The following is a 461373-nucleotide window of genomic DNA, read 5'->3' as shown; positions in this document are numbered from 1 at the left end:
ATGCAGAGGGCCGAGTCGTCATAACTAAAGCAATCCGACGAAAGGACGTCTTGAAGTTTTTTGCAGATTTGCCTCGCTGCGTCGTGGGTTTGGAGGCATGTGGCTCGGCCCATCACTGGGCACGGGAACTGATCAGGCTTGGCCATGATGCCCGTCTGATGCCACCAGCCTATGTAAAGGCCTACGTGCGCCGTCAAAAGAATGATGCTGCTGATGCGGCGGCGATTTGCGAAGCGGTAACGAGACCGTCCATGCGCTTCGTCCCCGTACGATCCGTCGAAAACCAAGCCACACTTATGCACCATAAGGTGCGGGAGCTTCTGGTCGGGCAACGAACACAGCTCCTTAATGCCCTAAGAGGACATCTGTCCGAGATCGGCATAATCGTCGCGCAGGGACTGAACAATGCGCGTGCGCTCGCAAGCCTCATCATTGAAGAGAACGACATAGTTCCTGCCATTGTGCGCTCAGCCTTGGAGCCATTGGTCCGGCAACTGGTTCAGCTTGATGAAGAGATCGGGCAAAGTGACCGCGCGATCCTCGCCATTGCCAGGTCCGATGGAATGGCTCGCCGCCTGATGACGGTTCCAGGAATAGGCCCCATCACCGCCTCGGCTTTCGCAGCGAGCGTACAGGATGTCTCGGCTTTTTCGGGTCCGCGCGAGTTTGCTGCGTTCCTTGGCCTTACCCCAAGGCAAGCGTCCTCTGGTGGAAAGGAGCGTTTGGGGCGGGTTTCCAAAATGGGCAACCGATATTTACGGAAGTTGCTTGTGGTCGGAGCACATGCTGTTCTCTACCATCGCCGGTCCAGCACCGATGCACTGAGAACCTGGGCAGATAGATTGTTGGACACCAAGCCCTTTAAGCTTGTCGCCGTGGCCATTGCGAACAAGCTTGCCCGCATCGCTTTCGCGATCATGCGCGGCGAGGCAAGTTATGGGAAAATGCCAGCCTGAAAGGAAGCAAACGCTTTTCTTCAGCGTAAACCTGAAGATGAAAGATCCGGGGTGCTCGTGAGGTGATGGGAAGCGAACGAGGATAGGCCTTGAAAACCTGCAAAATAGTCGGAGCCCTGAGCTCGATCTCTTGATCAGGAATAAAGGTCAGCGGAAACCATCAGGGCCCAGCGATAACCGCAGCAAAGAGGCCGGAGACATGACCGCATCTCCAACGATCGCATTGCCGAAAGAAATCCCTTGATCGGCGGGCACCGTCCAGACATGACTATTTTGTATCGCTCGACGGACCGCCTCCGTCGTGGTGGCGCACCCGTGCAGAACTTGTCCCATAGCGCATCCTTCCAGTCTCGGGATAAGAATGCACCATCAAAGCCCGGGATCAAACATCTAAGGTTCTCCGTTCCCGAAGAAAAAGGAGGGTAATCCCCCTCCTCTCATCTTCACGCCGCGACGACGAGTTTCGCGGGTCTATTGATGACACCGCGTTCGAATTGCGGCGGTTCGCCGATAAAGGGAATACGCCCCTCTATAGGATGGCCGGGATCATTATAGCCGGGCGTCGATGTATGCCCCGGCGCGACGAGACCCTCGACCAGGGCTTCGTCTTCTGGGGTAAAGGCATAGTCGAGCGCCTGGACATAGAGATCCCATTGCTCCTCCGTGCGCGGGCCGGCGATAGCAGCGGTAATGAGTTTATTGTTCAAGACCCAGCCCAGCGCGAAAGCCGCCGGTGGTATACGGCGCTGTTCGAGATAATGCTTGATCTGTTGCGCGATGAGCAAAGATTCTGGGCGCCATTCCGTTTCCAGAATGCGGCGATCCTGACGCCCGGCCCGTGACTCCGGCGAAGGTGCAGCCGTCGGATCATATTTGCCGGTCAAGACACCACGCGCCAGCGGGCTATAGGATACGACGCCAAGTCCGTAGAAGGCCGCGGCCGGCAATTGTTCCGTCTCCGCGTTGCGACCGACCAGATTATAGAGCGGTTGGCTGGCGATTGGCCGGTCGATATTGAGCTGGTCGGCGAGATGCGCGATCTCCGCGATGCGCCAGCCGCGGAAATTCGAGACGGCGAAATAGCGGATCTTGCCCTGGCGAATGAGATCAGCGACAGCCCGCACGGCCTCGCCCAAGGGCTCGTCGAAACTCGCGCGGTGGAAATAGAGAATATCGATATAATCGGTCCGCAGACGTCTGAGGCTGTTCTCGACCGCCTCGAAAATCCATTTCCGCGAAGATCCGCTTTGGTTGACGCTATTTTCGGTCCCGACCGGATTGGTGAATTTGGTGGCGATCGTATAACGGTCGCGATTACCATGCACCGCCTGGCCAACGACTTCCTCCGAGCGGCCGGCATTATAGACATCCGCTGTATCGAGAAAATTGAAGCCTTGTGCAAAGGCCTTGTGAATGATGCGCAAGGATGTCGCTTCATCCGTCTGGCCGCCAAACATCATCGTACCGAGACTGAGTTTGGGAACTTTCAGGCCACTACGGCCGAGATAGCGATAATCTGGCATGATTTTCTCCAGTGAAGTCAGGCGCTCGCGCGCACGGGAGTTGCGAAAAGGCTTTCGGGACGTGGCAATCCATAATGATCACGCAGGGTCGTCCCCTCGTAATGGTCGCGGAAGAGCCCACGTTTGCGCAGCAGCGGCACGACTTCACACGCAAAGACGTCGAAACCACCGGGCAACCAGGGAGGCATGACATTGAAACCATCCGCAGCGCCATTTTCGAACCAGAGTTGGATCTCGTCGGCGATCTGCTCCGGCGTCCCCGCCTTGACATAATGGCCGCGTCCACCGGCAAGACGCTGAATGAGCTGGCGTATCGTTGGATTCTCGCGATCGATAATATCGGCCACGAGCTGAAACCGGCTCGCGACGCCGATAGCGCCATCACGATCGAGAAGATGACGCGGGAAGGGACCATCGAGATCGAAAGAGGACAGATCGATTCCGAGCATGCGGTTGAGTTGCGTCAGCGAATAATCCGGCTGGATCAAAGCATCAAATTCCTCTTCGAGCCGGCGCGCCTCGGCTTCCGTACTGCCGATAAAAGGACTGATGCCGGGCAGAATCTTCACATGATCCGGATGACGGCCAAAAGCCGCTGCGCGTTTCTTGATGTCGGCATAAAAATTCCGAGCGCTCTCAATCGTTTGATGTGCGGTGAAGATCGCTTCCGCATATTGCGCCGCGAAAAGCCGGCCATCCTCGGATGAGCCAGCTTGGACGTAGACAGGCCTGCCCTGCGGCGAGCGCGGGATATTGAGCGGTCCCTTCACGCGAAAATGCCGGCCGATATGATCGACAAAATGGATCTTGCTTGTATCAGCAAAGAGACCGGAAGCCTGGTCCGCCGCCACGGCATCATCTTCCCAACTATCCCAGAGCTTAGTGATGAGTTCAACAAATTCCCTGCCGCGCTCATAACGCTCGGTATGCGCTGGATGTTCGGAGAGGCCGAAATTCTGCGCCGCCTGCCCCGCCGATGTCGTGACGATATTCCAGCCTGCACGCCCCCGGCTCAGATGATCGAGCGAGGCAAACAGGCGCGCAAGATTATAGGGTTCGAAATAAGTGGTCGAAGCCGTCGCAATCAAACCGATCGATCGGGTAACGCCAGCGATCGCCGCAAGCCAAGTGATCGGTTCGACACGAAAGCGCGAAGCATAGCGGATATTGTCAGCGAGGACCGGCCCATCCGCAAAGAACAGGGAATCGAAGGTCGCTTCCTCCGCGCGTTTCGCGAGATCTTGATAGAAGGCAATATCGAGAAGATCATCAGGCGATGAATTTGGATGACGCCACGCAGCTTCATGATGTCCACCTGGATAGATGAACAAATTGAGGGTTAATTGACGTTTTGCACTCATGGCAATTCCCTCTTGCGAAGATATGACACATGACATGAATGAATTCATGAACCAGAGCGCACCAAACATGTGAGCGTGTAATTACGCGCCCGTCCGGCTTCGAGCACGGCGACTTCATGCGCCATCGCGTAAATGACGGCCATTTCGTAAGTGATGAGAATAATGGTGATAGCGAGATCGCGATTGATCGCTGCCAGCAGGCACAGGATCGCAGCGGTGGTTCAGGATCGAGCGCGGAAGCCGCCTCATCGCAGTGGAGCACGTTGGGCCCTATCGCGAGTGTCGTGTAAGTCTTGTTGACGCTCGCGAAGCGGATCAGTGCGTCTCGGATCGCAACTTTCCCCTCGATCTTGTGGCAATCGCGCTGAAGAAAGACAAGAGCATTCATCAGAAAGCCTTGGATCAAGACGGAGAGAGCTCATATCGATGCGGAACTGGACAAACTAAACCGCATGAGACAGATTAAAACATATATTTTATAGATTTTATATAAAGTCAAGCAAAGCCCTCGTGGCGCGGCCGACGCATCAGAATGAGTATGGATTATTGCCGCTCTCCGATTAATGGCCGTCCAACAGATGAGCGCTGCTATAAGCTTCGATGAGTTGAATGTAATTGGCACGTTCATAGGCGCCGGTTTCGCGGATTCGGCTCCAGCTCATGACGCCGCGCATTTTGTTGGGTGAATCGATGCCGCGCGCGTCGAGCCAGGCAGTGAGGCCGTCGAGCAGGGTACGAACATAGCCGGGACCGTGGCGCAGCAAGGCCGATGTCGTCATGACGACATCTGCTCCCGCGAGCAGATATTTGATGATCTGGTCGGCTGTCTCCACGCCAGTCGATGCGGCCAGAGAGCAATGAACGCGCCCCGACAAGATAGCGGTCCACAAAAGCGGCAGCCGCATTTCCGAAGGCTGGCTGAGTTCCAGCTCCCGTGAAAGCTGCATGCGGATGAGATCGATATCCGGCTCGATGAAGCGGTTGAAGATGACGAGACCATTTGCGCCGGCCTCGACCATTTGCGCGGCCATATGGCCCACAGAGCTGAAGAGATCATCATCTTCATGATCTCCGGCGTCATAGCGGCGATCAGCAGCATCCTACTATCCTCTCTCGTCTGTCCTCGCTCAGATCAACGCAGGTACCGACTACGAGCTCGACGCGATCGCCCGTCACCCATGAAGAAAATCATCACCAGCGGCTAGGCGTTCAGTTCCTAAAGCGCATGCACAATCATTTTTGCTAGCGCCCGCAGGCTGTCGAAATAACCTTCGTGTTTAGCGATCCCATCGTTTATATCTTTAAAGCGATGTTCGTAGAACAAGTGCCCCTCTGGCAACGGAAGCGCTTCTTTTTGATCAATGCAAGCTACCCTGATGAACAATAGGATATTGTAGTTTCCGAAACCCCACGTTTCGATGAATGGTTTTTCGCATTTTCTGCAGCGGCCACGTCTGAGATTTGGCGGTGGGAATCCGAACCGTTTGTATTTCTGATAGAAGATTTGGTCTTCGTTCCTCAACACAGCTTGTGAAGCCGGAAGGACCATTACGTCAGAATAAGTGTCGCCGGTGAACGCCTGACAGATCGTACAGTGGCAATTGAGGCGAACCCTGGGGGCCTGTTTCGCTTCCACGACACATGTTCCGCACTCACAAGAAGCGCGCATTACGGTTGGATTATTCGCCATGACTTCTCCTATCCTCATGCTTCAATTAACGCGCGATTTGCGCGAGCCAAGTGAGTCGGTTCCCAATGTATCCGGTCTAGATCGGCCCAAATGAGAGGACGACTTCAGTTTTCTGCAGCCGCACCTATCAGGATTTTCGCGACTTGATCGGGATGTTCCAGAGATGCGAAGTGTCCGGTTCTGGCCAGCGTGAGCATTTGGCTTCCCGGCACGAGCCGAGCTACCGCTTCCCGCTCCGCAGGCTTGGACCAGTCGTGATCACCATAAACGAGGGTTACTGGCGCGCTTATGCGGCCATAGACCTTCCGGGCAGCGATGAAGCTGTTCAGAGCGTGGAGGTAGGCCGTCTCAACCCCTGGATATCCAGCTCTGTGCCCGCTTCTGATGAGCTCTTTGACGAAATCCTTTGGAAGCATTTTCGGATCATAGAAGCCGCCGCGGAGGATTCCGCTCAAGATCAACTCGTTCTCCAGTTTAGACACCATCAATCCAATCCCGGGAATGCGCATCATCTTGATCACCACCGACGCGAGGATGTTCGCCCTTTCGACGCCCTGCGGATAGTCATATGTGTTGAGTGCGACGACGCGCTTGACTCTGGACCCGAGCTCGGCGGCGATGCTCAGCGCGAGGGTGGCACCCATCGATTCTCCGGCGACAGTGAGATCCGTCAGGGCGAGCTTTTCGATGAATTCGACCATGTCTCGACGAATGGCAGGTTCCTCGTAATGGACCCCAGGCCGGATGTCAGACCAGCCGAGGCCAGGCAGATCGACGGCATAGACTGTGAACCGGTCGGTTAATAATGGGATCAGCCGCTGAAAGTAATCGAGTTGCGTCCGCAGTGTGTGCATAAGGACAAGCGGTGAACCTGTTCCGGACCTGAGATATCGCAGACGTCGATTGGACGAGAGCGAGATGTAGTCGATTTGGGCCGCGTCTGCCCATGTCTCGGTATAGTCGGATGTCATGGTTGTTCTCCTTGCGCTTCAATAACTGAAGCAGGTGAAAAGATGTCTTCGGAGATCCCAGCGGGGCGATCTGCGGTGAAGGGCTTCACCCTGAAGCAAGATCGCATGAAGCGCTGGGTGAGAGACCAGAGCAGGCAAGGCGCTCATGGCTGTTTCGCCAATCAAGATGTAAGCTATCGGTCCAAAGAACGCTGCCAAGAACACTGGATGTGTGGGCGAGATGACAGTGAGTACGGCGATGAGCACTGTCAGTTGCTCATCCCAGGCCTCGAAAGAACAACATTTTGGGCATCTACATCCTGGCTTGCGACCCCACTTGAAATACAGAAATTCGAACTTGGAGTAGCATCCGGTATCGAATTTCTGATGAGGACCGTTTCTTCAAAATCAGTCTGTAACGATGTGCTGGATCTCTTCCTGCGCCGAATCAAGAAAGTCTTTCGACAAAGTTTCATCGCTTACGATGCGCGACAACAGGAGGGCACCGACCATCGTCGCAAGCACAGCCATGGATTTCTTACGCGGATTCTCGCCGTCAGCCACGGGCATATAGCGGTCCAAAATCTCAAGATGCGCCCTGATGCCGGCCTCGAATGCGGCCTTCACTTCAGATCCATGCCGTCCAACATCCGAACCGAGCGCGACGAGCGGGCAGCCATCCTCCAGCGCATCACGATGTTCCAGATTGAGATAGAAACCGATCAACGCCGCGAAGGGATGCTCCTGATCCTTCTCAGCAATAGCAGACCATTGCTCGAGCTTTGTCTGGATCGCGCGCGTGCAGGCCTGCGCCACCAAATCTTCCTTGCTCTCGAACTGCTTATAAAAGCCCCCTTGCGTTAGCCCAGCCCCCTTCATGAGATCGTTGAGGCCGATTCCATCTAAGCCCCTCTCTCGGAAAAGTCGGCTCGCCACATCAATCACCTTCTGACGGTTTTCGGCCGCCTGCGCACGGCTGACCCTCATTTTTATCCTCGCTAATTAGATTGCACTCACAATCTATGCCTGATATAGATTGTGAGTGCAATCTATTTTTATGCCTCAATGACCGAGGTACCCCGCCATGAAACATACACGTCTCCTTTTAGGTCTTGGTTCCGGCGCCGTCATTCTGGCCGCGGCTGGCGCGGCGACCTTCTCCTTTGCCTCAGGGTCAGCGCATCCGTCCGTTGACAACGATCCCCGAACGGCATCACCACTCGTCAAAGTCACCGAAACCGTGCATGCCGGCCTCTCCCAACGTGGCTTCACCGGGACGATTGCCGCGCGGGTGCAAAGCAATCTCGGTTTTCGCGTGCCCGGCAAGATCATCGAGCGTCTCGTGGATACCGGCCAGCAGGTGAAAGCTGGACAACCCCTCATGCGGATCGACGAGAACGATCTGCACCTCGCCATGGTGGCCAAGCAAAACGCTGTTGCCGCCGCGCGCGCTGCCTTGATTCAGGTGAGCGCCGACGAGAAGCGATATGCCTCCCTGGTCGCGACCGGCTATACGCCAAGGCAGCGCTACGAAATTGCAAAGGCCGCCCTGGATACGACGACGGCGCAACTTGCTGCGGCGGAGGCAGAAGCGCGGGTTGCGGAAAACGAGGCAACCTATTCGGTCCTGAAAGCAGATGCCGACGGGACAGTGATGGAGACATTGGGGGAACCGGGACAGGTCGTCGCCGCCGGGCAGACCGTGGTGCGGCTTGCTCATGCGGGACCTCGCGAGGCCATTGTCGCTCTTCCCGAAACCATGCACCCGGCGATCGGCACGACGGCGGAAGCAAGTATCTATGGCACAGGGCAGCGGCGCTGGTCAGCGCGGCTACGGCAATTGTCCGACACGGCCGATCCACAGACGCGCACCTATGAAGCGCGCTATGTGCTCGAGGGTGACGCTGCCCTGGCTCCGCTCGGAGCGACCGTCACGATCAGAGTAGCGAATGACGGAAATGCGCCCGGAGTCGAAGTGCCCGTGGGGGCTGTCTTCGATGATGGCAACAAGATCGGAGTCTGGGTCGTGGATCAAGCTTCATCCACCGTCCGCTTCAAGCCGATCACCATTCACCGGCTGGGCGAGGAAACCGCCGTGGTCTCCGGGCTTCAGGCTGGGGAGTCGATTGTGTCCCTTGGCGCTCATCTGCTGCATGACGGCGACAGCATCAGGACCTCTGTCGAGAAGGAGGGTTATTGATGAGCTTCAATCTTTCCGCCGTCGCCGTACGTGAGCGAGCCGTCACCTTGTTCTTCATTATGCTTCTCGCGAGCGCCGGCGCCTTGGCTTTTGTCCTGCTTGGACGCGCGGAAGACCCTGCCTTTACCGTCAAGACCCTGACGGTCACCACCGTGTGGCCAGGTGCGACCGCTCGCGAAATGCAGGAGCTCGTTGCCGAACCGCTCGAAAAGCGGATCCAGGAACTGACTTGGTACGACCGTGTCGAGACGATGACACGGCCAGGCTACGCCTTTCTGACGGTCACGCTCAAGGACAGTACGCCCCCTTCTGAGGTTCAGGAGGAATTCTATCAGGCGCGCAAGAAACTTGGCGACGAAGCGCGCAATCTTCCTCCCGGTGTCTTTGGTCCCTACGTCAACGACGAATATTCGGACGTGGCCTTTGCTCTTTATGCGCTGAAGGCCAAGGGCATGCCAATGCGCGAACTCGTGCGTCAGGCAGAGGTCATCCGCCAGGATCTTCTGCATGTCCCCGGCGTCAAGAAGATCAACATCCTCGGCGAGCGCCCCGAACAGATCTTCGTCGAGTTTTCCTATGCGAAGCTGGCAACGCTCGGCGTGTCGGCACAGGATATTTCCTCGGCCTTGCAGCGTCAGAACAATGTCACACCGGCGGGCTCGATCGATACGCGCGGCCCGCAAGTTTTTATCCGCCTTGACGGTGCCTACGATAGCCTCCAGACGATCGCGGATACGCCGATCGTTGCCGGCGGACGGACGCTGAAACTTTCCGATATCGCGGAAATCCGTCGCGGATACGAGGACCCGCCCACCTTCCTTATCCGTCATGAAGGCGAACCGGCCATCATGCTTTCGGTCGTCATGCAGGCGGGCTGGAACGGTCTCGACCTTGGTAAAGCGCTTGAGAACCGATCAGCGGCTATCGCGCGGACGCTTCCTCTCGGCATGACCCTCGCCAAGGTGACCGACCAGGCCGTGAACATCGCCTCGGCGGTCGGCGAATTCATGCTGAAATTTGTCATGGCGCTTGGCGTGGTCTTACTGGTCAGCTTGGTGAGCCTCGGTTGGCGTGTCGGCATCGTCGTGGCAGCAGCGGTCCCCCTGACACTTGCCGTCGTCTTCCTCATCATGCTGGAAACTGGCCGCTTCTTCGACCGCATCACGCTCGGTGCCCTCATTCTCGCGCTCGGCCTGCTTGTGGACGATGCCATCATCGCCATCGAGGTCATGCTCGTGAAGATGGAAGAGGGCATGGATCGCATCAAGGCGGCGGCCTATGCTTGGAGCCACACGGCGGCTCCGATGCTGTCTGGCACGCTCGTGACCGTGGCCGGGTTCCTGCCCGTCGGCTTCGCCCGTTCGACCGCCGGCGAATATGCGGGCAACATCTTCTGGGTCGTCGGCTTCGCTCTGATCGTCTCCTGGCTGGTGGCGGTGATTTTCACGCCCTATCTCGGCGTCAAGATGCTGCCGACGATCAAGCCGATCGAGGGCGGTCACCAGGCGATCTACGACACGCCGAATTATCGGCGGCTGCGGAAGCTCATCACCTTCACCGTCCGTTACAAAATCTTGACCTGTGTTGCCGTCGGCATTGCTTTCCTGTCGGCTGTCGTCGGGATGGGTGCCCTCAAGCAGCAATTCTTCCCGACCTCCGACCGGCCAGAAGTGCTCGTCGAAGTCCGCCTGCCGGAAGGGACCAGTATCGAAACGACCACCAATGCTGTCGAGAAGATCGAACGCTGGCTGCAACAGCAGACCGAAGCGAAGATCGTCACGAGCTATATCGGCCAAGGCGCGCCCCGTTTCTTTCTGGCAATGTCACCGGAATTGCCGGATCCCTCCTTTGCGAAGATCGTCGTGCTCACGACGGATGCCGAGGCGCGCGAGGACCTGAAACACCGGCTGCGTGAAGCTGTGTCGGATGGGCTCGCGCCTGAAGCCTATGTACGCGTCACGCAACTCGTGTTCGGACCCTACACGCCATTTCCCGTCGAATTCCGCCTCATGGGGCCCGATCCGGCCAAGCTGTATGACATCTCTGAAAAAGCCCTTGAGATCATGCGTAATGTTCCAGACGTAAGGCTGGCCAACCGCGACTGGGGCAACCGCGCGCCCGTGCTCCGCTTCATTCCGGATCAGGATCGGTTGAATCTCATCGGTCTCTCGCCAGCCGAGGCCGCACAGCAACTCCAGTTCCTTCTCACCGGGGTCACCGTCACGCAGGTCCGGGAAAACATTCGCAACGTGGCTGTCGTCGCCCGCAGCGCCGGCGGCGAGCGCCTGGATCCGGCCAAGCTGGCGGATTTCTCGCTGACAAGCCGCGGCGGCCATCGCATTCCGCTCGACCAGATCGGCCATTCGGAAATCCGGCAGGAAGAGCCGATCATGAAGCGGCGGGACAGGATACCCACGATCACGATCCGCTCGGACATCAATGAAGCGACCCAGCCTCCTGAAATCTCCAAGCAGATCATGACGGCGCTCCAGCCGCTGATCGCTACCCTGCCAGCCGGCTATAGCATCGAGATGGGCGGCTCCATCGAGGAGGCGACCAAGGCCAACATTGCGCTCGGGAAAGTCTTCCCAGCCATGCTCGCCGCCATGTTGATCTTCATCATGTTGCAGGTCCGTTCATTCTCGACCATGGCGATGGTGATGTTGACGGGCCCCCTCGGTCTCGTCGGCGTGGTCCCGATGCTGCTGATCTTCAACCAGCCTTTCGGTTTCAACGCCATCCTGGGTCTTATCGGACTCGCCGGCATCCTGATGCGCAACACGCTGATCCTGACCGAACAGATCAAGGAAAATCAGGCTGCGGGTCTCGACGACTATCACGCCGTTATTGAAGCCACCGTGCAGCGCACGCGGCCCGTCATGCTGACGGCGCTGGCCGCAGTGCTCGCCTTCATTCCGCTCACCCATTCCGTATTCTGGGGCTCGATGGCCTACACGCTGATTGGCGGTACTGCAGTTGGTACTGTGTTGATTCTGCTGTTCTTACCTGCGCTGTACGTCGCATGGTTCCGGATCAAGCCAAGCGCAGCGGCACAATTTCACGCGGGGCAAGCCGTCGCCGGAGTGCCCAGCCATCACGCGATGGCTGCTGAATAAAAACAAAAAATCGAGGCGACCAATGAGACGTATTGTTATCACAGGCATGGGCGCAGTCAGCCCCCTCGCTGCCGGTGTGGAGGCAAGCTGGTCACGGCTTCTGGCAGGCCAGTCCGGTATTCGGTGCCTGCCGAAAGAAATCGTAGCGGACCTTCCGGTCAAGATCGGTGGGATGGTCCCGTCGCATACAGACGACACGGCTGGTTTGGACCCTCATGCCGTCGTTCTGCCGAAGGAACAACGGAAGATGGACCGCTTCATCCTTTTCGGCCTTGCGGCCGCGAAGGAAGCGCTGGCGCAAGCGGGCTGGGAGCCCCGCTCGGCCGAAGAGCAGCAGCGGACCGCGACCATCATTGCCTCCGGCATCGGTGGTTTTCCGGCGATCACCGAGGCCGTGCGAACAGTGGAGCGGCATGGTGTGAGGCGGCTCTCCCCCTTCACGATCCCGTCGTTCCTCGTAAACCTCGCGGCCGGGCATATTTCGATCCGCTTCGGTTTCAAGGGACCAATCGGGGCGCCAGTGACGGCTTGCGCGGCCGGTGTGCAGGCGATCGGCGACGCTGCGCGACTCATTCGCGGAGGGGAAGCCGATGTTGCTGTCTGCGGTGGCACTGAAGCTTGCATCGATAGCGTCAGTCTCGGCGGCTTCGCCGCGGCGCGTGCTCTGGCGACCCGTTTCAATGACATGCCCGCGCAGGCCTCTCGGCCGTTCGATATCTCGCGCGATGGCTTCGTCATGGGCGAAGGCGCCGGCATTTTGGTGATTGAAGCGCTTGATCATGCCCTCGCGCGCAAGGCGCTGCCATTGGCCGAATTGGTCGGTTACGGGACGACCGCTGATGCCTACCACATCACATCCGGACCAGAGGATGGAGAAGGGGCGCAACGGGCCATGCAACAGGCGATCGCTCAGGCTGGGATCTCCCCATCGGACATTCAACATTTGAACGCCCATGCAACCTCGACGCAACTGGGCGACAAGAGTGAGATGGCCGCGATCAAATCCGTTTTTGGAGCAGATGGTGGAATTGCGGTCAGCAGCACAAAATCAGCAACTGGACATCTGCTAGGAGCGGCTGGCGGACTGGAGGCCATCTTCACGATTCTGGCGCTCCGGAATCAAATCGCTCCACCCACACTCAATTTAGATGCACCAGATCCGGTGGGCGCGGGAATCGACTTCGTGGCGAATAAAGCCCGGCCGATGCGTATGGATTACGCTATCTCCAATGGCTTTGGCTTTGGAGGCGTCAACGCCAGCACCCTGTTCTGTCGATATGGACTTCACCCCTTGGGTCGACACTGATCAGGCAGAAATGCAGTCGGTACTACGTGGCTCCGCCTTCTCATCGCGATGCATGCCCAGCAATGGCTTGATGTATTTGATCCCAATGATGTCCCGTAACCAGACTTCGAGGTCTCTAAAATTCTGCATCAGGCAGAACCCGCTTGACAATATCAATATGACCGGTCATATTAATATTCAGAACGAAGCGTCCCGCTTCGTCACAAAGAAGGATTTCGACCATGAACTACCCCCGCTCTATTCTTCTCGTCTCTTCTCTCTTCATTGCCACCGCAGCGCCCCAGATCGCCACGGCGCAGGAGCATTATGATGCGCTGGCTGTACGCGCCGCTGAACTGGGTGGTAAGATTTTCATCCGTTCCCCGCGCAGCGATTCCGGCGAGTTCATCGTGGATGGACGCCATAGCTCGAACACCGATGCGGTGAGCGAGGGCCGGTCTGCCCATTCTGCCACACGGCAGGGTCGCGAACGGGCTGACGCAGCAAGAGAAAGGGCATTGCGCTATTTCGCGCATGTGGATGATTATTCGTCTGTCTATGATAAATGGTCCCAGTGATCTCTTGGATCAGGGATCACCCGCTCACGAAAAGCTCACGGACTGCATCGAGAACAGTGAAGCAAACATTGCATCGGAAAAAGGCGCCTGACTGATGCTTGATCATCCCGAAAAATGCTTCTATTTAATATGACCAGTCAGATAAATAAGGAAGGAAGCGGGATGGCTCGACCCAGTCTGCGTGAAAAGATCATCGACGCGGCCCTGGAATGTTTTCATGAGCAAGGTTTCCTTGGATGCAGCGTCCAGGACATCACCGACGCCGCCGGTGCACCCAAGGGATCATTCTACAATCATTTCAAAACCAAAGAGGCTCTGGCTCTCGAAGTGTTGCAGCGTTATGTCGACGCAGTTCGTGTCGGTATGCTCTTCGAGGGTGATAGGCCACCACTCGAGCGATTGCGCGCGCATTTCGAATATCTCATAGAGCGAAATAAGGATTTGGATTTTGCGCGCGGATGCATGATCGCCAATTTTACTTCGGAAATGGCAGACCATTATCCAGATATGCGCACCGCCTTGGATCACGCCATGACGCGATGGAGCACCGCCATCACCTCCCTATTGCGTCAGGCGCAAATCGACGGAAAGCTCTCGCAGGCCAAGGACCCTGAACGTCTGGCGCGTTTCATGATCTGTGCTTGGCAGGGCACTCTCATGCGTGCACGAATCGCCAAAATCCACCAACCTTTCGATGATTTTTTTGCCCTGATCTTCGAGGATCTGCTGGCGTGATGAGCGATTCAGGCGCATCGTAAATTTTGTATACGAACACATGGAAGCGTTTGTGTCCGTGGTTTTATGCTTTGCTAGTTGTTTAGTCCCGGCATGTGATGGAGCGGATTGAGTTTGAATCGATTTTGGTCCTCTGTCCAGATTTTGCAGATGAACTCGTAGGGGGCAGGCCTTTCAGGGTCTTGATGGCGACATAGAGATAAAGCTTGCCCTCGGCGGTCTGGACTTCGGCGATATCGATGTGGAAGAAGCCGATCGGATAGGTCTTGAACTTTTGCTTCGCGGGCTTGCCGTCTTCGACATCAGGCAGCCGGCTGATGCCGTGGCGCTGCAGGCAGCGGTGCAGCGATGATCGCGTCAGGTGCGGGATTGTGGCCTGCAGAGCGTAAAGGCAATCATCGAGCGGCAGCAGGGTGTGCTTGCGGAAGGCGACGATGATCGCCTCGTCTTCAATCGAGAGGACGGTCGACTTGGCATCTTTCGGGCCGGTTGGGAGATCGGTGACAGTCTTCCGCATTTTCCACTTGGCGACAGTCTTCTGATTGATGCCATAGCGCTTGGCGAGCGCTCTCAGGCTCTCTTGACTATTTTGTATCGCTCGACGGACCGCCTCCGTCGTGGTGGCGCACCCGTGCAGAACTTGTCCCATAGCGCATCCTTCCAGTCTCGGGATAAGAATGCACCATCAAAGCCCGGGATCAAACACCTAGCATCAAATCCAAAGCCGGCCGCTTTTATGAAGCGGCTCGATGCAGATGATCCACCCCCTTGGTGAGTGGTGTTTCGTAAATACTCGCAGGGCGGGGCAAACCATAATGGTCGCGTAGCGTCTTTCCGCTATATTCGCGACGGGACAGACCACGACGTTGCAGGATGGGGATCACATGATCGACGAAGGCCTCAAGGCCCGAGGGGAAGATGTCGCACATGATATTGAACCCGTCGGCCGCTCTGCCCTTGAACCATTCCTCCATCGTATCGGCAACCTGCTCGGGAGAACCGACGACGCGCCTGTGCCCGACACCGTGATCGATCAATTCCCGAACGGTCATCGTCCTATCCTTGGCTAAAGCGAGAATCGCATCGGCAAATCCGTGTGAGCGAGGATGCAGCGAGAGCCTGTTCAAATGTTCGGCGGGGAAAGGCCGGTCGATCTCAATCTCTTCCGGTTCAAGACCCACGCGATTGGCGAAAAGCCGCAACAGACGTTGGTCGCTCAGTCCCGCCAATTCATCGAGTTCTTTTTTGCGTGCCTTGGCCTCCGCCTCGGTTCCGCCGATGATCAGGGACAGACCGGGGAGAACAGCGATCGAATCCGGATCGCGGCCAAAACGACGCGCGCGTTCCTTGATATCGGCATAATAAGTTCGGCCTTCGTCGATCAAATGTGAGGCGCTGAATATGGCATCGGCATAGCGGGCCGCGAGATCGCGACCTTGGTGCGAGCCGCCGGCCTGAACGAGCAAAGGTCGTCCCTGTGGGGAACGCGGCACCTGCAACGGCCCGGCCACGGAAAAATTCGGTCCGACATGGTTGATCTTATGGATGCGGCTCATATCCGCGAAGATACCTGTCGTTTGATCCGCGACGAGTGCGAGATCTTCCCAGCTATCCCATAAAGCAATGGCGACATCCGCGAATTCTGCGGCGCGTGTATAGCGATCATCGCGAACAGGTAATATTGACAGTCCGAAATTGGAGGCTGCCTCATCGGCCATCGTCGTGACGAGGTTCAAGCCGATCCGTCCGCGTGTAACATGATCGAGCGAAGCAAACGTCCGCGCTATATTGTAGGGATGGTTGAACGTGGTCGAGGCGGTCGCGATAAAGCCGATCCATTGGGTGACAGCAGCCATGGCGCCGACGGTTACGACCGGATCCATGATGCCCCATCCAGGCCCCGATCCGATATCCGGCGCCATGGAGACTTGATCGGCGAGGAAGACGGCATCCAGAAGACCGCGCTCGGCGATACGGGCCGCTTGTTGATAATGATCGACATCCACGAAACCAAAGCGATGACCTTCTGGAGCTCTCCAGGCGCCAGGATGCGATCCGGACGTGATCACGTTGACATTGATGCGAAGCTGCCTTTCGCTCATTTCGTCATTCCGTCTGTGTTTCGTGAACTGCTTATGGGCCAGCAGGTCTCCGTTGCTAGCCGAGCCAGGAATAGCTTCTTCAGTATAATAAATTATTTATATAGTATTTATAGGATTTTCTCATGTCAAGTTTCGGATGGATCGTAAGTCATTGCTGACACAGCTCTTGCTGAGTCTGACTGGTTAAGGTGTAGCCCGCGCAATGACGGGACGGAGGCTTTGCATGAGTCGCGTGATGGGCAATCGCTCGATCAAGTCCAATAGGCTTTTGCTTAAAATTTGCCGGCCAATGTCAAGCCGGCCATGATGGGATCGCCAACACTGCCGCCAACAATTCCCGCACCTGGATAAAGCGCTGCTGATAATGTCGTGAAATAATGTTTGTTCAACGCGTTATGCACCCAGCCGGTAAAATTCCAACTGTCGTCGTTAGCTCGGAGACCGGCATGCAGATTCAGGAGACCGTAACCGTTTATAACACTGTAGAGTGAATCGTCAGGATTTGAATAGAATTTGCTCTGATAGGAAAAGTCTGCGCCGATGAAGGTCGTCACTGGCTTGCCGAGTGTCTCGATTGTTTCATCGAACGTGTGGCTATATTCACCGCCGACCGTAAAGGTCCAGCGCGAGACAAGAGACAGAGGTTTACCTGTCATATCACAATAGGGGTTTGCCGCCGTCTGTTGGTTGGTCTGTTCGAACGGACAAGGCCCGTTCTTGAAATCCGTAAACCGAGCATCGTTGTAAACGCCCGCGAAGATAAAGTTCAAATCTTCGGTCGGCTTGGCGCGAATATCGACTTCCACGCCGCGGGCGCGCGCCGCATTGGCATTGGCGAGATAATTTGTTGTCGTTCCGAGTGAGGTAAGAGCCGCGATAGAGGTGATATAATTGCGATTTACCATGACAAAGGCGGCAACATTGGCAATTACGCGCTGGTCAAAAAATGAACTCTTTAAGCCGATCTCATAATTGTCGAGGGTTTCTGGCTTGATCGTCAACGGGGCTCCAGTCGGCAGAAATTGTGTGGATATATTAGGACCGCCGGGCCGTCCGCCATGGGAATAAAGCGCATAACCGAGAAGATCGGGTGCGAAATGATAAGCGGCTGAAGCAAGGCCTGAAACCAAGCCTTGATGCGTCGTCGTGCCGTAGGAAAAAAATGGATTGGTCAGCGAATAGGCTGGGCCGCCGAGCGCTTGCCGCATATTGACTGCGGCATTTTGTTGGACCCCAGTCAAACCAGAAAGATCGGCACCTTTGGTGACACCCCAGGTTGAGCCTTCTCTTTCCGTATAGGAATAGCGTAGGCCGGTCGTGATATCGAGTTCCGGTGTCGCGTGCCATACAGACTGGATAAAGGGTGCGATCTGATTGGTAAAATTATGTGCAAAACTCATTGTCGTGAGGCCGTTCAGGGCCAAATCGTCTACTTGGCCGAGAAATGCTGGATTACCGAACCAGCTTCCCGCCTGTGTCCCATATTGCCGGTTGCCCCAGGTTCTTAAGCCCTCATAATAATAGAAGAGACCGGCAGTTGCTTCGGCGGCTTGCCCTTTTGGTGTCGCAATCTTGAGTTCTTCCTGGATCGACTTCACACGTGGGGAGCCGTTCGTGTGATAATTGGTTGCGATATCGATGACCTGACTCGTGCGCCAATCCGGGTAATAATCATAGCCACGAAAGGCGGAGAGCGAGGAGAAAGTGTACCCATTGAAATTATAAGTGACTTCGGCAGAGGCACCATAGCCCATGACTGCCTCCGAGACGTAACCACTGATATCGCTCTCATAGGTCGCGAGCTGATTGGGGGTGGGTGTATAGTTGAAGCGAGCGGCGCGTGTATAGAAATTATTGGCCACGGGCGCCCCATTTACATAATTGGTCACGGCGCTATTGAAGAGATTGATACAGCATTGCTGTGTCGCACGTGAAAAGTCGAAGATCATGCGGACGCTGAGATCGTTGTCAGGTTGCAGCAGGACTTGCGCGCGCACGCTCTTGTCATGCCACGAGTTGAACCGATGACTGAAATCATGGACATCAGGAATATACCCTTCTCGGTCGACATTGAGGTAACCGACGCTGAATGCGGCTTTGTCGCTTCCCCCGATTGGCCCAGAAATGCTGGCTCTTAAACGAGCGAAATTATAGCTGCCATAGGAAAATTCGAGTTTCTGCTCGGGAGTGAAAGTCGGTGCAGCTGTAGTCATGAGGACCACGCCACCTGTGCTATCCCATCCGCCAGAAGTCGATTGCGGACCTTTCAGGACTTCGACACCGTTGAGTCCGACAATATCCATCGTCGAGGCTCCGGGGCGCGGTAGATAGACTCCGTCGAGGTAAATAGGAACGCCACCGAAAACACCGAGAAGCTGACTATAACTGGCGTTGCCGAACCCGCGTATGTTATAAGTCAGATTCTGAATATTGAGTGCTTTGAATTGTAAACTTGGTTGAAATCTTTGCGCTTGTACCAGGTTGGTAATTTGGTTTGCCTCAAGTCTCTGCTGTGTCACGATAGAAGATGCCCCCGCTGTGGATTGACGCGCGGTTGCTTGCACCTCGGAAAGCGACGGGGCTGTGACAACGACATCCTGAACGACGGAAGAATCCGTGGCTGTTTGTGCCATAGCCGAACGTGGGATGATGGAAAGTGGCAATGCGGTAAGGCAGATCGATAAAATCCTAGTGGGTGTCACCGTGCCAAGTCTCCATCGAAGAATACATATTGTAGCGCCGCTCCTTACACTGGAGAGCTTTTGGATCGTCATGATCATCCGCGGTAACGCATTGCTCGGCGTAACCCGTTAATTGTTACGAGTGAACTATATATCTATAATAATGATGGAATCTCGATCGAAGCCTGACTTTGGCGCGGGATCTTGCCATCGACATGGTATTACGCCCGGCAGAGGATCGAGCGAAAACCACTCACGATTTGGGTGACTCCACCGTCTTACCAAAGTGTCATCATGACTGTCGCGCCGAAGAAGCGCGGTCCCAATGTGGAAATGCCGACCTGCGTCGAGGCGTTCGCATTACCATAAGCCCAGGAGGTGAAAGGCAAGGCGTTGAACAGGTTCTTGCCCCATAGGGTCAGGCTATATTTATTGTCCTCCGTGCGCAGACCTATGCCGGCATTGACGATCGAATAAGGTGCTTGCCAATATTGGACATAAGAGACGGGGCTGGTCAATTGTGTCTTATAAAACCAATCGACATTGCCATAACTGTAACCGACCAGAGAGGCATTCGCCCAATCGCCGAGTTCGACATGGAACGCGTCTCCGAGATCACGGAGTAATGCACCCACTGGATGTTCGTAATTGTAGCCGATCGAAAACGACCACCAGGGTATGCCCGTGAGCCGGGTATTCGACAGAGACACAATCGCCGGCCCACCGGAGAAGGCGAAATCGGGTGGCGCCGGAGAATTGGGATAGCTGATATAGCGCGCTTCGGTATAAGCGCCCGTGGCGTGAAAATTCAATTCCTCGTTAATAGCCAGACGTTCGACGAATTCGATGCCACGCAGCCGGACGTGAGGCACGTTGGCGAGAAAAGCGACGTTTGTGACTACGCCAGCCGGGCTCGTGAAGGTTTGGTTGGAACTCGCTTGGAAGTTATAAAGATCGTTCCAATAGAGATTGACGTTGGAAATCCATTTGTCGTCGAAAAAGCTCGTCTTGACGCCAATTTCGTAATCCCAGGACGTTTCTGGCTTATTGAACATCGGGGTGAAGCCGTTGAATTGTCCATTGATGTAAATCGGAACGTCTTGCGTATTCACCGCCGAGACTTTGTCGCCACGGCCAATAAGGCCCCACAGCCGGATGTTGTCATTGATCTTGATTTCCGGATTGACGATTCCGGTGACGGCATTGTGATATTTGGTAAAACCGCCTGTATCGGCCGAACCGTAACTACCGGCCTGGATAAGCGCCGCCTCTTGCTGTGCATGAGAGAACGGCGTCCCTTCAATGAACATCGGGTAAAATGTATCTGATCCATAGCGGATATCGTAGCTGTCACGTAATCCGAAGGTTAGTGCGAAACTTGGATCGAAATGGATGGTCGTTTGCCCGTAGGCGGCAATTTGAAAATCCCGCGCATTGTTGTGCCATCTAGTATAAAGTCCAGGCATGGCCGCAGGATTATTCAGCCAAGCGGCAGAATCCCAGCCAAAATAGGTATGATGCATTTTATCCCAGGCATTTTCGAAGACGGAATAAAGGCCGGCTTTCCATTCTACCGGCTGATCCGTGGGAGACGAGAGCCTCACTTCCTGAGAAACCTGCCACAAATAGGTATTCATGCCGCCCATGCCCTCGGCGCCGAAGCCAAGGGTGGTATTTTGTACACCTTGGAAGCCATTATTCTCAAAGGAACCATAGCCTCCGGCCGAAATGACGGTCAGGGTGTTTTGGCCGATCTGCCAGTTCAATTCGTTCGATAATGTATATGTGTGCGTCGGATCACGGCCCATCCGTGTCGCATAAGGCGCATAAGGATTGGTCGTCAGGGCCTGCTTTCCGAGCTTGGTTTGCATATTCTGGAAAAATGTTGCCGTGGGCCTCGTGCCATTGGCATAGATCAGACTCGTGTCACCGACCGTGCCCAAAAGATAATCGTCATGTTCATTGGAGGCATTGAAATTGAAGATGAGGCGATCGGTCATTCCATCGCCGACACCAAGCAATTGTCCGCGAAAGCCAAGCCGGTTGTTATCGAGATAAGTCGTGCCCGTGCCCTGGTCGCGAATCCAGCCATCGCCCTTATCGACGTAGAAAGTAACGCGATAAGCCAGCCGGTCGTCGATGAGAGGCCCGGTGAAAACAAGGTTTTCAATGATATGATTATAATTCCCCACGGTGGTTTCGGCCGTGGCGCTGGGGACAAAGGATGGCAATTGCGTGCGGATGGAGATCGTGCCGACATTCGTATTGTGACCGCCGGCGGTGCCCGTCGGCCCGAGGATGAGTTCGATCGAGCTGAAATCAACCAAATTGCCCCATTGCCAGCCAGCGAACAACCAGCTCACGTTATCGACCATATAGCCGGTATCCGAAGGAGAGCCGGTTCCCGCCGAACCCGCGGCGATGCCAACGCCACGGATCGCCTGACGGGATTGACGTGGCTGGGCGATGTTCGGCCGGAAATTCGGAATGATTTGCTGCACATCCGTCAGGCGCCTGATCTGCTGCTGCTGAGCTTGTTTGCCTGTGACGACGTCACCTCCGCGCGGGGTCTTCATCATCACTTCCATCATCAAGGCTTCGCCGTCATCTTGCGCGGCTTGGCCGGTGACGACGACATCATCGACATGACCCGCATCCGATGCGCCGGTGGTCGATTGCGCGTTTGCCGGCGCAGCGTTATCCGCCGCCGGCTCCGAACCCATATGCATGCCTTTCATGCCTGCATGCGCGTCCTGGGCGTGCAGATCATGGGGGAGGGCCCCCAGTGCAATGCCCAGCATGAATGAGGTCGAAGATACTCCCGACAGGAGCCGCTTCCTGAGCCGCCGCGCTTCACAGTCCATAATCTTCCCGCTTCTTATCAACCTTGTTGATCGATCGGCCGATGCTTGGGTCCTCCCGGAAGAATTATGATTTAGTCATTAAATTCTATAAATTTAGTGTATTTATAAGCTTAAGCTTGTCAATAAGAATCTCTTGTCTTTCGCCTCTATGTTTGCGGAAAGCGGCGCCCTTCACATGGTGTTGGCGTGGTGGCAAGCGACCTCATGCGTGGGGCTCAGAGCGCGCAGGGCGGGCTCGTCGGTCCGGCAGAGAGCGGTGACAGAGGGGCAGCGCGGATGAAAACGGCAACCTGGAGGAATATTGCGTGGACTTGGTAGGTCGCCGCTAATCGGCGCGGCATGGCGGCGGCGGTCCGGATCAGGCACGGCATCAATGAGCGCATGCGTATAAGGATGTTTCGGCTGCGCCCAGAATGTTTTGCTGTCGGCGCTTTCGACAATGCGCCCGAGATACATGACAAGCACGCGGTCCGTGAAATAACGCACAACCGAAAGATCATGCGAGATGAAAAGATAGGAGAGATTGAGCTCCGTCTTCATCGCGGACAGAAGATTCAGGATCTGCGCCTGGATCGAGCGATCGAGCGCCGAGACCGGCTCGTCGCAGACGACAAGTTCGGGATCGAGGATCAGGGCACGCGCGATGCCGATACGCTGGCGTTGGCCGCCGGAGAATTCATGCGGATAATGCGACAGCACATGACGCGGAAGGCCGACGCGGTCGAGAAAATCTTCGACCCGTTTTGCTCTGGCCGCGCGATCGCCATAGCCATGGACGACGAGTGGCGCGGCCAGTATGTCCTTGATGCTCTGACGTGGATTGAGCGAGCCGAACGGATCTTGAAAGATCATTTGCAGCCGCCGCCGGACCGGCCGCAGTGCCTTGTCGCCGAGATGCGTGATATCCTCATCCTTGAAAAGGATACGGCCCTTGGTCGGCGAAACCAGCCGGGTGATCGTCTTGCCAAGGGTCGATTTCCCGCAGCCGGATTCCCCGACTAGCCCAACCGTCTCACCTTGCCCGACAGACAGGGAAACACCATCGACCGCCCGTAGCAACCCGGCTTTGCCGCTATAATGCGTCCGCAGATCAGTGACCGAAAGAAGCGACACTATGCTCTCCCTCGGTGAGAATGACGGGGCAGGCGACGAGCCGATCCCCGGCTAGCGACAAAAGATCCGGAACGATGCCGCGACAGCGATTTTGCGCGATGGGACAACGCGGAGCGAAGGCACATCCCTTTTCGCCGAGCGCGGAAGCGATGCTGCCGGGAATTTCGATCAGCGGCCCCTTGGTATAATGGTCCTCGCCCCGCAGCCGCGGCGCCGCCATGAGGAGACCACGCGTATAAGGATGGAACGGATCAGCGAATAGCGCCCCCGGCCTTGCCTGTTCGACCTTGCGGCCGGCATACATCACAACAATATCGTCGGCCCATTGCGTGACAACACCGAGATCATGCGTGATCAATATTATCGCCATGGAAAATTCTCGCCGCAGCCGATCGAGGAGTTCGAGTACCTGCGCCTGGATTGTGACATCGAGCGCCGTGGTTGGCTCGTCGGCGATCAGGAGACGGGGGCGACAAGCGATGGCAATGGCAATCATCACGCGTTGACGCATGCCGCCGGAGAGACGATGCGGATAATCATCGAGGCGCAGATGAGGATCCGGTATGCGAACGAGATCGAGAAGATCGATTGCGCGGGCCCGTGCGGCCGCCGCCGAAAGGGACTCATGCCGGCGAAGACTCTCGATGATCTGTGCACCAATCGTCAGGACTGGATTGAGCGAAGTCATCGGCTCCTGGAAGATCATGGCAATGTCTTTGCCACGCAGATCACGCATAGAGCGTTCGGACAGTTTTAAGAGGTCCCGGCCCGAAAAATTGATCTGGCCGGATGTGATCCGCGCCGCTCGTGGCAAAAGCCTCAATAAGGCAAGCGCGCTCAAGGATTTGCCTGAGCCAGATTCGCCGACGATCGCCAAGGTTTTCCCTTCGAAGACATCGAAGCCGAGATCGCGGACGGGCTTGGCTTTGGGGAATTTAATCGTCAGATCACGCACACTCAGAAGGGGAGAAACAATCATCCGGAATTCTCGATAGGGCAGGGATCGCGCGGGCCCATTCGCACCCGTTCGACACCTCGCTATAATGTCATCAGGCCTCTATGAAGGGCTTCAGGGAAGGCAGTGCGGGCGGCAGTCGTGTATGAGAGCCGGATCTACTAAAATCAAAGTTGACAATTTTTATTGTCTTTGTCAAACAATGGGACAAACATGAGTTGAAACATAGGTCATTATAAAATTGGACAATATAAATGTACTCGATAACAGGCAGTTTTTAGAAAAGTTTCCGCCTGCCGTTGTCAGAGACCCTTTTCCTAAAGAGGAATCAATACATTCCACGACGCCAAGCTCTATGATGAGAATTTGTAGGACATACAATCAGCGTCCTTGACACCATCGACACATTCGCCGGAATTCCTCTTCCATTCGAGCCTGAAAAAAGACGCCTTCTTTATCACCAGCGCCACGGCTTTCCGTGTCTGCATGGATAGGCAATTCGATGCCAACAGGTCCCTTTTTGAATCATCGACCCGATCGAGCGTGAATGGAGCGCCTTCATGAGCATTCGAGAGATCAATCGCGCGGCCTTGCAGACATGGCTCAGCGAAGGAACAGCATCGAGACAGGAACTGGCTTTATTGGATGTGCGGCCAGAAGAGGCTTTTGGCAAGGGACATCCCTTCTTTGGTACTAATCTGCCGTTGAACCGGCTCGAACAGGATGTATCCCTTTTCGTGCCGCGTAAGGCGGTGCGCCTCGTTCTCGTGGACGCGGGTGATGGCGACAGCGAAAAAGCAGCCGCCATTCTCGACAAGCTTGGCTATAGCGACATCAATATTCTCAAAGGCGGTGTGCCGGCCTGGACAGAGGAGAGCCTCAACGGCCAGCCTACTTTCGACATTCCGGGCATCGTCTTTTCCGAAAGCGTGCGCGACGCACAAAAGACGCCGTCGATCTCGGCTACGGAACTGAACGCGCTCTACGCGTCCGGCGCCGACGTGGTTGTTCTCGATACACGTACCATCGAGGAATTTGCCGCTTTTCATGTTCCGCGTGCCCGCAGTCTGCCGGGTGCTGAGATTTTGCATCGTTTCCTTGATTATGTTCCGTCCCCTGACACATTGGTCGTGATTTCCTGCGCTGGTCTGCCCCGCGCTATCATCGGCGCGCAGACCCTGATCGATGCGGATGTGCCCAATCGCGTTGTTCTGCTGGAAGAGGGAACAACGGGATGGAAACAGGCGGGGTTTGAACTCGAATCCGGCCTCCAAGACCAATTTGGACCGGTGACCCCAAGGGCTGCGGCCTTTGGCGAAGAACGGGCGCGCGTGCTGACACAATTGACCGATGTCGAAGACATCAGCCCCGAGGAAGTCGCGGAATGGCTCGCCGACGATAGCCGGACCACTTATGTTTTGGATGTGCGTTTGCCTCAAGACTTCGCACGCGGGCATTGGACGGGTTCCGTTTCCGCGCAGGGCGGCCAATTATTGGCCGTTTCGCATCGCTCTGTCGCTGTCCGCGACGCTCGCCTTATCCTGATCGATGAACACGGAACACAAGCGGTGACGACAGCCTATTGGCTGCGGCGGCGCGGCTGGGAGGTTCGGATTTTTTCCGGCGCCTTGGCGGAGCTGCGGCAAAGCGGCGAAAACAGCCTCGACGCGCAAACGGTGCAGCCGCTTGAGACGATTTCCTGATTCCCCGCAAGCTGCCACCCCGCCGTCCGTGGGGCCAAGTCTTGATGTGTCTCACTCATCAAGACTTGGTATTCGTACCAGGAAGCATGGATTTCTAGTCTATCATTTTAACCGTATCTGTGCGAAGCCGTCTATCAGCTCGGCTTGGCGCCGCCCTGTTCGAAATAGGGATTTGGATAGACGCCGTTGACCGCGAAATGACCGATATTGCGTTGGTGATAAATCCGCGGATTATGCGATGAAATTGTGCGGGCATTGCGCCAATAGCGATCGAGGCCCAAGCCCCGTTTGACGGCGGAAGCACCGAGCGCGTCGAAGAGAATGGTTGTCGCGTCCAAAATCAGATTGGTGACGACGGTGACCGCCTGGCTGACTTCGAGATCCGCAAGGACCCCGCTTTTATCCTCTCCCGAGTCGAGAGCCTCTGGCGCGGCCTCATAGACACGTTGCAAGGCTTCCGCGGCTTTGAGGACGATTGCGCCCGCCGCGTAGGCTGCGCCACGAACCTGCCCCACCACTTGTAGAACCTGCGGATCTTCGCTGGAGCGCGAACCATTGCCATGGGCATAGACGCGGGTACGCTCCGCCACCAGCCTTGCGACATCCGAGGCTGCGGCACGACCAAGACCGGCAAGGCTTGCGAGATGAACGAGTTGAAAGAAGCCCTTCACATAACGGCACCGCAGGCCGATCGGACTGACGAGATCGGCATCGATCACGACATCGGAAAAGCGCGTGGTCCCGCTCGCCGACAAAGCCTGGCCGAAGCCGTCCCAATCATCGATGACATCGACGCCAGGAGCACGGGCAGGTACGAGGGCGCCGACCGTCACGTCATCTGCATTCTTGGCGCCGAGATTGATCCAATCAGCAAAGAGCGAGCCGGACGTATAATATTTTTCCCCGTTGACGATGAATTTTTCGCCGTCACTCACAAGGGTCGTCGAATAAGTGCCGATCGTCTTGCCTTCGCCCGGCTCGGAGAAGCCGCTACCGATCAATTCTCCCTGGCCAATCCGTTCGAGCCATATCCGCCGCCAGGCCTCATCCTTGGCGTTGAGGACATCCTCGGTGAACCCGAAATGCGACCGCAGGGCATTGGTGACATTCGTATCCGCCTCTGACAATTCGATGAGAAGGTTGAAAAACTCCGGCAATGTCGCGCCGGATCCGCCCCATTCGGCCGGCAGGCGAAGTGCTGTGAAGCCGGCCTCCCTCAGCCAATTGATTTCCTCGAACGGCAAATCGCGGGCGAGATCGCGCGCGACGGCTCTTTCACGAATACGCTGAAACAAGGGGCGGAAACGCACTGCGAGATCATCATAACGCAGGCTCGGCCCAGCGCCCCATCCAAGATCCGCCTGCGTTTGCGCCTTCGAACTCATATACACAGCTCCTCTTTCAGATCTCGCTTGGTCGAACCTCTTTGATCCCGACGGGTCGTGATCAAGGAGACTTGATATCAGTCCCGAGACAGGCGCGGATTGAGTGCTTCGTTCAGCCCATCGCCGATCAGATTGAGCGCCAGAACGGTTAGGACGATGGCAAGGCCCGGCACGGCGCAAAGATACCAGGCGGAACGCAATAGATCCCGTCCCGCGCCAATCATCGACCCCCAACTGACAACATTAGGATCACCCAGCCCCATGAAGGCGAGGCCGCTTTCCATCAAGATGGCGGTCGCCACCGTGACTGAGGTCATGACAATGACGGGTGGAAGCGCGTTAGGCAGGATTTCCTGCAGAATGATCCGCGTATGGCTGAAGCCGAGTCCCCGAGCGGCCATGACGAATTCCTTTTCGCGCAGGGACCGGAATTCCGTCCGGACCAGCCGCGTGATGGGCGGCCATGAAACGAGCGCGATGGCCAAAGTGATCGAAAAAATTGTCGGCTGGGCGATAGCCACCACGACGATAACGAGAAGAAAAGCTGGAATGGTCTGAAAGATTTCCGTGATCTTGCTCAGCACGGCATCGACGAAACCCCCGAAATATCCCGCCAATGCGCCGCTCACGATTCCTACCGACAAGCCGATCAGCGCCGCGCTGGAGCCGACCAAAAGGCTGATCCTTGCCCCATGCACCAGGCCGGAGAAAATATCGTGGCCCATGGAATCCGTGCCCAAGGGAAAGCGCGGATTCTGCCCCGGCCATGACAGTGGTCGTCCGACCATCGAAAGGGGGGATTCCGGAAACAAGACCGGCGCGAGGAGCGCCGCAAGGGTTACGACCGTCAGGATCAGAACACCCGCGACGGCGGTGGGATGGGTGAAAAACCTCCGCAATCGCGGCGCCCGCCACCGATCCGTCTGAGCCGGGCGGATGACATCGCGGGTGATCGCACGCGCGGCATCCGGCGCATGCACGTTCGGCCAAGGAGAGGTTTCCTCCGTGGGGGAAGATAGGGATTCTTTGGATGTCGCCGATGACAAAGCCTGTGTCTTTGCCTGACCGGTGGCGGCTTTAGGCACGGGTAGGATGAAATCGGAATGAGTCATTAGAGGGCCTCGATTCGGGGATCAAGCCAGGCTTGAAGCAGATCGACCAGCGCATTCACACTCACGACGAAGAAGGACGACAAAAGCAGGATGCCAAGCAGGACGGTGAAATCACGCCCCATGACTGCCTCATAAGCCAGCCGTCCGAGGCCTGGCCAGGAATAGATCGTTTCCACCACAACGGTCCCTCCGATCAGACTGCCGAGATAGACACCGGCCAGGGTCGTGACAGGCAGCAAGGCATTGCGCAATACATGGCGCACCACCACCGCATAAGGTGAAAGCCCCTTAGCTCGCGCGGTGCGCACATAATCCTGCCCCAAGACATCGAGCATCGCACCGCGCGTCAGACGGGCATAGATCGCGATGTAAAAGAACGCCAACGAAAGGGTAGGCAGCACCATATGCGCCAGACGATCCTTGAGAAGCGGCAGGCCCGTCAGGCCCGAGGCAATCGTTTCGCCGCCGCCGCTCGGCAGCCAGCCGAGCTTCACCGAGAACAGAACGATCAGCATCAAGCCGATCCAGAATCCCGGGATGGAATAGAACAGGAGCACGATGACAGACAGCAAACGATCCAGCCACGTGCCGGCGAAGACGGCCATGATCACGCCGGCGGCTATCCCTAGAGCCAGCGACAGGGCCATTGAGACAGCAATCAGGATCAAGGTGCTGGGCAGGCGCTGGCCGATCAGTTCGGCCACCGGCATATTGTAACGCGGGGACACGCCGAGGCTGAAATGCGAGAGATTGCCGAGATAGGCCAGCAATTGATCGAAGACTGGCAAGTCCAAACCGAAATGATTGCGTAACGCATCCATTGTTTCCTGCGTCGCCGATCCCGATTCCGCCGCCAACACATCGGCGGCGTCACCAGGAGCAAGACGCAGAAGGAAGAATGTCAGAATGACAATGCCGACCCCGGTCGGCACCGCGTGCAGCGCGGTCCGCCAAAGGACTTTGAGAACACGTGGAGAGCCTGACATTTCACTCCTTGAGTTCATATGCTGCGTGTTCATGGCTATGCATTCATGCGGAAAACACGCATTATTGAAAGTTCTGGCCTTGGAGACACGACGACGAGACACATCGAGTAGGATGATTTTAGCGGCGCATAAATATTGATAAAATCTATCGATATAGTCAATTTTAAATACGGCCATCGCCAAGGATTGAAGCCCGCTCGCATGGGCCGAGGATTGACGCCGATGCACACTTCCTTTTTCCGCCCCACCCGGCGTGAACTCCTGGCCTATTCCGGCGCTTTGGCGGGATGCGCTAGCATTGCATCTCCCCGGCGGCTTATGGCAGCGCCGAAGCGCGGCGGCAGTTTGTCTCTGCTCGTCTCTGTCGAGCCGCAGGCTTTGACCGGCATTGCCACGACGGCAAATCCGGTCCTTGCGGCCAAGGTCAATGAGGGATTGCTCACCTATGATTTTGATCTTTCGCCCCGGCCGCAGCTCGCTGTGGCGTGGACCGTCTCGGAGGATGGCCTTGCCTATACGTTCAGGCTACGCCCTGGCGTCAAATGGCATGATGGCAAGCCTTTCACTTCTGAGGATGTTGCCTTCTCTCTGACGACGCTCAAGGAAGTGCATCCGCGCGCCCGAGGCACCTTCCTCAATCTTGTCGAGGTGCGCACGCCCGACCCTTTGGTGGTGCAATTGCGCCTGGCGAAACCTGCCCCCTATCTTTTGACGGCATTCGCCGCCGAGGAAACGCCGATCTTTCCCAAGCATATCTATGAGCACGGACGGGTCGAAACCAATCCAGCCAACAATAGCCCGATCGGCACGGGGCCTTTTCGCTTCAAGGAATGGGTGCGCGGAAGCCATGTCATCTATGAACGCAATCCCGATTATTGGGATGAAGGCAAACCCTATATCGATAGACTGATCGTGCGCATCATTCCCGACAGCGCCGCGCGGGTGACAGCGCTCGAGACCGGCGAGGTTCATATTACCGCGAGCACCTCGGTCCCGATGAGCGATGCGGATCGTCTCAAAACCTCGCCCGAATTAGCCTTCGAGAGCAATGGCTATCAATATATGAACTCTATTTCGCGGATCGAGTTCAACCTCGACCGGCCCGCCTTCAAGGATGTCCGTGTCCGCCGCGCCTTCGCCCATGTCATCGACCGGACCGTCATCCGCGATGTCGCCAATTACGGCTATGGTACGCCGATTCCGGGCCCAATCAGCGTGACTTTGAGCAAATTCTTTTATCCTGAACTGCCTGTCTATGACACCGATACGAAAAAGGCGGAAGGCCTTCTCGATGCGGCGGGTTTCCCGCGCGGCGAAGGCGGCATCCGTTTACGCGTGACTCATGATTATTTGCCGGGCGGCGATTATTACAGACGTTCCGCCGATTATCTCAAACAGGCGCTGGCCAAGGTCGGCATCGCGGTCCAAATCCGATCGCAAGATTTCGCAGCCTATACGAAGCGCGTTTATACCGATCGTGATTTCGATTTTACGATCAATGGCATGAGCAATCTTTTCGATCCCACCGTCGGGGTGCAGCGGCTCTACTGGTCGAAGAATTTCAAGCCGGGCGTGCCCTTTTCCAATGGGTCGCATTATGTCAATCCGGTGGTCGATCGACTGCTGGAAGAAGCCGCCGTCGAAATCGACCCACGCAAGCGCTATGATCAGTTTGTCGCCTTCCAAAAACTCATAGCTGAAGATGTTCCTGATATCAGCATTCTCGGTGGCTCCGAATTTACCATCTACAATCGCAAGATTTCCGGCCATACAATAGGCGCAGAAGGCGTCTTCGGGAACTTCGCCGATATTCATTTCGTGGGTTGAGGCCGAGCCGCTATGATCATCGACCGACGTCTGTTCAATCAGATGCTGCTCCTTGCCGGAAGCAATCTGTCTTTCCCTCACCCTGCTTCCGCAGCAAATGATCAGCCTGTCCGCGGAGGCACGCTCAAGGTCGTTTACTATCCGGAGCCGAACCAGGTCGTCGGCATTAATACGAGCGCGGGTGGGCCCGCGACCATTGGCCCAAAAATTTTCGATGGCCTCCTCACCTATGATTACGCACTCAATCCACAACCGGCGCTCGCCACAGAATGGTCGATCGCTCCGGACGGGCGGGTCTTGACCTTTACACTCCGCAAAGGCGTGAAATTCAGCGATGGCCATGATCTGACCTCGGAGGATGTCGCGTTTTCGATCAGCCGCCTGCGTGAAGCGCATCCGCGCGGCCGCATCACTTTCCAGAATGTCACCGAGATCGAGACGGCCGATCCTCATATCGTCAAGATCACATTGTCGAAGCCTTCGGCGCCGTTGCTCCTGGCGTTGGCTGCTTCGGAATCCCCCATCGTGCCCAAGCATATTTTCGAACGCCTGAAGCCGAACGATGATCCAGCCTTCGATCAGATCATCGGCAGTGGCCCATTCCTACTCAAGGAATGGGTAAAAGGAAGCCATATCCTTCTCGCGCGTAATCCTGCCTATTGGGATGCGCCGAAGCCTTATCTCGATCGTATTATTTTCCGCTTCGTCTCAGATCCGGCCGCGCGCGCCGCCGTGCTCGAAGCCGGTGAAGGCGACATCGGGCCGAACGCCGTTGCTTTCAGCGATCTCGAACGTTTCGAGGCTCTGCCGCAATTTACCGTGGATACAACTGTATTCGCCTATGGCGGCCCGCTGCAACAACTCATTCTCAATCTCGACAATGATTATCTGAAGAATTTGAAAGTCCGCCAGGCCATTGCGCATGCAATCGATCTCGAACAACTCAATGCGATCGTCTTTTATGGCTATGGACAAGTCTCTCCGACGCCGATCAGTGTCGTAAACACCAAATATTTCGATCCCACGATCAAGGCGGCGACTTTCGACCCGAAGCTTGCGAACCAATTACTTGATGAAGCCGGATACAAGCGGGGGGCCGGCGGCTTCCGCTTCAAGCTGCGGCTCACCAATAACCCCTATAATCCCTCCGCCTATTCCGATTTCCTGAAACAGGCTCTGGCCAGGATCGGCATCGACGCGACCATCCAGAAATTCGATTTCGGATCTTATGTAAAGACGGTTTACACCGATGGCGCCTTCGATCTTTCGACCGAATCTTGCGGTAATTTCTTTGACCCCAGCGCTGGCGCCCAGCGTCTCTATTGGTCGAAGAACATCAAAAAGGGGCTGCCTTTTTCGAACGGCGCCCATTATGTCAATCCACAACTCGATCAGATTCTCGAAGATGCTGCCAGTACACTCGACGAGAGCCGACGACGGACGCTCTTCTTCGAATTTCAGGAAATCATCGCGAGGGACCTGCCGATTATCAATTTGATCGCGCCACCGACCATCATCATCGCTAGAAAAAGCGTGAAGAATTATGCAACCGGTGGCGATGGCTTCCTCGGCAATTTCGCCGAAACCTATATCGATACGAAAAGTTAATTCGTTCGTCTCTGGTATCTCAGTCTGCAGCAGTTCGAGGATCAACACATCCGGCAGGCGGGCAAACCACAGCTTGATCGGTGTCTACTCAAGGGAGCAAACACCAATCTGCTTCCGTAAGCAAAATTTGTGACGTACCCATATCACGCGGTGGCCATGGCCTTTTTCAGATTCTCATCGATCTTGTCGAGGAAACCGGTCGTGGAAAGCCAGCTCTGTTGGGAACCGACGAGCAAAGCCAGATCCTTGGTCATGAAGCCGCCCTCGACCGTGTCGACGCAGACCTTTTCGAGGGTCGAGGCAAATTTGGCGAGCTTTTCGTTGTCGTCGAGCTTGGCGCGATGGGCAAGACCACGCGTCCAGGCGAAGATCGAGGCGATCGAATTGGTCGAGGTCTCGTGGCCTTTCTGATGTTCGCGATAATGGCGGGTCACCGTGCCATGCGCCGCTTCCGCCTCGACGGTCTTGCCGTCCGGCGTCATCAGAACCGAGGTCATGAGGCCGAGCGAACCAAAGCCCTGCGCCACGGAATCGGACTGGACGTCGCCATCATAATTCTTACAGGCCCAGACATAGCCGCCGGACCATTTGAGCGAGGAGGCGACCATATCGTCGATGAGGCGATGCTCGTAGATGATCTTGGCTTCGGCGAATTTGTCCTTGAATTCCGTCTCGTAGACTTCCTGGAAGAGATCCTTGAAACGCCCGTCATAGGCCTTCAGAATCGTATTCTTGGTGGAGAGATAGACGGGATATTTGCGGTTGAGGCCGTAATTCAGCGAGGCGCGCGCGAAATCGCGGATTGAATCATCGAGATTATACATGGCCAGGGCCACGCCGGATCCCGGATAGTGGAAGATTTCCTTCTCGATGACCTGACCGTCGTCGCCCACGAATTTAATGGTCAGCGTGCCCTTGCCGGGCACCTTGAAATCGGTGGCCTTATATTGGTCGCCAAAGGCGTGACGGCCGACGATGATGGGCTGTGTCCAACCCGGCACAAGACGCGGCACGTTTTTGCAGATGATCGGCTCCCGGAAGATCACGCCGCCGAGAATATTGCGGATCGTGCCGTTGGGGGACTTCCACATTTCGTGGAGATTGAATTCCTTAACGCGAGCCTCGTCAGGGGTGATCGTGGCGCATTTCACACCGACACCATGTTTTTTAATGGCATTGGCGGAATCGACCGTGACCTGATCCTTGGTCTTGTCACGATTTTCGACGGAAAGATCGTAATATTCCAGATTGATGTCGAGATAGAGGTGGATCAGCTTATCACGAATATAATGCCAGATGATCCGTGTCATCTCATCGCCATCGAGTTCAACGACAGGATTGGCGACCTTGATCTTTTCCATGGAATACCCTTTGCGGATAGGCGGTTGCGGCAATGACACGTTTTACGGTTGCACGGTCTCATGGCCTGGGACGAGCATACGCAAAGACGACGTTTCGGATGGGGAGCTCAAGGGATAGTGCAGATAGCAGGAAGCCATTTGCAGGGTCAGCTAAGTTTTGGGAAGACGCCCCTTGAGGACCATTGGCTATAAAGAGCTTTAGAATGCTCTTTGTATGCGGATGCGGCCTTCATAAGTTGTGGCGTTAGATTTAAATACCGGCAACCCGTTAGCGGTTAAGACATTGTTTGATGCGAGACCAATAGGCCGTGCCTGGTTAAGATTGATATACATCAATTCAGCTCCAATATCAAAGCCACGCAAGGGCGTCCATATAAGATTTGCGCCGATACGTGTCTCCTTCGTATTAGAGACACCGATGGCATCGCCGAGGCCAGCGAGTGCATTAGCGCTGTATTGCACTTCAGCATAGGAGGCATATAGAGCAGAACTCAAGGATGGAAGCCAATAGTGTTTGTAGGCGCCAACAAAAGCCCATCCCCATTGCAGTTCACAGAAGCCAGTGCCAGTAAAGACGCAATCGGAATTGATCTGCGGATTCCAGTAAGCAGCATTGTCCATGGCGGAGAAGCCTGAACCCATATAACGACTCTGACTTACGGCTCCCGTGGAGAATCCGATATTGTTGCCGGCAATGTAGCTGATTGCGCCATTTTCGTAGGCACCCTGCAACCACAATTTGTCCCCTTTTGCAAGGGAGTCCATATTCACAACAAGTCCACTTTGAACGGCAAAGCCATATTCATTGGCAGTATTTTTTGGAAAAGCATAACTCGACGGTGGAACCGACAATGCCGAGGATTGAAATAAACTAGCCCGAATCTGATGACCTGCCGCGGAAAATTGAAAGGCACCCCAATCTTGATCGAAGCGGATACTCCCAACAATATCAGGGATGCGAACGCCACCTGGTTGAGCCTGATAGCCAGCAATTGTACTACCGATTGCTGCACGCCTCGAAGGCTGATCTTCGAGCGAAATGGAAGAGGACCAACCGCCTCCTAAGGAAGTCGTATAGGCGAGAAGAGAGACAGTGGCATTGGAACCACGCAGATTAGCGAAATTATATGCATCCGCATAAAAATCGAAAAAGGACTGTGCCCGTCCTGCTGTTAAACCAGCGAACTGGACGAAGGCTTTGTTGACGATGGTCGTCTCTCGCGGCGCCGTCGTGCCTGCTGTTCCGTTCCAGGTATTGGCTGCTTGTCCAAGGCTCCCCGCAGCAGCTCCTTGGCCAGAACCATAATAGGCATCAATGCGCATGAAGGTTCTTGCTACGCCCCACTCGGTCCGTGTGCGAGCGTCAAGTTCGACACGGCCCAGGATTGCGAAGGCGTATGCGTCACGCGAGCGCGCGTTGGAATATTGTCCTGGCGTCGGCACATAACCACCAGCCGGGCGCATGACACCGTTTCCGTAAAATTGAGTGCCATTGATGCTGTAAGCAGCATCAAAGCTGCGCATCTCAGCCAAAGCAAGGCCACCGACTTTGAGGCATGTTTCCGTGCCGGGGAGATAGAGAAATCCAGATCCATAAGCATCACAAATTTGCACGTATTTGGTAGGTGCTGATCTGTACCATGGCAAATCACTAGCATTCGTCGAGTCAAATGAGATGAGGTTGAAGGCAATACCGGCGAATATACCGGCTATTGGCGGACTATGGCCGAGTATATGCAATTTATCCTCCCTGTTTCTTGTATATTATTGAGTTTTTGCAAAATATCGTGTTGATGATGCGTTGAAGAAAAAGCTGGATTTTTGTGCCTCTTGATAGGAGGCCCGCCATGATCCTCAATGCGATTGCCGAAAAGCTGAAACGCTCATCCCAGTAGTGAACTCAAAGGACGCTATTTCGAAGCCATGCTGTGGCTGCGCGAAGGCTTTACTTCATCGGACGGTGGACTGCTTGTGAGCAGTACTATCTGCTGGCAGACTGTTTGGGCTTTCAATAGAAAGCAATGTATGAAGGCCAAGCCCGTAGATGTGCGATCCGTGTGGACATACAAGTAGCCCACACGATCTCAACTCAGAAGATATCTGGCAGCCTTTCGGGGGCTATACCATGCCCATCCAGAACATGCTCCGCTCGCCTACATCGATATCGTATTTACGGACGAACTCCAGCCTGCCGTCATGTTTGATCGAGAATACAGATAGTCCAGCAGGAACAACTTTTAACTTGTCGCCATCATGCACGGTGACGGGTAAGTTATGCTCGGCCACCAGCATCTGGCCGCTGGGGTCAATGTGGAAAGTTCTTGGATGGATCCCGTGGGTGTCGATATGCTGTATCGGCCTCGGCTCGCTCGTGTCCTGGTTGATCTCATAGACCACGATGCTGTTCTCACCACCCTTGAATATTTGGACGCCTCCGATGTCTTCGGTCTGCTCTGCCCGGTTTGCGACATAGAGAAACCTTCCCTTGGGGTGGACATGGATCGGCCCTGCGGCTTGCCGCGCTCTTCCTATGCCGGAGCTGGCTAGGGTCCCGACTCGGAACAACAGGTCTGGATCAACCTTGTTGTCGTTCATACGAAGAAGTCCGACTTGGTTCTGTGTTTCAATTGAAAGAAAGATCCATGGTCGAGTCGGATGGAAGTCCAGGTGGCGCGGTCCGAAGTTGCTCCCGCCATCTGGGGCGATCGAGACTTCGTTGCTAAGGACACCACGACGATAGTCGAAGACCTTGATGGCCCCAGGGTCCTCGGCGTGAGTGGGGGTGCCTTCGTTGCCGCGCGTGACCAGGATTGCGAGACAGTTGTCCGGTGTCACCCGTGCCTGATGCGCGTAAATGCCCGCGTCCAACGGTTCCACCTGGGGCACTTCCTCTCCTGGCGTGCCGTCTTCGTTGATCCGGTATACGCGCAGGGCACTTGGCTTGTTAAAGGTAACCAGGATATTCTCCGAAGGAATATCGGTGGATAGGTGGATAGGGCGCGTGGGAAGCCCAACGGGTGCCCCGTGCAGCGACAATGCACCGCTCTGTTCGTCGATTTTGAGTGCAACGAGATGATGCGAATTTCCGGGCAGAGCACGATTGCCTGGAGCGGTGCTGCTTGTGGCTACATACAGAAACCGACGCGAGCGGTGCGGCCAAGCGTATTGCACGCTATCTGGCAAGGTGATCGTATCGCGCCTCGTGAGTGTTAATGCCTCCACATTGACCTCGTAGTGGGTGAGGTCCGGGCCTACGTTCGCGTAGAGTGCCAGCCTGCCGGATTGTATGCTGGCGGTACCCTGCGTGGTCAATGAGGTGGAAAGAGCGAAGCTCCCGGCGACAGCGGTCAAGAAAGCTCTCCGATTGATCATATTGGTGTTCCGTGATCCCAGCTGATGTCTTAGCAAGGTGGCCATCATCCTCACTCGTCGTGTATGACGAGCTTGAGCAGGAGAGCGAACACCGTTGACACCGCAAGAAATCCTGCCATCGCGAGCAGTCCGGCTTCGAAGGTTCCTGTCGTATCCTTGAGCCAGCCCACGATCGTCGGCCCAAAGAAGCCGCCGGTCGTGCCAATCGTGTTGATGAAGGCGATGCCGCCCGCTGCTGCAATACCTGTCAAAAAGCGCGTCGGAATTGACCAGAAGATCGCCCGAGCCCCAGTGACGCCTACAAGAGCCGCGGTCAGCCCGAGCAGCGACAGATCGAAACGCCTGGTTGCGATGGCGAGTACAAATCCCACGACAGCCAGGAAACAACACGTCGAGAGATTAATGATCTTTCTACCCGAACGATCGGCGAAGCCTGCCCAAATGATCATGCCCACGCTGGCAGCGAGATAGGGCAGCGCCGAAATCCATCCAATTTGAAGATTGGAAAGGTTCTGTTGCTTGAGGATCTGTGGCAACCAGATTTGGACGCCATAGGAGCCAACGGTGAAGCCAAGATAGACAATGGTGCACATCCATACACGGATGTCGCGTAGGGCCAAGCCAAGCCGGTTGACGACGCGATCGCGCTTCTCGCTCTCGACACTTGCCACAATCACCCGCTTTTCGTCCGGTGTCAGCCATGCGGCATCCTGTGGGCGGTCGGCCAGCTGCTTCAACAAGACCAGACCGATAATGACCGCAGGGATGCCCTCAATGATGAAGAGCCACTGCCACCCGGCCAAACCGAGGTGACCGTCCAGCTCCAGCAGCAGTCCTCCGAGCGGGCCTCCGATCACCGAGGAAACGGGGATTGCCACAAGGAACCAGGAGAGGATCCGGGCACGATATTGGGCCGGAAACCAGGCAGACAGGAAGTAAGCGACTCCGGGGAAGAAGCCTGCTTCCGCCACGCCCAATGCGAACCGCATCAGGTAAAAGCTCGTGGGGCCAGACACGAGGCTCATGGCGCAGGAAAGCAAGCCCCAGGAGATCAAGATCCGTGAAATCCAGAGCCTGGCTCCAAACCTGTAAAGCAGTATATTGCTGGGTACCTCGAAGCCGCAGTAGCCGATGAATAGGATGCCGGCCCCCCACCCGAACTGCGACGCCGATAAACCAATGTCGCGGTTCATCTGCAGCGCAGCGAATCCGATGTTGGTGCGATCGAGGAAATTGAAGACGTAGCCCAGCGTCAGTATTGGCAGCATTCTCCAGATCACTTTGCGGAATGCGGCCTTTTTCAGCGCGTCGTCATCGACGGCCAAGCTGGCAAAACTAGATTGCTCGATTGCCATATTGCTCATGGATTCCTCCCCATTTTCTCACCTCTTATTTCTGAGGCATTTTCGACCATGACACCGGCCCGTGCAGTGACGCACAGGGGTCAAGCCGGTTGGATATGTGCCGCGAAGTCTTGGAGCTTGGCCAGAAGCGATAGGTCGAGTCCGATACCCTCATGCCGAGCGCGCGCCAGATTTCGGTTCTCGATCTCGCCCGGCACCAGTACGGGTGAATTCGGATTGGCCGGCGGCGTGGAATGCAGGATCTGCGCAAAATCGTTCATTCTCGTCGACAGCCAGTCGGTAGAACCGAGGCGCTTCGTGTCGATCAGCAGGAAATAATGGCCAAGATTCTGAGGCTCTTCGGGGGATTCGACCCAAGATTTGACATGGGTCAGATAGGCTGCGCCCGAAAGCAGCCCGGCGAGCAGATCGACGACCAATGCCAGCCCGTATCCCTTGTGGCCGCCGATGGGCAGAAGAAAGCCGTTCAACGCCTCGTTTGGATCGGTTGTGGGCCTGCCAGCCCGATCCGTTGCCCAAGTGTCGGGAATTGGCTGTCCCGCCTTGGCGGCATTGCGGATCTTGGCCCTCGCTGCAACGCTAATCGCCATGTCCAGGATGATTGGGTCGCCGCCTGGGTTGGGAAAACCGAAGCCGCAGGGGCTGTTGCCAAGACGCGCCTCGCTCCCACCCCATGGCGCGATGGTCGTGGTCGCGTTACTGCCAATCAGGCTTGCAAAGCCGGCTTCGGCGGCAATGTAGCTGTAAGGGGAGACGGGTCCGAAATGATTACTACCGCGAGCAAGTGCGAGTGCGACGCCGGTTGTGGCGGCGGCCTCCATTGCTGCTTCAAGGGCGCGCATTCCGACCAATGGGCCCACGCCGTTGTCTCCGTCGACCCTGATCAGAGCCGGGGCAACCGGCTCCAGCGCAATGGACGGTCGCGGATTGATGCCCTTGATCTGCAGCCGTTCCCCATAGGATTCGATCCGGCCAACTCCATGCGTGCTCAAGCCAAACATCTCTGCCAGCGTCAAAACGCGGGCCGCGTCGGCGGCATCCTTGCGGGTTAGCCCCAGGCCTATAAGCGCTGCCGTCGCCAATTCCGCAAGTTCGGCTTCCGACAACACGCGCTTTGATTGTTCGTCCATCGAGACGTCCTCCACTCTCCCGGAAAGGCTTGTGCCTTTCGCATCCTGCTTCCGGACCGGCCGGAACACTTCTTGACGATGATTTTGGAGCAGTGGAGAGCGCAAAAAAACTGTGTAATATATGAATTTAAATCACAGGAATCCTGAGTAATGGATACGCGTTTTCTGGAGTGTTTCGTTGCCGTTGCCGAGTCTGGTTCCGTCGCGGAAGCCGCGCGGCGGCTTAATATCGCCCCGACCACACTCGCATTGCGAATTCGCGCTCTAGAGGACGAACTCGGCTTCGCTCTCGTGACTCGTTCGGGGCGCACCGCCAGGCCGACACCGGCGGGCGAGGCGCTTGCCCTCCGGGCGACAGGGATTTTGCACGACCTACGAGACCTCAAAACATTGCAGGATGAGGAAAAGCCTCGGGGACAGCTCCGACTTGGTGTCGCGCAAACGGCAATAACCACTGTATTGTGCGACGTCCTTCCTGCCCTTGCGCAGAAATACCCGGACCTTGAAATTATCGTCCAGAAGGGCTCGTCCGCCCAGGTATATGGTAAACTGAACAATGCAGAGGTGGAGGCGGCCTTTCTGTTCCATCCGCCATTCAGGCTGCCGAAGAGTCTCGTATGGAGGTCGCTACGAGCTGAGCGCTACGTCGTTATTGCATCCGCTGCCGAAGCCTGTGACGATCCACTCCAGCTTCTGCGAGACCGGCCCCTCGTACGTTACGATCGCTCTTTGTGGTCGGGCCAAATCGCTGAAAACTACCTGAGACAACAGCGTATCCGGCCGAAAGACCGCATCGAACTCGACGCGCTTGATGCTATCGCCGTACTTGTCAATCACGGCATCGGCGTTTCGCTGGTGCCGGACCGCGCGCTGCCGTGGCCCGAGGGGTTGACGATCACGAAACATCCTCTTCCCGAGCCGGCGCCACAGCGTGAGCTAGGCTTGCTTTGGCCAATCACCTCGGCTCATGCGCGGCTCATCCGGATCGTGGAACAGGAAACCGTTCGCGCAATCGGTGGTGCGCCAGGGGCTGTTTGTTGATTTCTCAGAGTTGATCCGGGGGAAACCGGAAATGACCGAAGCGTCACGTCTGCCCCTCATCCCAGGGATTGATGACGGAGGCCCCGGTATCCTGGAAATCTGCGACGTTTCGGGTGACGAGGATGAGATCGTGGACGATCGCTGTCGCCGCGATCAATCCGTCAATGTCGCCGCGGGGCCGGATCGCAGCGATGCGGCCCCATTCGACAGCAATCTGATCCGTCACGGGCAAGATACGGTCTGCATGATCATGGCGGAGCTTGGCGAGCCATTCGGCAAGATGGCCCGCCGTCCTCGGGTCGGATTTCTGCTTGAGCGCGATGCCGCGCATGATTTCGCCGAGCGTGAGCGTGCTCAGATAAAGGCCATGCGGGCTAATGGAACGCAGCCATGTCACGGCTTGTGGGGAGCCACGCCGCGCTTCCGAAACCACATTCGTATCGAGGAGATACATCAAAAGGCCACGTCGCGGCTGGGGGCCTTGGCACGTTGCGTGACAGACTCCGCGAATTCCTGGTCCCATTCAGGACCAGCCAGCAATGCATCTACCAAAGTCGGCCGGCCAGCGCGTAGGGCATCATAGTCTTCAGCCGAGAGAACCACGGCTGCGCGCTCTCCGCGCAGGGTGACGATCTGGGGTCCTTCCCGCCGCGCCAACTGCACCACTTTGGAGAACTGGTTCTTGGCGTCCTGAAGCGGCCATTCCATCGGTGAGCCTCCTCTAATAGCTAGACAGTCTAGCTATTATCAAATGCCATAGGTCCGCGTCAACAAATCGTCAGCTGAAAATCTCGAGAATCCGCCGAGCGGCCCCAGGGCAGGGGAGCGCTCCGAGGGGGCTGCAATAACATCCGATAAGAAACTTATTAGAAATAAATTCGAGCAGATCCATAAGGGATCTCTACTGATCGCTGGATGCGGAGCTCTCGCATTCGGATTCAGCCCCGCTCTCACCATATTCCCGAAGGTGTTCGAATAAGGTGAAGGCGACGGGTGTCAGTTGACAGACCTCTCGAACGCATAGTCTCAGATCCCGTCTGGCCCACGGGTCTATGAGAGGAACAATCCGAACATCCATGCTCTTTTGCGCTCGATGTGCGGAGCTCTCCGGCACGATCGCAATGCCGGCACCATTCTCTACCATCCGGCACACCGCGTCGAAACCCAGCATCTGCATTCGGAGCTTGATCGGACGTCCCGCACGCTCGGCGAGGCCAGCGACGAATGCCTGGATCGCACTGGTTTCTTGAAGGCCGACAAAGTCTTCGGACAAGATTGTTTCAAAGGCCAGCGCTTCTGGACCCAAGTGCGAGGCTGTCGGTACCACCAGGGCGAGCCGATCGCTGGCAAAGCGATAGGACTGCAAGCCGGCAATGTCTGCTGTCCCAGCCACAATCCCGATGTCAGCCTCGCCTTCCGTGACAGCGCGGACGATATCGTGACTGAGGCGTTCTTCGACAGTCACGCTGATATCCCGATGGCCAGCAAGGAAACAACCGAGCGCTTGAGGCAAGAACTCCGTCAGGGCATTGGTATTCGACAGCAGTCGAACACGGCCTCGCAGGCCTCCAGCAAACTCCGCGACATCTGCTTCCAAAGCACCAACATTCCCAAGAATGATGCGGGCATGCTTCAGCATTGCCTCACCGGCGGGCGTCGGCACAACGCCTTTCCGGCTCCGCTCAAGCAGTTGGACGTTCAATCGCCGCTCCATCAGGCTGATCCGAGCGCTCGCCGCCGCCAGCGCTATATGCGTCCGCTGGGCCCCCTGCGTTAGGCTACCGGTCTCTATGCACGCCACCAGGAGGTTCAGGTCTGTCAGATCAAAACGCATCGAGCCTCCTTCGTCAACGACGAAGGATATCTCAAAGAGAAGCGACTTTCCAACAGTTTGAAGCGCCCTATCCTACGCTAATACCGTAGTCAACACAGGAGAGGGTGCGATGGCGACAGTCCGTCCCAGACCACTCGACGGCATCACCGTCGTCACTTTGGAGCATGCGATCGCAGCTCCTTTCGCAACCCGCCAGCTTGCCGATCTGGGCGCGCGCGTCATCAAGGTGGAACGTCCTGATGGCGGCGACTTCGCGCGTGGCTACGACAAGCGCGTTCGTGGCAAACTCGCTTCGCACTTCGCTTGGTGCAACCGCTCTAAAGAAAGCGTGGCGGTCGATTTGAAGACGCCACAGGGGCTCGAGGTTCTGCACGCTCTCGTTGAGCGAGCTGACGTCCTGGTTCAAAATCTCGCACCTGGCGCAGCTCTGCGGCTCGGCCTGGATCCTGACAAGCTACGGGCCGCAAACCCTCGCCTGATCCTCTGCGACATCTCTGGCTTTGGTCCGGGAGGACCATACAGCATACGCAAAGCTTACGACCTGCTTATTCAGGCCGAAGCGGGCCTCCTGTCCATCACCGGCACTTCTGACACGATGGCCAAGGTCGGCATCTCGATCGCGGACATTGCGACCGGCATGTACGCCTTCACCTCCATTCTCGCATCGCTGCACCTGCGCGACCGCACGGGCCAAGGTGGTCACATCGAGGTATCGATGCTCGAGGCGCTCGGCGAATGGATGGGCTATCCGCTCTATTATACCTTTGATGGCGCGGAGCCTCCGCCACGCACCGGGGCATCGCACGCGACCATCTATCCCTACGGACCTTTCCCGACCGGCGATGGCGGTACCGTCCTGTTCGGCCTGCAGAACGAGCGCGAGTGGGCGGCCTTCGTCGCTAAGGTGCTTGAGCAACCGGACCTCGTTACCGACCCGCGCTTTGCCTCTAACGGCGACCGCTCGGCCAATCGGGACGCTCTTTGCAGCATCATCGTCAGCACCTTCGCGTCGATGTCCCGCGAGGAGGTCATGCGCCGCCTGGAACAGGCTGACATCGCAAATGCGAGCGTCAACGAAATGACTTCGGTCTGGACCCATCCACAGCTGAAGGTGCGCCAACGCTGGCAAGATGTCGGCAGCGAAGTCGGGCCTATCCCTGCTTTGTTGCCTCCTACCGGCTCCGACGCCTTCGATCCCCGTATGGATCCGGTGCCCGCGCTCGGCGAGCACACAGATGCGATTTTGGAAGAGCTCGGCCTAAGCGCATCCGGCAAAACACGGCTCTACGCCTGATCAGATTCCCGGCCGCAAAACAGAACAAGCCAGACATGGAGGAATTGCCTATGGTTACCGATGTGAGTGAAACAGCCAGCAAGCGTATCGAACGTCGTGCTGCGATCGCAAGCGTGATCGGCACGACGATCGAGTGGTATGACTTCTTCATCTACGGCACAGCGGCTGCACTCATTTTTCCGAAGCTCTATTTCGGCGCTGGTGCATCGGAAGGCCTGATGGAGTCCTTCAGCACGATTTTCGTCGGGTTCCTGTCTCGACCGATCGGGGCCGCTCTCTTCGGTCACATCGGAGATCGCGTCGGCCGTAAAGCGACGCTGGTGGCAACTTTGACGCTTATGGGTGTCGCGACCGTCCTCGTAGGGATCTTACCAGATCGCACATCGATCGGTGCCTGGGCGGGCTGGGGTCTCGTGGTCCTGCGCTTCTTTCAAGGCATTGGTGTTGGTGGCGAATGGGGCGGCGCGGTGCTTCTCTCGATGGAGTCCCATCAGGGCGATCGCCGTGGATTTATGGCAAGCCTGCCTCACATCGGTGTCCCTCTCGGCCTCGTTGTCTCTGTGCTCGCCTGGAGTGCCTGCAGCTACTGGTCAGGAGGCAATCTTGAAGACGGTGCTTGGCGTATCCCATTCCTCGCAAGCGGTGCTCTGCTGGTGTTTGGACTGGTTGTCCGCCTCGGAGTCCCTGAGACACCAGATTTTGTGAAGGCGCAGCGCGAGGTGCGTGCTTCGATGCCACCATTGATCGAAGCAATCAAAACGCAATGGCGTTCGATCTTGCTTGCCGCCCTCATTCGACCGGGCGAGCAGGCGAGTTTCTACATGCTGTCGACCTTTGTCGTTCTATACGGCTCCGCGCAGCTCGGCCTTGGCCGGGAGTTCATGCTCAATGCTGTGCTCCTCGGCGCCGTGGCGTCCTGTTTCATGGTGCCTTACTTTGGCCATCTCGGGGATCGGATCGGTCGTCGTCGGATCTATCTCACCGGCGCGATTGTAATGACGCTGTTCGCGTTACCGTACTTCTGGCTTCTGGACACGCGCCAGCCGATCCTTGTGATCGTCGCCATCCTTGGGCTGATGGCCGCACATGACATGATGTACGGCCCACAGGCCGCATACATCACAGAAAGCTTCCCCGCTCATATCCGGTACACCGGTGCGTCGCTCGGCTATCAGAGTGCGTCCATTATTGCGGGAGGACCGGCTCCCCTCGTTTCGCTTTGGCTCTTCAACACTTTTGGGACAGGCTACGCCGTGGGCGCCTTTCTCGCTCTGCTTGGGCTGGTCAGTGCGTGTGGCGCTTTCTTCCTCGGACGAGAGCCGCTTCCGGAGCCGGCGCGAGACCAGCAGCTGCAGCCTCAGGAAGTTTGAGTGTGGTATGTTGGTCATTCATCCCGGAAGAGATGTCGTGACGCTGCACGCTGATGCCACCTTACCAATCGATGAGTCAAAAGGGCGCTCTCACAAAGTAGTGCGCCTTGCTCTCCACTGAATCTAACGCACGAACACACCCCGTGGGGAGTGAAAGACCGGCACGCATCGCTTGCAGTCATGGTCATGGGGAGGAGGGGGGCGTTTGGCCATTCCAACGACCATATCATAATGGCGCGCGACCATCGCCGTAACCGGAAAGGAGCCGCAACATGGTGAAGCCGACACGGTCCTGGCTGTTCACGCCAGGCACTCGCCCCGATCGCTTCGCAAAGGCCGCTGAGGCTGGTGCTGACGTTCTGATCATCGATCTCGAGGACGCAGTCGCTCAAGGCCAGAAGGCTGAGGCCCGAGCTTCAGTTCTGAGCTATTTCGCTCATAAGCCGTCGGAGTCGATTGCACGTGCTATTCGGATCAATGGCCTCGATACGGTTCATGGTCTCGCGGACCTCCATGCCGTCATTGAGGACGCCGTTGATGCGGATTTCCTTATCCTTCCGAAGACCGAAAGCGCCGATCACATCCTCATCTTGGATCGTCTTCTCTCGCGAGTGGGGATCAGATCACAGCTTGTCGGTCTCATTGAGAGCGCCCGGGGGCTCACTGCCGTAGACAAAATCGCAGCGGCGTCTCCTCGGCTTCATGGGCTGATGCTCGGTGCAGCCGATATGGCTGCCGACCTCGGCGCAGGCGTCAGCTGGGATAATCTTTCCTATATTCGGGGACGTTTCGTCGTGGCCTGCGCCAATGCGCGTATCGCCGCCATCGACAGCCCGTGGTTCGACGTTCGTGATGAGGCTGGCCTTATCCAAGAAGTACGTCGAGCTGTAGGAATGGGGTTCGTCGCGAAGGCTGCGATCCATCCTGGACAGGTTAAAGCTATCAACACGGCACTGACGCCCACCGCCGAAGAGGTTCAGCTTGCTCGCGCCATTCTTGTTGAAAATGAGAAGGGCGTTGGCGTCATCAATGGCAAGATGATCGACGAAGCCATCGCCCGAAAGGCGAGACGCGTACTGGCCGCCGCGGGCGGCTGACCGAAGCGGGCCGGCAGCCCGCCCCACGATCGTGACCTCAAGGAGATGTTTGAATGGACAGCATATTGCCTGCCTATAAGCTTGTCGGCGAGCGCCGCTATCGTGAGACTTCGGGCCTGTACTGGGAGGATTTTAATCCCGGGGATGTGTTCGAGCACCGGCCAGGCCGCACCGTGCTGGACGTCGACAATGTCTATTTCACCCTGCTGACACTCAATTCTCAGCAGGTCCATTTCGACCAGGCCTATGCCGAGAAGACCGAGTGGAAGAAGTTGCTCGTCGACTCGACCTTCACTCTGGCCCTGCTGACCGGCATGAGCGTTCGCACTGTCTCGGCTAAGGTCGTCGCCAATCTCGGCTGGGACAAGGTCAAGGCCACGAACCCGGTCTTCGCCGGCGACACGCTCTACGCCGAGAGCACTGTTCTTCATAAGCGCGAGAGCAAGAGCCGCCCGACGCAAGGCATCGTCACGGTTGCGACCAGCGGCATCAACCAGGATGGCAAGGAGGTCATGAGCTTCGAGCGTACCATGCTCGTCTACCGCCGTGGCCATTCGCCCGAGGAAGCCGCCAACTATTGACCAGCTATGGGTCGCCTTTACTAGAGGACGGACGGGCCACAACCCTATGGCGACGCGATAGGGGTATCGCGTCGCTCTACTAGATAGCCATGATCATTCATTGAGCCGGAGGTATCGGCTGAGCTATGCTTTAGTCAGAAAGCCTATGGCACACAGCTTTTCCTCTCCGTTAAGTGGAAAGATAGTAAAAATATGGGGTGCTGCCGGTTGAAGTGAGCCCCCTTGGGAGGCACTTGAGCGGCCCGAGGTTGTCACCCATGTCTTAGGGACATTCCGTTACCCATGTGCCCGGGCTGGACATGGGAAAGATGGTAGCGGAGGTCCGCTACCATCTTTCCCCACACCACACGAATCTACGCTATCGCCTCCATGCCTACGCTTGATGCCTGATTCCCGTGCCCCTCAGAAACCCCTGTACCGATATAATGAGCATTATGTGGGGTTAGCAATTATGCGAAGCCATGCACTGATTTCATCATAATAAAGGCATAACCTCTTCGATAATATCAATAACCGGGCGTGTTTTCCTAGTTTGGACTCCGCATAATAATATCAACCTTCAGCCTCGACAACCCAATCGACATGAAAAACGGATTGGCGGTTTCGAAGCATGGCTTACTGTGGTTATGGAATGAGTTGGGGCATAACCTTGAAGGAGGTGTGATGCTTCGCCTTGCACCGATCACCCCGGTATGGCAGGTCTCGTCATGATGGGAACGATCTTCGAGCTTCAACAAGGGCTCTACAGCGGCTCCATCGAGGCGCTCAAGACACTCCACACGGCGGGCATCGCGGGCCTGCCGTCCTTGATCGGCGCTGCGTTCGGCTTTGGCATGCTGCATGCCTTGCTGCCTGGCCATGGCAAGTCAGTTCTCACTTCCTACTATGCGGGTGACGGTCACCTGCTCGGCGCCCTCGGCTCCAGCACCCTCTTGATCCTCACCCATGTAGGTTCCGCCATCGCCCTGGTTCTCTCGGGCTTCGTCATCTTGCAGCGGACTATCGCTGGAGCCGGCCGTTCTCCGGCACTGGAGCATGCGAGCCAGATCCTCATCCTGCTCGTCGGCCTATGGATGCTATGGCGAGCCTTCCGGCCTCATTCCCATAAGCACGCTCGCTCCGCCTCGGCGCTCGCCATTGCAACTGGTCTCGTGCCGTGTCCGCTCACCACCTTCATCATGACCTATGCCGCGGCGAATGGCATCATTGCCTCGGGGCTCATCCTGTCTGGTGCCTTCTCAGCCGGCATGGTCGTGACCGTTGTGGCCTGCCCCCTGCTCGCGGTGTTGCTCCGCACTAAGCTTCTGCCGGTGATGGCCCGCACCGAAGCCTGGTGCGGCCGCGTGGGTCATGGTCTCGAGATCGCGGCCGCTTTTGCCGTGATCTTGCTCGGCATTTGGCCGTTGCTCTCACGGTAGCGTGCCTCAAGCCTCTACTAGGAGGCAGTGAAATAAACCGTATCGTCGAGCGTGCCCAGGTAATCCTGATCCAACGCTCTTTGATCGGCAATCTTCACAAAAGACTTATTGTCGTACTTGTAAGGGGATGGCGGCAGGCGCGATCAAGGGATAGCGCACGCAGCTATCGCCATTCGGGGACACGCTGCATGTCTTCGAGCATGAATTCGCGGCCAGGTGGCGGCTCTTTTGAGAAGTAAAACATTGTGTCCGTAGGGAAGAAACGATCTGCCTCGGGAAAGGATTGGTGAAAGGCTTTGCGGACCTGGCTCCGGACAGACTCTTCGTCCACACTGTAAAAGCGCTTCAAAAGATCGAGTAGATAATCGAAAAATCCATGGCCGATGAAACGGTCGTAGATGAGGCTGTAATATTGCTCGATTGAATGACCTTTATCCGCGCTGAGACCCTTTCCGAGAAACGGCATTTCGAGATCAGCACGGCGCCTCGTCTCCATGTCGATCCAGACGTCGAAGTCGCGATGAACGATCCGCCGCGGCCTGAAATCCTGGTCGATCTCGAGAAGTGTATTTTGCGCATGCGATTCGAACAGCAGGCCTCGACGCGCAACCAGGCACCAGCATTCGATGATTGGAACGAAGATTTCATTGACGGCGAACGACACCGGCTCGACATCCAGCCGCTCGATCATTTGCACCAGCAGCGGAAGATCGTCAGGATTCTTGTAATCTTCCCCATAGAGGGCAAAGCTGGGGATCAGGAATCGTCCTTCGATGATCGGACGAGGGGTGGTCTCCCTCACCAGGAAGCCCCAGGAGTTCTCGTCACTGCCGAATGTGAAACCCAACACGTCAGGCAGATAGGCAAATTTATCAAAGTGAAGCTTTGCGACATCCCTTGTGACGGCAACGCTGTTTTCAATGTTTTTCCGCATCAGTCTGCGGTTGAAGCGGGAGATGAGGACAGGATAGTGGAGCTTGATATAGTGAGGTGGAACCTTCTCTGAAGGCTCCAGCGTAAGCACGGTCCGGGTCGAGGCGGTGGGCGCTACCCGAACCGGCTCAGCGCGCGGGAGCGCATGGATTTCGTCGAGGTAGTCGACTCCTGCTGTCGTCCAAGTCTCCGGATGTATGGCGAAAAGAACGCCTCCAGGCCGTATGTAATGGTTTACAAGATTTGGCGAAGGATCGGCCTTGAAAATGGAAACACGATCCCTGGGGGTATCCACAGTGAAGAGATCGAAAGAGGGCTGGCCGCTTTCTGGCCGATAGCAAGGCGCGGCTTCCGTCCTCGTCGCAAACGGGCTGTAGGTCTTCGTGCCTTTGCCAACATATCTCTCCATATAGAGGAGAGATTGGTCTTTCTGGATAATGGATTCGAGCTTCACGAGGCCGTCTCCTCAGGTCAGTCGCATAGGCGACTTGCTCAGAACAAGGGCTACATACAGCGCAGTGATCTCGATTTAGGTCATGCTGGATTGGGCTGCTTGGCTGGCGGCTGGTCACGAGTCTCCGTTTTGTGCTGTGCTACCCCGGCATAGAGCGCGTCGTAGACGACGAAGCCGTGCTGGCGATACGCGCACGGTCAAGCGAGCCCCTATGGCAAGCGCAAGTGTTGCTGTACCAATAATCAATGCGAATGGCGGTATGAAAAAGAGCAGGACGAAGCAACCGGCCAGGCCGAACCATGAGAAGAAGGGCGAGGCTAAACGCTGCTTCTTCGTCAATTGCAGAGCGGCGTAATGCGTAACGGCAAACCATATAAGGAGATAAAAGCTGGCGAGCGGCAAGACCTCTCGTAAGTCGAAGATCAAGACCACAATGAATACAGAGAGACCGATGGCGAGCACCGCGTGACGCGGCACGTTATAATGCGGATGCATCTCGCCAAACCATTTTGGCAATTCACGCGCTTCGCCCATGGCGAATACGACACGCGAAACGCTGAGTAGATCACTCACGAGCTCGCTTATCGATGCCATCCACGCCGCGACCAAGATGATCATGCCACCTGTGGGGCCGATGGCACGCACCGCTGCTTTGAAGAGCGGCACGTCGTCGCTTGCCATTTCCTGGGCACCGAGCAGGCCGATGGTTGTTGTGCCGACCGCGCAATAGACAATAGCGGCAATGGCGATGCCGCCTAGGATCGAGAAAGGGATCGTCCGTCGAGGATCTTTCATTTCTCCGGCCATAATAGCAGTGCGCATGAATCCGTCCCAGGCCCAAAAGAAGATCGCCGCCCCCGTCATGAAGCCCAAAAGCCCCTTGTCAAAAACAGGCGTCAGATAAACGGCATTCACATGCGGAGCTGAAAAAGAGACGAAAATAGCGAGCAATGTCACGATGGCCAGCATTAATCCGATGATGACTTTGCTGGTAAAGGAAATACCGAAAGAGTTCGTCATGATGACGACCAGCACGATCGCCCCAGCCGTGGGATGAAGAGGTAGATGAGGAAAGAGCTGCTCCGAATATGTGGCGAAGGCTAAAGAGACGACGCTTATGCCTACAATGCCTTGTCCGATGTAGCTGCAGCCTGCGATGAAGGCCAATGTGTCGCGATGGAACGCACGCGCCCAGATGAATGCGCCTCCATGCCGAGGGAAATTGACCCCGAGCTCCGCGCCGCTGATGCCTGTCGCCAAACAGACCAGTCCGCCTGGAATCATTGCGAGTAATAGCGCACCGCCGGCATGTTCAGCAGTAGCGCCAAGTGCGCCGAAAATACCTGTGCCAATAATCATGCCTGCGGTCATCAGCGTGGCCGCAGTGCGTCCGAGCAAATGTGCCGAACCGTTGCTTGGCTTATTGGCTGAACCAGCTTGAGCTAAATATTTGTTCCTTCTCATTTTTGTCACTCGAGACAAAGAGTCCGGCTCTTGTTTGCATCATTGCCGAACTCCGACGTGGATGCTTACCCGGTTATTTACCGATCTCATATTCTTAATTCTTATGATGCTGCTCATAGATTTTATCGGCATTCGACCAGTTTGTCGTATTCATGATGGTAGTGACATAATCACCGGCCTTTGCGCCGAAATCCAGGTGATAGGCATGCTCATACATATCGAGCACGAGGATCGGGACTCCACCTGCAAGAGTCGTCGTATGATCTGCTGCCCAAGCATTGACAAGCCGATTGTCGCGGGCCTGATAGGTCAGAATGACCCAGCCGGAACCGCCACCTTCCGCCTTGCCCATGGCAACGAATTCGGACCGCCACCGGTCCACCCCTCCAAAATCGCGTTCGATCGCCGCGGCGAGTGCCGTGCCGGGTTGATTGGGTTCACCCAGACCGCCGAAATAAGCTTCGTGCAGAATCATCGAGTTTGTTGCGATCAGCTCTTCCCGTTTGAGGCCATTGATCACGAATGTCGGTGCCTTGTCCCAATCGAGATTGGCAAGCTGTTCGGTGATCGCATTCAGCCGCTTCACCGCGCCGCCATAATTGTTCTCGTAATGGCTGACGAGGATTTTTTCGGAGAGGCCCTTTATCCTTTGCGGATCGAAGGGCAATGGCTTCATCTCATATTTCATAATGAATCTCCTTGTCGCGGGTGCGCCCTGTATTGGCGGGAACCGAAGGAAACTCGATTGCCGCTCCGAGCGACATTACGGTGCTGTTTCGATGCAGGCTTCCGCATCCAGCTCTTGCTAGCTCTTGGCAATATTGACCTTATCGAGCGCCGCCTTAAGGCCGCCTGCCAGCTTGATCGCATCATCATTGGCCCAGAAATGCAGGAAGAAGAGGCGCGGCTGATCGTCGAGCATATGATTATGGACGGCGGTCACTTCGATGCCATTCTCTTGCAGGGTTCGAAGCACCGGATTGACTTCCGATCCGATCAACACGAAATCACCGGTGATCGCCGCCTTGCCCTTTCCAGTCGGCTGGAAGTTGATGGCGATGCCGGTCCCCATGGCAACAGGGACGGCCATGCCGCCATCCGTAATCGCCTCGGCCCGCGGAATCGTGAATTGATAGACCCCGCCATTGGCTTTGCCCGCATGGCCGAGCAGCTTGTCGAGAGCAGAGGTGTCGAGGTCGATTGTTTGCGGCGCCGCAGGCGCGCTCGCTGGTCCAAGCGGTGTCTTGCTGAGAACAAGGGCCGCATGCAGCGCCTCGGCCAGTTTCAGCGGATCACCGTGTCCCTCGATATGCATATACATCGTGAGCGGCTGGCTATGCAGCAGATGATTATGGAGCGCAGTGATTTCGATACCGCCTTCGCCAAGACGTTTCATCACGGGCGCGACTTCATCTTGTGTCAGCACGAGATCGCCCATGACCATGGCATCCTTGCCCGCCGGCTGGAACGTGAGCCATGAACCAAGCGCGAGCGCCGGTTTGATCTCGACGCCGGCGAGGGTAACCTTCAGGTCCGAGCGCGCGAGCGGCACCCGATAGAGACCGCCCGGGAGTTCCGCGCCAGCTTTTCCAAGCGCCTGACCGATGGCATTCCAATCAGGATCGGCGCAGGCCGGTGCAGAGGCCAACATCACAATGAGGGCAGCGCCAGTTATCAATTTTGCACGCATTGCATCTCTCCTCAGTCATTGCCCCCGATATCATGCGACCACATCCTTCAGAGACTTTTTGGCCTCCGTGAGAGATTGGTTAATTGCGCACTGCGGGCTTTTGCAAAATGCCTTCTTCTCTGATCTCGACGCCTGGCTCGTGTAGTTGAAGTGCATTGCCGGATATCCAAACCTCGTAGCAGTGCAGCCCGCTTATCGATCGGTCGAGGCAAAGCATGTCACGATCGATACGCCAGCGACCGACACGCTTCGTCCCCATCGAAAAGGTCGGCAGTGTACCATCACGGCTGAAGACAAAAGCCCAGTGCACCTCGTCGGTGAATTCCATGCCTGCGATCTTGGTTCTGATTTCACGCTGCTTGAGTTGTCGGAAGGTGTCGGCCGCTCTAGCGGGATCCAAGCCGATCGATAGCCCAAGAGTCAGCCCGACGCCTGCCATGAGGGTGGGGGCAGAAACTCGACAACCGGGTCGGAAGGATAAGCCGGATCGTATCATCATCACGTCTCCCCGGAGTCCGCCAGAAGAGTTGTAGTGAGCAGAAAGCGACCCTCAGTCTTATCCTTATTCAATTGCGCTAGGGCGCGGCCATCTGCAGCGGTGGCATCCTCGACAATGTCCCACCGGTGAGGTTCTCCGCTCCCGGTCATTGCCGAGACAAATGCCTTGGGCAAAGCATCTGGCTGACCATTACCGAAAGTGACTGTCTCGGCCGAAGCAGAGAGCGGCATGGACAGAGCAGCGCCAACCAAAATAGTCATGGCAAATGACTTCATGGGACTGCTCCTCCCGATTGTTTCACGCCGCATCCGTCTTCATGGCTGGCGGCCAGCTATGGGCTTCCGCCTGTCGCCTCGCGGCCCAGGCATAGAGCGCGTCGTAGATGATGAAACCGCGCCGCAGGACCTCATGATCGTCCGGTGTAACGTCCCGAAGACCCATCGAGATCGCCAGCAATCCCGCTGACTGCGGCGTTAGATCATGCCGATTGGTGTCGGCGCCCCGCACGATAAGGCTGAGAATGGTGATCGCCGGATCGCGGCCAAGACCATATTTGGCGACGAAAGCATCGAAACTGCAACCGTCTCCGACATGGGTGAGTTCGACACCGGGGATGTCATAGGGCATCGCCCCGGTCTCTGCCGCGGTGGAGAGGACTTGATTAGGTGGCACGAACAGGAACTCGGGTTCCTGATCAATGAACCGCGCGATGAGCCAAGGGCAGGCAATACGGTCAATGACCGGCCGTTCACGTGTCACCCATTTCATGAACCCGTCTCCCTCCTTTGAAGGTCGAGCGATGGCTTGAGCGGCCGGAGCAAGGCTGCCTCTCCACGGCCCGTTTCAGGACGATGGATGCTACATCCGAATAGAAAGTGATACAAATGTTGTAATTTTTATTCGTCATGATACAGTTTGCATATGAACGAAGAAGAGTCCCAACAGGAGCAGCGATGGCTGCTCCTGATCCATCAATTGCCCACCAAGCCTGCTTATTTCCGCGTGAAGATCTGGCGGCGGCTGCAAGGCATTGGCGCGGTCGCGATGAAGAGCACGGTCTACGCGCTCCCGGCGAATGCCGAGACGCAGGAGGATTTCGAATGGCTCTTGAAGGAGATCGTCGAGGGTGGAGGCGAAGCGATGGTGTGTGAGGCACGCCTGATCGATGGCCTCTCCGACGCCCAGGTGCGGGCTCTGTTCGATACCGCGCGTGATGAGGATTACGAGGCCATCGCCAAGGAGGGGCGTGCTCTCGCCGACAGCCTCGCCGCCAGTGACACGCCGGAAAAGCGGGCTGAAGTCCGTACGCAGCTCGGCCGCCTGCGGAAGCGTCTGGCGGAGATCACGGCCATCGACTTCTTCTGTGCCAATGGCCGTGAGCCGGTCGAGGGTCTGCTCAGTGGATTGGAAGCCCAAGTCGCGGAGGAAAAGGCCATGACCGAAACATCAATCCGTGCGCCGGCCAATGCGCGCGGGGATCTCAAGGGACGGATATGGGTCACGCGCAAAGGCGTGCATGTCGACCGCGTCGCCTGTGCCTGGTTGATCCGTCATTTCATTGATCCCGAGGCCGTCATTCGCTTCGTGCCCGGCAAAGGCTACGTTCTGAAAGATGGTGAGCTGCATTTCGACATGTTCGACGGCGAATTCACTCATGAAGGGGATCGTTGCAGTTTCGAAGTCCTACTGGCCCGCTCCGGTCTCGCTGATCCGGCTCTTCAGGCGATCGCCGAGATCATCCATGACATCGACCTCAAGGACGGCAAGTTCGGACGCGAGGAAGCAAGCGGTATCGCCCATCTTATCGCCGGCATCTGCTTGGCCAACGCTGAAGATGAACAGCGGGTCGCGCAAAGCGCCGCCGTGTTCGACAATCTCTATCATTATTTCCGCACGAAACGCGGATGACACAGGCGAGGAGAGCCAGTTGATGACCAAAGTGGAGAGCCTTGACGTGGCGCCCATCCAGCCGGTCGAAATCCCCGCGCACGGCGTTTCGTTCGGCGAAGCGGTGCGCGTGTGGGCACGCGTTGCGATTTTCAGCTTCGGAGGGCCGGCCGGCCAGATCGCCATGATGCATCGCATCATCGTCGAGGAGAAGCGTTGGATCGGCGAGACGCGGTTCCTGCATGCCCTGAACTATTGCATGCTGCTGCCGGGTCCAGAAGGCCAGCAGCTCGCCACCTATATCGGCTGGCTGATGCATAGAACCAAAGGCGGGCTGGTCGCCGGCACTTTGTTCGTGCTGCCAGGCGCCATCGCCATTATGGCATTGAGCTGGATTTATGCGATCTTTGGCCAAGTCGGGGCTGTCGAGGCTCTGTTCTTCGGATTGAAGGCGGCGGTGCTCGCCATCGTGCTCGAGGCCGTGACACGCATCGGCAAGCGGGCTCTCGGAAACGCGATCATGGTGGCTCTGGCCGCGGCGGCTTTCATCGCGATCTTTTTCTTCCAAGTGCCATTTCCGCTGATCATCCTGGCGGCGGCCTTGATCGGCTATTTCGGCCAGCGGATTGGATTGGCCGCATTTCAGTCCTCTGGCGGACATGGAAACATCGGCGGCAAGCAGGTCGCCGATGCCGACACAATCCTCGGCGAAGAGATCCCCGCCCACGCGCGGCCTTCGGTTGGCTGGTCGCTCAAGATTGCCGCCGTATTCCTCGCGCTGTGGTTTATACCCGTCCTCGGCCTGCTGGCGCTCCTCGGGCCAGGGAACGTCTTCACCGACATTGCCATCTTCTTTTCGAAGATGGCGGTCGTGACCTTCGGCGGCGCCTATGCGGTCCTCGCCTATGTCGCGCAGCAGGCGGTGGATACCTATGGCTGGCTCAAGCCCGGTGAGATGCTCGATGGCCTCGGCATGGCCGAGACCACCCCCGGCCCGCTGATTATGGTCATTCAATTCGTCGGATTCATGGGCGCCTTCCGCGCGCCCGGCGGTCTTAATCCGCTTCTTGCCGGCACGCTGGGAGGCCTACTGACGACCTGGGTGACTTTCGTCCCATGCTTTCTCTGGATTTTTCTCGGCGCGCCTTACATCGAGATTTTACGCGGCAACAAGGCCCTCTCGGCCGCTCTCGCGACGATCACGGCGGCGGTCGTGGGTGTCATCTTGAACCTGGCCGTGTGGTTCTCCCTCCATGTCCTGTTCCGAGAACTGCGCGAGGTGCGAGCACTTGAGATGACAGTCGATGTGCCTGTGCTCAGCTCCATCAACATTGCATCGCTCATCCTGACGCTCGGCGCCATACTCGCGGTGTTCCGTTTCAAGATCGGCATGCTTCAGGTGCTCGCGGGATGCTCGATTGCTGGCTTGCTCTATGGACTTCTGACAGGACAAGTCTAGCGGCGTGCGCCACCATAAAACAGACATCGAGGTTGTGTGTCAGCATCCGCATCTATTGTCTACAGCAATGGTTCAATCTTTCTGAGTTGAGGATAGGAGAAGCATTTTATGAATCGAAGACGAGGCGCAATTTCATCGAAAGGCTAAGATACGGCGCCTGACGATCAGCCCGGCCAGCTTGGGATAGCTTGTGCTGGGCAACTGGGCAACGAGGAGGGCATGAGATGACGACTCTTTCGAGACGACAAGCGATCATCATTGCTGCTGCCGCGGGAGGATCCACCATGATCGGAGATCGACGTTCGAATGCAGTTGAGTCCCAGGTTCGCTACGATTTCACTCAACCTCTGGAAGGTTGGGAGACGGTCACCGGAAAATGGGGCGTTGAAGATGTCCCAGGCGCATCAAAAGGCAAAGCGCTGGTTCAACGCGCGACAAATAATGATTTCAATGTCATCGTTGCGCCCGTCGGGCCCTATACCGATGTCGATGTCACAGTGCGGTTCAAGCCAATCTCAGGACGAGAGGACGCATCGGGTGGCATCGTCTTCCGCTTTTCTGACGGTCGCTATTACGTGATCCGAGCCAATGCCTTGGAAGACAATTTCAATTTGTACTATTATGATCGTGGTCGGCGCCAGATTACTGGTGCGCGCGTCAAGGCTCCGGCGCTCGGTCAGTGGCATAAGCTGCACATCAGCGCGGAGCACGACCACATAAAGGGTTGGCTGAATGATCAACCCCTCATCGATCATCGGGACAGCAGATTTGCATCTGGACGAATTGGGCTTTGGACAAAAGCGGACTCGATCACGGCCTTCGATGATCTGGTCATCAGTCCAATTAAACCATAGCTAGTCAGCCGGAGCCACCGGATCAAATCCTCGTCTTAAAGCACTCAGAAGAATCCTCGTGGACGTCGACCCAAAGAGGCCGTGCATGAAAAAGATTCCGTGGCTGGTTGCGCTTGTGTTTTTTGGTGTCGTGGCTGCCATCTGGTGGCGGTTGTATGTCGCCAAGGAACAAGGGAGCGTCGTTGTCTATGTCAGCCATGATGAGGTCTTTTCGGAGCCTATTCTCAAGGACTTTGAGAAAGAGACAGGAATAAGGGTACGAGCGGTTTATGACACGGAGGAAACGAAGAGCACGGGGGCGATGAATAGGCTCATCGCTGAAAAGAACAATCCGCAAGCCGACGTCTATTGGGCTAACGAACCGATCCGAGCCGAAATCTTACGACAACACCATATTGCGACGCCCTATCTCTCGCCGAATGCCGAGGGGATTCCAGCAACATTTCGCGATCCTCAAGGCTATTGGACCGGTTTTGCGGCGAGGGCGCGCGTGCTCATAGTGCATGAAGGCGAAAATCTGAAACCGACTTCTGTGTTCTCGTATTCAGACCCGCGTTGGCGCAATAAGATCGTTATCGCAAATCCTCTCTTTGGTACGACAACGGACCAGATCGCGGCGCTCTTTGTCCTTTTGGGCGATGAGCGCGGACAAGTGTTCATGCAAGACCTACACGAGAATGGGGTCAAATTATCTCCAAGCAATGGCGACAGCGCTGATCTGGTAGCGCGCGGTCAATTCGCTTTCAGCTTGGTCGATAGCGATGATGTCGTGAATCGGATCAATCAGCACGAGCCCGTGACGATGGTTTATCCTGACCAAGGCCCGGATGAAATAGGTTGTTTTGTCGTACCCAATGCCGCCGTATTGATAGCCGGTTCACCCCATCAGGAAAGTGGCAAGAAGCTTATCGACTATTTGCTCTCGGCGGAAACCGAGAGAAAGCTCGCATTTTCCGATGCGGCTCAGATTCCGCTCCATCCAAACGTCGCCACGCCACCTCAATTAAAACCGATCGAATCGATCAAAGTGATGAAAGTGGATTATGCTGCTATCGCAGCCAAGCTACAGTCAATCCAGTCCTTTCTGAAGAGCTGGGCCGGATTGTGACCATGGAAAAACGGCTGACATTATCGGCTGCCGTGTTGACGCTTGTCGTGATTGGGTTATTGCCCGTCCTGGCAATGGTCGCCAAGACTTTCTTTGGCGCAGAAGGTTTTAGCCTGACGGCCTACAAAGCTCTTTTGGATTCGGGCAAACAGCTCATGACGTTGATGAGCCATAGCATTCTGCTGTCCATATCCGTCACGTTCCTTGCAACAGTCGTGGGTGTACCTTTAGGTGTACTGCTCTGCAAGACGGATTTGCCCTTTCGCAGGGCCTTAACGATAGTCCTCGCATTGCCATTACTCATTCCGCCTTACGTTATTGCTGTAGCTTGGTTCGCCGTGCTTGGGGCGGCAGGGATGATAGGGCACTCGCCCGCGACGCTCGAATTCCTCTCCTCTGCATTTTTTAGTCTATATGGTTGCATAGGGGCACTCTCCACCGCATTCCTACCCATCCCCATGCTGTTGACCATCGTTTATGTGAACAGGATAAATCCGCGGCTTGAACAAGCAGCTCTGTTGTTGAGCCGTTGGCCATACGTGCTGTGGCGCATCACTTTACCCTTGATCGCCCCGGCGATTTTGTTTTCAGCCGTGTTGGTCTTTCTTCTCACATTCGGAGAGGTGGGGGTTCCCACCTTTCTGCGCTATCCCGTGTACCCAGTCGAGATCCTGACCCAATTCGCGGCATTCTATGACTTTAGTGCGGCGACAGCTGCGGCCATCCCGATGTTGATCGTCACAGGAATGATCTTGATGCTGGAATATCGGTTCCTGCAAGCTTCTGTCCTGGAACTCAACGTGCCGACGCATGCTGGGCGGAACGGAGCGATAAAACTTGGGTACTGGCGTCTTCCGTTATTGGGACTCGTTTTGTCCTGGACCTTGATTACGGTCGCGCTTCCCATTGCAATACTCATCGTTCAATCCGCATCTCTCAGCATTTTCGCAGAGGCTTTCTTACGGGCAGGGGGCAGCATTTTGCGTAGTGTTGTTTTTGCGATGATTGGCGCGACTTTGTTGGTCATCCTCGGTTTTTTCTTAGGTTATCTGGTTCATAGTCGAGCAGAGCCTGTGTGGCGAAGCGTCGATGCATTGGCATTGTTCCTGTTTACTTTGCCTGGAACAGTCATCGGCATTGGTCTCATCAGTCTGTGGAATACGCCAGAGACCAACGCTATCTACGCCACCCCTGCAATCATCATCCTCGGTTATATGGCTCAATACATCGTACTTCCCATGCGGATGACGGCCGCAGTCCTGCATAGCATTCCGTCGTCTCTGGAGCGGGCTGCGCAGCTCTCTGGCGCGAGTTGGTTCATGACCTTGCGCGACATTGTGGTGCCTTTGGCAAAGAACGGCCTGATCGCGACCTGGATTATCGCTTATGTGTTTTGCTTGCGTGATCTCGGGATTACGATGGTCGTTTACCCGCCAGGATTCGACACTCTGCCGGTTCGAATCTTGACCTTAATGGCCAATGGTGCTCCCAGCCTGATTTCCGCGTTATGCATCATCTTGATCGTGGTCACACTGCTACCACTCTTTGTGGCGGCTCTCTGGCAAAGGCGCGTTGGAGGGCCATCATGAGCGTGATCGAGTTTCGCTCGGTATGTAAGACCTACGATAGGCGGCGGGTCATCGACGATCTGTCCTTGAAAATAGAGGCCAAAGAGCGTGTTGTACTGTTTGGCCCGTCGGGTTGCGGCAAGTCCACCGTTCTGCATTTGATCGCCGGATTTATTGTCCCGGATAAGGGCGATATCTTGATCAACGGCGAACTCGTCGCGACGGCGAAGAAAAATATTCGAGAGGCGGGGCAACGTGGGGTCGGCATGGTCTTTCAGGATCTTGCTCTTTGGCCTCATATGACCGTGGCGGAGAATGTCGAATTCGGCCTCAAGGCAAAGCGCGTTCCGGAAAAGCAATGCAAACAACGCGTGAAGGAGATCATCGACCTCGTTGGGCTTAGCGATTATCTCAACGCGAGTCCAGGAGAATTGTCCGGCGGACAACAGCAACGTGTTGCCCTTGCGCGGACCTTGGTCGTAGCGCCAGCCATCGTGCTCATGGACGAGCCTCTGTCGACTCTTGATGAAGCTTTGAATGTGCAATTGCGGCATGAGATACTTCGATTATACAATGAATTGAATTTTACTTTGGTCTACGTGACCCACAATCGTGATGAAGCGGAGTCGCTCGGCACGCGAACGATATACCTCCGGCAAGGCCGGATCGACTCGGCACTCGGCATCGTCGGAAGAGTGCATTTTGAATACTGATCGCATTACGCTGCTTCATTCCATCGAAGTAATTGTCCTTGATAGTGGCTCACAAGCACCTTTTCGGAAAGGCCATTGATTCCTTTTGGATCGAGCCCAAATAGCTTTGAATCGTAAATCATGGACTTAATCCGTTTGGAGCTATGGCGAAACATGGGTGACGATGTGAGGAAGGCGGCGTAACGGGGTTAGTGACCAAACCTGCTCGAACCTCCAACAAGGAGCGTTACGCCTTGCCTGATCATAAAGTTATTTCCTACTGCCAGAAAGACGAAATCGACGATCCTCTCACCGAAATCCTGCGTGCTGGCGCGCGCCGTCTGATCGCCCAGGCGGTTGAGGCGGAGTTCGAGACGTTTCTCGCCTCGCACGGCGAGCTTGAGTTTCCAGACGGCCGTCAACGGGTGGTTCGTCACGGCCACGACCCAGTCCGCACGATCCAGACCGGCATTGGACCGATCGAGGTGGAAAAGCCGAAAGCGCGCGACCGTGGCGCGGCGGAGGGCTCTCGAATTCGGTTCTCGTCGAACATCCTGCCGAAATGGGCGCGGCGAACCAAGAGCCTGGACGCTTTGCTGCCGGTCCTCTATCTGCGCGGCATTTCGGCCGGCGATTTCCAGGAAGTCCTCGCAGCCTTGCTGGGCAAGGACGCGCCCAACCTTTCGTCAGCGACGATCGCGCGATTGAAAGGCGAGGGGGAAGACGAATATCGGCGATGGCAAAAGCGCAATCTGTCGGCGCGCCGCTATGTCTATGTCTGGGCGGATGGCGTCTATTTGCAGGCGCGCATGGAGCCGCAAGCCGAGTGCATGCTGGTGCTAATGGGGGCGACGCCGGAGGGCAAAAAGGAGCTGATCGGGTTCCAAACAGGGCTGCGGGAAAGCGCCCAAAGCTGGAAGGAATTGCTTGTCGATCTGAAGGCGCGCGGCTTGGCCGTCGCGCCGGAAGTCGCGATTGGCGATGGCGCGCTCGGGTTTTGGAAAGCCCTCGACGAGGCATTCCCGACGACGCGCCATCAGCGCTGCTGGCTGCACAAGACATTGAACGTCCTCGACAAGTTTCCAAAGTCCGTGCAGCCCAACGCACACAAAGACTTGCGGGACATATGATTGTCGCCGGATCGCGCTGCGGCGGAAGCGTCTATGACGACATTTTCCGAAAAGTACGCGCCCAAATACGCCAAGGCTGTTGAATGCCTCATCAAAGATCGCGAGCAGATGCTGACGTTTTTCGATTTTCCCGCTGATCTCTAGGATCTTCTGCGCACGTCGAACCCGATCGAAAGCGTGTTCGCCATGGTCAGGCATCGCACTATCCGCATGAAGGGCGCGCTGTCGCAAGACACCGCGCGCCTGATGGTCTTCAAACTGGTGATGGCGGCGGCGAAAACCTGGCGTCGCCTGAAAGGCCAAAATCCGTTGCCGAAAGTCGTCAACGGGGTAAAGTTCAAAGACAGAATCGAAGTCGTCTCCGAAATCAAATCCACTGCTGATTCACGCCGTCACCCAAAATCCTGCATAGCTCACCCTGATCCTCGTAGACTATTCGTGAAAATAATGTATCATACCATCCATAAACTTTTCTCTGAAAACAAATGCTTGGCTCAGGTTTAATTTTTCGTATACATCCCGCTGATTGGTTAATTCAACCTATGACGGGCTCGACAGCATATTCAAACAGATGTCGGACCTGTAATGGTTGTACTCAAAACTGAGAATAGCATATAGTATTTATCCTGGTATAACTATGCCTTTACTCAAATATAATATGTGCAGTGTTTCATGTTTCACTGCCACCAGTTGCACCAGTGTCGCTTGATCAACGGAGCTGTGTGCGTTGCGGACCTTATCGAAAGCTCTGAAGCCATGGTTTGCTCAAGACACTGTTGCTGTAGCTATTCGCTACTTTCTATCTGTTTCGCACGTTCTCACAAAAAGCGGCAAGGAAGCCGATTCTAAACCGTAAGGGAGATCCCCGGCTATGCCGGGGAGGTAGTATTGGTATGATGTTCCCTGAAGTCCATGACCATCGCTTTCGTGAGCCACCACGCACACGAAAGGTTAAATCACGATGGACTAGTTTGATAGCCAAAGTCACACGAAGTGGGACTGCAAATATCGCGTGGTCTTTATCCCGAAATATCGGCGTAAGGCTTTGTACGGTCAGCTTCGCGACCATCTTGGCGAAGTGTTCCGAAAGTTGGCGGTTTAGAAGGAAAGCCGGATCGAAGAGGGGCATTTGCTGCCCGATCACGTGCATATGATGATCGCAATTCCGCCGAAATACGCTGTTTCGCAAGTGGTTGGACACATCAAAGGTAAGAGTGCGATCCATTTGGCCCGTGTTTATGGAGAGCGACGCTACAATTATTCAGGACAGCGCTTCTGGGCTCGGGGGTGCTTCGTAGGTCGGGACGAAGACTTAATCAGGGAATATAACAGAACCAGGAAAGAGAGGATCAGAGGATCAACGGCTGGAGCTATTGAATCTCTGGCGCTGATCAGGCGGCCACCATGAGGTAGTCCAACTTATGAGGGGCGGCATTAGCGTCCCCTACCAGTCGCTTTGAGCGGCTCACTTCCTAAAGCCTCCGGCTCAGGAGATAGTTACCTCACCTCGTAGACTGGCTAGCTTTCGAAATAGAAAGTAAAGTAATAATAGATTATTGTAGAATAATACATAAATAAGTTCGATATAATTCTGCGATATATATTGAAATAAAATAATAATACATATACGTCTTTATTACGATGCGCTAACCTTCTATGTAACTAAATAGTGGAGTTAGCAATGGGCGACCAATATAGACAATTGATCCTTATCACGGGTGGGACTGGTTTTTATCGCATCTTATCTTGCGATGAGACTGTTGGAGACAAACAAGGACGTGCAGGTGGTGTTGTTCGACTGCAATCCTGATATGCGGAGGATTACCGGATTCAATAAAGGACCGAGTGATCCGCAAGATCCAAAATATGATCCGAAAGATCGCTATAATACCGTAGCGGATCGGGTGACTTTTGTCCAAGGCGATCTGGCTTTGTTGTCACACGTACTTGCAGTTTTTGACAAGCATGAACCGACGAGTGTCTTCCATCTCGGTGCTTTACTCTCAGCAGGTGCAGATGCAAACCCCACTCTTGGTTTTGATGTAGACCTCTTGGGTACACGGCATGTCTTCGAAGCCGCTCGTATCTATTGCCAACATAATAAAAAACCACCCGTTCGCGTATTGTTTCCCAGCACAATTGCTTCTTTCGGGCTATTTCCTTTCACGGATCCAAATGACATACATAAGCTAGTTGTCAGACCACCCAAGCCGGAAGACAAACTCGTTGTGCCCAACGAGGCCATTCAATTACCAACGACCATGTATGGGGTGTCGAAAGTCTCGGTGGAACGATTGGGAGAACATTATCATGCAAAGGGCTGGATAGACTTCTGGGCTGTCCGATTTCCGTCTGTAGTGGGTGCAGCGCGGGGTCCTGGAGGAACGACTGCTTATTCCACTCTTATGATCCAGGAACCATTGATGGATAAGGCTTATGAAGTCTACGTATCGTCCGATACACGCCTCGATATCATTTATGTCAAAGACGCCGTCGATGCCTTGATCAGGCTACATGATGCGAAAGACCTCAAGCTACGCCGCGTCTATAACATCGCTGGTATTCGAATAGGAGGTGAAGCGCCCCAGGCATCTGATATCGCGGCAGCTGTAAAACTGGTCAAGCCAAACGCCGCTGCAATTACATACAAACAGAATGACCAGCTCACGGCGATCGTTCATACCTTTGGAATTCTCGATGCCAAAGCGACGTACGACGACTTGCAATGGGCGGGGCCGACCTTCGATCTCAAACAAACGATCATCGATTGCAAGTCTGAGATTGATCAATATCCTGGCCGGATTAAAGCGATCGAGCTTTACTGAATAACCTAGTCATCGACAACCACACCTGTAATGGGCATCGCAATACTCTAAGGCAGGGAGGTTGTCGATTTTATTGAGCGAAATCAACACAAAGTTAGGTGTATAATGTGGACCGGGCCGGGAGAGGATATCTGGATTGGGGGCGCTACCATCACGAACATAGATGTCGAGTCGACCGAGGAGTTTCACTCTCGGTCGCTCACAGAACCGAACGTGATACTTTCGCATCATCCGGCTCGTGTCATCCAACCGTTGCCCGGCCGAGGTGTTGCCAATGCACGAAGAGCTTCGGGTTTTGCCGCGCCATCCGGTTGAGCACATTGAGGGAGCGACCACGGTGACCCTTCAGCCGTTTGCATTTTCGCCGAAGCCATGCCCAAGGCGCTCGTCAAAGTACTCATAAAGCTTGCGCAGTTCCGTCGGGTAGAACCGGCGATAGTATTGATCCCATCCGCGAAGGATCGGGTTCAGGCTATGCGCAATGTATTCCAACGGTAATGGCGCGTGTCGAGGCAGGCGCCACTCCGAATGCGCACCCGCATGCGCTTGAGCGCTTGCGGACTGATCGCCGGTAAGAAGCAGGTGAATATCTTCCCCCAACGGTTCTTCGCCATCCACGGTCTGAAGCAAAACCCCAGAAAGTCGAATTGGATTTGCGCATGTCGCTCCCGCCGGTTGCTGTCCGCACAGTAGACTACTTTGGTCTTCTCCGGATGCAGTGCCAGGTGACAGTCGGCAAACCGTTGTTCCAATGCCGCTTTCAGATGCTCTGCTTCCTGCCGTGTTCGGCAGTGGCAGATGGCACCATCCGCGTAGCTTTCGAACGGGATGGCCGGGAATATCCGTCTCATCCACGTGTCGAAGGCATAATGCGGGAACAGGTTTGCCAGGATCGGGCTCACGACTCCCCCTTGAGGGGTGCCTTGAGCACGCTCCTGAAGCGACCCATCTGGCACAGGCGTTCTCTGGATCGGCAGATCCTGCAGGCGTCGGATGTGCCAACTGTGACGCGTGTCGAAACCTCGCCACAGGCAGGACAAAGGCGCGTTCCCTTTCCGATCACTGAAACCGCCCAATGCCCTTCGCGAACCTCAACCGTTTCAAGGTCAATTCCAGACCCAAAAGCCAAACCTATTTTCTTCCGCATGCCCCTTATCTGGGGCCTGACTCTAGCCAAGCCAACCAAGCACGCAAAGTGAATCAGAACCATGTTATTGACATTCCGACAGTGTCGTTCTCCGGTGCTACCGAGCTGGTTATGTCGTTTGCCAATCCGACGCGCTGCGCATGCGGTTCATGGCAAGGCTTCGTAGCGGAGCGTGGTTCTGGGTATTCGATCGTAGACGAGAGTGGCTGCAGGGGAGGGACTCGAACCCCGACCCTCTCATTACGAATGACGTGCTCTAGCCGGCTGAGCTACTCAGCCCTGACGCCACAGGCAAGAGCCTCTTGAAGCCGGGAGAACTGCTCTTAATAACGAGCCAGCATCGCCGGATGGAGCGCGACGATCTCGGCCGGATGACAGGGCCTCTCAATTGCTTGCGAAGGCGATCAATATATCAGGATATCAGGCGTTCGTGAGTAATTTGATGCGTTCGATGCATCCATGGATGACGCGCTCAATACGCGCGACGTCATCTGTGGCCGTGAGGTCGAGGGTGGCGCCATGGAAGATGATCATGATGAGGGTCGCGAGTTCCTGTCCCTCATTGTCCTTGATCTCGAACCGAGCCAGGATGCTGCCGATGAATTTCAAACGCTCGGTGACGACCCATCTGGCATAGCCGTCGAACCGGTCAGGATGGTTCACCGAGGTGCCGAAGATCTCGTAGAGAAGTTTCAGCAGCTTGCGGTTCTCCGGTGCCGCTGTCCATGCCCAGAGCTTGCGTAGAGCGTCCTCCAGAGACGACGCATTCTGCTGGACCACCCGGAAGTCGTCATACATCCGTTCTCTGATCGTGTTGAAAATCACGCAGAGAAGATCCTCGCGCGAGCCGAAATGATAGGCGATGTTGCGCGGGCTCGACCCGATGACGGCGGCAAGCGGACGCAGCGAGAAGTCCGCAATGCCGTGCTCCCACACATAGGCGATGATCTTTTCGAGCAGTGCGGCTTTCAGTTCGGGCTCAACGGGTCTGGCCATGGGCTGATTGACGTTTCTTGAAGACCTTTGGGGCACGGAATGTTGTTATTGCCACGAACGTGGCAATAATGTTATTACTACAATCGTGGTAATAACATGGGCAGGCCACGTCAACCTTCATGAAATCAAACCTTTGCACAGTCAGAAGATCCATCGGTTCATACCTAATCTCCATTTGATGGAGATCTCGATGGTTTTGGCAAAGGCGATGGTTCGAGAAGGAAACGCCCAAGAAGGAAACGCCAATGACGGAAATCGACCGGGAAGCTGTCAAACAGGAAACCATGGCGCGCTGGGACAGTCAGCAGCGCAGGGCGGCGGCGCGCATCTTCGATGAAATCGAGCCCGTACGATCAGGGGAAACCGTTCTGACCGGAGGGGAGGCGGAATGGACTCCAACCGGGTGCATGGTCACGCAGGGGCAACGTTTCAGTGTGTCCTCAACGGGTGCCAATATCATCGATCGGGACCACGCGGTGATCGTTCAGCCCAAATATTCGCTTTGGGTCCGGATCGGGAAAAGTGGCCCTATCCGAAAGATCGTCTTCGAGGCGGAAACCGTCTTCGAGGCCTGGGCTGATGGGGAAGTCGAGGTGTTCTGCAAAGCGCTTTCCTGGTGGGACGGCACGGACGGCGCGGTGATTTCAGCTCCCCGGACGGCTTTTGAAGGCGGCATTGGCTATTCGATCAAACTCACGGAGGCTCCCCCCACTGTGGTGAGCCCGCCGGATAATTGGAAGTTCATGGATATGTTCGGGGACGTGACCATCTTCTCCGGCACGGGGACCGACATTTTGGTCGACACGCATGACGGCGATTGCTGCATCCTCCAGACGCCGCTGGACCTGCCTCTTAATGAGCAGACCCGGCTTTCCTGGTCGTGGCTGGTGGAGAAGCTTCCTTCTGAGCTGCCCGAGGATCTGGCCCTGACGCATGACTACATCAGCGTGGCGGTCGAATTCGATAATGGGCTCGACATCACCTACCTCTGGAGCAAAGAACTGCCGGCCGGCTATCACTTCGCTTGCCCCCTGACATGGTGGTGCGATCGCGAGACCCACTGGATCGTCGAATCCGGTACGGAAAACCTCGGAAAGTGGAAGGAGGAGACTCGGTGGATAGCTGCCGATTATCGCAGGGCGATCGGTGACAAGGTACCGGGAAAGATCGTCGGCGTCTGGCTCATCGCGAACTCGCTTTTCCAGCGTCTTGGAGGCAGAGCGCGCTTCCGCGATATCCGGATCTTCGAGGACGGTTCGGCCCGCTCGGTCGTCGCAGGCAGCGGGATACGCTGTTACAGCGTATCCTGAGCTGAAGTTTATAAGATTCTCGCAAGGGGCGGCCGAAGGTGCTCGGTCGCCTGTCGATGATGATCGGTGCAAGAATGTGCCGCATAGGCGATGATGAGAGGCTCAGGCACTTTCCGACCCGGAGATCCTGTCCATCCAGGCCAGGAGCACGCCGACTGAGGGGATACTGATGAGTATGGCGAGCTGGAGGAAGGCGTCAGCTCTGGGAATATCTTCGATGTGTGAGTAGGTCTCGAGCAGATGGATCACTGCAATGGCCGATGTCGAAGAGATGAGCTTTAGCTTTACATTATTAAAGCCGACAGCTTGCAGGCCATGCGGGCGCTCCCCCTTATCGAGATGAAGCAAAGGCAGGGGGCCGACGAAATTCTGCCAGCCGGCGACCATGACGATGACCACCAGATTGGCAACCAGGGACAGATCGACCAGCGTCAGGACGATAAGAATGGCCTGATTGGAGCTCATCGAGAAGATGATGGGAATCGAAGAAAACAATGCCTGCGCGAATTTGATGGCGATCAGGCAGAGCGCCCCAATTAATCCGATATAGATCGGCGCTACGATCCAGCGGGTTGCGAACATCACCTGGCCCATATTCTCTCGCAATTTGAGGATGGTTGCATCCAATATCATGTCCTGGCCTTTCAGGGGGATAGATGATCGTCTCAACCGGCATTCATGGGTGGTCCTTCCCGTCGAGAGGTCGCCGCAGTTCTCAGCACCGGAATGGAGCGGATGACAAACTTCTCGATCTCCACCACGAGAAAAAAGACGAACACGCTGCATATCAGCCCAAACCAGGCCGATATGGCAAGGGCCTCGGTGGAGAAGACAGCTTGCAACGGCGGTGCATAGGTGAACAGGAGCTGCAGGACCATGACTGCGGCTATTCCGTACCAGAGATAGGGATTGCCCATGTGGGCCCCCAGGGAAAGCGACGAATCGAGCAGGTAGCGGCTGTTGAGAAGATAGAAGACCTGTCCCAGCGTGATGGCATTGATGGCGACCGTGCGCGCCATCGGGTCTGATGCGCCCTGCGCCTTCATCCAGAAGAAGGCCGCGAGTGTATAGAGCAAGAGCGCGGTGCCGACGAACAGGATGCGCCAGATCCCGAAGCCGGTGACAATCGGCCGGTCGATGGCGCGCGGCGGGCGGAACATCACGTCTGCCTCATGGGGCTCGAACGCGATGGCAAGGCCAAGGGCGACGGAGGTAACCATGTTCACCCACAGCACCTGCGGGGCCGTGATCGGCAGCGTGAAGGCGAACAGGATTGCGGCCGCGATCACCGCACCCTGCGCGACATTGGTCGGCAGTAGGAAGAGCATGGCCTTCTCGATATTGTTGTAGATTGTGCGGCCCTCCTTCACCGCCGCGGAGATCGAGGCGAAGTTGTCGTCGGCGAGCACCATCCCCGCCGCCTCCTTTGTCACCTCGGTGCCCTTGATGCCCATGGCGACGCCGATGTCGGCCTTTTTGAGCGCCGGAGCGTCGTTCACACCGTCGCCGGTCATGGCGACGATCTGCCGGTTGGCCTGGATCGCCTTCACGAGCCGCAGCTTGTGCTCGGGGCTGGCGCGGGCGAAGACATCCACCTCGCGCACGCATTCCTGAAGCGCAGCATCGTTCATGGCCTCGATCTCGGTGCCCGCCACCGCGGTCTTGCCGTCGCCGATGCCGAGCATCTTGGCGATGGCCGCCGCCGTGATCTTGTGGTCGCCGGTGATCATGGTCACGCCGATGCCGCCGCCATGGCATTCGCGCACGGCGTCGATCGCCTCCTTGCGCGGCGGATCCATGAGGCCGACCAGCCCGAGCAGCACGAGGTTGTGCGGTAGGTCCTCGGGCTTCAGACTGCCTGCCTTCAGGCCCGGGTCCGGCAGCCAGGCGAGCCCCAGCACGCGCTCGCCCTGCGCGGCGAGCCGGTCGCCCTCGCGCATGAAGTGGTCATGGTCGAGCGGCGCCGAACCGCCTGCCATCTGCTGCCGGTTGCAATGGTTGAGGATCACCTCCGGCGCGCCCTTGACCAGTAGCATCTCCCAGTCCGCCGCGCGGTTGAGTGTCGCCATGAACTTGTGATCGGATTCGAAGGGGATCGCGTCGATCCGCGGCGTAGCAGCTTGCTCCGCGGCGCGGTCCACGCCGAGCTTCGAGGCGAGGGGATAGAGCGCGCCCTCGGTCGGGTCCCCCTCCACCTTCCACTTCCCGCCGTCCTCGAACAATTCGGCGTCGTTGCACAGCACTGAAACGCAACCCATCAGCGCCAGCACCTCGGGCGCGGCGGCAATCGCCTGCCCGTTGGTCTTGACCTCACCTTCCGGCGCGTAGCCATCGCCGGTGACCTCGTAGGCCGCATCCGCCGTGACAATGGAGGTCACCATCATTTCCATGAGGGTCAAGGTGCCGGTCTTATCCGAGCAGATACGCGAGACCGAACCTAGCGTCTCCACCGCCGGCAGGCGGCGGATGATCGCGTTGCGCTTCGCCATGCGCTGCACGCCGATGGCGAGCGTGATGGTGATGAGCGCCGGTAGGCCTTCCGGGATCAGCGACACAGCAATGCCGACCACCGCCTGGAACAGTTCGACGAAGCTCATGTGCCCGAGCCAATGGCCCCAGGAGAAAAGCAGCACGGAAATGATGGCGATGGCGGCCGTGATGACGTAGCCGAACTTCTTGATCTGGCGCAGGAGCGGCGTCTCGAGCGCATTCACCTCGGCGAGCATCTGGTTGATGCGGCCGAGCTCCGTCCTGTTCCCGGTCGCCACAACGACGCCGGTCGCCCGGCCCGAGACCACCATGGTGCCGGAGAAGGCCATATTCTCCAGATCTCCCACAGTGGCCTTGGCTGAGACCGCGCCGGTGGTCTTCTCAGCGGGGATGGATTCGCCGGTCAGCGCGCCTCTTCCGTGCGCAGGTTCTTGGCGTCGATAAGGCGCAGGTCCGCCGGGATCTTGTCGCCCGATTCCAGAAGCGCGATGTCTCCCGGCACCAGGGTCTCGGCGGGGATGAGACGTGTCTCTCCGGCCCTTAGCACGCGCGCTTCCGCGGACAGCATGTTGCGGATCGAGTCGAGCGCTTTCTCGGCCCGTCCCTCCTGCAGAAAGCCCAGGAGCGAGTTGAGGACCACGACGGCGAAGATGATCGAGGCATCGAGCCACAGGCTCAGCATCAGCTTGATGAAGCCGGCGGCGAGCAGGACATAGATGAGGATATTGTTGAACTGGGCGAGGAACCGCATGAGCGGCCCCTTCTTCTTGCCCTGCGGCAGGCGGTTCGGCCCATAGGTCTTCAACCGCTCGGCGGCCTCCGTGACATCGAGGCCCCGCGTGGGATCGACGTGAAGCTGCTGTTCGACCTCTGCGGCGAGCATGGCGTGCCATGGGACTGCGTCCTTCGCCGCAACCGCGCTCTCAGTTGAGCTCATGTTCGCTTCTCCTGACCTCAGAAGCATCAGGTTGGGATCTGTCGACTAAATCGTCGCGCTCGGTGCTGACGGATAGATGTGTTGCCGAGCGCCAGGCATGATGCGCGATGCGATTCAGCTTGCGTGCACCATCGATCCGCGCCAGGGCGTCGGCGGCAGTCAATTGTCCGGGGGCGACGGCGGCGAGGGTCGCGGCGCGATGATCACGTTGCACGATGTCCAGGTCCTGCGCCGCGCATTCCGCGTCGGCGAGTGCCGCGGCGACCTCTGGAGAGACGGTCCAGCCGATGGGCGGGGCCTTCGTGCTGAAAGCGGATTCCGAGGTGATCGCTCCACTGACCGTCTGTGCTGCGCGCATGGCTTTGTCGCAAAGCGCGGCCACGTGAGAGTCGTGAGGGGCTTTGATCGGCTGCGCGAGCGGTCCATCGCCGGCGAGAAGCTCCACCATGCGAGAGGTGTGATCGAGGGCGTGTAGCGTGCTCGTCATGCGCAGCCGTTCCGCCTCCGTCTCCGGTGGCTCCTTCAACTCGGACAGGAAGTCCCGCACCTCGCCAAGCGTGGTGGCGGCTGCCACTGCGTTACGCGCCGTGTCGCCGCCCGTGCCGGAAAGGGCGGCGGAAACCGAGGTGGTGACTGTCTTGAGCACCTCCGCCACGACGCGCCGAGCGGTCTCGACCGCGATCACAGGATTGACGAGGGCGCTTGGATCCAGCGCGCGTTCGAGCGCCGTCTCCCTTGAGGGCAGGAGCCGCTCCACGACGCGGGTGAACCATTGCGTCGCTGGCAGGAGCACCGCCACCCCGATGACATTATAGGCCGTGTGGTAGGCAGCGAGCAGCGTGGTGCCGTCAATCGATGCGGCGAAGCCTCTCATGAATACCGCCGTGAAGGGAAAGGCGACGACCGCGATGAGCGCTGCGATGAGCTTGAACAGAACATAGGCGAGGGCGAGGCGCTTGGCCGTCGTGCTGGCGCCGATGGCTGCCAGCGCCGAGCTCGTCGCCGTCCCGATGTTCTGACCGATGATGAGGGCTGCGCCTTGTTCCAGGCCCACCGCCCCGGCGGCGAAGGCCGAGAGGGTGATGGCGATGGCGGCAGTCGAGGACTGCATGACCGCTGTCATGGCAAGACCAATGACGATCAGCGTGAGGAGGCCGACCATTCCCGCTGCCCAACTCACCCCCGGCGCGCCAAGCACCGCGGGCAAATCCGACGGATGCAGGCTCTCCGCAAGGCCCCCCATGCCCTGCTGGAGCGTTGCGAGCCCGTAGAGCACCAGCGCGAAGCCCGCGAGCGCGCCGCCCGCCGCAGCGATCCGTCCTCCCGTCAGCAGTTTCGCCAGCGCGCCGATAAAGATCATGGGCAGCGCGTAAGTGGACAGGGAGACGCGCACACCGATGAGCGCGACGAGCCAGCCCGTGCCTGTGGTGCCCACATTGGCGCCGAACACGAGGCCGAGCCCCTGCGGGAAGGTCAGAAGCCCGGCGCTGACGAGGCCGATGGTGGTCATTGTCACTGCGCTCGACGACTGCACGAGCAGCGTGACGACGGCGCCCCAGAAGGCGCCCGACACTGGCGTCGCCGCCACTTTACCGAGCACGGTGCGCAGAGCCGATCCGGCCAGCGCCTTCAACCCATCGGTCATAACGGTCATGCCGAGCAGGAACAGCCCGACGCCGCCGAGAATCGAAATCGCGGTCGTCATGCGCGCCTCGTCCCATTATCCTTCCGCCTTGAGCTCCTCGCGGGCCACGGCGAGGTCCTTCATCTGTTCTGGCGTCATCTTGGGATAGGCGAGGTCGAGCCTCTCCACGGCCTCGACGATAGCCGCCGCGACCACGAGCCGGGTAAACCATTTGTTGTCGGCGGGCACGACGAACCAGGGCGCGGCCTTTGAGGCCGTGGCGCGAATTGCTTCCTCATAGGCGTGCATGTAATCGCCCCAGTATTGGCGCTCGCGAATGTCGGATGCGGAGAATTTCCAGTTCTTGTCAGGCTTGTCGAGACGCTCCATGAAGCGTTTCTTCTGCTCCTGGTAGGACAGGTTGAGGTAGAATTTGAGGACGACGACGCCCTGGCGCGTGAGATAGTCCTCGAAGCGGGCGATGTCGGCGAGCGCTCGTCCCAAATGTTCTTGCCGACAAGACCCGGCGGGATTTTCTGGGCGTCGAGCAACTGCTGATGCACGCGTACGACCAGCGTCTCCTCATAATAGGAGCGATTGAAGATGCCGATGCGCCCGCGCTGAGGCACCTTTGTGGCATAGCGCCAGAGGAAGTCATGAGAGAGCTCCTCGTCCGAAGGCTGCTTGAACGAGAAGACGTCGCATCCTTGAGGATTGACGCGTGACATGACGTGCTTGATCGTTCCGTCCTTGCCCGCGGCATCCATCGCCTGGAACACCAGTAGCAAGGACCAGGAATCCTGCGCATAGAGCTTGTCCTGCTCCATGGCGAGCCATTCCGAGCCGTGCTGGAGGAGCTGCGCCGCTTCTTCCTTGTCCATTTTGAGCCCGAGCGTGTCGCCGGGATCGAAGTCCTTAAGTTGGAAATCCTTGCCCTTGGTGACGCGGAATGGGTCTGTATACTTCCCCATGGCGTCTATTATTTCTTTGCGAGGCATCAGCGCCTTCCTTCCAAACGATCGCCACACGGGAAGGAGACGCGCATTCGCAACCAGTGTCAACGAGAGGAGAGGAAGATCCTGAAGATGGAGGTGGTGAAATGTGCCAAAGGAGTTTGCCAAATCACCTTCAATGATCCAGAGGCCCCTTGTTCTGTTGCACTATCCTGCAACTGTATCTTCACGGTCCGGACAAGCCTTGTGCGAGTTCCAGCGCCGCGAAGACATTGGTCTCGAAGACAGAGCGGAACACTGACATCGGGATCTCCGCTATCGGCCCCGATTCCATGATGCCCGCATTGTTGAACAGGACATCAATCTCCAAGCCGAGTGCATTGGTGCGGTCGATCTCGTTCAGCACGTCGAGCTTGATGACCTGAATTTCGATGCCTTCATTTTTCGCCGCTTTGCGCAGTTCCCATACCTGCGGCCAGATCTGGCATCCTGCGATCACCTTGTGTCCACCTGGGCAAGTCCACAAGCCACACCTCTGCCGAAGCCGGAGGCTGCGCCTGTCACAAGAATCGTCCTGCTCATTCTGATCCTCCGTCTCAGCTTTCAATGTCGCCGTTTCGGATCGCGACCCGTATTGCCTGAGCCGTTGTCATGACGGCCAGGCGTCTGCGGATCCGGCGCAGGTGATTCTCGACCGTGCGTTCCGAAAGTCCGAGTGTTGCGGCGATATCCGCCTGCCGCCGTCCCGCAGCCGTCCACGCCAGAATCTCGCGTTCACGATGTGACAGCTTTGCGGTCGCACTGCTGTTAGGCGCCTCCAGCAGCCGGCGTGCCGAGAGAAATGCCGCGGTTCCCACCAGCGACAGGGCCAGCCGCGCTTGCGGAGAAGCGTCGATGCGCTCTCCGCCAAGGCTCATCGCGCCTTCCAATCCAGACGGGCCGAAGATCGGTATCTGCAGGCCATGAACACCGCGACCCCGCGGCGTGCGGACCACCTGATACAATTCCCCACTCTCACTCCTGGTTTTGGTCCAGAAGAACGGCTCGCTCACTTCGAGAATATGACGGTTGACCGGGCAGCGCCGGATATAGGTGAGGGCGTCTACGGCCTCGCCTGTGCCAAACCAGTCACCCTCGACCCAGTAAATCCGCTCGACCACGTCCTCCCGCGCCGCCGAAGCGGTGAACAGAACGAAGCGGTCATAACCGAGCGGTCCGGCAAAGGCGCGAATCCTGTCTTGAATCACGGACAGGCTATCACCGCCCTCGATAGCGAGGGCGGTATTAAAGGCAGCCTCGACCGGTGCGGAGCTCATCGCGTCGCGACGTCAGCAAGCAAGGTCTCTGCGGCCAGCTTGCCAAGATTGTTCGACGCCAGCGGACTGTCGCCGGTCAGCAGGCGACGGTCCCTGTGAACCTTCCCGGTTATATCAGAGTTGAGGATTTTCACGCCCAGTTCACGCAGACGCTCGCCGACGAGCCAAGGCATCGGACCAGGGATATAGCCGATCTCGACATTGGCCCCGGTATCGAGGCTATCGGGAAAGACGCACATCTCATAGCCGCGGAACAGGAAGGCTTCCTTGTTCTCGCCGATGCCCGCAGCAAGCAGTCCGGCCGGTCCATGGCATAGCGAGATGACGTAGCGATCGTTGTTCTGCGCCCAGAACAGCGCCTTCTTCACGTCCTCGCTAAAGGGAACATCGTTTAGAACGCCATGGCCTCCGGGGATGAAGATGCCGATATAATTGCCCGAATCCAGGTTTCTCACGACGTCCGACAGCTTCTTCGGCTTCTTGAGCTGGTCGCGATACTTTTCGTAGGTGCTTTTGACCAATTCGTCTTCGCGCGGAAAAGCCCACATCTCAAGCTTCACCGGATCGCCGGACGGCGTGGCGATATCGATCTCAAACCCGGCAAGATCCATATGGTACATCGGCAGCAGCATCTCGACGGGATGGTTGCCCGTGGAGAAGAATTTGCCGTTCTGCATCATCAGGTAGCGTTCCTGTGACGCGACCATCAGAACCTTCCACTTTCCGCCCTTATAGGGATTAGGATAGGTCGTGCCGTCGAAGTCCGTCTTCGATGACGTGTATTTGGTGAGCGAATAGGGCGACGGGAAAAAGGCGTTCTCTTCGGCCGTGTCGGGGGTTGGCTTGCGATCTTCGTTTTTTGCTTCGGTCATGGATTCCTCCGTGCTTTAGAAGGCTGTTTCCATCTCAAATTATGAAGATCGAACCGCAGCAACAATGAGGGATTTCCCTCAACCTCCCGCGACGATCTCGCGGAACGCAACCGGCATACCTCTGATGCTTGATGCAGGCTGCTTTGAAACAAAATGTTAAACGACCTATCCTTGATTGGACAGGGATCTTGACCGCTTATGCTGCAGCGCACATGAAGCCTGAACTTATGCTTACATTTTCACGCATCAAGAATCAGAAAGCAGCTTATTGATATCGGCTACATAATTAATGTCTGCCAGCACGCCAAGTGGAACAGAACCGATAATCCGTGGACATAATTGCCTATTTATTCAAATACTTATCTCATGCATTAATGAGGAAACGGCCATAATTTGAAACATTCTCTTTGAAGTATGAAAACGGACCGATGAGTTTGCTCGCCCACGCCGGTTATAGGCTTCAGAACGTCACACAATGACAGGAGCACCCGATGAGCGCGTTGGCAGATAAGAAGATGGTCGTGATTGGCGGCAGTGGCGATGTCGGACGCAAGATTGTCGAGGCCGGTGCCCGGTTGGGGGCACAGGTTTTGGCGGTCGCGCGCCGAAGCGGGCCATTGGAGGAGGTCGCGCGCGACGTTCCGGGCATCTCCACACTTTCACTCGATGCGACGGCTGATGACGCGCCGGCGCGAGTCTTCGCCGTGGCGCGCCCGGACATTCTGGTCCTGTCCGGCGGCGCTCTTCCGCCCGCCGCGCCGCTGCATGAGCAGAGTTGGGGAGAGTTTGCCGCCAACTGGGAACAGGATACCAAGATGACGTTCCAGTTCTGCAAGGCGGCGCTTTCGGCGCCACTCGATCCGGGCTCCATGATCATCGTCATCGCTAGTGGCGCCGCGCTCGCTGGCTCCCCCAACACAGGGGGATATGCCGGTGCAAAGCGAACACAGATGTTCATTGCCAACTACAGCCAAAAGGAATCGGCCCGCTTAGGGCGCGGCCTGACCTTCAAGGCACTTGCGCCCCGGATGATGCCTGAGACCAACCTCGGGCGCCATGCCGTTGCAGGCTATGCGCGCTATCTCGGCATTACCGAGGCCGATTTTATTCGTAGCATGGAGCCTCCGCCCACAGCGGCCGACGTGGCAGCGAGCGTCGTCTCCCTTCTAACGCAGCCGGACCGGCACAAAGAGCACGCATTCATCGTTTCAGGGAAAGGGCTTGAGGCCGTGGCCGGGTAGGGGCTGATCCAGATGACGAAATTCGAACGATCCAATGAGCAGGATACGGCAGCGGTTGCTCGCCGAAGGTTCGAGGCATTGGCCGAACCGTTCCGCCAGGAAATTCGGCTCCATTGTTATCGCATGTTAGGCTCCGTGCATGAAGCCGAGGATCTCGTCCAGCAGACTTTCCTGTATGCTTGGCGAGGATTCGATCGCTACGAAGAATGTGGCTCGTTTCGCGCTTGGCTCTACCAGATCGCGACCAATGCCTGCTTGAACGCACTCGCCATCCGCAGAAATGCCCGACGCTATCTGCCGGAGGCATTGGGCCCTGCGACGACCGATATGCCGGACGGAAAGGCCACGCCTGATATTCTGTATGTGGAACCTTTTCCGGACTCCTATCTCGATGAGATCGCCGATGAGGCGCCGACACCGGAGGCGGCCTATGCCTCCAGCGAAGCGGTGCGGCTCGCTTTCGTGGCCGCGATCCAGGACCTGCCGCCCAGCCAGCGTGCCGTGCTTCTTTTGCGCGATGTGCTGGGTTGGTCCGCCATCGAGACGGCCAACCTGCTGGGCGGATCTGTTGTCTCCATCAACAGCGCCCTCCAGCGGGCGCGCAAGACCCTCGCCACGCGCTATCCGAAGGGGCGCCCGGCATCGGGTGCCCCGCAGGGGGCGCGGGAGGAGGCACTTCTTCGACGCTATCTGAATGCTTGGGAACAGCTGGACGTCGACGAGTTAACTGCGCTTCTGAAGGAGGAGGCGACCTATACGATGCCGCCGCTGCCGCAGTGGTATGCCGGGCGAGAGGCGATCCGGGCCTTCTTCTCCTGGGCCTGGCAGCTCTACAAAGGCTTCAAACTCGTGCGGACCGCAGCCAATGGGCAGCCAGCCTTCGCTGCCTATGCCCGCGCCGAGGCGGGGGCGCCATGGCAAGCGCATTCCCTCCACCTGCTGACCCTCGCGGATGGGTTGATTGCGGGGCTGACAGTCTTCTACAAGCCCGATGGCCCACAACTCTTTGCCGCTTTCAGGCTTCCGGCGAGCCTACCACCGGACCGTCCATTCGACCGGGAATCGTAAGCAGTTGCGGCAGCGGTCTCGGAGCCAAGTCCTCGCGGCGTCAGCTCCGTTCGATGGTGACGGCTGCCTGATCCAAGGCTTCGGCGATAGCCTGGGCTTCTGTGGCGGATAGCGGGCCACGCTCCATACGCAGCCGCAACGCGAGCTTCAGGTTCTCCATCGCCCGCATGACGGGTGCTGGCGCATCGCCGCGCCGGGTGCGGACTTCATCCATCCGACCGAGCATCTGCTCGACCTGCGCCCGGTTGGCGGCGAGATAGGCCGTGCCTTCGTCCGTAATCGCAAACAGCTTGCGGCTGCCTTCGCTGGCCTCCATCCTGATATATCCTTGCTCCTCAAGCAGGGTCAGGGCTGGATAGATGGTGCCGGGGCTTGGACTATAGGCGCCATTCACGCGGGTCTCGATGGATTTGATGACCTCATAGCCGTGGGACGGCCTTTCCGCGATCATGAACAGCACCAGCAGGTGCAAGTCGCCATGCGCGAAAAGGCGTGCCAAGTCCCCCGCATTCGCTTCGAATGCGATTTGTTGAAAGAGGCGATGAGATCAGGGGTGACAGGACGCAGATGTCGGCAGCCTCCCAGGTGCCGAAGAGCGGCAGAGGCCGTTGCGACTTTGGGAAGGCGGGCAAGCGGACCCGGCGGCTGCGAGGCGTCAACGCATCTCGAACAGCTCTTGAGGAAATCTGTGTTCCACCGGAAGTCCTTGAGCCGTAAATCCTCTCTCAGGACTGCTCCAAAGCCTGCACGTCCTCATCAGTGCGGGACGTGCAGGTGGGTGTCGGCAATTATCATCGCTCACGCCGCGTGGATGGCTTATTGGAGCGAGGCTTTGACCATGGATTCGGCTTTTTCCGTGGCCTGCTCCGTGACGGGATGTGTGGTGCCAAGACGCTTTTCCCAGCCGCCGCCGAGCGCTTTGTAGAGTTGCGCCACGGCTATGGCCGTATCGGCCGATGCCTGTAACAATTGGCTCTTTGTCGAGAGAAGCCGATTCTGCGCGGTGAGCACGTTCAAGAAGTCGGACGAGCCTTGCGTATATTGGGTCTGGGACGCGGTGAGCGCGATTTCGTTCTGCTTCGTGGCCTCGGCGAGGCTCGCGCGCCGTGCTTGGGCCACATGATAATCAATCAGCGCATTGTCGATCTCATGCCAGGCATTCAGCACCGTGCGCCGATAAAGGATAGCGGCCTCCTTTTGCTGTTCGTTGCGCAATTCGAGCTGACCGCGCAGGCGCCCTCCCTGAAAGATCGGGATGGAAACCGTGGGACCAAGGCCATATTGCCGCGAGGCCCAGGTGCCAAGGCCCGAGAAAGTGAGGGCCTGAATGTCGAGGCTGCCGGAAAGGGTGATGCGCGGGTAGAATTCGGCGACCGCGACCCCGATATTAGCGACCGCCGCATGCAGCCTTTCTGTCGCCATGCGGATATCGGGCCGGCGTTCAGCAAGTTCGGCCGGCACGCCCATCGGAATTTTGGGCGGGGCCATGGGGATCTGCCGCCTCGCTCCCAGCATAGGGGAAAGCGCGCGGGGCTCTTCGTCGACGAGGAAGCTCAACGCATTGATGAGATGGCCTTCCTCACGTTCGAGCGCCGGCAGATAGGCCTCGATCGTGGCGAGCTGCGCACTGGCATTGGCGACATCGAGCGTTGTCGTCGCACCATTGGTGAAACGCATCCGCGTCAGTTCGAGCCCATGCCGGGCAATATCGATATTCTGCTTGGTGAGGACAATCTGCGCCTGGATCGAACGCAATTGGATGTAGTCATGCGCGGTTTCCGCAAAAATCGTCACGAGGACATCGCGCACGTGATCGGCCATGGCGGCGGTATCGGCGTCAGCTCCTTCGACCTGACGGCGGACATGTCCCCAGAGATCGACCTCCCAGGAGGCATCGATTCCATATTGAAACAGATTGAACGGTTGACCCGCAAGACCTGGCAGTCTCGCAGGTCCGAATCCTTGCGTACCATTTGCGATCTGCCCCGGCGTCTCCTGTTCGAGCGTGCCGAGAAGGCCGAGCACACCATTGGGGCTCGCCCGTTCGCGTGCATAGGAGGCATTGCTGTTGATTGACGGGAACTGAGACGAAGCAGCAACCTGCCGCGCAGCGCGGCTCTGGGCCAGCCGATGCGCCGCCGCCTTGATGTCGAGATTGGCCTCCGCGACCATGTTTTCGAGCTTGTTCAGAACCGGGTCGCGATAGATCAGCCACCAGTCGGGCTCGATCTGTTGCGGCGTCGGCCGCCCGTCGCCATGCCCCGCCGCTGTCTGCGGCCAGGATTTCGGCGCATCGAAGGCGGGAGACTGAAAATCGGGACCGACGGAACAGCCGCCGAGATTGCCACAGGAAAACAGCGCAGCGGCCAGCGCGCCCGGCAAAAGATAATGTTTCACGCGCGCCTCACCGCAGAACATAGCGGCCATCATTGGCATGCGGGCCATCGGCCTTGCTTGCCGTATCGATCTCTGCCTCGACGGACATGCCGACCCGAATTTTACGGACGATGTCCTGATCTGGATCGAAGACGATCTTCACCGGCAGACGTTGAACGACTTTGGTGAAATTGCCGGTGGCATTGTCGGGCTGGATCGGCGCAAAGGCGACGCCGGTTGCCGGCGCAATGGAATCGACATGACCATGGATCGGCGTGTCCGGGAATGTATCGACGTGGATCAGCGCCTTCTGTCCTGGCACGACATGCGTCAATTGGGTCTCCTGAAAATTCGCCAGCACATAGGCTTCTTGCAAGGGAACCACGGCGAGCAGCGCGGTGCCGGGATTGACATAGGCGCCGACGCGCACGCCGCGCGCCCCGACCATGCCATCGACTGGCGCTGGTATGGTCGTATAGGAGAGATTGAGCTCTGCCTGATAACGATGGCTTTCAGCGCTCTCGCGTGCGCCTTGCGCGCGCGCCTTCTGTGCTTCGAGCACGGCGATCTGTTTTTCGGCGGCGACGACGGCGGCTTCGTCGCGCGTGCGCGCGGCGACGCGCTGACGATATTCGGATTCCGCCGCTTGCTGTTGTTCGACCGTGCCGGCGCCGCCTTTCGAGAGATTGTGGTAGCGCTGGGCATTGGCCTTGGCGAAGTCGAGCGCCGCCGCGTCGGCTTCGACAGCCGCTTTTGCCTGCGCGATCACGGCCTCCTGGCGGCTGATCTCGGCCGTGAGATTGGCGATATCGGCCTTGGCGGTCGTGACTTCGGCTTCGGCGGCCATCAGCGCGGTGCGATAATCGTCATCCTCGATATGAGCAAGTTCCTCGCCTTGCCGCACACGTTGATTGTCCTCGACCTTCACCTGATCGATCCGGCCGGAAATCTTTGGCGCGACAATGGTGAAATCGGCGGTGACATAGGCATCATCCGTCATCTGGTGTATGCCGTCGCCGGAAACGAGCCGATCCATATGCCAGGCGAGCGCGGTGAGGATGACGACACCGCTTGAAGCGAGAAGCAGAGGTTTCTTGATGGGCATGGGAATTGGCCGTTAATGGGCCGCCTGCGGCAGGGCGGCGTTCGCGGGGAGGGAAGGCGAGGGCGTGTTGTGGGGCGCGGGTGACGCTTCTGGGGGCGGACTTGGGGAGGGTGGACTTGGCGGATAGACGCGGCCGGGAAGGATCGTATCCAGAATGACAAAGACGACGCAGACCCACATGAGGATGAAATAGAGATCTGCGAGCGCGAGGACCAGCGACTGCTCGTGCACATAAGTATGGAAGATCTCTTGTGCATTACGGGCGATGTGTTGTGTATCCGGATCAAGGGGTGCGATCTGTTCGCCGATCCTGTGTCCGAAACCGTCGAGCGCCCAGCGGTGGGTGCCGTAATGATCGAGCAGCATGACCGAATGATAATGCTGGCGGAACCGCAGTAGTGTTTCAAAAAGCGCCGCGGCGATGGCATTGGCCATGCCCTTCAGCATATTGACCATGCCGGAGATGAACGGGCCATCGGCGGGTCCAAGCCCCATGGTCGCCAGCATCAAGGTCGGAATGACGACCATGGGTTGTCCAAAGATCTGCAGGATTTGCAGAAGGTAGAAATTGTCGCGCACCCAGTCGGGCGTGAGCCATGTTCCGAGCCAGCAGGCAAGGCCCAGCAGGCTCATGCCGATGGCGAGCACATAGCGGCAATCCACCGCGCGGATGTTGCAGAGCGCGGCTGTGGCCGGCAGAAGGATCAGTTGCGGCAAGGCGACGATGAGAGCGATGGGCGCGGTCTGGATCGGCCGGTAGCCGCGGATTTCCGCGAGATAGGCCGCGGGGATCTCCATCAACAGGCCGCACAGGATCAGTGTGGCGACGAGGGTGAGGAGGGACATCGCTATATTGCGATTGCCCCAGAACTGTATGCGGAAGAACGGACTGTGGTGGAACCATTCGTGGATGAGGAAGCCGATGAACAAGCCGCCGCCCCAGAAGGTCAGATGCACAATCAGCGGTGACCGGAACCAGTCGAGCCGGTCACCATGATAGAGGATGGTGACGATCGCGATGATCGAAGGGGCGCCGAGCAGGAATCCGCGCCAGTTGAAATTGCGGAAGCGTTCATAATGCGGCGGATCGCGTGGCAGGCCATAGGCCATCAAGCCGATAGCGATGAGACAGAGCGGCAAGGCTTCCCAGTAGAGCCATTGCCAGCCGACATGTTCGAACCACAGAACTTCGAGCGGGCCGCCAAGATTAGGGCCAAACGTTGCGCTCATCGCATAGCCGCCGATGCCGAAGACACGGATCTGCGGCGGCAGATATTTCAGCATGACCGTCATCAGGATCGGTGGCAGGCAACCGGCGGAAAGCCCCTGTGCCGCCCGCAGTATCAAAAGCGATGGCAGATCCGGCATGAAGGGAAGCGGGATGGCCAAAAGCCCGAGCAGGGCCGTCATGAATGCGACGAAGCGATAAATCGAGAAGGTCATATAAAACCATGGCGTGAAAGCCATGGCGGCAATGTTGAAGGATTCATAGACGGAAATGAACCAGATGCCTTCGTCACGCCCAAGGTGCATCTTGCCGCGAATGTCGGCGAGGCCGATCTCGGTGATATGTTCGTTGAAGCCGGCGATATGCACGGCGAGCAACACGCCGACGAGGCCGACGATCGTGCGCGGACCGAAGGGCGGAATGTAAGAAGGCGCCGCCGGAGCACCCGCTGGATGTGTTGGCGCAATCGCCGCAGGGGCGGATACAACAAAGGAGGATTGGGCGGCGGAAGAAGACAAGAAAAAGCCTCGTGGTGGAATGCGAGGCCAGTGTAAGGGACGGATCAGAATAACAGAATTGCATTTATTCTATTCATTCGATGCGTTTAACGCACTATTGGACGGGCCAGGGTCGCAAACTCTGCATCCTTTTCCTTCCGCTCATCCTTCCCCGATGGGGCGCGCGTTCCGCGCGGTCGCAAGGACTTCCTGACGCAGCCAGCGATGCACGAAATCCCGGTCATGGCGGGGATGCCATGCCTGAAACAAGGTCACCGGCTCGATCGGAAAAGGCAGATCGAAGACTTTGAGCCCAATCGTCTCGAGCGGTAGATTGCGCGCAACGATGTCGGGCACCGGCATGATCATGTCTGAAAAGCGCAGGGTTTCGATCATCGAATAATAGGTCGGCACGACGAGCGCGATGGTGCGCGAAAGACCCATCTCGCCGAGAACACGGTCGATCGGCCCGATCCATTGGCTGCGCCGCGAGACGACGATATGGCCATGGGCGACGAGGCTTTGCGGCGTGATTGTTGTTTCGAAGATCGGATGGCCGGCGCGCGCCAGCACCTGAAAGGTGAGGTCGAACAAAGCCTGGGTGCGGATCTCAGGGCGGAGTGCGATCGTCGCGCCGATATAGAGATCGATACGGCCCTCGCGTAGCATGTCGAGGTCATCGTCGCCATCAGGCGCGAAGCGAAGGCGGCAGCGCGGCGCCTTGGTCTGGAGCCGGCCGAGCAAGGCCATGCCGAAGGCGCCGATGAACAGATCATTCGTGCGGATTGTAAATTGCGGTTCCATGGCCGCAAGATCGATCGGATTTTCTGGCCGGAACAACTCCGAGGCTGTGCCCACGATTTCGTGAATGCGCGCCTGCAATTCCAGCGCATGGGGCGTCGGAACCATCTTGCGTCCGGCCGCAACGAGGATCGGATCGCCGAAAGCCTCGCGGATGCGACCGAGCGTGCGGCTCATCGCTGGCCCACTAAGATTCATCCGCCGCGCGGCTCCCGCGACGCTACCCTCTTCAAGCAAGAGGTCGAGCGCGATCAGGAGATTGAGATCAGGCCGTTTCAGGTTTCTTTCTCCTTCGTCAGAGGCAAGTCATCGCTTGGCCGACGGAGACGTATGCGCAAACAGAGATAGGAATATGAATTCTAGAAATATTATATTCCGCTTGGGAGTTTGGAGCGCATCATCTCCTTTCGGTCGATTTTGCGTCCGTCTACAATGAAAGTGCCGTCACCAACCGCGTGAAGTGTCCGTTTCTCCTTTCGCGTGTCATCGAAATAGGCAGCGAGACCGTCGAGAACGATAATGTTGTGCCGATCGATAATATCCACAACCCGGCACTCGATGTTCGCGAGACACTCCTTGATGAGCGGTGCCCGAACATGTTTGCCCCGCAACGGGGTCAAGCCGAATTTCTGAAATTTGTCCGTGTCTTGTCCCGAACACGTTCCGATCCCGATGATGGTATCGATCATGTCAACGGTCGGGATTGAGATCACGCATTCCCTTGTCGCCTCAAGGGCGGCATAAGAATAGTTCCATGACCCCGTTGTGATCGCGAAGTTTGCCGAGAACCCCAGAACCATAGTCCAGGTAATGGTCATGACATTGTCCTTGCGCTCATCACTCGTTGTCACCAGCACCACCGGCCCTGGTTCCAGAAGGGTGAATGCTCTCTCTAGCGGAAGACTTTTCATGACGATCACTTTCGCTTACGGCAGCCGAAAACGCAGTGCAGGAGACAGCCGGTCGAGGCCCGCGTCCATATAGATCACGTCTCCCATATCGTTAGCGAAGGGGGATGATAGCGTTCTTGTGCCGCGGTCAATACCGAGCGCAAGGATAGGTCTTGGTCGCGATTTGCTAGGAGCGTCTCGTCTCCGGCATGGCTGACGCGATCTGAACCGCTAGGGCGCCGCCTTGCCCAAGACTGCCAAGGCCGCGTTCGGAACGATACATGGATTTCCATAAGGTGCGACCGGGTCACGATGGCGTCGTAAACCCAACGCTTACGTTGGGTTGCCAAGAGGTCAGGTCAGCACAAACCGTCAGGCGGCCTTCGCCGTGGTCTCGTCGTCGCTGGTTTCCATGGCGCGCAGATAAAGATCAAGCAGGGATTCCTGCTCGTCGCGTTCCTTCTCATCCTGCCTGCGCAGTTTCAGGATCTCTTTCAGCACCTTGACGTCAAAGCCTTCGCCTTTGGCTTCTGCGAAGACATCCTTCTTGCCCTCATTGAGCGCTTTGATCTCCTCTTCCAGATGCTCGATCCGTTCGATGAAAGACCGAATTCGACCACCTGGAATTCCAACTGCTTCTGTCATGCTCTTTCTCCGTGGAAGACCAACGGAGCACAGGCTAGATTTTGGAAGGCAATAATTGGTTAAAGGGGAAGACGTGGGATCTCTTGAGGCTCTTATTTGTGGTGCAAAAAAATAAAAATTATGTTATATCAATGTCTTATTATATGAGTGGACCCTAAGTTAGGATAAGATCCATGCCTCGCAAGCTTAGACTGAAGACATGATATAGCCAGACTGCATGGCTGAAACGTCAAATCAGCGCCTTGGCATGATGCGCAATGTGATCGGCCATGAAAGTCGAGATGAAGTAATAGCCATGGTCGTAGCCTTCGTGCCGCCGCAGGGTCAATGGCTGCCCGGCCTTGACGCAGGCGGCCTCGAAGAGATGCGGATGGAGTTGGCGTTCAAGAAACTGATCCGCAAGCCCCTGATCGATGAGCAGAGGCGGCAGGCGCAAGCCTTTTTCGATCAGAGCGGTCGCATCCCATTCCGCCCAGAGTGTGCAATCGGGACCGAGATAGGCCGAGAAGGCCTTTTCTCCCCAAGGACATTGGGACGGCGCGGCGATCGGCGCAAAGGCCGAGACGGAATGAAATTTTTCCGGCATTTTGAGCGCGGTCACGAGCGCGCCATGCCCACCCATCGAATGACCGAAAATGCCCCAGCGATCGGGGTTTGCGGGGAAATTCGCTTCGATGAGCTGCGGCAATTCACGCGAGACGTAAGAGCCCATGCGATAGCCGTCGCGCCAGGGCTCTTGCATCGCATCGAGATAGAATCCGGCGCCAAGCCCGAAGTCCCAACTTGCGTCGTCGCCCGGATGACGCCGGTCGCGCGGTGACGTATCCGGAGCAACCAGGATCAGTCCGGCTTTGGCGGCGTGCTGTTGCGCGCCGCCTTTGATCATGAAGGTTTCCTCGGTACAGGTCAGGCCGGCGAGGTAAAGCAAGGCGGGAACCTTGCTTGTTTTCGCCGCTTCCGGCACGAAGACCGAGAAACGCATTTCGCCGCCGATTTCCAAAGAGGCGTGGCGATAGAAGCCGACTTCGCCGCCAAAGCAGCGGTGCCGGCTGATCTCGATCGGGGCCGACATCAAAATTCCACCACAGAGCGTATCGACTTGCCTTCATGCATCAGGTCGAAGCCTTCATTGATTTGCTCGAGCGGCAACTTGTGGGTGATCAGGTCATCGATGTTGATCTTGCCTTCCATGTACCAGTCGACAATGCGTGGCACATCGGTACGGCCGCGTGCGCCGCCGAAGGCCGAGCCTTTCCACACCCGCCCGGTGACCAATTGGAACGGCCGGGTCTGGATCTCGGCCCCCGCCGGCGCCACACCGATAATAATGCTCTGGCCCCAGCCCTTGTGACAGCATTCGAGCGCCTGGCGCATGACATTGACATTGCCGGTGCAATCAAATGTGTAATCGGCGCCGCCCTTGGTGAGATCGACGAGATAGGGAACGATATCGGTGCCGATCTTTTTCGGATTGACGAAATGCGTCATGCCGAATTTCTCGGCCATCGGCTTTTTCGAATCGTTGACATCGACGCCGACGATCTGTTCGGCTCCGATCATCCTGAGGGCTTGGATGACGTTGAGGCCTATGCCTCCGAGGCCGAAGACGACGGCCCGACACCCAGGCTCCGCCCGCGCGGTCCAGATGACGGCGCCGACGCCGGTTGTGACGCCACAGCCGATGTAGCAGACCTTGTCGAAAGGCGCGTCTTCGCGGATCTTGGCGACGGCAATTTCCGGTACGACGATGAAATTCGAAAAGGTCGATGTGCCCATATAGTGATAGATCGGCTGGCGATTATAATGGAAACGCGGGGTGCCATCCGGCATGAGGCCTTTGCCTTGGGTGACCCGAATCTTCTGGCAAAGATTGGTCTTGCGCGAGAGGCAATACTCGCACTCGCGACATTCCGGCGTGTAAAGCGGAATGACGTGATCGCCTTTCTTGACCGACGTTACGCCGGGCCCAACATCAACGATAATGCCGGCGCCTTCATGGCCAAGCACGCTCGGAAAAATGCCTTCGGAATCCTGGCCGGACAAAGTGTAGGCATCGGTGTGGCAAATGCCGGTGGCTTTGACTTCGACAAGGACTTCGCCCTCGCGCGGTCCGTCGAGGTCCAATTCGACAATTTCGAGAGGTTTTTGGGCTGCAAAAGCAACCGCTGCACGCGTTTTCACGTCTGTTCCTCGCTTATTCTGGTTTGAAGCAATAGACGCCGAGCTTGTTGCCGTCGGGATCCCGCGTATAGGCGGCAAAGGCATTTGGCGCCCAATTTCGCGGCCCGACGGCGCCCTCATCCGGTGAACCCAGGCTTAGCGCAGTCTCATGAAAGGCGGCGACGCTGGAGCGGTCAGGCGCCTCGAAGCAGACGGTTCCCCCATTTCCGACGGTAGCCGGCTTGCCATCCACAGGTTTGAGAACGAAGAAGCTCGGCTTGTCGACGCCCCAGATCGATCCGTTCTCCCCCAGGTCGGCGATCCGTTTCAGACCGATCTTGGCGAGAACCGCATCATAGAACTGTCTCGCTTTATTCAGATCGTTCGTGCCCACCGTGACATGCGTGAATACGGACATTATCTTCTCCCTCAAGGGGTACTCTGATATCGATGAAACGACAGTAGCCCTTCGGCGGCTAAATTTCTTGCTTTGCAACGAACTTGCTTGCCTCAGGGCGAAAAATGACGCTAAATTTTTCCGAAAGCCCCGATCGATGAGGGCTGAAAGGCACGAGTATTCGGGCATGAGGTTTAAAATCGGTTCTCTAGACTCCTCGCTCGTGCCCCATTCGCATAGCATTAATTATTGGGAGGAGGCGCTCGCTGCTTTGTGCGGCCGTCTGCAAGTAGAGATCGTCGGAGATGACAGAATAGATGCCTTTGCGAACTATGTCGATTTTGACGGGCTCAGGCTTTGTCAAATCAAAACCAGTGGACATAGGGTAGCGCTTCCCAGATCATGGCTCGGTCAATCAGAACATCCGGTCGTCAAGGTGCATTTTCAGACCAAGGGAACGTCAATATTCGAGCAGGGTCAGACGAGGATTGTACTCTCGCCCGGGGATTGTCTTGCCTATGATGTTGCGCAACCGCACCTCATCTCTAGCTTGGAATATACTGAGCACGAAGTCGCAATCATACCCAAGAAAAGTTTGATGGAACGCCGAATTGCTGCTCGGCAATTTCCAGCAGTCCATATGTCCACGGAGCATGGTGACATTCGCTTCGTACGAAATTTTCTCCTTTCAGCCTTGCGGCAGGCCTCGACACTTTCGAATAAGTCCATCAAGCCCATCGCGGACGCCCTCTTGGATGTGCTCATCATCCCTCTTTCCGAAGGACGACCTCAAGGCGTCTCGAGCGATAGGCGTGAGACATTAAGAATTCGGGCACAAGATTATATTCGGCAGAATTTGGGCGACACTGATTTGACGATCGATCGCATCGCCCGCGCGTTAGGTTGCAGCAAGCGCTATTTGCATATGATTTTCATGGATGAAGGAATAACCGTAAGCAGGTTTATTTGGAACGAGAGACTCGATAGATGTTTCTATGATCTCAAGGATGCGCATCAATCGAACAAGACGATTACTGAGGTCGCGATCGAATGGGGCTTCAGCAGCCCATCCCATTTCAGTCGATCGTTCAAGGACCGTTACGGATTCACGCCATCTACGGCTTTGAAGCGCATATAGAAGCCCGGCTTTCGATATCGGCCATGTCTTTATCCGGTCCTCGTAATCACGCTCCTGGGTTAGGCTTGGTCACCAAAAAGCTTGGCGGTGACTGACCTTAAAGGATGCTTGAAGATGAGCAAGACGAACTATGGGGATATAGCGCGTCTTGCCGGAGTGGGAACCGCGACTGTTGAGCGGGTTTTGAACGGGCGTGGGGGTGTTCGCCCCGAACTGGTCAAGAAGGTCGTTATCGCCGCGCGCACCCTTGAGTACCCGCGTATACTGCCCGATCTCCATCGCGGTCTTCTGCGCCTGGAAGTGTTGATGGTTCGTCCCGACACAACCTTTTATCAACGTCTCTCTCGTGCCTTTGAGCGGATCGCCGCGACCCTTGATCCATTGGTGATTGTGCACCGCAACTTCACCGAAGAGATGAAGCCGGAAAAGATTGCACAACGCATTATGTCAATCGATCTTCCACGTGCCGGCTTGATCCTTGCCGTGCCGAGCAATCCAGTGATCAGTGCCGCGGTGGAAAAGGTGATGGCGCAAGGATTACCCGTGGTCCACGTCGTGACCCGTGCGTCCGATCGCGTCGGAGAATTCGTCGGCATTGACAACTATGCCGCCGGTCGGACGGCGGCGCTTTTTATCAGCCGGATGGCGCACCGGACCGGGCCGGTCGTCGCCATTTGCCATCCCATCTATCAAGTGCATCGGGATCGTATCCGCGGGTTTTCTGACTATCTCCATGAATATCCCGGTGCCTCCAGCTTCGAATGGCTGGGATTTGGTCAAGATGAGGAGCGCATTTGCGCTGATCTGTTGTGGTCGGCACTGGAGATGTATCCCGATCTTGCCGGTTTCTACAACGCGGGAGGCGCGAATTCAGCGCTGATCGAGGTGCTTCGCCGGCATCCGCGCGGCCGCAATGTATTCTTCGTTGGGCACGAACTGACCGAATATACGCGCATTGCGCTGCAAGACGGCACCATGGATGTGGTGCTGGATCAGGCGCCAGAGGCGCAGGCCCGGCGTGCGTTTGACCTGATCCTGCGCCGTATCGGTTTGACCGAGATCGAGCCGGACCGAACTCCCATTCGCTTCATTACCATCACCAAGGAGGCGCTTTGATCTAATTAGATCAAAAATGGCTTCGGCATTCGGCAGGCCCCTTGTTATTTTCGTAACAGGGAGGAGAGCCGGAGCGTCGAGAAAAACGACACCGAACAAAGCGCGTAAGGCGCTCTCCTACACGTGACGCATTTGTACGGGCGGAAGACTTCCAGTCTGCCCGAAGGAGAGCGCAATGGATGATCTGATATTTGGCAAGCGTAACAAGCGCGGCGATTGGGCGCCGCACCAGCCAATCGAGACCTCGCCGCTGTTTGTCTTTCCGCCGCGGCTCATGGCAATCCTGAAATGGCTACCGCATTACTTCTTTCCCTGGAACACGATTTTTGCCGCTTCGGCGGTCGCCTATTGGGTGTGGATCATTCCGCCGATGGAGACGATGCAGACGATCAGCATCGGCTGGGTCGGTTGGCTTTACGCTGTGAATGCGATCTGCACATTTTGCTTCTACGGCGCGTTCGAGCTTTATCTTTATGTCCTGAAGTGTCAGGAAAACCGCTTTAAATACAATGGAAAATTCCCCGCCGAGCAGAAGAGCAAGGCGTTCTGGTTCGAAAGCCAGAACATTGACAACATGATGCGCACGTTTCTATCGGGCGTGACGATCTGGACCGCAATCGAAGTTCTGATGCTGTGGGTCTATGCCAATGGCTATGCGCCTTGGCTCACCTTCAAGGACCATCCGTGGACGCTTGCCATTGTCGCACTAATGGTACCGATCATTCACGAGTTTCACTTTTTCTGCATACACCGGCTCATCCATACCCCCTTTCTCTACGAGTGGGTTCACTCGGTCCATCATAATTCGGTGAATCCCTCGCCCTGGTCCTCTCTGTCGATGCATCCGGTCGAGCATCTGCTTTACTTCGGAACAGTGTTCTATCACCTGATCCTGCCTTCCAACCCCATCCTCATGCTCTACCAGCTTCACTACGCCGCCTTCGGAGCTATTCCGGGTCATGTTGGATTCGACAAGGTCGAGATCAGCGGGGACGGACTGGTGGATAGCCATGCCTATGCCCACTACCTGCACCACAAGTATTTCGAAGTAAATTACGGCGATGCCCTGATCCCGCTCGATAAATGGTTTGGCACCTGGCACGACGGCTCACCTGAGGGCGAGGCCCGGATGCAGCAACGCTACCGCGAGCGGAAGGAAAAACTCGCGATTCGCAAAGCGCGCATGGAAGTCAGGGGAGCAGCCGAATGACCTGGATCATTGCCTGCAAACTCGACGACATCGAACGCGAGGGAGCTGTCCGCTTCGACCACCACAGCCGCACCTACGCGATTTACCGTGGACCGGATGACAGCGTCTATTGCACCGCTGGTCTCTGCACGCATGAGGCGATTCATCTCGCCGACGGGTTGGTCATGGATTTCGAGGTGGAATGCCCCAAGCATTCCGGCGCCTTCGATTATCGCACTGGCGAAGCCTTGAGGCTTCCTGCCTGTGAGAATGTGAAGACCTATCCAGCCGAGGTGGTGGACGGTGAAGTTCGCGTGGCCATCAGCTAAGCAGCCTTGCGTGGCTAAAGCCACGATTGATTTTGCTTTTTCAAAGCAAAATCAATGCTGCCCGCAATTTTAAGTGTAAGCAAACTTTGGAAAGTTTGCTTAGGGCCGCGCACTACCAGGCAGCATAAAGGGCTCCCGGAATGCAACAGGGTAGCCCGGCGCCAAGAGGGAGGATGACATGAAATCGATCTTTACAGCAGCCGTCCTGGCCGCCTTGATGGCAGGTACGGCCTCGGCCGAGACAATCGGTGTCTCGATGCAGAACTTCGACGACAACTTCCAGACACTGCTGCGCCAAGGGCTCCAAGCTAGAGCCTCTCAGGTGGGTGGGGTCACTCTTCAGATCGAAGATGCACAGGCTGACATCGCCAGACAGCTCAATCAGGTTAACAATTTTATCGCTGCGAGAGTGGATGCGATCATCATAACGCTGACGGATACTTCCGCCGCCTCCGGCATTACCGCAGCGGCACAGAAGGCGGGCATTCCACTTGTCTATCTCAATCTCGAGCCGGAAAACATAAATCGGCTACCCAAAAATCAGGCCTATGTCGGTTCAAAGGAAACGGATGCAGGACGCTTGGGTGCCGAGGCTGCCTGTCAATTGCTGAAGAAAAAAGGAAAGGCTGGTCAAGCGCAAATCTACATATTGATGGGAGATTTGGCCCATCAAGCATCGCGCGATCGTACATCCGCGGTCAAGGAGACGCTAGCGGCAGGTGAGTGCAAGGGCGTAACCATTGCCGATGAGCGATCCGCTGCCTGGATGCGCACGAACGCGATGGATGTCACCACGAACTGGATCACAACTGGCCGTCCGATCGACGCGATCTTTGCCAATAGTGATGAAATGGCCATCGGCGCCATTCAGGCGCTCAAGGCCGCTGGCGTATCGAAGAACGATGTGATCGTCGTTGGCGTCAATGCGGCACAGGATGGCCTGGTCGCAATGGAGGACGGCGACCTGCATGTGACAGTGTTCCAGAACGCTAAAGGACAGTCGGCCAGCGCACTAGACGCTGCCGTTGCGCTGGCACGAGGCAAGAGCGTCGACAGGCAGGTGATGGTGCCTTTCGAACTCGTTACGCCCGAGAATATGGCAAAATACAACAATAAGAACTGACCCGTCTTTTTGATTGGAGAGCACATGGACGGTATCGTCATCATCGGTGCGGGGGAATGCGGCACACGAGCGGCATTCGCCCTGCGCGAAGCGGAATATTCTGGACCCGTAACACTGGTTGGAGCCGAGCCTCATCTTCCCTATGAACGGCCTCCGCTATCGAAGTCGATGAGCGGTGTGGTGCAAATGAAGCTGATATGCGCGAGTGAAGCGCTTGAGGCTGCCGGTATCGACTATCTTCAGGGATTATCGGCCTCGAAGCTTAATGCTGAAGCTGGATCTGTGATCCTGAGTGACGGGCGGGTGCTGAAGTATGAAAAGCTGCTTCTCGCCACGGGTGCACGTCCAAGAAGACTAACATGTCCCGGTGCCGAACTTGCGCTTGACTTTCGTACTTATGCCGATGCCGAAGCGATTTTTTCCCATGCGGCAAAAGGTCGGCACGTTGCAATCATCGGCGGCGGTTTGATCGGGATGGAACTTGCGTCGGTCCTGCGTGGAAAGAATATCAGCGTCAGTGTGATCGAAGCCGCGCCAAGACCTCTCGGACGTGCGGTGCCTGCGCGCTTGGCCGAAAAACTATATGCCAGACACATGGCTGAAGGCGTTGGCTTTCACCTGGATCGGGGCGTTGTGGCTATCAGCCACGATGGAGTGACTCTGACCGATGGTAGTATAGTGCCCGCTGATCTCGTTGTCAGTGCCATAGGTGTTTTGCCTGAAGTCGCTTTGGCGGAAGCGGCCGGCCTGGCGACAGGCAACGGAATCCTGACAGATATGTATCTTCGCACCAGCACCCCAAACATTTTCGCTGCAGGCGATTGTGCGGCGGTGATGCAACCCGGTGGAGGGCACATCCGGTATGAAGCTTGGCGAAATGCGAGAACCCAGGCCGAGACTGCCGCGCGAAACATGGCTGGTGCTGCGGAGGCTTTCGCTGCCATCCCCTGGTTTTGGTCCGATCAATACGATCTTGGCCTCCAGGTGGCGGGGCTGCCACAACCTGCCCATCAAAGTGTCTTGCGTTCGCTCATGACGGGCGAACTCGAATTTTATCTAGACGATGGGCGCCTGGTGGCTGTGGCAGGCCTGGGTGTCGGCAATAGCCTGGCCAAGGACATCAAGCTGGCTGAGATGTTGATTGCCGCAGGGGCCAGCCCTGACCCTGTGGCATTGGCCGACCCCGGGACGAACCTTAAGACGTTTTTGAAAAACGCGCGGGCCGCATGATGCAGAAACTGCTAATCTTCCAGTCGCTCTGGGCCATGGAACGCCGGCATACGGATGGCCAGGAGCGCAGCCTCGACGAGAACATCGCAATGATTTCGGCGGCTGAATTCGATGGTGTCAGTGCACACTATACAAACCGCCGAGATGTCCAACGTCTGAACGAAGCCATCCGGGGCACAGGATTGAAGATAGAAGGAGTCTGCTTTCCCAGTTGCGTCGAGGATTTACGCCTGCCACTGGAGCTTGCTGCGGAATTTCCGGTCAGCCACATCGACCTGCAACCCGATATCCGCCTGCGCCGGGTCGAGGACTGTCTGCCGCTTCTCGATGGATGGATGCGGCTCGCCGAAGACGCAGGCGTCCCCGTATTCATCGAAACTCATCGCGACAGGATGATGACAGATCTGTTTTTCACGCTGGACCTGCTGGATCAGCGGCCCGAACTGCCATTGCTTGCCGACCTATCGCATTTTCTGGTCGGCCGCGAATTTGCTTTTCCGGTCGACGAGGAAAATCACGCCATGATCCAGCGTATAATGCGCAATGCGTGGTCCTTTCATGGCAGGGTCGCATCGCGGGAACAGGTTCAGATCGAAATCTCGTTTCCACACCATCGACCTTGGTTGGAATTGTTCCTCGAATGGTGGGGCTACGGCATGCGTGACTGGCGTTATCGCGCTGCATCGGACGCCGAGCTGGTGTTTACTTGCGAACTGGGACCGAAGCCTTACGCGATCACAGGGCCTGACGGCAATGATATGACCGATAGATGGGTGGAGGCGCTGTCGCTTCGCCAAATGCTTCGCGAACTTTGGCATGCGAACACATCCAACCACCTCAACATACCGGGTTGAATTGGGTGCCAGACAACAGTGCAAACATGGTGACGAGGATAAAGATCATCGCCACCGTTGCCAGCATGTCGACAAACATTGCTATATTACTGACTGCCAGCCTCTCCGTGTGATCCTGATCCAATGACCATCATGGACAATAGAAAGCTGCACCGATGGCCTCGGTGCAGATCGTCCTATTCGCAATCCTCATTCAACCACCTTCAAAGGAGCAACACCAGGCTCGGGTTTGGTTATGAACATCGGCTCGCTGTTGGCGGCAATTCGTAACACCGAAGAGCTGGTGCGGCTTGGTTTAAAGCGTCCCTCACGCAGAGCACCCTCAATGTCTTCAAGGGATGCACCTGCGGTTTCCGGCACGAAGAAATAGACGAACACAAGCGACGCGAGATTGACTGCGGCATAGATCCACATTGTAGCGCCGAGTCCGACGGCGTTGACGACGGACAGCGCGGTTCCGGTGACGAGGAGGTTGCTTCCCCACAGCATGGCCGCGTGGAGCGCTGTCGCTGGTCCACGCATCGCCAGAGGGAACATCTCCGAGCCGAGCAGCCAGCCGCAGATCTGAATGCCGGCGGAGTTGAACATCATGAAGAGGAGAAGAAAGACGACTGTGAGGGTTGCCTCCCAGCCTTCATGTCGGCCGAAAGCGAACATAATGCCGAGGCCGATGAGGCTGATGACCGAACCGGGAATCATGATCAGCATGAGGCGCCGGCGCCCGATCCGGTCGACGAAGAGGCATCCCAGAAAGGTCACCAAGGCGTAGACCAGCGCGACCCCCACGCTGGCGAGCAAAGCGGAGTTCCGGCCGAAGCCTGCATCCGCCAAGAATGTCGGCGAATAATAGATCATCATCTCTAGCCCGCCGCATTGCGTAAAGAATGCCACGCCCAGCGCCGCGATCAATGCGGGGCGAACCCAAGGTTTGCAAATGCCCTTCCAGCCAGCATCCTCCTGAGCCGCGGCATTAGAAACATCATAAATCTGGTTCAATTCATCGCGAATCTCTGCGTGTGACGTCCGGATCGACTGGAGGATTTTGGCGGCTTCGCCCAGGCGTCGGCGTTCGGCAATCCAACGTGGGCTGCTGGGCATGAACAGCATGACGAAGAAAACGATGGCTGCGGGGACCGCTGCCACAGCCACCATCTCTCGCCAGGTCCAGCTGTCGCGCAACCCATAGCCAACCAGGTTCGCGATGACGATCCCGATGCCGATGGCGACGTTGAACATCGTAACGAGCTGGCCGCGCCGTTCTGGAGGGGCGAGCTCTGAAATATACATGGGGACCACCTGAGTCGATCCGCCGACAGCAAATCCCAGGAAGAGCCGGGCAGCAATCAATGATCCGACCTTCGGAGCGAGAGCGCATGCGCCGGCGCCGACTGCGAACAAACCGGCCACGATTAGCACGGTCGCCTTGCGGCCGTAACGTTCAGAGAACCAGCTGGTGATCAGAGCACCAAGCACGGCGCCAGCAAGGATAGACGCTGCGACGGTTTCCTGCATCTGGTGCGAGAGGTCGAACTCCCGGGTCATGGAGAACAACGCACCGGAGATGATCCCGGTATCGTAGCCGTAGAGCCCTCCGCACACAGCAGCCGTAAGTCCGGCAACCATCAATATGCGATCTGCGAAAGGATTGGGCTTTGAAGCGGAAACCGCTTCATCCACACCCGGACGGGAAGATCCTCCGCCGCGCGTCTCACTGATCATCTGTATTCCTCCCAATGGTTTTTGTTCAAGAGCTTCGGCACCAACTGTTATCGGTGCCGACGCATGGCGATATTGCGCGTCAACTCATCCAGTTGCCGCCGTCGACGTTGAAGGTTTGAGCCACGATGTAGTCGGAATCGGATGACGCGAGGAAAACCACGACACCGCGAAAATCGTCAGGTTGGCCCATGCGGCCAGCGGGCACGGCAAGGCCCACCTGCCGCTTCTTCTCACCAAGGGCGAGATGCTCATATTTGGCGAAGGCGGCATCGACCTCGTCCCACATCGGCGTGTCCACTACGCCAGGGGCAATACCGTTGACGTTGATGCCATGTTTGATGAGGTTGAGGCCGGCTGACTGTGTGAGGCTAATGACCGCGGCCTTCGTGGCACAATAAAGTCCCACGAGCGCTTCACCGCGCCGACCGGCCTGCGATGCCATATTGATGATCTTGCCGCCATGTCCCTGCGCGATCATCTGTTGCGGCCGCCTGGACGCAGAACAGCAGGCCCTTGACGTTGATCGAGAACAGCCTGTCGAAATTCTGCTCGGTGATTTCCATGATTGGAGCCAGATCGAAAACGGTGGCATTGTTGACGATGATGTCGAGCCGTCCAAACTGGTTGACGACCTTTTCCACCATGGCATCAACGGACGCCCGGTCACCGACGTCGACGTGCACGGCGAGCGCGGACTCGCCGATCTCCTTGGCAAGCGCCACAGCGTGATCGATGGAGATATCCGCCACCGCGACGCGCGCGCCTTCCGCCGCTAGTGCGCGCACCATCGCGGCGCCAATCCCCTGGGCTGATCACCTATGGCGCGAACAGATTTCGTCCAAATGGAAGAGCAGATCGGCCGGGTCATCGTAGACCCGCAGCGCGCCAGCGCGCTCAAGCTCCTCGCTGCCATAGCCGCCGGAGAGGAAGCCGACGCCCAGCGCCCGGCAGCGGGTTGCGGCCAGCATGTCCCACACGCTGTAGCCGACGACGATCGTTTGCTGAATGGGAATCTGAAGCCGGCGAGCCGCTTCTACGAAGAGATCTGGATCGGGCTTGGCGTAACGCACCTGGTCGCGTGTAACGACGATCGCGCTTTTGGGATCCACACCCAGCGTCGCCAGATTGATCGAGGCGGTTTCGAGCCGGCCGCTCGTCGCGATTGCCCAGCGCACACCAAGCTCGTCAAGCGCCGCGATGATCTCCCGAGCACCGGGAAGTGGGCGAACGCTCGCCCCCAGATCGTGATAGGCGGCGGCATGAGCCGCCTGAAGCCGTTCGACGGCATCCGGGCCGAGGTCGCGTTTGACCTCGCGGAGGAGTTGATCCATGAACAGGCCGCCGCTCATCCCGATCCGGCGATGAATTCGCCAGACCGAAAGAGGGATCTGTTCTGCCTCGAGCGCGGTCTTCCACGCCAGGACGTGTTGGTACACGCTGTCGACCAGCGTGCCGTCGAGATCGAAAAGGAAGGCCGTCCGAAAGCCGTCGTCGGCTGGAAGATCGTTCATCATGCTGCCTGCCTCGCTGCAAGGGCGTAAGGCCGTAGGGCGTGGCGGATCGCAGCGATGCACAGCGCCTTCGGGCGAGCAGGAAGCTTGCCCGCCGCGACGGCGGGATAGAGCAGCGCGAGATACTGGCTTATCAGTGTTTCGGGGATATCGACGCCGTCGAGCCGTGCGAAGAGGCGCTGCACTGCCGCCTGTGCTTCGGGCTTCGTCCAATAATAACGGATACGGTCGCTGTAGCTGTAATGGCGCTGGACAAAAAGCTGCCGCTCGGACCCATGGTAGTAATTGGCCCAGTTTGGGGGATCGGCCACCATGATCCGTTCCATGGCGGTATGAAGGCTCTCGCCGTCCAGCACCGGGTTCAGGATGTCAGCAATTTGGTCGAGGCCATAGAGTGCTTCCCGGAGCGCGAAGGTCACGCCGGGGCCGACCTTCAGAATGGCGAAACCATCCTCAACGAGCTGCCAGAGGGCTTCCGGTGGCTGATAATCGGTCGAATGGGCTTCGAAGACGATTTTGTTGATCTGATCGAGCACGGCGCTCAGATCGTGAGCTTTGGCCCGATCATAGACGACGACATTGGCATTGCCGAACTCGACGCCGGGCTGGACGACGGCCGCGACGACGCGCTGGAAAGCATTGTCGAGTTGCCGGGCCCTGAACGCAGCGCGATGCACCTCGACCGTGTCGAGAGCCGCCTTCGGCTTGGTGACCTCAAGCCCATCGATCTCCTCGAGGGTGCCGCCGGGGATCGGCACTTCGGTTCCGATGACATAGACCGGCCGCTCATAGCCGGAGCCGTCAGCGGCATGCTCGGCCACGGCTGCTAATTCCGCGGCCCGCTCCGCCGTGTGTTCATCATCGAGAGCCACAGGTTCGCCCCAAGAGCGTCGACGGAGAGAAAGGTTTCGAGCTCCGCCAGGGTCGAATTGCCCTCCATCGGCCCGCGCATCATGACGGCACGGGCTCCGCTCGCATTGGCGAACCGCAGGCACTGCTCAGGTGGTAAGCCTAACAGCCAGCAGGCGACGAATGTCCCACCGAAGCTGTCGCCTGCTCCTGTCGGATCGACCTCGTTGACGGGCATGGGCGCTACGCGACAGGTTCTCTCACGGTCGTGATAGGTGGCGCCCGCCGCTCCTTGTTTCACAACGACGGATCTGATCCCGGCGCCGAGCAACTCCGCTATGGCGCCATCGTCTGTATGCGCACGGGTCAACAGAGTCAGTTCTTCACCACTTGGGAGGAATAGATCGGTTTGCGCGAGCACGCGTGCGAGGGCGTCACGCATTCCAGGAACGTCGAGCATTTCCTTCCTCCCGTTGGGATCGAAGGAAACGGTGCCGCCTCTCGCCTTGATTTCGGTAATGGCGTCCTCGACAAGACTCACCACGGCGGGCGAGAAGAGCGATGAACCCATGACGTGGATATGGCCTGCACTCGCGATGACCGCTGAGGCTGCGGCATCACGCCGGATGGTTGAACAGGCTGATCCGACGATGTTGAAGACGAAGTCCCGCTCTCCGGTGCTGCGGTAACGCACGAAAGCGCTTCCCGTGGCCAGACGGTTGTCGATCCTGATAGCGGAAATATCGACACCGTCAGAGCGCAGACGATCGATGCTGAGCCATCCAAAATCATCATTCCCGACGGCACTGATAATGGCGCAGGGCAGGCCGATTTTTGCGACCTGATCGATGAAGATGGCAGGCGCTCCAGACGGGTAGGGTCCGATCAGTCGCAGGGGAGATCGGAAGCCCTCCCCGACATCGACCGCCATGATTTCTGCGACGATCTCGCCGATGGTGATCACTGGCTTCACGACGCGTAACTGCGCAGCGCCGTGATCGTCGAGCAGGTCAAGGAAATGCGCCATTCATTCTCCTCCCCAGGGCCATCTTGCGCGGCTTTCCGCATTCATTGTACGGCATCTATAGGGTTGTGACGCTACGGGAGTAAATAAATAAATTTACTCGAGTAAAATTTAATAAACTTGCGTCAAGATGCAATCGAAGCCACATTTGGAGGTCGTGGAAGGAGAAAGATGGCTAAAATCAGAAGTATGGAAGAATTTGCAGCGGCCAGCGGTATCTCGCGGCCAACGCTGTCAAAATATTTCAGCGATCCCTCAAGCGTGCGAAAGTCGACGCGACAGCGGATCGAAACAGCGCTTGTTGAACACGAATATCGTCCGAATATCTTTGCGATCAGTCAGAACCGGAAGCGACCGATGAACGTCGGCATTCTGATTCCGCATCTGACAGATCCTTACTTCGCCGAACTCGTGCGCCACATCGAAGCTCGATGCGCATCCATGGGCTTCTGGGCCATCATATTGAGTTCTCATGGTGATCCGGATCTGGAGGAAAGGGCCCTTCGTACGCTTCTTTCGCTCAAGCTGGCTGGCGCGATTGTCGCGCCGCTCGGCACCCGTTCCAACTGCGACACCTTCAAGGCTTTGTGCAAAGAACTTCCGATTGTTTTTCTCGACAGCCGGATCGACCTTGAGGTGCCTTTTGTTGGCACGGACAACCGCGCCAGTATCGAACTCCTCGTCGAATACCTTGTGCGCACCGGCGAGCCACCCTGTTTCCTCGACATGCCCCACGTCAACCAAAACGCGCTGGAAAGGCGCCAAGCGTTCGAAGAGGCGGCTCGAAAGGCGAAGTTTGAGCCGCATGTCATTCCCGCGCGGACATTGGACTGGAACTTCGAGCAGATCGGATTCGATGTCGTTACAGCCTATCTCCGCGGCTCAGGTCTGCCGTCCAGAACATTGCTTTGCGCGAATGATCGGCTTGCTTTCGGCGCGCTCGCGGCGGCGTACAAGAGTGGTTTGAAGGTTGGTCGAGAAGACAATGCAGATCTGCGAATTGCCGGCCATGATGATCATCCGCTTAGCCGCTTCGCGTGTCCATCGTTGACGACCATCGCCCAGGATTATGAGGGACTGGCAAGCTCTGCGTTCGATATCTTGGTCGGTCGTCTCGATGGCGAGGAAAATATGCCGACTTCGGAATTGCTTTCGAGCCGGTTGGTGATGCGTGATTCCGCCTGACGGAGCGTTGGCTCTCAGCGCCTCCGCCTGTGCCGGAGTCTGTTCTTCCTCTACCCTACAGCCCTGCCGCCTTGGTGAGATTGATGCGGAAGCGGTCGCGGCGGCGCTGGTAGCGGCGGGTCATTTCGGCGCTGGCATGGCCGAGCTGCTTTTGCACATGGCGCTCCTCGATCTCCGCTGAGGTGGCAAGGCCGGCGCGCAGGGAATGCCCTGCGAATTTCCGCTCCCGCTCGGCTTCTGAAAGATCACCGCGCACGCCGGCCGCCAGAGCCGTCCGCTTGACGAGATCGGCGACATGGCGGTCGCAAAGCCGGTTGACCCCTACGTCCTTGCCTTGGCCGGTCACGCGGCGGAAGAGGGGGCCGTGGCCGATGCGGGCGAGCTTCAGCCAGGTTTCGAGGGCATGAACCGGGCAGGTGAGGGGGCTGGAGCCGCGGCCGATCACCACCTCCCGCCAGCCCGTCTTGCCCTTGACGGTCACCACTAGGCCTTCGGTCAAAATCTCGATCCAGCCCGTGCCATCACCCGTTTGCTTGTCGGCGCAGTCGAGGCCGACGATCTCGGAACGGCGCAAACCGCCGGCAAAACCAACGAGGAGAATGGCCCGATCGCGCACGCCGCGCAGGTCCCCCATATCCAGCACAGCCAACATGGCCTTGAGATCGTCAGGCAGGAGGGCTTCCTTCTGCATGGCCGGGCGGCCCTGGGTGCGGCGGATGCCGGCCATTACCTCGGCGATGTGGCGATCGGTGCGATCCAGATGTTCGCCGCGTTGGGCACAATTCCAGGCGAGCGCCGAGAGGCGGCGTTCGATCGTCGGCACCGAGGCGGGCTTGTGAAACCCCTCTCCTGAGGCGCAGGCGGCGAGATAGAGGCCGATCATCTGCGGATGGGCAGGCAGAGCTGCAAAGCCCTGGCGGCGGCACCAGGAAGTATAGTGGCGCCAGTCGGTGGCATAAGCGCGCTGCGTGTTTTCGCTGCGGGCGGCCTTGGCATAGGCGCGGGCCTGATGGGCCAAGCCATCCACATGAGCGGGCAGAGCTGAGGGATCAGGCAGAGCCACTGTTTCCTTGTCCGCTTTCCCGCCGTTTGAAGAGGGCACGGGTGTCTCTGATGTCATGGCGCGTTTTGCCCCAGAAGCCGATGCGACCATTTTCTTACGGCTGATAAAGGCTCAATCCATTGCTCTTTGCACCGGAGCCCTGCGTACCGACTGTATCACCGAACTTGGCCGGAGGGGCCGGTATTTTTCGTTATAAGAGCGAGAAGGCCTTTCAACAGATCGGTGGGGGTTGGCGGGCAGCCGGGAATATAGAGGTCAACCGCGATCACGGCGGAGACCCCTCCCTTCTGGCAAGCGTAACTTTCCGCAAATACGCCCTCACCCAAAGCACATGTTCCAGCGGCCACAACCCATTTGGGGTTTGGGGTTGCGTCATAGGTCCGCAGCAATGCCTCACGCATATTATGTGTCACGGGTCCTGTGACCAAAAGGACATCGGCATGACGGGGGGACGCCACGAAACGCAGCCCGAAACGCTCGAGATCATAGAACGCATTGCCGAGGGCATTAATCTCGAGTTCGCACCCATTGCAGGAGCCGGCATCAACTTCGCGGATCGCAAGACTGCGTCCGAGCCGGCTCCGCGCGAGATGGTCAAGTTCGGCGGCGAGCGCCGCGATTTCCCCATCCGTCGGCCCAGCTTCCGTGAGCGGCGGTTTGGCGAGGCCTTGAAAAAGCAGCTTGCGCATCGGCGGAAAGCCTAAAGATCGTGCCCCGAATAGGAGCAATTGAACGATTTATTGCAGAGTGGGAAATCGGCGACGATATTGCCCTTGATGGCCGCTTCGAGCAGAGGCCATTGGAACCAGGATGGATCACGCAAATGGCAGCGCTCAATGGATCCTTCTCCACTGAGCCGGACGGACACGAGCACATCGCCACGGAATCCTTCTACGAGGGCAAGGCCTTCGCGCCTTTCGCCGGCACCGCCGACCTCAGTGCGGAGGAGGCCATCGGCAGGGAGACGATCGAGGATCTGATCGATGAGAGACAGACTCTGTTCCACTTCGCGGATGCGTATCCATACACGCGCATTGACGTCACCCTCATTGAGCACAGGCACATCGAAGGTGAGCGTGTCATAGGGTGGATAAGCGAGATGACGACGCGTATCGAAGGCACGGCCGGAGGCACGCCCGATATAGCCGCCAGCGCCGAACTGGCGGGCCAGTGATGGAGGAACGATGCCGGTGCCGACGGTGCGGTCTTGCAGGGAAGCGGTTTCATCATAGAGTTCGACCAGCGCCGGAAAGACGCCACGGATCGTCGCAAGCAGATGACGAATATCTGATACACCAGCCGGAGCGAGATCGACACTGACGCCGCCGGGGATGATACAGTCCATCATCAGGCGATGGCCGAAGGCCTTGGCCGCAACCCGAAGCACGCGCTCGCGCAAGACACCGCAATGGGCGAGCATTAGCGCAAAGGCGGCATCGTTACAGATGGCGCCTATGTCGCCGAGATGGTTGGCAAGCCGTTCAAGCTCGGCCATCAAAGCGCGGAGATAGATCGCGCGGGCGGATATTTCGATGCCAAGCGCGGCCTCCACCGCGAGGGCGAAGGCATAAGCATAGGCGACCGTGCTGTCACCCGAGGTGCGTCCGGCCAGCCGAGCCGCCTGATCGAGCGAAGCGCCCGCCATCAGGGATTCGATCCCCTTATGGGTATAGCCAAGCCGTTCCTCAAGCCGGACGACCGTTTCACCCGCAGCGTTGAAACGGAAATGGCCGGGCTCGATAATGCCGGCATGGACCGGCCCGACTGGGATCTGATGGACGCCGTCGCCTTCCGCGACGAGGAAGGGATAGGCAGCAGGCTCGCTCGCGCGCGCACTCGGACCGGAGGCGGCGAGTGGGTGGCCAATGTCCCAACGTCCATGGTCAAGCCATGGCCTCTCATCCGGCAGGCCCATGGGGTCCAGGCCGAAAAGATCATGGATGGCGCGCTCGGGCCGGATCGCCGGTGCGTGCAGGCGTCCGACGGAGGGAAACCGACCATCGGCACACATGAATGTGGTGACGACCGGCTCATTCGCGCCATCTTCGAGCATCGCCATATGAACCGCCTGGGCATCACCCCAAAGGCCGAGGAGAACAGCCTGTCCTCCGGCAAGCGCGGTGGCGACGGTGAGCCAAGTTTCTTCATCGACCACGATCCGCGCGAAGGGCCGGTGCATCGTGATCCTTTGGCCTTGAACAAAGATTGCAGCATATGTCGGCATGGCTCATGTGTTCCTTCTCAGCCGAGCAGACTCGCGACATGCTGGAACCAGGTGACCAGCGAAGGCGGCAGATAGATGCCTGCTACCAGCACCAGCGCGACATGAGCGGCCAGCGGCCCATAGGAGGCTTCAACCGGCGCGCTTCCTCCTTCCGGTTCACCGAAGGCAAGACTATGCAAGTGGAGCATGAGCGCACCAAAAGCGATGAGAAGCCCCGCGACGAAAACGAGCGCGAGCAGTGGCGCGCGGGCGAAGGTGGAACTCACCACGAGGAACTCGCTCATGAAGACGCCGAAGGGCGGTAGGCCGGCTATGGCGATGACGCCAAGGACGAGGCTCCAGCCCAGAGCTGGATGCGTGACGGTCAGGCCCTTGATGCCGGCGAGTTTCTGCGTGCCTTTGACCTGCGCGATATGGCCGACGGTGAAGAAGATCGCCGATTTCGTCAGGCTATGCATCGTCATGTGCAAAAGGCCGGCGAAATTGGCGATCGGCCCGCCCATGCCAAAAGCGAAGACGATGATCCCCATATGTTCGATGGAGGAATAGGCGAAGAGTCTTTTGATATCGCCCCGGCGATAGAGCATGAACCCCGCAAACAGCAAAGAGGCGAGCCCCATCCCTGCCATCAAGGGACCGGGCGCGATGGCCGCCGGATTGGCCGCGATCAGGAGCTTGAAGCGCAGCACCGCATAAAGCGCGACATTGAGGAGAAGGCCGGACAGCACGGCGGAAATGGGCGTTGGACCCTCGGCATGGGCATCGGGGAGCCAGGCATGGAGCGGCACGAGGCCGACCTTGGTGCCATAGCCGAGCAGGAGAAAGACGAAAGCGACGTCGAGCAGCGCCGGATCGAAGGCGGAGGCATGCCGGATCAGGACCGTCCAGGCCATGCCGTCGAGCCCTTCTCCGACGATTGGCTGCGCGGCCATATAGATGAGAATGGTGCCGAACAAGGCGAGCGCGATGCCGACACCGCCAAGGATGAAATATTTCCAGGCCGCCTCGATCGCCTCATGGGTGCGGTAGAGTCCGACCATCAGAACCGTGGTAAGCGTCGCCATTTCGATAGCAACCCACATGAGGCCGGTATTATTGGCGACAAGTGCGAGATTCATGGCGAAGAGCAACGCCTGATACATGGCGTGATAGAAACGCAATTGTGTCGGCGCGAGGCGACCGATTTCAATCTCATGGGCAATGTAGCTGGCGCTGAAAAGGCTCGTCGTGAAACCGACGAATGTATTCAGGACGATGAAGACGATATTGAGATCATCAATCAGCAGATAAGGAGTGGGCGCTGGCGTGACGAATAGGAGAGAGAGTGCGGAAAGAAGCGTCAGAAAGGACGAGGCTGCATTGATCCGGGCCGACAGGCGATAGTCCGGAAGGAGCGCGAGAACGAAGGCCGTGGCGGCGGGCAGAATGAGGCTCAAGGTGACGGCATTGACGATGGGCCTCATGTCCGCTCTCCCCGGAAATTGTCGAGCGCGCGGCTGTCGACCGTGTCGAAACGCTCGCGAATGCGGAACAGGAAGATGCCGATGATGATAAAGGCGACCAGGACCGAGAAAGCGATGCTGATCTCGACCACGAGTGGCATCCCCTTGGCGCCCGTTCCCGCGAGAATGAGACCGTTTTCGATCGACATGAAGCCGACAACCTGACTGACGGCATTGCGCCGCGTCACCATCATCAAAAGGCCCAACAAGACGACGGACAGCGCGAAGGCGAGATCCTCACGTGCTAGCGGATCGGCGCCCGGCGTCGCGCGCAGCATCACCACCATGGACAAAGCGACGAGCCCGATGCCGGCGAGCATGGTCGATCCGATGCCGCCGACTGTTTCGACTTCCCGATGAATGCCGAGGCGGGCGACGATGCGATGGAGCGCGCCGGGAATGACGATGGCCTTCAGGATGAGGGCGATCGCGGCGGTGATATAGAGATGGGGCGCCTGTTGCACAAAAGCCTGCCAGGCGACGGAGAGAACGAGGACGAAGGCCTGCAGGGCAAAGACGTTGAGAAGGGCGTAAAGGCGGTCCTGATAGAGGAGCATGAAGCTGACCAGGACGAGGCCGCCGGCGAAGAGATGCGCAATATCGAAGGACAGGCTGTGCATCTAAAGGCTCCGCGAGACGAACAGCAGCAATGTGCCGAGAAGGCCGAGCATGAGAGCGGCACCGAGAAACTCCGGCACGCGGAAGACCCGCATTTTGGCGACGGTGGTCTCGAAAAAGGCGAGGAGGAAACCGCCAGCGGCGAGTTTGAGCCCATAGGCCCCAACACCAACCAGCCGGGTACTGACGTCGGCTCCCGGTGGCGACAGGCCCCAGGGGAGGAAAACGCAGCCGATCAATGAAACATAAAGAAGGAGTTTCAGGGAAGCCGCGAGTTCGATCAAAGCGAGGTGCCGGCCGGAATATTCGAGCAGCATGGCCTCATGCACCATAGTGAGTTCGAGATGCGTCGCGGGATTGTCGATCGGGATCCGTCCATTCTCGGCGACCGCCACCATCACGAGCGCGATGAGGGCGAGTCCCAAGGAAACACGCAGACCCACGGGCGATGTCAGCATGAAACCGGCAAGGCTCGACAATTGGGTTGAGCCTGCGAGAAGCGCGAGCGTGAAGACGATCATGATCATCGCCGGTTCGGCAAGCGTCGCGATCATCACCTCTCGGCTCGAGCCGATGCCGCCGAAACTCGTGCCGACATCCATGCCAGCCAAGGCCAGGAAGAAACGCGTGCTGCCGAGGAGGGCTGTGACGGCGATGAGATCGGCAGACCAACTGAACAGAAGTCCGGTGGCAAAGGTTGGGACGAGAGCCGCGGCCACCCAGGTCGCGGAAAAGATCAGATAGGGAATGGCGCGAAAAAGCCAGGAGGCATTTTCCGCCAGCACCACTTCCTTGCGCATGAGCCGCCAAAGATCGCGGTAAGGCTGGAGGATCGAAGGCCCACGGCGGCGCAAAAGGCGCGCCTTGACTTTGCGAACGAACCCTGTGAGCGCTGGCGCGAGGCAAAGAACCAGAAGCATCTGTATGCCCTGGATGGCAAGATCTGCGATTACGGCCATAGAGCCAGGACCATGAGCAGGGTTACAAGGGCGAAAAAGACGAAACCGAGATAATGGCGGATGGTGAGAAACTGCAGCCGGTCGAGCTGCCGCGCCACGAAGGAAACAGCGTTCGTTATGGGCGTGTAGAGGGCTTCCCAGGCAGGATCATGCAGCGTGACGATGATCCGCGCCGGGGCGAGATTGCCGGGCTCTGGCATTTCGACCTGTTCGCGCGCGCGGAAGACGGGTGTTCCGAAAACACGGCGGATCGGCTGGGCGAAACTTTCCGCGCTATATTGTGTCGCCGGGCTCGGATCAGGAAAGCCACAATCCCAGATCGGTGCGCGCCGCGTGGCGCGTGAGGCAAAGCGATGGATGATGAAGGCCGCGAGCGCGGCTGAAACGGCGCTGAAAATAAAGACGAGAAGACCATTATAGGAGCTGCGGCTTTCAGCGACGGGCACGATCGACAGCCATTGAATCTGACCCTGAACCGGCATTCTGGCCTTGATCAGGCTGTAAACGGATGGCGCGATGCTATCGATGATGAAACCCGGTAAAATCCCCGCCAGCAGGCAGAGGCTGGCGAGCACAGCCATGGCGCTTTGAGACCAAAGATCAACCTCACGCGCTTGTTGCGCAGCCGGTGTGCGCGGCCGGCCAAGGAAGACAATGCCGAAGACCCGCACAAAACAGGCGGCCGCAAGTGCCGCCGACAAAGCGAGGAGCGCACCGACCGCCGGCACGAGCAGCCTCAGCCCCCATTGTGGGAGCTGCGGGCTGAGCAGGATCGCCTGAAAGGCCAGCCATTCGGAGACAAAACCGTTCAAGGGTGGCAATGCGGAAATGGCCGCGCAAGCGACAAGAACCAGAATGCTTGTGACAGGCATAGGGTTGATGAGCCCGCCGAGATGATCCATCCGGCGAAGTCCTGTCGAGACGAGCACGGCGCCCGCTCCGAAGAACAGAACGCTTTTGAACAGCGCATGATTGAGGACGTGAAAGAGGCCAGCGGTCAGGGCGAGCGCGCCGGCCGCGTGCAGCCCATTGGCTTCGAAAGTGAGGGCGAGGCCAAGAGTGACGAAGATAATGCCGATATTCTCGATTGTGCTATAGGCGAGCACGCGCTTGAGATCATCCTGCATCATGGCATAGAGGACACCAAGCACGGCGCTTCCCCCGCTCATGACCAGCACCGGCACGCTCCACCACCAGTCTGGTGGTCCGAGCAGATCGAAGGCGATGCGGATGAAAGCGTAGACGGCAACCTTGGTCATGACACCGCTCATCAGGGCGGAGACGTGACTTGGCGCGGCCGGATGAGCAAGCGGCAGCCAGACATGCAGTGGCACCAAGCCGGCCTTTGAGCCCGTGCCGAGGAGGGCAAGCACCAGGACAGTACCAGCCTGGAGCTGTGACAGGTGATGGGTACGAATCGCGGTAAAAGCATAGAAGCCATCCGGTCCCGCAAGCAGACCGAAGGCCAGCAGCAACACCAGCGTGCCGAAACTCGCCATGATGAGATAGACAAGGCCCGCGCGCGCATTCTCCCTCTCGCCATGATGCGCCATGACGAGCGCCCAGGAGGAGAGCGACATGAACTCCCAGGAGAAGAGGAAGGTGAAGGCGTCATCAGCCATCACGACGAGATTCATGCCCGCCAGAAAGGCCGGGAAAAACGGCAATACACGGCTCGGCTCGTGTTCGTGCCGCCCATAGCCGATTCCGTAGAGGCTCGCGGCGGCACCGCCAAGATTGACGACGGCAAGGAAAAAGCCTGCGAGGGGATCGATGCGAAAATGGGCGCCGATCCAGGGGAGACCGAGGGGCAGCACAACCTCTGTTCCCGCCGCGCCCGTGAGAAGGCTGATGATCCCTCCGGCCAGGGCCAGCAGCGATATCATCAAGCAACCACCATAGATGGCCGGCGTGCTATTCCGGGTTTGCCCGATGAGGACGGCCAGCACCGCTATGCTCAGGAAAATGCCCACGCACAAAAGGGTGAAGGTGGCCGCCATGACGCCTATCTCTCCTGAGCAGGAAGATCTGGCTTGCCGGATGTTTGTGTATTGAGCTCCAGCATTGCCGCAGGCTCCTTGAGCCGCACACCTCGCCCACCAGCAAGGCTCGAAACATTCTCGCCAATGAGCTCGATGCCAGCCGTGTCGAGAGCGCTCACGAGCTTCATCAAGGAATCCACCGTGCCGCGGATCACATCTTCACTGGCCTCCATCCGCTGGATCGTCGGCAGCGAAAGGTTGGACAGTTCGGCCAATCGACGTTGGTCGATCCCAAGGAGCGCACGCGCCGCGCGCAGCTGTCCTGCCGTGATCATGCAGAGGCCATCGGGTCATGTTCCAAGAGTGGAGATCTAATAATAGAGGGTGTTTTCTTATTGTTCAACACCTATTAATGATGTTTAAAACATCATCATCGGCTGGATAGAAGCGCAACGGCGGGGTTGGACAGGTGGCCCCGCATGGCGTGGATCTTGGTGGCAGGGCCATGAGGGTCCAGCGGCCTGAGGGAGCGGCTTCGCGCGGGCCATGATCAGCGTGTGATGTATGCGGCGCATCCATTGCGATCGCTCAAAGTCACGATCGCAATCCAGTATCGTTACACGGCATCCGTTTCAAAGCGGTCCGGGGCAATGCTAAGGGTGAGGCAGGGCGCGACGAAAAGAACACCATTCCAGGCTCCACGCGCGGTGCGTGCCGCAACGATGATCCAGAAGAGGGCGAGCATGATGACGAATGCTCCACCGCATAATGAGAACAGCGCCAGATGCGTTGTGCGTGCGAGGTTGAGCGTTGCAAGGGAATAGACACCGAGCGGGAAGGTGAATCCCCACCAGCCCATGTTGAAGGGCATGCCTTCACGCAGATAATGCGCGGTTTTCAGCATGGCGAGTAAAAGCCACCAGAGGCCATAACCCCACAGAATCGTGCCGCCGATAATGCCCAAACCATAAGCGATCTCGCCGATACCGGGCAGACCGGCGGCACTGAAGACATGGGGAGCATCGCCCCCGAGTAACAGGAGCCCAAGGGACCCCGTGCCGATCGGCCCCAGCGCCAGCCAGCCAGAGGCTGCCATATCCTTCCCCGGCAATTTGTGGAGCATAAGGCGCAGGACGAGGATCACCAAAATGCTCATCGCCAAGGGCACCGAATAGGCCCAAAGCGCATAGCTCACCATGATAATCTGGAAAGCCTCGGGGTCACTCAGATACGGCGCCAAAAGGCCGCCGCTTGATGCGGCGACTCCCGCAGCCACGATCGGCAACAGCCAGATGGCCGTCATCTTCTCCATACTGTGGTCCTGGCGCGTGAACATCAGAAATGGGATGATACTGCCACACAGGACCGCCATGAACGCACTGGCCCACCATAGGATATGGGCGATCGACACAGCGGCTTGACCCCAGAGCGGGATACCAAAGGCCAGAAAGCCATTGACGATGGTGAGAAGCCCCATCGGGATCGCGCCAAAGAACATCGAAGTGACCGAATGGCGGAAAATCAGCCGCGCCTCATGGAAGAAAAAGATCCAGCGCGCTGCGTAGAGGAAGCTGAACAGGACGAACAGACCGATGTTCAGGAGCCAGAGCGCCATCCCGATCTGATGCAGGCCGAAAATGGCGATCGGAAACTGGTTGAGCGCCAGCGCGAGAACACCGGTTCCCATCGTCACTGTGAACCAGTTCGGAGTGAATTGGCGCACAATGCCACGCGGGTTGACTGCGGCCGGTGCTCGCGGTGCCGCAAGCGCGGACGGAAAAGGCAGAGGCATCAAATCGGCAATCATCGTCAAGGATGGTGAAGCGGCCGTGCTCGAAGGATCCTGCGAAGAAAGATGTCGCGTTGCGCTGGCCATGATGAAGCTCCATTCCGAACCGGTGGCAGACGTTCCCGTCTGGACGGGTCCGGCCTTAAGCTGGCCCGAAGCGATTAATCTTTCTAATAGATATTTTAGTTATAAATGATCATATAATCAGATTGATTTGCGAGCTCATAGTCGATGACCCTAAAATGACCCTGGAACAACTTCGGATTTTCGTGGCGGTCGCCGAGCGGCAGCATGTCACGGCGGCCGCGCGCGCGCTCAATCTGGCCCAATCCGCAGCCAGCCATGCGATCGCAACGCTAGAAACCCAGTATGATATCAAATTGTTCGATCGTGTGGGGCGGCGGATCGAACTCACGGAAGCCGGCACATTATTCCTTGCCGAGGCTCGTGCCGTGCTGGCGCGAGCGGATGCGGCTGAACTCGCCCTGAGCGAATTCGGGAGTTTGAAACGGGGAACACTCACGCTTCAGGCCAGCCAAACCATCGCTAGCTATTGGCTTCCCCGCCATCTGGTCGCCTTCCGCCAAGCCTATCCGCAAATCCGTATCCAGCTTGCCATTGGCAATACAGCGCAGGTCGCCGATGCCGTCGCCAACGGGACGGCTGAACTCGGCTTCGTGGAAGGGGTTGTGGACAAAGAGCCTTTCGCCAGCTGGCCCGTCGCGCGGGACCAACTGATCCTGGTTGTTGGGCCGAACCACCCATGGGTCGGGCACGCGCCTCTGACATCTGCGGATCTGAGGGACAGCGAATGGGTGCTTCGCGAGCCTGGATCGGGCACGAGATCCGTCTTTGAAGAGGCTTTATCTCGTCTCGGTATCGAACCGAAAGAACTGCGCATCCAGCTGGAATTGCCATCCAACGAGGCCGTGCGTGCGGCGGTGGAAGCGGGCATGGGCGCAACAGCCCTTTCTGCCTCGGTTGCCGTGCCAAGCCTTGAGGCTGGTTTGCTGCACGCCGTGGACTTCCGTCTTCCGGAACGTGAATTTCACGTCCTGCGCCATCGGGAACGCTATGGGAGCCGCGCCGCGGATGCGCTGCTGGCCATGGTCGCACGATCACCGACAGGCAAGGGTCAGCGGAATTGAAGACAACATCCGATCATAGGGTTCGCCTTGGGGTTCATTGAGGTCGTCTCTGTACGAGGCTCGAAGAGCCTCGTACAAGCATGGCAATCGGATTGAGCGAAACGCCTTCAGATCGTGCCCTCGGGAGGGCGGCGTAAATCGAGCGTCAGAGGGAAATCGGCGGAGCGTTGTTCCATGGGCACAGTGATGTGTCCAGGCGTATGTCCGTGATCTTGAAAGCGTGCGAGGCGACGGGCTTCCGCCTCGTAGCTGTTCACGGGGAACGTATCGTAATTCCGGCCGCCGGGATGCGCGACATGATAGACGCAGCCGCCAAGTGATCGGCCGTTCCAGGTATCGACAAGATCGAAGGTCAAAGGCGCATGCACCGGGATTGTCGGATGCAGACCGGTGGCTGGTTGCCAAGCCTTGAACCGCACACCGGCGACTGCTTCCTCGGCGGTTCCAGTCCCTGTCATGGGCATACGACGGCCGTTGCAGGCGACGACGTGACGCCCTTCGACGAAACCATTGACCTTAACCTGCAAACGTTCAACCGAGGAATCGACATAGCGGACCGTGCCGCCCGTGGCACCGTGTTCGCCGGTGACATTCCAAGGTTCGAGCGCCTGGCGCACTTCAAGCGTCACGCCGCCATGTTCGACCGCGCCATAGAAGGGAAACCGGAATTCGCGTTGCGCCTCGAACCAGACCGGATCGAAGTCATAGCCAACACGCCGGAGATCGGCGAGAACGCCGAGAAAATCCTCCCAGATGAAATGCGGCAGCATGAATCGATCATGCAGTGTCGTCCCCCAGCGCACCAGGGCGCCTTGCTGCGGTTCGCGCCAGAACCAGGCGACAAGGGCGCGCAATAATAATTGCTGCGCGAGACTCATGCGCGCATCCGGCGGCATTTCGAACGACCGGAATTCAAGAAGCCCAAGGCGTCCGGTCGGACCGTCTGGCGAAAAGAGCTTGTCGATGCAGATTTCCGAGCGATGCGTATTGCCTGTCACGTCAACCAGGAGGTCGCGGAACAAGCGATCGACGAGCCATAGAGGTGCTGGCTGGTCGGGGCCCGGCACATTCGCCAAGGCGATTTCGAGTTCGTAGAGATGATCGTGACGGGCTTCGTCGACACGCGGCGCCTGGCTGGTCGGACCGATGAAAAGACCCGAAAAGAGATAGGACAGAGAGGGGTGTCTCTGCCAATAGAGCACCAGGCTTTTCAAAAGGTCTGCTCGCCGGAGGAACGGCGAATCGGCAGGGGTCTTGCCGCCCAGAACGACGTGGTTGCCGCCGCCGGTCCCAGTGTGGCGCCCGTCGGTCATGAATTTATCGGCACCAAGCCGCACCTGACGAGCGTCCTCGTAAAGACCTTTCGTCGTTTCGACAGCGGCGCGCCAACTCGCGGCGGGCTGCACATTGACCTCGATAACGCCCGGGTCCGGCGTGACCTTGATCATATCGATGCGCGGATCGAAGGGCGGCGGATAGCCTTCGATATGGACAGGTACGCCGCTCGCCTCGGCTGCGGCTTCGACAGAGGCGAGAAGTTCGAGATAATCCTCCAAAGTCTCGACCGGCGGCATGAACACGCAGAGGACACCATCGCGCGGTTCGACGGAAAGCGCTGTCCGCACGGCGCCTTCGACTATCTCTTGCTCAATGCGATCCTGCTGCGCGGTCGCTGCCGCCGGGCCACGCTCGAAATGCTGCAAGAACTCATGCGGGTCCGGCAAGGGCCTGCGTTCTTCGAGAGGATCCTGCTCGATGATGAAAGGATAGGCAGATGGCGGAACCCATGGCAGCGATGATAAAGGCAGCCGATAGCCGACCGGCGAATCGCCGGGGACGAGAAACAGCTTCTCGCGCCGCAATTTCCACTTTTCGCTGATCCAGCGTGCGCGTGTTGCCACGCTTGCTTGGGCATTCCAACGCTGCACTGGCAGCACATAGCCGGAGGGTTTCGTCAAGCCGCGCCCGAAGGTACGGATCATGCGATTGCGCTCTTCCGCATCCTCGATCTTCGGATCGAGCGGATCGGTATTTTCGGGCAGATTGCCTTCCTTGACGAGCCAAGCGGCGGGATCTTCATAAGCCGGCAAAACGTAATCGGTGTCGATCCCAAGCCGATGGGCGATGCCTGTCGCAAGGTCCAGGGCCTGCGCCCGCTGCGTCGCTGCCCGTTCGCCTGTTTCCGGCTTTTCGGGTTCAACGGCCTTCGGCGCTGAGAGAGATTGTTTTCCGACCTCGGCGATGAGGGCGGAGTTTTTCCAGATGGGCTTGCCGTCCTTACGCCAGTAAAGCGAGAAGCCCCAGCGCGGAAGGCTCTCGCCCGGATACCATTTGCCCTGACCGTAATGCAGCATGCCGCCCGGCGCGAAACGGGTCCGCAACCGGCGGATCAATTGATCCGCAAAGGCACGTTTCGTTGGCCCGACAGCCGCCGTGTTCCACTCTTCCGACTCGAAATCGTCAATCGATACAAAGGTCGGCTCGCCGCCCATCGTCAGGCGGACATCCTGCGCGACGAGATCGGCATCGACCTTTTCGCCGAGGGCGTCGAGCTTCTCCCAGGCAAGATCAGAGAAGGGCATCGTGATCCGGGGCGCCTCGGCGACACGGGTCACCTGCATATCGAAATGAAAATCGACATTGGCCGGCTCAACGATGCCTGTAATGGGCGCGGCGGAATGATAATGCGGCGTGGCGGCGACCGGCAGATGGCCCTCACCGCAAAACAGACCCGAGGTGGCATCCATCCCGATCCAGCCGGCTCCGGGGAGATAGACTTCCGCCCAGGCATGCAAATCCGTGAAATCGTGCTGCGTGCCCTTCGGTCCGTCGACCGGCTCGATATCGGCCCGCAATTGGATCAGGTAGCCCGAGACGAAACGCGCCGCGAGACCAAGATGGCGCAGCATCTGGACCAGCAGCCAGGCTGAGTCACGGCATGAGCCCGAACGCAGCTCCAAAGTCTCCTCGGGCGTCTGAACGCCTGGCTCCATCCGGATCACATAGCGGATCGCCTGTTGCAGCTTGGCATTGAGGTCGACGAGGAAAGTGACGATGTGAATCGGCTCTTTGGGCAGGTTCTCGATATAGGCGGCAAGACGGGCCCCAAGCGGTTCCGTACCGAGATAGGGCGAAAGCTCCGCCGCAAGCGTCGGCTCATAGGCGAAAGGAAATTGCTCGGCATAAGGCTCGATGAAGAAATCGAACGGATTGATGACCGCGAGGTCCGCGGTCAGATCGACCTCGATTTTCAATTCCGTCACTTTTTCCGGAAAGACGAACCGGGCCTGCCAATTGCCGTGCGGGTCCTGTTGCCAGTTCACGAAATGGTTCGCTGGCTGCACCTTGAGCGAATAGCCCAAAATTTTGGTCCGGCAGTGCGGCGCGGGGCGCAAGCGTATGATCTGCGGGCCAAGCGCGACCGGCCGATCATATTTATAGTGGGTGATGTGATGGATGTTGGCGGATATGCTCAAAAACAATAATCCCAAATGCTGCGGCCGTTCCTGTCGGGCTGACGGTGCACCCCAAGATTATGAGCCCGAACGGCTGTCGAAATATAGTGACGATGAATGGCAAGAGAAGATGACGCCCGGGAATTCCGGGGCGTTGTTTTCGGCAAAGGCTCTTTCAGACTAACGTGCCCATCGTGCGCTGATCAACTTATTGCAGACAGACCCAGCAAAACAGTCTTGGCAAGACAGGCCCGCCCAAAAGGGTTTGCTCGCAAGGCAGGGATTGAGAGGATCCGGTCGAACCTCCTGCCACGAAGCGAAAGTGCCTAAGAAATCATGCGTGTTTTGGTCAATTTGAAGGCGCCTCGCGGGACCTGAGCGATAGGCGTCCGTTTTGCTATCCTCTGGCGTGAATCCTGCTTGATCGAGAGTCAAACCATGGGGTTACGATGGCGGCTCTCACTATACGTCACACGACCAGCTTCACCTATAGACGGCCAGTGGCATTCGGTACGCACCACGTTATGGTTCGCCCACGCGACAGTGCTGATCAAAGCGTGCTCGAGGCGAACCTTCATATCTCGCCCGCCCCGTCTCAAATCCAATGGGCGAAGGATTCCTTTGGAAATCACGTCGCATCGGTCCAATTTCGCGGCAAGGCTGAACGATTGCGCTTTGAGAGCATTGTTCACGTCGAGCATGTGACGGAAGATTTCGCCGAACTCGAACCCGGCGTCAGGGATGCGCTCCCGCTCTCCTATACGGCCGGGGAGCGGGCCAAGCTGGATGTCTTCCTCCAATCCCAATATGCCGATGCGGACGGAGCTCTCTCGCACTGGGTAGGGCACTTTCTCGCTGAGCAAAGGCCAGCGGGTCTTCAAGACCTCCTTATCAAAATGACCGCCGCGATCAAGACTGGTTTCACTTATGCGGCTCGGGAAGCCAAAGGCATCCAGACGCCGGCGCAAACGCTTGCGCTGCGGAGCGGTAGTTGCCGCGACTTTGCCGTGCTTATGATTGAAGCCCTCAAAACGCTTGGCGTTGCTGCCCGCTTCGTCTCTGGCTATGTCCATGTCCGGTATGATCCGAACGAGCGCCGCAGCGCCGGTTCGACCCATGCTTGGCTTCAGGCCTATGTGCCCGGCCGTGGCTGGGTTGACTTTGATCCGACGAATGGCATTACGGGCAATCGTGATCTCATCCGCGTCGCGGTCGTCCACGACCCGCACGATGCGGTGCCTCTCCATGGCACCTGGATTGGCGAGTCCACGGATGCCATCGGCATGGACGTCGAAGTGAGCGTTACGCCCACCGAGCGACAGGTTTTTGCCGAAGCGGACAACTATTCCCATCAGCCCATGCGGGAGTCCGCTTTGCTGATGACGGCATAGCGCGAGGCCGTTAGGGAGAACGAAAGACGCGGCCCTGACCGGCTGGAAGCCTACACAGGATAAGAAGATATCGGGAGTCATCGAAGGGCTTTTTTGGCCTGAACACGGCATCGAGCGTATTCGTGACTATTAGAGCATTTTCGGAATTGGATCATGCATATCCAGCGTGTTTGAAGAAGTTTACGCATTGATTTGGGTGAAGGCATTAAGGAATGCACCGATTCTGTCCCAGAGGGCTGGAATAGTGCGTTCCCCAGCTTTTCTGAGCAGCGCCTTGAACTTTGAAAAGGCTATTTCGATCGGATTGAGATCTGGCGAGTAGGGTGGCAGATAGACGAACTTGGTACTAGCCGCCTCGATCGTCTCGCGTATGCCAGCGACCTTGGACCCGACCCGCGAACTCCCATACGGGCCCGCGGCACGTTATGGCCGCAACAAGGCCGGACACATGCCAGCACCCGATCCGCACGCCATCCGCTCCCGAAAATTTAGCTTGCCGCAACGGGGGCGTCCACACATATCCATGATGACGATATCGCCTTTAGCTAGCGTGGGGGCGAGGCTTTGACTCAGATAGGTCAATGCCGCCGTTATGGGGGGCGCTCAACCGAGTGATAGCCTTTCACAGCAGGCTTCAGGCCGCTCTTTCATCTTTGTGGGCGGCAATGAGCGTCCTACAAAGCTGCCGGGTTGCACTAGTCACCGGAACTGGCGCCCGCGATGGCCATGAATGTCGATCGTCGCTACCCTGACGGTCGTTTTCTTGCCAACACCTGACTGTTATTTGGATGACTGAAGAGGGTGAAGTCCGATCATGATCCGTAGCAGACAGAGCCAGGTTCGAGGTATATAGGGCCTTAAATCGTATCAAGGAGTTTGAGTAATGTGTAATTACTATTGAATGATAAAATTTAATGAAAGGAATAGGCGATAATGAAAATTGATTTGTCAGACTCTGACAGTAAATTAATTCAGCATCTTGTGCGGGAGGATTGGGCGAGTTTTGATAAGCATGCAGGGCGGACTCGCGATTTCTTTGGCAAAGAGCATGATATTAATTGGTACATGGCGATATCCCTGCCATTTCCTGCCGAGTGGCCTCCTCAGGGACCGTTTGCATCAACTTATTATTTGTATGCTGAATATCAAGAATGTCTCCTACACGGTCCGAATTTATCGCGTTCGGCTCCCTGGGCCAAAGTGGTTCTGAAAGAAGGAGAGCTTGCGAGTAAAATGCTGTTGGCGACTGCTATCGGGCCGGTCGTTAATAGAGAAATAAGCGTTCCAATCAGCCGAAGCCAGGCCGACCGAAAGATACAGATCATCAAAGACGGACAAGCAGAACTGCCTAACTTCATACGCTGGACAAGCATTCCTGACCGTCAGCGCGAGGTAAAAGTCATCAGGGAATACTATTGTCAGTGGGCGCTTAGCAATCGGACAGCCGATCTAATTAAGGATAATCACCAGGCGTTCTTCGAATGGCTTTCTTGCCCTTCGCGAACGAGTATCCCAGTTCTTCCATAGTTTGCTTCCATCGATTGCACGCCTATGGCCGATGGACACGAAAAGACTCTAACGGGGACGCCGGGTTGGAGCAGTCGCTGCCGATGCACCTGCACAACCGCAACGCCTGCTTTGCCTGTGCCTGAAAACAGGCCATTCTCTTTAGGCCCAATTCGGTCTTTTTCGATCAAAAGGTACAAGGGATGTGACGGTAGTTTTTCGACCATATCGGTAGACGTATTCCGAAGTTGGATACGAGGAATCGCCCGATTGATGCCGATAGTCCCTGAAAGCGAGGAGTTCTCCGAGCAGCGAAATTTTTCTTTAAAATCAAAAGCCCTGCGCCTCTGGCGGTTTGACCGACGGAAGTTTTCTGCGCGAAGAAGTTTCGCACAGAAAAATCAACTTGTTACATTCAACGAGAACCATCGAGTGGGAGTGATTTTTGCCCCGCCGAACGTATCCTGTTCAGCATCTACCGTCCTCTATCGAGGGTAAGCCTCCTGGGTGACGGTATATCTGATGGTATGTTGACTCAAACACAGAGCTTGCTCTCGATGCCGCGCGAAGGTTAGTCAGCGATCGATGTGACCAAGATCGCGTCCCGGTTCGATGACATCGCGCACGCGTTGCTTCAGTTCCTTTGGACCGGGAAAGCCGCCGTCGCGTGCGCGCTCCCATATCAGCGTCTCGTTCACCTTAATCTCGAACCATCCCCCGGTATCGGGGATCAAAGCAACCTCACCCAGCGTCTGGCCAAAGGTGTTGAGAAGCTCCTGGGCCATCCAGGCGGCACGCAGCAGCCAGTTGCACTGGGTGCAGTAGCGGATCGAGACTCGTGGGGCGTCGTCAGCCATGAAACATCCTTTTCTTAAAAACGGGTGCGGCGGAATTTGCGGGACTGATCGGCGATGAGCGATTCATGGCGCCATTCACCCGATCATTCGGCGGGTTCAACGCTTTCCAGGAACTGCACCCACGCGTCCGGCAGGCCATGGGCCCGCGCTCCCTCGCGCAATAAGGAGAGATAGCGCAGGGAAGGGCGACCATCATGCGGGTTGCCCTCGGCGATATAGGTCATTGCCTTCACCGGCCGGCCATGACCGTCTTCCACGCTCAGCCAGGTGGGGCGGTATCTCTTGCCGGGCACACCCTCGCTCGCATTAAGGCGGAGCATATCCCGGCAGGTGATCTGGTAAAGAACGCCCCACACTTCCGTGGAGACATCGGCGCAGATATTGGCCGGTGCGGCTTTTCCTAAAGGTCTCCCATCGAGATTGAAGCGCAGCCGGTAACCTATGGCGCGCCCGACGCGCCATTCCAACGGCCGCATTCCGCGACGTTCGAGAAAAGCGCTGTCGTGCATATTCGAGCCATAAGCGAAGTACCAGATTTTATCGGAAGGGCGTCCCGCCAACTCTACTTTGTGAAACCGGTAATATAATCGCGACAAAGTCCAGGATTTCGCCGTCAGCCTTCGCCACCGAATGCGCGTCCTTATCATTTTGAAGACCATACCTCACAACGTCACGCGTGGACCTATCGCCCTACAGGAATGCATGAAGGTTTCATGCTACACCGTCTAAGAATATCAGAAAATGGACAGGTGCCCCCATGGCCTTTTCCTTGGCTCTTCAAGGGGTCGGTGAGCGAAGCGCCGGGTAGAGCGCGCGGTAGCGCGCATAGGCGTCCGCATAGGCTTGCGCCAAAGGAGTGATGGGCTCGAACGTCTCGGCAATAGCGGGTGCAGTACAGATCTTTTTCGGCATTGCCCCCGTCGCCGCGATCAGGCCGAGCCGCGCCGCACCGAAAGCCGCGCCAAAATCGCCATCGGCTGGCCGATCCACTGGTATTTCAAGCGCCGTGGCCAAAGCGGAAAGCCAATAGGACGATTGTGCACCCCCGCCCGTTGCCATGACCCGCGTGATCTGCGCGCCGGCTGAACGCAAGGCTACGAGATTGTCACGGATGGCGAAAGCCACGCCTTCCAGCACGGCTTGTGTGAGGGCTGCACGGTCGCTTTCCCGTCCAAGGCCGACAAAGGCGCCGCGCGCGCTGGCATCATTATGCGGCGTGCGTTCGCCGGAGAGATAGGGCAGAAAGGTTACGCTGCTCGGCGCCTTGAGACTATCGCCCTGTTCCGCAATCAGCTCGGCGGCGGAGAGACCGGTCAGGCCCGAATGCCAATTGAGCGCATCGGTGGCGCATAGGATGACGCCCATCTGATGCCATGTGCCAGGCAAAGCGTGGCAAAAAGTATGGACCGCGCTCGCCGGTTGCGGCCGATAGGAATCATTGGCGGCAAACAGCACGCCTGAGGTGCCGAGGGAGACAAAGGCCGCCCCTTCGTCAATCACGCCCATGCCGCAAGCGGCGGCGGCATTATCGCCCGCACCGCCCGCGACCACGATCCCCGCGCCGAGCCCCCATTCCGCCGCAAGGCCGCTCCGCAAAACGCCGGCCGGTTCCACGCCTTCAACCAAGGCGGGCATTTGCCGTTCGTCCATGCCTGTCGCGGCCAGCAATTCAGGGGACCATTTGCGGCCGCCGGTATCAAGCCACGCCGTCCCTGCGGCATCCGACATGTCCGAGAACGATTCTCCCGTCAGCCAAAGGCGCAGATAATCCTTCGGCAGGAGCACGCGGTGGATGCGCGCGAAAATTTCCGGTTCATGTTCGGCAACCCAAACGAGTTTGGGTGCGGTAAAGCCGGGAAAGACGATATTGCCGGTGATAACACGAAAACGTGAATCCGCGTCGAGAGCGGCGGCTTGGCGATGGCTACGCACATCGTTCCAAAGAATGCAGGGCCGCAGCACTTTATCGTCCGCGTCCAGCAGGGTCGCCCCATGCATCTGACCGGACAGGCCGATGCCACGAAGCGCCTTGAAAGCCTCAGGATGCGCTGCCTTGACGCCGGCCATCGCCGCCTGCGCTGCCCGCACCCATTCAACGGGATCCTGCTCCGACCAGCCAGGCTGAGGGCGTGAAACGTTCAGCGGACTGCTCGCGGAGCCGACAACCTGTTGATTGGCATCGATCAACAATGCTTTGACGCCGGATGTACCGAGATCAAGACCGAGATACATCTGGGGCTCCTCCAAAATTTCTTCTCATATGAGACACATTTTTAAGCGAAGAGAGCGGCTTAGCGCATGCGATGGGGGGCTCACATTGGCATTTTACATGAAAACGCTCGCGGTCATGAGATTGCCCTAAAGCGGCTTGACACTCTTTAAAGAAGAGTGATTTACTTACGAAAAATATAAGCACAAATACAAAACTGGGTGGGAAACGCCATGAGACTCAGGACTTTGCTGTTCAGCGCCTGCGCTGCCGTGACTTTTGCCGGAACGGCTATTGCGGAAACGCTGACGATCGCCACCGTCAATAATGGCGACATGATCCGGATGCAGAAGCTCACGGATGACTTCAAAGCGAAAAATCCGGACATCGACCTGAAATGGGTCACGCTCGAAGAAAATGTGCTGCGGCAGAAGGTGACGACTGACATCGCGACCAAGGGCGGTCAGTTCGACATCATGACCATCGGCAATTACGAGGTGCCGATCTGGGCCAAACGGGGCTGGTTGAAGCCGCTCGACGCGCTTGGTGCGAATTATGATGAAGCAGACCTCCTGCCCACGATCCACGAAGCGGTCTCTTATGACGGCAAGCTCTACGCTTCGCCTTTTTATGGCGAAAGCGCCATGGTCATGTATCGCAAGGATCTGTTCGAGAAGGCGGGGCTGACCATGCCGGCCGAGCCGAACTGGGATTTCATCGCCGAGGCCGCGCGCAAGATCACCGACAAGAATGCATCGATCTATGGCATCTGCTTGCGCGGCAAGGCGGGATGGGGAGAGAACATGGCTTTTCTCACCGCACTCGCTAATTCCATGGGTGGCCGCTGGTTCGATGAGCAGTGGAAACCGCAATTTGACCAGCCGGAATGGCAAAAATCTATCGATTATTACGTCAAGCTGATGAAAGACGCTGGCCCTCCCGGTGCTTCCGCCAACGGCTTCAACGAGAATCTCGCTCTCTTTCAAACCGGCAAATGCGGTATCTGGATAGACGCCACGGTCGCTGCCTCTTTCGTCAGCAATCCCAAGGATTCCGCAGTCGCTGACAAGGTTGGTTACGCTTTGTTCCCAGCCTCTGGCACGCTCGGCAATCACGGCAATTGGCTGTGGGCGTGGAGTCTTGCCGTGCCGGCCGGGAGCAAGAAAGATAAAGCGGCGCAGAAGTTCATCGGTTGGGCGACTGACAAGGCCTATATAGATCTCGTCGCAGGCAAGGAAGGATGGGCGAGCGTTCCTCCCGGCACGCGCATCTCCCTTTATGAGAATGCGCAATATCGTCAGGCAGCGCCCTTCGCCCTTCCGACACTCGCGGCGATCAAGGCCGCCAATACGGCCAAACCTACTGTCAAGCCCGTACCTTATACTGGCGGCCAGTTCGTGGCTATCGCGGAGTTTCAGGGAATTGGGACGGCAGTCGGCCAGCAATTCTCGGCGGCTCTCGCCGGCCAGGTCACGCCGGAACAGGCGCTTCGGAATGCCCAGCAATTGACAGCGCGGGAAATGACCAAGGCTGGCTACATCAAGTAATACCAAAGGGCGTAAAGAACGACCTTTGGTTCCTTTCTTGAATTTTCGCTTTTTCAAAGCGATGGCGAAAATTCAAGAGCGGTCCAACGGTCATTGATTATGACCGTTGGTTTAAGGCCGGAGCAGAGCAAACGTATCCAATCTGCTTCCCTTGAAAAACAGAGCATCGGAATCAAGACGAAACGCCGCGCGCTCGTAGCCTTTGACCATGCTGTCAACGGCTACGACGGCGCGCCAAGATAGCCCGCCCGCTTGGCATTCATTCAATTCTGATCCGGGGGTCGCCATGGCGACAGGACATACTCATTCCGCCGCGCGCCTGATGATGGCGCCTTCCGTGGTCCTCCTGTTGGCCTGGATGATCGTGCCGCTGGCGATGACGGCCTATTTTTCCTTTCTGCGTTACAATTTGCTGATGCCAGGCGAGGAGGTGTTCACAAGCCTTGCGAATTATCAGTTCTTCCTCACGGACCCAGCCTTCTTCTCCGCACTCATCAACACGCTGCTGATCGTTCTCGGTGTCCTCGTCATAACCATCATCGGGGGCATCGGTTTTGCGCTTCTGCTCGATCAGCCGATGTTCGGGCAGGGGATCGTGCGTATTCTGGTGATTGCGCCCTTCTTCGTCATGCCGACGGTCTCGGCGCTCGTGTGGAAGAACATGTTCATGAATCCGGTGAATGGTCTGTTCGCCTGGATCGCCCGATCGCTTGGACTCGAGCCTTTTGACTGGCTGGCCAATGCACCGCTCTTATCGATCATCCTCATCATCGCCTGGCAATGGTTGCCTTTTGCGACCTTGATCCTGCTGACGGCCCTGCAATCTCTGAATGAGGAACAGAAAGAAGCCGCCGAAATGGACGGTGCGGGACCAATCTCAAAGTTCATCTATATCATTCTGCCGCATATGGCCCGCGCCATCACGGTCGTCATTCTCATTCAGACGATCTTTCTTCTCTCTATCTTCGCCGAAATTCTCGTCACCACCAATGGCGGACCCGGCGTGGAGAGCACCAATCTCACTTTTCTCGTGTATACGCAGGCGCTTCTTCAGTTCGACATTGGCGGAGCCTCGGCGGGCGGCATTGTCGCCGTCGTGCTCGCCAATATCGTCGCCGTCTTCCTGATCCGCTTCGTCGGCAAGAATCTGGAGGCTTGAATAATGGCACGCCAAGGCTCAGCCCGCCGTAAACTGGTCACGACCGTCATCGCATGGACGTTTGGCCTTGCGATCTTCTTCCCGATCTTGTGGACCGTGCTGACGAGCTTCAAGACCGAGGCCGAAGCGATCGCCTCGCCGCCTTCCTTTCTGTTCTTCCATTGGACGACGGAAAACTACGCAGAGGTTCAGAGCCGCTCGAATTATTTCGGCCATTTCATGAATTCGGTCGTCATCGCCTTCGGCTCGACATTTGCGGCGCTGGCGATCGCCATCCCTTCCGCCTGGGCCATGGCTTTTTCGCCGACGAAGCGCACCAAGAACATCTTGATGTGGATGCTTTCCACCAAAATGATGCCGTCGGTCGGCGCGCTCATCCCGGTCTATCTCATCTTCCGCGATACGGGGCTGCTCGATACGCGGACAGGCCTCGTCATCGTCCTCACTCTGATCAACCTGCCGATCGTCTTGTGGATGCTCTACACCTATTTCAAGGAAATTCCTGGCGAGATCCTGGAGGCGGCGCGCATGGACGGCGCCTCGCTCATCAAGGAAATCGTCTATGTGCTGACGCCCATGGTTGTGCCTGGAATTGCCTCGACACTGCTGCTCAATGTCATTCTGGCCTGGAACGAAGCCTTCTGGACATTGAACCTCACAACCTCCGACGCGGCGCCGCTGACGGCATTCATTGCCTCTTATTCGAGTCCGGAAGGCCTGTTCTATGGCAAGCTGTCCGCAGCTTCCACCATGGCGATCGCACCGATTCTGATCCTTGGCTGGTTCTCGCAAAAGCAACTTGTTCGCGGACTGACCTTTGGCGCGGTTAAATAGAAAGAAACCTCATGGGCAGCATCTCGCTTCAGAACGTTTCCAAACATTTCGGCGCGTTCAAGGCTATTCCTTCTCTCAATCTCGAAATCGATGATGGCGAGTTCGTGGTTTTCGTTGGCCCTTCCGGCTGCGGCAAGTCCACGCTTCTCAGGCTGATCGCGGGGCTGGAGGATGTCAGCGGCGGCAAAATAATCATCGACGGCAAGGATGTCACCCATGCCTCAGCCTCACAGCGCCGGCTTGCCATGGTGTTTCAGTCCTATGCGCTCTATCCGCATATGAGCGTGCGCTCCAATATTGCGTTTCCTTTGAAAATGGCCGGTTTGGAGAAAGCCGAGATCGACCGCAAAGTGAATGACGCGGCCCGCATCCTCAATCTTGGTGATTATCTCGACCGCAAGCCTCGTGAACTCTCGGGGGGCCAGCGCCAGCGCGTGGCCATCGGCCGAGCCATCGTACGTCAGCCCACGGCCTTTCTGTTTGACGAGCCGCTGTCGAACCTTGATGCGGCCTTGCGTGTCAATATGCGACTCGAGATCAGCGAACTTCATCAGACTTTGAAAACCACGATGATCTATGTCACGCATGATCAGGTGGAGGCCATGACAATGGCCGACAAGATCGTGGTACTCAATCGCGGCCGGATCGAACAAGTGGGGTCGCCGATGGAGCTTTACCGCAACCCGGCCAATCTGTTCGTCGCTGGCTTCATCGGATCGCCGAAGATGAATCTGATCGGCGGGGCCTATGCTGTTTCCAAACAGGCGGCCACAGTGGGCATCAGGCCTGAACATATCAGCTGGTCGCGGGAAAAAGGCCCCTGGAGCGGAACCATCGTCATTGCCGAACATCTCGGCTCCGACACATTCCTGCATGTGGAGGTGGATGATGTCGGCCTTGTCACGGTCAGGGCTGAAGGAGCGTTCGAGGGGAGCCACGGTGACCGGCTGTTCCTCATCCCGGATGAAACCAAGCTCTACCGCTTCGACAAAGAAGGCATTGCTTTATCTCCACGGGTTTGATGCCGGGGAGATCAAACCCAAAAGAGAATATCGCTTTTGGGATAAATTTGGTGCGTTTTCAAAGACCTAGAGCGTCGCTCCAATTTAAGGAGCGACGCTCTCGAGCATTTTTAAGTGCATTAAACCCTTTCGGGGACACCCTGGTATCGAGAATGACAGATTCTCGATACGTCACTTTTTAAAACCGTATCCACCTTCATTGAACCGCGACGAGTCGTGCTTCAATGAAGGTGGATACTAGACAAACTCACAGCTCTCCATCCGGCCGGATGGTTCCAGATCGCTCTTCCCTTTCGAGGATCGTAATATGACCTGCAAGCTCTCGTTGACGACATTGAACGAGGCCACGGCACCGACGGCGGTTCCGACCTATGCGCGCCAAAGTCTTTCCGCCGGCATTGTCCATTTCGGCATCGGAAATTTTCACCGCGCTCATCAGGCGGTCTATCTCGATGAATTGTTCAATGCCGGTCAAGATCTTGACTGGGCCATCATCGGCGCGGGCGTCATGCCTTCCGACGCGTTGATCCGCGAAAAGCTGCTCGATCAGGATTGCCTGACGACGGTTGTCGAGCAGGACAATAACCGGGTTGCCGCCCGCATCACCGGCGCGATGATCGATATTTTGCCGACCGGCAATGCGCCGGTCATCATCGAAAAGCTTGCCGAGCCGGCGATCCGCATCGTCTCCATGACCATCACGGAAGGCGGTTATTTCCTCAACGCGAATGGCGCCTTCAATCTCGAACATCCGGCGATCATCGAGGATGGTCGTCACCCGGAATCACCGAAAACAATATTCGGGTTGATCGTCGCCGGCCTCAAAGCACGGAAGGAGAAGGGTATCGAGCCTTTTACTGTCGCTTCCTGTGACAACATTCCCCATAATGGCAAGGTAACCTATAACGCTGTCACCGGGCTCGCGCGGCTCTCCGATCCAGATTTCGCCAATTGGATCGCGGCCAATGTATCCTTTCCCAATTCCATGGTGGACCGTATCACGCCGGCGACGGGCCAGCGTGAGATTGATATTGCCCGTGAAGATTTTGGCATTGAGGACAATTGGCCGGTCTTCTGCGAAGAATTTCGGCAATGGGTGATCGAGGATAAATTTCCTGCGGGGCGTCCGGCTTTGGAGAAAGTGGGCGTTCAATTCGTCCTCGATGTTTCGCCCTACGAACTCATGAAGATCCGTATTCTCAACGGCGGCCATGCGGCTATCGCTTATCCTGCGGCTTTGCTTGACATTCATTTCGTTCACGAAGCGATGGAAGAGCCGCTCATCCGCTCCTTTCTCGCCAAGCTCGAACGCGAGGAAATCATTCCGGTCGTTCCACCCGTGCCGGATACCGATATCGATGCTTATTTCCAGTTGATCGAGCGGCGTTTCTCCAATTCGAAGATTGGCGATACGATCCCCCGGCTGGCGCAGGATGGCTCTAATCGGCAGCCGAAATTCATTTTGCCGACGACGAAAGACCGGCTGGCGCGCGGCGACGATGTCATCGGCCTCTCGCTGGTCTCGGCGCTCTGGTGTCGTTATTTCGCGGGAACATCGGACAGCGGCAAGGACATCGTCTTCAACGATGCGAGCGCCGAGCGGCTGCATGCGGCTGCGCTCGAAGCGAAAACAGACCCATCTGCCTTTCTTGCCCTCGATGATATTTTCGGCACTATCGGCCATTCGGAACTGTTTGCCCGACGTTTCGCTCACGCGCTCAAGACATTGTGGGAGAAAGGAACGCGCGAGACGCTGACGCTTTATCTGGAAAATCGCCTGATTCAAGAGGCTGAGGCGCAGACATATCCGCAGGAACATGAAATCCTCGACATGATCCGAGGCCATCGTGGGGAAGACGCGCGGCCCATCGTGGCGGCTTGGCTGGCCGATCAGCGTGATCGCGGAACGATCGTTCTGGATGATGTTCAAAGCGGCGCCCGTATATTGATAGACATGATCTTCGGCGCGATCATTCCCAAACCGGACGACGAATGGCCTGATCGTGATGCCCGGCAGGCGCATATTCACCGGTGCATCGGCATCTTTCTCAATGGTGTGCTTCAGCGCGCGCATTGAGTGCCGAGGTCGTGTATCTCCTTATCGCATGTGGCCGCGTCGACGCCGTCTCGGTTGTAGGGCCCATTTGTTGGGTCCAAGCCTATTGGGTTGTCGCGGCCGCTGCTAAACGGCTGCGTAGCTCGGCGACTTCGTGACGCAGCGCCTCGATCTCGACGCGTTCATAGGCCGCTCCGGCACAATCTGCGAGCGAACCCAGCATTGTGCATTCATCAGCGTCCAAGTCAGTCCCGACTTGATGGGGGCCATAGAGGGCAATGGCGAGAGATGCACCGGAACCGCCTCTGACGGGAACTGCCAGGGATGGCCGTTCCACGTCCAATTCCTTGACGTCAGCGTCCTGCCAGCCAGCCGTGCTGGCACAGCGTCGAAAAGCGCCATCGAACCGACGGAAGACAGCACCGGAAGCGAGGCTTAGTAGCTCGCAAGGACCAGCGATCAGGTAACGATCGATTTCATCCGCGCTTTGTGCGGAGCGGAGCGCATCGCCAGTATATTTGAGACAATATTGGGCACGATGATAACGGCGGCTGAACAGATGATCGGCCGCATGCACAGCGCCCTCATGAAGCTGATGCAACACGAAAATGATCAGGGGGCCGACGATGAGCAACCACGCCCATTCGGGGAGGGGCACAATATCCTTATTGTGTGCGAGCCATTCGTGCAGATAGAAAATCGGTACGGCAATCAGCAAGGTCAGCACGGCCATGACTGTGCCATGACGCAAAGGCACGGTGACGCTGATGACACGCGGTCGGCGGATCGCTTCCGATACGAACCAGGCGAGTACACCATAGAGTAAGTAAAGCAGGCCTATGATGATTTGTGGCGGTTCGGAAATTCCAAAAACATCTTGGAACAGTCCGGCCGATTGTGCAAGCTCGGCGATGATGAAGGCGGGCAGACCAATGGCGCAGCCAGCGATGACCCAAAGCATTCGCTGATCGTCTTGTGGTGACAAGAGACGCCGACGTCGAATTAAAATCAGCAGGACGAGAGCATTGAGAGCGAAGCTGACGTAGTAAGATATCCGGGTCAGCGTTTCTGTTCCAAAACCGAAAACATTGGCAAAGGTCAGCAGGTTGAGTGCGAAGAATCCGGCTGCGATCGCCGGGAGGGCGCGCTCCAGTGGCCGCCAGCCTGGCTCCATGGAATTGTGCGGGAAGCGCAAGGCAAAGACAATCAACCCGATCAGCGCTGCCGTCTGCGCGGTTGCCTCGGCGACTTCCTGGACGAGAACGGCCAGCGGCCAAGCTGTGATCAAGGCGTAAAAGGTGTAGGACTGGCCAGGGTTGAACCAGATTACGAAAAGAAAGAAACCCCAAGTCATCGCTATCGGACGCTGCCAGACCAGGACGGAGGCGGTGAGCACCACGGCGACGCCAACCAGTGTATCGGCGAGCAGCACCAGGCTCTCGAGGCCATTCCAGGGGGGCCTTGCCGCATCGATCGTCAGGGTTCGAGCCGGCATGTCGCCACGCGCCAGAAAGCTGATCTTGAGGCGACTGCCCGGAAGCACGTAATGCAGCCCTCCCAACCCACCGATCAGCGCCAGAATGTCGTAGCATGCTGTCGAAGACATGGGGACGCATCGCATGGCGCGCAGATCGACCCGATCGCCACGAACCACACCGGCTTTAGCTGACGGCGATTCGAGCTCGCTCTGAAAGGGCGTGACATTATCAATAACCAGGCCGTCATTATCAATTGACAGGCCGAACGAGGCGAGGGGCTGCACCACGCGATAGAAGCCGGGCATGATATTGGCCAACGCCCAGGCTGTAAGGACGACGAGCAACATTCGTTGAAAGACCAACGAAGGCTCATCGGAGACTGCCACGACATTCCTATCAGTTGGCACGGCACCCTCCATCATACGATGTCACGGGGTAAGGTCCCCTATGCGGGAACGCAATGATGCGAGTTTACACTATGATCTTGTATCCTTCCCCCCATCTTTGCTCGGCATCGCTATAATAATGTGCGTCCCCGCTGACAGAGCCAAAGCGCCGCTGATGTGTGGAAGACGGAGCCGCTTTAGGCGGGGATCGCGTCTTTCTTCATCGGATTCCCAATGAACGCATCCAGCGTGTGATTGACTTATTTTTTATAAAGTCTATCAATTAAGTTTATAAAACATGGCGGATCATTCCTGACAGGGGCAAACCATGTCCTGCACCGATTGGATAATGTTTGAGGTATTCCGGTGAATGCTCCTGTGATTTTTCAGCGTGAAGGCCGCGCAATCGAAGGAGAAGCTTCTGCCTCCGAGGCGCTGATCCGCTTCGAAAATGTCAGAAAGACTTATACCACTCATCATGGAGGGAGCGTCGCGGCCCTTGAGGATGTCAATCTCGCCATCAAACAGGGATCGATCCTCGGCGTGATCGGCCGCAGCGGTGCCGGCAAATCAACACTCATCCGGCTGGTCAATGGACTCGAAAAACCGGATTCCGGTCAGATCATCGTCGATTCAATCGATATCAGCCGCCTCGCGGAAAAGGATTTGCGCAAAGTCCGCCGCTCGATCGGGATGATCTTTCAGCATTTCAATCTCCTGTCCTCGCGGACCGTCTTCGGCAATATTGCCTTGCCTCTTGAAATCGGTGGCTTACGGAAAAGCGAGATCCAGGACAGGGTCGAACATTTGCTCACCCTCGTGGGCCTCACGGATAAACGGAACCATTATCCCGCCGAGCTTTCGGGTGGTCAGAAGCAAAGAGTGGGCATAGCCCGGGCGCTTGCGACACGACCCAAAGTGCTCTTGTGTGACGAGGCGACCTCTGCGCTCGATCCCGAAACCACGGCCTCGATTCTGCAATTGCTGGCGAGCATCAACCGCGATCTCGGCGTGACCATTCTTCTCATCACTCATGAAATGGCCGTCATCCGTGCCATTGCCCATGAGATCGCCGTGCTCGATGCCGGGCGGATCGTGGAACAGGGTGATGCCTATGACCTTTTCACCCGCCCTCAGCATCCGACCACGCTGCGTTTCCTCCAGTCGGAAACCGGGCATCAATTGCCCGCCTATCTGGCGGAAAGACTGCGTCCACAAGCCTTCGCTGGAGCCTTGGCGGTTTTGCGCGTGGGCTTTCGCGGCGCCTTCGCCCATGATGGCATTCTTTCGCATTTGACCCGCAAATTGAATTGCGACGTGAACATTCTCGGCGGTGCGATCGATGCCGTGGCCGATCGACCTTTCGGGACACTCATCATTGGCCTGCCTGCAGGTGAGGCCCTAGCCAACCAGGCCCGCCATTTCCTGTCCGAGCGAGGCCATGACGCGGAGTTTCTCGGTTATGTCGCCTGAGATCTTCCAACTCATCTATGATGCCCTGCTTGAAACCCTTTTCATGGTCATGTCGGCGGCTTTTCTTGGCTCACTCTTCGGCCTACCGCTCGGTCTCTTTCTCGCCACCAGCCGCCACGGAGAATTGCTTTCGGCCCCTCTCGTCAACAAAGGACTGGGGCTCATCGTCAATGCGACGCGTTCAGTCCCATTCATCATCCTCGTCGTCGCGCTGATCCCTGTTACGCGGGCCATTGCCGGCACTTCGATCGGGACGCGCTCAGCAATCGTTCCCCTCACGATCGCTGCGACGCCCTTCATCGCCCGTCTCGTCGAGACGGCGATCCGCGAGGTCGATCGGGGGCTGATTGAGGCGGCCCGTGCGATGGGCGCGACGCCCGTCCAAATTATCGTGAAAATTCTTTTGCCGGAGGCGATCCCCTCGATTGTCTCAAGCCTCACGCTCGCGGTCGTGAGCCTTATCGGCTACTCGGCCATGGCGGGCACAGTGGGCGGCGGCGGCCTCGGCGATCTTGGCATTCGCTATGGTTATCAGCGCTTCATGCCGGATGTGATGGTGGCGGTGGTTCTCGTTCTCATTCTGCTCGTGCAAGGCGTCCAGACATTTGGCGACACTTGGGCGCGACGAGTCAACAAACGGATCCGGCATTAAACCATCGAGCCGAAAGTGGGCGTCCGATCTTAATCCAAATCGATGTGATGAGAGAGTGATGAATTCGACCACAACTCACGCCAAGGCTGCCCGCTTGCTCCGCTCATGGAGCCTTTCCAGTCTCATGATCTTGGCGGCTTCCCTTGAGGGTGCAATCGCGGGGGCGCCGCTCAAGATCGCTGTGACGCCGGGACCCGCGGCGGAAATCGCGGAGGTCATCGCGAAAGCCGCGAAGCCGCAAGGAATCGACCTCAAGGTGATCGAATTCAGTGACTGGGTACGGCCCAATATCGCGGTCGACAGCGGGGAGGCCGATGTCAATCTCTTTGAACATATTCCTTTCCTGAAGGCTGCCATAAAAGCACATGGCTTGCATCTGACTGCCGCGGCGCCGCTTGTCATCATGCCAGTCGGCCTGTATTCGCATAAAATCAAAAGTTTCGCGGACGTGCAGGACGGTGCGACAATCGCCATTGCTAATGATCCGGTCAATGGTGCGCGCGGTTTACGCCTTCTTCAGAAGGCTGGTCTCATCACGCTGAAGCCGAATGTTGGCGACGACGCGACCGTTCATGACATTATCGAAAACCCGAAACATTTGAAAATCATCGAACTCGATGCCGCGCAATTGGTTCGTTCCCTCGATGACACCACCATTGCCCAAGCAAGCATGAGTTATCTGATCGCTGCGGGTGAGGACCCCAAGACAGCCTTGCTCACCGATGGAGAAGGGGACCCTCATTACGCTATTCAATTGGTTGTCCATTCTGGCCGTGAAAGCGATCCATCTATCCTCAAACTGATCGAAATCGCTCATAGTCCAGAGATAAAATCTTTCATTACCAAGCGTTTCGAAGGCGTTATCGTTCCCGCTTGGTAAGTGCGACGGCTTTGCTGGCCGATCCAGAGGGCTCTGGATCAGCCTCTCATATCAGGCTGGCTTGACGATGCTGCGCGATTAACCCGCATTCTCTTGACGTAATTGGCGTATGCGGACCGGGACTGGAGGGTGGGAGTAATTCACCAGTGCATAGAGTGGATCTGGCGTCAGCGTCGAAGCATTGTCACGGGCGAGCTTGGTCAGGGCGGTAATCATCGGAATGGCGCCCACATTGCGCTTTGCATAATCATCCGCCTCGAATTCATTGCGTCTGGAGATCCAATTACCGAGCGGAGCGAAAAGCGGACCGACGACAGAGCCGAGCAGCATACAGACAAAAAGGGATAGCGCATCATCCTTGTAGGCGATCCCGAAAGAAGGCAGAAGCCAGTCCTGCTTCGTCAGCCAGCCAAAGATCGCGAGCCCGGCAAAGCTGATCACAGCCATTCTGATGAGGCTGTAAATGACGTGCTTGTGCCGGAAATGGCCGAGCTCATGCGCGACAATGGCCTCCACTTCCTCCGTCGAGCTATGGGCCAGGAGCGTATCGAACAGAACGATGCGCTTGGCATTGCCGAAACCGATGAAATAAGCATTGCCATGGGCGCTGCGCCGTGACGCATCCATACTATAGAGCCCGGAAGAGCGAAAACCACAGCGTTGCAGCAGGCTCTCGATCCGTGTTCTCAGAGACTCATCGGCGAGTGGCGCAAAAGTATTGAAGCGCGGAGCGATATAACGAACATAAAGGCTCGGCGCGAGGATCATCAAGGCGAGAAGGCCGAACCAGATCCATAGCCACCAAAAGCCAGAAAAATGGCTCACGGTCCAGAGAGCGGCAAAGAGCAGGGGCACCCCAATGGCAAGGGAAAGGATTCCAGCCTTGATGCGATCGGCGATGAAGGTCGCAGGTGTGGTGCGATTGAAGCCATATTTCCGTTCGATCCCAAAAGTTTTATAAATATCAAAGGGTAGGGAAAGAAACGAGCTGATGGCCGAAGTCGCTAGAAGAAAGACAACGCCGCGTGTCAAGGATGGCGGCACGAAAGCGGCGATGACGGCGTAGAGCAAGCTGATGCCACCCAACACCCAGGCGAGTGTCAGCACGAGTTCGGCGACACTTTCCAAGCGTCTGACTTTTTCTCGCTCCACCGTGTAGTCAGCCGCCTTCTGGTGCTCTTCGAGTGTGATGCTGGTGGCAAAGTCCGCCGGCACAGTGTTACGGTGGGCTTGGACATAGATGGTTTGGCGCCGGGAAAGGAAGATCGACAGCCCGGTGAGCAGGATCGCGGCCGCGATGAAAGCGAGACTGAAAAAGGGCATAGCTTGCATGCTCCGGTTTTGCGTTCGGGTGAATGCCATCGCCTAACGCACGTGCGGCACCTTCGCGCTCTCTCTTTTTTGAAAACGCATCAGATTGGTCCCAAAAGGGGGAGCCACTTTTGGGTCTGATGCTCTAGATTTGGAAATCCGTCAGAAAAAGGCAAGCCTCAACGTTCCGCTTACAGCCTAAACTTGAGCGGAACATTTGGATCGAAAGGCTGTTTAAACGCTGATTTTTTCCATCCGGCTGTGTCTTGCGGCGGCCATGAGAGCGGCCACCGCGCAGGAGGCGAGGCGGGTGCGCACATTATCGGCCCGGCTGGTCAGGATGATCGGGACGCGGGCGCCGAGCACGATGCCGGCCGCGTCGGCGCTTGCCAGAAAAGTCAATTGCTTGGCGAGGATGTTGCCGGAAACGAGATCGGGCACGATAAGAATATCGGCATCCCCGGCAACCGGAGAATTGATGCCCTTGGTCTCGGCCGCCTCCTTGTTGATGGCATTGTCGAATGCCAGCGGACCGTCGAGCAAAGCGCCCTTGATTTGACCGCGATCGGCCATCTTGCAGAGCGCGGCGGCTTCAATGGTCGAGGGGATTTTGGGATTGATCGTCTCGACGGCGGAAAGGATCGCGACCTTCGGCTGCTCCAAGCCGAGAATATGCGCCAGATCGATGGCATTCTGGCAGATGTCACGCTTGGTTTCGAGATCGGGCGCGATATTGATGGCGGCATCGGTGATGAACAAAGGTTTCGGATAGGTTGGCACATCCATGATGAACACATGGCTGATGCGCCTCTCGGTTCTGAGGCCCTTGTCACGGCTCACCACCGCGCTCATCAGTTCGTCTGTATGCAGGCTGCCTTTCATGAGCAATTCGCAGGCGCCTTCTCGGACGAGCTCCACGGCCCGGGCGGCGGCCGCGTGGCTATGAGGTGTATCGACGATTTCATAGGGGCCGAGATCGATCGAGGCCTCGGCCGCGACTTGGCGGATCTTGTCGGCCGGGCCAACAAGGAAGGGATGGATCAGGCCGGCGTTGGCGGCATCGATCGCGCCCTTGAGCGAGGTGGGCTCACAAGGATGCGCGACCGCGGTCGTGACCGGTTCGAGATCTTTGCAGCGGGCAATCAGCGTTTCATATTTCTCATGAGTGCTGCCTTGCACGGAAACACTCTCTTTGTTTCCATTCTGTGTCATGATCGCCCCACGCCGAGAATAGGCAAGCCGCCAGTGCACGAGGCCTTGCGCGGCTTTGTCACGATGTTCTCGTCTGAAGTTCCTTTCGGGCCGACGGCAAAACCGTGAGATTTTGCGGCATGGCCGTTCCTTCATCGACATCAAACAGTTGAGCGACGCGCTGGAGGCGCCTGTTGTCCTCAGGGGAAAGCTCACCGGGTGCACTCAGGACTTGTTTGATGAGTCCAAAGGCCTCACGTCGCGTTTCACTTTCGGCTGGGAGCATGGACGGAATAGCCGCGAGCGCAGTTTCCGGGTCAATCAACAGGAGATAGAATTGCTCGCGCACGAGAGTCTTGAAGGCCGCCAAAGAGACATTACCATAAGCTTTGCGAATGCGGCGCACCATCTCAAAGCTGCGTTCGTCGACTGAGATTCGTGCCATGCCCACATAAAGGAGCCCGCGGATCGTAGCTGCCTGCAACCCGCCCAAAGGAATATGGGACTTAAGCTCAATGATCCGTTCCTGCAGAAGTTCACGATGCAATTGACTCTTTGGTGCTTTTCGCCAAGGACGCGGCTCCTGGTCGATTCCGAGGGCCGCTTGAAGCATCGGTGAGCCATAGATTGTCAAGAACCATTGTTCAGCAAAAGTCTCGCATGTATCGCGCCACGCATCGAGGGCATTAACGATCTGGTTGGATGCCATTTCCTGCAGGGAGATCAAAGGATTGTCTTTGGCCACCGGCTTTCGGTTCTCTCGAACTTGCTTGGCGAGGCCAGGGATCCAGGCCATCATCGGATTAGCATCGGAAAAAATCTCATATTGCAATCGTAATGGATGTTCTTTCTTCATCCATTCAGACATGGATGAATTCACAAAAGTGCGGATGATTGGCTGTGCAAACGTACGGTAGAGGGCAAGATTGACATCGGAAACCCGAGCCGCGGCTTCAAAGCGGCGCTCATCGGCTGCGTTATTGCCGCCAAGAGCGCGAATATCGTCGAGAGTTCGCGTCTCGCACCGCATCAACCATTCGCCGGAAACGAGATCGAGATTTGCGTCCTGCTCGGTTTTGGCTTGAAACACTGCCTCATAGAGCCCGGGGGGCAGAACATCGATCAGATCGATATTGCTTGAGAATTCCCCATGCTCTTTTTTCGCCACGCCCCCTGAAACAAAAATGCCCAAATGACCAATGGTCTCATGAATAGTATAGACGATCGTCTGGCCATATGAGCGTATTTCGTCAACATTTTGATAGAGATCAAGAATCCATCCCAGCGCTTGCTGTGGCGGCGTAATATTGTCGCCCTTCGAACAAAATACGACGATAGGCGTGCGGATATTACGAAGATCGATGGCGGTGCCGTCTGAGGTTTGAATCCGTCCCGCCGCCAGATTATTGCCGATAAACAATTCGTCCACGATAAATTGGATCTCTTGCGCATTCAGATTGACGTGGCCACCCCACCACCGTTCGAAGTCCAGGTATCGCTCGGGCTCGGTATCGATCTTCGAGTAAAGATTATATTGCTTTGTCCAAAGCGTATTCGCGGGATTCTGGTTCTCGAAATTCTGCACGAGCCAGGCACCATCGAATTTTCCGTTGCCGAGATCGCTGGTCAGGGCAGTCAACCAACTGCCACCCAGGAGCCCGCCACTATAGCGCATGGGATTGCGGCCTCGCACACCTGCCCAATAGGAAAGCGGTGAGCCGGCGACGATGATGGGGCCAAACAGCTCAGGGTAGAGCGCGGCCAGCATCATCACCGCCCAGCCGGCTTGGCAATTTCCAATCACGCAAGGCTTGCCATCTGCCTCTGGATGGAGGTCGATGACTTTCTTAAGGAAGATGGCTTCCGCCTGAGTGATGTCTTCTATCGTTTGGCCTGGGACGGGGTCCGGCAAAAAGCCGATAAAATAGCAGGGGTGTCCGGCCTTGAAGGCCACGCCAATTTCACTGTCGGCCTTGAAACCACCAATGCCGGGACCATGCCCGGCACGGGGGTCGATGACGACGAAGGGTCTTCGTGTCGGATCGAGCTCGACATTGGGGGGCGGGATGACCCGAGCAAGAGCATAATTGACGGGTGGAACAAGCTGTCGGCCATCAATGACGAGCTCTGCCTGATAGCTGAGAACATGGGGAGCAGTCTTGGCTATATGCTCATGATATTGATTGCCGCGCTGACGCAGGACGTCCAAAAACAAGATGCCGCGCTGCGCTGCATCGACAAAATATCCCATGGCAGGAGCAAATAGACCGATGAGCGCCAACGGGGAAATTGGTGGTGACTGCTCTTGAGTGGATGACATTGATCCAGCTCCTATTTGTACGTTGGCCAGCCGATCTATCCATGGGTCTATGGGTGCTTACCCTGCACGAGCAATTTTCTCGAACATGCTGATCTCAATTATATTTTGTGTCAGAGAGGGTCAGTTCGACAAATTCATATCCACATCGTTCCACATTAACGTCATGCCGACATCCCCGGGCATGCCGTGAGGATAGTCGATGATCTCGACCCTGAGTTTGTAGCCGCGTTCACGGAAATACTTGTCCCATAATTGAAAGATTTCTTTGGGTATGCCGGTTAAGGTCTTTTCCCAGCCGGGTTCAGCCTGATTAATGGCGCGCCCGCGATCCGTGCAGAGTTCGTTTGGAAAGCGATAAACTTGTACTTCGGTCAAGCGATTGCTGACGGCACCGTTGATGATCGCTATAGCGCGTCGAATGGCTTCATCATCTGAAATGCCAGAAGGTTTCGACAAATGGTCGATCAATGCTTGTTTTTCAGCTGCAGCTTTAGCCTGGGCTAATTCTTGCTTGGCAGCCTCTTCTGCCTCGACCGCCGCGACTTTCTTCATGAAATCCTTCGCGGTAGGCAACAATTCATCGACATGTGTCGTCATATTTTCACTCCCTCGAATAATTCCGTTCTGCGAGCCACCACCATCTTATGTCTTTGTGTTCGAACTTGTGGGGATCTCGTCATGGGGACACTGATCCAGTGCGAATCATTGTCATAAAAACTCATCAACGGCCTTTTAACGCGCATAAATCGAAGGGGCCGCAATCTGAAGCACAAACGTAACCGCATGAATAGAGAATTTGCCTATAGTCATATTTTTTATAACTATTTGTTATTGTTGTGTGTTGTTTTTCATTCGCTATAGGCGGTTGTAACTTTTGAGAATGAAACCTCCGACGCGCCGCATAAGAGCATTGTATAATGTGGTTTCCTGTGTCACCGTGACGTTTAAGCTGAAACTCGTTTGCATGCAGGCCACCCGAACACAACGTATGGATCAAGACACGGTTCCGGCCTTTATAGTCACGCTTGCCGTGCGTTTTTTGTGCGGGTGGAATGTGTGGGAAACTTTAAACTCTGCCAGGGTTTCTCTTTCTGCCTGGCCGCCATCGAATTTGCCGAGGATGTATCGTTCGCTCACGCATAAGATAGCCCAATGATCATGGGCACGGCGAAAACGAGCATAAACGTAGCTTATTGTTGTTTTAAAGTACACAAACCCAAGATCGGTATTATACTTGTCATTATAGGATGTTGTTTGGTGTCCAAAATTGTGGTGCGCCGACCGCCGGAGAAGCGGATTCATGCGGCCCAACGGGGATCAATTCGATGCGTCTTCCTGTTATCCTGGGGTGTTTCCTCTGTCTTCATTGTGCCGTTCAGGCTCACGCGACAGAGCAAATCATTGCACAGTCTTCGGCGCCAACCATCGTCGGCACAACTCTCGTTTCCAAGCAGCCCGTGACCAAGGCTTTGGAGTTTGTCGGCCGTATTGAGGCTGTCAACAAAGTGGAAGTCCGCGCTCGCGTCACCGGTTACCTAAAGGCGGTCTTGTTCAAGGAAGGCGACAAGGTTGTGGAAGGCACACCCTTGTTTCGGATCGAGAAAGAGCCTTTCGACGCCGCGGTCCAGCAGGCTCAGGGTGCTTTGACCAAGACAAAAGGCATTTTGGCGAATGCCTCGCTCCAGCGTGCTCGTGCGGAGGAATTGCTGGCGAGGCAGGCTGGTACCGCCACTGTGCGCGATCAAAGGATCGCGGAAGAGCAAACTGCGCTCGGCGATGTCACGATGACAAAAGCTCAGTTGGAATCCGCCGAGATTAATCTTGGCTATACGAATATTACCTCTCCCATCGCGGGCGTTATCGGCCGTACTAATGTGACGAAAGGCAATGTCGTTGGACCTAACAGCGGGATATTGACAACAATCGTCAGTCTGGATCCAACCTATGTGGTCTTTCCAGTCAGTCAGCGTGAATTTCTTCGCCTCAAGGATGAAGAACGCAGGGCCGCGGGCGGCGTGCTCAAGGTCGGCCTTCGTTTTTCCGATGGCTCGGCCTATGAACAGAGTGGTCGGGTCAATTTCGTCGATGTGACCGTCGACAAATCAACCGATACCGTCACCGTGCGGGCGAGTGTGCCCAATCCCGGCGGGACGCTCATCGATGGCCAGTTGGTGCGGGTCATGGTGGAAGGCGATAAGCCGCAAGAAAGAATCACGGTTCCGCAAACCGCGCTGCTTGCCGACCAACAAGGCGCCTACGTCTTTGTCGTTGAAGATGGCAAGGCCGTGATCCGTCGCCTGAAACTTGGCGGTGAGATTGGATCCGATGTGATCGTCGATAACGGCCTCACGGGCGGCGAGCAAATTATCGTCCAGGGGATTGAACGGGTGCGTCCCGGCGGGGCCGTGACAGCCAGCCCGGTCGCGCCGGTCACCGACAGGAGCTGAACCCATGATCTCAGAGGTTTTCGTTCAGCGTCCTCGTCTCGCGACCGTTATCGCGATCGTTACTGTTATTGCCGGCCTTGTCTCGCTTTTTGTCATCCCCATCGCCCAATATCCGGACATCGTCCCGCCGCAGGTCTCCGTGAAGACGACCTATCCAGGCGGATCGGCCGCCGTGGTCGAATCGACTGTTGCCCAGCCGATCGAGAGTCAGGTCATCGGCGTTGATAAGATGATCTATATGAAGAGCGTGAGCGGCGATGATGGCAGCTATTCATTGATCGTTTCGTTCGAACTCGGCACCGATCCTGATATCAATACTGTCAATGTCAACAATCGTGTCCAAGTCGCTCTGTCGAAGCTCCCTGAAGATGTGAAGCGGCAAGGTGTTAATGTCAAGAAGCAGTCTTCCGCTTTGCTTGGCGTGATCGCGCTTTATTCTCCCAAAGAGACACATGACGAGCTGTTTATTTCGAATTATGCCACGATCAACCTTTTGGATGATATTAAAAGCACGCCTGGTGTTGGCGATGCGTTTTTATTCGCTGCCCAAGATTACTCTGTCCGAGCCTGGGTGAACACCGATCGGCTGACAGGTCTCGGCTTGACGACAGGCGATGTCATCAATGCGATCAACACGCAGAACGTTCAGGCGGCGGTTGGCCGAATCGGAGCGCGGCCGATTTCCAATGACCAGCAATTGCAGCTCAATATTCAGACCAAAGGTCGTCTGACCTCGATTGACGAATTCAAGAAGATCGTCATTCGGACGAACCCAGACGGCTCGATCTTGCGGCTCGAGGACGTCGCGCGATTGGAACTCGGCGCGGCCAATCTTGATCGGTCCACCCGCCTCAATGGCGGACCTGCCACTTTGATCAGCATCTATCAATCACCGGGTGCGAATGCCCTCAAGACGCTCGATGCCGTCAAGAAACGCCTGGAAAATGCCGCGAAGGATTTTCCCGAGGATCTCGCCTGGAAAGTCACTTATGATCCGACCACTTTCGTCTCCGCGACAATCGAGGTGGTGATCCACACCTTGTTCGAGGCGTTTGTGCTTGTCGTGCTGGTCGTGTTCCTGTTCCTCGGCAATTTGCGAGCGACGCTGATCCCGACCATTGCTGTGCCGGTCAGTTTGATCGGCACGTTTATCGTGCTGAATGCGATCGGCTATTCCGCCAATACGGTTTCGCTGCTGGCCATGGTCCTGGCCATCGGCATTGTGGTCGATGATGCGATCGTCGTCGTCGAGGCGGTCGAAGCGGTGATGGAGGAACATCCCGAACTTACACCCGCTCAGGCTACCATTCAGGCCATGGCGGGCATTACCGCGCCGATCATCGCCATCACGCTGGTGTTGCTCTCGGTCTTTGTCCCGGTCGCCTTCATCCCGGGTATTTCCGGCGTTCTGTTCCGGCAATTCGCCGTGACGGTGGCTGTATCCATGGTGCTGTCGGCCATCAATGCGCTGACGCTTTCGCCCGCGCTTTGCGCGCTTCTGCTACGGCCCCATCATGGCCCTCGCCGGGGCCCCATTGGCGTGTTGATGCGCTCCATTGACTGGGTGCGTGACCGTTATGGCAATGTCGTGGCTCGGCTTGTCCGCTTTTCCATCCTCAGCCTCGCGGTGGTCGCGGCGTCATTTTTCGGCATCTATACCCTCAGCAAGATTACCCCGACCGGTTTCGTCCCCGAGGAAGATCAAGGCGCTTTCTTCGTTGTGGTTCAGCTTCCCGACGGGGCTTCGATCACCCGCTCGACGGATGTCGTTCGCCAGGTTGAAACCATCCTCAAGGAAGAGCACACGATTGCCGATTATTCATCGGTCGTCGGTCTGAACTTTATCGATAATTACTCTCAACCCAATGCGGCTTTCGTAATCGTGACATTGAAGCCCTTCGAAGAACGCAAGGGCGAAGAAGACGGAGCCCCAGCGATCATTCGTCGGCTCGGTGAAAAACTGGCGCTGGTTCGTGGTGGCCGAGCGATTCCGCTCAGTCCGCCGCCCATTATCGGCCTCGGCACTGGCGGCGGTTTCAGCTATGTGCTGCGCGATCTTGCGGGCAACAATCCGAAGTCATTGGCGCAAGTGCTGCGCGGGCTTTTGGTCGCGGCTAATCAAGATCCACAATTGTCGAGGGTTTTCAGCACATTTTCAGCCACGAACCCATCCGTCTATCTCGATATAGATCGCGATAAAGCGCAGATTCTCGGCATTGAAATCAGCGACATTTTCCAGGCGCTTCAGGCTTCGCTCGGCGGCTTCTATGTCAATGACATGAACCTTTTCGGACGGACATGGCAGGTCCAGGTTCAGGCGGAAGCGGAAGATCGTGCGTCCGTCGATGATATCAACCGCATCAATGTGCGCAATGCTCAAGGCAAGATGGTCCCCTTGCGCAGTCTCGTCGAGGTGCACGTCGTGGTCGGGCCTCAGGCGCTCATCCGCTATAACAATCGCCTTGCAGTTACGGTCCAAGGCAGCCCGGCGCCGCGTATCTCATCAGGCCAGGCGCTTGCCGCGATGGAGAGGGTCGCCGCCAATGTCCTGCCTACGGGTTATCGCGGCGAATGGACTGATATTTCCTTCCAGGAGAAACGCGCCGAGGGCAAGACACCAATCATTCTCGCTTTTGCTGTCCTCTTTGCTTATCTTTTCCTTGTCGCTCTCTACGAGAGCTGGAGCATTCCTATCTCCGTGCTTCTCTCGGTCACGATCGGGCTTGTCGCGGCCTTCGTCGGCATGGTCTTGGCCGGCGTCACTCTCGATCTCTATGCTCAGATCGGCATGATCGTTCTGATCGGGCTTGCCGCGAAGAATGGCATTCTTATCGTCGAATTCGCCAAGGAGCGGCGTGAGCATGGCGTGCCTTTGCTGGAAGCCGCGACGGAAGGCGCACGGCTGCGTTTCCGGCCTGTGATGATGACGTCCTTCGCTTTCATCCTGGGGCTCGCCCCCTTGGTTTTCGGCGTCGGGGCGGCCATGCTTGCGCGCCGTAATGTTTCGACGGCGGTGTTCAGCGGTATGATCGGCGCGTCCTTCATCGGCATTTTCGTCATCCCGCCTCTCTACGTCCTGTTCCAAGGCTTGCGCGAACGGTTGAAATCACCCTCGCGTTCGAAGGAGAAGCCGGTTGAACATTTCCCGGAAGGCGTGGTTGGCAAGCCTGATACTGTGGCTACGGAGAGGCGCTAAATCGCGACCATAGCGGCAAGCTTGGATGCACTCTATGCAGCAGCGTCCAAGCTTCCGCGTACATTCTCGAAGACGGTGTGAAACATATCCGGTGTCAATTTGCCCGTATTCGTATTGTAGCGGGAACAATGATAACTGTCGAAAAGGCTGAGGTTGCGATCCGGGAGCCGATGCCATGCTCCATGGGCAAAGGGAAAATCCTTCAGCTTCAGTCCTAGAGCGCGGAGAACGGACTCATGCGCAATACGTCCGAGCGCGACGAGGGCCGTGAGGCGCGGCATGGCGCTGAGCGTTTGCGCGAGAAACGGGCGGCATTGATTGATCTCGTCGGGGGTCGGCTTGTTTTGCGGTGGCACACAGCGCACGGCATTGGTGATGGCGCATTCTGCGAGGGCCAAGCCGTCTTGCGCCTGCGCGGCATAGGTTCCTTGTGTGAAACCGAAACGTCCGAGCGTCTCATAAAGGAGATCGCCGGCGTAATCGCCGGTGAAGGGACGCCCGGTCCTGTTCGCGCCGCGCACACCCGGTGCGAGACCGACAATCAGGAGGCGGCCGAGAGGGTCCCCGAATGTTGGAACCGGCGCATTATGCCAGCCCGGTTCACTCTGTCGCAGCATGTGGCGCAGATCAGAGAGACGGGGACATTGGGGGCAGTTTGAAGAGGGTTCGGGAAACAAGAGGTCGCTGGCACGAAACGAACGGAAGAATCCGTAAAACAGAGGCAGGGCGGCGCCGGCGCGCAATGGGTCTTAACGAGCAAGGCGTTAGGAGCCGCTCATCGACGAAATCGGGTGTCGGCCGCTCAAGTGTCCGGCATGTCGTGATCGAAGCCGCCCGCGGGGGCCGTGCGCCGTTCAGCAACTTTGGGTGAGCCACGATCCATACGCTCGTTCTGCTCGCGTCCTATTTTCGAGGCGAGATGAATCAGATCGATGAATTCATCGGCTTGCCGGCGCAATTCATCGGCCACCATCGCCGGTTGGGTTGTATTGGTGGACACGACGGAGACCCGCACGCCCTTGCGTTGCACCGCCTCGACGAGGGAACGGAAATCACCATCGCCGGAGAACAAGACGATATGATCGAGATGCTCGGCCATTTCCATGGCATCGACCGCAAGCTCGATATCCATATTGCCCTTGACCTTGCGGCGTCCGAGCGAATCCACGAATTCCTTGGTCGGTTTCGTAACCACGGAATAACCGTTATAGTCTAGCCAGTCGATCAAGGGGCGTATGGAAGAATACTCTTGATCTTCGACGAGGGCTGTATAATAAAATGCCCTAATCAATTTGCCTTTGCTTTGAAATTCTTTCAATAATCTTTTATAATCAATATCAAAGCCCAGTGACTTGGCTGTTGCGTAAAGATTTGCGCCGTCAATGAAGAGCGCAATTCGTTCTGGATGGGACATAAACTTATCTCGTTGTTTTTTGAAAATACTAATAATTGATAATTTCAACTTTAGCGCGAGGATGTAAGGTGCCTGAACGAACGTTGTTTCCTAAGGTTTGCTCAGTTTGCCTTTCGTGTCCCTTAAGCCATTGGTTCTTACGAACTGTTTAACTATGTGCTGATCTATCTGCTCTGGTCAAGCCATCTAAAAAAATGTTCATTCTCAAAAGATATGTCGGAAAAAATGGCCGGAAAAAACGGGATGTGGAAAGAGGAACGAAGAGTTCCGCCCCATGTTCGCATGGGTCCCGTTGCTCCCTCTTATCGGACCTTCTTATCCGAATATATCCCTGAGAATCGCCGAGAGCCGATAGAAGCGATAGTCTTGGTTCGAGAGGCACCCATTCGTCTCTCGCTAAAGGGGAAACCAACTTTTGCACGTTAAAATGAATAATCTACATTTGCGCTGAATTTAAGGCATTCAGCGCAAAACAGGAAGCGATTTAACAGTCTTGGCCGTTCGTCGAATGGGAAAAGTTCAAAGCTGACTTGTTGCCGTTCGTTTGATGAGGTTTGGGCGAGTTTTGCTTGCCAAGCCGTGATCCGCGCGTGTAAGGGATACTACTTCCCAAGTTCGTCTCAAGCTTTTGTTGAAAAAGCAAGCTTGTCCATCAGGAGAGTGCGCAGCATGGCCCGCGTCACCGTTGAAGATTGCATCGACAAGGTCGAGAACCGCTTCGAACTCGTCCTGCTCGCCAGCCATCGTGCCCGCCTCATTGCTTCCGGCACGCCGATCACGGTCGAACGTGACAATGACAAAAACCCGGTTGTTGCGCTGCGGGAAATCGCCGATGAGACACTGACGCCGGAAGATCTCAAGGAGGATTTCATCCAATCCTTGCAGAAACATGTCGAGGTCGATGAGCCCGAGGCCGAAGCCGTGCCGGCGCTCTCTTCAGCGCCCGATGCAGCGCAATCCGACGCCATGGGCGATGTTCAGTTCGATCGCATGACTGAAGAAGACCTTTTGCGCGGCCTTGAGGGCCTGGTGCCGCCGGCCGCCACGGACGATGATGGGGAATAATCTTCGATCCTTGCGGTTGGCGTATTATTCCTAACGCTTCGGGCCGGGAGCCTGATGCGAGGATGCCAGCCAAGAGGACAGTGCGAAAAGGCGGTCTTGTCCGAACATGATGCGGCAATACGAGCTTGTCGATCGTGTGCGCAGCTATAATCCGCATGCGGACGAGGCGGCGCTCAATCGGGCTTATGTCTATGCCATGCAAGCACATGGCTTGCAGAAACGTGCTTCGGGCGATCCCTATTTTTCGCATCCGCTTGAGGTCGCCGCGATCCTGACCGACATGAAGCTCGATGATGCGACCATCATCGCTGCGGTCTTGCATGATACGATCGAGGATACGGATTCGACGCGCGAGGAAATCGATCGTCTGTTCGGTCCGGCGATCGGCAAGCTAGTCGATGGTCTGACCAAGCTCAAGAAACTCGATCTCGTCTCCAAACGAGCCGCGCAGGCGGAAAATTTCCGCAAGCTCCTTTTGGCGATAGCGGAAGACGTTCGCGTGCTTCTCGTCAAGCTCGCCGACCGTCTGCATAATATGCGCACGCTTCATTTCGTGCCGCTCGAAAAACGCGCCCGCGTCGCGCAGGAAACGCTGGATATCTATGCGCCGCTCGCCGGCCGCATGGGCATGCAGCATATGCGCGACGAATTGGAAAATCTCGCCTTCAAGCATCTGATGCCCGAGGCCTATGCGATGATCGCGGCGCGGCTCGAGGATCTGCGCCAGAAGAACGGTCGGATCATCGCCACGATCGAGGAAGAATTGACGCGTGAACTGACCGCGCGTGGCATTGCCGCCAAGGTGGAAGGACGACAGAAACAGCCCTATTCGGTGTGGCGCAAGATGGAGCGCAAATCCATCTCCTTCGAGCAATTATCGGATATTTTCGGCTTTCGCGTCATCGTCCCGAACATTGAGGATTGCTACCGCGTCATCGGCGTCGTCCATACCAAATGGGCGGTCGTTCCAGGGCGTTTCAAGGATTATATTTCCACGCCGAAGCCGAATGATTACCAGTCGATCCATACAACTGTGGTCGGACCTGGACGACAACGGGCGGAATTGCAGGTTCGCACGGAATTGATGCATGAGATCGCCCGCAATGGCATTGCCGCTCATGCTTTGTACAAGGAAGGGCTGCGTGCCGACCGCGGCGGTCTGTCCAGTGAGAGCCGCGCCTATCAATGGTTGCGCCGCACCATCGCGCTTCTGGCCGAAGGCGATACGCCCGAGGAATTTCTCGAACATACCAAGCTCGAATTGTTCCATGATCAGGTGTTCTGTTTCACGCCGGCGGGCCGGTTGATCGCTCTGCCGCGTGGTGCGACACCCATCGATTTCGCTTATGCCGTGCATACCGATCTCGGTAATACGGCGGTGGGCGCCAAGATCAACGGTCGCCACGCGCCCTTGCTTTCGGAATTGCAAAACGGCGATGAAGTTGAGATCGCTTGCGCCGAGGGGCAGGTGCCGCCCGCCGTATGGGAAAGCCTGGTGATGACCGGCAAGGCGCGCTCGGCCATCCGGCGCGCCACGCGCGGCGCGGTGCGTGCGCAATATGCGGGGCTCGGTCGGCAGATCGTGGCGCGGGCCTTCGAACGCGCAGGCAAGCCGTTCAGTGAGGAGAAACTGAAAAGCGCCTTGCCGCGTCTGGCGCGGGCGAGCGTGGATGACGTGCTAGCCGCCGTCGGACGCGGAGAAATGTTTTCAGGCGATGTTGTGAAGGCGGTCCATCCGGAATTCGTGGATGAGCGCAAGCCGGCGGCGACGTCCACGCGTCAGCGCGGCGAGCCCGGCTGGTTCGGGATCAAGAAAGCATCGGGGCTCGTCTTCAAGGTGCCAGGGCCGGAAGGGGAAAGTGATCGCAAATCAATCCCGATCCGTGGCCTGCAAGGCGATCTGCCGGTGCGTTTCGCCCCGCATGGCGGTGCCGTGCCGGGCGATCGGATCGTCGGTATCTTGACGCCGGGGGAGGGGATCACGATCTACCCGATCCAGGCGCCGGACCTGACTGCCTTCGACGAACAGCCTGAACGCTGGCTCGATGTGCGTTGGGATATCGAGGAAGGCCGGCAGGAATTCTTTCCGGCCGAGATCAAGGTGACAGCCATCAACGAGCCGGGCACGCTGGGGACCATAGCGACCGTGATCGGTGAAGCGGGCGCCAATATCGACAATGTCGTCATGAAGGCGATTTCAACGGATTTCCGGGAAATCATCATTGATGTTGAAGTCAACGACTTGAAGCATCTTAACGCCATCATGCAACAATTGCGTGCGCGGCCCGTGGTGCATCAGGTGGAAAGGGTGAACGGCTGATGTCTGCTGGGAAAGCGTTGCGTCTTGGAGTGAATATTGATCATGTCGCGACCTTGCGCAATGCGCGGGGTGGAGCGCGGCCTGACCCCGTGCGCGCCGCCTTGCTGGCGATCGAAGCGGGCGCGGATGGCATTACCGCCCATTTGCGTGAAGACCGGCGGCATATTCAGGATGGCGACATGATTCGCCTCAAGGCGGCGATCAACAAGCCCTTGAATTTCGAAATGGCGGCGACCGAGCAGATGCTCGACATCGCTTTGAAGATCAAACCGCATGCGGCTTGCCTGGTGCCGGAGCGGCGGACCGAGCGCACGACCGAAGGCGGGCTCGATGTGCTGGGCGGTCTTGCCACGCTCAAGCCTTTTGTTGCGGAACTCGGCAGGGCGGGCATTCGTGTATCCCTGTTCATCGAACCCTCTTTCGAGGCCATCGACGCCGCCGTGGACATTGGCGCGCCGGTGGTCGAATTGCATACGGGTGCCTGGTGCCATGCAGTCGAGGAGGGTGAAAGAGAGAAGGCCGCCCGGGAATTCGAGCGGCTGCGTCTTGCGGCACAACGGGCGGCGAGGGCGGGTCTTGAATGCCATGCCGGCCATGGACTTGATTTCGAGACGGCACGCATTCTCTCCGCCTTGCCGGAAATCGTTGAACTGAACATCGGCCATTTCTTGATTGGGGAAGCTGTGTTCATTGGCTTGCCCGAGGCGATCAGACAGATGCGAAAGGCGATGGACGCGGGCCGCGCGACATATGTCGAAAGCCAATCCCTGCGATTGAACTGACGCCTATGATTATCGGCTTCGGCAATGATCTCTGCGATATCCGCCGGATCGAGGAATCACTCGCCCGGTTCGGCGAACGGTTCATTGCGCGCTGCTTCACGGATATCGAGCGCCGAAAGTCGGAGGGCAGGCCCTCGCGTGCGGCGTCCTATGCCAAGCGTTTCGCGGCCAAGGAAGCTTGCGCCAAGGCGCTCGGCACTGGGCTGACACAAGGGGTTTTTTGGCGTGACATGGGGGTGGTCAATCTGCCCTCCGGCAAGCCGACCTTGGCCTTGACGGGGGGAGCCGCTGAGCGCCTCGCTCTTTTGACGCCGCCGGGTCTGACGGCGATCATCCATCTGACTCTCACCGATGAATTTCCTCTCGCGCAAGCACAGGTCATCATCGAGGCGGTGGCGAGCGAGGCGTCCTTCCGGCCCATGACATAAAACATTTTTCATCTTTCATCATAGGCCGTGTGGCGGCCCAAGAAAGCGACCCAAGACGTTCCTGATTTTGATTCCCATTGCATTTATACAGACGAGGAAACAGGCGGGTTCTGTACCCTGGCGCTTTCACATGGTAAGAGCGGCTGTAAGACCAGGGCGGAAGAGCCGGGAAGGATGATGATGACGGAGCCGACGCGGTTGGAAGGAAAAAGCTTGGACAAGAGCATCGAGACGAAGGCCACAAAGCAAACCAGTGGGATTGCCGAGACGGTCAAGGTCGTCGTCCAGGCTTTGCTGATCGCCTTGGTGGTTCGCACCCTGTTGTTTCAGCCCTTCAATATTCCGTCAGGGTCAATGATTCCGACCTTGCTGATCGGCGATTATCTGTTCGTCTCGAAATATGCCTACGGCTATTCGAATCATTCACTCCCTTTCAGCCCTCCTTTGTTGCAGGGCCGTGTGTTTGGGACGCCGCCCAAGCGCGGCGATGTCGTCGTCTTCAAACTGCCGTCCGACGGTCAGACGGATTATATCAAGCGTGTCATTGGTTTGCCGGGTGATCGCATCCAGATGCGGGACGGACGTCTCTATATCAATGACGAACTGGTGCCGCGCGAGCCAATAGCGCCCACTCATACCGAGGATTTCTACGGTCATATGACGGATGTGCCGACCTACAAGGAGACCTTGCCTGGCGGCGTCACCCATACGATCATCGAAATCCAGGGCGATAAGGGTTTCAACGACAATACACAGGTCTTTAACGTGCCGCCGGATCATTATTTCATGATGGGCGATAACCGCGACAATTCGACCGATAGCCGTGTGTCGCCAGAAGACAAGGGCGTTGGTTATGTGCCCTTCGATAATCTTGTCGGCCGCGCTGAAATCATCTTCTTCTCCCTCGATAAAGACACGCCCGGCTGGGCGTTCTGGAAATGGCCCTGGACGGTGCGGTGGAGCCGGATGTTCCAGTCCGTGAAATAAATGTCGAGATTCAAGCAAGATCTGGAGCCGCTCGAGACGCGCATCGGTCACCGGTTCGTGGAGGCGGATTTGCTCACCACGGCCCTGACCCATGTCAGCGTCACCGTTGGCGCGCGGCGCGAAACCTATCAAAGGCTCGAATTTCTGGGTGACCGCGTGCTCGGCCTGGTCATCGCGGAAATGCTTTATGCGACTTTCCCTGAGGCGGAAGAGGGGGAGTTGTCGCGCCGTCTCGCCGACCTTGTCCGCAAGGAAAGCTGTGCCGAGGTTGCGCTTGAATGGGGAGTTGGGCCTTTCGTGCGCCTCGGTGAAAGCGAACGCCAGATCGGGACGACCAAAAAGGCCATTCTTGGCGATGTCTGTGAATCGATCATAGGCGCGGTGTTTCTCGATGCCGGCTATACGGTCGCGCAACAGGTCATCGTCAAAGCCTTCGACGCCAGGATGCGTTCGCCGCGCCGGCCTCTACGCGATGCGAAAACGGTGTTGCAGGAATGGGCGCAATCGCGTGGCCATCCGACACCGCTCTACCGTGAAATTTGCCGTTGTGGTCCTGATCACGCGCCGGAATTCACCATTTCCGTCTGTATTCCAGGCTATGCGGATGCACAGGCCAAAGGGCCGTCCAAACGGCTTGCCGAACAGGCGGCGGCGGCGCATTTTATCGAGCGCGAGGGCATTCAGGAAAAACAGAAGGGCGCCGCGTGACAACGCCCGAACCAATCACCCGCTGCGGCTTCGTTGCCTTGATCGGTGCACCCAATGCCGGGAAATCGACTCTCATCAACCGGCTTGTCGGCGCCAAAATCTCGATCGTCTCACGCAAGGTACAGACGACGCGCTGCCTTGTGCGTGGCATTGCGACCGAGGGCGCTTCCCAAATCATCTTCGTTGATACACCAGGGATTTTCGCGCCGAAACGTCGGCTCGACCAGGCCATGGTGACTTCAGCCTGGGGCGGGGCGGGTGATGCCGATGTCGTGGCTTTGCTGGTCGATGCCCGCAAGGGGATCGATGAGGAAGTCGAGGCGATTTTGGCGAAGTTGCCGCAAGTCCGCGCCAAGAAATTATTGGTTCTGAATAAGATTGATACAATCGAGCCACCGCGTCTTCTCGCTTTGGCGGCCGACCTCAATGCTCGCATTGATTTCTCCGAAACTTTTATGATCTCGGCTTTGCGCGGCCACGGAGTCGACAAGCTCAAAAACCTGCTCGGCGAGATGATGAAGGAAGGGCCTTGGCTCTATCCCGAGGATCAGATTTCCGATGCTCCTTTGCGGATGCTTGCGGCCGAGATTACGCGCGAGAAGATTTTCGAACGCCTGCATGATGAATTGCCCTATCAATCGACCGTCGAAACCGTGCTTTGGAAGGATCTGCCGGACGGATCAGCGCGGATCGAACAGACGATTTATGTCATGCGCGAGGGGCATAAGAAAATCGTCATCGGAGAAGGCGGGCGCACAATCAAGGCGATCGGCCAGGCGGCGCGCAAGGACATTGCCGAGGCGGCTGAACAGAACGTGCATCTGTTTCTCTTCGTAAAGGTGCGCGAGAACTGGACCGATGATCCCGAACGCTATCGCGAAATGGGCCTCGAATTCCCTCACGGCTCCAAATCGAGCACGGCGAAATCCGGGACGCGCTCGAAATAATCGTCAACGGTATGCAAGACACATCAGGCGCAGCCAAGGTTGCGCCTGATTTCATGCTCAATTCGTTTTTAAGCGTTCAGCACAATTCAAAAGCCGTCCATCAGTGATCGGCAGTGATCCGTATTAATGCTGGACGTGCTGTCCTCCATGCACGGATATATCGCTGAGCGCTGCCCCGCAGCAGCTCTTGCCTTCCGTGCCGGCACGCGCGATATCGCCGAGAGAAATGATGCCGACCAGATGTTTGTCCCGATTGAGAACAGGCATACGCCGGATTTGCATTTCGCTCATCTTATGCGCCGCGGCGCCGATTTCCTCATCCTCGAAACAATAGAGAACTTCCTTGCTCATGATATCGCGTACAGGCGTATCTGGGCTTCTTCCGGCGGCGACGGCCCGCACGGCGATATCGCGGTCCGTGATCATGCCAACAAGACGGTCATTCTCACCGACGGGCAAGAATCCAGCGTCGATCTCCTTCATCATTTTGGCGGCTTCGCAGATGGATTGAGCCGGAGAGGCGATACGCACCTCTTTGCTCATGAAGTTCCCCAATTTCATGGCACTTCCTCCTGGATTATTGTCACGGTATGGATGGCGAACCCATGAAAAGCGTGGCCAAGGGGAAATGCGGTTTCTCTTCGGCCTCGTGGGTCTTTCATGTCATCACGATCGCCAAACATGATCGAGAAAGGGGGACCTCCCCTCTAACACTCTCGAGTAACGCAAAGTGCAACGGCGCCACCCGAGGAAGGTTTCAGCGCCTATTTCGAAAAATTTCAGACCGTTTCTTTCGTCGTGGACCTTGTGGCTCGTCGCTTGGCTACAGGCTTAATATTGACAAAATTTATGGACTAAAGATAATAATCACCCATATGTCTTGGATGGGACGAAGACTTTCTCGAAACAGTCACGCGGCTTTGCGTGATGAAGAACCGATGCGGAGGAAAGAATAATGCGACGCAGGGATTTTCTTGGCCTTGCTCTCGCTGGCGGGGCGCTGGCGTCTCTTCCTGCGCGCGGGGCCAAAGCTGCAGCCAATGGTTCAAGTGCGATCAAGGAAATTCGCATCGGCTATCAGAAGGCGGGTCTCCTGGTCGCGGTCAAGCAACGGGGAACGTTGGAAGCCTATTTCAATCCCCATGGCATCGAGATCAAATGGGCGGAATTCGCCTTCGGTCCCCCCATTCTCGAGGGGATTGGCACCGGTAATCTCGATTTTGGCTATACGGGCGATGCGCCGCCCATCTTTGCCCAAGCGGCCGGTGCCAATCTCGTTTACACCTCGGCCCTCCCCAAACATTATTTCGAGGCTGTCCTCGTGCCGGAGGATTCGCCGATTAGGACACTCGCCGATCTCAAAGGTAAGAGGATCGGCCTCGCCAAGGCTTCGAGCGCCCATACCACGATCCTAGCGGCTCTCGAAAAGGCTGGCATTTCCTATCAGGATATCAAACCTGTTTATCTTCCTCCCGCCGATGCGGCGGCGGCTTTTTCGCGTGGCAATATCGATGTCTGGGCGATTTGGGACCCTTATGCCGCCTTGGCGCAACAGCAGGGGAAGGTCAGGCTGCTGACCAGCGGCGCCGAGGTCCATGAACCCAGCCAATTCTTCCTCGCCAATGGTCGTTTCGCGCAAGAACATCCTGATGTTCTCAATCAATTGAACGATCGTCTCGCCGAGGAAATCAAATGGGCCTCGACTCATCAGGATGCCTTGTCCGACTTGATCCATGCTGCCAACGGCATTGATCTTGCGGCGATCCGTCTCGCCAACCAGCGAGCCCATTATGATATTTTTCCGATTTCCGAGGAAACCATCGTGAATCAGCAGAAAGCGGCCGATCGTTTCTATAAAGTGGGGCTCCTGCCTAAACCTGTCTCCGTGCGCGACATCGTCTGGAAATGGACGCCGGGGGCTTGACCCCAAACGCCTGACGCCACACCTTCCCCTCCTCCTATTTGGGACCTTCGATGCCATGAGCGATGCGCCCTTGACCCTCACCGCCGGCAAAACTCTGCCGAGTCTTACGGTGAAATCCTGGATCTTGAAGCTCTTCGTTAAGGCGGATGCGGTTGCCTGGGTCGTCCCGGTTGGGCTTTTATTCGTCTGGCAGATCGCTTCCTCGCTCGGATTGATCCCGGTCAATATTCTGCCTTCGCCCAAGGAAGTTGCCCAGGCCGGCTGGCGCCTGACGCTGTCCGGTGATCTCTTCACCAACATCTGGGTGAGCTTCCTGCGCGCCATGGCCGGGCTTGTGGTCGGTGGGGGCATTGGTTTTGTCTTTGGCTTCGCCAATGGCCTGTCGAAATTGTCCGAGCGGCTGACGGATACAACCTTCCAGATGCTGCGCAATATTCCGCATCTGGCTTTGATCCCCTTGGTGATCCTGTGGTTCGGCATTGAGGAGGAAGCCAAGCTGTTCCTGGTCGCGCTCGGTGTCTTCTTTCCGATCTATTTGAACACCTTGCATGGCATCCGCAATGTCGATCCGCAGCTTGTGGAAATGGGTCGCAGCTATGGGCTTTCGAGTTTTGCCTTGCTGCGCCGGGTGATCCTGCCGGGAGCCTTGCCCTCGATCCTCGTTGGTCTGCGCTACGGTCTCGGTATCATGTGGCTGACCTTGATCGTCGCCGAAACCATCGCCGCTCAATCGGGCATTGGCTATATGGCCATGCAGGCGCGCGAATTCATGCAGGTCGATGTCGTGGTCTTTTCGGTGCTGGTCTATGCGGCGCTCGGCAAGCTCGCGGATTCGACGGCGCGCTTTCTCGAAACACTCTGCCTGCAATGGCATCCGGCTTTCCAGGACTGAGACATGAGCGACGTACAAGAAAGAACGCCCAAAAACCTGCCGGATTTCGATGGCTTGTTCCGCGAGCCCTCGCTGGCAACCGGCATCGATCTCTCGATCCGTGGTCTCGGCAAGTCTTTTGGCGAAAAGCAGATTCTACACGGGCTCGATCTCAAAATTCCGGCCGGCCAGTTCGTCGCCGTTGTTGGCCGCAGCGGTTGCGGCAAGAGCACCTTGTTGCGTCTCGTCGCGGGACTCGATGAACCCTCCGAAGGCGAGATTCGGTTCGGTGAAGGCGCGGGACCGCGCAAGAATGATCACCCCGTCCGCGTCATGTTTCAGGAACCGCGCCTGCTGCCCTGGGCGCGGCTGCTCGCCAATGTCGAGATCGGCCTTGGCATGCAATCGTCGACGCGTGAAAACACGCAAAGCGCGCAGGAAGCCCTGCGGGCTGTGGGCCTTGGAGAACGGGCGCAGGAATGGCCTTCCGTTCTGTCGGGCGGGCAGAAACAACGCGTGGCGCTGGCGAGGGCTTTGGTTAGCAAACCGCGCCTGCTCGCCTTCGACGAACCGCTCGGCGCGCTCGATGCTTTGACCCGCATCGAAATGCAGGGTCTTTTGGAGCGTATCTGGTTGCGCGACAAATTCACCGCTCTTCTCGTGACCCACGATGTCTCGGAAGCCCTGACACTCGCCGATCGTGTCATCATGATTGAAGGCGGCAGGATTACGCTCGATCTCGATGTCGATCTGCCGCGCCCACGCCGGCGCGGTTCCGTCGATCTCGCTCTGCTGGAAGAAAAGATCCTCGATCTTCTGCTCCGCAAGGAGCTTGATCGGCCGGAATATGAAATCTAGTCGGACGATGTTTCGCTGAGCATCGCATAGGCGTTTTTTCTCACCAAGGCATAGCTGCCTGCGGAAAAGATCGTGGCTCCGGCCGCGAGCGCGAAAGCCGGTGTGAATGTATGTGCATATTCAACGACAAATCCGGTGACGAGAGGAGCAAGAGCGCCGCCAACGGAGCCGCCGATATTTTGGATGGATTCGAGTGTTGCCACAAAATGCGAGGGCGTGAGCGAGGCTCCGAGCGCCCAACTGCATGAGCTTGACAGATAAACAAAAAAGAGTGCCGCCGATATCGCTGCCAATGTCAAAGCCGTATCGGCGATGAACGGGACGAGAGCGGTGAAGAGACCGGCGATCAGAATGCCGCCAATCGCCAAAAGCTTGCGTGAGGGAATGGGGTCCACCCCCAGACGGATGAGCCAATCCGAGAGAAAGCCACCAAGGCTACCGCCGAAAAATCCAGCGAATTGGGGGATAGCGACAAGCAAACCCGCGTGCGCGATGCCGATATGGCGTTCGGATTCAAGATAATAGGGCAGCCAGGCGCCATAAAGCCATGAAACATAGACAATTCCGAAAAGACCGCCCATGAGCGCCCAGGTCGAAGGAATAAGAAAAAGTTTGGTCCAAAGCCTGGGGGCGGCCGTTTTGGTCGGCTCTGTGACACCGGCATTGATGATCGCGCGTTCTTCCTTCGATACGCCGGCTGGCTCCGGGTCGCGGTAATAAAGTCCCCATAGTGCGGCAACGACGAATCCGGCGACACCCATGAGCATGAACATGAAGCGCCAGCCATAGGCCAACATCAAGCCGGTGAGCAGGGGAGGGGCAATCGCTGGCCCGAGCGAGGATGCTGCATTGAACAGCCCGAGAGGCACGCCGCGTGTTTTGATCGGAAACCAGTTCACGCAGGCTCGTGTGCCAGCCGTAAACATCGGCGATTCTCCGAAACCAAGACCGGCACGGGCGATGAGGAGTTGACCAAAGTTCTGGATCATCCCGCTGAGTAATTGCGCCAATGACCACACAATCATCCCGATTGTCAGCATGCGATGAGGGCCGGCATGGTCCGTCAGCACGCCGGCAGGCAATTGAAAAATGGCATAGGTCCAGGCAAAGGCCGAAAGCAACATCCCCATCTCTCCGACTGATAGATGAAGCTCCTGGGCAATGTCGTGGTTTGCAATGGCGAGTGTCGAGCGATCAATGTAATTGACACATCCGGCGACAATCAGCAGCGTAACGAGCACCCATTGGCGCCGTCGCGTGGACGTGGTGAGTTGTGGCCCGGCGTTTGTCATCACAGGCATCTCGGTCGAAAGTGCACCAGCCGCGGGAATACAGACGCAGCTGCTGACCGGCGCGGTCACTCCTAGCGAGCGTAATTCAGAAATTTGGGATCAGTAAACCCCTTGCTTCCTGCCAAAGCTCGAAGCTGTGCGCGGCGATCAATCCCTTGCCGTCCTGCCCAGCGCGATAGGGAGTACCATCAAAGCGTGCGACATGCCCGCCGGCTTCTCGCAGAAACAAAGTGCCGGGCAGATGATCCCAGGGCAGGCTCCGCCAGAATGTGGCGAAGTCGCGCTCGCCTTTTGCCAGGGCCGGATATTCCGCTCCGGCGCAGAGGAATGGCTCCAGCCGATCAGGGAGCAGGGCGGTGAGGCGCGGTTCAAGGGCCTCACGCATGTCGGGCGGCATGAAGCGCGTGGAAATGGAACCGCGCAGAGGTCCAGCTTCTCTGGGAGTGGCTTTCAACCTTCGGCCGTCAATGAAGGCACCGGAGCCTTGTTCAGCCGTGCAGAGTTGATTGGAGAGAGGATCGAGTATCCAGGCGGCGATGATCTCGCCTTCGCGCAAAAGCGCGGCCATGATCGCGAAAGGCATCCGCCCGGCGGCGAAATTACCGGTTCCGTCGAGCGGGTCGAGGACGAAAATCGTCCCTTGATCGAGCCCTGTCGCGAGCGAAGGAGCCGCCGCGCAAGCTTCTTCTCCGACGATCCGGGCTTGGGGATCGAGCTTGCGCAAACGCTCCGTAATATACGTTTCGGCATGCCGGTCGGCGGCTGTGACGAGATCACCCGGCGCTTTCTCTTCGATGTCCTTTTCCGACAATCGACGAAAACGCGGCAGGATTGCCTCGGCGGCCGCCTCCCGCAAAATGTCAGTGACATCCTCGATGATCCTGATGGCCATAAAGGATGACCTGCTTTCCTTAGCCGACCAATTCGTTGCCGGCGAACCATTGCGCGATTTCAACCGCGGCGGTTTCCGGGGCATCCGAGCCATGCGCGGAATTTTCGCCGACCGAAAGGGCGAATTCCTTGCGGATCGTGCCGGCGTCGGCCTTGGCCGGATCCGTTGCGCCGAGCACTTCGCGATATTTCTTGATCGCGTCTTCGCCTTCGAGAACCTGCACGACGACCGGGCCGGAAATCATCGACTCGACGAGTTCGCCGAAGAAGGGCCGTGCGCTATGAACGGCATAGAAGGTCTCAGCCTGGGCTTTGGTGATGAGCACCCGCTTCTGAGCGATGATGCGGAGCCCCGCCTTTTCGATCAAGGCATTGACCGCGCCGGTCAGATTACGCCGCGTGACATCGGGCTTCAGAATAGAAAAAGTACGTTCGATCGCCATGGAGCCGTTCATCCTCCTGTCCACAAAGGGCGGACATCTGTCCGCTTATAGACAGAGAGATTTTTGTGGGCAAGGCGGAGACAGCGCTTAAATTTATGGACATCCTGGAAAATATATAAATTGGCTTTACCGATTGTTTATCGAGAAATCATAGACTATCTCTATTTCATGAACCTTCGCGATCTCCAATATATTATTGCCGTCGCCAATTTCGGTCATTTCGGCCGCGCCGCCCAGGCCTGCCATATTAGCCAGCCGACGTTGAGCGGGCAGATCCTGAAACTGGAAGACGAACTCGGCGTCCGCATTTTCGAACGCGTCGGCAAAAGCGTTTGCACGACAGCGGCGGGCGAGGAAATCCTGGTCCATGCCCGGCGCGCGGTCGCGGCCTCCGAGGATCTTCTGCGTTGTGCGCGGGCAAGCCGCGATCCGATGGCGGGCGCCTTGCGGCTAGGTGTCATTCCGACTCTTGGTCCCTATCTTATGCCGTTCGTTTTGCCGCGTGCGCGCCGGCAATTGCCAGCCACGCCCTTGATGCTTGTCGAGGATTTTACGGATCGGCTGATCGAGCCGGTCCTATCCGGCAAGCTCGACGCGGCTATTATCGCCTCCGATCCGGAAAAGCCGGTGTTGACCTCCGAACTTTTGTTCGAGGAACCCTTCTTTCTGATCGTCCCGCGTGATCATGCTTTGGCGGAGCGTGAATCTGTGGCAGCAGGTGAGATTGATCCGCAATCCCTCTTGCTCCTCGCTGATGGCCATTGTCTGCGTGATCAGGCGATCGAATTGTGCCGTCAGGCGCAGCCTGATGATTCCCTCGCCGATATGCGGGCGACGAGCCTGCCGACCCTCCTGCATATGGCGGCGGCTGGCTATGGGATTACCTTGATGCCGGCCTTGGCTTTGCTTGATAAACACAGCCTGCCGCATTCACTCATCGCCAAGCCTTTGACCGGACCGCATACAGCGCGTAGTGTACGGCTCGTCTCGCGTTCAAGCAATCCCCGCCGCAAGGCGATCGATGCTCTGGCCAAGCTGATCAAGACGAGCTTGCCGCCCGAAATCCCGCAATTATCAGCGTGAACCGAACCAAAAGAAAAGCGCGGCGAATGAAATCGCCGCGCTTTTTCTCTCTACAGACAATATGCTTCAGGAATTAGCTGGCGGCAGACACCGGCAGGCTCGCTGCTTCAAGCGCGACGGCCGTGGATTGGATGATCGCGGCAAAGCGCACCGCAGTCTGAATCGTGTCCTGGGTCGTGTCTGCGTTGAGCAGAACTTTCTCGTGCGAGTCGATGCACATGCCACAGCCGTTGATGGCTGAGACGGCAAGCGACCAGAGCTCGAAATCGGTCTTGGGCACACCGGGGTTGCCGATGATATTCATCCGCAGCTTGGCGGGCAACGTGCCATAAGCTTTGTTCGAGGCGAGATGGACAAAGCGGTAATAGACATTGTTCATCGCCATGATCGTGGCGGCGGCGAGCGCCGCGTCCCGCGCAGCGGGTGCCAGATGCGGCGTGCATTCCTGGTCGAAAGCCTTCAGGACCTCCGCATTGCGGGTGGCGACGGCACAGGCCAGCATTAAGCCATATTTGGTCTGCTCCCCCAACGTATCGTCATTGGCGATGTTGGAGAGATTGAGCCGAACATCCTTGGCGAAATCCGGCAATTTGTCTTTCAGGCTATCGATCGACATTTAAGGACCTCACGCGATCTGGAGCGCTTTTCGAGCGAACGAGAAATCGCTCCAGCTTCAAAATGTTTGTGTATGCGGTTTGTCGATCAGATTGATTTCGTCTGATCGACAAATACTCAGGTGAAATTAGGCGACCTTGAGGGTATCGCCACCGACTTCGCGGTTGCAGGGGCAGAGTTCGTCCGTCTGCAGCGCATCGAGAACGCGGAGCGTATCCTTGGGAGCGCGGCCGACATTGAGGTTGTTGGCATAGATATGCTGGATGACATTGTCGGGATCGACAATGAACGTATAGCGATAGGCGACACCCGCCGGGGAACGCACGCCGAGGCCATCGGTCAGCGAGCCATTGGTATCGGCGAAGGACCAGATCGGCAGCTTGGCGAGATCCTTGTGGTCACGGCGCCAAGCGAGCTTGACGAACTCATTATCGGTCGAACCACCGAGCACGACAGCGCCGCGATCCTCGAATTCCTTGTGGAGACGAGCGAATTCAGCGATCTCGGTCGGGCAGACGAAGGTGAAATCCTTCGGATAGAAGAAAATGACCTTCCACTTGCCGGGGAAGCTAGCCTCGGTCAGTTCCTCGAAGGCGCTGACGCCGTTTTCTTCGTGCTTTTCGAAGCCGGGCTTGACGCCGACGACGCTGAACGCGGGAACCTTTTCACCAATGGCGGCCATGGTTTGTTTCCTCATGAGGCAGCGATCATCGCTGCTGGGTTGCACAGGCAGGGAACATAGGTAAGGAATCGAGATAGGTCTAATCGATGATTCAAATGATGATCATCGGCCAAACCTAAGGATCATGCGGCCTTCAAGTCTCAAGAAATTCTCGCGGCGCATGGGTTTCGGCTGGCGTGTCCAGGCCCGTTGAGGGGAGAGCAATGGGCGAAGAGAGGAGCAACGATAGCCAAGGGAAATTTTAGGGACCGATTGTGAAGAAATTACATCGGTCCAAAGGCATTGCCGGAATGGCAGGAATCACAAGACCGATCTTATCCCATTATTTGTAATGCGATAGCCCATTCCCGACAAGCCTATTCCTGTCAAGGCCAAGTCGTCTCATTCGCCACACCATCATCTCGTTCATCACAACTTTGTGGTGATAAAACCATAGGATCCTACCGAATTTGTCCCCATCATGGTCATAGTCTTCAGGCAAAGTCCTAATGCACTCAACATGATGACGCAATTGTGATGGGGTTTGATGATTGCTGGTATGAAAAGCAGGTTTCGCGCGCACGGCGCGCTGACCGGCCTATCCCGGAATTCGTCTCGGCGCCGGTGTCAATGGGCCGCCGTGCTTCTTTTGCTGGCCGGCATGGTGCCGGGACAATCCAGCGTAACCAAGGCCAATCCCTATGCCGTTAGCGCAGTGCAGCAGGAACGGCCGTTTGTCGAGGATTTGGAACATCGGACATTCAACTGGTTCTGGGACGCGGCGAACCCGGACAATGGCCTGATCCCGGATCATTACCCGTCAAACGATACGTTTACGAGTATCGCTGCCGTGGGCTTTGGCCTGACCGCCTATGGGATCGGTGTTGAACGCGGCTATATTTCGCGGGATCAGGCGGTGGAGCGCACGCTCGCAACGCTGCGGTTTCTCGAGAATGCGCCGCAAAGCGATGCCCCGGACGGGGCAACCGGCGTGCACGGCTTCTATTACCATTTTCTCGATCGCCAGAGCGGCGAGCGCTTCGACCATGGCTCCGAGGCGTCTAGCGTGGACACCACGTTGCTTCTGGGTGGCGTGCTCTTTGCGCAGTCCTATTATGACCACGATACGCCCCCCGAGCGGGAGATCAGGTCCCTCGCTGATACATTATACCGCCGGGTCGATTGGACATGGATGCAGGCGCATAGGCCATTCCTCAGCATGGGATGGACACCCGATGGCCATTTTCTGCCCTACGACTGGGATGGGTATAATGAGGGAATGCTGATCTATCTCCTGGCGATCGCTTCTCCCACACATCCGATTGCGGCGAGCACATGGCAATCCTTGACGGGGACTTACGACCGGCAATGGGGGACGTTCCAAGGCGAGACGCTGGTCAATTTCGCTCCCTTGTTCGGGCACCAATATAGCCATTCCTGGGTCGATTTCCGTGGTATCCGCGACCAGTGGAATCAGAGCCGGGGCTTCGATTATTTTGAGAACAGCCGTCGTGCCACCTATGCCCAGCGCGCCTATGCCAAAGTCAATCCTGGCGGCTGGCGTGATTATGGCGAGAACATATGGGGTTTGACCGCCTGCAATGGACCCGGTGCCGTGACGAAGACTGTCGATGGCCAAGTCCGCAGCTTCGAAGGCTATAAGGCGCGGGGCGCGGGCCAGGACTATATCACTGATGATGGGACGATTGCTCCGACAGCGGCGGGAGGGTCGATTGCCTTTGCTCCGGAGATCGCGCTTCCGGCGCTCGAGGAAATGAAAAACCGCTATGGCGCGCGGATCTATAATCGCTACGGTTTTGTCGATGCTTTCAACCCGAGTTTCCCCACCAACGAAGACTCCTCTGATACGGCGTCGCCTCAACAAATATCCTACTGGGCGGATACGGCGCAGTTCGGCATTGATCAGGGACCGATCCTCTTAATGATCGAAAACTGGCGCAGCGGGTTCGTTTGGAACACGATGAAGAAGAATCCCTATATCCGCGTCGGCCTGACGCGCGCGGGGTTCAGCGGCGGATGGCTCGACGGACAACGGTAAGAAAAATCCCCGGCTTTGAACTGACCCCCGAAGGTTGGTGTCCAACTTTGTGGGGTCAGTTCATTTTTGCCGGGGATTTTTCTTTCAGCCCTTGCTTCTTGCCCCGTCTTGACAATCGGCCTTGCCAATTTTCGCCAGGAAAGCGACAAGTGCCGCATGCTGCACATTAATGACCTGACCTTCCGGCTCGGCCCGCGTATTTTATTCGATAAGGCGACGGCCGCCTTACCCGATCGGGCACGGATCGGCTTTGTCGGCCGCAATGGGGCCGGCAAGACCACTTTGTTCCGTATGATCGCCGGTGAGACAGCACCGGAATCCGGCACGATCACAATCCCCAAAAACATGCGGCTCGGGCGTGTGGAGCAGGAGGCCCCAGGCGGGCCGGGCTCGCTCATCGATTTCGTGCTCGAGGCCGATAAGGAACGCGCCGCTTTGATGGCGGAGGCGGAGCATGCCACGGACCCTCACCGGATTGCCGAGATCCAGACCCGTCTTGTCGATATCGATGCGCATGCGGCTCCCGCCCGCGCCGCCGGCATTTTGGAAGGCCTTGGCTTCGATGAGGCCGCGCAGCATCGTTCGCTTTCGGAATTTTCCGGCGGCTGGCGCATGCGCGTCGCGCTCGCCGCCGTTCTCTTCTCGCAGCCGGATTTTCTGCTGCTCGACGAGCCGACCAATTATCTCGACCTCGAAGGCACGCTCTGGCTGATTGATTATCTGCAAAGCTATCCTGGAACGATCTTCGTCATCAGCCATGATCGCGACATGCTTGATGCCGTGGCCGATCATATCCTGCATCTGGATCAAGCCAAGCTGACGCTATGGCGCGGCAATTATTCGAGTTTCGAGCAGCAGCGGCGCGAGCAGCAGGCGATCCAGCTCAAACATATGAAGAAGCAGCAGGAGCAGCGCAAACATCTGCAAGCCTTTGTCGATCGTTTCCGTGCCAAGGCGACGAAAGCGGCGCAGGCGCAATCAAGGCTAAAAATGCTGGCGAGGATGGAGCCCATCACCGCCATCGTCGAAGGTCATGTCCTGCCGTTCCATTTGCCTTCGCCACAAAAGCCGCTCAATCCGCCGATCATTACGATGGATGATGCGAGTGTTGGCTATGATGAAAAGCCCATCTTGAAACGATTGAATCTGTCGATCGCCGATGATGACCGGATAGGGCTCCTCGGTTCTAACGGCAATGGTAAATCGACCTTCGCCAAGCTGGTCGGCGGCAGGCTTGACGCCATGGGAGGCAGTGTCAGGCGCTCGTCGAAGCTCGATGTCGGCTTTTTTGCCCAGCATCAGGTCGATGATCTCGATGAAAAAGCCACGCCCTATCAATGTGTCGCACCGCTCATGCCGGACGGAACCGAGGCCAAGATCAGAGCGAAATGCGCGCAGATCGGTTTTCCTAATGTCAAAGCCGATACGAAAATCGCGCAATTGTCGGGAGGCGAGAAAGCGCGCCTCTTGATGGGCCTTGCGAGTTTTCATGGGCCGCATTTGCTCATCCTCGATGAGCCGACCAACCATCTCGACATCGACAGCCGCGCTGCGCTGATTGAAGCGATCAATGATTATCAGGGCGCGATCATCCTCGTCTCGCATGACCGCCATTTGTTGGAGGCTTGCGCCGATCGGCTCTGGCTTGTGGCGGATGGAACCGTCAAGGCCTTTGATGGCGATATGGAGGATTACAAGAAATATGTCCTGGACCGCGCCAATGGCGGGACGCCTAGACAGGGAAAGAAAGATCGGGGCGAAGCCGTAAAACCGGAACGGAAGGAGACGTCGCTGGGCCGCAAGGAGGCCGCTCCGTTGAAAAAACAGATCGCGGCTTTGGAAGAAAAAATGCGCAAGTTCGAAGATCTCCTCGCGCGGATCGATGAAGTTCTGGCGGATGCCACGATCTTTCAAACCAACCCTTCGAAAGCGGGACAGCTTTCCGGTCAGCGTGCCGAACTGGAACGGGCTCTAACGGCGGCGGAGGAAGAATGGTTGGAGCTTTCCAGTGCCTATGAAGCCGCTTCAGGCTGAATAGCTAAGGGTCTTTGAAAAAGCGATCAGCTCCCTGCAAGCTCACCCCCATATTGTGTCATATTGTGTCATACAGAAGCTTGAAATTGAGGCTCAGAATGAGGCCGGCCACGACCCATGAAAGACCGGTCAGCCAGGGGGAAATCACAAAGGCGCCCATCTTGCGCTTGTCCGAGACGAATTGAACAAGCGGGATGACCGCGAAAGGCAATTGCATCGAGAGAATGACCTGGCTGAGAACCAGGAGTCGCGCTGTACCATGCTCCCCATAAAGCAGCGTGACGAACACGACTGGAACAATGGCGAGGCCACGGGTGATCAGGCGCCGCACCCAATGCGGCAGGCGCATCCGCAAAAAGCCTTCCATGACGATCTGGCCGGCGAGCGTCGCCGTGACCGTGGAATTGAGGCCTGAAGCCAGAAGCGCGATGGCGAAGAGCGTCGAGGCTATGCTGAGACCAAGGACGGGTGAGAGCAGTTCGAAGGCCTGACCGATTTCGGCGACATCCCGATGGCCGGTTCCGTGAAAGGCCGCCGCCGCGACGATGAGGATCGAGGCATTGACGAAAAGCGCCAGCATGAGCGCAATCGTGCTGTCGAGAATGGCCCATTTCAGGGCATCGCGCCGGCCTGGCTCGGTGCGTGGATAGGCGCGCGTCTGCACGATCGAGGAATGAAGATAGAGATTATGCGGCATGACCGTCGCGCCGATAATGCCTATTGCCACATAGAGCATTTCCGGGTGGGTAACGATCTCGGCCGAGGGGAGGAAGCCGCGCAGGATCGCGGCCACGGGCGGCGCGGCGGCGATGATTTGAATGGTGAAACAAGCGGTGATCGTGGCGATCATGGCGATGATAAAGGCTTCGAGAAATCGAAAACCCTTGTTCATCAAGAGCAGAAGCAGGAAGGCGTCCAGCGCGCCGAGAAGAGCGCCGCCCACCAATGGAATGCCGAACAAAAGCTGTAATGCGATAGCCGTGCCGATGACCTCGGCGAGATCACAGGCGATAATCGCCGCTTCACAGGCGAGCCAGAGCGCGATGTTGACGCTGCGAGGATAATGATCGCGGCAGGCCTGAGCGAGATCACGGCCCGAGACGATGCCGAGCCGGGCGGCATGCGCCTGCAGCAGGATGGCCATGAAATTCGATAAAAGGATGACAGTCAGCAGCGTATAGCCAAATTGGGAACCGCCGGCGAGATCGGTCGCCCAATTGCCGGGATCCATATAACCGACTGAAACCATATAGCCGGGCCCGATAAAGGCCATGAGCCGGCGGAGCCAGGCACCGTCCTGCGGGACTTTGATGGAAGCGTGAGCCTCCGGCAGGCTCGGCCGCAATTCCGCGTCGGGGCCAGCGAATTTCCAGGCCGGCTGCAAAGGATCGATACCCGGAACTTGCGACATGCGTGGACACCTTGAGACCTGGGGATGCAATGAAAGTCTACCGCATCCATCGTAAATCTGTGCCACGCGGGAAGATTATGCAATAGGCTATATTTCATGGTCGCGGCTTTTCGGCATGACGATGGACGCCTGCCGCGTTATCAATGGAGCACTTGCCTAGTATCGAGAATCGCAGATTCTCGATACGTCGCTTTTGAAACGGTATCCACTTGTCCTCATTGAACCGCGACGAGCCGCGCTTCAATGAGGGTGGGTACCGGGAATCGCTGGCGGTTGGCTTGTGGCGAGGACGATCGACAAAGATCGTCCTGCACGGATCCTTAAGGAGAAAAATCGTGTCAGCCTTGCACCGGTCCGTGGACGAGCGAGGATCTCTCCCAGATGCCGAGAGCCATTCGGAAGGGTTTCGGCTGACACGGGAAGCGCGGCGTGGCGCTGTTGTCGAGGATTATGTCGAACTCATCGCCGATCTGATCGAGGAAGGCCATGAAGCGCGCCAAGTCGATATAGCGGCGCGGCTCGGCGTCTCGCAGCCGACTGTCGCCAAAATGCTGGCGCGGCTCACCAATGAGGGGTTCGTCTCGCGCCGGCCCTATCGAGGCGTTTTTCTGACGGATCAGGGGCAAAAAATGGCATCGGAAATCCGCAAGCGGCACAAAACCGTTGAGGCTTTTCTGGTCTGGCTCGGGGTCCGGCCGGAAACGGCCCGGATCGATGCCGAAGGCATGGAACACCACGTCAGCGAGGAAACGCTCGAGGCTTTCCGAGCGATCATGACGAAGATGCGGATGTAGGCTCAACGCTCAAGCGATCAGCGAGGCGGCTTTGGCCTTCAGCGCTGCCAGAGCATCGGCTGGTTTGAGCCGCACTTGCAGGCCGCGCTGACCGCCGTTCATATAAACATGCTCTTCTTGCAGCGCGCTTTCCTCGATCGCGGTCGGCACCAGGCGCCTCTGGCCAAAGGGGCTAATACCGCCGACACGATAGCCGGTTGCGCGTTCCGCATCGGCTGGACGCATCATTTGCGCACTTTTGCCGCCGAAAGTCGCGGCGAGTTTCTTCATGCTGACTTCCCGATCGGACGGGATGACGGCACAAACCGGTTTGCCATCGACCTCGGCCATCAGGGTTTTCAAAACCCTGCTTGGCAATTCCCCAATCGCCTCGGCGGCTTGAAGCCCGATCCGCTCCGCTGAAGGATCGTACTCATAGGAATGCAGGCTGAAGGCGACACCAGCCTTTTGCAAGGCGAGCGTGGCTGGAGTGGTTTTTGACATCCTTTTCTATCGGTCCTGATATTGGAGCAGGGCGCGCCAATGGCGTCGTCCGACCTCCGCGGTTGCCATAATATCCTCGACCATCAAGGGAAACAGACCTTGTCTTTTGGCCTCCTCGAAAATCGAGGGAGGCAAAGGCCAGGGCGGACCCTCGATCTCTTCATCCTCGCCGCGCGCGCGGGCGATGAGCAGAACTTTGCCGCCTGGGGCCAGAAGCGAGGCCAATTGCGCTAAGGCCTTTGGGAGCAGACTGACCGAAAGCGCCTGCAAAGTATAGCATTCGTGGACAAGATCGAAGGCGTGAAGCCAGGATGCAGGCAAGGCGAAGAGATCGCCCGCCTGATAATCGACCGGACTGTCGGGAAATCTTTGGCGGGCCCAGGCGATGGCTTTAGGCACGAGATCAAAGGCAGTGACCTTGGCGCGGGCCGCGGCCAGGCATTCCGCATTATCACCCAAGCCACAGCCAATATCGAGAACGCGCAGTCCGTCGATACCGCGCGCCTGGCCCTCGATCCAGGTTCGCGTCAGGGGATGGGGCAGGAGATTGGCCCAGGGCACTTTGGCTGGATCGCCTCCCGCCGCATCATAGACTGTCTCGAACCAGGCCCGCCGAAGTGGATCAGGAACGGAACTTTCCTCGTTTCCCTTGTGCATGGCTGGGTCCAAGGCATCGAGCTTTTTGCGTGCTTCTGCCCGGCGTGCGGCGAATGCGGCCGATTGAGGATCAAGATCTTGGTTCATGAACGGGGACATAAGCATAAGCCGCGGCGCCGTCCAGACACTTTACCCGGAGACGCCAAGCGCCTCCGGTAGGGCCAAATGGGGAAGCTGATCGTCAGAAAAGAGGATAGGCCTTCGCATTCAGATAGTTTGCAAGATAGGCGAGGCCGCTGGTGCGTTTCCGGTAAAAGGTCGGGAGGGCCCAACCCTGACGCTGACACAGGATCTTGACGGAGCGTCTTCGCGCCACGTTCAGCGCCCAATGACTGATCATTTGCGCCGTGACCTGATCTTCACCATGCAGGAGACGCAACCATTCGAAGGCCGCTTCCATGTGGGTTAATTCCCTGGCGGAGGGTTGGGGCTTCTTATTGCGCAGCTTGTCGGCGGGTTTGTCGGATGTTTCATCAGCGCCCGGTGTCATGCTTGGCCAGGCGTTTCGATGACCCTGTGGACCATGGGATTTGGGGCATCGGTCGAGGGTCGCGAAAGCGGCGATGAGGCATTCGCCGACGCGATCGGGTTTCCAGACCGTCGGTGGACAGACTTCCCGACCTCTGATCGAAGGAGGGGAAAGTGGTGTTGTCGCGGGGAGGGGTTCATTCATAGGTCAGCACCGATCGTCGATGACATTTTCAAGCAAGGCGCGGTCGGAATCGAGTATGCTCAAGACCTCGACGATCAGATCGTCGCGCATTTTGCCGCGTATAGCCGCGGCCATTTGAAAGCCCGGAAGCGCGACGACGGCCGGCACGTTTGTAAAACGCAGCCTGAGGCGGCGGGCGCAAGCACGGACGGCGTCTTGCGTGGAGCCCATTTCCTCGGCGATGCGGGCGCAGGACCAGCCGGCTCCGATCAGCATGCCGAGCCGGGCAATTTTCCCATCATTCCACTGTTTTGGCCTGCCACGTTGAGCCATGGACTTCTCCTAAGTGTTCGATTGTTTCAATGGAAGTTACTTTTAAATACTTATTATATATTTTATTTACATAATAAGCCGGACGGAAAGCGGCGCCGGCCGGCATTCTCTGAGGTTATTTTCTCCCCTCGAGAGCTGGAAATTCAAGAAAGCCGCCGCAATTTGCTGGCCTATTATTCTTAGGTGACTGAGTTGAGGAGTTAAGACGCCCTTGACGTGGGGTGCGGGTGTTGGTGCTTAACCGGCAAAGGCGAATTTTTCGAATTATCCCGCATTTACAGAGGGACTCGCGATCGATAGCCGGATCTCATTCTGGGCTCTTTTTACAGTCCATTAAACCCGATATAAATGCCCATAATGAAGTTGATTTGGGCGTTCCCGATCTCCGCTCTGGATTTTGGGCTGAGGTGACGTGATGTGCTCGTCTAAGCCCCTTCATCTCCGGAGCGTTCCGGTACGCTTTGCATGGTTCAGTGCCCATGGTCCGAGTGCGGGACCGTAGGGTGCCGCCTTGAGCGGCGAATGGGTTTGCATTCCTGTCATGAATAAGTGTAATACCCAAAATGGGTATTTTTGTCAAGTCATAAAACGCCCATTTTGGGGACTAGCCAAACCGCCCCAAAATGGGCACAAATGTAGAATGGTGAACAATCTCAAAAAAATCCGAAATCGTTTGGGTCTTACGCAAATCCAGGCCGCTGAGGCCATGGGTACGACGAAGAACCAATTAATCAAGCTGGAAAAAGGCGAGCGCCGCCTTTCCGATGTCTGGATTGATCGCGCGGCCAAGGCCTATGGCGTCGATCCTGGGGAACTCGTGAGTGAAAGAATGGAGGGGGCGATCACCAGGTTGGACAATCAAATGGCGAGGAGCCTCAATGAATCGCTTGGTCGGGATGAAACGATAGCGATGCTCCAAGGGATTCTTTCGGCTTTTTTGCAGAGCGAGAGCAAAGTGTGCGCCGCTGCCGAGACAATTCTAACAGTTGCAGAAAACCAGCCATCGGGCAGTCGAGATATTGACAGGATAAACAATATTCGCACTTCAGCTTTGATCTCAATCCGGCTATTTTTGCCTGCAGAACAGAAATGATCTCTTCAACGCTCGTACTATCGAGGTCGTGAAAAGAATCGTTGACGCAGAACTTATTACGCATCATAAGTCTCTTTAAAAGTGTATCGGGTCTATTTATTTTTCGCCGGTTTGATCGCTCAATTAATCTTCGATTTGTCTACGCAGTTTGTTTTATTGTATCGATGATCTAGCGATCTAGGTAAAACTAGATCTGTTTCTCAGGATCGCCGGTCGATGATTTCGAAAAGACTCCTGCTGGATTATTAAGAACGCCATCGTGTCGATCCTTCTTCTGTTCTGTTTGAATAAAAGAGCCTCGAAGAGCATATCAAAATTTTGCCGTGAAAAGACCCCTCGGTGGCTGGATATCGATTAGTCTTCTTTCATGGTTAGCTCCTATCGTCTGTAAGCTAACGTGTTGCCTCGTTCGGGAGCGATGCAGAACTGCGGAGTCATCCACTGGCTTGGATGTGAGGGGATCGCGATGGACGATCAACGCAATGCATCTTCAAACAAAAGAGATCTCTAGATGAGAGTGAACATCTAGCGTTATGATGTCCAGATATATATTGCTAGTTTTTTACATTTTATAGTAGTATAATTTATTTATACAATATTTAGTTGTTCAAGATTTCTGGTGGCTCTGCGCCATGTTTCGAGATTGCCCTTGAGTGGACTTGAGACCGGATGTGATTTTTATGGGAAAGTAATGCTATTATAATAATATATAGCTTTTCCCGAGCGTTTGATCCGCGAGCAATTCTATATTGGGTGGAATCGCATGCTGGCGATAGCTGGCGTGTGCGCTGTTTACGTCCTTGAAGGCTGACTATTCAGGGAGCCGATCCTGAATGGTGATCGACTTTAATGCCATTTTACCGCCACCTTGCCCTTGCGGAGCAGCATTCGCATGGCTATAAGGCGGATACGGAACGCGTGGGACTTTCCAGGGCCCGCCGGTTTACAGTGTCGGAGTGTAGCGCAGCCTGGTAGCGCACCTCGTTCGGGACGAGGGGGTCGGAGGTTCGAATCCTCTCACTCCGACCAGTTATTTCAATATCCTATTGAAGCTTGGTCGCCTTAATAAATAAGAGGCGGACCTGTTAGCGGACTTTTTCAACTTTACGATCCGCAGCCCCACAGGCAATTTCCAACTGTCGAGCCTATCTACCCACGCTGATCTCATTCCAGCATTGACCGATCTTCGAAATGCCCTATTGACGCCTCGTGGGCTTTGAGCTACGCGATTCAGATGCAAACAAATCGGTTCATGAACATCCTGATCGTAAGCATCGCGCCGGTATAGGAACGGAGAGGGCTCCGCTTCCGACCCTGGCGCATTCTCGAGGCCCTCCGGGGCCTTTTTTATTGCTTTCCATCCCATTCTCTAAAAATTCATGACCCATGAAGGCATTCGGCTCAAAAATGCCGCGGAGAATAAAATGTCCGAGAAAATGACCGGCGCACAAATGGTTGTCACGGCTCTGAAAGATCAGGGCGTGGACACGATTTTCGGTTATCCGGGCGGCGCCGTCCTACCGATCTATGATGCTTTGTTCCATCAGAACAGCGTCAAACATGTCCTCGTTCGTCACGAGCAGGGCGCTGTCCATGCGGCGGAAGGTTATGCGCGCTCCAGCGGCAAAATCGGCGTGGTTCTGGTGACGTCGGGACCCGGCGCGACGAATGCCGTCACCGGCCTGACTGACGCTCTTCTCGATTCCATTCCGCTTGTTTGCATTACGGGGCAGGTGCCGACGCATCTCATCGGCTCCGACGCCTTTCAGGAATGCGATACGGTGGGTATTACCCGCCATTGCACGAAACATAATTATCTCGTTCGCCAGGTCGAGGATCTGCCTCGCATCCTGCATGAGGCTTTTTATGTCGCGCAGCATGGCCGGCCGGGGCCGGTGGTGATTGATATCCCCAAGGATGTGCAATTCGCGCTGGGACTCTATGCGGGTCCTGAAAATATTGAGCACAAGACCTATAAGCCGGCGTTCAAGGGTGATCTCGGCCGCATCGACGAGGCGCTGAGCTGGATCGCGGCGGCCAAGCGCCCGATCTTCTATACCGGTGGTGGCATCATCAATTCAGGACCCGAGGCCTCCGCCTTGCTGCGGGAACTTGTTGATTTGACCGGCGCGCCGATCACCTCCACCTTGATGGGGCTCGGCGCCTATCCCGCTTCCTCTCCGCGTTGGCTCGGCATGCTGGGCATGCATGGAACCTACGAAGCGAATAATGCCATGCATGATTGCGATCTGATGATCGCCATCGGTGCGCGTTTCGACGATCGTATTACCGGCCGGATCGATGCTTTTTCTCCCGGCTCGCGCAAAATCCATATCGATATTGATCCATCCTCTATCAACAAGACCGTGAAGGTCGATCTTGGTATTGTCGGCGATTGTACCGCCGTCTTGCGGGATATGGTCGCGCGCTGGAAGGAACGGCATCTGGCCTGCGACGCGGCGGTGCTCCAAAAATGGTGGCAGGAGATCGATCATTGGCGGGCCCGCAAATCGCTTGCCTATCGCGCGTCGAACAAGGTGATCAAACCGCAATATGCCATTCAACGTCTGTTCGAACTGACGCGCGGCCGCGACACCTATATTTCGACCGAGGTCGGTCAGCATCAGATGTGGGCGGCACAGCATTATCATTTCGACGAACCCAATCGCTGGATGACGTCCGGCGGTCTCGGCACCATGGGTTACGGCTTGCCGGCGGCCATTGGCGCGCAGATGGCGCATCCGGGCTCGCTCGTCGTCGATATTGCTGGCGAGGCGTCGATCCTGATGAACATTCAGGAACTTTCGACCGCTGTTCAGTTCCGGTTGCCGGTCAAGATTTTCATCCTCAACAATCAATATATGGGCATGGTGCGCCAATGGCAGGAACTGCTGCATGGCGGCCGTTATTCCGAGAGTTATTCGGAAGCTCTGCCCGATTTCGTGAAACTGGCCGAGGCCTATGGCTGTCATGGTATCCGTTGCGCCGATCCGAACACACTCGACGCCGCGATTCTCGAAATGATAGAAACCCCGAAGCCGGTTTTGTTCGATTGCATTGTCGATCGGGAGGAAAATTGCCTGCCGATGATTCCCTCGGGCAAGGCGCATAATGAAATGATCCTGCCCGATATGGAAACGGAACTCGGGACGGCGATCGATGCCGCCGGCAAAATATTGGTGTGATGATGAATGCTCCTGCCGCTCCCCTCTCGCCTTATTCCTCGGCACCCGCTGCCTCGAAGATCGAGGTGCATACGCTCTCCGTCCTGGTCGATAACGAGCCGGGCGTGCTCGCGCGTGTTGTTGGCCTGTTTTCAGGCCGCGGCTACAATATCGAAAGCCTGACGGTTGCCGAAGTGGCGCATGCGGAACATTTGTCACGCATCACCATCGTGACCTCGGGCACACCGGAAATGATCGAACAGATCGTTCACCAGCTCGAACGTCTCATTCCCATTCATCGCGTCACGGATCTGACCTTGCGCGGCGGTTCGATCGAACGCGAGCTCGCCATGATCAAGGTGGCGGGCAGGGGCGAGAACCGCGTCGAGGCCATGCGTCTTGCCGATGCGTTCCGGGCTCGTGTTGTCGATGCGACGATTGACAGTTTCGTTTTCGAACTGACTGGTAATGCCGGCAAGATCGATCAATTCGTCGAATTGATGCGGCCTATCGGCCTGGTCGAAGTATCACGGACAGGCATTGCCGCGATGACACGCGGACCGGATGCGATCTGAGTCATCCTATTACGATCATTTGCCATTGGTCAGTGTCCGCTGATCGGTGATTTCCCACCAAGGCCCGATGTTGTAGAAGGCCCTCATTCAAACAACCGCAAGGCTTGACCGCCTCAGCACAAGGAAAGCTTCGTCTATGCGTGTCTATTATGATCGGGATGCCGATATCAATCTCGTCAAGGGCAAGAAAGTGGCGATCATTGGCTATGGCAGTCAAGGTCATGCGCATGCGTTGAACCTGCGCGATTCCGGCGTCAAGGAGATCGCCATCGCTTTGCGCGAGGGTTCATCCACGGCCAAGAAGGCGGAGGCCGAAGGGCTTACTGTCAAGACTGTTGTCGATGCCGCGCAATGGGCCGACGTTGTCATGGTTTTGACGCCAGATGAATTGCAGGCCGATATTTATCACCAGCTTCTGGCCAAGAATCTCAAGCAGGGCGCGGCTCTCCTCTTCGCGCATGGCTTGAGCGTGCATTTCAATCTGATCGAGCCGCGCGCCGATCTCGATGTCCTGATGGTCGCGCCCAAGGGACCTGGTCATACCGTGCGCTCTGAATATAAGCGCGGTGGCGGTGTGCCGTGCCTGATCGCGGTGGCGCAGAACGCCTCCGGCAATGCGCATGATATCGCGCTCTCCTACGCTTCGGCGATTGGCGGCGGCCGCGCCGGTATCATCGAGACGACCTTCAAGGAAGAATGCGAGACCGATCTTTTCGGCGAGCAGGCGGTTCTCTGCGGCGGCCTCGTCGAATTGATCCGCGCCGGTTTCGAAACCCTGGTCGAGGCCGGCTATGCGCCGGAAATGGCCTATTTCGAATGCTTGCACGAAGTGAAGCTGATCGTCGATCTCATTTATGAGGGCGGCATCGCCAATATGAATTATTCGATTTCGAATACGGCGGAATATGGCGAATATGTCACCGGCCCGCGCATCATCACGCCCGAAACCAAGGCTGAGATGAAGCGTGTGCTTGAAGACATTCAGGGTGGCAAGTTCACGCGTGACTGGATGCTGGAAAACAAGGTCCACCAGACCTCGTTCAAGGCGACCCGTGCCAAGGTGGCCGCGCATCCGATCGAAAAGGTCGGCGCGGAATTGCGCGCGATGATGCCGTGGATCGGCGCCAGCAAGCTGGTCGATAAGTCGAAGAACTAAGGTTGGGCGGTGTAGGACCGCTTTCCCGCCTCTTGATGGAGACTCGGCTGCAACGTGATGCGTTTACGTTGCATCTCCTTGAGTCCATCCCGAACTGATATATTGCCCATTCTCCAAGCCGCCATCATTGAACGCGCTGATTTAACGTTCCACTGATGGCGGATAGGGGAGCTTTTTTTACAATTCTTTAAATCCTGCAAAAGCTCCAGTCCTTTGGATGAAGGCATTTTCCTGGAGCAGATCAAAACCTTCTTCTCGCGAAGCGATTCGAACCCAACACATCCTCCTTGAGCACCTTGCTATTCGATTGCGGCCAAGGCATCGTTAGTGTTATATATGTATTTATATTGGCGATCGGAAAACTCCTGCCGATCGGTGGGGCTGATCATGTGTCCACGGACGAAGCCCTACGCCGTGCTCAAGTGATGAGCGCCCTCACGCCGATTAGATTGTTCCCCGCGCAGGAATCGTACATCAATGTTGCCATGGAGGTCATGGCTCTCCCGAATGCGGATCGTGATGTCTTGGCGGCTGATCTCGCCGCAAAACGTACCCGCTCGTTTGGATCAGTTTCTACGATTCGGATGCAGAGGATGGTGATGTCATCACCATCCAGAGTCGAGTTCGGGCGGGCGGCTACTTTCCGCTCGAACCTGGCGTGGCGGTAACGGCCGAAATCAAGACCGGCCAGCGAGCCATCTCCAGTTATCTGCTCTCGCCGCTGCTTAGATACAAACACGAGGGGTTGAGGGAGAAATGAAGAAGATTACGGCGCTATTATCAGGCCTCACCCTGGTTCTTTCGGAACCTTGTCTTGCTCAGATCGAAAACGAAAATCTGTTGCAGCCTTTGCCGCGTGGATACAAAATCGGTTTTCAACAAACTCAAGGAAAATTGACAATACAAGAGGCCGTTCCACAGAATGAAACTGTAGAGAATTGGACAGAGATGGTGACGACCCAGATTTTTCTGGGATGGAAGGATGTGGATCCGAACAAGTTTTACCTTGCGATGAAGCAGCGTTGGATAACGAGCTGCAAAGGAGGACAAGTCGAAACGGCGGTTGAAACGATATCAAATGGATATCCCGTGAAAACATGGGTGTCGCGCTGTCCCTTGAATACAGGGACCGGCAAGCCGGAAATCACATGGTTCCGAGCGATTAAAGGCAACGACAGCTTTTATGTCATCCAGAAGGCTTTCAAATTTGAGCCTTCGGCGGAGCAAATCTCGACTTGGACGCAATATTTGGACAGCATCTTGGTTTGCGACACACGGCTCCCTGAGAGGGCCTGCCCACCAATCCATAAACCGCCGGGCATCCCCTTATGATCTGGAAGCGATCATGCGCAATGCCTGGACTTGAACTCGCCTGTCGAGATCGCTGATCAAGACCGGGCTATGCCTGATTGAGATTTGGCCTTGCGGTGCAAGGAACGTGCATCATTGAAGACAGGACGAAACAACGCGTCTGCGAAATCCATGAAGCAGGAAAAGTAAAAGTCTCCGTGTGCTTTGGCGCATGTTTCAAGGAAAGTATACAACAAGATAATAATTTACTTCTCTTGGGAGACAGGTGATTGAGTCTCCTCGGTGTCGACCCATAAATCTCCAAACCAGCCGAGAAACTTTCATGGTGGAAATCGCCGATCCCATGGGCCTGATCTGCGGCTATCAAGTCACCGCGTTAGGCGACATGACAGCGGTTGAATGGGCCGACATGGATGCGGCTCTCGCAGACGAAACCTCTGTCGTCTGGCTGCATTTCAATCTGATCGATGTGCGCGCCCGCAATTGGATCAGCGCTTCCACCCATATTCCTTCCGCTGCGAAAGCTATTTTGCTCGGCTCGGATCTGCATATGCGGATCGAGCCCGCCGGGCTGGGCCTCGCCGGTGTCGTCTGCGATCTCCATCATGAATTCGTCAAGAAGTCTGATCAGCTCGACATTTTGAGACTCTATCTTGATAGTCATTGTCTCATTAGTGCCCGCCGTCAGCCGCTCACCTCAATCGATCGATTACGTCAATCCCTCGGCGAAGGGCTCAAGCTCGGCAAGCCGATCAGCCTGGTGACGAATTTCCTGCATCATGTCACCGATACTTTGGGAGACCTAATTCTCGAACTCACCAGCAATGTGGAAGATGTCGAGGATCTTATTCTGGCGGAACGGTGTGAGCGCACGGGTGAGGAACTTGGCCGTATTCGGCGGACAGCCGTCCAATTGCGCCGCCATATGGTGCCGCAGCAGCATGCGCTGCTGGGCCTTCTGTCGCGGCTTCCGCATTGGGTGGAGGAAGGTGACGCCGCCAGTCTGCGCACCGCCATCGAGCGGCTCGGCGCCTTGGGACATGATCTTGATCTCGTACAGGAACGTGCCCGCCTCTTGCAGGAGCAGGCCTCGGCGCGCCTGATCGAGGCGACGAACCGCAATCTTTACATTCTCTCGATCGTTACAACGATGTTTCTGCCCATGACGCTCATCACCGGCATATTTGGCATGAATCTCGGAGGGATGCCCGGTCTATCGCATGATCAGGGCTTTTGGTACGGCATCGGTATCATGCTGCTGACGGGGATGGTGACCTTGCTCCTTTTGCGCAAGTGGAAGCTTCTTTGAAATGCGTAAAAGCGGCCAAAATGTTTGAAATATGCAGCTAGCGATAATATCGCTTGATCTATCCTGCCAATTTGCGATAAAATCGCTGTGAAGACGATCATTTTTACCCACAGAGCTGCCAAGGAGCTTGACGCGATTGAGGGCGACGCCCGCGAAGCGATCGTGGCTGCTTTGCATGATTATGCCGTTGATGGGCGCGGCGATGTGAAAGCGCTTTCTGGACGTAGTGGTTATCGTCTTCGTATTGGCCGCTATCGGGTGATTTTTGACGAAGATAAAGTCACCATTCTCGCGCTTTATATTGGTAAGCGTGAAACAACAACCTATCGGAATAACTGAAATGCGCGCGCCACAAATCATTAGGACGGCAGCCGGAGAGGAATTGGTCGTCATTCCCAAGAGTGATTATGACGAACTCATCGCGGCCTATTCAGAGGCTGAAGAGGATGCTGCTGATCTCGCTATATATGATGCCCGCAAGAAGGAACTCGAGGAAGGATCTAATGCGGCTCTCCCGGCGGAGGTCAGCGCCAGCCTTTTGCGCGGCGACAGCCTATTGAAGGCGTTTCGCAAGTGGCGCGGTATGACGCAAATCGATCTGGCGAAAGCCGCGGGTCTCGGACAAGGATACCTCTCTGATTTAGAGAGCCGACGCAGAGGTGGCACGCCAGAAACGCTTGCTTCGCTTGCCACAGCTTTGGATATTGATCCGGCATGGCTGGTTGAATAATGCCATCGAGTTATTTACCAAAATCTCTCGCATCACCTGCCGCGATCCAAAGGGTTGAGCGGAAACTCGCCAAAAGCATCGCCAAAGATTCCGATTTATCAAGCGATACTTTAGAGCAATTTGTTTGAACGTTGAATCGTTGGGCTTTGCTTGGGGTGTTTTTTGTGATTCCTCCCGTCGAGGAGGATTTTGCCATGCCAGCTCCCCTTTCGCTTGACCTGCGGCGTCATTTCCAGCGTCTCATTGAAGAGGGCCTGAGTGCGCGCGAAGCGGCCAGGCGCCTGATGATCTCCGCGGCGACGGGCGCGCGGCTTGCCCTCAAGGTCCGACGTGGGGAAAGCCTCGCTGCCGTCAAATGCGGATGTCCCACAGGGCGGGGTAAGCTGGAGCCCTACAAGTCCTTCCTCATCGAACTGGTCACACAAGACCCCGATATCACGCTATTCGAACTGCGCGACGCCCTGGCCCATGCCGAGGGCGTTCAGGTCCATTATTCGGCGATTTCCCGGGCTTTGAAAAGGCTTGGCTTCACATACAAAAAAAGGCGCTGGTCGCCGACGAACAGCGCCGCGCCGATATCGTCGAAGCGCGCGCCGACTGGACAGAGCGTCGCCAGCCGTTCATGCAGCAGCGGCCCGAGCGGCTGGTGTTCATCGACGAAACCTGCGTCAAGACCAACCTGACAAGGATCAGAGGCCGCGCACGCCGGGGCCAGCGTCTGCATGGGACTGCACCCTTCGGCAAGTGGCACACCCAGACCTTCATTGCCGGGCTGACCGGGAACGCCCTGATCGCCCCCTGGGTCATCGATGGCGCCATGAACGGCGCTGCCTTCGACATCTACATCGAAACCCAGCTCGCGCCGCTGCTCGCTCCCGGCACCGTGGTCATCCTCGACAATCTCAGCACGCACCGCAGTCCGCCGAGGCGCTGAAGGCCAAGGGATGCTGGTTTCTGTTCCTGCCCGCCTACAGCCCCGATCTGAACCCCATCGAAATGGCCTTCGCCAAGCTGAAAGCTCACCTCCGCCGCATCGGCGCCAGGACATTCGACCAACTCTGCAAAGCGCTCGCAGACATCTGCGACCTTTTCACCCCCCAGGAATGCTGGAACTTTTTCAAACACGCCGGATACGTATCAACGTAAATGCAAAGTACTCTAGACTGCCTCTTATTTTGAATCCTTGCTTTTCTGAATGAAAAAAGTGACCCAGCGCGCGATGGCTTTCTTTTTAACAGATTGTGTAAATTAAGTTTTTTCTTCCTTCGGCGAGGTGAACAGAAACGGCGCGACATCGCCGACGCTCGGCGCGCGTTTCTCGGCAAAAGGCATGGGGCGGCAAACTGCCATGGCGGAGAGCCCGACACGGGCGGTGAGCAGGCCATTCAACACACCTTCGCCGAGCCGTGCTGACACCTTGGCGGCAATCCCATGGCCGACGAATTGTTGGAGAATCGTATCGCCCGCCGCCATGCTGCCGGTGATGGCGAGATGCGCGCCGACCGAACGCAGCAATTTGAGAAATCCCACAAGACCCGGCCTGCCGCCATAAAGGGCCGCGATCGTACGGATGAGGCTCAGGCTTTGTCCGGCCACGAATAAAACATCCAGAATGGCGCGCGGCGCGAAGGTCGTGACGACGGAAACACGCTTGGCGGCGTTGGCTATTTCCTGTCTCACTTTGGCATCAATCGGCTCGATGAGGGTGCGCTCGGCAATGTCGATCAGATCGCGGCCGTCGACGATTTCCTTTGTGAGATCCTCGAGATGGACCCGCGCCTGCGCCGTCTCTGTGCGATTTTTGTAAAGAACGTTGAGTTCCAGGACGAGCCTGCGCGCTGCATCGGCATCGTCCGCTTCCCGCGCTCGGGCCAGATCCAGGTGTAGCACGGCGATCTGGCGTTGCCTGATGACGCTGACCAATTCACGCGTGGCGAGAGCGACAAGCGCCGATACCATCAAACCAACCAAGACCAGCCCGACGATCCCGAGCGAGGGAGCGCGGGCGTAAAGATCCTCGACGAGACGGTCGAGCCATAGGCCGAAGGTCAGCGAAGCGAGTGCCGCGAGTGCCGTCCAGAACACACCGCCCCAGGAAAGCAAAGCTCGCCGTACGAGGCTCGGCAACATGCCTTCCGCCTGCGCCTTCTCGACAGCAGCTTCGCCGCCATCTTGCGAGCCGAGAGAAGCCATCATGGCTTCCGCCTCGCGTTCATAGGCGTCCTGCTCAGGCTCGATCACGCGGGGTAATGGTTCCGCTGCCATTGTGGTCTTGGCCTGTGGCCGCGGCTGGGGATCGAGGCGAAAGGCGCGGGGTGGCCGCTTGGCGTCATTTTCCATCAGATCAATCTATCGCCGAGGAGAAATTCGAAAGCGCGGTCGAGCCGGATATGGGGCAGGGGAAGCACTACGCCCTCGGGATTGCGATGGGCGATCGGTGGCCGGAACCGTACGAAGCGATAATCGGAATAAGTCTGTGCTCCGGCTTGGAAGATCAGTTTCGGATCGCTCGGAAGGTCGCCGGGAAAGATCGCGGCTTCGGCGTGGCCATCGAAAATTTCGCCGTCGATATTTTCTCCCGTCAAGGGAACACCAATCACCGCTTCGAGATCCGAACCACCCTCGCCAGAGACCATGGCTTCACGCGTGGCGCGCACAGCCGCCATAGCGATAACATCGATGCTGGTGCCGACAGCCTCGGCGCGGGAAATGGCGCGCGCGGTCAGAAAACGCAAAATGGCCTCCAGGCGATCATGGCTCGTGTGGTGGAGATGATCAGCCTTGGTGGCGGCGAAGAGAATTTTGTCGATCTTGGGCCGGAACAGATTGGTCAGAAGATTGCCCTGGCCGACGCGAAAGGCGACGAGAATATCGCTCAACGCATTTTCGAGATCACGCACTGCGGCGGGGCCGGCGTTCAGCGCTGACAATGCATCGACGAGCACGATCTGCCGATCGAGCCGGACAAAATGATCACGGAAAAACGGCTTTACGATATGGGTTTTATAGGCTTCGAAACGACGCTCCATCATGCCGGCGAGGCTGTGGGAAGGGTAGGAGACGCCTTCTTCCAAAACGAGGGGTGAAAAAGTGAGGGCGGGCGAGCCAGCGAGATCGCCCGGCATTAGAAAACGACCTGGCGGCAGAACCGAGAAGGCATAGATTTCCGCGCGGCAGGCCCGCAGATAGGCGGTGAAGAGGGCGGCTGCCCTGCGCGCTGTTTCCTCGCCCATATCCATCTTCGGATCGATGGCATCGACGAAACGGCGCCATTCCTCGGCCAGGGGGGCGCGGGCCTTGGCTGATGACGCCTCCAGGGTTTCACGCGACCATTGCGCGAAGCCTTTGTCAAGCAAGGGCAGGTCGAGCAACCATTCACCCGGATAGTCGACGATATCGATGGTCAGCGCTTTCGTTTGGCCGTTGGGTCGCTCGAATTCGAGTTTCAGGCGCAATTCGGAAATTTGTGTCGTCGATTCGGGCCAATGGCGGGCGTCCGTGTCGCCGCCAGGCCCGTGCAAGGCCGCCAGGTGATTTTCATAGGAAAAGCGCGGCACGGCATCATCTGGCTGCGGCTCGAGCTGACCGCGCGTCAGGCGCCCCTCGGCCTGGACACGAAAAACCGGCAAGGGATTTTTGCCGCGCCGCAGGCTCGGGCGTGCCGCCTTGGTCAAATGGTCGATGAGGGCGGTGATGAAAACGGTCTTGCCGGCCCGCGAGAGGCCTGTGACACCAAGTCTGAGATGAGGGCCGGAGACGTAATCGCCGAGGCTTTGGGCGATGATCCGCGCCTCGAAGAACAAATCGGAAAAAAGCGACACGATGAAGGGATCCGGCTGGCTCGACAGGAGAGGATTGGGTGGAAGAAAAGTGCGTAGGTACCGACTGGACCATGAAATGCCGAGAGCATCAAACCAAAAGTGGGCACCTATTTTCAGTGCTTTTCAACGAATGGTCTCCCTTGGGGACGGCGCGGCTGCCGCACTCATGTCCGGGACGGGTGTCGCGCTCCCCCATTGGCGCCGAGCCCGTTCGATAGCGGCTTCGATGAGTTCGGAGCGGACATCGAGGGGACCAATTTCGACTTGAGCCATATTGGCGAGGACGCGAGCAAGATTCGGGGTGGGTGTTCCATTCGCCTCGAAGAGATGCAGGTCGGTGTCGGGATTGGCCGCGACGCCTTGACTGGCACGCTGGGCGTAGCGTTCGAGCCTTTGCGGATCGTCGAAACAACTCGTCATCGGCAGGGAAGGGGAGAGCAAAGAGTCGAGACTGGCGGACGATGGGAAGGGGGTCGTCGTCGGCGACGTCATGGTGGTTGTCGACGCCGTTGTCACGGAGGTCGTCATGACTGACGTCTTGATCGATGTCTTGATTGTGGTTCTGTACGAATTCGAGAGAGAATCCTCACCCATGCCCACGGCGATTTCCGGGGCATGCATCATTTCGAGATTATAATGATGTTTGGGCCGACCTTTTGAATGTGCAAACCGGCCGGCGACATGGAGATTGCGGCTTCGAACCTGAGTTCCGATTCGGGTTGTGGGATGTGCCGTCAGGCTGCCGCGTGGCGGAAATGTCGAAACAGTCTGAGGCAGATTGGCGGTCGTGGTCGGAGGGACTTGGTAAGATCTCGGCACGGGATAGGCGGTGGAGGCACAGGGAGAAGGGGCCCAGCGACTGACGATGGCGCGTCCCGTGCGCCGGTGATAATCGACATAATAGCGTTTCAGGAGAAGAGCGGCGACGGTTGCGCCTTCGAGCACCGAGGCGAAAGCGACATGGTTTTCCCGGTCCATGCCGAGTGTGCCGTTCCAACCCGCATGTTTGATGCACCAATAATTGTTCAGTTTGACGCAACGGGGAGGAGACAGTTTCTCGGCGGTGAACATTTTGGCGGCGGAATCGGTCGGGGCAAGATGCCAGGCCGCTTCGAGACGCCAGTTGGCGACGCTTCTTTCCTTGGGGATAAAATAGGCCAGCGAAGCCGTCAGTTCCGGTTCAACGGATAAGGTGGCTGGGCCAGGCTCGGTGGCGAGGCTGGCAAGGGCCAAACGGATCGATAGGCCATAAGCGAAGGCAAGAAGATCAATCACGTCCCGCAATCCTCTTGGTGTGTCCAAGGGTCATAGAGGAAGCCTGTTGGACTATCTCGCGTTTCCGTGGCCCAGAGTACCAGCCAAATTTCAACAGGAGGTTTAGAAACCTGCTTCGTGACAGGAATATAGGAAGCGTTTCATGCCTTAGGAAGCAAGTCCGGCATAATGAAACGGACGAGATGGCCTTTTTCCATGGCGCCGGATGAACCGAAAGGCGAATCGAATTCGATGACCGCCAAAGCGGCCGGAGGAAAACCCCGGCGCAGATGGGCAAGATCCACCCCGGGCCCATCCGTGGCCAAGGCCCTGGCGAGTTCCGCGATACTCGGATTATGACCGATCAGCAGGACGCAATCGAGATCGGCCGGAATCGTCCGTAGTAGCGCCTCCAGCTTATTGAGGGAGGCATTGTAGAGGGTGGGTTCGTAAGAAACCTTGGGAGGGGCGTGGAGTTGGGTGCAAAGCTCGGAAAAAGTTTCCCGTGCCCGCATAGCCGTCGAAACATAGGCCTTCCGCGGAATCCAATGATGTGTGCGAAGAAAAACACCAATGCGGTTCGCATCATGCCGGCCATGCCGGGTCAGGGGGCGGTCGAGATCAGATGTCGATGTCGAAGCCGCCTCAGCATGACGGAGAATCAATAAACGCGTCACGCTCAGCCTTAATTATCGTGATCGAAAAATTCATGGTTATATATTCGAGAGGAAATTCCCGCTCGTGCAAGTGATCGTGCCAAGTGGAAACTTTCTCTGCTTCTATATCAATGCATGATCTTGCGGGCGAGCCACCTCGCCGAAAAGGTGTGAATTTTTCGGGCAAGGGGCCCAGCCCAATCAATGGGTGCGCGAGAGCCCGCAGAAGAATTATTTATTCACGATATCCGCCAGGCGTTCCACATTGGAGGCGGTTGTTTTTACAACCGTATCCGTGGCCTGCGCCGCAGTGTTGAGAGACTGCTGCAAGGCGTCCTGATAGGATTTCGTGAGCTCGTTGGGGAAGGTCGAAACGAGTTCGCCGAGCCGCTTCGTCCGCGCCGCAGCTTCCTCGAAAACTTCCTTCACATAACCGGTCTGAATCGCGACGACTTCATCCAGGCTGTGCGCATTGCGCAACTTTTCAAAGGTCTGCGTAGCATGCTCGAAGGACTGCTTCGACATTTGGGTGATTTCAGTGGCCAGGGTCTGAAAGTTTTTGGTCGTGCTGCTCAAGCTGTTGAGCGCCACATCGATACCAGAAGTCAGGGGGGTCGATTTGGGATCTTGGGGCATCAATTCCTCCATGGGCCAAATGGGCAGAAGCACTAAAAAGATAACAAGACCAAGCGAGAACTCAACGAAAACTATTCATTCAATAGGCATAGATTAGGGTCAATCTGAAATACAAATAGTGAGATCACAGCAATCTCTCTTGCCTAAAGCGAGAATAGGATTCGTCCTACATTTCAGTGTGTTCATCCCAATTTGAAACAAATCTTTCATGTTTGACTTATGGGATGCACTATTTTGGATAAACCCATCCGAATTCTATCCAAACACAGTTTTACCTTCGATCGGAACCCGGTCGAAGGCTGACGATTAGGACCGTCGAATCAAGCCCAGGATGAGGGAGATCAGCAGAAGAATCAGAGCACCCCAAAAAAGGAGACGTGCACCTTCCATGGCTGTCCCTGCCACACCACCAAAGCCTAGAAACCCTGCGATGATCGCGATCAGCAAAAAGGCCAAGGCCCAATAGAGAAGGTTTCCAAAATTCATAGTCACCCTCAGCTATTTTTTACTAAGCCTTAACCTTCTTTCCGCTGCTCTGGTTCCAAGGGACGGCAAAGTTTTTATCACCGATCCGGCGCCATTTATAAAATCTATCGCAAGATCAAAAGTTTCACTTTGATTCGCTTTTTTGGATGCGGCCGTCGATGCAGGTGGGCTCTATGCAGGCGTGGCTCAAGGCGTGGGCAGAGAGGAGCCCAGACTTTCCTCGATCGCGGTGAGAGCTGCCTCCGCGGCTTCACCATCCGGACCGCCGGCTTGCGCCAGATCCTTGCGGCCGCCGCCACCCTTGCCGCCGAGTTTGCCAGCGGCGAGACGCACGAGCGCAACGGCGTCGAAACGATCAATCAGATCATCGGTGACGCCCACAACGACGCTCGCCTTGTTATCCGACCCGACGCCAACAATAGCGACGATTCCGGAACCGATCGTCTGTTTCGCTTCATCGGCGAGGGATTTCAGATCCTTCATCTCCACGCCAGTGACCGCGCGGCGGAAAAATTTGATGCCGCCGATTTCCCGCAGAGGGGAATCCGCTCCGTTGCTACTCCCGCCACCCATGGCGAGCTTTTTCCGCGCCTCGCTTAATTCCCGATCGAGTTTGCGGCGCTCCTCGATGAGTGCGGATAGGCGTTTGCTCGCTTCGTCTTCAGGGCTCTTGAGCTGTGCCGCGAGGGAATGCAGAAGGCTAGCCTGGGTATTGAGATGATGCCGCGCGGAACTGCCCGTCTTGGCCTCGATCCGGCGCACGCCGGCGGCGACGGCGCTTTCCGAAATGATCGTGAGAAGGCCGATATCGCCGGTTCGTGCCACATGGGTGCCGCCACAAAGCTCGACCGAGAAGGGGGGAGCGATGCGCCCGTCCGTCGAATCATCTGCCTTATCTTCGTCATAACCCATGGAGACGACGCGGACTTCGTCGCCATATTTCTCGCCGAACAAGGCCCGCGCCCCAGAACCCATGGCATCCTCGATGCTCATCAGTTTGGTGGTGACGGGTGCGTTTTCGAGAATGACACTATTGGCGATGTCTTCGATCTGTGTCCATTCTTCCGGTGTGACCGGCTTTGGATGCGAAAAGTCAAAACGCAGCCGGTCGGGCGCGACGAGCGAGCCTTTTTGCGCGATATGATCACCAAGCACCTGCCGCAAAGCTTCGTGCAGCAGATGGGTGGCCGAATGATTGGCGCGCACGGCTGTCCGGCGCGAATGATCGACGAGCGTGCGCACCTCGAGACCGGGCACGACCGCGCCTTCCTCGACAATGCCTTCATGGATGAACAGATCGCCAAGCTTCTTGTGGGTATTTTCGACCTTGAACCGCATGCCAGGCGCGATGATGAGACCTGTATCGCCCACCTGGCCGCCGGATTCCCCATAAAAAGGCGTCTGATTCAAGACGATCGCGCCGCTCTGGCCGGCTTCAAGGCGAAGGACCTCCTTGCCATCCTGCAGGATCGCCTGGATGAGGGCCTCGGCCTTTTCCGTATCATAGCCGAGAAAATCCGTTGCTCCCAGTTGTTCCCTAAGCGCAAACCAATGGGTATCGGTGGCCGCCTCGCCAGAACCGCTCCAGGCTTTGCGGGCCTCGGCACGCTGGCGCGCCATTGCCTTTTCGAAACCTTCCATATCGACCCCAAGGCTTTTGGCGCGCAAGGCATCCTGCGTCAGATCGAGCGGGAAGCCATAGGTATCATAAAGCTTGAACGCGACCTCGCCGGATAGAACGCCGCCCTCGCTGAGATGACGGGTCTCGTCTTCGAGTATGGTGAGGCCGCGCGCGAGTGTCGCCCGGAAACGGGTTTCCTCCAGCCGCAAGGTTTCGACGATCAGGGCCTCGGCGCGCAGAAGTTCGGGATAGGCCTGGCCCATTTCACGGGTGAGTGCTGGCACCAGACGCCAAAGCAGGGGTTCTTGTGCCCCGAGCAATTGGGCGTGTCGCATGGCGCGGCGCATGATGCGGCGCAGGACATAGCCGCGGCCCTCGTTCGAGGGCAAGACGCCATCAGCGATCAAAAAGGATGAAGCGCGCAAATGATCGGCGATGACCCTGTGGCTTGCCCGCATCGGACCATCGGGATCGACCCCGGTGGCCTGAGCGACGGCCAGGATCAAGGCCCGCATGAGATCGATATCGTAATTCGAGGTCACGCCTTGCAGGAGAGCGGCGATCCGTTCGAGCCCCATGCCTGTATCGATCGAGGGCTTGGGCAAGGCGATCCGATCGCCCGGACCGCGCTGTTCGAATTGCATGAAGACGAGATTCCAGAATTCCAGAAAGCGGTCACCATCTTCATCGGCGCTGCCGGGCGGCCCGCCGAAAAGCTTTTCGCCCTGGTCGTAGAAAATTTCCGAACAGGGGCCGCAAGGGCCGGTATCGCCCATGGCCCAGAAATTATCCGAGGTTGCGATGCGGATGATCTTCGAATCGGGAAAGCCCGCGATCTTTTTCCAAAGATCATAGGCTTCATCATCGTCATGATAGACTGTGACGAGGAGACGATCTTTCGGCAGATCGAACACCTCAGTGATCAATTTCCAGGCGAGCTCAATGGCGAGCGGCTTGAAATAATCGCCGAAGGAAAAATTGCCGAGCATCTCGAAAAACGTATGGTGGCGCGCAGTATAGCCAACATTGTCGAGATCATTATGTTTGCCGCCGGCGCGCACGCATTTCTGTGCGGTCGAGGCGCGCGTATAGGGCCGCTTTTCAACGCCGGTGAACAGATTCTTGAACTGCACCATGCCGGCATTGGTGAACATCAAGGTTGGATCATTACGCGGCACCAGGGGCGAGGAAGGAACGATTTCGTGGCCGTTCTTGCGGAAAAAATCCAGAAAAGCCGCGCGAATTTCATTGACGCCGTTCATCTCGTTCAAACCATGCTCCGGACCGAGGGGCCCTTTGAAAGAATCATTTCCTACGGGCAACTCATATAGGTCAACAGCATTCGCAAGGACAGAGCAAGGGGTTACGACGAAGAGGCATTCTTCCGTCTTAAGTCTTCAATGCTAAGGGCCGCAAAGAGCGGCCTCGCTCCGCCACGCCTTGTCGAAGAAATCGTCGATTGCCGCCGCTCCAGTCTTGAACCGAAAAGCCGACATTCCTTTTCGGTCCGAGTATTGCCGGCCGGCTTAATATTTGGCCTTCACGGGGGCGGCTTCGGCTGTCTGTGGCATCCAGAGTGGCAAGGAGAAGGTTATAAAAGCCGCTGTGCCTTGAAATCGATTGGTCGTATCCAATTCGCGATAGATTTTCGTGCGTGCGGAAATGGGTGTTGTGCCCAGAACGAAATTGTAACCAACAGTTCCACCCAAGGCGGTGACACGTCCCTGGAAAGGCCCAATTCGATTGCCGGATCCGCTATCTGGGGTAAGCTGCTGATAATGGTAGCCGACGAGGCCGATCGAAAGGTCTTTCGTTATGAATTTCGTCGCTGACCATTCGAGATGAAATTCATTGCCGCTGCGATAGTTTGTGACTGGATTGATCCAGTTGTAGGTGAAGCCGGGGATGATCGAAAGCTCATAGCCCAGCTTTTCGTCGAGATAGGTCACGGCAAGCGTCGTATCAATGCCGGGGCGATTCAAGGACACGTTGGAGATTGCGCCGGGTATGTAGCCGGTGGGCGTAAAGCCTCCGACATAGAAGCTCCAATGAAAATTGTCCTTCTCCCAGCCAATGAAGATCTGCGGGAAGATTTCACCAAGACTGGTGTTGGCTTCTTCGACACCGCCGCCAACGGCTATACCAAGGTTCGGTGCTGAGAGTAGCGCGCCTGCGGTGACGTTGGGCCGACCAAAGGGGACTGTTACGGAGACGCCGATCTTTCCGCCCGCAAATTCCCATGGCGTAATCCAGATGGGAGTCAGGAGATCAAGGGTCGTCTGTTGTGTGACATTGGCTATGATTCTTCCGCCCGTCTCGACCGCGCGGCCACCGCTGATATTGGCGGAATAAGAATAAGTGTCGTTTTCAAGATAAAGGCCTTGCGGCGGCACGACGCCAGCAAGAGGACCGCGAAAGCCAAGGAGATAATTACCTGTCGCGAATTCAGCGGAATAAGCGTGAGGAGCAACCAAACCAAGCCCCAGGCAAACGATAATAGTTCGCATTATGCCCATGGAAACGTCTCCACAAACCCCTGAAAGTTGCGAGAGAAATACGTTCTGAACGGCTGCTGAAGCTATGTTGCGAGGATGAGCTCTCGCTGAGCCTGCGTCAAGGGGTCGCTTTCTGCGCAAGAGTGACAGAAGAGGCGTTGCCACCTCTCTCATTGGACAGGCAGCATGGTCGGGTGGGGGAAAGTGGAGTCGTACGCCCTCGATCGAACGGCGAAGTCCTGATCGAGGGAGAGATCCTCGACAACGCCGGTTTTTACGAAAGAGAGCAGGCCATAGGCCGGGCGTGCGAGGCGCTATTAGCGGGCCCGGGCAAACAGGACAATGGGAGGATCGCGGTGAGGCTCTCGATCGCTCATCAGGCCGCGAGCCTCTCCGTCGCCCATCAATTTTGCCTAGCCGGAAGCCAGGGCGTGGCAGAAAGAGAGCATTTTGCTGATTTAGCGTATTACGCAAATGCTCTAGTCATCTGATTTTGCAAGAATATTTCTTGCTTTCGTGTGCGGCGCGGTTTCACGAAGTCCAAGCGAGAGAAATCCAAGAACGCCTCTCAGGCGTCATCTTCCTCGGGCTCGGCCTGATCGAGAATGCGGTCCGCGATCAATCCCGAATTTTCCCTGATGGTCATCTCGATTTTATCAGCGACTTCCGGATTGTTTTTCAGGAAGGTTTTGGCGTTCTCGCGGCCCTGGCCGAGCCGCTGGCTGTCATAGGAAAACCAAGCGCCGGATTTCTCGACGACACCAGCCTTGACGCCAAGATCGACCAATTCGCCAACCTTGGACACACCCTCGCCATACATGATGTCGAATTCGACCTGTTTGAACGGTGGCGCGACCTTGTTCTTGACGACCTTCACGCGCGTCTGGTTACCGGTAATATCCTCGCGGTCCTTGATCGAGCCGATGCGGCGGATGTCGAGCCGGACGGAGGCATAGAATTTCAAGGCATTGCCGCCGGTCGTTGTTTCCGGGCTGCCATACATGACGCCAATTTTCATCCGGATCTGGTTGATGAAAATGACCATGGTCTGCGACCGCGAGATCGAGGCGGTCAGCTTGCGGAGCGCCTGGCTCATCAGCCGTGCCTGCAGGCCTGGCTGGTTGTCGCCCATTTCCCCCTCGATTTCGGCGCGCGGTGTGAGCGCGGCGACGGAATCGATGACGAGGACATCGACAGCCCCCGAGCGCACCAGCGTATCGGTGATTTCGAGCGCCTGCTCGCCGGTATCGGGTTGCGAGATCAACAGATCATCGAGATTGACGCCGAGCTTGCGGGCATAGACCGGATCGAGCGCATGTTCGGCGTCGATGAAGGCGCAGACGCCTCCCTTTTTCTGAGCTTCGGCGATGACATGCAGGGTCAGCGTGGTCTTGCCGGAAGATTCAGGCCCATAGATTTCAATGACGCGGCCACGCGGCAGGCCGCCGACGCCAAGCGCGATGTCAAGGCCAAGAGAACCGGTGGAGATGGTCTCGATCTCGATCGCTTTCTGGCTCTTGCCGAGGCGCATGATCGAGCCCTTGCCAAAAGCCCGTTCGATTTGCGACAGGGCGGCATCGAGCGCCTTGGTCTTGTCCACGGAAGTCCCTTCTACGAGGCGAAGATTCGATTGTGTCACGGCACGGTGTTCCTTCTTGCACGAGCTCGGCGCTGGCGCAATCTTTCTAACAATTTGATCTAATGTACCACTTTTGTTCTCATCCGCAAGAGTCCTTCTCTAAAGGGGAGGCCATTGAGAAAGCTTGGTTTATGCTGCTGCTCGCGGTAATGGTGCAGGTTTTGCTTGTGCGTGCATCAAATAGCTGAATGTCGTGATGGTTACAGCCGCCCATGTCCGATCCAAAAGAAGCCATAAAACTCCGCGTTACGGATGATCTGATCAATTTCGGCGAGGTTCCGCCGGAAGTGAATGAGATCCTGCAGCGTGGTGTCGCGCTCTATCGTCATGACTCCGAAGGAGCGGACAAGGCCTTTCGCGAGGCCTTGATGCTCGATCCTGAGGCGCTGCCGACCTATCTCTGCCTTTATAAAATTCACACCTATCAGGGCAATCTCGATGAGGCTCTGGCCATCGCGACCGCCGGCCTGATGGAAGCTGCGCGTCAGGCTGGGCTTGATCCAGATTGGCGTGTCTGGAAGACCGATCAGATTTCCTCCGACGTCAATAGCGCCGGCCATTTCGCGCTTTATACTTTGAAAGCTTTGGCCTTCATTCATCTGCGGCGCGACGAAAACGCGATTTCCCGGACTTATCTCGCCAAGATCGATGAACTTGGCGCCATGGAGAAAGTCGGCGGCAGCGTCATCGCGGCCCTGGCGGCTGGCGTCGATTGAGCGTGGCGTGCGGTCTGGACTGGAATTTGCTTTTCCTTGCTAGCACAAGCATGGGCTCCTAAATATCGCCTGTGCTTAATGTGAAGACTCCTTGATAGGGATCGGCCAAGCGAGGTTGAGGTAAGATGGAAACCGTTTTCATTAGGGAAACTTCCGACGGGCGGAAGATTGAAGTCATCGGGACGAATGTCTGCGTCGACGGAAAGCCGGTCGCCAATTCGCTCGTGTCCTTGAAGGACCATCCTAATCGCGAGGCGATCCTCTTTACGCTTCCCAATGCTGCTTTCATGGCGGGCCCCGTCGTGCTCACTGCGGAGGAGGCTTCCGTGGTGCGTGGCGCTTTGGCTGCCGCAAAGCCGGCGATCACCGATCCAATTGAAATTACCGAACGGTTCCGCTCAGCCTGGAATGCCCGTAATCACGAGGCGGGTATCGAATAGAGGTCAGGGACCTCTTCCCCGACTTTTGGGGGAAATCATACTGAAAAGATCAGATCGTTGTTTCGTCTTTCTCTTTCTGACGAAGCCGATCCATCGGGCTTTAGAAGAGCGTTTTCATGATGATGAAAACGCTCTTTCCCGTTGGTGGTCCGTGTCCATCCAGGATGAGGCCTGCGTCAGGCAGCCCCATTTCCGTCTCCAAAAGGAATCTTGAAAAGCTTTCCTTTTTCATAATACAGTTTCTTTTCTAATAATCGATTGAGCCTCCAAGGTTCTACGCCACGGAGAAAGCTCATTATAATCAATAGGAGAGGAAATGTTGGGAAATGCAAACAAGGAAGGTCCACAGGCCCGCCATGCGCCGGGCCGACTTTCTTCTCTCTTCTCTTTCGTTCGTCGTTCCGTTGCTTTGATTTCCGCGCCCTGGCGGGTGTTGCGCTCCCCATTCCTTGGCGGCACACAAAGCATTTCCCCGATGCATTCTGGCGTTTTGGTTCCCTGCCGGCAGAAGCCCGCTTCCGCTCGTCGGCATATGATGAACCGCGGGGGAGGGGGGCTGCTGGTCTTGGCTTTGGCTTATGGATTGGCGGGCTTGCAACCGGCGCGTGCCGATTCCATGGCCTTCCGCCTCATCCCGGCGGGCCCAAAGAGCGCTTGCGGTGTGGATTGCCAGGCCGTCGCGATGGAAGGTGAAATCACTGATGCGACGCCGGAGGCTTTCCTGCGTTTCATGCAGCGCAATTTGCCCCAGCATCCCATTCAATCCGTCGTCTATATGCATTCCTATGGCGGGAAAGTCATGGCGGCCATGGAGCTCGGCAAGATTTTCAGACGATTGGGGCTGGTGGCTGTCGTGGCGCGCGTCGAGCAGGGCGATGATCAAGCGGCGCAGCTCATTGGAGCGCGATGCTATTCGGCGTGCGTCTATGCGCTGATGGGGGCCCGTAAACGGGTGATTCCGCCTCAGAGCGAGCTTGGTCTCCACAAGATGTATCTCTTGTCCATTGAAGGGCGTCAGGAGGACGATGGCGAGATGAGCCAGGTTCTGGAACGCTATACGCGGTCGATGGGGGTCAGCCCCAATGTGATCGTCTTGGCTGAACATATGCGGCCCGAGGATGTGCATATTGTGAGTCGCGCCGAAATCAGCAAATGGCATCTGGGCTCCGCGACCCTGTAACAGATCAATCTCCAAAAAAAAGCCGAACCCGGGATTGATCCCGGGTTCGGCTTTTTTCATTGAAAGAAAAGGGATTAGTCCGTCCATACAAGGCAAACACTCTTCGAGCAAATCGGTGCTGCGTGATGAAGAAAGCTTTTGCCACGGTTTCATGCTTGACTTCGTTCATTAGCTAGCCTATTCGGCTGTCCTCCGACGCGGAACGCTTCGGACGAATGGGGGAGTAGCTCAGCTGGTTAGAGCGCCGGCCTGTCACGCCGGAGGTCGCGGGTTCGAGCCCCGTCTCTCTCGCCATTCATTGGAGCTGTGGTCCGCCTATCCTGACACTCTAAGATATTAGAGTGTGTGCGGCGTGAGTGTCCTTTCCGACGCGATCGGAGAGGAAGGCTCCCTTTTTTCTTCTCAAAAACCCCGAAGCTTTTCTGCTCAAGCAGCCCATGCAGGGCATGGCCGCTTGAGGCTATGGGTTCGCCGTAAGCAATGTTCCCGAATTTTGTCGTTGTCTTGCGAAAGCCTATCCCTGGCAAGCTTGACCTCGTCCGATCGATAGAGCGTAGGCCGCGCCCTTGGACGAAATCCCGCCGTCTTTCTCCTTCTCTTCCCTCTGTTTTTCGAGATTGCCTCTATCGAAAGCAAAGTGGCCGAAGAGGAATGCTCGCTTGCTCGTGACTAGAGATTCTCTTGCGCCGGGGTTTGCACTGCGATACGGATCGCAAAACACGGGAGCGATGTGGATCGAATCTCATTGCTCCGGTCTTGAATTTTCAGCCGATCCCGCTGTCCCGCTCCACGCGAAGGCCGTTGGTCGGCACGGTTTCTCCCACCGCGAAACGAAATGGGGGGAGGAGCCTGGCGATCGAATAGCCAGTCCGTAGAGAAGAGTTTCAAGCCCAGTCTGGGCTTGCGTGAGGAGAGGTTGAGGAGAGTCAGCGCCTCCTGATCAAGCATCAGGTTTCGGTGGTGATTTTGCGGCGACGACTTGGGGTCTTTATCGCGAATAAAGATCGATATTCACGATAAATTCTTTGAATCGGTTCGTGCGTCAACCAATGAAGGGGTTGACGGTTCGGACCATGGCCTTATCCAGGCCCAAGGAGGCATGTTCATGCTGAACCTTTTCGATCAATATTTGCCGCTGGTGGTTTTCGCGGGTGTCGCGGCCTTTATTGCTGCGGCTTTGCTCATCGCGCCCTTCCTGGTGGCTTTCAAATCGCCGGATCCCGAAAAGCTTTCCGCTTATGAATGCGGTTTCAATGCTTTCGACGATGCCCGCATGAAGTTCGATGTGCGCTTCTATCTCGTCGCTTTGTTGTTCATCGTCTTCGATCTTGAAGTCGCCTTTCTGTTTCCCTGGGCCATCGCCTTCCGCACGATTGGGGATCTCGGCTTCTGGTCGATGATCATCTTCCTCGGAATCCTGACGGTCGGATTCATCTACGAATGGAAGAAAGGGGCGCTCGAATGGGATTGATCGCCACACCTCAGCCGGTCGTCGGCACTCCCCCGGCGCAGGATAATTATTTCCTGTCGATCAACGACCAGCTTGCCGACAAAGGGTTTCTCGTCACGTCGACGGATGAGCTCATCAATTGGGCGCGTACCGGCTCCTTGATGTGGATGACCTTTGGTCTTGCCTGCTGCGCCGTGGAAATGATGCAGATGTCGATGCCGCGTTATGATTGCGAGCGGTTCGGCTTTGCGCCGCGCGGTTCGCCACGCCAATCCGATGTCATGATCGTCGCCGGCACGTTGACCAACAAGATGGCGCCCGCCTTGCGCAAGGTCTACGACCAGATGCCCGAGCCGCGCTATGTCATTTCCATGGGCTCCTGCGCCAATGGTGGTGGCTATTACCATTATTCCTATTCCGTCGTGCGCGGCTGCGATCGGATCGTGCCCGTCGATATTTACGTGCCGGGCTGTCCGCCTTCGGCGGAAGCGCTGCTCTATGGTGTGCTTCTGCTGCAGAAAAAGATCCGCCGTACAGGCACGATCGAACGATAAGAGCCCATCTTGCGCCATGATCTTTCACCATGGCGCAAGATATCCTCGAGGAAGATGCGATGGATAATGATCGTCGGGAATTGCTGCATCAGGAATTGACGCGGCAGGGCGAGGCGATTGGCGCGGCCCTGCCTGGAGCGATAAAAGCTGCCACGGTCGCCTTCGGTGAATTGACCTTGACGGTCGAAGCCGGTCGCCTGATCGAAACAATCACTTATTTGCGTGATGATCCGAGCGCTTTGTATGTGTCCTTCATCGATCTGACGGCGGTGGATTATCCCTTGCGGGAACGGCGTTTCGATGTCGTGACGCATCTCTTATCGCCGAAACATAATCGCCGGATCCGCATCAAGGTGGAAACCGACGAGAATACGCCCGTTCCTTCGTTGTCCTCGTTCTATCCCGCAGCCAATTGGTTCGAACGCGAGGCTTACGACTTTTTCGGTGTCTTGTTTTCCGGCCATCCCGACTTGCGGCGCCTGCTGACCGATTATGGTTTCGACGGTCATCCCCTGCGCAAGGATTTTCCGATGACCGGCTATGCCGAGGTCCGTTACGACGACGAACAGAAGCGTGTCGTCTACGAACCCGTGCAACTGGTTCAGGAGTTCCGCAGTTTCGATTTTCTGTCTCCCTGGGAAGGCGCGATCGACTACATCCTGCCGGGTGATGAGAAGGTCAAACATAATCCTCAATGAATCGATGCCTCATCGAGGCATGGCTCGCCTGAGAATCATGAGCGAATATCATGAACGATAATCCGGTCCGCAATTTCGCGATCAATTTCGGCCCCCAGCATCCGGCGGCGCATGGCGTGTTGCGGCTCGTGCTCGAACTCGACGGCGAAGTGGTCGAGCGTGTCGATCCGCATATCGGCCTCCTGCACCGGGGTACTGAGAAGCTGATGGAGGCGCGTACCTATCTGCAGAACGTGCCTTATTTCGATCGGCTCGATTATGTCGCGCCGATGAATCAGGAACATGCCTTCTGCCTCGCCATTGAGAAGCTGCTTGGCATCGAAGTCCCGCGCCGTGGGCAATTGCTGCGGGTTCTGTGGTGTGAAATCGGCCGCATTCTCTCGCATCTTCTCAATGTCACGACGCAGGCCATGGACGTTGGCGCTCTGACGCCACCGCTCTGGGGCTTTGAGGAACGCGAAAAGCTGATGGTCTTCTATGAGCGGGCCTCCGGCGCGCGCATGCATGCCAATTATTTCCGGCCGGGCGGCGTGCATATCGATTGTCCGCAGCAGCTCATTGATGATATTGGCGCCTGGTGCGATCCCTTCCTGAAGGTCTGCGATGATCTCAATGATCTCTTCATTGAGAATCGCATTTTCAAGCAGCGCAATGTCGATATTGGCGTCATCAGCCTCGAGGATTGCTGGCGCTGGGGTTTTTCGGGCGTCATGGTGCGCGGCTCGGGCGCCGCTTGGGATTTGCGCAAGGCGCAGCCCTATGAATGCTACGAGGAAATGGATTTCGACATTCCCGTTGGCCGGCATGGCGATAATTATGATCGCCAGGTGATCCGCATGGAAGAAATGCGGCAATCGACGAAAATCATGAAGCAATGCGTCGAGAAGCTCTCGCAGGCGAGTGGCAAGGGGCCCGTCGCCACGCCGCAGCACAAGGTCGTGCCGCCCTCGCGCGCCGAAATGAAGCGCTCGATGGAAGCTCTGATCCATCATTTCAAGCTTTATACCGAAGGTTTCCACGTTCCAGCCGGCGAAGTCTATTGTGGTGTCGAAGCGCCCAAGGGTGAATTCGGCGTCTATCTCGTCTCGGACGGCACCGACAAACCCTATCGGTGCAAGATCAGGGCCCCCGGTTTCGCGCATCTATCGGCCATGGATTTTCTCTGCCGTAAATCCATGCTCGCCGATGTCAGCGCCATTTTGGGTTCGCTCGACATCGTGTTCGGCGAGGTCGATCGATGAGCTTTGCGGCCCGTAAGACAATTTTCCAAGAGGTGCACGCATGAGTAACCGCCGCTTGGCCGAAATCCAGCCAGACTCTTTTGCCTTCACGCCGGAAAGCGAGGCGATTTGCAAGGTGATCCTTGCCAAATATCCGGAAGACCGTCAGGCTTCCGCCGTGATCTCGCTTTTGTGGCAGGCTCAGAAACAGCATGATTATTGGCTGCCGCGGCCGGCGATAGAAAAAGTCGCCGACATGCTGCACATGCCTTATATTCGTGTGCTCGAAGTCGCGACCTTCTATACGATGTTCAACCTCGAACCGGTTGGACGCTATTACATCCAATTCTGTGGTACGACGCCTTGCCTGATCGCCGGTTCTGATGACATCAAGGCCGTGCTTGAGAAACGCGTCGGCCCGGAGGGGCAGGTGACGAGCGACGGTCTCTTCTCCTGGAAGGAAGTCGAATGTCTCGGGGCTTGCTGCAATGCCCCCATGGTGCAGATCAATGATGATTATTACGAAGATCTGACGCCCGAGAATTTCGCGACCTTGCTCGATGATCTGGCGGCGGGCCGGCCCGTGCGGATCGGTTCGCAGATCGGGCGGACGTCGTCGGAAATGCATGGTGGCCTGACCGCCTTGACGACATTCTATGGCACCGATGGTCTCTCCGGGCCGCAATCTTTAAAAACGACTGCACCCGGCGACAAGCCGGCGCAGAAATAAGAGAGGGATTGTCCATGCTTGAGGACAAGGACCGCATCTTCACCAATCTTTACGGCTACGGCGATTGGGGTCTCAAGGGCGCCATGGCACGCGGCGCCTGGGACAATACCAAAGGCTTGATTGATAAGGGCAAGGACTGGATTCTCAATGAGATGAAAGCTTCCGGCCTGCGTGGGCGTGGGGGGGCCGGTTTCCCGACTGGCCTTAAATGGTCCTTCATGCCCAAGGCCGATCCGGCGCGTCCTTCCTATCTCGTCGTCAATGCCGATGAATCCGAGCCGGGCACCTGCAAGGACAGGGAGATCATGCGCAATGATCCCCATCTTCTGATCGAAGGATGTCTCATCGCTTCTTTCGCGATGGAGGCGCATGCCTGCTACATTTACATTCGCGGTGAATATATTTTCGAACGCGAGAGGCTCGAGGCCGCCGTCGCCCAGGCCTATGAGGCCAAGCTGGTCGGCAAGAATAATATCCACGGCTGGCCTTTCGATATTTACGTCCACCATGGTGCGGGCGCCTATATCTGCGGCGAAGAAACGGCTCTTCTCGAATCGCTCGAGGGCAAGAAGGGCATGCCGCGCATGAAGCCGCCATTCCCCGCCAATATGGGCCTTTATGGCTGCCCGACGACAGTCAATAATGTGGAATCGATTGCTGTCGCGCCGACCATTCTGCGGCGTGGCGCGGCTTGGTTTTCGAGCTTTGGCGCCAAGAATAATGCCGGCACCAAGCTCTTCTGTATTTCCGGCCATGTGAACAAGCGGTGCAATGTTGAGGAAGCCATGTCGATCCCGTTCCGGGAGTTGATCGACCGGCATTGCGGCGGTATTCGCGGCGGTTGGGATAATCTTCTGGCTGTCATTCCCGGTGGCTCTTCCGTGCCCTGTGTGCCGGCGCATGAGATCATCGACGCGCCGATGGATTTCGATACATTGCGCGGGTTGAAATCCGGTCTTGGCACGGCGGCCGTCATCGTGATGGATAAATCCACGGATATTGTGCGTGCCATCGCGCGGCTCAGCCATTTCTATAAACACGAGAGCTGTGGCCAATGCACGCCCTGCCGCGAGGGGACGGGTTGGCTGTGGCGCGTGATGACCCGCATGGCGGAAGGCCGCGCACAAAAGCGTGAGATTGACATGTTGCTGGATGTCACGACCCGGATTGAAGGTCATACGATCTGCGCCTTGGGAGATGCGGCCGCTTGGCCGGTGCAAGGCCTGATCCGTCATTTCCGCTCGGAAATCGAAAAGAAGATCGATCAATATGCGGCTAATCCGCATAGCGAACCGATCCGCGATTTCGGTGTCGCGGCTGAATAGGTGCGATGATCGTGGCGACGACGATGGCTTCTCCCACTGATAAAGGCGTTCCTATGGATAAAGACATGGGTGCCTTGGTGAAAGAATCGCTGTATCGCCTCGAAACCCTCTTTGCGCGGACACGTGATGATTTCAAGGATGTGCAAGAGCGTTTGACGATGATCGAAGCCGGGCAGACACAGGCCCAAAGCGCTCAGGTCGAAGTCCTGCTCGCAGGGCTTGGTGGCCGTCTCGATCAGCTCGATGAGCGCTTGCACAGGATCGAACACCGTCTAGGGCTCGTCCACGAGCAATTGGATTCCGCTAATCCGCATCCCAACACCTCAGGGCGTCTGTGATGATCTTGTCAAAACAGATCGAGACCTGGGCAAGGCTTGAAGACCCGCAAAACGGCGTCTGCAATTTGGAGCCTGAAAGATGAGCATACTCATCGTCGATGGCGTAGAAATCGACGTACCGCCGGAATATACGCTGCTGCAGGCCTGTGAGGCGGCGGGCGCGGAAATTCCACGTTTCTGTTTCCACGAGCGCCTCTCGATCGCCGGCAATTGCCGGATGTGCCTCATTGAGGTCAAGGGCGGGCCGCCCAAGCCTACGGCCTCCTGCGCCATGGCTGTGCGCGATCTGCGTCCCGGCCCCAATGGCGAGCCGCCTGTCGTCCTCACCAAATCCCCCATGGTGAAAAAGGCGCGCGAAGGCGTGATGGAATTCCTGCTCGTCAATCACCCTCTCGATTGCCCGATCTGCGATCAGGGTGGTGAATGCGATCTGCAGGACCAGGCCATGGCCTTTGGCGTCGATTCCTCGCGCTATATCGAGAACAAGCGCGCGGTCGAGGATAAATATATCGGTGCCCTCGTGCGCACCTCGATGAACCGCTGCATTCATTGCACGCGTTGCGTCCGGTTTACGGCGGAAGTCGCCGGGACCAGCGACATGGGCGCGATCGGTCGCGGCGAGGATATGGAGATTACGACCTATCTCGAAACGGCGATGACATCGGAGTTGCAAGGCAATGTCGCCGACCTTTGCCCGGTTGGCGCGTTGCTCCCCAAGCCATCGGCCTTCAGGGCGCGGGCCTGGGAAATGGTCAAAACCGAATCCATCGATGTTATGGATGCTTTGGGTTCCGCGATCCGCATCGACACACGCGGGCGGGAAGTGATGCGTATCCTGCCGCGCGTCAATGATGTCGTGAACGAGGAATGGATTTCCGACAAAGCGCGGCAGATCGTCGATGGTTTGAAGACACGCCGTCTCGATAAGCCCTATGTCCGTAAGGGCGGCAAACTTGTGCCGGCCTCCTGGCAGGAAGCTTTCGCGACCATTGCCGAAAAGGTGAAGGCGACGAATCCTGCCCGTATCGGCGCGATTGCCGGCGATCTCGCCAGCGTCGAGGATCTCTTCGCCTTGCAAAGCCTCCTCGGCAAATTAGGCTCGGTCAATCTCGATGCTCGGCAAGATGGCGTCAAGCTTGATCCGAAACTCGGCCGCGCATCCTATCTTTTCAACCCGACCATCGCTGGAATCGATGACGCGGATTCCTTGCTGATCGTCGGCGCCAATCCGCGCAAGGAAGCGCCGGTTTTCAATGCCCGTATCCGCAAGCGTTGGCTCAAGGGTCGCTTCCCCATTCATCTCATCGGCGAACAGGCCGATCTGACTTATCCTTACGATTATCTCGGCGCGGGTCCCGAAACGCTGATGGCGCTTCTCAAAAACCCGCCTGCGAAGACGGAAAAGCCTGTCCTGCTGATTGGCCAGGGTGCTTTGGCGCGATCCGATGGCGCGGCAATCCTGGCTTTGGCGATCAAGGCCGCCGTGGCGCTTGGCGTCATCAAGGATGGTTGGAACGGTTTCGGCGTGTTGCATACGGCGGCCGCCCGGGTTGGAGCCCTCGATCTCGGCTTTGTACCCGGGGTGAACGGCCTGGATGCGCAGGCGCAAGCGAAGGCTGGTGCGCTCGATGTGCTCTTCAATCTGGGAGCGGATGAAATCGCCATTGAGCCTGGTGCTTTCGTGATCTATCAAGGGACTCACGGTGACCGGGGTGCGGCGCGTGCCGATGTCATTCTGCCGGGCGCGACCTATACGGAAAAATCGGGCACATACGTCAATACGGAAGGACGTGTGCAATGGTCCGATCGGGCGAGTTTCCCACCCGGAGAAGCCCGCGAGGATTGGGCGATCCTGCGTGCTTTATCTGAGATCCTGGGTGTGCGGCTGCCCTTTGATTCTCTGGCCCGGTTACGGGCCGAGCTCTATGCGGCGCACCCGCATTTTGCTGAAATCGATGATATTGCCGCGCCCGAGGCGATCGATCCGGCGCGCTTTGTGGCAACAGGAGAGTTCGACAAAGCTCCCTTTGTGTCACCGGTCGTCGATTTCTATGCCACCAATCCGATCGCCCGCGCTTCCGGCGTGATGGCTGAATGCGCGGCCCTGGCGCAGGGCCTCGCGCGCCAGGCGGCCGAATAAAGTAAACTCAAGGTGTGTTGGCGATGAGCGATACTAGCTGGGTGCTTCCTTTCCTCCTGATGATCGTCAAGAGCCTCGTGCTCTTGGTGGTCCTCCTCGTCTTTATCGCTTACGTGCTTTACGCCGACCGGAAGATTTGGGCGGCGGTGCAATTGCGGCGCGGACCCAATGTCGTCGGCCCCTTCGGGCTCTTCCAGAGCTTCGCCGACATGCTGAAATTCGTGTTCAAGGAACCGGTAATCCCGGATGGCGCGAATAAGGGCATTTTCCTTCTTGCCCCCTTCGTCATGGGCATGTTGTCACTGGCTGCCTGGGCGGTCATTCCGTTAAGCGATGGCTGGGCGATCGCCAATCTGAATGTCGGCGTTCTTTATATTTTCGCGATTTCCTCGCTCAGCGTTTATGGCGTCATCATGGGCGGCTGGGCATCGAATTCGAAATATCCTTTCCTCTCGGCCCTGCGCTCAGCGGCGCAGATGGTTTCCTATGAGGTTTCGATCGGCTTCGTCATTGTGACGGTGCTGCTCTGTGCCGGCTCGCTCAATCTCAATGACATCGTGGTGGCGCAAGATACCAAGTTCGGCATTCTGGGCTGGTATTGGATTCCTTTGTTCCCGATGTTCGTCATCTTCTTCATCTCGGCGCTTGCCGAGACCAACCGCCCGCCTTTCGATCTCGTCGAGGCCGAATCGGAGCTCGTCGCCGGCTTCATGGTCGAGTATTCCTCGACCCCCTACATGCTGTTCATGCTTGCCGAATATGTGGCGATCATGACCATGTGCGCCTTGATGACGATCATGTTCTTCGGCGGCTGGCTGTCACCCATTCCCTTCCCACCCTTTACCTGGGTGCCGGGCGTCATCTGGTTCACGCTCAAGGCCTCGCTGTTCTTCTTCATGTTCGCGATGGTGAAAGCCTTCGTGCCGCGCTACCGCTACGATCAATTGATGCGGCTCGGCTGGAAAGTGTTTTTGCCGATCTCACTGTTCATGGTCGTTCTGGTCGCCGGCGTCTTGCACGCTACCGGCTGGGGCGCGGGCATGGGGCAATAGAGCCACGGAAAAGAACATGCGCCGCCACTTTCGGGTGTAGGGCACATGCTTCGGCAAGGAAACGATATGAGACTCGATTCTGCCGCTAAGGCGCTTTTTCTCAAGGAATTCGTGGGCGCTTTCGCGTTGTCCATGCGCTATTTCTTCAAGCCGCGGCCGACGCTGAATTATCCGCACGAGAAGAATCCACAATCGCCACGGTATCGGGGCGAACATGCGCTACGCCGTTATCCCAATGGCGAGGAACGCTGCATCGCCTGCAAGCTTTGCGAGGCGATCTGTCCGGCCAAGGCGATCACCATTGAGGCGGGTCCCCGCCGCAATGACGGAACCCGCCGCACGACCCGCTACGATATCGACATGGTGAAATGCATCTATTGCGGTTTCTGCCAGGAAGCCTGTCCGGTCGATGCGATCGTCGAGGGTCCGAACGCCGAATTCGCGGTCGAGACACGCGAGGAATTATATTACGACAAGGATCGGCTCCTGCAGAACGGCGCCCGCTGGGAGCGCGAGATCGCACGGAATATCGCTCTCGACGCGCCCTATCGCTGAGGAACCGATCATGGATGTTCAGGCGTTTTTCTTCACGCTCTTCTCGACCGTCATGATCGTGTCGGCCATTATGGTCATCGCGGCGCGCAATCCGGTCCATTCCGTCCTGTTTCTGATTCTCGCCTTCTGCAATGCGGCGGGACTCTTCGTCATGCTCGGCGCTGAATTTCTGGCGATGATCCTGGTCGTCGTCTATGTCGGCGCGATCGCGGTTTTGTTCCTCTTCGTCGTGATGATGCTCGACGTCGACTTCACCGAATTCAAACAGGGCTTTCTCCAATATCTGCCGGTTGGGGCCTTGATCGGGGCGGTCGTTCTCGTCGAACTGTTCCTTGTCCTTGGCTCCTGGGTCGCGGGCTCTGGCTCTGTCACCGCCATTGCGACGCCCGTGCCGCCCGGCATGTCGAATACGATGGCGCTCGGCCGCGTGCTCTACACTCAATATCTCTATCTATTCCAGGCGGCGGCTATGGTTCTGTTGACCGCCATGATCGGCGCCATCGTTCTGACACTGCGCCATAAGGTTGGCGTCAAGCGCCAGGACATCGCGGCTCAAAACGCCAGAACCCCTGTGGATGCTATCGAAATCCGCAAAGTGGCTTCTGGCCAGGGCCTGTGACGCCAAACGAACGAGGTCGAAAACCATGACGGTCCCGCTCACCCAATATCTTCTGGTTGCCGCGATCTTGTTCACGATCGGTGTCGCCGGCATCATCCTCAACCGGAAGAATATTATCATCATCCTGATGTCGGTGGAATTGATCCTCCTCTCGGTCAATCTCAACCTCGTCGCCTTCTCGGCCTCTCTCGGCGATCTTACGGGACAGATCTTCGCTCTGTTCATCCTGACGGTCGCAGCGGCGGAGGCGGCTATCGGCCTCGCCATTCTCGTTACTTTCTATCGCAATCGCGGTTCCATCGCGGTCGAAGACATTCATATGATGAAGGGTTGAGCCGGTTATGCATGCCGCAATCGTCTTCCTCCCCCTGGCCGGCTTTCTGATTGCCGGGATTTTCGGACGCGTCATTGGCGCGCGAGCCTCGGAAATCGTCACGACGAGCCTGTTGTTCGTCGCGGCTCTGTTGTCCTGGATCACGTTCGTGCAGGTCGGCCTTGGTGTTGCTCCCGCGCGCACCGAGCTTCTTGCTCCCTGGTTCGACTCTGGCGCGCTTCAGGTCGATTGGGCCTTGCGCATCGACACGCTGACGGCGGTCATGCTCGTCGTCGTCACGACGGTTTCGGCGCTCGTGCATCTCTATTCGATCGGCTATATGCACGAGGATCCCTCACGGTCGCGCTTCTTTGCCTATCTCTCCTTCTTCACCTTCACCATGTTGACCTTGGTGACGGCGGATAATCTGGTGCAGATGTTCTTCGGCTGGGAAGGTGTCGGTCTTGCGTCCTATCTTCTGATCGGCTTCTGGTACGAAAAGCCTTCCGCTTGCGCCGCCGCCATCAAGGCTTTCGTCGCCAACCGCGTCGGCGACTTTGGCTTTCTGCTTGGAATTTTCCTGGTCTTCCTCCTCACCCATTCGGTGAGCTTCGATCAGGTCTTCGCCGCGGCTCCCAGCCTTGCCGGCAAGAGCTTGCATGTCTTCGGACATGATTTCGATGCCATGACCATCACATGCCTGTTGTTATTCATGGGCGCGATGGGTAAATCCGCGCAATTCCTGCTGCATACGTGGTTGCCCGACGCGATGGAGGGACCGACCCCGGTTTCCGCTCTGATCCATGCGGCGACAATGGTGACCGCCGGCGTCTTCATGGTTGCTCGCCTCTCACCCTTGTTCGAGCAGGCTCCTGTCGCTCTTTCCTTCGTCACGATCATCGGTGCGACGACGGCTTTCTTCGCCGCCACTGTCGGCCTTGTGCAAAACGATATCAAACGCGTCATCGCTTATTCGACCTGCTCGCAGCTCGGCTATATGTTCGTGGCGCTCGGCGTTGGTGGTTATTCACTGGGTATCTTCCACCTATTCACCCACGCCTTCTTCAAGGCCCTTCTGTTCCTTGGCGCCGGCTCGGTGATCCATGCCATGCATCATGAGCAGGACATGCGGAAGATGGGCGCGCTGCGGGACCGCATTCCCTTCACCTTCTGGATGATGACGCTCGGCACGCTGGCGCTGACCGGATTTCCGCTGACAGCCGGTTATTTTTCCAAGGATGCGATTATCGAGGCGGCCTTCGCTTCTGAGCGCACGGGCGCCCTCTATGGTTATGTCGCGACGGTCGTCGCCGCTGGCCTTACATCCTTCTATTCCTGGCGCCTGGTGTTCATGACCTTCTTTGGTCCGGCTCACTGGGGCGCGGATGCCCATGCGGCCCATGATGATCACGGGCATGCCCATGCCTCCGGACACGACGATCATGGCCATGCCCATGCGCTCGAACCGCATGAGCCGCCCTTCGTCATGCGTCTGCCTTTGCTGATCCTTGGCGCCGGCGCCGTGTTCGCGGGTCTCTTGTTCGATCATTCCTTCATCGGGGAAGGCCAGGAAGGCTTCTGGAAAGAGGCTCTGTTCTATGGACCAAACAACCATATTTTCCATCAAATGGAGGAAATTCCGCGTCTTGCCGGTCTTGCACCGACCTTCATGATGGCTCTTGGTTTTCTGGTCTCGCTTTATGTTTATATCCTGAGACCGGGCACAGCCCAGCGCTGGGCGCAGACCAATCCGCTCGTCTACAATTTCCTGCTGAACAAATGGTATTTCGATGAACTTTATGACCTCATTCTGATCCGTCCCGCCTTTTGGCTCGGCCGGCTGTTCTGGAAGAGGGGCGATCAAGGGTTCATCGATCGTTTCGGACCGGACGGGGTTTCTGCTGTCGTGATCGATGTCACCCGGCGCGTCGTGAAATTGCAGACCGGTTACATCTACCATTACGCATTCGCCATGCTCATCGGTGTCGCCGCGATCGTCACCTTCTATGTCGTCGGAGGTGTGCACTAATGTTCGGCTTCGGTATTCTTTCAGCCCTCATTTTCCTGCCCCTCGTCGGCGCGCTCTTCATCGCGTTGCTGCCGGGAGACAGTGAAGCCAGCCGTTCCAGCGCGCGCTGGGCCGCCTTGATCACGACCCTGATCACCTTTGCGTTATCGGTCTATGCCTATACGCAATTCGATCCGGCCTCCTCGGCCTTCCAGCTCATTGAGGAAAAGAGCTGGTTCGGGCTCGGGCTCGTTTACAAGCTCGGTGTCGATGGCATGTCGATCCCGTTCCTGGTGCTGACAGCCTTCCTCATGCCTTTCTGTATCCTTGCGTCGTGGGAATCGATCCAGACCCGCGTCAAGGAATATATGGTGGCCTTCCTGATCCTGGAGAGCCTGCTGCTCGGCGTCTTCACCGCGCTCGACACCATTCTCTTCTATCTCTTCTTCGAAGGCAGCCTCATTCCGATGTTCCTCATCATCGGCATATGGGGTGGACCGCGCCGCATCTATGCGAGCTTTAAATTCTTCCTCTATACGCTCGTCGGCTCGCTTCTGATGCTGCTCGCCGTCATGGCCATGTATGGGATCGCCGGGACGACCGATATTACGGTCCTTCTGAAGACAGCGTTTCCGGCCTCCATGCAGAAATGGCTGTGGCTTGCCTTTTTTGCCTCCTTTGCCGTCAAAATGCCGATGTGGCCGGTCCATACCTGGTTGCCGGACGCTCACGTCGAGGCGCCGACGGCGGGGTCGGTCATTCTGGCCGGCATTCTCCTGAAGATGGGTGGTTACGGTTTCATCCGCTTCTCCCTGCCCATGTTCCCTGAGGCCTCGGCTTATTTCGCGCCGCTCGTGTTCGCCTTGTCGGTGATCGCCATCATCTATACGTCGCTGGTCGCGCTCGTTCAGAATGATATCAAGAAGCTGATCGCTTATTCGTCCGTGGCTCATATGGGCTTCGTGACCATGGGGCTGTTCTCCATGACGGAGCAGGGCGTGCAGGGCGCCATCTTCCAGATGGTGTCGCATGGCATTGTCGCCAGCGCTTTGTTCTTGTGCGTCGGCGTTGTCTATGACCGGCTGCATACACGTGACATCGCGGCCTATGGCGGTATTGTCGAGCGCATGCCGCGCTATGGCACGGCCTTCATGATCTTCACCATGGCCAATGTCGGTCTGCCGGGCACGTCCGGGTTCATCGGTGAGTTCCTCACCATGATCGGCACTTTCCAGATCAACAGCACCGTTGTTCTCTTTGCGGCGACAGGCGTCATTTTCTCGGCGGCCTATGCGCTTTATCTCTACCGCAGGGTCCTTTTCGGGGCCTTGGAAAAAGCGAACTTGAAGACGCTGCTCGATCTTTCGGGACGCGAAATCGCTCTTCTCGCGCCCCTGATCGTTTTGACACTTTATTATGGGGTGCATCCCGCTCCCATTCTCGATGGTTGTGCGGCGTCGGTTGAAGCTCTTATCCGGGGTTATGACGCGGCACTTTCCCTTGCGCATACGGCATCGCTTGTTTCTCCCGTTGCCATCCCCTGATCCATCGGTCACCCCCTCCATGAAAAGGGGAGGGGTGGCGTCAATGAATTGGAATCGCGTTGGAATCGTCACGTCGCGATCCCGTGCCCAAATCGTGTAAAAGGCTTGATCGATGACCCCGCTTCCCGTCGTTCTCGCGCATGCCCTTCCAGAACTCATCCTGGCGGGTGGTGTGTTGTTGCTCATTCTCATCGGCGCGATCCGGGGTAAGGACTCCGACGGGCCGATGACAGAACTGGCGGTCGGATTGCTCGGCATCGCCATCTTGACCCTCGTCCTCGGCACCAAAACCCAGGCGGTTCTGTTCGATGGGTCCTTCATCGACGATGCGTTTGGGCGCTTCATGAAAGTGCTGGTTCTGATCGGCTCGCTCGTCAGCCTGATCATGGGGCAGACCTATCTCGCGCGCGAGAAAATCGACAAATTCGAATTTCCGATCCTCATTCTTCTGTCGACACTCGGCATGCTGATGTTGATTTCGGCCACCGGGCTCATCGCGCTCTATCTCGGCCTCGAATTGATGTCGCTCGCGCTTTACGTCATCGCGGCTTTCCATCGCGATGACGTCAAGGCCTCCGAGGCTGGCCTCAAATATTTCGTGCTCGGCGCCTTGTCCTCGGGCATGCTCCTTTATGGTGCATCGCTGATCTATGGCTTCGCCGGCACTGTGAATTTCACGGGCATTGCGACGGCTCTGCATGGTGAGACCTCGCTCGGCGTCGTGTTTGGCCTCGTCTTCCTGACCGCGGGCCTCGCCTTTAAAATGTCCACCGTGCCGTTCCATATGTGGACGCCGGATGTCTATGAAGGCGCTCCGACGCCGGTTACCGCCTTTTTTGCCTCGGCTCCAAAATTGGCCGCCATCGCCATCACAATGCGGATCATGATCACCGCCTTTGCCGGTATCAAACCGCAATGGCAGCAGATCATTGTCTTCATCTCGATCCTGTCGATGGCGCTCGGTTCCTTCGCCGCGATCGGCCAGACCAATATCAAGCGGCTGATGGCCTATTCGTCGATCGGCCATATGGGCTTCGCCTTGGTCGGTCTTGCAGCCGGCACCGAAACCGGAATTCAAGGCGTGCTGGCCTATATGGCGATCTATCTCGTCATGACGCTTGGGACTTTCGCCGCGATCCTTTCCATGCGGGTCAATGGCGTTAATGTGGAACAGATCAGCGATCTCGCTGGCCTTGCGCGCACACGTGGGTCTATGGCCTTCTTCCTGGCGATCATGATGTTCTCGCTGGCCGGCATACCCCCGCTCGCGGGTTTCTTCGCCAAATGGTATGTCTTCAATGCGGCGATCCAGGCGCATCTCTATCCGCTCGCTGTGATCGGCGTTTTGTGCAGCACGGTGGGCGCCTATTATTATCTGCGGATCGTCAAGGTGATGTATTTCGACGATCCCGCCCCGGCTTTCGACAGGCCTACGCCGACTCTTGCGGCGGTTTTGATCGTGACCGGTCTCGCCGTTCTGCTCTTGTGTGTCTATCCCGGCTCCTTCGTGGAAGCGACCACCGTGGCGGCAAGGTCGCTGTTTTGATCGTGACGCTCATGGCAGCAGAGTCCCTGTCTCCTATCCGAAGGACTGACTCTGCTGTTTGACTTGGATGAACAGGCCGTCGCGCGTGCCTTTCGACTGGCCCATTTCGAAAAGCTTGGCTCCACCAATGATGAAGCCCTGGCACGGGCCAGGGCCGGCGATCCGGGTCGTCTCTGGATCGTCGCCGATGAACAGTCTGGAGGCCGAGGTCGCCTGGGCCGCACTTGGTCCTCGCCTGCCGGCAATCTCTATGCAAGCCTGCTCTTGCTCGATCCGGCACCTCCATTGCATCTTTCGGAACTAGGATTTGTGGCGGGTGTCGCACTCGCGGAAAGCGTGCGCGCCCTGGTGGATGCTGATCCGCGCCTAGGGATCAAATGGCCCAATGATCTCTTGTTCGCGGAGGCTAAACTCGGAGGCATCCTTCTGGAATCGACGCCGCTTCCGGGTGGAGGCCGCGCCTGCGTCATCGGTATTGGTGTCAATTGTCGGTCCCATCCTGACAATACGCCTTATCCGGCGACAGCCTTGGTCAAGATTGGTGATGCAGCATTGGCTGAAAAACCAATCGGGCCTGAGCATGTGTTTCGGGCGCTATCAGCCAGTTTGGCGCGATGGCTTGAAGTTTGGGCAGGCGGAAAGGAATTTGGCCAAATCCGCGTCGAATGGCTGAAATATGCAGCGCATATCGGCCGTACGATCCAAATCGTGCGGCCGAACGGGCGGATCGAGGGAATTTTCAAGTCTATTGACGCACAAGGGCGTTTGATTCTCACTGGACCGCAGGGCGAAAAAGTGATCGAAGCCGGGGATGTTTTCTTGAATGCGCCGCCTTCTGATGATTCAAAGGCAATGTAGAACGGGATTTTTGGGAATGATTTGGGGTGACAGTCCAGAAGTTCGGTTCGAGCCCCCTTGGTTGAATTCCATTCCTCAACTTCTCCCCGAAACGTCTCGTTCTCCCCGTCACGTTTTGATCTTTCTAGGCGTGGAGAGGGAAGGTCTCCGCGATGAGTGAGGTTGCGAACGAACTGGTCTTCGTGCCCCTGGGTGGTCTCGGCGAAATCGGGATGAATTTCGCCCTCTATGGCTTCGGACCCAAAACCAAGCGCAAATGGATAGCGGTCGATTGCGGTCTTGCTTTCGCGGGGCCGGAACATTTCGGCATCGACCTCATCCTGCCCAATCCAGCCTTCATCGAGAAATTGCGTCAGGATCTGGTCGCGATCATCGTCACTCACGCCCATGAGGATCATATCGGGGCGCTTCCCGATCTTTGGCCGCGCCTCGGTTGCCCTATCTATGCGACGCGTTTTGCGGCGAGCTTGCTCGAGGCCAAGCGTTTGGCGGAGCCCGGCGCTCCAGATGTTCCCCTGCTGACTGTCGATCAGGGAGAGGTTTTGCGTCTCGATCCCTTCACGATCGAATTCATTCCCATGGCGCATTCCATCCCCGAAAGCTGCGCCCTGGCGATCCGCACGGAAGCCGGTACTCTGATTCATTCCGGCGATTGGAAGATCGATGCCGAGCCGGGTCTTGGCAAGGAGACCGATGCCAAGCGCCTGACCGAGATCGGCGATGAAGGCGTTCTGGCTTTGATCTCCGATTCGACCAATATTCTGCGTGAAGGTATCAGCCCTTCGGAAGGCGATGTCGCGCGGGCATTGCGGGATATTATTTTGAATGCGACGGGCCGTGTTATCGTCACGACCTTTGCGTCCAATGTCGCGCGTATCCGCGCGGTCGCCGAGGCCGCCATGGCCGCGCGGCGCAATGTCGTTCTGGTCGGGCGCGCCATGGAGCGGGTCGTCGGCATTGCCCGCGATCTCGGCTATCTGGATGGCATTCCCCTGTTTCTCTCCATGGATGCCTATCCGCATCTGCCGCGTGACAAAGTCGTGGTTCTAGCCACCGGCAGCCAGGGTGAGAGCCGTGCGGCGATCGCGCGGATCGCCGAAGGCGAGCATCAGATCGTCAATCTGAGCCCTGGCGATCAAGTGATTTTCTCCTCCCGCACCATTCCCGGCAATGAGCGGGATGTCGGGCGGATCATCAATCAATTCATCCGTGCCGGTGTCGAGGTCATCACCGATCGTAATGCCCTCGTGCATGCCTCTGGACATCCAAGGCGTGGCGAGGTGGAACAGCTCTATCGCTGGGTGCGGCCGAAAATCGCCGTCCCGGCTCATGGTGAGGAGATTCACCTTGCCGAACATGCGCGTTTCGCACTGGAGCATGGGGCCGAGCAAGTGGTGCGCGCCCGTAATGGAGATCTCGTTGTTCTCGCGCCGGGCCAGGCCGCGATTATCGGTGAGGTGCCTTCTGGTCGTCTCTACAAAGACGGCAACAGCCTGATCAAGGCCGATGACGATGCTTTGCGCGCGCGACAGAAGCTTGCTTTTTCAGGGATCGTGACCATCGGTATGGCGATTACCGCGAAGGGCGATCTGGCCGGCGTGCCGGATGTGGTGATTGCTGGCATGCCGGGCCGGACCCAGGATGGCGCCGTGATCGATGCGGTTGTTGACGAAGCTCTCTTTCAGACCTTTGATCATCTGCCGCGTCAGAAGCGACGCGATGCTGATCTTGTCTCCTCGGCGATTGAGAAGGCCGTGCGCAATGCCGTCGCCGCGGCCTGGGGCAAGAAGCCCGCGGTCCATGTTCTGGTGATCGAAGTGTGAGAATGACGCGGATCATGCTCGACTTCGAAGGTTGAGCTGACCTGCTAAAATGTTTAAACCTTCGCGGTGGATTTATTTTCTCCTTGGCCACCTGATCAGGGAAGATCGCCGATGCGAGTGCGCGTGACCGGGCGTTTTATTTTCTCAGGCTTGATCGCGGGCACGATCCTCGTTGGCGGTGTTTTTGCCTTGGGCTCTGTGATGCGCAATGGTGGGCGTATGCATGCAGCCGATGCAGCCCATTTCGGTGGCCCTTTCGAACTCGTTGATCAGAATGGTGCCGAGGTCACGCAGGCGCGGTTCAGCGGACGCCCTCTGGTTCTGTTCTTCGGCTACACGCATTGTCAGGATATTTGCTCGACCGCGCTTGCCGATATGAGCCTATGGCAGGCGCAACTGGGCGACAAAGCCGCCTCGCTTCCCTTCGTTTTCGTGACCGTCGATCCCGAACGCGATACGCCAGCCGTGCTGCATGACTATCTGCAGAATTTCGCGGGCCATTTCATCGGTTTGAGTGGACGGGTGGATGCCGTCAAGAGCATGCTCGGCGAATATCATATTGCAAGCCTGCCCGTGGGCCGCTCCGACGGGTCTTACGACCTCGACCATACAGGGGGGATTTTCCTGATCAATGGTGATGGCAGTCTCGCGGGGACGATCGCCTCTCATGATGATCTGGGAACCGGGCTTGCCAAAATTCGCAGACTTTTGTTGCGACAAATGAGCTGACGGCCGAGAATTTGCGCTTCTTCCTGGTCGGTATCTGGATACGCCGATACCATCGTGTCATAATGCCCAGGCAATGCTTGAAGGCCGAATGTCTTTCGCGCCAATTCTGAAGCATAGTGCCTGGAGAATTTTGTGGGGCATTCGGCGAAACGGCAGGCGGGACAGGAGCGGCGTTTGATCGCCGCGCTCGCGGCCTATGTTTTCGTTCTGCATGCACTCATTCTGGCTTTCGTGCCGGCCCCCTCGCGCGCGGATTTCGATCTTGCCTCCGCCCTTCAGGATATTTGTCATCATGAGGGGGTCCCCCTTCAGGCGCCCGCCGCGCCGGATGATGCCTGCACGCTCGTCAATTTCTTCCTATCCTGTTGCGCGGGTGGCCACGAGGGGCTGGCACCACCGGACATTTCTGCCGGATTCACTCCTCGCCTGAGTGTTGCGATTGCTGGCTTTCCCCCTGCGACGGTTTTCTTCCGCGTTGCTAGGACTTATAGCGCGGCACATCCACGCGGCCCGCCTTTGAAGGCTTGAGGCTACTGCATCTCATCGCAAGGACCGAACCCGCTTGACGCACATGAGCCTGCAAGCCGGATCGCGCCTGCCTCTTTCTTTCTTTCTTATAGCGAGAGCTGACGCCTTCGCGCGCTCCGCCGGAATTCCGTCATGGTACCCACTTCACGCGGGCCGACGCGCAATCGCGCCTTGGTTCTCCATATTCCTGTTACTTTGCTAGCCTCGGCGAGTTCGTTCTTCTCGACTCCGGCCACAGCGCAAGAGCCTGTGGAATTGCAGGATATCGTCGTCACCGCCGATCATCCCTCGCTTGCCTCGGCCGCGGTTCCGCCGATCAAGCAAAAATATCAGCTGCCACAGACATCGCAGAGCGCCACGGCTGCAACCATCGCGGAAAAGATCAACATCATCGATACGGAAGATTCGGTGAAATATTTTCCCAGTCTCTTCGTGCGCAAACGCAATTACGGTGACACGCAGCCGACGCTCGCGACGCGCACCTGGGGTGTCAATTCCAGCGCCCGCAGTCTCGTCTATGCCGATGATCTCCTTCTCTCGGCTCTCATCGCCAATAATAATACGCTGGGCGCGCCCCGCTGGGGTCTCGTCTCACCCGAAGCGATCGACCGCGTTGATTTTCTCTATGGTCCCTTTGCCGCCGCCTATCCAGGGAATTCCATGGGCGGCGTTTTGCAGATCACGACGCGCATGCCCGATAAGCCGATCGCGGTCCTGAGTCAGAACGAAGCGTTCCAGACTTTCAACCGCTATGGCACGAAAGATACCTATCGGACCGATCAAACCAATGTCGTGATTGGCAATAGAAGCGGTGATTTTTCCTGGTTCATCACCGGCAATTATCAAAACAGCTATAGCCAGCCGCTTTCTTTCATCACCAGCGCGACATTTCCAAAAAATACAACGGGCGGCTTTGCCGCCTTGAACAAGCTTGGCGCACCGGCCAATGTCCTTGGCGCCGGTGGATTGTTGCATAGCGAGATGGCCAATATTTCCGGCAAATTCGCTTATGATATTACGTCCTGGCTACAAATGACCTATCAGATTGGCTTCTGGTCCAATCATACCAATTCATCCGTCCAGACCTATCTGCGTGATGATACCGGGGCTGCGACATTCGCGGGTCAGTCAAGTTTCGCGAACAATAATTATACATTGACGGAACAGCATCTGAGCAATGCCCTCTCGTTCAAGACGCATACAGGTGGTGTCTTCGATTGGGATTTGTCAGTCTCCAATTATTATTTTCTGTATGATAGTCAGAAAAGCCCCTATGGCGTGACGGCGACGGGCGCTGGGTTTACAACCAATGGCAAGATCGCGCGGCTCGATGGCACGAATTGGATCAATGGCGATTTCAATGGCATCTGGCGGCCTATGGGGCCGGGCAGCGAGCATGAGATCAGCTTCGGCCTGCATGCCGATCGTTATTTTCTGACCAATCCAACTTATGCCAGCTCGGTTTGGAACAGCGATGCGGAATCGAGCAATTCCCTTTATACGAACAGCCGTGGAACCACTGTCACCAAGGCCATCTGGGCGCAAGATGCCTGGCGCCTCGCGCAGAATGTCAAATTCACGCTCGGCGGACGCCTGGAGCAATGGCAGGCTTTCGGCGGTTTGAATCTCGCGACCAATGCGACGAGTGCCGGTGTCATCACCAGTACGACTATCCAGAATCAGCCGAGTCTGGATGCCGTGCGCTTCTCGCCCAAGGTGTCGCTCAACTGGGCGCCCTCGGCCGAATGGGACATTACAGGCTCCTTTGGCCAAGCCTATCGTTTTCCGACCGTGACGGAACTTTATCAGATTGTCGCGACGGGTGCGACTTTTTCGGTGCCCAACCCTGATTTACGGCCGGAGAATGTGCTGAGTGAGGAACTGGCCATCGTGCGGAAGTTCGACTCTGGCCACGTGCGTCTCTCATTGTTCAATGAGAATGTCTCCGACGCCATCATCGCTCAGACCAGCTTTCTAGGTGTCAGCCAAACGCCCACCACTTTCACGATGAATGTGGATGCCATCCGCAATAGCGGCGTGGAATTGGCGGCGCAGAAGGATCATTTCATTTTTGATGAGGTCGATGCCTTCGGCAGCGTGACTTATGTCGATTCCCGCATTCTCCAGGACGCGGGCTGGGCCAGTTCCACCGGCACGACAGTTGTCGGCAAACATGTGCCCTATGTACCCGATTGGCGTGTGACAGCTGGTGTCACTTATCATCCGACGCCAAACTGGGCGCTGACCGCTGCCATGCGCTATAGCGGCAAGCAATATTCAACGCTGGATAATACCGATGTCGTTCCCCAGGTGTTCGGCGCCTTCGACAGTTTCATCGTGGCCGATGTGCGTGCCCAATATAAACTGAGTGATCAGACCTGGATCAATCTCGGGATCGATAATATCAATAATGATAAATATACGCTTTATCATCCCTTTCCGGGGAGGACGTTTACCTTTGGAGCGCGCGTGCAGTTTTAAGCCTCTGCTGCAAACAAACAGACGCCTGTTTGTTTGCAGCCTTGTTCACGGCTTTCGCTGAAAACCTGTCAGAGTTTCTTGATCGCGCTCTCGATGAGGGCCTTGCAGCGCAAGAGGCGCTCGTATTCGGCTTTGTCGATCAGGACTTGTTCCGGCTCTGCCGCGGGTTTCTCGCCAAGCGTGAAATTGGCGGCATTGGCGGCATCGAGCAAAGCCATTTCCAATTGCGAAATCCGCTCGGTGGCGCGTTCGATATAGGGAATGGGATTGGCGAGAACTTTTGCCTCGTGTTGTGCCTCGAGGCTGAGGAGCTGTGAGAAACGGCGAACCTTGTCGCGATCTTTCTTGCCGAAATCATGTTCGATGATGGTCACGGTCTTCTCCATCATGCTGTCATGGATAGGCCAGCATGAAGCGCCAAGGCGCGGCGCGCAAGAGAAAGATGCAAGAAAAATGTCAAGATTGCGCTGAGAATCGAGTGGAAACCGGATCTGCGTGTGGAAAAGGCTGAGATTCCAATCTACTAAGCGGGCTTGCGTAGCGTTGGCTGCCTCAAGCGTCGCGCGGCCCTTCCTGATAACGGGCAAAGAGTAATTGCGTCTCGCCATAGGTGCGTGTTTCAACCAGCCTATAAGAGGCTGGCAGGATGAGAGGGGTCTCCGCGCTTTCCTCGATGACCACGAGAGCGCCGGGTTCCAGCCAGCCGCCTTTGTGCAGGCTTTCCAGCACCGGAGTGACGAGCCCCTGGCCATAGGGCGGGTCGAGAAAGGCGAAACCGAACTTTGCGTCCCGTGTCAGGGGGCCGAGCCTGCGCGCATCACGCCGCTGGATTTGCGCCTGATCCGTGAGGCCCAAAGTGTTTAGATTGGCGCTTATGAGAGCTTGTGCGGCTTTGTTCTCCTCGATGAGCAGGGCAAAACGGGCTCCGCGTGAAAGGGCTTCGCAGGCTATGGCACCCGTGCCAGCGAAAATATCGAGGATATTGGCCTCTCGAATCGGATCGTCGTAGGAATGATCGAGAATATTGAAAAGCGTCTCGCGCAGACGGTCCGATGTCGGGCGGATCGCTGATGTCGTCGGGCCTTTCAGGACGCGACCTTTGAAACGCCCGCCGATAATACGCATGGATTGATTTCTGGTTTGCAGAGCTTTTTCGAAGGCATGAGACCATTGCCGGTGTCATATCTCATGCCGTGTCGGGATCAGCGAGGTGGATTAGGCCAGATCGAAACGCAAAACGCCGAGTTTTTCAATTGAACTTTCGATTTTGTCGCCGGCTTTCAGCCAGACTTGTTTGTCTTTCGGCATTCCGAGAATGACGCCTTGCGGCGTGCCCGTAAAGATAATGTCGCCGGGCTCCAGGGGAAACAGTTTCGATATATAAGCGATCATCTGTTGCGTATTGAAGATGAAGTCATTGGTATTGCTTGATTGCCGGACTTCCCCGTTGACGCGTGTTTCGAGTTGGAGATTGTTCGGATCACCAACAAGATCAGCCGAGACGAAATAGGGGCCGATGGGGGCAAAACCATCAAGAGTCTTTCCTGCCATCCACTGACCGCCCGTATCGAATTGAAGGTCGCGGGCGGAAAAATCATGGCCGATGGCATAGCCTGCAACATAATTCAGGGCATCCGCTTCGCTCACATTCGATGCGGTCTTGCCCATGACGATCAGCAGCTCGGTTTCGTAATCGAATTTATAGGAAACATCCTTCGGCGGCAGTTTGATCGTGCCTTGATGTGGCGCCAGGCTATTATTGTATTTGTTGAAGAGAACGGGAACCTTCGGCACAGGCTGGCCGGTTTCGCGCGCATGCGCCTTATAGTTCAGGCCCACGCAAACGATCTTGCCCGGATGGGCCAAGAGCTTGCCATAGGTGATATGAAATTCATCCAGAAAAGCCGGTTTGGCCGAGGGAGAAGCGTTTGCGGCCTTGATGAGTGTATCCAGCGCATTCATTCTGCCGGTGCGCAGCAGCTTGTCCAGCGTCCTCGGAGCCTCTAATTTGAGGATATCGCCGGCCTTGACGACGTCGAGTATGCCACTTGGTGTTTTTACGCCGAGTGTTTCCGTTCCATCGCTCTGTTTGATCGTCAACAGGGTGACGCCCTTCGGCAATTCATGCGGGCCAGTGTCAGTAGTCTGTGCCGCATTGGCGATATTCAAGCTGGACATCACGGCGACTCCTGCGGGGACAGCAGCGAGAACAGAACGGCGTGTCGGCATTATCATTCCTCCCTGAATGGACAGGTCATTGCGTCGTTATGATCATGTCTGCATTCATTGCAGACATGATCATAAGACAAAACTCGCCATTCAAAAAATAGCCTTGTGCCGTGAAACGCGGTTCAATTCTTCTTGAAACTTTTGCCGCCGCCGACAGGGCTCTTTCGGCTCTGGGGCCGCGTATCCTGTTTCCCGCGGACAGCGCCTTTCGGCTTGCCTTCTTTGCCGCGAGATGCATGGGCTTCACCGCCTAAACCCTTCGCCTTTTTCGCCTCGAATTTGGCGTAGCGTTCGGCTTTCTCAGCGGCGGCATGGGCGGCAGCGAAACGCTTTGCGTTGCGCGTTGCGGGTTCGGCCCTCTTTGACGTGGGTCCAGCTGTCACACGATGTTCGACCGTGACCACGCGACCATGGCGGTCGGCGATTTCTTGGGCTTCGACGCGCTTGCGGGGCGCACCCTTGCGGTTTTCGTCTTCAGCACGCAGAAGCGAAATATGTTTGCGTGAGCGTGGTGCCGGTTTGGCCGTCCGCGCTGGATGTTCGTCTTCTCTCGGCTTGTCTTTCGTGAATGTCCTGGACGAAGGGCGAGGCGCTGCCCCGTGGGATTTTGTAACGGACTTGCCCTCTGTTCTGGTCTTTGACGGTGTTTTTCTCGCGCGCTCGGGGGCTGCTGGTTCGGCAGCATCCTCGTCATGGCGTGTCCAATCGACGCCCGCCGCCGCCGCGAGGCTCGGCCCTAATTGATCGCGCAGAACGCGGGTGCGCACTTCTGTGACGTCTCCCTCGGGCAGATCGCCAAGCTGGAAAGGTCCAAAGGAGAGGCGGATCAGGCGATTGACCTCCAGCCCGATCTGTTCCAGCACACGCTTGACCTCGCGGTTCTTGCCCTCGCGCAGGCTCAGCGTGAGCCAGCTATTGGCGCCTTGCTCGCGGTCGAACGTGACTTCCATGCCGGCATAATGAATGCCGTCTATGGTGATGCCCTGGCGCAATTGATCGAGCACGGCCTGATCAGTCGTGCCCTTGGCGCGCACGCGATAACGGCGCACCCAGCCGGTCGTCGGTAATTCGAGCAGGCGCGAAAGCCCGCCGTCATTGGTCAACAGCAACAGCCCTTCGGTATTGATGTCGAGCCTGCCGATGCTGAGGACGCGCGGCATGTCTGGGTGGCGCTCATGCAGATAATCGAAGACGGTGGGCCGGCCTTCAGGATCATGATTGGTCGTCACCAGTCCGCGCGGCTTGTGGAAGAGAAACAGCCGCGTGTGACCGCGCGCAGCGAGTTTTTCGCCATCGACCAGAATCACATCCTCGTCGCTGACGCTCACGCCCGGTTGTGTCAGGACGGTGCCGTTGACACTGACGCGACCCTCCGCGATCCAGGCTTCCGCGTCACGGCGCGAGCAGAGCCCGGCACGGGCCATGACCTTGGCAATGCGTTGTGGCTCTTGCGCGTCCTTTTGTTCCGCGAGGACGGGCTTCGCGAAACGCGGTTTCTGACCTTTAAACGAAGAGACTTTGGACCCTTGCGTCTTGGAAGGACGCGGAGGCGCGGAAGGGCCGGGCTTGGAACTGGGCTTTGAAGGGCCAGGCCTTGAAGGACTAGGCTTTGAAAAACCAGGCTTTGAAAAGCCAGGCTTGGTTCCAGCCTTTCTCGGGGCCGCGCCCACCGATGCGCGGGGAGGACGGCCGTCTGACGTCTTGCGCATGGCGCGGATCACCTGAAATGAATGGAAAAGGGGCGCCGGACAAGGTTCGAAACCTTGCGTCCAGGCGCCCCTTTTGCCGTTTGCTTCTCTTGTGATCAAGTCCAATCGCAATTTAGCCTGATCGAAGGAGAAAGCCGGTTCAGGCGTTCTGCAGAATGCCGATCCGTTCCCGATCCGGCCTGAAGCGCTTTTCCTTCAGGGCGGCTTCGATATCCTCCAGTGAGGATCCCGCCGTTTCCGGCACGAAATAGAGAACGAACAGGAAGGAGACGATATTGACGCCGGCGTAGAACCACATCGTGCCGCCGAGCGTGAGGACATGGACGAGGCTCAAGGCCGTGCCGGTGACGATGAGATTGCTGCCCCAGAGTGTCGCAGCATGCAGACTTGTCGCCTGGCTCCGCATCGAGAGCGGGAACATTTCCGCACCGAGCAGCCAGCCGACCACCTGAATGCCCCCTGCATTAAACAGAATAAAAAGCAGCAGAAAAGCGACGATCAGCCAGGATCCAAGCCCGCCCGGCTGAGGATTCAGGGCGAAGACGGTGCCGAGCCCGATCAGGCTCAGCACGGAGCCTGGGCACATGATGAGCATGAGACGACGGCGCCCGATGCGGTCGACATTGAGGCAGCCGATGAGCGTCATCAGGCAATAGACGATGGCGACGCCGAGGCTTGCCAGCAAGGCCGAAGAGGCGCCAAAGCCTGCTTGCGAGAGGAATGTCGGCGCATAATAGATCATCATTTCCAGCCCACCGCATTGGGTGAAAAAGGCGACGCCAAGGGCAGCCACCAGGGCAGGGCGCACCCACGACTGGCCAAGGCCGCGCCAGCCGCGATCTTCATCGCGTGTCTTTTGGGCGGTCTCCTGGATCTGTTTGACCTCGTTGTGAATGGCGTGACGGCAATTGCGGACCTGCCGCAAGGCATCGAGAGCCCCGTGCAGGCCGATGTTTTCCGCCGCCCAGCGCGGGCTTTGCGGCAGAAAAAACATTGAGATGAAGACGATCAAAGCGGGCACCGCGGCGACGGCGACCATGGCGCGCCAGGACCAGCTTTCATGTAATGTGAAACCCACGATATTGGCGAGCAGAATGCCGATGCCGATCGCGACATTGAACAAAGTGACGAGCTTGCCACGCCGCTCGGCTGGGGCAAGCTCGGAAATATACATGGGTACCACCTGCGTTGAACCGCCGACAGCAAGTCCCAAAAAGAAACGCGCGGCGATCAACGACCAGACATCGGGGGCAGCGGCACAGGCCAGGGCACCGATAATATAGACGATGGTAATGACCATCACCGACCGTCTGCGGCCGATGGCCTCCGACATGGTGCCGGTCGCTAAGGCACCGGCCACGGCGCCGGCGAGAATGGCCGCGGCGACGAACTCCTGCATGGTCCCCTGGAGCTGAAATTCCTTCGTGATGAGGATGAGAGCGCCAGCGATAATGCCTGTATCGTAACCGTAAAGACCGCCACAAATCGCGGCGACTGTTGCAGCCAGTCGCATCATGTGATCGGCATAGGGCGATAATTCGAGTTGCGCGATTGCTTTGGCAGGGCTAGGAGTGAACTGCTGATGCAGCGTTGAACTTTGTTCCTGCATGAGGGCGAAACCTCCTTTTAAGAAGGCCGAACCGTTTCTCTCGCGTCAACTCTCGGTGTCTGGTGTCGAGAAGGTGCGATAGCAAGGCTTTCGGGGCTGTCAAATGGGCGCAGCAAGCCTGCACGAAACCCAAGGGCCGCCGAGTCTCTTGTTGGAGAAGGCCGCTTTCCTGACGTTCACTTTGGAAGCGGTGGGTTCGGTCTACGCTATGGACATGCCACCGGATCGGGCGGCGGTGAAAAGAAAGCGCCTCCTTTCGTCACAGGTTCTGGGCCAAAGTACAAGCGACAGGATCTCACGGTCGCGGAACACGGCCTTGATGAATATCTATCTGATAAGGTAAAAGAATTCTTGCGTACTGTCCAGCTTTGGAACGGCTGGACGGGCCTTGCCGCGCGCGCTGTCAGGCATAGGTGGCTGAAAAGACAAGCATTCATGATCGAAAAAAAATTCATTAACTGATCATTTGCTCACTTTCAAAGCCCATAAAAAAGCGCGCTGGTGCTCGTCAGCGCGCTTTGGCCTCGATTCAAAAATTCAAAAGGACCGGCGGAAAGGCGCCGCCTCGCTGCCCCGCTGCCCCGCTGTCGCGGGGTCTTATTGGCACATATACCGATTGCCGTCGTAGGCGAGATAGGTTCCGCTTGCGGGGTCGAAGGAGCGGTATTTGCGCGCGCAATAGGCGATCCAATTCGGGTCGACGGGAGCCCCACCACCATAATAACCAGGCGGCGGCGCGGAATTGGCGGCGCCGGCAATAGCCGCTCCGGCGGCAAGGCCCAAAAGACCGCCCGCGATCGCGGCTCCCGCGACATCGCCGCCGCCATAATAACCCCCTCCATAATAACCGCCCCGGTATCGCCGATATTGCACGGGCTCGATGAGGGAGTTTTGTGAAGACGACACCGTGATCGCATTGCGAAGGGCTTGAGCCTGGGCTGGTGCGATGGCTGGTGTTCCAGATCCGATCACCGAAAGCCCAAGGGCCAGCAGACTGCAAGCGATACGCATCGTGTGGTTCTCCTTATCGATTTTTAAATAGGATGCTGAATCAACTTACAGCATCACGCGTTAAATCGGATGCATGAGTGATGCTGTAAATTTGTATTCTGTAATATGGATGATTAAACTATACAGCCTCTGTCTCCACGATATGTTGCCGCTCGGGAGAGTGATCAAGTACAGTGGCATCGCACAATTCAAAAATAAACTCTTGATAGAGAGAGTAAATTACCAGCAGCGCCTGACGCGTCTCCAGAACCAGCGTCCATTGGCGCCGCGCACGCGCACATTGACCCAACGGCAGCGGTGCCTTGGATGCCATTGTGCTTCCGTGATCGAGAGCGCACTATCCTGTGCAATGACATTTTGATTGATTGAAAGTGCGTTGGCGGGCGTGTCCTCGAAGCCGAGAGCACCAAAAGCAAGGGCGCCGATAACAGGTAGCCAGTGTAATTTCATGAGGTCTCTCCCTGTGTAGGGTCCAAACGATCATGCGAAGTTGGACCTCCCGAAGGATGAGCATATCCTGAGAAATTTGCCAAGACTCAAGCCGCCCGATGAAACATTAAATTACTGATATATCGGTTCTTCTTGATGAAACAGATAGTCGAGCTCGGTGCAAATGTTTGGGGTGAGGATCATCTATCAAAATAAAGTGATGAAAAGCATCTTCCATTTCATCTGAAGCAGAAAATGCTTTCCATGGTCGTGTAAAAGCTTTGTTAAAGACTCGCTACCGCTTCGGGTCTCGTTTAGAGTCTTCTGGCATTTCTTTGTATGCGGTTGATCGATCGCACATCAGTAGCAGCGCCAGACACGTCTCACGGCCCATCCATTCGGGCCGCGAACGCGTGTACTCACCCAGCGGCAGCCGCCGCCCCGATGGTAGTAGCCGCCACCCCGGTAATAGGCTCCGCCCCCGCGGTGATAATATCCTCCACCCCGGTGATAATATCCGCCCCCGCCGCGATGGTAATACCCGCCGCTCCGATGATAATAGACGACAGGAACGGCGTCTGTGTTCTTTTGGGCAACTACAGCCGGATCGAGGGAAAGCGCGGTGCCGGGTGTGGTCGTGAAAGCAGCTGCGACAAAGGTTAAGAGCGCGGCCAAAAACAACCCGCATGGTTTCATTAGACTCCTCCTAGTCTTTCATCGCCATTGCGAACGCGATCATGACGACAGAAAGAATCTAAACCCAAAGATCGCAAATGGCGACCTTTGGATTCCTTTCCCGAACGCTCGTTTGTTCAAATGGATCGAAAAATTTGAGAATGTCCCATTGGGCATCCTGCGGGACCGGTGGGACATGGCGGAAAAGCGCAAGCGTTAGCGGCGTTGCGCCTGATTTTGCCGGTCCTTCGTTAAAGCACCTTGGTCTTGACCAGGGTGGCATGGGCCTCAAGGGCTTCGTTCAGGAGCATCTCCTCATCGTCGCATCCCTCGGCCGAGAGCCGGCCGGCGGCAAAGAGTGCGGCATCATGTCCGGAAAGTTTCGGCCATTCGGCCTCGAGAAAGGCGGTTTTGAAATCCTGATCGTGCAATTCTCCAAGGCTTGCCTGCAATTTTTCCAGCGCCTCGAGCATGATCTTATAGGATGGCCGGTTACGGGCTATGCTTGGCACATCCAAAAAGAAATCAGCCATGTAGCGCAATTTTTTTGCGGCGATACGCAGTCTGTGGCGTGCTTCCGGGGTGAGCTTGACGAGTGTTCGGCCGCGCCTCACGATTTTGCGCCGGCGTTCGCGCAGGGCGGGGCGGACGAAGTTTTCCAGGGAAGCCCCGTTTTCCGCGGCCTGCTGGGAAGCATGATGCTGCCAAGCGCCTTGCTCAATCCAAAGGCTGAAATCGAGCAGAAAGCTTCGGGCACGGGCTGTGCGTATGTCCTTTGCAAGCGCGAAATAATCGGCGATACGCGCCTGTTCCATAAGTTCCGCCAAAAGGTGGCTGCCCGGTATTTTGCCGGCCTCGGCGGCGGGGTTGAAAAGACCTGTCTGCAAAACGTCGCGGTCGCGCGCCTCTCCAAAACGCCGCGCGATCCATCGCACTTCGTTCGCAAGCCTGGGAAAAGTTTCGTCTGCTAATAAAGGCTTGAACAGGCTGAAGGCGGCGCGTAGCCGTCGCAGGGCGACGCGGCCCTTGTGAACCGCTTCAATGGGATCTGGCCCCTCCAAAGCGATGAGGCTCAATGTGTAATCGTGCAGACAGGCTCGTGCGATGGATTGGAAGGCTGCTGTGGCGCTCATGTCCTCGGTCAAGCGCGGGTTGGTGCTTTTGGGCGGCAAGGCCCAGCGACCAAGGGCAAGCATATGGCCATGCTCGGCTTTGCTGACGGGGGAATAAGACAATGGCAAATGGGCTTGAAATTTTCGCGCCAGGTCGAGCAAGCCGGCTGGCTCGCCCGCTTTCAATTCGAGTTCCAGTTCATGCACGGACGAGCTTTGCGACCCGGCGATGATCTGGCCGATGTCAAGGGCGACCTCGATCGTCGCGCCCTCATTGTGAAGGAGAAAGGATCTCCGCTCGACCGCCACGGTGAAGATCGCGGTCAGGCTGTCGCCGATCTTGGGCTTGGCGAAAAAATCGGCCAGGGGTGTTTGATCAAAAAGCGTCAGATCGGGTGTATCGCCTGTAAGTGGGGATTCCCATTCGCCTCGCTCGAGATCGGACGACAATTGGCATTTAAGGGTTTGGATGCGTTGGACACCATCTCGACGGGCGCAATCGCGAATACGCAAGCCAATGCCTTGCTTCCAGAGTTTGCCTTCCGGGGTATCGAAATAAATGGCTTTGAGTCTCTGGTGCTCTGCTTCGGCAAGGGACGACGCGATCAAGGAAGATTGTTCCAGAACGGCGAGGTCATCCGGGGCGAACAGGAATTTGAGCTCGATTTCTGTTTCTGAACCCATGAGGTGCTCTTGGAATGCGGGCGGCCAGGATAATTCTCCGCAATTATCCCTTATTTGATAGCAGCCCTGTGACAACAATCCGAACCCAGTGACAAGATGAGACTTGAGCGATGATGGTGAAGGACCTAAATGCTTGTTCGGGTCGCTGCGAAGGAAGGCTTGGAATACTTTCTTGGCAGGGTGATCACTCGGCCGAGCCTGACACCTCCCTGTGGAGCCTGCCGGGAAACGGACCAAAACCTGTTGGTTTTGCGGATCCATTGCCCGATATTTTGTAGCAGCTATCTGGTTATTCACGAAAGTCTGTGTCAAGAAAAGCGCCCTCGCTTTGCTTGATTAGGCTTTATCAAAAAGTCTGGCACTGCCCGCGCATCGTCGAGCAACGAGGATCTTTATAGAGGCCGCAGATCGATTCCAAAAGGCAGTTCGATTGGATAAGATACGCGAAGCTTACGCCGATTGGTTCTGGCGAGTGAGCAACCAAGGAGAACAATTGTGATTTCCGTGACTTTCCCCGATGGCGCGGCGCGCCAGTTCGAGCCGGGCGTCAGTGGCGTCGACATTGCCAAAAGCATTTCGCCCTCGCTCGCGAAAAAAGCACTCGCCATGTCGCTCAATGGGACGTTGAGTGATCTTGCCGACAAGGTTGATCGCGACGCCCGCATCGAATTCATTACGCGTGATGATCCGCGCGGGCTTGATCTCATCCGTCACGATGCCGCCCATGTGATGGCGGAGGCGGTGCAGACGCTTTATCCCGGCACGCAAGTCACAATCGGTCCGGTGATCGAAAATGGCTTTTATTACGATTTCTACCGCAATGAGCCGTTTACGCCGGCCGACTTCGCAGCCATCGAGAAAAAGATGGGCGAGATCATCGCCCGCGACAAGCCCTTCACCAAGGAGGTGTGGTCGCGTGACGAGGCCAAGGCCTGGTTCGAGACGCATGGTGAGGCTTTCAAGGTCGAACTCGTCGATTCAATCCCTGGCAACGAGGATCTGAAGATCTATCGCCAGGGCGAATGGCTCGACCTTTGTCGTGGTCCGCATCTCCCCTCAACGGGCAAGATTGGCACGGCCTTCAAGCTCATGAAGGTGGCGGGCGCCTATTGGCGTGGTGATCATACCAAGCCGATGCTGCAACGCATCTATGCGACGGCCTTCGCGAATAAACAGGAACTCGACGCTTATTTGAAACAGCTCGAGGAGGCCGAAAAGCGCGATCATCGCCGCCTGGGCCGCGAGATGGATCTGTTCCATTTCCAGGAAGAAGGGCCGGGCACGGTTTTCTGGCATCCCAAGGGCTGGACCTTGTTCCAGACCTTGATTTCCTACATGCGCCGCCGCCAGCAGGAGGCCGGTTATGTCGAGGTCAATACGCCGCAAGTGCTTGACCGGGCCTTGTGGGAGACCTCCGGCCATTGGTCGACCTATCGCGAAAATATGTTCATCACCACCACGGAGGATGAGCGTGTCTTCGCGCTGAAGCCGATGAATTGTCCGGGCCATGTGCAGATTTTCAAGAATGGCCTCAAATCCTATCGCGACTTGCCTTTGAAGATCGCTGAATTCGGTGTCGTGCATCGTTATGAGCCTTCGGGCGCTTTGCACGGGGTGATGCGTGTGCGCGCCTTCACGCAGGATGACGCGCATATTTTCTGCACCGAAGACCAGATCATGGACGAGGTGTTGAAGATCAACGACCTCATCCTGTCGATCTACCGCGATTTCGGCTTCGAGGATATTGTCATCAAACTCTCGACGCGGCCGGAAAAACGTGTCGGTTCGGACGAGGCCTGGGACAAGGCGGAAGCCGCGCTGACACGGGTGCTCGAAAAGCTGGGTAATCAGTTCAAGACGGGCATCAATCCGGGTGAGGGGGCGTTCTACGGACCGAAACTCGAATATACATTGCGCGATGCCATTGGCCGGGAATGGCAATGCGGCACGACGCAGGTCGATTTCAATCTGCCGGGACGATTCGGCGCGTTCTATATCGCGCCCGAGGGTGACAAGACCGTACCGGTAATGATCCATCGCGCCATGTTCGGTTCGCTCGAGCGTTTCACCGGCATTCTCATCGAGCACTATGCCGGTCATCTGCCTTTATGGCTCTCGCCTCTGCAGATCGTCGTCGCGACGATCACGCAGGAAGGCGATGATTATGCTTATGAAGTGATGGCTGCGGCGCGCAAGCGCGGGCTCCGTGTCGATGGTGACCTGCGCAATGAAAAGATCACCTATAAGGTACGCGAACATTCGCTTGCCAAAGTGCCGGTGCTCTTTGTCCTCGGCAAGAAGGAAGCAGCCGAGCGCACGGTGTCAATCCGCAGGCTTGGTTCCAATGATCAGATAAGCCTGGGGCTCGAACAAGCGCTCGAATTGCTTGCCGCCGAAGCGACGCCTCCCGATTTGCGGCCGGCGTCCTGAAGCAATGTCCTGAATTGAGCCTCCAAGAGGGTATGCCCTCTTGGAGGGAGGACTTTTATTTTTTCTATTTCAAGAAATTATCATGGAACAGCGCGTCACCCGGGAGCAGCCGAGGAATCTGTGCTGCCATTGAGGACCTATGGAACGCTCATATAGCTTCATCAGTCATCGAAGCATGCGGAAAGCGTATGATGTCTGATCCGATTTCTGACACCGGGCGCATATTAACCGGTAGATGCACGTGCGGGGCCGTCGAGTATACGGTGGCGGATGCTTTTCTGTATGCAATGAATTGTCATTGCTCGAACTGCCGACGTACGACTGGTTCGGCTTTCAAGCCCTTTGCCGGCATCGAGCGAAGCCAGATGCGGATTGTGCGCGGGGAAGATGCGGTCTCGATTTATGGTGGCGAAGAAGCCGCGCATGATGTTCACTGTGCAACCTGCGGCTCGCTTCTCTACTCTGTCGTGCGTGAGGGAGCCTATGTTCATGTTGCCATGGGCACTTTGGTAGATGATCCGACGATCCGCCCTTCGATGCACATCTTCGTCGGATCGAAGGCAAAATGGTATCAGATCACGGACGATCTACCCCAGTATGAGACATTCCCTAACGATTGATCCGACATCGCATGGCGTACCCAGATTTGACGTAACGCAAGTGAGAAATGGTGGCTGAACTTCGGTTGTCTTAATGAAGTCATGCTTTCCAAGTGAATACTGTTCTTATCCAGACGAGCATTTTGCCATTTAATGGCAATAGCAAAATGCTCGTCTTTAAATAATTTGCGGTTTATTAGTTGATTTATTTTATGGTATTTATAAAATATAGATATCCGTAAAGCAGATCTCGGATTCGTGGGGGATTGTCGCAATCAATGAGAGAGACTCATGGTCGGACGTGCTTTCATCATTGGTGGGACGGGCCAAATTGGCCGCGCCATCACCACGGATCTTCTTGCTCATGGTTGGGAAGTGGTCATCGCTCATCGCGGCCATCAAACATTGTCCGCTGATCTCAGCAATACGCGTGTGTCTACCATCCTGCTCGACCGGGACGTGCCCAATGCCCTGGCGACCGCACTTTCCGGTGGAGCAGATGCCGTCATCGATCTTGTGGCTTATACACCGACCCACGCTGAGCAATTGCTTGCGCTGGAAAGCAATGTCGGCAGTTTCATCGTCATTTCCTCGGCCAGTGTTTATCGGGATTCAAATGGACGTACGTTGGACGAGGCACGTGAAAATGGCCCGCCGGAACTGCCGGAGCCAATCTCAGAAATACAACCGACAGTCGAGCCTGGGCTCTCCACCTATTCCACACGCAAAGTAGCGATCGAATATATGCTCCTCGATCAGGCTACTCATCCTGTGACGATATTACGACCCTGTGCCATTCATGGTGTCGGCTCGCAGCGCCCTCGAGAATGGTGGTTCGTCAAGCGCATGCTTGATGCCCGTCCGGCTATTCCGCTGGCTTATAGTGGAACAAGTCGTTTTCACACAACTTCTGTGATCAATATCGCGGCACTCACCCGTCTTTGTCTGGAAAAGCCAGGCTCACGCGTGCTGAACATCGCTGATCCCACGGCTCCAAGCGTCAAGGAAATCGGTCATCTCATAGCGCGGCATTTACACTATGAGACGGGCCTTTTATCGATGTGACCGACACCGCTTTCCCATCAAGGGTTGGGCATACGCCATGGTCTGTGCGTTATCCTTTCATCCTCGATTGTCAGGCAGCTGATGATCTCGGTTATGTTCCTGCCACGACCTATGCGGAGACAATTGGCGCTATCTGCGATTGGCTGGTCAATGCCGTGGGTGAAAATGATTGGCGCGGCATATTCCCGCTCTTTGTCAATCCATTGAACGATCATTTTGACTATGCGGTCGAAGATGATTTTTGCGCGCGACGCTAATGGGAGCTTTTATCTTCCAACGGTGAATTGAGAGCGGATCTCGAAAGTAATATAATAAAACGTGGGGATGTTAAGGATGCTGAGGCGGGCAGGGAAGGTACAAAGAACGATTGTTGGTTTGGTGAATGCTTTCGCATTGTTACTTTCATCCATCATCATTGCAAAAGCTGCCGAGCAGGTGACGCTGCGGGTCGGCGATCAAAAAGGGGGCAATCACTCACTCCTGGACATTTCCGGCCTTGCCAAGGATCTGCCCTATAAAATCGAGTGGAGTGAATTCCCGGCGGCCGCGCCGATCCTCGAAGCGCTGAATGCGGGAGCGCTCGATGTCGGCTATACGGGTGATCTTGCTTTTTTGACTGTTTTCGCTTCTGGCGCTCCGATCAAGGCGATCGGGGGCACACGCTTGAACGCCCACACTCAGGCGATTGTGGTGCGGGGCAATTCTCCCCTCCATTCGGCTGCCGACCTCAAGGGAAAAAGACTGGCGGGAACGCGGGCCGGTTGGGGCCAATTCCTGATCGACGCGACGCTCGAAAAACAGGGTTACAAACAAGAGGATGTTAATTTCGTTCCCCTTGGCCCGGTCGATGCCAAAATTGCTTTGCTTGCGGGTTCCGTTGATGGCTGGGCGATCTGGGAGCCCTATGTTTCCTATGCGCTTCTCAAGGATGGGGCCCGCGTCATCGCGGATGGGGAGGGGCTCACGCCATCCATCATGTTCGTGGTCGCGACCAATAGCGCAATTATAAACAAACAGGCGGCCGTCGCAGATTTCCTCCAACGCTTGAGCAAGGCACGATTATGGGCACTCGATCATATTGGGGACTATGCCAGGAATACGGCCGAGATCACAAAACTGCCGGAGGATGTTTTGGTACGGGCCTATACCGATCAGCACGAAAGCCCGATTGTCATCGATGACGCTACCATCAAGGAATTCCAGGCTGCGGCGGATCGCGCCCATCGGTATGGCATTCTTTCCAAGCCTGTCGATGTTCATCAGTCTGTTGACCAGCAATTTACGGCGGCGCCGGTCAGAACTCCTTGATATGTGTAGTTCGGTTACGAAGAGATATCTCCAACGCTTCGTGAGATCATAAGTATTGAGTTTCAAAGGCTTTGTGATAAGATAAAACCTATGATCGCTAAAAAGACTATTCTCATGCACGTAACCATGCACCTGAAAGGGTGTAAGGGAGCGGCATTGCGTTAATGGCAATACGATCTTCCTTCGAACCCTGTCGAGGCGGGTAGGGTTCACGAAATTCTGCTCTCCTCTTAATTTTATGGAGAGCTATTTTGACTTCTAGCCAAGCCCATCCAGCCAATACGCTGAAGAATGCCACAAAGAAGCCTGCGGGGCTTCTGATCCGCGCTGTGCAAAGCGGTGACATAGACGCTCTGACGGTACTGACCAATCTCCCCGGCTATCGTGCGGGCACATTGCGGCGACCTTACCAAAACTCGGAACTGACCAAGAGATGGCTGGAAAGCCAGGGTCCCAACGGGCTGAACATTGTTGCAGTACTCGAGGGAAATATCATCGGGGTTGCTGGGTTTAAATGCTTTCCCGGCCGGCGCTCACATGCCGCCGAATTGGGGATGGGCGTTCATGACGATCATCAGAAGAGAGGTGTGGGCACGGCATTATTGAAAGAAGTTATAGATGCTGCTGATAATTGGTTTGGGGTGAGGCGTCTCGAGTTGACTGTGTATACGGATAATGAACAGGCCATTCATCTTTATAAAAAATTCGGTTTTGAAACTGAAGGAACTCTACGAGCCTATGCATTCCGAGCTGGATGCTATGCGAATGCACTCTATATGGCGAGATTACGTTCATGAAGTCGGAATGGCGAAGCAAAGCACGTCACTTTGAGTGTAGCGAAGCAATTCAGAAAACGTGAGAATGTTCTTCTGGATTGCCATGTGTCGCATAGTGACGTGGATATGATGTGAATCTTTACGAGAAAAGAGCCGGAATAGAGGGAATCTATCCGTTGCTTATCAGAACGCCTTCCTGTTCATCTTGTGGGAGAAGGACAGAGACCACAAAGGCAACGCCGAGATTAGCCGCAAGTGCGATCAGGCCGTTATAAAGGCCGAGCATGTCCAGACCGAAGAGACGATGCAGGGGTGTCCAGGCGATTGGCCCCCAGGCGAGATAGGTTCCAAGCCCCATGCCGATCACCCAGCCGGCCAGCAGACCCGTGCCGCTGAAACGGCGGGAGAACAGACCGCAGACAATGGCCGGGAAAACCTGAATCATCCAGATGCCGCCGAGCAATTGCAGGTCGAGCGCGAAGCGGGTTGGCATGAAGAGGATGACCAGCAAGGCGCCGACCTTGACGAGCAGGGACATGAATTTGGCCAGCGCTGCCTCGTTACGTGGATCGATCGTCGGGTTAACCAGGGGCTTCCAGAGATTGCGAGCGAATGTATTGGCCGCGCCGATCGACATGATGGCCGCCGGCACCAGGGCGCCAATGGCAATGCTGGCGAAAGCGAAACCCGCGAACCAATCGGGGAACATTTTGAGAAAGAGCTGCGGCACCGCGTCTTGTGGATCGTCCGTCTTGATACCCGCGGCATGCGCCATATAGCCCATCAGCGCGATCAGAATGAGGGCGATGGAATAGGCTGGCAAAGTAATCGCATTCGCGCGGATCGCACGTCCGCCCGAGGCCGAAAGGATGCCAGTCACGGCATGGGGATACATGAACAAGGCCATGGCGGACCCAATCGCCAAGGTGATGAAAGGGGCGATCTGAACGGGCGCGAGGGTGAGACCGGCGACAATCTTGCCGCCCGAGGCGATTGATTTCTGGTCCAGAACGGCGCCGGCCGCGTCGAAAATCGCTCCATAGCCGCCGAGTTCCGCCGGAATGATCACAATGGCCGCGATCACTACGATATAGATCATGATATCTTTGACGAAGGCGATCATGGCGGGGGCGCGTAACCCGCTTTTGTAAGTATAGAGCGCGAGCAAGATGAAGGCGACGCCGAGCGGCAGATGCGCCATCCATCCTTCGGCGGCGAAGCCAAGAGCCTTGATGACACGCTCCATGCCGATCAATTGCAAGGCGATATAGGGCATGGTCGCCAATATGCCGGTAAAGGCGACGGCGCCCTCGAGCCAGCGATTGCCATAGCGGCCATAGACATAATCCCCGGCGGTTAGATAGCCGTGCCGATGCGTGACAGCCCATAATTTGGGGAAGACGACATAGAGCAGGGGATAGATCAAGATTGTATAGGGAATGGCGAAAAAGCCATAGGCGCCGATCGCATAAACCACGGAGGGGACGGCGATGACTGTATAGGCCGTATAAAGATCGCCACCGATCAGAAACCAGGAAATGACCGAACCGAACCGGCGCCCGCCAAGGCCCCATTCGTGCAGATCATTGAGATCGCCCCGTTTCCAGCGCGCGGCCACGAAACCGAGCAGACTGACGAAGACGAAAAAAGCGACGAAAACGGCCGTCGCTGGCCTATTCAGATGGTCGATCATGGTCCCTTCCCCTGTCGTAGATGTAAAGACACAGAGAGCCCAGCGGGACCAGCAGTAAAAGATACCAATAGAAGAGGGGAAAGCCGAACAAACGCGGCTCGATCCGATTGTAGAGCGGCACCGAGATGGCGAGAAAGCAGGGCAAGAGGATGAAAATCAGAAATTTCATGCTTAGCATGTAATACCAAAGGTCGTGAAGAACGACCTTTGGTTCCTTTCTTGAATTTTCGCTTTTTCAAAGCGAGAGCGAAAATTCAAGAGTAGTCCAACGGTCATTGATGATGACCGTTGCTATAAAGGATGAAAGGGCGCTTCCTCAAGAGGCATGTTGAATGCTTGAGAAAGCGCGGCGTCTTTTTTAAAAGGGGCCTCGATTTCCTTTCAGGCGGGTTGCCACCCCTCGGCATTGCCCGTCTGACCTCTTTGATGTCGCATCGCTGCTGATCTTTCTCCCTCGGTTCAGACAGGATGCCCGGGCTCGTATCCCTCAGGTCGGTGCGAGCGTGAAAGGCCCGCCATGGGTGAGACGCCCCAGATATTTTCTCATCGCATCATCACGCAGGAGGATCTTCCTGCGGTTGATGGGCCACCCGCCTGGACCTTTGAATATTGCGATTTGCGCAATCTCAATTTTGAGGACATGGATCTGTCCCAGGTCAAGTTCATCCACTGCCGGATCTATCGCTGCAGTTTTTCGCGTGGAATTTTCGGCGCGGCCTATGCCTATGCCGCCTTCATCGATTGCGGTTTCTATAATGCACGCTGGCACCAGGACCCAACGCGCAATGCGATCATTGAGGCGCTCTATAATCTGACCGAGACCTATACGCGGCAATCGGCGGTGGATTCCTTTTTCGCGCTTCTGCCGATCCTGCGTGATCCGCCCGATCCTTATGATCTTTGCGCCGCGGCCGCGCGGCGTCTCGAAATCTATGATGAATTCAAGGCTATCCTCGCGCTCACCCTTGGTTGAGTGGCGAAACGAGAGAAACAAGGACACAGGTTGTGAAGCTCGATACGGTTCTCACGCGCATTCCTGCCTGGTATGAATCCGGCCTCTGCATTCATTTGCAATCGGCGCCGGGACGCGGCAAGTCCACGACAATCGAGGCAGTCCCGGAGCTCCTCGCCAAACGCTATCCAGGCAAGAATTTCGGCATAGTGATCATCAATGGCGGCAGCCTGACGATCGCGGATGCGACCGGCTATCTCGTGCCCGTGACGCGCGAGGGAAAGTCCTATTCCGAATTTACCCGGCCGTTCTGGTGGATGACTTCTGAGAATCGGCCGCTCGAGGATTATGACGGCGGTATTGTCTTCGTGGATGAGGAAGACAAGCTCGATGTGGATGTGAAGAAGATCCTCGGCGAGGGTGCGCTTTCGGGGCGGCTCGGCTCGCATCGTATTCCGGCCGGCTGGCGGATCTGGACCGCGGGTAACCGGGTCAGGGATCGCTCGGGCTCGACGCGCCGGCTCGATCATCTGATCAATCGCCGGATGGAAATCGAGATCACGGACGATATCGAGAGCTGGATTCATTGGGCGGTGCAAAATGGCGTCTCGGCGGAGGCCATAGCCTTCACCAAGCTCAATCCAACGATCGTCTTTGCGAGCGAGGTGCCGGAAGTGCAGGGGCCCTGGTGCACGCCGCGCTCTTTGGTTCTTGCCGATCGTTTCATGCAGGCGCTGACGGGTCCCGATGACGCCGTGCCCATCGATGATCCGGATATGGCGATCGAAGTCGCGGGCCTGATTGGCCTTGCGGCGCAAAGACAACTCTTCGCCATGATCGCCACGCGCCTGAAATTGCCTTCGCTCGAGGAGATCGTCGAGGATCCCGAAGGCGCCTTGCTGCCGGCGAAGATCGACGAGCAAATGCTCGTCGCCTTTTTCCTCGCGGCGCGGGCCGAGCGTGAGACGATCGGATCGATCATCAAATATGTCGAGCGCTTGCCGGTCGATATGGCTATGGCTTTTGGCAAGGCCGCTTTCAAACGCAGCCCCGTTCTGATCGCCAATAAAGACGTCATGGCCTGGACGAAGAAAAATGCCGGTATGATCAATCTCTTGCAATATGGACGCTGAAGCGCCCATGCCGGGGGAAGAGACAATCATCCTGGCAGATGGGGAGCGCGAGATCTCCAGTCTGCCTCTCGTTGTCTTGAGTGAGCCGCAGCAGAAGGCCTGGGGGGAAACCCGCGCCGCCTTTCTCTGGCGATGCCCGGCCTTTTCGCATGTTCTTTACGCGTTAATGACCACCATCGACAATGAACTGGCCTATTTCACTGAGCATGTGGATATCGCCGGCACGGATGGGTTTTCGCTCTTTCTCAATCCCGAGCCTTTTTTCGCGCTCCCCCTGTCACAGCGCGAATATCTGATGGCGCATTTGATCGCTCATTGCATTCTCGACCATATGCATCTTGCGACGCTCCTGCGGCGGTCGGGCCAGCTTCTCTATGCCGACGGGCTCGTACTGCCCCTTGATGAAACGCGTCTCGGCCTGGCGCAGGATCTCATTGTCAACGACATGTTGGTGTCGGCGCAGATCGGAACGTTACCGGAGGTTGCGATTGGTAGGCATGAGCCTCGGCTCGGCAAGGCAACGGAAAGCTCGATCGGCGTTTATCGCAAGCTGCATCAGGACGCAGAACCCGGGCGAGATGGTTCCCTGGACAATCATCTGGAAGCCGGATCGGCGACGCCAAAAAGTTGGCGTAACCGCAAGGCTGTGGGTGCCGATGGTGAAAAAAATCACGCCGCCTGGGCCGCCGCAATTGCCGAGGCGGCCGAGATCGAACGACTGCAGGGCCGCCATGCCGGCGTTCTGTCGCGTTTTCTTGGCCAATTGCTCATTCCGAAAATTCATTGGCGCGACAAAATCGCTGCTTTCTTCGCGCGTGAAACCGGACGCAGCCGCTATTCCTGGCGCAAGCTCGATCGGCATATGATCGTTCGCGGGATTGGCGCGCCAGCGCGGATTGGCGAGGGCGCCAATCTGATCATCATTGGAGTCGATTCGTCTGGCTCCGTCACAGAAGCAAGTTTGCGGCTCTTTCTGACGGAGATCAGCGGCATTCTGGATGCTCTCGCGCCCCGCCGCCTGCTGGTGATCTGGTGCGATGCTGTCATCCAGCGCATGGATGAACTGGAAGCCGCCGAACAATTATTGGCCATTCGCAGTCTTGGCGCGCCCGGTGGCGGCGGCACAAGTTTCGTTCCGGTCTTCGACTATATTGCGGAACAAGATCTTGTGCCGGATGCCTTGATCTATCTGACTGATGGAGAGGGCCTGTTTCCCGACGAGGCGCCGGATTACCCCGTTCTCTGGGGGAGTGTCGCTGACCACGAAGCCTATCCCTTCGGAGAGGTGGTGAGGCTTTGTCCGTGAATGATCTATTACCAATAGTGCCTGTCGTGATCACACATCCGCTAATATTCGGAATCTAATTCTTCCGTAGCCGTGGCTATTTCCACATCGCTCGGTCTTTCATAATGGTGATTGATGATGAGCTTTGTCATGGCGACAATATCCGCGGCCGTCGCATTGGGCGCGTGATCGTCAAACCACAATTTTACGAGTTTCGCGGTATCGAGAATATCGACAGCTGAACTGATCCAACGCCGTGTATTCGCGTTGTCTCGCTTTTCCATATGATAAAGCTCGCGCTCATAGGGCGTATTCTCGCTCTCTGTCCGGGTCATGTGCACTCACCCTCAAGATACAGCTTGCTTCAAAGCCGTTTCCTGTTCAACGCTGCCATGGACAATCGGTTCGAGGGAGCCATTGTGATCTTGTCTCGCCTCTGTAAAGTGGCAGGCCGCGCGACCTGAAGAAATGTTAATTCATCAACGACCATTGATATTATGATCATAGCCAGGTGTTTGACGGGCGAGCTGATCGAAAGCATCGAGCATATGCCCGCGCCATGCCGCGATGGGATCGTCCGATGCCAGCAGGGCGAAGGGGCTCGTCGCACGCGCCCATTGAAACGCGCCGAAAACGATATAGTCGGCATAGGCGGGGCGATCACCTGAAAGAAAGGGCTGGGCCGCAAGCGTTGCCCGCAAGGGCGCAAGGCCTTGGCGAAAGGACAGTACGCGCTCCTCACGATCTTGACAGACAGTTTCCAGGGTTGCGCCGAAGAACCGCTCGCGTGTCATTCGGAAATAGTCTTGATCCTTTTCATGCAGATGAGCGTGGATATCGGCGAGGATAAGCCGTGCTATGGCCGGATGAAGCACACTATCCGTCCAATGATTTATGAATCGCGCCAGGGCTCGGCCCTGTCCATCGCCAAAGAGCGAGGGACGATCAGGATAGGTGTCTTCAAGATATTCGGCGATAGCCCAACTGTCCGCGATCGTGCGCGCGCCATCGACCAGGACGGGCACTTTACCCTGACCGGAAAAGGCGAGAGCCTCCTTCTCGGTGAAGCGCCAGGGGATGGTTTCAACCGTCAAGCCTTTATGGGCGATCGCCAATCGTGTGCGCCAGCAATAGGGGCTGAAACGGCGGTCCGGCTCGGCGCCCGCAAGATCATACAGTGTCAGCGCTGCTTTCATTGCACAGCCCCGGCGGTTTGACCGAAGAGGATCGCCGCCGATTCCAGGGTGACGACAGGTTGCTCATTGAGCTCGCGAGCGCGTTCATAAGCGCGCTCCACTGCGGGCCGCATGGCGATGGTTTCGAACCAGCGTTTCAGATGCGGGAAATCGTCGAGATTTTGCTGCTGGCGTTCATGAAGCACGATCCAGGGATAGGAAGCCATATCGGCGATCGAGTAATCCCCTGCGACAAAGGCCCTGTCTGCCAAACGCTTATTGAGGACGCCGTAAAGCCGGTTGGTCTCCTTCACATAGCGTTCCATGGCGTAAGGGATACGCTCCGGCGCGTATTGTACGAAGTGATGGTTCTGTCCGGCCATCGGGCCGAGCCCTCCCATCTGCCAGAACAGCCATTGCATGACCTCGAACCGGCCCCGCAAATCGGCAGGCAGGAATTTCCCCGTTTTCTCCGCCAGATATTGCAAAATCGCCCCCGACTCGAACAGGCTGATCGGGGTGCCGCCATCCGCCGGCTCGGTATCGACGATCGCGGGAATCCGATTATTGGGTGCGATGCGCAGGAAGTCTGGTTTGAACTGGTCGCCGGTGCTGATGTTGACTGGGATGAGGCGATAAGGAACGCTCGCTTCCTCAAGGAAAATCGTAATCTTGTGGCCGTTGGGCGTGGTCCAATAGTGGAGATCGATCATTGGAGCCTCCATTGTCTTGACGGGTCAAGGGACGCGAGAGCCGCGCGCGCAAGGCGGCGCAGCTTGAAGGGGTCGGGATCGAGGCGGGCCAGCACGCGGATCGCAAGCACGGTGCCGAGGAGCATTTCAGCCATGGTTGCGGGCTCGATCGCTTCGGACAGCGTGCCTTCGGCCCGTGCCTCGTACAGCTTGTCGGCAAAGAACGCCTCTATCTGGCCTAACCGTTCGCGCACCAGAACGCGGGCGGTTTCAGGCAGCGCCGCGCCATCGAGCGCCGTATTGACGAGCAGGCAACCGCGGCGGGCTTCATCGCCGAGCGATAGATCGATCAATTCATCGAAGAAGAGTGCAATGGCATGCTCTGGCGGTCGGCAATGGGCGAGCCGCGCGAGACGGATGGCCAAGCCTTGATCGGCGTAATGGCGCAGGACTGCCACGAACAATCCATCCTTATCATGGAAGCGGTTGTACAGAGCGGCAATGCTGAGGCTGCAAGCGCTCGAGAGGTCGCGCATCGAGGTTGCGGCGAAGCCACGGCTCCAGAACAGATCCAGAGCCTTATCAAGGACTTCATCATCGGAATGTTGGCGGGGACGCGGCATGGATATCGATTGGCAAAGGGTAAATCAGTTAATAATCGAACGATCGATCTAATACAATCGCCTTCATCCGCATCGATGTGGATAAAGGCCTGGGTCGCAGCTGAGCGGGGGAGGAATCAGCGAAGGCTTTGTTGCGCCCGTAAATCGGGAATGACCGAGAGGGTGGATTTGCGACGGTCCGGTTCTGGGCCGGTAGTGCCTGAACCAGACATTCGCACCGAACTTCTGCACGACGTAAATCAGGGGATCAAATTCGTGGGGCGAAATTCTTGATTTTTGCGCGCGCCCGTTCCATTGCAAGCGATCCATGAAGCCTTGAATAGCGAGTATTGAAATGGCGACGACGGCGGTAGAGGCAATCGATCATTTCATCAATGCCAGAGGCTTTCGAGAGGGGGAGACCTTTTCATTCGCGTCTTTGCAAATCCGCTATCCGCACCACGACGAGTTGCGCGCCGTTTTGAAGCAGATGGGCGAAGATGGTGTGATCGAAGACGCCTCTGAAGGCTTTTACAAAATGACAATGGCTGGATATGTCAAATACTTTGGAGCGCCGCCGTCGGAAGACGACACGATCAAAGCGATCATGACCGAAATCGGTACGCGTGGCATCAAGGCCGGAAAATCATTCATTTGGGCGCCCGTGCAAGAGAGCCTGACCCTCAAACGCTTTCGTGACGGCGACCTCAAACCAGCTTTGGAAAAAATCTTCACGAACCGCTGGCTGGAAAATGCCTCAATGCCGGGTTTCTACAGGCTGACGGACGCTGGATTTACGGCACTCAACACTGGCAACGCTGGGTAGCGAAGACCTCACCCTGAGGCGGAGGCGAAGTCACCGTTTCGAAGGGCGATTGCAGCGCGGCCTCATGAATCGTTCAAATCGCACGTCCTCCGACGCGGGCTCCCCAGACGGGTCGAGACGGCAGAGCGCAGCGTGCCCTGTTTTCGCAAAGCCGTTTCGGTATAAAAACCTTGAATTGTGCACCATGGAAGGTCTGCTTTCTGGAACGATTAGCGCATCTCCGAATGGCCGAGATGGGGCGCAGAGCAGACACTATCTCGAGGCGTTTTTCTTGGCGATTTCTTAAGGCGCTTTCGTTGCCCTCCAGTTTGCGGTGGCAGGCAAAACTCCACAACTATGAGACTAAGAACATGTCGAACGATGATCACTGATTTGAGGACGTGGTCAAGTCTGGTCGATTGAAATGTCCTGGCTCTCAGCCTGTTTTGCCTTCCGGCTTGGGCTCGCCCCAAGGGAGGCTTTGAAGCTTGGGCTTATAGCCATTTGAGAGATAGGCATCCTCGGTGATCTCTTGTTCCGTGGTGCCATCCGTTACCCAGACGCCATCTTCTTTCGGCTCCGGGTTTTTGATTCTGTACACGCCTGTCGGATCCATTCTTCCCTCGATTTTAAAAGTGCAGCCGTTGCGCCGGATTATAATTGCCTTCGCAGGTCTGAGAAGTGGTGTCAGCCTTGGCTCTCAAATCCTTTCAGGCGCTCCAGCCAGCGCGCCAAGAAGGCAGCGAAAGAGGCTTCGTCTCTGAAAGCCACGTCGGCAAACCATTCAACCGTTTGCTGGCCATCGGCCCAGCCGCGATCTTGCCTGTACCAGGAAAGGATGGGCCAGGCAGGATTTTTATAGGCCGGGCTCGCCGGATAATCGCCGGGATGCAATGAAGGGCGGCCAAGCAGATCGCTCAGCCATTGCATGATCTCCGGCAGGAAGGTGGCGCCGAAGAAAATGCCATGGCGCTGGACCCGATGTACATCGCGCAAAATATATTGCTGGATCCAGGCGAGAGAGGGCGGCTGATCCGGCATGCGAAATTCACGCAGGACGAGTAGCCGAAAGCCTTGATCGAGGATTTGCGCCGGCACTGCGCGGACGTCGCCGGCTGTTTCATGTTCATGCATCAATGTACCCATCCGGCAGTCAAAGCACACCGTTCTTGCGCGGGCTCGCCTTTGTCAGAGCTGAAGAAATCTTGTCCTCACTTGTTCCCGCAAATGCAAGACATGATCCGAACGCCCAGCCGTTGCTGGCTAGGGGCTCGGCGTTAGAGTGGTTGGGGCTCCGTCAGATCAAGCCATATTGGATCAGAGTCAGCCAAGACCGTCCACCCGTCGCAGCGGCGGACAACGAAGTTGAGCGTGCTGCTGGATCGCAAGCTACCTGCATCGTGCGCAAATATCCGATTTGTGCATCGTATGGACGTCCGCTTTTGTGCACGGTTGCTATTTCTGCCAATGGCCGATACGGGCGCGAAGCTGTCGGTGAAGCGCGCTTGCGAACGTCCGCTTCCGCGGTTGCCGAAAACCGCTGCTGGTGGCCGGGTAGGATCGTTTACCGACCGGCGACTTTCATATCGCTCCGGATTCTGATTCAGGCTCAACATAAGCCGATATGACTTGACCGACTTCGAATGGCGCGTGATCGAGCCGCTGCTACCCAACAAGCCGAGAGGCGTGCCGCGTCATCCGCGAACTGATCCAGAAGCAGGGTGCCACGCCCAACATTCCGCCTGAGAGCAAACGGCCCTGGGAGCCGTGCTTCAGCAAACACCTCTACCGCGAGCGTAACCTGATCGAGAGCTTCTTATCCAAGCTGAAGCACTTCCGCGGGGTTGCCACCCGTTATGACAAGCTCGCTGCCAACTTCCTTGCCATGGTCCAGCTCGTTTCATGGCGGCTGTGGCTACGCGCTTATAAGTCTACGCCCTAGTTCAGCCAACGGCCTTTGGGCGCGAGGGTTTCGGCACTCACAGCGGTTTGTGGCTTCGCCGGTTTTTCTGCTTTTTCTGCCTTTTCCGGTGGGTGTGAGGAAACCTTTTGCGGTTTGTCGGCGGCGGAACGCGCCGCGAGCAAGGCCTTCAGCGTTTCGATGGTCGACACATCGGCGATGCCATCGATCAGGGCCGGCCGATAATGCCGCTGAAAGGCCCGCACGACTGCTTCGGTCTTCATGCCATAAAGATTAGTGATGCTGAGCCCATAGCCCAGAATCGCGAGAAGTGATTGCAAGGTCTCGATATGCTGACCGTGTTCGCCATTCTGGTGGCGCGGTCCCTCGACGATGGGGGAAGGGGGCACGTAAAGACCGACACCGGCCGCCGCCAATTGCGCCCATGGGAAATGTGCGCTCGGATCGTCCTTGCGATCAGGAGCGATATCGCAATGGCCGAGCACTCTTGCGGCAGGAATAGACCGCCGCCGCATGATGTCGAGGCAAAGGGCAATCGTCGCCGCGATCTGGGCTTCCTCATAAGGAGGCGAGCCGCCTTCCGGCCCTGGATGCACGAGTTCGATCCCGATCGACACGGAATTCATGTCGCGCTCGCCGGCCCAATAGGACTGCCCCGCATGCCAGGCACGATGCTTTTCAGCAACGAGCTGCGAGATTCGCCCATCTTCCCAGACGAGATAATGGGCGGAAACCTCGGCGGCGGGGTCGCAAAGCCGAAGGAGGGCTGCTTCCCCACTCACCATGGCAGTATGATGCAGGATGATGGCGTCAGGCTGACGGCCCTTTCGGTCTCCATGATTGGGGGATGGATGCACGTCGTTCACGAGCGGCGTATCGCCCGTAAAGCTTGGCGTCGTCCCTGGATCATCAGATGGAGGCTTCAAGGTCATGGCCTCACCTATTCCTCATCGGAGCGTTCGCTGATTTGATTGAATCAGAAAATACGCTCTATTACGTTGATTTAACGGATAATCCTTGCCTCAAGCTGTCCAGCTTCGCTGCTGCTCTAATATCCGTAACCGCCTGCTCGAGCGCAGAAAGGCCGGCCATATTCGTCATAGGCATAGCGCTGGCAGGGTGGAGGGGGCGGAGGAGGTGGAGGCGGTGCTGTTGCAGCGCCGACCAAGCCGCCGGTTGCCGCGCCCAGAAGTCCGCCCGCGACAGCCGCGCCGGGACTGTTGCCGGCAGCGGCCCCAATAGCCGCGCCGGAAGCGCCGCCCAAGGCCGCGCCGCTAAGGGCCCGTTGTTCCGGCGTATAACCACAGCCGGCCAAAGCCAGAACGACCAGGAAGCCGGCCGCCATGGACATGATTTTATTCATTTCTTCCCCTGCTCTCGATGGAGCCGCCTGTCCTGGATGACGATTGAAGCAAAATCATGGGCAAAGCCAAGCAGTGATCATGCCGGATCTTTCGTTCATCGTGCCTCAAGGATGCGGAAACCTGACGACGCATCATGCCTTTGCTTTTATGAACCGGCATTAAATCGATCTTGAAAACGAGGTCTGTTTAAGCCGCGATCCTTTAACGTGTGATTGACGGGCGCGGACAGCACGCGTAATCCCACCTTGCCAGTCGGCCGGATGGCCACCGCTCAGGCGGAGGAAAGTCCGGGCTCCATGGAAACACGGTGCCGGATAATGTCCGGCGAGGGTGACCTCAGGGAAAGCGCCACAGAAAGGAAACCGCCTCGCAACCGAGCCGAAAGGCGAGGACCGCGGAGGTAAGGGTGAAAGGGTGCGGCAAGAGCGCACCGCGCTTATGGTGACATGAGCGGCACGGCAAGCCCCACCGGGAGCAAGACCGAATAGGGGCGACAGGCAGCGAACCCATTCGATGGGACGCTCAAATCCGTTTCCAGATTGTCGCCCGGGTTGGTTGCTCGAGGCGGCTGGCAACAGCCGTCCTAGAGGAATGGTCATCACGCAAGCGGTTTCGCCGCTTGCCTTACAGAACCCGGCTTACAGGCCGACTGGTATTCATAAAAATCGAATGGCCGGAGCTCAGCTCCGGCCATTCGATTTTTGCATATCATCCAGGAGATGGATTAGTTCAATCGGCCTGCTGCATGGGCAAGCATCGTATGGACCTTGCCTGTGTCCGACAGAAGATAAGCGAGCTGCTGTTTGTCGCCCTGTCCGTCACGGCTCAATTGCGCCAGATGTTTCTCGAACTCCTGGACTGAGCGATTGATGGTCGCCTGGAAGGCGGCATCGGCCCGATAACGGCGACGGATTGCCTCGAATGTCTGTTGTCCCACGCCCTTATAGATCGAATGCGCGAAGGCCTTCGTATCGCCTTGGCGATAACGCTCCCAGGCATCGACCAGGGCACGATGGTCGATCATGTTGGCGATGTCTGAAAAGAGCGGGTCGAGTGGCTTGCTCGGCACGACGGCTGTGGCTTGTTCTGCTTGGGACGAAGCCGATGTTTCATCTTCGTTGGAGGCGCGCGCCAGGAGATCGGAGAGCCAGCCCGATCCGGGCAAGGCCGGCGGAGCCAGGCGATGAGCAGCATTCCTGGCCGAGGATCGGGACCCTGCGCCACCATCCGTACCAAGCGCTTTATCTGCCGCCTGGTCCACGGTCGTCAGGGCATTGGAGAGGCCACTGACAGCGACGCGCGCGGCAGCGGGTTCGGAAATATCGAGAGCGCGACCAGAGCGGGAAACGATATTGGTCAAGGTTTCGAGGGCCTTGACCTCTTCGTTGACGATCTTGCGCAGAGCTGCCGCCTGTTCCGCGGTTTCACGCGGCAGTTCGATCGCGCTGCGGCGCATATCCTCGCGCGTCGCCTCGAGATCCTGACGGATCTCGCTGGACATGGAATGCAGCTCGCCAGTCGCGTCCTGGAACTGCTTTTTGGTTCGGTCGAAGATCCGGTCGAGTTCCGATTCCGCTTCCTCGAACGCCCCGCGCAAAGCGGCTGCCATGCGCGCCCGCTCGCCATTCATCAATTCACGCAATTCGCCGTAGCGATTGGTGATCGTCTCGGCATTGATTTGCGTTGCTTCGTTCAGGGAAGCCGTGAGCGTATTGCCATGCGTTTCAGCCTGGAGGAGGGCATTTTCTACCGTGGTCGCGAAGGTCTGCATGGAGTCGAGGAAGGTCGTGCGTTTCGCGTCCAGACTGCCGATCAAGGTCTCGAGGGCCGTCTTGCGACCGGCGAGCATTTGATCAAGCGTTTCTTGTGATTGCGCGAAAGCGGCGGCCGAGGCCGTCAGGGCGTCATGCTGCTCCACGAGTTTAGCAGTGACAGCATCGGCTTCACCGAGCGTTGTCCCGGCGGCTTCCTTGAGGGTCGCGACCTCCCGCGTGACATTGGTCAGCAGGGCGCCGAATTCCTGGAGCCGATCGCCGAGGGAGCGTTCTACCAGGCCGAAATTGCCATGCGCGGTTGTGCTGATGTCGCGCAGAACCTGGCTGCCTTCCGACAATCTGTTGAGGAGCGTGGTCAACTCGCCGCGCACCTGCTGGTCGGTCTCCGTGAGAAGCCCAAGCGATGTGCTCATCCCGTTCGTCATCGCTTCGCGCAAATTGGCCGCGTAAGTGTCGAGAGTCGTCCGCAATTGCGCTGAGGCATCGTCCACGGCTTGCGCGAATTCGTTCTGCCTTTGCGTGAAATATTCGCTCAAGACCGTCTCGCGCCCGGTCAAAGCGGCGGCGAGATGATCGCCGATCCCTGTCATGTCACGGGTGATCGTTTCGCTACGCGCCTCGATCCGAGCGACGAGATCGGCGGCTTTCTTGTCAAACACTTCGGCCAGATCATTGGCGCAGAGCGTCACGATTTCGCGCAGGCCCTGGCTCTTGGCCCTGAACGTGTTTTCGAATTCACCCAGCCGGGTGGCGAGCGTCATGCCGATCTCGTTGACGCGGCCGTTAAGGACCTGGCCAATTTCGCCGGTGCGTCCTGCCAGCGTCGTATCGAGATCTTCGATCGCCTGGGCCATCGTTTCCTTGATTTCGAGAGCACGGCCCTCGAGAATCTTGTGCAATTGGCCACCTTCACCATTGAGGACGGCGTTGAAGGCATCGACGTGTGCGCTGATTGCCTGTTCCAGCGTCGCGGCATGGGTGTTGATCGTATCCGTGACCGCCCGGCTATTGGCGTCGAAGGACGTGCTCGCCTCGGCAATGGCGCCGCGAACAGTTTCGGCATGCCCCTCGAACAATTGCCGCAATTGGCCTGTCTCGCCGTCGAGAGCGGTGTCGAGGGCGCCGACATGGGCGCCGATGGCCTGCTCCAGCTTGGCGGCGTGGGTTTCGAGCGTGTTGGCGATCTGATGGCTATTCGCGTCAAAGGCCGTGCTGGCCTCGGCGACGACGCCACGGACGGCTTGCGCATGGCCGTCGAACAATTGCCGCAACTGACCCGTCTCGCCATCGAGAGCGGCGTTGAAGGCTTCGACATGCGCGCGAATCGCCTCTTCCATCGTTATGGTATGGGCCTTGAGCGTATCGGCGATCTGCTGGCTATTGGCGTCGAAGGTGGAATTGGCTTCGGCCACTGCGCCGCGAACCGCCTCCGCATGTCCTTCGAACAATTGCCGTAATTGGCCCGTCTCGCCGTCGAGCGTTGCGTTCAAGGTGCCGACATGCGTGCCAATCGCCTGTTCCAGCGAGGCGGCATGCGTTGCAAGCGTGTCGGTGACGCTGCGGCCGCTGGCGTCGATCTGTTCGGACAGGGTGCCAAGCCGGCCGAGGATATCGCCCTCGAAATGGTGGATCTGTGCATCGAGCGTTTCGGCAATCGCGCGGGTGCGAGCCCCGAAGGTTGTATCGATGGCTTCGGTCTTCGTCTCCAGCAATTCAGTGAGAGCCGCTGTCTGCGTGGTCAGGCTGGCATTGACGGCCTGAGCCTTCGCGTCGAGGGCTTGCAGCACGTCGTGACCGCCTTCATTCAAGGTTTTGGCGAGATCGAAAGCCTGCGTCGAAAGCGTCTCGTTGAGCGTCCGTGTCCGCTCGTCGAGCGTTTGATCGATGTGTGCGACAAGCGTGTTCAGGGTTTCTTGAATCTCGGCAGCCTTGGCAATGGCCTGGGTCTCGAAAATCTGGACCTGCGAGGCGACCGCCTCTGAGGCTTCCTTCGTATGGACGGCCAGCTTGTCGTTGATGTTGCCGCCCTGGATTGCAAGGGTTGTCTCAATGGCGGCAAGGCGATCGGTCAAGGTCGCCGTGAAACGTTCGGCTTGTTCGCTCACGCGGGCCGCGACCGCGCCGCCCTGATCGACAAAACCTGTCTCGAAGGCAATCAGACGGTCGGCCAAGGCTTCATTAATGCGTCCGCCATGAGTCGCGATGGCATTGACCGCCTCGCTCGCCGTCTCGGTAAAATCGTTGCGCAGAACGTCTGCGTGATGGGAGAAAGCCGCGAGCGTGTCATGCGCTGCCGTCTCGAAATAGCTTTGCAGCGCTTGCGTCTGATCCGAGAGAATTGCGGCGCTGTCTTGCGCGGTCACGAGCAGGTGGTTGCTCATGCTGTCGGAATGGGTGGCGAGAGCGCTGAACGTGTCCGCCAGCATCGTGGTCAGATGATCATGCAAGGCTTGGGTCTGATTCTCGAAGGTCCCAAGCGTCAGGCGTGCACTGCTCTCGAAGTTTTCGCTGAGTTGCCGAGAATGCTGATCGAATCCGGCAAAGGTTTCGGCCAGTGACGCGGCCAAGCGTGCTTGCAAAGCCTCGCCATGGATTTCAAGAGCCAAGACAGTATCGTGGCGACCATTTTCGAGCTTGGCGCTGAGCTGATCGGCGTGTTGTGTCAGTGCGGTCACGGTCTCGTCGAGCGAGGTCGAAAGCTTCGCATGCAGAGCTCCCGTTTGGGTCTCGAGCCCGTCGAGTGCCTTCGCCATGTGATCCGATGTCGTGATCAGCCGATCGTTGAGTTCCTCAGACTGGTGCGTCAGTGTGTCGAGCGCCGTGCCGAGCCGCGCATTCAGAGTTTCGGTCTGACCTGAAAAAGCGGAAACCGCCGCCTGGGTGATGGTCTCGAGCCGTTCGCTCATCAAGCTGGAATGGCTGGTGATGGCGTTGAGTGTGTTGTCGAGGGTCGCCGCGAGTTGTTGCTGTTGCGCCTCGCCGTGATCGCCGAGCAGACGTGTCGTTTCTTGCGCGGTCGTGAGTAAACGTTCGTGCAAACCTTCCGTCTGGTTCGTCAGGGCGCTCATGGTCTCGTCGAGCGTCGTGGCCAGATGGGTCCGCAAGGTTTCGCTGCGATCGAACAAGGTCCGCAAGGTTTCCTCGGCCGTGGTTTCGATCCGCTCGGCCAGATGCGCGCCATGGTTTTCGACAGCGCTGAACGTCGTCCCGAACATCGAGGACAGATGTTCGTTCAAGGTCTCGGCATGCAATCCGATGGACTGGAGCATTTCCTGCGCGGAGACCTGCATGTGCTCGCGCAATTGTTCCGAATGGCCCATGAGGGCGTCAAGATTTTCGCTGATCGTCGTGGAAATATGGTCCTGCAGCGCCTCTGTATGGCGAGAAAGCGCTGTGGCGGTTTCCTGCGTGGTCACGGCGAACCGCTGATGCAGATCATTGCCGTCCTGCTCGAATTGGTCGTGCAACCGCGCATAATTCGTATCGAAAAGCGTGACTAGCCGTTGGGTCGCGGTCTCGAAGGAATCGTGAGCCGTGGCGGTTCGTTCGGTGATGAGATCGGCAATCTGATTGCTGACTTCCATCAGATTGCCGTGCAGGGCCTCGCCTTGAACGCTCACGACTTCGTTCAGACGATCGCCGGTTTCCGCGAGGCGCGCCGAAAGCGTCTCGCCCCGCGCCGCGATCGTTTCGGTGATTTGTGACGCCGTGGTGTCGAGCCGCGTGGCGAGTTCATTGCCGCGCGTGCTGAGATCCTGGGTAAAGACTTCGCCGATCGTCTTGAAACGCTGATCGAGATCCGAGAGCTGCACGGCGATCCCTTGCGACACCGCCTCACTTGAGGTCGTAATCTGCTGGGTTGCTTCCCTGCCGGCTTCCGTGAGCCGGTCGAGGAGTTCAGCGCCGCGCGCCGACAATTGGGTGATGAGCGTTTCGCCCGCGGCACCAAGGGCCGTTTTGATTTCTTCGCCTTTGCCGCTCAAGGCCAAGGTCACGCGATTGGCGGCCTCGCTGGTGCTTTCAGCAAATCGACCCGAAGCGGTTTCAATGTCATGGGCGAGCGTTTCCTGGGCGCTTGCCAGGCTCTTATGCACGCGATCGGCATTGGCCATGACCGCCTCGCGCTCATGCGCCAATTCATCGATCAGGGCGCGAATACGGCGTTCATTGTCCGAATAGGATCGTTCGAGATTGGAAACCTCGGAACGCACCAAGGTCTCGAGTTCACCGGCGCGTGCGAGCGCCCGCTCGATACCATCGCCCATCGAAGCGATTTCACGCCGAATTGTTTGGGACAGCGTCACCATCTGCTCGGTGGCGACGGTTTCCGGCTCGGCGAGCCGCATGGCGACATCCGTCATGGACCGCGCCGTGATGCGCATCTCCTGGCTGCGTCGCGTCAATGTCGCGGCGACGAAAAAGAAGACGATCGGCGCCACCGCGACGAGGAGAAACAAGGCCGCCTGCGGCAGCAAATTCACTGAGGAGGCCAGCAAAGCCTCACGATTGAGGAGAAGGTAAGCGCCAATCAGCCCAACCCAAACCAGCGAGGCGACCGCCGCGAGGATGGTGGGTGTCCGGCTCGTCTGGGCCTGGAGCGCGCGCAAAACCTCGCCGGCGCCATGTAGATCGTCGTTGGCGGGTAGGCTCGAAGGCGTAATCCGAGGGGGATTGGGGATGGTTGGAGCCGTTGCCGCTTTGGCAGCTGGCGTTTTCACCACAGGCGTCTTTTGCTCGGGAAGCTTGACCCCAGGAGTTTTGGCGGGACGATTGTCACCGAGAGGGAGACGGGATGCGTTCCTTTGCTCTTCGGTCCATTCTACCCTGCGCGCCTTTTTCGCGCCGGGATTTTCCGAAGCGGTGCGACTGGCCTCTGCCCAATTCGGTTCGGTACGGGAATCGGTCTCGCCTTTTGACTCCCCATGGGCGAGGTTCAACGCTTCCTCGATCGCTAGCAGGGCCGCCGCCGCCGGATCTTGAGCCTTGTTGGAACTGGCCATGGTTGCCCCTTCGATCAGAATGTCGTCGGTCAAAGCCGACGGGAACGCCAAGCTGCCGGAGCGTCGAACCGGCTTTCCGGTAACGCTTCCAATGCTTTCGTGGATGCCGCCTGAGGCTGAATTTCAGGCCTCGGGCGATTATCCCTCTACTTCTGGCCTTTTTCGTAGCGAAAACGGCCAATTTAACGGAAGGTGAGAGCCTTGAGGCTCCACCCCGTCGACTAGGTTCTGATCGCCAGCCGCAAAATCCCGCCGATTATGCAGGATTCGCCTTGCCCCAACCTTGCGGCGAGCGAAGATCAGTCTCAATCGTGCCGAAATGACCCTTCGGGATTTCCCTTCGAAAGATCGGATGTTTCGAAGCGGTTCTCGACACAATTACCGTTAATGAAATCCTACTCTACAATCAGCCTCTTCGGATTCAAACCGGGGAGCAGACGGCTTCGCAAAACGTCGTTAACGGGACCATAACCATAATAGAATCAATTAGACATAAATCCGAGTCTCTTTTGATTGGATCCTGTCGTCTTCTGAAGATGATTTTTCTTTTTGTTCAGCTCAGCACAAGCTCGGGTTTTTGGACGTGCAGAAAATCCGCGTTTAGCGCCCGGAATTCACCGCCCATTTAGGATCTTGGAGCCATCATGGGCTCGTCGTGCAGGCACGGGGAGATGACGCTGGGACATCATGAAAAATAAGGTCTCGCTTGGTTTCCCGGCGGGAATTTTTTGAGAACCGTTCCTATATGTTTGTCGTAGGCTTTAGCGGCTGAAGGGTGAGGGCGCTTCGCTGGCAGGCGCAAGTGAGGAAAACGAATTTTCGGAACGAATGATCTCGCGGATAGGTGGGAAAGGGTCGTTACGCCCTTAGTGGTTTTATCGAGGCATATGCCTTCAGGCGATCCCGTGAGAACGCATGATATCCAATGAGTTTGCGGCCTTGCGGCGAGTTCGATCGCGGTCTGTAATGATGGAGTTTTGAGCATGGTCTTGAGTGCTAGATCTGTTTCGCTTCCTCCGCAGGCCTATCGGGCCGAGGCGGAAAAACCCCTTCTTGATCTTGCTTTTCTCGCAAGGCAGACGATGGGAGATGAAGCTCTTGACCAGGAATTGCTGCTCCTGTTTCGCAAACAGGCTCAACAATTTCTGCGCGCGCTTGGAACGGTTGATGACCGTTCGGGGCTGGCGCTTGGTTCCTTGGCGCATGCCTTGAAAGGGGCGGCGCTTGCTGTCGGCGCCGAGGCCGTGGCGGAGACGGCTGACCGATTTGGACAAATGGGGCAGGGGGGCGACGATACGCGTGCCACCAAGGCTCATCTGATTGAGACCCTTACTGCAACCATTGCCGCGATCGATCAGGTTTTGGACGAATCCGCCGCCCATTCCTGATTTTGTTCTGATCGAAAGCACTGGCCCAACCGATGGCGCGTTCAGATTCGCGGCAATTCTCCCTCGCGCGAAATGATTGTCAGCTTTATCACTGCGGTTGCTCTCTTTCTCCCACGCTCTTCCTGTCTCGCCGGGCCGGAATTTTTTAAAAATTCCGGCTTTCTCTGCAACTCACGCGATTTTCAGGGGATGCTCGGTCCTTGTTGGTCCCGGCCTGCCGGTAAAAATTTCCTATCCTTCGTGGGCCGACTTCATTAAATCCTGCCGGTGAATGGTTGGGTTCCTTCCGCGATGCTGTCCCCCTGCGAAAGCGAGCTCACTGCCCGCTGCTAGTTTGTTGAGAAAGCGTATTTATCCATGGTCAAGATCACCTTTATCGATTCATTTGGCCAGCACCGCACGGTCGAGGCGGAAGAAGGCACGACCGTCATGGAAAACGCCATTCGTAACGGTATTCCTGAGATCGTCGCCGAATGCGGCGGTGGCTGTGCCTGCGCGACCTGCCATGTCTATGTCGATGAGGCTTTTCTCGAAAAGACCGGTAAACCTTCCGAGAAGGAAGAGGATATGCTGGATTTTGCCTATAAGGTGCAGCCCAATTCCCGCCTGTCCTGCCAGATCAAGGTTCGTCCCGAACTCGATGGTATGACTGTGACGACTCCTGACAGACAGGGTTGATCAAGCAGGCCTTATCATTCAAGGCTGGGCTTGTTGAAGGCATGTGTCGGCATGCGTGCAAACCAGGGGAGAGGTAAGGCATGGGTGAAGCCATTGTGACCGATGTCGTCATTGTCGGCGCTGGCCCTGCCGGGCTCTTCGCGGTCTTCGAGCTCGGCCTCCTCGATATCAAAAGCCATCTCATCGATATTCTGGCCAAGCCTGGCGGCCAATGTGCCGAACTTTATCCGGAAAAACCAATCTACGATATTCCAGGCTATCCGAGGGTGAACGGCCAGGAGCTCGTCGATAATTTACTCGCGCAGATCGAGCCCTTTCATCCGACCTTCCATTTCGGCGAAATGGTCGAAAGGCTCGAAGTCCTTGGCACGCCCGAAGCGCCGTCTTTCCGTGTGCACACGAGCGGCGGTGAGATTTTCGAATCCAAGGTTGTGATCGTGGCCGCGGGTGGCGGCTCCTTCCAACCCAAAAAGCCGCCGATCGAGGGGATCGAAGCCTTTGAGCGGAAATCGGTCTTCTATGCCGTGCGGAAAATGGAGGATTTTCGCGACAAGCATGTGGTGATTGTGGGCGGCGGTGATTCCGCGCTTGATTGGACCTTGAACCTGCATCCGATCGCTAAAAGAATCACCCTGGTTCATCGGCGCGATGATTTTCGCGCGGCGCCCCATTCGGTCAATTCCATGCGAGAGCTTGTTGCTGCCGGACATATGGATTTGCGGCTTGGACAGATCGTGTCCCTTCGGGGTGAGGCCGGTGAATTATCTGCTGTGGTCTTGAAAGGGTCGGATGGCGAGGCAGAAATTGCTTGCGAAAGGCTTGTGCCTTTCTTTGGCCTGACCATGAAACTTGGTCCCATTGCTGATTGGGGACTCAATCTCCACGAAAATCTGATCCCGGTCGATACCGAGAAATTCGAAACCAATGTGTCGGGCATTTTCGCCATCGGCGATATCAATACCTATCCCGGCAAGCTGAAGCTCATTCTTTCCGGTTTCCACGAAGGCGCACTCGCCGCGCAAAAGGTGCACCGCTATGTCTATCCAGACAAACGGCTGAGTTTCCAATATACAACCTCCTCATCGAGCCTCCAGAAAAAGCTCGGTGTCAATTGAGGCCGTCCGTCTGGCCTTGTCGTGCCGTGATAGCAGTGAGTATGTCGTATGAGTCTCGTGGCGCTCTATACGGGATCATTCGATCCGCTAACACTTGGTCATATGGATGTCATTGGCAATGCGGCGGTGCTTTGTGACGAAGTGATTGTCGCCATTGGTGTCAATCCGAGCAAGACGCCGTTGTTCACCGCGCAGGAGCGTATCACCCTGATCGAATCCGCCTGCGGACCGCTGTTTGCCAGCCATGCCTGCAAGCTTTCGGTGCGCCTGTTCTCGGGGCTCGCGGTCGAGGCGGCGCGGGAGGCTGGTGCCCAACTCCTGGTGCGGGGCCTGCGCGATGGCAGCGATCTCGATTTTGAAATGCAAATGGCATCGATGAATCGTGTCATGGCTCCGGATATTCAGACCATCTTCTTCCCCGCGGCACCCGCCGTGCGTCATATTACGGCGACCTTGGTCCGCCAGGTTGCGACTATGGGCGGCGATGCCTCGCCCTTTGTACCCCCCGTCGTCGCGGCGGCGCTTGCTCAGAAAACCAGCCTTCCATCGTGAAACTGCCGAGGAGATCTTCAGGTCAATGTCAAAATCCAACATTTTTCAACGACGGATGTTTTGTCTTCTGCTCGCCGCTTTGCCCGTCCTCGGCATGGCTGGTGAGATGGCCTCGGCTGCCAAGGCGGCGGCTCCAGATCCGTATCACACGGTCTATCTCGACACCAAGGATGGCCGCATCACCATCGCGCTGCGGCCCGATCTCGCTCCGAAAACCGTTGCTCAGATCGAGACTTTGACGCGGCGTGGCTTTTATGACGGCATTGTCTTCCATCGGGTGATCGATGGTTTCATGGCTCAGACGGGTGATCCGACCGGCACCGGCACCGGCAAATCCGATTTGCCGAATGTTCCGGCTGAATTCACCTCAACGCCCTTTAAGCGCGGCACGGTCGGCATGGCCAGGGCGCAAGATCCCAATTCCGGCAATTCGCAATTTTTCATCACGTTCGCGGACGCCGATTTTCTCAACAATCAATATACAGTCGTAGGGCAGGTCGTGTCCGGCATGGATGTCGTCGACAAGATCAAGAAGGGATCGTCCAGCAATAATGGCTCGGTCAGCAATCCCGACAAGATCATCAAGATGCGTATGGCCGACCAAGAGAAATAAAGATCAAAGAGAGTGCAAACGCGTTTCAATGAGCGGATCGTCTGGATCCGCTCATTTTAAGATTATCGAGGCAAAGGTCTCGGGTCGATTTTTTGTGAAGCGAAAGACGTTAACAAAAACGAGGAAGCGTGCCATCTCGGTAGCGTCAAAACATCGCTAGACCGAGGAGGAAACATGACTGATGACGTGAAGCATTCGGAGGGACAGAAAATCCGCCTCCAGGAGTCACGTTTGCGCTTCAGCCGGTTTGGACCCAATGAAGCCTGGTCGGTTGGTACGCGCCTGCGCGCCGCCGCGATTGCCGCATCCGCCCCCGTGGCGATTGATGTATATGGCTATGGCCGCACGCTGTTCCATGTGGCGCTCGAAGGCTCCGTGCCCGATAATGCGGAATGGATTCGCCGCAAGCGCAATATCGTGCTTCGATTCTGGCGCAGTTCCTATTCGGTGCGCCTCGATTTGCTGGAAGCTGGCCTCACGTTGACAGAGCGTTATGGGATTTCGGAGGTGGATTTCGCGGCCGCTGGGGGCAGCGTGCCCATTCTCCTCACGGATTCCGGCTGTATCGGCGCTGTGACCGTTTCCGGTCTGCCACAGCATGAGGATCATGCGATGGTCATGGCCGCGCTGGAGGCCGAATTAGGGCTTGAAAGTCTTTAAGGCGTCGCTCTCTATTCTGAAAATGCATCAGATTGGTCCCAAAAGGGGGAGCCTCTTTTGGGTCTGACGCCCTCGACGGATCTCGGCTCTCTCCTCACCGGGAGCTTTATGCGCCTTTTCCCGCTCAATGTGCGGCGCACAATGCATAAAACTACAGGTTTCATGCATTCATACCGCTAGACGCTTGGCTCCCTTCAATCCTACAAAAAGCATCAATGGCCATCCCCGATCCGAGCGGGATGATGAAAAGCCAAGCCATTGAATTTTTGAAGAATTACTGGCGTTGCGGCCGGTGAGGGGAGGAACTCATGCAAGCTCTCGTTCTCGAGCGCAAGGGCGAATTGTCTCTGCGCGATGTGGACCTGCCCTTGGCGGTCGGGCCGGGCCAAGTGAAAATCGCGGTCCATACGGTGGGTATCTGCGGCAGCGATGTGCATTATTTCACGCATGGCAGTATTGGGCCCTATATCGTTGAAAAACCGATGGTCCTTGGGCATGAGGCGACCGGCACGATCGTCGAAGTCGGACCGAATGTCAGCACTTTAAAGGTCGGAGACCGGGTCTGTATGGAACCTGGGGTGCCCGACATGTCGTCCCGGGCGTCCAAGCTTGGTCTCTATAATGTAGACCCATCCGTGACCTTCTGGGCGACGCCTCCCGTCCATGGTGTGCTGACACCTTATGTCGTTCACCCTGCCGCCTTCACCTATAAGTTGCCCGCCAATGTATCCTTCGCGGAAGGCGCTTTGGTCGAGCCCTTCGCGATTGGCATGCAGGCGGCAACGCGGGCGCGGATCGCTCCGGGCGATGTTGCAGCAGTTATCGGTGCAGGTACGATTGGCATCATGACGGCTCTCGCGGCGGTGGCTGGCGGCTGCTCGCGCGTCTTCATCTCCGATTTCAGCAAGGAGAAACTGGCGATCGCTGGGGGCTATGATTGCATTGTTCCCGTCAATGCCGGTGAGGAATCGCTGGCCGACGTCGTCGCCAGGGAGACGGAGAACTGGGGGGCCGACGTTGTGTTCGAGGCCAGCGGCAGCCCCAAGGCCTATGGCGATCTCTTCCGGATCGTCCGTCCGGGCGGCGCCGTGGTGCTCGTTGGCCTGCCGGTGGAGCCCGTGGCCTTTGATGTGTCGAGTGCCATTTCCAAGGAAGTGCGGATCGAGACAGTGTTTCGCTACGCCAATATTTTCGATCGCGCCTTGGCCCTGATCGCATCCGGCAAGGTCAATCTGAAGCCTCTGATTACAGGCACATTCCCCTTTTCGGATAGTGTCGTTGCTTTTGAGCGGGCCGCTGCCGGCCGGCCGACGGATGTGAAGCTGCAGATCGAGGTCGTCAGCGAAAACGCCTGACACTTTTAGTTGTCGCATGCTCCTTTCAGGAACGACTGCTGGCTTTGTCTCGGCAGGCGATGGAAGGAGTGCGTCCATCGAACACGAAGGAAAGCAAAATGACCATCAAGGCGTTATTTCTGGCAGGAATGACTGCTGTGCTCACGGTCAATGCCGCCTCGGCGAAGGACTTGCGTTCTATTGGCTTGACTCTTGGCTCTCTCGGCAATCCCTATTTTTTGGCGCTCGTCGATGGTGCGACCAAACAGGCCAAGACGATCAATCCCGCGGTCAAGGTGAATGCTGTCTCTTCCGAATATGATCTTGGCAAACAGTCCAGTCAGATCGACAATTTCATTGCGTCCGGAGTGGATCTCATTCTGGTGGCCGCAGCCGACCCGAAAGCCATTGGATCGGCTGTGCAACGCGCCCAGGCGGCTGGGGTCACGGTCATCGCGGTTGACGTGGAGGCCGATAAGGTCGACGCGACCGTTCAAACAGACAATAAGCAGGCCGGCGCGATCTCCTGCGATTATCTGGTGAGCAAGATTGGCGGCAAAGGGAATGTCATCATCGAAAGCGGCCCGCCAACCTCGTCCGTGCTTCAACGTGTCGAAGGCTGCAAAATGGCTCTGGCGGCCTATCCCGATATCAAGATCTTGTCGGACAATCAGAACGGCAAGGTTTCGCGGGAGGGAGGAAAGGATGTGATGCTGAGCTATCTCACCCGTTTCCCCAATATCCAGGGCGTGTTCACGATCGCGGATCCCCAGGCGATCGGCTCCATCCTGGCGATCAAACAGCTTAGCCGATCCGGGATCCTCGTCACGTCGGTGGATGGCTCCCCCGATGCCGTCGAGGCCATGAGGAGCGATACGCCGTTGCAGGCCTCGGCCGCTCAGGACCCAGCCGGGCTGGGGTGGCGTGCGGTGCAAATCGGCTATGACATCATGAACGGGAAAAAGCCGGAGAACCGGGTAACGCAACTTCCTCCCATTCTCGTCACACGTGACAATGTGAATGGCTATAAAGGGTGGTAGAAGTCTGCGGATAGACACCAAGTGTTGCCATGAGAGAGACTCGGTCCGTTTTTGAGCTTTCGCCTTTTTCAAAAGCATGGCGAGAATTTGATGAGAATCCAACGGTCATTCATCACGACCGTTGGATACCGGATATGTCATCGTAGGAAGGTTTGTGCATGGGTGCGACATCCAGCAAACGGCCTGTATTCGAGCACATCCTGGCTGAAGCCACGGACTCCTTCGTCTGGAGGCTCGACGATTATCCCTTCAAGCGGATGGGCTGGCATATTCATCCGGAATGCGAGATCCATCTCATTCGCGAGAGCTCGGGAATCGAGCTTGTTGGAGATCATATCGGTGAGTTTGCGCCGGGGCGCCTCACAATCGTCGGAGGTGATCTTCCGCATGATTGGGTGACCAGTCTCTCGCCGGGAGAAACGGTTCGCGGACGCGATATTGTCGTGCAGTTCGATGCCGGGCGTTGGTGTCAGGCCGCCGCGATTTTGCCGGAACTCGCCATGCTCGAACCTTTTCTCGCACGTGCCTCTCGGGGGCTTGGTTTCCATGGCGAGACCCGGGAGAAAGGCGCGCAGATTCTCGAAAGCATGGGGCAGGCAAGGGGGCTCGATCGGCTGTGCCTCCTGTTCCGACTGCTCGCCCTTCTGGCGGGTTCACATGAATATGAGATCCTGTCCTCGGAAGATTTTATGCCGAACCGCGATCCGGCCATGGTCGACACGGTTCAGCAAGTCATGTCCTATCTGTTCGATCATTTCACGAGTGATATCAGGCTGACCGACCTCGCGAATATGGTTGGAATGAGCGAGAGCGCCTTCTCGCGATTCTTCCAGAAGAACAGCGGCAATAGTTTCACTGATCATGTCATGAAGCTGCGCCTGGGGCGGGCCTGCAAGCTCCTGGCTGATTCCGACATGCCGATCACCGATATCTGTTTCGAGGTCGGCTATGCGAATATTTCCAATTTCAATCGCAATTTTCGCCAGCAGCGCGGCCTCACGCCATCGCTCTATCGCCGGTGGGCCAGGCAACGGATCATTGATGCTCCATCGCCAATGGATGCGTCATAAGCAAATGGTCCTGTCAAAGAATGTCTGTGTCGCCAACGATTGATACGCAAGCATTGATCCTGGCTTGAACGATAAACAAGAGGAAACACCAATGGATATGGGTCTCGCGGGCAAGGTGGCGGTCGTCACCGGTGGGAGTGTCGGCATCGGACTGGCGGTGGCCGAGGGATTGGCGGCGGAAGGGGCGCATCTCGTCCTGGCCGCGCGCAATGCCGACCGGCTGAAGAAGGAGGCCGAACGTCTTGCCGCGGCTTTCAAGGTGCGTGTGTTTCCGGTGGCGGGTGATGTCGGCACAGCCGAAGGATGCAAAGCTTTGATCGGCGCCGTGCAGGATACATTCGGCGGCGCTGATATCCTCATCAATAATGCCGGGACCGGTTCCAACGAGACGATCATGGAAGCGCCCGACGAGGCCTGGCAATCTTATTGGGAACTGCATGTGATGGCGGCGGTTCGGCTGGCGCGCGGGCTGGTGCCGGGCATGCGGGCGCGCGGCGGCGGCGTCATTCTCCACAATGCCTCGATCTGCGCTGTTCAACCTCTGTGGTATGAGCCGATCTATAACGTCACCAAAGCGGCTTTGATGATGTTCAGCAAGACTTTGTCGACCGAGGTCGTGGGTGACAATATCCGCGTTAATTGCATCAATCCTGGCCTGATCCTGACACCTGATTGGGTTAATACAGCGAAGAAGCTCACCAGCGAGACGGGCGGACATTGGGAGGCCTATTTGCAGGGCGTCGCGGATGAATTTGCACCGATCAAACGGTTCGGCACGCCGGAAGAACTGGCGAATTTCTTCGTCTTTCTCTGCTCTGATAAGGCCAGTTACAGCGTCGGCTCGACCTATTTTGTCGATGGCGGCATGCTCAAGACGCTTTAAAATTCCGGACACAGGCCTGCTTGATGTGGTTTACCTTCGTTGATGCATCGGCTATTGCAGACGTGAATTTATTGACGAACGCAGGAGTTCCCGATGGCGGAAGCCGGCAATACGCTGACCCTTGAAACCACGAAGGGACCCGTGGTGATCGAGATGCGGCCTGATCTAGCACCCAATCATGTCGCGCATATCAAGAAGCTTGTCGAAGAGAAGTTCTACGACGGCATCGTGTTTCATCGCGTTATCGATGGGTTCATGGCGCAAACGGGCTGCCCGCACGGCACCGGCACGGGCGGCTCGAAATATCCTGACCTGAAGCAGGAATTCAATGCCGAGCCGCATGTGCGTGGCACGGTCTCCATGGCGCGCGCGGCGAATCCTGATTCCGCCAATTCGCAATTCTTCATCTGCTTTGCTGACGCCCGCTTCCTCGACAAAAATTATACGGTCTGGGGCAAGGTCGTTTCCGGGATGGAGAATGTCGACAAGATCAAGCGCGGTGAGCCGGTGCGCGATCCCGACAAAATTATTTCCGCGACCCTGAGCTAATCACAAAGGCTGTTCTCGTGCGGTTCGCCCGAGAAGGGCGGATCGCCATCCACCATGCGCGTCGATCTTTTCGATTTCGATCTGCCACCGGAGCGCATCGCCTTGCGCCCGGTCGAGCCACGTGATGCTTCACGGCTTCTCGTAGTGCGTCCCGACAGCGGGGACATGACCGATCATGGGATGCGGGAATTGCCGGATTTCCTGCGTGCAGGCGATGTTCTCGTCGTCAATGACACGCGGGTCATTCCGGCGCGCCTCCATGGATTTCGTTCACGCGGGGAGAGCCGGGCGAAAATCGAGGCCACCTTGCACAAGCGCGAGGGGGAAGCCCTTTGGCGAGCCTTCGTGAAACCGGCTAAAAAACTTCGGGTCGGTGAAACAATTTGCTTCGCGCGCCAAGAGCCTGGGACAGAGGTTGAAAGCCTTGAGGCCGAGGTTTTGGAAAAAGGTGCTGAAGGCGAGGTCGTTCTCGGCTTCAACCGCGCAGGCGCGGCACTCGATGCGGCGCTTGATCTTCTCGGCGAAATGCCGCTGCCGCCCTATATTGCTGGCAAAAGGGCGCCCGACAGCCAGGATTCCTTGGATTATCAGACACTCTTTGCCAACCGGTCCGGCGCGGTCGCGGCACCGACCGCGAGTCTGCATTTCACGCCCCGGCTGATCGCGGCCATAGAGGCGAGGGGTGTCACGATTTGCAAAGTGACATTGCATGTCGGGGCAGGGACCTTTCTGCCGGTCAAAGCCGAAGATACAGACGCGCACCGCATGCATGCCGAATGGGGGGAAGTCAGTGCCGAGGTCGCGGCTTTCTTGAATAAGGTCCATGCCGCCGGTGGACGGATTATCGCCGCCGGCACGACAAGCCTGCGTCTGCTCGAATCAGCCGTGGACGAAGACGGCCTTATTCAGCCCTTTCAGGGCGAAACCTCGATCTTCATGACGCCGGGTTTCAGGTTTCGCGCCGTGGATATTCTCTTGACCAATTTTCATCTGCCGAGATCGACGCTCTTCATGCTCGTCTGCGCCTTTGCCGGACTCGAAACCATGCGGCGGGCCTATGCCCATGCGATCGCGGCCTCCTATCGGTTCTACAGCTATGGTGATGCCTGTCTGTTGTTTCGCGCGACAAGGAATACATCGACGGGGGCCGCGTTATGAGTGAACCGGCTGAATCCGAAACGGCTTTTCGCTTCAAGCTCCTGCATCAGGACGGAGCGGCGCGTGCCGGTGTCATCTCGACGCCGCGTGGAGAGATCCGCACGCCGGCTTTCATGCCGGTGGGCACGGCGGCAACGGTGAAAGCCATGCAGCCCGAGGCGGTGAGGGCGCTAGGCGCCGATATTGTTCTCTCTAACACCTATCATCTGATGTTGCGCCCCGGTGCCGAGCGGATTGCGGCCTTGGGCGGCCTGCATCGCTTCATGAACTGGCCACATCCCATTCTGACCGATTCCGGCGGCTTTCAGGTGATGTCGCTCGCGAAATTGCGCAAACTCGATGAAAACGGCGTCACTTTTCAATCGCATATCGATGGCGCCCGGCATGTTTTGACGCCTGAGCGCTCGATGGAGATCCAGGATCTCCTCGGCTCGGATATTGTGATGCAATTCGATGAATGTGTGCGGCTTCCTTGCGCGCCGGGAGAGGCCGAACGGGCCATGCGGCTGTCCTTGCGCTGGGGTGAGCGCAGCAAGCGGGCCTTGGCGCCCAAATCCGGACGCGCGCTTTTCGGCATTGTGCAAGGTGGCGATGACAAGGCGCTCAGACGGGAAAGTGCCACGGAACTCGTGAGCATGGGGTTCGACGGTTATGCCTTGGGTGGTCTCGCGGTCGGCGAGCCGCAAGCGGTCATGCTCGACATGATCGAGACGGTCATGCCTTTCTTGCCGGTTGATAAGCCTCATTATCTGATGGGCGTCGGCACACCGGACGATCTTCTGCAAAGCGTCAAACGCGGCATCGATATGTTCGATTGTGTCATGCCAACGCGTGCCGGGCGGCATGGCCTGGTGTTTACCCGCCATGGCCGGATCAACCTGCGCAATGCCCGCCATGCCGATGATCCTGCGCCGATCGATGAGAAATCGTCCTGTGCCGCTGCCAGGATTTATTCACGCGCCTATCTGCATCATTTGGTGAAGGCCAGTGAGATTCTCGGCATGATCCTCATGACGACGATCAATCTCGCCTATTATCAGGAGCTGATGGCGGGGATGCGGGCGGCGATCGCCGAGGGCCGGTTTGAGGACTTCGCGGCAGAGACCGAGGCTCTCTGGCGTGAAGGCGAAAGCCTGAGCGGGCGGGCAAGCGCATAAGATCGGATTTAAAGATTGGAAAATGACCAATGAAAAAGAGGGGCGGGATCTTCCCAGGATCCCTGCCCCTCTTTATCTAGCCTCAGTCCTTGAACCTACCGGATGGGTTCTTTCCTTCGAAAAGGTGTGCCTCCCACAGCACGGAACCCAACCAGCCAGGCGTCCTCCCACGACTTGGACTTCCATACCGGTTATGCCAGCATCGGCCTTGATGGCTTGTAAAGATTATTAGCGTAGATGTGTGACAATGTCACGGAAAAAGAGGGATTATTCATCCGGGACGGGGGGATGCTTTCAGGTTCTATTAATTCAATCAAAGTGGCAAATGGCCGAAGCACACGATGAAGGAATAAACGAAACTTTATCGCTGATCCTGAGGTCTTCGAAAAATTTATTTAATATCAAAGTATTAAGATATTCAGATCGGATTGTCCGGGCAAAAGTGCCTTTTCTGGAATCCGCGCTGAAGGATGGGACTCCGTTACGTCAAGGGTGGATCAATCTTTTTACCACTTTCTGTTGCATGACCTTTGAGGGAGGGGAAATTTGGCCATTATGAGATGGTGGGGCCTCTCGCTGATTTTTGCCGAGAGCATCAGACCCGGAAGTGGCTCTCCCTTTTGAAAACAATCTGGTGCGTTTTCAAAATGATAGAGCATCGGATAAGATTCGCTTTGAAAGTCCGGTGCTCTGGCATGTGAATCTCTCGCAAAAAGACTATTGGGAATGGGATCCGATGCTATAGAGCCGGTCTGCCCAAACATTCCTACGCCCCGCGGGATTTCCTGACGCAATGGCCGTTTACACACATATCTCGGAAACGGATCTCAAAACCTTCCTCGCCTCCTACGACATCGGCAATGCTCTGGTGCTTAAGGGCATTGCCGAAGGTGTCGAAAATTCCAATTTCTTCCTCCAGACGGAGAGAGGCTTCTTCATCCTCACCCTTTACGAGAAGAGGGTGGAGGAAAAGGATCTGCCGTTCTTCCTGGGGTTGATGGAACATCTCTCCCGGCGTGGCTTGAATTGTCCGCAGCCGGTGCACAACCGCTCGGGCCACGCGCTGGGTCGGCTCGCGGGACGGCCTGCCGTCATCGTCACATTCCTCGAAGGCGTTGGCGCCGATGTGGCGGATGCCAGGCGCTGCGCCGCCGTAGGAGAGGCGCTGGCGCGCCTGCATCAGGCCGGCGCCGATTTTGCCGGAAAACGTACCAATGCCCTGGGGCTTGCCGCCTGGCGCCCGCTTTTCGAGACTGTGCGGGACAGGGCCGATACGGTCGCCCCGGCGCTTGCGGCGACCATTGCCGAGGAACTCGATTTTCTCGAAGCCCACTGGCCACGCGCCTTGCCGCAGGGCGTCATTCATGCCGATCTCTTCCCTGACAATGTTCTGTTTCGGGGCGAGACCCTGTCTGGTTTGATCGACTTTTACTTCGCCTGCGTCGATGCCTATGCCTACGATATTGCGATCTGTCTCAATGCCTGGTGTTTTGAGCCGGATCTGACGTTCAATATTGGCAAGGGGCTCGCTTTCTTCACGGGCTATGAGCATGTGCGCAAGCTGACCGCCGAAGAGGCGGCCGCTTTGCCGGTGCTGGCGCGCGGCGGCGCTTTGCGCTTCGCCTTGACCCGCCTCGTCGATTGGCTGAACGTGCCAAAGGGCGCCATGGTGAATCCCAAGGACCCGCTGGAATATATGGGCAAGCTGGCCTTTCACCAGACCGTGGGGACCGTGCGCGAGCTGGGATTGTTGCGATGAGCGGGCGTGTCACGATCTACACCGACGGCGCCTGTTCCGGTAATCCAGGGCCCGGCGGCTGGGGCGCCATTTTGATGTTTGGACAGCATGAAAAGGAACTGTCTGGCGGCGAGGCGCAAACGACAAATAATCGGATGGAACTGACCGCCGCGATTCGCGCGCTTGAAGCCTTGACCCGCCCATGCGCGGTCGATCTCCATACGGATTCCAATTATCTGCGTGGCGGCGTCACCAGTTGGATCAAGGGCTGGAAGAAGAATGGCTGGCGCACGGCCGATAAAAAGCCGGTCAAGAATGTCGAGCTTTGGCAGGAACTCGATCAATTGGCCGCGAGCCATGAGATCGCGTGGCACTGGGTTAAGGGTCATGCCGGGCATCCGCTGAATGAACGCGCCGATGCGCTGGCCCGCCAGGGCATGGCGCCGTTTCGCGGCGGCGCTCGTATCCACCCTCATTGAAGCGCGACCTGTCGCGGTTCAATGAGGGTGGATTGGATACGGTTTAAAAAAGTGACGTATCGAGAATCTATGATTCTCGATACTAGGCGGGAATCGGCGGCTCCGGGCTCCTGATCCGGCGCACACCTGTCAATTTAAGACAGATCAACGACAAATGGCCCGGCTCGACCGAATTTGTGGCCAAACTTGGCCGTGCCATCTTGCCTTGACCGCAGCATTGCCCGAAAGTTTGTCCGTCCACAAAATCCCGGTTTATCGCGCGGGTGTGTCAGCCGGCGTCGATAGGCCTGTTTCAAATCAGAGAACAATCAGGGAGAGCACCATGTCCGAAGAGATCAGCCTCGTTGCCATCGTCACGGCGAAACCAGGCACCGAGGCGCAGGTCCAAGCAGCAATTGGCCAGGTCGTCGAACCATCCCGCGCCGAGGCGGGCAATATTTCCTATATCCCGCACAGGGATCTGGATAATCCCGCGCGCTTCGTCTTCGTGGAGCGCTGGGCGAGCCGCGCGGCCTTGGCCGAACATGAAAAGACAGCGCATTTCCAGGCCTTCGCGGGCACGGTCGTCCCCTTGCTGGCTGAACCGCTGCAAATCATCATCCTTCAGCCGCTCTGAAGCTTGCCACGAGAGCGTCTTTCAAGAAAAGACGCTCTCAAAATCTGAAACAGAGTGATCAATCCCAAAGGTGATACCCTTTCAGGATCAGTGGCCAATAGCGCCGAGAATCGATCGGGCAGGGCACCACATGGGCCAAGCTGAGTGAGCGGGAAGCTGGAGATCCAGAAAGCGGAACGTTTTCTTTGTTGTGTCGAACGTTGTGCCTGTCGTGCCGCATACACCCGTTCTGGCGATCAGGGTCAACTTAACCGGGGTGGCGGGACGGTTTGCCATCCTTGCCGACGAAGGGAAAAATGCCGGCTTTGAAACTCTCGGCCATGTGACGCGCCTTGCCAAGAGCCCGCTCTGCGTGCTCCGGAGAAAGATAATGTTGAGCGCTTTCCTCGAACAAAGCGAGCCAGCGCGGAAAATGTTCGAGTTCCAACGGCAGGTTGTGATGCACCACATAGGGTGAGCCGCTGTAGCGTTTGGTTTTCAAAATGACATGTGACCAGAAATTGGCGACGACACGCAAATGCACGTCCCAATCATGCACGGTGGCATTGAAAATGGGGCCAAGGAGATCATCCTTGCGAGCTTTGGCGTAGAAATCCTCCACGCAATCGGCGATCGCTTTTTCAGCTTTCTGCAATTCGGCGTCCGTCAGCTCCGGGGCCGGCGCGACTTTGTTATCGACATCCATGCATTCCGTCCTTTCAACGCTGTTACTTTCAACAGGCGGTGCGTTTCTCATGATCCGAGCATTGGAGGCGATTTCACAGGACTGTCTGATGCTCTAAAATGGACCACGATGGCTTCTTCTACAGGAAAGCCAGCCGTATTTATACTGTATTTGAAACGATACAGATAATGGTATAAGAACCAGTCGCCTTTTCAACTTGAAGGGGATGGCTGGGCAGAAGGACAGGCTGTTTCTCGCCATGACCAACTTTTCTTTGCCGATTCAAGGCCATTTTTTTCAAGGTATTTTTTTTCGCAGATCCTTTCGCTGGATCTGGCTCGCGCTCTTTTGCCTCTTCCTCAGCACCGCGACGGGCGAGGCCTTTGCACGCGACATCAAGGACATGACGGGTCGCACCGTCTCTGTGCCGGAGCAGCCGGCCCGCATCTTTTCACTTTCCTACCCCTTGACCGTGCTGCTTTACGCGCTCGCGCCAGATCTGCTGGTCGCCTCCAATTTCCCCATCGCCGAGCCAGCGAAACCATTCCTGCCGCAGCAAGTGACGGCCTTGCCGGCGATCGGCGCGATGATGGGCATGGGGCCCGGCCATACAATGAATCCTGAAGAAATCATGGCCCTGCATCCAGATCTGTTGCTCGCTTGGGTCGACCCCATGGGGGATACGGAGAAGGTCGTGCATCCTGTCGCGGGGTCTGGCCTGCCGATCGTCTATGTCAAGCTCACCAATCTCGGCGATTATCCGTCAGCCTTGCGTTTTCTCGGTCGTTTGCTTGGCCGCACGAAGCGGGCGGAAGCGTTAGCAACCTATATTGAATTCGCTCAGATACAGGTTTCGGCGGCGGTCGAGAGCGTTCCCTACAAGGAGCGGGTGAAAGTCTTTTACGCGGAAGGGCATGATGGTCTTTCGACCGAATGCGATGCGTCCTTTCATGCTGAATCAATCAATTTCGCCGGCGGCAGGAATGTGCGGCACTGCCGGCAGACGACATTGATGGGCATGGAAACGGTGACACTCGAACAGATCATCGCGGATCAGCCTGAAATCATCGTTGCCCAGGACCCGGGTTTTGCAAAGACCGTCGCAAGTGATCCCGCCTGGAAACAGGTGAAAGGGAGCCAGCATGTCCTGAGCGTGCCTCATCTGCCATTCAACTGGCTCGATCGACCGCCGAGCTTCATGCGTGCGCTCGCCATCCGTTGGCTTGCCGCCAATTTCTATCCTGACCGCTTTTCTTTCGATCTTCGCGCCGAGCTGAAAACCTTCCATAGCTTATTCTTCGGCGTCAGCCTCAGCGATAAAGATGTCGACACTATCCTACACTGATGTTCCGGCGCGCCGGGAGAGGACCTGGCACGCGCCCCTGCTCGTGATTTTGCTCGGCCTCACGATCGCCATAGCGCTCACCATCGGCCGCTATCCCTTGAGCCTGTCCGATCTCCTGGACTTCTCTCTCGCCTCCTTGCGCGTGAAGACGATCGCGGCGACGCGCTATGATCTTCTCTATAATGTCATCGTCGAAATCAGATTGCCGCGTGTGCTTGCCGCCGGCCTCATCGGCGCGGCTTTGTCGATCTCGGGCGGGGCCTATCAGGCGGTGTTTCGCAATCCGCTTGTCTCTCCCGGGATCATGGGTGTGCTGGCCGGGGCGAGTTTCGGCGCGGCCCTTGGCATGCTGGTCGCCAGCCAATGGTTTTTGGTGCAGGTCCTGGCCTTTGCCTTCGGCCTCGGCGCGGTGGCGCTCGGCGTCATCATCGCCAATTTGTTCGGTCCCGCGACGATGATCACTTTGATCCTCGGCGGTATGATCAGCGGGGCTTTCTTCACCGCCGCGCTGTCCATCGTTAAATATACGGCGGATCCCTATGATCAATTGCCGGCCATCGTTTATTGGCTGATGGGCCATTTGGGCGGCATCGAACTGCGGGATGTCGGCGTGCTCACGCCTTTCGTCCTGATCGGCTGCGCCATCCTTTCGATGTTCGGCCGAGGTCTCGATGCTCTCGCCATGGGTGAGGACGAGGCCCGCTCGCTTGGCGTACCCGTCTTTGTCCTGCGTTATGGCGTCATTGCGGTGGCGACCTTCGTTTCCTCCATTTCGGTTTCATTCGCGGGGATGATTGGCTGGATCGGTCTCGTCGTGCCGCATTTCGCGCGGGTCGTCGTCGGCCCCGGCAATGCGCGGCTGCTGCCGGCCAGCGCGTGCATGGGCGCGATCTTTTTGATCATCGCCGATGGTTTCGCGCGTAATCTCTGGCGGGCTGAAATCCCCGTCGGCATCATGACAGAATTGTTCGGCATTCCGGCTTTTCTGCTCGTGATCTATCGGGCGCGGAAAGGCTGGGCATGAATTGCGATCCGGACAGCCTGCTCAGAGCCGAGGGTTTGACCTTCGATCGCCAGGGCCGGGCGATTTTGCGCGGCGTTGATCTCACAATCGGCCCAGGCGAAATCGTGGCTCTTCTCGGCGCCAATGGGGCAGGCAAGACAACCTTGCTGCGTCTCCTCATGGGCTTTCTGAAACCCTCGTCGGGCCGCGTCCTCGTTGGCAAGACCGCGCTTGCCACTCTATCGGCACGCGAGAGCGCTCAACAGCTCGCCTATGTCGCGCAGGTCCACACGATTGCATTTCCCTATCTCGTGCGTGATGTCGTCCTGCTCGGCCGCTTGCCGCGCAACGGTCTCCTTCATGCGCCAAAGGACGCTGACCATGTCATGGCGCAAACGGTTCTGGAGCAGCTTGGCATCAGCCATCTCGCAGAACGCCCCTATAGCGAGATTTCCGGCGGTGAGCGGCAACTCACCATGATCGCGCGCGCGCTCGCCCAGGCGACGCCGGTCCTCATCATGGATGAACCCTTAAGCGGGCTCGATTACGGTTACCAGATCCGCCTGATCGATCAGCTTGAACATCTCGCGAGCGAGAGGCGAAGCCTGGTCATGAGCACGCATCACCCAGAACATGCCCTGTGGTCGGCGACACGCGTGATCCTTCTGCGGGATGGAATGATCGAGGCTGATGGCCCACCCGAAGACGTGCTGACGGCACAGGCGATCCGGCGACTCTATGATGTTGACGTGCTGCGTCTGGAAGGACCAGAGGGCCGCTCGACCTTTCTGCCGAAACGTCGCCAACGCATAGCCTCCGTCGATGCGGCCGAGTGAAAACGGGGAACGGGAAAAGTTCCCGGCAGAATTATCACATTTGTGTGATAGGCGTGGGAGATCTGCCCATTAATAAGTCATATACGTAAATATATAGCTACAAATGAGCTAATTTTTCATCAATGGAGCTTTTGCTCATCATCGTGTATTTATTCAAAAATAAATAAAATCAAATTTATAAACGAGATTGGCTCGTGTCTCTCTCGATATTTTTCTGCCAATTTTTTGCCGTTGTGCGGCCAGAAAGTGCCCCGTAAAGCTATATCGTTATAGATATTGCTTGTTCGATCGGACGTCCGTCACTTCGGGAATCTTCCGCGCGATCGCGCAAGCTTTTGCGGGGAGTTTGGTCTCTTGAATCGGAAATCCGTTGTTAACGCGCGATCCAGTTTGCGGACACTGCTCCCTGATGCGCAATCTGTTTCCTTTCTTTTATCGGCTTCGATCCTTGCTTTAACGTGTGAGATGACGTGGGCGCAGGAAATGACGCAGCAGACGTTGACCGTGACCGATGCGCAGCCTGCGGGTAAAGCGAAGAAGAAACAAGATCAAGCAAAGCCCGATGACAAGATGCAATTGCCACAGGTGCTCGTCGAAAGCCGCAATGTTATCCCGATCGGCGAGCAGCCGGATGCCGAAGGCATACACAATTATGTTGTGACGCGGACAACGACGGGCAGCAAGGCAAAGCTGCCGAACTCCTTCGTGCCGCAGACGGTCGCAACGGTGTCGCGTAAGCTGATGGATGATCAGGCGGTGCGTACCATCAACGAGGCTTTGACCAATGTCGCCGGCGTCAATAATGCTACACCGGGCTATTTTCCGCTCGACCAATATTACGTTGCCACCATTCGCGGCTTTCCAAACAGCATGGTCCTGCGCGATGGACTGTGGGATCCTGCACCTTTCGGCAATCAGGCGGTGGTAAGCGTTGATCGGGTGGAGGTTTTGAAAGGTCCTTCCGCCTTGATGTATGGCGCTTTTATCGGCGGTATCGGCGGTGTCATCAATGTCATCAGCAAAAAGCCTTTGCCTTATTTTGCCGGTCAAATTGGCACCGAAATCGACAATTTCGGCTCGCATGTCTTGAAAGGCGACGTCTCGACACCTTTGACGGCCGACGGCAATTGGTTGGCGCGCACCAGCTTCCTTATTGGCGGCTATGATGCGTTCTATCAGACGTCACAATATACCAAGGCCGCTGTCTCGGAAATCATTCAGGGGCGTCTCTCGGCTCAGGACGCTATTACTGCTGGCTACGAATATCGCTGGCAAAGATCTAAACCCTATAGTGGCATTCCCTATCAAGCGGCGATGGGGAAAAGTCCCAATCAATATTTGAGTTCTCTTGGTTGGTTCGGCCGAGATCTGAACGTCAATGATCCAAGAGGCTTTTGGACCTTTGTGAGTCAGAATGTCCGCTTCGCCTATGAACATGAATTCAATCAGGACTGGAGCTTCAAATCTTCGAGCCAATATACAAAAACGGCGCGCGATCAGACAGCTATCACTGCCACTGCTGGCTTCAGCCCAGTGGGTTCGCCATTATACACACAGAATTTTCAGCAGATCAAAATGGGGCCTGTCTACTCTATAGATACGGATCAGACATTGACCGGTCATTTTGATACGCTCGGCATCAAGCACGATCTCGTCGCTGGAGCACGGTTCGCCGATTCTTGGTACAAAATGGATATGCGACGTCCGACACCAAATCCATTCGGGACGGGGGCAAATGCGATTACATTCACCAATCCCTATGATCCCAATTGGGGCGTGCCCTTCGGCAATCTACAGCAATATATGTATGGCTTTTCGGCGCAATCACAGTTCAATGAATATATCAATGATATCATTTCATTTACTGACCGCTTGCGGTTGTCGACGGGGTTGAACTATGTGCAATATAATTCCTATAGCCGATCGGGCATGAATCCGAATCCAGCCATGCAAGGGAGTACGCTCTATCACAAGAATGGCATCGGCTGGCGTGTTGGCTTGATGTACGATATTCTTCCGGAACTGACTGGTTATGCATCCTATGCGACAACCTTCCAACCGCAACCGTCGAATGTGACGACAGACGGCCATATTCAGAATTTCGATCCACTTTATGGCGATCAAAAGGAAGTCGGTCTGAAATATAATGTCACCGATTTCGCGACTGCTGGCGTTGCTCTTTATGACATTATTCTATCGAATGTGACGGCAGCCGATCCCGACCCCCTCAATGCGCAAAATGGCTACAAGGTTCAGACTGGCAAGCAACGTAGTACCGGCGGTGAAGTCGAGACGACTCTGCATCCCCTGCCGGGTTGGGATATGCTCGCTTCCTATTCGCATATCAATGCACGGATCGTGCAGGATGGCACCTATCAAATTGGTTCGCCGGTTCCCAATGTGCCCAAGGATTATTTCCGTTTTTGGACCACTTATGAGTTTCAGGATGGACCGGCCCAGGGCTTTACCATCGGCGGTGGCCTGACGACATCGGCCGGCCGGACCACCAATCTCATTAGCCAGGCGAGTCCCAATCTCGTCGCTTATCTCGGTGGCTACACGACCTTTGACCTCATGGCCGCCTATCGTTTTGGCCCGGCGAAAGTCAGCGTCAATATCAAGAATCTGTTCAACACACGCTATTGGGCAGGCACCGCGAGCAGCTATAATTATCTTTATCCTGGTCAGCCGCTGACCGTGATCGCTAGGCTCTCTGTGGATTTCTGACACATGCTTTTGTTCATGCGCCTATGCCTCGTCTTTTGTCTTGGGACATTGATTTCGTCTCTTTCCCCTCTGGATCAGGCGCAAGCGCGTGAGATCACGGATATGGCCGGGCGCCAGGTGAGCGTGCCCGATCACATCAAGAAGGTCTATTCACTCTCGCATCCCGTCAGCTTTCTGCTCTATGCTTTCGCGCCAGAACGCCTGGTCGGCCTCAATTTTCCGATTCGCGAGCAGGATAAGCCTTTCCTCCCCAAGGCATTGATCGACCTTCCCGTCTTCGGTGCCGTCATGGGGCATGGCGCCGCCATGAATCCGGAAGAGATTTTGGGATTGCATCCCGACGTGCTTCTCGTCTGGCTCGACCGTTTTAGCGATAATGACAAGATCATTCAGCAATACGGCAAGGTCGGCTTGCCGATCGTTTTCGTCAAGGCGGATGGTATTGAGGATTATCCTGAAACCCTGCGGTTTCTCGGTCAGATCATGGATAAGAAGGAGCGGGCGGAACAGCTTGCCTCCTATATCGAGGATGTCTTGAAACGGGTTGAAATCGCTGTTGCCAAGGTGCCCGAGGGTGGAAAGCGGCGTGTCTATTATGCCGAATCGCGCGATGGACTCGCGACTGATTGCGATCGTTCCTTTCACACAATCGCCATACGTCTGGCTGGTGGCGATAACATCCATCATTGTGAACAATCGACTCATGGCGGCATGGAGGCAATCGGCATTGAGGACATTATCGCCAGAAAACCGGAACTCATTATCGCGCAATCACGCGATTTTGCGCTAGGGGCGCCGACCAATCCTGTCTGGCGGGAGGTGGAAGCGGTGCGTGAGGGACGCGTTTACATTGTTCCGCGCATTCCCTTCAACTGGATTGACCGGCCTCCGAGTTTCATGCAGGGGCTCGGCATCCAATGGCTTGCCAACCTCTTTTATCCCGATCTTTATCCTTTTGATATCAAGGCCGAGACGAAAAATTTCTATCGCCTGTTTCTGAATGTCGATCTGAATGATGCGGATCTTACACAGATTCTGCAATGAAGTATCATTGGGCAACAAAATATTGTAATGTTATTCTTAACACTCTTGTCTGGGGGTGCAGGCGTTATCGTGATTATCAAGCCAGGCCGGGGTGTATGGCGGGCTAACGTCGGCGGTCGATATTTTTCAAGATGACCGCTTTTTGGGGTTTAGTCAGATCGAGGGGTAATCTCCTATGGATTTTAGGAAATATTTGGCTGAATTAATCGGCACTTTTTGGTTGACCTTTGGTGGCTGCGGCGCCGCGGTCGTTTCAGCGGCTTTTCCGCATGTCGGTATCGGCCTGCTTGGCGTCGCTTTCGCCTTTGGTTTGACCGTTCTCACCATGGCTTTTGCAGTCGGACATATTTCCGGCGGGCATTTCAATCCAGCGGTTACTTTCGGCCTGACGGCTGGCGGACGCTTCCCAGCCAGCCAGGTCATTCCTTATGTCATCGCGCAGGTGCTTGGCGCTATTGCGGCTTCGGCGCTTCTCTATTTCATCGCGAGTGGTGCGCCTGGTTTTGACCTTGCCGGCGGCTTTGCTGCCAATGGTTATGACGCGCATTCGCCGGGGCATTACAATCTGGTCTCGGCTTTTACCGCTGAAACCGTGCTCACCGCCGTCTTCCTCTTCGTTATCATGGGATCGACGCATCCAGATGCGGGGACGGGGTTCGCTCCGATCGCCATTGGCCTCTGCCTGACGCTGATCCATTTGATCAGTATTCCGATCACCAATACGTCGGTCAATCCGGCGCGCAGCACCGGCCCGGCCCTCATCGTCGGCGGATGGGCTTTGGAACAGCTCTGGCTGTTTTGGGCGGCGCCTCTGATCGGCGGCATTGTCGGTGCCATTCTCTATCGCATCGTTCGCCCAGCGCCGACGATCCGCATCTGAGATCTTGTGCGTTTACGCGCTATAAGTATCGCACTTTCATTCGTGCCCATGTGAGATGCGATAAGCCTTTATAATCACATGAAGCTGACCCTAAAGGGGCTTTCTCTTCGGGGTTGATATTGTAAGAAACACAAAGGGGGGATCGGCGTAAGCCGATCCCCCCTTTGTGTTTCAGAAATGCGAACCTATTAAATCAATTGAGCCGCTTGGGGGAGGGGGGCCGCTCTTCCGTAGCCTGTTGAACCATTGCGGCGATAGGGCTCGCCTGATGGTGGATCATCCGCCAGACGCCGTCGATGCGGCGAAACCAATTCGTGGTTGCAAGCGGCATATCGCCCGCCAGTTCAACGCAGCAGACCCGGCCTTCGTTACCGGAAATGAGTGCAATTTCATCCCGTGCGACGATCGGTTCCTGGGCCGGATTGCGCAGAATATTGCGATAGGAATCGAGCACGGCGGGACGGCCGATCAGGACCGGCCAGCCTGGATGGACACAGGAAATATCCTCGGGCGCCCATAAAGCGCTCATTTTCGCAAAGTCTCCGGAGGAGAAGGCGGCGTAATAGAGCGCATTCGCTGCAAGGATCTCATCCATAGGGATCTGGCTCTCAAGGAGTAGAAGGAAAGGCGCAAGCGACAGGCAGGGCGTGAGGGAGCGTCACCATGAAGCGATCTTCATGCCGTGGAGTAGCTTGCGCGGAATAGCTTGATGGTGTGGTGCAAATCATGGACATGCTGCTCGTGGATCGGACAGGACTTGATCGGATCAATTCTACACAAAATCAAGGCTTTCTCGAGCTTATGTCAGGGTGAATACCATAAGTCGTTCGGAGAAAAGTTTCATATCTTTTGTGCATCGCTGCGATGCACAAAAACGGGGATGTAAAAACAGCTGACAGCCCCTATCTTCCTCTCAGTCAGTCAAGGCCGCCACGAGCTGAACGGCCAATTCACTGATCCACCGGATCCGACTCCCATAACGGTCGGTGGAACGCGGCCATGAAGGTCCTCCCACGGCTTTACATGGCGAGAGGAGTTTTTCCCATGACAAAAACTGGCGTTGGCGCTTTGCTCATCCTTGCCGCTTTGACCGGCAATAGCCTCGCGACTGAAAGCTATGACCCGGCGCGGTCTTTCCGTGAAAGGGTTGGAGGGGAACGGATGGAATATCAGCGCGTGTCCCCCGCGCAGGATTATATCGAGCGTTTCTCGGGCGTTTCGGTTCCTCCTGGTCATTCGGTGATGCACCAGACGCAGGTTAACCAGGCCGATATTGATCGGGCGCAACCGCGCATGTTCAAGAATCTCGATAATCCGCGTCGCCATCAGCGTGATTACTACGCGAAGGTACGCTCGGAATAAGATTTCCCTAGGATCTCTTTGGAGGGGAGCCTATTCCGAAAGCGTGTGTTTTCCGAATAGGCTCTTCTCATGCAAAGCCCCCCGCCCGATGTCTCGGACGGGGGGCTTTGCATGAGAAGATGGCTCTGACGCTGTGGGCAGCTCGAGTGTGCTGGCTTCCCATGATCGCTACCAGCGCGTCGTCTGACGCTGCGAGCGCTTCAACCTGAGACCTATAAGCGCGGCACCACCGATTCTGATTGCTCCGGTGGTGCCTGCTATGAAATCAGCATGGTTTGGGTTGGGTGCTGGAGGCCCTTTATGCGTTCAGGAGATTCCGCCTGAACTCATCATTGCTTTACCTATAACCCGTCCGTTTTCAGGCCGAAGCTTTAATTCGTCGCCCGCGTCCAAAGGTTGGCGACTTTCTCCGTGAGGTTCCAGGGGAAAGGCTTATGGGCTTCTTCCTCGCCCTTATGTTGGATGTAGACTGTCGCTGTGCGGCCAGAGACGAGCTTCAGCCCTTCCGGTAATTCCTTGATGGAGATACGGACCGGCACACGTTGGGCGAGGCGCACCCAGTTGAAGGTCGGATTAATATTGGCCAGGAGCGTTTCACTGCCGCCGCGTTCACGATCCTCGATACCGGTGACGATGCTTTCGACTTCGCCGCGGATCGGCTTCGTTTCACCCATGACATAGATCAAGGCTTCGTCGCCCACGCTGATGCGAGGCAGTTTCGTTTCCTCGAAATAGGCCATGATATAGAAACTGTCGCTGTCGACGAGGGCGGCCACGCCCTTGCCGGCATTGACGTAGACGCCAGGCTGCATTTCGAAATTGGCCATATAGCCGTTGACCCTGGCGCGAACCTCCGAGCGTTCGAGATCGAGCTTGGCCTTGTCGAGATTGGCGACCGCCAGCTTATAGGCGCCGAGCGCCTGATTGCGGGCCGTGAAAATCTCTTCCCGTTTTTGGTCGGAGACGGCACGCGAGGTCAGTTGCGTGTAGCGGGCCTGATCACGCTCGGCCTGATCGAGGGTTGCCTTGGCGGTCATGACATTCGCGGCGGCCTGTTCCACAGCGATCTGGAAACGAACCTGATCGACGATGAAAATGACATCGCCCTTTTTCACACGTTCATTGTCCTCGACCTCGATCTTGCTGACGAGACCGGAGACGTCAGGGGCAACCTGGACGACATCGGCGCGGATACGTGCATCACGCGTCCATGGCGCATCCATGTAATAATCCCAGACGTGAAAACCGCCGAAGAGAGCGAGCACAACCGCGACAAGCGTAACGAGAATGCGCCCGAACGATTCGAAGAAGCGCGCCATAGTGGTCAAAGTCCTTTTACAATCTGGCTGAGACCGCCAAGTGTGATGAAGAAAAGAGAGACATCGAACAAGGCGCGGTACCAGACGAACCGATAAAACCCGAGCCAGTTCAAAAGACGAATGGCAAGATGGCTGATGATGTAGGCGATGGCCGCCAGCACCAGCAGTTGCGGCGCGTAGACGCCATAGAAATCAAATTCTCCCGGCAGTTTCATACGGCTTGTTTCCATGTCAGCGCGGGGGTGGTCGTCGCGTGGGGAGCCGGCGTCGTCGGCGGAGTCGATGCGAGCGCCGGGTTGGGCAAATGCAGTTCCGGCATGGGCTGCGACGGGAAGAGAATGCGCCTGATGCCATACAAGGCGATCAAGGCTTCGTCACGACGATCGGAAAGGGGGCAGGCGAAGACCTCGTGAAGACTGGCATCGAGATCGTTGAGCAGGTGATCGAAATCCGTTTGCGGAGCCGCGCCGTTCAAGGAATGCGCTTTATGCACGAACAAGGTGGCGATGTCCTCGCGCATGGCGGCAAGGCGCCGGCCGGCTGCGGGCGGCAACAAAGGTTCGAGCCGCCGCAGTTCGAGGACATCCATGCCGAGCGCGGTCTCCTGCGTCGGTGCGATCCATTCCGGAATGGCGTTGCCATAGGCGTTGAGCCTGCGGGCGAGCAGACCCAGACGGTCCATCATGCGATAAGCAAAGAGAGGTTCGTTGGCGATCCAGCGATTATGCGAAACGGCGGCGATTTCGGTCCAGCCGGCGGCGAGCAGTCTTTGCGCAGTCTTTTCCACCGAGAAGATGCGGATGAGGCTGACCACAGCGGGCGTAATCGTAAAGGCCAGCAGCATGGCCGCTGCGCTATTGGCGAATTCGGCGAGATCGGCCTGATAACGGCTCTGGGGACTGACCAGAATGCCGGTCAGAAGACCGGACAAAACGCCGAAGACCGAAACGCGCGGAATGCTGACGAGCGCGCCAAACAGCATCAGGAAGGGGAAAAAACACAAAGCCAGCAGGGGGAAACCGTCGATCTGCGGCATCAGGCCAAAGAGAATGATGAAGGCGGCGATCGTCGAGGCGATCGTGGCTCGGGCGAAGGTCAAAATCGCCGAGGTCGGATTCTCGCCGAGAGCACCGATGGAAGCGCCGAGCGCCGCCATTTGCGCTGCAACGCTACCGCCCGGCCATGTTGTCGCTATGGCGAAAACGCTGCAGATGATGACCGAGAAAAATGCGCCGAGGGCCGAACGGAAGGCCGCTCCGTGATCCCGGTGCAGCGGATAGGCATTGGAGCCGCGCAAAGACCCCATTCCATGGCCGGAACGGGCATTCATCCACAAAGTGATGCTCGCCAGAAAATGGTCGAGGAAGCGATGCAGCCGCGCCAGCAGATTTTTCCGGACAAGACCGTTGAGATCCTTGATCGGCCCTTCCTGGGCCTGCAGGCGAGTGATGTCCGTATAGAGCTTGCGCATCGCTTCGCTCTGTTCCCGCATCGTACCATGCATGGCTTCATGCGTCCGCTCACGGATGGCGAGGAGATCGGCTTGCGCCGGCTCGTTATTCGTCTCGCCTTTTTCGGTGACAGAGGTGAAGGCTTGGCCGAGGCTGAACAACAACGGTAATTGCAGCACGATGCGATGATGCAGGATCCGAATGTAATGGCGCAGCGTGTGATATTCGGATTGCTCATAATAGAGATGGGTCACCTGACCGTAGGAATCAGCGACCTCGCGGGCGAGCTTGCTCCGTTCACGTTTGAGGTCCTGACCATCGACGGGACCTTCGAGCGAATGGGCCGCGAGGTCGTTCAACATGAGGAACCAATTGTCGATCCTCTTGGCGAGGAGGGGACCGATATGGCGCGCGAACAGGAGTCCGTTGACCATCGTACCGCAGACGATGCCGATGACGATTTCCTCACAGCGCGCGACGGTCACATCGAAGATGTGAACGGGGGCGTCAATGGATGAGAAGCCGATGATCGACGCGGTATAACCCGCCAGCATGAAGACATAGCTGCGCGGCGTCCGGTCCAGCAGGGAAATATAAAGACAGAGTCCGCACCAGCCGGCGAGCACAACGATCAGCAATTCGGGCGCGGACTGGAGCGTGGGGACGCTGATCAGGGCGACGGCGGCGCCGAGCAGAGTGCCGAGCACGCGGAAGAAGGATTTCGAGACGACCTGGCCCGCGAGAGGCTGCGAGACCAGATAGACCGTGCCCATGGCCCAGGCGGGACGCGGCAGGTCGAACGCGAAGGCGACGTAAAGCGCGAGCATGGCGGCCAGAAATGTTTTCAGCGAAAACAGCCAATCGGCGCCCTTGAGTTCCTCAAATAATGATGGGGACGTCATGTTCTTGCTCGTCTCTCGGCTCGTCTTTTGGCTTGTACTCTTCAGCGCTTGCCCGCGATGATTCCGAAATCAGGCCTCTAGCTCTTCCTTGGCCAGAAGCGCGCTCAAATCCATATCCAAGGCTTCAAGAACCCGCGTGGCAATGTCGAGTTCATCGGGGTCGACATTACCGAGCAGGGTCTGGCGTACCTTCTTGACGACACGTTCGATATGTTCCGCCTTTTCATGCCCGGCCTCGGTCAGGTCGATGAGCTTTGCGCGGCGATCGCGCGCATCCTCGCGACGCGTCACCAATTTATCACCTTCCAGCATGTCGATGAGACGGACGAGGGAGGGACCTTCGACGCCCAGTTCATCGGCAAGAACGCCCTGTCGCATGCCGCCGCTCCTGAGCAGAATGATGAGGGGCAAAGCGGTCGATTGTGACAGACCTTCCGCATAGAGCACTTGATCGAGAACGCGGCGCCAGTTGCGGCCGACACGAATGACCAATTGGCCGAACAAAGCGACGGAAGGGAGGGAGCGAAATGTGGCCATGGCGATTAGATAGTATCCTAATTAAAAGGCGTCAATATATTCTCTTCCTAACTTTAGGAACTTTTCGAGCCCCATTGGGTTTCATAAAAAGGCGATAAGGTTTTGAAAAATTTTCGTTATTTCATAGGACCGCGAAGCCGCCGCCGACAGCCGATGAGGCCAGCGCGCGCCAAATCATCGCTTCGCGCGGGCCTCGCTTGTTAAAAAGCGCCGTGATGAGCAATTATTTATATTCTGAGCGATTATCTACTCTGTGCGGCTTGGACTAAGCTCCGCCGATACGGAAAAGAATGAGGCTATTTCACGAGATCGTCTTAATTTTCTCTTTCCGGAACTGTAATACCAACGGTCATAATCAATGACCGTTGGACCGCTCTCGAATTTTTGCCATCGCTTTGAAGAAGCGAAAATTCAAGAAAGGAACCAAAGGTCGTTCTTCACGACCTTTGGTGTAATCATGAGAAAGTTAAAGCTTTTGCTTGGTTTCACGCCACTTAGGTTGAAACTCTCGGGCGGGAAGGGTAATCGATTTCGCAGGCTCTCGTGACGATCGCGGGATTTCCGCTCGGTCCGGGATGGCGATGTCACGATCAACGCCCATGGACCAAGCTGGCGGGGAGAGCCATGGCCATGGCGGGATCGGGCCATGCGCCACATTGACCTTTCAACCCAAGGATATTCATGACCGATTTTTTTCGCGAGGTGGATGAGGATGTCCGCCGTGAGCGCATCCTTCAGTTCCTTGGCCGGTTTCGTTTTCTGATCGGCGGTGTCATCCTGCTCATTCTCGCGGGGGCCGTCGGGTGGCGCATCACGGTCAGCCATCGCCTGGCGGAGGCCGAGGCGATGGGCGCGCGTTATCAGGCGGCGATTGATTTGGCGCAACAGGGTGAAGGCGCGCAAGCCTTGGCCGCGCTCAAAACTCTAAGCGAGGAGGCGCCGCAAGGCTATGCCACGCTCGCCCGTTTGCGGGCCATTGATGAGACAGTGGCGTCTGATCCCGTCGCGGCTGCGGGCGCCTATGCCGCTCTGGCCGAGGATTCGCGTTATCCCGCCATTTTCCGTGATCTTGCCCATCTGCGCGCCTTGTATCTACAGGTCGATCAGCTCGACCCGAAAGTGTTCGAGGACAAGGCGGCGGCTCTGGCGAAAAGCGATTTCGCCTTTCGCAATTCGGCGCGCGAGCTTCTGGCGCTCGCCGCCTTGAAACGCAAGGATTTCGATGCGGCCGGCCATTGGCTCGATGAAATCGTGGTCGATCCGGCGGCGCCTGCTTCCATGCGCCAAAGAGCCGAGGCTTTTCTGGGTCTCGTCCAGGCCGGCAAACCCGCCTACAAGCCCGCGCCCGCTCCCAAACCCGAGAGCAAACCGGAAACCAAGGAGCAAACCCCGTCGGGAGCTGTTCCCGCGCCTGAAAAAACCTCGACGGAGACTGGCAAGCCATAATGCTGACCATTGCCATTATCGGCCGTCCCAATGTCGGCAAGTCCACGCTGTTTAACCGCCTTGTCGGCAAGAAACTGGCGCTCGTCGATGATCGGCCAGGGGTCACGCGCGACCGCCGCGAGGGGGATGCCAAACTTGGCGATCTGACCTTCAAGATCATCGATACGGCCGGATTGGAGGAAGGGCATGAGGAGACCCTCTCCGGGCGCATGCGGGCGCAGACCGAGGCGGCGATCGAACAGGCCGATGGCATTTTCTTCTTGTTCGACGCGCGCGTGGGCCTGACGCCTGAAGATCGTTTCTTCGCGCAGCTCGTGCGCCGTGCCGGTAAGCCCCTGGTGCTTATCGCCAATAAGGCGGAGGGCCGGGTCGGCACAGCGGGCGCGATCGAGGGGTTTGACCTCGGCCTTGGCGATCCCGTCCCGCTCTCGGCGGAGCATGGCGAAGGGCTCGCCGATCTCTATGAGGCCTTGCGCGAAAACTGGCCCGAGGAGACAGAGGCGCCGGATGAGGCGGGCCCGGCCGAAGAGCGTCTGACACTTGGCGAGGATGAAGACGGGTCCGAACTCGATCTGACCAAGCCTTTGCGCATTGCCGTGGTCGGGCGGCCGAATGCGGGCAAATCGACTTTGCTCAACCGCCTGCTTGGCGAGGAGCGCCTGCTTACGGGGCCGGAAGCGGGCCTGACACGCGATTCGATTGGTCTCGATCTCGAATGGCGTGGCCGCAAGATGAAGATTTTCGATACGGCGGGCCTGCGCCGCCGTGCCAAGATCGAGGACAAGCTGGAAAAGCTCGCCGCCGCCGATGCCCTGCGCGCCGTGCGCTTCGCCGAAGTGGTGGTGGTGCTTCTCGATGCCACCATTCCTTTTGAGAAACAGGATCTGACCATTGCCGATCTCGTCGAGCGCGAGGGCAGGGCCTTGGTCATCGCCCTCAACAAATGGGATCTAATCGGCGCTGATGACGCCGAAAGGGCGGCGCGGCTTACGCTTTTGCGCGAGGAAGCCGGGCGGCTCCTGCCGCAGGTCAAGGGCACGCCGGTCGTTCCGGTTTCCGCGACGACCGCCGAGGGGCTCGACAGGCTGATGGCGGCGATCGACAAGGTGCATGTCATCTGGAACAAGAGAATTGCGACGGCGCGGCTCAATCGCTGGCTTGAGGGCGCTCTGGAACAGACGCCGCCACCTGCCGTTTCCGGCCGCCGGATCAAGATCCGCTACATGACCCAATTGCGCGCCCGTCCGCCCTATTTCCTGCTGTTTGGCAATCAGCTCGACGCCTTGCCCACGAGCTATGAGCGTTTTCTCGTTAATGGCTTGCGCCAGGCCTTTGACTTGCCGGGCGTGCCGATTCGCTTGTCGAAAAAGACCACCGACAATCCCTATGCGTCACGCAAGGCGCGCAAGTGAACGGGCAAGTGCAAGTGAACGGGCAAGTCAATGTGCGCCTGAGCGGGCTTTCATCCGGCTCGCCAGTTGCTTGCGTTGAGCCTATTCTCGACATTGCGGTTGGAAGAAACGGCCATGCCTTATTATCTCTACGAAGTGCCCGTTCTTAAATATAGCGAGGAGCGCAATTGGCCGACCGAGGCCGAGGCTCTGTCGGCGATCAAACATGTCGCGCGCCGTTGCGTTGCGGACGGCGCCGCCAAGGATCAAAAGCTGATCCTTAAGGAGAAATCCTCTGGCGAGATCCTTTACGAAGGAGCTTTGAGCGAAGCCTCGAAACCGCTGCCGCCCAAAGCCTCATAAATCCTTTAACCCTTTTCAGACGGGGGAGAGCGCGAGCTTGTCCGATCCAGATGCAGGTCTGTCCCCCTTGCGCCGCCTGCTGCTTTGGCTGGCGCAAGGCTTGGTGCTGTTCTATCTCTTGCTCGACGCGGTGGTGGCGCCGTTGTTTCGGCCCATCGCGGATTGGTTCGCCAGGCTCGCCCTGGTGCTGCGATTGGAACGGCTGATCGCCGATCTCTCCCCTTATATGATTCTCTTTTTGCTGGCCGTGCCCTTCGGCCTCGCCGAGCCTGCCAAGATTTACGGCCTCTACCTCATCGGCGCGGGTCATGTGCTGTCAGGCATTGTGACGCTGGTGGGCGCTTATCTCGTCAGCTTCGTCGTGGTCGAGCGGATCTATCATGCGGGCGAGGTCAAGCTACGGTATATCCGCTGGTTCGCTTTCGTGATGGATTGGCTGATCCATTATCGCGACCGTTTGCGCGCCTTTGTGCAATCGACGAGGATTTGGGCCTATTTCCAGGAAATCAAACGGGAGATCCGTGGCTGGATCGCGGACTTTCGCCTCAGCCGCGATTGAGGGCGTGTGTATTCGCGGTGTTGACGATAACGGCGCGACGAGTTGGTTCGTCGATAAGGGGCTGTTGTCTCTGCAAGCCAACTTTCGGGAGACACTCTTTAGATCGGCTGATTCTGGCTCGGGGAGGACAGTTTAAAAGCCCGAAGCTGACCTTAGCATCTTGAAGGTCAGCTGTGGCCCGAAGGAGACAGCCCACTTCGGACCTTTGAAGCGCCAACGGGATATTAGAGCCTGAGTATCAGCGGCAGCTATCGGCGAAGCGAAAATGGGGTTACCAACTGCGACGATTATAGGCCGCCATAGCGAAGCTCACGACAAGTCTGAAGTTGCCTTTCATCGCCATGGTCGGCGACTGCAGCAGCCAAGCAGCATTAGTTTTAAGCGGTCGCAGCCGCGAGCATGGCCTCGAGGCGCGAGCGCCGTGGGCCCGCCGCCGAAAGGTTGACCGCTGCACTCAGATCCTCCAGGGCACTCGCCTCGCCGAGTGCTCGGCGGATCTCATAGCGGAGTTCCAGGAACTCGTCATGTCGGCTGCTACACCTGTCGTCCGCCAGCGCACGGTTAATCCAGGTCAGCGCGGTGGGTGCGTCATCCTGCGCGAGACGTGCCCTTGCCATTAGCCGTTGGATCCAACAGCTCGAAGCGAAGTGCTGGTGCGCTCCAAGCAAGACTTCTGCCTCGGCGTGCCGCCCCATGTCGAGCAACAGTTCCGCATGCCGTTGAATGTGGAAATCATGCGGTTGTACCTCTGCCTCGAAGAAGGATAAGGCGAGCTTCTGGTTCTCCGCCACGCCGGCGCCCGACGCTCGCGATGCCTCCAACAGAATATCTCCAAAAGCGAAGCGCGACTCGTCGTCGTCGACGCGTTCCGCACTCAGAGCTGGGATCGCCTTCAGCACTCGCTCCAAGACCTCCGGCGCCTCCTGGGACCACCAACGCGCCACCGCCGCTAAGGTTTTGTACGCCTGATCGTAGCCTGCGTTCGCATAACTGACGATTGTCTGTTCAATGAAGTCCTGCTTTGATAGAAGGAGCTCCGCCCGAACCGAGGCGTCCCGCCACGGAAGGTCTTGAATCACTGCTAGCAATACTGAAGGGGCAACGTCGCCGGTGTCTTCCGCCGCCGTCAGGACCTCTTTACCGAGTTCCGCAGCTGCCGCGCACTTGTTGGCCGACTTGTAGAGGCGGATCAGTTGTAGGCGCGTGGCGTCTAGCGGAGAAGGCCCGGCAATCACCGTTTCGAACTCGCGTTGGGCATCCGCATCGCGGTGCAGCCGGCGATAGACCTTGCCGCGATGGTGATGAATTTCGGCCGTTTGGCGAGGGCTCAAGCTTGGCAGTTGGGCCAAGCTGTCAAACATAGGCAGAATGTTGTCAAGGAATGCGGTCGTCGCTGCCTCTCCCTCAATTTTCACGCGGAGGAAGAGTTGTTCGACGGTCTCGATGAGCAGGCGAAACTCCACGTGGGCGATCGGGAGCTTTGCAGCCGCGAACGCTGACGCTTTGGCCGCCGGATCTCCCAATGGAATGGGGTCGATCTCCTCCGGCGTCCAGGCCATCAGCAACGCGAGTAGGAAGGCTGGGCGTCCATCACCGGCAGCGATGAGGGCCTCCAGCCGTTTCCGAAGGCTTCCGGCCGCAGCCCGCAGGCTCAAGTCATTAGCTTCGGACGCTGCTACCAGATAGGCCTCGAGCTTGTCGTTGAGTTGATTGCGCTCGACCGGCGTCCACCAGTCGAGGCTCGAGAGGCTGGAAAACACTACGTCATGCAGACGGACCACGGCGTCGCGGTCGGCGGCAGTCAGCGCGTGGGTGCGCAGGTTGCGAATGCCGGCCGGTTTTACCGCAAACCGCAGGAATCCTTCGTCACACTCAGGCTGACCTGCCCACTCGAAGACAGCGAGGGGGGCCTGCAGGAGATCTCGCCGCCGAAGCAAAAGACGATCCGCCAGCCGCTGCTTAGGGTCGGCAAGCTGGCCCACGGCGGAGCAATCTTCTTGGATGTCGCACCAGGGAGCGCCGTCGCGGACCGCGCCATTCATCAGGGCAAGACTGAGCGGATGCCCGCCGACTGTGGCCCAGATCGTGTCAAAGACATTCTGTGGACAAGAGGCTGGAACATCGGCGTCGAGGATAGCGCGTGCTTCCGCCGCCGACATCGACGGCATCGCGTACACGTCGGGCCGCAGTTCCCGCGTCGTGACCAGAACGTGAGTTCCAGGCCCGCAAAGCGCCGCCAGCGCTGAAGCTTCGAGCGGGTTTTTGGGGTCGTCGATCACCAACAAGCAGCGTCGGGTACGCATAAGGCTGGCGATGTTGCGCTTTTCTCGCCCGCGCATCAAAGGGGCTGCTCGCAGATCATCCACACGGCTGATCTCATCGCCATCGAACCAGATCAAGAGGTCGTAGTCCATGCGATGATCGGCGCCGTAGGCAGCCACCGTGTCCGATTTTCCGCTGCCTGCGATGCCGCCGAGGATGACACACGTCTCGGTCGTAAGGCGACAATGGATCTGGGCGGATACCGTGGGACGCCGCCGGTGCCGTGGATCGGGCGCGGGAAACAGGCGGTCCCGCGCGGCTTCTTCCCAAATCTCGGTTAGCACGGGCAGGTAGGCCGACAGCGCCTCGACAGCCGAGTCATTGAACGTGATTTTGTCGACAAGCTGCTCAGCAATGCGTTCGGCGCCCCAGATCCGGAGCGAGCGCTCTTTCATCCCGGGCCCCGCCATCGCCACTTGGAGGAATTTCTCTACGATCTGGGGGTGACTCGGCTGCGCAGCGATCAGGAGCACCAGCCTTACGTTCGGACGATGAGACAAGGCGTGGGCGATGTCCTTTTGGGCCTTGGGCATCCCTTTCGTGAAGTAGTCGTTCTCAGCGGAATATTCCGCCACGATTGCGCCATCGGCGGCACTGCTATCCAGTACGCGGCTGACCGGAAAACCGAGTACGTTCAACCCGCTGTGCTCGAGCGGTGTGGAAAGCAAATGGTCCAAGAATAGCTCCCCGAAACGCTCGAACTCAGGGCCGATCATGCCGATGGGCTCGATAAGGCGTTGGATCAGGAGCTTTCGTGTCTGTGGGTTCATAGCTGAGTGATTTTGGAGTCTCTGGCCACTATAACAAAGATCGCGTCGGGCTGCGGTGATCCTTCGCGATCGCGGACGCGGCTGCTGCTCTTCCGGACTCAAGTGAATAGCTGATCTGTTCCCCGACAGGTAGGCTATTTCTATAGCAGCCACCCTTTCCTCGAGAGGCGCGATGCAGACATTCCCAACGTCAGTTAGGGCCACGCAACGTAGATAGTTCTTTTCTGTCCATCGCCAATGGTCGCGCCGACGGAGCGTCGCTGACAGCCATGTCCGCCTTTGAAAGCAGAATTATTTCGGCTGAACGGCAGACATGGTGGCCGGCCGCATGGATCAAAATGACGTTTGGCATCTATCTGTTTGCACGATCCAACCCGTTGAAAATTCGGGAGCGCACCGATCAAGCAAAACTCACTATTTTTGGACCTCGTGGGCATAAAGATTTACTTTGTGGCCTTAATCGCAATTTTGGCGCTATCACCACGTCAATGCGTATGGATTCGAAGATTTCCACCTCGCAAGGTCATCATATCTGTTACAGCTCAAAAATCCGACAGCATTCCAAAGGGTGGTGAAGGCCGGTCGCATCACATCGATAACATCGACGTTAAAATCATCGATGTAAATTTCAGGCACGGAGACAATCTCACGGGATAGGGGACGGCTGTCGTGACACCCCACGCCAGACGCATCAGCATATCGATAAACGACACGAGTGGCGTTACAGAGAGACAGGAAAATATAGACGGGAAGGCCCAGATCATAAGCTCTTAGCACATCAAGGTATAGCCGTACCCGAGACATGATGAGATTTGTTAGGTCTCTGGTAATAAAACATGAATTTACGTTGTCGTCGCTTCTTAACTCGCCGACGCCCTCTATAGCTCCATTTCGAAAAAATTGCGCATAAGCTAGGCGAGCTCCCGGCGGGCCTACGGAATAGCTCAAATATCCGTCCAAATTCACCGCGTAATTGGACGAGAAACCCACCTCATCGAGCGGACACGGGACATGACCTCCCTTAGCAAGTTGAGAGACAATATCAGCCATTCGGCCATCGGCAAAAGAGGGAAGGGGAATGACATGAAGAACCACCTTCCCAAGCGGACCGAGAGGAGTCGGCGTCTCTCCGACGGTGATCTTAACGAGTCGGTCTGCCTGGAACGATCGGATGCGCTCCAACACGTGAGGCGCATCGGTAAAGAGATGGCGTAACTGCTCGACATTTGGTTCGTACTTCTTTGTCCCGGCTCGCGCGTAAAATCGGTTGCTATTTTGCGCGATAACCCGGTGAGGCGGGACAAAGCTGCGTGGCACCCGCACTATGATGGCATGTCCACCGGCAACGGGGACCGAACGAATGCGCAAATTGGTAAGACGGGGCTCGATACCGGAAAGTGCGATGCTTTCGAGGCGTCGGACTTCAGCGTCGATGTCGCCGGTTAAGGGCTTTACCGCAGTAGGTAACCCGCCGGCTTCGTCGATGCCGATAACAATGTCGCCCCCTATGGTGTTCGCGAAGGATGACACGTCGGCCAGAAATTCGCGCTTGTCTCCCTCTGAATTTCCGTAGGTATCCCGCTTATAGTCGATCGTAGGGGACTCCGGGACACAAGTCGAAATGAGATTGTTGAGGTCTGCTTCTGTTACTTTATCCAAAAAAATATCGAGCAAAGACATGTTCGTCGCCCCGTCAATCGGATTGTCACAGCAATAGAGCGCGTTGCGCATCATGATCCTTGGCTACCTAAGAGGATTTCATTTTCCGGACCATGCAACAATGCCTCATGCGGGAACCTCGTTCGATGGCCCCAACTGGCGTATTCTGTTGAAAAACTCAGTTCGGCCCTTCACCGAGGATGTATACACCCAATTAGCAAATTTCTGTTTGAGAGAAATCAATAACTTAAAATATTGTCCAGCCATACATCTTCACGAGAATACGCTGGGAAAAACAGCTTGCAGAGTTTTATCAAAAAATAGACGCTTGCCCCCCTTTTGCAAGAGATTGAATAACCATCTCAAGCGCATCCGAATTCTGCATAAATTCACCTCACCACGATGAGTTCGTAAACCGGGCGATCGTGACGAGGATAGGCGATAGACATCGAAAAATATCTCGCTGGAAAGAGCGATCCCATACATTACAAAGCCGTTGCTGATGATCTATCAGCAGCGGCTTGAGAATGCTTTCCCTGACTGGTCCGAAACAATCGTGAGAACACATTGATCTGTATCCTCTCAGCGAGAATACAGATCAAAAGCCTCTTACGCCGGCCCTTGAAAGCTCAAAATTCGATCTTGCGGGAAGTCATAGAGCTTGCCGGTTTCGGTCCATTCCGGGCTGCAGAGCGTCAAAACTTTGGGGCTCAAATCTTCCGGCGTCCGCAGCGTCAGCGGATCTTCACCCGGCATGGCCTTGGCGCGCATGGCGGTCCGCAGGGGGCCGGGATTGACCAGCATGACCCTGACCGGGGACACATTGACGGTCTCGGCCGCATAGGTCCGCGCCAAAGCGTCGAGGGCTGCTTTGGAAGTGGCATAGGGACCCCAATAGGGCTTGAAATCGGCGCGATGCCCGACCCCTGAGGTAATGAAAACGGCGCGGCCGGCATCGGAGGCGCGCAGCAGGGGATCGAGCGAGCGGATGAGCCGCCAATTGGCGGTGACATTGACCGCGAGCACATCCTCCCATTGTTTCGGATCAACATGGGCGAGGGGGCTCACAGGGCCGAGCAGGCCGGCATTGCCGATGAAAATATCGAGCTTGCCCCAGCGCGAAAAAATCGCATGGCCGAGCCGGTCGAGCGCCTCGAAATCCTTGAGATCGCAGGGCACCAGTGTCGCCTCGCTGCCGGCATCGCGGATCTCGTCGTCGAGTTCCTCCAGCGCGCCTTGCGTGCGGGCGAGCGCGATGACATGGGCGCCGGCGCGGGCGAGATCGAGGGCCAGGGCGTGGCCGATACCGCGCGAGGCGCCGGTGACGAGAGCGATACTGCCGGCAAGGAGTTTGGACATGGGAAACCATCGATCAAAATAAAACGGAGGAATCATCCGAGATGATTCCTCCGTAATTTATCGTTCCTGGCCGGAGAGCGAAATCAGCAGATCGGCGGATTTAGCTGGCCTCTGCAAGCAGCGAGAGCTGGTTTTTCGCCTCGCCCATGACATCGGTAAGGGCGGTCGGATAATCGCCGGTGAAACAATGATCGGTGAATTGCGGGCGCAAGGGATCGCGGCCGTTCTCGCCCATGGCGCGATAGATGCCATCGACCGAGAGAAAGGCCAGGGAATCCGAGCCGATATAGGCGCGCATTTCCTCCAGCGAATGGGTGGCGGCGAGCAGTTTTTCGCGTTCCGGCGTGTCGATGCCGTAATAATCGGGATAGGAGATCGGCGGCGAGGAAATGCGGAAATGCACCTCGCGCGCCCCAGCGTCGCGCATCATCTGCACGATCTTGACCGAGGTTGTGCCGCGCACGATCGAATCATCGAGCAGAACAATGCGCTTGCCCTCGACCACCGAGCGATTGACGCTGTGCTTGAGGCGCACGCCGAGTTCACGCACCGTTTGGGTCGGCTGAATGAAGGTGCGCCCGACATAATGATTGCGGATAATGCCGAGTTCGAACGGAATGCCCGATTGCTGCGCGAAGCCGAGTGCGGCTGGCACGCCGGAATCAGGAACCGGCACGACGACATCGGCGTCGACCATGCTTTCCCGAGCCAGTTCCGCGCCCATCGCCTTGCGCACAGCATAGACGGAACGGCCCTGGACGATCGAATCCGGCCGCGCGAAATAGATATATTCAAAGATGCAGGGGCGCATGGGACGCTGCGGGAAAGGCCGCAGGCTTTCGATCCCCTTTTCGGAAATAATGACGACCTCGCCATTCTCGACATCGCGGACGAAACGGGCGCCGATAATGTCGAGAGCGCAGGTTTCTGAAGCGAGAATATAATGGCCGTCGAGTTGGCCGATGACGAGCGGCCTGATGCCGAGCGGATCGCGAGCTCCGATCAGTTTTTTGTTGGAGATGGCGACCAGCGCATAGGCGCCTTCGATCGTGCCTAACGCCTCGATGAAACGCTGGACCAGACGCGGCTTGCGGCTGCGCGCGACGAGATGCAGGATGACTTCCGTATCAGAAGTAGATTGATAGATGGCGCCTTCCCGTACAAGGTCGCGGCGCAAGGTGAGACCATTGGTCAGATTGCCGTTATGGGCGACGGCGAAGCCGCCGGAACTGAGTTCCGCGAAGAGCGGTTGCACATTGCGCAGGATTGTCTCGCCGGTTGTCGAATAGCGCACATGGCCTATGGCCACAGAGCCTGGCAAGCGTTCGATGGTCGAGGCGGAGGAGAAATGATCGCCAACGAGGCCGAGCCGCCGCTCGGAATGGAAGCGTGTCCCCTCGAAAGTGACGATACCGGCCGCTTCCTGCCCGCGATGCTGCAGGGCATGCAAGCCGAGCGCGGTAATGGCCGCGGCATCGGGATGACCGAAAATGCCGAATACGCCGCATTCCTCACGCAGCCGATCGGCGTCGAGATCGAAGGCGCCTGGGTCGGAGGCGGAATAAGAGGGATCGAGGTCCGACGGCAAATCGCTCACTTCATCCATGGAACCGGCTCCACAAAGTTTTGTGGGGGAAAAGACGCGTCATCGTTTCCAGGCCCGCGTGATCAGGGCCTTGTCGCCGATCGACACGGACTTGGGGGTGCGAAGAATTTTCGTCATGAGGGAAGTCTTGCTTCATCTCACCGCTCGAACAGAAAAACGGACTTTTCAGTCCGTCTGTTGCACGCCGAAGCAAAGGCTAGGCCGCCCTTGCGTCATACTCCTGACATTCTGCGATTTTAAGCTTATTCTGACGCATTGGATGGGGTCCAAATGCTGAAAAGCATGGTGCGGGTGAAACCCGTAACATGCTTTGCCAAAATCAACTCAATTTTATTTACGGGTCCGAATTTTTGACTGTTGGTCGCTCCAACGGTCATCCCTGTGCCATGGTCTTATACCAACGGTCATAATGAATGACCGTTGGACCACTCTTGAATTTTCGCTCTCGCTTTGAAAAAGCGAAAATTCAAGAAAGGAACCAAAGGTCGTTCTTTACGACCTTTGGTCTTATCGAACGGTCGCCCTAAATGTAGGGACATTTTACGGTCCTGAAATAGCTTATTTCAGGCTTATTTGCGCGGACCCTTTCGGCTCATTCCACACTCACTTTAGCGTGATGCCTGAAATGAGACGGCTCGCCCCTCGTTGCTTCGGATTTTCCGCCACCGCACATCAAACCAAAAAGGGGAGCCCCTTTTTGGTTTGATGTGTCTTAATCAAAAAAGCTTCAGCATATCAATCTCCAAAATAGTCGTGTTTGGAGATTGATGCGCTCTTTCTTTGAGAAAGATCAAAGATTTTTGCTAGGACTCTGGCCGCTGGGAGCATTGTCGGGCTCCGCTTCCTCGGGCGCGGTCTTTGGTTTCTTCAAGCGGGCGAGAAGGCCTTCCGGATCATCTGGCAGGACGTTGAGCAATTCAGCGCCGGTGCTTTTCAAGAGCGGGCGCATACGCGCCGTTTTCACCCATTCCGGCTGATTCTGTTCCGGCACCAGCCAGTTGAAGAAAACGAAGGCGATGACGCAGAGCAGCAGGCCGCGCAAGGCGCCGAAGACGAACCCAAGCGACCGATCAAGCGCGCCGACCTTCGAATCGAGAATGACATCGGACAATTGGATAGTAATGATCGAAACGATGATCAGTGTCGCGAAGAAGACAATGGCGGCTGAAGCGCCCTCTGCAAGTATATCCTTGGCGATATAGGGTTTGATATAAGGCAAGACCAAAGGATAGAAATAAATGGCCGCGAGTGCCGCCGCGCCCCAGGAGGCAATGGCCAGGACCTCGCGGGTAAAACCGCGCAACATGGCGAGAATGGCCGAAATCAGAACGACGACGATCAGCCCCAGATCGAGATAGGATGGCATGGTTTCGAAATCTCTCGTGTGAAGCTGTCATGCCTTGGGGCTGCACCCATGGGGACAGCCTGCGGCATGGACGGGCGCCTACCGTGTTTCTTATAGAGAAGCGTTAAGCTTTCGTCACCTTGGTTGAAATTTTTCGGACTCTTGAATTTTTCGCGAGCTTCCCATTCGCCGACCCCGCCGGAGCATGTGCTAAGCCTGCCGCGCCTGTTGCATGATGCCGGCGACCAGGCTGCCAATATGGGCGCAAGGGGTCAGCGACAAAACGCTGGGCGCGCCCTCGCTGGTTTTCTTATCTGGATCTTGCGGTTGTGGCGGCAAGAGGGCGCTTGCAAAACCGAGTTTGGCAGCCTCGCGCAGGCGCGGGATGGCATGGGCGACTGGCCTCACGGCGCCAGAAAGCGCGATTTCGCCAAAAAAGACGCGATCGACCGGCAGGCTGACACCGCTGAGCGAGGAGACGAGCGCCGCCGCCGCCGCGACATCGGCCGCCGGTTCGCTGATCCGCAATCCACCCGCGACATTGAGATAAAGATCATATTGGCCAAGACGCACATTGGCATGGGCTTCGAGCACCGCGACGATCATGGCGAGCCGGCTCGTATCCCAGCCGACCACGGCGCGGCGCGGCGTGCCGAGCGCACTTGGCGCGACCAGCGCCTGGATCTCGACGAGCAGGGGGCGTGTGCCTTCCATGCCGGCGAAAACCGCGGCGCCTGGCGTCGCGGCATCGCGGCCGGAGAGAAACAAGGCGGAAGGATTGGCGACCTCGGCGAGGCCGCGACCGGTCATTTCGAACACACCGATCTCGTCGGTCGGCCCGAAGCGGTTCTTGACGGCGCGCAGGATGCGGAAGTCGCGGCCGCCCTCGCCCTCAAAGGAAATCACAGCATCGACCATATGTTCGACGACGCGCGGCCCAGCGATCTGCCCATCCTTGGTGACATGGCCGACGAGAATCACCACGACGCCGAGATGTTTGGCGAAGCGAATCAGGGTTTGCGCGGTGCCGCGTACTTGGGAAACAGTGCCGGGCGCGGCCTCGATAAGGTCGCTCCACATGGTCTGAATGGAATCGATGATGACGAGGGCGGGCTTTTTGCCCTGGCTGAGGGTTGCGACAATATCCTCGACGCCGGTTTCCGAAGCGAGTTCCACGGCACTGCCGCCAAGGCCGAGACGCTCGGCCCGCAACCGCACCTGCGCGACCGCTTCTTCCCCGGAAATATAGGCAATCCGGTGGCCCTGATCGGCCAGCGTCGCGCAGGCTTGAATGAGGAGGGTCGATTTGCCGATCCCGGGCTCGCCGCCGAGAAGAATGACGGAGCCGGGCACAAAACCGCCGCCTGTCACGCGGTCGAGTTCGCTCATGCCGGTCATGAGGCGCGGTGGCGGCGTATGTTCTTTTTCGGAAAGACCGGAGAGTGAAAAGATGCGCCCTTTGCGACCACCCTGCGCGGCTTTGGCGCCGATTTGCGCGCCGATCCCAGAGGCCGCGACTTCCTCGATGATGGTGTTCCATTCCCCGCAGGCGTCGCAGCGTCCCTGCCAGCGCTGCGTGATCGCGCCGCAGGCCTGGCAGACAAAAGTCGAACGCGGCTTGGCCATCGGCTGCTCAGCTTACAAATGGGTGTAGCGGCGATAGAAACGCGAGCCGAGATTGGTCAGGATTTCATAGCCGATGGTCCGCGAGCGCGTGGCCAGTTCATCGATTGAAATGGCCTTGCCGATCAATTCCACCGTGTCGCCCCGCATGGCTTCCGGCGCCAGGGTAATGTCCACGACCGTCAGATCCATGGAGACGCGTCCGACAAAGGGACAACGCACGCCCTTGACCACGACCTCGCCGCCGGGATGCACCTCGCTGCCGAGGGCGGAGCGCGGAATTCCATCGGCATAGCCAATGCTGATCGTGGCGAGCCGCCGTGGCGATTTAGCGAGATAGCGTCCGTCATAACCAACCGTCTCGCCCTGCTCGACATGATTGACCTGGAGGATCCGCGCTTCCAGCCGCAAGACACCCTGCATCGGATTGGGCCGGCCGGGTGCCGGGTTGCCGCCATAAAGCGCATAGCCAGGACGCACCAAATCATAGAGCGGCGTGCGCTCGAGAAAAATACCCGCCGAATTGGCGATCGAGGCCGGCACCTGCTTCCAGGGCTGGCGCATCGACTCGAAGAGGGAGACCTGGGTTTCACAACGCGCCAGATTGGACTGGCCAGACCAGATGAACTGGGAAAGAATCAGCTTGATATTCAAGCTTTCGGTCAGATCGGCGGCTCTTTCAATCTGATCCAGCCTCAGGCCGAGCCGGTTCAATCCGGTATCGAGCTGCAGGGCGGCGGGCAGCGTCTCGCCCTCGGCTGAACGGCGGCCGAAGAGGGCGCAGAATTGCAGCCATTCCTCGATTTCCGGCAGGGAGCATAAAACCGGACGCAGCCCATGCTCAAGATAGGCTGGCGCCGTGCCTGGCACGAGCCCGTTCAAAACATAGATGATGGCGGAAGCATCGATGGCCCGCGCGCGGCGTCCCTCAAAGACATGGGCCACGAAATAGGTCTTGCAACCGGCGGCGGACAATTCCCTGACAACGGGTTCAAGCCCCACCCCATAGGCGTCGGCCTTGACCACAGCGCCGCATTCGGCCTCACCGCAGACCGCCTGCAGGGTGCGCCAATTGCGCACGATTGCCGCGAGATCGACGGATAGCGTCGCGCCCGATTCGAGCTGAGAGACAGCAGGCTCGCGCAAGTCGTTCATATCCGCTCCGGCAGGTTTTCTTCATGCGCCAGATTGGCGAAACGGGTCATTTCGGCCTCGAAGGCCAGTTCGACTGTGCCCGTCGGGCCATGACGCTGCTTGCCGATAATGACCTCGGCGCGCCCATGGACGCGTTCCATATCGGTCTGCCAGGTCAGGAATTCCTCGCTGCCTTCACGCGGCTGTTTGTTTTTCAAATAATATTCCTCGCGGAAGACGAACATGACGACGTCTGCGTCCTGCTCGATGGAGCCCGATTCACGTAGATCCGAGAGTTGCGGCCGTTTGTCGTCACGCGATTCGACCTGACGCGACAATTGTGACAAAGCGACGACCGGCACATTCAATTCCTTGGCCAAGGCTTTGAGGCCGGTGGTGATTTCGGTCAATTCCTGCACGCGATTGTCACCGCGCGATTTCGAGCCGCCGAGCAATTGCAGGTAATCGACGACGAGCACATCGAGGCCGCGCTGGCGTTTCAGTCTGCGCGCACGCGCCGTCAATTGGGCGATCGAAAGGCCGCCTGTCTGGTCGATATAAAAGGGGATCGACTGCATTTCCCGCGCCGCCTCGACGATGCGGTGAAACTCCGCTTCTGTCATGTCGCCGCGCCGGATCTTGTAGGAGGCGACCGTTGATTGCTCGGCGATGATGCGGGTGGCCAATTGCTCCGATGACATTTCGAGGGAAAAGAAACCGACGATGCCACCATTGACGGTTTCTGCGCTGCCGTCCGGTCGCGGCCGGAATTCATAGGCCTTGGCGATATTGAATGCGATATTGGTGGCGAGCGCGGTCTTGCCCATGCCTGGGCGGCCCGCGATGATGACAAGATCGGAGGATTGCAGCCCGCCCATCATGCGGTCGAGATCACTGAGACCGGTGGCAATGCCAGAGAGATGGCCGTCCCGCTCAAAGGCTTTGGCGGCCATATCCACGGCCGTCGTCAAAGCGTTGGAGAAACTCTGGAAGCCACCATCATAGCGGCCGGTCTCGGCGATCGAATAGAGCTTGCGCTCAGCCTCCTCGATCTGTGCGCGTGGCGTGGCGCCCACGGGAGCGTCGTAGGCCGCGTTGACGATTTCCTCACCGATGACGATGAGATCGCGGCGCACGGCGAGATCGTGAATGGTGCGGCCGTAATCCTCGGCATTGATGATTGAGGTCGCCTCGCCGGCGAGGCGCGCAAGATATTCCTGCGCGCTGATGCCGCCAAGATCATGCTCGCCGAGATAGGTCTTGATGGTGATCGGCTTGGCGATCTTGCCGGCGCGGATCAATTGCGAGGCAATGTCGAAGATGCGCCGATGCAGTTCCTCGGCAAAATGCTCCGGCTTCAAAAAATCCGAAACACGATCGAAGGCGTCATTATTGACGAGAATAGCCCCGAGCAGCGCCTGCTCAGCCTCGATATTATGCGGCGCGGTGCGGAAAGCGGGCGCCTGAGGCGAGGCAAGGTCTAGCGTGGCAAAATGGTCGATCGTCACCATTGGGACCTGTCTTCAAGGGCCACACCCGGCCAAGACCCGGCGCGATTCGGTTGAGCGCGCCGGAGAGGGAAACCGGGTAAGGCAGCGGTGGAAATCGGAACCCCCAGTTTCGCATGCCCGGCGTCAGAAACGGAGTCTTCTTTTGGAAATGGATTTGATCGGGGAACTCCCGTCGCGGCGGGTATCGGAACCCGCCGCGATGGCTTTAGTCCAAAATCAGCGATCGCCGAGGCTGCCACCGGCATCGGCCAAGGCCGCGCCAATTTCGAGACCCAGTTCATCGAGATTGGTTTCTTCGACGACGTTGATTTCCTCGCCCTTGGCCTGGCGTTCAGCCTCGACCGGCGAACGGGCAATATTGACCGTGACATTGACCGAGACTTCCGGATGCAGAACGACCGGCACCTCATGCAGGCCGATGGTCTTGATTGGCGTGGTCAAAGCGATCTGGTTGCGATGGACGTCGAAGCCAGCGGCGATCGCGGCCTCGGCAATATCGCGCGGCGAGACGGAGCCATAGAGCTGACCAGTCTCACCAGCCTGGCGGATGATGACAAAGGTCTGGCCATCAAGCTTCTCGCCGATGGCGGCTGCCTGATCACGCAATTCCTGATTGCGGGTTTCGAGATGGGCGCGCTGGCTTTCGAAATGTTTCTTGTTGGCTTCGGTCGCGCGCAGGGCCTTACCACCCGGCAGAAGGAAATTGCGGGCATAGCCGTTCTTGACGCGGACGATATCGCCCATGTGTCCAAGCTTGGCGACGCGTTCGAGGAGGATGACATCCATGGGTTTGGTCCTTTTGGCTGGATCGGCTTGACGCGCGATCGATTGGGTTTCGACTAGGATCTCAAGGATTGGTTTTAACGGAGGAGGCTTTGCCGATGGAAAGAGCCTCCCGGCGTTTGCCGAGAGGGAAAATGGCATCGGCAAGGCCGAACAAGGTCAATGGCCAGGGCATGAGGAGCACGAAGACGAGATAGACGATGATGAGAAGGGGCACGCGAAAACTGGTGCCGCGCGTGAGATCATGAATGGCGGCAAGCCCTTGCAGGGCAAAACCGAGACCTGTGGTCACGCTGAAAATCAGGCCGATGAAGCCTGCTGGACCGCCAAGGACGCTCACCGCGCAAGCTCCGATGAAGACCGGCACGAAAATCCAAGGAAGGCGGAAAGAGCGTGGAATGTCTGGCCAAGCCCGCGGCAAGCGGCCAGACACTTGCACGACGCGGCCGGCGAGCCACAGATTAAGGAGGAACATCAGAAGGGTGGAGGCTGCCATGGCCGGACCAACGGCCAGGACAATCATCCGCGCTATGTCGGATTCCGTGAGGCTCGCGGGCCAATGCAGGCCGTTGGTGTTCAATTGCATGATCAGCGGCAGGATTTCCGCCACCGTCTTGTCGAGGGTCGCCTTGAAGCCACCCTGGCGTGCCCAGATCCAAAGCGAACCGGCCGTGACAAGCAGGCAGGAGGCAAAAAGAGCGAAGGTCAGAATACCAGCGAGAGGCCGCGATGGGCCGCCAAAGGCGAGCCATGATTTGGCTGGAGATCCGTTGGGAGCGGGGGAGACGCTTGATGCGCTTTTGCCGGACTGGCCCAGCAGGCCAAGACAAAAGGCCGGAACGCCGAGGCTGATCAGGTAGATGAGACCGGTTTTCGCGGCGCCGGCCAGGGTCTGGCGCGACAATTCGGCGGCTTCCTTGAGATCACTTGGCGCGATGCTCGCCAAGCCGACCAAACTCGTGACACAGAGCGCGCCGGTGACGACGGCAACGAGACCCGTGCTCACGCCGAAACCGAGCGTCGCGATCATCAAAGGCAGCGGTGAAAGATAGGCGAGCATCATCGATGCGAACGTGCCTTGCCCGGCGAGGCAAAAGAGCAACGCCGAGGCCAGTCCCGCGCCGAGCCCGATGGCATGCGGCGTACCGATATCGAATGAATATTTGTTCGCCATACCTTGCTGTCCCGCTCAGCCGCGGTTAGGGACGGGGCCGCGGCCGCCCGCCCCAGCGTAAGGACCTTCCGTTTGAAGGGAGGGCCCCAGGTGCCTGAAATTCCGATTCCCGCTTTGGGGAATCCGCAGCCGAGGTGCCACGATCCTCGATCCGCTGAAACAGACGGACCCTCTTCAAGAGGGACCGCCCTGATCGTCGTTAATGTAACCGCTGTTTAGCGGATCACATAGGGGAGCAGGCCGAGAAAACGGGCGCGTTTGATGGCTTGCGCCAATTCACGCTGCTTCTTCGCCGAAACCGCGGTGATGCGGGAGGGTACGATCTTGCCACGCTCGGAAATATAGCGGGAGAGAAGACGCGTGTCCTTGTAATCGATCTTCGGCGCGTTGGGGCCGGAGAAGGGGCAGGTCTTGCGGCGACGGAAGAAGGGGCGCCTGGGGGCTGCGGGAGTTGTCATCAGTAAAGTCCTTCCTCGCCGATATTATCCTCACGCGGGCGGCGCGGACCGCGCTCGCCTCTTTCGCCTCTCTCTCCCCGCTCGGGACGCGGACCGCGCGGCCGTTCGCCACGCTCGCCCCGATCATCGTCATCACGCTTGCGCATCATGGCGGAGGGGCCCTGTTCATGCTCTTCGACACGCAGGGTCATGAAACGCAGGACATCTTCGTTGATGCCCATCTGCCGTTCCATTTCCGTAAGGGCAGCGGCGGGCGCTTCAATGTTCAGAAGGGAGAAATGCGCCTTGCGATTCTTCTTGATGCGATAGGCGAGGGACTTCACGCCCCAATATTCGACCTTCGTCACCTTTCCTTGAAAGGATTCGATGACGGACTTCAATTGCTCGGTCAGGGCTTCCACCTGCTGGGCGGAAATATCCTGGCGAGCCAGATAGACATGCTCGTAAAGAGCCATGGATCCAGCCTTTCTTTGATGGGCGCTGTACTTCGGCGCAAAGCCCTTCGAGCCTGGTGAAAGGCCCGAGCAGACAACGAAGGCGGAGACACGGGAAGATGCGTGGAAACGCCCTCCGTTCAGCCCCCAGCCGAAGAAGCGAAGGGCGCTTTATAGCGGTTTTGCCTCCGAAGGCAAGGGTTTGCCGTTGCGAAAACGCCGTTTTCAATCCATCAGGAGAGATGACGACCCGCGCCTATCGCATGCGTTCGCGCTTAATCGATCGCGTGCAATCTCTTGCGTAATCACTTGCGCGTGAACGATCGTTCCCAGCTTGGGAAAAGCCGGCGCTGGTGGCAAGGATAAACCCGTTACGCTATGGGCGGCATGAGCATCAGGTCAACGAATGCATGATATCCCCAAGGCGGCGGTCGAGACGCCGAGCGAGACACCAAGTCTGACACAAAACCCGGAGGGGCCGGTCAAAAGTGCGGGCTCGAGCGCGGTCAAGGGCGTGATCAAGGGTGCAGACATGGCCTCGACCCAGATCCGCCGAGGCACGGCGGATTATCGCCGGGTCAATTTGGCCCTCGTCGCGGCAGGCTTTTCAACCTTCGCCATCCTCTATTGCGTGCAGGCCTTGCTGCCGATCTTCTCGCGGGATTTTGGCCTGAGTCCGGGAGCGGCGAGCCTTGCTCTTTCCGCGACTAGTGCAACTCTTGCCGTTGCTTTGCTCGGCGCCGGCCAGATTTCCGATATGCGCGGCCGCAAAGCCATGATGGCCCTGTGTCTGTTTAGCGTCGGGGCTTTGACCGTGCTTTCAGCTTTCGCCGGGACTTGGGGGCAACTCCTCGCGATTCGCGCCCTTGAAGGCCTGTTGCTGAGCGGCGTGCCGGCGGTCGCCATGGCTTATCTTGCGGAAGAAATTCATCCGAGCGATCTCGGCGGGGCGATGGGGCTCTATATTGCCGGCAATGCCTATGGCGGCATGACGGGCCGGGTGCTGGCCAGCCTCATCGTGGATTACATGGATTCCTGGCGAATAGCGCTTGGCATTATCGGAAGCCTCGGTGTCGCCGCCGCTTTGGCCTTTACGCTTCTGCTGCCACCCTCGCGGCATTTCGTGGCGATACCCCGGCCGCCGCTTTCCAGCCTGCATCACCCTTTTCTGCGCCATTTCAAGGACCCCGGTCTTCGCTGGCTGTTTCTCACATCCTTCCTGCTGATGGGATCTTTCGTCACGGTCTATAATTACGCGAGCTATCGTCTCGTCGAACCGCCTTTTTCACTTGGTGCCGGCCCGGCGGGAGCGATCTTTCTGGTCTATTTGTTCGGTGGATGGGCCTCCGCCTCCTTTGGCCGTTGGGCGAGCCGGTTTGAGCGGGGTCGGATGCTGATCACAGGCGTTCTATTGATGCTCTTCGGCTTATTGCTGACTTTATCCTCTTCCCTTTGGCTCACAGTCGCGGGCATTACATGCGTCACCATCGGTTTTTTCGGTGGTCATGCTGTGGCAAGCGGCTGGGTCGGGCAACGTGCCGAAATAGCCCGGGCGCAAGCGGCCTCGCTCTATCTGTTCAACTATTACATGGGTTCGAGCATAATCGGTTCGCTTGGCGGCTGGTTCTATGCGGGGGCAGGCTGGACGGGGCTCGCCATCCTCATTGGCTGTCTTTTGCTCGTCGCTTTGTTCGTGGCGACACGGCTTGCTCGCATTGAGCAGGTAAAGCCAATAAGCACTACGCGGGTGTAAAAAAGGGGCGAGACCGAATAATCAAATACACGGTCCCCATTCGCCGTTGGCGCGGATACGCCAGGCCTTAAGACCAGCCTTGGCCACGACGATGCGTCCAGCCTTCGCCATGGCGAGAAGATGTTTGAAGACGAGCGGATGACGCCAGGCCATGGGCCGCGCGGGATCACAGACCGCGCGGTATTCGTCCGAATCGGGATCTTCCATCAAAAGTGTGCCGACGCGATCGGGGCGCAGCATCGGGCCTAAGGCACGGTCGCCTCTCCACAGACATTCATAATCGCGGCAGACGTCCGGGCGCGTCGCATAGATGGCGCACCCTTGTTCTTGCGCGCAATGCGCGCACCAAATGCCGGCCGATTTCTGGAATTCGGTGATCTCGAGGATTTTGCAGCACAAGCTGCAGGGACCGCAGTCTTTTCCGGGAATGGTCGGCATGGCTGACCTGTATGATTTAAGAACGAAGGTTACAGAACGATTCGCCTTTTTCCGGCGAAAGAAACACGGGTCAAAAGATGGAGGCATGCTTTCCGTGGCAGGAATGCGCACCCTTGCCGCTTGACTTCACGGGCAGGGAATGCCACTCGCTCCCGCTCCAATTGGAGGGAGATGGGCCAAGCCATGTCCAAGGCATTTGTTTTTCCCGGCCAAGGATCACAAGCGGTCGGCATGGGCAAGGCTCTTTATGAGAGCTTCGCACCGGCTCGCGCGGTCTTCGACGAAGTCGACGAGGCTTTGGGAGAGAGATTATCGACCCTGATATTCGAGGGGCCGGAAGCGGATTTGACTCTGACCGCCAACGCGCAGCCCGCCTTGATGGCGGTAAGTCTCGCTGTGGTGCGCGTGCTCGAGGCGGAGGCAGATCTCGATCTCGCCCGCGACGCCACCTATGTCGCCGGTCATTCGCTCGGTGAATATTCGGCGCTCGCGGCGGCGGGATCCTTGACGCTTGCCACAACCGCCCGCTTGCTGCGGCAGCGCGGCGCGGCCATGCAAAGCGCCGTACCGGTCGGGGTCGGTGCCATGGCGGCTTTGCTCGGCCTCGATTATGAGACTGGTCTCGCCGTGACGAAACAGGCGGAGGCGGAGACCGGCGAAAATGCGGTCTGTGCGATTGCCAATGACAATGGGGGTGGCCAGGTCGTCGCCTCCGGGTCGAAGGCGGCGGTCATGCGGGCCATGGAAATCGCCAAGGAGAAAGGCGCCAAGCGCTCGATGCTCCTGCCAGTTTCGGCGCCTTTCCATTGTCCCTTGATGGCGCCGGCGGCGGCGGTCATGGCCGAGGCCCTGGCGGAGGTGTCTATTCGTCCGCCTTGTGTGCCGCTGGTCGCTAATGTCATTGCCGCGCCGGTGACGGATCCGGAAAAGATCCGATCCCTGCTCGTGAGCCAGGTGACCGGGACGGTGCGTTGGCGTGAAAGCGTGGCCTTCATGGCGGCTGAAGGGGTCGATCTCTTCATCGAATGTGGCTCTGGCAAGGTCCTCACGGGTCTGTTGAAGCGGATCGCGCCGCAGGCCCGGGGTCTGACGATCGGCCAACCCGCCGATCTTGAGGCTTTGCGGGCCGAGAGCGAAAAAGTTTGAGGCGCTTATAAAGGCTCACCGAGAGCCTGTGGTATCGCCTTGTCGTATCTTCTCCCTCCTGGAGCCATTCATTCATGTTCGATCTGACCGGCAAGACAGCTCTCGTGACGGGGGCGAGCGGTGGTCTCGGCCAGGCCATTGCCCGCGCTTTGCATCGCCAGGGCGCAGTCGTCGCCTTGTCTGGCACCCGCCGCGAACAGCTCGAAGGCCTTGCGGCGGAACTGGAAAATAATGTTCACGTCCTGCCTTGCGATCTGAGCGATTCGGCGGCCGTCGAGGCTCTGGTGCCGGCGGCGGAGGCGGCGCTCGGCTCGCTCGACATTCTGGTCAACAACGCCGGTATCACCAGGGACAATCTCTTCATGCGCATGAAGGATTCCGAATGGGATGCTGTGCTCGCCGTCAATTTGACGGCCACCTTCAGGCTCGCGCGCGCAAGCCTGAAAGGCATGATGAAACGCCGCTACGGGCGGATCATCGGTGTCACCTCGGTGGTCGGCGTGACGGGAAATGCGGGGCAGGGGAATTACGCGGCCTCGAAAGCCGGCATGATCGGCATGTCGAAGAGCCTCGCAGCGGAGGTCGCGAGCCGCAATGTCACCGTGAATTGCGTGGCGCCGGGGTTCATCGAAAGCCCGATGACAGCGGTTTTGAACGAAAAGCAGAAAGCGGCTATTCTCGCGAATGTTCCGATGGGCCGGCTCGGAACCGGCGATGACGTGGCGGCGGCTATTGTCTATCTGGCCAGTTCGGAAGCCTCCTACGTCACTGGCCAAACCCTCCATGTTAATGGGGGAATGGCAATGATTTAAGGGGTTTATCCGTTTTTCATGGCGGTTCTCCGGGGCTCTCGCCAACGGGGATGAAGTATGTTACCAACCGCAGGTAAGCTGGGGTCATCGGTCTCCGGATCATTGATTTCAAGGACGAGGAAACGGGCTTGTTTCCTTGCACTCCTCCCCGGCGATCATTAAGGACTTCCTTCAGAACATCACTGAAAGATCGGATGCGTCGTGGGCGGCAATTTACACCGCGCATCGAAATGGCCTATGTCGGCAACAGTATAAAGGACGAGGATCAAACGACCATGAGCGATGTCGCCGAGCGCGTGAAGAAGATTGTGATAGAACATCTCGGTGTCGATGCGGATAAAGTTGTCGACGACGCCAATTTTATCGAGGATCTCGGAGCGGATTCCCTCGACACGGTGGAACTCGTCATGGCCTTCGAGGAAGAGTTCAGCGTCGAAATCCCTGATGACGCGGCCGAGACGATCGTGACGGTCGGCGATGCCATCCGTTTCCTCAAAAAGGCTACGGCTGCCTGAACGGCATTAACTTCGCTTCGTAGGGCCACGGTCTCTCCCAACATATCCGCGCGCAAGGTTTTCGCCTTTGGGTCAAAGGCCAGGACCCGATCCCACCAATGGTTGTAATCCGCGCTGGAAACCAAGCCCATCGTGATCGCCGGCATTTTGTCGCTTGCTGGCGCGCGCCAGGGCGTGGAGAGGGGAAAGATCAGGCATCGCGAGGAAAAGCCGAAATTCGGAAGCCTGCCTCTTGTCAATGAGGATTTGGCATCCATTTTCGATGAAAATAATCTCGCGCGTGATCGGATTCCTCCGGTCACGCCACAATCGATTAAAGTGGACGAGATCAAAAGCGTTCCATCACGAAGCATTCCATTCAGAAATATCTTGCCAGAAATATCTTGTGCGCATGCACACGATTGGCCTTCGACCGTGCTGCGGGTACATCAGAGGCCTTTCGAGTTGATACTACGCTAGAGTCAAAGAGATAGAGAGCCTTTCCGGTTGCATTGGCCGGACGCTTTCTTGGGCCCATCGGGATGGCCGGCTTGGCCCCCCTTTTCTTCAAGGTTGTTTATGCGAAGGGTGGTGATCACTGGGCTCGGCATGGTTTCTCCTCTCGCCTGTGGCGTCGAGCCTTCGTGGAAGGCTTTGCTCGGTGGCGTGAGCGGTGCCGGTCTCATTAAGGGTTTCGAGACGGATGATCTGGCGTGCAAGATCGCCATGCAGGTTCCGCGTGGCAATGGCGGCGACGGCAGTTTCAATCCTGACGAGTGGATGGAGCCGAAAGAGCAGCGCAAGGTCGATGACTTCATCATCTATGCTGTCGCCGCCGCGACGCAGGCGCTGCGTGATGCCAATTGGAATCCGCAAACTTATGATCAGCAGATCAAGACTGGGGTGCTGATCGGTTCAGGCATCGGTGGTCTCGGCGGTATTTACGAAACATCGATCGTTCTGAAGGAAAAGGGGCCGCGGCGCATCTCGCCCTTCTTCATTCCTGGCCGCCTCATCAATCTGGCTGGCGGCTATGTCTCGATCATGCACGGATTGCGCGGACCGAACCATGCGGTCGTAACCGCCTGCTCAACCGGATCCCATGCCATTGGCGATGCGGCGCGGCTGGTGGCCCTTGAGGATGCCGAAGTCATGGTGGCGGGCGGCGCCGAATCAGCGATCAATCGTATCGGTATCGCGGGTTTTGCGGCCTGCCGCGCCCTGTCCACCGCTTTCAACGACCGGCCGAAACAAGCCTCGCGGCCTTGGGATAAGGATCGCGACGGTTTCGTGATGGGCGAGGGGGCGGGATGCGTCGTCCTCGAATCCTATGACCATGCCAAGGCTCGTGGCGCTCGCATCTATGCCGAGGTCATTGGTTATGGTCTTTCAGGCGATGCCTACCATATTACCGCGCCGCAGGAATCCGGCGACGGCGCCTATCGGGCCATGGAAGCCGCGATCAAACGGGCGGGTATCGGGCCAGCCGACATCGATTATATCAATGCCCACGGGACTTCGACCCCGCTTGGCGACGAAATCGAATTGCATGCGGTGCATCGCATGATCGGTGATACTGACCCGACGCTTTCCATGTCTTCGACGAAATCGGCAATCGGCCATTTGCTTGGTGCCGCTGGTGCCGTCGAGGCGATCTTCTCGGTTCTGGCTATTCGCGATCAAATCGTTCCGCCGACGCTCAATCTCGACAATCCTTCCGTCGAAACCAAGATCGATCTCGTGCCCTTGCACGCGCGCAAGCGGAAGGTTGAAACCGTCCTGTCGAATTCCTTCGGCTTTGGTGGTACCAATGCATCGCTGGTTTTCCGGCACGCCGAATAGATTGAGAGCGCGAATGTCCCAAATTTGCGCTTTTTTAAGGGTACGAGCGAAAAGATGAGAATGTTCCAAAGCTCATTCTTATGGGTCTTGGAACAAGATGAAGCGTCGCGAAAGCGACTGATGATTTTTTAGTGTCTTTTGCCCATTACGAATTGCAGGATACTGATAAGGGCGGAGCGCCCGCCTCGTCAAAAATGGCAAAAGGAAAGGCTTTTGCCATAATTGGCTGATCTATTATCGATTGCATTCACGCAAGGACCGCCGTGCCGAGCCTTGCGCGGATGCTTTGTCTCTTTCCCGCTCGCGTATGTTTTCGCCGTTTGGTGACGAAACGACCCGAATCGAAGAAGTCCAGCAAGCGGATCGCTCACAATGGCCCCCATGTCTTCGCATATCGATGGCCTGCCGGAACAAGGATATCAGCCCATTCTCGCGGTGGGAGGCTTGTTTGGGCGCGGTACCGGACCGCAGAGCCCGAACGAGGCCTTGCAGCCGCAGGCAGCGCCGCCGCCGCCCCCTAACAAGCCCTCGAACCGTCGGCGCGGACGCCTTTCGGCCTTTAGCGGCTTTCTCTCCTTTTTATTGATCGCCGCGATCGGCATCATGGTCGTGCTGATCTGGACCCAGAGGAAAATGCAGGAACCGGGGCCCCTGACGGCGGACCGAGTTGTCTTCATCGCGCCTGGCACGGAAGTGCCCGACATCATCGCCCGCCTTGATCGCGAGGGGATTATCGATAGTCCGCTGGGACTCAATATTGCCTTGCTGGTCGAGGGCAAGCGCTCCAAGGTCAAGGCTGGTGAATATCTTTTCAAACAGGGTGCGAGCCTGCGTGATGTGATGGACACGCTCGTCAGCGGCAAACAAGTCTTGCACGCCCTGACCCTGCCCGAGGGACTGACCAGCACCCAGATCGTCGCGCGCATCATGGAAGATGATGTCCTGCAAGGCGATATCCGAGATGTTCCTAAGGAAGGTACGATCCTTCCTGAAACCTATAAATTTACCCGCAATTCCTTGCGCGCCGACCTCGTTCGCAAGATGCAGGAAGATCAAAAGCGTATCGTCGATCAGGTTTGGCAGAGGCGGGCGAGCGATCTTCCTTTGAAATCCCCTTACGAACTGGTCATCCTGGCCTCGATCGTCGAAAAGGAAACTGGCAAGGCGGATGAGCGGCCCCATGTGGCCAGCGTGTTTCTCAACCGCCTGCAGAAACGTATGCGGCTGCAATCGGACCCGACGATCGTCTATGGTCTGGTTGGCGGCAAGGGGACGCTCGGCCGGGCCATTCTGCGTTCCGAAGTCGAGAAGCCGACCCCTTATAATACCTATGTGATCGACGGCTTGCCGCCGGGCCCGATCGCCAATCCCGGCCGGGCGGCGCTTGAGGCCGTCGCGAATCCTTCCCGCACGCGTGACCTCTATTTCGTCGCCGATGGCACCGGCGGACATGTCTTTGCCGAAACACTCGATCAACATGTGCGCAATGTTCAGAAATGGCGGCAGATCGAGCACGATGCCAAGGAGAAGCAACAGGCCCCTGATGTCGACAAAATTGCACCCACGCCTGATCAGCATGGGGAAGCCGATTTTCCGGGTGCCGTCTATGGCGGCTTGCCGCCCGCTTTGGCGACACCGTCCGCCGCAGCCTTATCGTCCCTGCGCAATGCCCTCGTGAAGGAACAAAAGGGGGGTGCCCTTTCGGCGAAGGCGGGAGAGGCTAAACTGGCGCGTGCGTCAGCCGCGGCCGCGCAAAAATATGGCCTTGGCCCGGGGCTTGACGAATTGGGTCTCTCGATTCGGGGCGTGCCCTCGGGTGCGGAAGCTGCGGCTGCGCTTGACGGGCCGATTTCGGCGGAGACAGCGGAAGCCGCTGGGGGATCGATGGTTCTGCCGGTTTCCGCTGCACGCCGGGCGGAACAAAAAGCCCGGGCCATGCGCCTGGGGCTCGAACCCGGCAGGGACGAACTCCCAGCTGAAGCTCCTGCCGATTCTAGCGTTGCCGTATTGACGCAGCCCCAGCAGGAAGGGCGTGCTGCCGTTCATGGACCGCACCATGGGGTCACGGATGCCTCCGAGGGCAAGTCGTTCGATCCCTTGCTCGACAAGACCTATGATCTCAACTATGCGAAGACGGTCCCTGTCATCGGAAAAAATGATCCGCGGCTTTAAAGTATTTTTCATTTGGTTGATCGGACAATACTTTCCGCTCTTCTTGTTTTGACGGATTATCCGATCCCGCCCTAAACAGCTTTCCCGTGCAGATCATAGGCATCGGCCGCCTCGATCTTGACTTTTACAATATCACCGACACGCAAGGGGCGGTGTGTCGTAATATGGACCTTGCCATCTATGCTCGGCGCGTCGCCTTTGGTCCGGCCGATTGCTGCCTTCGGGCTTGCTTCATCAATGATGACGCTCACATGCTTGCCGATTTTTTCCCGCAGACGGCGAGCGCTTATTTTTTGTTGATGTTCCATGAAACGCTGATAGCGGCGAGTCTGAACCTCCGGCGCCACAGGTGTTAGATCGAGATCATTGGCTGGGGCGTCAGCGACAGGCTCATATTTGAAGGCGCCAACACGGTCGAGCTTGGCTTCACTCAGCCAATCCAGAAGGATTTGAAAATCATCCTCTGTCTCGCCGGGAAAACCGACGATGAAGGTCGAGCGCAAAGTCAGATCCGGACAGAGTTTGCGCCATTCTTCGATGCGCGAAAGTGTTTTTTCCTGATCGCCTGGCCGGCGCATCGCACGCAAAACATTGCGACTTGCGTGCTGGAAGGGAATGTCGAGATAGGGAAGAATTTTGCCTTCCGCCATCAGGTCCAGCACGGCATCCACATGCGGATAGGGGTAAATATAATGCAGGCGGACCCAGACGCCGAGGGAACCGAGTTCCCGCGCAAGATCAATGAATTTGCTGCGGAGCGTGCGATCCCCATAAAGGGTTTCGGCATATTTGAGATCGACCCCATAGGCGCTCGTATCCTGCGAGACGACCAGGATTTCCTTGACGCCAGCCGAGACCAGTTTTTCCGCTTCTTGAAGAATCTCACCGATTGGCCGTGAGACGAGATCGCCGCGTAAATGCGGAATGATGCAGAAGGAACAACGATTGTTGCAGCCTTCGGAAATCTTCAAATAGGCGTAATGACGCGGGGTCAGCTTGATTCCCTGCGGCGGGACCAGTTCTGTAAAAGGATTATCGGGTGGCGCGATGGCGGCATGCACGGCCTCCATCACGCTTTCATAGGCTTGTGGGCCGGTAATTGCGAAAAGATCGGGATAGGCCGTTTGCAGGGATTCGGGCTCTGCGCCCATGCATCCTGTGACGATGATCTTGCCATTTTCCGCAGCGGCTTCGCCGATGGCCGCGAGCGATTCCGCTTTGGCGCTGTCCAAGAAACCGCAGGTATTGACGATGACCGCATCGGCGCCACGATGGCTTTTCGTCAATTCATAACCTTCGGCACGCAACCGCGTGATAATTCTCTCGCTATCGACCAGAGCTTTGGGACAGCCGAGGGAGACGAAGGAGATTTTTGGTGAAGCGGAAGAAGGCTTATCAAAGGTCATGACGGGGTGTGCCATGTCGCGGCAGCGCTGGCAAGCTTTCGGATCTGCCAAAAAGCTAGATTGGAGCACAAGACCTCAACGCAAGGGCTACATTGAGGTCTTGTGCTCTACAGTAGGCAAAAGAAAACCCGGCCAATGGCCGGGTTTTCTGAAACCAGAGGTTTCGAACCACAAAAGGTTCTGTTCAACTCAGTACTTGGCAACGACCGGCGCGAGCGGCGCAAAGGTGTCGAACTTGTAGCTGAAGCCGACAGTGACCTTGTTCTGGGTGTCGTGCTTGTGGACTTGAGCGTTCGGGAAGAAGCTGTTGGTGTGGCCGTAATCAGAGTAAAGGTACTGAGCACGAACCGACCAGTTGTTGGTGACGGCATATTCGATACCGCCGCCGACCGTCCAACCCACAGCCGTCCGGTCGTTGCTGAAGAACGCGCCGTTGCGGAGCTGAAGCTGGTTCGTGATACCACCGAAGGCCGCACCACCGGTCGCGTAGATAAGGGCGCGGTCGAAGGCGATGCCGAGACGGCCGCGGATCGATCCAGTGATGTCGAGCTTGCTGGTGTAGATGTCGTTGGCGAAGCCGACAACGCTCTTCGAATAGTTCGAACCCTGGACGTCACCTTCGATACCGATCACGAAGTTACCGGTGCCGATGAAGGACGGGCCAGCCTGGAAGTTATAGCCGACATGCGCGCCGCCGGTCACGCCATCGGGGCTATAGGAGCCGAAAGCGAAGCGAGCCGGAGCAGAGAAGATCTGCGAGTTATAGCTGGTGTTGCCCCAGGCATAGCCGATGTCACCACCGACATAGACGCCGGTCCAGGTGAAGATCGGAACCGGGGGAACATAAACCGGGGGGGCGGCACGAGAAGGCAGGTCGGCAGCAAGAGCCGCCCCGCTGAGGGCCGCGAAAGCGGTCGTGGAGAGAAGGAATTTGCGCAGCATGTTTTGTCCCCTTTCAGAGATTCGAGCCTGAGGCCAAACTATTCGTTTTCGGGGCTGTCGCAATAGGAAAGGACCGAAAAGCGGCCAAACGCGCTTCTTTCAGGCCCGACTGATGCAGAGTTGCAACGATTTTCGTGCGCTAATGCAGCAGCGTTTGGAGAAACCTTAAAAATTCGTTCAAATTTGCTGACGAAAAAGGCAAGAAATGGCCAATTAAGGGGAAGACTTTAGCAAGCTTAAAGAAGAATCGGGGGGCAAAGAGCATCAAATTGTTCTTGCCGTTCCAAGTTGGCACGGGAGAAGATTCGTTCTGGTTTTTAGCCCTCCCGCGCATAGCGCGGAGCCTCTATTCTCCAATCTTCTCGTAGGGACTCCATGGAAGGCCCTATCACGTGGCCTTATTGTTCCGGCCCCGCTATGCGGTCATCCAGAGAGGTCATCCAAAGGCTTGGCGCTGATGCCGATTTTTCGGGCGATTATTTGTGAAAATACGCCTTGTTATAAGCGCAAGGACTTTGTAGCCCTAGACTAGGGAAGGGTGGCCGAGTGGTTTAAGGCAGCGGTCTTGAAAACCGCCGTGGGTGCAAGCCTACCGTGGGTTCGAATCCCACCTCTTCCGCCATAATCCGCGTTGTCCAGCCCGGGCACATGGGGAACGGAATGTCCCTAAGACATGGGTGACAACCTCGGGCTGAACGGGTTGTCGAGGGGTTGCAAAGTCTTCTGCTCCAGATCAACGAAGCCGAGATCGTGGCTCATAAAGCTGACGAGCCAAATGCCCTCATCGACTTCTTTAATTCCAAGGTGCTGTCCTGCGAGCACGGTTGAGATATTGACGCGCTTTCGGTGCATACAGATGCGACCGCATGCGGTGACTAGGACATCGCGGTCGTGGAAGGGGTATGAGAGGGCGGCAGGCCGTCGTAGGGCCTGGGCGAGAGCGAGTAGAAATCGGCGGGGCGTTTCATGCCGAGCGCTTCATGGGGCCTTTCCTCATTGAATTCCTGAATGAATTCGTCGAAGCGAGCTTGCTGCTGCAGGGCGTTCATGCCTGGCTGGCAGGTGGCTTCTTTCTTCAAGGTGAGATGCATGCGCTCGTGACGCCCATTCTCCTGGAGATGGCCGGGCTTGATGCGCTCGATCGTGATGCCGAGCCTCAGCCACCAAACGGAAAGTTTGGACAGATTGAACAGACCGTTGAAAGGGACGCCGTTGTCGGATCTGATCGACAGAGGCAGGCCGCGGTCGCGGAACAGGCGTTCGAAGGCGGTGATGGCAAGGTCTTCGCGGGTTGATTCAAGGGCCTCGCAAAGCAACAAGAAACGTGAAGCGTGATCGGTGACGGTCAAGGGATAGCAATAGCGCCCGTTGCCGAGCTTGAACTCGCCCTTGTAATCGACGCACCACAGATCGTTGGGAGCGGCGCCTTCCGACAAGGGCGTGCAGGCGGCACGCTTACGGGCTTCCCTGGGAATTTGACCAGGCATGGCGGCACAACACCGCGTGGATCGTGCTCTTGGCGGGAATGCGAAAACCGCAGGCGCTTGTCCATGACCGAACACTCCTTCCACGGTATCGACACCTCCCGCCAAAAGACGGAAAGTGTCACCCATGTGTCCAGTACAATCTGTCACCCATGTCTCGGGCCGCTCACGGGGTTTACGATTGCATCCGCCGTAACCGTTGATTGCCGCACGGAACCATTGCCAGTCGAACAGCAATGCCGGCGTCACGAATGATAACGGGGAACAGACAACGATTGGAAACGTGACGACGGATGAGTTTGTCCGCGTCATGCTGACCAATGCTCTGAGTCCAATGCGCGTGATCGAGCGCCTGGAGCCACTTGTCTCCGCGACGGGCCTCATCGGTGCGATGTCGTCTGGACGGGGAAGCGTCAGCAACAACGAGACCGGAAAAGAAGAGCTCTATCGTGGTAGCAAGGCGGCCTGAACATGTTCATGCGAAGCTTCGTGGCCCGCCACGCCGGATCATCGTTTGCGATGGTCTTGATGGCGCCGGGTTGGGTCCGCACCGCCCTCGGTGGCCCGAATGCACGTCTCAGCATCGAGGAAAGCGTCCCGAACCTCGTCAATGTCCTTCTTTCGAAGCAGGGCAAGCCTGGCTTGGAATATCTCGATTATCTTGGCCGCACCGTCCCTTGGTGACCCGTTCTCGTATCGAGAATCACAGATTCTCGATACGCTTCTTTTTAAACTTATCCACTTGTCCTCCTTGAACCGCGACGAGCTGCGCTTCAATGAGGGTGGATATTAGGCGTTTGCGTCGATACTGGCTCTATGCCTCTGCCACTATACAGGAGAGCTGTGCAGCGCTAACTAGCGATATCCGGCAAGAACCAGCTTTCTCAAATGAACAACTTATCTCTAAGAATGACCCGATTTATCCATAAACCTTTATCAATATTGGCAGGAGTGTGGGTCACTTTTGCCGCTATTCTTTTTTGGCTCGCTCTCCTGATTAGCGATCTGATCGTCTTTCCTTACCGGTTCATCGCCTGCGCGATACTCTTCACCGTGGGATTGGTCGCGTGCATCATCTTTGTTTTGGTGGGACGTCGTTGGATAGCCGCATTGTTTGCTGTCGTTGGCATGCTCGCGGTGTGGCAAGCCGCTAGACCTTGGATCGATCGGCATTATGTGCTCGCCAACAGGGAGCCGGAAACCGTCGATGTCGAACGCCACTTTGTCGTTGGATACGATAACATCGCAACCATCAGGGAGCTGGTTCGTGACGCCCATATCGGCGGCATTTTCCTGACGCGTCGTAATGTCGAGGGCCGGACACTTACAGAGGTTGCGGCTGAAATCGATGGCCTTCAGTCGATTCGGCGCGAGGCCGGCCTTCCTGGCCTCATCGTTGCGGCCGATCAGGAGGGCGGGCCCGTCTCACATCTCTCACCGCCATTGCCAATCCCGCCAGCCCTGTCCAGCATCGCCGGCCTCCCGTTGGACAAGCGCTTTGAAGCTGCCGAGCAACTCGGCGTCGTTCAAGGTTCCGCTCTGCGAGAGATCGGCATCACGATGGATCTTGCGCCCGTGTGCGATCTCATGCCCCAGAGCCCTCCCGGCATCTTCGATCGGCACACCCGTATCGCGGCACGATCGATCTCCGATGATCCGACCATCGCCGCCGTGATCGCCAGCGGCTTCTCAAAGGGCCTTCTTGCCATGGGTGTGACGCCCACGGCCAAACATTTCCCTGGCCTCGGGCGCGTCACAGCTGACACCCATCTTTTCAGTGCCTCGTTGAATACGGCCGAGGAGGACCTTCTCAAGACTGATTGGGTCCCGTTCCGCGCGGTTCTCGATATTCCTGGTGCCGCTGTCATGCTGTCCCATGTCTCGCTTGACAATGTCGAGTTTGGCGTCCCCGCGTCACGCTCCAAGCGCGTCATCACCGGCATTCTGCGTGAGCAATGGGGGTTCCGTGGAGTCGCCATCAGCGATGATTTGACAATGGGTGCAGCCCAACATGCCGGCCTATGCCGAGCCGTTGAAGGGGCGTTCAACGCCGGGATCGATCTTTTGCTGGTTTCTTGGGATGCGGATAAGATCTATCCAGCCTTGCGCTGCGGTTTGGATGCGTTGAATGCAGGGCGGCTCGACCGAGCCATGCTGAAGCAAAGTGCACAGCGGCTGGATCAACTTAAAGGCAGATAGCTCCCCCGGCGGCGCGCTACGCATGAGGGCGCTGCGGGCCGGCGCACGGCCTTATGATCGGCCGGTAGGTCCGCGAAGAGCGGTAGGGCGCCTTGGAGAGGCAGGGAGACTGTGGTCATTGTTCAAGCCTCGTCTTTGCGAGAGGCCAATAGCAGAGCGATGCCGTCGGCCGTCATCCAATCGGGATGATCAAGGCGAGATAGTCGGCGCGGATCTGCGTTTCTGCGCGGGATTGGCAGCGGTACCGGCGGAGCTTGCGCAGGGCCTCAGTCTTGCTGGTATCGATCCGCAAGGCTCGGAAACCTTGAACCCGAACGTTCGCATCCACGACCATTCGGGTTAAAGCTCGGATATCATCGATAATCGGACTTCTCATCAATCAATGTAATGTATTAAGCCAATCATCGACATCTTTGCGTATGGCATCTTGCGTAATGCCATAGCGTTCCTGAATCTTTCCTTCAAGCTGTTCACGACGGCCTTCAATCTTGTCAAGATCGTCATCCGTGAGTTGTGCCCACTTCTCCTTGATCTTTCCTCTTATTTGTTTCCAATTTCCTTCGACACGGTTCCAATCCATAGTAACCTCCCTTGAGTAAGTTTTTCTGCATTCGGCGTTAAAGATACAGCTCCACGCTCAGGGCACGTGATTGTTCAAAATCTCAAGCCAAATCTCAAGTTTTTCACCAAAAAAACGATAAAGCCGCTCTTGGTCTTGGATAAACTGTTGTGAGTGACGCCGTGTTTGTATCTCAGTAATAAAACATCGCGAGGATCGCGAAAATGATCACGATGAGAGCGAGACTGGCAGCCAAGACATAACGCATGCGGGTTTCGTTGTCCCTTCACGCGCTTCGTTTGTCGTGAGGAGCGGAGACGAATCATGAGTCATGGTTATGCTCCCGTTATTTTTCTCGATCTGGGGCTATTCAATTAACGCATTCGAATTAGACCAATTTTGGAGACTCAAACTTCATCTTTGTATCTTTATAGGAAAAGCTTTTCGCAGCGGTCTGTGAACGTCATGTCATTCCATCGGGTTCCCTTGCATCAGATCGACTGCTGCATTTGAAAATCCTCAGTCACCGCAAAATACACAGCGAAGGCGTTGCACATGAACCAGCGACAACGAAACAGCTAAGATACAAATATCGGAACAGATGAAGCAAATGAGGCGTTCAACAACAAGCGCTCTTCCTGCTCAGGTGCCAAAAACATGCCTTAAATTGCCCGGGAACACTCACGAATGTGCGTCGTTCTTTCCGAGAAATTGCCCTTATAAACAGAAGCAGGAAAGGATGCGATCACGCGCTATTTCTGCCGAAAACAGGCTGGTGATTTCGGAAGCCGCTTATTTCCCCATAATCTTCATGGAAAAAGAAAGATAAGGAGAAGCAACCATGGGATTCTTTTCAAAAGATATCCAGAATATGAGCGATCTCTTCCTCTATACGCTAAAGGACATTTATTATGCCGAGAAGCGTATTACGAATACTCTCCCTAAGATGATCGATAAAGCCTATGATCCGGAGCTCAAGAGTAGCTTCGAAACGCATCTGAGCGAAACCGAGCAACAAATCATTCGTCTTGAAAGCATATTTCGGATGTGTGGTGTCGAAGCCGAGACCGAAACCTGCCCTGCCATAGATGGCATTATCAAAGAAACCGACAATATCAACAGCGAAATTGCTGACCAAGAGGTCTGCGATGCAGCTCTCGTCGCGGCAGCACAGGCTGTCGAACATTACGAGATTACTCGTTATGGAACTTTGGTCACCTGGGCAAAACAGCTTGGCCGCGGTGATTGCGCAAATCTTCTGCAGCAAACGTTGGAAGAAGAAAAGAAGACAGATGCAAAGCTCACTCAGCTCGCAGAAGCCAAGCTGAACATCCGGGCTGTGGGTTAGGATCTCTTCCGCGGGAAGGCACGAAGGAGAGACAGCACCGGGTAAAAGGCGCGTTTTGGCAGACGAAAAAGAAGGAAGAAAGAAGAGCGCTGGCTTGTGTCAGCGCTCACGGATCGGCCGGGCGACGATCCGACGTGTGCGAACCGCTTTTGGCGAAGAGAAATCGAACGTTTTCGCGACCCAATTCACCGGAACGCGGGAGATCGCATAACCGCGAAAATGAGCATTGCCATTCCGTTGAACGATCAACTCACGTCCGTCGCCTTCGGCGCCAAATTTTTTGTGCCCCACGAATGCGGCAAGGCCAAGATGGCTTGCATCGACGTCATCAATGCCAAATTCGATGAAGGTCATTGCGCTGAGCAACCAAGCGAACGCACTCAGCTATGCTTCGCGGTATGCCGATCCTCAGTCACGCATCGCATAATAGCGGCCACGCAGGAATGCTCGTTGAACATGTGTGATGGGAGCCAGTCTTCCAGTCGATGTGAAGGCTATCCCCAGTTCTCCTTGTCCCTGCCAGATAAGCCGCGCCTCATGAATTTGTTCTGTCTGGTCTTCGTAAAGGCTGATCGGATCCAGATCCGGAATCGGCTTGTCGAGGCGGAGGCGGGCGCCGAGGGTTGAACGATCGTAAATCCGGCATTCGATCACGAAAGCGTTGCGGACATCGAGGAGCTTGCCACAGCGCAGGCGCGTCCGGCGCCGCCGGGCCTTGCGCCGGTCTTCATTTTCTCGGCCACTCGTCACACGATAGGTGACGTCCCAAGGATCGGACGATTCGAGGTCTGGCCCCGCGCATGGGCGCGCCTCCAGCAAAAGTCCTTTGCCCCAGGTTGGGTTCGACATGATTGGCCTCTTGTCGCGGTGAAGATGAGTACGGTTAAAGAAGAGTTACTTCTAGGCCTCTCCACGGGATAAATCTTGGTTAATCAAAGATATTGGTAAATGATCAAGGTTGATCGAGGGCGCCCCCCATTCCGATAAATATTTCGATATTGCCGATAGCTCGGAATGGCCGATCACCGATTGGCAAGCACTCACCCGCCATTTTTCGCCGGCAAACCACCTATAGCCTTTCGGTAATAATTCATGTCGCGCGGGTGATTGTTTTCAGCTATATCTTTGCGTTGATAGATCTTCCCTATCGGCCTGAATCAATGAACGAGTTTCCGATGACGAAAATCACGCGACGCACTTGGGGAGCGCTGGGCCTGCTTTTGACTTTCACGCTGGCCTTGCCGCAATGGAGCCTTGCGCAGGCACCGGCACCCGCGCCAACGGCTGGGACAGGTCCCGTTATTTTCGCGGCGGCCAGCATGAAGACCGCGCTCGATGGCGTCGCCGCCGCCTGGCAAGCTCAGACCGGCAAAAAGCCCGCGATCTCCTATGCGTCCTCCGCCGTTCTCGCCAAGCAGATCGAACAGGGAGCTCCGGCTGATATTTTCATCTCCGCCGACGTCGAATGGATGGATTACCTCGACAAAGCCAAGCTCTTGAAACCCGGAACGCGGCGGAATCTCCTTGGGAATGAATTGGTCCTGATCGAGCCCGCCAATGACAATGTCGCCCTGAAAATCACTTCTGGCTTTGATCTGGCCAAAGCCACGGGCGATAGCAAGATTGCCGTCTGCACCATCAGCTCCTGCCCAGGGGGTATTTATGCGAAACAGGCCTTCGAGAATTTGAAGGTCTGGAGCGAGGTGGAGCCGAAACTGGCGCAAGCCGACAATATCCGCAACGCCCTGGCGCTGGTCTCGCGCGGTGAGGCGAAATTCGGTGTGGTCTATGCCACCGACGCCAAGGCAGAGCCGAAGGTCAAGGTCGTCGATACCTTCCCCTCCGCGAGCCATAATCCGATCGTCTATCCGATCGCGCTCCTCAATAGCTCGACCAATCCGGACGCGCAGGCCTTCGCTGGTTTTCTGACCTCGCAAGCGGCGACGAAGATCCTGACGGATCAGGGCTTCAGCATCCTGCAGAAATAAATTCGCTTTTCTGCTGATGCCCTTCCGGTGCGTTGATGCGCCGGAAGGGCATTTTACTTATATACAGCCGGGATTGGTCTGCCCACGTGGCAAGCTGCAATCGTCAAGAGACCGCGCAAGCAGCGTGGTTACGGATGGCTTCAGGCTTTTGATGAAAACATTTTCAAGCGAAGCGAATTGTTTTGCATGGAAATTGTTTTAGGGATCCTGCCCTGCGCAATGTCCCTTTTGGGAACCAATGCCTTCTTGAAAAGCGGGCGTCGGAATGGTGTTCAAGGATCGTATTTGATGGAACTTTCCGCCGATGAATGGGTCGCCATTTGGCTGTCGTTGAAGATCGCCATTGTCGCGACAGCGGTGAGCCTGCCTTTCGGGATTTTCTTTTCCTATGCCCTCGCGCGATGGGACTTCCCGGGCAAGATCCTGCTGAATGGCTTGATCCATATGCCTCTGGTTCTGCCGCCGGTCGTCACAGGCTTCATCCTGTTGATTCTTTTGGGCCGCAAAGGAGTCATTGGCAGTTATCTGGCGGAAATCGGCATTGTCTTTTCTTTCCGCTGGACTGGCGCCGCCGTCGCCGCCGCTGTCATGGGATTTCCGCTCATGGTGCGGGCCATGCGGCTGTCCTTCGAATCCATCGACCAACGGTTGGAGAAAGCTGCCGAAACACTGGGCGCTAGTCCCGTCGCAAGGTTTTTTCTGGTCAGTCTGCCCCTGTCCCTGCCGGGGGTGATCGTCGGGGCGATCATGGCCTTCGCCAAGGCATTGGGCGAATTCGGTGCGACGATTACCTTCGTCTCCAATATTCCGGGGGAGACCCAGACGATTGCTGCGGCCATTTATACTTTCACGCAGGTTCCAGGCGGGGACACGAATGCCATGCGCCTGACGGTGATCTCGACTCTCCTGGCGCTGACGACTTTGTTCATCTCTGAAATCGTCCAGCGGCGGGCGGAACGGCGTTTGGCTCTACAAGCATGATCGATGTTGATGTCACTCTGAAGGTCGGGTCCTTCACGCTCGCGGTCACCTTTCGCAACGGTCACGGCGTTACCGCGCTTTTTGGTCAGTCCGGTTCCGGAAAATCGGTCACCTTGAGTCTGATTGCAGGACTCAAACGGCCGGACAAAGGCCATATCGTGATCGATGGCCATACGCTCGTCGATACGGAGAAGGGGATCTTCGTGCCGTCCTATCGGCGGCGCATTGGCGTCGTCTTTCAGGATTCCTACCTGTTTCCGCATTTCAGCGTCAGGCAGAATCTGCTGTTTGGACGCTGGTTCGCGCCGAAGAATGATCGCAAGATCGATTTCGATGCCGTCGTCGAAACGCTGGGGATCAGCCGCTTGCTCGACCGGCAGCCGCAACGCCTCTCGGGCGGCGAGAGACAGCGTGTCGCCATTGGCCGGGCTCTTCTGTCCTGTCCCCATCTTCTGCTTTTCGATGAGCCCCTGGCTGCGCTCGATCAGAATCGCAAGCTCGAGATCCTGCCGCTAATTGAGAAATTGCGAGACGAATTCCATATTCCGATGGTCTATGTCTCGCACGCGATGGAAGAGGTCGTGCGTCTTGCCAGTTGCATCGTCCTTCTCGAAGGTGGGCAGGTGAAGGCGATCGGCAATGCCGAGGAGATTTTCGGGCGGGCGGCCACGCAATTGAGCATCTCCCGGCTCGAACGCTCCTCAATTCTAATGATGGAAGTCGGTCCGCGCGACGGAACCTATGACCTGACCCCTCTGAATCATCCTTCGGGCCGGATCTGGTTGATTTCCTACAATGGCAAGGTCGGGGAGAAAGTGCGTGTATTGGTCAATGCAACCGATGTTGCCGTGAGCCTCGTCAAACCGAACAGCCTCAGCATGCAGAACGTGCTGCAGGGTACGGTCAGTGGTTTTTATACGGAAGGCCCAGCGGTGATGGTCGAGATTGTCCTGCTCGGCGATGGGAAGATTTTTGCCATGATCAGCCGTCGTGCCTTCGAGGATCTGCGTCTTGAGGCTGGCACGCAGGTCTTTGCCCTGTTCAAATCCACCGCCCTCGATGAAAATCAGGCGGCGCTCGTATATCCCAATATTGTCTGAGCCGACCCTTCCGTCGGGTGGGCGAGGCCGATGCTCACCAAAAACAAGGGAGATGCCGGGGCGGGCATCTCCCTTGTTTCTTAAAACGCGCCGGTCAGAAAGGCGATCCCGGCAAGGCTCATGGCGCAACCAGCCGCCCGCTGCAGAGTCTGCGCCGAGGTTGCGTTCAGCCTATTGCCTAAAACAGCGAGACCAATACCAATGCCATGCAAGAGAGCCGTGGCGAGCAGGAACGCCGCGCCATAGGCAAAGACAGAGGCCGCCGCGGGCATTTCGGTGCCATGCGCATGGCCGTGAAACAGGGCGAAAAAGCCAACAAGACCTATGGAGGCGGCGACAGGCATTTTGAGGCCGCCCGCCACGATCAGACCGAAGATTGCCACGGACAGGCCGATGCCGGTCTCGACGAAGGGCAGATCAAAGCCAGCCATGCCCAATGCGCTGCCGAGAGCCATCATGCCGAGAAAGCTGGCCGGCACAAGCCACAGGGCGCGGCCACCGAGCAAGGCGGCAACCATGCCGACTGCGACCATGGCGAGGAGATGATCGACGCCGCTGAACGGGTGCAGGAGCCCGCTCAAGGCACCGAAACCATGCTCATGCGCGAGGCCCGCGCCGGGATGAGCGAAAGCAAAAGAAGGGGCCGACAAGGCGGCAATGACGAAGCCGAGTGAGAAAAGGGCCTTGATCATGATTATTTCCTGATTTTGCACCACCAAATGCTTCTGCTGGCGAGGAGCGTGCAAGGCGAGAGGCGGGCAAGGCGAGAGGCGGGCAAGGAGGGGAAGAGGACCGGAAGCCGGAGGCTTTTTCTGAAAGTCTCTTCCAAGAAAAAGGCGTGGGATGATTTGCGCGACCATGACGCAGCAGGCGGATTGGTGCAAGTGCCGCTTGCTGAAATCACTCAGGCTTGAGATTTGCTCTTAAGATTCAACCTCCAGATAAGCGCGCTTTCAAGTGACCGGAGGTTCGCCTTGCGTTACAACCGGAGCGCTTTGGCGAGGGGTTGGCTCTATCGGGGAGAAGTAAAGTGACCGATGTGGCGGGAGAGCGTTCGATTGTGGTCGAAGGGATGCTGATCCAGCGTCCAGAACTCGTCTGGCGTGTGCTGACCGAGGCGGATTTGATCGCGCGTTGGTTCATGCCCAATGACTTCGAGGCTGAGCCTGGTCAGACATTCACCTTTCGCAGCGGCCCGGTCGGTGATTGGGATGGACTTTCGCAGGGCGAGGTTTTGGAGGCCGAACCCTATTGGCGGCTGCGCTATTCCTGGCGCGGTGGCTCGCATAATCTGCCGGGCTTCGGCCGTTACATTGATACGGTCCTGACCTGGACTCTTTCGCCGTTGCCGAACGGCACACATGTCCGGCTCGAACATTCGGGATTCACGGACGATTCCGCTCCCGTTTTTGAAATCATGAACAGCGAGAACGGCTGGCAAGCCGTGATCAATCGCTTCGCCAAGGTCGTGAATGAAGTCGCCGAAGACGAGTGATGCTCTCGGCGATTGTTTTCTGCGGCGATGAATACGCGTCACGGCTGTCGCGGCGTGGCACGAAAGAAGATGATTTCGATATTGCGCAAGCCATGGTCTCGACGCTCACGGGGCTTGTACCGGCTCATGTGGATGGTTTGCTGCGGGACATGATCATCATCGGCCCAGCCGGCCATGATCTCGCGCTGATCGCCGATCACGCGGGCTGCGGCTTGGTCGAGGCGGAGACGGAAGCCGAAGGTTTTGCCGCGGCAATCGCCATGGCGCGCGGGCCGGGTCTGTTTCTGCTCAAGGCGGGCTTTCGTCTTGAAACGGGGTTCATCGAGGAATGCAGGCGCCACCTGCGGCAAGGCGATGATCCTCTGCCGTTGTGCATAAAAGGACGACGACCGGAGACGTTGTTTGAACGGCTCTGGCCCACCAGAAGACCGCTTGCAGGATTGATCCTGCCACGTGGAAACGGAACGATGCGGCCTGGAGAAACTTTTGCCTCGTTGAGCCAACGGTATCGCAAGGAAAAGCCTTTGCGATGCCGAGCCTTCGAGGTCTAACGGCCGCACATAGCACTCGTCTCAAAATCGATAGCAGTCACAATGCATAAGCCGGGAAGGAGGACATATGAGCATTGTGTATATTCGTAGAGCAGGAACGGAAGATATTGTCGCAATCACCGCACTCACTCATGCTGCCTACTCTAAGTGGGTACCAATTATCGGGCGTGAACCACTTCCGATGAAGGCGAATTATGAGGAGGTCTTCAAATTACACCGCTTTGATCTTCTTTACGAAGATGATGTGTTGGTCGCATTGATTGAGACAGTCGAAAAGGACGGCGGCCTACTGATCGAAAATGTCGCAGTCCTGCCGACTTTCCAAAAGCGTGGTTACGGACGGATGCTTTTGGAGCATGCCGAGAAGCTTGTGGTATCCCGTGGATTTTCTATTACAAGACTATACACCAATTCAAAATTCGAAGAAAATATAAGATTATATAAATCAATCGGCTACGCTGTTCACCATGAGGAGCCTGCAAATGGTGGCATCGCCGTTCATATGGAAAAGAACGTGAGCCCTATTGCGGCACAACTCCCTTATCACTTGCCTGACACATACTCATGAAAGCATGAAAAGTTCAGTTTCGAAACGGATTGGAATCGAAGTGCAACGTGACAGAGTGCTTCTCTTGCATGGCATTGCCAGGGGTGCCGGGTCGATGCGTCGTCTCGAACGTGCAATCAATTTGGCTGGATATGAAACGCTTAATCTCGATTATCCATCCTGTAAAATGGGACTTGCCGAGCTGGTGGAGCAGATTCATGCCCAGCGAGATTGGATCACTGCCGGCGACGGAAGGACACATATTGTGGCCTATTCCATGGGGTGCCTTCTCGCGCGCGCCTACATCACACGCTATCGGCCACCTAAGCTTGGGAATGTTGTCATGCTCGCACCACCCAATAGTGGTAGCGAGATCGCGGATTTGTTAGCTGAAAATATCATCTATCGCTTTATGTTCGGTCCGGCAGGTGCTGAACTCACGACTCATCCACCGCCGGATATAGTCCGCCTGTTCGGCCCGATTGACTATCCTTTAGGTATTATTGCCGGTTGTCGGTGCCTCGACCCATTTGGCTGGTGGCTTATTTCTGGGCCAAATGATGGCCGCGTATCAATCGAACGCACCAAAGTCCTTGGAATGACTGATCATGTCACAATCAAGGCGGCCCATTTTACGATGCCTTGGAGCCGCATCGCCATCGAACAAACCCTGTATTTCTTGAAGCATAAATGTTTCAAAAGCCCGGTAAAATAGAGCTCTAAACGTACAATTTCTTTCGTTTCGCGAACCGTCCCCCCAATATAAACTACCTTTGTCCAGTTTGAAGCTCTTTTGTAACCTTCAATTTTGTTACATTGGATGAGTGCATTTTAACTTTTCATATCGGCGTATTCTGTTGAAAAAGGGTTGGCTTTTCCGGCGACGAAACGCATTTGAAGCGCGTCATTTATAGACGGTGATAGGACGAGGCCCCTCTTATACTGGTTTTGGCTGTGGTATTGGGATGAGCTTGGCGAGCTTCCTCAAGTTCTGGGCTGTGGCTGCGAGATGGAATTCATCCCGCGCCCCATTTGGCCCGCGCAATCGGAGCCGATCGAGGTGCAAGATCCGTTTGAGATGGGCAAACAGCATCTCGACCTTTTTGCGCAGACGCTGTGATGTCCGGCCCTCCTTCGACTGCAAGATATCGCGGGCCATATCACGCGCGCCCTCGTAGATGGATCGTGGCACCTTGCGCGCGGGTGTGTTGGGACAACAGCGCGATTTCAGGGCGCACTCATCACAATCATACTTGCTGGCAAGATAGAGCAGCGTTGCACCATCATTTACCAATGTTCCCTTGCTCGTGAGCATCTTTCCTGCAGGACAGAAATAGACATCGCCTTCATGATCATAGACGAAATCGCCACGCGAAAAGGTTCCATCAGTCCGGGTGGATTTGTCGAAGACGGGAATGTGCGGCTCGATCCCCTGCTCGTAAACGAGCCAGCCGAGCATCTCGCCGGAGCCATAGCCCGTGTCGCCAGCAAGGCTCTCTGGATAAAGCTCGAAACGGGCCATCGTCCGCTCAATCATGCGTTTGGCTGCCGTGACTTCGGCTTGGCGAATGGCCGTGGTCGGTTCGACATCCACGATGATCGCATGATCCGTGTCGATCAGATAATTGACTGTATAGGCAAAATAGGCCGGTCCTCCCTGAGCGCCCGTCCAGCGGGCCGCTGGGTCGGCTGGAGAAATGAACTTCGGCTTTACGGATGTTGCGGCGCCGAAAGCGGCATCGTCAAGCACTGTGAGATATTCCTCTACGGCCCGGCTCATTGTATCCGCTGGCAACCCTTCGGCTCCCGGCACACAAGTCTGACGGCTGGCATCGGCTTTGATGAGGCTACCATCAATGGCGAAGCCTTCTCCTCCGACCAGGCCTTCCTCGATACAGCGCTGCAGGACAGTCTCGAACAGACGTCGCAGCAGATCGCACTCACGAAAACGGCCATGACGATTCTTCGAGAAAGTGGAATGATCAGGAACACGGCCCTCAAGGCCCAGACGGCAGAACCAGCGATAAGCGAGGTTCAAATGGACCTCCTCACAGAGGCGTCGTTCCGAACGAATGCCGCAGCAATAGCCGATGATTAGCATCCGCATCATGAGTTCGGGATCTACGGAAGGACGGCCCGTCGCGCTGTAAAAAGGCGCCAGCTCCTGCCGCAAATCCGAAAGGTCGACAAAGCGGTCGATCGCTCTCAGCAAATGGTCCGGCGGCACATGAACATCGAGCGAGAAATTATAGAAGAGTACCCCTTGCTCGACTTGCCGCGGTCCGATCATCACCTTCAACCCTTGCTTTTCAACTGGATTGAATCAGCGATCTACCATCCACGCAATATCGACTTTTTCAACAGAATAGGCCCTTTGCAGGCGTTCAACGCATCTGCTTTCTTGTAATGCAGCGCTTTAGAGTGGATTCGGTGAGACGCAGCCTTACCAACATAGCAACTTGGTCATGCTTTACAGTCCTGCTTTTGCTGATCATCGCTTTTGGCGGCGGAACAGGGAGTGCCGCTCAATTGACAGCCGCACTATCTATCCTTGCGCTCGCCGTTCATGCGGTGATAGCACTCGGATGGGTCGAGGCCACCGTCTTTGCTGCAATCTGTCTGACGGTTACTTTCGTCATGGAGAATATCGGTGTGCTTACCGGGTTTCCATTCGGCCGGTACACATTCATCGTCGGACGCGATATGCCCCACATCGGCGTAATTCCGATGATTGTTGGACCGCTTTACTTCGGGATGGGCTACGCGTCATGGGTGATCGCGAGTTTGCTGATTGGCTTCCGAGTAGAGCGTCCTCAATCCGTCTATGCGCTCATCGCCGTTCCGCTGATCTCGGCTTTTGTTATGACGCAGTGGGACGTGGTCATGGACCCGTCGGCTTCTACTCTGTCCGGGGCATGGATTTGGTACAACAGCGGCGGCTATTTTGGAGTGCCACTCTCCAACTTCTTGGGATGGCTTCTGGTTACCTGGCTCTATTTCCAGGGCTTCGCCATCTACTCTTATAAGCGCCGGCGCCACGATGCTTACCCATTGTTTTATCGCCTATTTTGGTCCTTGCCTATTCTGCTCTATCTGGCGGCGGGCCTTTGCCGCCTTCCTCCATTGCTGGCCTCCGACTCCACACTTGTTGATGCCGCTGGCCACATTTGGTCGGCGGCAGACATCCGAGAGACAGCGGTGATCGCGATGCTCTTCACGATGGTGCCAACCAGCCTTTTGGCTTTGCTACGGCTTGTAGGTCCAGAGGGATGTAGGCTTTCACGCAAGGGGTGATGTCCACGTCACATTCTTTTCGGCTTATGTCGTATCGATTGAGAGCTATCAATCGTTACAGTTGAACCCGCAGGTGTCGTCGGGCTTGCTGCCAAATCGGATGAACTCACTTTCTCAAACCCACCGTCCCTGAAGGCTGCCATCAATCAGCGGCCGGTATCCGCTTCTGTGGAGTCCGACAGGCAATGAAGGCTTTACGCCAGATGAACCGGGCGGTCCATGCCGTCGCTTCTCACACGGCTGCTGACAAGCCTGGGACCAGTTTCGCCAGATAGGCAAAAGGCCGGTCTTCCGGAATCTCCTAAGAAAGCGTTAACACCCCTTGACACTTACCGATCGGTTGGCAATATAGCCTAACTTACCGATCGGTAGAATCGAATATAAAGATAAAAAATAGACTCTCCTTCCAACTTATATCTGCTTCTGCAGATATAGTAATGCTCACCTTGCCTGTGAGGCGCCAATGACCAATAATTGTGGGAATTCCATTGATATTGGAAAAGCTGAATTATCGAAGATGTATTTTACTTCTGAATATATCCTTTCGATAATGAATGATCTTTTAGCAATTGCGAAGAAGAAAAAGATTGTAGCTTTGCAAAGCCTCATCACCTCAGCCTGCGTGGAAGCGGAGAGGTGCCGGGATGAAACGATTCAGGCCTATAATTGCTAAAGTCATCAGCCTATTATTAGGGGTTTCACATGATTGATGCAGATTGCTCTTCGTCCTACTGCGCTGATTTGCTCTTCCCTGCACATGATGGGAAAACGGCCGAAATCCGTCGTCAAACCAATTATATCCGCCAAATCTCTTTGCAGATGAAAGTGCTGGCTGAAGCCACGAACCTCTCGGGACTGACGGAGATCTTGGAACGGATCATCCTTGAAGCCGAGAATATTACCCATGAACAGATGCATGACGACACCAGTGCACGCACACGCTACCTGAAATTAAAATGCGGCCGCCTTGAAGGAAGTGGCAGGCTTTCAAAATTTTAAGCCTTCGCAAACTCAACTCGGCTGTGCGCAATTATGCGGCATAGCAATCGCTATCTGTCATACAGTCGAAGATGTGGCCGGGATTGTTGATGGGTCTGCATCGGGCGATAAGATTACGATAGTCTTCTCGTCCCAAAATTGGCGCCGGACGGCAGTCAGAGCATCGATGAATGTCAAGGTTGCCTTGCTATAAGGGATCGCGTGCTATGAAAGCATTTCCCCTCAACTTGCGCTATGTCGTGCCTAGAGACTATCCGTCATGGTTCCATTCGCGTGAAGTTTTTGGAGGAACCGCTTCGTCAGCCGCTGAACTGACCAGATTGTGCCATTGATCCTCGCCATGATGAGGGCGCCTTGCAGGTTGGCGACGAAGATATCGGCAATTTCCTGCGCCTCCTCAAAAGGATATTGGTCTTCAAGGATGGCGCTATAAGCATTTTTTAGCGATGAGAAATAGTGCCAGATTGGACCAGTAAACATTGAGTTTCTGTGCATCTGCTCAATGCCGAAATTGATAAACAGGCATGCCCCTTTGTTTTTTGCAAAGTAGTCCTCAAGGGCCTGATGCAACCGGACTAAGCGTTCAGGGCTGGGGGTGGTTTTATCGTAAGCATATATTAAAATGTTTTTGTCAAATATATCCTGAATATAAGCAACGATGGATAAGGTCATCACAGCTTTGTTCTCGAATAAATCGAGAATGAGTTGTGCATCTATATTATATTCCTTGAAAATTGCATCAATATTCACTGCGGCATAACCGTCTGATTGGAACATGGCTGCTGCTTTTTGCACAATCATCTCTGAAGTTCGATTATTGCCGTGCATAGCAGGGCTCTAGAAAGGCCATCTCAAACAAAACCAATACGATTTCACCAATCGCTACGGCTTTGATGCTCAAAGTCATAAGTTACGCCATAATATCGCCATATATTAAAACCGCGTATAAAATCTCAAGCCGGAGACAGCCCGCGCGCAAATGTCATAGCGCAATAACCGCAGTTCCTCTGGAAGGAAGCCCGAAAAGGCTGACGGCGGAAGATCGTATGATTCCAAGGGGGTGTTCAGTCCATCTTGGGAATCGAGCGATATGGACTCGCCGGCAGCATAGTCGCGGGGCTTCGAGCATCACCGAGGAGATCCTGCGTCGAAAGCCGGACTAAGTCGCCTTCGCTGTCCACTCCAAGAAATGGGTCCATCGAGCGTTTCTTCGCCTGGATCAATCAAAACAAGCGGCTTCGGAAGGCTCCGGAGGTCACGATCGCCTCGGCAACCGCCTTTTTTACACAGCTGCCACCTGGTTCCCATCAGATGCATCGCCCGCGCTTCATGAGTTTCGGGGCAAACATTAAGGCAAGGTGGGCCTGAAAATTCTTGGCGGATCACTTTATTGTGATCAGACACAAAGGAAAAAGGTGCCGGACCCTGTTCTGCCAAAGGCAGATCAGACATGATTCTCTTTTTCAGATGAGCGGATTGTCTGCCATTTTTGCAATCGATCAAGAATGCTACTCGGCCAATGTTTCCTTCAAACGCAGAAACAGACGTTGCAGATAAGTCGCCTGCCGTGTGACGCGCATCATCACAAGGGCGCCTTGCAGATCCGCCACGAAGTTTTCTGCTAACGTCCGTGCGCTCTCCGAATCATAGACCTCTGCAAAAAGAGTTTCACATGCTTTCGTCCAGGATTTGAAGTAGTGTTGGATAGGAGCGTGGAACGCTGGCGTGTCCGCCAACTCTTCGACCGCAAAGCCGGCGAAGAGGCAACCGCCGGTATCGGCAGAATAATAAGCGGCCAAGTTCTGAGCCAGCTTGGCTAAGCGTTCTGATCGAGGCATGTCCTTGTCGTAAGCGAAGCCGAAAACCACTTTGTCGAAATAGGCTTGCACCTTTGCCATGACGGCGAGAGCTAACGCTTCTTTACTGGCGAAATGATAATAAAGGGCTGCTTTCTGGATCTGGCATTGCTCTGCAACATCGCTCATGGATGTCGCATGATAGCCTTTTGTTCGGAACAGGACCTCTGCTGCGGCCAGAATACAATCATAACGGTTTTGATCTTGAAGCAATGGAGGCATGCGTTCGGCTCTAAAAGATAGATTTTCTTAAAAGCAATTAGGGGAAACTGAAGCCATGAACTTTATATTATGTCACAATGAAAAACTCAAAATATAGATATCAGCCTATTGGTATGGAGAACATATTTATAGCATTCTAGGCTGAAAAGTCAACCAAATAGGCATCTGGATATAGTCTCTACATTGCTTATCAGTAAATTACAGATCACATTTTAGACACTGAATAGACTATGACTGTGAACTATTGGAAGATTCCAAAATCACATATTGCTTTTCCGATAAGCCCTGCGGCTGTCTGCTCAAGAATCCTGTTGCATCTCTGCTGATCGGTACCTGCAAATGCTGTCGAAATCTTGTTCCAGTACTCCATGGCCTGATAGCTTTTTCGCGATGAGCAACTAAGTCGTTGATATCACAGACAGACCATTGCAGCACGCTGACAGCGCAATTCGAAATAAGACTTCGAAATAAGACAAGGAAGCCCTCAACAAAAGCCCATATAATGCTGAAAGCACGCTTGCCTCGCGCATTCTTCACAAAAGACCCAAAGGCAACCCATGCGCCACAAGACTGCAATAAGATCAGCTGTTTGCCGCCATTTCGAGGTATGAGATCCTCTCGGTGATCATCGGAATATTTATATTACGGTCTTCGAGGATAACGCAAATCTCATCGACTCGGTCGTTTCATGGGGGCAGATCAGCCCGTGAATGCGCGACATCGCGTGATTTTTCATAAATACTGCGTCGAATTTTGCGCGGGGTTCCTTGGCGAGCGCCGTTGAGCTTCTTCAATCGCCTAAACACGACATGATCCCGGCGGGATCGCAGGCCTAAAAATCACCGTCAGAATTGGGTGTTGCCCCCAATCACGCACTTAGCCAACGAAACGCGCGGCTTAGGAACGCTTGGCCATTTTCGCTGACGGGAGTTCCATGAGCCATCAGCACCTTTTCAGCAGGCCATGAAAGAATATGTTCAAGTGAGGCACGCGCGGCACCTCGGCTGGTAAAGGCTAGACGGAACTTTCTGGGCACCGATGGTTCAGGGGCAATCATCAGGTCCCATTTCGCGACAAGTGCCCGCCAGCCGGAATACCAGTTGGCGGGAAGCTGTTGCAGGAGATCGGCAAAGAGCACGGTGCAACTCTTAGCGTGAAAAAACACAACCTCGGTGGTGATGACATTGCCCAGCATAAGGACTTGATCGATTTCCCCGGCCCAATAAGGCGCAGGAGAATTTGCGAGCTCATCATCAAAGTCGATGTCCTTGCGCTTCGCTCGCAATCCAGGCGGGGCATGGAGATACGCATTAGGGTAGGCGCGCTTCCAATCGGCAATGAACACGTGATGCAGTGAATTGGGCGCGACCAAATGGCGAACTTTCCCGAGGGAATCCACTTCCGCGCGAAGCCCATCGCTTAGCGCTGTCGGCGACCAAATGAAGAGATCTCCATCGGCCAATCTTATAACAGCCATGCGAGTGGGGTAACGAAATCCCAACGCTGCTACGACATTGGTTCCATCTGCGGTCCAAATCTCGGGGCCAAATTCTTTCAGCATGTCCGATCCAATACTACAGAGTTTGCAAAGTGTAGTCGTCGAAAATCTTCTATGTTGATATGGCTGATGTAGCAAATGCTGCGGGTGATTTGTACCAGCTTCAGCCTGATCAAGTCATTGAGTGGGAATACAAAAACTTCTGAAATTTGCACTCAACTGAACACGGACCCTGCATCTTACAATGAGCATTTTTATGTCAAATATCTGAAGAAGCGGTGAGCGATAACCAGCGCGCCCGGCTAAGGCGGTAAAGCACTTGATATTGCAGGGGATGTTCCTCGGGTACATGGGGATGGTTAAAGTCATCATTGGGATTATAGGACATAGCCACCTTTTCCATGACCCGCCGAGACTTCTGATTATTCGGGACTGTATTCGCGACGATCTCAGGCAGCTGGAGTGTCTCGAAACCAAATCGGATCGCAGCATTGGCCGCTTCAGGTGCATAACCGAGTCCCCAGAATGCTCGGGCAATTCGCCAGCCAACTTCGACTGCCGGTGTGAAGTGAGCATCATAGCTAACTCGAAGTAAGCCAACTGCGCCCACGAAGGCGCCTCCCTCTCTCGTCTCGACCGCCCAGAAACAAAAGCCGTGCTCCGCCAAATGGGCGAGCTGACAATTTATCCATGCGTCCGATGCGTCGCGAGACGGTAGGGGTAATAAGTATTCCATCACGCTTGCATCCGCAGACATTTCTGCGAACGGTTGTCTATCCCTTTCCTCCCAGGACCGTAAGATCAGTCGCTTTGATAAGAGCCGAACTTCCAATATCCTTTCCCCTTGAATTCAGTCGATATTCGCTTTTCCGGAAAGTCCATTATTCTTAATTTTGCGACTTTCAGATTGCATTTGCAATGACAGGAACAAGCTGACTACCACTTTGCGCCTATTCTGTTGAAAAAGTCGATATTGCGTGGATGGTAGATCGCTGATTCAATCCAGTTGAAAAGCAAGGGTTGAAGGTGATGATCGGACCGCGGCAAGTCGAGCAAGGGGTACTCTTCTATAATTTCTCGCTCGATGTTCATGTGCCGCCGGACCATTTGCTGAGAGCGATCGACCGCTTTGTCGACCTTTCGGATTTGCGGCAGGAGCTGGCGCCTTTTTACAGCGCGACGGGCCGTCCTTCCGTAGATCCCGAACTCATGATGCGGATGCTAATCATCGGCTATTGCTGCGGCATTCGTTCGGAACGACGCCTCTGTGAGGAGGTCCATTTGAACCTCGCTTATCGCTGGTTCTGCCGTCTGGGCCTTGAGGGCCGTGTTCCTGATCATTCCACTTTCTCGAAGAATCGTCATGGCCGTTTTCGTGAGTGCGATCTGCTGCGACGTCTGTTCGAGACTGTCCTGCAGCGCTGTATCGAGGAAGGCCTGGTCGGAGGAGAAGGCTTCGCCATTGATGGTAGCCTCATCAAAGCCGATGCCAGCCGTCAGACTTGTGTGCCGGGAGCCGAAGGGTTGCCAGCGGATACAATGAGCCGGGCCGTAGAGGAATATCTCACAGTGCTTGACGATGCCGCTTTCGGCGCCGCAACATCCGTAAAGCCGAAGTTCATTTCTCCAGCCGACCCAGCGGCCCGCTGGACGGGCGCTCAGGGAGGACCGGCCTATTTTGCCTATACAGTCAATTATCTGATCGACACGGATCATGCGATCATCGTGGATGTCGAACCGACCACGGCCATTCGCCAAGCCGAAGTCACGGCAGCCAAACGCATGATTGAGCGGACGATGGCCCGTTTCGAGCTTTATCCAGAGAGCCTTGCTGGCGACACGGGCTATGGCTCCGGCGAGATGCTCGGCTGGCTCGTTTACGAGCAGGGGATCGAGCCGCACATTCCCGTCTTCGACAAATCCACCCGGACTGATGGAACCTTTTCGCGTGGCGATTTCGTCTATGATCATGAAGGCGATGTCTATTTCTGTCCTGCAGGAAAGATGCTCACGAGCAAGGGAACATTGGTAAATGATGGTGCAACGCTGCTCTATCTTGCCAGCAAGTATGATTGTGATGAGTGCGCCCTGAAATCGCGCTGTTGTCCCAACACACCCGCGCGCAAGGTGCCACGATCCATCTACGAGGGCGCGCGTGATATGGCCCGCGATATCTTGCAGTCGAAGGAGGGCCGGACATCACAGCGTCTGCGCAAAAAGGTCGAGATGCTGTTTGCCCATCTCAAACGGATCTTGCACCTCGATCGGCTCCGATTGCGCGGGCCAAATGGGGCGCGGGATGAATTCCATCTCGCAGCCACAGCCCAGAACTTGAGGAAGCTCGCCAAGCTCATCCCAATACCACAGCCAAAACCAGTATAAGAGGGGCCTCGTCCTATCACCGTCTATAAATGACGCGCTTCAAATGCGTTTCGTCGCCGGAAAAGCCAACCCTTTTTCAACAGAATACGCCATGAGCAGTCATTTAATCGAAGAGTTCATCAGACCAAAGCAGCTGTTTCGCCTTACTTTCGTAAGTTTATTTTTTACCTAGTCTGCTGTGTAGCAGTTCAAGAGTCTTCGTAAATTTATACTCTATTGCATATTTTTCCACTGTCTTGCCTTCATTAGATTTCGCGGCAATGTCCGCACCTGCTTCGATTAGCGCTATGGCTGCATTGTCGTTTTCGACTGACAAAAGCGGTGTGGCTCCATATTTGTTCCTGATCTCCAGATTTGCACCTGCCTTCACGAGCAATTGCACAACATCAGCATTGGTGGCTCGATGCAGTGCTGTTGAGCCCTCTTCGTTTTGAAGGTTGGGATCGGCCCCTGCACTGAGCAAAAGCCGGGCAACGGCAGCAATATCGGTACCCACCTTCTCATCATTACGATGGCGCGCTCTCCATATGTTTATCAAAGCCGTGTTACCGTCTGTGTCCTGGGCGTTGACGTTTGGGCCGTATTTGAGGATTTCTTCAACGACAAGTGGATTTCCGGAGCTTGCTGCTCTGCGCAATGCTGCTTCCCTGACATCTGAAGGGCCGGCTGAAAATGCTCCTTTAGCCAAGAGGGCTTGAACAATCGCAGTTCGTCCGGCGCCACTGGCTTGTTCAATAGCCGTGGGACTATTTATCGAGCGAAAGGGAATTGATATCCGGCCAGTTGCTGGCGCCCCCTCGGCGAGCAGACCGAAAAGCACCTCATCGGGTGCAGACGCTGCACCGTTGGCCAGGATCGTCGCCGCAGCCTCTGAATGAAAGTCAAAATGCTCGTTGCGCAGGCTTGGAAGAGTTTTGCTATCGCCGTATACCCAACGATTCGCACCGATCCTATCGATTTCGTCTTCGAGCGCGGTGACAGCCTTTGGCATACCTACCGCAAGACCGACATAGTCAATCACCGACTTCTTATGACTGCCGATCATAAGCGTCACTTGATATTTCGGAGAGTCATAAAACGGGGCGATATAACTATTGTTAAGGGACCAGAAATCTGCTTTTCGGAACTGTGCCAATAAGCACTGAATGGTTTCCGGTGAAACTTCAAAAGCGTGCTGCCCGGTAACAAGGACGAAGTCTTTGCCCGTATATAACGCTGACCCATCGCCCCGCAGTTCGATGGAATAGCTCGGACATGAACCGCGACACAGCGATCGCTCTAGCGATATCCGAACGGAGCTGAGCGTACCATTTGGCATCGTGTGATGGGCGAGTGGCCGATTTGATTTTTTGAGTGGACCGATCATGATACTAGCGGCTAAGCCATCTTCAATGACTCGATGATTCGAAGCCGGCGTATCCGGGCAGGCGGCCATGCCGAAATTTGTAGGTCCGATGATGTAACCAATCACTGTTATTGCGATCAGCTTTTCCACCTTCAATTTACAGATCCTTCGTATCTCTCGAAGCAGGAGATCGCCTCACATACAAATAGTCTAAGTGGCAGACGAATTTTGGTCAACTTCCGCTATCCATTTGATTCGATTCTTCGCGATTGTTCTATAATTATCGCCTTGGGGCGCTGATTCCGCTCCTCGAGATCGATGCGATCGACTCAATGATGCCTATGCGTTACACGTCACGGAGGTAATCCAGTGACATCTATTTGTAATCGACACCGGGCGTATAGGGGAGAGTGAGCGATGACCAAGCCGATCATCAATATTGCGGACGTTGCACTGCATCCGCGTCCTCCGGGTTTCGCGCCGACTGGCGCGGTGGCGGAGCGCTATGATGCACGGATGGGTTTTATTGGCGCGGGTCTTGGTGCCTCTAAGCTCGGTTACAATATCACCGCCATACCTCCGGGCAAGCGGGCTTTTCCATTCCACAATCATCGCGTGAACGAGGAAATGTTCTTCGTGATCACTGGCACTGGTGAGATTCGCATCGGCGAAAACACCTATCCCATCCGGGAAGGCGATATCATCGCTTGCCCGGCCGGTGACAAGGAGACCGCGCATCAGATCGTCAATACCGGAACGCAGGAACTGCGTTATCTGGGCGTCAGTACCAAACTTTCGCCCGAGATCGCCGAATATCCGGATACGGGGAAGTTCGGTGTCCTCGCCGAATATTCACCCGGCCCCGATGGACAACCAAACAGGTTCGCCTTCGTTGGCCGGGCAGAACAAAGCACCGATTATTGGGAAGGGGAATAATCGGGCGAGCGACACAGGCAGGGCCGAGGATTTTCGTGCCCGAGGATTTTCGTACCTATGCCTGTCTCTGATCAGTTTATTGCGCGAATGTATTGCAGGAATCGATCTGGCCTGAGCGCAAACCGGTGTTCAGCCATTGTGTGCGCTGGGCGGCGGAGCCATGCGTGAAGGAATCCGGCACGGCATAGCCGCGCGAGGATTCTTGCAGGCGATCATCACCAATCGCCTGGGCCGTGCTGATCGCTTCCTGGATATCGCCCGGCTGCAAGGTCTGGAATTTGCGGTCGGCATTGGCGGCCCAGACACCGGCTAGGCAATCGGCCATGAGTTCCAGGCGCACGGAATAGGCATTGGCCTGGGCCTGGCTGCTGGCCCGTTGTTGCGCCGCCTGAACCTTTGGCAGAATACCGAGGAGATTTTGCACGTGATGGCCGATTTCATGGGCGATCACATAAGCATAGGCGAAATCGCCACCGCCCCCGAGGCGCTTTTGCATATCCCGGAAGAAGGCAGTGTCGAGATAGACTTTCTGATCATTCGGGCAATAGAACGGCCCCATGGACGCCTGAGCACCGCCGCAGCCCGATCGCGTCGAGCCGCTATAGAGCACGAGTCTCGGCTTTGTATAGGCGACGCCTTTTTGCTGCGGCAGCACATCCGACCAGACGTCTTCCGTCTGAGCCAAGACAGCCGCCACGAATTGCCCCATCTGATCACTGGGCGCGCCGGCGTGCGGCGGGCGCGTTTCGCTCTGTGTATATTGGTGGCGCGCGCTATTGACCATTTCGGCGCCGCCGATCAAAAGCCGCGGGTCGATCCCCAAGGCCCAGCCGACAAGGCCGAGCACGATGACCGCGCCAAGGCCGAGCTGGCCACCGCCAAACCCACCTCCGCTGGTCGGACCCTCGGCGCGGCGGTCCTCGACATTATCAGAGCGCCGAAAACTTTCCCATTCCATGCCTACCTCCGGCCGAAGCTCCTTGCAGGGCTTCGAAGACGAATCGATGGAAAATTATACCCCGTTTCGCGGCATGAAGTTCAAGGAAGAAGTTGACCGCCTGTTTGAGGCGAAAGGCTCAGGATGCCCGGGCGCGGCGCGCCCACGGTCTTGTCCCGACGGCTGTTTCGGTCCCCAGGGCCGGCTGATAAAATGTCCCGAGGTCCGGCCGTTTTCCCGCCTCCAAAAGCTTGAGGGTTGCCGGATCGGTAATTTCGAAAGCATCGAAACCGCAGCGCGCCAGCAATTGCAATTGATCGTAGAAGATTTCACCAGTGGCGCGAAGTTCGCCCTGATAGCCGTAATAGCTGCGTAATTCGCGCGCCATGGAATAACCGCGCCCGTCGGTGAATTTCGGAAAATCCACGCTGATCAGGATAAGCCGCGGCAGATCGAGGAGAAGCTCCTTGACGGAGGCTTTGGGCTCGATCTTGATGCCAGGGGTCAGGGAAGCGGGCAGGTGGTCCTTTTCGGCCTGCCAGCGCGCTTCGCTGAGAAGAACCTTGCCGCTTGTCGGCAGGGACTCGTCATCCGCGATCTTTTGCCATTCATCGGCTTGCAAAGCATTGTTCTTGAACAGGAGCATGTCAGGCATCCGGGCTCGGTTCGAGCTTTTTGATATGAATCCCGCATTCGACCTTGCCTTTGTCGCGCCAGCGGCCGGCGCGCGCATCTTCTCCCGGTCTGACCGGAGAGGTGCAGGGAATGCAGCCGATGGAAGGATAGCCTTTAGCGACGAGCGGGTGCGCGGGCAAATCCCACTTTTTGAGATAGGCGGCAAGATCTTGTGCCGTCCATCCCGCAAGCGGATTGACCTTGATGCGGGATGTGCCTTCCTCCTGCTCGAAGAAGGACAAAGCCGCGCGGGTTGCCGCCTGGAAGCGCTTGCGTCCCGTGATCCAGGCGTCGAAGGGTTCGAGCGCATTTGCGAGCGGCAGCACCTTGCGGATTTCGCAACAGCGGTCGGCATTGCTCGCCCAGAGGAAGTTTTCCGGATCTTCCGCCGCGCGCTGGGCAGGTTCCGGCTTGATGACACGGACATCCTTCAGCCCCAAAAGCTCGACGAGCGTGTCGCGATAAGCGAGCGTTTCGGGAAACAGGAGGTCCGTGTCGATGAACAGGACCGGCAAAGCCGGATCGATCTTGGCCGCAAGATGCAGAAGCACCGCCGATTCCGCGCCAAAGCTCGAGACGAGGGCGATACGGCCAGGAAACAGAGTCTCGATCACCAGGCGCAGAAAGGCCTGCGGCTCCATAGCGGCGAAGCGGCGCGAAAGCGCCGCTGTCGTGTCGGGATTATCGAAGAGAGGGACGTCAAGGCTGGGCATAAAGAGCCTCCTTGAAGGGAGCCATGCCGACGCGGCGGAAAGCGGTGATGAAATCCTCATCGCGGCTTTGGCGAAGGGAAATATAGGCGTCGACGATCCGTTCGATCGCATCGACGATTTCCTCGGAGGAAAAGCTGCGGCCCGTGATCTCGCCGATGGTGCAGGCGTCATCCGCCGTGCCGCCGAGCGTGATCTGATAGGCTTCCTCGCCACTCTTATCGAGGCCTAGAATGCCGATATGACCCACATGATGATGTCCGCAAGCATTGATGCAGCCTGATATATTGACCGTGAGGCCGCCGATATCCTCGGCCCGCGTGCCGTTGCCAAACCGTTCGGAAATGCGCTGTGCGATGGGAATCGAACGTGCCGTCGCGAGCGCGCAATAATCGAGGCCGGGGCAGGCGATAATATCGGTGACAAGGCCTCTATTGCCGATCGCAAGGCCGTGTTGCACGAGCGCGTCGAAAACGGCGGGAAGATCGTCGAGCGCCACATGCGGCAAGACGAGATTCTGTTCGTGCGCGACGCGAATCTCGCTTTGCGAATAGGTTTCGGCGAGATCGGCCACCGCTTCCATTTGTTCGGCGGTGGCATCGCCGGGAATGCCCCCGGTGGGTTTCAGGGAAATGGTCACAATGCCATGGCCCGCGATCTTGTGCTGAGCGACATTATGCTCGACGAATGAGCGGAAGGCTGGATCGGTGGCCTTGCGCGCCTCCACGCGCCCGGAGGTTTCGGCGCGAGGTGTCAGCCCGGGCGGGGCGAAATAGGCGCGGATGCGCTCGATCTCTTCCGCCGGCAATTGGAGAGGATCGACATGGTGGTGCTTGGCGAAATCCTCTTCCACCTCGGCCCGAATGACATCGGCGCCTTTTTCCCCGACCAGGATCTTGATCCGCGCCTTGTATTTATTGTCGCGCCGACCCTCGAGATTATAGATGCGCAGAATTGAGTTCGTATAGGAAAGCAGATCTTCCTTGGGCAGAAAGTCGCGGATCTTATGCGCGACCAGGGGCGTGCGTCCGAGCCCGCCGCCGACATAGACCGTGAAGCCGATCTCACCTGCCGCGTTGCGCACGATCTGATAGCCGATGTCATGCACCCGCAGGGCTGCGCGATCATGCGAGGCTCCATTCACGGCAATCTTGAACTTGCGCGGCAGGAAGGAAAATTCCGGATGCAGCGATGACCATTGCCGCAAAATCTCGGCATAGGGGCGGGGGTCTTCGATCTCATCGGCGGCGGCGCCCGCGAAATGGTCAGCGGTGACATTGCGGATGCAATTGCCCGAGGTCTGGATCGCATGCATTTCGACCGAGGCGAGCTCGGCGAGAATATCCGGGCAATCGGCGAGCGCCGGCCAGTTGAACTGAATGTTCTGCCGCGTGGTGAAGTGACCGTAGCCTTTGTCATAGCGGCGCGCGATGAAGGCGAGTTTGCGCATCTGCGTGGACGACAAGGTGCCATAGGGTATGGCGATGCGCAGCATATAGGCGTGCAATTGCAGATAGACGCCATTCATCAGCCGCAGCGGCTTGAACTGCTCTTCGTCAAGTTCGCCCGAGAGCCGCCGCGTCACCTGATCGCGAAATTGTGCGACGCGGCTCGCGACGAATTGGGCGTCGAATTCATCATAACGATACATGCGTTTTTGCCTGTATAAAGGGTGCGCCCTTGGAGCTTCTTGCCTCAGCGCTTTGCTAAGCAGATTCGATGCTCGAAAATCCGATCCGTTTAGAGGGAAACGCCCAGCGTTTCAAAACCTCTGTAGCGGGGTACCTTCCAAGTGGACTGCTTACATCGGTTTGCCAAGAGAGCTTCCTGAGTGGATTTTTCGAGTCTGGCTGAGTGAAAAAACCCTCAATCCGTGGGGCCTTCAAGAATGTGGCGCATAATTGATCGTCGGCCCCTTGGCGCGGATCTTATCGCGCATTTTAAGGGCTGTGACGTCCGGCGCCTGTGTCGCGACTTCGACGAGAAACGGATCGAGAATCAGGGCTTTTTTGACATCGGCGCGCGCTTGTTCGAGGCCGGCCGCAGCGGCCTCGCCATCGGGATAGACATGGGCGGCGGCGATATTGTCCAGCCAGGCGCCATCCGTTCCGAGATAGACGACATGACCATCGGTGAGACGGTTGGCGGAAATCACCTGAGGCGCGATTTTTGCGATCATGAACAAATCTTGACAAGACGAGGAGGAGGGATTGCCAACCCTCCTATAATCCAATTAACATGAAATAGCGAGATTTAAGAATAAATACCGCGCAAAATATGTGAATTTGACTTGCCTCGTTTGCCCTCGTAGGATAATTTCCTATAGGGTATATAGACTTCAGGGCCTATCAGGAGCCAGATTTGTCCTTTCGGCGTCCATCCATTCTGCCTGGTTTCGGCCTGACGCTTGGCTATACCCTCGTCTATCTTGCCGTCATTGTTCTGTTCCCGCTGGCGCTCCTCATCCTTCGGGCAAGCAGTCTCGGGATCTGGGGTTTTTGGCAGATCGCCACGGAGCCGCGCGTGCTCGCGGCCCTAAGGACCAGTTTCGGCATTGCCTTGGCCGCAGCGGCCATCAATGTCGTTTTTGGCGGCATCATCGCCTGGGTTCTCGCCCGCTATGAATTTCCCGGACGACGCATCATCGATGCGATTGTCGATCTTCCCTTTGCCTTGCCGACGGCGGTCGCGGGTATCGCGCTCGCTTCGCTCTATGCGCCGAACGGCTGGGTTGGCGCCCTCGTCGCGCCGCTGGGTTGGCGCATTGCCTTTACGCCGCTCGGCATCGGCATCGCTTTGATCTTTATCGGCTTGCCTTTCATCGTCCGGACGGTGCAGCCGGTCGTGGAGGAGCTTGAAAGCGATGTCGAGGAGGCCTCGGCCACGCTCGGCGCGACACGCGTTCAGACGCTCTTCCGTGTCATTCTGCCGGGTCTCATCCCGGCTCTACTGACCGGCTTTGCCTTGGCTTTCGCGCGGGGCGTCGGGGAATATGGGTCGGTGATCTTTCTCGCCGGCAATATTCCTTTCGTTTCGGAAATCGCACCCCTGCTGATTGTCGTCAAACTCGAGCAATTCGATTATGCGGCGGCGACCGCCATCGCGACCTTGATGCTCATCGTGTCTTTTTCGATTCTCCTTGTCATCAATATCATCCAGGCGTGGAGCCGGCGGAGGTTTGGTTATGTCTGAGACCCTGGTCGACTGGTCGCAGGAGGCCGGTTTCGCGCTTCCTGCCCAGCAAAAGGTCAAGCGCCGGGTTCGGACTCCCGCGACGACGGAAGGCCCGTTTCTGACGGGGGCTCTCATTGCCATTGCCTTGGCTTTTTTGCTCTTCTTTCTGGTGCTGCCGCTGATCGTCGTCTTCTACGAAGCGCTCAGTCATGGAATAGGCACTTATTGGTCTGCTCTTGCGGAGCCTGACGCGCGCGCCGCGATCGGACTGACGCTTTTCGTCGCGGCCATTGCCGTTCCGCTCAACGTCGTTTTCGGTCTCGCCGCCGCCTGGGCCATCGCGAAATTCCAGTTTCCGGGCAAAAGTTTTCTGATCACCCTGATCGATCTGCCGTTCTCGGTCTCCCCCGTGGTTGCCGGCCTCGTTTATGTGTTGGTGTTCGGGGCGCAGGGTCTGTTGGGACACTGGCTGCAAGCCAATGATATCAAAATCATCTTCGCCGTGCCCGGCGTCGTTCTGGCGACGATTTTCGTGACCTTTCCATTCGTTGCCCGGGAAATCATTCCGCTGATGGAGACACAAGGCACGGTCGAGGAAGAAGCCGCGCTGACGCTCGGGGCGAGCGGTCTTGCGACCTTCTTCCGCATCACGCTTCCCAATATCAAATGGGCCTTGCTCTATGGCGTCCTGCTTTGCAATGCGCGGGCAATGGGCGAGTTCGGGGCTGTTTCCGTGGTGTCGGGCCATATTCGCGGTTTGACCGATACCATGCCGCTTCACATAGAAATTCTGTATAATGAGTATAATATTGCGGCTGCTTTTGCCGTGGCGTCGCTGCTCGCGCTTCTGGCGCTCGTGACGCTCATCGCCAAGACCGTGCTCGAAAGCCGGTTCGGCGACGAACTCGCCAGAGGTGCCCGCCGACACTAAGCAAGCCAGATAGGGTTGCTTAGGGATCAATTGGATAGCTCTTTATCATCACCTCCGGCTTAGCGCCGGAACGCTGCTTTCCCTCGCTTTTTGAAGAAGCAGGGTTTGGAGAACCACAATGCAGATTCGTGCCCTCGATATCATCAAGCGGTTTGACGAACAGTCCAAGGGGGCCGTCCTCGACCGAGTGAATCTGAATGTGGTGAGCGGCGAACTTCTGGCCTTGCTCGGTCCTTCGGGCTCCGGCAAGACGACCTTGCTCCGGATCATCGCCGGTCTCGACACGCCGAGTGAGGGAAGTATTTTTTTTGGTGAGGAAGATGCTTCACAATTGAGCGTGCAGGAGCGGCGTGTTGGCTTCGTCTTCCAGAATTATGCCTTGTTCAAACATTTGAATCTCGAGGATAATATCGCTTTCGGCCTGACCGTGCGCGATAGCTCGACGCGGCCGCCGAAAGGGGAAATTCGACGCCGCGCGCTCGAACTTCTCGATCTCGTTCAATTGTCCGGTCTCGGCAAACGTTATCCAGCCCAGCTTTCAGGTGGCCAGAGGCAACGCGTGGCGCTCGCCCGTGCTTTGGCCGTCGAACCGCGTGTTCTGTTGCTCGATGAGCCTTTTGGCGCGCTCGACGCCAAGGTCCGGCGTGATCTGCGTTCCTGGTTGCGGGAAATCCACGATCGCACCGGCCATACGACTTTGTTCGTTACCCATGACCAGGATGAGGCTCTTGAACTCGCCGACCGCGTTGCCGTGCTGTCCCAGGGACGAATTGAACAGATCGGTTCGCCAGACGATATTTATGATCGTCCGGCGACGGCTTTCGTGCATGGCTTCATCGGCGAGGCCAGCGCCTTGAAGGCTGTCGCGCGGGAAGGGCATGTGTTCGTCGGCGACAAGCAGCTTGCGCTCCCGGTGCGGCAGACGGGCAATGGCAAGGGCCGATTGTTCATCCGCCCGCAGGATGTCGTGATCGCGCAGGGGGGGCACGCGACGATCGACGCGGAACTCGTTTCCTTGCGGAGAAGCGGCCCCATCCGGCGGGCTGAAGTCGCTCTGGCGGGCGACGCAGGCCGCATCGAAATTGATGCCCCAGCCACTCTCACGCTTGCGCCCGGCGAAAAAATTCCCCTGCATTTCTTGCGCGGAACCTTCTATCCGGACACGCAGACGGCCTGACCTTTTCAAATGCGAGAGGGAGACATGCCGTGGCGGATTTGCTATAGCCGCACGCCATAAGCGGTTTCGGCACTGGTTGAGTGGTCAAACCTTCCAGCACGCCTCTGCTCGCGAGGTCTACTCCCATCATGTCATTGACCACGGCGATCCCAGCCGTCATTTCCCATTACGGCTATTGGGCAGTTTTCGGCATGGTGGCGATGGAAAGCCTTGGTGTTCCGCTGCCTGGCGAAACGGTTCTGATTTCGGCGGCGATTGCGAGCGCGGCGCTGCACGATATGAATATCGTTCTCGTCATTGCCGCCGCCGTGGTCGGCGCGTCCCTTGGTGACAATATCGGCTATTGGGTCGGCCGCAATTACGGCGCGCAGCTTCTTGCCAAACACGGCCAGAAAATCGGGCTTGGTGAACGCCAACTCAAACTCGGCCATTTTCTCTTTCAGAAACACGGCGCCAAAATCGTTTTCTTCGGACGATTCGTCGCTTTTCTACGAACTTTCGCGGCCCTTTTGGCAGGAGCCAATCATTACGATGCCCGGCGTTTCATGGTTTTCAACGTCATGGGCGCGATTTTATGGGCCACGACTGTGGGCCTGCTTGGCTATGGTTTCGGTGCTGCGGCCGAACGGCTCGCAAAACCCTTCAGCCTGACTTTGGCGGTCTTGAGCGTGGCGACGCTGATTTGGCTCTGGCCGATCTATAAGCGACGGGAAAGCGCTTTGATGCAGGAAGCGGAAGCCATGGCGGCACGGGAAGAACAAGCTCAAGAGGAGCAAGGCTCAGGCAAGCCCAAAGCGTCATGAAGTGAGAGCGTCGGGAGCGAGATCAATTTCGGAATCGATCCGATGTTTTCTTAATCGTTTCCGCGAAGTCTATTCTCTTTTTTAAGATAAGATCTTGTGCGGAGTTGTTAAACAATTTTGCGAATCGATCGTAGTTTGAAAGACGCTGATGACCGATTCACGATTTCAAGGATCATCCTTGCGGGAACACGGCTATTCGCCCAAATAAACAACCCAAAGGAGAGAAAGCTTTGGGTCGGATGAGCGTGCATGACGGGACTTTGGAATTCGAACGTCAGTTTTGCGCGATGCGCCCGCCAACGTTCTGGAACATTGGATGTTCACGTTGAAACCTTTCCGATGCTTTCGTGCAGTTTGGAGAAATCGTTCACTTCACGTCAAGAAAAGGCCTTCATTCAATAGGCTAGAATATTGTCTTGAAGCGAGGACTCTTGACAGGGCTTTAGAGCATCAAGCCAAAGGCAGTGCTGCAATTGGCGGGTTTTGATGTGTTTATAAAGACTTATAACTCGTTCTTGAACGCGGCTCATGCGCGATGCGGCAAAGCCTTTAGCAAGACATCAACCCATGATCTCTATCTCTTTGTTTAAATGTGTAATCCATGCCCAGAAATCGAAGGCTTGGGAGACGCGTTCGATCAAGAGCTCTGCTTGGGTCTTTCCCCACGGGGCTTCTTTTTTGGGAAGAATTTTTCCTTCACTCTGATAAACCGTCCAGGCTCAGATTTCTGAATTTGGAGATTGCGTGTTTCTGACCAACATCGAGCCCTATATTGCCCAGCATGGCTACTGGGCCGTCTTCGTGATCGTCCTACTCGAGAGCGCTGGTGTGCCTCTGCCAGGGGAAACCGCCCTGATTCTGGCTGCCGGCTATGCGGGCGCGACGGGGCAGATGAATCTCCTCTGGATCATCATAGCGGCGGCGGCCGGGGCCATTCTTGGTGATAATCTCGGGTTTTGGATTGGGCGGCGATGGGGCGCCAAATTTCTCCTGCGTTACGGCAAATATATCCATTTGCCTGAAAGCCGATTGCGGCTAGGGCAGTTTCTCTTCAAGAAACATGGGGCCAAAATCGTCTTTTTCGGTCGTTTCGTGGCCTTTTTGCGTGTCCTCGCCGCACTTCTTGCCGGTGTCAATCACTTCGGCTGGGGACCTTTCCTCGTCTATAACGCGGCTGGCGCTATCGTCTGGTCTGTCATTATGGGCGGAGGGGCTTATATTTTTGGCGATTCGGTAGCCAAAGTCAGCGGACCCTTGGGGCTCATTGCTCTGGCCATATTCGTTGGGGCCATCATCGCCTTTATGGTCGTCGTTCGCCGCGAGGAACGTAAATTCGAAGAGCAGATCGCTGGCTGTGCCGATGTCGATATCGGGACATTGCCTTAAAACGCAAGTATGACTGAGCTTTGCAAGCAATAGACAAGCATATACTTATGTATGCTTGTTCTGATAGAAGATATTCTTGGAACAAAGCGGGGCAGGCGCGTTTTCGGAGATCCCTAATCAAGAACAAGATTAAAGGGTTCTCCAATGCGACCGGCTTTTTAGACGTTTATTTTCTGATGGTCGCGATGACAGCCTCAACACTTGTCTTGGTCTATACCGACCTCGAATATGCAGGAAATCCCCCCGAGCCTTGATCCTGAACTGGGCCGGTTGCACCTCAACACAATATTTTATGCCAGTGCCCAGCAAGTCCGAAATTCGTTGCGGATGGGGCGAGCGTCAGCCAGAGCGAGCGCTATAGGCTCCCTGCCGCGACGGGAGGCCTCACACACTCTGTCGGAACCCCAACCGACTCCCGCCGTTCTCTTTTTATCCCTCTGGGGGGCGGACGGTTGGGGTTATCCGCGGCGAGAACAGTGCCGGCTGCTGTGGAAAACTTCCGAGTCATGCGATCGAGGCCGTCAACATGGAGTCCTTCGATGCGGCAGAGAGTTTGGAAATTGGTGGTCTGGTCCGTCATTATAGCGGGGGCAACGCCCGTTTTGGCACAAATGGAGCCTGGGCGAACAGGAAATCCCAAGGAAACCATCCCAGAGATTGATCGTTCGCAACCGACGACTACACCTTATATGGGTGTTCCCCTGCCGCAAAATCCGTTGCGGGAGGGACGAAGCAGCAGTCCGGGCGGGAAACATGAACCTGCCAACGGGGGTAGCGGGTCTTCAAAAAGCATGGAGCCGGGGATGGGCAACAGCGCGCCCGTGCCTTACCCCAATTCGACGGAAGAAGGCGACAATGTCTTGTTCCATAAGAAATGGCCCCAATAAGGCACGGGAATAACCGTTAAATATGAGGCGCTTTGGAGTGGTTATGTAGGCCGCGAGAGGAGGCGCCAGGCATGATCTAGCCGGGCGTCCTCATCGCGACGCGCGGCCTTTGAACCCCATTTGACAATTTCATCTCGAAAGTGCTCTGTGGCGGCATTTATTATGCCTGTTCGCGTTCGCATGGGGCAAATTTGTCCTATGCCAGCATTTTGCGGCCTTTCCATCAATTCCGGTCGATCCTCATTGAACGCCCCCATATCCCCGCCACGCGCTGTTTTCACGCAAGGCGCGCCCATGCGCCACGTGCTGGTCATGACGGGCGCCGGTTCGATCGGCTTAATTGCCGCCTTTCTGGTCGATTTTCTCTCGCTGCTCTATGTTTCGCGTTTGAACGATGCGCATCTGACGGCTGCCGTGGGCTTTTCGAGCCAGGTCCTGTTTTTCCCGATTTCGATTGAAATCGGCCTGTCGATTGCCATCGGGGCGGTGGTCTCTCGCGCGATTGGCGCTGGAGATCGCGTTAGGGCGCGCCAATTAGCGGCCTCCGGGCTTGTCCATGTTGGCTTGCTTCTGGCGGTGCTCGTCCTCGCTATCATGCCCTTTCTGGACGAAATTCTGATTTTCGCCGGTGCGAGCGGGGAGGCTTTGGAGGTCGGCAGCCGCTATCTCGCCGTGACATTGCCGAGCATGATCTTTCTTGGTTTCGCCATGGCCTTGGGCGGATTGCTACGGGCGGCCGGCGATGCCAAGCGCTCCATGTATGTGACCCTCGGCGGCGGCGTCGTAACGGCCATTTTAGACCCTTTATTCATTTTTACCCTCGGCCTTGGCGTTCAGGGTGCGGCGATCGTCGCTTTTCTCTCGCGGATCGCTTGTATGCTGGTCGGCTTGCATGGCGCTGTTCTGCGTCATGATCTCATTGGTCGGCCGAGATTGCGAGCAATCGCTGGCGATGCCAGGCCCATTTTCGGCATTGCGATACCGGCAATTCTGACCAATTTGGCGGCGCCGGTGGCCAATCTCTATTGCCTGCGGATTTCCGCTTCTTTCGGCGAAGGCATTGTGGCGGCTTTCGCGCTGATCGACCGGCTGACACCTCTCGCTTTTGGCGTTCTCTTTGCCTTATCGGGCAGTGTCGGGCCGATCATGGCCCAAAATCTCGGCGCCTGCCTGCCGCATCGGGTCCGCCGCACCTTCACGGATTGCCTGATCGTCTCCGCCGTCTATACGATTGTGGTCTGGGTGGTGCTCTGGCTTGCCGCGCCAGCGCTCGCAACCCTTTTCGCCGTTGGTGGCGAAACACGCCAGCTATTGGTTTTTTTCTGTACTTATGGCGGCGCGCTTTGGCTGTTTCTCGGCGGCATTTTCGTCGCCAATGCGGCTTTCAACAATCTTGGATATCCGCTGCTCTCGACCTTTTTCAATTGGGGGAGAGCAACACTTGGCACCATACCTTTTGTGACTTTGGGCGCGCATCGTTTCGGGGCCATAGGCATTCTCCTAGGGTTGATGCTGGGTGCGGTCTTGTTCGGTCTTGGTGCCATGGCCGCCGCTTATGTCGTGACCAACCGGCTGATCAAAAATCCCAAAAACGTGTAACCCATGCGTAACCCCAAAGCTGGCAATTCTTCTGGCAACTCTTGGGACAAGGATTATCTGTTAAAACAAGCAGATAAAGATCTGTTTTCCGTTTCGGCTGAAGCAGCAACGGCTCTAACAGCCAGAACCATGGGGTGATCGTTATGCAAGGCGCTTTTGGTGCGTCAAATGGATTGCAAAAGCGATGTCCACCGTGGGCTCGGATGCTGTAGCATCCCTTTTGCGCAAGGAGGAATCGTCGATGTTCAACCTTTATGAATTACTCCAGACTGCCCACGGCGGGCAGGCCGCAGAAAATCTAGCGAAACAATTCGGCATTTCACCGGAACAAGCAGAAGCGGTCATGCAGGCTGTCACTCCTGCATTATCCTCTGGTTTCCAAGCCAATATGATGAATCCGGCGGCCTTCGGCTCGTTTCTCGGCGCCATGGGCAATCCGAATTATCAGGCGGCCTATAACGATCCCAATGCGGCGAGCGCGGCCGCGACCGAGAACCAGGGCAATGACCTTTTGGCCCAGATGTTCGGCCCCCAGGCGCTTGAGCCTATGGCCAAACAGGCGGCGGCCCTGAGTGGTCTCAGCCCCCAAGTCATCCAGAGAATGCTGCCCGTCCTCGCATCCATGCTGATGGGTGGTTTCCTTTCCGCCATGCAGCAGAAAGGTTTTGGCGGCCTGTTCGATCAGTTGACAAAAGGGGGAGCGGGCGGCTTCGGGTCGATTTTCGGTCAGATATTCGGCAATGCTGCCGCGCCGGCTCCGCAACAACAGCCTCAGACCGAACCGACGGGACAGGCCCCGGCAAGCGGCGGTGGCCTTGGCGATCTTTTGGGTTCTGTTCTCAGTCAGGCGTTTGGTGGGCAGCGGCCGGGGAATTGGCAAGGGCAACAGGCCCCGACCGGCATGCCTTCGATGCCGGGTTTCGATCCAGCGACGGTTCAAGCGAGTTTTGAGGCCCTGAGTAAAATGTTCCAGCCCGGTGCTGGTGCGACGCCTGCGCGTGCTGCCTCGGATTCTCCCGGTGAAAATTTGTCGGAAGAGATCGGCGATATTCTGAGCAATAAGAAAAGATAAAATTGAGCTTGTTGCCAGGCCCCATGAATTTTTCTGTGCTCACCCGTGTAGCGGGCTTGCTCCGGAACGCACCTCCGCAAAAGGCCTGCGCGCGGGAATGCATTGCGCCTTGGCGCGCGCGCGCCTATGAAGCTTGGCGGTGTCGGTTCTGCCGGCCTGCCTGATTGGGGTCAGTAGGGACGTTGTTATTCTGTTGAATCACAAATGCTCCCTATCTCTTTGTTTTAACGCATAATACCTGGCCCCAAAGTGTCCAGCTTTCGGGAGGGGTATGCTCTAAAGTAGATGAAAGCGCGTCAATGGCCCGCGACGTTTCGGATTCAACGCTCATCACGTCGCGCACGGAACTCGTCGCGTGGTTTTTCGATGGAATGAAATCGCCCAGTCAATTCCGGGTCGGCACCGAACACGAAAAATTCCCCTTTTACCGCTCTAGCCATGCGCCGGTGCCCTATGAGGGTGAGCGGGGTATCAAGGCCTTGCTCGATGGCATGAAGGAAGCGCTGCAATGGGCGCCGATCACGGATCGAGACAATATTATCGGCCTTTATGATGAAAAGGGCGGTGGTGCGATCTCTCTCGAACCCGGCGGCCAGTTCGAGCTGTCTGGCGCTCCGCTTGAGACCATCCACGAGACAAGCGAGGAATTGACGAGCCATTTCGCGATGCTCGAAAAGGTCGCGGGTCCGCTCGATATCGGTTTTCTTCTGATCGGCATGACGCCTAAATGGCAGCGCGAAGAGATTCCCGCCATGCCGAAACAGCGCTACGACATCATGCGCCGTTATATGCCGAAGGTCGGCACGCGGGGCCTCGACATGATGTTTCGGACCTCGACCGTTCAGGCCAATCTCGATTATGCGAGCGAGGCCGATATGGTGCTGAAACTGCGCGTTACGCTGGCCCTGCAACCCTTGCTGACGGCGCTTTTCGCCAATTCTCCTTTCACGGACGGCAAGCTCAACGGCCTGCTTTCCGCGCGGTCGGAGATCTGGCGCGATACGGATCGCGCCCGTTCCGGCATGCTGCCTTTTGCCTTCGAGGATGGCATGGGTTTCGAGCGTTATGTCGATTATGCGCTCGATGTGCCGATGTATTTCGTCAAACGCGGTGAAACCTATCACGATGTGGCAGGGGCGAGTTTTCGCGATCTTCTGGCGGGCAAGCTGCCGCAATTGCCGGGCGAACAGGCGACCTTGTCCGACTGGGCCAATCATTTATCGACGATTTTTCCGGAAGTGCGGCTGAAACGTTATCTTGAAATGCGCGGTGCCGATGTCGGCCCCATTCCGGCTTGCCTTGCCCTCTCGGCGCTCTGCGTCGGTTTGCTCTATGATCAGACATCGCTTGATGCCGCCTGGGACCTGGTCAAATCCTGGAACGCCGAGGAACGCCAGGCTCTGCGTGATGATGTGCCGCGCTTGGGGCTTGAGGCCTCGATCAAGGGCCGCAAATTGCGCGAGATCGGCCGTGAGGTTTTGACCCTGGCTCAGGCCGGATTGAAGGCGCGCGACAAGCGTGATGCGGTTGGACGGGACGAGACCTATTTCCTCGCTCCGCTCGACGCTGTCCTGAAAGAGGGGACGGAAGCGGAAAAGCTGATCGCCCTTTATAAGAAGGATTGGAACGGTTCGGTGGAAAAGCTCTTCGATCAGGGCTCACCGGTCTTCGCGCCCGTTTGAAGGCAATCTTTTGCTCCATGGACCGCAATAAGGCGCCGCAATAAGGCTCGGCATTAAAGCGCGTATTGGTGGATCACCGGGCGAAAAACGGATCCATGGCCCCGGAGGATTGCGGCAGGCGAAGACGGCTTCTGCCTGCAGGGTCGAAGGTCTCGTCCTGAACCGGGTTGCGATCGTTACGCATGGTGGCAGGCATGGCGCTGGGCGCGGTGCGGTTCGGCGATTCCTGATCGAGCGAGGAACCGTGTCCGACCCTGACATGGCCATCTATGCGCACACAAGTGTCCCCACCTTCGACTGTGACAAAGCCGGGTCCATAGGCAGCGCAGGGCAGAGCCTCCCTTTCTCCGCTGGAAAAGGTGCCCGTTTGGGCTCGTCCCTCATCGAGGGGAGTCAAAAGAATGCAACCGAGCATGACACTAAAAAAACACGTGTCGTCATGACGAACCAAATTGAAAAACCGCAAATCAACAAAGTCCAACGGGTCCACGGTGAACCGGCATTGGGGCGATATCGTGATAGGGTCTAAATTCTCTATCCCAGGACCTTTCCCCTGAGGAGAGAGAGGATCGAGAATAAACAGAGGTTTTTAATTTTCCCTAACAAACTTTAGCCTGCCGAAAGATGCCGCGCCATGGATCATTCGTCGCGGATGGCCTGGACCAGCGCCAGTACGGCGACGGCGGCCGTATCGGCGCGCAGGATCCGCGGGCCGAGTGAGATTCGAATGTGATTCGGCTGGCTTACAAGAAGATCCCGTTCCGTGGCGTCGAACCCTCCTTCCGGGCCAATGAGGACATCGGCGCCTCGGCAGGCAACGCCGCCAGGTCGCAGGGCTTCCCGTAGCGCCGCGAGCGGGCCGATCGGTGGCGCATCCTCGTCGCAGAAAACGAGGACTCGGTTCTGATCGCGGCGGGCGAGATAGGCGTCAAGTTTCACAGCTTCCGCAATCTCCGGCAGGGTCAGGATGCCGCATTGCTCGGCCGCCTCAATGGCGTTGGCGCGCAGGCGCTCGAGATTGATGCGCTCATTCTGGGTGCGCCGCGTGAAGAGGGGTTGCAGGAGGCTCGCTCCCATTTCGACAGCTTTTTGCGCCATGTAATCGAGCCGCGCATGTTTCAGCGGCGCGAAGAGATAATGCAGATCATTGTCAGGCTCCTGCGTACGGACCTGCTCAATGGGCTCGATCTGGACCGTTTTGCGGCCAGACTCCTTGAGCGCCGCCCGCCATTCTCCCTCGCGGCCGTTGAAAACGAGGATGTGATCCCCAGCCACAAGGCGCAGGACCGTGCAGAGATAATGTGCCTGGGACTTGTCCAGTGCGACCGTGCCGCCGGCTCGCAACGGCTGATCGAGATAGAGCCGTGGCGCGGAAAAATCGTAATGCGGCATAGTTTAAGCCCCGACTGGAAAGGAAAGGGGAAGGGCCCTTGCTGGCAGCTTGGCGCTTTTGCTATGAGTGAGCGGGCCGAAAGGCGAGCGTGGGACATTTGGCAGGTGATGGAGGAAAGGCTCTGGTCATGATGACGGATCGATTCCCGGCAATGCGAAAAGCTGGTTGTCTCGTGCTGCTGGTGCTTTGCTTTGGAGGGGCCACGGCAGCACGGGCGGAAGATTGCAATACCGATATTGCTCGCCTGAACCAGCGACGCCAGGGTGTGATCAATCAGCTCAACCAACTGGCCAAGGGCAATAAGAAGCAGCTCGATCCTATAGCCTCATGCCCGAAGCTCCGCAATCTGGTCACCGTTGAACATGAACTTGTAGCTTATCTGAGCAAGAACAAGGAATGGTGCTCCGTTCCGGACGAAGCCCTGGAAAATATCAAGACCATGTCGGCCAAATCCGTCACCGTCGCCAACCAGGCTTGCGCGGTCGCTGCGCAGGTCAAGAAGGCGCAAAGCCAGCAGGCCGCTGGTGGCGGCGCACTTAATGTGCCGCAGCAGAAATTGCCGACAGGCCCACTTTGATGCCTATGGAAGGCGGGACCGAGCCTTTCGGTTCACCGATCGGTGCTGCGGCCGTGCTCCCGGATGCCGCGCCGGACCAATGGCTTTTCCGGTTTTCGCCGCCCGCAGCACATCCCTATTTGCAGCTCGCGCGCCTCGACAGGCCGGTTGGCTGGTGGCTTCTGCTGCTGCCCTGCTGGTGGGGGAGTGCTCTGGCAAGCCTGGCAGCGGGCGTGCCTTTGCACTGGGCGCATCTCCTCCTGTTTCTGATTGGCGCCATCGTCATGCGGGGCGCGGGCTCTACCTTTAATGACATCGTCGATCGCGAAGTGGATGCGAAAGTCGAACGCACGAGAATGCGGCCCTTGCCGTCTGGCCGCGTCAGTGTTCTGGGCGCGCAAGGTTTTTTCCTGTTGCAGTCGCTCATCGGCCTCGCCGTTTTGCTGAGCTTCAATCTGTTCACGATTGTTCTAGGTCTCTCCTCCCTCGTTTTCGTCGCGATCTATCCCTTTATGAAACGCGTGACCTCCTGGCCACAGGCGGTCCTTGGCTGCGCTTTTGCCTGGGGCATTTTGATGGGATGGGCGGCGGCTTTCGGCTCGCTTTCTTTAGCCCCGGTCCAGCTTTACTTGGGCGGCATAGCCTGGACGATCGGTTATGACACGATCTATGCGATCCAGGACATTCGGGACGATGTTAAGGCGGGGGTCAAATCGACGGCGCGCTTGTTTGGGACGCGTATCCGTCTCTGTGTTGGCCTTCTCTATGGCCTGACTTTGCTGCTGTCCGCCGGAGCTCTGTGGGTTGCCGGGGCCTTGCACGGTTTAGCGCTCATCGGGTGGATTGGCTTTGCGCTGCATCTTGGGTGGCAGGTCAAAAGCATTGATCTGGAGAATGTAGGCCAGGCCCTGCGCCTCTTCCGTTCCAACAGGGATGCCGGGCTTTTGTTCTTTATCGGTCTCGCTGCGCAATCGATTTTATCGACTTGATCGATCATGGCCTTTGGCGCGGGAACGTTCGTTTCCAGCACGGCGTTGTATTTGGCGGCGTTGCTTGTCAGACGAATGGAAGGCGGATTACGTGGGGCCGACTGCTCTGTAACCGTGTATGCCGTCGCGCAAGGCTTGGGGATGGGAGCACATCATGCTGAGATGGGCATTGTTCTTTTTCATCGTCTCCATAGTCGCCGCTGCCTTCGGCTTTACGGGTATCGCAGCGGCGGCGGGCGGGATCGCACGTATTCTTTTCTTTATCGTGGTTGTGCTTTTTCTTGTCTTTCTGGTTTTGGGCCTCTTGGCCGGAGAGGCCTTATTTTAGGGCACAACAAAAACCGGCTCCAAAAAAACCGGCTCAAGGAGCCGGTTTTATCAATCCCTTCATGAAAGCCTTGTTTGTTTCAGTTGATCAGAACAGGCTCTCTATCTCTTGTTTTAGCGCATCATCCGCGCCCTAAAATTGGTCAGAAAAAGTTTTCCAGCGAAATGGGCTGGACACCGGAGCGCTCGATCTCGATCACAAAGGCGACGCTTCGGGCAATTAGCCGGTCGCGCTTTGTCATGCCTGCGATTTCCGCCTGGGGATCGGTCGCAACTTCGGCGAGTTCTGCATCCTTGCTGACCGCCGAGGCGTCGCGAGCGAGACCACGCAATCTGCCGGTGGCGGGCGCCACGATGGGCGTGGTCCCGATCCAGCCCAAAACCTCGCCTTCCTCGACCCCATCACCCAAAAATTTGGCGATATGGAAAAGGCCGTGATGCGGCGCGCTGACAGTTTTGCCATCAGGAAAAGCGGAATCCTCGATCGCCGGGCGCTCGGGCAGGCTCCCGCTTCGCAAAACCGCGCCAGGATCACGACGGCCCGTGTCGATGATGATATCGCAATCATCGCCGATGACGAAGCCGGGACCGATGCCGATGCTCAATTCGGCGAGCTGGCGAATTCTTTGCCGGGGTTTGCCGTCGAGCGAACGCGCGTCAATGATGACATCCCAAGGCCAACGCTCGGTCACTTCCTCGAAGTTGTGCCAGAGGATCGGAATGAACATCCCGCTGCGAAGGCCCGCAAGAAAATCCTTGCTCTTATCCGCGCGACGGGCTTCCACACCTTCGAACGTGCATTGGCCATCCGTCCAAGCATCGGCAAAAGCCATACGCCGCCGAATGACTGAAGGCGGCGTGCTCTGATTGATGGCGACGGCGTGACCCGCGAGATGAAGTTTTCTCGCCACGGCGGAAGCCAGTTCGCCAATGCCAAGTACGAGGATGGACGTTTCTTCGTTCATCGGACTCTGATTTCCCTATGAAGGAAGGGTGACATGCCTCAGCTTGGCGCGGGAAAAGGCCGGGGTCAAGTGTGATGATTGCGCAAAATCACGGCGTCGGAGAGCGAAGAAACTGTCAAAAGGCTGATATTTCGAGCAGTCTTCTGATGTTCCTCCCGGTCAATGAAATTATGAGAATCCCTTTTAATAAAAATAATATAAACAGCGTAATATTGGAAAGTAATGATGAAGGCTCTGTTTGCGGCTCGGGAACGAACCAAGATCAAGACGCTTTTGTCGAGCTTATGCTTTCATCATCGGAAAATAAAACTTCCTGGATTCATGCACAGATAGAACTTTGCTCTCCAGATTGACGTTGTTTTCCTTGAAACCGACCACACGCGAAGGAAGAATGGGCGATCGAAACGAACCGCGCCGACAAAGGCCGGGGCGGGGTGAGGCGTCCCTCCGATGCGAAACAAACGGTCGTGACTTGGCGCGGCAATTGGCATCGCGCCCTGGTCATGCAGGGGGAGACAATGAATATTATCTGGAAAGTGGGATGTTGGGCGAGCGTGATCGTCCTCGCAATCATCGCGGTGAACTTGCTGCGGCTCCAATTCACGGGCCCGGATAAAGTGGCTGGCGCGCAGGTGCAACCCATCGCTATGAAAGAGACTTTAGGCACCGGCCGCTCGGTCTATCGGCCAGACAATTTTCCCGGCTTTTATGGCGTGGACGAAAAAGGTCGAAACAGCGGATTGTCAGAGAATCCGCAATAGGATTGCGTCAACGGACACATGAAGTGACTTTGAGAACTGGCTGCGGGATGAGCCTCATTCCGCAGCCAGTGGCGTTGGGCCACATGTTGGGGCGGTGCACCAAGCCTCCAGGTCCCGTTCCGCGCGCTGGCTGAGCAAGCGTTTCTTGAGTTGGTCTTTCTCTGGACCGCGAAGGCGCTTTCCCTCGGGCGAAACGATTTTTTCCGTCAGGGGTGGAAACAGGCCGAAATTTACATTCATCGGTTGGAACGAGCGTGGCCCCGCGTCGATCGTTTCTATATGGCCGGCGGTAATGTGGTTCAAAAGGGCGCCGAGCGCTGTCGTCGTCGGGGGCGGGACGAAAGACTCGCCCAAACGCTCGCAAGCCGCCATGCGGCCGACCAAAAGCCCAATGCCCGCGCTTTCCACGTAACCTTCGCAGCCGGTGATCTGGCCGGCGAAACGCAAGCGCGGATCAGCTTTCAGCCTTAGCCGCATATCAAGCACTTTGGGCGTATTGAGAAAAATATTGCGGTGCAGACCGCCAAGGCGCGCAAAACGCGCCTGTTCAAGTCCGGGAATGGTGCGGAAGAGAGCGATCTGCTCGGCGTGTTTCAGTTTGGTCTGAAAGCCGACCATATTATAGAGCGTGCCCAGCGCATTATCCTGCCGCAATTGCACGATCGCATAAGGCTTGACGGTCGGCGCATGCGCATTGGTCAGGCCGACGGGCTTCATCGGTCCATGCCGCAAGGTTTCGGGACCGCGCTCAGCCATGATCTCGATCGGCAGGCAGCCATTGAAATAGGGCGTGCCTTCCCATTCCTTGAAACTGATCTTCTCGCCCTGGATCAAGCCTTCGACAAAGGCTTGATATTGCTCCTTGTCGAGCGGGCAATTGATATAATCGGCGCCATTGCCGCCGGGTCCGACCTTGTCGTAGCGCGACTGGAACCACGCTTTCGTCATGTCGATGGAATCGCGATAGACCACTGGGGCGATCGCGTCGAAAAAGGCGAGATCATCCTCGCCGGTCAGTGCCTTGATGTGAGCGGCGAGAGTCTCCGAGGTCAGAGGACCCGTCGCGATAATGATTTGATCCCAATCGGCGGGGATTTCAGTCACTTCCCCACGTACCAGCGTGATGAGCGGAGAGGCCTTGATGGCGGCGGTGACGAAAGCCGCAAAGCCCTGCCGGTCCACCGCCAAAGCGCCGCCGGCAGGCAGGCGATTGCAATCCGCCGCTTGCAAAATCAGCGAGTCGAGGCGCCGCATTTCGCGATGCAGAATGCCGATGGCGCTGCTTTCCGCATCATCCGCGCGGAAGGAATTAGAGCAGACGAGTTCGGCGAGATCGGCGGAATGATGCGCGGGGGTCGAACGGTCCGGACGCATTTCGTGCAGGATCACGGGGATCCCGGCCTTGGCGATTTGCCAGGCTGCCTCGGCGCCCGACAATCCTCCACCGATGACATGAATGGGAGACGGCATTGTTTTGCTTCTCGAAATGGATCGGCATTGGCATCCGCATCGTCCGTTGAGCAGGACGCGGGAGCTATGCTGTAAACCCTCATAATAGCATCAAACCTCCCAAAGGGGCTACTTTTGGGGGTGATCCTGTCGATTCAGCGAGTCCCGATCTCTGGTTGCTGCTCCGAATTTTCGCTTTTCATGGCTTTTGAAAATTCGGAGGGACCAGACGGCCTTCTTTGAAGACGGTCGAGGATGAGAAAAGGGGAAGCTTAAAAGAGAAGCGCCCGCCGGGGAGGATCGGCGGGCGCTACTATTCAGCGAGGTGGTGAGGGAGGGATCTCACCCCGCATGAGCTACGGGCTTCAAGCCGATCCGTTCTGTAAGAGATGAAAGTGTGGGATAAACTTTCACCGGAATAAGCCGCGGGGGGAGGAGGCTCATTCAGAACAATTCAAGGCGACCCATAGCGACCAGCCATTGGGGAGGGATGTTGGCTTGGTCGATGGCTGGATCATCGAGCACGGCAGAGCTTTGCACAAGCAAGCTTTTTACTGGGCAGGTATGCATTTCTCGCATAAACAGGCTCATCGAAGCCGGATGGACCGGCTATGAATTTCCTTAATTCGGGTTAATTCGTGCCATGATCATTGCGTTAAACGCATAACATTCTTGTGATTAGCAGCTATAATACGGCTCAGCTGTTTCGATCCATGATTTAATCCGGCGCTCCATCCTTCCCTTTTTGTCCTGAGGTGCGACGCGCCAGGACCTCGGCAAGATAATGGCCCGTATAGCTTTGCTTGACCTTGACGATGGCTTCGGGCGGGCCCTCGGCGATGATCGTGCCGCCGCCATCGCCACCCTCGGGGCCGAGATCGATGATCCAATCGGCGGTTTTGATGACCTCGAGATTATGCTCGATGACCACCATCGTATTGCCCTGTTCGACCAGTTGATGCAGCACTTCGAGCAATTGCGCGACATCGTGAAAATGCAGACCTGTGGTTGGCTCGTCGAGAATATAAAGCGTGCGGCCCGTTGAACGGCGTGACAATTCCTTGGCAAGTTTCACGCGCTGCGCCTCGCCGCCGGAAAGCGTATTGGCCTGTTGGCCGACCCGGACATAGCCGAGGCCGACGCGGGCGAGGGTTTCGAGCTTGTCGCGGATCGAGGGCACCGGCTTGAAGAAGGCGGCGGCTTCCTCGACGGTCATGTCCAGCACGTCGGCAATGGACTTGCCCTTATATTTCACCTCCAGCGTTTCTCGGTCGTACCGTTTGCCCTTGCAGACGTCGCAGGTGACATAGACGTCCGGCAAAAAATGCATCTCGATCTTGATGACACCGTCGCCCTGGCAGGCTTCGCAGCGCCCGCCCTTGACGTTGAAGGAGAAACGGCCCGGCTGATAGCCGCGCGCCTTGGCCTCGGGAAGGCCCGCGAACCATTCGCGGATCGGTGTGAAGGCGCCGATATAAGTGGCCGGATTGGAGCGGGGCGTGCGGCCGATCGGTGATTGATCAATATCGATCACCTTGTCGAGCTGCTCGAGCCCTTCAATCTCCTTGTGTGGAGCGGGATGTTCGAGCGCGCCATTGAGACGCCTCGCCGCCGCCTTATAGAGCGTGTCGATGATGAGGGTCGATTTGCCGCCGCCTGAGACGCCAGTGACGCAGGTGAAAAGGCCGAGCGGCACGCGGGTCGTGACATGTTTCAGATTATTGCCATGCGCGTCGATGATCGCCAATTCGCGCTCGGGATCAGGCATGCGCCTGACGCTGGGCACAACGACCTCGCGCACACCGCGCAAATATTGCCCCGTGAGCGAGGCAGGAATAGCCATGATCTCCTCGGCTGTACCCTGCGCGATGATCTCGCCGCCATGAATGCCGGCGCCCGGCCCGACATCGACCACATGGTCGGCGGCGATGATCGCATCCTCGTCATGTTCGACGACGATGACGCTGTTGCCGAGATCGCGCAGCCGCCGCAAAGTGTCGAGCAGCCTGGCATTGTCGCGCTGATGCAGGCCGATTGAGGGTTCATCGAGCACATAGAGCACGCCGGTGAGGCCGGAGCCGATCTGTGAAGCGAGCCGGATGCGCTGACTTTCGCCGCCAGAGAGCGTGCCGGAAGAACGGGCGAGCGTCAAATAGTCGAGACCGACATCGACGAGGAAGGTGAGCCGGTCGTTGATCTCCTTGAAGATGCGCTTGGCGATTTCCTGCCGTTTGTCATCGAGCTTGGCGGGTAAAGCGGCGAACCAGGCGCGCGCGTCACGCACGGACAGCGCGCTGACCTCACCGATATGGCTGCCATCGATCTTCACCGCCAAGGCTTCCGGCCGCAGCCTGTAGCCAGAACAGGCCTTGCAGGGTGTCGCCGTCATATAGCGGCCGATCTCTTCGCGGGTCCATTCGCTGTCGGTCTCGCGATAGCGCCGTTCCAGATTGCGTAGCACGCCCTCGAAAGGCTTGTTCACGTCATAGGCGCGCACATTGTCTTCATAGACAAAATGCACGGACTCGGTTTTGGAGCCATAGAGCAGCATCTGCTGCACTGAAGGCTCGAGCTTTTCATAAGGTGTATCGAGGCGGAACTTGAAATGCTTGGCAAGCGACTCGAGCGTCTGTGAATAATAGGGTGAACTCGATTTTGCCCAGGGCGCCATGGCGCCCTTGCGAAGGCTGAGCTTTTTGTCGGCGACGACGAGATCGGGATCGACCGTTTGTTCGTAGCCAAGGCCGCCGCATTCCGGACAGGCGCCAAAGGGATTGTTGAAGGAGAAAAGACGCGGCTCGATCTCAGGGATCGTGAAGCCCGAAACAGGGCATGCGAATTTGGAGGAAAAGACGATGCGCTCGGCTTCTTTTGCCTTCTCCGGCTTGTCCGCATATTCCATGATGGCGATGCCATCGGCCAATTCGAGTGCGGTTTCGAAACTTTCCGAGAGCCTGGCGCGCATGTCGTCTCGCACGGCGATGCGATCGACCACGACATCGATATCATGCTTGAATTTCTTATCGAGTGTCGGCGTCTCATCAATCTCGTAAAAGGTCCCGTCGATCTTCAGGCGCTGAAAACCACGCTTCTGAAAATCGGCAATTTCCTTCCGATATTCCCCCTTGCGTCCGCGCACCACGGGCGCGAGCAGATAGAGCCGCGTGCGTTCGGGCAAAGCCAGGACGCGATCGACCATCTGGCTCACCGTCTGGCTCTCGATCGGCAGGCCGGTTGCCGGCGAATAGGGAATGCCGACGCGCGCATAGAGCAGGCGCATATAGTCGTGTATCTCCGTCACCGTGCCGACGGTCGAACGGGGATTTTTCGACGTGGTCTTCTGTTCGATGGAAATGGCCGGTGACAACCCGTCGATTTGATCGACATCGGGTTTTTGCATCATTTCCAGAAATTGCCGCGCATAGGCCGAAAGCGATTCGACGTAGCGGCGCTGACCCTCGGCATAGATCGTATCGAAGGCGAGCGAGGATTTGCCAGAGCCTGAAAGGCCGGTAAAGACCACGAGCTTATCGCGCGGGATGGTGAGATCGACGTTTTTGAGATTGTGCTCGCGCGCTCCGCGAATGACGATCGAGCGCTGGGCCGTGCTCATATCAACGGGCGTTTTCTGCGCCGAAGCTTGCGCAAATTTGGCGGCCGCGCCGTTTTCAGGACCGCTCTCGTGGCCGCCCTTTTGGCCGGCGTCGGCGCTGATAGGGGCTGCTGACTGCGCCACAGTCTTGTGGCTGGCGCGGCGACCTGTCTTTTCTCCAGCCTGGGGCTTTTTCGTCGTCATCATCCCGTCCTTCCAAGGTGAGCGACGAAAGCCGGCGGGTCCGCCCGCACGGCATCGAGGATCTACCCGGCCGCGCATCTTTGCCACGCACGCCCATCGAAATCCAGAGAGCGCTTTTAGCGAAACCGGAATCCACTTCCTCCAAGATTCCCGGTAGGATGGGATTCGTCATCAAGACATGCCGCTATCTATCCTATCTCCGCCGAGAGCCGAGCAAAACAATGGTCGCGATAAATCCGGAAAATCTCGCCAAGCCTCTCGGCGCGCCCCGCGCCGTGCCATTCTACCGCATCCTCTATGTCCAGGTGCTGATCGGCATTTTGCTTGGCGTCCTGTTTGGTTGGCTCTGGCCGGCGACGGCTTCCGCCGATTGGGTGAAGGCGCTCGGCGATGGCTTCATCAAACTCATCAAGATGATGATCGCGCCGATTATCTTCTGCACCGTGGTCTCCGGCATCGCGCATGTCTCGAGCGCGCAAAAGGTCGGGCGCATCGGTGTCAAGGCGCTCGTCTATTTCGAGGTGGTCTCGACCTTCGCTTTGGTTCTCGGACTTGTGATCGGTAATCTCGTGCAGCCCGGCCGCGGCATTGCCGACAAGGTCGATGCAGGAGCCGTCGCCAAATATGTGGGGCAGGAGCATTCGACAGTTCAGTTCCTGCTCGATCTCATTCCGGATAGCGTGGTCGGTGGTTTCGCGCGCGGCGATGTGCTGCAAGTTCTTTTATTTTCCATTCTCTTCGGCTTTGCCCTTCTGGGGCTTGGATCTCGCGGCGAAAGCCTGACGAAGCTGATCGACGATGTTGCACAGGCGGTTTTCGGCGTCATCGCTATCGTCATGCGGGCGGCGCCGATTGGCGCCTTCGGTGCCATGGCCTATACGGTCGGCCGCTATGGTCCGCAAACGCTCGGCAATCTCCTTGGTCTTGTCGCCACCTTCTATCTCACGGCGATTTTGTTCATCGTGATCGTCCTCGGGACGATCGCCAGGCTCGCGGGTTTCAGCATTTTCAAATTCCTTGCCTATATCAAAGATGAATTGCTGATCGTGCTTGGCACCAGTTCTTCGGAAAGCGCCTTGCCGGCCTTGATGGAGAAACTCGAACGGCTCGGCTGTTCCAAACCCGTCGTCGGTCTCGTGGTGCCGACTGGCTATTCCTTCAATCTGGACGGCACCAATATCTATATGACACTCGCGACCCTTTTTGTCGCGCAGGCGCTCGGCGTTCCCTTGAACCTTGAGGAACAGATTACGATTCTTTTGGTCGCCATGGTTGCCTCAAAAGGGGCGAGCGGTATTTCTGGCGCAGGATTCATCACGCTCGCGGCGACGCTCGCCGCCGTCAATCCTATTCTTGTGCCGGGCATGGCCATGTTGCTCGGAGTCGATAAATTCATGAGCGAATGCCGGGCCTTGACCAATATTATCGGCAATGGGGTGGCAACGATCATCGTCTCCCGCTGGGAAAAGGAGATCGACCCCCGAGCGTTGCGCGCCGCATTGGAAAAGACCGTGGATACAACCCATTTCACGGCGGAGGATCAGCCGCTTTAGAAGAAGCCATCTATGATCGCGACAATAGAGCATCGGACTTTTACTGTCCGATGCTCTATCTTTTTGTAAACGCATCAAATTGGTCTTTTGGGTCTGATGCTCTAGTCGCTGCGGTCTGCTCTCATAAGCGGGATCTTGCTCGCGACATCCTCTCTTCATTTTCAAAGATCTATAGAGGTTTGATTTTATATCCTTTCTCGTCGAGAATCTGATATAGCTCCGCTACAGTCAGAGCATGAAGATTGTTCGATGAATGACGTGGACGCATTGAAGAAACCATCTGGCCCGACATTGTCATCCCTTGCTTCGCTCGGGCTGGCCTTGGGCCTTCAGACCGTCGTTGCTGCTTTGATCACGATCTTCGTGGGGCCACGAGGGTGGGACGATGGCGCCATCACGCTTGCCTATTCGAAAACCTTCGCCGAGACGGCCCACATCGCTTTGACGGCTGTCTCCGAACAGGTCGAGGGATTTTCGTCGGTTTCCTGGTTCATCCTCAACGCGTTGATTGCTCTGTTTCATCCAGGCTTTGCGGGAGCGATCCTCGCCGCGCAGATCATGGCCGCTGTCTTTTTAGGTGTGACCACGGTCTTCATCTGGCTGATGGCCGAGGCCATTGGACTGGAACCGCGCACCAGGCTTGTCGTTCTTGTCGTTTTCGCCATTTTCGGCCCGGCCTTGAGTGAAATAGCCAATGGCATGGAGATGACGCTCCTCGCCGCTTCCGGTATCGCTTTCATCTACAGTCTGTATGTGCGTGAGAATCGTGTTCTTCTCTTGCTTTCCGCCGTGGTGTTCCTTTCGACACGGTTCGAAGCGATGATCTATTATGCTGTGTTTCTGGTGCCCTTGCTGTTTTATGGACGCTTTCGCAGCTTTTTCGCTCTGGCTGGTTTTGGATTGGCCGTGACTGGCATGCAGGAAGCCATTCGGTATGTTTGGTTTGGCGATCTCCTGCCGAATACAATTTACGCAAAGATGAACCCCACTTATAGCGCACGGGGTCTCGAAGCTTTGCGCTCCCGGTTTGCTGCCGCCACGGATATCATAAAAGTTTTTCTCCCCTTCGTTGCGGCCCTTCTGGCGCTCGTCTTTTTATCGCGTGAGGAACTTTACACACGTTTGCGCGGCCTGAAGACCATTCCCCGCCAATGGGTGATCCTGGCGACGCCCGTTGTCGCGGCAGAAGTGTTTGCGATGATCGGCGGCAGCAATTGGGGCTATGCGGGCCGGATGACGTTTTTCGCCCAGCCCTTCGCGCTGCTTCTGATCGGCCTTTTTTGCGACCATCTCGCGGTTTTCAGAAAAGCGGCTTTCCCTGCCGCGACACTGGCTGTGATCACCCTGGCGACAATCGTCTACAGCTGGAACAGGAGTGCTCCGGAGGTCTTCAAGGAGGTCGCAAGAGGGATAAAAAGCAGGAGTGTCGCCCCAGATTATTTCGGTGTTACGCCTCTTGCCTATTGCAAGACAGGAGTCCAGGTAGATCACTTGCGGCAGATGCTGGATCTGGGCACGATTACCTTCATGACCCCGGATGTCGGGGGATTGGGATTGTGCGGCGATAGAATTCGTGTCGTCGATCTTGGACTTTTGACCAATAAGCAGCTTGCCAAAAACGGCTATGCCGCTTTCCCCAAGCTCTTCGCGGAGGAAAATCCGGATATTATCGAAGCCCATGCCGGCTGGGCCTCGGGCCCGGGCCTCTATGATCTGGCTTCCTTCAAGGACAATTATCAGCCGGCTCTCTTGGAACAGACCCGGTTTTTCCTGCGAATTGATCATGTCGACGCCTTGCTCGCACAGAACAAGGCGGATTGGTGCCAGCTGACTGAACCGCAATGTTTGCGCACCGTCCTGGAAACACATCGCTATGCCGGACATACAGAACGATTTGACGATGTTTATTTCATGAAACCAGGACGAGTGCTTATTCTTCGGTGAGGTGAATATGTCTCTCGTCAATCCGAAAGATCGCGCCAGAGATCGATATGACCTTCGCGCGCATAAGCATCGATCTTTTGGAGTTCTTCCTTGCTGAAAGACAGGTTGTTCAAGGCATCGAGGGAATTATCGAGTTGCGCCACATTATGCGCCCCGATCAGGGCTGAGGTGACGCGCGGATCGCGCAAGGTCCAGGCGATCGCCATTTGCGCGAGGCTTTGACCGCGTGCGCTGGCAAGAGCGTTCAAGGCGTGGACATGGTTCAGATTATCCTCCGTCAGCATGGTCTGGCGGAAGGAGCCATTTTGCGCGGCGCGTGCTTCGGCCGGAATTCCTTTGAGATATTTATCGGTCAGAAGACCCTGCGCCAGCGGTGAAAAGGCGATACAGCCCGTGCCAAGTTCAGCGAGCGTGTCGAGCAGTTTCACCTCGATCCAGCGATTGAGCAGAGAATAAGACGGCTGATGGATGAGAAGCGGCACGCCCTCGGCTTTGAGAATGGCCGCGGCTTTGCGCGTGCGCTCGGGGCCATAGGAAGAAATGCCGACATAGAGGGCTTTACCCTAGCGGACCATTTGCACCAGCGCGCCCATGGTTTCCTCGAGCGGCACATCGAGGCTTGGCCGATGCGAATAGAAAATATCGACATAATCGAGCCCCATCCGCTTTAGGCTCTGATCGAGGGAGGCTATGAGATATTTGCGTGAGCCGCCAACGCCATAGGGGCCGGGCCACATATCCCAGCCAGCCTTCGATGAAATGATCATTTCATCGCGGTAAGCGGTGAAATCCTTTTTGAGAATGAGGCCGAAATTCTCCTCCGCAGAGCCATAGGGCGGGCCATAATTATTGGCGAGATCGAAATGCGTCACGCCGCGATCGAAAGCGCGGCGAATGACGGCGCGGCCGGTCTCGAAAATATCAACGCCGCCGAAATTATGCCAAAGCCCGAGGGAGATCGCAGGCAAGACAAGCCCAGAATGGCCGCAGCGCCGGAAGGTGGCGACATCATAGCGGTTAGCGGCGGGTCTATAGGTCATGGGGAGGGAGCCCTTTCACGATTCACGCGTGCCTGCCGCATACCATGCTGGCGTCCACAAATGAATCCACTGAAGCGTGAGGAGATAGAAAGAGCCTTGCGCCCTTAACCTTTCTGAAGGGGAGCTATGATCATCCCGCTTCGTGTTCCAGAAGAGTGAGAAAGAGCTTGCGCACGCGCGTGCGGCTTTCTTTCAGCGCCCGCTCCAACATGGCATAATCTGGAAGGTCGGCGGTCTGCGCGAGACGCCGTTTGACGGCGGCATTGGCACGGGACGCATCGATCTCGGGATCGAGGATCAAGCGCGCCATCTGCATGACATTGGTTTCAAGCCAATAGGCGTGCAACAGATTGGCGCAATCTTCGACGCGCAGCAATGCATGGCGACAGCTTTGTTCCAGAATGGCGGCAGTCGTTCCCGCAATCAAATCCGGCCATTCGCGCGCATGCCGCAAAACGAAATATTGCGCCAGGAATTCGATGTCCATGAGGCCGCCGGCAATATGTTTGGGATCGGCCGGGTCTGTCTCTCCTTTTTCGCGAGCGACCAAACGGCGCATGGCGAGAACATCGCCGTTCAGGCTTTTGTCGCGTGGCAAGCGCAAGATGCGCTCGATGGCGGCCTGTGTGCGTGCCGCAAGGCCTGCATCGCCGGCGACAATGCGCTGCCGGACCAGCGCCATATGCTCCCAGCTTTCCGCGTCATTATATTGGTAATCGACAAAGCTCTCGAATTGTGTGGCGATGGGTCCCTTGCGGCCACTGGGGCGCAGGCGCAGATCGACATCATAGAGACGGCCGCGCCGTGTCGCGACGGTGAGAGCGGAAATCAGACGTTGGGCGAGACGGGTATAATATTGCAGGGCATGCAGCGGATGCCGCCCATCCGACTGGGGCGTTTCGGCGTCGAAATCATAGATGACGATGAGATCGAGATCGGAACTTGCCGTCATTTCTCCCGAGCCCAGCTTGCCGAGCGCCACGACGACGATGCATCCCTTGGCGATTTTGCCGTGTTCCTTCGCGAAAGCCTTTTCGACATGGGCAAGGCAGGCTTTGATGAGGGTGCGGGCGAGCGCCGAAAAAGCGGTGCCAGCCTGCGGCGGTTCGATTAATCCGCTGAGAAGCCGGAGGCCGATCAAGAAATTTTCCTCGCGCGCGAAATCGCGCGCCGCATCCAGGAAATCCTCTGTGTTTTTGGCTTTCTCCAGAAATGTATGCGCGCGCGTGTCGAAAGCTTCCTCACTCAGTTCCGAATGCAACATCCGCCCGTCGATCATGGCATCGAGCAAATGCGGATAGGCGATGACGACGTGAGCGAAACGGGGCGCACCGCCGAGAATATCGCCGAACAATTCGCAAAGGCGCGGATTCGATTTGAGGATGGAAAACAGCTCGACGGCGGCCGGCATGCGGGCCAATGCCTGATCGAACAAGGCGACGGCAGCGTCAGGATCACCTGAATGCGCGAAGGCTTGCAGGAGTTGTGGCACGAGTTCGGTCAAGACCTCGCGCGCACGCGTTCCCCGGATTGCGGCGTGATGGCCGAAATGCCAGCCGCGCACCATCTCCGTGACCTGTTCCGGTTTAGCATAGCCCAGTTGCCGCAGGGTCTCGAGTGTTTCCGGATCATCATTGACACCGGTGAAGACAAGACTGCCCATGGCAGTGTCGAGGCTTGGGGCCTGTTCGAACAGGCGTGCATAATGGAAGGAAACGAGATGCAGATGATGCATCATCTCGTCAGTGAAAGATTTTTCACTGCTTGCCCCGCAGAAGCGGGCGAATTGGCGCAGCGCCTTTGTCTCGGCGGGCAGGCGCTGGGTCTGTTCGTCGGCGACCATTTGCAAGCGATGCTCGATCGTCCGCAGAAAAATATAGGCGCGTGTGAGATCTTCTGTGGCTTCCTTCGTAATCCATCCCTCGGCCGATAATTCGCCGAGCATGGCGAGGGTCGTTGACCCGCGCAGGCGTGGTCGTTTGCCACCAAAGATCAATTGCTGGGTCTGGACGAAGAATTCAATCTCGCGAATGCCACCGCGGCCGAGCTTGATGTCATGGCCCTTGACCGTGATTTCGGCATGGCCACGGAAGGCATGGATCTGGCGTTTCATCGCGTGAATGTCGGCGATGGCCGCATAGTCGAAATATTTGCGCCAGATGAAGGGCGCGAGCGCGGCGAGAAAGGTTTCCGCGCGTTCCCGATCGCCAGCGACGTAGCGCGCCTTGATCATAGCCGCGCGTTCCCAGTTCTGGCCGAGGATCTGATAATAATCGAGCGCCGCTGGGGCACTCATGGCAATGGCTGTGGAACCGGGATCGGGGCGTAGGCGCAAATCCACACGCAACACGAAACCATCGGGCGTCGTTTCCTGAAGCAGGCGCACGAATTGTTTGGTGATGCGGACGAAGAGGGGGCCGGCCTCCTGTTTTGAATCGAGCGTGACGACGGCGGGATCGTAGATCACCATTAAATCGACATCGCTCGAATAATTGAGTTCATGAGCGCCAAGCTTGCCGAGCGCGATAATGGCGAGGCCGCAATTTTGCGCGGGCTTATCACGATCGAGATTTTTGAAATGTCCCTTGATGATCTCCTGCCGCAGCAAGACGTCGAGCGCCTGGCCGATAAAGGCATCGGCTGATCGCGACAAGGCATCGATGATCGAGGCGAAATCCCAGACGCCGCCGAGATCGGCGAGGGCAACCAGAAGGGCGATTTCCTGCCGTGCGCGCCGCAAGGGAAGCATAAGATCTGTGGGGGCTTCTGTCTTGGCAGCCGTCTCGGTTAGTTGTTGCAGCGTAGAGGCGAGACTCTGCTCAGGGGGATGACACAGAAGCCGCAGAAGGCGGAGAGGATCGGCGCGGATCAAATGCCAGAGAAAGGGCGATTGATCCGCAAGGGCCGCGATCAGGGCGTGCACATTTTTGTCGTGCATCACCGCGTTCCATTCCGGCGCGGCTTCCGGTTCCTTCAAGAGAAGATCCTGAAAAAAGGCCTCGGCGCGGCGTCGGTCATTCGGCAACGGCGCCGTTACAAGCCGCTGCCAGAGCGGCAGGGAATGGTCTTCCTTTCTTTGGGTGTCTTGTCTCTTTTTGGGCATTTGGCGCGCCTCACGAAAGGGCCGTTGCCTCGATGAGGGGCGGGGCGGAATGCGGTTTTCCTTGCACAGCTTGAAACGTCAGCACGACGCGCAGGCCTGGATGATTGTCTTCGAGACGCAACTCCCCATTATGCAAGCGCATCACGGCGGCGGCGAGGGAGAGGCCGAGGCCGGAACCCGGCCGCGAACGTGAATTTTCCAGCCGCACGAAACGATCGAGGACATGATCACGGTCTTTCACGGCAATGCCTGGCCCATGATCGGCGACACTGATTTCGATCTTGTTGCCGATGTGGATCGCCTTCAGATCGATGCTCGGACCCGCACCATCGGGGACGGTTTCCGCACCATATTTTAAAGCATTGTCGATGAGATTGGAAAGAACCTGACCCAAAAGCTCGCGACTGCCGCGCAGCCACAGATCGGGCTCGACATGCAGCGTAAGCTTCACGCCCTGATCCTCGGCAGCGGGTTCATAGAGTTCGCCGACATCGCGCACGACATTGGTCGCATCGAACTCAGTCATGCCCTCGCGTCCGCTGCCCGCCTCGGCGCCGGCGATCATCAAGAGCGCGTCGAAAATTTGAATCAGGCGATCGGATTCTTCGATGACTTTTTCGAGGGCGCCGCGATATTCCTCCGGTGATTTGGCGAGCCGCAAGGCTTCCTCGGTCCCATTGCGCAGGCGCGTCAGCGGCGTCTTGAGATCATGGGCGATATTGTCGGACACTTCCTTGAGTCCGCCCATGAGTGCGCAGATACGGTCGAGCATGGTATTCAGATTCATCACCAGCCGATCCAGCTCGTCGCCGGTGCCAGCGAGCGGCAGGCGGCGGGAGAGATCGCCCGCGACAATGGTCTTAGCCTGGGCATTGATGGCGTCGATGCGATTGAGCACACGGCGGGCAATCCACAGGCCGCCCAAGGTTCCGATGACAATGAGCCAGATCAGCGAGGTGACGAGCGCGCCACCGACGATGCGGCGCAAGCTTTCGCCTTCTTCGAGATCATGGCCGACAAGCAAACGAAAGCCACCGGGCAAAGCGAAGATGCGGGCGATCGCGTGATGCTTCTTGGCTTCATTCGGGCGTTGATATTGAGTCTTGACGAGGCTCGAATAGCTCGGAATGCCTTCCGGCAGGCGGGCGATATTACCTGCGATGGGCTGACCCGCATGGGTCGTGACGAGATAGAGATCGGCGCCAGGCTGTCTCGTTCGTTGTTCGATGATTTCGACAAGGCGTGTAATGCCACCTTGTGCATATTGCTCGGCAAGGCCGGTAATATCGGCATCCACCGTCTGTCCGATCTGATCTTCGATGAGTTCCTTGATATGCCAGCCAATGCGGCCGAGCACTAATCCCGCACCTATGGCGGTGATGAGGAGATAGGCGAAGGAGACCTTGAAGACGGTGGAGCGGAACAGTTTAATGATCGCTGTCACGGATCATATATCCTATGCCGCGGATGGTTTGCAGGAGTGGTGGATCGAAGCCTTTGTCAATCTTGGAGCGTAGCCGGGAAATATGCACGTCAATGACATTGGTCTGCGGATCGAAATGATAATCCCAGACATGTTCGAGCAACATGGTGCGTGTCACGACCTGGCCGGCATGTTTCATCAAATATTCGAGCAGGCGAAATTCACGCGGTTGCAGAATGATTTCCTTGCCGTCGCGGGTCAGCTTATGCGCGAGGCGGTCGAGTTCGAGCCCGCCGATGCGATAGATGGTCTCCTCGGCCGTGCCCGGCGGCTTGCGGCGGGCGAGTGCTTCCACGCGCGCGAGCAATTCGGAAAAGGCATAGGGTTTCGGCAGATAATCGTCGCCGCCGGAGCGCAGGCCCTTCACCCTGTCATCGACCTGGCCGAGCGCAGACAGGATCAGGACAGGGGTCTCGATCTTTTGGGCGCGTAAACCGCCGATCAGGGACAAACCATCGAGTTTGGGCAGCATGCGATCAACGATCAGGACGTCATAATTCTCCTCACAAGCCTTTTGATAGCCAGCAAGGCCATCGCCTGCATGATCGGCGAGGTGGCCGGCCTCGCGAAAGGCCTTGACCATATATTGAGAGGCTTCAGGATCGTCCTCAACGATAAGAATGCGCATAGGCTGCATGATAACGGAATTCCAAATGATTTGTCTCGCTCGGAGAACGAAAAGGTCGAGAGAAAAGGCTTTGAATATGCGGCGCGCCGGAAGCGGGATGCTCCCGGCGCGCGCCATCTGAATCAGCCTGCGAAGGGGGCACAGGCTGGCTTGCAGACGATCTCAGTCAGGAAGCCGGAGTGGTCGCAAGCGCGACGTAGCGGGTGCCTTCCCGATTCTTGACACGCATGAGCACGGCCTTGCGGCCATCTTTCTTGGCGGTGCTCAAGGTCGCGCCGATTTCGGCCGGACGGCTGACAGCGTGCCCACCGGCTTCGAGAATGACATCACCGACACGCAAACCCTTTTGTGCGGCAACGCCATCGGGATCGATGTCGGAGACGACTACACCTTCATCGCCGGCGCCGGGGACCTGCGCCGCCGGGGCGAGCGTCAGACCGAGATCGCCGAGGACGTTTTTATCGGGGCGTGTCGTGATGTCCGCCTTGGCTTCCTTGTCATTTGGCAGATTGCCGAGTTTCACCGCGACGGTCTTTTCCGAGCCATCGTGCCAATACATGAGATTGGTGCTCTTGCCAGGGCCGAGCGCCGCTATCTTGCGGGCCAGTTCGCGCGGACCATCGATGCGTTCGCCATCGACGCCGAGGATCACGTCACCGGAGCGGATACCGGCCGAGAGCGCGGGAGAATTCGGCTGTGCCTCGGCAACCAGGGCGCCCTTGCTGGTTTTCAGGCCGAGACTATCGGCGATTTCCGCTGTCACAGGCTGAATCTGGACGCCGATCCAACCGCGCGCGACCGTGCCTTTCTCCCGCAAGGAGGTGATGACGTTTTGCGCAACCTCCGCGGGAATGGCGAAGCCGATGCCGACGCTGCCGCCGGACGGTGAGAAGATCGCCGTATTGACGCCGACCACGTCGCCCTTGGCGTTGAAGGTCGGGCCACCGGAATTGCCGCGATTGACCGGGGCGTCGACCTGCAGGAAGTCGTCATAGGGGCCGGCGCCGATATCGCGGCCGCGCGCTGAAATAATGCCTGCCGTCACCGTGCCGCCGAGACCGAAAGGATTGCCGACAGCGATGACCCATTCGCCGACACGGGGTGTCTCGTTGGAGAATTTGACGAAGGGATAGGTGCCCGAGCCATTGATCTTCAAGAGAGCGAGATCAGTCTTCTTGTCGGTGCCAACCACGCTCGCGGTCAAGGTCTGACCGCCATCGGTCGTCAGGCTGACCTCTGTCGCGTTTTCGACGACATGATTATTGGTGACGACATAGCCATCGCTCGAAATGATGAATCCCGAACCCTGCGCCTGGCCGGTCCGTGGCTTGCCGCTATGTTTGTTGAAGGGGACGCCTCCTTGTTCGCCAAAGCGGCGGAAGAAACGCTCCAGGGGATCGCCCGGGGCGAATTGAGGCATGTCGTTTCCGGTATTGGCCTCTTCATTATCGGCGGTTTCGGTAATCTTGACCTTGACCGAAACGACAGCCCCCCGCACATGGTCGACCACATCGGCAAAAGAGACCGGTCCGACGACTGGGCTGCTATTCGGCGCATTCACCGGCACGTTCAGGGTGGGTGTTTCGGCATTGGCCGCTTGCGGCAGCAGGACGGAATGCGTGAAGGCACCGGTCAGGGCCACGGCCGCTGTGGCGCCGAGCAGGATGGCGCGCATCCCCGGCCGACGCTGCGAGCGTGGCGTGGCGGCGTTCCGTGCGGCGCCTTTATCCTGCGGGGGAAATTCCAATTGCGGCATTATTTGCTCCATTTATCTCGTAAACTCGCTCGATATTTCGAGTCGAAAGGGCTCGAACCTCTTTCGCTTGTTGAGAAAATGGGGGAAGCCGGCTTACATCGCCATTTCGGTGGAATGAAACTTTTGTAAGATTCGCGTGAAGTGCTCTCTTGGATGATCTCTGGGCGGTCTTTTAGGCGACGGCTTGAACCCAACGTGGCGGGCAATCATGCCCAAGGGGCTGAAAAATCGCTTTCCGTTTTCTTCAACCTCCCGATAAAACAAATGTTTATCGGAAAAGAGCCCGCACGGCGATCTTGGACTCAATGGTTGTCCAATTTTTTGATAGAACCATCAAACATACGGGGGCACGCGCGGGTATTGCCCGCCAGGATTTCGAGATCAGCAAGGTTTTGCGAGAGCCGGCTCAGGGAAATGTCCAGTTCGAACGGGCTCAATTTTGCGGCGGAAAGGGCAGCTCCCTTCCGCCCGGCTGAAAAAAGCGAGTTTGATCACGGGCTTTATATTTCCGATAATGGCCCTTTACATGCATCCTGCTCAAGGAAAAGGAGATGACGCCCATGGGCGATGGCAGTAGTCTGAGTGATATCCTCGGGATTCTTGCTGTTTTCCTGCTGGTCTTCGCCAATGGTTTTTTCGTCGCCGCCGAATTCGCGCTGGTCTCGGTCCGGCGGAGCCGCGTGGCCGAACTCGTGGCCGCCAAGCGCGTCAATGCGTTGAGCCTGCAAACGACTCTCAACCATCTGGATCTCAATCTCGCCGCGACTCAGCTCGGCGTCACCATTTCCTCGCTCGGCCTTGGCTGGATCGGCGAACCGGCCCTGGCGCATCTCATCGAGCCTCTGTTCAGCGCCTTGCCGCGTGACTGGATGTCCGCCGGCTCGCACGCAATCTCCGTCGCCATTTCCTTCATCATCATCACCGCCTTGCATATTGTGCTCGGTGAATTGGCTCCCAAAAGCCTTGCTCTGCAGCGAACGGAACGGACCGCGCTTTTCGTCGTCGGCCCCCTCAATGTGTTCCAATTCGTCCTGCGACCGGCGATTATAGCCTTGAATACGCTTGGTAATATGGTTTTGCGCATCGTTGGTCTTCAGGCTGGAAAGGGCGAGGAATCACGCCATTCCCCGGAAGAGTTGAAATTGCTGGTCGCGGCGAGCCGCAAGGCCGGTTTGCTGCAGGAAGCGCAGCAGGAAGTTCTCGACCGCGTGTTCAATATCGGGCAGCGCCGGATCGGCGATATTATGACGCCTCGCGTCGATCTCGATTGGATTGATCTCGACGATAAGCCGGATGACATTCTCAAATCGATTCGGGAATGCCGGCACGAGCAATTACTGGCTGGACGCGGCAATATCGACGAGCCGCTTGGCATGGTTTCCAAGAAGGAATTGCTCGATCAGGTTCTCGACGGGGGGCAGATTAATGCCGCCGCGGCTCTGCGCGAGCCGCTCGTCGTGCATGAATCGACGCCGGTGTTTCGTGTGCTGGAGCAATTCAAGCGCGCGCCGGTCAGGCTGGCTTTGGTCGTGGATGAATATGGCAGTCTCGAAGGGATTGTGACGCAGACCGATCTTCTGGAAGCGATCGCCGGCGATCTCGCCGCCACGGAGGATGATACTCCCGATATTGTCGAGCGCGCGGATGGTTCCCTCCTGATCGAGGGCATGATGCCAGCGCATGAGGCTTTTGAGCGTCTGGGCGTCAAGGATCGGCCGGAGGAGGAAGATTATCACACGCTCGCTGGTTTTGCCCTGCACCAGCTCGAACATCTTCCAGAGGTCGGCGAGGAATTCTCGTGGGATGGCTGGCGTTTCGAGATCGTCGACATGGACGGGCGCCGGATCGATAAATTGCTCGCGACGCGCGAGAGCGAATCGAAAAGCTTATGACCTTTGTTCGTCCTGACTTGTGAGCAAGGCGTCGAGCCTTGCTTGCTCGGCGGGATCGAGGGGAACAGCCTGATGTGAGTCTTCCGCTCCTCTTCGGCGGGAGGCCAGCCAAATCGCAAGGCCTCCGCCGAGAAGAATGAGGAGCGGCGTGCCCCACAGAAGGAGGGTGGCTGTTTCCACAGGCGGTTGCAGGAGAATGAAAGGCCCGTAGCGCGTAACGAGGAAGGCACGGATCTGGTCGTCACTCTCGCCAGCCTGCAAATGCTCGCGCACGAGGACACGTAGATCACGCGCCAGTTCAGCATGGGATTCATCGATCGATTCGTTCTGGCAGACCATGCAACGCAATTGCGCCGAGAGGTGCCGCGCCCGCGCCTCAAGTTTGGGGTCCGTGAGAATCTCGTCCGGTTCGACCGCCATGGCTCTCGGCAGGGCCGTTCCCAAGATCAGCAGGGCCAGGCAAAGGGTGCGGAGCCTGCGAGGGTGGGGCCGGGACGTTTGGAGGGGAAAGGAGAACAGGGACATTGATCATTCCGCCGGTTGCGGCCTTCCTTGACGAAGGGCAGCGGTGCGCCGGGCAAGGCCGAGGCGCAGCCGCCGATCGCTCAAGGAGAGCAGGCCGCCAAAGCCCATGATCAAAGCACCGATCCAGATCAGAATGACGAGCGGCTTCCAGAACATGCGGACATTCACGCCGCCATCGGGGCTTTGCTCGGCAATACTCATATAGACTTGGCCGAGACCGAGCGTGACAATGCCGGCTTCCGCGCGGCTCGAGCGCCTGGCTGGGAAGAAACGCTGCGAGGGTTCGATCACAGCTTTCTCGATGCCGCCGCTGCGCACGCTCGTGCGGCCGACGAGTTCGGTATAATTCGGCCCCTGACGCGGTGTGAGCTCGGTCAAGGTCAATTCATAGCCGCCGACATCGACGGTCTCGCCCACTTTCATATGGGCGATGCGTTCAGCGCCCCAGCCCGTTGCGGCAAGCCCGAGGAGGGTGACGCCGAGCCCAGCATGGGCGAAGGCCGTGCCGAAGGCGGAGCGTGGCAGGCCGCGCAGACGGGCCCAGATTTCAGAACCTGCCGCTGTGTGGCCGAAAAGCCGTAGGGCGAGATCGGTGAAAGAGCCGATGATCGTGAAGAGGGCGAGCCCGGCCATGATGACGCTCAGCACCGGCCCGCCATGCCACAGGGCGACCAGCAGCATGAACCCAAGGCCGCAGAGAATGGCAAAGGCCAGCCTCTGCGCGACGCCATAGAGATCGCCGCGTTTCCAGGCGAGGGACTGGCCGAAGGGGATCAGGAGGAACAGCGGAATGGAAAGAGGCACGAAGGTCGCGTTGAAAAACGGCGCGCCGACAGAGATTTTTTCACCCGTCAGGGCTTCCAGGGCGAGTGGATAGAGCGTGCCGACGAACACCGTGGCGCAGGCCGTGGTGAGGAGCAGATTATTGATGACGAGCGCAGCCTCGCGCGAGATGGGGGCGAAAAGGCCGCCCTGTTTCAGGATCGGAGCCCGCCAGGCGAAGAGGGTCAGCGAGCCGCCGATGAAGAAGACAAGAATAGCGAGGATGAAGATGCCGCGCCTTGGATCGCTCGCAAAGGCATGGACCGAGGTCAGGACGCCGGAGCGCACCAGGAATGTGCCGATAAGAGAGAAGGAAAAGGCGAGAATGGCGAGGAAGATCGTCCAGATTTTCAACGCATCGCGTTTTTCCATGACGGCGGCGCTATGCAGCAGGGCTGTCGCCGCCAGCCAGGGCATGAGAGAGGCGTTTTCGACCGGGTCCCAGAACCAGAAACCACCCCAGCCAAGCGTATAATAGGCCCAATAGGACCCCATGGCGATGCCGAGCGTCAAGGCGATCCAGGCGATGAGGATCCAGGGCCGGACCGTTCGTGCCCAGAGCGCGTCGATGCGGCCGCAGATCAGTGCACCTGCCGCGAAGGAAAAGGTAATCGAGAGCCCGACATAGCCGAAATAGAGCAGGGGGGGATGAATCGCGAGGCCAGGGTCCTGCAGCAGGGGATTGAGATCATTCCCCTCGATCGGTGGCGCCGCCAGTCTTGCGAAAGGATTGGAGGTGAGCAGGATGAACAAAAGGAACGCGCTGCCGATCCAGGCCTGGACTGCGAGCACGCAGGCGCGCAGATCAGCCGGCATAGAGCGTGAGAAGAAAGCGACCGCGCCGCCGAAGAGAGCCAGCACCAAAACCCATAAAAGCATGGAGCCTTCATGGTTGCCCCACACGCCACTGATCTTATAGATCAATGGCTTGGCCGAATGGGAATTCTCGACGACATTGACGAGCGAGAAATCGGAAACGATGTGGGCATAAGTCAGTGCGCCATAGGCCAGAACCACGAATGCGCATTGCATGAGAGCGACGCTGGGTGTGACAGCCATCAGCCGCACGTCGCGCGTGAATGTGCCCCAGAGCGGCAGGACCGCATTGATGAGGGCGAGCGCCAGCGCGAGGACGAGCGCGTAATGGCCGGTTTCGACGATCATGACATTATCCCCATGCCAGCGATCATAAAGGATGAGCGCTGCAACACTCTCGCATTTTCACATTTCCTAATGAGCGAAAATGCGAGCAAGGAAGCAGGAATTGCTTGAAACGGTCTTTGATACTACCGCCATTCCGAAGGAATAAGGCGGTACACTCTGGTCAATCGCTGAAACGGAAGATTCACCAGAACGGAACCCCGAATTCCTGTGGAATTGGGGTATTACCGGATGAGCGGCGCCGCTGCGCCCTGTGTCGCGGGTTTTGCTTGCCCGTCCTCCTGCCAGACGCCCTGCTTTTTCAAGGCATCGGCCACTTCGCGCGGCATATAGCGCTCGTCATGTTTGGCGAGCACGCTGTCGGCGCGCAGAGTCTCTTTGCCGGTCAATGTCCCTTCCGTCACCACGCCTTGTCCTTCCCGGAAGAGGTCGGGCAGGAGGCCGGTATAGGTGACGGCGACATCATGCTTATTGTCAGTCACGATGAAATGCACCGTCTGGCCGGCTTCCCGCTCGAGCGAGCCTGGTTTGACGAGACCGCCGATCCGCAGCCGTGCGCCGGGATGCGGCGCTTTCTCGGCCAGTTCCGTCGGGCCATAGAAGAAAACGATATTATCGCTCAGGGCGAAAAGGATCAGGCCCACGGCCACGCCGAGCGTGCCGAGCGCGCCAAAAATCATAAAAAGACGGCGTTGCTTGCGCGTCATGATGAGCCTGTCTCCAAAAACGCGCGTGGGCTCCCCCTTCCTCGCGCCTCGTATCGAGAATCATAGATTCTCGAACCGTCACTTTTTAAACTGTATCCACTTGTCCTCATTGAACCACGACAAGTCACGCTTCAATGAGGGTGGATACTGGCTAGTCGTCCGCTTTCCTCTAAAACCAGCCGTGTTAAAGGGAAAGCGGTTTGTCCAACTCTTTCGATCATCCCTCTTCGATCATCCCTCTTCGATCATCCCTCTTCGATCATCCCTCTTCGATCATCCCTCAAGGCCCAGCTCATGCGCCAAGGCGTCGATCCGGGACACAGCCTCTTGATTGCCCGCCAAGGCGCGACGGGCATCGGCCAAGGCCGCATGAGCCTTCGCCTCTTCCTTCAACACTGTATAGGCGCGGATAAGCCGCAGCCAACCTTCCAGGTCTTCACCCTTTTCAGCGAGCCGTGCCGCCAGACGATCGACCATCGTGTGGATGGCGGCATTGCGCTCGGCCTCGGGCATGGCGGCAATCGCCGCGCCGCCTTGTGGGATGTTAGCGGCGCTGGCGTTGCTACCTGACGGACTATTTGGAGGCTCACCGCTTTGCTGCAGGCCATCGAGCTCAGCCAGGCGTTGACGCAGCAACGGCACGAAGGCCGCGTCAGCCGGGGCATCGGCGAGGAGTTGGTTCCAGATGTCGCGCGCCTTGGCCTTATCGCCTGCTTGTTCCGCGGCAAGCCCCAGATAGAAGCGTGATCTCGGCTGATCGGAGGAGGCCGCGAAGGCTGCTTGCGCTTGTGAGGTGACTTCGCCCTTGGCTGCGAAAACCAAAGCCTCGCCATAGGCGGCTTGGCGTGTGGCGGTTTCACCCTCAAGACGCAGGATTTCCGCATAGGCCTTGGAAGCATCGTCGAAACGGCCAAGCCGCATATAAATCGGGGCGAGCAGTTCATAGCCGCGGGCATCGTCGGGAGCCTGCCGCAGATGCGCCTCGATCTTGGCAATGGCCGCCATGATGTCCATGGATTGCGGCTGTGCGTCGAGACGGGCTTGCAATGGATCGTCCGGCTGATCAGGCGTGCCAATGCGCGTATAAAGGCCGAGCGTAATGGCGGGAATGATGATGAGAGCGAGAAGGGCGGCGATCCGGACGGGCCAGGGCGAAGAATAAGGAGGGGAAAGATCAGCGCCGACGCGTTTGTCGGGGGATTTTCCTGCATCGGCGATGAAACGGCGCGCTGTTTCCGCCTTCATCGCTTCGGCTTGCTGGGCCGAGAGCAGGCCACGGCTCACATCCTGCTCAATCTCCTTCACCTGCGCCTGATAGAAATCGGCTTCGCTGTCGCGCCAGGAACGACCCAGGGGTTTGCGCGCGAGCGGCCAGAGGACGCTCATGACGGCAAGCCCGGTCAGGACGGCGAAAACGACCCAGAGCATGGGGCAGGAATCCTTCGACGGTGAGGTTTGATCGCGCGTTTAAAGCTATGTGTATCACGCAGCCGGAAGCCGCAATTGCGCCCGCAATCCCCTGGCAGGACTGACGTCGAGCGTCAAGGCGCCGCCGTAGAGCGCGGCGAGATCCGTGACGATGGAGAGACCAAGCCCCGAGCCCGGTTTGGTCTCGTCGAGCCGGCGGCCACGCTTGATGGCCTCTGCGCGCAATTCGGCGGCAAGGCCCGGTCCATCGTCGTCGATCGTGATGCGCAGGAATTTTCGATCCTCGTTGGTCAACTCGCCTTCCGCGCGCAGCGTAACAGTTGAGACTGCCCATTTTTGCGCATTATCGACGAGATTGCCGATCATTTCTTCGAGATCCTGCTTCTCTCCCTTGAATTTGAGGGAAGTTGGGACATCGGTCTCGAAAGTCAGATTGCGATCCCGATAGATCTTGCCGAAAGTTCGCTGCATGGCCGCGACAACGGGCTCGATGGGGGTCGCACTGCCAAGCGTTCCCGCCCGCACGGCGGCGCGCGCGCGGTTGAGATAATAGGTGACGTGATCACGCATCAACAAAGCCTGTTCGCGCACCTTCGCCGCAAAATTCGTTTGTTCTCCATCGGCCTCATTGACGATGACACTGAGCGGTGTCTTGAGGGCATGTGCCAGATTGCCGACTTGGGTTCGCGCGCGCTCGACGACCTCGCGATTGGAAGCGATCATCAGATTGAGTTCGTCGGCTAGAGGCGCCAGATCGCTCGGAAATGACCCTTCGATCCGTTCTTTCTCGCCCCGCCTGATCGCCACGACGCCTTCGCGCAAGTCCCGCAGGGGCCGCAGACCATAGCGCAATTGCAGCCAAGTGGAGCCGATGAGGGCCAGCGCCAGCAAGAGGAACGTCACTGAGAGCGCGAGTTCGAAGGAAAAAATATGCTGGTCGAGTTCCTCGGTGGTGGCAGCGATCTGGACGAGATAAATGCCCTGATCTCCCGCGTCGATGATGCGCTCGACGATCCGCAGGCGGCGCTCGTCAGGGCCGATCGCATAGCCGTGCCGCGCGCCACCAATGCCGGCCGGCACGCCGAGATCGGCGAGTTTCGGCAGTTTTGCCGCAAACAGCGAGCGTGAGGTGCGGATCTGTGGCTCGGCGCCATCAAGCCGCGTAATCTGCCAATACCAGCCAGACAGAGCGAGATCGAATTGGGGATCACCGAGTTTGTCGGGATCGTTTTGCCGTTCCTCTGTATCCGATTGGCTCGGCGGCGTCGCAAGATCGACGATGAGGGCGCGCAGATAGACGCCGAGTCTTTCGTCGAAACTCATCTCCTCGTTTTTTTGATAAAGCGTCGAAAGCACGATCCCCGCGATGAGCAGGATGGTGAAGCTGAGGATGACGGCCAGGAAAAACAGCCGTGCCGCGATCGATCCTGGCGGCTGCAATTTCACGAGTCGGACTTTGCTGACTTGGCGGATTTCGCCGGAAGTGTCTCGCCGGCGGCCGGCACACGATAACCGAGGCCGCGCAAGGTTTCGATAATGTCGAAGCCCAGTTTCTTGCGCAGGCGCCCGACGAAAACCTCGATCGTATTGGAATCGCGATCGAAATCCTGATCATAAAGATGTTCGATGATTTCAGAACGGGATATCACCCGGCCGGCATGCAACATCATATAGGCGAGCAGACGATATTCATGTGAAGTCAGCTTGACCGGGACATCTTCGACTGTCACCGCGCCAGAGCGTGTATCGAGCTTGACCGGGCCGCAGACCAGTTCATCGCTGGCCCGTCCGGCCGAGCGGCGCAGCAAGGCGCGCAACCGGGCGAGCACTTCCTCCATATGAAACGGCTTGGCGACATAATCGTCGGCGCCGGCGTCTATGCCCTCGACTTTGTCGCTCCAGCGGTCGCGCGCCGTCAGGATCAGGACCGGCATTGAGCGCTCGGCTTTGCGCCACTCCTTGAGGACGGAAAGCCCGTCCTTCTTCGGTAGACCGAGGTCGAGCACCACGGCGTCGTAAGGTTCGGTATCGCCCAGGAACCAGCCTTCCTCGCCGTCGAAGGCATGATCCACGGCATAGCCGGCCTGGGAGAGAGCCGCCGTCAATTGGCGGTTGAGGTCCTTGTCGTCTTCGACCACCAGAATGCGCAAGATGAAATTCCTATTGCGTCCAAGCGGGCTGCGGGGAGCACCGCGTCGAAATCTTTTCAACTGGAGGGAGATGATTCTAGAGCGCTTTCATCATTCTTCGAATCACAAAAAGCGCTCTTGTTCTTGAATAAGAGCATTATCTTGACGCAAGGCGAAGGGGGCTTCGCGTCAAGATAATGCTCTATCGCGCGTCAGCCATCGCCGTGCCGCTGGTGGCATTGAAATAGACGTGAATGACATGGCCATCCTGCCGCAGCAGGTTGATTTCATAGACGAGTTGACCCTTCCAGCGACAGAGCCGCGCGCCGAGCGACTCGGCCTTTCGTTGCTGGCTCTCGCGCTGGATAATCTGGAAGGGCGGGACGAGATGTTGCGCTACGACCTGCTCACGTGTGGAATTGGCCGAAAAGCAGATGCGTTCGGCTTGCGCTTCCGCGCGATGTTCTTTCTCTTCGGTCAATTCTCCCGCTTGGGCCACGGTGACAAAAGCACAGCAGGAAACCACAATGAGGATTTTCATGGAAGAAAACATGGGGTCGAAGGAATGAATGGACCCTGAACTCGAGCTCTACTGCTTATCCTGCCGAGCCTTAGGTCATGAGTTTAAATAACACCGTATTGTACAACATATCATCGATCGGTCGAGTTATTATGCCGGCACATGAAGAAATGAGAGAAAAGAACGAGAGCTGTTAATATCGGTATTGCTCCTAACGCCCGATATTAATGGCTTGAAATTAACCATTCGCGAAGTTGAGCTTGCCGAGGCGTCTCAAAGCCTCATCCAGGGGACGTTCGGCCTTATGGTAATCCGCCCAGGCCTTGCCCAAGAGGTCCGGGGCGGTGCGCAAGGTAAACGTTTTGGGATCGAGATCGTCGGTCACCTGATCCCAGGTCAGCGGCATGGAGACATGAGCGCCAGGCTTCGCCCGGGGCGAAAGGGGCGCCACGGCGGTCGCCATCCGATCGTTGCGGAGATAATCGAGAAAGATATGATGTTGGCGGTGCTTCTTCGCCATATTGACGATGTAGAGATCGGGTTCCTCGGCCGCGAGGCGGGCGCAGATTTCCTCCGCGCAGGCTTTCGCCATGGCCCAGTCCGAAGACGCTGTTGTGGGCGCCGTCAAAGGGGTCACGACATGCAGACCCTTGCCGCCGGTTGTCTTGCAAAAAGGAACGAGGTTCAAAACCTCCAGGCGGTCGCGTAATTGATGCGCCGCTTTGGTCACGATGGAGAAGGCCACGCCGGGTCCCGGGTCAAGATCGAAGACCAGCCGTCCTGGGACTTCAGGCTCGCCGGGCCGGCCATTGGTCGGATGCAGTTCGAGCGCGGCGATCTGCGCCAGGGAAATCAGCCCTTCGACCGAATCCACTGTGAAATAGGGTTTAGCTTCGCCATCGAGCGGCATGGTCTTGAGGAATGAGTCCGTATGGGGTTCGGCATGGCGTTGGAAGAAAAGTTGCCCGCCAAGCCCTTCCGGCGCGCGCAAGATCGAAAGGGGCCGTCCTTCTATGTGGGGCATCATCCACGCGCCCACGGTCTCGAAATAATAGGCGAGATCCTCTTTCGTGACCGCTTTGCCGTCGTCGGCATCGGGCCAGAATTCCCTATAGGGGTGAGTTAAGGCAACGCCCATGTTGGCCTCATTGGTGTGGGAGGTGGAACGCAGCTGTCATTGTCAGGCCTTGCGCCGAGAAGCTTGCATGAAGGGCGTCGGCGCAGGCCCTTGACCCGCAGTGATCGCGGCCATGTCGCGGCCTGAAGCCACCGAGCGATCCCGGGAAAGGATTGCTTCCCCCTCGCCATCACGCGCTTCTTCATCGCGCTGCTTGATCAACAGCCAATTGTTCTTGGTGCTCTTGCCATAACGATTGTGTCGCATGCGGACGAGCGCCCAGCCGCCATGCAATTTTTCGCCGAGAAGTTGGAAGGAGAGGTCGCCTTTTTCCAGCGCGGCTTGTGGGGAAAGATCGCCTGTGGGCTCCCAAAAGCCGCGATCCCAGATCTGAACCGTACCGCCGCCATATTGCCCTTGGGGGATCGTCCCCTCGAAATCGCCATAATCCAGCGGGTGATCCTCCACCTCGACGGCCAGGCGCTTGTCATGTGGATCGAGGGAAGGCCCTTTCACGACGGCCCAGGATTTGAAGACGCCATCGAGTTCGAGCCGGAAATCATAGTGCAGGTGGCTCGCTGCATGTTTTTGGATGACAAAGCGCAAGCGCTGCGAGGGAGCCCAATCGGTTTGGCCCGCAGGCTCGCGCGTTTTCGCAAAATCGCGCTTGGCGCGATAAGTCGAAAGATGTGGTTCCCTGTCCATGGGACTCTCGTGCGCCTCTGGCTGTGCGAAAGGGTTTTCGCGTCATATGCCTTTTGAACGCACGAGTGCTGATTTTGGTTCTTAAGCGTTACAGAACAGAAAAACCGCCGGCAATGCCGACGGTTTTTATAAAGCTGAATGTCACGAAGAAAGTGTTCAAGCCTGACCGCTGGCCGCAGCCGCGACCTCGGCCGCAAAATCGCTTTCCTGCTTCTCGATGCCTTCGCCGAGAGCGTAACGATAGAAGGCGACAAGGGTGACCGGCGCGCCGGCGGCCTTTTCGGTGTCCTTGAGGACCTGGCCGATCGTCTTGCCGGCATGCTCGGGATAGTTCGAGACTTGATCGAGCAGGCAGGTTTCCTTGTAGAAGGACTTCAAGCCAGATTCGACGATCTTTTCCAGAACATTGGCGGGCTTGCCGGCATTCTTCTCGGCGAGGACGGCTTTTTCGCGCTCGACGACAGCCGGATCGAGACCCGAGGCATCGATCGCAAGCGGTGCGGCGGCGGCGATGTGCAGGGCGATCTCGCGGGCGAGCGGCTGCACAGCCTCGGCATTGCCCTCAGTCGCCAGACCAACGAGCACGCCAATCTTGCCGAGACCTTCGGTCACGGAATTGTGCATATAAGAGCCGATCGCGCCTGTCGGCACATGGATGAGCGCCGCACGACGCAGCGTCATGTTCTCGCCGATCTTGGCGACGGCTTCGGAAATCGCGTCGCCAAGCACGCCACCGGCCGGATAATGGGCTCCCTTCAGAGCCTCGACATCAGTCAGGCCCTGCTGGATCGCGACCCGGGCGATATTGCGGACGAGGAATTGGAAATCCTCGTTGCGGGCCACGAAATCGGTTTCGGAATTGACCTCGACGAGGACGCCGCTCGTTCCTTCGACGTCAAGGGCAATAAGGCCTTCGGCCGCGACGCGTCCGGCCTTTTTGGCAGCCTTGGAAAGGCCTTTCTTGCGCAGCCAATCGACTGCCGCCTCAATATCACCGCCCGTTTCGTTCAAGGCGTTCTTGCAATCCATCATGCCGGTGCCGGTCTTCTCACGAAGCTCTTTCACCATCGCGGCCGTGACGTTCGCCATAAACCTGTTCCTTCGCGCTTTTGGCGGGCGTCGCCTTGGCGATCGCCCGCTGCGTCAAACCTACCCTTTATTCCTTGCCGTTATGCGACGACTTAGCTGGCGATCAGGCTGCGCGCCTGATTGACCCAGCCGTCACGCTCGATGCGGCCGCTGAGCTTCAGATCATGATCGAGCTTGGCGACATCCTCGGGCGTCATCGCGGCCACCTGCCAATAATGGAAGATGCCGGCATCGTTCAGCTTCTTGACGATCTGGGGGCCTGAGCCCGGCAATTTGGCGAGATCGTCGGGCGCGCCGCGGGGAGCGTCGAGCAGTTCGAAAATCTCGGTCGGAGCCGCTTCATATTCGCCTTCGACGGGCGGCAGGTCCTCGACAGGGGCTTCCAGCTCGCCGGCATCGAAACCACCCATGCCTTGGCTGCGGGAAATACCGTCGAGCGCGGCACGGGCGATGAGATCACAATAAAGTGAAATCGCGCGGCCCGCATCATCATTGCCTGGGATCGGATAGGTGATGCCATCCGGATCGCAATTGGTATCGAGAATGGCGGCGACCGGAATATGCAGGCGTTCAGCCTCCTGAATCGCCAATTGTTCCTTGTTGGTGTCGATGACGAAGATCAAGTCGGGGACGCCACCCATGTCCTTGATGCCGCCGAGCGCCTTTTCCAGCTTGTCGCGCTCACGCGACATCATCAGGCGCTCTTTCTTGGTCAGACCGCCGGCGCCCGACGCCAGAATCTCGTCCAATTTGCGCAGCCGCTGAATCGAGGCGGAAATGGTTTTCCAATTGGTCAGCATGCCGCCGAGCCAGCGGGAATTGACATAATATTGCGCCGAGCGCTGCGCGGCGTCAGCAATGGCTTCCTGCGCCTGGCGCTTGGTGCCGACGAAGAGCACGCGTCCGCCGCGCGCCACCGTGTCGGAAATCGCCTTCAGAGCCTGATGCAGCAGCGGCACCGTCTGGGCGAGATCGATGATATGGATATTATTGCGGGCGCCGAAAATATAGGGCGCCATTTTCGGGTTCCAGCGATGGGCCTGGTGACCGAAATGGGCTCCAGATTCGAGCAGACCGCGCATAGAAAATTCAGGAAGAGACATGGTTTTCTCCGGTTGAGCCGCCGCGATGCCGTTTGGACCAGATCCGATCATCAAGATGATCACGAGCCTGGCCACCGGGAACGATCCTTAGACAGGACCGAGGGAATCGCGTGTGGAATGCCGCGCTTATGAGCCAAATCGACGCGCCGCGCAAGCTTTGGCTCATCGATTGCGGCAAGGAGGCTGGTTTAAGCTTGCAGATTATACGTCCGTGACACGGATTTGGGTCCGTTTGCCGGGCATCGCACTATCATCCCAAAGTGGCGAGTGCCGGAAATTTTTCCAAGAGCCAGAAGGAGATGGTCTGCAGCGAGCCTGTCAGAAAGGCGATGCCGGTGAGGACGAGACAGACGCCAACCACTTTTTCCATGATCCCGAAATAAGTCTTGAAGCGTTTCATGAACCGGATGAACGGCTCGATCATCGCTGCCGCGAACAGGAAAGGGACGCCAAGCCCAAAGGAATAAGCGGCCAGCAGAAGCGCGCCAGTACCGATTGTCTCCTGCGTTGCGGCGACGGCGAGAATGGCGGCAAGGATCGGTCCGATGCAGGGCGTCCAGCCGAAGGCGAAGGCCAGCCCCATAATATAGGCGCCCCAGACACCGAGCGGCTTTTGTACTGAAACACGCGCCTCGCGATAGAGCAGGGCGAATCGAAAAACCCCCAGAAAATGGAGACCCATGAGGATGATCGCCACGCCGGCCAGCATCGATAGAGGGTTGAGATAGGCTCGCAGCACCCGGCCGAAGGCCGAGGCTGTGGCGCCAAGGCCGACGAAGACCGTGCCGAAGCCAAGAACGAACAAGAGCGCGGCGAGCATGATGTCGCGCCGCGCCTGACGTTCCCGCAGCACCGCGACATCCTCGATCGTCGTGCCGGCGATGAAGGTCAGATAGGGCGGGACGAGAGGCAGGACGCAGGGGCTGAGAAAAGAAAACAGGCCGGCGAGCACAGCGGCGGAAAGCGTGACGTCATGAGTCATGGCTGCAGGCCTAAAAGATTCTAGAGAAAAGCGGAATTCACTTTAATTCAAACTTCGCGCTCAAAGGTGGCATTCAACCATAACACTCAACCATAGCGGCTCAAGCCGGGCATTCGAGACGGGCTTGGCAGATCTCCAAGGCTTGCCGGGCTGTTGTCGTGGCCTCATGGTCGGAAACAAGATGATGCCATTGGATGGCGCCTGTGTCGCGATCTCTTTGGGCAAGCACGATTGTCGCGTCAGCGTCGGATGCATCATTGCGCCGTGCCTCGACACGTTCGATCTGGCGTTCGAGGCTCGTTTCAAGCCAGAAGCCGAGAAAGGGGACATTCCCCTTCGCGGCAACGCGTTCGATTTCGGCGCGGTCATCCATCCGGTCAAAAACGGCATCGGCGACGACACCCTGGCCGAGATGCAAAATCGTCTCGGCCAGGGTCGTGATTCGCGCGTAGACGCGGGCTGAGACTTCCGGCGCATAGGCCTCGGGGGGCAGGCGCGTCTCAGCGCGAACACCGAATAATCCTTTGCGGATACGGTCGCTCGAAAGAACGCGGGCGCCAGGCGCCGGCCCGATCGCGGGTGCCAAGGCGGCGGCAAGTGTCGATTTGCCGGTTCCAGAAAGACCACCAATGCTGACCAGTGCAGCGGGTCGTGGATGCAGAAGCGCCTGGGCGAGGGCGAAATAAGAGAGGGCTTCGTTGGATCGGCCGAGCGTCGCCGCGACATGGGCGCGAATGGCCGCGCGCAGCGCCATGAAAAAGGGCATGGCGGTCAAGCCGTCGTCTTCGTCCATCTGATCTAGATAGCGGTTGAAAATCCAATTGGCTTCCCGCGCTAGGCCGCGATGCCAGAGATCCATCAGAAGAAAGGCGAGATCATAGAGAATATCGACACGCGCCATATCATCATCGAACTCGAGGCAATCAAACAACGTGGGTTCTCCCTCGAGGAGACAAATATTGCGCAGGTGCAGATCGCCGTGACAATGGCGGATCTTGCCCGCCTTGGCGCGATGATCGAGCAGACTTGCAAGCGCTGCCAGCCTGGCGCGAAAAGTTTGAGCGAGTGCCAAGGACGCTTGTGCGGGAATGATGCTATTGCTCGCGAAAGCCGCTTCGTTGAGGTCGATTATCCTGGCCAGCCGCGCTGTGGCGGTTTCATCGTCCCTTCCATTCGCGACAGTTTCGGCGGCGCGGTGAAAGGTCGCAATGGTCTGAGCGAGCTTGGTCAGGAGCGGGATGGGGAGGCCGCCCTGCTCGGCGTGATGGGCGAGCAGGGCGTCATCGTCGAACCGCCGCATATCCACGACGGCATCGACCAGAGGTCCCTTTCCGTCGATCTGTAAAGATCCGTCATTGTCCCGTGTAATGCGCCGTACACCCGAATAGAGAGTGGGCGCTGTGCGGCGATTGAGCGCCAATTCACGCTCGCAGGCGGCCAACCGCAGGGCCGGTGTGGAAAAATCGACATAGGGAAAATGGACTGCGCGTTTGAGCTTGATGGCGCGCTGTGCGTACAGAAAAATCAGCGAAATATGCGTCGCTATGGGGGGCCTGAGCGGCTTTTCGCCAAACGCTTTCTCCGATTGCAGGAACGCTATCGTCTCCGCCTGTCCGTCATCGTGGGTGTCATGGGCCAGTTCGCCTGGAGATACGGGCGGCATTTCTTTCCCTGCCATGTTCAAGATATGGTTGCCCTCTGTCCGAACGGATTGTCCAGCCAAACGTTAGACTATGATACATCTTGTACGAATCGAAAGAAGAACGGCTGATTCCGTCACTTTGTTTCGATGTGTTGGAATGGACGAAGCGGGTCAACTCCGGAGACAGACACATGAGTTATGCGGCTTTGATGGTCTATGTCGATATGCGCGAGGATGCCCCGGCGAGGATCAAGCTCGCGAGCAATCTGGCGGAAGTGTTCGACGCGACCTTGATCGGCATTGCGGGAAGCCTGCCCGAATTGCCCTCTGTCGATCCCTATGGCATGGGAGCGATGGTCGGTGAATTGATGACGCTCGAGCATGACCGGGCGCAGGCCGCGGTGCAGGAAGCAGCCGATCGGTTCAAGGACCTTGTCACCGGGCGCTCCATCAAGACCGAATGGCGGGGTGCGCTTTCCTATCCCGGCTCGCTCCTCGTCAAGGAGGCGCGCGCCGCCGATCTCATCATTCTCGGCCGTGAGGCAGGGGCGACCTATCCCTATAACGAACCCAATGTCGGTGATGTCCTGTTGAGCGCCGGCAGGCCCTTGTTGATCGTGCCGCAGGGCGTCGAAAAAGCGCCGGCTGGCAGTGCGGCCATTGTCGCCTGGAAAGAAACCAAGGAAGCACGGCGCGCTGTGCATGATGCCTTGCCTCTCCTGCGGCATATTCCCGATGTCACTGTCGTCGAGCTTTCGGAAAAGGACGATTTCGAAGAGGCTCAAGGTCATACCGAAGACGTGGTCGCTTTTCTCTCGCGTCACCGGATCAAGGCCACGGCCCTTGCCGAAGTTTTGGGGAAGAAATCGGCCCCCGAACGCTTGCTTGAAATCGCCAAGGAAAAGAAAGCGGACCTCATCGTCATGGGTGGCTACGGCCACGCCCGCCTGCGCGAGTGGACTTTTGGGGGCGTGACGCGCGATTTGTTGCAGACGAGCCCGCTCAGCATTCTGCTCAGCCATTAGAGCATGCTCTTTACCTCTCCATTTTGACGCATAATCCCTATCCAAAAAATTGGAAGCTTTTGGGGATTATACTCTAAGTTGTGACGGATACGACTAAGCGGCTGAAGCGATAACCCCGCAGCCGCTTTTTTTTATGGATTTGTCCAAAGGTCCGTCCATCCTGCTCCTGGCAAAATGAACGGGCTCCGAGGAATGGAGTAGGCCTTGCATGAAGGATTTGGCGACAGCGGATCGAACGATATTCACATCCGTCCGTTTCGTGCTGACGGACATGGATGAAACACTCACCTATAAAGGGCGCCTGGCGGCGCGGACCTATGAGGCCCTGGAGCGTTTGCAGAATGCCGGCGTGCGCGTGATTCCGGTAACGGGAGCTCCCGCGGGCTGGTGCGATCAAATGGCTCGTATGTGGCCTGTTGATGGCGTGATTGGCGAAAACGGTGGCTTATTCATCCAGCGTAGTCAGGACCATGGTGTCATCCGTCTCTACTGGCATAGTGAGACTGATCGCCCGCGTATTGCCGAGAGACTGGCCGCGATCGGGCGTGAAGTCCAACAGCAAGTTCCTTCGGCCCGCTGGGCGGATGATCAGCCTTTTCGTCTGACGAGCCTGGCTTTTGCGCGGCCCGATGACAGATCTGTTCGTGAAGAGATTCTTGCCACACTGCGTACTGCCGGTGCCGATACGACTGTCAATAATCTATGGGTCCTTGGCTGGCTTGGCGGCTATGACAAACTCACCATGGCGCGGCGTGTCATGGCGGATGTCTATGGCGTCAACATAGACGAGGAACGCGATGCGATCCTCTATTCCGGCGATTCCACCAATGATGCGCCCATGTTCGGATTCTTCAGGCATACAATTGGCATGAGTACGGTGCGGCACTATCTCGACGAGATACCAACACTGCCGGCCTGGATCACCGCCGGACCGGGAGGCGAGGGGTTTGTCGAGATAGCTGATGCTCTTCTTGTCGCGCGGGCGTAAAATAGCTTTTGCCTATCGGTGAGGCAGCCGAGCCTGCGTTCGGCGAGCCCTTCGAGCCTCATTCCTATCATCGATGATTGTCAGCAGTCTCAATGCCGGACTTGCAGCTTCCCGCGAGCCCGCTATTCTGCGCCCAAGCGTCGGCCTTTGCTCCTTGTGAGAAAAGAGAGAAGGGCGCAACGAGGGAACAGGGAGGAAGTCAGAAATGGCTGCGAGCCCGGCAATATTGTCCGCACGAAGAGCGGAGGGCGATCATATCGAGGAAATCGAGCGCGTCCTCTCCGGCGCGGTCTCGACGCGTGATAGCACGGTCGTGCGCTCCTGGTTGCGCTGTGTGGATGAGCATAAGCTCGATCCCGCCCGGCCGACGGAAGCCTATATCGTGCCGGAGACGCAATTGCGGGAGCATCGGGAGCAGTCGGAGCGCCTGATCGGCATTGCGCGGACCGGGCTCGAACATCTTTATCGTCAGGTGGCGGGCCAGAATTATGTGCTGCTGTTGGCCGATGCCCAGGGTGTAACCGTCGATTTTCTCGGCGATCCGGCATTTATGGACCCTTTGCGTGAGGCGGGTCTCATGCTCGGTTCGGAATGGTCGGAGGCACGGACCGGAACCTGCGGCGTTGGTTCCTGCATCGTTGCCGGCGAGGCGATGACGATCCATCAAAGCGATCATTTCGACACGACGCATACAAGGCTGAGTTGTACCGCCGCGCCGATCTTCGACACGAATGGCGCCCTCACGGCTGTTCTCGATATTTCACTCTTGCGTTCGCCTCAACCCAAGGTGAGTCAAACTCTGGCTTTGCATCTGGTGACGGCGTCCGCGCGCCGTATTGAACTCGCCAATCTGATGGCGCGGATGCGCTCCAACTGGGTGCTGCGTTTTTCCCGCTCGCCGGATTTTCTCGATGTTGATCCAGAAGCCGCCATTGCGCTCGACGGGTCGGGCCGTATTCTTGGCATGACGCATGGGGGCGCCATCTTGTTGGCGGGCGTCGCGGGGCTCGATTGGCGTGAAGCTGCCGGTATTATCGGCCAGCCTTTATCCTGTTTCTTCGATATGAGCGTTGATGACCTTCCAGCTTTTACCCGTGGCCGGGCGGCGGAGGAACGGATCCTCTTTGCCCGCGACGCCAGCGCGGTCTTTGTTCATGCCATCGAACCGGAGCGCCATCCCGCCAGCAAGCGGATGCCTGCTCCCATTCTGCCTCAATCCTTGCGGGGCCTGAGTGGAGGCGACAGTCAAATGGATGCCCTGCAAGCCAAGGCCGCCAAACTGGCCGGGACCGACATCCCCATTCTCCTCCAGGGCGAGACGGGGACAGGCAAGGAATATCTGGCGAGGGCCATTCATGAATGCCGTCCGGGCAATGGATCTTTCATTGCCGTGAATTGCGCTTCGATCCCGGAACAACTCATCGAAAGCGAATTGTTCGGATATGGGCCAGGGGCTTTCACTGGCGCCCTGGCGCGGGGAAAAAGGGGCCTGATCGAGGAAGCGGATGGGGGCACATTATTTCTTGATGAAATCGGCGATATGCCGCTGGCCTTGCAGGCCCGTCTGTTGCGCGTCCTGGCCGAACGGGAAGTGACACCCCTTGGACAATCGAAGCCGAAGACGGTTCGAATTAAAATCATTTCCGCATCGCATCGTGACCTCGGCCAACTCGTCGAGGAAGGGCGCTTTCGTGAGGATCTGTACTATCGCTTGAATGCCGCCGTTCTGACCTTGCCGGCGCTGCAGCAAAGAGAGGATTTCGATTGGCTCCTCGATCGTCTGATCCACCAGCGGGCCAGTGCGCAGAACAAACAGATACGGCTTGCTCCCGATGCGCGGTTGGCGCTCTCCCGCCACGGCTGGCCGGGCAATCTCCGCGAATTGGTGAATGTGATCGATGTCGCCCTTTCTCTCAACGAGGATGGTGTGATCACTGGCCAGGATCTGCCGGCATTGGCTCGAACGCCACCATCGCGTGAGACGCTAAATCAGCAAATTCCGTTTGAGGCAAAGCGATCCAAGAGTGCGCGTGCAAAGCTCGAAACGGCTTTGGCGGAATGCCAAGGCAATCTGTCTGAAGTTGCCCGCCGCCTCGATATCGACCGGACGACCGTCTATCGGCGCATCAAACGCCTCGGCCTTGTCATCTCGCGCCCGTAGAACGCCACATGTGGCATTTGCAATAGAGAGCGCTGTGGCAGATGCCACGGCAGGGGTTCGGCTCAAATAATAAAGATGAGTATTTTCAATAAAATAACAATAATGTAGTTCCCGGCACGGCCCTTGCCCAAAGGTAGAACCGCCCACGAAAAATAATGGGGCGGAATGCAGGAGGAAAAGGATGAAAGCGCTTCGCTTCCACGCTGCCAAGGATTTGCGTATCGAGGATATTCCGGCGCCGCCGCCGACGCCTGGGCCGGGAGAGGTGCTGGTCAAGAACCGTTTCTGCGGTATTTGCGGGACCGATCTGCATGAATATGTGTCTGGTCCGATTTTCATTCCGGTCGAACCGCATCCCTTTACCAAAGTGTCTGGTCCGCAGATCCTGGGGCATGAATTCGGCGGCGAGGTCGTGGCCGTGGGGCCAGGGGTCACCTCGGCCAAGCCGGGCGATCGCGTCTCGATCCAGCCGCTTCTCATGCCGCGTTCCGGGGATTATTTCTCTGATCGGGGTCTGTTCCATCTGAGCCCCGTACTCGCACTCGTCGGGTTGAGCTGGCAATGGGGCGGCATGGCGGAATATGCTCTGGTGAACGACTACAACATCCATGTGATTCCGAACGAGATGACGGATGAAGAAGCGGCATTGGTCGAGCCGACAGCCGTTGCCGTTTATGCTTGTGACCGTGGCGGTGTCACAGCCGGTTCAAGCGTGCTCGTCACGGGCGCAGGCCCAATTGGCATGCTCACTTTGCTCGCAGCGAGGGCGGCTGGCGCGACACAACTCTTTCTGTCCGATCTCAACGAAACACGGCTACAGATTGCCAAATTCATTCTTCCTGATGTGATTACTCTCAACCCTAAAAAGGATAATGTCGGTGATCGTGTGCGTGAAGAGAGCGAAGGCAAGGTTGGTTGCGATGTCGCGATCGAGTGCGTTGGCAATGAACATGCCTTGAAAGCCTGCGCGGATGCCGTGCGTAAACAAGGTGTCGTCGTGCAGACCGGATTGCATCCCGGAGAAAACCCCCTCAACTGGTTCAATGTTACCTTCAAGGATATCGATATTCGGGGGTCCTGGGCCTATCCCACCCATTATTGGCCTCGCGTCAGCCGCTTGATCGCTTCCAAACAATTGCCGGCCCAAAAGGTTGTCACCAAGCGCATTAAGCTGGATCAGGCGGTCAAAGAGGGCTTCGACGCGCTTCTCGACCCAGCCGGTCAACAATTGAAGATCCTGATCGATCTCGCCTGATAGGGGGATCTGTTGTCGGATTGCCACTAACTACGCGACTTGAGTGCTTTTTGAGGTGAAGCATTAACTTGAGACAAAATTTCCTATTTTGTCTCAAGTAAGCTCCTTATTTGAGGCAATCAGACACTTAGTTTAGCGGGCTTTTTTGATGCTGACAGTCCCGCACCGAACTGTGTTTCGATGCCCAATTAATCGTGTGCGTCAGATTCACCAGCGGACCAGGATCTGATCTAGCCGGGCTCAAAACAGATCCTGCTAGAGATCAAAATAATGTTTTCATCGGCCGAGAACTCCCCGCACTTATCGACTTCAGAATGTTAGAGCGCGTTGAGGAAATTCACGAGATCCTTTTGTTCCTGTATCGTCAGGCCAATATTGAAGCGCTTGTTATAGAAATAAACGACATCGCCCAATGTTGCCGCAGACCCATTGGAGAAATAGGGTGCGTGTGCCGCCAAGGCCCGCAGCGGTGGCACCGACGTCCGGCCGATATCGGCGCATTTGCCAGTGATCAGAGCCTTGCCCGGATCATTGGTGAGGACAACCGAACCATGGTAAACGGTGGATGCGCCATTCTTACAGGTGAGCTTGAAAATCGGCAGCGTTGTTGAAGGCGCCGGCCCATTGTCGCTCACTGAGTCGCCGACCGTCCCAATGTCATGCTGAGCCGTGACGAAAGTGTCGGTTCCGGCATTGCGCTGACTATGGCAGGTGGAACAAGTTCCAGAAAAATTGTTACCCACGGCCGCAATATTGGTGAAGCCCGCGACATTGTTGATGATAAATTGTCGATTATTGAAGAGGTTCATTCCCCGGTAGATCGATGCCCGCTGCAGCGCCTGCATGCCACTGGCCGCGCTCCAGGCATTGTAGATATTGAAAGTCGGGGTCAGCACAGGGAAGTTGCCCGCCGTCTGTTGGGAGAGGTTCACCGGGCCGCCGAGCGCGCCGTCAGCGTTGAGACTACCCGCCGAATAATCATAAGCCTGCGCGCTGAAAAAGCCGGTTTCAAAGGCAACGATTTGTGCAAGCTGAGTGGCTGTGGGTGCCTGAGTTGCTTGCGCATGCCCTAAAGTCGCGTTGATGGCCTGACTTTGCAGCGTGGGTTCGCGACCATCCCACATGATGTTGCCGCTTTGGCAAAGACCCGTAAAGGGATCTGTCGGCTGTCGTGCTCCGGTGATTCCATCGGCGCAAAGGAAAGTGTTGCCGGGGATGGCCCCATTCGGGTTGGCACCCGTCTGGGTTACGAATTTGAGATTGGTCGATATGAGCGGGCGGCGGTAGACGGAGACCATCTGCACGGTCTTGCTGGTCGTTGGATCGATGCTTTGGGCATAGGCTGAAAGCGTGTTGCATCCATTCGGATCACTCGACACTGTGAGAGTGTATTCGGCATTGGCGGGAACCGGCAGGAAGATTCGGAATAGACCTCTGTTCAGTAAAAGTTTGTGATTGCTTGGTTGATTCGGGCAGTCGGCACCATCGACTGCGGCAAAAACCGGATCGCGCCCAAGGCTGGCGGAGAATATCTGCTGAAGAGCGGCCGTGCTGACGCTCATGCCGCTGGCTGGCTGATGGCAGGAAAAGCATGTGCGCCCGTTATTTCCAAGCGACTGGAAAAAGGCGTTTTCCGATGTAAGTGTCGAACCGCCCGGTTGATAGCTGCCGAGCCAGCCCGTAAAATTTTGGTCCTGACTACTTTGCGGAATTACCTTTGGCGGCAGTGTTCCCGGCGAGGTCGGCACACTCGTTGCTGTCGGAATACTGAGCGCCTGGTACAATACAGGAGGAAACCAGCTCGGCGGCTTTACGGGCAGAGTCGTAATGAGAGATTTGACGGCGTCAGGACTGGCGGTTTGAGCCTCAGCGATACCTATTGGAACGTAAACAGCCCCAGCTATCATCCCGGCGGCGGCGCTAGCTCGCAGAATGGGCCAATTTTGCATAATCTTACGCATGGTTTCCCACCCCATTATTCAATTGAGGCCAATCGCTAGATTGATTCGTATGCGTCAGATTTCCGCGATAAGGAAGGCGCTTAAAATTCCAACGAAAAAAATGCATATTAATCATTGTCATCAAATATATCGCGGAATACTAGAGCATATATCCGGAAACGCTCCACCAAGAAAAATCAAAGTATTTTCAAAGCAGTGACATTGCGAAGCGATTCGTTGTTATCGGAAAAAGCTTTAAGGTCATGCCTTAATACAATTACATGTTTACACTATGATATTAAAAAAATTACCATCATGAGATTGTGTGATTTTTGTAGCCTATGCAAGTCACTTTGAGATATGACTTTTATCCATGTTTTTGTGCTCACGACCGACTTGACAATACAGGTTTCTCACACACACGAACGAGTTCGTCTAGGTCGAGTGCCAGGATATGAAGCGACATGAAATCGAGCGATACAACGGGTATCGTGTAAGGTCTCGATCCAACCTTCAAAGGAAAGCACACTATCTATCCCTAGCGCACTCTGAGCCCATCGACAAATGCACCATACTCTTCAATCTGACTATCGATGGATCTAATCACGACAATGACCAGCCAAGCTGAGGCCCGGGGCGGGCGCGCCGCAAACTTTGTATGCGATGACAAAGAGGCATCGGCAGGCTTGATTTTTACGTTTTGTTAACTTCCTGGAGTCTGAAACAGACAGAGAGCAGGTCGTTCTGTTCACGCATAATCCATAGGCCGATGAAGCCGAAGCCCTTGCGCAGCTATAGCATGGCCTCGAACCCCTTGATGGTCCGCCTGGCGGTGACGACAGATTGGACGCAGCCGACTTTCGTCAGCTAATCCTTGTTCGATTTCGTTCGGCTCAAGTCGCTTTGGCTATCGATTTCTTCCAGCGATCCGATGATCGTCTTCAGCGTAGCTAGAAATGGCTTGCGTTCATGCTCGGGAATATCAGCCAATGCTTCGGAATTGACGGCTAGAACCGCTTGCTTGACCATTTCTGCCTTTTGCATGGCAAGCGGCGTCAAAGAGAACAGAAAGCCCCGGCCATCCTGTGGATCTGGCTGGCGTTCGACGAGGCCATCACGTTCCATGCGTGACAATGTAGCCGCCATGGTTGGTTGCTCGATCGAGGCCGCCTTGACCAGGGCTTTTTGCGAAAGCGCTTCACCATTGCCGAGCGCGAAAAAAACCGGGAGCTGACCGGACGAGACGCCGAACTCGCGCAAGCGTCGGTCGATGGCGCGCGCGAAGAGCCGCGCTGCCCAATTAGTCAAATAGCCTGCCGAGGCCGCTCGTTCGAAAGGCATTTATATCGCTTGCTATGTTAATAGATCGTCTGCTATATAAATATGCCAGAACGAATCTGGCAATGACAGAAAGGATTGATTGGAAACGGCTGTCGGGCCGCCAATTTCGTTTTTGCGAGTTGTTATCCCAAAAGGAGCACATCATGCCGAAATTCGTTGAACTTGATGACGCTGTCACGCTGCATGATCAATTGAACGTCAGTGACGGTGAACCCGTCATTCTCGTCAATCTGTTCCATGTGGCGGCGCAAGATGTCGATCAACTCCTCCGAGCCTGGGCGGATGATGCCGCATTCTTTAAGGCACAGCCAGGCTTTATTTCGACGCAGCTTCATCGCGGAATCGCGGGCAGTTGTACCTTTTTGAATTATGCAATCTGGGAAAGTGTAGAAGCCTTCCGGACGGCCTTCGGCAATCCGGTTTTCCAATCAAAGCTTGCAGCCTATCCGTCAAGCGCGACCGCCTCGCCGCATCTTTTCCGCAAGCTCGCGGTTGCCAATATTTGCGTGGCCTGAATCGGATCAGCGCCCCTGCCAGTCGGTCTTGTTCTTGGAGCCGAAAGCCGCTACGGCGCGATGGAAATCCTCGCTGCCGTAGCAGGCATGGATCAGGTCGGAGATATCAGGGTCGGATGCCTGTACAAGGCGACGTAATGTTTCTCGACTCGCCTTGATGGTTAAGGGCGCGTGTTCCAACAGACGATTGCAGAGTCTTGTGACTTCGCCATCAAGTTGTTCCGGCGTCGCCACTGTTTCCAGATAGCCGATCGCGGCCAATTGCTCAGCCGTGGGCATTTCGGCGAGCAGCAGCATCCGCTTGACCCAGGATATTCCCAAAGCCGCGACTAACCGGCGTACATTCGCGGCGGAAAGACAATTCCCCAATGTCCGGGCGATGGGTACACCGAAACGCGCTCCGGTGGCGGAGAGACGGATGTCGCAGGCATTGGCGATGGCGAGACCGCCGCCGACCGCATAACCTTCAACGACTGCGATCGTCGGCACGCGAAGGTTCTCCAAGGTCGCGATAAAACGATCGACCTTGGCTTCATAGGCGACGCCGTCATCGCCCGTGAACGTCTGGAATTGCGCAATATCGGTTCCGGCGACAAAGGCCTTGCCGCCAGCGCCGCGCAAGACGGCGACACGGATGCTTGGATCGGCATCGATCGCCGCGCAGGCCGTGGCCAAGTCATCATACATCGCCCAGGTCATCGCATTGCGGGCGGATTGATGATCGAACACAATATAAGCGATCGCACCCTCGACATTGAGGGTCACGCGTCCCGGGTTGGCAATCGGCGCATTCATAGTGAGAAGGCTCCCTGAGCGCGTAATTCTTCCAAGCTCTCCGGCTCGAGACCGAGCTCGACGAGCACTTCATCCGTATGCTCGCCGAGCAGCGGCGGATGCATGCGAATCTGTTGCGGTGTTCCCGTCAGTTTGACCGGAAAACCGATATTGGGCACTTTGCCTTCGACAGGATGATCAATCTCGAGACGCATCTGACGATGGCGGCCGTGTTCGCTTTCAAAGGCTTGCGGGTAAGTGTGCATATGCCCCGCCGGTATTCCGATGTCGAGCAGGCGCTTCACCCATTCGTCTCTTGATCGGGTGATGAATGTCTTTTCGAGTTCCGTGATGAGAATGTCCCGATTGGCGAGACGTGACGGAATATCCGTGTAGCGTGGATCATCGAGCAGGTCTTCACGGCCCAGTTCCTGACAGAGCAGACGCCAGAGTTTCTGGTTCGTCGCGCCCATGACGAAATAGCCGTCCGCTGCCTTCACGGCTTGATAGGGCGCGCTCATGCGGTTGGCTGTGCCGAGCGGCTCCGGCACGCGGCCGGTGCCCCAATATTCTGAAATGTCCCAAATGGAAAAGGCCATGGCCGCCTCGAACAGCGAGGCATCGATGAATTGTCCGCGTCCCGTGGATTTGCAGCCGATATAGGCAGCGAGGATCGCATAGGTCGCAAAGAGGGCGCAGCCGATATCGGCGACGGGGACGCCGGCCTTCACGGGCGGGCCACCCGGATGGCCGGTGACACTCATGACGCCGGACATGGCCTGCGCCATCAAATCAAAGCCGGGGCGATCCGCCCAGGGCCCACTCTGTCCGAAGCCGGAAATGCTTGCATAGACGAGGCGGGGATTGATTGCCGAAAGAGTCTCGTAATCGATATCAAGTTTCTTCACGACGCCGGGCCGGTAATTTTCGACGACAATATCGGCCTTTTCCACCAGTTTGAGGAAGGTCGCTTTTCCAGCCGGATTTTTGAGATTGAGCGTCAGGCTTCTCTTGTTCCGATTGAGATTCAAGAACCCCATACTGTCATTGCCCTTGAGCTTGAAGCCCATGGCGCCACGCGTCTGATCACCCGTCTCGGGTGGTTCGATCTTGATAACATCGGCGCCCAGATCGGCGAGCAGCATGGTGCAGAAGGGTCCGGCCATGACCTGCGTGACATCGAGAACCCTGATCCCCGCGAGCGGCAGTGGCCTTGTATCAGCGGGCGGGGAATCGGGTTCTTCGATTGTGTCCATGCTGGCGCCCTCCGTATCTTGGGCCTGGGATGCATGTTCCATGAAGATAGCCTCCTTCCTCGTCTTTTGTTTTAGTCCAAAAAATGAATTCATTATTCATAATTGATTGAATGGCTCTTGGCAAACTGCCATTCGTATAATGAATTATGAATTCATTTTTGTTGACGGTCTGCCAGCCGCCGATTAGCACTAGAGGCTCTCGCGAAGGATCGGGGTGAAGCACCGGTCCGTATGACGAGACGACAAAAATAAAGGCAGGAGAGGAAAATGGCTGCTGGATTTCAGGGAGGCCTGGTTCAGGCCGCCAAGCGAACGGCCACGACGACCACGGGACGCGTCTTCGGCTTGATCTGCTTGATGTATTTCATCACTTACGTCGACCGCGTGAATGTCTCGACTCTGGCGCCGTTGATGTCGAAGGAATTGGGGCTTTCCAATATTCAACTCGGGTTGGTTCTCTCGGCTTTCGGCTATCCTTATGCGCTGTTGCAAATTCTCGGTGGCACCGCGGCCGACAAATTTGGTGCGCGCAAAACCTTGACGATCTGCGGCGGCATCTGGGCTCTCTCCACGATCGCGACCGGATTTGTCGGTGGTCTTTTCTCCTTGCTCCTGGTGCGGATTTTCGTCGGGATCGGCGAGGGCGCAACTTTTCCCGCCGCCACGCGGGCGATGGCGTCCTGGGTACCGGAAAGCCGGCGCGGCTATGCACAGGGCATGGTTCATTCGGCTTCGCGTCTGGCCAATGCGATCACGCCGCCTCTGGTCATTCTCATCGCCGCCTATCTCGGCTGGCGCGGCGCCTTTCTGGCGCTTGGCTGCGTGAGCATGGTTTGGGTCCTGGCCTGGCTTTTCTATTTCCGGGACAATCCTCGTGATCACACTGGGGTATCGTTGCAGGAAATCGCGCTGCTGCCTGAGCCGCGACAGAAGACGCAGGCGGGCGCCGTGAAAGTGCCATGGGGACCTTTGACGCGCGCCATGATGCCGACGACGCTCGTCTATTTCTGCTATAATTGGACATTCTGGCTCTATATCACCTGGCTACCGAGCTATTTCGTGCAGGCCTATGGCCTCGAGCTGAAACATATGGCCGCTTTCACCTTCGCGATTTTTGCAGCCGGCGTCGTCGGTGACACATTGGGAGGTGTGTTGACGGATTTCGTGTATCATCGGACGGGTGATCTTCCGGCGTCGCGTCGCCTTGTTGTCGTCTTCAGTCTCATCGCTTCGATGATTTGCTTGATCCCGGCTTTGTTCGTGCACGATCTCGTGACGATCGGTTTCTCCTTGGCCTCGGCTTTCTTCTTCCTTGAACTGACGGTTGGGCCGATCTGGGCGGTGCCCATGGATATTGCGCCCCATTTTTCGGGCACAGCCAGTGGCATCATGAACACGGGCTCGGCAATCGCCGGTATTGTGTCACCGATCGCTTTCGGCTTGGTGATCGATCTTACGCACAGCTACACTTTGCCTTTCTATGGGTCGGTGCTGTTGTTGATGATCGGTGCCTGCATCGCCTTCTTCTTCATGCCGAGCCGAGGGCTTGTCGCGTCTTCGGCCACCGAAAACGCGACGACGGGGCAGGCCAATTCGCCCAGGATCAGCACCATGCGGGATGTGGCCGGCCAATGAGCACTAGACAGCAATCCATCCCATCTTCTGTCCTGGCAGGGCAGAGGAAATGGTCAGATGAAGAGGCGCGTGGATTCGTGCGCCGTCTCTTTGATGCCGCCGTCGCTTCGGCCGATCCGCTGCATGTTCTGGCAGCGCATTTGCCCGATCCACCCCGCTTGGGGCGCTGTGTCGTGGTTGGCGCGGGCAAATCGGCTGCCACAATGGCTGCCGCTTTGGAACGGGCTTGGCCCGACGTGGACCTTTCGGGCCTCGTCGTGACCCGTTACGGCCATGCGGTCCCCACCCAGCGGATCGAAGTGATCGAAGCTGCCCATCCCGTCCCCGATGACCGCAGTGAACATGCCGCGCGACGCATGCTCGCCGCCGTTTCCGGCCTGAAAGAAGGCGATCTAGTGATCGCGCTGATCTCCGGCGGAGGCTCGTCGTTGCTGGCTCTTCCCCGGCCGGGCTTGAGCCTTGCCGATAAGCAGGCCGTCAACCGTGCTTTGCTGCATAGCGGTGCGACCATCGCGGAAATGAATCTCATCCGCAAGCAATTGTCGGCGATCAAGGGCGGTAGGCTCGCCGCTGCCGCCGCGCCGGCGCGCGTTATGACGCTCGCCATCAGTGACGTGCCAGGGGACGATCCGGCAACTATTGCCAGCGGGCCGACCGTGCCCGAACGCTTTGACGCCGAGGCTATTGGCGAAATTTTGGCGCGCTACAAGCTGGATCTGCCACCGCATGTGATGAAGGCATTGAGTGATGGGCCTGCCGGACGACCGGCGCTTAACGATCTGCCACCCGTCGATTTCAGGATGATCGCCACTCCGGCCATGGCGCTTGCGGCTTGCGCGGCCACGGCGCGGGCTCATGGCGTGACGCCGATCATTCTTGGCGATGCGCTGGAAGGTGAAAGCCGCGAGGTCGGGACGGTCATGGCCGGGATTGCCCGCAGTGTGAGGGATTATGGTCAGCCGGTTGAGGCTCCCGCCGTGCTTTTGTCAGGCGGTGAGACGACGGTTTCGATCGGTATGACCCCTCCTGGCCGTGGGGGACGCAACACGGAATTCCTGGCGGGGCTCGCGGTCGCTTTGGCTGGTGCGCGCGGCATTTGGGCCATTGCGGGGGATACGGATGGCATTGATGGGACGGAAGATGCGGCGGGCGCTATCGTTGCGCCCGATACATTGATCCGCGCCGAGGCGAAGGGGTTGAATGCGCGCGACTATCTCTCGCGCCATGATAGCTATTCATTGTTTCAGGCCCTCGGGGATCTGGTCGTGACGGGTCCGACCTTGACCAATGTCAACGATATCCGTGCCATCTTAATCATGCCGAAGGGATAATCGGCGATGGCCATTCTTGATTCCCGCGTGGATGAGGCTAGATCAATTCCGTGCGAGCAGCATCGGCCGTCTCGTCATTTCAAACAACGGCAGGAAACAGGACCGACGTCGATGGCCGAGCCCACTCCAATTTTCCGGCAGAGCCTGCATGATGTATTGACGCCGAGCCTGCGCCAATTGATCCTGGGCGGCGAGTTGAAGCCAGGCGAGAAGATCCCCGAACGCCAGCTTTGCGAGCGTTTTGGTGTCTCGCGCACTCCCTTGCGGGAAGCTCTCAAGGTGCTCGCCGCCGAGGGGTTGATCGAACTCTTGCCGCAGCGCGGGGCGATCGTCGCACAAATCAGCCCGGAAGATATCGAGGAATTGTTTCCCATCATGGCGGCCCTTGAGGCCTTGGCGGGTGAACTCGCCTGCGAGCGTGCGACCGATGCGGATATCGCCCAAGTTCGCGCCTTGCACGGTCAGATGATGGAGAGCTATCGAAACGGTGACGAAGACGATTATCTCCGCCTCAATCGTCGCATTCATCAAACCATTTTTGATATAGCCCATAATGAAACGCTTGCGGCCATGTATCAGCAAATTCTGACACGCATGCACTCACACCGTTTCATTGTTCGCAAGAGCGAGGCAAACTGGAAGAGCGCCGTGGAAGAACATGAAAAGATCATGGAAGCGCTCGCCGCGCGCGATAAACGTCGGTTGCCCAGCTTATTGCGTAAGCATGTGACGGGAACAACCGTGAGGATCGCCACGGAATCCGTTGAACGCACAAGGGTGTAGCTTTAACTTGATTGTGCATTCTCATGACGAGCATTTGGCTCGTCATGAGAATGGTGAAGAATGTCGCTCTTTTCAGGGCAATATACTAATAGGCGTGACGGCGATTGACCCGGCGCGCGGTTCGGCGGCTGGAGCGATGGGCTACTCCAGCCCGCGTCACGGTTTGAATGATCGGCCCGGCGACTGTCGGCAATTCGGTCACTGACCGTGCAAAGCTCACAGGTGCGGCCTGCACGTCTACACAAAGCCCCATGGTCAGGACTGCTCCCAGTGCCATGCCGGCGAGTTTTTGCACGCTCTTCGTCATATTTGTCTCCTCGTTCTGAATGCTGACTAGACATTGCTTGAGTGTAAACTATTCGCTCATGCGATTGCTGCGTTGTCCTTCTTGCATGAGACGTTTCTCGTCTTCTGGCGATAATTTCGGTCGATCGATCTTGATCGTCAGTTTGTTGAGTTTACCAGTAAATCCGAACGGTACTTGATAGTCATTATCATCAACAGGCGTACCGGTATCGGCCCCAATGTCAAAGGTCTCATCCCATTGAAGAATAACCGGAATCGTTCGTTCCATCGTTTGTGTGGCCACGATTTTCCCATCGACCCGGAGCGTGCCCGTGCCCCCCTGGCCAAGGCCGCTCACATTGTTGAAGGCCAACGTCCCAAAACCGAGGCCGTCATATTTGAAGTCGAAGACCAGAGCATGTTTTCCTGGTAAAAGGGCTTCCGGATTTTCCCAACGAACGCGTTTGAGATCGAGCAGGTTCCAGGTAAAGACGGGTTTGCCTTTCACAAGATAGAACCCCCATCCGCCGAAGCGTCCTCCTTGGGTCGCGAGTATTCCCTCGGCGCCACCTTCAGGGACATCGATCTCTGCTGTGATCGTATAGGAAGCCGCAATCAAACTTGGAGCATCGCCCATCGGGACGCCGGTCAATTCGCCTGTATAAGTGAATTCAGTTCTTCCGGCCGTAACGCTGGGCCTCGGCACGACCATTCGTGAAGCGAGTGAATTGTCGAGCGGGAAGACCTGATATTTGGCGGCTTCGACCAGGAAAAGATCCTGCATCTCTTTCAGCTTGGCGGGATTGGCGGCGGCGAGATCTTCGTTCTGCGTCCAATCCTTGGTGAGATCGTAAAGCTCCCATTTATAGCTGTTTATGACGTTTGGGTTTGGTGTGGCGCCGAGTTTCCACGGCGGGCTGATCGGTTGTGTATTGGCGTACCAGCCATCGTGATAGATGCCGCGATTACCGAACATCTCGAAATATTGGGTGTGATGCTTGGTGGGGGTGTCGGCGTTCGCTTTATCGAAAGTATAGGCTAAGCTCACGCCTTCGATCGGATTTTGGGCGATGCCATCGACCATCACCGGAGGCGAGATATTCGCTGCTTCCAAAACGGTCGGGACAATATCGATGACGTGATGAAACTGATTACGGATGCCTCCGACATCTTTAATGTGGCCCGGCCAACTGATGGCCATGCCTTGCCGTGTGCCGCCGAAATGCGATGCCACTTGTTTCGTCCATTTATAGGGCGTGTCGAAAGCCCAGGTCCAACCCACTGCCATGTGATTATAAGTTTTGTCCGAACCCCAGACGTCGTAGAAATACTTTAGCTGTTCTGCTACCGGCACCTCGACGCTGTTGAATTGCGCGACTTCATTAGGTGTGCCATTGGGTGATCCCTCCGCACTGGAACCATTGTCGCCGCTGATGTAAATAATCAATGTATTGTCGAGCTTGCCGGTATCCTCGACCGCTTGAATCACCCGGCCGATCTCATGGTCGGTATAGGTAAGATAAGCGGCGTAGACGTCGGCTTGACGAATGAACAGCTTTTTCTCGTCCTCTGTAAGTGTATCCCATTGCTTCAGCAAATCATCAGGCCAGGGCGTAAGCTTGGCATCTTGTGGGATAACATTGAGCCGCTTTTGGTTAGAGAAAATCGTCTCGCGGAGTGTGTTCCAGCCCTTGTCGAATAGATGCATGTCACTGATCTTTTTGATCCATTCGGGCGTCGGGTGGTGTGGTGCGTGGGTGCCCCCGGGGGTATAATTAACAAAGAATGGTTTAGTGGGATCGACTTCGTTCAGCATTTTGATATGAGCGATGGCATCATCGGCCATGGCCGTGGTCAGGTTCCAGTCGGGATGACCGATATAGGGATAGATTGCCGTGGTTTGGCGGAACAGATTTGGCTGCCACTGGCTGGTATCACCACCAACAAACCCGTAGAAATATTCAAAGCCCATACCGATGGGCCATTGCTCGAAAGGTCCCGCTTGGCTCGCCTGAAAGGCTGGAGTGTTATGGTTCTTGCCGAACCACGAGGTCGCGTAGCCATTGTCTTTCAGAATTCGACCGATCGTCGCTGTATCTCTGGTGATGATACTGTCATAACCGGGGAAACCTGTGGACATTTCTGAAATTTGGCCGAAACCCACCGAATGATGGTTGCGCCCGGTAATAAGCGCGGCGCGTGTTGGTGAGCAGAGGGCTGTCGAGTGAAATTGCGTATAACGCAAGCCAGCATTGGCAATGCGGTCGAGAGCCGGAGTGGGAATGACCCCTCCAAAAGTGCTCGGAGCGCCAAAACCGACGTCATCGGTCATAATCAGCAAGACATTCGGGGCTCCCTTCGGGGGCACAACGCGCGCTGGCCAATAAGGTTTTGATTGCACGGCGTTTAAATTAATTTCACCGCCAAATGGCGGTGGAGGGGGTGGCAAATATCGCCCATCGATCGTCGTTGTTGCACTTGGGGAGCCGGGTACGCCTTCTCGCTGTTGAGCGGCCGCAGGCACCACCGATATGAGCGTCAGCGTAAGAAAGATCGCTGATAGGCTCGTTCGCACTTTGCTCCGTGTCACTCCGCGCATATGTTCACTCCTGAGGGTCATCATTCAGGTGCTTCGGATCATTGATGCTGATCAATAGCGGCAGTGTGTAATCAGACTAACACGGAACATAGGGAGCGCAAGGAGTTTCAGCTTTTGCTACGCTTTAGACTTGGTTGAGTTTTGTTATCAATTCCGTTAGCAGAATGAGAACATGCAAAGATCAAAACCTTGGTGTTTGATATGAATTTCTGACCAAGAGATTGTATCTGCGTAAAGAATACAAATTTACGGTGAAGCTTGTCTTTTCCGTGGTTTTCCTGAATTTGTCGCTCATCTCGACTTTGGTCATAGAGAATCCGTGCTTGCCGAAAAATTGGGAAAGCATTTCATTCACGAAAAATTTTCGAATCTTCGTATCTACCTGTTTATACAAGGCTTATTATGGAAAACTTTGCAAGTTTTCGGAAATATGCTCTAGGGTGGCCTATCCCGAATCGATGAGACAGGCATGGCCACAGACACCAATCGCATTACCCGAACCATTGCCACCGAAATCCAGGCAAGACCGGAACAGGTGAAGGTCGCGATCTCCTTGCTCGACGAGGGCGCCACAGTTCCTTTCGTGGCGCGTTATCGTAAGGAGGCGACAGGCGGTCTCGATGATACTCAATTGCGCCAACTCGAGGAACGTCTAGCCTATTTGCGTGAGCTTGAGGCACGGCGCCAAAGCATTAGCGAGTCGATCGCCAATCAAGGCAAGCTCACCGACGAGATTGCCGGCAAAATTGCGGAAGCCGCCACAAAGGCCGAGCTTGAAGATATTTATCTCCCGTATCGTCCGAAGCGCCGCACACGCGCGGAAATTGCCCGCGAGCGGGGTTTGGGAGTATTGGCCGAGGCCATCCTCGCCGATCGCAAGGTGATCCCCGAGGAGCTGGCTTTGGCTTATCTGTCCGAGGATGTGCCGGATACCAAAACCGCGCTTGAAGGGGCGCGTGATATTCTCACCGAAACTTTTGCCGAAAATGCGGATCTCGTCGGCCGGTTACGGAGCTATCTCCAGGGCCATGCGATGTTGCGCTCCCGCTTGGTGGAAGGCAAGGAGACCGCGGGCGAGAAATTCTCCGATTATTTCGACCATTGCGAACTTTGGTCGAAAGTACCGAGCCATCGCGCCTTGGCAATGCTGCGCGGCCGCAATGAAGATGTGCTTTCACTCTCCATCGAAGTGGACGTGGATGATACATCGGCGATCAAGCCGGCTGAGCGCATGATTGCGGAAGCCTATGACATTCCTTTGCAGGGTGAGCCAGCGGATATATGGCTTCTCGATATCGCGCGTTGGGCGTGGCGAGTTAAGCTATCTCTGCATTTGTCGCTCGATCTGATGAATGATTTGCGGGAGCGCGCGGAAAAGGAGGCCATTTTGGTTTTCGCCCGCAATCTCAAGGACCTCCTGCTCGCTGCACCCGCTGGCTCGCGGCCGACCATGGGGCTTGATCCGGGCATTCGCACGGGCGTGAAGGTCGCCGTGGTGGACGCGACGGGGAAGCTTCTTGACACAGCGACCATTTATCCCTTTCAGCCGCGCAATGATGTGGTGGGCGCTATGGCCGAGCTTGGCCGGCTGATCCGTAAACATGGCGTTGAATTGATCGCCATCGGCAATGGTACGGCTAGCCGTGAGACCGACCGTTTGGCGGCGGATGTGATTGCCTCGCTTCCCGGGCCGAAGCCGATCAAGGTCGTGGTCAGCGAGGCCGGGGCCTCGGTCTATTCGGCCTCGGCATTGGCCGCCGCTGAAATGCCCGATCTCGATGTGTCCCTCAGGGGCGCGGTCTCGATCGCGCGGCGTTTGCAGGATCCGCTTGCCGAACTCGTCAAGATCGATCCGAAATCGATTGGCGTCGGTCAGTATCAGCATGATGTCAATCAGGCTTGGCTTGCCCGCTCCCTGGATGCCGTTGTTGAAGACGCCGTGAACGCGGTGGGTGTCGATCTCAACACGGCCTCGGCCGCCTTGCTCTCACGTGTCTCCGGGCTCAGCACGTCGCTGGCCGATGCGATCATCGTCCATCGTGATCTGAAGGGGGCGTTTACAAATCGGCGCGAACTTCTGGATGTGCATCGTCTCGGACCGCGCACCTTTGAACTCTGCGCCGGATTTTTACGAATCCCTCATGGCACGGAGCCTTTGGACGCGGCCTCGGTTCACCCGGAAGCCTATGGCGTTGCCCGCAAGATCGTGGCGGCTTGCGGCCGGGATCTTCGTTCCCTGATGGGTGATACGGCGACCTTGAAATCTCTCAATCCGGCTCAATTCGTGGACGAGCGTTTCGGTCTGCCGACCGTACGGGATATTTTGCTTGAACTTGAAAAACCCGGCCGTGATCCGCGCCCCGAATTCAAGACAGCGACCTTCGCCGAGGGGATAGACGATATCAAGGACTTGAAACCAGGCATGACGCTGGAAGGCACGGTGACCAATGTCACCAATTTCGGCGCTTTCGTCGATATTGGTGTTCATCAGGACGGGCTTGTTCATATATCGCAATTGGCCGACCGCTTCGTGAAGGAGCCCAATGATCTGGTCAAGGCTGGTGATGTCGTAAAAGTGCGGGTCGTGGAAGTCGATGTGAAGCGCAAGCGCATCGCGCTTTCCATGCGAACACAGGAAGCCACACCCCAAAGCGCTCCTGCACGTGCCGGGCGTGGGAACAATCGGGAACAAGCGCGCCCGAAGGAGCAGTCGGCATCCTCTCATGGCGCGCTTGGTGCCGCCTTGGCTGAGGCTATGCGGCGGCGGTAATCGAAGGTATGAGCGATGCCAGCGGTCATTCTTTACGGCCGCTGGCGATCGAGCTGTCATTCTGGCCAGCGCCAATGACGGATCTCCGGCAAATCCTCGCCATGCGCCACGATATAGCGTTCGTGCTCGGCGAACTTGTCACGCAGCCATTGTTTGACATAGGCCGCCTTGGCGCCGAGCTTCGGTAGATGATCGACAACGTCGCCGACGAGATGAAAACGATCGAGCCGGTTGCGCACCACCATATCGAAGGGTGTCGTCGTTGAACCCTCTTCCTGATAGCCGTGGACGTGGAAATTGGAATGGTTGGTCCGCTTGTAGATCAGCCGATGGATGAGGGAAGGATAACCATGATAGGCGAAGATCACCGGTTTGTCCTTGGTGAACAGCGTATCAAAATCCTTATCGCTCCAGCCATGCGGATGGCGTGTTTGCGGCTCTAGCGCAAACAGATCAACGATATTGACGACACGGACTTTCACCTCCGGCAGATGTGTATGCAAGAAATCGGCTGCGGCGAGGGTTTCGAGCGTTGGCACGTCGCCGGCGCAGGCGAGGACCACATCGGGCTCGCTATCTTGATCATTGCTAGCGAAACTCCAGATGCCGAGACCGGCGCGGCAATGGCTGATCGCTTCCTCCATGTCGAGCCATTGCGGTTCCGGCTGTTTGCCGGCGACAATGACATTGATCCTGTTCCAGCTGCGCAGACAATGATCGGTGATATAGAGAAGGCAATTGGCATCCGGCGGTAGATAAACGCGCGCGATATCGGATTTCTTGTTGGCGATATGATCGATGAAACCGGGATCCTGATGGCTAAAGCCATTATGATCCTGGCGCCAGACATGAGACGTTAGAAGATAATTGAGCGAGGCGATGGGCCGACGCCATGGGACACCACGCGCCGTCTTGAGCCATTTGGCGTGCTGATTGACCATGGAATCAACAATATGAATGAAGGCCTCATAACAAGACATGAGGCCATGGCGCCCCGTGAGCAGATAGCCTTCAAGCCAGCCTTGGCATGTATGTTCGCTGAGGATTTCCATGACGCGGCCCGTCGGGTCGAGATGTTCATCCTCCGCGATGAAGGCGGCATTCCAGGTCTTGTCCGTGACGTCGTAGAGCGCCTGCAAACGGTTGGAGGCGGTTTCATCCGGCCCGAAGACGCGGAAATTCTTGTTTGTCTCATTGGCGCGCATGATGTCGCGCAGAAATTGCCCCATAACGAAAGTCGCCTCTGCCGTTCGTGCGCCGGGGTAATCGACATCGACGGCATGCAGGGTAAAATCCGGTATTTGCAACGGCCGTGGCAAGTTGCCGCCATTGGCCTGCGGATTGGCGCTCATTCGGCGCTCCCCGCTGGGGGCCAGGGAAGCAATCTCCGGCTTGAGGGCGCCGCTTTCCTCGAAAAGCTCCTCCGGTCGGTAGCTTTTCAGCCAGCTTTCGAGAAGCGAGAGATGTTCAGGCTTGTCGGCGATGGTGAATGGGACCTGATGGGCACGCCAAAATCCTTCCGTCTTCAACCCGTCAACCGTTTTGGGGCCGGTCCAGCCCTTGGGGCTGCGGAGCACCAGCATGGGCCAGCGTGGCCGCTCGATATGGCCCTCGACACGTGCGGCTCGCTGGATTTTGGCAATACCCGCAAAAGCGACATTTAGTGCTTCGGCCATGTGCCGATGCATAATGTCCGGGTCGTCGCCTTCGACGAAAAGGGGCGCATAGCCATAGCCTTGCAGCAGATTTTCCAATTCATCGGACGGGATGCGCCCGAGCACGGTGGGATTGGCGATTTTATAGCCGTTGAGATGAAGGATCGGCAGCACGGCGCCATCACGCGCGGCATCGAGAAATTTATTGGCATGCCATGACGTGGCGAGTGGGCCGGTTTCCGCCTCGCCGTCTCCGATCACGCAGGCCGCGATCAGGTCGGGGTTGTCAAAGACCGCGCCAAAGGCATGGGAGAGCGAATAGCCAAGCTCGCCGCCTTCATGGATGGAGCCGGGTGTTTCCGGCGCCGCATGGCTCGGGATGCCGACAGGGAATGAAAATTGGCGGCATAGCCGGGTCATGCCTTCGATATCTTGCGAAACAGCGGGATAGACCTCGCTATAGGTCTTTTCCAGCCAGCTATTGGCAATGAGCCCCGGCGCGCCATGCCCGGGGCCAGCAATGAACAGAATATCGAGATCGCGTTCCTTGATGATCCTGTTGAGATGCACATAGATGAAATTGAGCCCCGGTGTCGTGCCCCAATGGCCGAGCAGGCGCGGCTTGATATGATCCAGGGTGAGCTTTTGCCGCAACAGCGGATTGTCGAGAAGGTAGAGCTGCGCCACCGAGAGATAATTGGCGGCGCGCCACCAGGCATTGAGACGCTGCAACAGATCCGGCGAGAGAGGCTGACTGATTCCGGCCGGACCGTGCGCGCGATCATCCATTATTGCTCTCCGCTATCGCTGTTTACGTGAAGCATTCTGCTTTGCGTAAAAAAGCATTGGTCTTGGGCGTGGCTGACTCATGCGTCTCAACGATATGCGCGGATAATGGTTTCAGAACCATTTGCCGTTTGGACGCGGAATGCCCGTGGCGAAGGGTTTGAGGAATTCAGCGATCAGCAGATAAACGAGCACGAGGACAAAGATACTCGCGAGAATCGGCAGCGGCGGGACGACAAAGCCGAACCAGGCGCCGACCGGCGTGAAGGGGAGAATGACGGCAATGGCCAAAGCGGCGAAAGAGGAGAGTATGAGCGCCGGATGCGGCCGGTCGTCCCAGGGGCGGCCATTGGTGCGGATGATGAAGATCACGAGAATCTGCGTCACCATGGATTCGAGGAACCAGCTTGTTCGGAACAGGGCGGGGTCGGCCTTGAAAACGAACAGGAGCATGAGGAAAGTCAGGATATCGAATATCGAGGATAATGGACCCATGATCGCCGCGAAGCGGACGAGATTCCTTACGTCGAATATTTGTGGTCGTGCCGTGGATTCTGGGCGGACATGATCGAGTGGAATGCCGATCTCCGACCCGTCATAGAGCAGGTTGTTCAGGAGAATTTGAGTCGGCAGCATCGGCAGGAAGGATAATGTCGGCGAAGCAATAGCCATTGACAGCATATTGCCGAAATTGGAACTCGCTCCCATCCGTATATATTTGAGAATATTGGCGAATGTGCGCCGTCCTTCGACGACTCCATCGGCCACGACCGAAAGATCCGAGGCGAGCAGGATCATATCCGCCGCGGCCTGTGCCACGCCGCTCGCGCCCTCGACGGAAAGGCCGATATCGGCGGCTTTCAATCCCGGTGCGTCATTGATGCCATCGCCCATGAAACCGACAATGCTCTTGCGCGCCTGCAAGGCCCGGATGATGCGGACCTTCTGATCCGGCGTGAGACGGCCATAGGCATCGACATGCTGGACCTGATATTCCAGCGCCTCGTTGCTCATGGCGGCAACCTCGGCGCCAGTGAGAACCGCTCCCGTGCCGAGACCGACGAGACCGGCCAGCCTCTTGACGACGATTGGATCATCCCCTGAGAGAATTTTCAGCCGTATGCCTGATGCCTTCAAACGGTTAATGGCCGCTGCCGCCGTTGGCTTCGGCGGGTCGGCGAAAGCGCAAAGCCCCTCGAAAACGAGTTCTTTCTCGGCGGTTGAATCCATCTGATAGACGCCCTTCGCCCAGGGGCGCGTCGCGATGGCGATGGCGCGCAGTCCTTCACCGGACAAGGCATGGACGCGCTCCTCTGCCTGGTGATGGGCCTCCGCATCCATGGGCTTGGTGCCCTCGCCGTCGCGTTGCGCCGTGCAAAGGCCAATGATGGCATCCGGAGCGCCTTTGACGATGAGAACGAGGCCGTCTGGTCCCTCCGCGAGAATGGCGCCGCGCCGAGCATTGTAATCGAAGGCATGCCGGTCGCGTAATTGCCAATCCCGCGCCGCGTCGGGTGTGCTATCGATCAAGGCTTTGTCGAGCGCACCTCGGTCGCCCCCAAGTTCAGCGGCGATGGCCCCGAGCTTTGCCGGCCGTGACGTTTTGGTGCCATTAGGGTCGATGGCATAGGCCAGTGTGATGGAGGCCGAGGTCAAGGTGCCGGTCTTGTCCGTGCAGAGGACATTCATGGCGCCAAGATCATGGATGGAGGCGAGCCGTTTGACGATGACCTTGCGCTTCGCCATGCGCATGGCTCCGCGCGTCAATGTGACAGTCGTGATCATCGGCAAAAGTTCGGGCGTGAGCCCGACTGCGAGCGCGACGGAGAAAAGGAGTGAATCGAGAAGCGGACGGCCGGCGACGACACGAGCCATGAGAACCAGCAAGACGAGAGCCAGGGTCAATCGTGCGATGACGAGACCAAGATTATGCAGGTCGCGCTGGAAAGGGGAAATGATGGGTGCTTCCGCCAGCGCCAGGGCCGCTTCGCCAAACAAGGTCATCTTGCCTGTCGCGATAACCAAGGCTTGAGCCTCGCCTGTCAAGGCGACGGAGCCGCGAAAGATCGCATTGCTCGCCTCCGCCACGGTGAGGCTCTTGACCACCCCCGGCTTTTTCTCAATCGCATAGGGTTCACCGGTCAAGGCGGCTTCGTCGGTGGTGAAGGCGGTGCTTTCAAGCAGGATCGCATCGGCTGGGATAATGTCCCCCGCGCGCACGCGGATACAATCGCCGGGGACGACATTCCCGATCAGGATCGATTGGAAGCGTCCGTCACGCTTAACCTCGGCTTTGAGGGCGACCGAATGGCGTAGTTCCGCCGCGGCCTTGATTGCTTGGCCTTCCTGAAAGGTGTCGAGCCCGATCGACAGAATGAGAATGACGACGATGATACTCCCCCCGGTCGTGTCTCCCGTGATGAGGGAGACGACCGCCGCCAGCAGAAGGATCAGGGAGAGCGGTTCAAGCAGGCGTCGGAGGACCGCGCGCAAGGCGCTCTCGGTTTTGGGGGGCGCATCGCAATTGAGACCATATTGCTGCAGCCGTTGCTGCGCTTCCTCGCTGTTCAGGCCTTTGGCGGAACAGGACAATTGACCTAGGAGATCGTCAACGGAGTGAGTCCAGAATGGATTCAACTCCGGCTGTTGAGAATTAGCAGTCAAGAGTCACTCCGGAAATGACGGAGGACGGGGGCGGGGAGCTCCCATCCGCCTTGGAAAAGATCACGGCAAAGTTGCCTCAGTCTTGCGTCGCCAAACGGCGAGCTTAGCCAGTGTAAGTGAGGCGAGGCGGGTTTTCAGCGAATCCGAACGGCTCATGAGCGCGATTGGGACGCGCGCGCCGAGCACCAGGCCGGCGGCCTCAGCGCCTGCGAGATAGACTAATTGCTTTCCGAGCATATTGCCGGCTTCAAGATTGGGAACAATAAGGAGATCGGCCTGACCGGCGACGGGTGAACTAATATGTTTGATATGGGCCGCATCGAAACTGACCGCATTGTCAAAGGCGAGAGGGCCGTCGACTTTGGCGCCGCTGATCTGACCGCGTGTTGCCATGATGGTGAGGGCCGCGGCGTCGACCGTCGCCGGCATTTCGGGGTTGACGATTTCGACGGCGGCAAGCACCGCGACGAGCGGTTCGGCTATGCCCAACAGATGCAGAAAGTCCACCGCATTCTGGCAGATGTCGCGCTTTTGTTCGAGTGTTGGCGCGATATTGATGGCGACGTCGGAGATAAACAAAGGCTTTGGATAGGAAGGGACGTCGAGGGCGTAGACATGGCTGATGCGCCGGTCGGTTCGCAGGCCTGAATCACGGGCAACGACGGCCGCGAGCAATTCCTCCGTTTCCAGGCTACCTTTCATCAGGGCCGCGACCGTCCCGTTCGAGGCAAGCGCCACGGCGCGCTGGGCGGCGGCGTGACTATGTTCGACGGCTTCCAATTTAAAGCCGGCGATCGAAACGCCGGCGGCCTCCGCGGCGGCGGAAATTTTGGCTTGCGGCCCGACGAGCACGGGTTCGATCAGACCAGCCTCGCGGGCCTCGATGACCGCTTTGATGGCTTCCGGTGTCGTCGGCTGGACGATGGCGGTGACGATCGGCGCATAGGCACGTGCTTCATCCACGAAGCGGCTGAAATGATCATGGTGCTGAAGTGTCACTTCAGGCACAGCCATGCGCGGCAGAGTGAGCTTTTCCGTCGGAGCCATCACGGTCGCGGTACCGCTGAGCACGACCTTATCCTGCTGGTTGGTGCAGATCGTATCAAGCAGGACGATGTGTTTCTCGGCCTTTTTTTCCTTCACCGTGACGCGGGCCGTAATGGTATCGCCCGGCGCGACAGGTTTGCAGAAGTGCAAATTCTGGCCTAGATAGATCGTGCCTGGCCCCGGCAATTGCGTGCCGAGCAAGGTCGAGATCAGACTGGCCGTCCACATACCGTGAATGACAACATGACCGAATAAATCCGTTGCCGCGTAATGCGCGTCGAGATGCGCCGGATTGACATCGCCCGAGACAGCCGCGAACAATTGTATGTCCTCGGATGTCACGAGGCGGGTCAGGGACGCAGTGTCGCCGAGTATCAGTTCGTCGAAGGTGCGATTATGGAGCAGGGGATCGGTCATGAGCCTCTTGGTGCGTTGCAGCGTCTAATCCTGTCCCAAAAGATAAAACTTTTGGGGTCACGTCTCGAGGACATAGGAGCCTGGTGCATTGGCGAGTGGCGGATAGCCATCACGCGGCGCTCCCATGCTGGGGGGAGCGACGAAGACCTTGGCCGAATGATCGGTGAGCCAGGCTTCCCAGGCGATCCACCAGGAGCCCTGGCGTGGCCGTGCAGCAACTTCCCATTCCTCCTGGCTGAGGCAGGTATCGCCCACGCGCCTATGGCTGATCCTGAAAGAGCGGTCCTTGTGGCCTGGTTCGCTCACGATACCGGCATTATGACCGCCCTTGGTCAGCACGAAAGTAATGTCGCCATCATTGAGATAGTGAATCTTGTAGACTGATTTCCAGGGCGCGACATGATCACGTTCGGTGCCGACCGCGAAGATTGGCACGCGAATGTTCTGGATCGCGATCGTGCGGCCCTCGATCATGTAACGGCCAGAAGCGAGGTCGTTGTTGAGATAGAATTTGCGGAGATATTCGGAATGCATACGGTAGGGCATGCGGGTGGCGTCGGCATTCCAGGCCATGAGATCGAGCATTGGACGCCTCTCGCCGAGGAAATAATCCTGCACGATATGGGCATAGACGAGATCGTTGGGCCGCAGCAATTCAAAGGCCGTTGCCATTTGTGATGAATGGAGATTGCCTTGTTCCCACATCAGGCTTTCAAGCGAGTTGATTTCGTTCTCGTCGATGAAGACCTGCAGGGGGCCGGGTTCGGTGAAATCGGTCTGGGCCGCGAGCAGGGTGATGCTGGCGAGACGCTCATCGCCGATCTCGGCCATGGCGGCGGCGGCCAGCGACAGCAAGGTGCCACCGAGACAATAGCCGACCGCATGCACCAGACGACCTGGGACAATATGGTTGACGGCCTCAAGCGCCGCCATCACGCCCAGAAGGCGATAATCCTCAAGGGAAAGATTGCGATCATGCGAGGTGACATTATGCCAGGAGATACAAAAGACAGTATGTCCCTTGCCGACGAGATAGGCGATCAATGAATTATGGGGTGACAAATCGAGGATGTAATATTTCATGATCCAGGCCGGCACGATCAAAATCGGTTCGGCCTTCACATTCTCCGTCTCCGGCGCATATTGAATCAATTCGATGAGACGATTACGCAGTACCACTTTGCCCGGTGTGACGGCGACCGTCTCGCCAACTTTATAGGCCTCGGTACCGGCAGGCATTTGACCGGCGATAAGCCGGGTGATGTCCTCGACCAGATTGCGGCCGCCATCAAGGAAATTGCGGCCGCCCGTCTCGATGATTTTTTGAATGATCTCAGGATTGGTGACAAGGTTGTTGGCGGGTGAAAGCGCCACCAGCACCTGCTCGAGAACGAAGGTGACAATATCGCTGTGATGCGGCGAAAGGCCTGGGACGTCGGCGGCGGTTTGCCGCCACCAATCGCGTGACCGCAAATAGGTCTGCAACCAGAACCGATAGGGGAGATGGTTCCATGCAGGATCCTTGAACCTCTGTTCACCCGGCTCTGGTGTAAAGGCGAGAGGCGTTTTCGCATCCAATGCGGTTAAAACGATATCCAGAAAGAGACGCTCTGTATCACGACAAATGGTCAGTGCGAGATCGGCCTGTTTACCAGGGGCGCCGGCGAGATTGATCGCCCAATCACTCAAGGCGAGAAACAGGGACGTTGGTGAAACACCTTGTGTGGAGCGCGCCCTCAAACCGCCCACTAAACGGTCGAGCATGCGGAAATAGGGATGAGCCTTTGTGTCGCTGGGGCAGGTGCCCGGTGGTTGATTTGTGGCGCAAAGATCTGGAACTGCTTCCTGTGGCGCTAAAGCCTGAAGGGGGGACGCGGGGACGGAAACAGGCAATGCGGGCTCCAAAAATTGCTGGCTCGACTTGTCGGGCATAGCATGCTCCATGAGCACGAAAGAGGGCTTCACATATTTGAATTGATGCCGGTACTTTGACGAGTTCGTCCTGATTTTTCAGGATAGTCACGAATTATGTCGTGATGACTACGATAAAAGAAGCTGCGGCGCGATTTACGAAGGCTTTTTCACGGATTCTGAGCGATTGACCCGAAAGAACGCTTCCCTTTTAAGCGTAGCCTCAGCCATACTATGAAAGATGTTTTTCATCTTTGAAAAGACGGCATTTGCGCGCCCTGGTTCCTTCTTTCGTCTAGCTCCCAAGAGCACAAGGTTGTGATCATATGTGCTCGCCAAGCATGATGAAAAGAGGGCGGTGACAGGCACATGACGATTGTCGATCCGAAACAATCCGCGGCGGCGGGAGCAGCCTTGGAGAAGGAATGGCGCGCTCGGGTCGATAAGGTGCTGAAGGGCGCTGATTTCGAAGCGAGGCTTATAGCCCATAGTTTCGATGCGCTGCCGATCGGCCCGCTTTATCCGGCGGCCCATGTCGATGCTCCACGCGCGATTCGTGCACGGCATTCGTCCTGGAACATCGTGCAACGGATCGATCACGTCGAGCCTGCCTCCGCCCATGCGACGGCCCTGACCGATCTCGCTCATGGCGCGGACGGTCTGGCTCTGGTCGGCGCCAAGGCGCCGAATGCCTATGGATTTGGCCTTAAGGATTTTACGGTTTCGACGCTCGAGCAAGTCTTGGGCTCACTGTTCGCTCCTGGGCTCTCCTTGCGGATTGAAGCCGGCCCCGAGGGCTTGGCCGCAACGCGCGGGCTGCTTGACTTGGCCGCGCGCCAGGGCGTGAGTCTGGCGCGTCTCGATCTTCATCTGGGTCTTGATCCTATCGGTGGCGCCGCTTTCCATGCCAAGGACGCCGCGGCTTTGGCGGCACCCCTTGAGGCGGCTTTGGCTCTCTTGCCTGAGTTGGAGGCCGGGGCGTTTTCTGGCCGGGTGTTTCTGTGCGATGGGCGCCCGGCTCATGCCGCCGGTGCGTCTGAGGCCCAGGAACTCGCCTTTGTCCTCGCTAATGGCGTCGCACTTCTGCGGGCGATGGAGTCCAAGGGCCATGATCTCGAAAAAGCGAGGTCCTGGCTGGCCTTCGCCTTGGCCGCCGATGCCGATCTCACCTTGACGTTGGCGAAATTCAGGGCCCTGCGCCGGCTTTGGGCACGGGTGGAAGCGGCTTGCGGTCTTGGCCCGTCTACGCTTGACCTGCATGGCGAGACGGCTTGGCGTATGATGACGCGGCGTGATCCGTTCAATAACGTTCTGCGCGCCACGACCGCAACCTTGGCGGCGGGCTGCGGCGGAGCGGATTCGATCTCCATTCTGCCCTTCACACAGCCGCTCGGCCTGCCGGACGATTTCGCCCGGCGCATTGCGCGCAACACGCACTTGATCCTTTTGGAAGAGGCTCGGCTCGGCTGGGTCGATGATCCGGCTGCGGGTTCGGGGGCTTTCGAGAATCTGACCGAAGCTTTGTGCTCAGCCGCCTGGAGCTTGTTCCGTGCCATCGAGGAGGAGGGTGGTCTTGGTGCCGCCTTGGCCAAAGGGTCGGTTCAGGCTGCCATCGGCAAGACACGAAGCGAGCGGGGGCAGGCGGTTGCGCGTCGTCGTCTGCCGATCATTGGCACCAGCGCTTTCCCGAACCCTGGGGAACTGCCAGTAGCGGTCCTCGCGCCGGTTTCTGATCTCGATGGGGACCACGCTCAAGAGACATCGCTGTTGCCGGCCTCGAGAGTGTCGGCGCCGTTTGAGCGCTTATATGCCAAAGCCGATGAATTGACGGCGCAATTGGGCAAAAGGCCAGCCATTTTCCTTGCCAATTTCGGCTCGCGATCCGATTTCTCACCGCGTGCTGCTTTCGCCCAGAATTTCTTCGCGGCGGCCGGTTTCGACGTTCTGGAAAATGAAGGTTTCGAGAGCGAGGCGGCCTTGATCGCGGGATTTGCCGAAAGCGGCGCACTGGCGGCTTGTTTGTGTTCCTCGGATGTCCTGTATGCGGAACAGGCCGTTCCGCTGGCGGGCAAACTGGCTGAGGCCGGCTGCGCCCATCTTGTTCTGGCCGGCAAGCCGGGGCAGGCGGAGGAAACCTATCGCAGCGCCGGGATTGAGGCGTTCATCTTTACCGGCTGCGACGGGCTGGCCTATCCGACCGCTCTCCTGAAGGAAAAAGCATCTACTCTGGCGGAGGCGATCTAATGAGCAGAATTCCCGATTTCGCCGCTCCGGACCAGGCGTCATGGGCCGATGTCCATGCTGCGACGCAGCCCGTGGGTACGTCGCCACGGATGACGGCTGAGGGCATTGCTATCAAAAGCCTCTATACAGAGACAGACCGGCACACGCTCGCCTCGGTCGATACTTATCCGGGAATGCGGCCGTTTCTGCGTGGTCCCTATCCGACCATGTATGTCACACAGCCTTGGACGATCCGCCAATATGCTGGTTTCTCCACGGCGGAAGAATCGAATGCTTTCTACCGCCGTAATCTCGCCGCCGGCCAGAAGGGCTTGTCCATCGCCTTCGATCTTGCGACGCATCGCGGCTATGATTCCGATCATCCGCGTGTTGCGAGCGATGTCGGCATGGCGGGCGTGGCGATCGATTCGATCTATGACATGCGGACTTTGTTTCAGGGCATTCCCCTCGGTGACATCAGTGTCTCCATGACGATGAATGGCGCGGTTTTGCCGATTCTCGCGCTCTATATCGTCGCGGCCGAGGAACAGGGCGTGGCGCCCGAACGACTCGCGGGAACCATTCAGAACGATATTCTGAAAGAGTTCATGGTCCGCAATACCTACATTTATCCGCCCGAGGATTCGATGCGGATCGTCGCGGATATTTTCGCTTTCACGGCGAAACATATGCCGAAGTTCAATTCGATCTCGATCTCCGGCTATCATATGCAGGAAGCCGGCGCGACACAGGATCTGGAACTCGCCTATACACTCGCCGATGGCGTGGACTATATCCGCGCCGGCATCGCGGCGGGGCTCGGCATTGATCAATTCGCTCCACGCCTGTCCTTCTTCTTCGCGACAGGCATGAATTTCTTCATGGAAATCGCCAAGCTGCGGGCGGCGCGGCAGTTGTGGTGCGAGCTTGTCGAGCGGTTCGGCCCCAAGGATGAAAAATCCTTGATGCTGCGCACACATTGCCAGACTTCGGGCTGGTCGCTTGCTGCTCAGGATGTCTTCAACAATGTTGCGCGCACCTGCGTCGAGGCCATGGCCTCGACAGCGGGGCAGACGCAATCCCTGCATACAAACGCGCTCGATGAAGCGCTTGCCTTGCCAAGCGCATTTTCGGCCCGTATCGCCCGCAACACCCAGCTTCTTTTGCAACAGGAAACCGGCATTACGCGGATCATCGATGTCTGGGGTGGTTCCTATTATGTCGAAGCCTTGACGGCGGAACTCGCCGCCAAGGCGCGTGGTCACATTGCCGAAATTGAGGCGCTTGGCGGCATGGCCAAGGCAATTGGCAGCGGTTTGCCAAAATTGCGGATCGAACAGGCCGCCGCCCGCACACAGGGCCGGATAGACGCCGGGCTCGACCGCATTATCGGCGTCAATCATGTCAAGCCGATTGAGGAAAAGCCGATCGATATTTTGCAGATCGACAATTCGGCGGTGCGTTCGGTTCAGATTGAAAAGCTCGCCCGGCTGCGTGCTGAACGTGACAATCAGGAAGTTTTGCGGGCGCTCGCAGCTCTGACTGAGGCGGCGGCGGACCGAACCAAGGGGAATCTGCTGGCGTTGGCGGTTGCAGCAGCGCGCGCCAAGGCGACGGTTGGGGAAATGTCCGCGGCGCTCGAAACAGTTTTCGGCCGCCATCGTGCCACGATTGAGGTCACGAGCGGTGTTTACAAAGAGGCGATGAGCCACAAGGCGGAATCCATTCAGGAAGCCGTCACCGCTGTCGAGGATTTTACCCGAAACAGTGGCCATCTCCCCGCCGTGCTCGTTGCGAAAATGGGCCAGGATGGCCATGACCGTGGGCAGAAAGTGGTGGCTTCCGGCTTTGCCGATCTCGGCTTCAGGGTCGTGCTCGGTCCGCTCTTCGCCACGCCGGAGGAAACCGCGCGCCAGGCGATCGAGGAGGATGTCGATGTCATTGGCGTGTCGTCGCTCGCCGGTGGACATTTGAGCCTCGTGCCGGAATTGCGCGAGGAACTGGCCAAGCTTGGCCATCCCGAAATCATGATTGTTGTCGGTGGCGTCGTGCCGCCGCAAGATTACGCACAATTGCGTGATTCCGGTGCCGCCGCGATCTTTCCCCCGGGGACACCGCTTTTCTCGGCCGCTACGGAACTGCTTGAAACTCTCAGCGCGCATCAAGGTTTTGTCCAGAAGGACCCAGCCTTTTATCTTCGTTAAAAACAGCAAGAAGAGACAGCAAGAGCATGATCGGACGTTTGAACCATGTGGCGATCGCCGTGCCAGATCTCGCGGCGGCTTCGGCGCTTTACACCCAGGCTCTCGGCGCCGAAGTCTCCGAGCCTCAGGCGTTGCCTGAGCATGGGGTCAGTGTGGTATTCGTCGTTCTCCCCAATACGAAGATCGAATTGCTGACGCCTCTCGGCGGCCAATCACCGATTGCTGCGTTCCTCGAACGTAATCCATCGGGCGGCATTCATCATGTATGCTATGAAGTCGATGATCTGAAAGCCGCGCGCGATCGCCTGGTGACGAATGGCGCGCGTGTCCTGGGTGATGGCGAGCCCAAGATCGGAGCCCATGGCCTGCCGGTCTTGTTTCTCCATCCGAAGGATTTCAACGGTGCCCTGATCGAATTGGAACAGTGCGCAGCCTAGAGCATCAGACCCAAAAGTGGCTCCCACTTTTTGGGTCCAATCTGATGCGTTTTCAAAAAAAATAGAGCGCAGGCGCTACACCTCTTCCAAAGATCCAAGCATAGACACTGGCTGATACCAGGAACCAAGGTCACTCTCCGCGACCCTTGGTATCAGTCTCTTTTCGTAAAGACTGAAACGAGCCGGCAAGCCGAACCCGTAGCTTTGTTATCACGACTGGGTGAGATATTTACTTCCCATTCGTCCGGATCCAGGCGGCAATGCCGGGCCAGGCTTGCTTCAATGTATGCGTTCCCATGAACAGGCCGATATGGCCGCCTGGAACGAGCTGTTTCTGAATCTGGTCCTTCGGTGTGCCGAGATATTTGTCGGCATCAAACACCTGTTCCTTGGTGGTGATATCGTCCGTTTCACCGGCGAGCAGATAGACCGGGCAGGTGACGTTTTTCAGGTTCAGGGTCTCGCCCAGCGCGACAAACGTGCCTTTGGCGAAGCGATTTTCCTTGAAGAGCTGCGTGATGGCTTGAAGATACCAGCGTCCGGGCAGGTCGATCGGATGCTCGTACCAGCTCGCGAAGGTTTCTTCCTTGGAGATGTAATTCGGATCGTCGATATGTTCGTAAAGATCGATATAGTTCTGGAAATAATGAGCTTCCGGATGCATGTTCTTCCAGCCGGCCAGCATGAATTTACCACGCATGAGCCCCTCGCCCATTTGCACCAGCTCCTGATAGAAGGAAAGCGGATAGGTGTGCGCCATCTGCTTGATCGGCCCATTGCCGGCGTCCGTATCGATTGGTGAGCCGGCGAGGACCAGGCTTGCGACCTTGTGGGGAAAACGCGCCGCATACATGGCGGACATCCAGCCGCCCTGGCATAGACCAATGAGATTGACCCTTCCGCCGACATCGTCGACGCAGACATTGATCTCGGCGAGATATTGATCGATCTCGAGATCCTTCATATCAAGCGTCGCTGATTTCCAGTCGAACAGATAGAGATTGTCGATGCCATTGGCGGCCAAGGTTTCCATCAAGCTCTGGCCTTTGTGATAATCGGCAATCATGGCCGAATGACCAGCGAAGGGAGCGTCGACGATCGTGGGTATGCCCGTGGCGTCAGGCTTCGAATAATCGCGAAAGCGCACGGTGCGCAGATCAAGCTTGATCGTATTCGGGGTTGCAAGATGCGGCTCCAGGCCGTGTTTGAACTTTTGTTCCTCGGCCAAAAACTCAAGATTCTTCTTGAGGAGGGTGAGACCTTCCTCGGTCATGTTGGTCACGTTCTTGAACGGCCAGAAGAAGGGCAGGTCGAGATAGGATTCGGGTTTCTGCGGAGCGGAAAGAGTCTGTTCCATAGGACCTCTGGAATTCAAGTGATGAGAACGCGGCGGACACTGAAAGCGGCAAGCGTCAATAATGTGAAGGTGATCGCCGCCATGACCACGGCAGTCAGAGTGCGTTTCGCTTGCGTGGCTTGAAAGGCGGTTTGCGGGTCCACGAACACCTATAGGAAGGCGTAATCACTGCGTGCGAGTGTCTGCTGCCGCTGGGGGACTGCAGCAGCATGGGTTTGCTCGGCTTCCTCGGGTCGTATTCCGGCGAGCAGGTGGTCGAGCTGCGGACGCGCGGTGTCGCGACCTTGATTCTATTGTTGCTGAGATACGTACCGAAGGGTACGGAAAAAGTGAACCTTCGTCTCATCGAGATCGATCACAAGCTTGTGATCAGTGCTTCGAGCTGGAGATTCGACTTGGAGGTTCGGCATGGAAAAGGGTGGGGCTCGGTTGAGCAGGGTGCCGGCCATTGCGCGATGATTGGCCAAGAGGGAATGCCCCTCGGCCAGTCACCCATTCGGTGTTCAGCCTTCGATCGAATTGAACAAGGCGTCGGCGAATATATCGGCTGGTTGCAGACCGATAATGTCCTCCTTGCCCGCAAAGGTGAAACGCGGCACTTGGCTGACGCCGGCGTGACGAATATCGGACATTTCCTTTTCCAGGAGCTCGATATCTGCGCCTTGTGCGAAAAAGGCTTCGACGGCGGCTGGATCAAGGCGCGATTTCGCTGCGAGCGCGATGAGTACGGCACGATCGCCGATATCGAGGCCTTGGAGGAAAAAGGCCTGAAACAGGCGCTCGACGATCTGTGTTTGAACGCCGAAACCATAGGCAAAGCGGATCAGCCGGTGAGCAAGGAATGTGTTGGGTTGATGTGTAATACGGTCAAGCGCAAGTTCGAGGCCGAATTCGCGGGCGCTTTCGGCTTCTTGCGCCAACACGGCTTCGACCTGATCGGCACCATAGGTTTGCGCGAGATAGGCCGCGCGGTCCATGCCCTCAGGCGGGAGATCGGGTGCGATCTGGAACGGATACCATCGGATATCGACGGCAAGCCCAGGCACGGAACTGACCACGGCATTGACCAGCCGCAGCCCCAGGAAACAGGGAACGGAGACGATATCTCCGACAATGTCGATCGGCACGGGGCCGGGATCTTCTTCACTCACGGGAAAGGCTCATGCACTGAAGGGAAACGAAAGGGCCACCAAAGCGGAACGGCTTGATTATACGATGGCTTGGCATTCGAGCGAAGAGGCAGGAACCAGGCCAAGAGCGTTTCTGGTCGCAAGCGTCCGGGCACGTTCCGTTTTACGGCCGCATCCACCAGGTTTCCAAGGTCGCGCTGCCGCTCGGCGCGCCATAGCGGGGCAGGACATCGGGCCGGCCGAGCCGTGTCGTTCCGGCGATCCATTGTGTCGGCGAATGAAACAGCGGCACGACGTAAAAGCCTGAAAGCAGAACACGATCATAGGCCCGTACGGCTGTGACGAAATCGTCATGCGTTCGTGCGGCGAGGAGATGATTGATCATCGCATCCACGGCGGGTGATTTGACACCGGCAAGATTGAACGAGGCTTCCTGATCGGCGCTTTTCGAGCCCCAGCGTGACCGCTGCTCATTGCCGGGCGAGGCGGAGGCTATCCAACTGCCGATCATCATGTCGAAATCGAATTTTTGGCGCCGCCGCTGATACTGAACTTCATCGACCAGGCGGACATGGGCATCGACGCCGATCCGGGTCAGCGAACGGGCATAATCAAGCGCCAGCCTCTCTCGATTACGATCCGTGACCATGATCTCGAAGGAGAGCGGCTTACCCTCCTTGGAGAGGAGGCCGTCCTTCAAATCATAACCTGCCTCGTGCAGGAGCCCGAGAGCATGGCGAGGTTGGGTGCGATCCTGCCCTGAGCCGTCGGTCTGCGGTGGATGCCAGCGCCCTTCCAAAATATCCTCACGCACCGCGCCGGGAAACGGCGCGAGCAGGCGCCGTTCGGCCTCGCTCGCCGGGCGGCCGGTGGAGGCTAATTCCGATTCGTCGAAGAAACTCTGTGTGCGGCGGTACAGGCCACCATAAAGATTGGTGTTGATCCATTCGAAATCGAAGAGGGAGGCGAGCGCCTCGCGAACCTTGATATCCGTGAAGAGGGGGCGCCGCAGATTGAAGACGAATCCCTCCATGCCCTTGGGGCCGCCGATGGGCAAAGCTTCCTTGAAGATCCGGCCCTCGGTGAGAGCTGGAAAATCATAAGCCTTCATCCAGCGTGCGGGGCTGGTCTCCTCGCGGAAATCGATGAGGCCCGCCCGGAAAGCTTCGAACAGGCTGTTGGCGTCGCGAAAATAGTCAATGGTGATCGTCTCGAAATTGAACAGGCCGCGCCGTGTCGACAGATCGGCCGCCCAATAATGGGGATCTCGATGCAGGATGAGACGCTCGCCCGGTTTGACTTCCGTGAGGATATAGGGGCCCGATCCGGTCGGCGGATTGAGCGTCGCTTCATCGAAGGTCGCTGGATTGACGAGATGTTTGGGCAGAACGGGCATCAAGGCGAGCATCAGGGGCATTTCCCGGTCTTGCCCGGAATTGAGATCATAGCGGACAGTCAGGGGATCGGGAGCAGTGGCTGATTTCACCATGCCATAGGAGACGCGATGCTGTGGCCGCCCATGGGTTTTCAACAGGTTGAAACTGAAGAGGACATCGTCTGCCGTGATGGGTGTGCCGTCGGAAAAATGCGCCTTGGGGTTGAGATGAAAAATGACGAACTCGCGTGAGTCATCGGTCTCGATCGACTCGGCGATCAATCCGTAGAGCGTGAAAGGCTCGTCGAGCGAGCGCGTCATGAGGGGTTCGAAAATATTGCCGTTGAGACCTTGGGCGGTCGAACCGGCTTTGAGATTGAATGGATTGAGACTGTCGAATGTCCCTTGAAAACCAAGACGCAGAGTGCCGCCCTGCGATGCATTGGGATTGGCGTAGGGAAAATGGGGAAAATCCGCTGAGAGAGCCGGCTCGCCATGCATGGCGATCGCATGCGCGGCTTCTGCGGCCCTTCCAAGCGATGCGAATCCAAAGGATGTCTGCCAAAGCAAGAGGAGGAGGAAAACAGGTTTGAAACAGGAGCAAGGCATCGAGGAAACCGGCGCAGCGGGGGATGTGGGACGAAGATAAGGAGACAAAGGAAAGATAAAGATTAAGCATTGGGCACTAAGCCAGAAAAGAGGAGATAATTTTGTCAGGTCCTGTGTCCGGGCACTATTTTTTCAGATTTTCCTGCTCAAAGGCTGGCTTGTGTTTCCGTCCTGCGAGCGTTGGCGAAAATTTCCACAAGCACGGGCTTCTCGGGCTTGCCAAGCGCCTTTCCTGTGCTTAACCCCATGCGGCGTGATCATTTTGCCGTCGCAGCCCCGGCGGGATGAACTGGACCGGCGCCGATCTCCGCGGGGGTGGAGCGGTTGACGCGTCTGATATCGTAGAGCCCGATATCGCAGCCAGATTGACTGAAAGGAAATTGGATGCCTTATTCGTTAAAGCGCATGGCTTTGGCGTGCGCCGCCGGGTGGCTCCTGGCCGACGCCCTGACCATGCAATCGGCCATGGCACAGGCGCGTAAGCCGGCCGCGCCAGCTCCGCAACCGGCGGTACCGGCTCCCGCGCAAGGCCAGCAGGCCCCGCAACAACCGCAAGGCCCGATACGGCTCGATCTCATCGCCACGCAAAATGATTGGACCAAGGTTTGCGGTCACGATCCGGCCAGCGGTAAGGAAATCTGCTATACGACCAGGGATTTCGGTTCCCAGGCCGATCAGCCGCCGGTCCTCGCTCTGGCAGTCTATGACATCAAGGGTGAGGATACACGCGTTGTTCGCCTGTTGATGCCGGTCGGTTTGCTGCTGCGCCCGGGCTTGCGTTTCTCGGTCGATAAAAATCCGACCATTGAAGGCGCTTTTGAGCTCTGCTTCCCGAATGGCTGTTTCGCCGAGGCCAGGGTGAAAGGCACGACGATCGACCAGATGAAAAAAGGCTCGGTCTTCAACGTCGCCGTCAAGAATCAGGTCAATAATGAGGTGACCTTCGCTGTGCCCTTGACAGGTTTTGGCAAGGCTTTCGACGGTCCGCCGATCGATCCTAAAGTGCTCGAAGAGCAGCAGAAGAAATTGCAGGCGGAATTGCAGAAGCGGGCCGAGGAGGAACGCAAGAAGCTCGAAGCGGCGCAGCCCGCGCCCGCAGGTGGAGCTCCAGCCGCTGCACCGGCTCCGGCGGGAAAATAAGCACCTTCAAAGGCTTTGTCGCAAAAGCGGAAGTCATAAACATGAAGCGGCCGGAAACAGGGACCTTCCGGCCGGGACCCCAGCCACAGAGCGTTCAGTTCAGGCGGGCGCTCTTGACCTGATAGGCGCCTTCCGGAGAGCGGATGAACACCTCCTCGACCTGCGGATGGCGCAGCGGATCGCCGGATGTATCGAGCAGGAGATTTTGCTCCGAGACATAGGCGACATATTCGGTCTCCGCATTTTCCGCGAAGAGATGATAAAATGGCTGGTCCTTATTGGGACGGACTTCCTCGGGAATCGCCTGCCACCATTCTTCCGTATTCGCAAACACCGGATCGACATCGTAAATAACGCCACGGAAGGGATATTTCCGATGCCGAACCACTTGGCCTATGCCGAATTTGGCGGTGCGTGATTTCATGAACAGTGTTTCACGAAAAGGGCTTCAACCCAAAAGTCACGATGCGAAACGCAAGCAGGGCCGGAGGAATCCGGCGTGCTTGCCGCGGCACCAGACCCACAAGCAGAAGCTGTTTGGGGAAAAGGCCGATGCATTTTCTACAGTTTGAGACATGATATCGTAAATCTTTGGCGGGATCATGCCCAAACCAGGAAAGGCAAGGGGTTCTTCATATTCCTCTCCCTTCCGAGCGTCAATGAAAGGACCCAGGTCCTTCAGCCATCATCCTTTCCCTGATCCACACTGGATCAGGGATCAGCTCTTTCCTCGTTTTCGTCAATCGCCGGCATGATGCCTGATCCCATTGGGAGCGTCATAAGGCAAAGCTCACCCGTTATTTCTGGCCCGTCCCATGTCCCAAGCGCTCCCCCTCGAACTTCTCAGCAATGCGGAAACGGCCGAGGCCGACAGATTGACGATCAACTCCGGCGTGCCCGGATCTTTCCTGATGGAGCAGGCGGGCGCTGGCGTGGCGCGCGAGGCTCTGCGTCTGTTGCCCGATGAAGGCTGTATCGTCGTATTGTGCGGGCCGGGTAATAATGGCGGCGACGGTTTCGTCGCCGCTCGCCTTTTGTCCGTGCATGGTTTCGATGTCCGGCTTGGTCTCTTGGCCGCGCGCGATGCCCTGCATGGTGATGCCGATAGTGCCGCGCGTGCGTGGAACGGGCCGATTACTGCGGCACATGAAATCAATCTGGAGCACGCGGATCTCGTCATTGATGCTTTGTTCGGTGCTGGCCTTTCGAGGCCGCTCGAGGGAGCCGCGCGGGATCTCGTGTTGCGTGTCAATGAATGGAGTGAAAAAACCGGCAAACCGGTCCTTGCCGTCGATCTTCCCTCGGGCATCAATGGGACAAGTGGCCAGATCCTGGGTGTCGCGATCAAGGCGCGACGCTCGGTCACATTTTTTCGTCGTAAGCCCGGACATGTTCTTTTGCCGGGACGCATACATTGTGGTGAAACCGTTGTCGTCGGCATCGGCATTGCCGAATCCGTTCTGGCTGAAATCAAGCCCCAGACCTTCTTGAACCGGCCAGCCGCCTGGGAGCGGGATTTTCCGGTGCCGCGCATCGAGGGCCATAAATATTCACGAGGTCATGCGGTCGTCGTTTCCGGCCCGGTAGCACAGACCGGCGCTGCGCGGCTCGCAGCGCGCGGAGCCTTGCGTGCAGGAGCGGGTCTGGTTACGGTCGCGACCTCCAGCGAGGCCTTATTGGTCCATGCGTCCGCGCTGACCGCGATCATGACGCGTGTCTGCGACAGTCCGGCTGATCTGCGCAAGCTGCTCGAGGATCATCGCAAGAATGTGGTGGTGATCGGCCCCGGATTGGGGGTCGGTGAGGAGAGCCGCCTATTGGTCGAAACGATCCTGCAAGCCAGTGGCCCGGCTGCCGGAACGCATGCGGGATCGCCACGGGCCTTCGTTCTTGACGCTGATGCCTTGACCAGTTTCGCTCAGGAAAGGCAGCGGCTTGCCAAAGCGATTGCGGCTTCCGGGGCGCCGGTCGTTCTGACGCCGCATGAGGGCGAGTTCGGCAATCTTTTCGCCGATCGGGGTGATTTCGCCGGGCGCTCGAAGCCTGATCGTGCGCGGGCGGCGGCGCAGGCCATGGGGTGTGTGATCCTGTTGAAGGGGCCGGATACTGTTGTCGCCGAGCCGCACGGGCGCGCGACGATTGCTGATAACGCGCCACCGTGGCTCGCGACGGCGGGCTCCGGCGATGTGCTTTCCGGGATGATCGGCGGTCTGCTCGCGCAGGGCATGCCGGCCTTCGAGGCGGCTTCCGCAGCCGTCTGGTTGCATGGCGTGAGTGCCACCCGTTTCGGACCCGGTCTCATCGCCGAGGATTTGCCCGAAATGTTGCCTACGGTGCTGCGTGACTTGATGGAGCCGAGTCGCGAGGATGAAATGACTTTATAAGTGCTAACATAATATCATCGGCTACAAAGCGGGCGCTGATATTATATAAAGTCGAAAACCTCCTCTGGCATGAGGCCCGGTTCCGAGTGAACCTTTCCCGCCGCGGAGTGGTGAAAGCGCGAAGGACGGCTGGAGGATCGATGCGCGCCGCCAATGAGATCGATTTCTGGCGCGGTTTCGCGCTCGTGACTATTTTCATCAATCATATTCCCGGCCTGACCTTTGAACGGTTCACCTTCCGCAATATTTCCCTGTCCGATTCCGCCGAGCTCTTCGTATTTCTCGCAGGTTGGGCGATGCGGCTGTTGGTCCAAGGTTCAGCGGGCAGCTTATCGCCCTTTCTCCTTGTCATGCGTCTGGGCAGCCGGGGCCTGTCCATCTATGCCGCACAGACCGTCCTGACCGAACTCGCTATTGCCATGCTGGCCGGTTGCTCGATCTTGCTCGATGCGCCTTTTCTCCTCGACTGGCATAATGCCTCGGCAGTTTTTCTCGATCCAATCCGAGCGCATGTCGGACTGGTGCTGCTCACCTATCAGCTTGGATATTTCAATATTCTACCGCTCTATGTCGTCCTGACCTTTTTGGCGCCCGGCATTGTCCTTCTGCACCGCATACAGCCGCGCCTGGTGTTGCCGCTGTCGGTGAGTATTTATCTCGTGGTTCTGATCTGGGGCCTGAATGTGCCGACCTGGCCCGATGAAGGCACATGGTTCTTCAATCCTTTCGCTTGGCAATTGCTGTATGTGCTGGGTTTCCTCCTTGCCGGGCAGGACGGGGTCGGCGCCTGGGCGCGGCGGCATCGCCGTCTGTTGCGTCTCCTCGCGGTACCGATCGTTCTCATCGGCATTCCCGTGGCTTTGATCGACTATGCGCCCGATCCGATCGCCGTGCCCGAGCCAAAGCTCTTTTTCATGTTCGACAAGACCTTTCTTTCGCCAGTGCCGCTCCTGCACAGCCTTGCGCTCGTGGCTCTGGTTGGAGGACTGTTTCCAATGATCTTTGGCGCTCTGCCGGGGCTTTGCCGTTTTCTGGCCCTTCTCGGACGCAATTCCCTGAATGTTTTTTGCATGGGCTCGTTGCTAAGCCTGGGTGGTCAGATTTTTCGTTTTGTTTTCGGTGGGCGAGTTGCAACCGATGCGATCCTGGTTATCTTCGGCATAGCGATCATGGGTCTTGTCGCATGGGCATCGGAATGGCGAAACCGGTTGCAGGCGCGCTCGAGCGGCGTTTCGGACGGCTCCGCGGATCAACCGCGGTCTATTTCTGCTTTGCCTGGCTGATGGGGGCGGAACAAGGATTGGGGCAAGCGCTGGGGGAAACGCGGGACGCTGTCTTGCCGCCGCTGAGTCCCTCCTGCGACGTGCCACCTGCTGACCTGGCGGCGCCCGAGCCTTTGCCGAACGTTGCCGTCAAATTGCCGCACGAAAAAACGGTGCGTATTCTGGCGATTGGATCGTCCGCCAGCTCAAATATCGGCGCCACACCGGGCATCAAGACCTATTCGATGCAGCTTGAAGCGCTCCTCGAAACGGCTTTGAAAGATATTGATATCCAGATCATTAATCGCGGTCTGCCGGGCGAAGTCGCGGCGACCGCCGCCGAACGCCTGAAAAGTGAGGTCGTGACCGAGAAGCCCGATCTCGTGCTTTGGCAGGTGGGCATGAACGATGCGCTGTCACGCGTCGATCCCGATGATTTTGAACAGACCGTCCGCTCGACCATTTCCTGGCTGCAAGACAATCATATCGATGTCGTGCTCGTCGGTATGCAATATGCGCCGCGTTTCGTGAAGGATGCCGCCTTCCTCGAGATCCGAGAAAGAATGCGCAAGATCGCCGCGACGAGTAATATTCTCTATGTCCGGCGTTATGACGCGATGCAGTTCATCGCTAGGACAAGGGCCAATCAGCCGCAGATGATGCGTGATGAGTTTCACCTGAACGATCTCGGCTATCAATGCATGGCCGAACATGTCGCGAGGGCAGTGATCGCGAGCCTTTATTTGAAAAAAGTCCGGCCGGGGAGCAATTGAGCCGGATCAAAATTGCAGGCTTTGATCATTCCCTGTCAATGCGCATGGCCATGATGATGGTGAAGATCGGGATAATGCGGATGCCGATGCACCAGCGGCGTGTGCCGATGCCAGTGTGTATGTGGTTCACCCGGTAATATAGTGGGGCCGTGATCATGCTGATGGTGCTCATCATGGCTATGTCTGTGTTCATGTTCCATGATGTCATGGCGATGCTCATGGTCATGGCGCTCCGACAGGTGCAGCCATAATCCAAACCCCATCAGGCATCCAGAGATCAAGAGCTGTATGGAAAGCGTTTCTCCCAACATGGCTATGGCCAGAACCGCGCCGACAAAAGGCGCAAGCGAGAAATAGGCTCCGGTCCGCGCGGCGCCGAGATAGCGCAAGGCAAAAACGAACAAGGTGAGGCTCACGCCATAACCGAAAAACCCGATGACACCGGCAAAGAGGAATACCGTCGGGGAAGGAAGGCTCGCGCCATTGATTGTTGCGATGAGCAAATTGATCGCACCCGCGACGAGTCCCTTGATCATGGCGATCTGAACGGGATCTGCGGAGGAAAGCTTGCGGGTTAAATTATTGTCGATACCCCAGCACAAGCAGGCTCCGGCGATCAGAAATGCGCTCCACTGGAAGGATGCGTGACCTTTCCAGGAGAGAACGACAGCGCCGGCCAGGATCGCGAAAGCCCCGAGCAAGAGCCGCCGATCCACATTTTCACGAAAGACCACCCATGCGATGCCCATGGTGGCGAGGCCTTCCAGGTTCAAAAGGAGAGAGGCCGCAGCCGCATCCGTATGGGCAAGGCCGAACATCAAAAGCAAGGGACCGAGAAGGCCGCCCGTCAGGATCACCAGGGTGAGCCAGGGCAAATCCGAGCGCCGCAGCGGAGCTTCGACCGCAGGCAGTTGCAAGAGAGTTCGAGAGAAATGCACGGCCGAAAGGCCAAGACCAGCACCGAGATAGAGCACTCCCGCCATGATCCAAGGGTCGATGGAGCCCAGGAGAAGCTTGGCGAAAGGTGTGCTCGCGCCGAACAGAACAGCGGATAAGAGAGCCAGCGGGATGCCTGGATTGATCATTCTGAAAGTCCTGCCGTGCTCAGAGCGATCCCGGATTGGAGATCACTTGAATGCGGTGCAAGAAACACGGTGGTGATACCGATTGCGATTGAAGAGACCCGATCATGCCGCTTGGTCATGAAAAAGGGCCACACCATCCTGGCAAATAATCGGTTTGTTTGTCCTTCGCCAGTGCCAGGGCTTGTTCGAGGGCGGACTCGAAATCACTTTCGATAAGCTTGCGCTTGATCCTCTGGCGCAGAAAATCGGCCCACAGAAACTCGCTGAAGGGGGTCGTATCCTTGGCGTAGCCGCCCGCCCGCCGCAAGGCGCCGGCAAGGGAACGGAAAGGATCATCGACCAGATCCTCCACCGATTTGGGGAGTTTGTCATAGCTGCAGCGCAGACCGTTCTCGTCGAAAGGATGCAGCCAATTCCGATTGTCCATCACAAACCAGAAGGATTCCTTCGTGAGGCTCGAGAGATCGGCGATGACGGTCGCGAAAATCTTCTGGACATTTTCCGCGTGCAGGGCACGGACGAGATGATGGTGATCAATGACGTAATATCTCTGTTTCGGCCCAAGGATAACGGGGATCATGTGTTGGCCGAGAAATTCCGCGCCCTTGCTATCCGTCTTGATCCGCCAAGCCTTGCGCTTTTCCTCCACCTCGCGCAAGCCGACGGTGATCTGCGTGGGGCGCAGGAGCGCGATTTCGACGGGATGCAGAAGCGGTTCGCGGACGTTGGGCATGAACTCTCCTTATGACGCAAGGCTAATTGGCTTTGCGTATCGATTATGTGACTTCGAACCACGTCGCGAGCCCGGTCGACTGCCGGCTCGCCATCAGACTTTCGATTGGCCATTTGCCGGGATTATCGGCGATGAAGGCAATATGTTTGGTGCGGCCGGGCGGCACCAGTACCGCATTGCGCCAATAGGGTTCCCAGCCATCGTCGAGATCATGCAAAAGTCTGAAACAATGGCCATGGACGCGCATTTGCTGCACGAAGGCGGAACGATTGATGAAGCCAAGCGTGACAGCGGAACCTCGCTTGACCGAAAAGAGAGGCTTTGGCCCAAATCCTTGCTGCGAGATTCCGTTCAAGGTCCAGAATAGAGCAGGGCCATTCGGTGGGGACGCAGGTTGGGGACTGGTTTGTTGCGGGTTTGGTGGCGTGCCGGCCTTGTTGTCCGAGCCTTTCCCATTGCTGGTCGTCGCGCCCGCCATGCTTTTGTCCGGCCCAGGCTCCTGTTTGTCGCCGCCATCGATCGTGAGATCGAGACGGAAAGCCGCTTGCAAAGGGATCGCCACGGGCAGCAGTGGATTATGCGGGAGCGAGGGAATGGGAGGCGGGGCCTCTTTCGGCGTTTCCTTGTCGGACGATTCCTTTGCCGTCTTGAAAATGAAGAGGGGCTGATCTGGCTGCCCCTCATCGCCGCGCAGGACGAGACGGGCCTCCGTCTCTGCTGCGTCGGGGAGGTCGAGCAAGAGGTCGAAACAAGCGCCAGGACCGGCGGGGATCGTTTGGCGGATCGGTTCGAAAGGCGCGTCGCAGGGCATGCCATCGACCGCGATAATGTAAGGCCGGAGCGCTTCAAAGCCGAGGAACATAACGCGGGCGTCCGTCGCGCTGATGATGCGCAGACGGACCCGGCTGCGTGGCCGCAGGGTTTCGGTTACGGGAACCGGCTTGTCATTGATGGTGATAAGTGTGCCGAGGCGGCCAATACCCATGGCAGTCCGGCGATCGATATAATCCTTTTCGAGTGCGCCTGTGCCATCGAGCCGCCAGTCACTCAGAACCAGCAGCAGATCCCGATCGACTTGCGGCGGCTCCGGTTCATCCACGATGATCCCGCCATAAAGACCGTGGTCTAATTGTTCGCCGGTCAAGGGCAGCACATGCGAATGATACCAGAAGAGACCGCTGTCGGGCGGCGTGAAACGATAGTCAAAACTGCCACCGGGCGGCACGGACGGCTGCGTGAGGCCGCCGACACCGGCCATAGCGTTGGGGCCGCGCATGCCGTGCCAGTGCAGAGTCAGCGGTTGATCGAGCTTGTTCAAAAGCCGGATCTTGATTTCGTCGCCTTTTTTGAAGCGCAAAAGGGGGCCAGGCACCAGGCCGTCGAAACCCCAAATATCCGTCTCTGGCTGTGGCTCGGGCAAAAGGCGCAGCTTGCCTTGCCGGGCCTCGAGGATTTGGAAACCATCCTCCGTGGCGGCCTGTGCGGTTCGGGAAAGGTGCGGCAACAGGCTGAGGCTGATCGATATCTGCCCGAGAAAATGGCGGCGTGTGAGGGGGAGGCCTTGCCGCATGGATAGTCCCTGATTGTTGATCCTGGCTTGTCGACCTTGGAACGGATGTTTGGACCGACGAGTTGCTTTTAAACGCGTGTCCGATCGGAACGTCGAAAGGTGTGAAGGTCCATTTACTTTTTTGCTGCACGGAAGCGACGCCATTGCTATAGAGCCGTTTCCAAAGCAATGTAATGGCGATCTTTGCGTCGAGCGGCGGATCGCGGGCGTGGCGGAATTGGTAGACGCGCCGGATTTAGGTTCCGGTGATGAAAATCGTGGGGGTTCGAGTCCCTTCGCCCGCACCAACTCGCTTCCGACGTGTGTGAGCTCGTTGGGAGCGGCCTTGCATTGTGGTTTTCTCTGAAACGATAGGGCGGCGGCTCGTTGGCCATCGCGCGAATGGCCAATCTGGAACAAGGCTGAAAGCCGAAAAGGGTTGATTGAGATGCAAGTGACCGAAACCCTCTCGCAGGGTCTCAAGCGCGAATATAAAGTGGTCCTCCCGGCTGCCGACATCGCGTCCCGCCTCGACGAGCAACTGCAAGAGATGAAAGCCAAGGTGCGGATTAATGGTTTTCGCCCTGGCAAGGTGCCGGTTGCCCATCTGAAGCGTCTTTATGGCCGCTCCGTCATGCTCGACGTGGTGCAGGAGGCGGTCAACGAAGCCAATCGCAAGATTCTTGAAGAGAATAACCTGCGCCCCGCCGGTGAGCCGCGAATCGATTTCGACGGCGAAAAGGAGGATATGGAGAAGGCGTTCGAATCCACCGCCGATTTCGCCTTCAAGGTCGCCTTGGAAATCCTGCCGAAATTCGAGATTGGTGGTTTCGAGGATATTGCGATTGAACGTTTCGTGGCGGATGTCCCCGAAGAGGAAGTCGAGCGGATTCTCGGCCGATTCGCCGATCAGAATCGCGCCTATGAACCGAGGGCTGAAGGTGCCGCCGCTGAAAAGGGCGACAAAGTAACGATTGATTTCGTTGGCAAGATCGACGGTGAGCCTTTTGAAGGCGGCAGCGGCGAGGATATCGATCTTGTGCTTGGCTCCGAGAGCTTCATTCCGGGCTTCGAGGATCAGGTCATCGGATTGAAGGTTGGCGAACAGCGCCAGATCGCGGTCACCTTCCCGGAAGATTATGCCGCCAAGCTTGCCGGCAAAGCTGCGACCTTCGACGTAACCGTGAAACAGGTCGCCGCGCCGGGTGAGCAGACGATCGACGACGAATTGGCCAAGGCCTTCGGCTATGAAACGCTCGAAGCCATGAAGGAGCAGATTCGCACGACGATTTCGGATGAATATGCCGCGGCCTCGCGCGCGCAATGGAAGCGCGCTCTGCTCGACGAACTCGACAAGAAATATCAGTTCGAATTGCCGGAAGGTCTGGTCGAGAACGAATTCGCGACAGTTTGGCGCAAAGTCGAACTCGATCAACAAAGAAGCGGCAAGACCTTCGAGGAAGAAGGAACGACCGAGGAAGCCGCGCGCGCCGATTATCGCAAGATCGCCGAGCGTCGGGTCCGGCTGGGCCTGTTGCTGGCGGAAATTGGTGAAAAGGCCGGGATCGTGGTTCCCGACGAGGAAGTCGGCAAGGCTCTGGTCGAGCGCGCACGCGCTTTTCCGGGTCAAGAAAAGATGATCTGGGATTTTTATCGCCAGAACCCGAAGGCTCTGAACGAAATTCGCGCGCCTTTGTTCGAAGACAAGACGGTCGATTATATTTTGACGCAGGCCAAGGTGACCGACACCAAGGTGTCGAAAGATGAATTGCTGAAAAAGGCGCAAGAGGCGGAAGAAAGCGAACCTGCGGAAGAAGCGGTTTCCGAATAAGGTTCAGAGGAACGCACGGTTCGCTCCCGCATTTTTAAGCATTTCGTACCCGAGGGTGATTCTTCACCCTCGGGTTCTTTATTGATGGGGCCCCGATCCTGATCCCGCTTCGCAATAGGTGAGCAAATTGTAGGAAAGACGGAGGCTTTCATCGTTATTGGTTTTAAATAAGTTATTTTAAAAACAAATAGATAAGAATAAAGCTTGCTCTTTGCCTTATGTTTTGACCAAAAAATAGGCAGAAAAAATCGTCCTCAGGCTATTCGCATCGCTTATTGATTTAAGAGGCTTTTTACGGGAAAGCCCGGCCTTGTCGGCCAAAGCGAAATCCCCTGGCGGGCATCTCGAAAAGTAACCATCATTTCACGAATCTGTAGCGGATCAGGGGCCTATGAAGGGGGAGGCCAGGGACGATGGCTTCGTCTTGGCCTGTTCACCCTTTGCGGAGAGAGACGTGAAGCCAGATCACCAAAGAGGTGAGCCGCTCTCTTGAAACATTTGTTTTTACGTCTTATTTGGCCTGAAATGGGTAATTGCCCTGGATGTCTGTCTCTCGTTTCTTCAGATCTTGGATGATTTCTTGGCCTGTGCCGCCGTTTTCCGCGCGGATGGTTCTGGCTCGCATCTTGTTCCATGGAAGGGGTTCTCGCGCAGCAATCCCTTTGCGAAGCGCGCGGAAGTCATTATCTTCCCAATCCATGCGTTCGGGCGACCAGAGCGGTTGCCCTCCCACCGTAACATCGCTCGTTCCAGGGCATTTTCGTTCATGACGATCATGCCCTCAGCTCAGGAAAGACAAGACCATGGCCATGCGTGACCGCGATCCGATCGAGATTTATGACAATTATCTGATTCCTCAGGTGATCGAGAACACCAGCCGTGGCGAACGGGGTTTCGACATCTATTCGCGCCTGTTGCGTGAGCGGATCATTTTCCTCACCGGTCAGGTCGAGGACAATATGGCGTCTGTCATCATCGCCCAATTGCTCTTCCTGGAGGCGGAAAACCCCAAGAAGGAAATTTCCATGTACATCAACTCGCCGGGCGGCGTGGTGACGGCTGGCCTTGCGATCTATGACACGATGCAGTTCATCAGGCCCAAAGTCTCGACGCTGTGTGTTGGCCAGGCGGCCTCCATGGGTTCGCTTCTGCTGTGCGCTGGTGAAGCGGGCATGCGCTACGCGACCCCCAATTCCCGTATCATGGTGCATCAGCCGTCTGGCGGCTTCTCCGGCCAGGCTTCCGATATCCTCCGCCATGCTGAGGACATTATGAAGGTCAAACGTCGGCTCAACGAGATCTATGTGAAACATACCGGCCGGGACTATGACACGATCGAGACGACGCTCGACCGCGATCATTTCATGTCTGCTCAGGAAACGAAGGAATTCGGGATCATCGATAATGTGATCGACAAACGTCCCGACGAACTCGCCCTGACCACCGAGGCGAAATAGGAAGATTCGTCTTTTGGTCGGCAAACCGGAGCTTGGAATAGAACGAAAGTGGTTCTAAGCTTCGGATTCGTCGGCGAACCCGAGCGAAAACGCGGCGTTTATGTCGCAAGGGCGATCTAGACAATTGGTATGTAACTTGCTTTTTTAAATCGACGAGCGGTTCATTTCCAATTGCCGGAGGGCCGTCAGATGCAACAGGCCGACGCAAGAAAAAGCCGCTTTAATAGTGAAGCGGGCATAAAGGAATAGGTTGGCATATTAAGATCCCTCTATTGCGTCGATATGACGTTAACCGTCATGGCGTTTCGATCGGGTGAGAGGGATGGACGAGCATCGAGAACTTCTGTTCCACTCCTTTCTCACACGACGCGAAATTTCTAGGCGGAATAAGAAGGGGGGCGGAGGTTCGAAATAAAACAAGATGCCGGTTGGTTCGTGTGCGGATCCACCGGCCATGGTGACGATGCCAGCCATTTTCATCATGATCCTAATTCACCATGATCGAGGTCCGCACATGGCCTCGGCCGTTAGGAGATGATCCATGACAAAGGTCGGCGGCAGCGACTCCAAGAACACGCTTTATTGCTCGTTCTGTGGCAAGAGCCAACATGAGGTCCGCAAGCTGATTGCCGGTCCCACCGTCTTCATTTGCGATGAATGCGTCGAACTCTGCATGGATATCATTCGCGAGGAAAACAAATCCTCGCTGGTCAAGAGCCGGGATGGAATTCCGACGCCGCGTGAAATCTGCAAGGTCCTCGATGATTATGTCATCGGCCAGCCGCAGGCGAAGCGTGTGCTCTCGGTCGCAGTTCATAATCATTACAAACGGCTCAATCATGCCACCAAGCATAATGATGTTGAGCTTGCGAAATCCAATATCCTGCTGATCGGCCCGACCGGTTCCGGCAAGACCTTGCTGGCGCAGACGCTGGCTCGCATCCTCGATGTTCCTTTCACCATGGCCGATGCGACGACGCTCACCGAAGCTGGCTATGTCGGTGAGGATGTTGAGAACATTATCCTCAAGCTTCTGCAGGCCTCCGACTACAATGTCGAACGGGCGCAGCGTGGCATTGTCTATATCGATGAAATCGACAAGATTTCCCGCAAGTCGGATAATCCGTCGATCACGCGCGATGTCTCTGGCGAAGGTGTGCAGCAGGCCCTGTTGAAGATCATGGAGGGCACCGTTGCTTCCGTGCCTCCGCAGGGCGGTCGCAAACATCCGCAGCAGGAATTCCTGCAGGTCGATACGACGAATATTTTGTTCATCTGCGGTGGTGCATTCGCCGGTCTCGAAAAGATCATTTCGACTCGCGGCAAGACCACGTCGATCGGTTTCGCTGCCAGCGTGCAGGCACCGGATGACCGGCGCACGGGCGAAATCTTCCGCAAGGTCGAGCCCGAGGATCTACTGAAATTCGGCCTCATCCCCGAATTTGTCGGACGTCTGCCGGTCATCGCCACGTTGGAAGATCTCGACGAGGAGGCCCTGAAAAAGATCCTCACCGAGCCGAAGAACGCGCTTGTCAAGCAATATCAGCGCCTCTTCGAAATGGAGAACACCGAACTCACCTTCCAGGACGAGGCGCTGAATGTCGTCGCCAAAAAGGCGATCGAACGGAAAACCGGTGCGCGTGGTTTGCGCTCCATCATGGAGAGCATATTGCTCGATACGATGTTTGATCTGCCGGGTCTCGATAGTGTCGAGCAGGTCGTCATCGGTCCGGATGTCGTCGAGGGTAAATCGCGGCCGCTCTACATTTATGCCGAGCGCAACGAAAAGAGTGGCACGAGTGCTTGATTGCAAGCCCGCTCTCTTGCGCGGGCTTGCCAACAAGAAAAAGCGCGGATCTTGGTCCGCGCTGGCTAACAGAACCCAAGAGTCTTCTTGAAACGGTTCTATCAAGGGGCCATCTGTATCTAAAGCAAATGGCCTTAGACTGGTAAACGCTGAAATTGCTTGCGTTTCCCGCATCGTTATCCCCCAAACGATGCCATGTCTTTCCTGCCACGCAAGCGTAAAAATAGTCCAAATGCGTTTCGAGATAGGACGATAAAATGACCCAGAAGCGTGATCTTGTTCGCCCCGGCTCCATAGAGAGCTATCCTGTTCTCCCTCTGCGCGACATAGTCGTATTTCCGCATATGATCGTGCCGCTGTTCGTCGGCCGCGAGAAGTCGATTCGCGCCCTCGAGGAAGTGATGAAGGCCGACAAGCTCATCCTTCTCGCGACCCAAATGAATGCGGCGGATGACGATCCGGCAACGGACGCCATTTTCACCACGGGAACGCTCGCCTCTGTTCTGCAGCTTTTGAAGCTCCCCGACGGGACCGTCAAAGTGCTGGTCGAGGGCCAGTGGCGCGCCAAGGTGCAGAATTATACCCGCACCGAAGATTATTATGAGGCCGACGCGGAAGCGATCGCCGACGATCCGATTGACAAGGTCGAGGTCGAGGCCTTGGCGCGGTCCGTGGTCTCCGAATTCGAAGGCTATGTGAAGCTTAACAAGAAGATCTCGCCGGAAGTCGTCGCTGCGGTGACGCAGATCGACGATTATGCGAAGCTCGCCGATACGATCGCCTCGCATCTTGCGGTGAAGATCGCCGATAAGCAGGCGGTTCTTGAGACGACTTCGGTCACGAAGAGGCTCGAGAAATGTCTCGCTTTGATGGAGAGCGAGATTTCCGTTCTGCAGGTCGAGAAGCGTATTCGCACCCGGGTCAAGCGCCAGATGGAGAAGACCCAGCGCGAATATTATCTCAACGAGCAGATGAAGGCGATCCAAAAGGAACTTGGCGACGAAGACGGTAAGGACGATCTCGCCGAAATCGAGGAGCGGATCAAGAATACCAAGCTCTCCAAGGAGGCACGCGACAAGGCGACTGCCGAATTGAAGAAGCTTCGGCAGATGTCGCCCATGTCGGCCGAGGCGACCGTCGTGCGCAATTACCTCGACTGGCTGCTCGCCATTCCGTGGAACAAGCGCTCGAAGGTCAAGAAGGATCTGACGGTTGCCGAAGAAGTGCTCGACAGCGAGCATTATGGTCTCGACAAGGTCAAGGAGCGTATCCTTGAATATCTTGCTGTGCAGACTCGCGCCAATAAGTTGACTGGTCCGATTCTGTGCCTCGTTGGCCCGCCCGGCGTCGGTAAAACCTCGCTCGGCAAGTCGATCGCCAAGGCCACGGGACGTGAATTCGTGCGCATGTCGCTCGGCGGCGTCCGGGACGAAGCGGAGATCAGAGGCCATCGCCGGACCTATATCGGCTCCATGCCGGGCAAGATCATTCAGTCGATGCGGAAGGCGAAAACCTCCAATCCGCTGCTCCTGCTCGACGAGATCGACAAAATGGGCATGGATTTCCGCGGGGATCCGTCTTCGGCTTTGCTTGAAGTGCTCGATCCGGAGCAGAACCAGACCTTCTCGGATCATTATCTCGAAGTGGATTATGATCTCTCGAACGTCATGTTCGTGACGACGGCGAATACGCTGAACATTCCGGCGCCCTTGATGGACCGCATGGAAATCATCCGTATCGCTGGCTATACCGAGGACGAGAAGATCGAGATCGCGCGGCGCCATCTTATTCCGGCGGCGCTCAAGAAGCATGGTCTCGATCCGAAGGAATGGTCGATCGACGATAGCGGTCTCACCATGCTGGTGCGCCGTTATACGAGAGAGGCTGGTGTTCGTAACCTCGAGCGCGAGATCTCGAATCTGATCCGCAAGGCGGTCAAGCAGATCCTGCTCAACAAGGTGACGAGCGTCGCTGTGACCGCTGACAATGTCGCCGATTTCCTCGGCGTGCCGCGTTATCGCTACGGTGAGGCGGAACTTGAGGATCAGGTCGGTGTCGTCACGGGGCTCGCCTGGACGGAAGTCGGCGGCGAGTTGCTCACGATCGAAGGTGTCATGATGCCCGGCAAAGGCCGCATGACGGTGACGGGCAATTTGAAGGACGTCATGAAGGAATCGATTTCGGCGGCGGCTTCCTATGTCCGCTCCCGGGCCGTCGATTTCGGCATCGAGCCGCCTCTCTTCGATCGGCGCGACATCCACGTGCACGTGCCGGAAGGCGCGACGCCCAAGGATGGCCCTTCCGCCGGCGTCGCCATGGCGACAACGATCACTTCGGTGATGACCGGTATTCCGATCCGCCGCGATATTGCCATGACGGGTGAAATCACCCTGCGCGGCCGTGTCCTGCCGATCGGCGGTTTGAAGGAAAAGCTTCTGGCGGCCATGCGTGGTGGCTTGAAGAAGGTCCTCATTCCGGAAGAAAATGCCAAGGATCTCGCGGATATTCCGGATTCCGTGAAGAATGCCTTGGAAATCGTGCCGGTCTCCCGGATGGACGAAGTGCTCCAGCACGCTCTGGTCCGCCAGCCCGTGCCGATCGTCTGGGAAGAAGAGACGAAGCCGGTCGCGCTTGGCACCGAGGATGAAGCCTCCGGCGCTGTCGCGCACTGAGAAAGTTCCTTGAACAAAAGGCGGCGTGGGCTCTGCTCACGCCGCCTTTTTTGTCATGACGAAAGAAATCCGCTGACCGTGCGCCATTGACACGAGAATGCGGCGCATGTGATTTAGGAGGACCTCGTCGCCCACGGAATCGACGAGACGGGTAGGGGCGGTTAGCTCAGTTGGTAGAGCATCTCGTTTACACCGAGAGGGTCGGCGGTTCGAGTCCGTCACCGCCTACCATGTAAATCAATCACTTATAAAATTTATCAGGCTCGCAGCGGTTGGTTGCCTGGTCATTCGGTCTCCTCAAAGAACCCCGGATCGTTTGGCGATAAAGCGGGCGAGGCTTGGGCCGGTAAAGAGAACGAGTAGAAAACGGGCGATCTGCATGGCCATCACGAAAGGCAGGTTCACCTCGCTCGACGAGGCGATAATGGCTACCGAATCCGCTCCGCCGGGGCTGGTTGCGAGATAGGCAGTCAATGGATCAATGCCTGCGACGAAGACAAGGAGCGCGGCAAAGAAACCGCACATCGCAATCAAGACGAAAATGGAAAAGAGGACGCGCGGGAATGCGCGCGCGGCATGGCTTAGAATCGGTCGCGTGAAACGCAAGCCAATGGTCCAGCCGAGTAACGCATAACATAGTGCGAGCAGCCAGGGCGGTAACTCGATCACCATCCATCCGGAATCTTGCAGGATCACGCCCAGGACTAATGGCAGCAGCATTGCTCCGGCGGGAATGCGCATATGTTCGGCGAGCACTGAGCCGATGCCAATCAGCGCCATCGTTTCAATGAAGGGTAACCAGGCAGTTGGGGGAAACCATACGATTGCTGGTGGTGGGGCGCCGGAACCACCGGCCCAGATCCGGGCAATGAATGAGGCGCAGACAGCGACACAGACGACGCGCAGATATTGCATGAAGGCAACAAGGCGTATATCCGCGCCGAAGGCCTCTGACATGAGCGTCATCGCCATGGCTGCGCCCGGTGATGATCCCCAGATTGCGGTGGTTCCTGGCAAGACTTGCCATCGCGTCAGCAGCCAGCCGAGCGTTGCCGCGACGAGCGTCACCGAGAGAACGCCGGCAAGAAACAGCGGCCATTCCCGGACGATCTCGGCAATGATTGAGAGCGGAATGGCGTGTGCAATCATGCATCCGATCACACCCTGAGCTGGGCCGAACAAACGCGCTGGAAGACGGATCTTCCCATCCATAGCCGCAACGAGAATGGCAGCTATCATTGGCCCCAGGAGAAGTGCAGCCGGCAAGCGCAGAGCTTGCAATCCCAGAACACATGAAATCGAGAGGGCAAGCAGGATGCTCCACTGCATGCCGGCCGTTTGATTGTGGAGTGATAACAGACGCAGCGGTATCATCCGAATGAGCATAGGTGCGCTATCTTAGTGTGTTGCAAAACCGATCGCAGTGCTTGTGATCACGTGGGTAATGCGGGGAAAAATGTACTGGATCGCCATGGTGTGAAGGTCTTTCGAAAAAGAGCTACACGCATCCTCGGCGAGAAGCACTTCATATCCATGTTCCCACGCCTGACGCGCCGTCGATTCGACACCAAAATTAGTCGCAATCCCGCCAAGGACAATCGTGCGTATCCCTCGACGCCGAAGCTGCAAATCGAGCTCGGTGCCATGAAAGGCGCCCCATTGGCGTTTGGTAATGATGATATCTTTTGGTTGGGCGAGACCCTCAACGAACTCCGTCCAACCGGCTGGCAGGCCGCCTTCGGGGAGAGCAAAGGGCTGGTCCACAAGCTGGCTTGGCGCATCGGCGAAATCCTCCGCAAATCCAACATGAACGAGGACCACCAAAGCGCCAGCCGCTCGGAAGCGTCCGGCGAGTGTCTTTCCCACCGCTACGGTTTCTGGACCTGAGCGTGGCGCGAGGGGCATGCTGGCAATGCCATTTTGAAGATCAATCAGGACAAGTGCCGTTGTGCGGGGATCGAGATCGGACATTCAAGTCGCTTTCCGGAGAACGGTGAAGATGTGTCACCTTTTGGGAAAAGGTGACGGGAGACTTGAGGAATGATATGCGAGGATAGACTCGCAAATGAGATAGTTGAGGATGTCCTCGCAAAAGTCAACGGCCGTGGCCGCGGTTGCACCAAAGCGTGAGCGCGGCCGATTTCGCGTAGCGGCGATCATGGATGCCGCCGCAGCTCTCTTTGCGGAAAGGGGTTATGATGCCGCGACGATGACGGAAATCGCCGCGCGCTCGAAGACGGCTATCGGCTCGCTCTATCGCTTCTTCCCGACCAAGGAGAGCCTCGCCGATGCCTTGCTGACACGTTATGGTGATCTCATGACGAGACGGCTCGATGAGATCACGGAAGCGGCTGCTTCTCTTTCGTCATCCGCCCTGGCCGATTCTCTTATTGACCTCATGCTCGAACGGCAGGCGGATCGCGCCGCCGCACTTGTCCTCATCGAGGCTCACAGTTCCCCCGCCGACAAGCGCTCCACGCTCCGCGCCGTCACACATCGACGGATCGCGACGCTTCTCGTGAGTGTGAACGGAACGCTGCCACAGGCCAGGGCCGAAACCATGGCCATGCTGCTTCTGCATGTCCTGAAAGCCGTGCCCATGCTGGCCTGTGAAGGAGGGGAAATAAGGGAGGACTTGCTGGCGGAAACGCGTGAACTGGTCCGGCTCTATGTTGCCCATATTATGCGACCGACAGGCGAGGGTGTGTCATAGGCAGCGAGCGTCGTCCATCAGGTCATTTTGGAGCTATCGATACAATGATAGCGGCATTGATGAGTGTATGTCGGCTGAAAAATGCTGATCGAGGGAGGATGATGATTGTATCACCCTTCGTATTCAGCCCAACAATCTGGTGTCTCGTAGACGATGACCTTGACGAGTTGCGGCAGTGACGGTTTGACACGGTCCCAGATCCAGACAGCGATGAGTTCGGCTGTTGGGTTTTCGAGCCCTTCGATCTCATTCAGATAATGATGATCGAGCCTGTGCAACAACGGGCCGAAAACGGCTTCAATATCGAAAAAGTCGATAACAAAGCCGGTATCCGGATCGACTGGTCCTTCGAGATACAGTTCGACGCGGTAGGAATGGCCGTGCAAGTTGGCGCAGCGATGGCCTTCCGGCACTTTTGGCAAACGATGGGCGGCCTCGAAATGAAAGGCTTGGGTGATTTTCATGGAATACCAATCAATTTATGGGTTTGCAGGCTGAGCCGCCACTGCGGATGCGCAAGGCAATAGGCCGTGGCTTCCGTGGTGTTTCGCGCCAGATTGGCGTTATCCATAGGCTGAAGCCAGAAATGTTGGAAGGAGAGGGCGCGAAATTCCTCTGGATCGAGCGCCTCTTGGGGGAACACCAGTTTCAATTCAGAGCCCTGAGTGATTTTAAGAGGCGCCCCCGCCTTTGGGCTGACGCAGATCCAATCGAGCCCGGGGGGAGGTGCGATCGTGCCATTCGTCTCCACGGCGATGGTGAAGCCCCGGGCATGGATTTCTTTGATTAAGGTCTCATCGAGCTGCAAAAGGGGCTCGCCGCCTGTAAAGACCACGTAGCGATGCGCGGGACCAGCGGTCCATGCGGTTTCAATGGCATCCGCGAGGGAGCTCGCACTCTCGAAACGTCCACCGCCCAGTCCGTCCATGCCGACGAAATCCGTGTCGCAGAAACGGCAGATCGCTTGAGCCCGGTCGGCCTCCCGGCCAGACCAGAGATTGCATCCGGTGAAGCGGCAGAACACGGCGGGGCGGCCAGCCTGCGCGCCTTCCCCTTGCAGGGTCAGAAAAATTTCTTTTACGGCGTAATGGCTCATGGGAGCGGTTTATAAAGCAAAAAGGACCTCTTGCGAGGTCCTTTGCACAAGCGCGGTGATGAATAAAGGGATCAGAGCGCGTCTGAAATCCATTTCTTCAGCTCACCCTTGGGTGCGGCGCCGATCTTGGTATTGGCGATCTTGCCATCCTTGAAGAGGAGCAGGGTCGGGATCGTGCGAATGCCATAGGCGCCGGAAACGCCGGGGTTCTCGTCGACGTTGAGCTTGACGATCTTGACCTTGTCGGCCAGTTCGTCAGCGATTTCTTCGAGCGCCGGCCCAATCATTTTGCACGGGCCGCACCATTCGGCCCAGAAGTCCACCACGACAGGAGCCTTGGCATCGACCACGTCGTTCTTGAACGTGGCATCTGTAACTTTAACCGTGGCCATTATCGCCTCGCGTCTATTTCCCGGGGCATCGAGCCCCACTATGAATTGCAAAGTAAGAAGACATCAGGACGGCGTCAAGCAGGCCCCTCGTTCAGCCTTGAAGATCGGCAAGGGCGGCGTCCAATGCGCTCGCGGGCAATTCCTGAATGCTGGCGCTGGCCGTCCAGATCAGGAGAACGCGGATCGGCTTATCAGGCCATAAAGGGGTGAGCACGGCCCGATAGAGCGCCATTTGGGTGAGATAGGTCTCGGGTGTGCGGCCGTTTCTGGGCATGGCGCCGGTCTTGTAATCGGCAAGCAGCACGGCCTCGTCCGTTTCGCCGATCCGGTCGATTCGGCCATTGACTGAAAGGGTGCGGCCCGCTCCTAAAGAAATCGTGCCGGCGACCGCGACCTCGGCCAGAGACCGAGGCAAATAGAGGCCGCGCAATTTCGGATCTTCGATAATCGTCAAGGCCTCGGCTGTCAGAAGTGCATGGGTTTTTCCGTCAAGATAACGCGCCTTGATGCCGAGAAAGCCCATAGCCGCTTGCTGCCTGTGCGACGGGGTGATGGACGGCAAATATTGCAAAAGAAGATGGATCAGGCGCCCGCGTTGCAGGGCGGCGAGATTGGCCGGTGTGGCAGCTGTCGGCATGAAATCTTCGTCCAATCCATCGGCCGCCGCGAGGGCGCTCGATGGCCGCAATGGTGGACGGGCCTCCGCTTCGGGCGGCGGCGCCTCGACCAGCCAGGAGGGGAGAAGATGCTTATTATCGGTCTTCGCCTCTTCTTCACGCGAATGTGTGTCATCGGGGCTCAGACTCCCCGGCGACAAACGGCGGCGCACGTTTTCCGCCGGGTCCCAAAAGGCGGGAATCTCCTCCATCGCTGAGCCTAAAAGGGCGGCATCGATCATCTCGTGCCAGGAGCCGTTGCCTGGGCCTTTCTTGCCGTGGAAGCCCGTGATGTAGAGACGTTCCTCCGCGCGGGTCAGGGCGACATAGAGAAGGCGGCGGTGCTCGTCTTCCTCTCCCTGCCGCGAAATTTCGCGGGCCTTTGCGAGTGCCGCGCAATCTTTGGTTTTGCCGGATGACCAGGCGAGGATTTGGGCATCATGGGCATCGGTGCCGAGCGAAAAAACGAGCGGATCATGGCTGCCGGAGGCTTTGGCGCAGGTATCGGGAAGAAAGACGATCTTGGCTTCAAGGCCTTTGGCCGCGTGGACGGTCATGACGCGAACGAGGTCGGCACCGGTTTCCATGTCGCGGCGCACGGAAGGATCGCGATTGTCGAGCTCGGCCAGAAAGGCGACGAGAGAGGGTGTCGAATCTCGTTCGTGCTGAAGAGTCAGATTGAGAAATTCGTCGATGGCATCGGCGGCTTCCGGGCCGAGCCGGGCTTCGAGATCGCGCCTTCCACCATCCGTGCCGAGTAATTGCGCATAGAAGGTGAAGGGTGGCAGACCGATGCGTTGATGCCAAAGGTCGAGCCTGGCTGCCGCCGCCGCATGGCGTGGATCTTCTGACTGCCGCAGGGCATCGAATAGGCTTGCTGGCCGGCCGGGCGCGAGCGCGATCAGATCCTCATCCGTCAGGCCAATGAGCGGCGATTTCAGGACGCAGGCCAGGGTCAGATCGTCCTGCGGCAAAAGCGCGGCGCGCCCGGCGGCAATCAGATCCATGACTGCGATATGCTGCAAAATGGCGAGCCGGTCCGCGCCAGCGACCGGGATCTGGAGCTGTTTCAAGGCGCGGATGATGGCCGCGAAAAACGGGCCGCGCGATCGCACGAGGATCAGAATGTCGCCCGCCCGGATCGGCCGTAATCCTTGCTTCTCATCGTAGACATGTTCGTGCGCGCGATCGGTGAGAAGATGGGCGATCTTCTGTGCGACGCGCCAGGCGACGATGTTTGGAGGATCATGCTCGTCCGGGAAATCCAGCGGCAATGTCCAGTCGCGTATGTCTTCCGTTTCACTCGGGCCGACCAGCGGCCAGAGTTCGACGAGACCAGGTAATTGCGCCTTCAGAGCCGTATGCGGCATCCACGGGTCATTGGCGGCGACGAGGCCCTGATAATGGCCGGCGTGATCGAAGATCTGATCGACGGTTTCGAGAATGCCTGGAACCGAGCGAAAGGAATCGGTCAGGCGTACATGATTGAAGGCTTTTTCACCGGCGTCGAATCTGGCGTTGAACCGCCGCCGCATCTGGTCGAACATATGCGGCGCGGCGCCCTGGAAGGAAAAGATCGACTGCTTTTCGTCACCGACGGCGAAAAACGTCCGCGTGTCCACGCGGCTAGACAGGCCCGAGGCGAAATCGCCAGTCATTTCCTCGAGAATCTTCCATTGCGCTTCGCTCGTGTCCTGGGCTTCGTCGACGAGAATATGGTCGATGCCGGCATCGAGCTTATAGAGCACCCAGCGTGCATCCGAGCGAAAGAGAAGGGCCTTGGTGCGTTCGATGAGATCGTTGAAATCCAGAAAGCCTTGGTGGGCCTTGCTGGCTTCATAGCGCTCGAAAATGGCCTCGGTGAGAGAGAGGAGGGCCAATGTGCGGGCAAGAATTGCCGCGGCCTTCTGTTTGTCGGCAAGCCGGTCGAGACGGTCTTGTTCGGCATAGAGGAGGTCATCCAGGTCCGGCCTTTGCTCGGCCAGCTTCTTCGTCAGAAGCTGCTTGGCTTTTTCTTCCTTTGCCGTGAAGAAGATACCGAGATAGTGGGCAAGACATGCGCCTTGAGCGCCCTCTTGAACGCGCCCTCCGCCGGTCGCAGCAGAACCATAGGCCTCATAAGCCTTTTGCAAGGCTGCGGCGCGTTTTTGATCGGTCGCCGAACCGGTCAGCAGGAACGCGGCGATGTCCGGCCAGAGCGAGGGGGCGATGCCATCCTCGATCATCGCGCGCTGGATCGTCTCGATTGTCTCGCCGGGTACGAGATCAAGGGCCTTGCGCAGGCCGATTTCCGCGTGATGTCCCGTGGCGAGAGGACCGAGCGCCCCCCTTGCCATGGCTTCCTTGATCAGATTCTCGAACCGGTCGCTGGAACAGGATTCTGTGAGCAAAGCGAGGGCACCTCGCAAGGGATGATCCTTGCCCTCGGCCTCGTGCAGGATCGTATGGCGCGCCTGCTCGAATAATTCCTTTTGCCGCTCTTCTTCCACGACCGAAAAACGGGAGGGAACATTGGCCTCGAAGGGAAAGAGATGCAGGAGCTTTTCACAGAAGGCATGCAACGTCTGGATTTTGAGGCCACCCGGCGTTTCGACTGTCCGCGCGAAAAGTTTGCGTGCCAGCAGCAGGTCGGCTGCCTCGGGAGCAGGCGCGCCGGTGGCGATGATTTCCTGCCGCAAAGTGGCATCATCGAGCCTGGTCCAGAGCGCGAGCCTGTCGAAAACACGCGCCGCCATATTGGCTGCCGCGGCCTTGGTGAACGTCAGGCAGAGGATTTTGGCGGGCGGGACGCCGCGCAGCAGGATGCGGATGACCCTTTGCGCCAGCACGTGCGTTTTGCCCGAGCCCGCATGGGCCGACACCCAGATCGATGTCGCCGGGTCAGATGCCTTCTTCTGACGTTCGAGCGTCGTGATGGGAATCTGCCGCATCACTCGCTTTCCTCGATGCCGCCTTGCGCCCATTCGTTCACGCGCGCCAGATGATCATAGGGCAGGGGGACGTGAGCGAATTTTGGCGCCAGGCGGGAAGGATAGCCGGTGGCCGGATCGCGGAATTGATTGAGCAGGATAAGGAGGCCCTGGAAATGCTGTTCGGCAACGTCGTCGAAAGCGATGGATTGATCCTTGTTCTTACCGCGTCCGGAAGAAAATTCGACAGGTCTCACCTGCCCGCCATCGGCTCCGCCGAGCTTCAGATAGAGACCGCCATAGGCCTGCGCGATAGCATCGGAACCGAAAGCACCGCGTTTCGCCATGGCTGCTTCGAGCGTGAGCTGCGGCGCGAGGCCAGTGCGGATTTCCTTTGAGCTTGGCGGGGCGCCGGTTTTGTAATCGACCAGGACGAGACTTTGATCGCGATGGAATTCGAGGCGGTCGGCGCGTGCGGTGAGAAGGAAACGCGATCCATCGGCGAGATCAATCGGGAGCCGTCCGAACGTTTCGACTTCAATCCGCACGAGATTGTCTCGCCGTTCAGCCTCGAAGGCGAGATAGACATCGATCGCTTTTTGCAGACGCGGCCATTGGAAGGCTGAAAAATCCGGGTCATCGAGCCTCGCTGCGAGTGCTTCCCGCAGCCAGCTCAGAAGTTGTTCGTCCATATCCGCGGGCAATGGGCCGGTCGGATGGAGCTTGCCGCATCGTTCGAGGACAGCGTGAACGGCCATGCCATCATCGCGGCGATCCGCCCCGGCGCCAAGCGCATCGAGCGCTTTCAGGCCGAGGATCTTTTCCGCGAAGATGGCATAAGGATCGCGGCGCAATGTCTCGATCTGAGTCACGCTCAAATGGGTGGGCCGCAGGCCGACAGGGGGCTTGGGGTTGGGGCGGCCCAAAGGCCGCTGTGGTCGGTGATCCGCCGGATTGATCGGCGTGCGATCAAGCGCCTCGGCGAAAGCGAGGAAGCGTTCCCCTTGTTCGAGGCAGGATTGCCAAACATCACCCGCCAGAGCCGCCATGCGCTGGATGAGACGCGAGGCGACGGTGGGAGTGCCGCCGCGTTTCTTGGCGCGGCTCAGGATCACGCTTTCGGCGCCCATGGCCTGGGTGAAATCATGCGTGGCCTGACCGAGCCTTCTCTCGGGCGGGGTCAAACCCAAAGCGGCCCGCATTGGCCGATTGAGAAAGGCATCCATTTGCGCGGCGGGGGGCCAGATCGTTTCATCGAGTCCGCCGAGCAGCATGACATCGGCCTGCATCAGGCGCGCTTCGATGAGGCCCAAAATTTTGAGCCGGGGATGGGCGCGGCGGGGACCGCGAAGCCGGACTTCGCCACTAATATCGGTGAAGAAGGCGGCATAGGACGCGACATCAAACAAAAGGCCCTGCGGCGTTGTGCCTGAAAGCTCATCGAAGAGCGCTTCAAGAGCGGCAGCATCTTCGCCCGCCTCGAGGGTTCGATCCTGCTGATCCTGACCGTCGGTTTGGTCCGCATCGCGGACGAGCCCGTCAAGCACCATGCGATGCGCGGCGATCCAGCGCGCGAGCGGCCAGGTGCCGCGCAGCGCACGCAGGGGGCTAAGCACATCACGCAGCCGCTCGAGGATTTGCGCGAGCCCGTCCCAATCCTCGGCCTCGATACGGGCTTTTGCCGGATGGGCATATGTGTCAAAGGCCGCGTCCCGCGCCATGGTGAGGGCGATGTCTGGCTGGTCGAAAAAGCGCATGACGGGCGCGGACCGCAGGATCGCGATCTCGAACTGGGGTGCCAAAGCCTTGATCCTGTCGCGGCCGAGACCGAGACTGACTTGCTCGTTGGCGAGCAAGGCGGCCAGATCCTTCGCGTCCATGCCGCTGGTGATGCAGGCCAATGCCAGACGCGCCAAGAGACCGCGCGGGCTCGTATTCAGGGGATCACCGCCCGAATCGTCGATTTCGATGTTCCAGCGCAGCAATTCGGTGCGCACGCGTCGTGCCAATTCGCGATCGGGCGTGACCAGCGCGGCGGTCTTGCCAGGTGTTTCGAGAATTTCACGTAGAGCGATGGCGAGCGCGAGAGCTTCCTGGCGTTCATCCTGTGCTTCGATCATGGTAATGCCACTCAAAGCGTCGGCAAGGTCCGTGGAGACATTGCGCACCTGATAGGTGATCCATTCGTCGGTCGTATCGGCTGGGCGCAGGGCTTCCGAAAGGAAGCCGTGGCGTCGGATCAGCATCGGGGACATTTCGCCGAGCGGCATGACGTCTTGGCGTGTGACGCCGAGGATCGGCAACAAACGGACATAAACCGCCTGCGGATGACCAAAGCTTTCATGGTCGATCATTTTGAACGCGGCTTCGTCGAGGTCCTGGTCGAGACCTGGCAGGATGACGGCGCCTTGCGGCGCGCGGGCAATACTGGCGAGCAGCGCGGATGTGGTGCGGTTGAAACCGGGAGAGCCCAGGGCAATGACCGGCCCCTCGGCCGTGCCCTCATCGAGTTTGCGGGCTTCCCTCGCGAGGAGGAGAACGCGCCGTTTCGCTGCATCGATCCAGCCTTGTTCCGAGCAGATCTCCGGCCAGCTTTCGATGGCGATGTTCAAAAAGTTCATCGTGATACGCCAATAGGCGTCGAATTCCGGTAGAACCAGCGGATCGAGCTGCGACCAGGTAATATCCTCGATGATCAGTTCATCGATCAATTGCGCGAGCTGTCCCGACAAATGCCAGGCATCGGTCACGGAACGCGCGACCGAAAAACGCTCCGTCGTATCGCTTTCGATCGTTCCGTCAGGGCCGATCCGAACGATCGCATGATTGAGGGCCTCGGCCCATTTCAGAATCAATTCAGTCAATTGCATGCGACGGCCGATTTCGCTCGCCGCCAGGGGCAAATCCTCGAGCAGGGAATCCTCCGACGAGGGATCGTCGAGCGTGGCTCTGTCGAACAGCAGCGACGTTTCGGTCTCTTCAATACCGCCGAAAGGCTTGATCCTTGGCAACAGCATCGCGCTTGGAACGGCGGCGCCAGAGCCAGGCGAAGAGAAGATCAAGCTATTGGCCAATTCGTCGGCGAGCGCGCGGGCAGCGCGTCGCGTCGGGACATAGATCGTCGTCTTCGCCAGGGCGAAGGGGTCGGCAATGGTGAAGCCGTCGATGATCTTGCCGTCCTTCAGCGCCGTAACGAAGGTTTTGAGGAAGGGCGAGCCCGGCGCAATGGTGAAGACTTTGGAAGGTCGCATGAAATTCCATGGGCGGGCATTCAGATGGGACAACGTCCTTACTCTTTTCCAGAAAAAAGTGTAAGATTAAGGCGTTTCGAAGGAACCGCCGGACCGCTGGTGGTTGTGATTGTTTCCGCGAAGAGACAATCGATGTGTGTGCTCGATTGTCTCTTCGAATTTTGATAGTTCAATTATCAACTGCCAAAGCGTCACCTCCAAAGTCGGTACGCCTTTTTAAAAAATTTCACGCATTTTCAAAGATCTGTGGCAATCGGATAGTGTGTGCTTTGACCGACCGATGCCCAGAATGGGAGGTTATCCTAAAGGATAGGTGGGGCAATGCCCTGTTCTGTCGGGCCGATGCTCCAATCGAACCGGGAGAAAACGATTGTCAAAGTCCAAGAAGGAATCAAAGGCCGAGCTCAAGAAAGCCTATGAGAAGGAATTGGCTCGGCTCCAAGTGGAGCTCGTCAAACTTCAGTTTTGGATCAAAAAAGCGAAGAAACGTGCCGTTGTCGTGTTCGAGGGGCGTGATGCCGCTGGTAAGGGCGGGATCATCAAACGCATGACCGAACGTGTCAGTCCACGTGTATTTCGCATCGAGGCGTTGCCCATGCCAAGCGAACGCCAACGCTCTCAATTATATTTTCAACGTTATATTGAGCGTTTCCCCGCCGCTGGCGAAATCGTTATTTTCGATCGGTCCTGGTACAATCGCGCAGGTGTCGAGCATGTCATGGGCTTTTGTACAAAGGAGGAATATGAGCGTTTTCTGCGTTTCTGTCCGTCGCTCGAAAGAGACCTGATCGATTCCGACATTCAACTCATCAAATATTGGCTGGAGGTCAGTCCCGATGAACAGACGCGGCGCTTTGAGTCCCGCATCAACGAGCCGTGCAAGGTCTGGAAGCTGAGCCCCATGGATCTCGAATCACACAAACGTTGGTTCGATTATTCTCGCGCAAGGGATGCGATGTTCGCCGTGACGGATACAGACGCATCGCCCTGGCATGTTGTGCCATCCGATGACAAGAAAAGCGCACGCATCAATTGCCTCACGCATTTTCTGTCGCTGTTTCCCTATGAGGATCTCCTGCCGAAGGGCATTAAGCTGCCCAAACGCGAGGACGATCCAGACTATGTTCCCTTAGATCATCCTTTCCGGATCATCCCAGACAGTTTCGGTAGGGGCCAACACTAGGGCGTCGACTCATAAACTTTGGCACCAAATTCTTATCGCGACGAGTTTGATAGCGGCGAGGAAGTTGGCGGGGTCTTTGTCGTAGCGTGTTGCGATGCCGCGGAACTGCTTGATCCGGTTAAAGAACCGTTCCACGAGGTTGCGTTGCCGATAGACCCAACGCGAGAAGGAGAAGCTCCCCTTGCGATTGTCTTTTGGTGGGATGTTGGCCCAGGCTTTCCGCTCCGCCGCCTTGGCTCGGATAGCGTTGCTATCATAACCCTTGTCGGCCAGCAGGATGTCTCCTTCGCCGAGACCATCGGTCAACGCATCGGCTTCGGTGCAGTCCGCGACCTGACCGCCGGTTAAGCGGAGGGTGACGGGGCGCCCTTCGGCATCGACGAGAGCATGGATTTTGCTGGTGAGCCCGCCGCGGGAACGTCCCATGCCGCCATCGTCTCCATCCCCTTTTTTCCCGTAGCCGCGTGCTGGTGAACGCGAACACAGGTCGAGTCAATCATGACGATGTCACCGTCGTAAGCCTCTGAAACCGCGTCGAGAAGCCGATCCCAGACCCCGGCTTTCCGCCACCGCACAAAGCGGTTGTAGCAAGTGGTCGGTGGGCCGTAGCGCTCTGGAATCTCTGCCCAAGGCGAGCCCGTTCGGAACCGCCAAAGAATGCCATTCAGCACCCGCCGATCATCGACGCGAGCAACGCCACGCGGTTTGTTGGGCAATAGAGGCGACAGGATCCACCATTCATGGTCGGTGAGTTCGTAGCGGCGGCGCGTCATCTGGCTTCCTCTTTTGGAAGCCTTGAATCATGCAAACTGACAATCGCAAAGCGAATTTATGAGTTTACGACCTAATGTTGAACCAAAGACCGGAGTGAAAAAAGCGGGGACGCTTGTCTTCTTTCGCTCGCCGCCAGCGGCAAATCCTCGAGCAGGGAATCCTCCGGCGAGGGATCGTCGAGCGCGGCTCTGTCGAACAGCAGCGATGTTTCGGTCTCTTCTCAATGCCGCCGAAAGGCTTGATCCTTGGCAACAGCATAGCGCTTGGGGCGGCGGCGCCGGAGCCAGGCGAGGAGAAGATCAAGCTATTGGCCAGTTCATCGGCGAGGGCACGGGCGGCGCGGCGCATCGGAACATAGATCGTCGTCTTCGCCAGGGCGAAGGGATCGGCAATGGTGAAGCCGTCGATGATCTTGCCGTCCTTCAGCGCCGTGACGAAGGTCCGGAGAAAGGGCGAGCCCGGCGCGATGGTGAAGACTTTGGAAGGTCGCATAAGATCCGGCCGGGATTCGGAAAGGGGCGATGGGGTGCCATTTTCCGGAAAACCTGATGGGGATCAAGGTGCGCGGGGCAAGGATGCACTGTCGGTTGGGCTGAGTGGCGTGGGTGGGGTGTTTATCTTGTGCTTGGTTGAGAGATAATGTCTAGGCACATGAACAGACGCTGATTTTGCCAGTAAGTGGAACAACAACCCAAATATGAAAGCCCGAGCTAGCACTAAGATGAGAGGATTGGCTGGATAATATATCCTGCGAAAATGCGCTTCTCACAATCCAGTCCATCTATAATTCTCTGCAAATTATGAAGTTCTTCGCTGGTTGAGAAAATCACCTGTTGATTGCGTTGCTTTGCCAACGCGGCTCTTTTAAGTAGGCTTTCGAAGCTTACCTTTGCCGAAGACTGCTGTCTGGGCTCATCGAACAGCAGCATCCCCGGATGGTTTGTGGCTTCGATGGCACTCAATTCCAGCAAACCCAATTGGTAGGCCCATTTGAGGCGGACGGCATCACTTGCTGAGGTTTCGAAACCGATCTCGAATCCTTCCTTCTGCGGACGATAGGTGTCTTCGGAGATGGTGAGTTCATATGGATCGAACGTACTGAAGCCGTATTCTCTCGCCTGCTCTCGTACTAGCGCCGTCAGTTCGTTGAACTTGGCTTTGTCTTTGGCGCTCATTTTATCTGCCGGGAATGCCGCTCGCTCATTGAGCAGCTCGATATAAGTCGCGGAAAGCTCCTCAAGACGCTCGATTGTATCGTCAAAGGCGGATTGGATACCCTCTAGCTCACTAATTCGGTTTTCCGTGCGAACCCGCTCTTCGATCACAGCCGCCGACGGGTTAGCACCAGGTGAGATCAAGTCCGTGCGCAAAGTGCGGATCCGGCCATAGAGGTCGGCAAGGTCACGGTCCATACGGGCAATGGTCTGATCGATAGAGAGGAAACTCTCTTCTTCCCGCACAAGGATATCCTCAAACATTTTCAATTGCGAGCGTAGGTATTCGATATTGTCCTCAATCGGCATAACAACCGTTAGTGCATCCTGTGCGAGCAAGGTGTCAATCAATGCTTGCTCGCAGGTCGGACATCGGTCGGGCGTCAGATCGGCAGCCACGCCAGAATATCGTTGAAGCTTCTGAACGTCCTGGTTTTTTTGCAAATCCTCCGCTAACGATTTTATCCGCCGTCTTAGGGAGGCAATGTCGGCGTTCTTCAACTGTTTGGCATTGTAGACTTTGATCCGCTCGGCGTTAACGACCTCCACCTCTCCGTTGAGGCCCTGCAACTGCCGCGCTAATTCTTCAGCCGCGAACCCGACTTCAGGAACGGCGCTAGCCATTATGTCAGCTACTCGGGCTCGGAGGCGAGACAGCAGGTCCCTAAGAGGTACCCAGTCTGTATTCTCCGCGATAAGCAGGTAACCTCTGGCCAAATCGTCAGCAACCGCGGTTGGCCTTTGTGGTAAGCCTTCCGTCTTCCCGCCGCCGCGCCGCGCGAACCTGTCGATCTCCTCCCATTGCATCCGCCAATCGCGCGCATTCGCCGCAAAAAGATCGTCAAGTTGCTGTCGCCGAAGCTCGAGCTTATGGACATCAAGATCCATAATGAATTCGATCGATCGCTTGTGGACCTCGCGAATTCGCAAATAAGTTGGAATAGCGGCGGGAATAGAAGACCAACCTGCCTTCTGCTCGACCCAGAAAAGCGGGAAAATCGTCTCAAGATAGAGTTTCCCATCTGGTGCGTCGTAGCGCCTGACCGTCGGAAGTTCCCAGCCGAGGAAATCCTCTAGAAAATAGTGGAAGCCATTCTCTCTCAGGGCTGCACCTGGATCAATGACAAAGAAATCTTTACGCTGTGCCCTCGTGGTCTCGTCTGTCAGCGTCGGCCCGAAATCGACCCGAATGAGCCGATTATCGAGCAAGGACTTGATCGAACGGTGGACCGTAATGATCCGTCCCGCGCCGTTCTCTATCTCAAGCGACACATTGGATTCTAGAACTGCATGCCGCTCTTTGCCATCGGTCTCAACAAAGCTGGTCATCGCATGAGGCAGTGGGACCTCGCGCCGAGGACTTAGCATGCGCTCCATTCCAAGCGCATACAGCATGCCTTGCATGCAAGTTGACTTACCCTTGGTGTTATCGGCCCAGATAACAGTCAGCCCCGGACCGAAACTAATGTCAGCACCGTATAGGCCTCCCGATGTCGTGGCACGCATCCGCAGATGTCTGAGGCGCAGTGTCAATGTAAGTCCTCCATCCGCCAAATCTTGGTCACTAGGACCTCCGTCAACTTTGGTGCGACCTCGAAGAGGAAGGTGCGCTCTTCGGAAAGAACGCCCTTGTCACTGGCAATTGCATTGGCGACTGTGGCACCCTTGTCCGTCAGAGAGATGGATTTGCCCCTATCGACAGAAACCAGTTTCAGTGCGTGGGCGAAGGCGACCGCTCGATTGAGCCAAGGTTCGACTCGCACTGAGATATCTGAAGGCCGCAGATCACCGCGCAGAAGCGCACGGACGTCGTCACGCCCCTCGGCGATCCGCACAGCGTGAGCCAAGAATTGAAGCTTCTGGAAGCTACCCTTTTTGCCGCGGCTGCTTCGCAAGCTCAACAGGAGAATAGCGATCCCCCAAGACATTCTCAGATCACCCGCAACTGGTTCAGGCCGCGCAGTGAAAGAAAATGGCCCACTCAGGATTGTCTTTAGGGAACTTTCAGGCGGCATCGGAGGGAAAATCCAAAGGGCATCGCATGATCCAATCGGATACCGTGCCGAACGCAATCTGATTGGCGTTGTCGTCTGAGATATTAGGTGCTGCCGCCTTGATCGCAGTGATCAGGCTGTCGATTTCAGTGTTCAAGATTGCGCTTGGTCCAGGACCGCCTTGAGGCCCGGCAAAACTTAAACGACGAGATCGACTGGCTACTGCAGCCATAACCTTCTCATACATATCGGGTGAGCCTGAGCGTAGTGCATCAAGGATCGCATTGCCTTCTAGAAAGGATCTCACGGCCTCCGCTACGGCTCCCTTAACCCTATCGGAGCCGGTACGCTTCATAAGCTTGTGGGTGGCGTTGGCGAGGAGGTCAGGTGATGCGGCCTGCCACTGGTTCATCTCCTCATCGGTCGGGCGGGGAACGTTCAGCATTACCATCGCCAATGCAGACATGCCGGCCGCCACGGCGCTACTGGGGAAAGAATTCTGGTCGTGGATGGCAATTTCAAAGTTGGCGTCGAGATGTGCCAGCTTCTGCTTGCGGAACTCCTGGGTCTTCTTCGAGCAATGGAGGTTGACGTCCTTACTGTCATGCAGCGGTGTCAAGAGGATCCAATGTTTAATGGGATAGCCAAGGAATAGCTGCGAAACCTCGGCCGCCTTCGAGACGATTTTAGCGAGATCAGTAGTGATTTTCCTTTTCTGGCGATCAGCTCGCGTGGCGATGTCAATAGGCTCCTGCACAGCATAACATTGGTAGGCGACAGCCTGGTCTGTGCAGTAATAATCGATGCCAAAGTCACCTTTGTGGGCTGCAGGGATTTTGTGCACTTTCAGGGCTCCGTGTCGGCACTGTAATAAGCTGAGCGCGAATACCTCCCAATCATCGGGATTCCATATCTGAACTGCGTTAATCACGC

General features: G+C 57.0%; 392 protein-coding genes, 5 tRNA genes, 1 other RNA gene and 17 pseudogenes (1 of these 415 only partly in view). 203 read left to right on the top strand and 212 right to left on the bottom strand.

Features of this window, described 5'->3' with window-relative positions:
• Positions 1-956 carry the 3' portion of an IS110 family RNA-guided transposase gene (locus BIND_RS12985; RefSeq protein ID WP_012385523.1) on the top strand. 85 nt of this gene lie to the left of the window's left edge, so 956 of the gene's 1041 nt are visible here — the last part of the coding sequence; its start codon lies beyond the left edge, outside the window; its stop codon occupies positions 954-956.
• 147 nt (positions 957-1103) lie between these two features.
• Here the strand turns inward: BIND_RS12985 and BIND_RS12980 are convergent, their stop codons facing one another.
• From BIND_RS12980 to BIND_RS12945, 7 genes are all read right to left on the bottom strand, one after another.
• Positions 1104-1289, bottom strand: coding sequence for a hypothetical protein (locus BIND_RS12980; protein WP_041778085.1), 186 nt, complete (start codon positions 1287-1289; stop codon positions 1104-1106).
• Between the two features lie 110 nt (positions 1290-1399).
• Positions 1400-2479, bottom strand: coding sequence for an aldo/keto reductase (locus BIND_RS12975; RefSeq protein ID WP_012385522.1), 1080 nt, complete (start codon positions 2477-2479; stop codon positions 1400-1402).
• Positions 2480-2496: 17 nt separating this feature from the next.
• Entirely contained in the window at positions 2497-3840 is a 1344-nt protein-coding gene (locus BIND_RS12970) for an LLM class flavin-dependent oxidoreductase (protein WP_012385521.1), read from the bottom strand.
• A gap of 560 nt (positions 3841-4400) precedes the next feature.
• Positions 4401-4871: a beta/alpha barrel domain-containing protein gene (locus tag BIND_RS12965; protein ID WP_050763985.1), complete on the bottom strand. Its 471-nt coding sequence runs from the start codon at positions 4869-4871 to the stop codon at positions 4401-4403.
• A 185-nt stretch (positions 4872-5056) separates the two neighbouring features.
• On the bottom strand, positions 5057-5530 hold the full coding sequence (locus tag BIND_RS12960; protein WP_012385520.1) for a GFA family protein: 474 nt from the start codon (positions 5528-5530) through the stop codon (positions 5057-5059).
• A 104-nt stretch (positions 5531-5634) separates the two neighbouring features.
• A complete protein-coding gene (locus BIND_RS12955; RefSeq protein ID WP_012385519.1) occupies positions 5635-6501 on the bottom strand; it encodes an alpha/beta fold hydrolase in 867 nt (288 codons plus the stop codon).
• A 387-nt stretch (positions 6502-6888) separates the two neighbouring features.
• Positions 6889-7467, bottom strand: a complete 579-nt coding sequence (locus tag BIND_RS12945) for a TetR/AcrR family transcriptional regulator (protein ID WP_012385518.1) — start codon at positions 7465-7467, stop codon at positions 6889-6891.
• A gap of 97 nt (positions 7468-7564) precedes the next feature.
• Here BIND_RS12945 and BIND_RS12940 point away from each other — a divergent pair, with 97 nt between their 5' ends.
• From BIND_RS12940 to BIND_RS12920, 5 genes are all read left to right on the top strand, one after another.
• Positions 7565-8680: an efflux RND transporter periplasmic adaptor subunit gene (locus BIND_RS12940; protein ID WP_012385517.1), complete on the top strand. Its 1116-nt coding sequence runs from the start codon at positions 7565-7567 to the stop codon at positions 8678-8680.
• Positions 8680-11796, top strand: a complete 3117-nt coding sequence (locus BIND_RS12935; RefSeq protein ID WP_012385516.1) for an efflux RND transporter permease subunit — start codon at positions 8680-8682, stop codon at positions 11794-11796. The genes BIND_RS12940 and BIND_RS12935 overlap by 1 nt, the downstream gene beginning before the upstream one ends.
• Before the next feature lie 22 nt (positions 11797-11818).
• Complete coding sequence (fabF, locus tag BIND_RS12930; RefSeq protein WP_012385515.1) at positions 11819-13102, top strand: beta-ketoacyl-ACP synthase II; 1284 nt, start codon at positions 11819-11821, stop codon at positions 13100-13102.
• A gap of 221 nt (positions 13103-13323) precedes the next feature.
• Positions 13324-13659 carry a hypothetical protein gene (locus tag BIND_RS12925; protein ID WP_012385514.1) on the top strand — a complete coding sequence of 112 codons (336 nt, stop codon included), beginning with the start codon at positions 13324-13326 and terminating at the stop codon, positions 13657-13659.
• A 162-nt stretch (positions 13660-13821) separates the two neighbouring features.
• A complete protein-coding gene (locus BIND_RS12920) occupies positions 13822-14394 on the top strand; it encodes a TetR/AcrR family transcriptional regulator (protein ID WP_012385513.1) in 573 nt (190 codons plus the stop codon).
• 184 nt (positions 14395-14578) lie between these two features.
• Here BIND_RS12920 and BIND_RS12915 read toward each other — a convergent pair.
• From BIND_RS12915 to BIND_RS12890, 6 genes and pseudogenes are all read right to left on the bottom strand, one after another.
• Positions 14579-15043: pseudogene (locus BIND_RS12915) on the bottom strand (transposase family protein); the annotation flags it as partial.
• Positions 15044-15128: 85 nt separating this feature from the next.
• Positions 15129-16496 carry an LLM class flavin-dependent oxidoreductase gene (locus tag BIND_RS12910; protein ID WP_012385511.1) on the bottom strand — a complete coding sequence of 456 codons (1368 nt, stop codon included), beginning with the start codon at positions 16494-16496 and terminating at the stop codon, positions 15129-15131.
• A gap of 272 nt (positions 16497-16768) precedes the next feature.
• On the bottom strand, positions 16769-19129 hold the full coding sequence (locus BIND_RS12905; RefSeq protein WP_050763981.1) for a TonB-dependent receptor: 2361 nt from the start codon (positions 19127-19129) through the stop codon (positions 16769-16771).
• Between the two features lie 326 nt (positions 19130-19455).
• Positions 19456-21978: a TonB-dependent receptor gene (locus BIND_RS12900; RefSeq protein ID WP_244395885.1), complete on the bottom strand. Its 2523-nt coding sequence runs from the start codon at positions 21976-21978 to the stop codon at positions 19456-19458.
• A gap of 234 nt (positions 21979-22212) precedes the next feature.
• Positions 22213-23154, bottom strand: a complete 942-nt coding sequence (locus tag BIND_RS12895) for an ABC transporter ATP-binding protein (RefSeq protein ID WP_012385508.1) — start codon at positions 23152-23154, stop codon at positions 22213-22215.
• Positions 23132-24133, bottom strand: a complete 1002-nt coding sequence (locus BIND_RS12890) for an ABC transporter ATP-binding protein (RefSeq protein ID WP_012385507.1) — start codon at positions 24131-24133, stop codon at positions 23132-23134. Before BIND_RS12890 ends, BIND_RS12895 begins: the two co-directional genes overlap by 23 nt.
• Before the next feature lie 536 nt (positions 24134-24669).
• On the opposite strand from BIND_RS12890, the gene BIND_RS12885 reads away from it, so the two are divergent.
• On the top strand, positions 24670-25812 hold the full coding sequence (locus tag BIND_RS12885; protein ID WP_012385506.1) for a rhodanese-like domain-containing protein: 1143 nt from the start codon (positions 24670-24672) through the stop codon (positions 25810-25812).
• Between the two features lie 134 nt (positions 25813-25946).
• Here BIND_RS12885 and BIND_RS12880 read toward each other — a convergent pair whose 3' ends face one another.
• The 3 genes from BIND_RS12880 to BIND_RS12870 all read right to left on the bottom strand — a co-directional run bounded on the left by BIND_RS12880 (position 25947) and on the right by BIND_RS12870 (position 29295).
• Positions 25947-27197, bottom strand: coding sequence for an acyl-CoA dehydrogenase family protein (locus tag BIND_RS12880; protein WP_012385505.1), 1251 nt, complete (start codon positions 27195-27197; stop codon positions 25947-25949).
• Between the two features lie 77 nt (positions 27198-27274).
• Entirely contained in the window at positions 27275-28309 is a 1035-nt protein-coding gene (locus BIND_RS12875) for an ABC transporter permease (RefSeq protein WP_012385504.1), read from the bottom strand.
• On the bottom strand, positions 28309-29295 hold the full coding sequence (locus BIND_RS12870; protein ID WP_012385503.1) for an ABC transporter permease: 987 nt from the start codon (positions 29293-29295) through the stop codon (positions 28309-28311). Before BIND_RS12870 ends, BIND_RS12875 begins: the two co-directional genes overlap by 1 nt.
• Positions 29296-29517: 222 nt before the next feature.
• Here BIND_RS12870 and BIND_RS12865 point away from each other — a divergent pair, with 222 nt between their 5' ends.
• Together BIND_RS12865 and BIND_RS12860 are read left to right on the top strand one after the other, a co-directional pair.
• On the top strand, positions 29518-31122 hold the full coding sequence (locus BIND_RS12865) for an ABC transporter substrate-binding protein (RefSeq protein WP_012385502.1): 1605 nt from the start codon (positions 29518-29520) through the stop codon (positions 31120-31122).
• Positions 31123-31134: 12 nt separating this feature from the next.
• On the top strand, positions 31135-32730 hold the full coding sequence (locus BIND_RS12860) for an ABC transporter substrate-binding protein (RefSeq protein ID WP_012385501.1): 1596 nt from the start codon (positions 31135-31137) through the stop codon (positions 32728-32730).
• Between the two features lie 143 nt (positions 32731-32873).
• Here BIND_RS12860 and BIND_RS12855 read toward each other — a convergent pair whose 3' ends face one another.
• The 5 genes from BIND_RS12855 to BIND_RS12835 form a co-directional block, all read right to left on the bottom strand.
• Positions 32874-34091, bottom strand: a complete 1218-nt coding sequence (locus BIND_RS12855) for an NADP-dependent isocitrate dehydrogenase (protein WP_012385500.1) — start codon at positions 34089-34091, stop codon at positions 32874-32876.
• Positions 34092-34289: 198 nt separating this feature from the next.
• Positions 34290-35831 carry a porin gene (locus tag BIND_RS12850; protein ID WP_012385499.1) on the bottom strand — a complete coding sequence of 514 codons (1542 nt, stop codon included), beginning with the start codon at positions 35829-35831 and terminating at the stop codon, positions 34290-34292.
• Positions 35832-36209: 378 nt separating this feature from the next.
• A complete protein-coding gene (locus BIND_RS12845) occupies positions 36210-37442 on the bottom strand; it encodes a lactonase family protein (RefSeq protein ID WP_158304385.1) in 1233 nt (410 codons plus the stop codon).
• A gap of 71 nt (positions 37443-37513) precedes the next feature.
• Positions 37514-38827, bottom strand: a complete 1314-nt coding sequence (locus BIND_RS12840; protein ID WP_012385497.1) for an MFS transporter — start codon at positions 38825-38827, stop codon at positions 37514-37516.
• 80 nt (positions 38828-38907) lie between these two features.
• Complete coding sequence (locus BIND_RS12835) at positions 38908-39957, bottom strand: Ldh family oxidoreductase (RefSeq protein ID WP_012385496.1); 1050 nt, start codon at positions 39955-39957, stop codon at positions 38908-38910.
• A 150-nt stretch (positions 39958-40107) separates the two neighbouring features.
• On the opposite strand from BIND_RS12835, the gene BIND_RS12830 reads away from it, so the two are divergent.
• Positions 40108-40998 (top strand): LysR family transcriptional regulator, encoded by an 891-nt coding sequence (locus BIND_RS12830; protein ID WP_012385495.1) that lies wholly within the window; start codon positions 40108-40110, stop codon positions 40996-40998.
• Positions 40999-41041: 43 nt separating this feature from the next.
• Here the strand turns inward: BIND_RS12830 and BIND_RS12825 are convergent, their stop codons facing one another.
• From BIND_RS12825 to BIND_RS20640, 3 genes are all read right to left on the bottom strand, one after another.
• The gene (locus BIND_RS12825; protein WP_012385494.1) at positions 41042-41452 is read right to left on the bottom strand and encodes a type II toxin-antitoxin system VapC family toxin; all 411 of its coding nucleotides are present in this window, start codon (positions 41450-41452) and stop codon (positions 41042-41044) included.
• The gene (locus BIND_RS12820; protein WP_012385493.1) at positions 41452-41706 is read right to left on the bottom strand and encodes a type II toxin-antitoxin system Phd/YefM family antitoxin; all 255 of its coding nucleotides are present in this window, start codon (positions 41704-41706) and stop codon (positions 41452-41454) included. The genes BIND_RS12825 and BIND_RS12820 overlap by 1 nt, the downstream gene beginning before the upstream one ends.
• A gap of 193 nt (positions 41707-41899) precedes the next feature.
• Positions 41900-42832, bottom strand: coding sequence for a LysR family transcriptional regulator (locus tag BIND_RS20640; RefSeq protein WP_012385492.1), 933 nt, complete (start codon positions 42830-42832; stop codon positions 41900-41902).
• A 109-nt stretch (positions 42833-42941) separates the two neighbouring features.
• Between BIND_RS20640 and BIND_RS12810 the strand changes: the two genes are divergently transcribed.
• From BIND_RS12810 to BIND_RS12790, 5 genes are all read left to right on the top strand, one after another.
• A complete protein-coding gene (locus tag BIND_RS12810) occupies positions 42942-44126 on the top strand; it encodes a CaiB/BaiF CoA transferase family protein (RefSeq protein WP_012385491.1) in 1185 nt (394 codons plus the stop codon).
• A 50-nt stretch (positions 44127-44176) separates the two neighbouring features.
• Positions 44177-45496, top strand: a complete 1320-nt coding sequence (locus BIND_RS12805) for an MFS transporter (RefSeq protein WP_012385490.1) — start codon at positions 44177-44179, stop codon at positions 45494-45496.
• A 272-nt stretch (positions 45497-45768) separates the two neighbouring features.
• Complete coding sequence (ripC, locus tag BIND_RS12800) at positions 45769-46593, top strand: itaconate degradation C-C-lyase RipC (RefSeq protein WP_012385489.1); 825 nt, start codon at positions 45769-45771, stop codon at positions 46591-46593.
• A 53-nt stretch (positions 46594-46646) separates the two neighbouring features.
• Entirely contained in the window at positions 46647-47174 is a 528-nt protein-coding gene (ripB, locus tag BIND_RS12795) for a (R)-specific enoyl-CoA hydratase RipB/Ich (protein WP_012385488.1), read from the top strand.
• A gap of 692 nt (positions 47175-47866) precedes the next feature.
• Positions 47867-48592 carry a nickel/cobalt transporter gene (locus BIND_RS12790; RefSeq protein WP_050763977.1) on the top strand — a complete coding sequence of 242 codons (726 nt, stop codon included), beginning with the start codon at positions 47867-47869 and terminating at the stop codon, positions 48590-48592.
• Between the two features lie 163 nt (positions 48593-48755).
• Here the strand turns inward: BIND_RS12790 and BIND_RS12785 are convergent, their stop codons facing one another.
• From BIND_RS12785 to BIND_RS12755, 7 genes are all read right to left on the bottom strand, one after another.
• Entirely contained in the window at positions 48756-49979 is a 1224-nt protein-coding gene (locus tag BIND_RS12785; protein WP_012385486.1) for an IucA/IucC family C-terminal-domain containing protein, read from the bottom strand.
• A gap of 114 nt (positions 49980-50093) precedes the next feature.
• Positions 50094-51443 carry an APC family permease gene (locus BIND_RS12780; protein WP_012385485.1) on the bottom strand — a complete coding sequence of 450 codons (1350 nt, stop codon included), beginning with the start codon at positions 51441-51443 and terminating at the stop codon, positions 50094-50096.
• Positions 51444-51537: 94 nt separating this feature from the next.
• Positions 51538-52131, bottom strand: coding sequence for a superoxide dismutase (locus tag BIND_RS12775; protein ID WP_012385484.1), 594 nt, complete (start codon positions 52129-52131; stop codon positions 51538-51540).
• A 117-nt stretch (positions 52132-52248) separates the two neighbouring features.
• On the bottom strand, positions 52249-53133 hold the full coding sequence (locus BIND_RS12770) for a DUF1259 domain-containing protein (protein WP_012385483.1): 885 nt from the start codon (positions 53131-53133) through the stop codon (positions 52249-52251).
• A 79-nt stretch (positions 53134-53212) separates the two neighbouring features.
• Positions 53213-53632, bottom strand: coding sequence for a hypothetical protein (locus BIND_RS12765; RefSeq protein WP_012385482.1), 420 nt, complete (start codon positions 53630-53632; stop codon positions 53213-53215).
• Positions 53632-53907: a hypothetical protein gene (locus BIND_RS12760; protein ID WP_012385481.1), complete on the bottom strand. Its 276-nt coding sequence runs from the start codon at positions 53905-53907 to the stop codon at positions 53632-53634. Before BIND_RS12760 ends, BIND_RS12765 begins: the two co-directional genes overlap by 1 nt.
• Before the next feature lie 22 nt (positions 53908-53929).
• On the bottom strand, positions 53930-54400 hold the full coding sequence (locus BIND_RS12755; protein ID WP_012385480.1) for a chromate resistance protein ChrB domain-containing protein: 471 nt from the start codon (positions 54398-54400) through the stop codon (positions 53930-53932).
• Positions 54401-54553: 153 nt separating this feature from the next.
• On the opposite strand from BIND_RS12755, the gene BIND_RS12750 reads away from it, so the two are divergent.
• The 9 genes and pseudogenes from BIND_RS12750 to BIND_RS12715 all read left to right on the top strand — a co-directional run bounded on the left by BIND_RS12750 (position 54554) and on the right by BIND_RS12715 (position 65155).
• A complete protein-coding gene (locus BIND_RS12750) occupies positions 54554-55540 on the top strand; it encodes a chromate resistance protein ChrB domain-containing protein (RefSeq protein WP_012385479.1) in 987 nt (328 codons plus the stop codon).
• A 22-nt stretch (positions 55541-55562) separates the two neighbouring features.
• Positions 55563-56978 carry a chromate efflux transporter gene (gene chrA / locus BIND_RS12745; RefSeq protein ID WP_012385478.1) on the top strand — a complete coding sequence of 472 codons (1416 nt, stop codon included), beginning with the start codon at positions 55563-55565 and terminating at the stop codon, positions 56976-56978.
• A 224-nt stretch (positions 56979-57202) separates the two neighbouring features.
• Positions 57203-57832: a 3-keto-alpha-glucoside-1,2-lyase-like domain-containing protein gene (locus BIND_RS12740; RefSeq protein WP_050763975.1), complete on the top strand. Its 630-nt coding sequence runs from the start codon at positions 57203-57205 to the stop codon at positions 57830-57832.
• Between the two features lie 85 nt (positions 57833-57917).
• Positions 57918-58940 carry an extracellular solute-binding protein gene (locus BIND_RS12735; RefSeq protein WP_012385476.1) on the top strand — a complete coding sequence of 341 codons (1023 nt, stop codon included), beginning with the start codon at positions 57918-57920 and terminating at the stop codon, positions 58938-58940.
• A gap of 2 nt (positions 58941-58942) precedes the next feature.
• Positions 58943-60529 (top strand): ABC transporter permease, encoded by a 1587-nt coding sequence (locus BIND_RS12730; RefSeq protein WP_012385475.1) that lies wholly within the window; start codon positions 58943-58945, stop codon positions 60527-60529.
• Positions 60448-61221 (top strand): ABC transporter ATP-binding protein, encoded by a 774-nt coding sequence (locus tag BIND_RS12725; RefSeq protein WP_202944756.1) that lies wholly within the window; start codon positions 60448-60450, stop codon positions 61219-61221. Before BIND_RS12730 ends, BIND_RS12725 begins: the two co-directional genes overlap by 82 nt.
• A gap of 233 nt (positions 61222-61454) precedes the next feature.
• Positions 61455-62693, top strand: a pseudogene (locus BIND_RS12720) (IS256 family transposase); the annotation flags it as partial.
• Between the two features lie 649 nt (positions 62694-63342).
• Positions 63343-63721 (top strand): annotated as a pseudogene (tnpA, locus tag BIND_RS20635) (IS200/IS605 family transposase).
• Positions 63722-64048: 327 nt separating this feature from the next.
• Positions 64049-65155, top strand: a complete 1107-nt coding sequence (locus BIND_RS12715) for an NAD-dependent epimerase/dehydratase family protein (protein WP_081433760.1) — start codon at positions 64049-64051, stop codon at positions 65153-65155.
• A 345-nt stretch (positions 65156-65500) separates the two neighbouring features.
• Here BIND_RS12715 and BIND_RS21960 read toward each other — a convergent pair whose 3' ends face one another.
• From BIND_RS21960 to BIND_RS12705, 3 genes are all read right to left on the bottom strand, one after another.
• Positions 65501-65647, bottom strand: coding sequence for a group II intron maturase-specific domain-containing protein (locus tag BIND_RS21960; RefSeq protein ID WP_244395883.1), 147 nt, complete (start codon positions 65645-65647; stop codon positions 65501-65503).
• Positions 65623-66111 (bottom strand): reverse transcriptase domain-containing protein, encoded by a 489-nt coding sequence (locus BIND_RS12710; RefSeq protein ID WP_341872326.1) that lies wholly within the window; start codon positions 66109-66111, stop codon positions 65623-65625. The genes BIND_RS21960 and BIND_RS12710 overlap by 25 nt, the downstream gene beginning before the upstream one ends.
• Before the next feature lie 611 nt (positions 66112-66722).
• Complete coding sequence (locus BIND_RS12705) at positions 66723-67298, bottom strand: TetR/AcrR family transcriptional regulator (protein ID WP_012385472.1); 576 nt, start codon at positions 67296-67298, stop codon at positions 66723-66725.
• Between the two features lie 245 nt (positions 67299-67543).
• On the opposite strand from BIND_RS12705, the gene BIND_RS12700 reads away from it, so the two are divergent.
• Positions 67544-68608: a DUF3047 domain-containing protein gene (locus tag BIND_RS12700; protein ID WP_012385471.1), complete on the top strand. Its 1065-nt coding sequence runs from the start codon at positions 67544-67546 to the stop codon at positions 68606-68608.
• 102 nt (positions 68609-68710) lie between these two features.
• Here the strand turns inward: BIND_RS12700 and BIND_RS12695 are convergent, their stop codons facing one another.
• The 9 genes and pseudogenes from BIND_RS12695 to hchA all read right to left on the bottom strand — a co-directional run bounded on the left by BIND_RS12695 (position 68711) and on the right by hchA (position 76800).
• Positions 68711-69235 (bottom strand): YqhA family protein, encoded by a 525-nt coding sequence (locus BIND_RS12695; protein WP_158304384.1) that lies wholly within the window; start codon positions 69233-69235, stop codon positions 68711-68713.
• A 38-nt stretch (positions 69236-69273) separates the two neighbouring features.
• A complete protein-coding gene (locus BIND_RS12690; protein WP_202944787.1) occupies positions 69274-71490 on the bottom strand; it encodes an HAD-IC family P-type ATPase in 2217 nt (738 codons plus the stop codon).
• 11 nt (positions 71491-71501) lie between these two features.
• Positions 71502-72035 carry a cation-transporting P-type ATPase gene (locus BIND_RS22205; RefSeq protein WP_202944755.1) on the bottom strand — a complete coding sequence of 178 codons (534 nt, stop codon included), beginning with the start codon at positions 72033-72035 and terminating at the stop codon, positions 71502-71504.
• Positions 72022-73740, bottom strand: a complete 1719-nt coding sequence (locus BIND_RS12685) for a Na/Pi cotransporter family protein (RefSeq protein ID WP_012385469.1) — start codon at positions 73738-73740, stop codon at positions 72022-72024. The genes BIND_RS22205 and BIND_RS12685 overlap by 14 nt, the downstream gene beginning before the upstream one ends.
• 15 nt (positions 73741-73755) lie before the next feature.
• Positions 73756-74163 carry a polyphosphate kinase 2 family protein gene (locus BIND_RS22200; protein WP_280109983.1) on the bottom strand — a complete coding sequence of 136 codons (408 nt, stop codon included), beginning with the start codon at positions 74161-74163 and terminating at the stop codon, positions 73756-73758.
• A gap of 113 nt (positions 74164-74276) precedes the next feature.
• Positions 74277-74486: pseudogene (locus BIND_RS22335) on the bottom strand (polyphosphate kinase 2 family protein); the annotation flags it as partial.
• A gap of 352 nt (positions 74487-74838) precedes the next feature.
• On the bottom strand, positions 74839-75111 hold the full coding sequence (locus BIND_RS12675) for an SDR family NAD(P)-dependent oxidoreductase (RefSeq protein WP_012385468.1): 273 nt from the start codon (positions 75109-75111) through the stop codon (positions 74839-74841).
• Between the two features lie 97 nt (positions 75112-75208).
• Entirely contained in the window at positions 75209-75928 is a 720-nt protein-coding gene (locus tag BIND_RS12670) for a PA1136 family autoinducer-binding transcriptional regulator (RefSeq protein WP_012385467.1), read from the bottom strand.
• On the bottom strand, positions 75925-76800 hold the full coding sequence (gene hchA / locus BIND_RS12665; RefSeq protein ID WP_012385466.1) for a glyoxalase III HchA: 876 nt from the start codon (positions 76798-76800) through the stop codon (positions 75925-75927). The genes BIND_RS12670 and hchA overlap by 4 nt, the downstream gene beginning before the upstream one ends.
• A 491-nt stretch (positions 76801-77291) precedes the next feature.
• Between hchA and BIND_RS12660 the strand changes: the two genes are divergently transcribed.
• Both BIND_RS12660 and BIND_RS12655 read left to right on the top strand, forming a co-directional pair.
• On the top strand, positions 77292-78041 hold the full coding sequence (locus tag BIND_RS12660; RefSeq protein ID WP_012385465.1) for an SDR family oxidoreductase: 750 nt from the start codon (positions 77292-77294) through the stop codon (positions 78039-78041).
• Positions 78042-78053: 12 nt separating this feature from the next.
• Complete coding sequence (locus tag BIND_RS12655; RefSeq protein ID WP_012385464.1) at positions 78054-79109, top strand: sigma-70 family RNA polymerase sigma factor; 1056 nt, start codon at positions 78054-78056, stop codon at positions 79107-79109.
• 40 nt (positions 79110-79149) lie between these two features.
• On the opposite strand, the gene BIND_RS12650 is transcribed toward BIND_RS12655, so the two are convergent.
• The 10 genes from BIND_RS12650 to BIND_RS12605 form a co-directional block, all read right to left on the bottom strand.
• Positions 79150-79608 carry a PadR family transcriptional regulator gene (locus tag BIND_RS12650; RefSeq protein WP_012385463.1) on the bottom strand — a complete coding sequence of 153 codons (459 nt, stop codon included), beginning with the start codon at positions 79606-79608 and terminating at the stop codon, positions 79150-79152.
• 317 nt (positions 79609-79925) lie between these two features.
• Positions 79926-81545, bottom strand: a complete 1620-nt coding sequence (locus BIND_RS12645; protein WP_202944753.1) for an efflux transporter outer membrane subunit — start codon at positions 81543-81545, stop codon at positions 79926-79928.
• Positions 81514-82590 carry an HlyD family secretion protein gene (locus BIND_RS12640; protein ID WP_012385461.1) on the bottom strand — a complete coding sequence of 359 codons (1077 nt, stop codon included), beginning with the start codon at positions 82588-82590 and terminating at the stop codon, positions 81514-81516. The genes BIND_RS12645 and BIND_RS12640 overlap by 32 nt, the downstream gene beginning before the upstream one ends.
• A 12-nt stretch (positions 82591-82602) precedes the next feature.
• A complete protein-coding gene (locus tag BIND_RS12635) occupies positions 82603-84336 on the bottom strand; it encodes an MFS transporter (protein WP_012385460.1) in 1734 nt (577 codons plus the stop codon).
• A gap of 141 nt (positions 84337-84477) precedes the next feature.
• Positions 84478-85368 carry a LysR family transcriptional regulator gene (locus tag BIND_RS12630; RefSeq protein WP_280110013.1) on the bottom strand — a complete coding sequence of 297 codons (891 nt, stop codon included), beginning with the start codon at positions 85366-85368 and terminating at the stop codon, positions 84478-84480.
• A 116-nt stretch (positions 85369-85484) separates the two neighbouring features.
• Entirely contained in the window at positions 85485-86027 is a 543-nt protein-coding gene (locus BIND_RS12625; protein ID WP_012385458.1) for a flavin reductase family protein, read from the bottom strand.
• A gap of 351 nt (positions 86028-86378) precedes the next feature.
• Positions 86379-86651: a DUF2312 domain-containing protein gene (locus BIND_RS12620; protein WP_012385457.1), complete on the bottom strand. Its 273-nt coding sequence runs from the start codon at positions 86649-86651 to the stop codon at positions 86379-86381.
• A gap of 229 nt (positions 86652-86880) precedes the next feature.
• A complete protein-coding gene (gene fghA / locus BIND_RS12615; protein ID WP_012385456.1) occupies positions 86881-87723 on the bottom strand; it encodes an S-formylglutathione hydrolase in 843 nt (280 codons plus the stop codon).
• On the bottom strand, positions 87723-88832 hold the full coding sequence (locus BIND_RS12610) for an S-(hydroxymethyl)glutathione dehydrogenase/class III alcohol dehydrogenase (RefSeq protein ID WP_012385455.1): 1110 nt from the start codon (positions 88830-88832) through the stop codon (positions 87723-87725). The genes fghA and BIND_RS12610 overlap by 1 nt, the downstream gene beginning before the upstream one ends.
• Positions 88833-88845: 13 nt before the next feature.
• A complete protein-coding gene (locus BIND_RS12605; protein WP_012385454.1) occupies positions 88846-89229 on the bottom strand; it encodes a VOC family protein in 384 nt (127 codons plus the stop codon).
• Positions 89230-89395: 166 nt separating this feature from the next.
• Here BIND_RS12605 and BIND_RS12600 point away from each other — a divergent pair, with 166 nt between their 5' ends.
• From BIND_RS12600 to BIND_RS12570, 7 genes are all read left to right on the top strand, one after another.
• On the top strand, positions 89396-90346 hold the full coding sequence (locus BIND_RS12600) for a helix-turn-helix domain-containing protein (RefSeq protein WP_012385453.1): 951 nt from the start codon (positions 89396-89398) through the stop codon (positions 90344-90346).
• Between the two features lie 114 nt (positions 90347-90460).
• Complete coding sequence (locus tag BIND_RS12595) at positions 90461-91462, top strand: LacI family DNA-binding transcriptional regulator (protein ID WP_012385452.1); 1002 nt, start codon at positions 90461-90463, stop codon at positions 91460-91462.
• A 175-nt stretch (positions 91463-91637) separates the two neighbouring features.
• Positions 91638-92672, top strand: coding sequence for a sterol desaturase family protein (locus BIND_RS12590; RefSeq protein ID WP_012385451.1), 1035 nt, complete (start codon positions 91638-91640; stop codon positions 92670-92672).
• Entirely contained in the window at positions 92669-92980 is a 312-nt protein-coding gene (locus BIND_RS12585; protein ID WP_012385450.1) for a MocE family 2Fe-2S type ferredoxin, read from the top strand. The genes BIND_RS12590 and BIND_RS12585 overlap by 4 nt, the downstream gene beginning before the upstream one ends.
• Before the next feature lie 178 nt (positions 92981-93158).
• Positions 93159-94103 carry a substrate-binding domain-containing protein gene (locus BIND_RS12580; RefSeq protein WP_012385449.1) on the top strand — a complete coding sequence of 315 codons (945 nt, stop codon included), beginning with the start codon at positions 93159-93161 and terminating at the stop codon, positions 94101-94103.
• 24 nt (positions 94104-94127) lie between these two features.
• The gene (locus tag BIND_RS12575; RefSeq protein ID WP_012385448.1) at positions 94128-95333 is read left to right on the top strand and encodes an NAD(P)/FAD-dependent oxidoreductase; all 1206 of its coding nucleotides are present in this window, start codon (positions 94128-94130) and stop codon (positions 95331-95333) included.
• Positions 95330-96187, top strand: a complete 858-nt coding sequence (locus tag BIND_RS12570) for a sugar phosphate isomerase/epimerase family protein (RefSeq protein ID WP_012385447.1) — start codon at positions 95330-95332, stop codon at positions 96185-96187. Before BIND_RS12575 ends, BIND_RS12570 begins: the two co-directional genes overlap by 4 nt.
• Positions 96188-96376: 189 nt before the next feature.
• Here BIND_RS12570 and BIND_RS12565 read toward each other — a convergent pair whose 3' ends face one another.
• From BIND_RS12565 to BIND_RS12545, 5 genes and pseudogenes are all read right to left on the bottom strand, one after another.
• Positions 96377-97864 (bottom strand): sugar porter family MFS transporter, encoded by a 1488-nt coding sequence (locus tag BIND_RS12565; RefSeq protein WP_244395880.1) that lies wholly within the window; start codon positions 97862-97864, stop codon positions 96377-96379.
• A 121-nt stretch (positions 97865-97985) separates the two neighbouring features.
• Positions 97986-98694 (bottom strand): annotated as a pseudogene (locus BIND_RS12560) (L-iditol 2-dehydrogenase).
• A gap of 24 nt (positions 98695-98718) precedes the next feature.
• Positions 98719-99420, bottom strand: a complete 702-nt coding sequence (locus BIND_RS12555; protein WP_012385445.1) for an HAD family hydrolase — start codon at positions 99418-99420, stop codon at positions 98719-98721.
• Positions 99417-100298, bottom strand: a pseudogene (locus BIND_RS12550) (class II D-tagatose-bisphosphate aldolase non-catalytic subunit); the annotation flags it as partial. The gene BIND_RS12555 and the pseudogene BIND_RS12550, both read right to left, overlap by 4 nt.
• Complete coding sequence (locus tag BIND_RS12545; RefSeq protein WP_012385443.1) at positions 100244-101293, bottom strand: tagatose kinase; 1050 nt, start codon at positions 101291-101293, stop codon at positions 100244-100246. The pseudogene BIND_RS12550 and the gene BIND_RS12545, both read right to left, overlap by 55 nt.
• 168 nt (positions 101294-101461) lie before the next feature.
• Here BIND_RS12545 and BIND_RS12540 point away from each other — a divergent pair, with 168 nt between their 5' ends.
• Positions 101462-102475: a LacI family DNA-binding transcriptional regulator gene (locus tag BIND_RS12540; RefSeq protein ID WP_012385442.1), complete on the top strand. Its 1014-nt coding sequence runs from the start codon at positions 101462-101464 to the stop codon at positions 102473-102475.
• A gap of 55 nt (positions 102476-102530) precedes the next feature.
• Here the strand turns inward: BIND_RS12540 and BIND_RS12535 are convergent, their stop codons facing one another.
• The 9 genes from BIND_RS12535 to BIND_RS12495 form a co-directional block, all read right to left on the bottom strand.
• Positions 102531-103595, bottom strand: coding sequence for a tyrosine-type recombinase/integrase (locus tag BIND_RS12535; protein WP_012385441.1), 1065 nt, complete (start codon positions 103593-103595; stop codon positions 102531-102533).
• 98 nt (positions 103596-103693) lie between these two features.
• Positions 103694-104227, bottom strand: coding sequence for an NADH-quinone oxidoreductase subunit B family protein (locus tag BIND_RS12530; RefSeq protein ID WP_012385440.1), 534 nt, complete (start codon positions 104225-104227; stop codon positions 103694-103696).
• Positions 104228-104238: 11 nt separating this feature from the next.
• Complete coding sequence (locus tag BIND_RS12525; RefSeq protein WP_041778079.1) at positions 104239-105762, bottom strand: hydrogenase large subunit; 1524 nt, start codon at positions 105760-105762, stop codon at positions 104239-104241.
• A 17-nt stretch (positions 105763-105779) separates the two neighbouring features.
• The gene (locus tag BIND_RS12520; RefSeq protein WP_012385438.1) at positions 105780-107225 is read right to left on the bottom strand and encodes a hydrogenase 4 subunit F; all 1446 of its coding nucleotides are present in this window, start codon (positions 107223-107225) and stop codon (positions 105780-105782) included.
• On the bottom strand, positions 107222-107884 hold the full coding sequence (locus BIND_RS12515) for a hydrogenase-4 component E (protein ID WP_012385437.1): 663 nt from the start codon (positions 107882-107884) through the stop codon (positions 107222-107224). The genes BIND_RS12520 and BIND_RS12515 overlap by 4 nt, the downstream gene beginning before the upstream one ends.
• Complete coding sequence (locus BIND_RS12510) at positions 107885-108841, bottom strand: respiratory chain complex I subunit 1 family protein (RefSeq protein WP_012385436.1); 957 nt, start codon at positions 108839-108841, stop codon at positions 107885-107887. It abuts the gene before it with no gap.
• Complete coding sequence (hyfB, locus tag BIND_RS12505; protein ID WP_012385435.1) at positions 108832-110841, bottom strand: hydrogenase 4 subunit B; 2010 nt, start codon at positions 110839-110841, stop codon at positions 108832-108834. The genes BIND_RS12510 and hyfB overlap by 10 nt, the downstream gene beginning before the upstream one ends.
• A gap of 5 nt (positions 110842-110846) precedes the next feature.
• Positions 110847-111158 carry a helix-turn-helix domain-containing protein gene (locus BIND_RS12500; RefSeq protein ID WP_012385434.1) on the bottom strand — a complete coding sequence of 104 codons (312 nt, stop codon included), beginning with the start codon at positions 111156-111158 and terminating at the stop codon, positions 110847-110849.
• A gap of 281 nt (positions 111159-111439) precedes the next feature.
• Positions 111440-112699, bottom strand: coding sequence for a TDT family transporter (locus tag BIND_RS12495; protein WP_012385433.1), 1260 nt, complete (start codon positions 112697-112699; stop codon positions 111440-111442).
• A gap of 155 nt (positions 112700-112854) precedes the next feature.
• Between BIND_RS12495 and BIND_RS12490 the strand changes: the two genes are divergently transcribed.
• Positions 112855-113760 carry a LysR family transcriptional regulator gene (locus BIND_RS12490; RefSeq protein WP_012385432.1) on the top strand — a complete coding sequence of 302 codons (906 nt, stop codon included), beginning with the start codon at positions 112855-112857 and terminating at the stop codon, positions 113758-113760.
• A 107-nt stretch (positions 113761-113867) separates the two neighbouring features.
• Here BIND_RS12490 and BIND_RS12485 read toward each other — a convergent pair whose 3' ends face one another.
• Positions 113868-117236 (bottom strand): transglutaminase family protein, encoded by a 3369-nt coding sequence (locus tag BIND_RS12485; RefSeq protein WP_012385431.1) that lies wholly within the window; start codon positions 117234-117236, stop codon positions 113868-113870.
• Positions 117237-117664: 428 nt separating this feature from the next.
• On the opposite strand from BIND_RS12485, the gene BIND_RS12480 reads away from it, so the two are divergent.
• Positions 117665-118606, top strand: a complete 942-nt coding sequence (locus BIND_RS12480; RefSeq protein WP_012385430.1) for a transglutaminase family protein — start codon at positions 117665-117667, stop codon at positions 118604-118606.
• 151 nt (positions 118607-118757) lie between these two features.
• Here the strand turns inward: BIND_RS12480 and BIND_RS20630 are convergent.
• A pseudogene (locus tag BIND_RS20630) lies at positions 118758-118978 on the bottom strand (transposase); the annotation flags it as partial.
• Between the two features lie 561 nt (positions 118979-119539).
• Here BIND_RS20630 and BIND_RS12475 point away from each other — a divergent pair.
• Entirely contained in the window at positions 119540-120133 is a 594-nt protein-coding gene (locus tag BIND_RS12475; RefSeq protein ID WP_012385429.1) for a hypothetical protein, read from the top strand.
• 554 nt (positions 120134-120687) lie between these two features.
• On the opposite strand, the gene BIND_RS12470 is transcribed toward BIND_RS12475, so the two are convergent.
• From BIND_RS12470 to xylB, 3 genes are all read right to left on the bottom strand, one after another.
• Positions 120688-120969: an Rdx family protein gene (locus BIND_RS12470; protein WP_012385428.1), complete on the bottom strand. Its 282-nt coding sequence runs from the start codon at positions 120967-120969 to the stop codon at positions 120688-120690.
• 83 nt (positions 120970-121052) lie between these two features.
• Positions 121053-121616 carry a gamma-glutamylcyclotransferase family protein gene (locus tag BIND_RS12465; RefSeq protein WP_012385427.1) on the bottom strand — a complete coding sequence of 188 codons (564 nt, stop codon included), beginning with the start codon at positions 121614-121616 and terminating at the stop codon, positions 121053-121055.
• A 130-nt stretch (positions 121617-121746) separates the two neighbouring features.
• Complete coding sequence (xylB, locus tag BIND_RS12460) at positions 121747-123201, bottom strand: xylulokinase (RefSeq protein ID WP_012385426.1); 1455 nt, start codon at positions 123199-123201, stop codon at positions 121747-121749.
• 210 nt (positions 123202-123411) lie between these two features.
• Between xylB and BIND_RS12455 the strand changes: the two genes are divergently transcribed.
• From BIND_RS12455 to BIND_RS12435, 5 genes and pseudogenes are all read left to right on the top strand, one after another.
• Positions 123412-124725 (top strand): ABC transporter substrate-binding protein, encoded by a 1314-nt coding sequence (locus BIND_RS12455; protein WP_012385425.1) that lies wholly within the window; start codon positions 123412-123414, stop codon positions 124723-124725.
• A gap of 286 nt (positions 124726-125011) precedes the next feature.
• A complete protein-coding gene (locus BIND_RS12450; RefSeq protein WP_012385424.1) occupies positions 125012-125884 on the top strand; it encodes a carbohydrate ABC transporter permease in 873 nt (290 codons plus the stop codon).
• A 3-nt stretch (positions 125885-125887) separates the two neighbouring features.
• Positions 125888-126718: a carbohydrate ABC transporter permease gene (locus BIND_RS12445; protein ID WP_012385423.1), complete on the top strand. Its 831-nt coding sequence runs from the start codon at positions 125888-125890 to the stop codon at positions 126716-126718.
• An 11-nt stretch (positions 126719-126729) separates the two neighbouring features.
• Positions 126730-127740, top strand: coding sequence for an ABC transporter ATP-binding protein (locus BIND_RS12440; protein WP_012385422.1), 1011 nt, complete (start codon positions 126730-126732; stop codon positions 127738-127740).
• Between the two features lie 307 nt (positions 127741-128047).
• Positions 128048-129520, top strand: a pseudogene (locus BIND_RS12435) (mannitol dehydrogenase family protein); the annotation flags it as partial.
• Positions 129521-129899: 379 nt separating this feature from the next.
• On the opposite strand, the gene BIND_RS12430 reads toward BIND_RS12435, so the two are convergent.
• The gene (locus tag BIND_RS12430) at positions 129900-131681 is read right to left on the bottom strand and encodes a hypothetical protein (RefSeq protein WP_148210630.1); all 1782 of its coding nucleotides are present in this window, start codon (positions 131679-131681) and stop codon (positions 129900-129902) included.
• A 345-nt stretch (positions 131682-132026) separates the two neighbouring features.
• Between BIND_RS12430 and BIND_RS12425 the strand changes: the two genes are divergently transcribed.
• Genes BIND_RS12425 through BIND_RS12415 form a run of 3 tightly spaced genes read left to right on the top strand, consistent with a single transcriptional unit; the run spans position 132027 to position 134665 of the window.
• Positions 132027-133133 carry a methionine ABC transporter ATP-binding protein gene (locus tag BIND_RS12425; protein ID WP_012385419.1) on the top strand — a complete coding sequence of 369 codons (1107 nt, stop codon included), beginning with the start codon at positions 132027-132029 and terminating at the stop codon, positions 133131-133133.
• Positions 133123-133785, top strand: a complete 663-nt coding sequence (locus BIND_RS12420) for a methionine ABC transporter permease (RefSeq protein ID WP_012385418.1) — start codon at positions 133123-133125, stop codon at positions 133783-133785. Before BIND_RS12425 ends, BIND_RS12420 begins: the two co-directional genes overlap by 11 nt.
• Before the next feature lie 58 nt (positions 133786-133843).
• The gene (locus tag BIND_RS12415) at positions 133844-134665 is read left to right on the top strand and encodes a MetQ/NlpA family ABC transporter substrate-binding protein (RefSeq protein ID WP_012385417.1); all 822 of its coding nucleotides are present in this window, start codon (positions 133844-133846) and stop codon (positions 134663-134665) included.
• Between the two features lie 78 nt (positions 134666-134743).
• On the opposite strand, the gene BIND_RS12410 is transcribed toward BIND_RS12415, so the two are convergent.
• The 4 genes from BIND_RS12410 to BIND_RS12395 form a co-directional block, all read right to left on the bottom strand.
• Entirely contained in the window at positions 134744-135988 is a 1245-nt protein-coding gene (locus BIND_RS12410) for a M48 family metallopeptidase (protein ID WP_012385416.1), read from the bottom strand.
• Positions 135989-136210: 222 nt separating this feature from the next.
• Positions 136211-137188, bottom strand: a complete 978-nt coding sequence (locus BIND_RS12405; RefSeq protein WP_012385415.1) for a bifunctional enoyl-CoA hydratase/phosphate acetyltransferase — start codon at positions 137186-137188, stop codon at positions 136211-136213.
• Between the two features lie 58 nt (positions 137189-137246).
• On the bottom strand, positions 137247-139487 hold the full coding sequence (locus BIND_RS12400; RefSeq protein WP_012385414.1) for a DUF3141 domain-containing protein: 2241 nt from the start codon (positions 139485-139487) through the stop codon (positions 137247-137249).
• A gap of 120 nt (positions 139488-139607) precedes the next feature.
• The gene (locus tag BIND_RS12395) at positions 139608-140084 is read right to left on the bottom strand and encodes a hypothetical protein (protein WP_012385413.1); all 477 of its coding nucleotides are present in this window, start codon (positions 140082-140084) and stop codon (positions 139608-139610) included.
• 728 nt (positions 140085-140812) lie between these two features.
• On the opposite strand from BIND_RS12395, the gene BIND_RS12390 reads away from it, so the two are divergent.
• Positions 140813-141934, top strand: a complete 1122-nt coding sequence (locus BIND_RS12390; protein WP_012385412.1) for an efflux RND transporter periplasmic adaptor subunit — start codon at positions 140813-140815, stop codon at positions 141932-141934.
• Between the two features lie 4 nt (positions 141935-141938).
• A complete protein-coding gene (locus BIND_RS12385; protein ID WP_012385411.1) occupies positions 141939-145130 on the top strand; it encodes an efflux RND transporter permease subunit in 3192 nt (1063 codons plus the stop codon).
• A gap of 32 nt (positions 145131-145162) precedes the next feature.
• Here BIND_RS12385 and BIND_RS12380 read toward each other — a convergent pair whose 3' ends face one another.
• Together BIND_RS12380 and BIND_RS12375 are read right to left on the bottom strand one after the other, a co-directional pair.
• On the bottom strand, positions 145163-145849 hold the full coding sequence (locus BIND_RS12380) for a uracil-DNA glycosylase (protein WP_041778785.1): 687 nt from the start codon (positions 145847-145849) through the stop codon (positions 145163-145165).
• 83 nt (positions 145850-145932) lie between these two features.
• Complete coding sequence (locus tag BIND_RS12375; protein ID WP_012385409.1) at positions 145933-146544, bottom strand: LabA-like NYN domain-containing protein; 612 nt, start codon at positions 146542-146544, stop codon at positions 145933-145935.
• 669 nt (positions 146545-147213) lie between these two features.
• Here BIND_RS12375 and rpoZ point away from each other — a divergent pair.
• From rpoZ to era, 7 genes are all read left to right on the top strand, one after another.
• A complete protein-coding gene (gene rpoZ, locus BIND_RS12370; protein ID WP_012385408.1) occupies positions 147214-147609 on the top strand; it encodes a DNA-directed RNA polymerase subunit omega in 396 nt (131 codons plus the stop codon).
• 106 nt (positions 147610-147715) lie between these two features.
• A complete protein-coding gene (locus BIND_RS12365; RefSeq protein ID WP_012385407.1) occupies positions 147716-149929 on the top strand; it encodes a RelA/SpoT family protein in 2214 nt (737 codons plus the stop codon).
• Positions 149929-150711, top strand: a complete 783-nt coding sequence (locus BIND_RS12360; RefSeq protein WP_012385406.1) for a pyridoxine 5'-phosphate synthase — start codon at positions 149929-149931, stop codon at positions 150709-150711. Before BIND_RS12365 ends, BIND_RS12360 begins: the two co-directional genes overlap by 1 nt.
• Positions 150712-150716: 5 nt before the next feature.
• Complete coding sequence (gene acpS, locus BIND_RS12355; RefSeq protein ID WP_012385405.1) at positions 150717-151139, top strand: holo-ACP synthase; 423 nt, start codon at positions 150717-150719, stop codon at positions 151137-151139.
• Between the two features lie 180 nt (positions 151140-151319).
• Entirely contained in the window at positions 151320-152126 is an 807-nt protein-coding gene (lepB, locus tag BIND_RS12350; RefSeq protein ID WP_012385404.1) for a signal peptidase I, read from the top strand.
• Positions 152127-152834 (top strand): ribonuclease III, encoded by a 708-nt coding sequence (gene rnc / locus BIND_RS12345; RefSeq protein ID WP_012385403.1) that lies wholly within the window; start codon positions 152127-152129, stop codon positions 152832-152834.
• Positions 152831-153781: a GTPase Era gene (era, locus tag BIND_RS12340; RefSeq protein WP_012385402.1), complete on the top strand. Its 951-nt coding sequence runs from the start codon at positions 152831-152833 to the stop codon at positions 153779-153781. The genes rnc and era overlap by 4 nt, the downstream gene beginning before the upstream one ends.
• 123 nt (positions 153782-153904) lie before the next feature.
• Here the strand turns inward: era and BIND_RS12335 are convergent, their stop codons facing one another.
• Positions 153905-154342, bottom strand: a complete 438-nt coding sequence (locus tag BIND_RS12335; RefSeq protein WP_012385401.1) for a CBS domain-containing protein — start codon at positions 154340-154342, stop codon at positions 153905-153907.
• Between the two features lie 394 nt (positions 154343-154736).
• Between BIND_RS12335 and BIND_RS12330 the strand changes: the two genes are divergently transcribed.
• From BIND_RS12330 to BIND_RS12320, 3 genes are read left to right on the top strand one after another with little or no spacing between them, the layout of a single operon-like run.
• A complete protein-coding gene (locus BIND_RS12330; RefSeq protein WP_012385400.1) occupies positions 154737-155705 on the top strand; it encodes an aliphatic sulfonate ABC transporter substrate-binding protein in 969 nt (322 codons plus the stop codon).
• A 55-nt stretch (positions 155706-155760) separates the two neighbouring features.
• The gene (gene ssuC, locus BIND_RS12325) at positions 155761-156597 is read left to right on the top strand and encodes an aliphatic sulfonate ABC transporter permease SsuC (RefSeq protein WP_012385399.1); all 837 of its coding nucleotides are present in this window, start codon (positions 155761-155763) and stop codon (positions 156595-156597) included.
• Between the two features lie 3 nt (positions 156598-156600).
• Positions 156601-157434: an ATP-binding cassette domain-containing protein gene (locus tag BIND_RS12320; RefSeq protein WP_012385398.1), complete on the top strand. Its 834-nt coding sequence runs from the start codon at positions 156601-156603 to the stop codon at positions 157432-157434.
• Here BIND_RS12320 and BIND_RS12315 read toward each other — a convergent pair.
• From BIND_RS12315 to ndk, 3 genes are all read right to left on the bottom strand, one after another.
• The gene (locus tag BIND_RS12315; protein WP_012385397.1) at positions 157431-158726 is read right to left on the bottom strand and encodes an MFS transporter; all 1296 of its coding nucleotides are present in this window, start codon (positions 158724-158726) and stop codon (positions 157431-157433) included. The two genes, BIND_RS12320 and BIND_RS12315, sit on opposite strands and share 4 nt — an antisense overlap.
• Before the next feature lie 85 nt (positions 158727-158811).
• Complete coding sequence (locus tag BIND_RS12310; RefSeq protein ID WP_012385396.1) at positions 158812-159618, bottom strand: inositol monophosphatase family protein; 807 nt, start codon at positions 159616-159618, stop codon at positions 158812-158814.
• Between the two features lie 19 nt (positions 159619-159637).
• Positions 159638-160060 carry a nucleoside-diphosphate kinase gene (gene ndk, locus BIND_RS12305; protein WP_012385395.1) on the bottom strand — a complete coding sequence of 141 codons (423 nt, stop codon included), beginning with the start codon at positions 160058-160060 and terminating at the stop codon, positions 159638-159640.
• 120 nt (positions 160061-160180) lie between these two features.
• Here ndk and BIND_RS12300 point away from each other — a divergent pair, with 120 nt between their 5' ends.
• Entirely contained in the window at positions 160181-161143 is a 963-nt protein-coding gene (locus BIND_RS12300) for a LysR substrate-binding domain-containing protein (RefSeq protein ID WP_012385394.1), read from the top strand.
• A 73-nt stretch (positions 161144-161216) separates the two neighbouring features.
• Here BIND_RS12300 and ahpD read toward each other — a convergent pair whose 3' ends face one another.
• Together ahpD and BIND_RS12290 are read right to left on the bottom strand one after the other, a co-directional pair.
• Positions 161217-161759, bottom strand: a complete 543-nt coding sequence (ahpD, locus tag BIND_RS12295) for an alkylhydroperoxidase, AhpD family (protein ID WP_012385393.1) — start codon at positions 161757-161759, stop codon at positions 161217-161219.
• A 126-nt stretch (positions 161760-161885) separates the two neighbouring features.
• Entirely contained in the window at positions 161886-162440 is a 555-nt protein-coding gene (locus BIND_RS12290; RefSeq protein ID WP_012385392.1) for a peroxiredoxin, read from the bottom strand.
• Positions 162441-162978: 538 nt separating this feature from the next.
• Between BIND_RS12290 and BIND_RS12285 the strand changes: the two genes are divergently transcribed.
• Both BIND_RS12285 and BIND_RS12280 read left to right on the top strand, forming a co-directional pair.
• Positions 162979-164478, top strand: a complete 1500-nt coding sequence (locus tag BIND_RS12285) for a glucoamylase family protein (protein WP_244395877.1) — start codon at positions 162979-162981, stop codon at positions 164476-164478.
• Between the two features lie 156 nt (positions 164479-164634).
• Complete coding sequence (locus BIND_RS12280; RefSeq protein ID WP_012385390.1) at positions 164635-166512, top strand: ABC-F family ATP-binding cassette domain-containing protein; 1878 nt, start codon at positions 164635-164637, stop codon at positions 166510-166512.
• 58 nt (positions 166513-166570) lie between these two features.
• Here the strand turns inward: BIND_RS12280 and BIND_RS12275 are convergent, their stop codons facing one another.
• Positions 166571-167923 carry an Nramp family divalent metal transporter gene (locus BIND_RS12275; RefSeq protein WP_012385389.1) on the bottom strand — a complete coding sequence of 451 codons (1353 nt, stop codon included), beginning with the start codon at positions 167921-167923 and terminating at the stop codon, positions 166571-166573.
• A 335-nt stretch (positions 167924-168258) separates the two neighbouring features.
• Here BIND_RS12275 and mntR point away from each other — a divergent pair, with 335 nt between their 5' ends.
• On the top strand, positions 168259-168717 hold the full coding sequence (gene mntR, locus BIND_RS12270) for a manganese-binding transcriptional regulator MntR (protein WP_012385388.1): 459 nt from the start codon (positions 168259-168261) through the stop codon (positions 168715-168717).
• Positions 168718-168726: 9 nt separating this feature from the next.
• Here mntR and ybaK read toward each other — a convergent pair whose 3' ends face one another.
• The 4 genes from ybaK to BIND_RS12250 form a co-directional block, all read right to left on the bottom strand.
• Positions 168727-169200, bottom strand: a complete 474-nt coding sequence (ybaK, locus tag BIND_RS12265; protein WP_012385387.1) for a Cys-tRNA(Pro) deacylase — start codon at positions 169198-169200, stop codon at positions 168727-168729.
• A 6-nt stretch (positions 169201-169206) separates the two neighbouring features.
• The gene (locus tag BIND_RS12260; RefSeq protein ID WP_012385386.1) at positions 169207-169857 is read right to left on the bottom strand and encodes a class I SAM-dependent methyltransferase; all 651 of its coding nucleotides are present in this window, start codon (positions 169855-169857) and stop codon (positions 169207-169209) included.
• Between the two features lie 181 nt (positions 169858-170038).
• Positions 170039-170530 carry a DUF6362 family protein gene (locus BIND_RS12255; protein WP_012385385.1) on the bottom strand — a complete coding sequence of 164 codons (492 nt, stop codon included), beginning with the start codon at positions 170528-170530 and terminating at the stop codon, positions 170039-170041.
• Positions 170531-170533: 3 nt separating this feature from the next.
• Complete coding sequence (locus tag BIND_RS12250; RefSeq protein ID WP_012385384.1) at positions 170534-170842, bottom strand: hypothetical protein; 309 nt, start codon at positions 170840-170842, stop codon at positions 170534-170536.
• Positions 170843-171482: 640 nt separating this feature from the next.
• Between BIND_RS12250 and BIND_RS12245 the strand changes: the two genes are divergently transcribed.
• From BIND_RS12245 to BIND_RS12200, 9 genes are all read left to right on the top strand, one after another.
• Positions 171483-171935: a helix-turn-helix domain-containing protein gene (locus BIND_RS12245; protein ID WP_012385383.1), complete on the top strand. Its 453-nt coding sequence runs from the start codon at positions 171483-171485 to the stop codon at positions 171933-171935.
• Positions 171936-172887: 952 nt separating this feature from the next.
• A tRNA-Pro gene (locus tag BIND_RS12240) sits at positions 172888-172964 on the top strand.
• Positions 172965-173359: 395 nt separating this feature from the next.
• Positions 173360-175120 (top strand): acetolactate synthase 3 large subunit, encoded by a 1761-nt coding sequence (locus tag BIND_RS12235; RefSeq protein WP_012385382.1) that lies wholly within the window; start codon positions 173360-173362, stop codon positions 175118-175120.
• Positions 175121-175122: 2 nt separating this feature from the next.
• Positions 175123-175674, top strand: coding sequence for an acetolactate synthase small subunit (gene ilvN, locus BIND_RS12230; RefSeq protein WP_041778776.1), 552 nt, complete (start codon positions 175123-175125; stop codon positions 175672-175674).
• A 136-nt stretch (positions 175675-175810) separates the two neighbouring features.
• Entirely contained in the window at positions 175811-176830 is a 1020-nt protein-coding gene (gene ilvC, locus BIND_RS12225) for a ketol-acid reductoisomerase (RefSeq protein ID WP_012385380.1), read from the top strand.
• Between the two features lie 756 nt (positions 176831-177586).
• Positions 177587-178162, top strand: a complete 576-nt coding sequence (locus BIND_RS12215; RefSeq protein WP_012385379.1) for a hypothetical protein — start codon at positions 177587-177589, stop codon at positions 178160-178162.
• A gap of 301 nt (positions 178163-178463) precedes the next feature.
• On the top strand, positions 178464-179450 hold the full coding sequence (locus BIND_RS12210; protein ID WP_012385378.1) for a transporter: 987 nt from the start codon (positions 178464-178466) through the stop codon (positions 179448-179450).
• Positions 179451-179537: 87 nt separating this feature from the next.
• On the top strand, positions 179538-179789 hold the full coding sequence (locus BIND_RS12205; RefSeq protein WP_012385377.1) for a type II toxin-antitoxin system RelE family toxin: 252 nt from the start codon (positions 179538-179540) through the stop codon (positions 179787-179789).
• Between the two features lies 1 nt (position 179790).
• Entirely contained in the window at positions 179791-180180 is a 390-nt protein-coding gene (locus BIND_RS12200; RefSeq protein WP_012385376.1) for a helix-turn-helix domain-containing protein, read from the top strand.
• Positions 180181-180190: 10 nt separating this feature from the next.
• Here BIND_RS12200 and BIND_RS21335 read toward each other — a convergent pair whose 3' ends face one another.
• The gene (locus BIND_RS21335) at positions 180191-180376 is read right to left on the bottom strand and encodes a hypothetical protein (protein ID WP_148210627.1); all 186 of its coding nucleotides are present in this window, start codon (positions 180374-180376) and stop codon (positions 180191-180193) included.
• On the opposite strand from BIND_RS21335, the pseudogene BIND_RS20625 reads away from it, so the two are divergent.
• Positions 180375-181326: pseudogene (locus BIND_RS20625) on the top strand (IS630 family transposase). The gene BIND_RS21335 and the pseudogene BIND_RS20625 sit on opposite strands and share 2 nt — an antisense overlap.
• A 102-nt stretch (positions 181327-181428) precedes the next feature.
• Here BIND_RS20625 and BIND_RS12185 read toward each other — a convergent pair.
• The 9 genes from BIND_RS12185 to recA form a co-directional block, all read right to left on the bottom strand.
• A complete protein-coding gene (locus tag BIND_RS12185; RefSeq protein ID WP_012385375.1) occupies positions 181429-182520 on the bottom strand; it encodes a YcjF family protein in 1092 nt (363 codons plus the stop codon).
• Positions 182520-184001, bottom strand: coding sequence for a YcjX family GTP-binding protein (locus tag BIND_RS12180; protein ID WP_012385374.1), 1482 nt, complete (start codon positions 183999-184001; stop codon positions 182520-182522). The genes BIND_RS12185 and BIND_RS12180 overlap by 1 nt, the downstream gene beginning before the upstream one ends.
• Before the next feature lie 123 nt (positions 184002-184124).
• Positions 184125-185276 (bottom strand): hypothetical protein, encoded by a 1152-nt coding sequence (locus BIND_RS12175; protein ID WP_012385373.1) that lies wholly within the window; start codon positions 185274-185276, stop codon positions 184125-184127.
• 140 nt (positions 185277-185416) lie between these two features.
• Entirely contained in the window at positions 185417-185932 is a 516-nt protein-coding gene (locus BIND_RS12170; protein WP_012385372.1) for a SixA phosphatase family protein, read from the bottom strand.
• 210 nt (positions 185933-186142) lie between these two features.
• Positions 186143-186547: a phasin family protein gene (locus BIND_RS20170; protein WP_012385371.1), complete on the bottom strand. Its 405-nt coding sequence runs from the start codon at positions 186545-186547 to the stop codon at positions 186143-186145.
• A gap of 306 nt (positions 186548-186853) precedes the next feature.
• Positions 186854-187033, bottom strand: coding sequence for a DUF1328 domain-containing protein (locus tag BIND_RS12160; protein ID WP_012385370.1), 180 nt, complete (start codon positions 187031-187033; stop codon positions 186854-186856).
• Positions 187034-187219: 186 nt separating this feature from the next.
• The gene (alaS, locus tag BIND_RS12155; RefSeq protein ID WP_041778073.1) at positions 187220-189916 is read right to left on the bottom strand and encodes an alanine--tRNA ligase; all 2697 of its coding nucleotides are present in this window, start codon (positions 189914-189916) and stop codon (positions 187220-187222) included.
• 264 nt (positions 189917-190180) lie between these two features.
• Complete coding sequence (locus tag BIND_RS12150) at positions 190181-191170, bottom strand: SphA family protein (RefSeq protein WP_012385368.1); 990 nt, start codon at positions 191168-191170, stop codon at positions 190181-190183.
• Positions 191171-191717: 547 nt separating this feature from the next.
• Positions 191718-192788: a recombinase RecA gene (gene recA / locus BIND_RS12140; protein ID WP_041778071.1), complete on the bottom strand. Its 1071-nt coding sequence runs from the start codon at positions 192786-192788 to the stop codon at positions 191718-191720.
• Between the two features lie 212 nt (positions 192789-193000).
• Between recA and BIND_RS12135 the strand changes: the two genes are divergently transcribed.
• The 24 genes from BIND_RS12135 (at position 193001) to BIND_RS12015 (ending at position 217635) form a co-directional block, all read left to right on the top strand.
• Positions 193001-193504 carry a hypothetical protein gene (locus tag BIND_RS12135; protein WP_012385366.1) on the top strand — a complete coding sequence of 168 codons (504 nt, stop codon included), beginning with the start codon at positions 193001-193003 and terminating at the stop codon, positions 193502-193504.
• A gap of 125 nt (positions 193505-193629) precedes the next feature.
• Complete coding sequence (locus tag BIND_RS12130) at positions 193630-193944, top strand: hypothetical protein (RefSeq protein WP_012385365.1); 315 nt, start codon at positions 193630-193632, stop codon at positions 193942-193944.
• A gap of 316 nt (positions 193945-194260) precedes the next feature.
• Positions 194261-195124, top strand: a complete 864-nt coding sequence (locus tag BIND_RS12125) for a COG3904 family protein (RefSeq protein WP_050763968.1) — start codon at positions 194261-194263, stop codon at positions 195122-195124.
• 217 nt (positions 195125-195341) lie between these two features.
• Positions 195342-195418 (top strand) — tRNA-Asp (locus BIND_RS12120).
• Positions 195419-196229: 811 nt separating this feature from the next.
• A complete protein-coding gene (locus BIND_RS12110; RefSeq protein WP_012385363.1) occupies positions 196230-196595 on the top strand; it encodes an NADH-quinone oxidoreductase subunit A in 366 nt (121 codons plus the stop codon).
• Positions 196586-197128, top strand: a complete 543-nt coding sequence (locus tag BIND_RS12105; protein ID WP_012385362.1) for a NuoB/complex I 20 kDa subunit family protein — start codon at positions 196586-196588, stop codon at positions 197126-197128. Before BIND_RS12110 ends, BIND_RS12105 begins: the two co-directional genes overlap by 10 nt.
• A 59-nt stretch (positions 197129-197187) precedes the next feature.
• Positions 197188-197826 carry an NADH-quinone oxidoreductase subunit C gene (locus BIND_RS12100; protein WP_012385361.1) on the top strand — a complete coding sequence of 213 codons (639 nt, stop codon included), beginning with the start codon at positions 197188-197190 and terminating at the stop codon, positions 197824-197826.
• A gap of 50 nt (positions 197827-197876) precedes the next feature.
• On the top strand, positions 197877-199067 hold the full coding sequence (locus BIND_RS12095; protein WP_012385360.1) for an NADH-quinone oxidoreductase subunit D: 1191 nt from the start codon (positions 197877-197879) through the stop codon (positions 199065-199067).
• Positions 199068-199107: 40 nt separating this feature from the next.
• Entirely contained in the window at positions 199108-199776 is a 669-nt protein-coding gene (gene nuoE / locus BIND_RS12090; RefSeq protein ID WP_012385359.1) for an NADH-quinone oxidoreductase subunit NuoE, read from the top strand.
• A 14-nt stretch (positions 199777-199790) separates the two neighbouring features.
• Positions 199791-201101, top strand: coding sequence for an NADH-quinone oxidoreductase subunit NuoF (gene nuoF / locus BIND_RS12085; RefSeq protein WP_012385358.1), 1311 nt, complete (start codon positions 199791-199793; stop codon positions 201099-201101).
• A 65-nt stretch (positions 201102-201166) separates the two neighbouring features.
• Positions 201167-201439, top strand: coding sequence for a hypothetical protein (locus BIND_RS12080; protein WP_158304382.1), 273 nt, complete (start codon positions 201167-201169; stop codon positions 201437-201439).
• Positions 201440-201518: 79 nt separating this feature from the next.
• Complete coding sequence (gene nuoG / locus BIND_RS12075) at positions 201519-203579, top strand: NADH-quinone oxidoreductase subunit NuoG (RefSeq protein ID WP_012385356.1); 2061 nt, start codon at positions 201519-201521, stop codon at positions 203577-203579.
• Between the two features lie 23 nt (positions 203580-203602).
• Positions 203603-204631: an NADH-quinone oxidoreductase subunit NuoH gene (nuoH, locus tag BIND_RS12070; RefSeq protein ID WP_012385355.1), complete on the top strand. Its 1029-nt coding sequence runs from the start codon at positions 203603-203605 to the stop codon at positions 204629-204631.
• A gap of 66 nt (positions 204632-204697) precedes the next feature.
• A complete protein-coding gene (gene nuoI / locus BIND_RS12065; protein WP_012385354.1) occupies positions 204698-205186 on the top strand; it encodes an NADH-quinone oxidoreductase subunit NuoI in 489 nt (162 codons plus the stop codon).
• 10 nt (positions 205187-205196) lie between these two features.
• On the top strand, positions 205197-205805 hold the full coding sequence (locus tag BIND_RS12060) for an NADH-quinone oxidoreductase subunit J (protein ID WP_012385353.1): 609 nt from the start codon (positions 205197-205199) through the stop codon (positions 205803-205805).
• 25 nt (positions 205806-205830) lie between these two features.
• Positions 205831-206139, top strand: a complete 309-nt coding sequence (gene nuoK / locus BIND_RS12055) for an NADH-quinone oxidoreductase subunit NuoK (RefSeq protein WP_012385352.1) — start codon at positions 205831-205833, stop codon at positions 206137-206139.
• 7 nt (positions 206140-206146) lie between these two features.
• The gene (nuoL, locus tag BIND_RS12050) at positions 206147-208147 is read left to right on the top strand and encodes an NADH-quinone oxidoreductase subunit L (RefSeq protein WP_012385351.1); all 2001 of its coding nucleotides are present in this window, start codon (positions 206147-206149) and stop codon (positions 208145-208147) included.
• Positions 208147-209670 (top strand): NADH-quinone oxidoreductase subunit M, encoded by a 1524-nt coding sequence (locus BIND_RS12045; RefSeq protein ID WP_012385350.1) that lies wholly within the window; start codon positions 208147-208149, stop codon positions 209668-209670. The genes nuoL and BIND_RS12045 overlap by 1 nt, the downstream gene beginning before the upstream one ends.
• A 112-nt stretch (positions 209671-209782) precedes the next feature.
• The gene (nuoN, locus tag BIND_RS12040; protein ID WP_012385349.1) at positions 209783-211216 is read left to right on the top strand and encodes an NADH-quinone oxidoreductase subunit NuoN; all 1434 of its coding nucleotides are present in this window, start codon (positions 209783-209785) and stop codon (positions 211214-211216) included.
• 63 nt (positions 211217-211279) lie between these two features.
• Positions 211280-212074 carry a biotin--[acetyl-CoA-carboxylase] ligase gene (locus BIND_RS12035; protein WP_012385348.1) on the top strand — a complete coding sequence of 265 codons (795 nt, stop codon included), beginning with the start codon at positions 211280-211282 and terminating at the stop codon, positions 212072-212074.
• A gap of 152 nt (positions 212075-212226) precedes the next feature.
• Complete coding sequence (locus BIND_RS12030) at positions 212227-213897, top strand: ribonuclease J (protein WP_012385347.1); 1671 nt, start codon at positions 212227-212229, stop codon at positions 213895-213897.
• 111 nt (positions 213898-214008) lie between these two features.
• A complete protein-coding gene (locus tag BIND_RS12025; RefSeq protein ID WP_012385346.1) occupies positions 214009-214626 on the top strand; it encodes an SCO family protein in 618 nt (205 codons plus the stop codon).
• A gap of 132 nt (positions 214627-214758) precedes the next feature.
• A complete protein-coding gene (locus tag BIND_RS12020) occupies positions 214759-215154 on the top strand; it encodes a hypothetical protein (RefSeq protein ID WP_041778067.1) in 396 nt (131 codons plus the stop codon).
• A 132-nt stretch (positions 215155-215286) separates the two neighbouring features.
• Positions 215287-217635, top strand: a complete 2349-nt coding sequence (locus BIND_RS12015; protein WP_012385344.1) for a TonB-dependent receptor — start codon at positions 215287-215289, stop codon at positions 217633-217635.
• Positions 217636-217703: 68 nt separating this feature from the next.
• On the opposite strand, the gene BIND_RS12010 is transcribed toward BIND_RS12015, so the two are convergent.
• From BIND_RS12010 to BIND_RS11995, 4 genes are all read right to left on the bottom strand, one after another.
• On the bottom strand, positions 217704-218009 hold the full coding sequence (locus tag BIND_RS12010) for a hypothetical protein (protein ID WP_041778768.1): 306 nt from the start codon (positions 218007-218009) through the stop codon (positions 217704-217706).
• A gap of 178 nt (positions 218010-218187) precedes the next feature.
• Positions 218188-218760, bottom strand: coding sequence for a 16S rRNA (guanine(966)-N(2))-methyltransferase RsmD (gene rsmD, locus BIND_RS12005; protein ID WP_012385342.1), 573 nt, complete (start codon positions 218758-218760; stop codon positions 218188-218190).
• A gap of 90 nt (positions 218761-218850) precedes the next feature.
• Complete coding sequence (locus BIND_RS12000; RefSeq protein ID WP_012385341.1) at positions 218851-219864, bottom strand: fumarylacetoacetate hydrolase family protein; 1014 nt, start codon at positions 219862-219864, stop codon at positions 218851-218853.
• Between the two features lie 122 nt (positions 219865-219986).
• The gene (locus tag BIND_RS11995) at positions 219987-221300 is read right to left on the bottom strand and encodes a pseudouridine synthase (RefSeq protein ID WP_280110012.1); all 1314 of its coding nucleotides are present in this window, start codon (positions 221298-221300) and stop codon (positions 219987-219989) included.
• Positions 221301-221397: 97 nt separating this feature from the next.
• Here BIND_RS11995 and BIND_RS21955 point away from each other — a divergent pair, with 97 nt between their 5' ends.
• Entirely contained in the window at positions 221398-221589 is a 192-nt protein-coding gene (locus BIND_RS21955; protein ID WP_244395876.1) for a hypothetical protein, read from the top strand.
• Between the two features lie 123 nt (positions 221590-221712).
• On the opposite strand, the gene BIND_RS11990 is transcribed toward BIND_RS21955, so the two are convergent.
• The 5 genes from BIND_RS11990 to BIND_RS11965 form a co-directional block, all read right to left on the bottom strand.
• Positions 221713-223182 carry a sugar porter family MFS transporter gene (locus BIND_RS11990; protein ID WP_012385339.1) on the bottom strand — a complete coding sequence of 490 codons (1470 nt, stop codon included), beginning with the start codon at positions 223180-223182 and terminating at the stop codon, positions 221713-221715.
• A 597-nt stretch (positions 223183-223779) separates the two neighbouring features.
• The gene (locus BIND_RS11980) at positions 223780-224193 is read right to left on the bottom strand and encodes a BA14K family protein (protein WP_012385337.1); all 414 of its coding nucleotides are present in this window, start codon (positions 224191-224193) and stop codon (positions 223780-223782) included.
• Between the two features lie 219 nt (positions 224194-224412).
• On the bottom strand, positions 224413-224643 hold the full coding sequence (locus BIND_RS11975; protein WP_012385336.1) for a hypothetical protein: 231 nt from the start codon (positions 224641-224643) through the stop codon (positions 224413-224415).
• 398 nt (positions 224644-225041) lie between these two features.
• Positions 225042-225218, bottom strand: coding sequence for a hypothetical protein (locus tag BIND_RS21650; RefSeq protein WP_158304381.1), 177 nt, complete (start codon positions 225216-225218; stop codon positions 225042-225044).
• Positions 225219-225548: 330 nt separating this feature from the next.
• Positions 225549-227093 (bottom strand): CYTH and CHAD domain-containing protein, encoded by a 1545-nt coding sequence (locus BIND_RS11965; RefSeq protein WP_012385334.1) that lies wholly within the window; start codon positions 227091-227093, stop codon positions 225549-225551.
• Between the two features lie 495 nt (positions 227094-227588).
• Here BIND_RS11965 and thrS point away from each other — a divergent pair, with 495 nt between their 5' ends.
• The 6 genes from thrS (at position 227589) to BIND_RS11940 (ending at position 233292) form a co-directional block, all read left to right on the top strand.
• Positions 227589-229523 carry a threonine--tRNA ligase gene (thrS, locus tag BIND_RS11960; protein ID WP_012385332.1) on the top strand — a complete coding sequence of 645 codons (1935 nt, stop codon included), beginning with the start codon at positions 227589-227591 and terminating at the stop codon, positions 229521-229523.
• Between the two features lie 191 nt (positions 229524-229714).
• On the top strand, positions 229715-230143 hold the full coding sequence (locus BIND_RS11955; protein ID WP_012385331.1) for a GFA family protein: 429 nt from the start codon (positions 229715-229717) through the stop codon (positions 230141-230143).
• Between the two features lie 270 nt (positions 230144-230413).
• Positions 230414-231187, top strand: coding sequence for an NAD-dependent epimerase/dehydratase family protein (locus BIND_RS11950; protein ID WP_050763964.1), 774 nt, complete (start codon positions 230414-230416; stop codon positions 231185-231187).
• A 44-nt stretch (positions 231188-231231) separates the two neighbouring features.
• On the top strand, positions 231232-231444 hold the full coding sequence (locus tag BIND_RS20165) for a hypothetical protein (RefSeq protein ID WP_050763960.1): 213 nt from the start codon (positions 231232-231234) through the stop codon (positions 231442-231444).
• Between the two features lie 76 nt (positions 231445-231520).
• The gene (locus BIND_RS11945) at positions 231521-232495 is read left to right on the top strand and encodes an ABC transporter substrate-binding protein (protein WP_012385330.1); all 975 of its coding nucleotides are present in this window, start codon (positions 231521-231523) and stop codon (positions 232493-232495) included.
• Positions 232496-232746: 251 nt separating this feature from the next.
• Complete coding sequence (locus BIND_RS11940) at positions 232747-233292, top strand: GNAT family N-acetyltransferase (protein WP_012385329.1); 546 nt, start codon at positions 232747-232749, stop codon at positions 233290-233292.
• 148 nt (positions 233293-233440) lie between these two features.
• On the opposite strand, the gene mctP is transcribed toward BIND_RS11940, so the two are convergent.
• Positions 233441-234964: a monocarboxylate uptake permease MctP gene (mctP, locus tag BIND_RS11935; protein WP_012385328.1), complete on the bottom strand. Its 1524-nt coding sequence runs from the start codon at positions 234962-234964 to the stop codon at positions 233441-233443.
• Entirely contained in the window at positions 234945-235133 is a 189-nt protein-coding gene (locus BIND_RS20620) for a DUF3311 domain-containing protein (protein ID WP_081433819.1), read from the bottom strand. The genes mctP and BIND_RS20620 overlap by 20 nt, the downstream gene beginning before the upstream one ends.
• Before the next feature lie 348 nt (positions 235134-235481).
• Between BIND_RS20620 and BIND_RS11930 the strand changes: the two genes are divergently transcribed.
• From BIND_RS11930 to BIND_RS11920, 3 genes are read left to right on the top strand one after another with little or no spacing between them, the layout of a single operon-like run.
• Positions 235482-235937 (top strand): pentapeptide repeat-containing protein, encoded by a 456-nt coding sequence (locus tag BIND_RS11930; RefSeq protein WP_012385326.1) that lies wholly within the window; start codon positions 235482-235484, stop codon positions 235935-235937.
• A 32-nt stretch (positions 235938-235969) separates the two neighbouring features.
• Positions 235970-237049 carry a hypothetical protein gene (locus BIND_RS11925; protein WP_012385325.1) on the top strand — a complete coding sequence of 360 codons (1080 nt, stop codon included), beginning with the start codon at positions 235970-235972 and terminating at the stop codon, positions 237047-237049.
• Positions 237039-238355, top strand: coding sequence for a vWA domain-containing protein (locus BIND_RS11920; protein ID WP_041778065.1), 1317 nt, complete (start codon positions 237039-237041; stop codon positions 238353-238355). The genes BIND_RS11925 and BIND_RS11920 overlap by 11 nt, the downstream gene beginning before the upstream one ends.
• 41 nt (positions 238356-238396) lie before the next feature.
• Here the strand turns inward: BIND_RS11920 and BIND_RS11915 are convergent, their stop codons facing one another.
• From BIND_RS11915 to BIND_RS11900, 4 genes are all read right to left on the bottom strand, one after another.
• On the bottom strand, positions 238397-238669 hold the full coding sequence (locus BIND_RS11915) for a hypothetical protein (protein WP_012385323.1): 273 nt from the start codon (positions 238667-238669) through the stop codon (positions 238397-238399).
• A 144-nt stretch (positions 238670-238813) separates the two neighbouring features.
• Positions 238814-239530, bottom strand: a complete 717-nt coding sequence (locus BIND_RS11910) for a glutathione S-transferase family protein (RefSeq protein ID WP_012385322.1) — start codon at positions 239528-239530, stop codon at positions 238814-238816.
• A complete protein-coding gene (locus tag BIND_RS11905; protein ID WP_012385321.1) occupies positions 239527-240222 on the bottom strand; it encodes a glutathione binding-like protein in 696 nt (231 codons plus the stop codon). The genes BIND_RS11910 and BIND_RS11905 overlap by 4 nt, the downstream gene beginning before the upstream one ends.
• Positions 240219-240824 (bottom strand): TetR/AcrR family transcriptional regulator, encoded by a 606-nt coding sequence (locus tag BIND_RS11900; RefSeq protein WP_012385320.1) that lies wholly within the window; start codon positions 240822-240824, stop codon positions 240219-240221. Before BIND_RS11900 ends, BIND_RS11905 begins: the two co-directional genes overlap by 4 nt.
• A 334-nt stretch (positions 240825-241158) precedes the next feature.
• Between BIND_RS11900 and BIND_RS11895 the strand changes: the two genes are divergently transcribed.
• The gene (locus tag BIND_RS11895) at positions 241159-241629 is read left to right on the top strand and encodes a hypothetical protein (protein WP_012385319.1); all 471 of its coding nucleotides are present in this window, start codon (positions 241159-241161) and stop codon (positions 241627-241629) included.
• Between the two features lie 415 nt (positions 241630-242044).
• Here BIND_RS11895 and BIND_RS11890 read toward each other — a convergent pair whose 3' ends face one another.
• Positions 242045-242209, bottom strand: a complete 165-nt coding sequence (locus BIND_RS11890) for a hypothetical protein (RefSeq protein WP_244395875.1) — start codon at positions 242207-242209, stop codon at positions 242045-242047.
• Between the two features lie 86 nt (positions 242210-242295).
• A complete protein-coding gene (locus BIND_RS11885; RefSeq protein ID WP_041778064.1) occupies positions 242296-242742 on the bottom strand; it encodes a hypothetical protein in 447 nt (148 codons plus the stop codon).
• A gap of 480 nt (positions 242743-243222) precedes the next feature.
• Between BIND_RS11885 and BIND_RS22420 the strand changes: the two are divergent.
• Together BIND_RS22420 and BIND_RS20615 are read left to right on the top strand one after the other, a co-directional pair.
• Positions 243223-243303: pseudogene (locus BIND_RS22420) on the top strand (IS5/IS1182 family transposase); the annotation flags it as partial.
• Between the two features lies 1 nt (position 243304).
• Positions 243305-243550 (top strand): annotated as a pseudogene (locus BIND_RS20615) (IS5/IS1182 family transposase); the annotation flags it as partial.
• On the opposite strand, the gene BIND_RS11880 reads toward BIND_RS20615, so the two are convergent.
• Positions 243547-244461, bottom strand: a complete 915-nt coding sequence (locus BIND_RS11880) for a peptidoglycan recognition protein family protein (protein WP_012385316.1) — start codon at positions 244459-244461, stop codon at positions 243547-243549. The pseudogene BIND_RS20615 and the gene BIND_RS11880 sit on opposite strands and share 4 nt — an antisense overlap.
• A 116-nt stretch (positions 244462-244577) precedes the next feature.
• Positions 244578-244892 carry a hypothetical protein gene (locus tag BIND_RS11875; protein ID WP_012385315.1) on the bottom strand — a complete coding sequence of 105 codons (315 nt, stop codon included), beginning with the start codon at positions 244890-244892 and terminating at the stop codon, positions 244578-244580.
• Positions 244893-245141: 249 nt separating this feature from the next.
• Here BIND_RS11875 and rnpB point away from each other — a divergent pair.
• Positions 245142-245550, top strand: an RNA gene (rnpB, locus tag BIND_RS20325) — RNase P RNA component class A.
• A 67-nt stretch (positions 245551-245617) separates the two neighbouring features.
• Here rnpB and BIND_RS11870 read toward each other — a convergent pair.
• Entirely contained in the window at positions 245618-251719 is a 6102-nt protein-coding gene (locus tag BIND_RS11870; protein WP_041778063.1) for an apolipoprotein A-IV repeat region-like domain-containing protein, read from the bottom strand.
• A gap of 938 nt (positions 251720-252657) precedes the next feature.
• Between BIND_RS11870 and BIND_RS20160 the strand changes: the two genes are divergently transcribed.
• The 16 genes from BIND_RS20160 (at position 252658) to BIND_RS11790 (ending at position 266698) form a co-directional block, all read left to right on the top strand.
• A complete protein-coding gene (locus BIND_RS20160) occupies positions 252658-253056 on the top strand; it encodes an Hpt domain-containing protein (RefSeq protein WP_158304380.1) in 399 nt (132 codons plus the stop codon).
• Between the two features lie 357 nt (positions 253057-253413).
• The gene (locus BIND_RS11860) at positions 253414-253734 is read left to right on the top strand and encodes a 2Fe-2S iron-sulfur cluster-binding protein (RefSeq protein ID WP_012385312.1); all 321 of its coding nucleotides are present in this window, start codon (positions 253414-253416) and stop codon (positions 253732-253734) included.
• Positions 253735-253814: 80 nt separating this feature from the next.
• The gene (locus BIND_RS11855; protein ID WP_012385311.1) at positions 253815-254849 is read left to right on the top strand and encodes an NAD(P)/FAD-dependent oxidoreductase; all 1035 of its coding nucleotides are present in this window, start codon (positions 253815-253817) and stop codon (positions 254847-254849) included.
• Positions 254850-254897: 48 nt separating this feature from the next.
• Positions 254898-255401, top strand: a complete 504-nt coding sequence (gene coaD / locus BIND_RS11850; RefSeq protein WP_012385310.1) for a pantetheine-phosphate adenylyltransferase — start codon at positions 254898-254900, stop codon at positions 255399-255401.
• A 55-nt stretch (positions 255402-255456) separates the two neighbouring features.
• Positions 255457-256014 (top strand): peptidylprolyl isomerase, encoded by a 558-nt coding sequence (locus tag BIND_RS11845; protein WP_050764164.1) that lies wholly within the window; start codon positions 255457-255459, stop codon positions 256012-256014.
• A gap of 174 nt (positions 256015-256188) precedes the next feature.
• Positions 256189-256674, top strand: coding sequence for a heme-degrading domain-containing protein (locus BIND_RS11840; protein ID WP_012385308.1), 486 nt, complete (start codon positions 256189-256191; stop codon positions 256672-256674).
• A 308-nt stretch (positions 256675-256982) separates the two neighbouring features.
• The gene (locus BIND_RS11835; RefSeq protein ID WP_012385307.1) at positions 256983-258029 is read left to right on the top strand and encodes an NAD(P)-dependent alcohol dehydrogenase; all 1047 of its coding nucleotides are present in this window, start codon (positions 256983-256985) and stop codon (positions 258027-258029) included.
• Positions 258030-258127: 98 nt separating this feature from the next.
• The gene (locus tag BIND_RS11830; RefSeq protein WP_012385306.1) at positions 258128-259048 is read left to right on the top strand and encodes an ABC transporter substrate-binding protein; all 921 of its coding nucleotides are present in this window, start codon (positions 258128-258130) and stop codon (positions 259046-259048) included.
• A gap of 158 nt (positions 259049-259206) precedes the next feature.
• Entirely contained in the window at positions 259207-260118 is a 912-nt protein-coding gene (locus BIND_RS11825) for an AraC family transcriptional regulator (protein ID WP_012385305.1), read from the top strand.
• A 91-nt stretch (positions 260119-260209) separates the two neighbouring features.
• Complete coding sequence (locus BIND_RS11820; protein WP_012385304.1) at positions 260210-261001, top strand: SDR family NAD(P)-dependent oxidoreductase; 792 nt, start codon at positions 260210-260212, stop codon at positions 260999-261001.
• A gap of 93 nt (positions 261002-261094) precedes the next feature.
• Positions 261095-261550, top strand: coding sequence for a peptidylprolyl isomerase (locus BIND_RS11815; protein ID WP_012385303.1), 456 nt, complete (start codon positions 261095-261097; stop codon positions 261548-261550).
• Between the two features lie 54 nt (positions 261551-261604).
• Positions 261605-262708: a tRNA preQ1(34) S-adenosylmethionine ribosyltransferase-isomerase QueA gene (queA, locus tag BIND_RS11810; protein WP_012385302.1), complete on the top strand. Its 1104-nt coding sequence runs from the start codon at positions 261605-261607 to the stop codon at positions 262706-262708.
• The gene (tgt, locus tag BIND_RS11805; RefSeq protein ID WP_012385301.1) at positions 262705-263865 is read left to right on the top strand and encodes a tRNA guanosine(34) transglycosylase Tgt; all 1161 of its coding nucleotides are present in this window, start codon (positions 262705-262707) and stop codon (positions 263863-263865) included. Before queA ends, tgt begins: the two co-directional genes overlap by 4 nt.
• 793 nt (positions 263866-264658) lie before the next feature.
• Complete coding sequence (locus tag BIND_RS11800; RefSeq protein WP_012385300.1) at positions 264659-265624, top strand: homoserine kinase; 966 nt, start codon at positions 264659-264661, stop codon at positions 265622-265624.
• Positions 265621-266082, top strand: a complete 462-nt coding sequence (gene rnhA, locus BIND_RS11795) for a ribonuclease HI (RefSeq protein WP_012385299.1) — start codon at positions 265621-265623, stop codon at positions 266080-266082. The genes BIND_RS11800 and rnhA overlap by 4 nt, the downstream gene beginning before the upstream one ends.
• 322 nt (positions 266083-266404) lie before the next feature.
• On the top strand, positions 266405-266698 hold the full coding sequence (locus BIND_RS11790) for a putative quinol monooxygenase (RefSeq protein ID WP_012385298.1): 294 nt from the start codon (positions 266405-266407) through the stop codon (positions 266696-266698).
• 247 nt (positions 266699-266945) lie between these two features.
• On the opposite strand, the gene BIND_RS11785 is transcribed toward BIND_RS11790, so the two are convergent.
• Positions 266946-267383: a group III truncated hemoglobin gene (locus BIND_RS11785; RefSeq protein WP_012385297.1), complete on the bottom strand. Its 438-nt coding sequence runs from the start codon at positions 267381-267383 to the stop codon at positions 266946-266948.
• Between the two features lie 238 nt (positions 267384-267621).
• Between BIND_RS11785 and BIND_RS11780 the strand changes: the two genes are divergently transcribed.
• The 6 genes from BIND_RS11780 to aqpZ all read left to right on the top strand — a co-directional run bounded on the left by BIND_RS11780 (position 267622) and on the right by aqpZ (position 275197).
• Positions 267622-268707 (top strand): ABC transporter substrate-binding protein, encoded by a 1086-nt coding sequence (locus BIND_RS11780; RefSeq protein WP_148210624.1) that lies wholly within the window; start codon positions 267622-267624, stop codon positions 268705-268707.
• On the top strand, positions 268685-269731 hold the full coding sequence (locus tag BIND_RS11775) for a FecCD family ABC transporter permease (RefSeq protein ID WP_012385295.1): 1047 nt from the start codon (positions 268685-268687) through the stop codon (positions 269729-269731). Before BIND_RS11780 ends, BIND_RS11775 begins: the two co-directional genes overlap by 23 nt.
• Positions 269728-270546 carry an ABC transporter ATP-binding protein gene (locus BIND_RS11770; RefSeq protein WP_012385294.1) on the top strand — a complete coding sequence of 273 codons (819 nt, stop codon included), beginning with the start codon at positions 269728-269730 and terminating at the stop codon, positions 270544-270546. The genes BIND_RS11775 and BIND_RS11770 overlap by 4 nt, the downstream gene beginning before the upstream one ends.
• A gap of 483 nt (positions 270547-271029) precedes the next feature.
• Complete coding sequence (locus BIND_RS11765) at positions 271030-273273, top strand: TonB-dependent siderophore receptor (RefSeq protein ID WP_041778062.1); 2244 nt, start codon at positions 271030-271032, stop codon at positions 273271-273273.
• A gap of 3 nt (positions 273274-273276) precedes the next feature.
• Positions 273277-274317, top strand: coding sequence for an ABC transporter substrate-binding protein (locus BIND_RS11760; RefSeq protein ID WP_012385292.1), 1041 nt, complete (start codon positions 273277-273279; stop codon positions 274315-274317).
• A 175-nt stretch (positions 274318-274492) separates the two neighbouring features.
• Positions 274493-275197, top strand: a complete 705-nt coding sequence (gene aqpZ, locus BIND_RS11755; RefSeq protein ID WP_012385291.1) for an aquaporin Z — start codon at positions 274493-274495, stop codon at positions 275195-275197.
• Between the two features lie 193 nt (positions 275198-275390).
• Here aqpZ and BIND_RS11750 read toward each other — a convergent pair whose 3' ends face one another.
• Complete coding sequence (locus BIND_RS11750; RefSeq protein ID WP_012385290.1) at positions 275391-275792, bottom strand: nuclear transport factor 2 family protein; 402 nt, start codon at positions 275790-275792, stop codon at positions 275391-275393.
• A gap of 449 nt (positions 275793-276241) precedes the next feature.
• Between BIND_RS11750 and BIND_RS11745 the strand changes: the two genes are divergently transcribed.
• Positions 276242-276559 carry a hypothetical protein gene (locus BIND_RS11745; RefSeq protein WP_012385289.1) on the top strand — a complete coding sequence of 106 codons (318 nt, stop codon included), beginning with the start codon at positions 276242-276244 and terminating at the stop codon, positions 276557-276559.
• A gap of 371 nt (positions 276560-276930) precedes the next feature.
• On the opposite strand, the gene BIND_RS11740 is transcribed toward BIND_RS11745, so the two are convergent.
• The 4 genes from BIND_RS11740 to BIND_RS11725 all read right to left on the bottom strand — a co-directional run bounded on the left by BIND_RS11740 (position 276931) and on the right by BIND_RS11725 (position 280768).
• Entirely contained in the window at positions 276931-277878 is a 948-nt protein-coding gene (locus tag BIND_RS11740; RefSeq protein WP_012385288.1) for an efflux RND transporter periplasmic adaptor subunit, read from the bottom strand.
• Between the two features lie 5 nt (positions 277879-277883).
• Entirely contained in the window at positions 277884-278093 is a 210-nt protein-coding gene (locus tag BIND_RS11735; RefSeq protein WP_012385287.1) for a DUF1656 domain-containing protein, read from the bottom strand.
• Positions 278090-280231, bottom strand: a complete 2142-nt coding sequence (locus BIND_RS11730) for an FUSC family protein (protein ID WP_012385286.1) — start codon at positions 280229-280231, stop codon at positions 278090-278092. Before BIND_RS11730 ends, BIND_RS11735 begins: the two co-directional genes overlap by 4 nt.
• A gap of 69 nt (positions 280232-280300) precedes the next feature.
• Entirely contained in the window at positions 280301-280768 is a 468-nt protein-coding gene (locus BIND_RS11725; RefSeq protein WP_012385285.1) for a MarR family winged helix-turn-helix transcriptional regulator, read from the bottom strand.
• 681 nt (positions 280769-281449) lie between these two features.
• Here BIND_RS11725 and BIND_RS11720 point away from each other — a divergent pair.
• The 4 genes from BIND_RS11720 to BIND_RS11705 all read left to right on the top strand — a co-directional run bounded on the left by BIND_RS11720 (position 281450) and on the right by BIND_RS11705 (position 284527).
• The gene (locus BIND_RS11720; protein ID WP_012385284.1) at positions 281450-282214 is read left to right on the top strand and encodes a tetratricopeptide repeat protein; all 765 of its coding nucleotides are present in this window, start codon (positions 281450-281452) and stop codon (positions 282212-282214) included.
• Complete coding sequence (gene der / locus BIND_RS11715) at positions 282214-283626, top strand: ribosome biogenesis GTPase Der (protein WP_012385283.1); 1413 nt, start codon at positions 282214-282216, stop codon at positions 283624-283626. The genes BIND_RS11720 and der overlap by 1 nt, the downstream gene beginning before the upstream one ends.
• A 114-nt stretch (positions 283627-283740) precedes the next feature.
• Positions 283741-283968: a hypothetical protein gene (locus BIND_RS11710; protein ID WP_012385282.1), complete on the top strand. Its 228-nt coding sequence runs from the start codon at positions 283741-283743 to the stop codon at positions 283966-283968.
• A 37-nt stretch (positions 283969-284005) separates the two neighbouring features.
• The gene (locus BIND_RS11705; protein ID WP_012385281.1) at positions 284006-284527 is read left to right on the top strand and encodes a hypothetical protein; all 522 of its coding nucleotides are present in this window, start codon (positions 284006-284008) and stop codon (positions 284525-284527) included.
• A 377-nt stretch (positions 284528-284904) separates the two neighbouring features.
• Here BIND_RS11705 and BIND_RS11700 read toward each other — a convergent pair whose 3' ends face one another.
• The 12 genes from BIND_RS11700 to rpsF form a co-directional block, all read right to left on the bottom strand.
• Positions 284905-287526: a tetratricopeptide repeat protein gene (locus tag BIND_RS11700; protein WP_148210623.1), complete on the bottom strand. Its 2622-nt coding sequence runs from the start codon at positions 287524-287526 to the stop codon at positions 284905-284907.
• 570 nt (positions 287527-288096) lie between these two features.
• Complete coding sequence (locus tag BIND_RS11695; RefSeq protein ID WP_041778061.1) at positions 288097-289353, bottom strand: AlbA family DNA-binding domain-containing protein; 1257 nt, start codon at positions 289351-289353, stop codon at positions 288097-288099.
• A 534-nt stretch (positions 289354-289887) separates the two neighbouring features.
• On the bottom strand, positions 289888-290637 hold the full coding sequence (locus tag BIND_RS11690) for an SDR family NAD(P)-dependent oxidoreductase (protein ID WP_041778752.1): 750 nt from the start codon (positions 290635-290637) through the stop codon (positions 289888-289890).
• A 100-nt stretch (positions 290638-290737) separates the two neighbouring features.
• Positions 290738-292243, bottom strand: a complete 1506-nt coding sequence (gene purF, locus BIND_RS11685) for an amidophosphoribosyltransferase (protein ID WP_012385277.1) — start codon at positions 292241-292243, stop codon at positions 290738-290740.
• 790 nt (positions 292244-293033) lie between these two features.
• On the bottom strand, positions 293034-293609 hold the full coding sequence (locus BIND_RS11680; protein ID WP_012385276.1) for a CvpA family protein: 576 nt from the start codon (positions 293607-293609) through the stop codon (positions 293034-293036).
• A gap of 189 nt (positions 293610-293798) precedes the next feature.
• Positions 293799-295214, bottom strand: coding sequence for a DNA repair protein RadA (gene radA, locus BIND_RS11675; protein WP_012385275.1), 1416 nt, complete (start codon positions 295212-295214; stop codon positions 293799-293801).
• Positions 295215-295226: 12 nt separating this feature from the next.
• Positions 295227-296366, bottom strand: coding sequence for an alanine racemase (gene alr / locus BIND_RS11670; RefSeq protein ID WP_012385274.1), 1140 nt, complete (start codon positions 296364-296366; stop codon positions 295227-295229).
• Positions 296363-297856, bottom strand: coding sequence for a replicative DNA helicase (locus BIND_RS11665; RefSeq protein WP_012385273.1), 1494 nt, complete (start codon positions 297854-297856; stop codon positions 296363-296365). Before BIND_RS11665 ends, alr begins: the two co-directional genes overlap by 4 nt.
• 216 nt (positions 297857-298072) lie before the next feature.
• Positions 298073-298642 (bottom strand): 50S ribosomal protein L9, encoded by a 570-nt coding sequence (gene rplI / locus BIND_RS11660; RefSeq protein ID WP_012385272.1) that lies wholly within the window; start codon positions 298640-298642, stop codon positions 298073-298075.
• 61 nt (positions 298643-298703) lie between these two features.
• Positions 298704-299813, bottom strand: coding sequence for a DUF2232 domain-containing protein (locus BIND_RS11655; protein ID WP_012385271.1), 1110 nt, complete (start codon positions 299811-299813; stop codon positions 298704-298706).
• Positions 299814-300028: 215 nt separating this feature from the next.
• The gene (gene rpsR, locus BIND_RS11650; protein WP_012385270.1) at positions 300029-300271 is read right to left on the bottom strand and encodes a 30S ribosomal protein S18; all 243 of its coding nucleotides are present in this window, start codon (positions 300269-300271) and stop codon (positions 300029-300031) included.
• Positions 300271-300726: a 30S ribosomal protein S6 gene (gene rpsF, locus BIND_RS11645; protein ID WP_012385269.1), complete on the bottom strand. Its 456-nt coding sequence runs from the start codon at positions 300724-300726 to the stop codon at positions 300271-300273. Before rpsF ends, rpsR begins: the two co-directional genes overlap by 1 nt.
• 385 nt (positions 300727-301111) lie before the next feature.
• Here rpsF and BIND_RS11640 point away from each other — a divergent pair, with 385 nt between their 5' ends.
• Complete coding sequence (locus tag BIND_RS11640) at positions 301112-302458, top strand: MFS transporter (RefSeq protein WP_012385268.1); 1347 nt, start codon at positions 301112-301114, stop codon at positions 302456-302458.
• A 21-nt stretch (positions 302459-302479) separates the two neighbouring features.
• Here the strand turns inward: BIND_RS11640 and BIND_RS11635 are convergent, their stop codons facing one another.
• Positions 302480-302896: a hypothetical protein gene (locus tag BIND_RS11635; protein WP_012385267.1), complete on the bottom strand. Its 417-nt coding sequence runs from the start codon at positions 302894-302896 to the stop codon at positions 302480-302482.
• Between the two features lie 183 nt (positions 302897-303079).
• Between BIND_RS11635 and fabD the strand changes: the two genes are divergently transcribed.
• The 6 genes from fabD to mltG all read left to right on the top strand — a co-directional run bounded on the left by fabD (position 303080) and on the right by mltG (position 309362).
• Positions 303080-304042, top strand: coding sequence for an ACP S-malonyltransferase (gene fabD, locus BIND_RS11630; RefSeq protein ID WP_041778749.1), 963 nt, complete (start codon positions 303080-303082; stop codon positions 304040-304042).
• Positions 304043-304116: 74 nt separating this feature from the next.
• Positions 304117-304854, top strand: coding sequence for a 3-oxoacyl-[acyl-carrier-protein] reductase (gene fabG, locus BIND_RS11625; protein ID WP_012385265.1), 738 nt, complete (start codon positions 304117-304119; stop codon positions 304852-304854).
• 275 nt (positions 304855-305129) lie between these two features.
• Positions 305130-305369 carry an acyl carrier protein gene (locus BIND_RS11620; RefSeq protein WP_041778748.1) on the top strand — a complete coding sequence of 80 codons (240 nt, stop codon included), beginning with the start codon at positions 305130-305132 and terminating at the stop codon, positions 305367-305369.
• 132 nt (positions 305370-305501) lie between these two features.
• Positions 305502-305828 (top strand): hypothetical protein, encoded by a 327-nt coding sequence (locus tag BIND_RS11615; RefSeq protein WP_041778060.1) that lies wholly within the window; start codon positions 305502-305504, stop codon positions 305826-305828.
• Between the two features lie 99 nt (positions 305829-305927).
• On the top strand, positions 305928-307190 hold the full coding sequence (gene fabF, locus BIND_RS11610) for a beta-ketoacyl-ACP synthase II (protein WP_012385263.1): 1263 nt from the start codon (positions 305928-305930) through the stop codon (positions 307188-307190).
• A 372-nt stretch (positions 307191-307562) separates the two neighbouring features.
• Positions 307563-309362, top strand: a complete 1800-nt coding sequence (mltG, locus tag BIND_RS11600; protein WP_012385262.1) for an endolytic transglycosylase MltG — start codon at positions 307563-307565, stop codon at positions 309360-309362.
• A 71-nt stretch (positions 309363-309433) separates the two neighbouring features.
• Here the strand turns inward: mltG and rimO are convergent, their stop codons facing one another.
• Together rimO and BIND_RS11590 are read right to left on the bottom strand one after the other, a co-directional pair.
• Positions 309434-310783 (bottom strand): 30S ribosomal protein S12 methylthiotransferase RimO, encoded by a 1350-nt coding sequence (gene rimO, locus BIND_RS11595; RefSeq protein WP_012385261.1) that lies wholly within the window; start codon positions 310781-310783, stop codon positions 309434-309436.
• A gap of 174 nt (positions 310784-310957) precedes the next feature.
• A complete protein-coding gene (locus BIND_RS11590; RefSeq protein ID WP_012385260.1) occupies positions 310958-311710 on the bottom strand; it encodes an outer membrane protein in 753 nt (250 codons plus the stop codon).
• 532 nt (positions 311711-312242) lie between these two features.
• Here BIND_RS11590 and BIND_RS11580 point away from each other — a divergent pair.
• Positions 312243-312332: transfer RNA gene (locus BIND_RS11580), tRNA-Ser, on the top strand.
• A 44-nt stretch (positions 312333-312376) separates the two neighbouring features.
• Here BIND_RS11580 and BIND_RS11570 read toward each other — a convergent pair.
• A pseudogene (locus tag BIND_RS11570) lies at positions 312377-313240 on the bottom strand (integrase core domain-containing protein); the annotation flags it as partial.
• A 237-nt stretch (positions 313241-313477) separates the two neighbouring features.
• Between BIND_RS11570 and BIND_RS21840 the strand changes: the two are divergent.
• From BIND_RS21840 to BIND_RS11560, 3 genes are all read left to right on the top strand, one after another.
• Complete coding sequence (locus BIND_RS21840) at positions 313478-313663, top strand: Rossmann-fold NAD(P)-binding domain-containing protein (protein ID WP_202944751.1); 186 nt, start codon at positions 313478-313480, stop codon at positions 313661-313663.
• Between the two features lie 2 nt (positions 313664-313665).
• Positions 313666-313878 (top strand): Rossmann-fold NAD(P)-binding domain-containing protein, encoded by a 213-nt coding sequence (locus BIND_RS21835; RefSeq protein ID WP_202944750.1) that lies wholly within the window; start codon positions 313666-313668, stop codon positions 313876-313878.
• 426 nt (positions 313879-314304) lie between these two features.
• The gene (locus BIND_RS11560; protein ID WP_158304379.1) at positions 314305-315393 is read left to right on the top strand and encodes a glycoside hydrolase family 3 N-terminal domain-containing protein; all 1089 of its coding nucleotides are present in this window, start codon (positions 314305-314307) and stop codon (positions 315391-315393) included.
• A gap of 172 nt (positions 315394-315565) precedes the next feature.
• Here BIND_RS11560 and BIND_RS21645 read toward each other — a convergent pair whose 3' ends face one another.
• Positions 315566-315721: a hypothetical protein gene (locus tag BIND_RS21645; protein WP_158304378.1), complete on the bottom strand. Its 156-nt coding sequence runs from the start codon at positions 315719-315721 to the stop codon at positions 315566-315568.
• Positions 315722-315772: 51 nt separating this feature from the next.
• Positions 315773-315973, bottom strand: coding sequence for a CsbD family protein (locus BIND_RS11555; protein WP_012385256.1), 201 nt, complete (start codon positions 315971-315973; stop codon positions 315773-315775).
• Between the two features lie 820 nt (positions 315974-316793).
• On the opposite strand from BIND_RS11555, the gene BIND_RS11550 reads away from it, so the two are divergent.
• A complete protein-coding gene (locus tag BIND_RS11550; protein ID WP_012385255.1) occupies positions 316794-317300 on the top strand; it encodes a YciE/YciF ferroxidase family protein in 507 nt (168 codons plus the stop codon).
• A gap of 99 nt (positions 317301-317399) precedes the next feature.
• Here the strand turns inward: BIND_RS11550 and BIND_RS11545 are convergent, their stop codons facing one another.
• Both BIND_RS11545 and BIND_RS11540 read right to left on the bottom strand, forming a co-directional pair.
• Entirely contained in the window at positions 317400-317654 is a 255-nt protein-coding gene (locus BIND_RS11545) for a hypothetical protein (protein WP_041778058.1), read from the bottom strand.
• A gap of 54 nt (positions 317655-317708) precedes the next feature.
• Positions 317709-318149, bottom strand: coding sequence for a type IV pilus assembly PilZ (locus BIND_RS11540; RefSeq protein ID WP_012385254.1), 441 nt, complete (start codon positions 318147-318149; stop codon positions 317709-317711).
• A gap of 326 nt (positions 318150-318475) precedes the next feature.
• Between BIND_RS11540 and modA the strand changes: the two genes are divergently transcribed.
• The 3 genes from modA to modC all read left to right on the top strand — a co-directional run bounded on the left by modA (position 318476) and on the right by modC (position 321369).
• A complete protein-coding gene (gene modA, locus BIND_RS11535) occupies positions 318476-319288 on the top strand; it encodes a molybdate ABC transporter substrate-binding protein (RefSeq protein WP_012385253.1) in 813 nt (270 codons plus the stop codon).
• A 288-nt stretch (positions 319289-319576) separates the two neighbouring features.
• Positions 319577-320269 (top strand): molybdate ABC transporter permease subunit, encoded by a 693-nt coding sequence (modB, locus tag BIND_RS11530; protein ID WP_012385252.1) that lies wholly within the window; start codon positions 319577-319579, stop codon positions 320267-320269.
• Positions 320266-321369 (top strand): molybdenum ABC transporter ATP-binding protein, encoded by a 1104-nt coding sequence (gene modC, locus BIND_RS11525; protein WP_012385251.1) that lies wholly within the window; start codon positions 320266-320268, stop codon positions 321367-321369. The genes modB and modC overlap by 4 nt, the downstream gene beginning before the upstream one ends.
• Before the next feature lie 80 nt (positions 321370-321449).
• On the opposite strand, the gene BIND_RS11520 is transcribed toward modC, so the two are convergent.
• Complete coding sequence (locus BIND_RS11520; RefSeq protein WP_012385250.1) at positions 321450-322061, bottom strand: HupE/UreJ family protein; 612 nt, start codon at positions 322059-322061, stop codon at positions 321450-321452.
• 338 nt (positions 322062-322399) lie between these two features.
• On the opposite strand from BIND_RS11520, the gene BIND_RS11510 reads away from it, so the two are divergent.
• The 4 genes from BIND_RS11510 (at position 322400) to BIND_RS11495 (ending at position 324677) form a co-directional block, all read left to right on the top strand.
• Positions 322400-322864 (top strand): SRPBCC family protein, encoded by a 465-nt coding sequence (locus BIND_RS11510; protein WP_012385249.1) that lies wholly within the window; start codon positions 322400-322402, stop codon positions 322862-322864.
• On the top strand, positions 322864-323415 hold the full coding sequence (locus BIND_RS20155) for a hypothetical protein (protein WP_012385248.1): 552 nt from the start codon (positions 322864-322866) through the stop codon (positions 323413-323415). Before BIND_RS11510 ends, BIND_RS20155 begins: the two co-directional genes overlap by 1 nt.
• Before the next feature lie 67 nt (positions 323416-323482).
• Positions 323483-323983, top strand: a complete 501-nt coding sequence (locus BIND_RS11500; RefSeq protein ID WP_012385247.1) for a GNAT family N-acetyltransferase — start codon at positions 323483-323485, stop codon at positions 323981-323983.
• A gap of 4 nt (positions 323984-323987) precedes the next feature.
• Positions 323988-324677: an esterase/lipase family protein gene (locus BIND_RS11495; RefSeq protein ID WP_012385246.1), complete on the top strand. Its 690-nt coding sequence runs from the start codon at positions 323988-323990 to the stop codon at positions 324675-324677.
• Positions 324678-324899: 222 nt separating this feature from the next.
• Here the strand turns inward: BIND_RS11495 and BIND_RS11490 are convergent, their stop codons facing one another.
• Entirely contained in the window at positions 324900-326252 is a 1353-nt protein-coding gene (locus BIND_RS11490; RefSeq protein ID WP_012383340.1) for an IS1182 family transposase, read from the bottom strand.
• Positions 326253-326392: 140 nt separating this feature from the next.
• On the opposite strand from BIND_RS11490, the gene BIND_RS11485 reads away from it, so the two are divergent.
• From BIND_RS11485 to BIND_RS11480, 3 genes are all read left to right on the top strand, one after another.
• The gene (locus BIND_RS11485) at positions 326393-327256 is read left to right on the top strand and encodes a carotenoid biosynthesis protein (protein WP_244395873.1); all 864 of its coding nucleotides are present in this window, start codon (positions 326393-326395) and stop codon (positions 327254-327256) included.
• 463 nt (positions 327257-327719) lie between these two features.
• Entirely contained in the window at positions 327720-327929 is a 210-nt protein-coding gene (locus tag BIND_RS21640; protein WP_012385244.1) for a hypothetical protein, read from the top strand.
• 29 nt (positions 327930-327958) lie between these two features.
• The gene (locus BIND_RS11480) at positions 327959-328255 is read left to right on the top strand and encodes a hypothetical protein (protein WP_012385243.1); all 297 of its coding nucleotides are present in this window, start codon (positions 327959-327961) and stop codon (positions 328253-328255) included.
• A gap of 243 nt (positions 328256-328498) precedes the next feature.
• Here BIND_RS11480 and BIND_RS11475 read toward each other — a convergent pair whose 3' ends face one another.
• A complete protein-coding gene (locus BIND_RS11475; protein ID WP_012385242.1) occupies positions 328499-329083 on the bottom strand; it encodes a TetR/AcrR family transcriptional regulator in 585 nt (194 codons plus the stop codon).
• 290 nt (positions 329084-329373) lie between these two features.
• Between BIND_RS11475 and BIND_RS22330 the strand changes: the two are divergent.
• A pseudogene (locus BIND_RS22330) lies at positions 329374-329623 on the top strand (hypothetical protein); the annotation flags it as partial.
• Positions 329624-329763: 140 nt separating this feature from the next.
• Here the strand turns inward: BIND_RS22330 and BIND_RS11470 are convergent.
• The 3 genes from BIND_RS11470 to BIND_RS11460 form a co-directional block, all read right to left on the bottom strand.
• Positions 329764-330333 (bottom strand): TetR/AcrR family transcriptional regulator, encoded by a 570-nt coding sequence (locus BIND_RS11470; RefSeq protein ID WP_012385241.1) that lies wholly within the window; start codon positions 330331-330333, stop codon positions 329764-329766.
• 868 nt (positions 330334-331201) lie between these two features.
• A complete protein-coding gene (locus BIND_RS11465) occupies positions 331202-331894 on the bottom strand; it encodes a DUF4336 domain-containing protein (RefSeq protein WP_012385240.1) in 693 nt (230 codons plus the stop codon).
• A 196-nt stretch (positions 331895-332090) separates the two neighbouring features.
• Positions 332091-332663 carry a GNAT family N-acetyltransferase gene (locus BIND_RS11460; protein ID WP_012385239.1) on the bottom strand — a complete coding sequence of 191 codons (573 nt, stop codon included), beginning with the start codon at positions 332661-332663 and terminating at the stop codon, positions 332091-332093.
• A gap of 197 nt (positions 332664-332860) precedes the next feature.
• On the opposite strand from BIND_RS11460, the gene BIND_RS11455 reads away from it, so the two are divergent.
• On the top strand, positions 332861-334213 hold the full coding sequence (locus BIND_RS11455) for an IS1182 family transposase (protein WP_012383340.1): 1353 nt from the start codon (positions 332861-332863) through the stop codon (positions 334211-334213).
• 157 nt (positions 334214-334370) lie between these two features.
• Here the strand turns inward: BIND_RS11455 and BIND_RS20150 are convergent, their stop codons facing one another.
• Complete coding sequence (locus BIND_RS20150) at positions 334371-335708, bottom strand: ankyrin repeat domain-containing protein (RefSeq protein ID WP_012385238.1); 1338 nt, start codon at positions 335706-335708, stop codon at positions 334371-334373.
• 267 nt (positions 335709-335975) lie between these two features.
• Between BIND_RS20150 and BIND_RS11445 the strand changes: the two genes are divergently transcribed.
• Entirely contained in the window at positions 335976-336494 is a 519-nt protein-coding gene (locus BIND_RS11445; protein ID WP_012385237.1) for a cupin domain-containing protein, read from the top strand.
• Between the two features lie 76 nt (positions 336495-336570).
• Here the strand turns inward: BIND_RS11445 and ypfJ are convergent, their stop codons facing one another.
• The 5 genes from ypfJ to BIND_RS11420 all read right to left on the bottom strand — a co-directional run bounded on the left by ypfJ (position 336571) and on the right by BIND_RS11420 (position 340995).
• Positions 336571-337452 (bottom strand): KPN_02809 family neutral zinc metallopeptidase, encoded by an 882-nt coding sequence (gene ypfJ, locus BIND_RS11440; protein ID WP_012385236.1) that lies wholly within the window; start codon positions 337450-337452, stop codon positions 336571-336573.
• Positions 337453-337570: 118 nt separating this feature from the next.
• The gene (locus BIND_RS11435; protein ID WP_158304377.1) at positions 337571-338086 is read right to left on the bottom strand and encodes a DUF934 domain-containing protein; all 516 of its coding nucleotides are present in this window, start codon (positions 338084-338086) and stop codon (positions 337571-337573) included.
• Positions 338079-338819 carry a phosphoadenylyl-sulfate reductase gene (locus BIND_RS11430; protein WP_012385234.1) on the bottom strand — a complete coding sequence of 247 codons (741 nt, stop codon included), beginning with the start codon at positions 338817-338819 and terminating at the stop codon, positions 338079-338081. Before BIND_RS11430 ends, BIND_RS11435 begins: the two co-directional genes overlap by 8 nt.
• Complete coding sequence (locus BIND_RS11425) at positions 338806-340467, bottom strand: nitrite/sulfite reductase (RefSeq protein WP_012385233.1); 1662 nt, start codon at positions 340465-340467, stop codon at positions 338806-338808. The genes BIND_RS11430 and BIND_RS11425 overlap by 14 nt, the downstream gene beginning before the upstream one ends.
• A 231-nt stretch (positions 340468-340698) precedes the next feature.
• Entirely contained in the window at positions 340699-340995 is a 297-nt protein-coding gene (locus BIND_RS11420) for a DUF2849 domain-containing protein (RefSeq protein ID WP_012385232.1), read from the bottom strand.
• Between the two features lie 182 nt (positions 340996-341177).
• Here BIND_RS11420 and cysT point away from each other — a divergent pair, with 182 nt between their 5' ends.
• The 9 genes from cysT to BIND_RS11380 all read left to right on the top strand — a co-directional run bounded on the left by cysT (position 341178) and on the right by BIND_RS11380 (position 351527).
• A complete protein-coding gene (gene cysT, locus BIND_RS11415; RefSeq protein ID WP_012385231.1) occupies positions 341178-342008 on the top strand; it encodes a sulfate ABC transporter permease subunit CysT in 831 nt (276 codons plus the stop codon).
• Entirely contained in the window at positions 342001-342921 is a 921-nt protein-coding gene (gene cysW / locus BIND_RS11410) for a sulfate ABC transporter permease subunit CysW (RefSeq protein ID WP_012385230.1), read from the top strand. Before cysT ends, cysW begins: the two co-directional genes overlap by 8 nt.
• Before the next feature lie 118 nt (positions 342922-343039).
• A complete protein-coding gene (locus tag BIND_RS11405; RefSeq protein WP_012385229.1) occupies positions 343040-344098 on the top strand; it encodes a sulfate/molybdate ABC transporter ATP-binding protein in 1059 nt (352 codons plus the stop codon).
• Positions 344099-344226: 128 nt separating this feature from the next.
• Positions 344227-344901 carry a DedA family protein gene (locus BIND_RS11400; RefSeq protein WP_012385228.1) on the top strand — a complete coding sequence of 225 codons (675 nt, stop codon included), beginning with the start codon at positions 344227-344229 and terminating at the stop codon, positions 344899-344901.
• Between the two features lie 744 nt (positions 344902-345645).
• A complete protein-coding gene (locus BIND_RS11395) occupies positions 345646-346287 on the top strand; it encodes a DedA family protein (protein WP_012385227.1) in 642 nt (213 codons plus the stop codon).
• Between the two features lie 1181 nt (positions 346288-347468).
• On the top strand, positions 347469-348773 hold the full coding sequence (locus tag BIND_RS11390; RefSeq protein ID WP_012385225.1) for an MATE family efflux transporter: 1305 nt from the start codon (positions 347469-347471) through the stop codon (positions 348771-348773).
• Positions 348774-348776: 3 nt separating this feature from the next.
• On the top strand, positions 348777-348911 hold the full coding sequence (locus BIND_RS22195) for a hypothetical protein (RefSeq protein WP_280109982.1): 135 nt from the start codon (positions 348777-348779) through the stop codon (positions 348909-348911).
• Positions 348912-348957: 46 nt separating this feature from the next.
• On the top strand, positions 348958-349845 hold the full coding sequence (locus BIND_RS11385; protein WP_041778055.1) for a DUF937 domain-containing protein: 888 nt from the start codon (positions 348958-348960) through the stop codon (positions 349843-349845).
• Between the two features lie 299 nt (positions 349846-350144).
• Positions 350145-351527 carry a glutamate--cysteine ligase gene (locus BIND_RS11380; protein ID WP_012385223.1) on the top strand — a complete coding sequence of 461 codons (1383 nt, stop codon included), beginning with the start codon at positions 350145-350147 and terminating at the stop codon, positions 351525-351527.
• Positions 351528-351600: 73 nt separating this feature from the next.
• Here the strand turns inward: BIND_RS11380 and BIND_RS11375 are convergent, their stop codons facing one another.
• Entirely contained in the window at positions 351601-351924 is a 324-nt protein-coding gene (locus BIND_RS11375; RefSeq protein WP_148210621.1) for a porin, read from the bottom strand.
• A gap of 242 nt (positions 351925-352166) precedes the next feature.
• Entirely contained in the window at positions 352167-352919 is a 753-nt protein-coding gene (locus tag BIND_RS11370) for a 16S rRNA (uracil(1498)-N(3))-methyltransferase (protein ID WP_012385221.1), read from the bottom strand.
• A 128-nt stretch (positions 352920-353047) separates the two neighbouring features.
• Between BIND_RS11370 and BIND_RS11365 the strand changes: the two genes are divergently transcribed.
• The 3 genes from BIND_RS11365 (at position 353048) to BIND_RS20610 (ending at position 354793) form a co-directional block, all read left to right on the top strand.
• Positions 353048-353497 (top strand): hypothetical protein, encoded by a 450-nt coding sequence (locus BIND_RS11365; protein WP_012385220.1) that lies wholly within the window; start codon positions 353048-353050, stop codon positions 353495-353497.
• The gene (ubiA, locus tag BIND_RS11360; protein WP_012385219.1) at positions 353497-354465 is read left to right on the top strand and encodes a 4-hydroxybenzoate octaprenyltransferase; all 969 of its coding nucleotides are present in this window, start codon (positions 353497-353499) and stop codon (positions 354463-354465) included. The genes BIND_RS11365 and ubiA overlap by 1 nt, the downstream gene beginning before the upstream one ends.
• A gap of 154 nt (positions 354466-354619) precedes the next feature.
• On the top strand, positions 354620-354793 hold the full coding sequence (locus tag BIND_RS20610; protein WP_012385218.1) for a DUF1328 family protein: 174 nt from the start codon (positions 354620-354622) through the stop codon (positions 354791-354793).
• 142 nt (positions 354794-354935) lie between these two features.
• Here the strand turns inward: BIND_RS20610 and BIND_RS11350 are convergent, their stop codons facing one another.
• Positions 354936-355757, bottom strand: a complete 822-nt coding sequence (locus tag BIND_RS11350) for a hypothetical protein (RefSeq protein WP_012385217.1) — start codon at positions 355755-355757, stop codon at positions 354936-354938.
• A 74-nt stretch (positions 355758-355831) separates the two neighbouring features.
• Between BIND_RS11350 and BIND_RS21330 the strand changes: the two genes are divergently transcribed.
• The gene (locus BIND_RS21330; RefSeq protein ID WP_148210620.1) at positions 355832-356110 is read left to right on the top strand and encodes a hypothetical protein; all 279 of its coding nucleotides are present in this window, start codon (positions 355832-355834) and stop codon (positions 356108-356110) included.
• A gap of 81 nt (positions 356111-356191) precedes the next feature.
• Positions 356192-356518 (top strand): hypothetical protein, encoded by a 327-nt coding sequence (locus BIND_RS11345; RefSeq protein ID WP_041778054.1) that lies wholly within the window; start codon positions 356192-356194, stop codon positions 356516-356518.
• Between the two features lie 54 nt (positions 356519-356572).
• On the opposite strand, the gene trmFO is transcribed toward BIND_RS11345, so the two are convergent.
• Positions 356573-357988 carry a methylenetetrahydrofolate--tRNA-(uracil(54)-C(5))-methyltransferase (FADH(2)-oxidizing) TrmFO gene (gene trmFO, locus BIND_RS11340; RefSeq protein WP_012385215.1) on the bottom strand — a complete coding sequence of 472 codons (1416 nt, stop codon included), beginning with the start codon at positions 357986-357988 and terminating at the stop codon, positions 356573-356575.
• Positions 357989-358685: 697 nt separating this feature from the next.
• Positions 358686-361580: an excinuclease ABC subunit UvrA gene (uvrA, locus tag BIND_RS11335; RefSeq protein ID WP_041778733.1), complete on the bottom strand. Its 2895-nt coding sequence runs from the start codon at positions 361578-361580 to the stop codon at positions 358686-358688.
• A gap of 404 nt (positions 361581-361984) precedes the next feature.
• On the opposite strand from uvrA, the gene BIND_RS11330 reads away from it, so the two are divergent.
• On the top strand, positions 361985-363316 hold the full coding sequence (locus tag BIND_RS11330) for a dicarboxylate/amino acid:cation symporter (protein WP_012385213.1): 1332 nt from the start codon (positions 361985-361987) through the stop codon (positions 363314-363316).
• Positions 363317-363565: 249 nt separating this feature from the next.
• Positions 363566-365260 carry a hypothetical protein gene (locus tag BIND_RS11325; RefSeq protein ID WP_012385212.1) on the top strand — a complete coding sequence of 565 codons (1695 nt, stop codon included), beginning with the start codon at positions 363566-363568 and terminating at the stop codon, positions 365258-365260.
• A gap of 17 nt (positions 365261-365277) precedes the next feature.
• On the opposite strand, the pseudogene mgrA reads toward BIND_RS11325, so the two are convergent.
• The 5 genes and pseudogenes from mgrA to BIND_RS11300 form a co-directional block, all read right to left on the bottom strand.
• Positions 365278-366300: pseudogene (gene mgrA / locus BIND_RS11320) on the bottom strand (L-glyceraldehyde 3-phosphate reductase).
• A gap of 130 nt (positions 366301-366430) precedes the next feature.
• Positions 366431-369403, bottom strand: a complete 2973-nt coding sequence (locus BIND_RS11315; RefSeq protein ID WP_012385211.1) for a bifunctional [glutamine synthetase] adenylyltransferase/[glutamine synthetase]-adenylyl-L-tyrosine phosphorylase — start codon at positions 369401-369403, stop codon at positions 366431-366433.
• Positions 369404-369413: 10 nt separating this feature from the next.
• Positions 369414-370847 (bottom strand): sensor histidine kinase, encoded by a 1434-nt coding sequence (locus BIND_RS11310; protein ID WP_012385210.1) that lies wholly within the window; start codon positions 370845-370847, stop codon positions 369414-369416.
• Positions 370831-371514: a response regulator transcription factor gene (locus BIND_RS11305; RefSeq protein WP_012385209.1), complete on the bottom strand. Its 684-nt coding sequence runs from the start codon at positions 371512-371514 to the stop codon at positions 370831-370833. Before BIND_RS11305 ends, BIND_RS11310 begins: the two co-directional genes overlap by 17 nt.
• Before the next feature lie 166 nt (positions 371515-371680).
• Complete coding sequence (locus tag BIND_RS11300; protein WP_012385208.1) at positions 371681-373270, bottom strand: Do family serine endopeptidase; 1590 nt, start codon at positions 373268-373270, stop codon at positions 371681-371683.
• A gap of 560 nt (positions 373271-373830) precedes the next feature.
• On the opposite strand from BIND_RS11300, the gene BIND_RS11295 reads away from it, so the two are divergent.
• Positions 373831-375162, top strand: a complete 1332-nt coding sequence (locus tag BIND_RS11295) for a hemolysin family protein (protein ID WP_012385207.1) — start codon at positions 373831-373833, stop codon at positions 375160-375162.
• On the opposite strand, the gene BIND_RS11290 is transcribed toward BIND_RS11295, so the two are convergent.
• The 12 genes and pseudogenes from BIND_RS11290 to BIND_RS11235 all read right to left on the bottom strand — a co-directional run bounded on the left by BIND_RS11290 (position 375157) and on the right by BIND_RS11235 (position 389113).
• The gene (locus tag BIND_RS11290; protein WP_012385206.1) at positions 375157-375687 is read right to left on the bottom strand and encodes a cytochrome c-type biogenesis protein; all 531 of its coding nucleotides are present in this window, start codon (positions 375685-375687) and stop codon (positions 375157-375159) included. The two genes, BIND_RS11295 and BIND_RS11290, sit on opposite strands and share 6 nt — an antisense overlap.
• A 3-nt stretch (positions 375688-375690) precedes the next feature.
• Positions 375691-377673: a heme lyase CcmF/NrfE family subunit gene (locus tag BIND_RS11285; protein ID WP_012385205.1), complete on the bottom strand. Its 1983-nt coding sequence runs from the start codon at positions 377671-377673 to the stop codon at positions 375691-375693.
• Between the two features lie 221 nt (positions 377674-377894).
• Complete coding sequence (ccmE, locus tag BIND_RS11280) at positions 377895-378377, bottom strand: cytochrome c maturation protein CcmE (RefSeq protein WP_012385204.1); 483 nt, start codon at positions 378375-378377, stop codon at positions 377895-377897.
• Positions 378378-378650: 273 nt separating this feature from the next.
• The gene (gene ccmI / locus BIND_RS11275; RefSeq protein ID WP_012385203.1) at positions 378651-379805 is read right to left on the bottom strand and encodes a c-type cytochrome biogenesis protein CcmI; all 1155 of its coding nucleotides are present in this window, start codon (positions 379803-379805) and stop codon (positions 378651-378653) included.
• A 54-nt stretch (positions 379806-379859) separates the two neighbouring features.
• Positions 379860-381251 carry a sensor histidine kinase gene (locus tag BIND_RS11270; protein WP_012385202.1) on the bottom strand — a complete coding sequence of 464 codons (1392 nt, stop codon included), beginning with the start codon at positions 381249-381251 and terminating at the stop codon, positions 379860-379862.
• On the bottom strand, positions 381248-381955 hold the full coding sequence (locus tag BIND_RS11265) for a response regulator transcription factor (RefSeq protein ID WP_012385201.1): 708 nt from the start codon (positions 381953-381955) through the stop codon (positions 381248-381250). The genes BIND_RS11270 and BIND_RS11265 overlap by 4 nt, the downstream gene beginning before the upstream one ends.
• Positions 381956-382136: 181 nt before the next feature.
• A complete protein-coding gene (locus BIND_RS11260) occupies positions 382137-382475 on the bottom strand; it encodes a PepSY domain-containing protein (RefSeq protein WP_148210619.1) in 339 nt (112 codons plus the stop codon).
• A 217-nt stretch (positions 382476-382692) separates the two neighbouring features.
• Positions 382693-384276 (bottom strand): annotated as a pseudogene (gene ligD / locus BIND_RS21325) (non-homologous end-joining DNA ligase).
• Between the two features lie 156 nt (positions 384277-384432).
• Positions 384433-385365: a translation elongation factor Ts gene (gene tsf / locus BIND_RS11250; protein ID WP_012385197.1), complete on the bottom strand. Its 933-nt coding sequence runs from the start codon at positions 385363-385365 to the stop codon at positions 384433-384435.
• 92 nt (positions 385366-385457) lie between these two features.
• Positions 385458-386468, bottom strand: a complete 1011-nt coding sequence (locus BIND_RS11245; RefSeq protein ID WP_041778729.1) for a 30S ribosomal protein S2 — start codon at positions 386466-386468, stop codon at positions 385458-385460.
• Between the two features lie 250 nt (positions 386469-386718).
• Entirely contained in the window at positions 386719-387450 is a 732-nt protein-coding gene (locus BIND_RS11240; protein WP_012385195.1) for a cytochrome c biogenesis CcdA family protein, read from the bottom strand.
• A 100-nt stretch (positions 387451-387550) separates the two neighbouring features.
• Positions 387551-389113, bottom strand: coding sequence for a bifunctional aminoglycoside phosphotransferase/ATP-binding protein (locus tag BIND_RS11235; RefSeq protein WP_012385194.1), 1563 nt, complete (start codon positions 389111-389113; stop codon positions 387551-387553).
• 170 nt (positions 389114-389283) lie between these two features.
• Here BIND_RS11235 and BIND_RS11230 point away from each other — a divergent pair, with 170 nt between their 5' ends.
• The 4 genes from BIND_RS11230 (at position 389284) to BIND_RS11215 (ending at position 394521) form a co-directional block, all read left to right on the top strand.
• Positions 389284-390117 carry a universal stress protein gene (locus BIND_RS11230; protein ID WP_012385193.1) on the top strand — a complete coding sequence of 278 codons (834 nt, stop codon included), beginning with the start codon at positions 389284-389286 and terminating at the stop codon, positions 390115-390117.
• Positions 390118-390325: 208 nt separating this feature from the next.
• The gene (locus tag BIND_RS11225; protein WP_012385192.1) at positions 390326-391105 is read left to right on the top strand and encodes an HAD-IIB family hydrolase; all 780 of its coding nucleotides are present in this window, start codon (positions 390326-390328) and stop codon (positions 391103-391105) included.
• Between the two features lie 205 nt (positions 391106-391310).
• Positions 391311-393266 carry a sigma-54-dependent Fis family transcriptional regulator gene (locus BIND_RS11220; protein WP_012385191.1) on the top strand — a complete coding sequence of 652 codons (1956 nt, stop codon included), beginning with the start codon at positions 391311-391313 and terminating at the stop codon, positions 393264-393266.
• 181 nt (positions 393267-393447) lie between these two features.
• Positions 393448-394521: a 2,3-butanediol dehydrogenase gene (locus tag BIND_RS11215; RefSeq protein WP_012385190.1), complete on the top strand. Its 1074-nt coding sequence runs from the start codon at positions 393448-393450 to the stop codon at positions 394519-394521.
• Positions 394522-394838: 317 nt separating this feature from the next.
• Here BIND_RS11215 and BIND_RS11210 read toward each other — a convergent pair whose 3' ends face one another.
• From BIND_RS11210 to BIND_RS11205, 3 genes and pseudogenes are all read right to left on the bottom strand, one after another.
• Positions 394839-396482 (bottom strand): hypothetical protein, encoded by a 1644-nt coding sequence (locus BIND_RS11210; protein ID WP_012385189.1) that lies wholly within the window; start codon positions 396480-396482, stop codon positions 394839-394841.
• Between the two features lie 672 nt (positions 396483-397154).
• Positions 397155-397304: pseudogene (locus tag BIND_RS21320) on the bottom strand (IS6 family transposase); the annotation flags it as partial.
• Between the two features lie 24 nt (positions 397305-397328).
• A complete protein-coding gene (locus tag BIND_RS11205) occupies positions 397329-397802 on the bottom strand; it encodes a MarR family winged helix-turn-helix transcriptional regulator (RefSeq protein WP_012385188.1) in 474 nt (157 codons plus the stop codon).
• A gap of 143 nt (positions 397803-397945) precedes the next feature.
• Between BIND_RS11205 and BIND_RS11200 the strand changes: the two genes are divergently transcribed.
• Complete coding sequence (locus BIND_RS11200; RefSeq protein WP_012385187.1) at positions 397946-398317, top strand: antibiotic biosynthesis monooxygenase family protein; 372 nt, start codon at positions 397946-397948, stop codon at positions 398315-398317.
• A gap of 6 nt (positions 398318-398323) precedes the next feature.
• Here BIND_RS11200 and BIND_RS11195 read toward each other — a convergent pair whose 3' ends face one another.
• Both BIND_RS11195 and BIND_RS11190 read right to left on the bottom strand, forming a co-directional pair.
• A complete protein-coding gene (locus tag BIND_RS11195) occupies positions 398324-399112 on the bottom strand; it encodes an enoyl-CoA hydratase/isomerase family protein (RefSeq protein WP_012385186.1) in 789 nt (262 codons plus the stop codon).
• Positions 399109-400347 carry a CaiB/BaiF CoA transferase family protein gene (locus BIND_RS11190; RefSeq protein WP_050764160.1) on the bottom strand — a complete coding sequence of 413 codons (1239 nt, stop codon included), beginning with the start codon at positions 400345-400347 and terminating at the stop codon, positions 399109-399111. The genes BIND_RS11195 and BIND_RS11190 overlap by 4 nt, the downstream gene beginning before the upstream one ends.
• Positions 400348-400614: 267 nt before the next feature.
• Between BIND_RS11190 and BIND_RS11185 the strand changes: the two genes are divergently transcribed.
• From BIND_RS11185 to BIND_RS11175, 3 genes are all read left to right on the top strand, one after another.
• Complete coding sequence (locus tag BIND_RS11185; protein ID WP_012385184.1) at positions 400615-401982, top strand: MFS transporter; 1368 nt, start codon at positions 400615-400617, stop codon at positions 401980-401982.
• Positions 401979-403313: a glycerate kinase type-2 family protein gene (locus tag BIND_RS11180; RefSeq protein ID WP_012385183.1), complete on the top strand. Its 1335-nt coding sequence runs from the start codon at positions 401979-401981 to the stop codon at positions 403311-403313. The genes BIND_RS11185 and BIND_RS11180 overlap by 4 nt, the downstream gene beginning before the upstream one ends.
• A 111-nt stretch (positions 403314-403424) precedes the next feature.
• Positions 403425-404096, top strand: a complete 672-nt coding sequence (locus BIND_RS11175) for a GntR family transcriptional regulator (protein WP_012385182.1) — start codon at positions 403425-403427, stop codon at positions 404094-404096.
• 85 nt (positions 404097-404181) lie between these two features.
• Here BIND_RS11175 and BIND_RS11170 read toward each other — a convergent pair whose 3' ends face one another.
• On the bottom strand, positions 404182-404403 hold the full coding sequence (locus tag BIND_RS11170) for a hypothetical protein (RefSeq protein ID WP_012385181.1): 222 nt from the start codon (positions 404401-404403) through the stop codon (positions 404182-404184).
• Between the two features lie 48 nt (positions 404404-404451).
• A complete protein-coding gene (locus BIND_RS11165; RefSeq protein ID WP_012385180.1) occupies positions 404452-406980 on the bottom strand; it encodes an arylsulfatase in 2529 nt (842 codons plus the stop codon).
• A gap of 469 nt (positions 406981-407449) precedes the next feature.
• On the opposite strand from BIND_RS11165, the gene BIND_RS11155 reads away from it, so the two are divergent.
• The gene (locus BIND_RS11155) at positions 407450-409750 is read left to right on the top strand and encodes a Tex family protein (protein WP_012385179.1); all 2301 of its coding nucleotides are present in this window, start codon (positions 407450-407452) and stop codon (positions 409748-409750) included.
• A gap of 56 nt (positions 409751-409806) precedes the next feature.
• On the opposite strand, the gene BIND_RS11150 is transcribed toward BIND_RS11155, so the two are convergent.
• From BIND_RS11150 to BIND_RS11135, 4 genes are all read right to left on the bottom strand, one after another.
• Positions 409807-412194 carry a phosphoketolase family protein gene (locus BIND_RS11150; RefSeq protein WP_012385178.1) on the bottom strand — a complete coding sequence of 796 codons (2388 nt, stop codon included), beginning with the start codon at positions 412192-412194 and terminating at the stop codon, positions 409807-409809.
• A gap of 111 nt (positions 412195-412305) precedes the next feature.
• A complete protein-coding gene (gene mgtA, locus BIND_RS11145) occupies positions 412306-414855 on the bottom strand; it encodes a magnesium-translocating P-type ATPase (protein WP_012385177.1) in 2550 nt (849 codons plus the stop codon).
• 60 nt (positions 414856-414915) lie between these two features.
• On the bottom strand, positions 414916-416319 hold the full coding sequence (locus BIND_RS11140) for a bifunctional enoyl-CoA hydratase/phosphate acetyltransferase (protein WP_012385176.1): 1404 nt from the start codon (positions 416317-416319) through the stop codon (positions 414916-414918).
• Positions 416320-416376: 57 nt separating this feature from the next.
• Positions 416377-418251 carry a PHA/PHB synthase family protein gene (locus tag BIND_RS11135; RefSeq protein ID WP_012385175.1) on the bottom strand — a complete coding sequence of 625 codons (1875 nt, stop codon included), beginning with the start codon at positions 418249-418251 and terminating at the stop codon, positions 416377-416379.
• Positions 418252-418599: 348 nt separating this feature from the next.
• On the opposite strand from BIND_RS11135, the gene BIND_RS11130 reads away from it, so the two are divergent.
• The 3 genes from BIND_RS11130 to mce are packed head-to-tail and all read left to right on the top strand — an operon-like array spanning position 418600 to position 423094.
• Positions 418600-420474 (top strand): methylmalonyl-CoA mutase family protein, encoded by a 1875-nt coding sequence (locus BIND_RS11130; protein WP_012385174.1) that lies wholly within the window; start codon positions 418600-418602, stop codon positions 420472-420474.
• Positions 420474-422657, top strand: coding sequence for a methylmalonyl-CoA mutase (scpA, locus tag BIND_RS11125; RefSeq protein WP_012385173.1), 2184 nt, complete (start codon positions 420474-420476; stop codon positions 422655-422657). The genes BIND_RS11130 and scpA overlap by 1 nt, the downstream gene beginning before the upstream one ends.
• Before the next feature lie 26 nt (positions 422658-422683).
• Positions 422684-423094, top strand: a complete 411-nt coding sequence (mce, locus tag BIND_RS11120; RefSeq protein WP_012385172.1) for a methylmalonyl-CoA epimerase — start codon at positions 422684-422686, stop codon at positions 423092-423094.
• 229 nt (positions 423095-423323) lie between these two features.
• On the opposite strand, the gene BIND_RS11115 is transcribed toward mce, so the two are convergent.
• The 4 genes from BIND_RS11115 to BIND_RS11105 all read right to left on the bottom strand — a co-directional run bounded on the left by BIND_RS11115 (position 423324) and on the right by BIND_RS11105 (position 427565).
• Entirely contained in the window at positions 423324-424451 is a 1128-nt protein-coding gene (locus BIND_RS11115) for an alpha/beta fold hydrolase (protein WP_012385171.1), read from the bottom strand.
• Between the two features lie 14 nt (positions 424452-424465).
• Complete coding sequence (locus BIND_RS22190; RefSeq protein ID WP_280109981.1) at positions 424466-424594, bottom strand: hypothetical protein; 129 nt, start codon at positions 424592-424594, stop codon at positions 424466-424468.
• A 360-nt stretch (positions 424595-424954) separates the two neighbouring features.
• The gene (locus BIND_RS11110; protein WP_012385170.1) at positions 424955-425602 is read right to left on the bottom strand and encodes a DsbA family oxidoreductase; all 648 of its coding nucleotides are present in this window, start codon (positions 425600-425602) and stop codon (positions 424955-424957) included.
• A 142-nt stretch (positions 425603-425744) separates the two neighbouring features.
• Positions 425745-427565 carry an extracellular solute-binding protein gene (locus BIND_RS11105; RefSeq protein ID WP_012385169.1) on the bottom strand — a complete coding sequence of 607 codons (1821 nt, stop codon included), beginning with the start codon at positions 427563-427565 and terminating at the stop codon, positions 425745-425747.
• A gap of 384 nt (positions 427566-427949) precedes the next feature.
• On the opposite strand from BIND_RS11105, the gene BIND_RS11100 reads away from it, so the two are divergent.
• Positions 427950-428705, top strand: a complete 756-nt coding sequence (locus BIND_RS11100; RefSeq protein WP_012385168.1) for an invasion associated locus B family protein — start codon at positions 427950-427952, stop codon at positions 428703-428705.
• 94 nt (positions 428706-428799) lie between these two features.
• Here BIND_RS11100 and hspQ read toward each other — a convergent pair whose 3' ends face one another.
• Entirely contained in the window at positions 428800-429129 is a 330-nt protein-coding gene (gene hspQ, locus BIND_RS11095) for a heat shock protein HspQ (protein WP_012385167.1), read from the bottom strand.
• Between the two features lie 391 nt (positions 429130-429520).
• On the opposite strand from hspQ, the gene BIND_RS11090 reads away from it, so the two are divergent.
• The 3 genes from BIND_RS11090 (at position 429521) to BIND_RS11080 (ending at position 433124) form a co-directional block, all read left to right on the top strand.
• The gene (locus BIND_RS11090; protein ID WP_012385166.1) at positions 429521-431089 is read left to right on the top strand and encodes a bifunctional ADP-dependent NAD(P)H-hydrate dehydratase/NAD(P)H-hydrate epimerase; all 1569 of its coding nucleotides are present in this window, start codon (positions 429521-429523) and stop codon (positions 431087-431089) included.
• Positions 431090-431229: 140 nt separating this feature from the next.
• The gene (locus BIND_RS11085; RefSeq protein WP_012385165.1) at positions 431230-432372 is read left to right on the top strand and encodes an OpgC family protein; all 1143 of its coding nucleotides are present in this window, start codon (positions 431230-431232) and stop codon (positions 432370-432372) included.
• On the top strand, positions 432285-433124 hold the full coding sequence (locus BIND_RS11080) for an SGNH/GDSL hydrolase family protein (RefSeq protein ID WP_244395870.1): 840 nt from the start codon (positions 432285-432287) through the stop codon (positions 433122-433124). The genes BIND_RS11085 and BIND_RS11080 overlap by 88 nt, the downstream gene beginning before the upstream one ends.
• A 35-nt stretch (positions 433125-433159) precedes the next feature.
• On the opposite strand, the gene BIND_RS11075 is transcribed toward BIND_RS11080, so the two are convergent.
• The 3 genes from BIND_RS11075 to BIND_RS11065 form a co-directional block, all read right to left on the bottom strand.
• Positions 433160-434209, bottom strand: coding sequence for a DMT family transporter (locus tag BIND_RS11075; RefSeq protein ID WP_012385163.1), 1050 nt, complete (start codon positions 434207-434209; stop codon positions 433160-433162).
• A 115-nt stretch (positions 434210-434324) separates the two neighbouring features.
• On the bottom strand, positions 434325-434942 hold the full coding sequence (locus BIND_RS11070) for a ParB-like protein (protein ID WP_012385162.1): 618 nt from the start codon (positions 434940-434942) through the stop codon (positions 434325-434327).
• Positions 434943-434985: 43 nt separating this feature from the next.
• Entirely contained in the window at positions 434986-436512 is a 1527-nt protein-coding gene (locus tag BIND_RS11065; protein WP_012385161.1) for a multicopper oxidase family protein, read from the bottom strand.
• 202 nt (positions 436513-436714) lie between these two features.
• Here BIND_RS11065 and BIND_RS11060 point away from each other — a divergent pair.
• Both BIND_RS11060 and tig read left to right on the top strand, forming a co-directional pair.
• Positions 436715-436799, top strand: a tRNA-Leu gene (locus tag BIND_RS11060).
• Between the two features lie 140 nt (positions 436800-436939).
• On the top strand, positions 436940-438322 hold the full coding sequence (gene tig / locus BIND_RS11055) for a trigger factor (RefSeq protein ID WP_012385160.1): 1383 nt from the start codon (positions 436940-436942) through the stop codon (positions 438320-438322).
• Positions 438323-438833: 511 nt separating this feature from the next.
• Here tig and BIND_RS11050 read toward each other — a convergent pair.
• Positions 438834-439022, bottom strand: coding sequence for a hypothetical protein (locus tag BIND_RS11050; RefSeq protein ID WP_041778051.1), 189 nt, complete (start codon positions 439020-439022; stop codon positions 438834-438836).
• A 103-nt stretch (positions 439023-439125) separates the two neighbouring features.
• Here BIND_RS11050 and BIND_RS11045 point away from each other — a divergent pair, with 103 nt between their 5' ends.
• From BIND_RS11045 to BIND_RS11030, 4 genes are all read left to right on the top strand, one after another.
• Positions 439126-439779, top strand: a complete 654-nt coding sequence (locus BIND_RS11045) for an ATP-dependent Clp protease proteolytic subunit (protein WP_012385159.1) — start codon at positions 439126-439128, stop codon at positions 439777-439779.
• Positions 439780-440320: 541 nt separating this feature from the next.
• Positions 440321-441586 (top strand): ATP-dependent Clp protease ATP-binding subunit ClpX, encoded by a 1266-nt coding sequence (clpX, locus tag BIND_RS11040; RefSeq protein WP_012385158.1) that lies wholly within the window; start codon positions 440321-440323, stop codon positions 441584-441586.
• Positions 441587-441843: 257 nt separating this feature from the next.
• Positions 441844-444258, top strand: a complete 2415-nt coding sequence (gene lon, locus BIND_RS11035) for an endopeptidase La (protein WP_012385157.1) — start codon at positions 441844-441846, stop codon at positions 444256-444258.
• Positions 444259-444413: 155 nt separating this feature from the next.
• Positions 444414-444489, top strand: a tRNA-Val gene (locus tag BIND_RS11030).
• Positions 444490-444555: 66 nt separating this feature from the next.
• Here BIND_RS11030 and BIND_RS11025 read toward each other — a convergent pair.
• Together BIND_RS11025 and BIND_RS11020 are read right to left on the bottom strand one after the other, a co-directional pair.
• Positions 444556-445644 (bottom strand): AbrB family transcriptional regulator, encoded by a 1089-nt coding sequence (locus BIND_RS11025; RefSeq protein WP_012385156.1) that lies wholly within the window; start codon positions 445642-445644, stop codon positions 444556-444558.
• A gap of 12 nt (positions 445645-445656) precedes the next feature.
• Positions 445657-446229: a hydrolase gene (locus BIND_RS11020; protein WP_012385155.1), complete on the bottom strand. Its 573-nt coding sequence runs from the start codon at positions 446227-446229 to the stop codon at positions 445657-445659.
• A gap of 109 nt (positions 446230-446338) precedes the next feature.
• Between BIND_RS11020 and BIND_RS11015 the strand changes: the two genes are divergently transcribed.
• Entirely contained in the window at positions 446339-446971 is a 633-nt protein-coding gene (locus BIND_RS11015) for a TetR/AcrR family transcriptional regulator (protein WP_012385154.1), read from the top strand.
• 110 nt (positions 446972-447081) lie between these two features.
• On the opposite strand, the gene queD is transcribed toward BIND_RS11015, so the two are convergent.
• The 5 genes from queD to addB all read right to left on the bottom strand — a co-directional run bounded on the left by queD (position 447082) and on the right by addB (position 455275).
• Positions 447082-447435, bottom strand: coding sequence for a 6-carboxytetrahydropterin synthase QueD (gene queD, locus BIND_RS11010; RefSeq protein WP_012385153.1), 354 nt, complete (start codon positions 447433-447435; stop codon positions 447082-447084).
• Positions 447432-448067 carry a 7-carboxy-7-deazaguanine synthase gene (gene queE / locus BIND_RS11005; RefSeq protein ID WP_012385152.1) on the bottom strand — a complete coding sequence of 212 codons (636 nt, stop codon included), beginning with the start codon at positions 448065-448067 and terminating at the stop codon, positions 447432-447434. Before queE ends, queD begins: the two co-directional genes overlap by 4 nt.
• Before the next feature lie 71 nt (positions 448068-448138).
• Positions 448139-448459 carry a thioredoxin gene (trxA, locus tag BIND_RS11000; protein WP_012385151.1) on the bottom strand — a complete coding sequence of 107 codons (321 nt, stop codon included), beginning with the start codon at positions 448457-448459 and terminating at the stop codon, positions 448139-448141.
• Between the two features lie 91 nt (positions 448460-448550).
• Positions 448551-452045 (bottom strand): double-strand break repair helicase AddA, encoded by a 3495-nt coding sequence (gene addA, locus BIND_RS10995; protein ID WP_012385150.1) that lies wholly within the window; start codon positions 452043-452045, stop codon positions 448551-448553.
• Entirely contained in the window at positions 452045-455275 is a 3231-nt protein-coding gene (gene addB / locus BIND_RS10990; RefSeq protein WP_012385149.1) for a double-strand break repair protein AddB, read from the bottom strand. The genes addA and addB overlap by 1 nt, the downstream gene beginning before the upstream one ends.
• A gap of 370 nt (positions 455276-455645) precedes the next feature.
• On the opposite strand from addB, the gene ppk2 reads away from it, so the two are divergent.
• Positions 455646-456458, top strand: a complete 813-nt coding sequence (ppk2, locus tag BIND_RS10985) for a polyphosphate kinase 2 (RefSeq protein WP_012385148.1) — start codon at positions 455646-455648, stop codon at positions 456456-456458.
• A gap of 9 nt (positions 456459-456467) precedes the next feature.
• Here ppk2 and BIND_RS20595 read toward each other — a convergent pair.
• The 5 genes and pseudogenes from BIND_RS20595 to BIND_RS10960 all read right to left on the bottom strand — a co-directional run bounded on the left by BIND_RS20595 (position 456468) and on the right by BIND_RS10960 (position 461371).
• Positions 456468-457231, bottom strand: a pseudogene (locus tag BIND_RS20595) (IS5 family transposase).
• Positions 457232-457295: 64 nt separating this feature from the next.
• Positions 457296-457724 carry a hypothetical protein gene (locus BIND_RS10975; RefSeq protein WP_012385147.1) on the bottom strand — a complete coding sequence of 143 codons (429 nt, stop codon included), beginning with the start codon at positions 457722-457724 and terminating at the stop codon, positions 457296-457298.
• 224 nt (positions 457725-457948) lie between these two features.
• A complete protein-coding gene (locus tag BIND_RS10970) occupies positions 457949-459979 on the bottom strand; it encodes a hypothetical protein (protein ID WP_012385146.1) in 2031 nt (676 codons plus the stop codon).
• On the bottom strand, positions 459976-460293 hold the full coding sequence (locus BIND_RS10965; RefSeq protein ID WP_244395869.1) for a hypothetical protein: 318 nt from the start codon (positions 460291-460293) through the stop codon (positions 459976-459978). Before BIND_RS10965 ends, BIND_RS10970 begins: the two co-directional genes overlap by 4 nt.
• Positions 460294-460450: 157 nt before the next feature.
• Positions 460451-461371, bottom strand: coding sequence for a hypothetical protein (locus BIND_RS10960; protein ID WP_012385144.1), 921 nt, complete (start codon positions 461369-461371; stop codon positions 460451-460453).
• Positions 461372-461373 lie beyond the last annotated feature (2 nt).

It is taken from the genome of Beijerinckia indica subsp. indica ATCC 9039 (assembly GCF_000019845.1).
Classification (GTDB): Bacteria; Pseudomonadota; Alphaproteobacteria; order Rhizobiales; family Beijerinckiaceae; genus Beijerinckia; species Beijerinckia indica.
Note: the sequence above shows the minus strand (reverse complement) of the source record. Positions and strands in the feature narration are given on the sequence as shown.

Coding starts and splice junctions, on each gene's coding strand:
- BIND_RS12125 (WP_050763968.1), top strand. CDS start 194,261: ATGTTGGGAAATGCAAACAAGGAAGGTCCACAGGCCCGCCATGCGCCG.
- BIND_RS11475 (WP_012385242.1), bottom strand. CDS start 329,083: ATGCACGGCAATAATCGAACTTCAGAGATGATTGTGCAAAAAGCAGCA.
- BIND_RS11245 (WP_041778729.1), bottom strand. CDS start 386,468: ATGTCTCTTCCTGAATTTTCTATGCGCGGTCTGCTCGAATCTGGAGCC.
- hyfB (WP_012385435.1), bottom strand. CDS start 110,841: ATGGCGGCCACCTTCACCCTTTTGTGCGTGGGCATTTTCCTGAGCATA.
- BIND_RS12940 (WP_012385517.1), top strand. CDS start 7,565: ATGAAACATACACGTCTCCTTTTAGGTCTTGGTTCCGGCGCCGTCATT.
- BIND_RS12925 (WP_012385514.1), top strand. CDS start 13,324: ATGAACTACCCCCGCTCTATTCTTCTCGTCTCTTCTCTCTTCATTGCC.
- BIND_RS11830 (WP_012385306.1), top strand. CDS start 258,128: ATGACCATCAAGGCGTTATTTCTGGCAGGAATGACTGCTGTGCTCACG.
- BIND_RS20620 (WP_081433819.1), bottom strand. CDS start 235,133: ATGAAATTTCTGATTTTCATCCTCTTGCCCTGCTTTCTCGCCATCTCG.
- acpS (WP_012385405.1), top strand. CDS start 150,717: ATGATTATCGGCTTCGGCAATGATCTCTGCGATATCCGCCGGATCGAG.
- BIND_RS11150 (WP_012385178.1), bottom strand. CDS start 412,194: ATGGATGATCGCGCGCACGGTCCGGCCGGAATCAGTCAGCCTCTCTCG.
- BIND_RS12755 (WP_012385480.1), bottom strand. CDS start 54,400: ATGAAATGGGTGACACGTGAACGGCCGGTCATTGACCGTATTGCCTGC.
- BIND_RS12030 (WP_012385347.1), top strand. CDS start 212,227: ATGAGTGAGGTTGCGAACGAACTGGTCTTCGTGCCCCTGGGTGGTCTC.
- BIND_RS12365 (WP_012385407.1), top strand. CDS start 147,716: ATGATGCGGCAATACGAGCTTGTCGATCGTGTGCGCAGCTATAATCCG.
- BIND_RS12910 (WP_012385511.1), bottom strand. CDS start 16,496: ATGAGCGAAAGGCAGCTTCGCATCAATGTCAACGTGATCACGTCCGGA.
- BIND_RS12450 (WP_012385424.1), top strand. CDS start 125,012: ATGGCGACAGGACATACTCATTCCGCCGCGCGCCTGATGATGGCGCCT.
- BIND_RS11405 (WP_012385229.1), top strand. CDS start 343,040: ATGCAGATTCGTGCCCTCGATATCATCAAGCGGTTTGACGAACAGTCC.
- BIND_RS11100 (WP_012385168.1), top strand. CDS start 427,950: ATGCCTTATTCGTTAAAGCGCATGGCTTTGGCGTGCGCCGCCGGGTGG.
- BIND_RS12275 (WP_012385389.1), bottom strand. CDS start 167,923: ATGTCGCAAGTTCCGGGTATCGATCCTTTGCAGCCGGCCTGGAAATTC.
- BIND_RS12185 (WP_012385375.1), bottom strand. CDS start 182,520: ATGGAAAATGACGCCAAGCGGCCACCCCGCGCCTTTCGCCTCGATCCC.
- BIND_RS11945 (WP_012385330.1), top strand. CDS start 231,521: ATGCTGAGGCGGGCAGGGAAGGTACAAAGAACGATTGTTGGTTTGGTG.
- BIND_RS12645 (WP_202944753.1), bottom strand. CDS start 81,545: ATGCCAATGATGGCCGCTATGTTCTGCGGTGAGGCGCGCGTGAAACAT.
- aqpZ (WP_012385291.1), top strand. CDS start 274,493: ATGGATTTTAGGAAATATTTGGCTGAATTAATCGGCACTTTTTGGTTG.
- BIND_RS12480 (WP_012385430.1), top strand. CDS start 117,665: ATGGCGGCTCTCACTATACGTCACACGACCAGCTTCACCTATAGACGG.
- BIND_RS11775 (WP_012385295.1), top strand. CDS start 268,685: ATGTCGACACTATCCTACACTGATGTTCCGGCGCGCCGGGAGAGGACC.
- lepB (WP_012385404.1), top strand. CDS start 151,320: ATGACGGAGCCGACGCGGTTGGAAGGAAAAAGCTTGGACAAGAGCATC.
- BIND_RS12525 (WP_041778079.1), bottom strand. CDS start 105,762: ATGCCGACATATGCTGCAATCTTTGTTCAAGGCCAAAGGATCACGATG.
- BIND_RS11015 (WP_012385154.1), top strand. CDS start 446,339: ATGTCCTCGCAAAAGTCAACGGCCGTGGCCGCGGTTGCACCAAAGCGT.
- BIND_RS11950 (WP_050763964.1), top strand. CDS start 230,414: ATGGTCGGACGTGCTTTCATCATTGGTGGGACGGGCCAAATTGGCCGC.
- BIND_RS11690 (WP_041778752.1), bottom strand. CDS start 290,637: ATGTCCAAACTCCTTGCCGGCAGTATCGCTCTCGTCACCGGCGCCTCG.
- BIND_RS20610 (WP_012385218.1), top strand. CDS start 354,620: ATGCTGAGATGGGCATTGTTCTTTTTCATCGTCTCCATAGTCGCCGCT.
- fghA (WP_012385456.1), bottom strand. CDS start 87,723: ATGTCGGCCCCGATCGAGATCAGCCGGCACCGCTGCTTTGGCGGCGAA.
- BIND_RS11845 (WP_050764164.1), top strand. CDS start 255,457: ATGTTTTGTCTTCTGCTCGCCGCTTTGCCCGTCCTCGGCATGGCTGGT.
- BIND_RS12160 (WP_012385370.1), bottom strand. CDS start 187,033: ATGAATTTTGGAAACCTTCTCTATTGGGCCTTGGCCTTTTTGCTGATC.
- BIND_RS11200 (WP_012385187.1), top strand. CDS start 397,946: ATGCCGAAATTCGTTGAACTTGATGACGCTGTCACGCTGCATGATCAA.
- BIND_RS12080 (WP_158304382.1), top strand. CDS start 201,167: ATGGGTGCCTTGGTGAAAGAATCGCTGTATCGCCTCGAAACCCTCTTT.
- BIND_RS11215 (WP_012385190.1), top strand. CDS start 393,448: ATGAAAGCGCTTCGCTTCCACGCTGCCAAGGATTTGCGTATCGAGGAT.
- nuoE (WP_012385359.1), top strand. CDS start 199,108: ATGAGTAACCGCCGCTTGGCCGAAATCCAGCCAGACTCTTTTGCCTTC.
- BIND_RS11635 (WP_012385267.1), bottom strand. CDS start 302,896: ATGCCGACCATTCCCGGAAAAGACTGCGGTCCCTGCAGCTTGTGCTGC.
- mltG (WP_012385262.1), top strand. CDS start 307,563: ATGGCCCCCATGTCTTCGCATATCGATGGCCTGCCGGAACAAGGATAT.
- BIND_RS11750 (WP_012385290.1), bottom strand. CDS start 275,792: ATGGATGAGATCCTTGCAGCGAATGCGCTCTATTACGCCGCCTTCTCC.
- BIND_RS12980 (WP_041778085.1), bottom strand. CDS start 1,289: ATGGGACAAGTTCTGCACGGGTGCGCCACCACGACGGAGGCGGTCCGT.
- hchA (WP_012385466.1), bottom strand. CDS start 76,800: ATGACCGAAGCAAAAAACGAAGATCGCAAGCCAACCCCCGACACGGCC.
- BIND_RS11260 (WP_148210619.1), bottom strand. CDS start 382,475: ATGAAAATCCTCATTGTGGTTTCCTGCTGTGCTTTTGTCACCGTGGCC.
- BIND_RS11300 (WP_012385208.1), bottom strand. CDS start 373,270: ATGCCGCAATTGGAATTTCCCCCGCAGGATAAAGGCGCCGCACGGAAC.
- addA (WP_012385150.1), bottom strand. CDS start 452,045: ATGCGGCAGATTCCCATCACGACGCTCGAACGTCAGAAGAAGGCATCT.
- BIND_RS21335 (WP_148210627.1), bottom strand. CDS start 180,376: ATGGCAAAATCCTCCTCGACGGGAGGAATCACAAAAAACACCCCAAGC.
- BIND_RS12660 (WP_012385465.1), top strand. CDS start 77,292: ATGAGCGCGTTGGCAGATAAGAAGATGGTCGTGATTGGCGGCAGTGGC.
- BIND_RS12825 (WP_012385494.1), bottom strand. CDS start 41,452: ATGTATCTCCTCGATACGAATGTGGTTTCGGAAGCGCGGCGTGGCTCC.
- BIND_RS11090 (WP_012385166.1), top strand. CDS start 429,521: ATGTCCCAAGCGCTCCCCCTCGAACTTCTCAGCAATGCGGAAACGGCC.
- BIND_RS11205 (WP_012385188.1), bottom strand. CDS start 397,802: ATGCCTTTCGAACGAGCGGCCTCGGCAGGCTATTTGACTAATTGGGCA.
- tig (WP_012385160.1), top strand. CDS start 436,940: ATGCAAGTGACCGAAACCCTCTCGCAGGGTCTCAAGCGCGAATATAAA.
- BIND_RS12545 (WP_012385443.1), bottom strand. CDS start 101,293: ATGGCGCATTTCCTTGACCTGCTCGACGATCACGGCGCTGCGCAGTTA.
- BIND_RS11455 (WP_012383340.1), top strand. CDS start 332,861: ATGATCGGACCGCGGCAAGTCGAGCAAGGGGTACTCTTCTATAATTTC.
- BIND_RS12860 (WP_012385501.1), top strand. CDS start 31,135: ATGATCATCGACCGACGTCTGTTCAATCAGATGCTGCTCCTTGCCGGA.
- nuoL (WP_012385351.1), top strand. CDS start 206,147: ATGCATGCCGCAATCGTCTTCCTCCCCCTGGCCGGCTTTCTGATTGCC.
- BIND_RS11910 (WP_012385322.1), bottom strand. CDS start 239,530: ATGAAAGCAGCGCTGACACTGTATGATCTTGCGGGCGCCGAGCCGGAC.
- BIND_RS11930 (WP_012385326.1), top strand. CDS start 235,482: ATGGGTGAGACGCCCCAGATATTTTCTCATCGCATCATCACGCAGGAG.
- ubiA (WP_012385219.1), top strand. CDS start 353,497: ATGCCTATGGAAGGCGGGACCGAGCCTTTCGGTTCACCGATCGGTGCT.
- BIND_RS11825 (WP_012385305.1), top strand. CDS start 259,207: ATGGGTGCGACATCCAGCAAACGGCCTGTATTCGAGCACATCCTGGCT.
- BIND_RS12490 (WP_012385432.1), top strand. CDS start 112,855: ATGACCCTGGAACAACTTCGGATTTTCGTGGCGGTCGCCGAGCGGCAG.
- BIND_RS11025 (WP_012385156.1), bottom strand. CDS start 445,644: ATGCTCATTCGGATGATACCGCTGCGTCTGTTATCACTCCACAATCAA.
- BIND_RS11365 (WP_012385220.1), top strand. CDS start 353,048: ATGATGACGGATCGATTCCCGGCAATGCGAAAAGCTGGTTGTCTCGTG.
- BIND_RS12100 (WP_012385361.1), top strand. CDS start 197,188: ATGGATAATGATCGTCGGGAATTGCTGCATCAGGAATTGACGCGGCAG.
- BIND_RS11490 (WP_012383340.1), bottom strand. CDS start 326,252: ATGATCGGACCGCGGCAAGTCGAGCAAGGGGTACTCTTCTATAATTTC.
- BIND_RS11105 (WP_012385169.1), bottom strand. CDS start 427,565: ATGCCTTGCTCCTGTTTCAAACCTGTTTTCCTCCTCCTCTTGCTTTGG.
- BIND_RS11710 (WP_012385282.1), top strand. CDS start 283,741: ATGCCTTATTATCTCTACGAAGTGCCCGTTCTTAAATATAGCGAGGAG.
- BIND_RS12335 (WP_012385401.1), bottom strand. CDS start 154,342: ATGAAATTGGGGAACTTCATGAGCAAAGAGGTGCGTATCGCCTCTCCG.
- BIND_RS11790 (WP_012385298.1), top strand. CDS start 266,405: ATGTCCGAAGAGATCAGCCTCGTTGCCATCGTCACGGCGAAACCAGGC.
- BIND_RS22195 (WP_280109982.1), top strand. CDS start 348,777: ATGCGTAACCCCAAAGCTGGCAATTCTTCTGGCAACTCTTGGGACAAG.
- BIND_RS11240 (WP_012385195.1), bottom strand. CDS start 387,450: ATGACTCATGACGTCACGCTTTCCGCCGCTGTGCTCGCCGGCCTGTTT.
- trxA (WP_012385151.1), bottom strand. CDS start 448,459: ATGGCCACGGTTAAAGTTACAGATGCCACGTTCAAGAACGACGTGGTC.
- BIND_RS12955 (WP_012385519.1), bottom strand. CDS start 6,501: ATGACATCCGACTATACCGAGACATGGGCAGACGCGGCCCAAATCGAC.
- BIND_RS11130 (WP_012385174.1), top strand. CDS start 418,600: ATGACGATTGTCGATCCGAAACAATCCGCGGCGGCGGGAGCAGCCTTG.
- fabF (WP_012385263.1), top strand. CDS start 305,928: ATGCGAAGGGTGGTGATCACTGGGCTCGGCATGGTTTCTCCTCTCGCC.
- BIND_RS12570 (WP_012385447.1), top strand. CDS start 95,330: ATGATGCAGAAACTGCTAATCTTCCAGTCGCTCTGGGCCATGGAACGC.
- trmFO (WP_012385215.1), bottom strand. CDS start 357,988: ATGCCGTCTCCCATTCATGTCATCGGTGGAGGATTGTCGGGCGCCGAG.
- BIND_RS11210 (WP_012385189.1), bottom strand. CDS start 396,482: ATGCGTAAGATTATGCAAAATTGGCCCATTCTGCGAGCTAGCGCCGCC.
- BIND_RS11815 (WP_012385303.1), top strand. CDS start 261,095: ATGGCGGAAGCCGGCAATACGCTGACCCTTGAAACCACGAAGGGACCC.
- BIND_RS11315 (WP_012385211.1), bottom strand. CDS start 369,403: ATGCCCAAAAAGAGACAAGACACCCAAAGAAAGGAAGACCATTCCCTG.
- BIND_RS21835 (WP_202944750.1), top strand. CDS start 313,666: ATGTTCATGCGAAGCTTCGTGGCCCGCCACGCCGGATCATCGTTTGCG.
- BIND_RS11990 (WP_012385339.1), bottom strand. CDS start 223,182: ATGCAGGAACAAAGTTCAACGCTGCATCAGCAGTTCACTCCTAGCCCT.
- BIND_RS12400 (WP_012385414.1), bottom strand. CDS start 139,487: ATGTCATCCACTCAAGAGCAGTCACCACCAATTTCCCCGTTGGCGCTC.
- BIND_RS11045 (WP_012385159.1), top strand. CDS start 439,126: ATGGCCATGCGTGACCGCGATCCGATCGAGATTTATGACAATTATCTG.
- BIND_RS11875 (WP_012385315.1), bottom strand. CDS start 244,892: ATGAATAAAATCATGTCCATGGCGGCCGGCTTCCTGGTCGTTCTGGCT.
- BIND_RS12500 (WP_012385434.1), bottom strand. CDS start 111,158: ATGATCACGGCAGGACAGCTGCGCGCGGCGCGTGCGCTCCTTGGGATC.
- BIND_RS12670 (WP_012385467.1), bottom strand. CDS start 75,928: ATGAGCTCCGCACCGGTCGAGGCTGCCTTTAATACCGCCCTCGCTATC.
- BIND_RS11425 (WP_012385233.1), bottom strand. CDS start 340,467: ATGTATCGTTATGATGAATTCGACGCCCAATTCGTCGCGAGCCGCGTC.
- ilvN (WP_041778776.1), top strand. CDS start 175,123: ATGAATGCTCCTGCCGCTCCCCTCTCGCCTTATTCCTCGGCACCCGCT.
- BIND_RS12310 (WP_012385396.1), bottom strand. CDS start 159,618: ATGGCCATCAGGATCATCGAGGATGTCACTGACATTTTGCGGGAGGCG.
- modB (WP_012385252.1), top strand. CDS start 319,577: ATGGAACTTTCCGCCGATGAATGGGTCGCCATTTGGCTGTCGTTGAAG.
- ssuC (WP_012385399.1), top strand. CDS start 155,761: ATGAGCGATGCGCCCTTGACCCTCACCGCCGGCAAAACTCTGCCGAGT.
- ripC (WP_012385489.1), top strand. CDS start 45,769: ATGGTGAAGCCGACACGGTCCTGGCTGTTCACGCCAGGCACTCGCCCC.
- clpX (WP_012385158.1), top strand. CDS start 440,321: ATGACAAAGGTCGGCGGCAGCGACTCCAAGAACACGCTTTATTGCTCG.
- BIND_RS12015 (WP_012385344.1), top strand. CDS start 215,287: ATGGTACCCACTTCACGCGGGCCGACGCGCAATCGCGCCTTGGTTCTC.
- BIND_RS12885 (WP_012385506.1), top strand. CDS start 24,670: ATGAGCATTCGAGAGATCAATCGCGCGGCCTTGCAGACATGGCTCAGC.
- ndk (WP_012385395.1), bottom strand. CDS start 160,060: ATGGCGATCGAACGTACTTTTTCTATTCTGAAGCCCGATGTCACGCGG.
- der (WP_012385283.1), top strand. CDS start 282,214: ATGCTGACCATTGCCATTATCGGCCGTCCCAATGTCGGCAAGTCCACG.
- BIND_RS12810 (WP_012385491.1), top strand. CDS start 42,942: ATGGCGACAGTCCGTCCCAGACCACTCGACGGCATCACCGTCGTCACT.
- BIND_RS11800 (WP_012385300.1), top strand. CDS start 264,659: ATGGCCGTTTACACACATATCTCGGAAACGGATCTCAAAACCTTCCTC.
- ccmI (WP_012385203.1), bottom strand. CDS start 379,805: ATGCTCTGGGTCGTTTTCGCCGTCCTGACCGGGCTTGCCGTCATGAGC.
- BIND_RS11740 (WP_012385288.1), bottom strand. CDS start 277,878: ATGGCGCGCTTCTTCGAATCGTTCGGGCGCATTCTCGTTACGCTTGTC.
- BIND_RS11070 (WP_012385162.1), bottom strand. CDS start 434,942: ATGCCCAACGTCCGCGAACCGCTTCTGCATCCCGTCGAAATCGCGCTC.
- BIND_RS12740 (WP_050763975.1), top strand. CDS start 57,203: ATGACGACTCTTTCGAGACGACAAGCGATCATCATTGCTGCTGCCGCG.
- BIND_RS12620 (WP_012385457.1), bottom strand. CDS start 86,651: ATGACAGAAGCAGTTGGAATTCCAGGTGGTCGAATTCGGTCTTTCATC.
- BIND_RS12255 (WP_012385385.1), bottom strand. CDS start 170,530: ATGAATGAACCCCTCCCCGCGACAACACCACTTTCCCCTCCTTCGATC.
- BIND_RS11235 (WP_012385194.1), bottom strand. CDS start 389,113: ATGCCGCCCGTATCTCCAGGCGAACTGGCCCATGACACCCACGATGAC.
- nuoN (WP_012385349.1), top strand. CDS start 209,783: ATGACCCCGCTTCCCGTCGTTCTCGCGCATGCCCTTCCAGAACTCATC.
- BIND_RS12890 (WP_012385507.1), bottom strand. CDS start 24,133: ATGATTGTTTCTCCCCTTCTGAGTGTGCGTGATCTGACGATTAAATTC.
- BIND_RS12820 (WP_012385493.1), bottom strand. CDS start 41,706: ATGGAATGGCCGCTTCAGGACGCCAAGAACCAGTTCTCCAAAGTGGTG.
- BIND_RS11115 (WP_012385171.1), bottom strand. CDS start 424,451: ATGGAACAGACTCTTTCCGCTCCGCAGAAACCCGAATCCTATCTCGAC.
- BIND_RS11860 (WP_012385312.1), top strand. CDS start 253,414: ATGGTCAAGATCACCTTTATCGATTCATTTGGCCAGCACCGCACGGTC.
- BIND_RS11520 (WP_012385250.1), bottom strand. CDS start 322,061: ATGATCAAGGCCCTTTTCTCACTCGGCTTCGTCATTGCCGCCTTGTCG.
- BIND_RS12455 (WP_012385425.1), top strand. CDS start 123,412: ATGAGACTCAGGACTTTGCTGTTCAGCGCCTGCGCTGCCGTGACTTTT.
- BIND_RS12200 (WP_012385376.1), top strand. CDS start 179,791: ATGCGCGCGCCACAAATCATTAGGACGGCAGCCGGAGAGGAATTGGTC.
- BIND_RS12045 (WP_012385350.1), top strand. CDS start 208,147: ATGTTCGGCTTCGGTATTCTTTCAGCCCTCATTTTCCTGCCCCTCGTC.
- BIND_RS11680 (WP_012385276.1), bottom strand. CDS start 293,609: ATGCCATCCTATCTCGATCTGGGGCTGATCGTCGTCGTTCTGATTTCG.
- BIND_RS11785 (WP_012385297.1), bottom strand. CDS start 267,383: ATGGATGTCGATAACAAAGTCGCGCCGGCCCCGGAGCTGACGGACGCC.
- fabF (WP_012385515.1), top strand. CDS start 11,819: ATGAGACGTATTGTTATCACAGGCATGGGCGCAGTCAGCCCCCTCGCT.
- BIND_RS11840 (WP_012385308.1), top strand. CDS start 256,189: ATGACTGATGACGTGAAGCATTCGGAGGGACAGAAAATCCGCCTCCAG.
- BIND_RS12935 (WP_012385516.1), top strand. CDS start 8,680: ATGAGCTTCAATCTTTCCGCCGTCGCCGTACGTGAGCGAGCCGTCACC.
- BIND_RS12725 (WP_202944756.1), top strand. CDS start 60,448: ATGCATCATCTTGATCGTGGTCACACTGCTACCACTCTTTGTGGCGGC.
- BIND_RS12945 (WP_012385518.1), bottom strand. CDS start 7,467: ATGAGGGTCAGCCGTGCGCAGGCGGCCGAAAACCGTCAGAAGGTGATT.
- BIND_RS11185 (WP_012385184.1), top strand. CDS start 400,615: ATGGCTGCTGGATTTCAGGGAGGCCTGGTTCAGGCCGCCAAGCGAACG.
- BIND_RS11885 (WP_041778064.1), bottom strand. CDS start 242,742: ATGCATGAACATGAAACAGCCGGCGACGTCCGCGCAGTGCCGGCGCAA.
- BIND_RS11895 (WP_012385319.1), top strand. CDS start 241,159: ATGGCGACGACGGCGGTAGAGGCAATCGATCATTTCATCAATGCCAGA.
- modA (WP_012385253.1), top strand. CDS start 318,476: ATGACGAAAATCACGCGACGCACTTGGGGAGCGCTGGGCCTGCTTTTG.
- ybaK (WP_012385387.1), bottom strand. CDS start 169,200: ATGTCAAAAACCACTCCAGCCACGCTCGCCTTGCAAAAGGCTGGTGTC.
- BIND_RS12590 (WP_012385451.1), top strand. CDS start 91,638: ATGGATGATCTGATATTTGGCAAGCGTAACAAGCGCGGCGATTGGGCG.
- BIND_RS12095 (WP_012385360.1), top strand. CDS start 197,877: ATGAACGATAATCCGGTCCGCAATTTCGCGATCAATTTCGGCCCCCAG.
- BIND_RS11380 (WP_012385223.1), top strand. CDS start 350,145: ATGGCCCGCGACGTTTCGGATTCAACGCTCATCACGTCGCGCACGGAA.
- hspQ (WP_012385167.1), bottom strand. CDS start 429,129: ATGAAATCACGCACCGCCAAATTCGGCATAGGCCAAGTGGTTCGGCAT.
- BIND_RS12640 (WP_012385461.1), bottom strand. CDS start 82,590: ATGCCCATCAAGAAACCTCTGCTTCTCGCTTCAAGCGGTGTCGTCATC.
- BIND_RS11065 (WP_012385161.1), bottom strand. CDS start 436,512: ATGCGGCAAGGCCTCCCCCTCACACGCCGCCATTTTCTCGGGCAGATA.
- BIND_RS11735 (WP_012385287.1), bottom strand. CDS start 278,093: ATGAAACTGCCGGGAGAATTTGATTTCTATGGCGTCTACGCGCCGCAA.
- rnhA (WP_012385299.1), top strand. CDS start 265,621: ATGAGCGGGCGTGTCACGATCTACACCGACGGCGCCTGTTCCGGTAAT.
- BIND_RS11975 (WP_012385336.1), bottom strand. CDS start 224,643: ATGAAATTACACTGGCTACCTGTTATCGGCGCCCTTGCTTTTGGTGCT.
- queE (WP_012385152.1), bottom strand. CDS start 448,067: ATGAGCCATTACGCCGTAAAAGAAATTTTTCTGACCCTGCAAGGGGAA.
- BIND_RS12105 (WP_012385362.1), top strand. CDS start 196,586: ATGGGATTGATCGCCACACCTCAGCCGGTCGTCGGCACTCCCCCGGCG.
- BIND_RS11325 (WP_012385212.1), top strand. CDS start 363,566: ATGAATGACGTGGACGCATTGAAGAAACCATCTGGCCCGACATTGTCA.
- BIND_RS12250 (WP_012385384.1), bottom strand. CDS start 170,842: ATGGCTCAACGTGGCAGGCCAAAACAGTGGAATGATGGGAAAATTGCC.
- BIND_RS12960 (WP_012385520.1), bottom strand. CDS start 5,530: ATGGCGAATAATCCAACCGTAATGCGCGCTTCTTGTGAGTGCGGAACA.
- BIND_RS12515 (WP_012385437.1), bottom strand. CDS start 107,884: ATGCACAGCCTGTCCTTCGATATTGCGCATCTCTTCGCCGGCGGCCTC.
- BIND_RS12060 (WP_012385353.1), top strand. CDS start 205,197: ATGGATGTTCAGGCGTTTTTCTTCACGCTCTTCTCGACCGTCATGATC.
- ccmE (WP_012385204.1), bottom strand. CDS start 378,377: ATGACGCGCAAGCAACGCCGTCTTTTTATGATTTTTGGCGCGCTCGGC.
- rpsR (WP_012385270.1), bottom strand. CDS start 300,271: ATGACAACTCCCGCAGCCCCCAGGCGCCCCTTCTTCCGTCGCCGCAAG.
- rpsF (WP_012385269.1), bottom strand. CDS start 300,726: ATGGCTCTTTACGAGCATGTCTATCTGGCTCGCCAGGATATTTCCGCC.
- BIND_RS11555 (WP_012385256.1), bottom strand. CDS start 315,973: ATGGATTGGAACCGTGTCGAAGGAAATTGGAAACAAATAAGAGGAAAG.
- BIND_RS12320 (WP_012385398.1), top strand. CDS start 156,601: ATGAGCGACGTACAAGAAAGAACGCCCAAAAACCTGCCGGATTTCGAT.
- BIND_RS11445 (WP_012385237.1), top strand. CDS start 335,976: ATGACCAAGCCGATCATCAATATTGCGGACGTTGCACTGCATCCGCGT.
- BIND_RS11955 (WP_012385331.1), top strand. CDS start 229,715: ATGTCTGATCCGATTTCTGACACCGGGCGCATATTAACCGGTAGATGC.
- rpoZ (WP_012385408.1), top strand. CDS start 147,214: ATGGCCCGCGTCACCGTTGAAGATTGCATCGACAAGGTCGAGAACCGC.
- BIND_RS12540 (WP_012385442.1), top strand. CDS start 101,462: ATGGCTAAAATCAGAAGTATGGAAGAATTTGCAGCGGCCAGCGGTATC.
- BIND_RS11495 (WP_012385246.1), top strand. CDS start 323,988: ATGAAAAGTTCAGTTTCGAAACGGATTGGAATCGAAGTGCAACGTGAC.
- BIND_RS12420 (WP_012385418.1), top strand. CDS start 133,123: ATGTCGCCTGAGATCTTCCAACTCATCTATGATGCCCTGCTTGAAACC.
- BIND_RS12410 (WP_012385416.1), bottom strand. CDS start 135,988: ATGCCCTTTTTCAGTCTCGCTTTCATCGCGGCCGCGATCCTGCTCACC.
- nuoG (WP_012385356.1), top strand. CDS start 201,519: ATGAGCATACTCATCGTCGATGGCGTAGAAATCGACGTACCGCCGGAA.
- rplI (WP_012385272.1), bottom strand. CDS start 298,642: ATGGATGTCATCCTCCTCGAACGCGTCGCCAAGCTTGGACACATGGGC.
- scpA (WP_012385173.1), top strand. CDS start 420,474: ATGAGCAGAATTCCCGATTTCGCCGCTCCGGACCAGGCGTCATGGGCC.
- BIND_RS11400 (WP_012385228.1), top strand. CDS start 344,227: ATGTCATTGACCACGGCGATCCCAGCCGTCATTTCCCATTACGGCTAT.
- BIND_RS11170 (WP_012385181.1), bottom strand. CDS start 404,403: ATGACGAAGAGCGTGCAAAAACTCGCCGGCATGGCACTGGGAGCAGTC.
- BIND_RS12780 (WP_012385485.1), bottom strand. CDS start 51,443: ATGAGAAGGAACAAATATTTAGCTCAAGCTGGTTCAGCCAATAAGCCA.
- ilvC (WP_012385380.1), top strand. CDS start 175,811: ATGCGTGTCTATTATGATCGGGATGCCGATATCAATCTCGTCAAGGGC.
- BIND_RS11175 (WP_012385182.1), top strand. CDS start 403,425: ATGGCCGAGCCCACTCCAATTTTCCGGCAGAGCCTGCATGATGTATTG.
- BIND_RS11480 (WP_012385243.1), top strand. CDS start 327,959: ATGATTGATGCAGATTGCTCTTCGTCCTACTGCGCTGATTTGCTCTTC.
- BIND_RS11370 (WP_012385221.1), bottom strand. CDS start 352,919: ATGCCGCATTACGATTTTTCCGCGCCACGGCTCTATCTCGATCAGCCG.
- uvrA (WP_041778733.1), bottom strand. CDS start 361,580: ATGAGCACGGCCCAGCGCTCGATCGTCATTCGCGGAGCGCGCGAGCAC.
- BIND_RS11720 (WP_012385284.1), top strand. CDS start 281,450: ATGACCGATTTTTTTCGCGAGGTGGATGAGGATGTCCGCCGTGAGCGC.
- nuoK (WP_012385352.1), top strand. CDS start 205,831: ATGACGGTCCCGCTCACCCAATATCTTCTGGTTGCCGCGATCTTGTTC.
- BIND_RS12130 (WP_012385365.1), top strand. CDS start 193,630: ATGGAAACCGTTTTCATTAGGGAAACTTCCGACGGGCGGAAGATTGAA.
- BIND_RS12970 (WP_012385521.1), bottom strand. CDS start 3,840: ATGAGTGCAAAACGTCAATTAACCCTCAATTTGTTCATCTATCCAGGT.
- BIND_RS20155 (WP_012385248.1), top strand. CDS start 322,864: ATGCTCTCGGCGATTGTTTTCTGCGGCGATGAATACGCGTCACGGCTG.
- BIND_RS11590 (WP_012385260.1), bottom strand. CDS start 311,710: ATGCTGCGCAAATTCCTTCTCTCCACGACCGCTTTCGCGGCCCTCAGC.
- BIND_RS12445 (WP_012385423.1), top strand. CDS start 125,888: ATGGCACGCCAAGGCTCAGCCCGCCGTAAACTGGTCACGACCGTCATC.
- BIND_RS12025 (WP_012385346.1), top strand. CDS start 214,009: ATGCGAGTGCGCGTGACCGGGCGTTTTATTTTCTCAGGCTTGATCGCG.
- xylB (WP_012385426.1), bottom strand. CDS start 123,201: ATGTATCTCGGTCTTGATCTCGGTACATCCGGCGTCAAAGCATTGTTG.
- BIND_RS12465 (WP_012385427.1), bottom strand. CDS start 121,616: ATGATAAGGACGCGCATTCGGTGGCGAAGGCTGACGGCGAAATCCTGG.
- chrA (WP_012385478.1), top strand. CDS start 55,563: ATGACCAAAGTGGAGAGCCTTGACGTGGCGCCCATCCAGCCGGTCGAA.
- queA (WP_012385302.1), top strand. CDS start 261,605: ATGCGCGTCGATCTTTTCGATTTCGATCTGCCACCGGAGCGCATCGCC.
- BIND_RS12110 (WP_012385363.1), top strand. CDS start 196,230: ATGCTGAACCTTTTCGATCAATATTTGCCGCTGGTGGTTTTCGCGGGT.
- BIND_RS11980 (WP_012385337.1), bottom strand. CDS start 224,193: ATGCGTATCGCTTGCAGTCTGCTGGCCCTTGGGCTTTCGGTGATCGGA.
- purF (WP_012385277.1), bottom strand. CDS start 292,243: ATGGATGAAGTGAGCGATTTGCCGTCGGACCTCGATCCCTCTTATTCC.
- BIND_RS11330 (WP_012385213.1), top strand. CDS start 361,985: ATGGTCGCGATAAATCCGGAAAATCTCGCCAAGCCTCTCGGCGCGCCC.
- BIND_RS11655 (WP_012385271.1), bottom strand. CDS start 299,813: ATGGCGAACAAATATTCATTCGATATCGGTACGCCGCATGCCATCGGG.
- BIND_RS12625 (WP_012385458.1), bottom strand. CDS start 86,027: ATGAAAAGTCTTCCGCTAGAGAGAGCATTCACCCTTCTGGAACCAGGG.
- BIND_RS11385 (WP_041778055.1), top strand. CDS start 348,958: ATGTCCACCGTGGGCTCGGATGCTGTAGCATCCCTTTTGCGCAAGGAG.
- BIND_RS11545 (WP_041778058.1), bottom strand. CDS start 317,654: ATGACCTTCATCGAATTTGGCATTGATGACGTCGATGCAAGCCATCTT.
- BIND_RS11155 (WP_012385179.1), top strand. CDS start 407,450: ATGGCCACAGACACCAATCGCATTACCCGAACCATTGCCACCGAAATC.
- BIND_RS11780 (WP_148210624.1), top strand. CDS start 267,622: ATGACCAACTTTTCTTTGCCGATTCAAGGCCATTTTTTTCAAGGTATT.
- queD (WP_012385153.1), bottom strand. CDS start 447,435: ATGAAAATCACCCAAGCCTTTCATTTCGAGGCCGCCCATCGTTTGCCA.
- BIND_RS12535 (WP_012385441.1), bottom strand. CDS start 103,595: ATGACATCAGAGACACCCGTGCCCTCTTCAAACGGCGGGAAAGCGGAC.
- ahpD (WP_012385393.1), bottom strand. CDS start 161,759: ATGTCGATCGATAGCCTGAAAGACAAATTGCCGGATTTCGCCAAGGAT.
- rsmD (WP_012385342.1), bottom strand. CDS start 218,760: ATGCGTATTATCGGCGGGCGTTTCAAAGGTCGCGTCCTGAAAGGCCCG.
- BIND_RS12580 (WP_012385449.1), top strand. CDS start 93,159: ATGAAATCGATCTTTACAGCAGCCGTCCTGGCCGCCTTGATGGCAGGT.
- BIND_RS11820 (WP_012385304.1), top strand. CDS start 260,210: ATGGATATGGGTCTCGCGGGCAAGGTGGCGGTCGTCACCGGTGGGAGT.
- BIND_RS12510 (WP_012385436.1), bottom strand. CDS start 108,841: ATGGCCGTAATCGCAGATCTTGCCATCCAGGGCATACAGATGCTTCTG.
- BIND_RS11420 (WP_012385232.1), bottom strand. CDS start 340,995: ATGATCGCAAAAATCGCGCCTCAGGTGATTTCCGCCAACCGTCTCACC.
- BIND_RS12405 (WP_012385415.1), bottom strand. CDS start 137,188: ATGACACAGAATGGAAACAAAGAGAGTGTTTCCGTGCAAGGCAGCACT.
- BIND_RS11285 (WP_012385205.1), bottom strand. CDS start 377,673: ATGATCGTCGAAACCGGCCATTACGCGCTCGTCCTCGCGCTGGCGCTC.
- BIND_RS11295 (WP_012385207.1), top strand. CDS start 373,831: ATGGGCGATGGCAGTAGTCTGAGTGATATCCTCGGGATTCTTGCTGTT.
- BIND_RS12805 (WP_012385490.1), top strand. CDS start 44,177: ATGGTTACCGATGTGAGTGAAACAGCCAGCAAGCGTATCGAACGTCGT.
- alaS (WP_041778073.1), bottom strand. CDS start 189,916: ATGAACGGCGTCAATGAAATTCGCGCGGCTTTTCTGGATTTTTTCCGC.
- BIND_RS11835 (WP_012385307.1), top strand. CDS start 256,983: ATGCAAGCTCTCGTTCTCGAGCGCAAGGGCGAATTGTCTCTGCGCGAT.
- BIND_RS12330 (WP_012385400.1), top strand. CDS start 154,737: ATGCGACGCAGGGATTTTCTTGGCCTTGCTCTCGCTGGCGGGGCGCTG.
- BIND_RS12840 (WP_012385497.1), bottom strand. CDS start 38,827: ATGAGCAATATGGCAATCGAGCAATCTAGTTTTGCCAGCTTGGCCGTC.
- BIND_RS12750 (WP_012385479.1), top strand. CDS start 54,554: ATGAACGAAGAAGAGTCCCAACAGGAGCAGCGATGGCTGCTCCTGATC.
- BIND_RS12595 (WP_012385452.1), top strand. CDS start 90,461: ATGAGCAAGACGAACTATGGGGATATAGCGCGTCTTGCCGGAGTGGGA.
- BIND_RS11085 (WP_012385165.1), top strand. CDS start 431,230: ATGCGCGCCGCCAATGAGATCGATTTCTGGCGCGGTTTCGCGCTCGTG.
- BIND_RS12260 (WP_012385386.1), bottom strand. CDS start 169,857: ATGCACAAGGGAAACGAGGAAAGTTCCGTTCCTGATCCACTTCGGCGG.
- BIND_RS11195 (WP_012385186.1), bottom strand. CDS start 399,112: ATGAATGCGCCGATTGCCAACCCGGGACGCGTGACCCTCAATGTCGAG.
- BIND_RS11080 (WP_244395870.1), top strand. CDS start 432,285: ATGGCGAAACCGGTTGCAGGCGCGCTCGAGCGGCGTTTCGGACGGCTC.
- BIND_RS12285 (WP_244395877.1), top strand. CDS start 162,979: ATGAAAAGCAGGTTTCGCGCGCACGGCGCGCTGACCGGCCTATCCCGG.
- BIND_RS11140 (WP_012385176.1), bottom strand. CDS start 416,319: ATGACCGATCCCCTGCTCCATAATCGCACCTTCGACGAACTGATACTC.
- BIND_RS11020 (WP_012385155.1), bottom strand. CDS start 446,229: ATGTCCGATCTCGATCCCCGCACAACGGCACTTGTCCTGATTGATCTT.
- BIND_RS12575 (WP_012385448.1), top strand. CDS start 94,128: ATGGACGGTATCGTCATCATCGGTGCGGGGGAATGCGGCACACGAGCG.
- BIND_RS12920 (WP_012385513.1), top strand. CDS start 13,822: ATGGCTCGACCCAGTCTGCGTGAAAAGATCATCGACGCGGCCCTGGAA.
- mctP (WP_012385328.1), bottom strand. CDS start 234,964: ATGATCGACCATCTGAATAGGCCAGCGACGGCCGTTTTCGTCGCTTTT.
- BIND_RS12790 (WP_050763977.1), top strand. CDS start 47,867: ATGGCAGGTCTCGTCATGATGGGAACGATCTTCGAGCTTCAACAAGGG.
- BIND_RS12395 (WP_012385413.1), bottom strand. CDS start 140,084: ATGACGACACATGTCGATGAATTGTTGCCTACCGCGAAGGATTTCATG.
- BIND_RS12210 (WP_012385378.1), top strand. CDS start 178,464: ATGGTGGAAATCGCCGATCCCATGGGCCTGATCTGCGGCTATCAAGTC.
- BIND_RS12415 (WP_012385417.1), top strand. CDS start 133,844: ATGAATTCGACCACAACTCACGCCAAGGCTGCCCGCTTGCTCCGCTCA.
- BIND_RS12000 (WP_012385341.1), bottom strand. CDS start 219,864: ATGCCGACACGCCGTTCTGTTCTCGCTGCTGTCCCCGCAGGAGTCGCC.
- BIND_RS12375 (WP_012385409.1), bottom strand. CDS start 146,544: ATGTCCCATCCAGAACGAATTGCGCTCTTCATTGACGGCGCAAATCTT.
- BIND_RS11695 (WP_041778061.1), bottom strand. CDS start 289,353: ATGATGCGCAACGCGCTCTATTGCTGTGACAATCCGATTGACGGGGCG.
- coaD (WP_012385310.1), top strand. CDS start 254,898: ATGAGTCTCGTGGCGCTCTATACGGGATCATTCGATCCGCTAACACTT.
- BIND_RS11390 (WP_012385225.1), top strand. CDS start 347,469: ATGCGCCACGTGCTGGTCATGACGGGCGCCGGTTCGATCGGCTTAATT.
- BIND_RS12830 (WP_012385495.1), top strand. CDS start 40,108: ATGGATACGCGTTTTCTGGAGTGTTTCGTTGCCGTTGCCGAGTCTGGT.
- BIND_RS22205 (WP_202944755.1), bottom strand. CDS start 72,035: ATGAGCTCAACTGAGAGCGCGGTTGCGGCGAAGGACGCAGTCCCATGG.
- BIND_RS12655 (WP_012385464.1), top strand. CDS start 78,054: ATGACGAAATTCGAACGATCCAATGAGCAGGATACGGCAGCGGTTGCT.
- BIND_RS11165 (WP_012385180.1), bottom strand. CDS start 406,980: ATGCGCGGAGTGACACGGAGCAAAGTGCGAACGAGCCTATCAGCGATC.
- rnc (WP_012385403.1), top strand. CDS start 152,127: ATGTCGAGATTCAAGCAAGATCTGGAGCCGCTCGAGACGCGCATCGGT.
- BIND_RS12520 (WP_012385438.1), bottom strand. CDS start 107,225: ATGAGGCCCATCGTCAATGCCGTCACCTTGAGCCTCATTCTGCCCGCC.
- BIND_RS12495 (WP_012385433.1), bottom strand. CDS start 112,699: ATGGCCAGCGCAACGCGACATCTTTCTTCGCAGGATCCTTCGAGCACG.
- BIND_RS12760 (WP_012385481.1), bottom strand. CDS start 53,907: ATGAAGTCATTTGCCATGACTATTTTGGTTGGCGCTGCTCTGTCCATG.
- BIND_RS11290 (WP_012385206.1), bottom strand. CDS start 375,687: ATGTCCCTGTTCTCCTTTCCCCTCCAAACGTCCCGGCCCCACCCTCGC.
- BIND_RS11225 (WP_012385192.1), top strand. CDS start 390,326: ATGAAGGATTTGGCGACAGCGGATCGAACGATATTCACATCCGTCCGT.
- BIND_RS12765 (WP_012385482.1), bottom strand. CDS start 53,632: ATGATGATACGATCCGGCTTATCCTTCCGACCCGGTTGTCGAGTTTCT.
- BIND_RS12975 (WP_012385522.1), bottom strand. CDS start 2,479: ATGCCAGATTATCGCTATCTCGGCCGTAGTGGCCTGAAAGTTCCCAAA.
- BIND_RS12735 (WP_012385476.1), top strand. CDS start 57,918: ATGAAAAAGATTCCGTGGCTGGTTGCGCTTGTGTTTTTTGGTGTCGTG.
- BIND_RS12775 (WP_012385484.1), bottom strand. CDS start 52,131: ATGAAATATGAGATGAAGCCATTGCCCTTCGATCCGCAAAGGATAAAG.
- BIND_RS11765 (WP_041778062.1), top strand. CDS start 271,030: ATGACGCAGCAGACGTTGACCGTGACCGATGCGCAGCCTGCGGGTAAA.
- BIND_RS12280 (WP_012385390.1), top strand. CDS start 164,635: ATGCTGCACATTAATGACCTGACCTTCCGGCTCGGCCCGCGTATTTTA.
- BIND_RS12385 (WP_012385411.1), top strand. CDS start 141,939: ATGATCTCAGAGGTTTTCGTTCAGCGTCCTCGTCTCGCGACCGTTATC.
- BIND_RS12730 (WP_012385475.1), top strand. CDS start 58,943: ATGGAAAAACGGCTGACATTATCGGCTGCCGTGTTGACGCTTGTCGTG.
- BIND_RS12880 (WP_012385505.1), bottom strand. CDS start 27,197: ATGAGTTCGAAGGCGCAAACGCAGGCGGATCTTGGATGGGGCGCTGGG.
- BIND_RS11350 (WP_012385217.1), bottom strand. CDS start 355,757: ATGAACGAAGAAACGTCCATCCTCGTACTTGGCATTGGCGAACTGGCT.
- BIND_RS12135 (WP_012385366.1), top strand. CDS start 193,001: ATGTCCGATCCAAAAGAAGCCATAAAACTCCGCGTTACGGATGATCTG.
- fabD (WP_041778749.1), top strand. CDS start 303,080: ATGTCCAAGGCATTTGTTTTTCCCGGCCAAGGATCACAAGCGGTCGGC.
- BIND_RS12360 (WP_012385406.1), top strand. CDS start 149,929: ATGTCTGCTGGGAAAGCGTTGCGTCTTGGAGTGAATATTGATCATGTC.
- BIND_RS12770 (WP_012385483.1), bottom strand. CDS start 53,133: ATGCGTGCAAAATTGATAACTGGCGCTGCCCTCATTGTGATGTTGGCC.
- BIND_RS11190 (WP_050764160.1), bottom strand. CDS start 400,347: ATGGACACAATCGAAGAACCCGATTCCCCGCCCGCTGATACAAGGCCA.
- rimO (WP_012385261.1), bottom strand. CDS start 310,783: ATGGCACACCCCGTCATGACCTTTGATAAGCCTTCTTCCGCTTCACCA.
- BIND_RS11900 (WP_012385320.1), bottom strand. CDS start 240,824: ATGCCGCGTCCCCGCCAACATTCCGATGATGAAGTCCTTGATAAGGCT.
- BIND_RS10975 (WP_012385147.1), bottom strand. CDS start 457,724: ATGCGACCTTCCAAAGTCTTCACCATCGCGCCGGGCTCGCCCTTTCTC.
- BIND_RS11760 (WP_012385292.1), top strand. CDS start 273,277: ATGCTTTTGTTCATGCGCCTATGCCTCGTCTTTTGTCTTGGGACATTG.
- BIND_RS12315 (WP_012385397.1), bottom strand. CDS start 158,726: ATGACAAACGCCGGGCCACAACTCACCACGTCCACGCGACGGCGCCAA.
- BIND_RS12235 (WP_012385382.1), top strand. CDS start 173,360: ATGTCCGAGAAAATGACCGGCGCACAAATGGTTGTCACGGCTCTGAAA.
- BIND_RS12835 (WP_012385496.1), bottom strand. CDS start 39,957: ATGGACGAACAATCAAAGCGCGTGTTGTCGGAAGCCGAACTTGCGGAA.
- radA (WP_012385275.1), bottom strand. CDS start 295,214: ATGGCCAAGCCGCGTTCGACTTTTGTCTGCCAGGCCTGCGGCGCGATC.
- BIND_RS12705 (WP_012385472.1), bottom strand. CDS start 67,298: ATGGCCAGACCCGTTGAGCCCGAACTGAAAGCCGCACTGCTCGAAAAG.
- BIND_RS11500 (WP_012385247.1), top strand. CDS start 323,483: ATGAGCATTGTGTATATTCGTAGAGCAGGAACGGAAGATATTGTCGCA.
- BIND_RS11920 (WP_041778065.1), top strand. CDS start 237,039: ATGGACGCTGAAGCGCCCATGCCGGGGGAAGAGACAATCATCCTGGCA.
- BIND_RS12865 (WP_012385502.1), top strand. CDS start 29,518: ATGCACACTTCCTTTTTCCGCCCCACCCGGCGTGAACTCCTGGCCTAT.
- BIND_RS12390 (WP_012385412.1), top strand. CDS start 140,813: ATGCGTCTTCCTGTTATCCTGGGGTGTTTCCTCTGTCTTCATTGTGCC.
- BIND_RS11730 (WP_012385286.1), bottom strand. CDS start 280,231: ATGACGTCCCCATCATTATTTGAGGAACTCAAGGGCGCCGATTGGCTG.
- BIND_RS11470 (WP_012385241.1), bottom strand. CDS start 330,333: ATGCCTCCATTGCTTCAAGATCAAAACCGTTATGATTGTATTCTGGCC.
- alr (WP_012385274.1), bottom strand. CDS start 296,366: ATGAACGACTTGCGCGAGCCTGCTGTCTCTCAGCTCGAATCGGGCGCG.
- nuoF (WP_012385358.1), top strand. CDS start 199,791: ATGCTTGAGGACAAGGACCGCATCTTCACCAATCTTTACGGCTACGGC.
- BIND_RS11665 (WP_012385273.1), bottom strand. CDS start 297,856: ATGGTGACGATCGACCATTTTGCCACGCTAGACCTTGCCTCGCCTCAG.
- BIND_RS12215 (WP_012385379.1), top strand. CDS start 177,587: ATGAAGAAGATTACGGCGCTATTATCAGGCCTCACCCTGGTTCTTTCG.
- BIND_RS12965 (WP_050763985.1), bottom strand. CDS start 4,871: ATGGCCGCGCAAATGGTCGAGGCCGGCGCAAATGGTCTCGTCATCTTC.
- BIND_RS12150 (WP_012385368.1), bottom strand. CDS start 191,170: ATGGGCATAATGCGAACTATTATCGTTTGCCTGGGGCTTGGTTTGGTT.
- ypfJ (WP_012385236.1), bottom strand. CDS start 337,452: ATGGAATGGGAAAGTTTTCGGCGCTCTGATAATGTCGAGGACCGCCGC.
- modC (WP_012385251.1), top strand. CDS start 320,266: ATGATCGATGTTGATGTCACTCTGAAGGTCGGGTCCTTCACGCTCGCG.
- BIND_RS11620 (WP_041778748.1), top strand. CDS start 305,130: ATGAGCGATGTCGCCGAGCGCGTGAAGAAGATTGTGATAGAACATCTC.
- tgt (WP_012385301.1), top strand. CDS start 262,705: ATGAGTGAACCGGCTGAATCCGAAACGGCTTTTCGCTTCAAGCTCCTG.
- BIND_RS12605 (WP_012385454.1), bottom strand. CDS start 89,229: ATGTCCGTATTCACGCATGTCACGGTGGGCACGAACGATCTGAATAAA.
- BIND_RS21640 (WP_012385244.1), top strand. CDS start 327,720: ATGACCAATAATTGTGGGAATTCCATTGATATTGGAAAAGCTGAATTA.
- BIND_RS12600 (WP_012385453.1), top strand. CDS start 89,396: ATGAGGTTTAAAATCGGTTCTCTAGACTCCTCGCTCGTGCCCCATTCG.
- BIND_RS20170 (WP_012385371.1), bottom strand. CDS start 186,547: ATGCCCCAAGATCCCAAATCGACCCCCCTGACTTCTGGTATCGATGTG.
- mce (WP_012385172.1), top strand. CDS start 422,684: ATGATCGGACGTTTGAACCATGTGGCGATCGCCGTGCCAGATCTCGCG.
- BIND_RS21330 (WP_148210620.1), top strand. CDS start 355,832: ATGATTGCGCAAAATCACGGCGTCGGAGAGCGAAGAAACTGTCAAAAG.
- BIND_RS11880 (WP_012385316.1), bottom strand. CDS start 244,461: ATGACCTTGAAGCCTCCATCTGATGATCCAGGGACGACGCCAAGCTTT.
- BIND_RS11745 (WP_012385289.1), top strand. CDS start 276,242: ATGACAAAAACTGGCGTTGGCGCTTTGCTCATCCTTGCCGCTTTGACC.
- fabG (WP_012385265.1), top strand. CDS start 304,117: ATGTTCGATCTGACCGGCAAGACAGCTCTCGTGACGGGGGCGAGCGGT.
- addB (WP_012385149.1), bottom strand. CDS start 455,275: ATGCGACCTTCCAAAGTCTTCACCATTGCGCCGGGCTCGCCCTTCCTC.
- BIND_RS11435 (WP_158304377.1), bottom strand. CDS start 338,086: ATGCCTGACATGCTCCTGTTCAAGAACAATGCTTTGCAAGCCGATGAA.
- BIND_RS20640 (WP_012385492.1), bottom strand. CDS start 42,832: ATGCGTTTTGATCTGACAGACCTGAACCTCCTGGTGGCGTGCATAGAG.
- BIND_RS11770 (WP_012385294.1), top strand. CDS start 269,728: ATGAATTGCGATCCGGACAGCCTGCTCAGAGCCGAGGGTTTGACCTTC.
- BIND_RS12290 (WP_012385392.1), bottom strand. CDS start 162,440: ATGGCCGCCATTGGTGAAAAGGTTCCCGCGTTCAGCGTCGTCGGCGTC.
- BIND_RS11965 (WP_012385334.1), bottom strand. CDS start 227,093: ATGGGTTCAGAAACAGAAATCGAGCTCAAATTCCTGTTCGCCCCGGAT.
- tsf (WP_012385197.1), bottom strand. CDS start 385,365: ATGGCGAACGTCACGGCCGCGATGGTGAAAGAGCTTCGTGAGAAGACC.
- BIND_RS12585 (WP_012385450.1), top strand. CDS start 92,669: ATGACCTGGATCATTGCCTGCAAACTCGACGACATCGAACGCGAGGGA.
- BIND_RS12685 (WP_012385469.1), bottom strand. CDS start 73,740: ATGACGACCGCGATTTCGATTCTCGGCGGCGTCGGGCTGTTCCTGCTC.
- BIND_RS12555 (WP_012385445.1), bottom strand. CDS start 99,420: ATGATGAACGATCTTCCAGCCGACGACGGCTTTCGGACGGCCTTCCTT.
- lon (WP_012385157.1), top strand. CDS start 441,844: ATGACCCAGAAGCGTGATCTTGTTCGCCCCGGCTCCATAGAGAGCTAT.
- BIND_RS12900 (WP_244395885.1), bottom strand. CDS start 21,978: ATGCTGGGCATTGCACTGGGGGCCCTCCCCCATGATCTGCACGCCCAG.
- BIND_RS12530 (WP_012385440.1), bottom strand. CDS start 104,227: ATGCGCAAGCTGCTTTTTCAAGGCCTCGCCAAACCGCCGCTCACGGAA.
- BIND_RS11540 (WP_012385254.1), bottom strand. CDS start 318,149: ATGTCGAACCCAACCTGGGGCAAAGGACTTTTGCTGGAGGCGCGCCCA.
- BIND_RS11230 (WP_012385193.1), top strand. CDS start 389,284: ATGAGTTATGCGGCTTTGATGGTCTATGTCGATATGCGCGAGGATGCC.
- BIND_RS11725 (WP_012385285.1), bottom strand. CDS start 280,768: ATGGCCACATTTCGCTCCCTCCCTTCCGTCGCTTTGTTCGGCCAATTG.
- BIND_RS11075 (WP_012385163.1), bottom strand. CDS start 434,209: ATGATCAATCCAGGCATCCCGCTGGCTCTCTTATCCGCTGTTCTGTTC.
- BIND_RS12700 (WP_012385471.1), top strand. CDS start 67,544: ATGACGGAAATCGACCGGGAAGCTGTCAAACAGGAAACCATGGCGCGC.
- BIND_RS12875 (WP_012385504.1), bottom strand. CDS start 28,309: ATGACTCATTCCGATTTCATCCTACCCGTGCCTAAAGCCGCCACCGGT.
- BIND_RS11550 (WP_012385255.1), top strand. CDS start 316,794: ATGGGATTCTTTTCAAAAGATATCCAGAATATGAGCGATCTCTTCCTC.
- BIND_RS12245 (WP_012385383.1), top strand. CDS start 171,483: ATGGTGAACAATCTCAAAAAAATCCGAAATCGTTTGGGTCTTACGCAA.
- BIND_RS12905 (WP_050763981.1), bottom strand. CDS start 19,129: ATGGCACAAACAGCCACGGATTCTTCCGTCGTTCAGGATGTCGTTGTC.
- BIND_RS11905 (WP_012385321.1), bottom strand. CDS start 240,222: ATGATCGATCTCCACTATTGGACCACGCCCAACGGCCACAAGATTACG.
- BIND_RS11050 (WP_041778051.1), bottom strand. CDS start 439,022: ATGGATTGGGAAGATAATGACTTCCGCGCGCTTCGCAAAGGGATTGCT.
- BIND_RS11640 (WP_012385268.1), top strand. CDS start 301,112: ATGCATGATATCCCCAAGGCGGCGGTCGAGACGCCGAGCGAGACACCA.
- BIND_RS11465 (WP_012385240.1), bottom strand. CDS start 331,894: ATGCTGAAAGAATTTGGCCCCGAGATTTGGACCGCAGATGGAACCAAT.
- BIND_RS12470 (WP_012385428.1), bottom strand. CDS start 120,969: ATGGCTGACGACGCCCCACGAGTCTCGATCCGCTACTGCACCCAGTGC.
- nuoI (WP_012385354.1), top strand. CDS start 204,698: ATGAGACTCGATTCTGCCGCTAAGGCGCTTTTTCTCAAGGAATTCGTG.
- BIND_RS11855 (WP_012385311.1), top strand. CDS start 253,815: ATGGGTGAAGCCATTGTGACCGATGTCGTCATTGTCGGCGCTGGCCCT.
- BIND_RS11220 (WP_012385191.1), top strand. CDS start 391,311: ATGGCTGCGAGCCCGGCAATATTGTCCGCACGAAGAGCGGAGGGCGAT.
- BIND_RS12870 (WP_012385503.1), bottom strand. CDS start 29,295: ATGTCAGGCTCTCCACGTGTTCTCAAAGTCCTTTGGCGGACCGCGCTG.
- ripB (WP_012385488.1), top strand. CDS start 46,647: ATGGACAGCATATTGCCTGCCTATAAGCTTGTCGGCGAGCGCCGCTAT.
- BIND_RS11180 (WP_012385183.1), top strand. CDS start 401,979: ATGAGCACTAGACAGCAATCCATCCCATCTTCTGTCCTGGCAGGGCAG.
- BIND_RS11135 (WP_012385175.1), bottom strand. CDS start 418,251: ATGCCCGACAAGTCGAGCCAGCAATTTTTGGAGCCCGCATTGCCTGTT.
- cysW (WP_012385230.1), top strand. CDS start 342,001: ATGTCTGAGACCCTGGTCGACTGGTCGCAGGAGGCCGGTTTCGCGCTT.
- BIND_RS11430 (WP_012385234.1), bottom strand. CDS start 338,819: ATGCCCAGCCTTGACGTCCCTCTCTTCGATAATCCCGACACGACAGCG.
- BIND_RS11915 (WP_012385323.1), bottom strand. CDS start 238,669: ATGACCCGGACAGAGAGCGAGAATACGCCCTATGAGCGCGAGCTTTAT.
- BIND_RS12440 (WP_012385422.1), top strand. CDS start 126,730: ATGGGCAGCATCTCGCTTCAGAACGTTTCCAAACATTTCGGCGCGTTC.
- BIND_RS12475 (WP_012385429.1), top strand. CDS start 119,540: ATGAAAATTGATTTGTCAGACTCTGACAGTAAATTAATTCAGCATCTT.
- nuoH (WP_012385355.1), top strand. CDS start 203,603: ATGAGCGATACTAGCTGGGTGCTTCCTTTCCTCCTGATGATCGTCAAG.
- BIND_RS12855 (WP_012385500.1), bottom strand. CDS start 34,091: ATGGAAAAGATCAAGGTCGCCAATCCTGTCGTTGAACTCGATGGCGAT.
- BIND_RS11305 (WP_012385209.1), bottom strand. CDS start 371,514: ATGCGCATTCTTATCGTTGAGGACGATCCTGAAGCCTCTCAATATATG.